This window comes from Actomonas spartinae (genome assembly GCF_051209155.1).
Classification (GTDB): domain Bacteria; phylum Verrucomicrobiota; class Verrucomicrobiia; order Opitutales; family Opitutaceae; genus Actomonas.
This window is the reverse complement of sequence record NZ_JBPJGB010000003.1, coordinates 1-461,373: the sequence shown is the minus strand read 5'-3', so window position 1 is coordinate 461,373 and position 461,373 is coordinate 1. Positions and strand designations below refer to the sequence as shown.

Here is a 461,373-nt window from a genome sequence, read left to right as displayed (position 1 = left end):
AAACGGTGCATTTTTCAGGACGCGTGCAGGGCGTGGGCTTTCGCTACAACGTGCTGCAGGTTGCGAAGGAATTTGAGGTATGCGGCTATGTGCAAAACCTCACCGATGGGCGGGTGTTGCTGGAAGTGGAGGGAGATGCGGCGGAGGTTGACGGGCTGGTGGAGGAGATCCGCGATCGGATGCACGGTTACGTGCGCAAGGTGGAACGCGTGCGCGACCGGCGAGTGGCGCAGTTTCGCGGCTTCTCGATTCGCTAGCGAAGCGCGAGGTCGCTTGGCCTTTTTGGCGCGGAAGGGGCGATGGGGCTTTGACAGGGAAAAGGGGCGCGCTAGCAATGGCGCCTTTCACCACCTGTGTTGCGCGATATCCTTTTTCTAATTCTCGGTCTGGCATTGCTTTGGATGCCGCGAAGCTGGTTGCGACTGGGGCGTCCCGATGGCGGCTCCCGCCGCAGTAAGCGCAAGGCCCACGGCGGACCCAATCGGGATCGCTTGCCGGGCGACAACAGTGTGTGGGCCGGGGAGGAGTTTGTGCGCCGTCGCAACTGGATCGACTTGCTGCGCGCGATGGCCGGCGGCTACGCGGTGATGACCTTGGTGCCGCCGGTGGTTGAAGCCGTGGTGGCGGTGCCCGGCGTTTCGCTGAGCCAGATCATCTTTTTAACCCAGGGCGCGCTGCTGTTGGTCGCTGTGATCCTGCAGATGGTGCGGATCGAGGAGCGCTTCACCCTGTCGCCGCCCTTGTTTTTCCTGCTGGGTCTGGCGTTTCCGGTCGTGGGGTTCAAAGCGGCGGCGATCGGCTTTTTTGCGATCTGGGCGATCAACATCGTGCTGCCGAACCCGGCGGTGTTTCTGACCGCCTATGCGGGCGGCATTGCCATCTTGGCGGTCTTCATTGGCAACGGTCCGCGCATGGGCGCGATGATGGCCGGATTGGCGTTCTTCCCGCCCTTGCTGTCGGTGCTTTTCCGGCGTCGTTTGGCCCAGTTCCGGAAGCGGACCAAAATCGTGATCCGATGACAGCGAAGCCAAAGCCGGGGGCGGCGGTGTGGTGGGAAGCGGCGCGACCGCGCACCCTGCCGGCCGCGATCGCGCCGGTGATGGCGGCCTCGGCGCTGGCATGGCACGACGGCGGGCTCAACGGAGTGGCGGCGGGGATCTGCCTGGCCTTTGCCTTGCTCATCCAGATCGGCACCAACTACGCCAACGATTATTATGATTTCGTGAAAGGCGCGGATACCGCCGAGCGGGTTGGACCACGTCGGGCGGTGGCGGCGGGATTGATCGCGCCGGCGACGATGAAGCGTGCCATGATCGGCGTGTTCGCAGCGGCGTTTGCGGTGGGCCTGTCGCTGTTGAATTTCGGCGGGTGGCCTTTGCTGGTGATCGGCGTGCTGTCGATTGCCTGCGGTATTGCTTACACGGGTGGCCCCTATCCGCTGGCGTATCATGGTTGGGGCGATGTGTTCGTGTTTGTTTTCTTCGGCCTGGTGGCGGTGGCCGCGACCTACTTTGTGCAGGTGGGCTCGGTCAGTTTGCCGGCTTGGTTGATCGGAGCGGGGATCGGTGCGCTCGCGACCAACATTCTCGTGGTGAACAATTATCGCGACATCGCGACCGACCGAGCGGCGGGCAAGCTGACGACCGCGGTGCGTTTCGGGCCGGAGTTCGCCCGGTTTCAATTTATGCTGGGGCACGCGATCATGGTGACGACGGTGGTGGCGCTCGGTGCGCTGGGTGTCCTGCAATTCTGGCAGGCGGCGATCCTGGGTTTGTATGCGTTGACGCAGGGCCTGCATCAGACGCAGGTGCTGCGCTGTGCGCGCGATCCCAAGGTGCTGATTTCGCTGCTGGGACGCACCGGCAAGCATGTCGCCTTCATGGCTTTGCTGCTGAGCATCGCGTTGGTGACCCAACGGGCCGGCTGAGTGGCGTCCCTTAAACTGTAGCCGGGGCGGTGCCCCCGGAGGACTCGGCGTGGAGTCAGGCACCGGGGCACCGACGCCGGCTACAGCGTGATGACTGGCCCTCGTCCAGAAACAAAAACGCGCCCCGGCTGGCGGGACGCGTGGGGGAAAAAGGGAAAGCTAAACAGCGACTCAGAGGTGGGCGTTCACCTTGCCGAGGAGGGCGTCCTTGGAGGTCATGCCGACGATCTGCTCCACGACCTTGCCACCTTTGAAGAGGAGCAGGGTGGGGATGGCGCGCACGCCAAACTCGGCGGAGATGGTGTCGTTTTCATCCACATTCACCTTGGCGATGGTAAGTTTGCCATCGAGTTCGGTGGCGATCTCTTCGAGCACGGGCGCGATGGCCTTGCAGGGGCCGCACCACGGGGCCCAGAAGTCGACGAGCACGGGCTGTTCGCCGCTGACGGTGGATTGGAAGGTGGAGGAATCGAGGTTTGCGATGTTGGCGGACATAAAGGGAGAAGCGTTAAAGTTTCAGGAACAGCAGGACAGCAAAAGTGACGGAGGCGATCGCGGCAAGTGCGGCGAGCGCCGGCTGCCAAATCGGCACCCAAACGGGTCCGCCATCGGCCTCCCGGGCGGGCATCGGCGAGGCGAAAGGAGCGCGGTGGCTTGCTGAGGCGGGGGACGGAGCGGGAGCGGGCATCTTCGCGAACAGGGACCAGCGCCTAGCGGGGCGTGGACTTGTGAATGATTTCCGCGAGCTCGCGCTTGTCGACCGTCTCGAGGTGTTTATCGCGCCGTTTGAGCTCCTCGAAGGTCTTGAGCGTCGTTTCCGTCATGCGCTCATGGGTTTCCTGCGAACCGCCCACGAGAACAAACTTGTCGCCCCGGGTGATGCGTTTGTGACCGTCCTGATTGTCGAGACCGACGCCGAGCAGGCCGGCCTGAGGCTGCGGACGGGAGGGACGGGACGGTTGGTCGGAGGAGGAACTCACGCGGTCACCGTGTCCGCTTCGGGAGGGGATTCAAGTGGCTTTTGCTCTTCTTCCCGCGCTTCGCAGAGGATGTCGGCAAAGGCTTCGGTCTGGCGGACACGCAGCTTGTTCATGCGCGTGAGTTCCAGCACGGCGAGGAAGGTCGCGACCAGCACGCGCACGGTGATCTGGCCGGTGAAAAGAGAGGTGAAGACGAAGGACTTCTCAGTTTTGATCTTCTCGATCAGCATGTCCATTTGGTCGGCCACGGTGACCTGCTCATCCTTGATTTCGCCCACCACCAGCTTCTCGGCGAGGCGTCGCAGCACCATGTTGAAGGCATTCCAAAGGTCGACGCGATCGATCGGTTTGAGCGGGCGATCTTCCTGCGGGACCGTGAGTTTCGAAACATGGCGCGCGAGCAGGCCCTGTTGGTATTCCACCAGGCGATCGAGCTCGTGCGCGGCCTCCTTGAACTTCTTGTATTGAAGCAGTTGATGGACGAGTTCCCAGCGTGGATCGATGGCATCGTCGTCATCGCCGTCGGTGGAGACAGCGGCCTGGCCGCGCGGCAGCAGCATGCGGCTTTTGATCTCCATGAGGGTGGCGGCCATGACGAAGAAGTCGCCGGCGATCTCGAGGTTCAGCTCCTGCATGGAGTGCAGCACCTCGATGTATTGTTTGGTCACCGACTCGATGGGGATGTCGTAGATATCCAGCTCGTTCTTGCGGATGAGAAAGAGGAGCAAGTCGAGCGGGCCCTCGAAGACGGGCAACTTGATGCGTAAATCGGAATCGGGAACCACGGTTGGCGCGAGGCTTGGGCGCGGGGGTCGGGCCGCAACAAAAATCCGGCGACGGATCAGCGTCGCAGGACCGCGACGAAATACCCGTCCGAGTCGAGCTGGGCGGGCAAAAAGGTCCAGCGACCGGTGGCGACCGGGGCGGGCTGGCCGGGCGGCCGGATCGGCACGGGTTTGAACTCCAAATGATGGTGCAGGAAGTCCTCGATCACAGCCTCGTTTTCGCTGCGGCAAAGCGAGCACGTGGCGTAGACCAAGGTGCCGCCGGGGCGCAGCATGGTGGCGTATTTGGCCAGCACTTCCCGTTGGCGGTCGGCGGCGGCGGCAATCGTGGCCGGAGAGGTGGTCCACTTCAGGTGCGGCGCGCGGCGCCAGGTGCCGCTGCCGCTGCAGGGGGCGTCGACTAATACGCCGTCGTAGGGACCGGTCGGAACGCGTTCGATGTCGACATTCCGCAGACCGGCGCGGCGGGCGCGTTCCGCCAGTTCCCGCAGGGCGGCGCCGCGCGGGTCGTGCGCGGTCACCCGACCGTTCGCCCCAAGCATGCGGGCGAGTTGCAGGGTCTTGCCGCCGGCACCGGCGCAGGCATCGAGCCAATGCCCGCGCGGTGGCTCCACGAGGCTGGCGAGCAGGGCCTGCGAGCCGATGTCCTGAATCTCAAACTCGCCGCGACGGAAAGCTGCGGTGTTTTGGGCGGGCGCATCGGTTTCGAGCCGCCACGCGTCGGGCAGCAGGGGCGAAGGCGCGTGGCTGATGCCGAGTTGATCGAACTCCGTCGCCACGTGATCCGGTCGATCGGTTTGCAGGCGGATCCACAGGGGGGCGCGGCTGAGCAGCATGTCGCGTTGATCCGGAGCGAGCGCGGGCGGGCATTCTTCGCCGAACCACGCCGGGAGCAATTGGTCCGGTGGCCCGGGCGGCGAGGCGGTTTCCGCGGCATCGCCGAAGGCCTCGATGAATGGGGCGGTGGCTTTGCCGGAGGTGGCGTGGCTGGCGACGCGGCGAACGAGCAGATCGTCCGAGGCGTCCTCGATCCATGGCAGGATCCGCCAGGCGGTGTAGCAAAGTTCTCGATACAGGCGCCGGTCGCGGCTGCCGGCCCGGTGGCGGGCCAGCCAATCGGCGAGGCGCGCGGGTTGGGCTGGGTCGCGCCGCCAGTGGGGGCGCAGTTCCCCGATGAGTTCGAGGAAGAGGCGGCGTTGGTTGTCGACGCGACTCACGGCCGATCAGAAGCGGATGGCGTCGAGCACGAGGTTGAAGCCGAAATCGCTCTCGCGACGCGGTCCCTCATAGAATGAGAGTTCGTAGCCCACGATCCAGCGGTTGGCGATGGTTTGGCGCACGCCGTAGGTCTGCTCCACAAAGCGGTCGCGGCGGGCATCGTAGTGGTGGCGCGTATACGGCTCCCAGACTTCATTGAGGCGATAGGAAAAGCCGGCGATGAACTCCTGAATGTCGCCCTGGAGATAGTGATTGGCGAACTGGACGCTCCACCGGTCGGCGCTGCGCAGGGTAAGGGCCGTGTTGAGTTCGCGCATGGTCCAGTCGCCCGGGGAAACCCGATGGTAGACGGCGAAGTCGAGGAAAGGCGCAGGCGAGAGGTGGAGCTCGGTGTGGAGATCGGACAGGGTGCGTTCGCCGGGGCCGGCGTCGAAGCGCGAATCGAGCGCGAGGTTGAGGCGGGCCAGATCACGCGAACCGTAGATTTCGTCGCGGGTTTGCAGGCGCTGATCGAGCGCGAGGCGCAGGGTGTGAAAGCCGCCGAGCTGGTCGATCTGGCGGCGGGCGCCGAGGCCGAGCGGATCGAGGTAGGTGTCAAAGACGCGGCGGTCGATCGGCGGGATGTAGGGGGTGCCGTCGCGGTCCTCGGGCACGTAACGCCAGGACAGGCGCGGGGTCACCAGATGGCGGAGGCCGTTGATGCCCCATTGCTCGTTGCTGTATTCAAAGACGGCGCTGGCCCGCAGCTCGGCATCGAGGCCGAACTCGCCCAGCGCGCGGGTGAAATCGCTGCGCGGCCCGGTGGTGCGGCTGTAGTGGGTCACGCGGGCGCCGACGATCGGATTGATGCTGAGCCATTCCTGCGGTGACCACGGGCGGGTGGCGGCGTAATAAAAATCAAACCGGTCGGAGCGCAGGCTGGCGCCACCGGTCGGCGGGTCGTCGCGCAGGAGTGCGATGCCCGCGTGGGCTTCTTCATACCAGCCCGCAAAGAGCGGCGAGGGTAGCAGGTCAAAGGTCAGCTCGGGCAGGCGCTCACGCACACGGTGAAAGGGATTGGCCTGCGCGCGCAAAAAGAGACCGCTGACCACGTTGTCGCCGACGTGGGTGAGTTCGGCGAAGGTATCGGGCACCTGCACGGGAAAGAAGGTGCGGGGACGGAAATCGCGCAGCACTTCGGAGTCGCTCCAATAGTTGAGCTCGGCGTTGAAAGTGAGCGCTTCGGAAAAGCGTTGGCGGTGCGACCAAGTGACCATGCCGCGATCGGCGGGAATGGGGTCACCCAGGATGTCGGTGAAGCGGTCGCCGTTGTCGTAGATGTAGCCGCTCGAAACGTCGCCGACCGCGCCGAGTCCGTCATCGCCGAGGGTATGGTAGCCGAAGGTCGGACCAGCCATAACGCCGCGCTTGGTGTAGAAGCCGACATCGGCTCCGAGCATGAACGGCGTGTCGGTGACCGCGATTTTGGCGCCGACGAGCAGGTGCAGGCCTAAGCGGCCGGTGTAGCCGCCGTCGAAAGTGATGTCGTCAATGTAGGGGATGTCGGTGGGCAGCGGGGTGCTGGGCAAGGGGAACGGGCGAAAGAACCCGAGTCCGATACGACCGCCCGAGGCCTGCACACGGTCACGATGCGGAAAAATGGTGAGGGTATCGGCGGTGAGCGTGGGCGACCACGGATGCGGCTCGCCGAAACTGACAACGGCGTTGGTGAAGCGGATCTCTGCGGGAGAACCTTCGGCCAGGTCGCCGGACACATAGAGCGGACTTTGCCCGAAGCGCAGGTCGGTTACACGGTAGTGCCGGGTCTTGACGTCGTAAGTGATCTCGGCGGCGAGGATGCGGCGACCGGCTTGTTGGGCGACGGCGCGGCCGCGCGCGGTCACGACGTTGGTCCGGCGGTTCCAACGCATCTCGTCGGCGGTGAGGCGCACATCTTCGAAGGTCGCGACCACGTTGCCCGTGTAAATCACATCGCCAGTTGCGAATTCGGCGGTCGCGAGGTCGGCCCCTATTCCCGGCGGTGGCCCCAGCGGGGTCTGCGCCGGCAGCGCAGACCCGCCGAGGCCGACGCTGATCGCGAAAGTGAGGAAAGAAAGGATACGGGAGCGTGGCAGCATCGGCAGTCGGGCAGCAAAGGTGGGCCGCCAAGGGGAGGCAAGCCGGGGAAGGACTTGGAGAAAACTTCGACTTCTGGTGCTCGGCGGGAATCCTGCTCTCGTGGCTCGACGCCATGGGCATGTCGCCCCAACGTTCTCCGAACCACCTGTTCCACCGTGACTTTGACCACCGAGCAAATCGACTCCCTCCTGCACGCCAAAGAAGCGCAGCCCCATTCCGTGTTGGGTCTGCACCTGGGGAAAAAGGGTCGCACCGCCGGTCTGGTGGGGCGGGCGTTCCTGCGGGATGCGACGGCTTGTGAGCTGGTTGAACTCGACACCGACAAGGCGTATGCGATGGAGCGGTTCGAAGAAACCGGGTTGTTCGAGGTGTTCCTGCCGCGGCGTCGCAAGGTCTTCCGCTACCAATTGCGGGCGCACTACGGCTCAGGCGAAATGCGGCAGTTTTTCGATCCCTACAGCTTCCTGCCGACGCTGGGTGAACAGGACCTGTATCTGTTCAACGAAGGCACGGAGCACCGCATTTACACGAAGCTCGGCGCGCATCTGCGCGAAGTCGACGGGGTGGCGGGGGTGTCGTTCGCGGTGTGGGCGCCGAGCGCGCGACGCGTGTCGGTGGTCGGCAACTTCAACCACTGGGACGGCCGCTTTTTCCCGATGCGACCGCTGGGTGCGTCGGGCGTATGGGAGCTCTTCATTCCCGGACTGAGTGAAGGCGAACTCTACAAGTTCGAGCTCTTGGATCAGCGCGGGAATGTTCACCTGAAGACCGATCCCTACGGCACCTATTTTGAGGCGCCGCCCGGCAATGCCTCGATTGTGCACAACGCACGCAATCATGACTGGGGCGACGAGGAGTGGATGACCCGTCGCGCCGCGCAGAAGGATCAGCTGGATCGCCCGATTTCGATTTACGAGGTGCACCTCGGTTCCTGGAAGCGGCAGGTCGAGGACGGCGGGCGGCCGTTCAACTACCGGGAGCTCGCGCCGATGCTGGCCGACTACGCGATCGAGATGGGCTTCACGCACATTGAGGTGATGCCGCTGGCGGAGCACCCGTTCGAGGGTTCGTGGGGGTATCAGGTCACGGGTTTTTACGCGCCGACGCACCGTTTCGGCACCCCGGATGATTTTGCGTTCTTCGTCGACCATCTGCACCAACGCGGGCTCGGCATCATCCTCGATTGGGTGCCGGCACATTTTCCGCGCGACAGTTTTGCGCTGGCGGAGTTCGACGGCACGCACCTCTACGAGCACGCCGATCCGCGCCAGGGAGCGCACATGGATTGGGGCACCTTGATCTTCAACTACGGTCGCCACGAAGTGCGCTGCTTCCTCGTCGCCAACGCGCTGGCGTGGCTCGACCGCTATCATATCGACGGCCTGCGGGTCGACGCGGTGGCCTCGATGCTCTACCTCGATTATTCGCGCAACGACGGGGAGTGGATTCCCAACCAATACGGCGGCCGCGAAAACCTCGAAGCGATCGAGTTCCTGCGCGAAACCAATCGTCTGGTGCACGACTACTACCCTGGCGTGCTGATGATCGCCGAGGAGTCGACTGCGTTTGCCGGCATCAGCAAGCCGGTGGCCGAAGGCGGCGTCGGATTCGACTTCAAGTGGAACATGGGGTGGATGCACGACACCCTGCGCTACTTCGAGAAGGATCCCATTCATCGCAAGTGGCACCAAAACGACCTGACCTTCGGCGCGCTCTATCAGTGGTCGGAGAACTTCATCACCGTCTTCTCCCACGACGAAGTGGTGCACGGGAAAAACTCCATGCTCTACAAGATGGGCGCATGGCACATCCCGGAGAAGGCCGCCAACCTGCGGGCGCTCTACGCGCACATGTGGGCCTGGCCGGGCAAGAAGTGTCTCTTCATGGGCTGCGAGTTCGGTCAGTCGCACGAGTGGCAATACGCGGGTTCGCTCGATTGGCATCTGTGCCAATACCTGGACCACGAAGGCATTCGCTTGTTGGTGCGTGACCTGAATCACCTTTACCAAAACGAACCGGCGCTGCACTCGCGTGACCTCGATCCGGCGGGTTTCCGTTGGATTGCGGCCCACGACACCGAGGCGAGTATCATCTCCTATCTGCGGTCCGATGCCGACGAAAAAACGCTGTTCCTGGCGGTGGGCCATTTCACGCCGCTCACGCGCAAAGATTATCGTATCGGCGTGCCGCGCGGCGGCCGTTGGGTCGAAGTGCTCAACACCAACAGCGAATACTACGGCGGCAGCGGCCTTGGCAACGGCGGCGAAGTGCATGCCGATCCGGTCGAAGCCGACGGCTGCGCGCAAAGTCTCGCGCTCACGATTCCGCCGCTGAGCACCACGCTGTTCAAGTGGACGGCAGAGTAATCATAGTCGTATTGTGGAAATAGATACGATGGGACGGGATGCGGTGGGCGCGCTGTCGCGTTGACGCCGTCGAATGACGGGGCGATCTCACCCGTTCGGGGGATGGTTGCCGCGGGCCGCTGCGGTTAGGGTGGCGGCGTCACATTCGGCTCACCCTGCCAGGGGGGCATCGAATCGTGGCTCACCTTCTCCAGCCTCATCCCACATGCGTCATTCCGTCCTTCTTTTCATGCTCGTTTCATGGTCCCTCATGGGCGACCACAGCTTACGAGGCCAGGTGATGGTTCGGGCCACCAGCACGATCAACCTTTCCGACAGTCTCCAAGCCTTGGATACGGACCACACCGCGGCGGGATCGCCGCAAGCGGAGGTCTCGCGCGAGCAGGATTATTATTTTCACTTGCTCCCGGAGAGTTGGGGCACCGTGAACTCACTGCAGATCGTCTATTCGGCTTTCAGCCTGACGCTGGCCGGGGACGCCCGCGGTTCCGACATCACCGGGACGACTCCAGCCAACCAGTTCGGCGCCCAAACCATCCTGGATGTCAACGTGGAGACCTTTGGTAACACGATCCTCTTTAATCCGGGGTTCGCTACCATCGGTGCGGGGGACACCAACTTTCACACCTCGTCCTTCGGCGAGACAATCGACCCGGTGCTGTCCTCCGGGATTCAAGACGTGAACCTGGCCTTGGTCACGACCACCTATTTTCTCTCGGATGCGGCTTCTCCCAGCACCGGGGCCATCTTCGTGCACACCGAGTTTGACGTGATCACCGGAATCATCGACAGCGCGGTCGCGCAGAATCCCGCGGTGCAGGCGAATGGAACCTACAACGGCACGGTGCAGCTGATCTATGAATTCGCGGCCTCCGAAGCCTTCCTCGGGACCTACGGCAGCATCGGCTCGATCGAGCTCAACCCCTCGCTCTCGGCCGTGCCTGAACCAGGCACCTACGCGGCGATGGCTGGTGCGGCGGTGTTCGGTTTCGTGATCTGGCGGCGGCGACGTGCAGCCGGCGCGAGCAGGGTGGAATCCTGACCGCCGCAAATGGCGCTTACCTGTAATCAAGCGGGTTCGCCTGCTCCATCACCCGCACCTTCATCATTCGATCCAACAGTGATCGTCCGGTGAGGGTGAAGACCACGCCATTGGCGGCGAGAAAACACCACAGGGCACTGAACGTGAGTTGAGCGACCATCCCGGGATCGAACTGTCGTATGAATCCAACGTAGAGGGCGAAAAGTAAAAATGGCAGTGATCGCAAGAGGCTCGGTAGCATTGCCAGTGCTCGATCGTCGCGGTCCAGCGTAACGATTCCGAGCAGCATGGCGCCTGGACTCCGACCAGCCATCCCGCAAAGCAGCCAGAACGAGATCAAGCCCGCCAGTCCCGCCTGCCAGGCAGACCCGGTAAGCGTTGCGTCGATGGGGGTTCCCGGATTTTGCCACTGCAGGAGACCGAACTTTACACCCAGTATGAGGAGTAAATTCAGACCGGCGGCAGCAGTGCGGCGCAACGGCAAGGCGTCCCGTAGCCCGCGTAGGGTGGCGGTGGGAGTGGGCGCTGCGCTCGCCGTCCGCTCAACTTGAATCAGCGTCAGGCCTGCGGCGATGTCATCTAGGTTTCGCCGGCGGGGATCAACCAGCATGCAGACCAAGCAGGCGCCGAACCACGCAAAATCGATGGCATTCCAAGGGGAGGGCAATCCCAGCAGACTGACGACTCCCAAGGTGATCCACGGGACTTCCCGGATGATTGCTTGTCGGAGAGTCGGGCATGAGTTGCCGTCGCGACCTACCAGTCGGCATTTAAGCAAGGCTTTGCCAGGGGTGGCGCCCCAACGAGCGTGAAACACGACGAAATAGGCGCTGTGGAGTGCAAGGATCCCGCCCGACCACAGCCAAACCCAAGCCCGATCTTTCCACGCGTCTTGAAAGAAAAGGCCGACGGCGGCCAGCGGAAGAAAGGGGATGAGGTCCAGCACGCCCGCGGCGATCCGAGACCCAACCGTGGCGTAGTGGCCAGGGCCGCTCGAGTAGGCAAACAGCGTTCGCCAAGGGCTCACCATCCGGCCACGGCGGCGGCGAAGGCGGCGCGGTCTTGGGCTTTGAAGAAGGCGGTGCCGGCGACGAAGGTGTCGGCACCGGCGGCGCGGCAAAGGGGGCCGGTGGCGAGGTCGACGCCGCCGTCGACTTCGAGGCGGAAGTTCAGGCCGCGTTCCTGGCGCCAGGCGTCGATTTGCTCGAGTTTGGGCATCATCGCGGTGCGGAAACTCTGGCCGCCGAAGCCGGGTTGCACGGTCATCACCAGCACGATGTCGACTTGATCCAGGAGGTGTTCGACGGCGGTGGCGGGCGTATCGGGGTTGAGCACGATGCCGCATTTGCAGCCGAGTTCGCGGATGTGACGGAGGGTGGCGGCGTGATCGTAGTCGGGCTCGATGTGAACCGTAATTTGGTTCGAGCCGGCCTTGGCGAAGGCTTCGACGTAGCGGTGCGGCTCGTCGAGCATGAGGTGGGTGTCGAAGAAGGTGTCCTTTAACTTGGGACGGCGGCGCAGAGCGGCGACGACCTCGGGTCCGAAGGTCAGGTTGGGCACAAAGTGCGCGTCCATGATATCGACGTGCAACCAGTCGAGGCCGTGGGCCGGGACAACTTCGGCACTTTCACCGAGGGCGGCGTGATCGCCGGCGAGGAGGGAGGGCGCGAGAACAGGAGCGAGCTTCACTGCGCCGAGTCGAAAGGGGGAATCACCAGACGTCGAGCACCGCGTGCGCGACCCAGTCGGCGAGTTGATCGGCGAGGTGCGGCAGGGCCTGGTATTCGGCCGGGTTCTGGCCTTCATCGACGTAGATCTGCCGCGTCACCCGCACGGTGCGGTTTTCAAAAAGGGCTTGGCCGGTGCGCTGATTGACGAGGCTGCAACGGGCGCCGAGGGCGAGGTCAAACTTGCGGGCGAGCGCGGTGTCGGTCGGCTGCACGGCGGTGAAGGTCCGGCCGTAGTCGTTGAGTTCGACCGTCAGCACGGCGTCGGCCGAGGCTTCGTCGTCGGCGAGGGTGACACGGCCGTCGCGGAGCAGGGCGGTGCGCAGCTCGCGGGTGACGAGCGCGACGGCTTGCGGCACGGCGGCGTCGTTTTTGACCGGAGCGACGTAGAGGCTGGTGAACCCGAGGGGCTGCGCCTGAGTGCCGAGTTGATAGTTCGCGCAACCGGCCCAGACCAGCAAGACGACCAGCAGGCCGAGGAGTTTCGCCAAAGGTTGGAGCCGGGAGGGTTGGCGAACCATGGCGAGGCAATGACGGCGTCCGACGATCAAAAGAGACCGAGGAACTTCTTGCGCTTGGTCGGGGCGGTGGCGGGCTCGCCGTTGGCGACCGCTTCTTGCTCGGCCTCGATGGCGTCGATCACGTCGAGTCTGGCGCGAGCGCGTTCGGCGACCTCGGAGCCCGGGAAAGCGGTGATGGCTTCGTTGTAGAAGACGCGGGCGCCTTTGTAGTTCTTCCGGTATTTGAAGTAGTAGTTGCCCAGCACCATTTTGCTCTCGGCGAAAATGGTCTTCACCTCGTCGAGGCCTTCCTGGGCTTCCGGCAGTCCCTCGTCCTCGGCGAAGAGGATCATGAAGTCTTCGAAGTAGGTGATGGCTTCGCGGGTGGATTCCTGGTCGTAGTTCGGGCCATCGACCAGCGAGGCGTGGGTCTTGGCCAGTTCGAGGTAGGCGTCGGGGGCGAGCAGGCTCTGGCCGTAGTTGTTGATCAGACGGTCGAGTGCATCGATGGCGAAGGCGGTGTTGTTGAGCCGACGGTGCAGCTTAGCCACGTTCATGAGCGCCAGCGGCGCGTAGTCACTGTAGGGGGCATTCGCGACGACCCACTCGAAGTAGGCGATCGCGCGCTCGCGGCTGCGCAGGCTGGGCAGCCAGCCCCAGTGGTAGTTGCGCTCGCCTTCCATGAGGCGGGTGGCGATGCGATATTGTTCGCCCAGCACTTCATTGAACCGATCGCTGTTGGGGTAGCGGGTCATGATCTGCTGGAAGGTTTCGAAGGCCTTGTAGAGCTGACGCCGCGCGAGATAGACGTGGGCGGTGCGATAGTTGGCCTCGGGCGCGTAGATCGAGTTGGGGTAGTTCTTGGTGACGCGCTTGTAGCCGCGCAGGGCGCTGCGGGTGTTGCCGGCTTCCTCGGCGGCACGGGCCCGATTCATCACGTCGAGCGCGTTGCGGGCGTCGGCGCCGACCAGGCCGGAGAGGGCTCCGCCTTCGATGCTCCAGCCCTCGCCGGGCGTCCAGACGAGCTCGGCGCGAATGCCGGCGGACAGTGCAAGGAAGAGGGCGAAAAGGGAGAGGGCGCTGAAACGACGCATCGAAAGGTGGAGCATTTGAAAGGATTACCAGCGAACCAGCGCGCTACCGTAGGTCAAGCCCGCCCCAAAGGCGACGAGCAGGGTGAGGTCCCCCGGCTTGATCCGACCCACTCGACGCGCTTCGTCGAGAGCGAGGGGAATGGAGGCGGCGGAGGTGTTGCCGTAGCGGTCGAGGTTCACAAAAAAACGGTCGACGGGGATTTCGAGATATTGGGCGATGGCGTCGATGATGCGCAGGTTGGCCTGGTGCGGGATGACGCAGCTCACTTCGTCCGCTTCGACGCCGTGTTGTTCCAAGATGTCGCGGGCCGCGTCCTCCATTTCGCGCACGGCGAATTTGAAGACCTCCCGGCCGCGCATCTGGATGTGGCGGGGCGGATCGTCCGTGCCGGGGGTGGGGTGGTTGGAACCGCCGCCCGGGATGCAGAGCAGCTCGGTGTTGCCACCCTCGGAATAGAGACGGGCGCCCTGAATCTCGGCGGTCGCCCCTTCGGGCCGGGGGCCAATGACCACCGCACCGGCGGCATCGCCAAAAAGCACGCAGGTCGTGCGATCGGACCAATCGAGCACGGAGGAAAGTTTTTCGGCGCCGATCACGATGGCGTGGCGGTAACGGCCGGACTGCAGCATCGCCCAAGCGGTATCCAAGGCGTAGATGAAACCGGAGCAGGCGGCCTGCACGTCGAAGCAGGCGGCATCGGGCCGGGCGCCGAGTTTGGCCTGCACGATGCAGGCGGTGGCCGGCATGGGCATGTCACCGGTGACGGTGGCCACGATGATGAGGTCGACCTGATCGATGGCGATGCCAGCATCGGCTATGGCGGCGCGGGCCGCGGCGGCGGCCAGGTCGGAGGTCATTTCGCCCTCGGCGGCGATGTGGCGCTCTTTGATCCCGGTGCGGGAGATGATCCAATCATCCGAGGTATCGACCAGCTCGGCGAGGTCTTCGTTCGTCATCACGCGCTGGGGCGCGTAGGAACCGGTGCCCAAAATGGCGAAGGTGGTGTCGGCCATGAAAAGTGCGTCCGTGCCTCAGAGGTTCGTCGTGTCGACCGGCTCGGGCCGCAGGATTTTGTTGGCGCGTTCGATGTCGCTCTCAATGCGACTGGTGAAGTCCACGCGGATGAACTCGCTGGCGTCGCCGATGGCGTTCATGAGCGCGTAGCGGTTGGCCGAACCGTGGGCCTTGAGGACGGTGCCGCGCAGGCCGAGCAGCGGGGCGCCGCCATAGCGCTCGGGTTGGATGCGGTGCCGCAAGCCGGTGAAGGCGCCCTTGGCGAGGAAACCGCCGAGACGGCGCACCGGCGTGGAGAGCATCTGCGCTTTGAGTTCGTTGCGGAAAAACTTGGAGAGCGATTCCCAGCTCTTGAGGCAAATGTTACCGGTGAAGCCATCGCAAACGATGACGTCGACGTGATCGAAGAAGACCTGGAAACCTTCAACCGGGCCGACGTAGTTCACGAGATCGCCGATGGCCTTGAGGCTCTCATGGGTGCCGTTGATCAGGGCGTTGCCCTTGCCCTCCTCGGTGCCGATCGTGAGCAGGCCGACGCGAGGGCGTTCGACGCCGAGCTCCATTCGCGCGTAGTGGCTGCCGAGGATGGCATTGTGCACGAGGTGGCCGGGGCGGGCGTCGGGATTGGCCCCGGCATCGATCAAAATGAAGTGGCCACCGTCGCGCGGAATGACGGGGGCGAGGGCGGGACGCTCGACGCCGGCGAGGGTGCGCAGCTTGAGGGTGCCGGCGGAGACGAGGATCTTGGTGTTGCCCGTCGAAACGAGGGCGCGGGCTTCACCCTCCTTCACCAACTCAATGGCCTTGAGCATGGACGAGTCGCGCTTGCGCTTGATCGCGGTCATGACCTCGTCGGCCATGGTGATGACCTCGCCGGCATGCAGCAACGCGACCTTGGGATGGTCGAGGAGCTTGGCCTGCTTGAGCAGGGGCTCCAGTTCGGCCTCGTTGCCCACGATGGTGACGGGGCAGAGGTCGGAAAACTCCCGCAGAGCTAGTTGCAAGGCCTCGACCACTTCGGCCGGGCCCATGTCCCCGCCCATCGCGTCGAGCGCGATGCGGCGGGTATCAGCTGAGTGATTTTCCATCCGTTTGGATTGCCGGACGGATCATGAGCTGGGGGTGAGGGCTCAGACGTTGACGTCGAGCACCTGGCGGCCGCGATACATACCCGTGTTCGGGTTCACGCGGTGCGGACGAACGGCGGAGCCGTCCGTGGGATCGAAGGCGACTTCAGGCGCCTTGAAAGCGTTGGCAGCACGACGATGGGCGCTGCGGCGTTTGGACTGTTTGCGTTTCGGTTGAGCCATGACGGGCGGTGTTTAAAGGTTTGTCGGGTCTCGAGAATCGAGCCTTTCAAGAAGGACAAAGGCGAGGGAGTAAAGAGCGGCGCTTAGGCGCGTCAAGCGATTAACCCCAGCGGATTTGAGGGAGTTGGCCAGATTCTCAATCGAGCATCCAGATGGCCAGCACGATCGCGAGCACGACTCGATAGACGGCGAAGGCACCGAGGCCAAACTTCTGCAAATAAGCTACAAGAAACCGCACGGCGGCTCCGGCCGCGACGGCCGCGACGAGCCCGCCGACCAGCATTTCGGTCCAGCCGAAGACCGCCACCATGGCCGGGCCGGCCTGCCAGCCCTTGTAGACGGCGGCGCCGCCAAGGACCGGGAGACCCACGAGAAAGCTGAATTCCGCGGCGCGGGCGGGGGCGAGTCCGCAGAAGTAGCCGCCCACCATCGTAACCATGGAGCGGCTCATGCCGGGCCAGAGGGCGAGGCACTGGACGCAGCCGATTTGCACCGCTTGGGCCGGGGTCAGGTCGCAGGGGCGTTTCTCGGGAGCGCCGGTGGCGGTGGGCGGAAGGTGGGTTTGGCGCCAGCGTTCGGCGAAGACCATGAATCCGGCGCCGACCACGAGCGCGGCGATGACGGTGCCGATGGAAAAGAGGTTGGCATCGATCCAGTCATCGAAGGCCAGGCCGACGATCACGACCGGGAAGAAAGCGAGGGCGATGTTACGCAGGAGCAGCAGGCCTTCGCGGTCGCGACCGGCGAGTCCGCGCAGGATACCGGCAAGGGCGGGCCAGAAGATAAACACAACGGCGGCGATCGCGCCGACCTGAATGACCACGATGTAGGTGTCGGCGGCGAGTTTGAGGGTGAGCGGAGTGCCGGTCGGGTTTTCGGCCGACGGGGCTTCCGCCCACAGCAGGGTGCCGTCCGCCGCGACGAGTTGATCCTCGGCATCCAGTCCGAGCGCGTGGTTGGTGATGATGAGGTGCCCGGTCGACGAAATGGGGAGAAATTCGGTGATGCCCTCCACGACACCGAGGATGACCGCGTCGGTGGTGCTCAAGCCGCTGGCCGAAGCGGGTTCGGCGGCGGGCTCGGTCTGCGCGAAAAGCGAGCCGGCGAGGCAGCAGGAAAAGAGGAAGCGAAGCAGACGCACGGGCTTGTGGGTTCCACAAGCTGAGCGCGCTGTCCAGATTAGGCTTTGCGCGCGGGGGTTTTCCGCTTGGGTTTGGGCCCCATGTCTGACCTCGCCCCGTTGACCCAGCAGCTGCGCGCCGCGCAGGACCTTTCGGACGAACAAATGTTGGCCGCGGCCGATGCGCTGGCCGCCGAGGCGGTCGCCGCCGAAGCCAAGGCGGAGTTTCTCGTCGCGTTGTCCGACAAAGGCGAGACGGCCGCGGAGATCGCGGCCCTGGCGCGGGCTTTTCGGACGAAGGCGGTCGATCCGGGCGTGCAGGAGTTTGCCGCCGAGGCCGTGGATATCGTGGGCACGGGTGGTGATCACTCCGGCGGATTCAATATTTCCAGCATGGTGGTGCTGACGCTGGCTGCGGTGGGCGTGAAGGTGATGAAGCACGGCAACCGCGGCATCACCTCCGCCTGCGGCAGCGCCGACCTGCTCGCGGCACTCGGCGTGCAACTCGATGCTTCGGCCGAAAAGCAGCACGCGGCGCTGGCGGACTTGGGTTACTGTTTCTTTTTCGCGCCGGCCTACCATCCGGCCTTCAAGCACATCGTGCCGGTGCGCAAAGCGCTGGCGGCGCAGGGGCGGCGCACGGTGTTCAACATTCTCGGTCCCACGATCAATCCGGGCCGTCCGGCCCACATCATCCTCGGTGTTTTCGCCCAACCGTGGGTGGAACGCATGGCCGACGTGCTCGATCGCCTGGACGCGACGGCCGGGTTGGTCGCCCATGGCGTGATCGACGAAGGCAAGGGCATCGACGAAGTCACCACGGCCACGCGCAACATCGTGCGGGGCGTGGGTCGATTGCGCGATGTGGCGACCGAATGGACAGCGGCCGACTTTGGCCTGGAGCCTTGCGACTTCAGCGAATTGCAGGGCGGCGACGTGGCGCACAATGTGGCGTTGGTCGAAGCGATGCTCGATGGGCGGGGGCCGGCGGGGCTGGTCGACACGATCACGCTGAACGCCGGCTTGGCGCTGTGGGCGACGGGACGGGTGGACAACCCCCGCGAGGGTCTGGCCATCGCCCGCGACAGCCTGCTCGGCGGCGGCGTGCGGGCCAAGATTGCGGCGACCAAGGAGTTTTTCGCCGGATGAAACGACGTTACTTCGGCACCGATGGCGTGCGTGGACCGGTCGAAGGTCCACTGGTGAATTCGGCGTTTTTTGCGCGTCTTGCAGCCGCCGCGGGAAGATGGGCGGGTGGTTCCGGTCGGGTGCTCATCGGTCGCGACACGCGGGCGTCGGGCGCAGCGCTCCAAGCCGCCGCGGCCCGCGGGTTGACGGCGGCGGGATTGACCCCGATCAACCTCGGCGTGCTGCCGACCCCGGCGGTCTCGCGGGCGGTTGCGGCGAGTGACGCGGTGTTGGGAGTGATGATCACGGCTTCGCACAATCCGGCGGCGGACAACGGTATCAAGTTTTTCAGCCGCGAGGGTATCAAGCTCACGGATACGGATGAACTCGCGATCGAGGCGGCGCTGCCCGAGGTGGTGCCGGAAGCGAGTGCGGAGGGGGTCTGCGATGCCTCGGCGAAGGATGCCTATGTCGCCGCCCTGGCGCAGCAGTTGCCAGCGGGGGCGCTGTCGGGCTGGCGCATCGCGCTCGATACGGCGAACGGCGCCACGGTGGAAACGAGTTCGGCGGTGCTGCGCCAACTGGGCGCGGAGGTGATCGCATTGGGCGATTCGCCCGACGGGCTGAACATCAACGCCGGGCTCGGCAGCGAACATCCGCAGGCCTTGGTCAGCGCTGTTCGCGAGCATCACGCGCGTCTGGGCATCGCCCACGACGGGGATGGCGACCGCGTGGTGATGTGCGACGAGCAGGGCGAGGTTTTGGACGGCGACGAGTTGCTCACGATTCTCGCCACCGATGCGTTGGCACACGGAGAATTGCGGAACGAGCTGCTGGTGGTGACGGTGCAAAGCAACCTGGGTGTTGATGCGGCGGTGAAAGCGGCCGGCGGGCGCGTGCTGCGGACCGACGTCGGCGATCGTTACGTGAGTGAACGCATGCGCGCCGAAAACGCGGGGCTGGGTGGGGAGTCCAGCGGTCATGTGATTTGCGACGAAATTGGGCCGACCGGTGACGGGCTCGGCGCCGCGTTGCGGGTGCTGCGCGTCATGCATCGGACGGGCAGGCCGCTCAGCGAATTGCGGCGGGGGCTGCGCAAGTTCCCGCAGCAGGCGGGTGCGTTGCGGGTGGCGGAAAAGCGGCCCCTCGACCAGTGTGCGACCATCACCGCAACGATGCGCCAACTGGAGTCCGAGCTCGGTGAGTCGGGTCGGCTGTTGGTGCGCTACTCGGGCACGGAGCCCAAACTGCGGTTGCTCGTCGAAGGGCCCGACGAGGCAACGGTGGCGGCGGCGTATGGCCGACTTGAGGCCTCCGCCGGACAGGACCTGACGTTGGTTGACTGAAACCTTTGCCGCGATGAAAGAAGTCCCGCTGGCCGCACTCGATGAACGGTTGCGCAGCCTGGGGCTGAAAGCGCGGCAGGCGTTGGCGCAAGGCGACACGGCCTACGCGGCGGAGGTGTTGCGGGACGTATTGGCGGCAGCGCCGGGTTGCGCCGAGCTGCGGTCAACTTGGTGGGAGGCTCACCGCACGCAAGGGCGAGGTTGGGGGAGCCGTTTGAAGGGGTTGCTGTCACGGTCGGGAACCAAGACCGGGGCGGCAGGCGATGGGATTGACCGTTTTCGAGAAGCTGCGGCCGAGGTGGAGAAGAATCCGCGGTCCTGCGCGGCTTTGGTGGCGATGGCGGATGTGGCGACGTCACTGGGATGGTCGGCCACGGTTTGTTTTGCCCGCGGTGCGGCGGCGGCGTTGGCGCCGCGCAACAAGCTGCTCGCCTTGAGTTGGATCGGCGCGCTGCAGGAGGCCGGAGAGTTTGAGGCGGCAGAGCAGGCGTTGGACGATCTGCGCGCGAAGTATTCACATGACGGAGACGTGGCGGCGGCGCGGCGTGCGCTGGGTGTGGCCCGGACGATGCAGGAAGGGCGGTGGAACACGTCGGGTTCCTTCCGCGACAAGTTGCGCGACTAGGTGGATCGCGTCGCGCCGGCGGACCGCGTTTCGGTCAGATAAAGCGCGACGCCCATCAGGGCAAAGCTCACGGCGAGGTGGGGCAGGCTGGCCTCTTCGCGAAAGACGAGCAGCGCCACGGCAACGGCGAGGGGGATCTTGAGGTTGTTGAAGACCGCGAGGCTGCCGGCACTTACTTTGGTTGCGCCGAGATTCCAGAGGAAGAATCCGACGCCCGAGGCCAGCACTCCGAGATACGCGAGAGCCGCCCATTGCGGGCCGCTGGGACGGAAGGCGGACCAATCGGTGATGAAGGCCGAGGCGCCGCCGGCGGCGATCACCGCGCCGACATAGAGCCAGGCGAAGATGCTGGCATCGCTGGTGCGCTGCCATTGTTTGCGGTAGCGCTGGTAGGCGATCTGACCGATCGCAAAACAGAGGTTCGAGCTCTGCATCAGGAGGACGCCCAGCAGGCCGTTCGCACTCAAGCCGCCCTGCCACTTCAGCACGCCGGCCCCGACGAGGGCGACGGCGGCGGCGAGCAGCGCGCGGCGGTTCAGGCTGCCGGCGAGGGCTCCGTCGAAGAGGACGACGTAGATCGGTGTGAAGATCGTCAGCATTACGACCTCGTAGGCCTGCAGGTAGCGAAACGCCGCGATGTAGAGCGCATACATGAGGCCGAATTGCACGGCGCCGATGGCCATGAAGGTGAGCACGGCGGGACGCGGCACGGCCTTGGGCTTGAGGAAGGGCAGGAAGGCGAGCAACGCGAGGACCAGGCGGACGGTGGCAACGCCGGTGGAATCCAAGTCCGCAAAGCTGGTCTTGATTAATCCGAAGGAGAAGGCCCAGAGCAGGGAGACGGCGATCAGGTAAACCATCGTCGCGGCGTGATCAGACGCGGAAGATGGCGCCGAGCTTCTTGCCGAGCAAGAGGCTCATGCCGACGATGGTGACGCCAAGGAAGGCCATGGCCCAGACGCCGAGGGCACTGGCGATGAACTTGCCGTCGCCGAGCAGCTGGAAGAGTTCCAGGATGGCCTTGGTGATCGGGTAGAAGGCCTGCTTTTGGGCGAGTATCAACGAATCGGATACCTCGAGCATGGCGAAGGCAAAGGCCAGCAGTCCACCGGCGATGAGGTTGGCGGCGATGAGCGGCAGGGTGACCTTGGCGGTGGCCTTGAGCGGCGGACAGCCAAGGTTTTGCGCGGCCTCTTCGAGGGTTTCGCTGGTTTGTTGGAAACCGGCCGTGGCGGAACGCACGACGTAGGGCAGGCGCCGGACCGAATAGGCGATGATCAGCAGGAAGGTCGGGTTTTCGATCGGATTGAGGAAGTCGAAGAAACGACCCTCCTGGCTCATGGCGAGGTAACCGAAGGCGAGCACGAGGCCGGGCACGGCGAGCGGCAGCATGGAGAGGAAGTCGAGAATCTGGCGGCCGCGAATCTTGGAGCGCACCACCACATAGGCGATGGCGATACCGAGCACGACGTCGACGATGGTCGAGATGCTGGCAAACTTCAGTGAATTGGCGATGGCTGGCACGGTGAGGCCGTGCCCGAGGGCGATTTCGTAGTTCTGCAGCGTGAACGAGTTCGGCAGCACCGAACCATACCAGTCGGAGGCGAACGAGACCAAGACGACGCCGATGTGCGGGGTGACGGCCGCCAGGGTCACTGCGACAAACAGGCCGGTGCAGAGCCAACCTTTGGTGCCGCCGAGTTTGCGGGGGCCGCCCGTGCTGGTGGCCTTGGCCATCATGGCGTGGGCCTTGCGCCCGAAGAGACCCTTGCCGAGGGCGTAGAGGGCGACCGTGCAGGTGAGCATCACGGCGACGAGGGTGTAGGGGAAGGGGTTGCCGCCGATTTCCTTGAGGCCGTAGAAAATCTGCACCGAGGTCACGCGCGGGTAATCGAAGATGAGCGGAACGCCGAGTTCGGTGAAGGCCCAGATAAACACAATGGTGCCGCCAGCGAAGAGGCCCGGACGAATCAAGGGCAGGGTAATCTTAAAGAAGCGCCGCAGTCCCCGACAGCCGAGGTTCTCGGCGGCTTCTTCCATGGCCGGATCGATGTTGGCGAGGGCGGCGACTGCGTTGAGGTAGACGATCGGGTAGAGCGAGAGGGCCTGCACGCAGGCGATGCCCCAAAAGCGGTTGGCGGCGAACCAGTCAAAGGCCCAGCCGTCCGGCCGCAGGCCAAGGCCGATGATCGCGGCGTTGAGTGCGCCGTATTGCCCGAAGATTTGTTTGATGCCGATGGCGCCGACGAAAGGCGGCAGGATCATCGGGATGAGCACGACGGAGCTGAGGGCAGCCTTGAGCGGGAAGTTGAAACGGTCCGACAGGAAGGCCAGCGGGATGGCGATGAGGAACGCGATGCTGGTCGTCGCGCAGGCCAACAGGAAGGAGTTGGCGAGGCCCATCAGGTAGACGGGGTCTTGGAGCAGCGCGGTGAGGTAGGAAAGGGTGATGTGGCCGTCGGCATCAACGAAGCCGCCCTTCAGGATTTGAAAGATCGGCCACACAAAGAAAGCCGCAAAAAAGGCGGCGGTGACGGCGAAGACGATACGGGCAAACCCCTGCGACATGGGGGCGGAGTTTGTTTGGCGCGGTTTCGGCTGAGCAAGCCGTAAGCTGGGAACGAGTAAAATTAGGCAAGGCTAATAATATTACTTGACGATATATGTGCGATGGATTCGGTGCGAGGTGATGAATAACCTTCGCCCCTCTTTGAAAGCGGTCCGCGGTTGCCTCGCTGCTGCGCTGTGCCTTTGCGTGGGTTGGTCGACTTTGCGCGGCGAAACGTTGCGGGTGGTGGCCACCACTGGGATGGTCGGCGATCTGGCTGCGCGGGTGGGTGGTGACCGGGTGCAGGTCGAATCGCTGATGGGCCCGGGCGTGGATCCGCACCTCTACAAGGCCACCGCGGCAGATGTGCGCAAGTTGCAGCGCGCCGATGTGGTGTTTTACAACGGGCTCTTTCTCGAGGGAAAAATGACCGACGTCTTCGAGCGAATGGCGCGGGCGGGGCGCCAAGTGCATGCGATCACGGAGTCGTTGCCGGAGTCCATTTTGCTGCATCCGGAGGATAGCTCCGGGCATCCGGATCCGCATCTCTGGTTCGACATCCAGCTTTGGTCACGTTGCATCGACGTCGTGGTCGCGGGACTTTCGGCGGCGGCGCCTGACCATGCGCCCACCTTTGCTGCCAACGGGGAACAGGCGCGACGGGACTTGGCGGAGCTGCACGCCTGGGCCTCGGCCAAAGCGGCGGAGCTGCCGGTGGAGCGGCGGATTCTCGTGACCAGTCACGACGCCTACAGTTACTTTGGGCGGGCTTACGGTTTTCAAGTGGTGGGGCTGCAGGGCATCTCGACGGTCAGCGAAGCGGCGCTGGCGGATGTGGCGGCATTGGTCGACTTCATCAGGGAACGAAAGATCAAGGCGGTGTTCGTCGAGTCGAGTGTGCCGCCGGCCACGATCGAGCGTATCGCGGCCGACGCCGGCGTCGTGATCGGCGGTGAACTCTTTTCTGATGCGATGGGCACACCCGGACAGATTGAAAATGGCTACGACTTGGGGTCTTATGAAGGCATGGTGAAGCATAACCTCACGACGATTGTAGAGGCGCTGAAATGAGCGACTTGTCGCATTCCGCGGTGCCGCTGGAGATCCACGATCTTACGGTGGCCTACCACAAAAAGCCCGTGCTGTGGGGCGTGGATCTGGAGGTGCCGCCGGGCCAGTTGATCGGGGTCATCGGTCCGAATGGCGCCGGCAAATCCACTCTGATCAAGGCCTGCATGGGGCTGTTGCCCTTGCAGAGTGGTTGGGTGAAAGCCTTTGGCCGTCCGCTCAAGGAGGTGCCGACGCGTGTGGGTTACGTGCCGCAGCGCGAATCGGTGGATTGGGATTTTCCGGTCAACGTCATGGATGTGGTGCTGATGGGGCGTTACGGTCGTCTCGGGTTGCTGCGCCGGCCCTCGGCGGCGGACCGGGAGGTGGCGCGCGACTGCCTCGATCGGGTGAAAATGTTACCCTACGCGAATCGCCAGATCTCCAACCTTTCCGGCGGTCAGCAGCAACGGGTGTTCCTGGCCCGGGCCTTGGCGCAGCAGGCGGACCTTTATTTTATGGACGAGCCCTTCGCGGGGGTCGACGCGGCCACCGAGGCCGCGATCGTCAATGTGCTGCGCGATCTGCGCGATCAGGGCAAAACCCTCATTGTGGTGCATCACGACCTGCCGACGGCGAAACAGTATTTCGACTCGCTGCTCCTGTTGAACATGAACGTGGTGGCCTTTGGTCCCACCGCCGAAGTGTTCACGGCCGAAAAGCTGCAGAAGACCTACGGTGGCCGGCTGACGATCTTGTCGGAAGTCGCGACGGTGCTCGGGGCCGGGGAACATCGCCATCCATGAGCAGGCGCGGGATCAGGCATGCCGGTCGGTGGCTTGTGTTGCTCGGTCTGCTGGCCAGTCCGGTGTGGGCGGCGAGCGTGCAATCGGTGGCGGAAACCACGTGGTCCGAGCAACTGGTCCGTTTTTTCAGTCTGCGGGATCCCTCCCTCCGTTACGCGCTCGCGGGATCGGTGTTGCTCGGATTGAGCTGCGGCCTGCTGGGGAGTTTCATCGTGGTGCGCCGGATGGCTTTGGTGGGCGATGCCCTGTCGCATGCGGTGCTGCCCGGCGTCGCGCTGGGATTCCTGTGGAACATGACCAAGGATCCGTGGGCGATCTTCGTCGGTGCGGTCATCGCGGGACTGGCGGGCACGGCGCTGGTGACTGCCATAACGCGCACCACGCGGCTGAAGGAAGACACGGCGCTGGGCCTGGTGTTGGCGTCGTTCTTCGCGGCGGGGATTTGTTTGGTGACGATGATTCAACGGCTGCCGACGGGCAACAAAAGTGGCTTGGACAAGTTTTTGTTCGGGCAGGCGGCGGCCTTGGGGGGAGACGATGTGGCCTTGATGGCGGTGGTCACGGTGGCGGCGGTGGGACTGGTCACCCTGTTTTACAAGGAACTGCTTACGACGAGTTTTGACGGCGGCTTTGCCCGGTCCTGCGGGATGCCGGCGCAGTGGATCCACCACGGGCTCATGTTGGTCCTGGCAGCGGCCACGGTGATCGCGTTGCAGGCGGTGGGGGTGGTGCTGGTTTCGGCCATGCTGATCACGCCGGCGGCCACGGCCTACCTGCTCACGGATCGGCTCCACCGGATGTTGCTGCTGGCGGCAGGCTTTGGCGTTCTGGCCGGGTTGACGGGAGCGTTCTTTTCCTTTGTGGGGCGGGGGTTGCCGACCGGGCCCTTGATGGTGATCGGTGCCTCGACGGTGTTCACCGCGGCGTATTTTTTTGGCCCCAAACATGGGGTGATCGCCCGCTGGTGGCGGCACCGTCAGAGTGCGGCGCGCACTGAACGGGAAAATACCCTGAAGGCCTTGTATCACGTGTGGGAGGACGGCGGATTTCGGGATGTGGGCGTGACGTTCCGCGAGTTGGCGGAGCGCCGGCGTGAAACCCTGGACGAAGTGATGGAGCGGGCGCGTCGCCTGCATCGGCACGGCTTGGCGTCGATCGATCGCGACGTCGTCTATTTCACACCGGAAGGCCGGCAACGGGCGGCAGAGATTGTGCGCAATCACCGACTCTGGGAGCTGTATCTCACCAACTCCGCGAACATCGCGCCCGATCATGTGCACGATGACGCGGAGAAGATCGAACACGTGTTGGGGGAAGAGGTGGTGCGCAGTCTGGAACGGCGGCTCAACTACGCGACGGTCGATCCGCACGGGCGGTCCATTCCCGGGCCGCGGGACATCCACGGCCCCGAGGAAAACCGACGGGAGGGAACGTCTCCATGAATCTGCTACCAACGTTCGATTTTTATCAGGTGTTCGTGGCTCCCTGGACCGTGGACCTGGCGTTGTATGGCTGGATCGGCCTGATGGGCTTTCTGGTGACCGCGGGCTGCGGTTTGGTGGGGAACTATCTCATCCTCCGGCGCATGGCGCTGATGGGCGACGCGGTGAGTCACAGTGTGCTGCCCGGGTTGGTGATCGCGTTCCTGTGGTCGGGCAGCCGCGGCACGGCGCCGATGTTCGCCGGGGCGCTGGCGGCCGGGGTGGCCACAACCCTGATCATCGAGGCGATCCACCGCCGCACGCGGGTCAAACAGGATGCCGCGATCGGCATCGCGTTTTCGACCCTCTTTGCGGTGGGGGTGTTGTTGACCGCGCTTTACAGCAATCAGGTGGATTTGGACGCCGAGTGCGTGCTCTACGGCGAGATCGCCTTCGTGCCGTTGGAGCCGATGGTGGAGTGGGGCGGAATCGTGCTGGGGCCGGTTTCGGTCGTGCGGATGGGCGGCGTGTTTCTGGGGGTGGTGTTGTTGGTGATCGCCTTTTACAAGGAACTGTTGGTGGCCTCGTTTGATGATGGATTGGCGCGCGCGATCGGGGTGAATCCGGCGTGGGTTCATCACGGGTTGATGGCGGTCCTCTCGGTCGTGGTGGTGAGTGCGTTCGAGGCTGTGGGCGCGATTTTGGTCATTGCCATGCTCATCCTCCCGGGGGCGACCGCGTCGTTGCTCACGCGGCGGCTCGCCCTGATGCATGGGATCGCGATCGGGCACGCGTTACTCAGTGCGTGGTTGGGCGTGGGCCTCGGCGTGTGGTTGGAATGCTCCATCGGTGCGGCCATGGTGGTCGCGGGTGCGACGATTTTCGCCGCGGTGTGGGGCGGCACGGCGATCGCCAAGCGATGGCGCCGCGTTGAAGCGGCCCCGACGGCGGTCACGGATCAGGCCGTCAGCGGGTGATCTCGGCGAAAGGGAAACCCCAGTTGCGCGCGCCGTAGCTGTAGGTCACGGGCTGCACCTCGGCGAGTGCGGTGAGCGCGTCCGCTACGCTGCCGGCGCCAAAGCGTTGCTCAAAGGCGGCAATGCGCGTGTCGTAGTCGGCGAGGAGACGCGCCTTGGTCGGCTCTTCGACGAAGGCATGTTGGAGCGAGTTGCGGCCCAGCGAAACCAGTTCGGGCCAGGACAAATTGAAGTGCGTGACGGCGGTGTAATATTCGTCGGTCAGGTTACTGTCCCACATGCCACGGTCGTCAGTGTTGAGGCAGACCGGGACGCCCGTGCGCAGCAGTTCCGGGAAGGGATGGCGGTCGAGGTCGGGCACGTATTCGAGCAGGCGATTGGAGATGAGGTTGATCTCAATGAGCGTGCGGTCGCTGTGCTGCAGCAGCAGCAGGGTGTCGGGGTCGCCGAGGATGTTGAGGCCGTGACCGATGCGGGAGGCGCCAAGCAGCAAAGTTTCGCGAATGTTGCGGTCGGGGCTGTCCATTTCGCCGGCGTGAATCGACAGCGGGAGCGTGGGGTATTTCGCGCGGAGGCGGCGGTAGGTTTCGAGGAAACGCAGCGGGTAGCCTTTGCCGTTTTCCTCGATGCCCGCCATGTTGATCGCCACCCAGAGATCGCGGTGGGCGTCGACCCAGGCGTAGGTCTGCTCGAGGTCGTCCAAAGCGTCCGGTGAGAAGCGCAGGATCATCTCCTGGAAGCGCACCACGAGGCCGGTTGAAGCGACGTCGGGTCGGGCGAGGGTGGCGTGCAGCATCGCGAGGGCTTCCTCGTCGGAGACGGGCGAGAGGTCGTTGTGCTCGAGTCCGCCGATGCCGAACTGGAGTTCGAGGTAGCGGAGCCCTTCGGCGGCGAAGGCCTTGATGTTTTCGGCCAGCAGTTCGAAGCGCACGTGGGGATTGCGGTTGATGTCTCCCAGGCGCGGCCAGTGGTCGTCGAAGAACACGTCGCGACCTTCGCCGGGGGCGTCGAGGCGGAAACCGTTAAGCCAAGCCAGGCGTTCGGCCTCGGTCATGGCGGTGAGGGCCACGTATTCGCGTTGCACCGTCGCCGGTAGACGATCGTAGGTGGCCTGGCGCACTACGTGGTGGCGCGCGGTCGCGGCGATGGCGTCGGGCGCGGCCGCAAAGCGTTCGCGAGCGTAGAAGGTGTCGCCGCCGTTGCGGGTGGGATCGGTGAGGACGGCCCACATCCATTCCGGGCGATTGGCGCCGCCGAAGTGATTGTGCAGGTCACCGCCCTTGGGCAGGGCGTAGAGGAAGGTGTAGAGTTGCGCCGGGGAAGCAGCGGCACGAAGGGCGTCGTAGCGCGCTCCAAAGTCTTCGGTGCGGGCGAGGGTGAAGCTCAGGCAGGCGAGTAGGGTGAGGCGCAGGCGAAGCATGGTCGGATCGTGGCGGGAGCGGGATTTGGGCCAATGAAAAAGGTCGCGGCTGGCACCGGGTTTGCTGAAAAGCATTCATGCCTCTTACCCGTTTCTCCGTTCCGCCGCTGCACACCGTGACTCAACAGCTCGCCGCCGTGGCGATGGAACAGGCGGATCCGGATCTGGTGATTCGGGGCGGACGTGTTTTTTCCCCTTACACCGAACGTATTCACGAGGGCCGGGAAGTCTGGGTGAAGGCGGGGCGGATTGCCTGCGTGAAACCGGAAGGCACGGCCAAAAAACGCCGCAGCGCCGCGATCAAGTTTTTCGACGCGAAGGGAGGCATCGTTGGTCCAGGGCTGGTGGATCCGCACATCCACATCGAGAGTTCCATGATGACGGCCTGCGCTTATGCGGAGGGAGCGTTGTTGAACGGCACGACGACGATTTTTTGTGACAGCCACGAGATCGGCAACGTGTGTGATGCGGCCGGGATCGAGTGGATGCTCAAGGATGCGCGGCAAGCCCCGCTCAACATCTTCCTGACGGTGCCGAGCACCGTGCCGGCGACCTCGGCGGCCCTGGAAACGGCGGGCGGCGACCTGACCGCCGCGAAGATCGGCGCGCTGTTCGACAAGTGGCCGGAGGCGGTGGCGCTGGGGGAGAAGATGGACTTCGTGCAAGTCGCGATGGGCGACGCGCGCAGTCACGCCATTCTGGGCGAGGCGATCAAACGCGGGAAACCGATCAGCGGCCACATCTACGGGCGGGAGTTCGTGGCGGCGGGCGCGGCGAGTGGCATCAACGACACCCACGAGTCGATCGATCGGGATATCGCCGACGACTTTTTGGAAAACGGTCTCTGGATCTTCCTGCGCGGGGGCCCGCCCACGACGCCGTGGCACTCGCTGCCCGAAGCGATCAAAACCGTCACCGAACTCGGCGCGAATCCGAAGCGGGTTTGTGTGTGCACGGATGACCGCGATGCCGACGACCTGTTCCTCTTCGGCCTGGATTGGGTGGTGCGGGAAGCGAAGCGGGCTGGAATGTCGACCGAGACCGCCTTGAGCATGGGCTCCCTGCATCCGGCGACGCGTTTCCATTTGGACAATGAGATCGGTGGACTCGCCCCGGCGCGCCGCGCCGACATCGTGTTGATGAACGATGCGCTCGAGCCCCAGTGCACGTGGTATGGCGGCGAGTTGGTGGTGAAGAATCGTCGGGTGACGCCGTTGCTGGAAGAATCGCTTAGCCAACCCTATCGCTACCCGAAGGCAGCGTATCGCACGGTGAAGTTGCCCAAAGCGCCGCAACTGACGCCGGACCTGCCGACGACAAAGGTGGTCGCGAACACGATCCGCACGGAGTTGCCGGGCATCATCCTGTTCCACGACAAAGTGACCTTGGAGCCCGCCGCGAGCTGGGCGGAGCACTTTGCGAACCACGACCTCTGCTTCGTCACGGTCGTCGAGCGGCACGGAAAGTCCGGCGAGGTCGCGCATGGTCTCTTGCGCAATTTTGGGCTCAAGGACGGCGCGGTGGCCAGCAGTGTGGGCCATGATGCCCACAATATCATCATCGCCGGCACGAATGAGGCCGATATGGCTGTGGCGCTCGCCACCCTCAAGGCGAGCCGTGGCGGCGTCTGCATTGTGAAAAAGGGCAGGGTGGTCGCCGAGGTGGCTCTGCCGATCGCCGGACTGCTCTCGGATCAACGGGCCAAGGTGGTCGCGAAGGCCTCCACAAAACTCAAAAAAGCTTGGTCCTCAGCGGGATGCACATTGCCCTACATGGGTTTTAACCTGATCCCCCTATCGGTGATTCCGGAGATTCGGATCACCGACAAAGGCTTGGTGACCGTGCCTGCGATGGAGATCGTTCCGCTCTTCGAGCCGGCCGTGGGCTGAGCGACCCCTACCGGGGGCTGAGGACGCCGCCGCGGCGCAGAAGTGCTTCACCTTCTAAACTTTCAAGTATGAACGTTATTTCTGGAACGCAGGCATGACCCGTGCTTAGAAGCGTTCAAGGACTCCTACCTACTACAAATGAATCGAACCTACCTGAAACACCTGCCGCTGGCGGCCCTCCTGGCCAGCTCCGCTACCTTCCTTGGGGCCCAATCCGCCGAGGATGAGCCGATTGAGATGGACAGCTTCGAAGTCTCGGATGTGCCCATCGAAGAGAACATCCTGCCGACCTCCCGTCCCTTTGAATCGGTCTTTGGCGTGGGCGACAGCATCCTGAACACCCCGCGCAGCGTGACCATCATCTCGCGTGAGCAGCTCACCGCGATCTCGATCACCGATGTGCGCGACTTCGCCAAGCTGACCTCCAGCTCCTTCACCCGTTCGAACTTCGGCGCGCCGGCCAATCCCGACATTCGCGGCCAGTATGCCGACGTGTTTCTCAATGGCATGCGCAGCGGGTTGACCTCCAACGGCAACGGTATGCCGGTCGACTTCAATTGGGTCGAGTCGGTCAACATCGTGAAGGGTCCGGCCACCGCCGTGCAGGGCACCTCCACCTACGTGGGCGGCTTCATCGATTACATCTCGAAACGCCCCGCCTTCGACAAGGCGAAGGGCGAGGCCTGGGTGACCATCGGCACCGACAGTATTTTCAAGGGCGGTTTCGACTACGGTGAGCCGCTCTCCTCGACGCTGGCCTACCGGATTTCCTACTCCGGCGAGGACTCCGAGGGCTGGTATGATGACGAGTATCGCAAGAGCCATTCTCTCTACGCGGCGCTGACCTACCGTCCGTCTGACGATTACGAGCTCTTCCTCAACGCGCAGGCCTACTACGCAGAATACACCGAGAACTTCGGCATCAATCGCCCGACCAACAACCTGATCAACAAGGGGCTCTACCGCACGGGCATCAACCAGAACCAGGGTCCGTCCATCCCGTTTTCCGATCCGCAGAATTCGATGTATGTCACCAGCGGTTTCCCGGCCAACGTCATGCTGTGGGGCCCGGAGGTGAAGATCGATCGCAGCAAACGCCTGCTGCGCCCCGGCGACAACTCCATCGGCCGCACCTTCAAGGCGCAGGCCCTGCAGACCTTTAAGGGCAACCCGGACCTCACGATTGTGAACAACAACCTGTTCACCTACCTGCGGCGTGAAACCTACAGCTCCTACTACTACTCGGAGATTGTTGACCCGACCATCACCTTCGAGTCCCGCCTCGAGTTCATCAAGCGCTGGGGTGAGGGCAATACGGTCAATGCCGGTGTCGCCGCGCGCTACATCAGCAACAAGGCCTACAATGACTTCTATTTCGAGCCGGCCGGCGTCTGGGACATCACCCGCGATCCCAACTTCATCAACGTCCAGAATTCGGTGAACTTCCCGGGTTACGGTCAGGGCGCCTTTGGCTTTGATGGTGGTCCGGTCCCGGGCTGGCCCGGTCGCGTCGCCAGCGCGCAGCTGGAAAACGGCGACACCAATGAGTCGCATGCGTGGAGCGGCTCGCCCTTCGTGCAGAGCTTTTTCAAGATCGCCGAAAACACCACGCTGGTCGCGGGTGGTCGTCTCGACTTCCTCGACGTCACGACCGAGGATCCGTTCACCGCGGACTCCAAGCGTTCGATCAGCGTCACCTTGCCGAACGTGAACGCCAGCCTGTTGTTTGAGCCCATCGAGGGCACGACGTTCTACCTCACGGGCAACTACAGCGAAAACACCTCGGGCGCCGTCGGCAACGGTGGTGGCTTCGCCGGCCTGACCCGCGATGGCGGTGGCAACATCGTGTTGCAGAAGTCCGACTTCACCCAGCCGAGCGAGCTGCTCGAGGCCGGCGTGAAGCGTTCCCTGCTCAACAACACGCTCTTCCTCGGCGCCTCGGTCTATCACCAAACCCGGCAGAACAAACCGATCAACAGCCCGGTCGCCACCTACACCTATAATGGCGTTGAGTTCGAAGCCAACTACCAGCCGAACAAGAACTTCTTCGGCACCATCTCGATGGGCTACATCGATGCCACGGTCCCGGCCGCATCCATCGGTTTCGAGGCGCTCAATCTCTCGCCACCCGCGGCGCCGGAAGTTCAGCGCAACTCACAAACCACCGGCAAGGTCAAGGTGCAGGGCCTGCCCAGCTTCCAGCTGAACGCCCTGATGTCCTACAAGTGGGACAATGGATGGGGCATGACCCTGAACGGCACCTACCACAATGAGTTGAACAACAACTGGGCCGGCACGCTTGTGATCCCGTCGCAGTTCGAGATCGATACCAGTGTCTTCTATGGCAACGACACGTGGGAAGCTCGTCTCGCCATTCTCAACCTCACCGACGAGGAGAACTGGTCTCCGCCCAACGCCACCTACGGCAACGAGTCCATCGTCGCCGAGCCCGGCACCCGCGCGGAGCTGACCTTTAAATACCGCTTCTGAGTTCCTAGCAGTCTCTCAGCCATCGGCCGCCGGTTCCCTCCGGCGGCCTTTTTTTGCTCCGGTGAAACCAGTTGGGCGAGGGGATGGCTGGGGCGAGGCGGCCAAAACCGCCGCAAGGCCCGGCTCGCATGCTTCGATTGAATGTCCTAAATCGCTGCCAAACAGGCACTCACATTCTGCGTGAGTAAACCATTGACAGCGGGTGGGCCGACCGGTGTTTTTGCTCCTTTTCCATGAAAGTCGTCTCTTCCATCAAGTCTGCCAAGAAGCGCCATCCGGCCTGCCAAGTGGTTCGCCGCAAGGGCCGCATCTACGTGATCAACAAGGTCGAGCCTCGTTTTAAGGCCCGTCAGGGTTGATCCGTCCAGCTGCATAACAGGAGTCACCACCGTGAAAGCCGATACGCATCCCTCCCTCAACAACGTCTGCTTCGTCGACGTCGCCACTGGTAAGAAGTTTCTCACCCGCTCGGCGCTGAAGTCCTCCCGCAAGGAGACCATCGACGGCATCGAATACCACGTCGTCGTCCGCGACGTCACCAGCGACTCGCATCCCGCCTACACCGGCGAGAAGCGCCTCGTCGACACTGCTGGCCGCATCGAGAAGTTCTCGAACAAGTTCCGCCGCCAGCGTTCGGCCGCCAAATAAGGCTCGCCGCAGACGACTTTTCCGAACCCGTTCCGTTCGCGGAGCGGGTTTTTTGTTGCCCGGTCGCGACCGGCCGGGTGCCCTGCGCGCCGTGTCTTCTTCCGTCACCGGCCCCAAACTCCTTGTTCTGGATTGCGACAGCACGCTCAGCGCCATCGAAGGCGTGGACGAACTCGCCCGCGTGCGTGGCGAGACGACCTTCGCCGCCGTGGAGGCGATGACGCACGACGCGATGGACGGCCGCCTCGCGGTCGAGGCGGTCTTCGGCAAACGCTTGGAGATCATCCAACCCTCGGCGGATGACGTGGCGGCGGTCGGGCAGCGCTATATCGATACCGTCGAGCCCACGGCCGTCGAAACGCTGGGCGCGCTGCGGGAGCGTGGTTGGACTCCCATCATCCTCAGCGGTGGCTTTCGTCCGGCAATTCGCCCTTTGGCCGCCTACCTCGCGGTGGAGCGGATCGAAGCGGTGGATCTCTATTTTGATGCCGACGGCAACTACACCGGGTTTGATGAGACCTACCCCACGACCCGTTCCGGTGGAAAGCCGGAGGTGATCCGTCGGCTCAAGGCGGAGTTGCAGCCCAGCCGCGTCGTGATGGTCGGCGATGGCGTGAGTGATCTGGAGACGCAGACCGAAGTGGACCTGTTTGTCGGTTTCGGTGCCTACGTGGCTCGGAGCAAGGTGCAGGCGGAGGCGGCCGTGTTCATCCGGAAACTTTCCGAACTCGGCGAGCATCTGGGTTGAATTTTTCCTGAATCGCTTGCGCCCAACCCGGCGGGCTTTATCCGTCGGGCCATGCCTGCTCGGTTGTCCCTTCCTCGCTTCCTGCTCATTGCGCTGCTGTTGCTTGGCGGCCTCGCGTCGTCGGCTCTTGCCGCCGGGGGCGGTGGTCACGGGGGCGAGGAGGCGGTGATTGAGTTTCCCGCTCCGTTGGAGAGCTACCACGCGACCGATTCGGCCGACAGCGTCGTTGCAACCCTCAAGTCACGTATCGCGGCGGAGCCCTTCAATCTGGTCGCAACGGTCATCTTTCTTTGCGCGATCATCCACACCTTCCTGACCGCCAAGTTCCGCCATTGGGCGCACGAGGTCGAGCATGCGCACGCCAAGGAAGTCGCGGCGCGACGTGAGAAGGAAGAGACGACGGACTACGACGAAGACGGGCGTCCCGACGAGGTGAGCTTCAAGGGGCAGATCCTCCATTTTCTCGGCGAAGTTGAGGCGGTGTTTGGCATTTGGGTCCTGGTGTTGCTCGTCGCCCTCACCGTGGAGAAGGGGTGGGAGACGGTGATCAGCTACATCGATCACGGCGTGAACTACACCGAGCCGATGTTTGTGGTGGTCATCATGGCCATGGCGTCCTCCCGGCCGGTCCTGCGTTTCGCCCGCCTCTGCCTCGCGACCATCGCGTCGATCGGCAAGAAGTCCATCGCCGCATGGTGGCTTTCCATTCTCATCGTGGGTCCGGTGCTTGGTTCGTTCATCACGGAGCCGGCCGCCATGACGATCGCGGCGCTGTTGCTCGCGCGTCAGTTCTACGATCTGAAGCCGTCGCCCAAATTTGCCTACGCCACGATCGGTTTGCTGTTCGTGAACATTTCGGTGGGCGGCACTTTCACGCACTTCGCCGCGCCGCCCGTGCTGATGGTGGCGGGACCGTGGGGCTGGGACATGGCCTACATGTTCGAGCACTTCGGCTGGAAGGCCCTCATCGGCATCATCGTTTCGACCGTCACTTACTATGTGATCTTCCGCAAGGAGTTCGCCGTGATGGAGGATCGCGCGAAGCAGGAGCAGTCTCAGACCGCCAAGGTGCGCGACGGCGAGCCCGTCCCGGCTTGGATCACCTTTGTGCAACTCGCGTTCATGGCGTGGACCGTCTTTGTCGCGCACCACCCGGCAATGTTCATCGGCGGCTTCCTCTTCTTCCTCGCCTTCGCCCAAGCCACGGCGCACCACCAGGCCAAGATCGATCTCAAGCCGCCGCTGCTGGTCGGCTTCTTCCTCGCCGGTCTCGTGACCCACGGTGGTTTGCAGGGCTGGTGGATCGAGCCGGTGCTGAAGAGCCTCGGCGAGATCCCGCTCTTCACGGGTGCGACCATCCTCACGGCCTTCAATGACAACGCCGCGATCACTTACCTCGCGACCTTGGTGCCCGGTTTCACCGAGCAACTGGAATATGCGGTGGTCGCCGGTGCGGTGACTGGTGGTGGTCTCACGGTCATCGCCAATGCCCCGAACCCGGCCGGTCAGTCGATCCTGCAGCGCTATTTCCCGGAAGGCGTCTCGCCGATGGGCCTGGCGGCGGGTGCGATCTTCCCGACCTTGGTGATGTCCGCCTGCTTCCTGCTGCTGGGAACGATCTGATCGGCGCGCGGCGCGCGCCGGAAATCCCACGTTTTCAGATCCCAAGTCCCATCGCCGGCTTTCCGGCGGGGATTTGGGATTTTTGTTCTTGGGGTTTCCGTAAGGCGGCTCCGCCGGCTCAGGGAAAGAGACCGCGACCGGCTTTGGCGTCGGCGACGCGTTGGATGCCGAGGGTCTGGGCGGCGAGGCGACGGCTGAACCCGAAGGCCTTTTTTTGTTTCTCAACCGCTTCCTTGGACCGCTGCAGGATGCGGAACAACTTGGTCATGACCTCTTCGCGATCCCAGTAGTAGTTCTGCCGGTTTTGCAGCCATTCGAAGTAGGACACGATGACGCCGCCGGCATTGCAGAGCACATCGGGGATGATCTCGATGTCGCCCCGCTTTTCGATGACGCGGTCGGCCTGGTTGGTGGTCGGCCCGTTGGCGGCTTCCGCCAGTAGGCGGCATTGGAGTTTGGCGGCGTTTTGCGGCGTGACTACGCGGGGCAGGGCGGCCGGGATGAGCACGGTGCACTTCATGGTGAGCAACTCCTCGTTGGTGATCGGTTCACCCTCGTCGCAGTCTTTCAACACGCGCTGGTAATGCACGTATTGGGCGGCCTTGCGGGTGTTGATGCCCTTGGGGTTGTAGATGCCGCCGGTCCAATCGGAGATGGCGATGACTTTGGCGCCGTAGTCTTCGAGGGCGAAGGCGGCCTCGCTGCCGACATTGCCGAAACCCTGAATGGCGACGGTGGTGTCCTGCAGCGGAATGTTCAGGTCCTTGAGGTATTCCCGGACCAAATACGCGACGCCCGCGCCGGTGGCTTCGCGCCGCCCTTGGGAGCCACCGAGGGCGATCGGTTTGCCGGTCACGATGGCGGGTTCGATATGCCCGACGTGGTTGGAGTAGGTGTCCATCATCCAGCCCATCATCCTTTCGGTCGTGCCCATGTCGGGGGCCGGCACATCGACGTCGGGACCGATGAAAGGGATGAGCTCCTGCATGTAGCGGCGGGCGAGGCGCTCGAGTTCGCGTTCGGAGAGTTGGTCGGGGTTGACGATGACGCCGCCCTTGGCCCCGCCGTAGGGCAGGCCTACGAGGGAGCATTTCCAGCTCATCCACATGGAGAGCGCGGCGACTTCGCCAATGGTGACGTGTTGATGGAAGCGGATGCCGCCCTTGGAGGGGCCGGTCGAGAGGTTGTGCTGCACGCGGTAACCCTCGTAGACGGTGACACTGCCGTCGTCGCGCCGGATGGGCAACGTGACGGCGAACGCGCGTCGAGGGTATTTGGTGCGGTCACGAATCTCTTCCGGGAGATTGATGGCATCGGCGGCCTGGTCGAACTGACGGCAGGCCATTTTGAACACGTCCGACTTATAGAGGGACGAAATGATGACTTTTGACATCGGGGTTTTGAGTTTGCGCTCAGCATGGTCGGCGAAAAGGGCGACGCAACCGGGATCAGGGATACAAGCGCGATTGAAATTGGGGCTAAGAGTCGCCCACACTCCCGCTAATGTATGGTTTCCTTTACCGCCTCGGCACGTGGTTGCTGCAAAAGGTCGGCATCGCGGTGCTCATCGCGGTGCTGGGTTTGGTGGGCGTGGGCCTCTGGCTGTTTCTGAAGGATCAGGTCGATCTGGAAACCCGGCGGCTGGAATACATCGCCGAGCTGCAGGCCAAGCAGATCGAGTTCAGCGAGGCCAAAACGGAGGCTCTCAAAGCCGCCGGGGAGGTGCGGGAGGCGATCAAGGCGCAGGAAGAGCGCATTCAGCAGGCCGATAAGATCATCGCCAACCTGCGGGCCTTGCAGAGCTGGTGGGACCGCTGGTTCGGCGACGGTGAGCAACAGCAGGCGAACGAGGACCGAATCCAGAATCTGAACAACCTGCGCAGCACCGCGACCACCAAACTGGCGGAGCATACCCGCGATCTGGCCACGATCGCGGAGCAGGTTGAGACCCTCGATTTCCAGCTCGCCAGCATCAAGAAGGACCTCGAAGGCAGCGAAGCCGCGGAGTCGGCGGTGTCGCATTACGTGCGGGCGGCGTGGGACCGTTCAAAGCTCTACCTCATCGTCGCTTTGGTGGTTTTTTTCTGCGGCCCGACGATCGTGAAGCTGCTCGCGTTCTACGTGCTCGCGCCGTGGTTGTCGCGGGGCAAGGCGATCCGCTTTGAGGAGAGCGCGGTCGCGTTTCCGCATGTGCGCAAGAGCGCGGTGTCGTCCGAGGTGGGACTGTGGCCGGGCGAGGTGTTGCGGGTGAAGGAGAAGTTCCTGCAAACCAGCGACGAGGACCTGCGGCGCAAGACGCGCTTCGTGTTCGATTGGGCCATTCCGTTCACCAGCTTGGCCTGCGGCCTCATCGAATTGGTGGAGCTGCGTAACGGCAAAGCCGGCGAACGGGCCGCGCTCACCTTGTCCAACAGCGACGATCCGCACACTGAACTTTCGGTGATCGAAGTGCCGGAAGGGGCGTCCTTGGTGCTGCGACCGAGCTTCCTCGTCGGGGTGATCACCCGGGACGAGGAGAAGGTCGAGATCCGGCGGCGTTGGGCCCTCTTGCGGTGGCAGGCCTGGATCACCCTGCAGTTCCGATTCTTCGAGTTTGTCGGCCCGTGTCGCCTGATCGTGGCGGGCAGTCGCGGGGTGCGGGCGGAGGTTCTGCAACCGGATCCCTTGAAACCCACGCGCACGGCCCGCCGGACCAATCAGTTGGCGACCATCGGCTTCACCCCGACGCTCGATTACCTGCCGGTGCGCGCGGAGACGTTCTGGGGCTACTATCGTGACATGAACCCCTTGTTCGACGACCTGTTCGCCGGCACCGGGCTTTTTGTCATGCAGGAGACCCTGGGCGAGGGCGAAGGCGCCAAGCCCCGCCGTTTCTGGGCGGCGGTCTGGAACAGTGTGCTGAAGGTATTCGGCATCTGAAAGCCCGTTGGCCGTCGCCGCGCGGCGGATACATTGAATTATGGTCAATCCACCCGATCAACTGGGCATGCTGTTCGACTGGGACGGCGTCATCATCGATTCCTCCAAACAACACGAGGAAAGCTGGGAGCGTCTCGCTGCCGAGGAGGGCAAGGCCCTGCCGCCGGACCACTTCGTCAAAGGCTTCGGCAAGAAGAACGAGTTCATCATTCCGACGATCCTGGGCTGGGCCGAAGACCCCGCCGAGGTGCATCGCCTGTCGCTGCGCAAGGAAGCGCTCTACCGCGAGATTGTGGTGGAGAAGGGGCTCGAGGCCTTGCCGGGGGTGCACACCTTCCTGGATCGCCTGAAGTCCGCTGGGATTCCGACCTGTGTCGGGTCCTCCACCCATCGTCAGAACATCGATACGATTCTGGAAGTGATGGGCTTCACCGGGCTCTTCGACGACATCGTGACCGCCGAGGATGTCTCCGCCGGCAAGCCCGATCCGGAGGTCTTTCTCAAGGCTGCCGGCAAGATCAACCGGGCGCCTTCTCGGTGCGTGGTGTTTGAGGATGCCTTCGCCGGCATCGAGGCCGCGCGGGCGGGCGGCATCAAAGTCGTCGGAGTGGCCACCACCCATGATGCGCACACGCTCGCGCCGCTGGTTGATCGCGTGGTGCACCGGTTGGATGAGTTGTCGATCGCGGATTTGGTGAAGCTGGTTGGTTCCTAACCACGAATGAACACCAATAGACACGAATAGAGCTACCAGCAGTGCTTTGCTATTGGTGAAAATTCGTGTCCATTCGTGGTTCCAAAATGTCCTTGTTCCAACTTGCCGCCGATTACCAGCCGACCGGAGATCAACCGCAGGCGATTGACGCCTTGGTGCAGTCCATTGCCGCGGGGAACAAGTCGCAGACGCTGCTGGGTGTCACGGGCAGCGGGAAGACCTTCACGATGGCCAACGTCATCGCGCGCTGTGACCGGCCGACGCTGATCATCTCGCACAACAAGACCCTCGCGGCGCAGCTCTACTCGGAGTTTAAAAATTTCTTCCCCAACAACGCGGTCGAATACTTCGTCAGCTACTACGACTACTACCAGCCCGAGGCCTACATCTCCTCGACGGACACCTACATTGAGAAGGATTCCTCCATCAACGAGGAGATTGAGCGTTTGCGCATCGCGGCCACCAGCGCGCTCGTTTCCCGGCGCGACGTGATCGTGGTGGCGTCGGTCTCCTGTATCTACGGGCTCGGTTCGCCGGAGGATTTCACGACCCTGCGCGTGGAGTTGCGGCGCGGCGGGCTGATGCCCCGGCAGGAGCTGTTGGAACGGCTGGTCGACAACCTTTACGAGCGGAACGACTACGACCTGAAGCGCGGGCGCTTTCGGGTGCGGGGCGACGTCGTCGACATCATGCCGGCCTACAGTGAGCAGGGCTTGCGCGTTGAACTGTGGGGCGACGAAGTGGAATCGATCTCCGAGTTCGACCCGCTCACCGGCCACACCCTGCGTGAACTGGAGCAGTTCGACCTGTATCCTGCCAATCAATACGTCACGACCAAGGGCAAGCTCGATTCCGCCGTCGGCGCGATCAAGGCCGAGCTGGATCAGCGCGTCGCGCAGTTCGAGGCCGAGGGCAAATACCTTGAGGCCCAGCGTATTCGCATGCGCACCAACTACGATCTCGAGCTGCTGCAGGAGATGGGCTTCTGCAATGGGATTGAAAACTACTCGATGCACCTTTCCGGGCGTCGTCCCGGCGAGCGCCCGTTCTGCCTGATCGATTTCTTCCCCGACGATTTCCTGCTCTTCATCGACGAGAGCCACGCGACGGTTCCGCAGATCGGCGGCATGTTCAACGGCGACAAGGCGCGCAAGACGGTGCTCGTCGATCATGGGTTTCGACTGCCTTCGGCATTGGAGAACCGTCCCCAGGCCTTCGATGAGTTCGAGTCCATCACCGGCCAGACGCTCTACGTGTCCGCCACGCCGGCCAAATACGAGCTGGAGCGCTCGACGGTGGTGGCCGAGCAGGTGATTCGCCCGACGGGCCTGCTCGATCCGGAGATCGTGCTGCGGCCGACGAAGGGGCAGGTGGAGAACCTGATGGGCGAGATTTCGGCGGCGGTGGAGGCGGGCGAGCGGGTGTTGGTGACGACCCTCACCAAGCGGCTCTCCGAGGACCTTACAAGTTACCTGCGCGAGTCGGGCGTGCGCGTGGAATACCTGCACTCGGACATCGATGCGATCGAGCGTGTCGAGATCCTGCGTAACCTGCGTCTCGGCAACTTTGATGTGCTCATCGGCATCAATCTGCTGCGCGAAGGCCTCGATCTGCCCGAGGTCGCGTTGGTCGCGATCCTCGATGCCGACAAGGAAGGGTTCCTGCGCAGCGCGACCTCCCTCATCCAGACGGCCGGGCGCGCGGCACGGCACGAGAAGGGGCGGGTGATCTTCTACGCGGACAAACAGACCGACTCGATCAAACACACCATCGCCGTCACCTCGGCGCGGCGCGAGAAGCAGATGGCCTACAACGCCGAGCATGGCATCACGCCGCGCAGCGTGAAACGCGCCGCGCAGGCGAGTTTGCATGTATACGACGGCACCGGCCGTGGCGTGGACGAGGACCTCGCGGTCGCGGAAGGCAGTGATGAGGATGTCGCGGCCGTCATCGCTGAACTGGAGGTCGAAATGACCGAAGCCGCCGGACGGCTGGAGTTTGAAAGGGCGGCCCTGCTGCGCGACCAGATCGACGCTTTGCGCAGCGGCGACGTGAAGAAGATGGCGAAGATCGAGTCCGGCGGCGGCCGCAAGAAGGGCAAAGGCAAGGGCGGCAAATATCGCGCGGGCAAATGGGGTAAATGAGCGACGTGGCGCGTCCTTGCCAGTCGCAGCGGTGCTCCGATGATAGCCGGACCGTGTTCCCGCGCTGGATCAGTTCCCTGTTCGCCTGCCTTGCGCTTTGTGTGACTGCATCGGCCCAACTGGCGGTCTCATCGGACGCCGCGCGGCGTCCGCCCGCGGAAGCGTGGGTGCGGGCGGCGGTCGCGCCGGAGGCCAACCACCGCTGGAGCGAAATCGCACAGGCGGCGGGTGATGCGGCGGTGCTCGCGGCGGAGGCCAATCGAACCGAGGCGATGGAGGGGTGGTTGTTGGTCGCCCGGTGGGCGCGTCTGCTCGGCACCGATCAACGGGAGTTGGTCAATCGCTGGATCAGCGCGCTCAATCGTGCCCAACTCGGACACGCCAACATGCCGCGGACCTACCATCCGCCCGCGGCGCCGTTGAGTGAACGATTGTCGCGCGAGTTTGTGACGCGCTTGCTGCTCGACCGAGAGCTCTCGCGCAGCCTGTTCGATCTGTTGTCGCCCTATGATGACCTACCCACGGCGTTGGACATTCTCCAGCGCCTGGAGGCGGCGAGCGGGGAGGACTTTCAAAGCTACGAGCAACTGGCTTTGGCCATTGCGCTGGTGTTCGATGTGCCCCCGCCGCCGAGCTGGCCGCATGGGCAGGTATCACCCGCACTGTTGCCACGCACCCGCCCGGATCCGGTCGAGGCGTTCGCCTTTTGGATCGAGGCGGACCGGCGTCGGCTCACCTTGCACCGCTTGACTCAGCTGGAGGCAGGCGAACTGAAGTTTGTGGTCGATGCGGCGGCTCCGTTCGCGGAGTTGGTTTGGGTGCAGCAGCAGTTGCGCACCGACTTCGCTGGATTGCCGAAAAGCTACGACGCGGTGCGCTACCTCACCGAGCGAGCCGATCACGGCATCTACCTTTGGCCGGGTTCGAGCTACACGCTGCCGGAAATCCTGAGCTCGGGCGGGATCTGTATCGACCAAGCCTACTTTGCGAGCGAGGTGGGCAAGGCAAAGGGCGTGCCGACGCTGCTCTTCCGCGGCGCAGGTTTGGACGGTCGGCACGCGTGGTTCGGCTACCTCGATGCGCGGCGGAAGTGGCAGTTTGATGTGGGACGCTACGCGGAGCAAAAGCTCGTCGCCGGCGTCGCCTTTGACCCGCAAACGTGGGATGACGTCAACGACCACGAGCTGGCTTTTCTGGCCGAAGATTTTCGGCGCTTGCCCGCGTATCGACAGTCGCGCGCGTGGCAGGCGCTGGCCCAGGAACACCTGCGGCGTGGCGACGCGGACGCCGCGGTCACGGCGGCGGTGCGGGCGACCAACCACGAACCGCGGAACGTCGTTGCCTGGGAGGTGCTGGCCGTGGCGGAGCGGACCGCGGCGGTGTCGCCGGTGAAGCGGGAGGCCACGCTACGCAAGGCGGCGCGCGCCTTGCAGCGTTATCCCGATCTTTATGTGCGATTCATGCGCGAGGTGCTGGCCGTCATGCGCGAGCGCGGCCAGGTCAGCGCGGCGGAGCATGAGGCGCTGATGTTGACCCGAAAATTTAGCGCCGCGCGCGATGATCTCACGGTGGCACAGGCGGCGGAGATGCTCGAACGTTCCATGGCGGAGGATCCGCCGCTGGTGCAGTTTCGTGTATTCGAAAGCGCCTTACGGCAGGCAGGGGCGCAAGCCGGCATGCGCGCGTTTGATCGATTGGTGGAGCCGTTCTTCCGGCACACCCTGGCCGGCGGGCGAGCGTCGGAGGCGCAGCGGGTGTTGGCGATCACCCGTGGGCTGTTCGCCATCGAGCCTGGTTCGCAGTTTGCCCGGGAGGTGGCGGAGTTGGAGGGAGCGTTGTGAAGTTCGGCCGTGAGGCCGCGCAGCGCCCGCAGGTGGGCGGCCTAGTGTCCCGAAACCATATCTAACCCGCGTTCACCGTGCCGCCGGGACGGAGGGTTTCCTGGGCGGTGACGGCGGCGGCGGCGCGGGTTTCGCAGCCGAGTTTGCGGAAGATGTTTTCCACGTGTTTGTGGATTGTGCGCACACCGGCGCCGAGGATGGTGGCGATGTCCGGGTTGCTCTTGCCCTGCGCAATCCACCAGAGCACCTCAGCTTCGCGGGCCGTGAGGCCGAGCTGGAGCAGAGCGGAGGGGTTGGGTGAGGGGGCCTTCTCCTCGAGGACAAAGAAGTGCAAGTCGTCGCGGCCGGGCTCGGTGAAGCGGCGGAGGTGCAGGCCGCTGTCAGGGCGCTGCAGGCTGACCGGAAGCTTGCCGACCACGTTGTAATCGGCGCAGTGCCGGTGGAGCAGCGACTCCGCGAGTCGGGTGGTGAAGACGACCTCGTTGGCCTTGTCGGTGATGACCACCGCACGATCGAGCGACTTGGCGAGTTGGTTTTCGGCGTCGATGCGCAGCGCGAGCTCGTCTTCCAAGTTGCGGCGGAGGGTGAGCAGCTCGAGGTGAGTTTGCACGCGGGCCAACACCTCTTGTTCAAAGAAGGGTTTCACGATGTAGTCGACGGCGCCGGCGTTGAAGGCGCGGACCTTTTGTTCGGGCTCATCGATGGCGGTCATGAAGAGCACGGGGATCGTGCGCCACTTCGGATGTTTCTTCAGCCGCTGGCAGGTTTCGAAGCCGTCGAGACCTGGCATCATCACATCGAGCAGAATCAGATCGGGCAATCCGTGTTCCAGTTGGGCGAGGGCACTTTGACCACTCTCGGCCACCAGCACTTCGTGGCCAGCGTCACCGAGAGCTTCGAGTAGGACGCCGATGTTGGCGGGGGTGTCATCGACGACAAGGACGCTGGCGGGGGAAGACATGGGAGTAGGAGTCGAGGTCGATTGATGCGAACGGTTGGCGTCAATTCCGTCAACAAGTGGATGAGGTCTTTTACCCAGACCGGTCCAACACCTGTCTGATCCGGTCCATCTGGTAGCTGGCAATCAAGGGGCGCAGTTCATCGGCCAGTTGCCGCAGCGCGGGGTCTTCCATGGGACTGTTTTCAAGCACTTTGCGCAGGTTGCGAATATCACCGCGCTGGGCTTTGGCCTTGAGGTCGGTGATGATGTCTGCGGTCGAGGCGGAGGTCGCAGCTGACGCGACCACGGCGGGCGTGACGGGCGCGGCGTGGGACCAGTCGAGTTTCAAGGCACGGCCGAGACGATCGAGCAGGTCCGACTCGCGGAACGGCTTGGGGAGAAAGTCGTCGCAGCCGGCGTCGAACGCGATTTGCGGATCAAAGGCGAGAACGGAGGCGGACATGAGGATGACCTTCGGCGTGGCGCCGTAGCGGGCGCGGATGCGTCGCGTCAGTTCGAGGCCGTCGATGCCCGGCATACGGAGGTCGAGGATGACGCCTTCGGCGGGCGCGGCGGCAAGACGGGCCAGGGCAGCCTCGCCGTCGTCGGCTTCCTCGATGGTGAAACCGAGCGGGCTGAGGAGTTCCCGAATGAGCGAGCGGTTGACCGCAACGTCGTCCACCACCAGCAGCCGCCGGCGCGGGCCGTTGTATCCAGTGATTGGCGACGCAGGTTCGCTGGCCTCCGGTTGGAGAACTTCGACTTCATCAAAACGGAGGCGGAAGTGGAAACTGCTGCCGGCGCCCGGCTGACTTTCGACGGTGATGGTGCCGCCCATCAACTCGACAAGGTGTTGACTGATCGAGAGACCGAGGCCGGTGCCAGGTTCGGGCGGGCGGGCGTCGCTCGCTTGCTGGAAGGGTTGGAACAGGCGGGCTTGGTCGGCTTTGCTCAAGCCCACGCCGGTGTCGCGCACGGTGATTTCGACTGTGCTGCTTTGTTCGGTGGGGGCGCTGGCTTGCAGCACGACCTCCCCCTGGGCGGTGAATTTTACCGCGTTGCTGAGCAGGTTTTCGACGACCTGGCGCAGTTTCTGGGCATCGCCGATGACGTGCACGGGCAGGTCGTCGGACATCTCCAGGCGGAAGGAGAGCTGTTTGCCGCGGGCGCGGGGCTCGAGGTTGGCGGCGATGTCGCGCAGGAGCGCGGGCAGGTTGAAGGGGGCGGGGCGGAGCTCGACCTTGCCGGCTTCGATTTTCGAGAAGTCGAGCACCTCGTTGATCATACGCAGCAGGTGTTCGCCGGAGTTGGCGACGACGGAGACGCGTTCGCGGTTTTGGCTGGAAAGCTGTTGGTCCTTCAGGAGCACGTGGGCGTAGCCGATGACGCCGTTGAGGGGCGTGCGGAGTTCGTGGCTCATGTTGGCGAGGAAGGAGGACTTGGCGCGGTTGGCCGATTCGGCTTCCTCCTTTGCAATCGCGAGCTCGGCGGTGCGGGCGTCGACCAGGGCTTCGAGGCGGTGGCGCTCCCGTTCATCGGCGGCGAGCCGCCAGCGCACGAAACCGGCGATGAGGCCGAATCCGGCGAGACCGTAGAAGATCAGTGCCGCGTTGCTGCGATACCACGGCGGGGTCACTTCAAACGTCAACCGGGCGACGTCGCTGGTGTGCCCGGCGGAGTCGGTAGCGCGCACCTCAAGGGTGAAGGGACCGCCTTCGAGATTGGTGTAGGTCACCTGAGGAATGTCAGACGGTGGCGACCAGCGATCGCTGAACCCGAGGAGTCGGGTTTGAAACTGCAGGTCGGCGCCGGCGTCGAACCGCGGGTTGGCGAACTCGAAGGTCAGCGGATCGCGGGCGAAGGGAATCGAGAGCGGCGAGGCGTTGGCTGCGAGGGCCAGCGAGGTGTCGGCCTGGCGCAGGGTGCGAACGACGGGTTGCCAGGGCGCGGGCGCGGCGGCGAGCTCATCGAGAACGAAGCGCACGTGGTTGTTGTAACCCCGAGCCCAGAGCACGGGGCGTTCGCCGCGGTCATCGGAGTAGACGACGGCCACGCCGGCGAAACCGATCTCGTCCAGGGCGTTGCCGGGAGCGGATTGCCATTGCGGGTTGCCGTCGGCGTCGGCGGTGAAACGACCAAAAGGGTAGAGGGCCGACATCGCGCTCTCGCCGAAGACCGAGGCCCAGGTGGCGCCGTCCGGCGTCACGATGGTCGGGGTCATGGCGTGGTCGTTGTTGCCTTGAATGGGGTAGCGGTCGTCGGGGACGAATACCTTGGATTCGGCGTCGAACTTCAGTCCGCCGGCGTCGGTGAAGAAGACGGTGCCCCAGGCCCCCTCCGTAACGGTGGTCCACGTGGTGGCGGCCGGGACTCCCTTTTCGCCCGGAGCGTAGTTTTCGATCGGATACCGCGTCCAGTCTGTCACCTGGTGTGCCGCCGGGATGCGCCAGAATCCGGTGCTGTAGGTGGCGATCCAAATGTCGCCGTGGGTTTCCTCGACGGCGGTGAAGGCGGTGCCAATGCCGATGCGCTTGGCGAGCACCGACCAGCCCGTGGCGGAGTCGTGAGAAAGGACCCAGAAGCCGTCGTTGGCGGCAACGATGTAGCGATCGGGAGTGAGGCGGGAGGGGAAGATGATTTTGGGATGGTTGTCCTCCATCGGCAGGACCACTTCGTGTTGGTCGTCGGGCAACAGGCGGTGCAAACCGCGGGAACTGGAGAAATACAATTGCCCGTCGACCTCGACGAAGGCGAAGGCGTTGCTGATGTCGGCGATGACCCGTTCGAAGCGCGCGGAGCGCCCGCGGGAAAAGTCCGGCGGCATGAGGCGGTAGAGACCATCGAAGGCTCCGGCGTAAACCTGATCCTGGAAGCGATACCAACCATCGATGGTGCCGGGCGTGGGACCGTTGCTGTTGTCGAACACGGTGACCGGGCTGCGGGTGTCGATCCGAACGACACCGGAGTTGAGCCCGGCCCAGAGCCCACCGCGATCGTCCAGGGTGAGGCCGAGGATGGCGTTGTCGGCCAAACCAGATTCGCGGTCGAGACGGCGGATGCGTTGGCCATCGGGCGAAGTGATGATCAAACCCTGTTGGCTGGTGGCGACGGCGAGGGTGCCGTCGCCGAGGTTGAGCATGTCGTTTACGCGGGTGGTCTTGACCAAATCATCGAGGGGGCCGGGCACGCGAACGAACGCCTGGTTGTCTGCATCTACCTCAAAGGCGCCGCGTTGGCCGACGACCCAGAGCAGCGTGTCACCGTCGCGGGTCGCGGCGACGGGGGCGCGGCCCGACATGATATCTGGATCACGGGCCACCAGCGTGGCCGTATCGCCGTCGATGCGGGACAGATCGGCGGGGCCGGATTGCCAGTAGAGTTCGTTGCCAACCTGAATGAGGTCGCGGCCTCCGCCCGGCGCAGTGGGTTCGTAGGTGTGCAGCTGGTCGCCGCGTTTGCGCACGAGGGCGTTGGGCGTGCTGATGTAGATCGCGTCACCGTGGCGCTTGACGTCACCGGTGCGGCCGACTTCGCGCAACGCCTCCGGTAGCTCCGGCAGAAAGGACTGATACGCCAAGGCACCGGTCGTGGGATCCGCTTGGTAGTAACCCACACGATCCAGCCCGGCGGCCCAGATCCGCCCCTCTGGTCCGAGCGCCAAACGGTAGGTGTAGGTGAGCGGCGCACGATGATGCTCCCAACGGATGCCGTCGTATTGCAGGATGCCCTGGACATTCGCGAGGTAGATGAAGCCGTCGGCGCCCTGCACGATGTCGAAGACCTGCGGATGACCGAGATAGTCGGTGGGGCGGAAATCACGGAAGGGGGGGCGTCCGGATTCCGAGTCGAGGAGGTTGGCGCGAAGCGGCGCTGCCAGGAGCAGGCCCACACTGGCCAGCCAGACGGCGGTGCGAAGCAGGGGTGAACTATCACGAGCGGTCAGCATGCAGCGGCGTTGATTCCCGTGATTACGATAGGGTGGCCGGTGAGCTGCAACGTCGCAATCAGCGCAACACCGAAAGCAGACTGGCGAACTCGTCGGTCCAAGTCTCGCCTTCCAATTCGGTCGGGGCGGCGATGCCGGTCCATGAGGTGATGGTGGGGGTGTCCAGCGCGTCGCGGGAAGGCGCGAGCACGATCCATTCGCTGGAAAAGTCCCACCAATTCTCGACTCCCGGGCGGTTGATGAGGTGAGCCAGATAGAGTCCAAAGTGGCGGGCATGCGCCTCGAGAATCGGCCGCAGGTTCACCAGGCGGTTGGAAATGTTGACCACCAGCACACCCTGTTCGGCGAGGCGCGGCAGGTAGGCGGCGAATGCTTCCCGCGTCAGCAGGTGGATGGGCACCGCGTCGCTGCTGAAGGCGTCGAGGACGAGGATGTCGTAAGGAGTAGCCGTTGGCGTTTGGCGGTTCTCCGCCGCCAGCCCGAGGCGGCCGTCGCCGCGCCGGATTTCGACCGTGGCCGCGGTGTCCGACAGGAAGGTGAAGCAGGCTTGCGCGAGTTCGATCATGTTGGGATCAATCTCGTAGAAAACGAAATGGTCGCCCGGCATGCCGTAGCTGGCGATCGTGCCGGTGCCGAGTCCGACCACGCCGATGCGGCGCCCGGAATGCTGGTTGGCGCGGGCCAGCACGCGGCCGATGCCGCTTTCGGCACTGTAGTAACTGGTCGGATACGCCCGGTAGTCGGGATGCGTGAGTTGAATGCCGTGGGTCGTGTTGCCGTGCGCCAGCAAACGGGTGTTCGCGCGGGGATCGGAGGCCGGGTGGTCCACGACGGTGATTTCGCCGAAGAATCCGCGGCGACTCGCCACGGTGCCGGGCGCCGATTGCAGGGCCGTGCCCACCACGAACCAGCTGATCAGCGCCGCCAGCAGCGCCAGGCTCCACGCGGTGCGGCGCTGCCAAGTCTGCACCAGACCGCGGGGCCAGCGGAAGTGAATCAGGAGAGCACCTGCCAGAACGATCGTGATCTGTGGGGCGGTTTGGCGGGCCAGTTCGATCCACGTGGAAACCAGTTTTCCCCATCCCGCGGTGGCGTCCGGTCGCAGCGCCGGAACCACCAGGAACGCGGCCAGCAGGCCGGAGGTCCACCAACGGGTGAGCACCAGCTCACGACCGCGAATGAGGTGAGCGATCAACATGATCAACAACGCGGACCAGAACAACGGCAGGTCGTTGTCGTGGTCGCACAGTCGCGGCAAGACCACTGCCGTGATCAAGGTGCCGAGCACGCCCCCCGCCGCCAAACTTAGGTAAAAGCCGGTGAGAAAACGAGGTTGGGGGCGCGTGCGGTAGAGCTCGCCGTGGCAGATCATGGTGGCCACCGCGAGGGCCAGCAGGTGAGTCGACAACAAGGTGCCCAGTTCCAAGCGCGACCCGAAGATGCGCAGGTCGAGACTGGCGGCCATGGCGATGGGCAGCAGGAGGACGAACAGACGACGGCGATACCAGCGCGGGTGTTCAAACGTCAGAATGAGGGAGACAAGGTAGACCACGAGAGGCGCGATCCACAGAAAGGGCACCGCCGCGACGTCGAGCGTCAGTGCGTTGGTGGTCGCGGCCAGTAGACCGGTGGCAAGGCCGGCCCAGATCATCCAGACCAGTCGCTGCGACCAGGTGGGAGCTGTGGCTGCCGCGGCATCGCCTGCCCCAGCAACCACGGTTGCCGAGGGTGCGGGCATGGACATCCGACGCACCACCCAGGTGCAAGTGCCGATCGCGAACGTGAACACGACATAAAGTCCGCTCCACATGATGGTCTGGCTGTGGCGAGTCAGGTTGGGTTCCACGAGGAGCGGATACGCGATCAACGCCAGCAATGACCCGGCGTTGGAAAGCGCGTAGAGTCGATAGGGAGTGCGCTGCGGCTGGGTATGGGCAAACCAGTGTTGCAGCAAAGGACCACTGCCGGCCAAGAGCGCGAAAGGCAGTCCGATGGTCACGGTCAACCAGCGGAACACCGCCAGCATGGGAGGCTCGTTGAGCGAGCTGGTTTGAGGGAGGTGCGGCGCGGCCGGCAACCAGATCATCGCCAAAGCGAGCAAGCCGAGATGCACGACGGTTTGGCGGCGTGGGGCGAGACGTTTCGCCAGCAGGTGGGCGTAACCATAACCCGCAAGGAGCGCGGTCTGAAAAAAGAGCAGGCAGGCGGTCCAAACGGCCGGAGCGCCGCCTTGCCACGGCAGCACGAATCGCCCCATCAGGGGCTGCACCAGGAACAGCAAAAAAGCGCCCAGAAAAACCGCGGCGAAGAAGAGAAGCATGGGGCGGGATGAGAGGTTTTCATCCAACGCCGCCGAGGCCGTTTCGCGAGCGCAAAGGGTGCTCAGCTTTTGTCGCTGACAGGGCTGATCGTGTTCAGCTTCGAGCGTAACAGGTCCATCTGGTAACCAGCAGCGGCTTGCTCGAGTTCGAATAAGCGGTCGGCAGGGAGTGCGCCGGCTTCGCGAATCGCAGCAAGGGCCTGTCGCACGCGCTTGATGTCGCCGCGCGCGGCAGCGGCCTGCAGCTCGCCGAGGTGGGGCGAGGGCTGCGAGGGATCGAAGGGCGGGTTCGAATCCGGTCGGGTCGAGGCGTAGTTCCAGTTCAACCGCAGCCCCCGACCGAGCCGTTGCAAGAGGTCGGCTTCCCGAAAGGGTTTGGGTAAAAAATCGTCACAACCGGCGTCGAAGGCGGTCTGCGGATCAAAGGAAAGCACGGACGCCGAGGTGAGAATGACACACGGTTGCGCAGCGACGTCAGCGCGGATGCGACGGGTCAGCTCCAGCCCGTCCATGTCGGGCATGCGCAAATCCAGCACCACCGCGTCGGCGGGACGGTTGGTCAGCTCGGCAAGGGCGGCGTTGGCGCCAGCGACGCAAGTGACCGTGAAACCCAGCGGCTGCAGCAGGTCGCGCAGCAGGTGGCGGTTGACCTCCACATCATCGACCACGAGCACGCGCCGACGCGGACCGCTGTAGCCCACGATGGCGGCGTCGGGTGCGGTGGCGTTCGCGGAGTCGGCGAGGGAGATTTCCTCCAACGGAATGTCGAAGGCGAAACGACTGCCTTGGCCCGGGGAGCTTTGCACCGTGATCTCGCCGCCCATGAGCTGCACCAGGCGACGACAGATGGATAGACCGAGGCCGGTGCCGGGCTCCGGGGGACGTCCATCGACCGCTTGATGGAACGGGGTGAAAAGCTGAGTCTGGTCTTCAGCGGACAGGCCGACGCCGGTGTCGATCACCGCAAAGCCGAGACGTGGTGTCGTGGAATCTTCGATACGGTGAATCTCCAAGGTGACACTGCCGGCGGCGGTGAACTTGATCGCGTTGGAGAGCAGGTTGTCGATGACCTGACGAAGTTTCTGGGCGTCGCCGAGGCACTGGCGGGGCAGGCCGGCGTCGTGGAGAATCCGGAAAGCGAGTTGCTTGGCGGCGGCGCGCGGTGCGATGGCGGCTTCGATATCGCGCAACAGGTCGGCCAGGTTGAAGGGCGCCGGGCGCAGTTCGGTTTTGCCGGCCTCGATCTTGGAGAAGTCCAAGACCTCGTTGATCATCTTGAGCAGATGTTCACCCGAAGACGCGACAATGCGGGCCTGCTCGCGGTTGGTATCGGGCAGATTGCGATCGCGCAGCATGATCTGGGCGTAGCCCAAGACGCCATTGAGGGGCGTGCGCAGCTCGTGGCTCATGTTGGCGAGGAAGGCGGACTTCGCGCGGTTGGCCGACTCGGCGTCGTCCTTGGCCACGGCCAACTCGGCCGTGCGGGCGGCAACGAGTTTTTCGAGGCGACGCCGCTCGCGGTCGAGGCGACCGACCCGCCAGCGCACCAGGAGCCAGACGATGATCAACCCAGCCAGGGTGTAGCCGAAGAACGCGGTGGTGGACGCATACCACGGTGGCGAAATATGAAAAACGATGCGGCTGGACGGGCCGACGGATTCGGCCAAGGAACGCGCGCGCACTTCGAAGGTGAACGGGCCGCCCCAGAGGTTGGTGAAGGTGGCTTCGGCTTCCGGTGCCCAGTCCGACCACGCGTCGTTGTAACCGAGGATGCGCCACTGGTATTCGACCGTGCGATCGTTGCCGGCAAGGGGCGCGGCAAAGCGCACGCGCAGGGTGCCACGGTTGAAGGGCACGGTGGGCGCATAGTTGGCGTCGGGCGTCAGCCGGTGGCGCTCGCCCGCGGCGGTGAGCGAGGCGACTTTGACCGGAGGGGCCGTCGGCTCGGCCGCAAGGTCGTTGAGCTCGATGCGCAGGAGGTTGGACTGACCGCTGGCCCATAGGATTTCGCGACCGTCGATACGCTCGTGGCCGAGGCCATAGACGCCACGCGGACCGGCCAGTTGGAGCAGGCGGCGGGGGAGCGGATGCCACTGCAACTGGCCGCGGTCATCCGTATCAAAAAAGCCGAGACGCAGGTCATCAAACTTCCCCGGAAAGGTCACCTGCGCCCACAGCCGACCGTCGTCGTCAAAGATGGCCGGGCTGATGCGAAAATCGCTGCGACCTTCCACGACGAAATCGGTTGCAAGCGCGAAGGCATCCTCGTCCGGCTGGTAGCGAAAGACGCCTTGATCGGTGAGGAACAGGGGGCCGGTCGGCGACGGGATGATCTCGCTGATGGTCTGGTTGGCCGGCAGCCCGTGATCGCGGAAGTAAACCGTCGCGGTGGCGTCGGTCCAGGGCCGGTCGGGGGCGGGGCGTTCCAGTCGATAGAAACCGCGACCCGGCGCGCCGACCCACATCACCCCATCTGCCCCAATGTGGATGTAGCGGGCTTCGTAGCCGCCGGGGCCGATCGCGCCGCCGTCTTGCCAGCGGCCGCCCTCGCGAACCAGTTGGCGGAGGCCCGTATGCAAACCGACGAACAGTCGATCCGGTGACTCAGGATCGACGCTGCACGTCACGACCGGTTCGTTGAGCCCGCCAATGGGTTGCAGGGTTTCACCGTCAAAGACGCGCAGGCCGTAGTCGGTGGAAATGAAGACCGCCTCGGGGGTGGTGGTGGCGGCCCAAAACATATTGGGCTCGGTGTCGAGACGCGCCCATCGCGCGTTCCGGCCCGCGCGGAGGTCGCCGGGTTCGAGCCGGTAGAGTCCCTCGACCGTGAAGGTATAAAGGCGATCGTGCAGGCGGAACGTATCGAAAAACTCACCACGAGTGCGGCCGTTCAGCCGATCAAACATGGTGATGGGGGATTCCAGTTCCATGCGGTAGACGCCTTTTGAACTGCCGAGCCAGATGCCGCCGTGTTCGTCTTCGCGCATGCCGTAGACTTGCGCGGGATCAAGTCCGGCGTCGGCGCCGACCACACGTTGAATTTCGCCGTCGGGTGAAAGCAGGATCACCGTCGCGCTGCGGGTGGTGAGAAACAGGTTGCCGCTGCGCAGGCTACGTCCGCCGAAAAGGCCTTCGCGGTTGAGCAGGTCCTCCGCCTGATGGTGCCAGATTTCCGTCTCGCCGGTGCGCGGATTCCAACTGCGGAATTGACCGTCATCGACGCCGACCAAGGGCAACGCGTCGGGTCGGTCGACGACCAGAAAGGTGGTGGTGTTCACCAACTCGGGCGGAGCCGGCACCGGCTCGAAGACATTGCCATTCAAGACGTAGATGCCTTGTCCCGGCACATGCTCAAAGAGGTCATCGCCAATCGGTATCAATAGGTGGCGTTCGGCATACGGGGTGTCGATGACCGCGAAGGACTCGTCCTGCCATTTGATCACGTGACCCGGCACGGAAAAGTAGATGGCGTCCTGATGCGGCACCATGATCCACGCCGGGCCCGGTGGTTGCAGGGCGGTGGGGAGCCGGTCGACCAGGGAGGCAAAGCGAAAGGAACCGTCGGGCAGGTTTTCCAGGCGGCCAAACTCATCGATGGCGCTCACGTAGATGGTGCCGTCGGGAGCGCGCAGAATGCCGCGCACGAAGGGCGTGTCGACCTTGGCCCGGTCCCAGCGCTCGCCGTCGAAACGCAGCACCTGGTCGCCGTTGACAAAATACATGAGGCCGTCGGCGCCCTGCACCCCGTTGAAAACCTGGTTATGCCCCTCGTAGTCGCGGGGCGAGTGGTTTTCGATGATGGGGCGACCCAGTTCGGTCGGGGCGGCGGGCAGGCTGGTGAGCAGGGCAAACAGACACCCACAGACCTTGAAACCGAATCGGAACGGCACCCGTTGCATGGGTTGTGTTTCGAAGCTGCGCGAAGCCTCGTCAACCGGTCTCCCCGGTGTCTACGCACCTATGCGTAGGGTGGAGGGGGCACCGTCAGGCGTTGCGCACGGCTTCGAGAAAGGCGGCGAGGGCGGGCGGGTTGTCGGGGGTGTTGCGCCAGGCGAGGGTGAGGTGACTTTCCGGCGTGGGACCGGACAAACGGCGAAACACGACGTCATGGGGCAAGTTACGGGCCTCGGAAGAACACATGAACGTGACGCCAATACCGGCGCGCACCAGACCGATCGCGTTGGTGCGTGGCCAGACCTCCTCGGCGATGCGCGGCGTCACGCCGGCCGCGGTGAAGGCGGCCAGCGTGCGGTCGTAGAAACTGGAGTTGAGGTGACGCGGGAAGAGCACGAAGGGCACGTTGGCGAGATCCTGCAGCCGCAGGACTTTGCGCGCGGCGGCGGGGTGGTCGGCAGGGAGCACCACGCCGTTGCGTTCGCAGAGCAATTGCCGGGTCTGAAATCCAGCCGGCAACATGTGCGGGTGCAGGAAGCCGCAGGCGATCTTGCCGGAGCGCAGCGCCTCGACCTGCGCGGACGTGGGGGACTCGTTGAGCTCCACGCGAATCTTCGGGTGGGTGCGTTGGAACTGCCGCAGGATGCCGGGCAACACGGTGGCCATAGCCAAGCCGGTGAACCCCACGCGCAGGGTGCCGTGCTCACCGTCGGCGATGGCTTTGAGGTCGGACGGCAGCCGCTGCAGCTGGTAGAGCAGGGGGTCGATGTTGTCCGCCAGGTGGCGGCCGGCCGGAGTGAGTTCAACGCGCCGCCGCGAGCGCGTGAAGAGCGGTGTGCCGACCGCTTCCTCGAGATGAGCGATCTGGCGCGAGAGGGCGGGTTGCGCGACGCCGAGGGACTCGGCCGCCCGACGGAAATGGAGCATTTGCGCGACCTCACGAAAGTAGATGAGGTGCCGCAACTCGAAGTCATACTGATACTCGCGAGGCATTAGAACGGACCGAACGAGTATTTCTCAGTCATCGCAAGAATTGATATGGTAAGGCTCATGCAGCCCGAAAATTGGAACGCCGCCACCTACGACGCGCCCCGTCGGCGGCTGGTGCCGTGCTACGACGCGTTCTACGGCACCCCAGTTGACTTGGTTCGCCGGCTCGCGCCGACTCGTCCGCGCGTTTTGGACCTGGGGGCGGGCACCGGGCTCTTGTCGGCGGAACTGGTTGCCCGCGTTGAAGTGGCGTCGCTGACCCTGATTGACGGCTCGCGCGAGATGCTCGCGGTTGCAGAGCGGCGTTTGATCGGCCAATCGCCGCAGGTGAGGTGCGCTGATCTGCGCGCGGAGCTGCCGGCGGAGTCGTTTGATGTGATCATGTCTGCGTTGGCGATTCATCATCTGGAGGACGACGATAAGCGGAAACTCTACCGCCGAATATTCGCTCAGTTGGCTCCCGGTGGCCTGTTCATCAATGCCGAGCAAGTCGCTCACCCGGAGGCCTGCGGAGAAAAAGTGTTTGAGGTAATGCACCTTGAAAAAGCCCGTGAACTGGGAAGTGGTTCAGCGGAAATCAAGGCTGCTGCTCAACGGATGGAGGCAGACCGGTGTGCTCCCGCCGAAGCGCAAGTGCGGTGGCTGAACGAATGCGGTTTCGTCGCATCGTCCGTTTATTATCAATGGTTTAGGTTTGCGGTCTTTGCGGGCTGCAAACCGCCGGTATCGCTACCCAAATAAATATCATTCATTCAATGTGATGCCGCGTAGGCATCAATAAACTCACAGCAAGTATTTCCGAATCATTCTTCCGCCTGATACGATGTTCCCGGTTCAAGTAGTTGTGTGACCGCGGGGGTCGTGGTTCAGCGAAGAGTTTCTTTGATTTCTTAGCCCCAGATTGCGACCCTCGCGGTTTTTCTTTTCGAAACTTGATCCTTTATCGCCCTCTCATGGCCCTGTCTTTGTTTGAAAAAGTATGGAATGCCCACGCGGTGCGGACCCTGGCCAACGGTCAGACCCAGCTCCTCATTGGCACCCATCTCATCCACGAGGTGACCTCGCCGCAGGCTTTTGGCATGCTGCGAGATCTGAACATGCCGGTGTTGATGCCGACGCGCACGTTTGCGACCGTCGACCACATCGTCCCGACCGACCAGCTCGTTGAGCCCTACGCCGATCCTTTGGCGCAGGCGATGATGGATGAGCTCCGCAAGAACTGCGCGGAGAACAACGTCACCTTCTTCGACCGTGGCACGGGCAAGCAGGGCATCGTCCACATCGTGGGACCTGAGCAAGGGATCACCCAGCCCGGCACGACGATCGCCTGCGGTGACTCCCACACCTCAACGCACGGCGCGTTCGGCGCGATCGCCTTTGGTATCGGCACGACGCAGATCCGCGACGTGCTGGCCACGCAAACCATGGCGCTCGGTAAACTCAAGGTGCGCCGCATCGAAGTGAATGGCGAGCTGCGCCCCGGCGTTTACGCCAAGGACGTGATCCTGCACATCATCGCCAAGCTGGGCGTGAACGGGGGCACCGGTTACGCCTACGAATACGCCGGCACCGTGTTTGACGGCTTCACCATGGAGCAGCGCATGACCGTCTGTAACATGTCCATCGAGGGCGGCGCCCGCGTGGGTTACGTGAATCCTGACGAGACCACTTTCGAGTATCTCAAGGGCCGCCCTTACGCCCCGTCCGGCGCCGATTGGGATGCCGCGGTGGAACGCTGGAAGGGCTTTGCCTCCGACCCCGGCTGCACCTACGACGACGTCGTGGTCATCGATGCCGCCGATATCGCACCGACGGTCACCTGGGGCATCAATCCGGGGCAGGGCATCTCCATCGAGCAAAACATTCCCGATCCGGAAACTGCCGCGAGCGCCGATGAGCGCAGCTCGATCGAGGAAGCGCTGCAATACATGAAGCTCGAACCCGGCGCGCCGATCAAGGGCACCAAGATCGACGTCGCCTTCGTTGGTTCCTGCACCAACGGCCGTCTTTCCGATTTTCAGGAAGTCGCCAAATATCTCGAAGGCCGTCACGTCGCCGCCGGCGTCAAAGCCATTGCGGTGCCGGGCTCGCAGATCGTCGCGGCGCAGTGCGAGCAGCTCGGCCTCGACAAGATCTTCTCCGCCGCCGGTTTCGAATGGCGCGGCGCAGGTTGCTCGATGTGCCTGGCGATGAATCCCGACAAACTCGTCGGCGATCAGCTCTGCGCTTCCTCTTCCAACCGCAATTTTAAAGGCCGCCAAGGTTCGCCGACGGGACGCACGATTCTCATGAGCCCGCTCATGGTCGCCGCCGCCGCGGTGACCGGCGAAGTTGCCGACGCTCGCGAAGTGTTCGAAGTCGGCGCCCTGGCCACCGTCTAAGACATGTAATTTGAGCCCACGAAACACACGAAAGGGCACCAAAGAAAACCCCGCTTTCGTGTGATTTAGTGTGTTTCGTGGGCACTCCTCTTTCCTGCAATGGCTCTCGAAAAAATTTCCTCCGTCACCGGTCGCGCCGTTCACGTGCCCGGCAATGACATCGACACCGACCGCATCATCCCGGCCCGCTTCATGAAGTGCGTCACTTTTGATGGTCTCGGTGAGTATCTCTTCTACGACGTCCGCAAGGACGCCGACGGCAACGACAAGCCGCACCCACTCAACGACCCGCGTTTCAAGGAGGCCACCGTGCTGCTCTCCGGTGCGAATTTTGGCTGCGGTTCCTCCCGCGAGCATGCGCCCCAGGCGATTCAGAAGTATGGATTCCGTGGCATCGTGGCCGAGAACTTCGCCGAGATCTTCTTCGGCAACTGCACCACGCTCGGCATTCCCTGTGCGACGGCGGCCCGCGCCGACATCGCCAAGGTCGCCGCCGCCGTGCAGGCGGATCCGTCGGTCGAGGTCACGATCGATGTCGATGCCCAGGTGGTTCGTTTTGGCAATGACAGCATTCCGGCGCAGATCCGCGACACCGCGCGCGACGCGCTCCTCAACGGCCGTTGGGATGCGATCGCCGAATTGCACGAAGGCGTGCCGCAGGTGAAGGAGCTCGCCGCCGGGCTGCCTTACATGGCGACTTGATCGGCATCGCGCTTTGCGCACCTTGACGCTCTCGAAAGGTTCAGGAACTTTTCCTGAACCTTTTTTGTTTTGTCCGCGTCTCTAACGACGCCGCTTCCCATGATTCTTGCGCTCATCGACGTTTTCAAAGGTGCCGATATTCTGATCTACCCGCTCGGGCTCTGCTCGCTGGTCATGGTCTACATCATTTGCGAGCGCGCCTATGCGCTGCGGCGCGATGCGGTGATGCCCGACGACCTCGTTGAGGCGATTGTGGACGGCAAGACTTATGCCGGTGATCGGGAGTCGGTTCTGTCCCGGATCATGGAATTCGCCGAACGGCATCAGGACGACAACGACGCCGTGAAAGCCTTCGCCCGTCTCGAGCTCAATCGCATGGAGCGCGGCCTGCCTTATCTCGACATCATCTACGCGGCGGCGCCCTTGCTCGGCCTGACGGGCACGGTGTGGTCGCTGCTGCGCGTGTTTTCTTCGCTGACCAACGACACCGGCCTGCCTGACCCGGTGGCCTTCTCCAGCGGCGTCGCGCTCGCGCTCTCGGCGACCCTGATCGGTCTCTCGATTGCGATTCCGGCGCTGGTGGGCGGCGGTTGGTTGCAGCGCAAGGTCGAGAATTACGCCGCGCAGCTCGATGTGATTCTCGAGCGCATCCTGCCCGGCGAGTCCGCGAGCAAGCACGACTGAGGCCATGAGCGGACTTTACCAACGCCGGCGCAAAAAGCCGGAGATGAACCTGCTCCCGCTCATCGACGTGTTGGTCATGCTCATCTTCTTCGCGTTCGTCACGATGCAGTTTCGCTCCGCGTCGACCCTGAACATCACGTTGCCCAAAGTGGAGACCGCGGGTAAGAACGAGTTCAAGGGCACGGTCACCATCGGGGTGAACGAAGAGGGCCTCATGACCTTCAACGGCGAGATCGTGACCGAAGCGGAAATCGAGGACCTGCTCAAACAAGTGCGCGATGTCGACCGCGACATCCCCGTGCTCATCGCGGCCGATGAATCCACGCCGCTGAAGACGGTCGCCTTCCTGATGGACGCCTGCCGCAAGACCGGTCTGAACAAGTTCAGTCTGCAGAGCCGGTAGGAGACTGAAGGGACCCACGAAACACACGAAAAACACGAAAGTGGGACCGCGTCGTCTGGCTTTCGTGTTTTTCGTGTGTTGACGGGCCTGTCGCTCCGCTCGAAACGTGGTCAACTTATGAAGATTCTCATTACCGGCGTATCCAAAGGTTTGGGTCGTGTCCTCGCCGACACTTACATGGCGGAAGGGCACACGGTCATCGGGTGCGGTCGCGATCCGGAGAAGATCCTCGACCTGCGCTTTGCCGCGCCGGCCCCGAATCGTTTCGATATCGTGGATGTTTCCCAAGCGAGCAAAGTGGACGTTTGGCACGAGACCGTCTCCGCGTCGCACGGTGCGGTGGATCTGATCATCAACAACGCGGCCATCATCAACCGGCCCGCGCCCCTGTGGGAGGTGCCGTCGGCTGAGTTCGCGAAGCTCATGGAGGTCAATGTCACCGGCACCTTCAACGTCATCCGCGCCTTCCTGCCCGAGATGATCGCGGCGGGGAAGGGCGTGGTTGTGAACCTTTCCTCGGGCTGGGGCCGCAGCACTTCGCCGGAAGTCGCACCGTATTGTGCTTCCAAATACGCCATCGAAGGCCTCACCCAGGCGCTGGCGCAGGAACTGCCGGATCCGCTCGCGGCGATTCCGCTGAGCCCGGGTGTGATCGCCACCGACATGCTGCGCACCTGCTGGGGCGGCGACGCCGATTCGTATCCCACTGCAGACGAATGGGTGAAGGTCGCGGCCCCGTTTATCCTGCAGCTCGGCCGCAAGGACAACGGCCAGTCGCTGTCGGTGCCGGGGAGCTGAGACCGCCTCGGCGAACTGTTGCCGGTAGACGGGGGCACAAAAAACGCCGCCCGGTCGGGGCGGCGTTGGGAAACTGCGTTGTGCTCGATTCGGCTCAGTAGAGCTTCACGTAGCTGCTGCGGCGGAGGCGTTCGAGCCACTGCTCCTGCGCGCGGCGGGATTCCCGGGAAACCAGAATGCGTTCGATCTGCTCGCGCACCTCGTCGATGGGCTGGATGCCGGCGTATTTGCGCTCCTCGGCGTAAAGGATGAAGCAGCCCTCGGGCAGGAGGATCGGATTGGTGGCCTGACCTTCCTCGAGTTCGAACAGCGGGTCGCTGAATTCCGGCTTGAGGCCGGAGCGGTTGAGCCAGCCCCAGTCACCGCCTTTGGAACGACGGGAATCCTCGGACACTTCTTTGGCGATTTCCTCAAAATCGTGGCCGACGTCGAGGCGGGCTTGCACGCGGGCGGCGAGGGTGAGCAGGTCACTGTCGGTGCGACCGTCCTTGCGGCTGAATTGGATGAGGCGCAGGTGCACGGCGTCTTCTTGGTAGAACTCTTCTTTGTTCTCCTCGTAGAACTGCTGGACCTTCACCGGCGACACGACCGTGGCCGATTTGCGTTTCTGGCCGCTCATGTAGCGGTAGATGATGTCCTCCTCGACCTCTTGGCGGTATTCCCGGAGGGTGAGACCCCGGGCGCGGAGGTAGGCGAGAAACTTGGAGCGGTCGCCTTCGAACTCGTTGATGATGTTTTCATCGACGGCGTTGTCGACGAAGCTCGCCGGGATACGGCGCTTTTCGTCACTGTAGAAGTCCTTCACGATCAGCACGCGGTCGACGAGCGCTTGGATGGTGTCGTCCTGCAGGGCTTCGAGCCGGCGGTTAAATTCCTGCTCGGTCTTCGAGGTCCGCTGCAGCTCCGGGATCATCGGCGCGATTTCGCGACGGATGTCATCGACGGTGATGATCTCCCCCTCGGCCACGGCGGCGATGCCGTTGGCGAAGCGCAGGTTGAGGCCGTCGTCGACGGCGCCGGGGTTCTGAATTTGCTGGGCGGAAAGCGTGTTACCGAGGGCCAGAACACCGATGAGGGCGAAGAGGCCGAATCGGTTTCGGGAGGCGGGGATATGCGTCATGGATTCGGCAGATTGTCGAGGAAAGTGGATATTTCGCGTAACCGTAGAAGGGGCTTGGGGGCGGTCAACCTCGGAAACCGGGTGCCATGCATGACCCAGTCGTCCCGTTGCCCACTTGCCCGCAAGCACTTCAATTTGGTGCTATCGGTCTCGACCGAGAGGATGCCCTTTTGTTCCGCGCGGATTCGTATCTCCGTGACTGCCAAGAGGGCGCGCACTTCGTCGCCGTATTTGCCGAAACGATCCTTCAGGTCGGTGCCGAGTTGTTTGAGTTCGTTCAAGGAGCCCGCCATGGCCAGACGGCGGTAGAAATCGATCCGCAGCCGGGTCTCGGCGATGTAACCGGCGGGCAGCCGGGCTTGAATCGGTGCAACGGCGACGGCTCCGCTGGCGGCGTGCTCGGCGTCGCGCAGGGTGGTGTAACCGTCCTGATGGCGGCCGGCTTTGTCGGTGCCAGGGCTGCCGTCGCCGACGAAGACGAAGTCGAGTTTCACCGAGGCGCGGATGGCGGTGGCCTGTTTTTCGCCCTTCAGGCGGGCGACGGACTGGCGCAGCAGTTGACAGTAGAGTTCGAAACCGACGCCGACGATGTGACCGCTCTGTTCGGAGCCGAGGAGGTTGCCGGCGCCGCGCAGTTCGAGGTCGCGCATCGCGATGCGGAAGCCGGCGCCGAGTTGGTTGTGCGTGCGCATGGCGTTGAGGCGCTCGCGCGCAATCTCGACCAAGCGGGTGTGGCGGTGGAGCAGGAGGTAGGCGTAGGCCTGATGTTTGAAACGCCCCACGCGGCCGCGGAGCTGATAGAGTTGCGACAGTCCGAAACGGTCCGCGCCCTCGATGATGATCGTGTTGCAGTTGGGGATATCGAGGCCGCTCTCGATGATGGTCGTGCAGACGAGCATCTGGTAGTCGCCGGCGACGAAGTCGGTCATGCGCTTCTCGAGCGTTTTTTCGTCCATCTGGCCGTGGCCCACACCGATTTTGATCTCGGGCATGAGCTCGGCGAGGTGGGCGGCCACGATCTCGATCGTTTGCACGCGGTTGTGCAGATAAAAGACCTGCCCGCCGCGGGCGACCTCGCGGCGCACCGCATCGACCACCAGTTTGTCGTCGTAGGTTTTGACGATGGTCTGGATGGGGTGGCGGTTGGTTGGCGCGGTTTCGATGACGCTCATGTCGCGCGCGCCGGTGAGCGCCATGTAGAGGGTGCGCGGGATCGGTGTCGCGCTCATGGACAACACGTCGATGGAGGCGCGCATGGCCTTGAAACGTTCCTTGTGCTTCACGCCGAAGCGTTGCTCTTCGTCGATGATGACGAGACCGAGCTCCTTGAACTGAACGTCCTTCTGCAGCAGGCGGTGCGTCCCGATGAGGATGTCAACCTGGCCGGCGGCCGTGGCGGCGAGGATCGAGGTCTGCTCCTTGCGGGTGCGGAAACGGCTGACCATCTCGATCGCGATCGGGTAGCCGGCCATGCGTTCGCGAAAGGTATTGAGGTGCTGCTGCGCGAGCACCGTGGTCGGGATGAGCAAGGCGACCTGCTTGCCACCTTGCACGGCCTTGAAGGCGGCGCGGATGGCGACCTCGGTCTTGCCGAAGCCCACGTCGCCGCAAATCAGTCGATCCATCGGCCGACCACGTTCGAGGTCGGCTTTGGTTTCGTTGATCGCCTTCAGTTGGTCGGCCGTTTCGGTGTAAGGAAATGAGCCTTCAAACTCGTGCTGCCACTCGGTGTCGGGCGGGTGGGCAAAGCCGGGTTCGGCGTCGCGCACGGCCTGCAGGCGCAGGAGTTCGGCGGCGAGGTCGATGGTGGAACGCTCGGCGGCTTTGCGGGCCTTTTCCCAGCGCTGCGTGCCGATGCGGCCGAGCTGGGGTTTGGTTTTGCTGAGACCGACGTAGCGGCTGATGAGGTGCGACTCCTGCAGTGGCACGTGCAGGGTGACGCTCTCATCAAACTCGAGTGAGATGACCTCGCGCACGCCGTCGCGCGTCTCGATTTTGGTGAGGCCGCGGTAGTGGGCGATGCCGTGCTGGAGGTGGACGACAAAGTCGCCTTCGACAAGGTCGGCAAAATCCAGCAGCTGGTCGATCTGCGCGCGTTGGACGAGGGCGCGTTTGCTCGGGGCGGGGCGGCGGGGGCGTTGGCGGCCGAAGATCTCCGTCTCGGAAACGACCACGACGCCGCGGGTTTTGGCACTCCAACCGCGCCATGCGAGGCGGGTGTCCTCGCGGAAGGTGAGGCGAAAGCCCTCGTTGAGGTCGCCGCGGGCAAAGGTCGGTTTGAGGGCGGCGAGGCCGGATTCTTCGGCGAGAATCTCCTGCGTGCGTTGTTCTTCACCGGCCTTGGGCGTGACGATGTGGATCGCGAAACCCTCGCGCTGCCATGCGATCAGGCGCTGCAGAAATTCGTAACGTGCCTCCGCTTCAGCGTGCAGCCGTTCCTGCGCGACCAGTCCGTCGCTCGGGTAGCGGCGATGGTGGACAAGGCTTTCAGTATCCCAGGTGCACTCCTCGGCGGCGCCGGGTTCGAACCAGAATGACGCGATGTCGAGGTCCTGCATCGCGATGAGGCGCTGGGAGCGCTGCAGGATGGCGCGGACGATCGGGTCGACCCGGTTCGAGTCGTCGGCGGCCAGTTGGCTGAAAGCGCTTTCGAGGTCCGGCGGCTCAAGGAAAACGGTGTGGGTGCCCGACGAAAGGTAGTCGCTCAGGCCGGTCTTCGCGGCCTCAAATTTCAGGCGAGGCGATGCGCTCAACGTGATCGACGGCATGGTGAGGCCGGAGCGCTGGGTGACGGGATCAAAGGCCCGGATCTCTTCCAACTCGTCGCCGAAAAAATCGAGGCGGTAGGGTTCGTTGGCGGTGATGGGGTAGACGTCGATAAGGCCACCGCGCACCGCGTAGTGACCGGGCGACTCGCACAGCGGTTCGGAGTCGTAGTCGAGTTCGTGCAGCTTCTCGAGCAGCGCTTGATAGGTCCAGGTGGAGCCTGGCTTGAGCTCAAGTTCGGCCGCCGCGAATTTTTCCAACGCCGGCACCGGCTGGACCAGCGCGGAGGGAAAAGAGAACACCACCAGCGGTCCGTGCCGGGCGGAGCTGAGTTTTTGCGCGGAGCGCGTGGCGCGAAGTTTCGACAACACCGTGGTGCGATCGGCCGAGGCGGCGAAGGCCTCGCGCATGTCGCCGTCGGTGGGCATCGACTCCGGCAGCACCAGCACTTCGGGCTGGCGCGGGTGCTGGCTGGTGGAGGCGAAGAAGGTCACGTCTTCCGCGAGTTGTTCGGCCAATTTCAGGGTTGGCGCGACGACCAGCCAAACCGGCGCGTCGCTCGATTGAATTTCGTGCGCCAACACGGCTCCACGCGCCGGCGGGCAGACGCCGGTGTGTTGGAAGCGGGTGGGAGACGGGCTCATGCGAAAACGAGAGGCAATCGGGTCGCGCTGGCAACCCGGAGTCAGGACTCGCCCAGCGCGCGGATGGTGTCCGACGCAAGCGCCTCGCGGGCGGCTTTTTCCTCGGCGGTCTTTTTGGACGTGCCGCGACCGGTGCCGAGATGCTCGCCGCGCAGGTAGACGCGGGCCTCGTATTCGCGGGCGTGGTCTTCGCCGGCGATGTGACTGACCTCGTAGCGAATGGCGCTGTTGCCAAGTGTGGGTTGCACTTTCTCCTGCAGCTGTCCCTTCGGGTTTTCGTGATGGATGACCGACTTCAGCCGTTGAGCAATGTCGCCGTAGAGCCGGAACACGATGGCGCGCACGGTGGGAAAATCACTGTCGGCGTAGATGGCGCCGATGAGGGCCTCGAAGGCATCCTCCAACGCGGCGGGGCGTTCGCGGCCGCCGGTTTGTTCTTCGCTGGCGGCGAGACGCAGAGCGGGCGCGAGATCGATCTCCCGGGCGAGCCGGGCGAGGTAGTGGCCTTTGGTGAGGGCCGCGCGACGTTTGCTGAGAGCCCCTTCGCGTTCCTCCGGATAAAGGTCGAAGAGCGCCTCGGTGAGGGCGAGCTGCAGCACGGCGTCGCCGAGGAATTCCAGCCGCTGGTTGCTCTCGGTCTCCTCCGGATGGTCCTGCAACCAGGATGGGTGGGTCACGGCCAGACGCAGCTTGTCCGGATCGTTGAACCGGTAGCCGATGTTGTCCTGCAGGGTTTCGGTGGCGGAAGGCATGGCGCTGTCGGACGGCCAGCGCACACGGAATGCCCCGCGGCGTAAAGGCGAACGTGCGTTTACGAGGAAGCGCTCGAATAGCGCCGGAGGCCGCGCTGGAAGATCGTCACGGCCAGGAACAGCCAAATCGCCGTGGCTGCAACAAGCCACAGCGCGTAGGTCGGCTCCCAGCCATGGATGAGGGTGCGGGCCGGGGCGTTGCTCAGCACGACAGCCGGCAGTATCCAAACAAAGATGACATTCGCCGCGCCACTGAAGGCTTCACGCGGCAGGCGGGCGAATTCCATGAAACTGAAGTAGGCACCCTCCATGCCCTGACTGCCGATGGTCCAGAAGCTGATCGACATCGCGCAAAGCAGGATAGCGTAGCTGATGGCCAGGCCGCAGGCGACGAAAACGACGTAGGCCAGGATGGCGCCGATGGACGGGCTGAGGGCCAGTTGCTGGGCCGAGTAGATGACCACCGCGAGCGCGACGAGGACGTTGAGCAGGCCGTCGAGGTCCAGTTTGCGAGTGGAGACCATGAACAGCAGGTTGCCGGGCTGGGCCAAAAAGAAGTCGAAGTGGCCGGTGCGAATGTTGCGGCCCATCTCGAAGAGGTTGCTCCAAAAGAAGCCCATCAGCAGGCGCTGGATCAGCATGGTGGTGCCGATGAGCAGCAGCATCTCGTATTTGCTCCAGCCGGCGATGGAGTCGGTGTGCTCGTAGATGACCGCAATGGCGGCAATGTTGACCGCCATCCAGAGCAGCTCGACCAGGGACCACATGATGAAGTCCCCGCGAAACATCATCGATCTCACGATCGAGTATCGGGCCGAGGCCAACCAGAGTCGAAGGTAGTGCAGCAAGGGAAGGATTTGTTTTTTAACCACGAATGGACACGAATGGCTTCGGCTACCGCCTACGCACTGAAACAGGTAGAGACGCGTAGTCGAAAGCGCGGTGCTGAGCCGAACGGTAGTGAGGCCTTTTCGTGTCCATTCGTGGTTGAAGAAATTTCAGTTCGAAAATCGAAAACGATTTCAGCCGCCGACGGCGGTGTGGCGGCGGAGGCCGCGGCGCCAAAGGAATTGGGCGAAGGCCACGAGGAGCACCACCCAGACGGCTTGGATGGCGAGGCCCTCCATGGCGGTGGCCTGATCGAGGCGGCCGGTGAAAATCGCCGCGGGGAAATACATCTGGTAGTAATAGGGCAGGAACTGCGAGATGCGGAAGATGGTGGCGGGCAGCAAGTCGAGCGGGAAAATCTGGCCTCCGAGCACGGTTTCCACCGCGAGGGAGAGAATCACGAAGGACTGGATCTCGAGGAACCAGAAGGTCAGCAGCCCGAAGATGTAGGCGATGCAGAACTGGATGAAGGCCGCCATGAAGGCGGCGGGGATACCGAGGATCAGGCGCCAGCTTTCGTCGGGGAAGGTGAGATGTTCCCCCAGCAGGGGCAGTGCGAGGATGACGGGAACGAGCGCGAGCAGGCCCGACACCAGGCGCGCGGCCAGAAACAGCGTGAAGCGGTAGGCGAAGTAGTTGATGGGCTTCAGCAGGAACTGGTTGATCAGCCCGTTGCGAATTTCCTCGCTGATCTGGTAGTCCTCGTTGAAGGCGCCGATGAAGAACTGCAGGACCAGTAGCGAAATGAAATAGGTCAGCGTCTGGTCGAGGTCGAATCCACCGATGGTGTCCTGTCCGCGAAAGGCCGCGCTCCACAGGATGAAGACAAAGGCAAGGTGCACCAACGAGAAGGTGGCGCGCATGCCGAAGTTCCACCGATAGACGATGCCGCTCTGGAGGCCGACGTTGAAGACGTGCCGATATTTGGCGACGAGCAGGCGCACGAGGGCGGGGGGCTGGGCGCTAGGGACTGGGAGCCGCGGGAATCAACGGCTGGTCAGGTTGAACCGCTCGATCACCTCGGCGGCGAGTTCGCGGTAGGCGATGGCGCCAGCCGACGCGTTGTCGTAGGCAAAGATGGGTTTGCCGAAGCTGGGGGCCTCGCTGAGACGAATGGATCGAGGTATCAAGGTGTTGAATACCTTGTCCGGCAGGTGCGTGCGCACCTCCTCGACGACCTGTTTGGCGAGGTTGGTGCGGCCGTCATACATGGTCATGACGACTCCGCCGAGATTCAGGTCGCTGTTGAGGCCGGCCTCGCGAATGCGTTCGACGTTGCGCAGGATCTGGCCGAGGCCTTCGAGGGCCATGTATTCCGATTGCAACGCGATGAGCAACTGGTCGGCGGCGGCGAGACTGTTCATCGAGAGCATGCCCATTGACGGCGGGCAATCGATGATGATGGCGCGGTAGCCGTTGCTGGCCTTGAGCGGGCCGAGCAGGGCCTTGAGGCGGCCGAGGTAGTTTTCGGATTGCGCGAGCTCGACCTCGGCGGCGGCGAGATCCTCCTCACTGGGAATGAGCGCGAGGTGCTGGTAGTCGGTCGGCGTGATCATCTCGAACACGCTGCCTTCGCCGTTGAGCGGCCCGTAGAGCGAGCGGCCCTCCTGTTTCTCGATGCCAAGTGCGCTGGTGGCGTTGGCCTGCGGGTCGAGGTCGATGAGGAGGGTGTGGACTTTGCGCTCGGCGAGACCTGCCGCGAGATTGACGGCGGTGGTGGTCTTGCCGACGCCGCCCTTTTGGTTGGCGATGGTGAAAAGCGTGGTGGGCATCGGAGGCGGCAGTGAAACCACGAACCTCACGAAATACACGAAAAACTTATTCCAGAGGCCGCGGATGCTGAAACGCCCACCGAAATATTTCGATGGGCGTAAAAGTTGGAGGCGCGGGGCGGTCTATCGGCGGTAGGCGATGGTATGACATCGAATGCGGCCGCGCAGCGGCAGGCGGTTCGAGTCCGCTCGACGTCGGAGCGAGCGGCGTGGGCCATAAACAAAACGCCCACCGGGGTAAATCGGTGGGCGAAATTCTGGAGGCGCGGGGCGGTCTATCGGCGGTAGGCGATGGTATGACATCGAATGGGGCCGCGCAGCGGCAGGCGGTTCGAGTCCGCCCGACGTCGGAGCGAGCGGCGTGGGCCATAAACAAAACGCCCACCGGGGTAAATCGGTGGGCGAAATTCTGGAGGCGCGGGGCGGAATCGAACCGCCGCATAGAGCTTTTGCAGAGCTCGGCCTTACCACTTGGCTACCGCGCCGTAGTCAGGGAGAGGCGGACGTTGCAAACAATCCGGGGGGCGTGCAAGTCCGGAAAACGATTTCCCGCAGGGCCACGGTCCTTGCGCCTCAAGCCGACGAGGGCGAGGGCGTGAATGACGGGGAGGTGTCGGAGGTCGGCAGGGGGGGCTGCGAGTCGCCTTTTTGGTAGGTGAGGGCGAAGCTGAAACGGAAGGTTGAGCCGCGGCCGGGTTGGCTCTCGACCGAGATCGCGCCACCCATGAGCTCGCAGAGGCGCTTGGAAATGACGAGCCCCAGGCCGGTGCCACCGCGCCGGCGGGTGCTGGAGGAGTCCAACTGGCTGAAGGGTTTGAAGAGGTCCTTCACGCGCTCGTCCGGGATACCGATGCCGGTGTCGCTGACCGCGACAAAAAGGCGTAGCTGGCGCAGGTCGGAGTGAGGCACCGATTCGCCGCGGGCACAGGAAACGTTGACCGTGATTGCCCCGCGTTCGGTGAACTTAAACGCGTTGCCGACCACGTTCATCAGCACCTGGCGCAGGCGGGCTTGGTCGCCATTGACGATCACCGGCACGCTGGGGTCGATCTTGACCGTGTAATCCAGACCGGCGTCGCGGGCGGTCGGCCCGAAGTGGTCGCCGATCTCCTGCATGCAATCGCGCAGCGCGAAGGGGGTCTGCTTCACCTCGATCTGCCCGGCTTCCAGACGGGAAACGTCGAGGATGTCGGCGATGAGGGTCTCCAAGGTCACCCCGCTTTGGTGGATGTTGGTAATATATTCGACCTGGTCGGGGGTGAGTTCGGTTTCGCGCAGCAGTTTGGCGAAGCCGATGACAGCGTTGATCGGCGTGCGGATTTCGTGGCTCACCACGGCAAGGAATTCGCTCTTCGCGCGGTCGGCGGATTCGGCGGCTTCCTTGGCTTGCACGAGCGCAGCTTCGGCGGCTTTGCGGGCGCCGATGTCGTGACCGACGGCTTGGAATTCCAGCAGATCGCCGCGTTGTGATTTGATGGCGCGATGGGTCCAAAGAAAGCTGCCGGTCTCGCCTTGGGCGTCCTCGAGGTCGACCTCGAAGCTGGCCTTGTCGGGCAGGTTGCCCTGAAAGTCCCGCTTCGGGTAACCGAGTTCGATGAGTGGGAAACTTTGCCCGCGAAGCGCACTGCGGGTTTTGCCAAAATATTTGGCGTAGGCCGCGTTGACGAAGGTGAGGGTGCCGTCGGGTTTGTAGCGACAGATCAGGTCCACCTGGTCTTCGACGATGCCGCGGTAGCTGGCTTCCACTTTTTGCAGGCTTTGCGCCATGCGTTCGATCTGGCGGGCGAGGCCGATGATTTCGTCCTGCTCCTGGGGGAAGTCCTCGTCGTCCAGCAAAGTGCCGGAGGCGGCTTCAGGCTCGACCGCCGAGGCGGCCTTGGCTTGTTCGCCGGCGGCGCGGTTGATTTCCCGGAGCCGCTCCATGAGCGTGCGGTCCCAAACGTATCCGGAAAGCACGAGCAGGATGGACCCGATGACCGCGAGGCCGAGCAGCCAGTAGGTGGTGCCCAGGCGCTCGCGCAGACCTTCATCGAACGCCAGCACGATGAGGGTCGCTGCGAGGCTGAACGCCAGCGCGAGAATCATCGCGGTCTTGCGTCTAAAGAGGGCACCCATTTGGCGAAGGTTGGTTTGGTGGAGGTAGGGAGTCTAACTCAAACTCATCGGGCCCAATGACCTGCGGTCGATTCACAGTCGCTTTACCTAAACGGGCCCAACGCCGCCTCAGGCGTGGCGGCCCTTGAAGGTGAGTTCAGCGACGGCGGACTTGTCCTGATGCCCCAGGCCGATCGCGGTGAGGCGGTCGAATTGAAGTTTGGTGGCTGCGGCGAGGGGAAGGGAGAGACCTTGTTCGCAGCCGAGAACCCACGCGATCGTGCTGTCCTTGGCGGCGTGGGCGGCGGAGAAGTAGCAGTCATGGTCGCGGTTTTGCATGTCCTCGCCGTCGGTCTTGAGCACCTGCGAATTGGCGCCGGTTTGGGCAAAGACCTCGCGCAGCATGTCGAGGTCGAGGCCGAGGGCCTGCCCCAGGCCAAGACCTTCGGCGAGGGCGGCGGTGTTGATGTTCATCACCATGTTGACGAGGGCCTTTACCTGGGCGGCGGAACCGGCGGGACCGATGTAGCGCAGATCGGTGCTGAGGTCGTTCAGCAAGGGCTTTACCTCGTCGAACAAGGGGCGCTCGCCGCCGCACATGAGATAAAGGGTGCCTTGGCGGGCCTGTGGGATGGACGAGGCCATGCAGGCTTCGAGCGACCGGGCGCCGGCGCGCTGGGCGCGTTTTTCAACCTCAACGTGCGTGGCGGGCGTGAGGGTGGCGCAGTTGATGAAGATCTTGCCGTTCGATTCGCGTAGCAGGGTGTCGCCTTCGTTGGCGAAGACCTCAAGCTGCGCGGCGTCGTCGGTGACGACGGTGATGATGATGTCGGACGCGGCGGTCACCGCGGAGAGCGAGGTGGCGTGCGCCGCCGAGAGCTCACTGGCCAACTCCGCGGCCAGTCCCGCGGCGGGGTCGAAGACGGCGCTGATCGAATGGCCGCAATCCTTGAGGCGACGAGCCATGTTGGCGCCCATGCGCCCAACGCCAACGAATCCAATTTTCTGTGACATGATGAGAGAACGAGAGGGAGAACGGGTGATGGGGGGCTCAGTGAGCGAAGACCGGGTTGTGCTTTTTTTCCTGCGCAAGCGTGGTGATCGGTCCGTGGCCGGGCGCGAGCACGGTGTCGCGGGGCAGGGTGAAGATCTTCTCCCGGTCGTTGCGCAGTTGCTCGGCGAAGTGGGTGGGGCTGCCGCCGACCGAGGAGGCGAAGAGGGAATCGCCGACCACGGCGAGCGGCCAGCTCAGGCCGGTGACGAAGAAGGTGGTCTGGCCGGGGGCGTGACCGGGCGTGAGCACGGTCTTGATGTCGAGCTCGCCGATATGAAAGTGCACGCCCTCCTCAAAGGATTGCGCCCGGTCGTGGGCGACCGGCGCGTCGCGATGGGACCAGATCTCGGCGTCCGGCGCGGCGGCGGCGAGGCGTTCAAGGTCGGCGATATGGTCGGTGTGGTTGTGGGTGATGAAGATGTATTTCAACCGCAGCTTGTCGCAGGTGATGACGTCGACCATGCCATCGGCCGACGCGCCGGTATCGAAGGCGGCGGCTTCCTTGGTGCGCGGATCCCAGATGAGGTAGCTGTTGACGGTCATGTCTTCGAACGGGGTGTTGAAGGCCGCGAATCCGCGCGGAAAAACCGGGATTTCGGGATACCAAGTGCGGCGGGCGTGGGCCTCCAACGCGTTGGGATTGAGGCGCAGGTGACGGGCAACTCGGCGCACGACGGCGATGAGCGGTTCGCCCGCTTTGACCTTGGCGAGATCTTCCGTGCTCACCTCGGCGCGAGCAGCGAGTTCTTCATCGGAAATCTTGAGACCGCGTTGGGTCTTGTTGATGACGTCGTCAAAATTGTCTTCGAGCGGGATGAGTGGCATGCGACGGCAAAGTGCGCCGAGTGGAGGCGGCGCGCAAGTGTTGGCTGCGCAGTGCTGGCCGGCGCCCCGGCATTGCCAGGGACGCGCCATCGCCCCGTGCTCAGGCAATGGGCGAACCTGATTTTCCGATGGAATACATCGGCCCAAGGGCGGACTGCAGGGGTGCGCGGTCCCTCGAGCCAAATCCGGAGGTCTTCGCGCGGGCGATGACGGATTGGCGCTGAGGCGCGGGCGTAGGAATCCGGCCCCGTTGCGTTGGGGAGGTGTTTTATTCGGCGCCGGCGGCGACGAAATGGATGCCGCCGCCGGACCGCAGCTTGGCGGCGCTGGGGGCGATCACGCGTTCATCCGCTGAAGTCGCGTCGTCGAGGCCGAGGAATTCGCGGGCGGTTGCGGCATCGGCGGGGGAAAGGCGGGCCGTGGCGAGAAACTCGCAGTTGATTGAAACGGTCGGTTTACCCGCGGTGACCATGAGGCCGGGCTGGTTGCGGCGAGCCCAGTCTTCGACGCAGGCGACGATCATGACGTAGGAGAGGGTGGCGGGCTGCTCGTGCCAGTAGGCAATCTCTTCCTCGTAGACGTCGCGATTGATCACGAAACGGTAGGCCTGCTGCAGGACCTTGGCGTAGGCTTTCGGGTTCTTCGATAACCATGCCACGTGGTCCGCGACTTGGGCGGCATAGGTTGGGGCGCTCGAAGCCGGCGCGGCGACGGCGGCGCCGCCGAACGCATCCCACTTCGCCTTGGCGGCGGTGGCCGCGACCAACTCGGCATTGTGGCTCAGTTGGTCCTGAGCGGCCGTGAGGGCGTCGGCCATCGAGTCAGCGGGCGCCTCGGTTTGCGACGCCTGGCCAAAAACCAAGAGTGCGGCCGCACGCCCAACCTCGGATGGTGAGGCGATCGCCCCCAGGGCGGTGGCGGTCAAAATGGTGAGGCAGCTGAGGAAGCGAAGACGATGCGTCATATGGGCAAGAGTCACCACTGCCGGCGGCTGGTCAACGGGTTCCGACGGCGTGTTCAGTTAGCCGTTGAACGGCAACCACAGCCCGGGGTGGTGCCGGCCTGCGCAAGTGGAATGCTTACGCGATGTTGCTTCGGCGAATCCGCCGGCCAACGCTCCAACCGCTGCCATGTTAAACACCCTGTCTTTCCGCCTCCTCGTCAGCCTCTTTGCCTCCTGCCTCGCCGGTGTCGCCGTTCACGCGCAGCCGTCGGGTGGTCCCTATGGTCCGATTCAGCAGCGTTATGAGGCGCCGACTTCCGGCACGGTGTGGTATGTCGCACCAGACGGGGATGCGGCTGCCGCCGGGACGAGTCTTGCCGCGCCGACCACGTTTGCGGCGGCCATCGCCCGCGCGGTCACAGACGATACCATCGTCATGCGCGGGGGCGTCTACCGCACCGGCAGCCTGCGCCTCAGCCAAGGCATCACCATTCAACCCTACCTCGAGGAGCGCCCGGTGATCAAAGGCACGGAGGTGGCGACCGATTGGGAGGCCGCGGGCGAGGGGCGCTGGCAGACGACGTGGACAAAACTGTTTCCGGCCGAACCGGCGGATTGGTGGCGACGCGAGTGGGGAATCCGCCATACGCCGCTCCACAAGTTCAACAACGACATGGTTTTTGTGGACGGGAAGCTGCTCGGTTCGTGCGGTAGCCTCGAGGAGGTCACGGAGGATACCTACTTCATCGATTACGAAAACGCGGTCATCACGCTCGGCCTCGATCCCACCGACAAGCTGGTCGAAATCACCGCGCACAACAGCGCGCTCACCCGCACCACGCGGATGGCGCACGGCAAAGCCAACGACGGCAAGGGCCCGACGCTGCGCGGACTCACGTTCACGCAATACGCGCGGCTCGCCCTGCTGGTGGAGGGCACCGAGCCGGGCGCCTACATGCCGCCGGAAAACTTCGGCAAGGAAATCGTCGGCACGACCTTTGAGCACCTGACGATCAGCCACTGCTCCCGTGTCGCCGGCTATTTTCGTGGCGACGGCCTCACCATCCGCCATTGCCTGGTGAGCGACACCGGCACGGAAGGCATTTATGTGATCAACTCCGCCAACGTGCTCCTCGAACGCAACATCGTCACCCGCACCAATTCATCCGAGAACCTCGGCGGCTACTACGCCTCGTCGGTCAAGATCTTCAACCAGTCCTACAACTGCGTGGTGCGCGACAACCTCATCATCGACAACCCCAACGCCAGCGGCGTCTGGTATGATGTGGGCAACGTGGATGGCATCTTCATCAACAACTGGGTGGAGAATACGCCCAACGGTTTCTTCTTTGAAATCTCCAAGGGCGCGATCTGCGCCGGCAACGTGTTCGTCAACTGCGCGCCCGGCGTGCGGGTGCTGAACAGCTCCGGGGTGCAGGTGTATCAGAATACTTTTTACAACAGTCGCGCCGACTTCAACCGCTCCGACCGTAGCTCGGCCGGCGGAGACCACTTCGGTTGGCACGCGAGCTCGGGTCCCGATGTGGAGGAGCGCCACAGCCACGCGCTGGTCAACAACCTGATTGCGGTCGACGATACGTTCGAAGGGCCTTTGGCCAGCTTCACCCAGCGCAATGTGGATGGGCGGGTCACCGAGCCCCACGTGAACCTGATGGATGGCAACGTCTATGTGCGTCGCGCCGGCCCGTCGGCGCAGCCCCTGATTGTCTGGTCGCCCATGGAAGGCGCGCCCGAATACCGGGTCGAGTTCGCCACCGCCGCGGAGCTGCATGCGGCGCTGCCGCAGTTCGAAGGCGCGGCGCAGACTTTCGGCGACTATTGGGGACCACTGTTCAAAGGCGCGGAACTCGGGCGCTTCGAGCTGATGCCAGACTTTCCCGGGCGGAAGGCCGGGGTGTCCTTGCCGGCTGAGATCGCTGAGTTGCTTGACCGCAAACCCGGTGCCCCCAGCTATCCCGGCGCCTACGCGCCGATGGACTGAGGGCGCTTCGGGTGTCCGCGGCGCATTCCGTCGCTCACGCTCGCGGTTACGGCTGGCCGGCGAGCTTCAGCGGTCGAGGAGTCGCTCGACCTCTGACATTTGGGCCGGGGCGAGCGGGCCTTTGGCCAAGGCGCCGCAATTCTCATTCACTTGCGCAACGGTGCGGAAGCCAGGAATGGGGAGCGTTCGCGGACTGCGAGCCCATAACCAAGCCAAGGCACCCTGCGCGAGCGTGCGGCCTTCGCTGGTGAGAATTTCGCGCACGGCCGCAAGCTTGGCCAACCATTCCGGACTGGCGCGGCCGTCTTTGAAGAATTGCATCCAAGCGGGACTGTCCTTGCTGCGCACGTCCGCGCCGGTGACTTCCGTGGTGGCGGAGTATTTGCCGGTCAACAGACCCATGGCGAGCGGGCCGCGGTTGATGCTGCTGAGATGGTGTTGTTCACAAATCGACACGACCTCGCCCGCGTCGCTGAGAATGTTCATTTGATGCTGCACGGACGCGAAATGGTCGCCGCCGACCCAGGCTTGGGCCCGATCCGGGAAATCGGTGCTCCAACCATAGGCACGGATTTTTCCCTCGGCGACCAGGGCTTCCAGCGTCTCCTGCAACTCGGGCGCCGATTCCAGTGGACCGTCATTCCAATGGTTCTGGTAGAGGTCGATACAGTCGACGCGAAGGCGGCGCAACGAGGCCTCGCAAGCTTCTCGGACGTAGGCCGGGTCGTCGCTTTGGCCGGTCGCCTGACGGGTCGCGGACTCATAGGTGCTGCCAAATTTGGTGGCGATGACCACCTCGTCACGGTGCCCGTGCAGCGCCCGCGCGAGGACCTCCTCGCTGTGGCCGGTGCCGTAAACGTCGGCGGTATCGAAGAAGGTGATACCCAGGTCCAACGCCCGGCGAATGGCGGCGATGGACTCATGGTCATCGACTTCGCCCCAGCCCACCGGGGTCCCTCCCCGCCAGAACGGGCCGCCGATGGCCCAACAACCCAAGCCCATGGGGCTGACCTCGATACCGGAGTTTCCCAAGGTGCGTTTGTCCATGGGAAGGTCTTTATACGCAGCGGCGCGGACTGCCGAGGGGCAAGTCCGCGCCGCGTGTTGATCGTTTAAATCCGGAGGCGGCTTATTTCACTTCCAGCAGTTCGACCTCGAAGATGAGAGTCGAGCCCGGAGGGATGGTGCCCTTGTCGACGTTGCCGTAAGCGAGGTCAGCCGGAATGTAGAGTTTCCACTTGGAGCCTTGGGGCATGAGCTGGAGTCCCTCGATCCATCCTTTGATCACTTGGGTGACCCCGAACTCGCTCGGCTCGCCGCGCTGCACGGAACTATCGAAGACGGTGCCGTCGATGAGGGTGCCATGGTAGTGCACCTTGACTCGCTGGGAGGAGGTCGGCTTCGGGCCGGTGCCGGCGGTGAGGATCTCATACTGCAGGCCGGAGGCGGTGGTCGTGACTTCGGGCCGTTGACCGTTTTGAGCGAGGAAGGCCTTGCCAGCCTCGAGGTTGGCCTGAGCTTTGGCTTGCGAGGCGGCCTGGGCTTCGGCGCGCTTGGCCTGGAGGGCGGTCATGAGATCGGCCTGGCTGACGCGCGATTCCTTGCCGGCGAGGGCATCGCTGATGCCGGCGGCGAGGCTGTCCATGTCGACTTCGAGAGAGGCGTCTTGGGCGAGTTGGCTACCCATCTGCAGACCGACGAAGTAGGAAACTTTCTGGTCGATCGTTTCAAGGGAGAGGTCGGAGGCGGCCGGCGCCGGTGCGGCTTCAGCGGAATCGGATTCGGACATGGCGGGTTTGGTTTCGGTGGCGGGTTCTGATTTCTGGCAAGCGACCAAACCCAGCAAGAGGGACGAGGAAAGGACGACGATGGCAGGTGAAAGGCGGAGGGTGGTTTTCATGGAAAAGGGTCGAGTGAGAGGGAGAGGAGGCACGGTGACAAGGATGCTTCGCTCCCGGTTGTTGAAGCAAAAATCGAGGCTGATTTTTGCATCTCTCGATCCGGGGGCTAAGGTGTAGGCGTTCAACCAAGGCGACAGGCTTCCCTGGCGGGAAGGCGCCCGGGAGCAAATCCCGACCCGAGTGGTAACTGTGAACCCAGCCTGTCGGTGAATCCTCAAACGGAAGGAAAAAGCACCATGACACGAACAGCATTCAACGAGCACGACATGAACGCCGCCCGGCGGGTCGACCCAGGCCCGACGAACTGGGCATGGTTGGCTCTCACGGTTCTCAGCTTTTGGCTGCTCCTGCCCAATTTGACCGCGCAGAACGCCGCGCAATCGGATCTCGATATTCGCTTCGCGGTGGAGCGAGCCCTGCAATATGATTCCGCGGTGATTCCCGATCGCATCGACATCTCCACCGTCGATGGGGTGACGACCCTAAGCGGCACCGTGGCGACGCTGCGCGAGTATGACCGGGCGGTGAAAATTGCCAGCCGCGTGCGCGGCGTCGAGGCGGTCGTCAATCAACTCGAAGTCGAGCCGGTGTCTCGTCCGGACCGCGCCATCCGCGGAGACGTGGAGCGAGCTCTCATTTTCGACCCCGCCACGGAAGCCTTCGAAATCGACGTGGATGTCGACGACGGCATCGTGCACCTGACCGGCACCGTCAATTCGTGGCAGGAAAAACAACTTGTCCTCCATGAGGCCAAAGGCGTGCGCGGCGTCCGCCAAGTAACGAACGAAATCGAAGTCGCCTTCACTTCGGAGCGTTCCGACTACGAGATCGCGCAGGAGATCGAACGCACCATCGAAACGGACGCTTGGCTGCACGGTCAGTTGGTTTCGGTGGAGGTCGAAGACGGCCAAGTGGCGCTATCCGGCATGGTCGGTAGTGTCGCCCAAAAGAACCGTGCCCGCGCTTTGGCTTGGACGAACGGGGTGCGCGAGGTGGACACCGCATCCCTCGCGGTCGAACCCTGGCTGCAATCCGACGAGATGCGACAAACCACCGCGGTGCGAAGCGACGAAGACATTCGCGAAAGCATCATTACGGCGTTCGCCGTGGATCCCCGGGTCTACTCGTTCCAGCCGACGGTGACGGTCAATCAAGGGTTGGTCACGCTGACCGGGGTCGTTGACTATTTGAAAGCGAAACAGGCCGCGGAGCGCGATGCGCGCAATACGATCGGCGTGCGCCGCGTCGACAACCTGCTGAAGGTGCGAAGTTCGCAAAGTCTGACGGACAGCATCGTCGCCGGCGAGATTGATGCGTCCCTGGCCCGCAACAGCATCACCGAAACCGAAGAGATCGAGGTTGCGGTGACAGGTGGGGTGGCAACCTTGACCGGCGAAGTTGATTCGTTCCTCGAGAAATCTGAGGCGGAGGACGTCGCACAGCGCGCTCGCGGGGTGCACCAGGTGCGAAACCTCTTGGACGTTCGTTCGAGCTCCTACGCGTTCTACGACTATGCCTATGACCCGCTGTGGGCCTACTCGCCGCTTTATCCGAGCCCGTATGTGCCGCAGATTGCGGCTACGCACTTGGGCGACCGGAGCATCAAGCGTGAGATTGAGAGCGAGTTCTTTTGGAGCCCGTTCGTGGACGGCAGCGACATCGAGGTCGAAGTCGACAACGGCACTGCCACGCTCACGGGCACGGTCGACAGCTTTGCGGAGCAGAGCTCGGCGATCGAGAATGCCTATGAAGGTGGCGCCCGCCGGGTGGTGGACGAGCTGAGCGTCTTGCCGACCAGCGAAAGCTGAGGCATCTGATTGCCCGAATCACCAAAACCGCAGCGCCCTTGAAGGGGCGCTGTTTTGGTTTGGGCGGCGTGCTTCGCCGTTTCAGTCTTCGCGCCGTGAGCCGATAGGAATGTTGGACTTCGTTGTTCACCGCGTCGAAGGGACCCTCTATGGCCAATATTCTCCTAGTTGACTCCGGCGAAACCGCGCGCAGTGCGATGCGCGGCATGCTCGAACGCGGCAACCACCGGTTTGCGGCGGTCGAAACGGAGCCCGCGGCGTGGGCCTTCATTGCTGAGCATCTTCGGATCGATCTGGTGATCATGGATTTGCGCTTCTCCGATGGAACGGGGATCGGTTTGCTGCGCCGTTTGCGCGCTGACCCCCAGTTCATGGGCCTGCCGGTGCTGGTCTACACCACCAATGCCAGTCGCAACGACGTGAAGACCTGCCTGGAAGCGAAGGTGCAGAACTTTCTCATGAAACCCTACGACGAGGAGGTGGTGTTTCAGGAGGTTGAAAAGGCGGTGGCCAATCCGTGGCGGGAAGCCTTGTTCGAGGAGGAGCGTTCGTTCTGCCAGATGATGAACTACCGGGTGACCGATCTGCACAAGATGTTGCGGGATGTTGGCCGCCAGTGTGAGGCCGTGGTGCCAAAATTGAGGCACTGGGTGGAGGCGGCGGCGGAATATTCGGGAGAGCAGGGACTCGAGTTGCCGGCGGAAGTGCTGGAGCTCAAGGACGCGGCCGAGGCGGCTGGAGCCTGGGGCGTGGTCGAAACGCTCAGCGCGGTGCAAGACTGCGCGAAGCGGGGACACGAGGCCAAGTGTCCCGCGGTATTTGAGTCATTGGTCCGGGCGGCGCGGTTCATCGATCTGCGCTTGGAGCCGGATCTCCCGTGCCTTGGCTTCATGGATGAGCGCGAAGTGGGCGCGCACGAGGAGGAAAAGGCGCGGGCGGTTTGGTTGAATGCCCCGGAGGAGGGACGTTGTCCGATGTCGACCTGGGAAGACCTGCAACGGCGCATCGAGGGCATGAAGGGCTGCCCGGTGATCGACTCCGCGGCGGCGGCGTTCAAGATGACCGCGACGGGGCACCCGTCCTGCATCAATCCGCTCATGGACTTGGTCGCGCGCGACCCGGGACTTTCAGCGCAGATGTTGATCTCGGTGAATCAGTCGCACCCGGTCGATGACGAGCGCTCACGCATCGAGGATGCGCGCTCGGCGGTGAGTCAGTTGGGGGAGATGAAACTCGCGGCGCTGAGCGGCAGTCTCGTGACGCTGGACCAGTCGACTTTGACGGTTCCGCCGAACTTCAGTTGGCCGCAATATTGGATCTTTGTGCGCGCGGTGGCGCGGGTCGCGCAGCACATCTGCGAGCAACTCGAGCTTTACAGCTTGGAACCCGCGGCGCGCACGGCGGGTGAGTTGCACGACATCGGGAAGCTGGTGCTGGCGCATTTGGAGCCGATCGGGTTTCAGGTTATCCTGGAGCACACGCGACGGCGCCGGATGGCGCTGGCCGAGACGGAAAAACTGTTCTTGGACGCGACGTCCGCGCAAATGGGGGCGCATTTCGCAGAACGCTTCGGTTTGTCGGTGCGTTTTACCAACGTGATCCGATGGATGGCGGCGCCTGAGTCGGCGGGCGAAGACGCACGCTTGGCGGCGGTGGTCTCGCTCGCGCGCGATTTCTGTGAGCGCGCCGGGGTGGGCAGCTCTGGGAACTACGTGGACCCGGAGGCACCTTTCATGGCCGATCAATGCGCGGCCTGGACCGTATTGCAGGACTGCGTGTTTCCGAGTTTCAACCTGCGGGAGTTTGAGCAGGGCATCTTCATCCTGTGCCGAGCACTGAAGTCGGAGCTCGCGGGGCGTGGCGGCACGACCGCACCGCTGCAAGTGGCTTAGCTGCTCCGTCTGGAGGCTACACTTCGGCGGAAGGTTGATTTCCGGCGCGCCGCAACCCAAAAGCCACCGGATACCCGGTGGCTTGAAGGAGGGATTGGGCCTATCTAACGGCGCGGCGCTTAGAGCGCGTCAATCACCGCGTTGAAGGTTGCGCTGGGGCGCATGGCGGCGGCGGCTTGTTCGTCGATGGGCTGGTAGTAACCGCCGATGTCCGCGGGCGAGCCCTGCACGGCGAGCAATTCCTCGACGATTTTGGCTTCGTCGGCGGCCAACTTGGCGGCGACGGGCGCGAAGACCGCCTTGAGGTCGGTGTCGTCGTCCTGGCCGGCGAGTTCCTGCGCCCAGTAGAGCGCGAGGTAGAAGTGGCTGCCGCGGTTGTCGATGCCACCGACGCGGCGGGTGGGCGACTTGTCGTTGACGAGGAACTTGCTGGTCGCGGCGTCGAGCGTGGTGGCGAGCACCTTGGCCTTCGCGTTGTCAAAGGTCGTCGCGATGTGTTCGAAGGAGACGGCGAGGGCGAGGAACTCACCGAGGCTGTCCCAGCGGAGGTAGTTCTCGGCGACGAATTGTTGCACGTGCTTGGGGGCGGAGCCACCGGCGCCGGTTTCGAAGAGGCCGCCGCCGTTCATGAGGGGAACGATCGAGAGCATCTTGGCGCTGGTGCCAACTTCGAGAATCGGGAAGAGGTCGGTGAGGTAGTCGCGCAGCACGTTGCCGGTGACGGAAATGGTGTCCTGGCCCTTGGCGATACGCTCGAGGCTGAAGGTGCAGGCTTCGGCCGGCGCCATGATGTGAAGATCGAGCCCGCTGGTGTCATGGTCCTGCAAATATGTGCGCACCTTGGCGATGAGCTGAGCATCGTGGGCGCGGGTTTCATCGAGCCAGAAAACGGCGGGCGAACCGGTGGCGCGGGCCCGGTTGACCGCGAGTTTCACCCAGTCGCGGATGGGCGCGTCCTTGGTCTGGCAGGCACGCCAGATGTCGCCGGCGCCGACTTTGTGCTCGAGCAGCACCTTGCCGTCGGCGTCGGTGACGCGGACGGTGCCGTTGGCCGGAATCTCGAAGGTCTTGTCGTGCGAGCCGTATTCCTCGGCCTTCTGCGCCATGAGGCCGACGTTGGGCACGGAGCCCATGGTCTTCGGGTCAAGCGCGCCGTGTTTGCGGCAGAAATCGATGGTGGCCTGATATACGCCGGCGTAGGAGCTGTCGGGGATGACGGCGAGCGCGTCCTGGGTCTTGCCAGCGGCGTCCCACATCTTGCCGCCGGCACGGATCATGGCGGGCATGGAGGCGTCGATGATGATGTCGGAGGGAACGTGCAGACCGGTGATGCCCTTGTCGGAGTTGACCATGGCGAGGTCGGGGCCGGCGGCGTAGGCGGCCTGAAGGTCGGCTTCGATGGCGGCCTTCTGGTCCTCGGGCAGCGTCTGAATTTTGGCGACGAGGTCACCAATGCCGTTGTTGAAATCGACGCCGAGCTCATCGAGCGTCGCGCCGTGTTTGGCGATGAGGTCGTAGAGGAAGACTTTCACGCCGTGGCCGAAAATGATGGGGTCGGAAACCTTCATCATGGTGGCCTTCATGTGGAGGGAGAAGAGGATGCCCTCGTCCTTGGCGCGCTCGATCTGATCCTGCAGGAACGAGACCAGGGCGGCCTTGCTCATGGCGGTGGCGTCGAGGACCTCGCCGGCGAGGAGCTTGAGGCCGGACTTGAGCACGTGCTGGTTGCCGTCGTCGGTGATGAGCGTGATGGTCGCCTCGGTGGCGGCGGGCAGGGTGACGGACTTCTCGTTGGCGGCGAAGTCATCGGCGCCCATCGTGGCGACGTTGGTCTTGGAGTCGGTCGACCAGGCGCCCATGGAGTGTGGGTTGGCGCGGGCGTAGTCTTTGACAGCTTTGGGCGCGCGGCGGTCCGAGTTGCCCTCGCGGAGGACCGGGTTCACGGCGGAGCCCTTGACCTTGTCGTATTTGGCTTTGATCGCCTTCTCGGCGTCGTTGGCCGGCGCCTCCGGGTAAGCCGGGATGGCGTAGCCTTTGGCCTGAAGTTCGGCGATGGCGGCCTTCAGCTGCGGAATGGAGGCGGAGATGTTGGGCAGCTTGATGATGTTGGCCTCGGGCGTCTTGGCCAAGTCGCCGAGCTCGGCGAGGTGGTCGGCGATGCGCTGCGACTCGGTGAGGCACTCGGGAAATTGGGCAAGGATGCGGCCGGCGAGGGAGATGTCGCGCGTCTCGACCTGAATGGCGGCGTGTTTGGTGAACGCCTGCACAATCGGGAGCAGCGAGTAGGTCGCCAGCGCGGGAGCTTCGTCGGTCTTGGTGTAGATGATGGTGGGGGACGCGGACATGTTGAAAGAGAGGGATGTCGTTGAAGAGTCCGCTAGCGAAAAGCACCGGGGGGAGACGGTCGAGTGGGAATTGGCCTGCGGCGGCGTCGGACGGTTCAATTAATAGAGCGCCGAGGGTCGGTTTTGGGTGTTCAAGCGTCCGGCGAGTGCGGCATAACGGGCGTTCCCTGTATCCATCCCCACCATGAGTATCTACATTGGCATCGATTCCGGAACCCAATCCACCAAAGCGATCGCCCTCGATCTCGACACCGGCAAGGTTGTCGCCGAGGCCCGCGCGCCGCACCGCCTGATTCAAGGACTGCCGGTCGGGCACATGGAGCAACACCCGCAGGAATGGGTGGCGGCGCTCGATACGACGATTGGCGCGGTCGCCTCGAAGATTGATCGCACGCGGGTCAAAGGCATCGGTATCTCCGGTCAGCAGCATGGTTTCGTGCCGCTCGACAAGGACGGTGATGTGATTCGCCCGGCCAAGCTGTGGTGCGACACCTCGACGACAGAGGAGTGTGAAATTCTGACCAAGAAGCTCGGCGGCACGAAGGCCGCGATCCGCAAGGCGGGTCTGGCGTTTCTGCCAGGTTTCACGGCGCCGAAGATCCTGTGGCTGAAGCGTCACGAGCCGAAGAACTACGCGAAGCTGCGCCACGTGTTGCTGCCACACGACTACCTGAATTTCTACCTCACCGGCGTCTACTTCATGGAGTATGGTGACGCCTCCGGCACCGCGCTGATGGATGTGCGCAAGCGCAAATGGTCAAAGGCGGTGATCAATGCGATCGACCCAAAACTCGCCGACTACCTGCCGCCGCTCAGCGCTTCGGACGCGATCGTCGGCACCCTGCGTGAAGAGATCGCGCAAAAGTATGGTTTCTCCAGCGATGTCATCGTGTCGGCCGGTGGGGGCGACAACATGATGGGTGCGATTGGCACCGGCAACGTGAAGCCGGGCGTGGTCACCGCGAGCTTCGGCACCAGCGGAACGATCTACGCCCATGCCGAACAGCCGGTGGTGGACCCGCAGGGTGAGATCGCCGCGTTCTGTGGTTCGACCGGCGGCTGGATGCCGCTGCTTTGCACGATGAATGTCACGACCGTGACGGAGCAGGTGCGCGCGCTCTTCAACTACGACCATACCGAACTGGCCGACGCGGTGGCGGCGGCCCCGGCCGGCGCCGGTGGTTTGGTGATGCTGCCATATCTCGAAGGCGAGCGCACTCCGAACGTGCCGGCAGGTTCGGGCGTTTACCTGGGCCTGAACCAACAGACTTTGAAGCCGAGCCACCTCGCGCGCGCGGCGATGGAAGGTGTGACCATGGGCATGAATTACGGCCTGCGGCGCCTGGCGGATCTTGGCGTGAAGCCGCGCGAGATTCGGGTGACTGGCGGCGGCGCGAAATCACCGATCTGGCGTCAGATCATGGCGGACGTCTTTGGCGTGCCGGTGGTGGCGATGGTCGAGGACGAAGGCGCCGCCTTGGGCGGCGCGATTCAGGCGGCCTGGGCCATGGCGCGCCAGACGCGTCCGAATGCCAGCATCGCCACCATTGCCGACAAGGTCGTGGCCAAGAACGAGTCCACGCGAGTGAAGCCGGACAAGAAGCGCCATGCGCGTTACGCGAAATTGCAGGATGTGCAGGACCGCCTGAGTGGCGCGTTGCGCGAACTGTTCCCGATTCAGCGGGAACTCGCGAACAGCTGAAGCGCGGCAAAATCAGGGGTGTCGGGGCCGGGCCCGACACCTCCATCAACCGGTGCCCTTGGCGCTTTTCTCACGGCGTTTGCGCCAAAGAAAAGCGGCGAGCGCGGTGCCGATGAAGATCGCGCCGTAGGTGCTGGGCTCGGGGACGGTGATCTCGTTCGAACCGTAGTCGTAGGTCAGCCAGATGGTGTCGGAGGCGTTGAAGCCGCTGAAGGTGATCTGGGCGGTGGTGCTGTTGCGCTCGTCGATGGTCGCGCCGGTGAAGTTGGTCGCGGTCCAGAGGTCGTAGAAGCTGTTCCAGTTGGTGGCCAGAATGGTGCCGCCGAGGTCGATCTCAAGGGTGCCGATGTTGAGCGTGCCGATGTCGGCGCCGGCGAAGTCGATGACGGAATCGCCGGTGACGCGCAGCGTGCCGACGTTGAAGGTGGTGCCGTCGTTGACGAGGTTCAGGGTGGTGGCGTCGCCGAGCTCAAGGGTGCCGCCGAAGGTGAAGTTATCGACGATGTTGAGCGTGTTGGAGGCGGTGAGCTCGATGGTGCCGGTGGAGCCGGTGCCGTCGGCCGCGCCGATGGTGCCGCCGTTGAGGGTGAGGATGCCGTCGACGTCGAGCACGCCGGTGAAGGCGCCGGCGCTGCCGAGCTGGTCAACGGTGAGGTCGCCGCCGGAAGCGATGGTGAGGGTGCCGGAGCCGTTGAGCTGATCGATGGTCTCGGTGTAAGTGCCGACGTTGAAGGTGCCGGAGGCGCCAAGGTTGATGTCCATCGAGTCGGACAGGATGTTGGAGTTGCCGAGCGCGAAGGTGCCGGCGTTCACGTTGGTCGTGGCGTAGGTGTTGGTGTTGGTGACGGTGAGAGTGCCGGCGCCGTTCTTCTCCAACGTATTGAAGGTGTTGATACCATTGAAGGTGGTGTTGCCGATGGACTCGACGGTGAGGGTCTTGCCGGAGCCGGTGATGTTGCCGCCGATGGTGAGAGCGGCGCCGGATTCGGTTTGAATTTCGGCATTGGCGGTCAGGGTCACGGCGCCGGCCCAAGTGTTTTCGGTGCCAGCGAGGGCGCGCAGGGCGCCGGTGCCATCGGAGTTGTGGCCGGTGCCGGCGAGCTGCAGGGCTTCGGCTCCGATACTGACATCGTCGAGTTGGAGCTGGGCGCCGGAGAGGACCTGGGTGCCGCCGGCGGTGGCGCCGAGACCGGAGTTGTTGTCGACGCGCAGGATGCCGTCGGAGACCTTGGCGGTGCCGGTGAACGTGTTGGCGCCGGAGAGGACCATGGTGCCATCGCCGGTCTTATCGAAGCCGCCGTTGGAGAGCACGGCGTTGATCTGCAGGGTGGAGCCGGAGTCGACGACGACGGATTTGGCGGCGTCGTTGTTGAAGCCGAGGCGGCCGTCGATGGTGGAGGTGGCGTTGTTGTTGGCGGTGAGGGTGCCGATGATGTCGAGGCGGTCGCCGGTGCCGGAGCTGTTCTTGGCCTCAATGGTGCCGCCGGCCATGGTGACGTTATTGACGGTTTCCTTGTGGCCCTGGAGATCCCAGTAACCGTCGGCGTTGATGGTGATGTTGGACGAGTTGGAGATCAGCTCGCTGGAGACGTCGACGCCGCTTTCGTAGAGACCTTGTTGCAGCACGGCGGAGCCGGCGGCGCCGGTGCCGTCACCCACGATGACCTCGCCGCGCATGCCGGAGTTCTCGTTGTTGTAGGTGTTGAGGATAGTGGTGCCGTCGTTGAGGTAGAAGTCGGTCGAGGTGGAGAGGATGGAAGGGTAGGCTTCGCCGTGGTTGAGGGTGAGGGTGCCGGAGCCGGATTTGATGACGTCGCCGGTGTTGGTGAAGTCGGCCTCAAAGACGATGTTACCGCCGTCGGTGTTGAGGGTGAGGTTGCTGCCGTTGAGGTCGAACTCGGGGGAGTTGGTCTGGGTGCCGAGCGTGAGGGTGTCGGCGGTGGCGGAGATGGTGGTGTCGCCCGAGAGGGTGAAGGGGGCGTCGAGGATGTTGTTGCCGGAGGAGCTGAGCACGGCGCCCTGGCCGGCGGTGCCGGTGCCGGCGAGGGTGATGCCGGTCTCGCTGTCGACGGTGATGCCGCCGGTAAGCTCGAGCGTGCCGCCAGACTGGACGGTGGTGGTGCCACCGCCGGAGCCGAGGGCATCGTCGTTGGAGGCGACGAGCGTGCTACCCGAGCCAATGGTGAGGTCACCGCTGAAGGTGTTGGCGCCAGAAAGGGTGAGGGAGCTGCTGCCGGTGGTGGTGAGGCCGCCGCTGCCACTGATGATGCCGGCGAAGGTGGTGGTGCTGTTGTTGGCGCCGGTGGTGAGGGTGCCGGAGCCGAGACTGATGGACGAGGAGCCGGAGGCGGAGGCGATGGAGCCGACGGTCTCGTTGTTGTTGTTGAGGCTGAAGGAGCCGGAGGCGTTGAAGGTGAGGGCGCTGGTGTCGGCGATCTGATTGGCGGCATCGAGGCGGAGGGTGCCGCCGTTGAGGGTGACGTCGCCGGCGATGGCGTTGCCGCTGGATTTGTTCAACGCAAGCGTGCCGGCGTCGACGGTGGTGGTGCCGGTGTAGGTGTTGGCGGAAGAACCGCCGAGAGTGACCGTGCCGGAGCCGGATTTGGCGAAGTCACCCGAGCCGGAGATGACGCCGTTGAAGGTCGAGGAGCCGGAGTTGACGCCGACATTGAGGCTACCGGTGCCCAGATCGAGGCTGCCGGTGCCCGCGATCTGGTTGAGTGTCTCCGTGTAACTAGCGAGGGAGAACTGACCGTCGGAATTGATGGTGAGGACGCCTGCGCTGTTGGAAATCTGGTTGTTCCCCTGCAGCTCCAGCCGGGCGGAGTTGGCGGCGCCCGCGTTGTCGCCGACGTTGATGGCACCGCTGCTGCCGAGGGCGTCGGTGCCGTCGGTCTTGTCGAGGTAGACGGTGCCGTCGTTGAGGTTGAGTCCGCCGGAGAAGGAGTTGCCGGAGGTGCCGGAGAGGGTCAGCGAGCCGGTGCCATCCTTGGTGATCGAGCTGCTGCCGTATGCCTGGCCGCTGGCCACGAAGTCGCCGGAGCCGGTGAAGGTGAGGGCGTTGTTGACGGCGAGGCTGTTGGTGAGCGTGAGCGAGCCGGAGTCCGCGCCAATGGTGGTCGCGCCGGTGAAGGTGAGAGAGGCGCCGAGGGTGTTGTCGCCGGAAATATTGCGGATGGCGCCGCCGCCGCCGTCGCCGGTGCCCTGCAGGGAAAAGTTGGATTCGTTCATGTTGATGCCGCCCTGCAGGCCGAGGGTAGCGCCGTTGGCGATGACGTTACCGTAGGTGGCCGCGCCGAGGGCGTCGTCGCTGGCGGCGATGAGCGTGCCGCCGTCGATGTAGGTCAGGCCGCTATAGGTGTTGTCGCCGGAGAGGGTAAGGTCGCCGATGCCGGCCTTGCGGAAGCTGCCGTAGCTGTCGGTGATGGTGCCGGAGAATTCGGTGTTCGCGCTGGTGTTGGTGATAAAGGTGCTGCCGCGGATGGAAAGGTTGCCGTCGCCGGAGAGCGCACCGACGGTTTCGGAGAGGCTGCCCCAGTTAAATTGGAAGGTCGCGCCGGAATCGATGGTGAGGTCGGTGCTGTCGGAGAGCACGTTGGAGGCATTAATCTGAAAGGTGCCCGCGTTGACGATGGTGTCGCCGGTGTAGGTGTGCGTGCCGCCGGAGATCACGACCGTGCCGGCGCCTTCTTTGATGAGTCCGCCTGTGCCGGTGATCACCCCACTGGCGCCGGTGAAGGTGATGGTGCCGTTGGAGTTCTGGGGATCGAGCGTCAGGTTGAAGGATTGCAGGTTCAGGTCGTCGGTGAAGGTCAGATTTCCGCCCGCCTGTGTGGTGCGCCAAATCTGGTTGGAGTTGATTTGCAGGCGGGAATTGAAGGTGTGGGTGGTCCACGCCTTCTCGTGCAGCATGCCCAGCGAGTCGGGCTCGTTGGTGGTGTCGAGCTGCACGAGGCGATCATTCGAGTTCCTGTTGAAGGTGATCGCGTTGGTGCCGCTGGTGAAAACGAAGCCACCGATGGTGCGGTTCGCATTCATCACAATGTTGGTCTGGCTGCCGCTGCCGTCAAAAACGGCGGCCTCGGTGTTGCTGTCGACCGCATTGTTGCCGGTCCAGTTCTGGCGGCGACCGAAGTTCTGACTGCTGTTTGACTCCCAGGAAAGCTCGGTCAACTGGGCATGCGCTAAGGTCGCCGAAAGGGTGACGGCGATGGCGGCAAGGAATCCGGCTTTGAAGGAAGGTTTCACGAACACGTTAAACTAAACTACAGGAACGCCTTTTGAGCAATCCATTAGGGCCTAAGTAATAGTGCCCATCTAGGCGTATTACCCTATCGTTTCCGGCAAACGGCAAGGCGCTTGTTGCCAATTGTTTGAAAAAATGCCAGATCGAAACTTCGCGTCGACCCAAGGCGGGGCTTGGCTAGCGACGTCGATTATGCGACGGCTGTCCGACTTTATGAACGGCAACGGCATGGTTTATCTGGTGGGCGCAGGTCCGGGCGATCTGGGCTTAATTACCTTTCGGGCGCGGGAGCTGATTTCTTCAGCACAAGTTTTGGTCTACGACTACCTGGTGCACCCCGATTTGGTCGGGTGGTGTCCGCAGGATTGCGAAGTGGTTTACGTGGGCAAGAAGGCCGGATTTCACTCGGTGCCCCAGTCGGAGATCGAGGCACTGCTGGTCGATCGGGCCAAAGCCGGCAAGCGCGTGGTGCGGCTCAAGGGGGGCGATCCCTATGTGTTTGGGCGCGGGGGGGAGGAAGCGCGGGCGCTGGCGGCGGACGGGATTCCGTTTGAGGTCGTCCCGGGCGTCACCGCCTCGCTGGCTGCCGGTGCCTACGCCGGCATCCCCCTCACGCAGCGCAACACCAGTTCCTCCCTCGTGCTGGTCACCGGGCATGAGGACCCGACCAAGCACGAGTTGCAGGTGGACTGGCCGGCGCTGGGCGCGCTCAAAAACTCGACCTTGGCCATCTACATGGGCATGAGCCGCCTGCGCGACATTCTCAAGGGACTGCAGGCAGGCGGCATGACGGCCGACACTCCGGCCGCAGCCGTGCAATGGGCGTCGCTAGGTCGGCAACGCAGCGTGACCGGCACGGTGGGCACCTTGGCCGACGCGGTCGAGGCGGCGGGGCTGAAGGCGCCGGCGATTGTTTTTGTCGGGGAAGTGGTTCGCCACCAGGAGGCGGTGGACTGGTTTGAGCACCTGGCCCTCTTTGGTCGGCGGGTCGCCATCACCCGCACCCGCGAGGGCAACAGTGGGTTGCGCGACAAGCTGGAGCATCTCGGCGCCGAGGTCATCGAACTGCCGCTGATCAATGTGGTGCCGGACGTGAAACGGGACGTTTTGGTCGAAATCCTCTCCGAACTCGGCAGCTACGACTGGATCGTGTTCACGAGCGCCAACGGTGTGAACCTCTTCTTCGAGCAATTCCTCAAAGGCTTCGACGACATTCGCGCCCTGGGCCTCTTGCGCATCGCCTGCGTGGGTGACGCGACGGCCAAGGCGGTCGAAAGCCGCCACCTGCGGGTCGAATGCCGGCCGGAGGTGGCGACGGCGGATGCGCTGGCGGACGCGTTGATCGCGACCGATAGTCTCGACAGTGCCAAGGTGGTCGTGGTGACCGGCAACCTGAATCGAGAGACGCTGGTCAAGCGGCTGGAGGAGGAAGGCCGCGCGATCGTGGACATCCTGCCGCTCTACCGCACGGAGAAGTTGGACCTGTCGGAGAATCCTGCGGCGCATGATTTTCGCGAGCGCGGTGCCGACGCGATCCTGTTTGCGAGCAGTTCGGCCGCGGAGGCCTTCGCCGGCCAAGCCGCCGCCCTTGCGCTGGAACCAGGTGCGAACCGTCCCTTGGCCGGGTCGATCGGTCCGCAAACGTCGGAAACGATGAAGCGGGTCGGGATGCCGGTTGATTTTGAAGCGAAGAATCCGGGATTGGACGCGTTGATTGATGCGCTGATTGTGCGCCTGCAACCTAAGTGAGCGTGCAGCGGGTGCTTGCCGCGCCGCCTGCGGCGGTGCAGGTTCCCAGCCCCCAAACCCATGAACGTTCCGTTCCTCGACCTCTCTCGCGTCCACCACAACCTGCGGGTGGAAATCCTCAGCTCCTTTGCCGCCACCTACGACTCCGGGCGCTTCTGTCTCGGATCGGACGTCGTTGAATTTGAAAAAGCCTTTGGCGAGGCCATGGGCGCTCCCGCGGTGGGTGTCGCCAACGGCACGGCGGCGCTGCACCTGGCGGCCAAAGCACTGAACCTGGGGCCGGGCGACGACGTGATCGTGCCCGCCTTTACCTTCATCGCCAGTGCGTGGACCGCGAGCTACGTGGGCGCGCGGCCCGTGTTCTGCGATGTGGACGCCCGCACCTTCAACGCCACCGCCGAGACAATCGCGGCCGCGATCACGCCACAGACCAAGGCCATCGTGGTGGTGCACCTCTTTGGTCAGGCGGCGGACATGGACCCGATCCTGCAACTGGCGGCGGAACGCAATCTACCGGTGATCGAAGACTGCGCGCAGGCGCATCTTGCCACCTACAAGGGCCGGCCGGTCGGCACGATGGGGGCGATCGGCACCTTCAGTTTTTATCCGACCAAGAACCTCGGCGGCGTGGGTGAGGGCGGGGCGGTGATTTCGAATGACGCCGCCTTGTTGGACCAGGTGCGACTGCTGCGGGTGCATGGTTCGAACGTGCGCTATCAGCACGATGCCGTGGGCTACAACTACCGCATGGAAGGCCTGCAGGCTGGCGCCCTGTCCGTGAAGCTGCGCCATCTCGCGGAATGGACCGGTCGCCGGCGCGGCATCGCGCGCCGCTACCGTGAAGGTATCACCCTGGCGAATACCGTGCTGCCGCAACCGGCGGCGTGGGGCGACTCGGTGTATCACCAATTCACCATCCTGCATCCGCGCCGAGATGCGCTGCGCGAGCACCTGACCGCGGCGGGCGTCGGCACCGACCTGATCTATCCGCGCGCGCTGCACCAGCAGCCCTGCTATGCGGAGGTGGGGCCGCCCGAAGGCAGTCTGCCGGTGGCGGAAGAAACCGCGCGCACCTGCCTGAGTTTGCCGATTTTTGCGGAGCTGCGGGACGACGAAGTCGACCACGTGATCGCCAGCATCAACGCCTTTGCCGGATGATCGATGGCGTGCGCATCAAGGTCTGTGGGCTGACCACGCTCGTCGATGCGGAGTTCGCCGATCGAGCCGGCGCCGATTGCCTCGGGTTCATCCTGTATCCCCAGTCACCGCGGTATGTGTCGCTGCGGCAGTATCGCGACATGGCGCCGCGCTTGCCGGAGGGGCGCAAGCGGGTCGCGGTGCTGGTGGAGCCGGATGAGGCCGCCGTGGCCGAGGTGCTGGAGGCCGGATTTGATCGACTGCAGATTCACTTCCAAGTGGCGGGCGCCGAATCCCGAGTGGCGAGTTGGTCACAGCAAATTGGCCGGGAGCGGCTCTGGCTGGTGCCAAAACTGCCGCCGGCGGACGACGTGCCGAATTGGATGCGCGCCGCGGCAGGCACGGTTTTGATGGACACCTTTCATCGCGACAAGTTTGGCGGCACCGGCGAGACCGGTGACTGGGCGAAATTTCGTCGGCACCGTGAGCAGTTTCCGGATACGACCTGGATTCTGTCGGGCGGGCTTTCCCCGGCGAATGTCGGCGAGGCCTTGACGGCGACCGGCACGGGTTTTCTCGACGTGAACAGCGGGGTGGAGACCGCGCCCGGCATCAAGGATCACGCGAAAATTCGGGCATTGGTTTTGGCGATTCATCGGGCGCGAACGGCGGCGCAGGCCTGAGGAGCGACCGATGTCCGCGCCCGTTGCTCCGCCGCCATCAGCCCCCGACGGGCAGCGCTGGCGCGTCGGTCCGGGTATCCTCGTGGCCGCACGGGGGTGGGCGCGGGCGACCTGATCGCGGCGGCGGTCGCCGGCCAGCGGCATGGGGTGGCGGTGTTATGGGCGGTGGTCGCGGGCGCGGTGTGTAAGGCGGTGCTCAACGAAGGTCTCGGGCGCTGGCAGTTGGCGGCGGGGGAGACGCTGATTCGCGGGATGGTGCGACGGTTGCCGCGGTGGGTATCGGCCTACTTTGGCGCCTATCTGGTTGCTTGGAGTTTTCTCGTCGCGGGGGCGTTGGGCTCGGCGTGCGGGTTTGCGATCAAGGCGCTGTGGCCAGCCCTGCCAGGGAACGTCGGATGGTGGACGGCGCTGCATGCACTTGGTGGTGTGGCCGTGGTCTGGCGGGGCCGCTTCGGCGTATTCGAGCGGGTGATGCAAGGGTTGGTCGGCTTGATGTTTGGGGTGGTGGTGTGGTGCGGGGTCCTGCTGGCGCCGCGGGCGGGAGCGATCTGGCACGGTCTGCTGGTGCCGACCGTGCCGGAGGGCGGGGTGTGGTTCCTGGTTGGTTTGATCGGCGGGGTGGGCGGAAGTGTGACCCTGCTTTGCCACGGCTATTGGATGCGGGAGAAAGGGTGGAATGCGATCGGGTGGCTGCGGAACATGCGCTGGGATGTGACGGTGGCGTATACGCTCACGGCGGTGTTCGGTTTGGCGATGGTGGTGATCGCAGCCGGGGCCCATCCGGAAAATGCATCGGGGCGGGCGTTGGTGGAGGCGCTCAGTGTGCGGCTCGGAGAGTTACTTGGGCCGGGAGGCCGCGTGGCATTTTTAACCGGTTTTTGGTGCGCGGTCTTCTCGTCGTTGCTCGGGGTCTGGCAGGGCGTGCCTTACCTCTTCGCCGATTGGTGGGCGGCTTGGCGGGCCCGGTCGGCCGGACCTGCGGTGGCGGCTTTCGACACGACTTTGCCGTCGGGTCGCTCGGCGGCGTATCGCGGCTATTTGCTGTTCCTGGGGATTCCGCCGCTCGTGCTGACGGTGGCCGAGCAGCCTTTGCTGGTGGTGATCGTCTATGCGATTGCCGGGGCGTTTTTCATGCCGTTCCTGGCGACGCTGCTGCTGGTGATGAACAACCGGCGCGAGTGGGTCGGCGGAGCGCGCAACAGTTGGCGGGCGAACGTGGCCCTGCTCGGAGCCTTGGCGCTGTTCGGCGCCATCCTCGTGGTGGAAGTGCTGGAGCGCTGGGGCGGGTGAGGCCTCGATTTCGCAATCCGGGCGGGCCCATGGTCCGCGATGGCGGGCGAAGGCGAGCGAAGGATCGTTTTTGCGTTCTTGAGATTCTTTTCCCCGTCCCGGCGAGAAGTCGCGACACGGTTGTCAGGTTTCAAAGAGAGAGTCGTTTCCGGGTTGCACGCGACCGGTCGACCGCCACGATCCGGGCGCATTCCGAGTTCCGGGCTTAGCCCGGTCTTCCCCATACCCCGCTATACCCTTATCTATGTCTAAAGACGCTGTCTCCGTCCCGGCTGCCGACGATCCCGCAGCCAAACTGAAGATGACCGAAAAGGTCGGCTACGCCTTCGGCGATTTTGCCTCCTGCCTGTATTTCGGCATCTTCATGAACTTCCTGACCTACTATTACACGGATGTGATGGCGATCGGGGCGTCCGCGGCGGCGGCGATGATCTTTTTCACCCGCACGTGGGATTGGATCAACGATCCGATCATGGGCATGATCGCGGATCGCACGAAGTCGAAGATGGGCAAGTTCCGGCCGTGGCTGCTGTGGATGATCCCGCCCTATATGATCATTGGCGTGCTGACGTTCACGGCCTTCGACCTGAGCGATGGCGGCCGCCTGGTCTACGCGTATGTGACCTACACGGCGCTGACGATGGTCTACACCATGATCAACATCCCGTATTCTGCCTTGATGGGCGTGATGACGGCCAAGTCGGAGGAGCGCACCGTGCTTTCGTCCTTTCGCTTTGTGGGGTCTTTCGCCGGCACGGCGGTGGTGAGCGCCACAATGCTTGGCCTGGTCAAGGTTCTCGGCGGCGGCAACGAGCGGCTCGGTTTCACGCTTGCGGTCTCGGTCTACGCGGTGATCGCGGCGATTTCGTTCTTCATCACCTTCAAGACTTCGAAGGAACGTGTGGTCGCGCCGAAGAACCAATCGAACAACGTGCTCAAGGACTTGAGCGGTTTGGTTAAGAACGGCCCGTGGGTCGCGATGATTTTGGTGAGTGTGCTCACCATCATCTGGATCGCGGTGCGTGGTGGCGTAGCCATCCACTATTTCAAATACGTCTCCGGCAACACGGAGTGGGGCGGTTACTTCCACCTCACGAGCAACATCGTGCAAATCGTCGGCGTGCTCTTCACCAAGCAGATCGCGGAGTTCCTCGGCGGCAAAAAGAAGGCCTTCATCATCATCAATTTCGTGTCCGCGATCATGATCGGTCTCTTCTATTTTGTGCCGGCTGATAACCTGACGCTCATTGTGGCGCACCAGTTCATCAGTTCCGGAATCGCGGCGCCGCTGATGCCGCTTTTCTGGTCGATGATCGCTGACACGGCCGACTGGGGACAGTGGAAGCTCGGTCAGCGTTCGACCGGCCTGCTGTTCTCGGCTGGCACCTTCTCGCAAAAGATCGGTTGGTCGATCGGCCCGGCGATCGCGCTGGTCCTGCTCAATTCCTTCGGGTTTGTGGCCAACGAGGATCAGACGCCGGAGACCATCGAGGGGCTGCGGCTGATCATGAGCTGGATTCCGGCCGGCTTCGCGGTCCTGGCAGGATCGGCGGTGTTCTTCTACAAGATCACGCCGGCGGTGGAGAAAGAGATGGAGGCTGCCATCGCGGCGGAACGGGACGCCGAAACCAACGGGACTCCTGCCTGACGAATCAGGCGTTGTTCTAAAACGAAAAGGCCGCCGGGATTCCGGCGGCCTTTTGCGTGATCGGACTGGAAGCGGCAGGGTAGTTTACTGCGCCGCTTTCACGCGGTCCCACGCGTCGGTGTATTTCTGCAGGTCGTCGCCGATGTCGAGGGTTTGCTCCCCCTTGGGCAGCAGGTCCTCGGGGATGAAGACCACCGGGTTGGCCTTGATTTCCTCGCTCAAGAGCGGGTAGGCGGCGGCATTGGGGCAGAGGTAGTAGTTGTATTCGATGTTGCGCGCGGCGATGGCCGGATCGTGCAGGTAGTTGATGAACTTCTCGGCGAGGGCGACGTTGTCGCTGCCGGCCGGGATGGCCATGGTATCTTCCCACATCGGGAAACCTTCGGTCGGCAGCACGAAGACAATGTTCTCATCCTCGTTCTCATCGATGACCTGCTGGATGTCGCCACCCCAGCCCTGCACCAACCAGAATTCCTTGGAGGCGATGCCGGCCTTGAAGGCTTCGGATTCGAAGCGGGCGATGTTCTTCTTCCACTCGATCACCAGATCGGCGGCGGCGTTGATCTCAGCTTCGTTGGTGCTGTTGAGGCTGTAACCGAGGGTCTTGAGGGCGACGCCGATGACCTCGCGCGGGTCGTCGAGCAGCGTCATGCGACCGGCCAGATCCTGGCGGGCAAACATCGTCCAGGAAGGGGTGAACTCGGAGATCTCGTCGCTGCGGTAGGCGATGCCGGTCGACCCGGTCATGTAGGGCACGCTGTATTCCATCTTCTTGTCGATGGACACGTTGTTCACGAAGGTCGGGTCGAGATTCTTGAGGTTCGGAATGTTGGCGTGGTTGATCGGCTGCAGCAGGCCGTCGGCGACCATCATGCTCACCACGTAGCTGGAGGGGAACACGACGTCGTAGCCGGTGGCGCCGCCCTTGAGCTTGGCGTGCAGCACTTCGTTGGAGTCGTAGTTGTCGATGATGACCTCGCAGTCGTTGGCGGCCTCAAACTCTTCGATGATGCCTTCGGCCAGATAGTCGCTCCAGATGTAGACGTGGAGGGTTTCCTTCTTTTTGGCGCAACCGGCCAGGAAGAGAACGAAACCGGCGCACAGGCCGGCCGCGAGCAGTCGGAGGGTGTTCTTCTTATTCATGAGTGGATCGAGTGAAGCGTTGGCTGAGGAGGACCATGACGAACGTGACTGCCATGAAGATGACGCTCAGGGCGTTGATCACCTGCGGCGAGCTGCGGCGCATCATGCTGAAGATTTTCACCGGCAAGGTAGTGTTGCCGGGACCGGAGACCAGAAAAGTTATCACGAAATCGTCGATGCTCAGGGTGAAGGCCAGGAGGGCGCCGGCGGCCAGGCCGGGCCCGAGCAGCGGGAGCAGGATGCGACGCAGGATGACCGGCCAACCCGCGCCGAGATCCTGTGCGGCTTCGATCACCGATTCGTCGAAATCCTGCAGTCGACCCAGCATGACGAGGGTGACGTAGCTGAGGCAAAAGGTGGTGTGCGCGAGGATGACGGTGGCGAGGTTGAGTTGAGCGCCGATGTGCACGAAAAGGAAGAGCAGGCTGATGCCCATCAGAATGTCGGGCACCACCAACGGCGCGTAGATCAGGCCGTAGTGCACGCGCTGCAGGCGTGTGCGGAAACGGTGGATACACCAGGCCGCGAGGGCGCCGAGCACGACGGAGAGGCCGGTGGAAGCGAGGGCGATCAGCAGGGTGTTCCACGCGGCGTCGTGGATGTCGGAGCGTTCCCACAGCTCCTGATACCAACGAAGGGAGAAACCCTGCCACTGGCCGCCGAACTTGGCTGCATTGAAGGACTGCACCACCAGCACCCCAATGGGCAGGTAGAAGAACAACAGCACGAGCAGCGCGGTGATGAAGGGCAGTCGGCTCGGCTTCATCGGGCGGAGTGAGGTGATTTGTAGCCGGCCGCGGTGAGGCCGGGACCGGGGGCAACGATCCCGGCGTCAGCTGAGTGCGGGCAGCACCACTCGCTGACGCTCGCGGCCACATTGCGGAAGATGGTTTTCACGGATGCCCTCCGGGAGTCGCGGTGCCGAGGCGACCGTCGGTCGGGCCCGGGCCGCCGCGACGGCGCAGGTAGGCGGCGCCGACGAGCGGGATGAAGATGACGAGCGTGAGCACGGCCCCGAGCGCGGCGGCGTGCGGCAGGTTGCGATCGGTGGTCGCGCGTTGGGCGATCTTGTTGCCGATCATTTCGCTGCTGGGGCCGCCGACGATGGCAGGAATGGCATAGGATCCGAGGGCGGGAATGAAGACGATGAGGAAGGCCGTCAGCAAACCGATGCGAATGCCGGGCAGGAACACCTTGCGAAACGCGTGCCAGCGGGAGGACCCAAGATCGCGGGCGGCGTCGAGCAGGGTGAAATCAAATTTCTCCGCCGCCGCGTAGAGGGGCAGGATGGCGAAGGGCAGGTAGGTGTAGACGAGCACCAGCAGGATCGCCCAGTCGTTGTAAAGCAGTTGGGTGTTGGGTTCGGCCCAACCCAGGCTGACGGCGATGCTTTTGATGAAGCCGTCGGGGTGCAGCAACGTGCGCCACGCAAAGATGCGGATGAGGAAGTTGGTCCAAAACGGCAGGATGATGAGCAGGAGCACGCGCGGACGCCATTGGGCGGGCAGCCGTGCGATCCAATAAGCCACCGGCACTCCGAAACCGAGGCAGGCGGCGGTCGCCGCGACGCTCAACCACACGGTGCGCCAGATGATCGAGGGATAACTCGGGTTGGCCATGTCGCGCCAGGTTTCGAGCGTCCAACCCTCGCCGATGCCGCCGCCGATGTCAGCGGGTTTGAAGGAGAGGAGAAACACCAGCACCGTCGGGACGGCGAAGAAGAACACGAGCCAGCCGAAGCTCGGCATGCTCAACAGCGTTTCGAGCCAACGCGGCTTTCTCATGCCGGATTCTCCACGATCACGTAACCATCGTCGGCGTGCCACGCCAACCAGACCTCGTCCTCCCAGGTGAGGGGTTTGGTATCGAGCAGGCAGCGGTTGTGCTGTTGCCAAACCACGAGGGTTTGGTCGGCGACGCGCACGCGGAACTGCGTGCGCGAACCCATGTAGATCAGGTCCTCGACGACGCCGCGCACGGCATTGTGCCCGTGCGCGAGTTCGGGCTTTTGAGCGGCGATCGTGATCTTCTCCGGGCGCATCGACAGGACCACCCGGGCACCGGGTTGCATGGGCACGTCCTTCCAGGCGAGAATGTCCGGCCCCGCGTTCTTTTGGTCGCCGAAGTGGTGGGAGATTTCGCCGAGGTTCCCGGGGCGCAGTGTGACGTAGTTGTCAGAAACGACGTGGGTCACGTGGGCGGAGATGAGATTGGTATCCCCGATGAACTCCGCCACAAAGCGACTGCGGGGAGATTCGTAGATTTCGGCCGGGCGACCAATCTGCTCGAAACGGCCTTTGTTCATGACCGCCACGCGGTCGCTGAGCGACATGGCCTCACCCTGGTCGTGGGTGACGTAGAGGAAGGTGATGCCGACTTCATCGTGGATGTTGTCGAGTTCGATCAACATGCGCTGGCGCAGCTTGAGATCGAGCGCGGCGAGGGGCTCGTCGAGCAGGAGCAACTGGGGGCGGTTGATGAGCGCGCGGGCGATGGCGACGCGCTGTTTTTGGCCGCCACTGATTTGGCCGGGTTTTTTGTCGGCGTGCTCGTGCATCTGGATCAGGTCCAGCATGCGTTCGACTTCGGTATCGATCTCGGCGCGCGGGCGTTTGGCGACGGTGAGTCCAAAGGCGATGTTGTCGCGAATGCTCAGGTGCGGGAAAAGGGCGTAGTTTTGAAATACCGTGTTGATCGGGCGACGGTTGGGCGGGACGTGGGTGAGGTCCTGGCCGTCGACCAGCACGCGGCCTTTTTCCGGCGTGAGGAATCCGCCGAGAATGCGGAGCAGGGTGGTCTTGCCGCAGCCGCTGGGTCCGAGCAGCGAAAACACCTCACCTTTGTTGAGCGCCAGCGAGGTATCGGCGACGACGGTCGTGTTGCCGTAACGATGGGTGATGTTCTGCAGCTCGATGAAGGCGCCCATGTTGCGCGTCCATCTGGCGCATCGTGGCAGGGCTGGCCAGATTTGAATGCACGGTCAGCAAAGTTTGGCCTGCGCCGCGCACCTGAACCGACTTGGATCAGCCCATGACATTGCTTCGTCCTTTGGTTGTCGTGTTCGGCTGGTTGCTGTCCCTGACGCTGGCGCGCGCCGAGACCGCGGCCTTGTGGATCGCGGGAGAAGGGGGGATCTATCGCGTGGAGCTCGATCTGGATTCCGGTGCCTTGAGTGAACCGGAACGCGTGGTGGCGATGCGCAGCGGCTCGTGGTTGGTGGCGCACCCGGAGCTTCCCTTGCTCTACTCGTCCTACAGCAGTGACCGGGGATCGGGTGTCGCCGTGCTCAAATACAACGCCGCGGGCGATCTTGAGTTGTGGGAACAGAAGCCGCTGCCCAATGGATCGGCCACCCATATCGCGGTTGATCCGGCGGGGCGCACGCTTGCGACCGCGCACTGGGGGGCGGGCACCACCAACCTCGTGCGCTTGCGGGCGGACGGTGGGTTCGCGGCCGACAAAGTTTTCACGCTCACCATGCCGTTTCGCGGCGAGCGGCCGCACCCCATCCAAACGCAGTCTCGGACGCACTGGGTCGGTTTCTCGGCTGACGGTCTGCGCCTGCATGTGCCGGACCTCGGCAATGATACCGTCTGGTCGCTCGCAGTTGATCCGGACGCGTTGACCCTCGCTTTGGCCGATCAGGTGGACCTGCCGTCGGGCGCGGGACCGCGACACATGGATTCCCACCCGACTCTGCCCTATGCCTACGTAAATGGAGAACTCGGCAGTGTGGTCGCCCAGGTGCGTCGTGAGCCCGGGCCGGAGCATTTCACGCTCGTGAAGGTGTGGCCGACCTTGGGGGAACACGATGATGCGCCGGTCAACAACACGTCCGAAGTGCGCGTGCATCCAAATGGTCGTTTTCTTTACGTGGGCAACCGGGGCCACGATACGATTGCGGTGTTCGCCATCGACCCGACCTCGGGCGCGCTCACTTCGGTGGAGCGCGAGCCGGTGCGCGGAAGTTGGCCGCGGAACTTCAACCTCGACCCAACGGGTCGTTGGCTCGTCGCGGCAGGGCAACGCTCGAGCACGCTGGCCTCGTTTGCGATCGATCCGGAAACCGGCGCGCTGCGCTACACGACGAACGTGATCAGCGTGCCCGCGCCGGTGCGCGTCTTGTTCGTGCCGACGGTGGGAGCGCGGTGAAGACGGGAGCGCCCGCAAGCGGGCGGTCTACATTGTGCCAGTGGATCGTAACCTCCCGAAGGGGAGGCAGTCCGTTTGCGGACGCTGGGTCGCCTCACGGCTCGTGTTCAGGACGATGGCGAAATCCCGTAAACCTCCGCGAGGCCGCGGAAGATTCTCTCCAGCGCTTCGTAGTAGTCGCCCTCGCTCAGGCTTTCCTTGTGCTCGCGCAGGGTTTCGAGGTGGGCCTCCAGTTCATCGCGGAGGGCGCGTTGCTCAGGGGTGAGAGCACGTTCCTCGGCGGAAGGCAAAAGGGACCACAATCGGGCGCGGGCACCGTCGGGCTCGGCAGTGGCGTCGGTCGGTCGTTGGGTGACGCGGGTGCCGTTGAAAAAGTCGTAGGGGGTGCCGCGGCCGTCGCCGTTGTCGTCGATGAGCGCGTGCTCGGTGGCGAGGCGGTTGTTTTCGAGGTAGAAAGCCTGCACCTGTTGGGCGGCGGTGACGAAGGCCTCGAGCAGTGAGGTCTGCCCGTCCTGATCGATGTCGGCCGACGGATCGATCACCGCGCGGGCAAAGCGCAGGCCGAAGCGGGCGTAGTTCACCTCGTTGCCGCTTTCCGTCGCGGTGATGATGATGCGGTTTGGGCGCGAGAGGGCGGTGATGAACGGGGCGCTGGCGGAACCGCCATGGACGAACACCAGCGGTCGATCGATTCGATTCAGCCACTCGCGTAACTCCGCGGTGGATACGTCAGGGCCGTGCAGGTTGAGGCGGGCCGTGCGCAGGTCGAAGGTGCCATGGCCGACGTAAACGATCCACAACGGCGCCGGCGCCTCCTCTTCGGTGACGTAAGGAGCGAGCGCGGTGATGAGCTGGTCGCGGGGCGATCGCCCGTCCTCGGAAAAGTCGCGAATTTGGGTGGTGGTGAGCCCGGCTTTGGCGGCGGCCTCCTGCCAGGCTTGGGCGGTTTCGGCCAGCACGGGCCCATAATCCTCTTCGCCCGGAGCGCCGACGATGAGCAGTAGATGGTTTGCGCGGAGCGCGGTCGCACAGCCGAAGAGGATGAGGAAGTAACGCAGCCACTTCATGGCAGTCCTTTCCAGCGGCGCCAGCCCCACTCGGCGAGCCAGCAGCCAAGCATGAGAATGAAGACGAAGCCATTGTGCCAGAGCGGCGAGGAACGTGATTCGGTGATGGGGGCCGGCGAGCGCGCGAGCGTGTCAGCCAAGGCGCCGAGCGCGGCTTCGTCGTCGAGTTGAATGACCTGACCGCCGGTGCGGGCAGCAAGGGCGTTCAGCAACGTGGTGTTCGGTTCAAGGGAGGCAAACTCCGCGGTCAGCGGGTCATTGACCCAGCCACCGACGTCGGTGCCGATGAGTTTGCCGGCGCGGTCAGTCACGGCGGCGGTGACACGGTAGCCGCCGGGATCGCGCGCGGTGAAACGGGCGGTGTAGCGACCCGGCGCGTCGACTTCGGGTTCGGCGGTGAGCTCGACGCTGGTGAAGGCGTTCTGCGCCGGGTCACCGGTGCCGGGAACGTGTTCGATGGTGAGGACGACCCGGGCGAGATCGAGAGGGCGGTAGGCTTCGTCGCGCACGTTGACGCGCAACCGCATCGCTTCCGGTGCGGTTGCGTCCGGCGTGATGGCAAGGTCGACGCGTTGCGGCACATCCGTCACGAGCCAACGGGAAAGCTGGCGCCAAAAACGAGCGAGATCCGCCTGGCCGGTCGCGTCGTGCAGCCCCCAGCGCCAAAGGTCGCCAACCGCGACAGCGACGACGCGACCCGCGCCGAAACGTTGGGCGGCGAGTCCGGGATAGGTGCGACCGTCATTGTCGCTCAAGGTGGCGAGCACCGTGGCGCCGGGCTTGGCGGCCGACAGGCCGTTGGCGATGAGGAAGGCCGGCATGTCGGCGAGCCGATTGCGCTCGTCTTCGGCGTTGGGCAGGATGCGCATCCATGGCTCCACCCAGCCTTCGCGGGAGAGGTCCCAGCGGAGCTCGCCACGCGGCGTGGTGGAGGCGCGGCGGTCGAGATAGAGCGGCAGGGCGGCCGCGAGAGGCGAGTCGGCATAGCCACCGTTTTCCAATGAATCGACGCCGCCGAGAAAGAGCAGGCCACCGCCGCGTTCGGCCGCGAAGCGGCGCAGGAGCATCTGTTGATTGGCGTCGAAAAAGTCCGCCTCGACGTCGTCAAGGATCACCGCGTCGTAGGCGAAGAGGGATTCGGCGGTGCGCGGGAATCCGGCGCGCAACTCTTCCTCGTCGCGCGGATTGATGCGGGTGAGCACCGGTTCGTCGTAGCGCGGCGCGGCGTCGGTGTCGCGGTCGAAGCCGCGGTAGAGCGGGTTGTTGGATTCGCCGGCCCGTCCCCGGAATTCAAACTTCGGTTCCCGCCGCGCCAAGCGCAGCAAGGCGACGAGGTCGAGCTGCGGGTCTTCGGCGAGGGCCCGATTGAGGAACTTGAACTCCCAGTTCGGCCGTCCGCCGATGTAGAGGATGCGGTAGGCGGGTTGCCCTCGGTCAACCATGACGTGACGTCGGTTGTTGAGGATGGAGGCCTCGGAGGCGCCCGCGGGGTCCTGCGTCAATTGGGCCTGCAGGGTGTAGAACTGAATGCCGCTGCCGCTTGGCCGCCATTCGAAGGTGGTTTCGTTTTCCGCGCCGGTCGAATCCAGGGGCAGACTGCGGGCGGCGGGCAGCGCCGCGCCGGCGCCCTGATCGATTGCGATGACTTCAACCGAAACGTCATCGCCGGTCAGACCGGTGCCGGCAATGGCGGCGCGCACGGAGACCGGTGCGTCGTCAAAGGCGGTTTGGCGCAAGTCGGCGCGAGTGATGCGCAGGTCGCGCACGCGACCGGGTTGGCCGACCACGACCGGGTAAACGGGCGGCAGGTTGTCGAGATCGGCGAGTTCGATGGTGAGGTCGGTGGCATTGCCGTCGGTGAACAGCAGCACCCCGGCGAGGGGCTGGTCGGAAAGCCGGTCACGCAATTGGCGCAGCGCCACGCCAAGGTCGGAGCGGTCGCCGCGGTGATCCAACTGGCCAAAGTCGGCGACCCGGCGCAGCTCGCGGTCGAAGCTGTAGGAGCGGAGCTGAAACTCTCGTTCGAGGTCCTCGCGCCATGGCGTGACGGGAGCAACCAACGTGCGTTGCATGGCGGCGGCGCGGGATTGTTCGGCGCCGGTTTCGGTGATGTCGAGACCGCGACTGTTGTCAGCAAGGACGGCGACGATGTTGGCCCCGCGTTTGGCGCGGGAGACCACCCACTGCGGGTCCAGCAGGGTCAGCACGAGCAAGCCGATACCGAGCCCGCGCAAGGCGAGGCCGACGGCGAGGGCGGCCCGATTGGGTTGGGCGGGGCGCAGGGCATACCAAGCGGCGGCACCGAGGATGATGGCGAGGGGCAGGGCGAGCAACCACCAGGAGGAACCCGCAAACGTGATGAGTGCGGGCGGGATCATTCGTTGGCGGCGGCGCCGAGGGACTCGTAGTAGCGGCGAACGGATTCGGCAAATTTGTCGGGCACCGGATCGCGGTCGATGGGTTGCAGGGAGGTGGGATCCTCGCGGCGGGCGAGTTCCTGTTTCAGCCAGGTCTGCACCTCGACGAGCGGGTCGAGCACGGCCGTCTGCACGAGGTCCCATTGCGGCGCCTTGCCTTCGCGTTGCCACTCGCGGCGCTGTTCCTCGGCTTCGGCCCGGGCCTCGCCGAGGCGTTGGCGGAGTTGATCGTCCTCGAGGAGGGATTCGACGGTGCGGAGGCGATCGGCCCAATCGGCGAAGTCGCGGCCGGTGATGGGACCGGTGCCCGGGGCACGTTGCCCATCTGCGCCGCCCGATCCGCCGGCATTGTCGCCGAGGAGTTGAGCGAGGGCTTCGGAGATGTCGGTGGGTTGGTCGCCGGGTGGGGTGTCGCCGGTGGCGGAGGAAGGTTGAGGGGCGGTGCCAGGGGCGGAACCGGGGCCACCGGCCCCGGCGACAGCTTGGCCGGGTTGGCCGGAGGGAGATGAATTGGAATTGGGGTCGCCGGGTTGGCCGGAGGGGGAGGGTTGGGTGCCGGTGCTTGGTTCGGCACCGGGGTCACCGACCCCGGCGACCGTTTCGCCGGGTTGCTCGGATGGTGAGGGTCGGGTGCCGGATTCGGCACCGGGCTCACCGAGCCCGGCTACTGCGTCCGAGGATTCGCCGGGCTGGGGCGATTCGCCCTCTGTGTCCGGTTGGCCGCCGGTGGCGGCGCGGCGTTCGGCGTCGAGTTGGTTGGCGAGGTCCTCGAGTTCGTTGGTCGCAAAGCGCATTTCGGTGGCTTCGTTACCGAGCACGGATTGGGCGGCGCGTTCGATGCCCTCACGCAGGCGTTCGAAGTCCTGCTGCACGCCGGCCTGTTGGCGGCGGGCGTCGTCGAGGAAGCCGCGTTGCAGGAGTTCGGCGCTGGCCTGCAGATCGCGGGTCGGACCCTGAGTGCCCTGTTCCCGCATGAGGTCGTAGAGCTGACGGTGCAGGGTGGGTTCGGTGCCCTCGCTGTCCTCGGTGACCTGACGGAGGTCCTGCAGCAACTGGGCGTGGCGTTCCTGCTGGGCGCGGGTGGATTCGAGCAGGTTTTCCGTGCCGCCGGCGCCGTCGAGCGAAGGCGGGCCATCACTGCGCTCGCTGAATTGTTGGTTGAGCTCTGCCTGCGCCTCACTGAGCTCGCGGGCCTGGCGGCGCAACTCGCGTAGTTGATCGGCAAATACGCTGGAGGAGTCTTCACGCATCTCGTCGCTGGTGTTCTGCAGGCTTTCCTGAGCGCGGGTGCCGGCGGCGAGGGCGGAGGACACCTCGCCTTGGGCGAGGCGCTCGCTGGATTGCTGCATGTTGTCGCGGGTCTCCTCGAGCTGTTGGCGGGTCTGCTCGCGTTGTTCGCCGGCCTGGGTGCGATCGAGACGCTGACGGGCGTCGTCGAGGTCGGCGAGCATGCGGCGCTGTTCCTCTTCCAATCGCTTCAGCTCGCGGCGGATTTCCTCGCGTTCGGCTTCGGTGGTTGCGGCGGCCAGCGCGGTCTGAAGTTCCTGCAGGCGTTCGTTGAGATCCTGTTGACGGCGCGAAAGTTCGCGGAGGCGGGAGAGGAGGTTGAGCTCCTCACGTTGCTCCGGGGTGACCTCGGACTCGGCCTGGCTTTGGTCGGCGTAGTCATTGGCCTCGCGGCGCATGCGGAGCTGGTCGATCTGTTGGCGATTGCGGCCGCCGCCACCGCCAGCCTGATTGCCCTGGACGATGTTGGTTTCCTTGGGCTGAAGGCGAAGCAAGGCGCGGAAAGCGGCTTGGGAACCTTGCCACGCGTTGTCCAGTGGGTCGACGCTGAGTTCATCGGCGGCGTCGTTGAGTTCGTCCAGTGCGATGCCCATCGACTGGTCGGCCAGTTCCGCATTGCCGCGCATGCGCGGATCGTCGAGTTGGGCGCGCAATTCGGTCAGTTGGCTACGGGCCTGGGCTTGGGAATCGCGGAGGACTTCAACGTTCTCGCGGAAGGTGGGATCGTCTGATGCCCCTTCCTGGCGCAGGTTCCAGATTGCGATGGAGAGCTGGCGTTGAATTTCGATGAGGTCGCCGGCCGGACCGCCCGGGCTGCCACCGGCGGCGCCACCGCCGGCCGTGTCTTCGCGGAAGATTTCATCGAGCGGGCGGACTTCGGCAAAGAAGAGGTCGCCGGTGGTGCGGCGCGGTTCACCGTTGGGCCCGTAGTCCTCGGCCCAGGCGAACCAGGTGACGAGTTCGTCGATTTCGACACCGACATTTTCGAGGGCCAGCAGGTGCGAGACCTCGGCCTCGAGCGGTGGTTGGCTGGAGGCGGTTTTGAAGGAGTGGAATTCGGGTTCCGCGCTGCCGATGGCGGTGGCAATGCCGTAGTCGAGCAACCCGTAGTCGTCGCGAATGTCGGCGTTCAGGTGGATTTCCTGAATGGGGGAGACACGTTGGTCGCCGCGCGGAAAGTTGAGCGTGAGCTCGGGGCGCTCGTTGGGGGCGACCTCGATCCGGATGTCGGCCGGCACCGGGTCTGCGCGACCGTCGGACGTGGTGAGTTGCAGCTTGTAGCGGGCGCTGGTGGCGAGCGTTTGGCTGATGCCGAACAGGGTGCCATCGTCGTTGCGCGGTTCGAGTGGCAGGGATTCGCCGTCATCGGACTGCAAGATGGCGCGGGCGACCGGACGGTTGATGATGAATTGGTAATCGAGGTGAGTGCCTTCGACCGCGCTGATGCGGCGCGTGTCGACGATCGTGCGGTCCTTGAGTCCCGTGTATTCCGGGAAGTCCAGAGTGGCGTCGGCGCGCACGAGGCTGGGCAGTTCGAAGACGGTGAGGGCGAAACTGGTGGTGGACTCGCTGCCGTATTCGACGGAGTAGACGGTGTCGCTGGCAACATCGGTGAGGGTGGTCGCAAAGACCGGATCGGACAGGCTGCGCGACATCGCGATGCGGCCGGATTGCCCGGCGGCGTTTTGCCATACCAACGCGGCGTCGGCGGGCAGGGCGTCGGGAAAGCGGGCAGCGATGACGACGGTCGCGCCGCGTTCGACCTCCTGGTTGCCGGGGGTGACCTCGATCTCGGTTCCGGCGGCGACCTTGGGTGGGTGGAATACGCGGTCCCACGTGGTGCTCCACGGCGCGCCATAGTTCAGGGCGAGTCCGGTGATGCCGAGGGCGAGCACAAGGGTGAGGGCATGGGCGATCGCGAACTGGCGGGCGACCGAGCGCGGTGTGCTGTGCCAGGCCGAGACGGCGGCGTGGTCGAGGGCGTGTTTGAGCAGACGACGCTGGAGGAAGGTGAGGCGGCCGTCCGCGCCGGGCGTCTGTTCGGCGGCGGTGCGCAGGGCTTCCTTGAGTTCCGGATAGTCGCGTTCGATCGCGCGGGCCGTCGCGATGAGGTCGAGGTGGTTGCGGAAGGCCCGCCAGACCATCGCGATAAAGGCGATGAAAAGGGAAAGCAGCAGCAAGGGCCCCAACCACATCGCAAAACTTGGCGTGAGCCAGCGGACGAAGAGGAGGGCGACCGCGATGCTCGCCAAGGTTGCCCAGATGTGCACGCCGCGCCGGTGCAATTGGGCCGATTGGTGGTGCCGGGCGATCGCGCGCAACTCCTCATGGAGCCGGGCGTCGAAGGAAAAGAAGAGGCGAAGAGGTCGGCGCATGGTTCAGCGGTCAGGTGAGGGCGGCGGCCCGTTGGGCGATGCGCAGCGAAAGCAGGCTTTCGCAGAGGAGCAGGATGGCGGCGGCGAGGAGCAGCCAGCGCCAGAGTTTTTGGCGGGACTCGGTAAGGTAGGCGGCCTCGTCGCGCTGTTGTGCTTCCGCGCGGGCGAGCTCAGTGGCATCCGGTTCGGTGCTCAGTGGGGCGCCGAGGCGGGCGAGGGTGTCGAGGTCGAGCGGGGTGAGGTCGCTCTCGCGGGTCGGCACGTTGAGGGCCACGGCCCGGTCCGGCAGGCCGTCGCGGTGAAGTTGATACATGCCCGGGTGGCTGATCTCCTCTGAGAGTCTGTCGAAGGGGCCGAGGCGTTGGAGTTGATCAAGGCCTGTGACGGAGGCCCGGAGGGCACCGCCAGCGGTGCGTTCGGCGAGGGCTTGGAGCCAGGGCACAAATTTTGAGGACAGAACCCACTGGCTGCTGGTGGGAGTCCACGCGCCGACCCAAATGACCACGCGGCCGCGGCCCAACGTCGCTTCCATGACGGCCGGCGAACCATCGTCGAAGCGGGCGACGACCTGCGCGCGGCTTTCCTCCGGGAGAGTGAGGTGAGGGCGGGACCAGAAGCGGATGCGACTGAAGTCACTGTAGCGAGGATCGGCAAAGGGGAGGAAGAGCGGGTGGCTGAAGTCGATTTGACCGAAGAGGCTGTAGTTATCGCTGTCGCTCGCAGGGGAGGTGCGGAAGGTCCAGACGGGATCGCCGATCAATTGGGCCGCGAGCTCCGCATTCGCGGGGTCGTTGACAAGCAACAGCGCGCTCGCGCCCTGTTCGACGGCTGGGCGCAGCCGGGCGGGCGCGGGCGTCGTTGGTCCGCCCGGTAGAATAATGAACGGTGGCAAGGTGGACGCGCGGTCAGTGGGTTCCGGCAGGTCTGGGCTGAGCACGGGCAACGGATCGCGCCAACCGGCGACGGCGCGCGTGAGGTAGAAGGCCGCTTGATCGGTTGCGTCACGGTTGACGGCGCCGGGGATGACGATTGGCAGTTCCCGCGGGCTTGGCCGCACCACCCAAAGTTGGTTGTCGAAGTCAACGGTGTCGCCTTCGAGCTGGATGGTGAGGGCGGCGGGAGCGTTCTCGGGAATCGGCAGCAGAACAGTCGTGGTGCCGCCGCGGGAGATCACCTGGGAAGTCGGCTCTCCCACGGGGGTGCCAGTGGCAGCGTCGCGCAGCGAGAGCGTCGCGGTCGAGGTGGGATAGTCGGACGACGCGATGAGCCGCACGCGGGCCGGGGGCTGCGTGGCGGAATCGGTCGCGATGCCCCAACCCAGCCATTGGAGGGCAAGGTTGGCGGTTTCGGCCGCTGCAATCGTATCGAGTTTCAGCTCCAGGCCGGCAGGCCAAGAGACACTGGCGAGACCGCTCACGCGCGCACCGGCGGCGAGATCGGAAACGACATGAATGCGCGGGGCGGTGGGTTCGGCGTTGTCGGCGGCGCTGATTTCCTGATGGCGTTCGATGGCAGCCGCCACGGCGCCGTCCAAATGGAAGGCGGACCAACCGGCTGCCGGAATCGAATCGAGCATGCCCGCCACCAAGCTCTCGCGATCATCCGGCGGCGTGGCGCGCCACGTGTCGGCCGTGATGAGATCCCGCACCTGGTCGGCGGCCAAGATGAGGCTGAAATCGTCCGCCGCGGAGAGGTCCTCGGCGATCGATTCAACCTTTTGGCGGGCGGCCGACCACAGGCCCTCGCGCCGCATGCTCGCGCTGTGGTCGAGGATCACCATCACATGGCGCGGTGGGGTGACGGACGGAACGATGGGGGCGTTGCCGGTAAAGTAGGGCCGGGCAAAGGCGAGCGCGAGCAGGGCCAGAATGAGCAGGCGAAGGGCGAGCAGGAGCGGGTGTTGGATCCGGCTGCGGCGGTCCAGTCGTGGAGCCGACGGCGTGAGAAAACGCACGGCGCTGAAGGTGACCCGATCGCGCGTGGCCCGTCGAATGAGATGAGCGATGACCGGTCCGGCGAGTAGGGCGAGGCCGGCGAGAAACCAAGGGGCCAGCAAACTCATGCGCGGGTCCCTCCGGTGGTGCGATGCGAGGCGGCAGCGGGTTGATTGCGCAGAAAGGTGCGCAGAGTGGCGTCGAGTGGCTCACCGGTGTCGACGGTTTGCTGGGGCACGCCGCAGCGATGGAGCGCATCGCGCACGGTGGCGGCGTGCGCCGCGAAGTTCTGGCGATAAGTGGCGCGGGCCTGCGCGGGAACGACGTAGAGGTTTTGGTCGGTTTCGAGGTCCTGCCAAATGGCGGCATGGCCGAACCCCTCCAGGGTCAGCTCCGCCGGATCGAGCACCTGCAGGGCGCGCACGTCATGGCCGGCCGCGGCGAGGTGGGAAAGCTGGGGGCTCCACTCCGTCGCGGGGGAGAGGAAATCCGAGATGAGCAGGATGAGGGTGCGTTTCGGGCACAGCCGCCGCACCTCATCCAGAGCCGGGCCCATCGCGGTCGTCGTCGCGCTCGAGTCACGCGTGAGGGCGGCGTAAATGTGCCCGAGATGCCCGGCGCGCCAACGGGCGGGCACGGCGTGGTGGACAGTTTGGTCGAAGAGCGCGAGTCCGACCACGTCACGCTGCGAGTGCAGGAAACAGGCCAGCGTCGCGGCGAGCGTGCGCGCGTAGTCGAGCTTGCTGTAGCCGCGTGAGCCGAAGGTCATGGAGCGACTCGTATCCAGAACGAGGAGACAGCGCAGGTTGGTCTCGTCCTCGAATTTTTTGAGGTAGAAGCGATCGGTGCGCGCGTAGGCTTTCCAGTCGAGGTAGCGCAGATCGTCGCCCGGACTGTATTGCCGGTATTCGGTGAACTCCGAGGAAAAGCCGGAAAAGGGGCTGCGGTGCAGGCCGGTCGCAAGGCCCTCCATGACCGCGCGAGCGCGCAGCTCGAGATCACGGATCGCGAGCAGGGCGGCGGGGTCGAGGGCGGCGGTGGGCATCGGTGGGAAAAGAGGGAGGAGTGCGTTCTTTGTTCTTTCTCTTTCTCCCCGCGGAGCGGGCGGGTTTCGGCCAACGGGGAGAAAGAGAAAGATAAAGAGGAAAGAGAAAGACGGGGCTTAGGGGCTCGGAACGTGGGCGAGGAGTTTTTGGATGACGTCCTCCACGGTGACGCCGTCGGCTTCGGCGCGGTAGTTGAGCAGGATGCGGTGGCGGAAAACGGGGGCGGCGAGGGCGCGGATGTCCTCGGCGCTGGCGTGGGTGCGGCCGAGCCAGAGCGCGCGGGCCTTGGCGCCGATGACGAGGGCCTGGGCGGCGCGGGTGCCGGCGCCCCAGTTGAGCCAGTTGTTCACGAAGTCGGGTGCGCCGTCGCGGTGGGGACGGGTGGTGGCGGCGAGACGCACGGCATAGACGACGTTGTCGCTGGCGATGGGGATGTCGCGGGCGAGGGATTGAAAGGCGATCGCTTCCTCGGCGCTGAAGATGGGCTCGATCGGCGCGGGTTTGGCCGAGGTGGTGCGACTGACGACTTCGATTTCCTGTTCCTCCGGCAGGTAGTCGATGAGCACGTTGAAGAGGAAGCGGTCGAGTTGGGCTTCGGGCAGGGGATAGGTGCCTTCCATCTCCACCGGATTTTGGGTGGCGAGGACGAAGAAGGGTTCAGCGAGTTGGTGGCGCACGCCGGCGGCGGTGACCTGGTGTTCCTGCATGGCCTCCAGCAGGGCCGCTTGAGTCTTGGGCGGGGTGCGATTGATTTCGTCGGCGAGGAGCAGGTTGGCAAAGACCGGGCCGGGCACGAAGGTGAGTTGGCGGCCGCTGTCCGTTTCGGTGAGGATCTCGGTGCCGGTGATGTCGGCCGGCATGAGGTCGGGGGTGAACTGGATGCGCTGAAACTTCAGGTGGAAGGCCTGCGCGACGGATTTCACCAGCAGCGTTTTGGCCAGCCCGGGCGCGCCGGTGAGCAGGCAGTGGCCGCCGGCGAGCATGGCGACGAGGAGTTGTTCGATCACGTCCTCCTGGCCGACGATGGTCTTGGCGAGTTCGGCGCGAACGCGGTCACGGCCCGCCTGCAGGGCGGCAAAGGCGGATTCGTCGGAGAGGGGAATATCGGGAGGGGGCATGTGAGATGTTCGATGTAAGATGTCTGATGTTTGGAAAGCTGAGCCTCAGTGCGTCATCGCGTAGTAGATGATGTTGATCGCCATCGGGTAGGCCATCTTCTCGGCGAAGCGGCGGAAGTAGGTGGGATCCTCGCCCTCGCGTTCCCAGCCGTCACCAAGATCGGTGTTGTGACACATGATGGCCATCATGCGGCCGCGGTCATCGAAATAGGCCCAATAGTGGGAGGGGCCGGAGCCGCGTTCGTCGGAGGCGCCGGTGGCGAGGAAAAAATCGATGCCGGGCATCTGCGGCTTTTCGTCGAGGTCGAAGACGATGTGAAAGATGGGGTGATCGATTTCGAGTTCGACGGGCTCGCGGTCAGGAAAGACGCGGCTCATTTCCGTGCGCACGTTATACCAATCGCTGTCGCCCCAAAAATCGTCCATCATGAGGAAGCCGCCGTTCAGCAAGTATTCGCGCATGGCGGTGACCTCCTCGTCTCGGAAGACGAGGTCGCCGGGCTCAACCATGTAAACGAAGGGATAGTTGCGCAGCTGGTCCGGCACGATGTCGATGTAGGTCACCTCCGGATTGACCTTCAGCGCGGTCATCTGCTGGAGACGATACATGAGGTTAAGGTCGGCCTCGGGGGCATCGGTGGCCCAACGACCACGGCCGCCCCAGCCGCCGCCCCAACCGCCGCCGAAGCCGCGGCCGCCAAAACTTTGGTAACGGAGGCGAGCGAAGGAGAAAACGTCGTGCTGGAAGGCGGGATCGACGGACCATTCCGGCACATCGCGGCTTTCCCGGCGGGGCTCGCGGTCGCGGCGTTGGGCGAGGGCGGACGCGGAAAGGATGAGAGTGGCGATGAGGGTGAAGAGGACCACTCGCTTTCGCTCGCGGCTACATGGGGAGCGGGCGGTCATGGTGTGGCGGGGGCGGGCAATTGGGTGAGGAGGCGGTAGGCGTCGCGGAAGCGCGGGGCATCCTCGAGGGCGAGCAGGACTTGGCGGCGGGCGGCGGGGAGGTCGGCGTTGCGGTGATAAAGTTCCGCCAGACCGTAATGAAGCGCGGCGCGATCGGGCGGGTCGAGCCGCAGCAAGGTGTGGGCGGCGGTGATGGCGGTGGCATCGTCGCCGAGTTCGCGCTCGGCTTCGTAGCGTGCGCGCCAAGGGGTGGTGGCAAGGGGATTGACCGCGATCCAGGCGTCGCTCCAGCGTGCCATGGCGGCCCAGTCCTGCTTGTCGCTGGCGAGCGAGAGCAGGCGCGTGATGGCCGAGAGCGATTCGGCTTGCTGGGCCACGATGGTTTCGAGGGTGGCGCGTTCGGCGGCGGTGTCACCAAGTTCCCGATACGCGCGGGCCAGCAGGGTGTGGACATTGAAGGGCTCGGGCAGGTAGACGCCGGCCGCGGCCACGGGCGCGAGTTCGTCGCGGATCTTTTCCCAGTCGCCGGCCTCGACGGCGGAGCGCAGGGACTGGATCAGTTGCGGGACGTTGTCGTCGCCGAAGGGCAGCGCGAGCGACGGACGCTGGCCGATGAGTCCGGCGAGAATGCCGCCGTTCTCCTGATCGGTCGGATCCTGGGGCAGGCTCAGGTCGAAGTCGGGCGCGAGGGACTCGGCCTTGGCGATGGCATATTCGAAGAAGGCCGGCTCGAGTCGGTCCATCGGTTCAAACCAGGCGGCGATGGCTTCGTTGATCGGTTGGCCGTGGGCGAGATCGGCGAGCATGCCCCGCAGGGGTTCGAAGCCGTATTGGGTCACCAGAAAATCAACCACCAGGTAGGACTGGTAGTAGGCGAAAAGCGTATCATCGCCGGAGCGGGCCTCCACGAACGCGGAGCTCATGTCGCTGATGGGCTTCATGTGTTCGTTGACGATGCGGTTGTGGTAATCGACCGACATGCGCTGACCCCAGCCGGGATTGCGGCGAAGCTCCTCGTAAACAGAGATGCCTTCGCTGAGCCAGCGCGGCATGCGGTTGCGGGAGAGGGTCAGGGTGATGACGTGCGTGAACTCGTGCCACAGCACCGCCTCCCAGTTGGCGCGGGAGGAGGCAGGACTGTTGACCGTGAAAACCGGGCCGAAGCAGACGCCGAGGTAACCGCCACCGACTCCGGGCATGCCGAAGGTGCGCACGTTGAAGTCGGCGGGGTCGGGATAGATTTCGACGGTGGTCACCTGTTCGAGTTCGATGCCGTAGCGGGCGGTGAGGTCGCGGCGGGCCTCCTCGAGCAAGGCGAGCGCCCGGTCGCCGTAGATCGCGGCTTCCTCGGGAGCCATGCGCACGCGAAAATGGGGGCTCTCCACCGTCGTGAACGACGCCACGCGGTCGTGCAGCGAGGTCAGGTTGTAGGCCTCGATGTTATAGCCGTCGTTTTCATGCACGAGTTCGGCGATCGCCCAACCTTCGTCTTCGCGGCCGAGGCGCAACAGGTCCTGGGCCAGTGCGAGGCGGGCGGGCTGGTAGGTCGGGTCGAGGACAAGGGCGCGGCGTTGGGCCGCGGCGCCTTCGGCGAAGCGGTATTTGCGCGAGAGTTTGGCGCCGATGAGGTGATCGACCCGGGGGTTGGTCGCCCAGGTGGAGAGGGCGAGCTCGCGTTGGATTTCCGCAAGACCGGTCTCGTCCTTGATGAAGGAAATGGCGGCGCGCAGGGCGAGGGCGTCGGGGTGGCGCGGGTTGATCTCGAGGACCTGGTCGATCTGGACGTTGGCGGCGTCGTAGTCCTCGGCATCGATGTGGTGGCCGGCGAGAAGCAGGTGCGTGGAAATGTGGCGGGGATTTGATCCGAGCGCGCGGTAGGCGAGGGCAATGAACTCCTGGGTGTTCGAAGGCTGGAAGGCCTCGGCGAGGCCGGACAGCAGGTCGGCGTCGTCGGGGTAATGCTCCAATCCGGCGCGAAAGGTGCGGGATGCGAGGGCGGGGTCCTGCTTGTCGAGCGCGAGGCGGCCGGCGACGAGGAAGGCCTCGCGGGCCGGGGCGGTTTTTTCCTGAGCGGGCTTGAGGAAACGATCGAGGACGAACTTGGGTTCGATGCTCGCTTGGATCGCGCCGGCGCCGACCGCGGCGAGGAAACTGGAGTCGTTCATGGCCTGCGGTCCGCGATACGAGGCGGCGACGTTGATGGCGCGCACGAGGTCGCCCTGGTCCAGAGGCGCGTCGCTGACAATCGAAGGCACGTAGGGTTGCACCTCACGTTGGAGCAGGATGAGCCAAAGGCTGTCCGGCGCGGCGACGCGGGCGCGGTCGAGGGTTTCGTTGGCCTCGACGTAGCGGCCGAGGGTGAAGAGTGACGCGGCTTCGATGCGCCACCAGTCCTCGTTGGCTTCGTCGAGCACGCGACCCTGGGCCGCCTGATCGACGGCGGACTCGTAGCCGCCGGAGAGATACAGGTCCCATGTTGCGGCGAGGTCCGGCGCCGATTGTGCCTGGCCACGAATCGAGCTGAACAGCAGCAACAGCGCTCCGGCGGCAAAGGCATGGCACCACGCGGGATAGGCGTTGAAAGGGGAGTGTCGGCCTGCGGATCTCAACAACACGGGGGAATAGACGGATGAAAGGTCCGTTTCGCGACCGCAAAGCTCGGTTTTTGTTCAGCAAAGAAGCGGGGAAGCGCTGAATTCGCGGTGGTTGCATGCGCTGAGGCGACGGGAACGGTGAGGTTTTCGCGCTTTGCCTCGTTTGGCGCGTGCCTACACCGTCGCCGTTTTCGATGTCTGGAAATCAAGTTCGCTTTCGCAAATCGTGGTTGGGGGGAGCGCTCGCGTCGGTGCTGGTGCTAGGGGCGGCATTGGCGCCGTGGTTGAAAAATCGGGCCTACCTGCGTGACTTCGAGGACTACGGCCTGGTGATCGCGGCGGCGGCACGCATGGAGGCGGGGCAGCGGCCCTATGTGGATTTCGGCACGGCGATTCAGTCGGTGTCGCTGTGGGTGAATGCGCAGGCGGAACGGATGTTTGGCGGGACCTTTCAGGCGATGACGGCGGGCAACGGCGTCTTCATTGCGGCGCTGTTGCTGGGAGTGGTCGGGATGCTGGGGGCCTCCGGCCGTCTGGCCTGGCGGCATGTGTTGGCGCTGGGCGCGGCGATCGTGATCGGAGCGGCGACGCAGCACACCATTGTTTGGTATAACGCGATCGGCGTCGGGACGCTGGCGATGGTGGCGTGGTCCGGGGCGTTGGCGCCGGTGCTGGATCGGAAACACTGGGGTTGGAACCTCGTGCTGCTGCTCGGACTGATCATCGGCGGGGCGAACAAGTTGAACTTTCATGCGATCGCTCTGGCGGTGGCGGCGGCCTGGGCGTTGCGCGCGGGTTGCCTGCAACGGGCGGGCTGGGGGCGGGTGTCGGTCACGCTGTGCGGGTGGTTGGTGGCCGGAACCGTGGGCTCGATCGGTTTGGAACTGGCATGGAGCGGGGCTTCGTTGGGCCAGTGGTGGCACGCGGTGGTGGAAGTCCCGGCCGGCGCTCGGGGTGGGTATCTGTCCAATTTGCTCGATTGGCGGATCTATCTAGAGCCTCCGCTTGATTATTACGGGTCGGTCTGGATTCCGTTCACCGGTTTGTGGGTCGTGGTCTGGTCCGGGCTGGTGGCAGTCGCCGGCTGGCGGGGACGCGGAGTGACGGATCGGATCTTTCTGGTCGGGGCTGCGGTCGTGGGGGCGTTGGCGGCGCTGGGTTTGTTGGTCACAAACCATGAGATTGTTTACCTGACTCTGGCGGCGTCGGCGGTCTTGGTCACCGCGCTGTGGTTGGGCTTCGAGCTGCCTCGCCAAGGAGCGTGCAGCACCGCTTTGGTCGGTGCGCCGGCGATGGTGATTGCGGTTGCGGCCTGGCACTCGGCGTGGATCGGACAGCGGTCGCAGTTTGGTCATATGCCGGGACCGCGTTCGGAGTATGTGGATGTGGTGGGCCGGGCGCCGGCATTTCACTACCTGCAAGGGACCCTGGTTCCGCCGCCGTATGCGGACGCCTTTGTGGACCTCGCCGGGATCGTGGAGCGGGAGCGTGCGCGAGGCGTCTCGACCAAACAATTTTACGCGCGCGGCGTCGCTTGGCTGGAGCGGGTCTGGCCGATGAGCGAGGCGGGCGGCTTGCCGCTGTGGATGGAGCCGGCGGTTTACGGTGAAGGCGAACGGGCCCGACTGGCGGAGGATTTGGCCTTTCCCTCGCGCTTTGGCCGGGCGCTGGCGATGACGGCCTGGGACGATTGGCCGGCACCTTTGGACGAGGTGCTGGCGGAGTCCGCCGTGCGGTTCGAACTCGGGCCGCTGCGCATCTACCAACTCAACCAAGTGACTTTGGACGGAGGCTTGCCGCCGGAAGGCGATGAGATTGATGGGCTCAATCGCTACGGCGGCAACGTGCGACCCGGGGCATGGACCACGCAGGGACCCAACTGGGTGGTCTTGGCCGACGAGGACGGGCGGGATTTTCCCGGCGTCTTTTCCGGCACGGGAACGATGGTGCTCGAAAATCCGATCATGCAGTTTCGGGCCGAGGCGGTGTTGAAGCGCTTGAAGGGGGGCGCAACGGAGTCGGTGCGGGCGCGGTTTTCGGCTATCGACTCAGCTCACGATGACCAGGTGTTGTGGACGACCGAGGTGGAATTGGCTCCGGGCGAAACCCGCCAATCGGTGCCATTTGCGCTGAACCACGCCCGCATGCGACTGCGCTTGGAGGTGGCCGTGGACGAGGCGTCGAGCCATCGGGTGCAGGCGGGTTGGCGATCCTGGAACGTGCCTCACGCGGCGCGCGCCGGGACTGACTCGCCGCCCCGCCTGCGGGCTGGTGCGCCGGATGACATCGCCGCCGCTCCCGCCTGGACGGCGGGGTTGATGCCGGGGGTTGATCCGCGGCAGGAGTCCGTGGTGCTTCGCGGAGCCCGGCTGGTGGGCGACAATCTGGTTGTCGCCCCCGGTGGCGAAGTGTGGATCAAGATTAGTCCGACGGTGAATGCCGTGGCGGGGGCCGTTGAGGCGATGCACGTGGCGGGTCGGACCATGCTGCCTACGGTGCGGGTGGTTTACAGTAAGGGGGCGCGTTTGGAGATGCAGCTCCAGAACGGCGTTGATGAAGCCAGCGGGCGTTTGGCGGTGCGGGCGTGGGCGGCCGAAACGGGAGGCTGGATTGGATTCCTTTTCGACGGTCCGGCCGATCGGGATGATGCGGTGCTGCGGCTGGATCGGGTCGAGCCGCGGTCGCCGTAAAACAAAAAGCGCGCCCCGAGCGGGACGCGCTTTTGATGTAGAAAACGGGTCGGTTGAAAGATCAGGCCGACAAGGACGCGCGGAGGTCGTCGAGCTGGCCGGCGGAGCCGAGGAGCTCGTTGCGGCTGGCGATGAACTTCGCGTATTCGTCGATGAAGATCTTCCCCGGCGGGCGGAAGTCGAACTTCTCGGGATTGTCGCGGAAGAACTCGCGGTGGACGCGGGTCCAGACGAGGCGGCCGTCGGTGTCGATGTTGATCTTGGTCACGCCCTTCTTGGCGGCCGGGAGATACTCGTTCACATCGACGCCCATGGAGTCCTGGATGGTGCCGCCGGCGGCATTGATGCGGGCGACTTCGTCCTGCGGGACGGAGGAGGAACCGTGCATGACGAGCGGGAAGCCGGGGAGGCGCTCCTTGATCTTGTCGAGCACATCGAAGTGGAGGGACTGGCGGCCTTTGAACTTGAAGGCGCCATGGGAGGTGCCGATGGCGCAGGCGAGGGAGTCGCAGCCGGTCTGCTTCACGAACTCTTCGGCTTCAGCCGGATCGGTGAGGCAGGCGTTGCCTTCTTCGACGACGATGTCCTCTTCGACACCACCGAGCATACCGAGCTCGGCCTCGACGGAGATGCCCTTGGCGTGGGCGCGGTCGACGACGCGCTTGGTGATGGCGACGTTTTCTTCGAAGGGATCGTGCGAGGCGTCGATCATGACCGAGCTGAAGAAGCCGGAATCGATGCAGTCGTAGCAGGTTTCCTCGTCACCATGGTCGAGGTGCACCGCGAAGATGGCCTCCGGGAAGATCTCGGAGGAGGCGCGGATGATGGCCTCAAGCATGCGCTTGTCGGTGTAGGCGCGTGCGCCCTTCGAGAGCTGGATGATGAAGGGAGCCTTGGAGTCGATGGCGCCCTTGAACAGACCCATCGCCTGTTCGGCGTTGTTGATGTTGTAAGCCCCGACGGCGTATTTGCCGTAAGCGTGCTTAAAGAGCTGAGCGGTGGTTACGATCATGGTTTAGGAGGGAAAGTGTTAGTGGAACAAGCTGACCGAACGGCCACGTTACCGAGCGGGCGAAACGACCGGCAAGGTGTTTTTAACCCGAGCGAGGCGGATTGGCGCCGCACGGCTTGGCGCGGGCTGTGCGCTTGTTGCAGGAATCGGGCCGCGCGCGCGGGTGAGCGGCCCGGTGTTATCCGCCGGTGGGCGGGGCGAGTGGCTGGGCGGGAACCGATTGGCGGCTGGCGTTGCTGTTACGGAACTCGTTACGCATGGCATCGCGCACGGTCGCCGCGGCCTGTTGTTCGGCTTGGATCTGGCGCAGGGCCTCGACCTGGTCGGGCGCGAGCACGCCGGCGGCGCGAGCGAGGGATTCATCCGTGACCGTGGCGGCACGGTCATTGCCGCCAGGCCCAAAAGCGAAACGTCCGCCCGAATCGGATGACCCGGCAGCGGAATCGGCCAGAATCGCGACGAGAGCTTCGGCTTGGGCGGCGTTCAGCGGCGTGGCGCTGTAGGAAAGGCGGTCAGCCAGGGATGAAACGAGACGACGCTCGGTGTCGGTTTGTTCGAAATACTCGAGCGTGGCGAAGGCTTGGTCTCCGATCGTCGAGCGTATCTCGCTATCGATCTCCTGTTGGGTGGCGTTGATCAGTTCACGGATCTCGTCGCGGTTTTCGCGACCGAGGCCTTCGGCGCGGGCGGCGGAGAACACATCGCGCGGCACGTTTTGCTTCTCTGCCAGCAGATCCTTCAGCTGCAAGAGTTGCGCGGGCGGCAAGTTGAGCTGGGCAAAGAGTTCCGCGTAGCGGTCGTCGAGGCGGGAACGCTGTTGCGTGCGCATAGCCTCGGCAAACTCCGGATTCTGCATGAGCTTTTCCATGATCGCGCCGGGATCCGGGCGATTGCCCCGGCGGTCGCGGCGGGAGTCCGGTGCAACTTCCGTCAGGTCTTCGTCGCCCTCGTCGAGATTGGCTCCCTCCCGCGAAGCGGTGTCGAACTCTGCCGGTGCGGAAGGCGCGGCTGCGGTCTGCGCAGCGCGTTGCACGGTCCGATTGATCAGGGCCTCGCGTCGGCCAAGCTCGGCGGCCAAGGCTTCAGCCCGCCGATATTGCTGCAGGGCAAGGCCGGCGGCGGTGACGGTGGCGAGGCCGAGGATGGCGAGAGCGGCGATGCGCGGTTGGGGCATGGGAGCAAAGACGTGGGAAAGCCGCCGGAGTTTCAAGTCGGCGGCGGGAAAAGCAGGGCCGGGGCTGTCGATCAGGCGGACCGGCCTCACCGAGGCCGGCTACAGCGTGGAGCAGGACTTACGGAAATGGTGCCTTCGACCGCCCGCAGGCGGGCACCCCGTCTCAGGCATCCCTGCGGGACTCGCATCGCACTGCGATGCTCACCGTGTTTCCGCCTCACCGCGGAGGAAACTGTTTAGGTGGCGCCCTGTGGGCACCCGCTACCTCAATCCCTGCGGGACACGACTTGCGTCGCGCCATCTCCGCGCAGTCGCGCTCCGTCAAAGTTGCTTCGAGCTCCCGTGCTATCGCGGCGGGAACTCGAAGTCCGCCTTGGCTTTGGTCTTGGAGAGGACGAGGTGGGCGTTGAATTTGCTGCCGCGCTTGGAAACGAAACCTTCGAGAACCGGGGTTTTGCCGTCTTTGAGCAGTTGCTCGATCTCGGGTTGGGTGATCTCGCGGTCGCAGAGTTTTTTCTTCACCTCGAACACCACGCGCGGCTCGTTTTCGGCTCCGCTGGGTTTGGTGACGACCCAGGCATCCTTGGTGGACTGGAGTTGGGCTTCCTCGCCGTGTGCCGCGCTCGGGCCGATGAGGGTGGCCTTGGTCGGGTCGAACTTCTTCTTTTCGCGAGTCTTCGCGCCGGGTTTGGCTTCGCGGGGCGGGAATTCCCACCGCACGCGGTTGCCGGCTTTGAGCAGGAAGGCGTCGAAGGGGCGGCCGCGTTTGGAGATGAAGCCCTTGATGAGGTCGGATTTGCCGGTCTCGACCATCTTGATGGCCTGGTCGCGGGAGACCTCTTTTTGGCACATGATGCGGCCGACGCGGAAGACGCGCTTGTAGTCGTCGCCATCCTTTTCGCGGAGCACGTAGTTGGTGGCGTCCTCACAAAGTTCCTGGCCGGTCTTGGGATCGGTCCAGAAGGGCTCGAGCGCGCCGACGTCCTCCTCCTTCTGGCCGAAGTCGAGCTCGACCTTTTTGGCGGCGCTTTCCTCGTCCTTGGCGACGAGTTTGAGCTTGGCGGGGAAGTGCTTGCCGGTGCGCGCGGAAACGAAACCGTCGATCGGGCCGACTTCGCCGGCGGTGACGAGTTCGCGCACCTCGGCCTCTTCCAGACGGCGGCCACTAGTGACTTTGTAAACGAGGATGTTGCTGTCCTGGGACCGGTAGGTGCGCAGGGTTTCCAGCATCGGTTTGCCGTCGGAGGGCGAGATGATGTCGGTCTCGCGGACGTCGCCGTCCTCCTCTTCGTTGAAGGTCTTGGTGCGCTCAACGATGCCCTTGGTCGTGTCGACGACCTCGGTCATGAACTTGTCGCGGTCGTAGCGGCCGAACTCCATCTGGCGGAGCTTGTATTCCCACTCACCGGTGAGGTCGGGTTTGGTGAGGATGTCGGCTTTGACGGCGGAGACGAACTCGAGGAGTTGTTCGGCCTTGGCGGTGGGGACGAGGTCGCGCTGCTCGCGCTCAAGATACTTTTGGCGGATGAGGCCGTCGATGGTGTCGGCGCGGGTGGCGGGGGTGCCGAGACCGCGTTCCTTCATGGCTTCGGCGAGTTCCTCGGAGTCGACGAGCTTGCCGGCCGTTTCCATGGCGGAGAGCAAGGTGGCTTCCGTGTAGCGGGCCGGCGGTTTGGTCTGCTCGGCGTGAAGGATCGCTTCGAGGGTGGTGGCGTCCTCGCCAGCGGCGACGGCCGGGAGGGTCTTGTCCTTGGAGGCGCCGGGGTTGGCGACCGCGGAGTCGGCGGCATCGCGACCGTAGACGGCGAGCCAGCCGGCTTCGGTGAGAACCTTGCCGTCGGTTTTGAACTGGTGCTGGCCGGCGACGGTGGAAATACGGGTGGTGACGTCGAACTTGGCGTGCGGGAAGAAGGCGGCGACGAAGCGACGCGCGATCATGTCGTAGACCTTGGCCTCGAGGTCATCGAGTTTCCGCGGCTCGGCGGTGGTCGGAATGATCGCAAAGTGATCGGAGATGCCGGCGTTGTTGAAGATACGCTTGTTGGGGCGCACCCAGCCGTTGTTCAGGACGGTGGAGGCGTGTTCGCCGAGGTTGCCGTCGAGTTTGCGCAGCGTCTCCTGGCAGGTGGGGATGTAATCTTCCGGCAGGGCCCGCGAATCAGTGCGCGGGTAGGTGATCATCTTGTGCTTCTCGTAGAGTGCCTGGGCGATCTGGAGGGTGCGGCGGGCGGAGATGCCGAAGCGGTTGTTGGCCTCGCGCTGCAAGGTGGTGAGGTCGTAGAGACGGGGCGCGATTTGCGAGGAGGCTTTCTTCTCCTCGGTGACGATGGCGGGGGGCTGACCGGCGCAGGCGGCGACGACGGCCTGGGCGGCGGCTTCGTCCCAGAGGCGGTCGATTTTGTCGTGCTGGTCGTCGGACTTTTTGTAGTCGGGACGCTGATACACGCCCTCGTAGTCGCCGGCGCCGACCTTGAAGTTGGCGGTGACACGCCAGAAGTCGCGGGGTTTAAAATTCCGGATCTCAAGCTCGCGGTTGACGATGATGGCGAGGGTCGGGGTCTGGACGCGGCCGACCGACGCGACGTTGCCGGCGCGGGAGCCGAACATGCGCTTGGTGAGCGCACGGGTGCCGTTGATGCCGACGAGCCAGTCGGACTCGGAGCGGCAGCGGGCGGCGTCGGCCAGTCCGCCCATCTGGTCGCCGTCGCGCAGATTTTCGAAGGCGCCGCGAATGCCCTCCGGGGTCATGGTCTGCATCCAGGCGCGCTTCACCGGCAGCTTCGCTTTGGCGAGCTGGTAGATATAGGTGAAGATGAGCTCACCCTCGCGCCCGGCGTCACAGGCGTTGATGACCTGGTCGATGTCCTTCCGCTTGAGCTGCTTTTTGAGAATTTTGAGGCGATCTTCGGAGGCCTTGATCGGTTTGAGGCCGAAGTTTTCCGGGATGATCGGGAGAGTCTCGAGGCGCCAGTAGCCGTATTTCTTCTTGTCGATGTCCTCGGGCATCTCGAGTTCGACGAGGTGGCCGACGGCGGCCGCGATCACGTAGTTGTCGTTCTCGTAGACGTCGCCGTTCTTGGGCACTTTGCCGAGGGCACGGGCCAAATCCTGGGCTACACTGGGTTTCTCTGCGACGACGAGGGACTTCATATAACGGGGAGGGCGAGCGGTAACGGGGCTCGCCGGGGAATTACAAGGCTTTGTTTTCGGCGACAAAAAACGGGCGGACCAAAGTCCGCCCGTAATTGAGGTGCAAGTGGATTGCTGAAATTAGGCCTCGAGCACCGGGGTCTTGGCCATGGCGGCGACGACGGCGTCCAGCATGGCGGCGATGGTTTCGTCGGTCTCGTCGCCCATGTTCGAGATGCGGAAGGTCTTGCCCTTGAGCTTGCCGTAACCGCCGTCGATGACGAGCGCGTGCTCGGTCTTGAGCGTCTTGTTGAGTGCGGGCAGGTCGAGGTTGCGGGTGTTGGCGAAGCAGTTGAGGGAGAGCGAGCCGAACTCCGGCGCCGGGAACAACTCGAAGCCTTGGGCGCTGATGGTCTCGCGGACCTTGGCGTTGAGGCGGGCGTGGCGGGCAAAACGGTTGTCCATGCCCTCGGTCATGATGTCCTCAAGCTTGGATTTGAGCGCGTAGATGTGCGGGATGTTCGGCGTGCTGGGCGTCATACCCTTCTCGTGGTTGGCGTGGAATTCCAGCAGGTCGAAGTAGTAACCGCGGTTGGCGACGGTGGCGGCGCGTTCGCGGGCGCGGTCGGAGACCGCGCAGAGGGCCAGGCCCGGGGGCAGAGCGAGGGCCTTCTGCGAACCGGTGATCATGATGTCGATGCCGAGCTCATCCTTGGCGATCGGCACCGCGCTGAAGGAGCTGACGGTATCGACGATGGAAATGACCTCGGGGAACTCGCGCACGACGGCCATGATGGCGGCGAGGTCGCTCATGGTGCCGGTGGAGGTCTCGTTGTGGATGAGGGTGATGGCGTCGTAGCCGCCGGTCGCGAGTTCGGCGCGGACGGCCGCGGGATCGACCGGTTGCCCCCAGTCGAACTTCAGGGCGGTGGCATTGAGGCCGTTGCGCTTGGCGACGTCGTTCCACTTGTCGGAGAAGGCGCCATTCATGCAGTTGAGCACCTTCTTGGTGCACACGTTGTTGAGCGCACCTTCCATGATGCCCCAGGCGGAGCTGGTGGAGAGGTAGACCGGGTCGGTCGTCATGAACAGCTTCTGGAGGTCCGGTTGGATGGACTGGTAGAGCTTCACGAAGTCCGGGCTGCGGTGGCCGATGGGGGCCGACATGAGGGCGCGCAGGGTCTTTTCAGACACAGCGATGGGACCGGGGATGAACAGTTTGTAGCTCATGGAAAGGGAAGGCGGAGTGAAGGGGGAGTGAGTGAAAAGGGCGCGGATCAGGCCGCCGGGCGTTTGATGATCTTGGCGTTGGCTTCGCCAAGCACGAGCACCTTGGGCTGCCAGGTGGCGGCTTCGGCTTCGTCGAAGTGGGCGAAGGCCATGATGGTGATGAGGTCGCCGCGTTTGCCGAGATGGGCGGTGGCGCCGTTGAGCGAAATCGCCTTGGAGCCGGCCGGAGCGGCGATGGCGTAGGTCTCGAAGCGTTCGCCGTTGGCCATGTTGCCGACCAGGATCTTTTGGTGCTCCCGCAGACCGACCAAGTCCATGAACTCACGATCGATCGCGAGGCTGCCTTCGTAGTGCAGCGAAAGGTCGGTGACCTCGGCGCGGTGGATTTTGGAGTGAAGTAGATTGAGTTGCATGCGGCGGAGGCGGTCGCGATAGAGAACGGCGAGCAAAGCCGCTCGTCTCGTCCGCCGTCAATTGCCTATTCCCGCTCCCGCATGTCCAGTCCGTGGCTCAAACAGAAGCTGATCTCATTTGAGCAATTTGCCATCGATGTGGTTTACGGACGGCGGGACGATATGCCCGCGCTGGTGTTTGCGGGTTTCTTGCAGGCGCTTTCCTACCTTTTCCAGGGGGTGGTGAAACTGCGCTGGTGGTTGTATCGCAACCGGGTGCTGCACGATCAGCCGCTGGGCTGTCTGGTGGTGGTGGTGGGCAATCTGACGGTCGGTGGCACGGGCAAGACGCCGGTGGTGGAAAAGTTCGCCCGGGCGTTGCGTGATCGCGGTCGTCGGGTGGCGATCCTCAGCCGCGGCTACAAAAGCAAGGCGCCGCCGATGTGGAAAAAGTGGTGGTATTGGCTCAGCCACACCGCCGAACCGCCGCCGCGCGTGGTGAGCGACGGGAACGAGGTGTTGCTGGACAGTGAGCAGGCCGGTGACGAGCCCTACATGCTGGCGCGCAACCTGCCGGGCGTGCATGTGATCGTGGACAAGAACCGGGTCAAAGCCGGCGAATATGCGATCAAGCGCTTCGGCTGCGATACGCTCATTCTCGACGACGGTTTCCAATACCTGCCGTTGAAGGGCCGGCTTAACCTGCTGCTGGTCGACAAAACCAACCCCTTTGGTAACGGCTTCCTGTTGCCGCGCGGTATCCTGCGCGAGCCCATCACCCACCTGAAACGGGCGAGCTATGTTTTTCTGACCAAGAGCAACGGGCAACGTGACACCGAGTTGGAGGAACTTATCCAACGCCATAATCCCGGCGTCGATCTGATCGAGTGCACGCACCGTCCGCAGTATCTGCAAAAGCTGGGTGAACCGCCGGAGGCGGAGGCCACGCGGCTACCCTTGGAGGCCTTGCAGGGCAAAAATGTTGGCGCCTTCAGCGGTATCGCGACGCCGGAGAGTTTTGAAAAATTCCTGCGCGACTTGGGTGCCGACATCGCGTTCACCCGCCGCTTCCTGGATCACTACCGCTTCGTGTCGTCGGACTTCGTGGAAATCTTCAGCGCCGGCATCGATCACAAGGTGGACATGATTGTCACCACCGAAAAAGACGCGGTGCGCATCGCCAACGACCTGCCGTGCCCGGTGCCGATCTATTACCTGCGATTGGAAATCGATATCCTGCACGGTGCCGACGACTTTGATGAGGCGGTCGAGCGGTTGTGCTTCGCCCAAAGCAAATGAGCGGCGCGACGGCGCCGCAGTGAGGTGCCGGGAGTTACTTTTCCAGGACCCACACCGGCGTGCCACCATCCTTGAAGAAGGCGCCGGTGGTGAGATCACCGTCGTCGATCAGGGTGTCGATCCGCAACAGGCGCACGTCCTCGAACACACAGTCCGTCAGGGCGATCGCGGCGTTGAAATTGGGGGTGCCTTGCTCCCAGTCCCAGTGGGTGCCGCCCGAGCCTTGGAGGGTCCACGCCGAGGATTTGAGGTAGCTGGCCATGCCGGTCGGAATCACGCTGGCGGACGTGTCGCTGGGCCATGTGCCGTTCTCCAGCGAGTATTGCTCAAAGGCCGCGGAGAAGATGCGGAGGTCGTTCATCAAGGTCGTTTCTTCCGACTTCTGCGTGACGCGCTTGAAGGCGGGAATCGCCAGCGCCGCCAACAGGCCGATGATGACCACCGCGATCATGATTTCCACTAAGGTGAATGCGCGGGCGCGGGGGTGGGGTATGGACCTCATTTGAAGTTGCGGACCGTGGGTGAAGAACGTGACGGAGTCAATCGCGGCGAGACCGCCCAGGGCCCGCGTTGACTCCGTGAACATCGGAGCGCTTTCGCCCTTGCGGGCTCCGAAGGGCAGGGCGTTAGTTTCCGATCATGTTAACTGATCCTCGTTTTGACGACCTGGCCGCTGGCCTCACTGGTTTCTCGACCCGCCTGAAGCGCGGTGAGCGTGTGCTCATCGACGCCTTTGATGTGCCCGAGGCCATGGTGATTGCCCTCATTCGCGCCGCCCGCAAACGCGGCGCCGTGCCTTATGTCCAGATCCACCGCGCCCGCATCACCCGTGAGCTCATGCTCAAGGCGCAGGTCGAAGACTATGAGCCGCACGCCGAGGTCGAGCTGAAGCGCATGCAAAGCATGGACGCCTACATCGCCCTGCGCGGCTCGGAGAACATTTTTGAAAACTCCGACGTGCCGGCCGCTCGCGTGCAGGCCGTGGCCCGCGCGATGAAGCCCGTGCTCGACCACCGCGTGAACAAGACGAAGTGGGTCGTGCTGCGCTGGCCCAGCTCGGCCATGGCTCAGCAAGCCGGCATGAGCACCTCGGCCTTCGAAGACTTCTATTTCCGTGTCTGCACGCTCGACTATGCCCGCATGATTCCGGGCATGCGGGCCCTCAACAAATTGATGACCAACACCGACCAGGTGCACATCAAGGGCCCGGGCACCGACCTGCGTTTCTCGATCAAGGGCATCGGCGCCTCCTCCTGCGGCGGCGACCGCAATATCCCGGATGGCGAGGTGTTTTCCTGCCCGGTGAAAGACAGCGTGGAGGGCGTCATTCAATACAACGCTCCGACGGTTTATCTCGGTTCGTCCTTCGACGGCATCCGCCTCGAGTTCAATCAGGGCAAGGTCATCAAGGCCACCGCCAGCACGCCAAAGGCGACCAAGCGCCTCAATGAGATCCTCGATAGCGACGCCGGCGCTCGCTACATCGGCGAGTTCGCGATCGGGTTCAACCCGCACATTCTCGAGCCGATGCGCGACATCCTCTTCGACGAGAAGATCGCGGGTTCCTTCCACTTCACGCCCGGCCAGGCCTACGAGCATTGCGGCAACGGCAACCGTTCCCAGGTGCACTGGGACATGGTCTGCATTCAACGCCCCGAATACGGCGGCGGCGAAATGTGGTTCGACGGCAAACTCATCCGCAAGGATGGCCTCTTCGTGCCCAAGGCGCTGCACAAGCTGAACCCGGACTACCTGCTGGGTAAGTCGTAAATTGCCCACTGCGCACACGGAATACACAGAAGGGTTTCTGTCATCCGTGTGTTCCGTGTGGTCCGTGGGCCATGTCTACAACTTCACTTTCCGATTTCGTCGCGGCGCTGCCGAAGACCGAAACCCACCTCCATTTGGAAGGCTCGTTGCCGCTGGAATTGCTGCAGCGGGTCCGCCCGGAGTTTGCCCAACCGCCGGCGTCCTGGGCGAAGGACTTCAAGTTTCGCGACTTTGCCCACTTCGAGGAGGAACTGCTCGGCATGGCCTTCGCGTGGTTTACCTCGCCGGAGCACTACCATGAGGCGGCCAAACTGATCTTCGCGCGCCACCTTGCGCAGAACGTGCGCTACGTGGAGACCAGCTTTGCGTCAGGGATCATGGAATTTGGCGGTCTCAATGGTCGCGAGGTGCTGGATGCCATTCGCGCGGCGGTGCCCGCCGGATTGGAGGTGCGAATCTTTCTCGGCATCCATCACAACGGGGCCGGGCCGAACATGCTGCCGGTGCTCGAAGAGGCGCTGACTTGGCCGGACCTCGCGGGCATTGATCTGCACGGCGTCGAGCCGTTGCCGATCGAGCCCTGGACGGCGCCGTATTGGGCGCAGGCGCGGGCCGCCGGCAAATACACCAAAGCGCATGCCGGTGAGTTCATGGGCGCCGACTTCGTGCGGACGATTCTCGATACGCTGCAACCACAGCGCATCGAGCACGGCGTGCGCGCCGCCGAGGATCCGGCAGTCATGGCGGAGCTGATACAACGCGGAGTCGGCCTCGATGTCTGCCCGATCAGCAATCACAAGCTCATGCCGGGCGTGACCCTCGCCACCCATCCGATTCGCGAACTCTTTGACGCGGGCGTGAAGGTCACGGTGAGCGCCGATGATCCGATCTCCTTCGGCAATTGCGTGAACGACGAATACCTCGCGCTGGCCGAGCATCGCGGCTTCACCCGGGCCGAACTGGTGCAGCTCGCCCGCAATGGTTTTGAACTCGCGCTGGTCGACGACGCACAGCGCGCCGCCTGGCTCGCCGAACTCGAGGCGGTTGATCATGGCTAAGTCCTTTACGGTTCCAGAAACCATCCGTCGGGAGCGCGTCGACAAGGCCCTGGCTGTCGCCTTTCCAGAGCAGAGTCGCGCCGCCTGGCAGCGAGCCATCGATGCCGGTCTCGTCTCGCGCGACGGCGTCGTGCTGGTGCGCAAGGATGAGGTGACGGCGGGGGATGTGATCGACTACACGATGCCGGAGGTGAAGCCGGCCGAACTCACGCCGACCGACATTCCCTTGGACGTGTTGTTCGAGGACGAGCACCTGCTGGTGATCAACAAACCGGCGGGCATGGTGGTGCATCCTGGGTCGGGAACCGGTGACGACACGCTGGTGCACGCGCTGCTCGCGCATTGCGCGGGCAGTCTCAGCGGCATCGGCGGCGTGGAGCGACCAGGCATCGTGCATCGGCTCGATCGCGACACGACCGGCGCGATCGTGGTCGCAAAGTCCGACGCCGCTCATCGCGGTCTGGCGGAGCAATTTGCCGAGCGGCACCTGCACAAGGAATACGTCGCGCTCGCGAGCGGCGTGCCGCGTCTGTTGTCGGGATCGATCGATCGCAGCATTTCGCGTCATCCGACCCATCGCCACCGCATGACAACCGGTGAAGGCGGCAAGCCGGCGCGCACCGATTGGACGGTCGAAACGAGTTTTCCGAAGTTCAATGTGACCTTGTTTCGCTGTCACATCCACACCGGGCGCACGCATCAGATCCGCGTGCACCTGAAGTCGATCGGGCATCCGCTGTTGGGCGACCGCACCTACGGTTGGCGGCCGGATGACCGACTGCCGATCGCGCCGGAGCGCGTGATGCTGCACGCCGACTATTTGAAGTTCCTGCACCCGGTCACGGCGCAGCCGATTGAAATCAAGGCACCGCTGCCAGCGGACTTCCGCCAGTTGGTCGCGAGCCTCGGCTAGGTCTGATTGAGCATCTCGCTGGCGATGCCCCAGCGGAGGTTGAAGAAGGAGTGCTGGAAGGCTTCGAAGCCGCCGAACTCCGCCAGCGCCAGCACTGTGGCAAGGGCGGTTGGCATGACATCGGCGCGGCGGGCGGGCAGTCCGGGCACTTGCTGGCGTTCAGTCAGTGTCATGCCGCCGAGCTTTTTCAGCAACGCGGCGAGCAGCTCGACCGTGACTCGGGATTGCGTTTGCGCGAGGGTCAGGTTGCGGGCTTCGGCGACGATCGCACGGGTGCTGGTGACCGTGCCGCCACAGAAGACCGCGGGCGTGCCCACTGGTGAAAAGTTGAGGTCGGCGTTCGTGAGGGCTGTCTTCACGTAGGCCCGGATTGTCGCGTCAGTTTCGGCCGTCAGCGGCGCGGCGGCGTCGGCTACCAGCCGCTCGGTCAAACGCACACAGCCGAGGGGCAGGCTGATCGCGCGCACGGGTTCGCGATCGACGAAGCTCAGGCACTCCAAGCTGCCGCCGCCAAGATCGAAGACATGAAAGTCGCGCCAGTCGGCGAGTGCCGGATCACATAACAGGCCGCGGCCGATGAAGCGGGCTTCCTCGTCGCCGCTGAGAATGCGCAGGGACAGTCCCGTTTCCGCCCGGACGCGGGCGGCGAAGTCGTCGCCATTGGCGGCATCGCGGACCGCGCTGGTGGCCACGACGGTGATTTCCCGTGGATGGTGCGCGCGGCACATGGCGGCGAGTTCGGCGACGGCGGCGGTGCCGGCGGTGATGCCCGCTGCGCCCAAGCGGGGCTGAGCAGCGCTGAGGCCGGTGCCGATGCGGGTGTCGAGGGTGCGTTGTTCGACGGCGACGATCCGGCCGTCATCCAACTGCGTCGCCACAAGGGCCTTGATGGAGTTTGACCCGATGTCGATGACGGCGGTGGTGGGCGTCGCGAGCTTCATAGGGTGAAGGAGGCGGGGGCGATCAGGACGACGAACTCGCCCTTGCGGCTGGCTTTCAGGATTTGGTCGCGCACCTCGGCGGCGCCGCCGACCCAGAAGGTTTCGTGCAGCTTGGTGAGTTCCTTGGCGATGCAGACGACGCGATCGGGGCCGAGCGTATCGGCGATCTCATGCGCGAACTTATCGATGCGGTGGCAGCTCTCGTAGAGCGCGAGCGTGTAATCGAAGTCCTGATACTTGGTGAGGAAGGTGATACGCGCGGCGGACTTCGGCGGCAAAAAGCCGGCGAACAGAAAACCGTTGGTCGGCAGCCCGGCGGCGCACAGCGCGGTGGTGATGGCGCAGGCGCCGGGCACCGGCACGACCGGCAGGCCGCGGCGGCGGCAGGCGCGCACGAGACGAAAGCCCGGATCGCTGAGCGCCGGCGTCCCGGCGTCGCTCACGACGGCGACCGATTTGCCGGCGGCGAGTTGGTCGGCGAGGCGTTCGGCGGCCTCGGTTTCGTTGTGATCGTGGTAGGCAACCAGTTCGCGGCGCAGGCCGAGGCGGGTGAGCATGGCGCCGGTGGTGCGAGTGTCTTCGCAGGCGACGAGGTCGACGGCCCCGAGGAGGGCGCGGGCACGGTCGGTGAGGTCGGCGAGGTTGCCGATGGGCGTCGCGACCACGTAGAGGTGGCCAGGGAGGGGAGTGAGCGACGCGTTCTCAGACATGGGCACAAAAAATCCGGCGCCGGGTGGCGCCGGATGGCGAGTGAAAAGTGGGCCAATGGCGGGGGAGTTCGCGCTTAGCGAATGCCGGAACCCTTGCCCGTGCCCATGCCCGGAACCTGGCCTTCCCAGTTGGCGGGGCGGCTCCACGGAATGGAGGAATCGGCCTCGGTCTGGCTGGTGCAGCCGGTGAGGAGGAAGGAGCCGGCGATCCCGGCGAGCGCGAGGAGGAGGCGGAAGAGCTTGTTCATGGAGAGCAGTTTCAAGGTGTCAGGGTGGCGGCATCGCCTTTGCGTAGGATGCCAGAGAGGGATTCCGGTAAGACCTGCGCAACGGAATAATTCTCCCTCGTATCGCTAATTTCCACCGTGGCGAGCAGGTCGGGGCCGCGGGTGATGCGCAGGCGTTGGTTGGTGACGGCACCGTGGTTTTGCCCGAAGTTGATCACCACGAAGGCGTTTTGCGGACCGACGCTCACGACTTGGGCGTGGTCGCCGCGACTGGAAACAAGTTTGGGCGGGGCGGTGCGCACGAGGTCTTCAAGTTCCAATATCCGCTCCTCCAGTTGTCCGATGGTTTGCCGGTAGCGCATGGCGTCGGCAGCTGGCAGCGCATTTGCGAGTTGATCCTGAGCGTGCACCAGCTTGATGCGCGTGTCGGCCAGCTCGGATTGGGCGCGCTCGGCCGTGGCGGTGGCCTCGGCGTGCTGGGATTCGAGGAGCTCGAGCGCGCGCTGCTGCTGTTCGAGATCGAGTTTGGTGGCGGTGAGCTCCCGCTTGCTGGCGGCGAGCTGGGTGTCCAGCGACTGGATACGCCCGGTGAGTTCGGCTTTGTTTGCCTCAGCCTGTGCCAGGTCGGCGGCGAGTTGGGCGCCGCGACTTTCGGCAGCGGCGAGTTCCTGGTGCAGGCGCTGCTTGGAATTGCCGATGAGGAAAAACATCACGCCCGCCGCCACCGCTCCCGCCAGCGCCAACCAGGTGAGGACCAGAGTCAGGTTGCGCATGGCGGCAAGGCGGCGAGGCGAGCGGTCGTGCGATCAGGCGTCGACCCGGAAGGTGCTCTCATACCACGGGTCGCAGGCGGTCTTGCGGATCGCGCCGTTGGCGGCGAGGTGGTAGAGGATCTTGTAAACGAGCTCGGGATTGCCGTCGGTCTTGGCCGCGAGGGCTTCGACGGAGAAGTCGGTGCCGGGCGCGGCGGTCAGCGTGGCCTGGATCTTTTTCTTCAAGTCGATCACGCCGGTGGCGGCCTTCTTGCCGGCTTCGACGCCCGGCTGGTGGTAGGCGTTGATGCCAATGAGCGTGGCGTAGAGACCGACGACGCGTTCGTAGAGGGCGATCATCATGCCGAGGGTGCGGGCGGAGACGTCGGGCACGGTGAGCGTGACCGACCAGCGATCTTTTTCGGAGAGCGCGTCGCGGGTGCCGAGGAGGAACCCCTGGAGGTAGTCACCGGAGGTCACGCCGGGCTCGACCTCAAGCGCGTCGCCGTCGCGGTCCTTGAGGACCTCGATGAAGGTGACGAAGAAGTTGTTCACGCCCTCGCGGAGTTGCTGCACGTAAGCGTGCTGGTCGGTGGAGCCCTTGTTGCCGTAGACGGCGATGCCTTGGTTGACCACGTTGCCGGCGAGATCGAACTCCTTGCCGAGCGACTCCATGATGAGCTGCTGCAGGTAGCGCGAGAAGAGGAGCAGGCGGTCCTTGTAGGGGAGCACAACCATGTCCTTGGCGCCGCGACCATCGGTGGCGAAGAGCCAGGCGAGCGCGAGCAGGGCGGCGGGGTTTTCGGCGGTGACGGGCACGCGGGTGGCGGCGTCCATGGCGGCGGCACCTTCGAGCATGGCGTCGACGTCGAGGCCTTGGAGGGCGGCGGGCAGGAGACCGACGGCGCAGAGTTCGGAGGTGCGGCCGCCCACCCAGTCCCACATTGGGAACTTGGCGAGCCAGCCCTCGGCGTCGGCGACCTTATCGAGTTTTGAGCCGTCACCGGTGACGGCGACGAAGTGCTTGGCCGGATCGAGCCCGGCGGTGCGGAAAGCGGCCTGGGCCTCCAGCATGCCGTTGCGGGTCTCGACGGTGCCGCCCGATTTCGAAATGACGACGGCGAGGGTGGAGGCGAGGTTGTCGCCAATCTCACCGATCACATAGTCCATGCCGTCGGGATCGGTGTTGTCGAAAAAGTGGACGGCGAGTTTGTCGAGGCCCGGTTGGCCCAGGGCGTGATGGACAAATTGCGGACCGAGGGCGGAACCGCCGATGCCGATCACGAGGAGTTGAGTGAAGGCGCCGTTGGGGCCGCCGATCTTGCCACTGTGGACGTCGGCCGCGAAGGCCTTGAGGGCGTCGAGCGTGCCGGTGATGGCGTTACGCAGTTCGGCAGTCGGAGCGAGTTGTGGGGCGCGCACCCAGTAGTGGCCGACCATGCGATCTTCGTCCGGATTGGCGATCGCGCCGGCCTCGAGTTCGGTCATGGCGGTGAAGGCCTTTTGCATGGCCTCCTCATGACTGCTCAGGAAGTCGTCAGGCAGCGGCAGGCGGCTGAGATCGAGCGCGAGCCCGAGTTCCGGGTAAGGGTGGTAGTGTTGTTTGAAACGTTCCCAGGACATGGTGGAAGAGTGAAAGTGGCGGAGTGAAAATGAAAGGGCGGAGCGCGCGAATGGGTGCATAAAAGAGGCGCGATTGGTGAAAATCGCGCCTCCTTCTGATTACAGATTCTTGTCGGTGACGGCCCCCTCGGAAGCGCTGGCGACGAGCTTGGCGTATTTGCCGAGGACGCCGCGGGTGGCGCCGGGGCCGCGCGGTTTGAAGGCGGCCATGCGGGCGGCATACTCGTCATCCGGAATGAGCAGTGAGATGGTGTTCTTCACCGCGTCGATCTCGATGGTATCACCCGTCTGCACGATGCCGATCGGACCGCCGTTGGCCGCTTCGGGCGTAATGTGGCCGACGTCGAAGCCATGGCTGCCACCGGAGAAGCGGCCGTCGGTGATGAGGGCAACGTCCTTGATGAGACCGCGGCCGGCGACGGCGCTGGTCGGGGAAAGCATTTCGCGCATGCCGGGGCCGCCGACGGGACCTTCATTGCGGATCACGACCACGTCGCCTTTGACCACGTCGCCGCGGAGGATGCCTTTGAGCGCGTCTTCTTCACCTTCGTAAACCTTGGCGGTGCCTTTGAAGTAGAGGCCCTCCTTGCCGGTGATCTTGCCGACACCGCCTTCCGGGGCGAGGTTGCCGTGGAGCACGCGCAGGTGGGTCTCGGTTTTGATCGGCTGGTCCCACGGGCGGATGATGTCCTGCTCGTTTGGATACGCCGGGTAGGGCTGCACCTCGGCGAGGGTTTCGGCGAGCGTCTGGCCGGAGACGGTGAGGCAGTCGCCGTGCAGCATACCGCGGTCGAGCAGCATCTTCATGAGCGGACGGATGCCGCCGATGCGCACGAGGTGGCTCATGTTGTATTTGCCGAAGGGCTTGAGGTCGCCGAGCAGCGGGACGCGTTCGCCGATCTCCTTGAAGTCGTTGAGCGAAAGCGGGACTTCGGCGGCGTGGGCGATGGCGAGCAGGTGGAGGATGAGGTTGGTCGAGCCGCCCAGTGCGGTGCAAGTGACGATGGCGTTCTCAAAGGCCTCGCGGGTAAGGATGTCGCGGGGTTTGATGCCGCGGCGCAGCATCTCCATCACGGCGGCGCCGGCGCGGGCACAGTCCTTGCGCTTGTCCTCGCTGACCGCGAGTTGGGCCGAGCTGTTGGGCAGGCTCATGCCGAGGACCTCGATGGCGGAGGCCATCGTGTTGGCGGTATACATGCCACCGCAGGAACCGGGGCCGGGGATGGCCGAGGCTTCGACGTCCTTGAGGCCGGCATCGTCGAGCTCGCCCTTGGCGTGTTTACCGACGGCTTCGAAGACGGAAACGATATCGAGCGGCTTCTGCTTGTCGCAGTCGCCCGGGGTGAAGCCGGGGAGAATGGTGCCGCCGTAAATGAAGACCGCCGGGCGATTGAGGCGAGCGATCGCGATCATCATGCCGGGCATGTTTTTGTCGCAGCCGCCGATGGCGATGAGACCGTCGAAGCCCTCGGCGGCGACGGCGGTCTCGACGGAGTCGGCGATGACTTCACGGGAAACCAGGCTGTAGCGCATTCCCTGCGTGCCCATGCTGATGCCATCGGTCACGGTGATGGTGTTGAAATAGACCGATTTGCCACCGGCGGCGGTGATGCCTTTTTGGGCGTGCTCGCTCAATTCGCCGAGGTGGACGTTGCAGGGCGTCATGTCGCTGGCGGCGGAGGCCACGGCGATCTGCGGCTTTTGAAAATCGTCATCGGTGAACCCGACGGCTCGGAGCATGGAGCGGGCGGGGGCGCGATCGTTGCCGTCGACGACGACGGAGGAATGGGGGCGGGGGGTGGATGGTGTATCGCTCATGACGAAGAGTGAACGACCTCAGCAAAGCACAAAGCCACCGGCAAGCGGTGTTTTCGGCATTGCACCGGGAGGGCGCGCCCCCCGAAATCGCCGTTCTCATTTTCGCATGGCTTTCGACCTCCAGTCCGTCCTCAAGGCGCTGCTCTTCTCCTCCGGGCACCCCCTCACCATCAAAGACTTCCAAGCGGTCTTCACCCGTTACCAGGAGCAGAATCAGCCGTCGGCGCCGTCTGGCGAGGCGGCGGAAGGTGTAGAGGAGGCCGAGGCCTCCGAGCAGCAGCCGGCGGAGCCTACCGCCGCGGACGAACAGCCCGAAGTCGACGCTCTGGAGGAGGTTGACGCCGACGTCCCGGAGTTGATCACGGCGGCGCAACTGCGTGAGGCCTTGGAGGCGATCGAGTCGGAGCTGCGCGAGAGCAACTCAACGTTCCTGCTGCTGGAGGGCGCGCAGGGTTACCGGATCGTCTGCAATCCGCGTTATGCCCGTTGGGTGCGCGCGTTGCGCAACGAGCCGCCGCCCGCCAAACTTTCGCAGTCCGCGCTGGAGACGCTCGCGGTCGTGGCTTATCGCCAGCCGGTCACGCGCAGCGAGATCGAAACGGTGCGCGGTGTTTCGGCCGATGCCGGCCTCAACAAGCTGCTCGAGCGCGAACTGATTTACATCACCGGGCGCGCGGAACTGCCGGGGCGGCCGTTGCAATATGGCACGACGGAGAAGTTCCTGGAATTTGTCGGCGTGAAGTCGCTGGTGGAACTGCCGGCCTCCGACGTGTTGTCGCCGCGGCAGATCGACCAGTGGCTGCAGGACGCGATGAACCCGACCACGCCTGGCGATGCCGAGATGGGCCTGCCGCTTGAAGCGGGTGAAGGCGAGACGCCGATGGAAGACGAGGCTCACATCGAGGTGGATGAGCAGGCTGCAGTCGAAGCGGCCCCGGCCGAGCCCACGGAATCTTCCGACGCAGCACCGCAGGAGGAAGCGCCGGTCGAGTCGACGCCGGTTGACGATACCGTGCCGGAGTCGGACGAAACCGAAGAACCTGAAAAAACTGCCTGATTTCCCATGAGCGACCCCCTGGCCCCCATCCGCCAAAAAATCGATGAGATCGATCGTGAGTTCGTTCGACTGCTCAATGAGCGGCTCGGGCTCGCGGCCGAAATTGGCAAGGTGAAGCGTAGCAGCGGCGGTTCCATTTATGCCTCGGAGCGCGAAGACGCGGTCTTGCGCAAGGTCTGCGCTTGGAATGAAGGTCCGATCAAGGACGAGGCGCTGAAGGCGATTTACCGCGAGATCATGTCGGCCGCGATCGCGTTGGAGAAGGCGACCAAGATTGCCTACCTCGGGCCCGAAGCGACCAACACGCACGCGGCGGCCATCAAGAAGTTCGGCGCCAGTGTCGATTACGAGAGCATCGCTACAATCGCCGACCTGTTCACGGCGGTGGAGAAGGGCGAAGCCGATTACGCGGTGATCCCGATCGAAAACTCGACTGAAGGCAGCGTGCGCGAGGCCTTGGACAATTTCGTCGAGAGTGACCTGAAAATCGTCGCGCAGATCTACCTCGAGATCTCGCATGCGCTGATTTCCAACGACGCGCCGGAAAAGATCACGAAGGTGTATTCCAAAGATCAGGCCTTGGCGCAGTGTCGCAACTGGCTGCAACGCCATCTGCCGCATGCGCAACTCATCGATGCGCCCAGCACCTCGCGTGCGGTGGAGATCGCGAAGAACGAGCCGGGCGCCGCGGCGGTGGCGGGTGAACTGGCAGCGCTGCACCACGATGTGCCGGTGCAGGTGCACAATATCCAGGACAAGAGCGACAACACCACGCGCTTCTTCGTGCTGGGCAAAAAGCCGGCGGGCTCGGTCGGGCAGGGGCGCGACATGTCGAGTTTTCTGATCTCGCTGGGCGACCAGGCGGCTTCACATTCCGGCGCCTTGTTGAAGATGCTCATGCCGCTGGCCGAGCGCGGTATCAACCTGTCCAAGATCGAATCGCGTCCGAGCAAGAAGCGGCCGTGGGACTATTACTTCTTCGTCGATGTATCCGGCCACTACCAGGACGAGAACATGCAGGACGCGCTCAAGCAGCTCAGCACCTTCTGTCCCTTGGTGAAATGGCTGGGTAGTTACCCGGTGGTGAACTGAGGCAGCAGCCGAAGTAGTCGCCCAAGTTCTCCCCGTAGCCGACCTCGTTTAGGCCGGACAGGGGGGGGGCACCGGCCCCGGCTGCGGCTGTTTCTCGTTCAGCCCCAGAAGTGGTAGATGAGCCACAGGGCGGTGCCGCAACCGACGATCATGATCATGGCGAAGATGGCCCAGCAGCCGGTCTTGGAGAGCTGCGGCTCGTTGGACTCCTCGGTCTGCAGCAGGTCGTCGAGCATCGTGTCCACCTGCGCGACGGAATCTACCGGCTCGGCGGGTGCGGGAGCAGGCTGAAGCTGCGGGGGGAGCTGGTCGACCTGTGACGTCGCGGTTGGCGCCGCCGCCGTTTCGCTGGTGGAGCTGGCCGCGATCTCCTGATCCAACCACGCCAAGTGCCGGGCAATCAGGTCGCGCTGGGCGCGGAGTTGCTGGAGGCGTTGAGGATCTGGCACGGGCGAAATAAAAGGCGGCGAGCGGATCGGCTCGCAAAACAAAAAGCGCCGGTAAAAACCGGCGCTTCGGAAGAGGGAATGGAGCGTGTCGCTTAGGCTTCGACGACGTTCACCTTGCGGTGAGCCTTGTCGAATTCGACGACGCCGTGCTTGAGCGCGAAGAGGGTCCAATCGCGACCGACGCCGACGTTCTTGCCGGGGCGGAAGCGGGTGCCGCGCTGACGGACGATGATGTTGCCCGCAATGACCTTTTGGCCGCCGAACTTCTTTACGCCGAGGCGCTTGGAAGCTGAATCGCGGCCGTTGCTGGTGGAACCTGCACCTTTTTTATGTGCCATGAGGTATGATCTCCTGAGTTAAGGGCTTGGCGGAATCAGGCGCTGATGGACTCGATCTTGATGACCGAGAGCTCCTGGCGGTGGCCGCGTTGCTTGTGATAGCCTTTGCGCTTCTTCTTTTTGAAGACGATCACCTTGGTGCCACGCTTGTTTTCGAGGACCTTGGCGGTGACCTTGGCGCCTTCGAGACGGGGCGTGCCAAGTTTGAAGTCGGCGCCCTCGCCAGCGGACAAAACGTCCGTAATCTCCACCGTATCACCGGCTTCCGTCTTCGGGTAGCGGTTTACGGTCAGGATGTCGCCCTCGCTGACGGCGAACTGCTGGCCTTGGGTTTTGATGGTCGCTTTCATGTGTAAAGGGGCGATCTAAGAAGTTTTGGGCACACGTAAGCAAGTCCGATTTTTGACAAATCCGCTTCTGCCCCCGGTCGGTGGCGCGTGTTCGTGACGGCGGGAAAAACGATGCCGGTAACCTCGATCAATTGCCCGGAGGTGTCGGGCTCTCGTTGGGAATGATGACGCCGCCCTCGGCGTTGATGAGCTCCACCTGCATGGTTTCGTGTTGGCGTCGCTTGATGTCGGCCGGCAGAGCGGGACGCGCGAGCAGCATGCGTCGCACCTTTTCCTCTTCCTTTTCGGCCTCCTGCACGCGGCGTAATTCCGCGAGTCGGGCTGCTTCGCGCTCCACGGCTTCGCGCTTTTCGCGCTCGGCTTCGGCGAGTTTGCGGGCGGCCTCGCGGCGGGCGATTTCAGCCTCCAAGGCGGCGCGTTCGGCTTCTTCGGCGCGGCGACGGGCCTCACCTTGCGCGGCCTCTTTTTCCTGGCGGAGTTGTTCGAGCCGTTCGGCGGCGAGCCGGGCTTGTTCCTCGGCAGCGAGGCGGGCGGCCTCGGCCTCGGCCTGTTCGGCGCGAAGTTTGGCGAGTTCGGCGGCGGCCTGCTCGGCCGCCTGTTGCGCTTGCAGCGCGGCCAAGCGATGCGCTTCGGCTTCGGCCTCGATGCGTTTGCGGGCGTCGGCCTCGCGTTGACGTTCGGCGGCTTGGGCGGCGGCGACGCGTTCGGATTCAACTTTTCGTTCGAGCTCGGCGCGGTAGCCGCGGTAGGCGACCGTTCCACCGACCAGGACGAGAATGAGCAGGACGGCGATGACGATGTTCTTGGGCATGGCGGGAACTGGGTTGAGGAGGAGGGGGGGCCGGAGCTTGGACCGGAACTTAGGCGGGAAGTTCGAATTCGGCAATGCCAGGATGGGCGGCGTTGAGGGCGGCAAATTCGGCCGCGCGATGGATCAGCCCGGGGAGCGCGCCGGGATCCGTCCAATCCCCGGCCAGCACGGTCGCCAGAAAGATGTCGCCGGAACCGGTGGCGGAGACTTCGCGGGTTCGCGGCGGTTGGACTTCTCCGCGCTCGTTGGCCGTGCGGTAGCGAACCGCGCGCGGACCGTCGGTCACGATCCAACGCTGCACCGGCAACTCGGCGGTCAACGCTTCGAGGTTCGGCGGGAGTTCCAGCTGGCGCGCGAGGGCGTTCAGTTCGTCGCGATTGATTTTCACCAAGGCGAGTGGCCGGCGAACCAGATCCGCCAAGGCGGGCCCGTAGGAATCGATCACCAATCTTTCGGGTGGCAGCTCTTCCAAGAAGGTCGTTCGCAGGGCGGTGAAATCGGGGTCGTCCCAAGTCGGGATGCTGCCGCAAACCGCGATGATGGTTTCGGTCGAACCCGAGCGGAGTTGGTCGGCAGCCGCGCTGGCCGCGACGGCGTCGATGGCGCAGTCCGGGCCGAGGAAGGTGGTCTCGGGAGCATTCGCGGAGCGAACGACCGTGCCGGTGCGGGTGGGCGTGGTGGTGGGAATCAAGTGCCAGTCAAAGGCGGCGTGGCCCGCAAGCCATTGGCGGCAGGCCTCGCCACTGGTGCCGCCGGCGAAACTGAGCGCGGTGACCGGCACCCCGAGCCGCTGCAGCATCTTCGCCACATTGAAACCCTTGCCGCCAACTTGAAAGCTGTTCGAGGCGGCGCGGTGAGTGGAGCCCAGTTGCACCGGAGTCGTGAACTCCAAGGTGGTTTCGGCGAGGGGGTTGGCGGTGAACGTGCGCACCGGTGAGGTCATGGCGCGACTTTGCAGCGAGGACGGGATTGCGTCGAGGCGCGAAGCGGTTTGAACCCTTCGCGCGATGCCGCGTATGATTTCTCCGTCCGTCTGGCGTGGGCCCGATACCGTTGCGCATGCGCGTGCGCTGTTGGGCAAGTATTTGGTGGTCGCCGATCAGGCCGGTGACCAGCGACGGACGCGGATTGTGGAAACCGAGGCCTACGATGGTCCTGAGGATCGCGCCTGTCACGCCAGCCGCGGGCGGACGCCACGCACCGAAGTGATGTTTGGCGCGGCCGGGCATTGGTATGTCTACCTCTGCTACGGCATCCACGAGATGCTCAACCTGGTGACGGGGCCGGTCGACTATCCGGCGGCCGTGCTGGTGCGCGGTGTATCCGAATTCTCAGGACCGGGCCGACTGACGAAACGCCTCGGCATCGATCGGCGTTTTAATGGTCGGTCCGCGCGGCGCTCGACCGGACTGTGGTTGGAGGACGACGGCTTGGTCGTGCCGGACGAGGTGGTGCAGTGCACGCCGCGAATCGGGATCGACTACGCCGGTCCGGAATGGGCGGCGAAACCCTGGCGCTTCGTGTGGCGGTTGCCGCAGTGAATCACTTGTCCTGCGGCGCGGGTTTGGCCGCGGCGGCGGTCTCCGCGCCGACGTCGCGGTAGTCGGTGAGAATGGCCATTGCCGTGCCCACGCCCACCTTGACCTCGAAGCGCAGGGGCAGGCGGTCTTCGTCGCGCGAAACCCACACGCGGACTTCGCCGCCGCGCTTGAACATTCCCTTGGGGTTTTCCTCCATGCGGGGCACGAGCTTGAGGGTCTCCTTGCGGCCCCACGGGGTTTTGATCGTTTCGACGGCCTCGGCGAAAATCGTGAGCTCGTAAAATTCGTCGTCGAACAGCACCGAGACGTCGCGTTGTTGGCCCACGTCGATGTCCCATTGGCGAGTCTGAATCAGGGTGGTCAGAAAATCGACCGGTTCCATCTCGGGCATGGCCACCTCAACCGATCGTTCGGGCCGGCGGACATCGGTGTAGTTGGCGACGGCCTTCTCGTAATCGAGCTGGATGACGGCCTCGGTCTCCTTGGTGCGGGTGATGGTGGTGGCGGTCGCTTCGACGAGGCGGCCGGACGCGTTGTCGTAAATGGAATCGGCCTGACCGTCGAAGGGGTAGAGTGCGCGAATGACCCCGCGCGTGGAGGTCTTCATCGTGATGCGCGTGCGTTCGGCGGGAGAGGTTGGCTCCTCGTCGGCGGTGATGGTGAGCTCACCGGCTTTGCCGAAGATGCCCCAGCTGAGACGGTAGGTGAACTGTTCGCCTTTTTGCAGGGCGAGTGGTTCGCCGGCCCACGCCATCCCGGCCGCGGCGACGGTGATCACGGTGATGCAGAAACAGCGAAGGAAGCGGGACGGAGAAAACATGGCAGGGTTTAAGGCGTTGGAAACCAAGCAGGGGGGCGGGTTCCTTGGCGATTACGTTTCTCCGGCCAAGCGGAGGCAGGTCGACAAGGTGTCGATCTCGGCGATGGGCTTGTCGGGGCGCAGTCGGGCGATGCGCGGGAAGCGCAGGGCGAAGCCGCTGTCATGACGCGTGCTGCGTTGAATCGAGTCGAACGCGACTTCGATCACGGTGTCGGGATGCACGAGCCGGCGACGGCCGGACACCTCGAGGGTCTGGGCGGTGAAGTGGTCGGTGAGGGTGGCGATCTCGGCATCGGTGAGGCCGGAAAAGGCCTTGCCGAGGACCAGCAAGGCATCGGGTGCGGCACCCTCGCGGTCGTCGCGCACGGCGAAGGTGTAGTCGCTCAACACCCCTCGGCGCTTGCCGTGTCCCTGCTCGACGGCGACCACCACGACATCGAGGGTGGCGTAGGCCTTTTTCAGTTTGAGCCAGGCGTGCCCGCGGCGACCGGGCGCGTAGAGGCTGGCCGGGTCCTTGAGCATCAAACCTTCGTTGCCGCGGTCGCGGGCGGCCAGGAAGTGGCGGTCGATCTCCGCGGCATCGGCGGCGCTGGTGCGCGGCGCGAGTCGCAGGCGTTGCGGCGTCGCGCCGTCACGGAAGAGCCTCCCGAGGCGCGCTCGGCGTTGATCCAAGGGAGCCTGCAGGAGCGAGTCGCCGTCGACGAAAAGCAGGTCGTAGGCGGAGTAGGAAATCGGAATTTCGGCACCCAGGAAAAGGTCGTCGCCGCCGCGACCGAGGCGCTTTTGCAGTTCCGCGAAAGGCAGCGCCCGGTCGCCGCGCCAGGCGAGCAGTTCGCCGTCGAGGATCAGGTCATGGGGCCACGATTTGACGGCCGCGATGAGATCGGCGAATTGATCGGTGATGCGATTGAGATCGCGGGAGTAGAGTTCGACCCTTGATCCCTGCTTGTGGAGCTGGCAGCGAATGCCGTCGAATTTGTCTTCGATCCAAACGGGCGGCTTAAGGCGCTTGAGGATGCTTTCCGCATCCGGCTCGGGACTGGCGAGCATGAACTGGATTGGCTGAAACAGCCGCAGGTCCACGGCAGGCAGACGCTGTTCGCGAGCGGCGCGCACGACGGCACCGATGTCGCCCGCCAGCATGTGGGCTCGGCGGATGTCGCTGAGCGGCTGGGCGGTTGCCTGGGCGATGGCCTCCTCGACCAATCCTTCGCGCAGGCCGATCCGGAGGTCGCCGGACATGATCTTGAGGAGGTATTTGGCTTCGACGGGAGAAAGCTCGCGGAGCACGGATTCCAAAAGGTCAATCTTGGCGCTGGGCCCACGCGCGGCGGCGAGGTGATCGAAGTAGGTCGCGATGTCGTCAAGGCGCGGGTGCGTTGGCGACTCAGCGTTGGGTCGGGCGGCCAGCATGGCTTCGGCGGTGTCACCACTGTCGGCAAAGCGGCGGTAGACCGTGCGCCATTCACCACGATTGGCACCGACGACAGCGAGCACCGCGCGTTGCATGGCCGCCCAGCCGATCTGCAGGCGCTGCTCCGTGCCTTGGGCGAAGGGGCGACCGGTGAAGTAGAGCGCGGTTTGAGCAGCGGCGGGGGTGGAAAGGCCGGCGAGGAGATCGGCGAGCAGCTCAACTTTGCGACGTTTGCCGGGCGATGCCTTGATGGCTTCTGCGGTGGTGGCGAAATGGAGGAAGGAGTCGGTCGGCATGTCGACCGGAGCGGCGGCGACTTCGCTCGACGATGGTGGGGGTGGTGGTGAAGCGGTCGATCCCTCGATGGGAATCTCCAGTTGGTTGTCGGCGCCCAGGGCCCAGGCTTCGATGCCCCGTCGCCGCAGGTCGCGGGCGAAGTCGGCGGCGAAACCGTGGGTGGTCCAAACCAGCGAGGGTTGCACCCGCTCCACGAAGGTCAGGAGATCGGGATAGTCGGCGTGATCGGAAAGCGGAAACGCGGCGTCGCATTGGTAGCGAAAGTGGGCGCCGGGGTCGAGGGCCCAGCCGCTGAGCATGGCGGTGCGCCGACGTTTGATCTGGCGGATGACGCGAGCGTTGGCCGCCTGTGGCGGCGCGATGATGACGTGGCCGGCGGCGGCGGTCGGGTCGAGTTCGGCGTAGGGCGGGAAGGTGTAACCAAGTTCCTCATACACCGCGGTCATGCGCACGACCTGCGGATGCAGCATGAGCGGGAGGTCGGCGGCGGCGAGCTGCCCCAGCACCTCCTGGCTTTTACCAAGACTGTAGCCGTAAAGCAGCGGGACTTCGCCGTCGTCGAGCGTGCCGCGGCAGAACGCGACGATGTCGGCCAGAACCTTCTGGGTGCTGGGGAAAACGTAGTGCGGTCGCCCGAAAGTGGTTTCCATGATCACCACATCGGCCGGAGGTGTGGCGCAGGTCTCGGCGGACGCGCCTTGGCGGAGCTTGAAGTCGCCGGTGTAGAGGAGGCGGCCATGGTCGCGGTGGGCGAGCAGGCACTGGGCGGAGCCAAAAATATGGCCGGCCGGATACAGGGTGATGCTGCAATCGGGCGTGAGCGCCTCGGTGCGCTCGAAGGGCAGGACGTGTTCGGTGCGTTCGGCCGGAAGTCGGTCGCGCATGAGGCGGGCGGTGCCTTCGGAGCAGATGATCTCGCGGTGCCGCGCGAGGTGGTCGAAGTGAGCGTGGGAAACGAACGAGCGACTGACCGGCCGGTGCGCATCCAACCACCAGTCGATCTGCGGCAGGTAGATGCTGCCGTAACGCCATTGCACGTCCCAAGTCATCGCGCCGCAAGCTGCGCGGCGGTCCGGGTCAGCGCAAGCCGAGGAAGGTCATGCCCAGGGCCAGCAGCAGGAAAAAACCGGTGGCCCACCAATACCAAGGCAGGCCGCCCACCTGACCGCCGTCCGGGCGCGGACGTGGTGCTTCCTCGCCCCACGCTTCGGGCGGCAGGTCGAGCCCGTCGTAGAGGTCGGTTTCGCGCCAGCCGGTTCGCTCGTCGGCTCCACACTCGGGACAGGACAGTGCGCCGGCAGGGATGTCGGCGCCGCAGTTGGCGCATTCGGGCGGGGCGGACAGATGACGGGCCATGCGAGCGGACGAGGCGTGGTGGGTTCAGGCCTCGAAATACTTGTGTTTGGCCAAGCGCCAGGCTGTGACGAAGAAGGCGGTAAGCGGGATGGCGAGGACCATGCCCAGGATGCCGTTGAGCGCCGTGCCCCAGAAGAAGATGGCAAAGATGATCATCACCGGGTGCAGACCGGTGCGATCGCCCATGATTTTGGGGGTAAGGAACCAACCCTCGATATTCTGCACGACGATGAAGACCAGCACGACCTTGCCCACCAGCAACCAACCGCCCTCGGGTTGGAAGAAGGCGAGCGGCAACGCGATGCTCAGGCCAATGATGGTGCCGAGATAGGGCACGATGTTGAGCACGCCGAGGGTGAGGCCGAGCACCAGGGCGAACTTGAGGCCAACGCCGGCGAAGCCGAGAAAGAGCATGAGACCCATCAGGAGGCCGATGAGGAGCTGCCCGCGGAAAAAGGAGACCACGATGCCGATGAATTCACGCACCAGAAACACCACGTCTTCCCGCACGGGTTTTTCGAGGAAGGTGAGTTGCTCGCCCAAGCTGCGGGTTGGATCGCGGCGCGAGAGCAGGAAGAAAAACAGGTAGATCGGAACGATCGCGATGTTGGTGATGAAGCCAAAGACGTTGAGGGCGCCGGATCCGGCGGCTTTAATGGACGGAATGGCTTGGGAAAGGAGGTGCTGAGCTTCGCCCAGGATCGAGTCGACCAAGGCCTTGATGGTGGGGTTGGCCATCTGTTTTTCGGCCAGCACCACCCAGTCCGGGTAGTTGGTCTGCACGTAGGCGAGGGCGCGTTGCCAAAACACCGGCACGAAGGCGATGAAGTCGAGGACCTGCTCGACCAATTTGGGTGTGACGAGCAGGATGAGACCGCTGAGCACGAGGGAGACGGCCGCGTAGAGGATGACCACCGAAGTCGTGCGCGGGCGTTTCAGCCGGTGTTCGAGCCAATCGACCACGGGGCGCAGCACCAGGGCGATGATACCGGCGGCGGCAATGGGCCAAAGCACCTGCGAAAAGAAGCCGATCGTGCGGGCAAGCACGATGAAGCAAAGCACCAGCAAACCGACGATCAGCACCAGGGCGAGGAAGCCCAAAGCGAAGCCCACCAACTTGCGCTGGCGGTTGGACAGGAGGCTGGGGGCGGAGGAGTCGGACGAGTCCGGCATGGCGCGGAGCAGAACCCGTGACGTCCAAACAGGCCAGCGCAAAGGCGTTACACGGGTGCGGCTGGTTTGGAGTTACCCGGCGGGTGCGAATCGCTTGGGGCTGGCGGTATGGCCCCCAAAAAAACTGCAAATAAGCGCTTGCACCTTCGGTCGCATCTTCTCTTTTTCTCCCTCCCTCACGCACCCGTAGCTCAATTGGATAGAGCGTCTGACTACGGATCAGAAGGTTTGGGGTTCGACTCCCTACGGGTGCGCCACTTTTGGAAACGCACGGTTCTTGCGAACCGTGCGTTTTGTTTTGCAGGCGGATCGCGCGGGCGGGTCGTCTCACCCCCCAACGGGTTTGGGGGGCAAGCAACGCGCCGTGGGCGCGTGAACGACGGCCTGCGGGGGCGCCACTTTGGAGACGCGCGATCGGCAACGGTCGCGCGTTTTTCGTGGGGTGATTGCGATGGGGAGAATTCGAGGGGGGCTGAGCGGCAGGGCACACCGGCCGGAATGCATGCTACGTGGGATGGCTTGAAGGCATGAAAAAGCCCGTCCCTCGGTCGATTGGACGGGCAGTTTGGGAAGAACTCAGGTGTGCGCGTTAGGCCGGCTCAGGCAGCATGGCGCCAGTCAGGTCCGGCAAGGTGTCGCGGTGGCGCTTCACTTTGAAAAAGCGAGAGCGGCGGCGAAGCATGCGGTCGAGTTTGTCGACCAGCAGGGAAACGGCTTTGTGGGCTTCGTCGGTCGCGACGGAAGCGTTCATGTCGGGGCCATTGATTTCGATGTGGCCTTTGGCGGTGAAGCGATGGGTTGGTTTTTGTTCGGGATCGAATTCGATTTCTACGCGGAGTCTAACAATACGCTCTTCGTGGCGGAACAATCGATCGGCTTTCTCTTGCACGAACGTCTTGAGCGACGGCGTGAGGTCGAGGTGGATGCCTGATACGATCAGTTCACTAGCACGGTTGTCATTCATCATGGTATTTCTTTCTTTGTGGTTCTTGACCGAGAAATGGGACCGCTCCCGTCGCCATGCCTTTGCTGGATAACCAACAACTCCCCGTCGCGACGGTCGTTTTGACCGGCGGATCTTCCGGTATCGGAAAATCGTTCATATCGCACATCGCCAAGGTGGCTCCGGAGGTGCTCATTTGCAATCTTTCGCGGCGGGTTCCGGACGTGAATTCAGCTCAGCTTAAGCTGCGACATCTATCCGTTGATCTATGTGATAATCGGTCGCGCGCCGACGGTCTTGAGCACTTATTAGCGGTGCTGCGCGACGAGGCGCCCAAAGGCCGGATATTGCTCATCAACAACGCGGGTTTCGGTCGTTATGGGGAGTTTTCTCCAGCCGATTTGGAGCCCTCGCTACGCATGATCGAACTGAATATTTCGGCGGTGCTCGCGACCACCGCCGCCATGTTGCCGATCCTGCGCGAGCGCGGTGGCACGATCATGAACATCGCTTCGGTGGTTTCCTTCCAACCGACGCCACTGATGGCAACCTACGGCGCCACGAAGTCGTTTGTGTTGAGCTGGAGCCACGCCCTGCGCGCGGAACTCGCTTCGAGCGGGGTTCACGTGATGGCGGTTTGCCCGGGTTCGACGCAGTCGGACTTTCACGCGCAGGCCGGGATGAGCCGCGGTGGCATGGGTGACGCGTTCACCCAGTCGGCTGAGCAGGTGGTCGACGAGGCCCTGCGTGCTTTGAGGCAGGGCAAGGGGCACGTCGTCACCGGATGGTTGAACAAGTTGCAGTGTGCGCTGTCCGTCCGGCTCCCGCTAAGTTGGTCGACTTGGGCCAGCGAGCGGGTGCTGCGACGTTACCGTCGGGAACCAGGCCGGGACTGAACCGCGCCCGACGGTTCGACACCGGAAATTGTGCCGCGGTGGCCCGTAATGTCGCACCGGGGCTTGCGCCGAAGCCGGTGCCGCCTCTGTGTCTGCGAATGCTAGACACGACTATGATCCGGGGCCGTTGGTTTGTTGTGACCGCGCTGGCCTGCTTCTTTTCCCTCAGTGTTGTCGCCGCTCCGGAATCGGAGGACCTCGCGACTTTGCAGTCGGGGCTCATCCCGAAGCGCGAGGTGGGGGCGGATGTATTCATCGCCGACAATCCGAGCTACGATGGTCGCGGGGTGGTGATCGCGGTTTTTGACACCGGGGTCGATCCCGCGGCGGCGGGACTGGCCGTGACGACGACCGGTGCGCGCAAAGTGGTTGATATCATCGATGGCAGTGGTAGTGGAGATGTTGATACGAGCGCCGTGGCGCAGCGCGCCGCAGACGGCACGCTGATTGGTTTGAGCGGCCGCGTGCTTACGCTGCCGGATGGGGTGAGCAATCCCAGCGGTGACTTCCACCTCGGCCTCAAGCGGGCGGCGGAACTGTTCAGTGGTTCGGTTTTTGGCCGCTTGCAGTCGCGCATCGAGGCGTCCTGGGAGGCTGAGCTCAGTCTGGTGCGCGCGGCGCGGGAACGCGAGGACAGCGAGGAACTAGCAGCCGCGCGGAAGAAGGCGGCGGCGGATCGCACCCGGGCGGAGTCCGATCAGGTCGCGCGGGCCGAGTTGCGGGAGGCGCTGGAGGATGGACTGTTGGGGTCCGGACCGGGACCGATCTTCGATTGCGTGGTCTGGCATGACGGCACCCATTGGCGCGTCTTGATCGACACTGATTTTGACGGTGATATGGCCGATGAAACGTTGCTGCGCCCCTATGGGGTCGCGGGCGAATACGGCACCTTCGACGAAGAAACCCATGCCACCTTCGGGGTGCAGGTCTACGAAGGGGGGGATTTGCTTTCGATCGTCACCGTGAGCGGCACGCACGGGACGCATGTGGCTTCGATCGCCTCGGCGCATTTCCCGGACAATCCCATTCGCAATGGCGTCGCGCCGGGGGCTCAGATTCTTTCGATCAAGATTGGTGACATCCGGACTCGCGGGAGTTCCTACGGTTTGAGTGAGCGCCGCGCACTTGCGGCGGCGGCACAGCACGGGGTGGACATCATGAACGCGAGTTGGGGGGGCTCGAGTCTCTTTCAGGACGGCAAGGATGCCAACAGCACGCTCTACACCCGCATGGTCGAGCGCTACGGCATCCTCGCGGTCATGTCGGCGGGTAATGAAGGACCGGGACTCAGCACCGCCGGGTCCGCGGGCGGCGAGGCATCCCGTGTGCTCGGTGTGGGTGCTTATGCCTCCGCCGACATGGCGCGAGTGCTCTACAATGCGGTGGATCGCAGTCCGGATGCGGCCCTGCAGTTTACCAGTCGTGGCCCCACCAAAGACGGCGATCTGGGGGTCGACGTGATGGCGCCCGGCGCCGCTTGGGCGGCCTACTCGGCGGAATCGTTGCGCGGCGCGGAGATGATCAATGGCACCTCCATGGCGGCGCCCAATGCTTCGGGCGTGGCGGCCCTGGTCATGAGCGCCGCCAAACAAAACGGCGTGAAGGCGTCGGCCGTGTTGATGCGGCAGGCGCTGATGCTGGGCGCATCGGCCTTGCCGGCGGAGGACAACTTCACGCAGGGACAGGGCATGGTGAATGCGCCGGGCGCCTGGGCCAAACTGCAGGCTCTGCAAAACGAGCCCGCGTTCAGTGCCTACTACGACCTGGAGATCGAGGGTGGCTCCTTTGCGGCCGAGGGTCGTGGTCTTTACCTGCGCGAAGACCTCACGGAGCCGCGGCGGCGGGTGGCGGTCGCGGTGACGCCGGCCTGGGGCGATGACGTCGACAGTGAGGCGCGGTATGGATTTGAGACCGACCTCATCCTGACCGCCGCGGATGATTGGGTGCAGGTTCCTGACTACCTCCACGTGGCCAATGGGACCCGACGTTTTTCAATGTTCCTGGACATTCCGCCAGTCGATGCGGCATCCGCCCAGAACGGCGGCGTGCTGATGAGCCGCGTCGATGCGCGAGTGGCTGAAAAGCCCGAGCTCGGCGTGGTGTTTTCCATCCCGATCACGATCGTCCGTCCGGCGGTGGACGCGTTCGTAAACAACGAATTGAAGACGAAGGTGGAACTGTCGCCGGCCGAGACGGCGCGCCGATTCTATGAGGTGCCGGCCGGCGTGGAGCGACTGCAGATGCAGGCAACGCACCGCGCGGCCGATCCGGTGGCGCGCCGGTTTTTTGTGCAGGCCATCACGATCGCGGCGGAGTCGGCGCAGAACACCTATAAAGAGGAAGTGGTGGAATGGGTGGAGGAAGGTGATGCGTTTGAGATGAACATTCCGGTGAAGGCCGGGCACGTGGTGGAGCTGGCGTTCAACCAGTATTTTTATTCGGCGGGTGACGTTACGCTGGAGCTCGACCTCAAGTGGGTCGGCGTGGGCGCGCCGCGCGCCGCGGTGGTGATGGAGCCCAATCAAGCTTGGCTACCGTTGGAGTTGAATCCGGGAAGCGATCTCACGGCTTCCGTGTCTCCGAAGCTGGAGCACGCCGTTTCGGTTTATCTGCCGACCCAGGCCTCGGAGTTCTTCGACGACGAACGCGGGGAGCTGCCGGCGTCGCCGCGCCACCCGGGCCCGCAACGTGAAGCGCAGGTGCGGCTGGTGTATGAACTCAACTTCAAGGAGGCGACGGAAGCGGTGTTGCTCAATATGCAGGACTACGATGCCTCCGATGGCATCGGCGGCGGCCGCACCACTTTGGTGCATGAGTCCGGCGAGGTGCTCTATGACGGGTTTCCCGACGCCGAACAATCGATCGAGTTCCCGGAGGGTAAGACCACCGTGATCGCCGACTTTGCCGCGTTCGATGCCGCTGCGCTGCAATCGGTGAAAACCTTTCCACTGCGGGTCGCCCGTCCGCTCGATTCGCCGAAGTCGCTCGGCGTCGCGCCGGACATGCGGGCGCGTTTCGCGGGCCGCACGTCGAAGTCGGTCGACCTGCGGGCCGGCCGTGAGTCGATCGTGATGCTCAAGGACACGGCGGTCGACGATCTGGCCAAAGTGGAACCCGCCCCCGACTACTTCGTCGGCACGATCGCGTTCAGCGACGCCGACGATCATCCGGTGATCGAGTTGCCCCTCCGCTATTTCCTCGGGCAGTCGCCCGCGAAGGTCACCAATCAGGATCCGAAGGCCAAACCGGCCAAAGACCTGAAGACCGCCGTCGAGAAACTCGACGATGGCCTCACCGATGCGCAACTCGCCTTCCTGCGGGATGAACGTTTCAACGACGATGCGGCGGTGCAGGCCCGTCGCGCGGAGGTCTTGCAGCACTTGCTGACGACCCGGCCGGAAGACCCCCGGGCCTTGGTCGAGCAGGCGATCGACGGCGCGGTGGCGGGCGGATTCGCCAGCGAGATCTGGGGCAAGTCGAGTGCCGACGAGGACGACACGGAGGCAGCGGCCGAAGGCGAGGCTGAGGCCGCGCCGGCAACGGCAACTCCCGCGCCTGATCTCGCAACGGTGCGCGGCTGGCTCGACGAGGCCGCGGCGTTGGCGGCCCCCAACGCTGTGAGCGCCTTCTTTGGCGCCAAGCCGGTCGCGGCTCCGGGCGACTTGGAGAAGCGCGACGAAATCGCTGCGCGGGAAAAGGAGTTGTCCGGCGACCGCGATACGCTGGCGACCATCGAGCTGTTGCGAGCCGACCTGGCCCGCGCTGAAGACGACCTTGACGGCGCGTGGGCGCACTGGGCGGAGCGCGGTCGTTGGGAGGACAAACCCTCGGATCGGGCGACCGAGTTGGAAGCGCTGCTTTATCGAGCGGGCGGTCAGCTCGGGCTTTATCTGGAAACACTCAATGCGCGGATCGACGAGGCTCCCTACGATCGGGACCTCCTGGAAGAACGCATCGAACTCTACCGCGAATTGGGATGGGAGCGACTGGCGCTGGAGCAAGAATGCCTGCTCGCGTGGCGCAAGGCCAAGCAGGCCTACCTGAAGCAGCTCAACTGAGTGGCCCCGGAGTTCCGCGCGCTCAGCTCGCCGTGCAATCAATCGCGCGGCGAGCGATTGCGACGTGAGTGTCGACGCGGGCGGCCATCGGCCGCGCGCTCGGCGTCTCGATCGTATAGCACAGGTCGGTGTGATGGCGGCGCAGGTAAATGGCTTCCGGCCATTGCTCGCGCAGCGCCGGGTCTGATTCCGGTCGGATGATGCCTGGCTCGTCGATCGGGCGTCCGTCAATCACTTCGGCCGGATCGATCGGCAGTTTCTCCAAACCGGCGGCGCGGAGTGCGCGGGCGTGGCCGCGCGTGGAGGTCGTATTGAGTTCGTAGAGGTAAAACCCGGTTGCCTCCCAATCTTCGTGCAGGCACAGGGCGAGATCGAAGTTGGGTTGGCGTTCCAGCCACCGCACGTGCGCGGCGACTTCGACCGATTGTGGTGATTTGTAGTCGCGGTTGAGGTCGATGCCTTCGTCGTTCTCCCGGCGGTCGGCGGTGAAGCCGGTGGGGTTGAGCATGGGCACCAGCAACCACGTGGCGCGTTGGTCAAAGACGCCGTCGCGCAACAGCTGCAACAAGGCCAGCGGGGCCGCGGGTTCGTCGCCGTGCACGCCACAGGAGAGGTAGATGCGGGGCCGATGGGCGCGGGGTGGGCGAGGGCGTTTGGAGTAGGCGAAGAGGGGGACGCTGCCGACTTCGGTCAGCGGTTCCTCGACGAAGCCCTGCCGCAGTGCCTCTGCCCGGAAGTCGTTCATGAATTGGGCGGGGTCCAAAGGGCAGGTTTTGACAGCAGACACGCGGACGTTCTTGTTGGCGGGTCTCGTCTGTCTCAAGCCGCGTTTTTCCTCCCATGTCCCAAGTCCGCGTTCGTTTCGCTCCCAGTCCCACGGGGTTCTTCCACATCGGCAGTGCCCGCACCGCCCTGTTCAACTGGCTCTATGCCCGCCACACGGGCGGCACCTTCATCCTGCGCGTGGAGGACACCGACAAGGAGCGCAACAGCGAGGCCTTCCTCAATGTGATCTACGAGAGCATGCGCTGGCTCGGTCTCAATTGGGACGAGGGGCCGCAGGTTGGCGGTGATTTTGGCCCCTATCGCCAGAGCGAGCGGGCCCACGTTTACGCCGAATATTTGGAAAAACTCCGCGCCACGGGGCGCGTTTATGAGCAGGACGGTGCGACTTGGTTCAAGATCTCCGGCGAGCCGCAGATCATCGAGGATGCCATTCGCGGCCGGGTTGAGCGCACGGAGGAGAAGGACTTCGTGATCATCCGCTCCGATGGGAACCCGGTGTTCCACTTTGTGAACGTCGTCGACGACATCTCCATGGGCGTGACGCACGTGATTCGCGGCGAAGACCACCTGTCCAACACCAGCAAACACACCGAGCTCTTCAAGGCCTTCGGTGCACCGCTGCCGACCTTTGCCCACATCCCGCTCATCCTCAAGCAGGACGGGCCGGGTAAAATGTCGAAGCGCGACCAGGGGGCGCTCATTGAGGAGTATCAGCAGCGCGGATACTTGCCGGAGGCGGTGGTCAACTTCCTCTGCTTGCTGGGCTGGAACCCCAAGGACGACAGCGAGAAGATGCCGATCAGTGAGATCATCGAGCGCTTCGATTTCCCCGGGGTAAACCAAAGCAATGCGCGCTTTGATGACCGCAAGATGGCGCACATGAACATGCAGTATCTGCTGGAGCTGCCGGCCGCCGATTATCTGGCCCGGGCGCGGCAGTTCTTCGGCCAGACTGAGGCTAACGCCGCCGTCATGGCGGCGGCGGACGAAGCCTACTTTGCCGATGTGATCGCGATCAGTCAGCCCAAGGTGAAGGCCATCGATGAACTGCCGGACTACACGGTGTATTTCTTTACGGAGGACTTTCCATGGAACGACAAGGCGGTGAAGAAGGTGCTGAAGAAAGGCGAACCCCTGGATCGCTTGCGCGAGCTGCGTGACCTGCTGGCGGGCGATCTTGATCTCGCTGATGAGACCGCGGTCGAAGAGGCGATCAAAGCCTTCGCCGAAGCGCAGGGGCGCGGGTTCGGCGATTACCAAGCTGTGGCCCGACTGGCCACGACGGGCACCAACGCCGGGCCGGGGCTGACCCAGATATTCCGCGTCCTTGGCAAAGAAAAGGTTCTGGCCCGCTTCGATCGTTTCATCGCCCAGCCTCCGGCGGCGGAGTGATTCCGTCATGGCGTGGCTGAGAAACGTCTGCCTTTTGTTGAGCGCACTCTGCTGGGCAGGGTGTGAGACGGTGCCTGAGCCGCCGCCACCGCCACCGCAGGCCGTTGAGCCAGTCGTTGAGGTGAAGGTTGAGCCCGAGCCGGTTGTCGTCGTGGAGGAGATCGTCGAGGCTGAGGTGGCCCCGGTTGAACCGCCCGTTCCGTTCCCCGGGACGCGGTTGGCGCGTGCCGGCGACGAGATCATGGTGGCGGGGCAATTGTTTCACATTGGGACTCCGGTGGTGCTTTGGACGGACCCCGGTGGTTACGACGGTTATCGGGTGGAGCGGCGCTTCGCGCCATGGGCGGAGGCAGACTGGCCGCAGAGCCATGCCGCCAATCCGCAGCTTTCGACTCCGAACCGTTACGGGGTTCGCGAGGCCGTGCTCACGGCGGCGCAAATCGAGCGCGTTCGCGGTGGCGGTTGGGAGCTGCCCTTGCTGCAGGACGTCGTTGATCAGTTCGTGCTGCACTACGATGCGAGTGGAACGAGCCGTCGTTGTTTTGAGCGGCTGCACGACGATCGTGGGCTGAGCATCCACTTCATGTTGGATGTGGATGGCACGATCTATCAAACGCTCGATCTCAAGGAACGGGCTTGGCATGCGACGATCGCAAACAGCCGGTCGATTGGCATCGAAATCGCGAATATCGGCGCCTATCCGGACTCCGGGGCAAAGCCTCTGCTGCAATGGTATGCGATGTCGGAAGACGGGAAGGCCGAGCTGCGGATCCCGGCCGACGCGCATCCGGAGGCATTGCGAAACCCGGCGGCCGCGCTGCGGCCCGATCGACCCGATATGATCGCCGGTCCGATTCACGGGGAGACGTTTTACCAGTATGACCTTACGCCGGCGCAATACACGGCCCTGGCCAAACTCACCGCGGCCTTGTGCACGGTTTTCCCGAAGATCCGTTGCGAGGTGCCGCGGGCTGCTGACGGCGCGGTGCTCACCAGCACGATGGAGGCGGAGGCATGGCGGTCCTTTGGCGGGGTGCTGGGGCATTTCCATATTCAGCGCAACAAAGTCGACCCCGGGCCGGCGCTGCAGTGGGAGCGGCTCTTGGCGGAGGCCCGCGCGCTGATGGCGCCTACGCCCGCGCCGCCTGCAGTGCCCGATGAAACTCCCACGTCGCCTTGAGGAGGCGGGCCTGACGCTGTTGGCCGCGCGTGTTTAGCGCCATGGCCATACTGAAGTAGCCGTCGATGAGCGGGTAGAGTGCGGGATCCGGCACGCCGTGGCGCGCGATGAAAGCGTCACGAAAAACCTGATACCAGTTGCGGTCGCCGAAGGGCGACAGACCCGGCGCGTTCCAGTCCACCGCGTAGGTGAAATCCAAGGCGTCGTCGTCGAAGCCCGTAACGTGAACCCACTCGGAGCGCAGGGCGAGCAGTTCGCCGGTGGCGTAGGACACGTATTTGACCAAGTCGAAGAGGGCGGGGCCGACGCTGATTCCGGCGACCGAAACGGGATCGATGAGTCGCAATGCCGGGATCGTATCGTCCGGCGGCACGGCTGCGGTTGATGCCCGACGCCAGAGCAGGTTCTCGAGGAAAAAGTCTCCGTGCAGGCGGACCGCAGGGCTGGCGTCGAGCTGGGGCAGCAGGTCCGAGTGGTTGCGAATGGTGTTCCACGCAGCCCGAGGTCCGGCAACGTCGTCGCCGTTGAGCCGGATCATGGAAGCTTCCAACAGGGGAGGTAGGGTGGGGTCGGTCGTCAGGCCCGCGAGTGCCTCGGTTACGGTTTGATGAAAATGCTCCGACAGCGGCGCCGGCGAGGTGCTTCCTTTATGGAGGTCGCCGACGACGGCTTGGGCGAGTTGGGATTGAAAGTCGTCGATCTCCGACTGTGGCAAAAGATCGGCGGCATTGGCCGCGTGGGCGCCGGCGTCGCGATGCGCGGCGTAAAACGGCATATCGTAGCCGATATTTCCGTCCGAATCCCATGCGGCGAGGACCGGGGGAAAGTGGCGCGCGGCAGTGGGCTCCAGTTGTTGCAGAAAGCGGATTTCGCGACGCAGCGACTCAGCGCCCCAAGGGCCGGCGGTGGTGGTGGCGGATTTGTTGTGTTTGCGGACTCGACGGGATCCGTCCGGCATCTCGAGAAGCTCGGTGGAATCCCAATAGCCGCTCTTGAGCTGGCGCAGGACACGACCGGGAGGCGGAGATGCGGGAGACGGCATGACTTTGGGGGGGGGGGACAGAGCTTAACTCGTTGGGGCTACGAGGAGAACGAGGAGGTGAAACGCGGGCGGCGACGGGTCAAACGGGAACGTTTTTCGCCTGAAAGGAGAATGATGAAAAAAATCCCTTGAACTTTGGGCCTTCGCCCGTGAACTACGCCGTTCCCTCACGGTGAGATACTCAAGTGGCCAACGAGGGCAGACTGTAAATCTGCTGGCATCCGCCTACGGTGGTTCGAATCCACCTCTCACCACCACTTTCGAAACCCTCGGTCAAACGACCGGGGGTTTTGTGGTTTTGGAACCAGGATGATTGTGCCCCGCGAGAGGTGGATGAGAACCTTGGTTCGACGGAGCGGAGCCGCGAGCGGCGGAGCGGAGAAGGGGCGCAGCGCAGCTGCGAGGGCGCAGCCCTTGGCCGCTAGGCCAACCAATCCACCTCTCACCACCACTTTCGAAACCCTCGGTCAAACGACCGGGGGTTTTGTGGTTTTGGAACCAGGATGATTGTGCCCCGCGAGGTGACAGCGTGCACAGACAAGGATGTCGGTGCGCCTCTTGGGCTAGGGCGCCCAGAGGTCGCGCCAGCTGAGGCCGGCGTCGAGGATCGCTTGGAGGCGGGCCTTGATGCGCTCGGGTTGCAAGCGCGGGGTGCCGCCTGAGCTGAAGGCGATGCGCAGGCCGGCCGCTTTGGCGGCTTTGAGTTGGGCGACGGAGGGCGGACCATTGCGGTCGTTGAACAGGGCCAATGTGCCGCGGGCGGCGAGGTGGTCGAGTTTGGCGCGCTCACCAATGGAATAGGACAGGGTGAATCCGAGCCGGCGGGCGGCTTCCAATTGGGCGGCTTCCTGGGCGGCGGAGTTGGCAGTGACGCCGAAGTCGATGAGGGGGAAGTTTTGGTCGGAAAGGCGGCTGATCAGCTCATCCAGTTCGAGGTCCTGCAGCGGGACTTCCAAAGAAGGTTCATCGGCGGGCAGGACGCGCACCCGCAGTTTGCGGTAGCGGACAACGCTGCCCGGATCGTGGCCCTGCAGGGCGAAGGTGCCGGCGGATAGGCGGCGGGCTTTCTTGTCGTTGGCGCGCCAATGCTGGGAACCCTCGGTGTATTGGCAGATCAATTCGCCGTTGATGAAGGTTTGGATGGTGCGGCCCACGACCTTGATGCGGTATTCAAACCACTCGTTGTCGGCGACGGGCGAGCGCCAGTTGTTGCGCACGGCGTAGATCGAGCCGGTCATCTTGCGTTCGACGTAGTCATCCGGTTTCGCGGGCGGGCGGGTTGAGTTGATGACCTGGCATTCGTAGCCGGTGGTGGGCCAGGGATCGGGGGCGAGTTTGGTGTGGATGTAGATGCCGGAGTTGGACCCCGGGGTCGTCATGACCTCGGCGGAGAACTCAAAGTTTTTGAAACTATGCCCGTTGACCTCGCCCACGTAGAAGAGGTGGGAGCGATCGCCACGGGAAACCAGGGCGCCGTCCTCGACGGTCCAAGTGCCGGGGTTCTCGTTGGCCTGCCAACCGGAGAGGGACTTGCCGTCAAAAAGCGACTGCCAATTGGCATTTTGAGCGAACGAACCCAGTGGCGCGAGGAGCGCAACCGCACAGGTAATGAGGGGCGAAGGCGAGAATTTCATAGGGGAGAGGAGTCGAGCAAAGCGGATGGGGCCGAGATTAGCCAGCCAGCGATCGATCGAGACTGCGGTATTGGATCGCTTCGAGCAAATGGGGAGCCGCGATATGTTCAGCATCGGCGAGGTCGGCGATGGTGCGGGCAACTTTGAGGATACGATCGTAGGCGCGGGCGGAAAGGGAAAGCTGCTGCATGGCGCGCTCGAGCAGGTCGCCCAGTTCTCGCGAGATCGGCGCGTGGCGTCGCAACTCGGGGTGACTCATACGCGCGTTACAGGTGGTGGCTCCACTCCCGAGTCGCGCAGCCTGCCGCTGGCGGGCATGCACGATTCTCGCCCGCATTGCGGCGGAGGGCTCGCCGGGTTGGGCGGCCCGCAAATCGCCGACCGACACCGCCGGAGCCTCAACGTGCAGGTCAATGCGATCGAGCAAGGGGCCGGAGACGCGGGCTCGGTAGCGCTGCACCTGCGCGGGCGTGCAGCGGCAGGTATGGGTGGTGTCGCCCAAGTAGCCGCAGGGGCAGGGGTTCATGGCACTGACCAACATGAAGGCGCAGGGCAGGGTGATCTTGCCCGCGCTGCGGGAAATGGTGACCCGGCCGTCTTCCAAGGGTTGGCGCAGGACCTCGAGGGCGCTGCGTTTGAACTCGGGCAACTCGTCCAAGAACAGGACCCCGTGATGGGCGAGGGAGACTTCGCCGGGACCGGGGATGGTGCCACCGCCCAGCAGGCCGACGTCGGAGATGGTGTGGTGCGGGCTGCGCACCGGGCGTTGCCCGAACGGTTGCGCTCCATCTCCGCCGGAGGGTGTCGTGACCGATTGGATACTGAGAATTTCCAGGGCCTCGTCCAGTGAAGGTGGCGGCATGATTGAAGGGACGCGTTTGGCGATCATCGATTTGCCGGATCCCGGGGGGCCGATCATCAGAATGTTGTGCCCGCCGGCGACCGCGACCTCGATGGCGCGGCGCACGGCGTGTTGGCCTTTGACGTCCGCGAAGTCGGGCACGTTGGCCGGCGCCGCGGCGGCGGTCTGGAGCGGCGTGGCCACGGGAAGTTCGATCATGCCGGCCAGAAAGCGAAAGGCTTGGTCGAGCGACTCCACCGCATGCACCTCCAGTTCTTCGACCAGCGCGGCCTCGGCGGCGGAGCCGGCGGGGAGCAGGACTCCGCGCTTGCCCAGTTGGCGGGCCAGTCGCGCGATCGCGAGAGCGCCGCGGATAGGGCGGGTGGCGCCGGAAAGGCTGAGTTCGCCGGCAATGAGATAGTCATCGAGCCGTTGGGCCTGAAGACGCGAAGTCGCGGCGAGCAGGCCGAGGGCGATGGGCAGGTCGTAACAGGGCCCTTCCTTGCGAAGGTGGCCGGGGGCGAGGTTGATGGTGGTGCGGGTGCGCGGTTTTTCGAAGCCGCTGTTGGTCAGGGCGGAGCTGACGCGATCGCGGGACTCCTTCACGGCCGCGTCGGGCAGGCCGACGATGACGGTTTCGGGAGCACCGGTCTCGCCGGCGTTGACCTCGACGTGCACCAGCGCGGCTTCGATGCCTTGAAGCGCGGCGGAGTGGATGGTCGCGAGCATGGACGGGCAGACTGGGCGGGCAGGCCAGTCCCGCGGCGGTGGTTGGACGGTGGGTGAACGGGAGGTCAGGCTGACTTGCTGGTGGGCAAGCCGGCGATGATATCCACGTTGCGTTCAATGGCGTCGAGATAGGGATTCGGACCCGCCGGGTAGGGGCGCGCCAAGTAACCATAGACTTGCCCGAACTCGTTATCGAGCTTGGGCAGCACCACGTGTTTCCAAAACGCGGGGGTCTTGGCGACGAGGTCTTCTGGCGTTTTGAACAAGCGCTCCGAGAGTGGCACCTGCAGGTAGTCGTCGGACTGCTTGAACTCGTCGAACAGAATGCCGAGTTCGTCCGGGTAGTCGACCGCGGCCATCTGGCCAAGGTAGTCGGCGGTCGCCACGAAAGCGCCCAGAAGACGGTCCTGCGGGCGGCTAAAGTAGAGCTGATTGATCTTGGCGTCCGGCCCGGTGCAGCGGATCGCGCCCATCACCGTCGAGAGTTCGGGGAAGCGCACGCCAAACTTGGGCAGGTGGGACGCCGCGACCGCGCAACTGCGCAACACGTGCGCGTAGGTGAAGCGGGCGCCGCTGCCGTCGCCGTCGGCGTCGGTCTTGAGGTAGCCGGAGTCGTGCAGCAACACCGCCACGAGGCCGAGTTGAAACTCGCGTTCCGTGATTGAAGGTTGCCCACCGTGCACCACGAAACCGTTCATCAGCTCCGCCATGCAAAGCGAGGCCTGCAAGGTGTGTTGGTAATCGTGATACCGGACGTCGATCTGGCGGAACCCGGGAAACCGTCCCTCGAACATGGCCCGGACCATATCGAACGTTTCCTCGAACAGCGCGGCGTCACTTTCCGGAAAGGCGTCGACCAGCAGATGGCGGATCGCGGCTTTCACGGCGTCCGCGTCTCGGGTGTCGACATCAGGAAACATGGGACTATGCAAACGGGTTGGTTAAATCGGACGCGGGGTTTCGTTTGTAAATAAATTGCGAGAAAAACGGGCAAGCTCATTTATGCCACCCCAAGCAGGGAGGCGGCCATGATCGTCGGGATCACTGGAGGCATGGGCTGCGGAAAATCCACCGCAGCGAAACACTTAGCCGATCACGGTTACCGTCTGATCGACTCAGATGCGCTGGTTCGTGAGGAAATTCTGCGCGATCCGGTGGTGATTTCGTCGGCGCGAAGCCGCTGGGGGGCGGAGGTGATCGGCGCCGATGGCGAATTGGACCGGCGGGCCTTGGCGGCTCAGGTCTTCGCCGATGACACGGAACTGGCGGTGCTTGAGTCGTGGGTTCACCCGCGGCTCTACGCCCGGTGGCGTGATCTGTTGCGTCGTGAACCCGGCCAGCATTGGCTGATCGAGGTGCCACTGCTGTTCGAAAAGGCCTTGGAGAATTGGTTTGATTTCATCGTCTGCGTCGCCTCAAGTGCCGACGTTCAGCTCGCCCGGTTGACCCAGCGCGGAGTTCCCCATGCGCTTGCCGGGCAACGTATTTCGAAGCAACTGCCACTGGCGCGAAAACTCGCCTTAGCCGATCTGGTGCTGTGGAACGACGGCTCCCTCCCGTTCCTGCGGGAACAGATCGATTCCCTCCACGAGCGACTCTGCTCTCTGCGGGAAGTCAACTGAGCGCAAGTCGGGCGCGCCGCCTGTATTTCTTCTCTCCCTTTATCTCCCCCATGGACGAATCCGTAAATCCCGTCGGCGAAGACTCCTCCGCAGAAGTCCCGGCCAAGAAAAAAACCGTCAAGCGCGCGCGCACGACGACCAAGAAGACCACCGCCAGCCGGAGCCGCAAAACGGCGGCCAGCGCGGAAACCGGTGAGTTGAATTTGGGTGAAGGCGCTCCCACCGGCGGTGGCGAGACGGGGGGCAGTGATGCTGCCGCCGAGGCCAATCAACCAACCCGCGGCGAACGCAGTGCCCGCAGCCGCTCCCGCGGCCGCAAGCCGAAGCCCGACGAGGCCAGTGCTCAGCCCGCCAAGGAGCCATCGGCGGCAGAAGCGTCGGCTCCCGTCGCCGCGGAAGCCAAGCCGACTGCGACCGAGGCGCCCAAACCGGCGTCGGCGGAAAAAGACGGTGACGACTCCTCCGCCCCGGCGGAAGCACGCCCCCCGCGTGAGGAATCCCGCGGCGATTCCGGCAACGGTCGCGGGCGCGATCGTGATCGCGATCACGATGAAGGCGGTTCCGACAACGGTGGTTCCGGCGATGGCGACGAGGGCCCGTGGTGGAAAAACAAGAAGGACCGCAAGGGAAAGCGCGGCAAGAAGGGCAAGTGGAAGAAGGGTGATCCCAAGGACCGCCCTCCGCCCCAGCCACTGCCGCCCGGCATGGAGGAAGTGAAGCTCGGCGACCTGCCGGACCGCGATGGCTTTGACGACCTCGCCGCCCTCGACAGTGCCGCCCAGGCCGTGCGCGAGTCCAAACTGCCGCCCATCAATCTCGAGGCCCTTTACCCGCTCGGCATCGCCGAGCTCGGCACCCGCGGCGCCGCTCTGGGGGCCAGCATCGAAGGGGTGCCCGGTCGCCGCCAATGGCTGGAGGCGATCTTCCGCACCGCCGCCGAGAAGCAGCTCCCCATGTGGGACCACGGTTGGCTGGACATGACCGATGACGGTTACGGTTTTGTGGTGCACAAGCACGTGTCCTACCGCCTGTATCCGGAGAACGCCTACGTGCCCGCCTCGCTGGTGAAGCGTTACGGGCTCAAGCGCGGCCACGAAGTAGAAGTCATTGTGCGCCCGCCGGCGGCCGGCGAGCGTTGCCCGGTGGTCATCGGCATCGAATCGGTCATGGGCCGCGAACCGGAGTTGGCCGCTGGCGTGACGCCGTTCGAGGAGCTCGAACCCTACTACCCGCTGCAGCGCATCATGATGGAAGCGACCGGCGTGCATAAGGACATTTCGATGCGCGCCGTCGACCTGCTCACGCCGACGGGATTCGGGCAACGCGGCCTCATCGTCGCGCCGCCGCGCACCGGCAAGACGGTGCTGATGCAGAACATGGCGAACTCGATTTCGCACAACCATCCCGACACCAAGTTGATCCTGTTGCTGATCGACGAACGTCCGGAAGAAGTGACCGATTTCCGCCGCCACACCAAGGGCGAGGTGGTTTCGTCGACCTTTGATGAGGCGCCGACCAATCACGTTCACGCCGCTGAGATGGTGATCGAAAAGGCCCGCCGTCTGGTCGAACTCGGCCAACATGTGGTCATCCTGTTGGATTCGATCACGCGTCTGGCCCGCGCTTACAATGCGCTGGCGGGCAACTCCGGCAAGATCATGTCCGGTGGTATCGAGGCGACCGCGTTGCAGAAGCCGAAGCGCTTCTTTGGTTCGGCCCGCAACATCGAGGGCGGGGGCTCGCTGACCATTCTCGGCACCGCCCTCATCGACACCAACAGCCGCATGGACGAGGTGATCTTCGAGGAGTTCAAGGGCACCGGTAACATGGAGCTGCACCTCGACCGCGGTCTTTCCGACAAGCGCATCTTCCCGGCGATCAACATCGACCGCTCCGGCACGCGCAAAGAGGAACTCATCTACCACCCCGACGAAATGCAGCGCGTCTACGGGCTGCGTCGCGCGATGCAGGGTATCCCGCCGGTCGAGGCGATGGAGATGTTCATCACCCGACTCCGCAAGACGAAGTCCAACGCGGAGTTCCTGATGAGCCTCAACCGCTAGGCGCCGCGGCCAACCCGCTTCCGACCGTGCTCCATGCCCACCGCGACAGACATCGTTATCGAGCTGGCGCGGAGGGCGGGTTGTTTTTCGGAGGCGGATCTGACCGCCGCGCGTGAGCAACAGGCTCAGCACGTCAGCGAGCCGGGCGAACCGTTGCCGCTGACCGAGGTGCTGGTTGCGCAAGGTAAGCTGTCCGAATCGCGTATTTGCGAGCTCCTGGCGGAGGCCTTTGCCTTGCCGGTCGAGCGGCTCGACGGCCGATCGGTGCCGGGCTCCGTTCTCGCCCTGCTCGAAGTCGAGCATGCGCGGCGTTATCACGCGATGCCCTTGGAGTGGCAGGGGGATAGGTTGCGGGTGGCGATGGCCGATGCCCACGACTTCGCGGCGGTCGACGAATTGGCCTTGGTTTGCGGTCACCCCGTGGAAGCGGTGCTGGCCACCCGTTCGGAGATCCGCGCCGCGATCGGGCGCCACTACGGCGACGCAGCGGCGGATGATCTCGCAATTGAACCCGCCACCCCGTCGACGGGCGCGATTGCGGCAAGCGATGGCGACGGGGCGGAGGACGCACCGGTCATTCAACGGCTGCACTCGCTGATTGCCGACGCGGTGCGCCGGCGGGCTTCGGATATTCACCTTGAGCCGCTCGAACGGCGTTTCCGCGTGCGCTACCGCATCGACGGTCGATTGCTCGAAGTCGAGGGGCCGCCCAAGCGCATGCAGCTGCCCTTGATTTCGCGCGCCAAGATCATGGCCGAGATGTCGATCGCCGAAAAGCGCCTGCCGCAGGATGGTCGCATTCAGCGGACGTTGGACGGTCGATCGATCGATTTGCGGGTTTCCTCGGTGCCGACCGCTCATGGCGAAAGCATCGTGATGCGCCTGCTTGATGCCGACGGGCTGAAGCCTGACCTCGGCGAACTCGGTCTGCTGCCGGAGGACGAGCAAAAGGTGCGCCGCCTCGTCGGGCAATCCGACGGCATGGTGCTGGTCACGGGGCCAACGGGCTCGGGCAAAACCACTACGCTTTATTCCTGTCTGCATGCGATCAATCGGCCCGATCGCAAAATCATCACCGTTGAGGATCCGGTCGAATATCAACTCGCCGGCGTCAACCAGGTCCCGGTGCGCGCCGACGTGGGGTTGACCTTTGCGGCTGCGCTACGGGCCATGCTGCGCCAGTCGCCCAACGTCGTGATGGTGGGCGAGATTCGGGATCGCGAAACGGCGGAGATCGCGATCAATGCCTCGCTCACGGGGCACCTCGTTTTTTCCACGCTGCACACCAACGACGCGCCTGGGGCGGTGAGCCGCCTGGTCGACCTCGGGGTGAAACCCTTTCTCATCGCGAACTCGTTGCGGGCGGTGGTGGCTCAGCGCTTGGTGCGCCGCGTCTGTGAGGCCTGCGCGCAACCGGAAGCGATCAGCGAAGCCGCGCGCGCAGTGTTTGCGGCCCACGGGGTCGATCACGCCAGCGCGACCTGCCGCAAAGGGCGGGGATGCGCCGACTGCAACGGCACCGGCTACCGCGGTCGGATCGCGATCTTTGAGTTTTTCATGGTCGACGAAGACCTGGCCCGGCTGATCCACGATCGGGAAGACCTGCCCAAGCTCCGGGTGGCGGCGCGTCGGGCAGGCCTGCGCACGTTGCGCGAAGACGGCCTTTCCAAGGTGGTCCGAGGTCTCACCACGTTGGAGGAAGTCTTGTCGGCCACGCTCGCCGACGACTCTTACTAAAAAACGCGTTAAATGCTTTCCAATCCGCTCTTTCCCGGCCTTCGCGGTTGCGCTCGGCGGCTGCCACGGGTTACGGGTTGGGTATCCCCAACACACTGAGATCATGAGCTACGAAATGAACGACCTGCTCGAACTTGTCGTCGAGCAGAACGCCTCCGACCTCCACTGTCAGGTGGGCCAGCCCCCGACGCTCCGCTTGAGCGGCAGCATGGTGCCGATCGAAGGTCCCAATCTCACCCCGGCCGACACCGAGGCGCTCATGCTTTCGATCACGCCGGACGCGCACCAGCAGACCGCAAAGTTGGAGGGCGGCGCCGACTTCGGTTTCGCCTACCTCGACAAAGCTCGTTTCCGCGTCTCGGTGCTCAAAGCCAAAGGCGCCTACGGGCTCGTGCTGCGCCAGATTCCCAACCATATGTTCGGCCTGCGGGACATCGGTCTGCCCGACAAGATTCGCGAGCTGCTCTATCGTCCGCGCGGGCTCATTCTGGTCACCGGTCCGACCGGCTCGGGCAAGTCCACGACGCTGGCCTCGATGATCAACTACATCAACGAGCACCGCGAAGGGCATATCATCACGATTGAGGACCCGATCGAGTATTACCACGACCACAAGCGCTGCATCGTGACGCAGCGCGAGATCGGACAGGACGTGCCGTCGTTCGCCGAGGCCATTCGTCGCGCGCTGCGTCAGGATCCGGACGTCATTCTGGTGGGTGAAATGCGCGACTTGGAAACGATCGAAGCCGCCATCAGTGCGGCCGAGACCGGTCACTTGGTATTCGGCACGTTGCACACCAACAGTGCGGCCAAGACCATCGACCGCATTGTCGATGCCTTCCCGGCGAACATGAAGGACATGATCCGCACGCAGCTCGCCTCGTCGATCGTCGCGGTCGTTTCCCAGGTGCTGTGCAAAAAGATCGGTGGTGGCCGCATCGCGGGCTACGAAATCATGGTCACGACGACCTCCATCGCCTCGCTCATTCGCGACAACAAGACCTTCCGCATCCCGTCCGACATTCAGACCGGCGCGGGCCTCGGTATGATCACCATGGATACACATTTGATGAGCATGGTGAACCGTGAATTGATCACGCCGGACATGGCGGTGGAAAAGGCGCAGGACCCGGAGGGTATGCGCAACAAGCTGCTCGATATGGGCATGCAGCTCAGCGAGGTCTGAGCAAAACACGCGTCCGGAACGCCCGGTTTTTCCGCCAACGATAACCCGCCGCAAACACGTCGACCATGTTTGCGGCCCACCATCACGTGCTCGAAGCCCTGTTGCGCGCGAGCGAGGTGGTGGCTGACGAGCAACTGGATGCCGCGCTGGCCGAACACGAGTCGACCGGGCGCTCGCTGGGCGAGGTGCTGCTTGCGCAAGGAACGGTCGCGCTGCCGCAATTGCTGGAGGCGATTGCCGCCCACCTCGGCTACCCCTGCGAAACGACGCCGCCCGATCAATTGCCGGGCGAACCCGCCAGTCTGATCTCCGGCGACCTCGCCCGTGCCTACGGCGTGGCGCCGGTGCGCGCGACCGCTGAGACCGTCGAGGTGTTGGCGACCGATCCCTTCAACCATCGGCTCGTGGAGGAACTGACCTTTGCGGTCGGCCGCGACGTGCGCGTGGTGGTGGCCGATCCCGCACGCGTGGAGACGCTTATCAAGCAGCATTACGGAGAGGACGAAGCGACCCTCGAAGACATGCTGGCCGACGTGGCCGCGCTCGATGGCGCGGAGGACGGTGCGGCCCTCAGTGCGGTTGAACTCGAGGCGATGGCGGAGCAGGCGCCACTCATCCGCTTCGTCAATCTGGTGCTGGCCCAGGCGATCAAAGACGGCGCGTCGGACGTGCATTTCGAGCCTTTCGAGCGGGACTACAAAATTCGCTACCGGGTCGACGGCGCGCTTTACGAAATGGCGCCGCCGCCGCTGCACCTTGCCTTGCCGATTGCTTCGCGCCTGAAGGTGTTGGCCAATCTCAATATTGCCGAACGGCGGGTGCCGCAGGACGGCCGCATCAAGATTACCCTCAAGGGCCGACCGGTGGACCTGCGCGTGTCCACACTACCGACCCAGTTTGGCGAGTCGATCGTGCTGCGCGTGCTCGACCAAGGGGCGGTGCGTTTGGAGCTGAATCAGATTGGTCTGCCGGTGGAGATCGAGGCCGGGTTGCGTGATGTGATCAAGCGACCCAACGGCATCCTGGTGGTCACCGGACCCACCGGCTCGGGCAAGACCACCACGCTCTACAGTTGTCTGCGCGAACTGAACGACCCGGAGCGCAAGTTGCTCACGGCCGAGGATCCGGTGGAGTATGAGATCGAAGGCGTGATGCAGGTGCCGGTGAACGCGGGCATCGGGCTGACCTTCGATCGCGCGCTGCGCACCTTTCTGCGGCAGGACCCGGATGTGATCATGGTCGGGGAAATCCGTGACGTGGAGACTGCGCGTATCGCGATTCAGGCTTCATTGACCGGGCATCTCGTGCTCGCGACCCTGCACACCAACGACGCGCCCGGCGCGATGACGCGGTTGATCGATATGGGCGTCGAGCCCTACCTCATCAGTTCAACGCTCTCGGGCGTGCTGGCGCAGCGTTTGGTGCGGCGGATCTGTGAACAGTGCAGGGAGGCTTACGTGCCGGACCGCGCACTGCTGGAGGAACTCGCGATGCCGGAAACGTTGCGCGATGGACGGCCGTTTTTCCGCGGCTGCGGCTGCGAACGCTGCGCCGGCAGCGGCTACCGTGGGCGCAGCGGATTGTTTGAATGGTTGCCGATCACCGAGACGATGCGGGGCGACATCGTGATCGCGGCCGCGGGTGTTGACCTGCGCCGGCGTGCTTTGCGCGAAGGCATGCAACCGCTGCGCGCGGCGGGTTGGGCGGCCTTGCTTTCCGGCATTACGACGGCAGAGGAAGTGCTGCAATACACCTGAGTTTTCGCGCCATGCCGACCTACGCCTACATCGCGATTGATGCCAGCACCGGCAAGGAGCTGCGCGGTTCATGTCAGGCGGGCAGCGTCGCGCTGGCGACGGCGGAGCTTAAGTCCCGCGGACTGTTTCCCACCGATCTGTCGACCGCGCCGGAGGCGAAGGCGGAGCAGGCTTACGCGGGCCGGAAACCACGCCGCGGCGCCGCGACCTTTCCGCTGTGGGCCCGGTTGACGAAGCCGCGTGGCACCAGCGGCCCGAAAGCGCGGACCTTGTTCACGCGACAGCTCGCCACGATGCTCAAGGCGGGCATGCCTTTGCTGCGGGCGATTGAAGTCTTGGAGCGGCAGCAGCGATCCGGCGCACTCAAACAAGCGATCGGCGGGGTGGCGGATACGATCCGCAGTGGCGGCAACTTGTCGGACGGACTGGCGCAGTATCCGAAGCTTTTTGACCGGCTGTATCTCAATATGGTCAAGGCTGGCGAGGCGGGCGGCGCGCTCGATGTGGTGCTGCTGCGCCTCGCGGATTTTCTGGAAAAAGCGCAGCGGATTCGCGGCAAGGTGAAGGCCGCCATGACTTATCCGTTCATCATCATGGCGGTTGCGGTCGCGGTGGTGAGTGCGCTCATCGTTTTTGTGATTCCACGCTTCGAGAGCATTTTTGCGACCATGCTCAAAGGGCGTCCGCTCCCCGCGCTCACGCAGGCGGTGCTCGCGGTGAGTGATTGGGTGGAACAAAACCTGGCGGTGAGCGCGATCGCGATGGTGGTGGGCGTCGGGTTGCTGCGCTGGCTGGCGGGCACCGGGCGGGGCACCCGGGTGGTGGACCGGGCGCTGCTGGCGCTGCCGGTGATCGGCGATTTGAACCTGAAGTCAGCCGTCGCGCGCTTCACCCGCACCTTGGGCACCTTATTGAGCTCCGGCGTGCAGATTCTCGATGCCTTGCGCATCACGCGAGAGACCGCGGGCAACGTGCATGTGGCCGAGGCGGTCGACGCGGTGCGCTTGCGGGTCAAGGCGGGCGAAGGCGTGGCGCGGCCGCTGGAGGAGACGGGCGTATTCCCGGCCATGGTGCCGAGCATGATCGAAGTGGGCGAGGAGACCGGCCAGTTACCCGCGATGTTGGAGCGGGTGGCGGACACCTATGACGAGGAAGTGGACAACGCGGTCACGGCGCTCACGTCGATTCTCGAACCGATTATGGTTGTGATCATGGCGGTCGTGGTGGGCACCATCGTGGTTGCGCTGTTCCTGCCGTTAGTGAGCATCGTGCAGTCGCTGAGTTAAGAAAATGGATACACCCGCAATCGAAACCGGAAACCTCGGCGAGCTGGATACGGGAGGCAGCGACTGGGTGGTGGGGTTTGGCGGTGCGGAGGGCGTGCAGGCTCACTCGCCGCTGCGCTCTGTCGGACCCGAAGATTTGGCGCGCGGGCCATGGATCAAGTGGGCGCGGCATGCGGCGGGCGACCCGGGTGGGGGCGACAAACCGGTGAGCGTCGGGCGGACGCTGTCGGTCTTGGTGAGCCCGGCCGGGCTGTTTCGGGTCGAGCTCAGCCGGGTGGCGGATTTTTCATCGCCGTCGGCTCAGGTCGTCGAGTTGCGCCGCCCGGGTGATTATGTGATCTGGGGCGCAGGCTGGCACCACCGGTGGACCGTGGTGGAGGACTGCACGATCATGACGGTGCGCTGGGAGCCCGCGGCAGACTGAGACCGGAGAGCGGGACCGGGTTCAGCGACCCCGGCGACAGCGATTGAACCGGGGGCTACTCGGACGGTGGCAGGGGCTCGACGAGCAGGGCGCTGTTCAAGCCCATGAGGCGTTCGCTGAATTGTTCAGTATCCGGGGTGGTGCGCAGGGCGCGTTGCACCATGCCCATGCGGGCGTCGAGGTTGTCGATCATGGAGACGAACACCGCCTCGGGGGTTGCCGCGTAAATGGCCGCGCCCCAGGCCGGTTCGCCTTGGTGACTGAGCACGATGTGTTCAAGCCGCTCCAGGCGATCGGCATCGAGTTTGGCGCGCAGGCCGGCTTTGCGCACGATGGCGTAACCAAGCACCACATGGCCCTGCAGGATGCCTTTGCGGGAGCGCTTCGCCCCGAGCGCGCCCTCGTATTCGGTGACCTTGCCGGTGTCGTGAACGAGGATGCCGGCCATGGCGAGATCGGGGTCGACTTCGCGGTAGAGCGGCAGGAGGGCCTTGCAGGCTCGGGCCATGTGCAGGGTGTGCTCCAGCAGGCCGTGGCGGTAGGCGTGATGCATGGCCGTCGCGGCCGGGGCGGTGCGAAAGGCGTCGCCGAGTTCTTCGAACACGCCCCGCACCGTCATGCGCAATTCGTCGTGTTGGATAAACTCGATGAGACTCTCGAATTCGCGCCACATTTCCACCGGATCCTCCGGCGGCACCTCCACGAGCGCGGCGAGCGCACCGGAAGCCTCGAGGGCGGCTTCGTCGAGCGGTTTGAGCGCGCCGAGTTTCGGCGAGAAGCGGCCTTGGTAGAAATCGACCCGCCCTTCGACCTGGAAGGCATTGCCCTCGGCGCCGCCGGCGAGCAGGTCGTATTGCGGATGATCGCTCCAAAGGTTGGCGTTGAAGCTCCCGGTGCGGTCGCCGAACTCGAGTGATAGGAACGGGTTGCCGTTGGAAGCGGTCTTGGTGGTGGCCTTGCGCACGAGCAGGACGGCGGTGAAGGACAGGCCGCCGCCCATGGACTTGAGGTCGGATACGGTGGGGAGGGATTCGTCAGGCATGGGATTTCACCAGTTGGGTAAAGGATTTGAAGAACGGGTGCGCGGTGTCGTGCAAGAGGGCATAGAACACCGTTTCGAGCGGCAGCACGTGCACGCCGTGCGCGCGCAGGGCGGTGAGGGTCGCGGCGGCGTCTTCCGATCGACGGGCACCGATCGCGTCGCTCAGCACAGTGACGGCGATGTCCTGGTTGAGGGCTTCGAGCGCGGTTTGATACACGCAGATCGGAGTTTCGATGCCGCAGAGCAGCAGGTGCTCCACCTCAAGGTCACGCAGGTGGGCGCTGATCTCCTCGGTGGCGAGCGCGGAGAAGGTGCTCTTGGCAAAAACCGGGGTGTCTGGGCCGGCGGCAGCGAGGATGGAGGTGTTGGTCGGCCCGAGTTTGGCGGGGACTTGCTCCGTGAGGGCGGTGGCGATCCCGAGTCCGCGAGCGGCTTGCAGAGCGAGAGCACAGCGGCGGGACACAACGGCACCGTCGGTGATCGCGCCGATGAAGGGCGGCTGCATGTCGAGGCAGAGGAGGAGGGCGCCGGGAACGGAAGCAGAATCAGACATAGGGGAAGGGAGGGGCTGGGCGTCAGCCGAAGTAGCGCTGCGCGGCGCGCACTTGCACGAAGCGTCGGTCAGGGAGCACGTAGGCCGTGAGGTGGCCGCCCATGACGCAGGCGGTGTCGATGCCGGCGGACCACTTGAGTTTATAGATATCGGGGCGGGGCGTGTGGCCGTAGACGACAAAAGGGGGCCCACTCCAAAGATCGGCCCAGAGCACGCCGTCGGTGCATTCGGCGCGTTTGCGCGGTTGACCGTCGCGATCGACGACTTGGATACGGGTCACGGTGTCGGCGTCCTGTTGCTGCCAGGGGATCCCGGGGAGAAAACCGCCGTGCACACAGACCACGTTGATCTCGGGCAGGTGGAGGGTGAGCGGCAGCGATTCGAGCAGATCCCAGTCCGGCGGGCGCAACACGGCCAGCGTGGCGGCGTCGGTTTCCTTGAGTTTCGATTTAAAGCCGGAACGGCGGTGTTCGAGCAGGCGCAGCTCGTGGTTGCCGAGCAGGATGGTGGCTTGGATTTCCCGGGCGATGTCGAGCACCCGCAAGGTGTCGGGACCCCGGTTGACCAGATCCCCCAGCAGCACCACCCGGTCATCGCTCGTCGGGGCCAGCCGCTTCAGCAGCGCGCTGAACTCGGCGTGGCAGCCGTGGATGTCGCCGATAATGATGGTGCGTCCGGTCATGCAGGGAGGAGGAAAGGCGGAAAAGCCAGGGGCTTTTTGCTAGCTTCGGCAATGCCGGGCTCTAGACAAGGGTTCATGGATCTGAATCTGCCTGCCATGGCGACCACCTGCTTTGTGAGCGGCGAAGAATTCGTCGAGGATGAGCGCGTCATCAGTCAGCTGGTGCGTCTCGCGGATTCGGGGGAGATCGCCCGGTTTGATTTGAAAGCGGAGCGGGAGGAGTCCTTCGAGGCGCCGGGTCGGTTGGCCTGTCGGTGGGTGCAGCGTTTCAAGCCGCGGGTGGCCAATGAAAATCCGGAAAGAGAGCTGAAACTGACTGCCGAGAATCTGTTTCTGACCCTGGCCGATCCGAGCAATGAGCTGTCGGAGGAAGATGGGCGTTTGGTGCAGTTTTTGGCGCTCATGTTGGAGCGCAAGCGGCTGATTCGTCCCAAGGGACGCAACGAGGATGGCAGTAAGGATGTTTATGAGCATCGCGGTTCGAAGACCCGTTGCGAGGTGCCGGTGGGGGAGCTGAATCCGGCCTTTTTCATCGCCGTGCAGGAGCAATTGTCGGTGCTGGTAGGCGCACCGGAGGAGGAGGCCGCCGCAGGCGGAGAATCCGGTGGCAGCGCCCCAGCGTCGGGCTCGGCGGAGTGATCGGGCGCAGGCGCCTCGCCTACACCTACAGCTTCGTGCGAACGTGATTACCCGTTCGTGGCCCGCGGAGAGAGGGGGATTGGCCGCGCGGCGCCTTGGAGGCGGCCCTTCTGCGTCCCGTTTTGCCGGACTTCGCCGGCTACGAGCCATGCGAGTGGTTTGATACCGCAGGGTTCAAAATTCCCCTCAGGTTATTCGTGCTACGTGCACGCGGCGGGACCGGCTGGCTGGGCCCTTTGGGGTTCCTCCCCTCGCTGGCGGAGAGAGGGGGATTCGAACCCCCGGAAGGCTGTTACACCTTCAACGCTTTAGCAAAGCGCCGCTTTCGACCACTCAGCCATCTCTCCGAGCGAGGGGGAGAAGGCAACGCGCCCTGTCCCCCGTGGCAAGGCGATTTCTTGCGAAAACATGCGGGGATTCTCGCGTCCCGCTCAGATAACGCCGGCGTCGCGAAAACTGTAGTGCCCGAGTCCGAGGGGGTCGGCCGCCGGGTGGCCAACGATGATGTGGTCCAACAAGTCGATCTCAACAATCTGGGCCGCTTCGCGGAGTTGGCGGGTGATGCGCACGTCGGCCGCGCTCGGCGCCGGATCGCCGCTGGGGTGGTTGTGCACACAAACCACGGCCGCGGCAGATTCTTTGATGGCGGCGCGAAAAACCTCCCGCGGATGGACCAAGGTGGCGGTTGCCGTGCCGCTGGTGACTTCGACCCGGCGAAGCAGGCGGTTCTTTCGATTCAGGCACAGAACCCAAAACTTCTCGACGGCAAGGCCGAGCGTGTGCGGTCGGCAGAAGGTGGCGATCTCCTGCGGCGTGCTGAGTTGCGGCGCGACCGTGTTGCTTGAGGCCACGACCCGTCGGGCGACTTCCATCACCGTCAGCAGCTGCAGCGCTTTGACCCGACCGATGCCACGCAGTCGGGTGAAGTCTTTTTCCGTCCAGCTCAGCAGATCGGCAAGCGAGCCAGCGGCGGCGAGGAGCTTTTCCGCCACGGCGAGCACGTCGTGCCCCTGCGTGCCGCTGCGGAGCAGCATGGCGAGGAGTTCGGTGTCGCTGAGCGCGGTGGGGCCGGAGCGCTGCAGTCGTTCCTGCGGGCGTTCGTTTACCGCCATGTCGCGCAGGCGGGAGGTCGGGGGAAATGGGTTGTCTTCCATGCGGGCGTTCCCGTCTGGAACGCGCCTCGACCGGAAAATCTTTCAGTCCACGCCAAAAAAAGGCCGAGGCGTGGTGCCTCGGCCTCGACCTTCGATTGCGCGGGAGGATTATTCGCCGTGGGTGGCGCGGGCGGCGCCTTCGCCTTCCCCCGTCTGCTCCCGGGGCTTCAAATTGCGCATGAAAGCCATGAGATCGCGCAATTCGTCCCGCTTGAGAATCATGCCGAAGATTGGCGGCATGCTGGACGGCGCACCGTTGCGGGAGACCACGTTGGCCGGGTCGATCTCATGTTTCTCGCCGGCGGCATCCCAAACCACGATTTTCTCCGCGGTTTCCTCGGCGATGGTGCCGGCGACAAAGCCGCCGTCCTTGAGATTGAAGGCAACGACGTCGAAGCCCTCGGCGATGGCGGCGTTGGGGTCGATGATCGACTCGAGGATGTATTCGGTCGATTGGTGGTCGGCGATGGTGCTCAGGTCCGGCCCGGCCTCGCCACCCTCGCCGTAAACTTTGTGGCAGCGGGTGCAGGCCAGCACGGGATGCTGATTAAAAAGACGCCAGCCGCGGCGGGCGTCGCCGCCTTCCATGGCGCCGCGGAAGGGAGCGAGTTTGTCGCCGGAGGATTCCCAAGCGGCTTTCACGTCGGCGAGGGCGGTTTGCACCTCGGGTGAGGCGGAGGCTTCGGCGGCGTCGAGGAGCTCAAACTGCGCGAGGTAGGGGACTTCACCGGCTTTCAGGTGGCGCAGGCCCGCAAGGATCAGGTCGGCGGCGGCGGGCGATGCCAGATCGGCAATGGCGGTGTAGGCCGCTTGCTGCTCGCGGGGCGCCCCGTCGGTGGCCATGCGGGTGAGGACGGGCAGGGCTTGTTCCGGGGAGAGACGCGCGAGAATGGGGAGCGTGGCCATGCGCAGCTCGGAATCGTCGGAATTGCCGGCGACCGCGACGGCCTCAAGCAGTTGCGGGTCTTCGAGTTGATCGAGCAGGCCGAGGGCGGTGGCGCGGACTTCGCCGTCTTCCTCGGCGCTGGCGAGCAAGGTGCGCAGGCGCGGCAGGGCGGAGGTGATTTTGAGTTCACCGATGGCGGCCAAAGTAGCCAGCTTGACGCCGCGGTTTTCGTCGCTGAGCAGGGCTTCGAGATGACGCTCCACGGCGGCGATGGCGGGCGCGGGGTCACGGTCGTCGAGCGGACGGTAGACGCCCATCACGCGGTCGCGGTGGAAGGGATCGGCCCAGGTGCTGAGCTGGTGCAAGGCCTCTTCGCGGAGGTCGGCGGCGATGGCGGCGTTGGCGGCGTAGATGGCGAGCGCCTCGGCGTCGTCGGCTTGGCCGACGCGGAGGCGGGCGTTGATGATGCGCAGTTGCAGGGCCTCGTCCTCCAGGTCGCCCCGACCAGCCATGGCGGCGAGTGCCGGCAGGGCCTCGTTGATCGGAGCGTCATTGATGGCGAGAGCGGTCTCGCGCACCAGGTAGGGATCGGCGTCGTTGAGGAAGTGGGCGATGCGTGGCTCCTGCAGACGACGATAGGTGAGGATGACGCCGAGGCGAACGGCGGCGGAGGCATCATCTTCGTGCGCGGCGAGCACGCTGCGGTTGTCGAGTTTTTGCAGGGCGTAAACCGCCGCGTGGCGGATGTAGGCGTCGGCGTTGTTATTGCGACGCAGCAATTCGATGAGGGGCTCGGCCACGTCGGAGTCACCGAGCTTCCCGAGCGACTGGGCGGCGAAGAAGCGCACGCGCGGGGCATCGTCTTCCAAGAGGGCGACCAGCGTGCGGGTGTGCTCGTTCAAATGATGGTCGCCGGCGAGCTTGGCGGCCTGGGCGCGGACTTCGGCCGTCGAATTGCCCAACAGGAAGCCGAGCGTGGCGAGGGCATGGGGGTGGTCTCGTTGCAGCATGCCGAGGCCCCAGACGGCGTGGAGACGGGCGAAAAGATCGGCCGAATCATCGGCGGCCATCTGGGCGAGCGCGGGAACGTGCGCCGCGCCGCGTGCAACGATCTCGAACTGAGCTTCGGTGCGGATGCGTTGGTCGACATGGCCGAGCAGCGCGATGAGCGTGTCGGTGTCCGCTTTCTGGATACCGCCACCGAGGAGCGCCTGCACCTCCGTGGCCATGTTTTGCTGGGCGGCGGTCGGGTGCTTGGGCGACAACGAGTAGACGCGGCCCATGTTGGATTTGGGCCAGCCGACCACCCAGTCGACGAAGTAGAACTTGCCGTCGGGCGCGAAGGTCACGTCGGTCGGCAGCATGCCCCAGACGAAGGGCTCACTGTGGGTCACTTCATAGGACGCTCCGTTGGGGGCGAGCTTGTAGGACTGCACGCCGGAGCGGGCGATGGAGCCTTTGAAGTGGGTGATGAAGAGGGTGTTGTCGAAGGCGGGCGAGAGGCCGGTGCCGGGGTAGTAAGTGATGCCGGAGGGGCCGTCCTCGATGTTGGCCATCGGCGGCAGCAGGTAGGCGGCGCGACCGGGGAAATCGGGTTTCCAAAGGTCTTCGCTCATCCACGGACCGGCGCGGCCGAGCGGCGCGAACTGGTAACCGACGCTCCAACCGGAGTCGCCGCCTTCGACGACGTGCACGAGGCGCTCGAGGTCGCCGTTGTCGCAGTCGTTGTCGCCCGTGAGGAGGTCGCCCCATTGGTTGAAGGCCAGTTCCTGGGGATTGCGCAGGCCCCAGGCCACGAGTTCGAATTCGGAACCGTCGGGGTTGCTGCGGAAAACCGCGCCTTGGTCGAGCAGTTTGACGTGGCTGCCGTCGACACTCGAGGTGGCATTGGTCGAGCGGTCGCCGATGCTCATGTAGAGTTTGCCATCGGGGCCCATGATGAGGCCGTGGAAATCGTGGCCGGTGTAGCCGAAGCGCACGCCGAAGCCGCGAATGAGTTCACGCTGCGCGGTGGCGGTGGTGCCGCTCTCGTCCGTATCAAACTGCCAGAGGCTCGGGATGTTGGAGAACCAGACTTTACCGCGATGGGCGAGCACGCCCGAGGCAATGCCGTCCAGCTTGGAATTGAACCCGTCGGCGAAAACGCTGGAGGTGTCGGCCACGCCGTCGCCGTCGGTGTCCTGCACGAGGCGCACGACTTCGGTCTCGATCTCGAGGTCCTTGGCCTGGTCACCGAACACGTTGTCAATCAACTTGACGCGATCCTCGATCGTCTGGGCGGCGAGCTCGTGTTCCAGGATCGGCATGTAACCGCGGATATCGAGCACGCTGCTGCGGTAGCGATGGGTCTCGGAAACGAAGAGGCGACCCTGTTCGTCGAAGTCAAAAGCCACCGGGTTGGAGAGCATCGGTTCGGCGGCCCAGAGTTTGATTTCAAAGTCGTCGCTGGCGCGGAACTGGGAGATCGCCTGTTCGGCCGCGTCGGAAGCCGGAGTCATCACCGGCTCCGGCAGGCGTTGCTCAGCGGGGTCGAGTTCCAAGCTCGGGTAGGGCGGGAAGGCGGCCGCGGCGATGGAGGCGCTGGCCAGGAGAAGAACGGGGATTGCAGGGAATTTCACGGGTAAGGGGGGCAAAGAGGAACGGAATTGCCCGCAGAGACAAGGAATGACCGTCTTTCGGGCGCTGCACCGATCCTCCGTTCGGCTTAATGATAAATACGCCGCGGCCTTTCGCCGCGGCCGGATTGGGCGGAAGCCGCCGCTTGATCAGACGGTGCAGAGCTTCACCGCGCGGGCGAGCGCCGCGATCGGATCCTCTTCAGTCGGCACAAATTCCTGCCCCACGAAGCCGGTGTAACCGGTCTCGGCGATCGCACGCATGACGGCCTTGTAGTCGATCTCCTGGGTGGGCCCGTCCAACTCATGGCGCCCGGGATTGCCGCCGGTGTGGTAGTGGGCAATCCATTTGCCGTGGTCACGGATGGTGCGGATGAGGTCACCCTCCATGATCTGCATGTGGTAGATGTCGTAGAGGAGTTTGAAGTGCTCGGAGCCGACCTTCTCGCAAAGTTGCACCCCCCACGGGGTGCGGTCGCATTGGTAGTCGGGGTGGTTCACCTTGGAGTTGAGCAACTCCATGCAGAGCGTGACGCCGTGCGCCTGGGCGATCGGCACGATGCGGTCGAGGCCCTCGGCGCAGATTTCCAGACCCTCGGCATCCGACAGGCCGCGGCGGTTGCCGGAAAAAACGATCATGTTCTTCTGCCCGGCTTCGGCCATGGCCGGAATCTTCTCGGCCATGAAGGCGTGAATCGCGTCGTGGTTCTTGCGCTCGTTGAGGCCGTCGACGATGCCGCCGGGCACGCCCCAGACCATCGCGCACTCCAGGCCGCGGGCGGCAAGGATCGGTAGTTCCTCGACGGATACGAGTTCCACCGAGTGCAGGCCCACGTCCTTGCCCCGATCGCACAGCTCCTCGAGCGACATCTTGTTGTAGCACCACTTGCAGGCGGAGTGCTTGTATTGGCCGATGCGTTCGGCGGGCAACTCGTGCGCGACCGCCGGACGCGAGGTGAGGGCGGCGCCGGCGGCGGCGAGGGCCGAGCCGGTGGCGAGGTTCTTGAGGGCATGGCGGCGGGTCATCGAGGCGGGGTTCTTCACGCCGGCCACGTTGCCCGCGGCGGAGGAGGGAAGCCAGAACGATTTCGACCTCCGCCGGGGCCGGGTGTCCCTAGTTTCAGGGACATGGTTCGTTGTCTGTTGTCGTGTGACCTTGAGGCCTCAGCCCCCACCCAGGGTGGAGATGAGGAAGCCGGCGGCGACCGCGGTGCCGATGACACCCGCGACGTTGGGGCCCATCGCGTGCATCATGAGATAGTTGCCGGGATCGGCGCGCTGACCTTCCACGTGGGAGACGCGGGCAGCCATGGGCACCGCCGAGACGCCGGCGGAACCGATGAGCGGGTTGATCGGCGTCTTGCTCACCATGTTCATCACCTTGGCCATGAGCACGCCCGTGGCGGTCGACACGCAGAAAGCGATGACGCCGAGCACAATGATCTTGAGCGTGGCCGGGGCGAGGAAGCTGTCGGCCTGCATGGTGATGCCGACGCTGGTGCCGAGGAAGATGGTGAGCACGTTGATGATCTCGTTTTGCGCGGCCTTCACCAGGCGCTCGGTGACGCCGGATTCACGGAGGAAGTTGCCCAGCATGAGCATGCCGATGAGCGCGGTGGCGTCGGGCACGAGCAGCACGCAGATCACCATGACCGCGATCGCGAAGATGAGCTTTTCCAACTTCGAGACCTTGCGCAGCGATTTCATGCGAATCTTGCGCTCCTTCTCGGTCGTGAGCAGACGCATGATCGGTGGCTGAATGAGCGGCACCAGCGACATGTAGCTGTAGGCGGCGACGGCGATGGCCCCCAGCAGCTCGGGGGCGAGCTTGTTGGAGAGAAAGATCGCGGTCGGTCCGTCCGCGCCGCCGATAATACCAATGGAGGCGGCCTGCGCGGGCGAGAAGCCGAGGAGGAAGGAGCTGAAGAAGGTGAGGAACACGCCGGCCTGGGCCGCGGCGCCGAGCAGCAGGGTGCGCGGCATGGCGATGAGCGGACCGAAGTCGGTGAGGGCGCCGACGCCGAGGAAGATGAGCGGCGGGATGAGCTCCAACTTGATGCCTTGCGACAGGAAGTCGTAGAGCCCGCCTTCCATCTTGGTGATGTGGAGCGTCTGGGTTTCGCCCTCGGCAGCCACGTCGCCGGCGGCGTTTTCGTGGTGTTCCACCTGCGCCTCGACGCGGAAGGTCGCCGGGGCCACCGGATCGATCATGCCGCGGGTGGGCAGGTTGGCGAGGATCGCGCCAAACGCGATGGGAACGAGCAGCAGAGGCTCAAAGCCTTTGGCCACCGCGAGGTAGAGCAGAACCGCGGCGATCACCCACATGATGAGCATGCCGAAGGTGACCTGGCTGAAGCCGGTGGTGCTGAAGAATTCGATGAGGTTTTGCAGCATGGGAGTGCTTTCTCGTTAGCGCACGCGATGAGAGGAGAAGTGTTCGCGCCGTCCTTCGGCCGCCCAGTTGGGTTGACCGCCGGCCAGCTTGATGGATGCGATCCGGTGAGCGCGTCCCTGCAGGGCCACATGGACCGCCGCACTGATGGCGGCGATGGCCTGCGGTGGCGTGCCCGTGGCGGCGTCGGCCGCGGCCGGGCGGGGAGCGGTCGGCTGGGCCGCGGCGGGGGCCGGAGCCCGGTTGCGAAACACTTTCCCGAGGAGCTCCAGGAAAATCCAGATCGTGATCAGCGCCGAGAACACGACCACCAACCCGGTGGCCTGGAACTCGATCAACTCGGTCAGCGACGGGTTTTCCGTGATCGACGCAAGGGACAGTGGGAAGGACATGGCGAGAAGGGGGTCAGGCGAGTTGCAGGATGACGGCGCCTTCCTCGACGGAATCGCCCGGATTCACGGCTACGGAAGCCACGGTGCCGGCCTGTTCGGCGTAGATGAAGGTATTCATCTTCATCGCTTCGACGGTCGCGACCTGCGCGCCGTTCTCGACCTTGTCGCCGGGTTTCACGTCGACGGAAATGATCTTACCCGCGAGCGGACTAACGATCGCGCCGTCGCCGGCGGCGGCCGTCGGAGCCGAGGCCGGGGCGCTCGGCGCCGGAGCCACGACGGGTGGAGCCGCCGCGGCCAAAGGAGCGGCGGACGCGCTCGCGGCCGGGGCGTCGTCGAGCACTTCGACGACGACGTCATAGGATTTTCCATCTACGGTGACGCGTAGTTTTTTCATGATGTTTTGATCGGCAGGGAAAGGAGGGGAGAAACGGTGGTGCGAGTTTAGAGCGGGATGTTGCCGTGCTTCTTCGGCGGGCGCGTTTCACGCTTGGAGAGCGTGTTGCGCAGGGCCATGGCGACGATGCCGCGGGTCTGCGAGGGCTCGATGATGTCGGTGATCATGGCTTTCGCGGCGACCCGGTAGGGCGAGGCGAACTTGTCCCGGTATTCGACCGCGTATTCCTCAGCCGTTTTGGCGGGATCCTCGGCGGCGCCGATCTCGCGCTTGTAGAGGATCTTGACCGCGCCTTCGGCGCCCATGACCGCGATCTCGGCGGTGGGCCAGGCGAAGACCATGTCGGCGCCCATGTCAGCGCTGCACATGGCGAGGTAAGCCCCGCCGTAGGCCTTGCGCATGATGACGGTGATCTTCGGCACGGTGGAGGCCGCGTAGGCGAAAAGCATCTTGGCGCCGTGGCGGATGATGCCGCCGCGTTCCTGGGCAACGCCGGGCAGGAAGCCGGGCACATCCACGAGGGTGAGGAGCGGAATGTTGAAGATGTTGCAGAAGCGGATGAAGCGCGCGCCCTTGTCGGAGGCATCGATGTCGAGGGTGCCGGCTTTGACCGCGGGCTGGTTGGCCACGATTCCCGTCACGATTCCCTGGATACGGCAGAAGCCGACCACGAGGTTCTTGGCGAAGAACTCCTGCACCTCAAGGAAGTCGCCTTCGTCGACGAGGCGACGGATAATCTTCTTCACGTCGATCGGCGTTTTGGGATCGGCGGGAATGAGTTCGTTCATCTCGTGGTCGGGGTTGAGCACGAGATTGGGCGGCGGGCGGTGCGGCGGATCGCCGACATTGTTGGACGGCAGGAAGGAGAAGAGCTTCTTGGCGATCTGGAGGGCGTGCTGTTCGTCGTTGGCGATGAAGTGCACGTTGCCGGAGATCGCGGCGTGGGCGTCGGCGCTGCCGATTTCCTCCATCGTGGTGGTCTGGCCGGTCGAGGCCTTGATGACCTCCGGGCCACAGATGAACATCTGCGCGTTCTTGCGCGTCATGATGAGGAAATCGGTGAGGGCGGGCGAGTAGGCCGCGCCACCGGCGCACGGGCCGGCAATGATCGAGACCTGCGGCACGACGCCGGACAGGAGCACGTTCTTGAAGAACACCTGGCCGTAGCCGGAGAGCGAATCTTCACCCTCCTGGATGCGGGCGCCGCCGGAGTCGTTGATACCGAGAACCGGCATGCCGGCCTGACCGGCGTATTCCATGATGTCGCAGATCTTCTTGGCGTGGATGCGACCGAGGGCGCCGCCCCCGACGGTGAAGTCCTGGCTGAAGGCGGCGACCGGGCGGCCGTCGACGTAGCCGACGCCGGTGACGACGCCGTCACCCGGCATGGACTTTTTTTCCATGCCGAATTGGTTGCAGGCGTGTTGGGCCAGTTGCCCGAACTCCATGAAGGTGCCCGGCTCAAACAGCGCGGCGAGGCGCTCCCGAGCGGTCAGCAGGCCTTTTTCGTGCCGTTTGGCGATTTTATCTTCGCCCCCGCCGACCTCGGCAACGTGCCGAGCGTCTTCGAGGCGCTTGAGGTGCTCTGGTGCAATGGGCATCGGAGGAATGAGGAAAGTGAACGGTGTAGGGGGAAGGTGGGCTCAGGCGTCCGCGGTTTTGGGCGCGCAAAATTCGGTGAGCACGCCGTGCGTCGACTTGGGGTGGAGGAAAGCGACCATCTTGTTGGCCGCGCCTTCGAAGGGCGTTTCGTGGATCAGCCGCACACCCGCCGCGGCGGCGTCCTGCAGCTGGTCTTCGATCACGTCGGTCGCGTAGGCGATGTGGTGGATACCCTCGCCGTTCTTCTCCAGGAACTTCGCGATCGGGCTGTCCTCGGCCGTCGGCTCCAGCAGCTCCAGGTGAACTTCGCCGCAATGAAAGAACGCGGTGCGCACTTTTTGCGACGGCACCTCTTCGGTGTGTTCACACTTAAGCCCCAGGGCGTTTTCGTAGAAGGCAATGGCCGTCGTCAGGTCTTTGACGGCAATGCCGAGGTGGTCGATGCGAGTAATCATGGCTCGTTTGGCTTGGTTGTGCGGGGCACATCATGCCGCAGATTTTGAGGGGTGGCTCGGCATGGATTGCGTTTGGGTAGGCATGGTTTGCCCAGTTGCCCCTAGGAAAGCGGAGGTGACGGGGATGCTTTGACAAAATGTGCGGAGTCGAGTGCGCGGCGTCCAGCTAAGCTGAGCCCGCAACGTCCGAACCATCATGGATCCGAACACCCGCCCAACCAACCCTCCGGAGGAAGCCTTGACCGTCGCGCTCGCCACTTGGCGTGCACAGGTCGAACGAGACCTAAAGGGAGCGCCATTTGAAAAACGCCTGATCACCCGCACCCCCGAAGGCATTGCCCTCAATCCACTTTACACGCGCGCCGACCTGCCGGTGGGACTCGAAACCGAGGCCAGCCTCGCCCGCGGGGCGACCGCAGTGGCTGCCCGGCAGACCTGCCGCAGGCTGCAGGAAATTCGGCGACCCGATGCCGAAGCTTACAACAAAGGTGTGCGGGCGGCTCTGATGGCCGGCCAGGATGCCGTGGTCGTGCCCGGGGCCGATGCCGCCGCCCGCGGCGACTGGGCGCCAGCGAAGCTCGAGTCACTCATCGCGGCCCTGCGTGATGTGGAGCTCACCGCGGTGCCCATTCATTTCCCGGTTGCGACTTCGGCGCTCCCATCCATCGCGATGATTTCGGCCTATGCCGCCGAGCGCGGACTGAACCTCGAATCCCTTCACGGCAGCGTGGCCGCCGATCCGATCGCCGCGGCGGTCCGATCCGGCACCGTGCCGGAAACCTGGGCGCCGGTTTGGGGCGACGCCGCCGCAGCGATTGGCTGGGGTAAAACCAACGCTCCCGGATTCCGCACCGTCGCGGTCGATGCCGCGGTGTGGTCCGACGCCGGCGCGAATGCCGTGCAGGAGCTCGGTCTCGCGCTGGCCGCGGTCGCCGAGAATGCACGGGCCTTGGAGTCGCAGAACGTTTCGCTCGAAGACCTCACCGCGTCCCTGCTGGTGCGCTTTGGGATCGGTCCGCGCTTCTTCATGGAGCTGGCCAAGTTCCGCGCCTGGCGCGTCGTGCTCGCCAAGCTCCTGGTTGGTCTCGGCGCCACCGCGGCGGACGCCGCCCAGGTCGAAGTCACCGCGGTCACCGCGCGCTGGAATAAGACCCGGCTCGATCCGCACGTGAACATGCTGCGGGCCACGACCGAGGCCTTGTCCGCCGTGCTCGGCGGTGTCGATGGCCTGAGTATCGACGCGTTTGATACACCGGCCGGTGGGAACAGTTCGGTGGGCGAGCGCATCGCCCGCAACCTGCACGTGCTGCTGGCCGACGAGTTCGGTTTCAACGTGCCGACCGACGCCGCGGGCGGCTCCTGGTATGTGGAGAACGTCAGCGATCAACTGGCCCGCAAGGCGTGGACGCTCTTCCAACAGGTCGAGGAACAGGGCGGACTTTGCGCCGCGCTCGCCGCCGGTTGGGTGCAGGAACAAATCGCCGGCACAACCAAGGGGCGCAACAAGGACTACGCGGTGCGTCGCAGTGGACTTGTTGGCACCAACCTGTTCCCGAATGCCAAGGACTCGATCAAAGCCGGCGTCGTGGCCGCAGCACCGACTGCTGCGATCTTCGTGGCGGGCGGCGAAAACGATTGGGCCACCCGCTTGGGCAAGGCGATCGATGCGCTGCGCGCCGGCACCCCGGTCGGAGACATCATCGTCGGAGCGCAACTGTCGACGGTTGAAGTCGCCTCCTTGGCGGCCTACTCGGCCGCGGCACCGTTCGAAGCGCTGCGCCTCGCGGCGGCCGATCTCACCGCGACCCGCGGCAAAGCACCGACCGTCTTCCTCGCGAAAATGGGCCCGGTGAAGCAGCACAAACCGCGGGCCGACTTCTCGGCTGGTTTCGTCGCGGTGGGTGGTTTTGCCCTCGCCGGCAAAACAGCCTACGAGACCGCGGAGGCGGCTGCCCAAGCCGCGGTCGAAAGCGGAGCCGATGCGGTGGTGATTTGTTCCACCGATGACACCTATCCCGACCTCGTCCCATCGCTGGCCAAAGCGGTCAAGTCCGCGCAGCCCAACATGCAAGTGGTGCTGGCCGGATTGCCACGCGACGAAGCGGTGCAGAAAGCGTTCAGCGATGCCGGTGTGGATGAGTTCATCCACGTGCGCGCCGATGTGCCCGCCACCCTTGGGCGCATGCTCAATCGCCTTGGAGCCAACCTCTAAACCTTGCCGACATGAAAGACCTCTCGAAAACCGATTTCGATGCCATCGCGATCCCGGCCGATGCGGCCGAGCGCCCCGAGCCGGCGGTGGTCGGCGAGACCTATGAGCAGATTCCGCTCAAGGATCTCTACACCGCGGACGACCTGCCGGAGAACGAGGTGCTCGACACCATGCCTGGCCTCGCGCCGTTCACGCGCGGGCCCTACGCCACGATGTATGTGATGCGGCCGTGGACCGTGCGCCAATACGCCGGCTTCTCCACGGCGGAAGAATCCAACGCGTTCTACAAGCGCAACCTGGCCGCCGGTCAGGCGGGCCTTTCCGTCGCCTTCGACCTCGCGACCCACCGCGGCTACGACAGCGATCACCCGCGCGTGGTGGGCGACGTGGGCAAGGCCGGTGTAGCGATCGATTCGATACGCGACATGCAGACCCTGTTCTCCGACATCCCCTTGGACAAGGTCTCGGTCTCGATGACGATGAACGGCGCGGTGCTGCCGGTGATGGCCTTCTACATCTCGGCCGCGCTGGAGCAGGGCTGCGATCTCAAGGATCTGTCGGGCACCATCCAGAACGACATCCTCAAGGAGTTCATGGTGCGCAATACCTACATTTATCCGCCGACGCCCTCGATGCGGATCATCGGTGACATCTTCCGCTACACCTCGGCCAACATGCCGAAGTTCAACAGCATCTCGATCTCCGGTTACCACATGCAGGAGGCGGGAGCCACGGCCGACCTTGAGCTCGCTTACACGCTGGCCGATGGACTCGAATACCTGCGCACCGGCATTGCCGCCGGTTTGGATGTCGATGCCTTCGCGCCGCGCCTGTCGTTCTTCTGGGCCATCGGTAAGAACTACTTCATGGAAGTCGCCAAGATGCGGGCCGCGCGCACGCTCTGGGCCGAGATCGTGGGGCAGTTCGAGCCGAAGAACCCCAAGTCCCGCGCGCTGCGCACGCACTCGCAAACCTCCGGTTGGTCGCTCACCGAACAGGACCCGTTCAACAACGTCGGTCGCACCTGCTTGGAGGCGCTCGCCGCCGCCTGCGGTCACACGCAGAGCCTGCACACCAACGCGCTCGATGAAGCGATCGCGTTGCCCACCGATTTCTCGGCGCGCATCGCCCGCAACACCCAGCTGCACCTGCAGCAGGAAACCGGCGTCTGCGAGGTCGTCGACCCGTGGGGCGGCAGCTATTACGTCGAGTCGCTCACGGCCGATCTAATCAAAAAAGCGCGTGAACACTTGGCCGAAGTGGAGAAGATGGGGGGCATGACCAAGGCGATCGAGGCTGGCATCCCCAAGCTCCGCATCGAAGAGGCCGCGGCGCGCCGCCAAGCCAAGATCGATTCGGGCAAGGAGATCATCGTCGGCCTCAATACCAATCGTCTCGCCCACGAGGATCCGCTCGACATCCTCGAAGTCGACAACACGGCCGTGCGCGTCGCCCAGATCGAACGCCTCAAGCAGCTGCGCGGCGAGCGCGATGAGACGGCCTGCCAAGCGGCGCTCAAGGCGCTGACCGATGCCGCCAAAGACAACACCGGCAATTTGCTGGAACTCGCGGTCAACGCAGCCCAGGCGCGGGCCTCGCTCGGTGAAATCAGCGACGCGCTCGAAGTCGTCTACGGGCGCTACCAAGCGCAGATCCGCTCGATCTCCGGCGTATATCGCGCGGAGTTCGGCGAGGACGGCGTGGTCGCGCAGGTGCGCGACAAGGTCGCCAAGTTTGAGGAAGTTGAAGGCCGTAAGCCCCGCTTGTTGGTGGCGAAACTTGGTCAGGACGGACACGACCGCGGCGCCAAAGTGGTCGCGACCGCGATGGCTGACCTCGGCTTCGATATCGATATCGGACCGCTCTTCCAAACGCCAGAGGAGGCCGCTCGCCAGGCGGTGGAGAACGACGTGCACGTGGTTGCGATGAGTTCGCTCGCCGCCGGCCACAAGACGCTGTTGCCCAACCTGCGCGACGCCCTGGCCGAGCTCGGCCGCGACGACATCATGATCGTGTGCGGCGGAGTGATCCCGGCGCAGGACTACGGTTACCTGCTGGAGAACGGCGCCAGCGCGGTCTTCGGTCCCGGCACGGTCATTCCGAAGTCCACGCTGAAGATCCTCGATCTGCTGCTCGAACGTCTGGAACCGGTCGAAGCATGAAGCGACGCGTTAGGGTAGGGCGGACAGGAATACTCCCACGAACGGCGGGCCCAGCGGTCCCGCCCTACCTGCCATGACAGACTCCGAAGAGTGCCCACCACCGGTCAAGAAGCCGTCGGCGCAACTGCACGAGGGCTGTCCGCAGCCGCGTCCGGATTGGGTCCCGGAAGAAGGTGGCAGCGGCTTTGCCACCTGGGTCGTGGAAGGCGTTCGCACCGAGGGCGTATCCGCGCAGCCGAAGTTGAGGGTTCCCCGGCGTCGGCAGCTCACAGTTACCGACTACGTCGAGGGCGTGCTCGCGCGGAACCCAATGATCCTCGGTCGTGCGATCACCTTGGTGGAAAGCAACGCGGAGACGCACCGGGCCTTGGCCCAAGAGGTATTGACCGCGCTGCTCCCGCACACCGGCAAGTCCCGCCGGGTGGGCATCACGGGTATTCCGGGTGCCGGCAAAAGCACCTTCATCGAATCACTCGGTTGCACGCTGACCGGCCAAGGCAGTCGGGTGGCGGTGTTGGCGATCGATCCCTCGAGCACGATTCACGGCGGCAGTATCTTGGCCGACAAGGTGCGGATGGAGAAACTGGGCCGCGAGGCCAACGCCTTTATCCGGCCGTCGCCGAGCGGTGGTTCGCTGGGCGGGGTGGCGCGCAAGACGCGTGAAGCGATCCTGCTGTGTGAAGCGGCTGGATACGACGTGGTCATCGTCGAGACAGTGGGGGTCGGTCAGAACGAGGTCACTGTGCGCTCGATGGTCGACATGTTTCTCGTGCTGATGATCGCCGGTGCCGGCGACGAGATGCAGGGGATCAAGAAGGGCGTCATCGAGATGGCCGACCTCTTGGTGATCAACAAAGCCGACGGCGACAACTGGCCGCGTTGCATTGCGGCGCAGGCGGAGATGAAGCGCGTGCTGCACTACCTGCATCGACCGACCGAAGGCTGGGAAACGCCGGCCGTGTTGGCGTCGGCCCTGACCGGCCACGGCATCGAGGACGTTTGGCGCGTCACGGGCGAATATTTCGCGACGGTCAAAGCGACCGGCGGACTCGAAGCGCGACGCCGTGCGCAGGCGGTGGAGTGGATGCACGCGCTCATCCTCGAAAGCCTCAAGAGCCGCTTCTACGCCCGGGAGGATGTGAAGGCGCGATTGGAGGCCATGGAACACGCCGTCGCCGACGGCCGCATGCCACCGCTCGCCGCCGCGCTGGAACTGATCGGCGGCGCGTGAGGCATATTTTAATAGCCGCAAAAAGGCGCAGAAGGCTCAACTCACTGCGGCAGGTTGCGTTCGCCTAGAGGCGCGTGAGCGGATTCCGCTCCATGCCCCTCAAGTTAATGACCAAGATTCCTGTCAGCCGGATTCCGGAACAGTCTTGGGACGAAAACCCGACCGCGCTCCTATAGGAGCACGCAGGTGTTCGGGGTGAGTTGAGCCTTTTGCGCCTTTTTGCGGCTATTCCTTAAACTTAGCCATGCCGTGCGCCTTGGCGGCCTTCCACGCCGCGAGGAGGCGGTTCCATTTGGCGTTGGCGTCTTCGTCGATGAGTTGGCGGGCCGGGTCGGCGTCGAACCACGCGAGCGTGCGGGCGATGCCTTCACGGTAAGTCGTGGTGGCTTCAAAGTCGGGCACGAAGCGCTTGATCTTGGCGTTGTCGAAGACGCAGGAGCAGAGCTTGTCGCCGATGAGGCCCGGGCCCTCGTCGGGCAGGCAGGCCGCGATGAAGTCGGCGGGGATGTGGACGAACTGCGGATCGCTCACGCCGGCGACCTCGGCGGTGATTTGGAAGTATTGGTTCCAAGTCAGCACCTCGTCGGAGGTGATGTGAAAGGCCTCGCCGATGGTCGTCGGATTCCCGAGCAGACCGAGCAGGCCCTGGGCGAAGTCGCTGTTGTGGGTGATCGTCCAGAGCGTGCGACCGTCGCCGGGAATGATGACGGGCAAACCGCGGCGCAGCCGATCGATCACGGTGTAGCTGCGTTGCCAACTATTGAAGGCCAGCGTGACCTGATCATCGCCGAAGGTGAGGGAAGGGCGGACGATGGTGCCGGGGAATTGATCCTCGCGCACGGCCCGCAACAGGCGTTCCTCGCAGGCGATCTTGTCGCGGGAGTATTGCCAGAACGGATTCTCCATCGGCGTCTCCTCGGTGACCACATAGTGCTGCGGCGGCTTCTGATAAGCGCTGGCCGAGCTGATGAACACGTAGTGCCCCACGTGCGGTCCGAAGTTCGCGAGGCCTTGTTCGAGTTGGTCGGGTGTAAACACCGTGAAATCCACTGCTGCATCCCAGCGTCGGTCCGCCAATGCCGCCGCTAGGGCAGGCGCATCATTCAAATCGACGCAGAGGTGTTCGGCCTGCGGATGAGGTTTGGCCCGACGACCGCGGTTGAGGACGGTGACGGAATGACCGCGAGCCAGCGCGAGCGCCGTGCAACCTGTCGAGATGATCCCGGTGCCGCCGATAAAGAGAACGTTCATGGTCCGAAGAAAACGTGGCTCCGCCTGGAAGTGGAGATCCAATCCTGTGTTTAACGGACGGTCTCGTTAACGCGTGAACTAGGCATTTCCGACTTCGCGCCTGAAACGTGGTGAATGGCCACCCACTCTCGCATCTAACCCCAATCCCCAAGGCCAGACCCCTTTGGGGACTGACCCCTTTGGGGACTTGACCCCTTTGGGGCCCTGATTCGTCGGGTCTGCCCTTGTAAGCGTCGGAACAGCATCATTGCCGTTCTCAATGCCAACACAACGGGTCGTTTCAACGGTCGCGATCGGTGCCTTGAGTTGATTCGCGAATGAGGAATAGTCGCCACGCCTTGATGGTGTTGGCGCGCTCTTGCTCTGTTCCTCCGTTGTAAATTGTCCCGAAGCTCTCACCTGTGATCTGGTTCAGAATTGCAGCCAATGCATCAACCACCTTTTCGGGGCCGTAGTGCCGGAAGGCTTCAAAAGCGTCGGGAAAGTCGTTTCGAAGTGATATGCTTGGATCAGCCAAATCCCTTCGATCGTCCATGAGCATGATTATTGAGGGGATTGCTTGGGAGCCAAGCGCCTCTAACTGCGCGAAGGCGGAATGTTGCGTGCCAGCGTCGGTCATGTCGTCGACCAAGCCTTTTACAGTTTCATAGAGAGGCTCTCTTTCGGGAGGGAATAGTTCTCGAAATTTTTTGAGGGCGTCGTCCTGCTCCCGAACAATTCTATGAACAAGCGATAGCTGTGCTTCTGAAACTCCCTGAAGTGAATCGGTGGTATGTCCTGCAAAGTAGTATCCGCGAGCGTAAGGATCGCGAACGTAGATGAGGAACAGAAGCGCCGTTTCGCCATTAAGTGCCAAGACTTGTTCTGGTCCGGGTTTGTAGCTTCGTGGTTTCGTATACCAACGAATGATCGGAGGGTTCGAAGCCAAACCCTTCAGCACCACTTCTGGAGAAAAGGACATTTCAACATAGCGATGATCCGAGCTTTCCAGGCTTGATCGAATTTCGGACTCAGGAACGGACAACGTTGCCGTTACAATGAGCTCAGATTCTGCGACTAAGTTCCAGACTTGGGTAAGGTGGGCATCGTCCTCTCCGCGCGCGATGGTCCCGGCGATAAAAACAATTATCGCGATTCCAAACGATCGGTTGCCGAGAGTTAGAAGGTGTCGCTTGAAATTTCTCATACCTAAGGGACGGCGACCTAACTTACTACTAGCTGGCTGAACTATCCGGGCAGAAGCCGTAGAGGGCGTCGTCGCGGCCTTTGCCGGGCCAGTTGACTTGGTCGACGCCGAGGTGGCGCATGACGGCAAAGACGAGGTCGTTGAGAGCGGCTTCGAAACCGAAAATGGAAAGCAAAGGCGGGGCGTCGATTTGGATGACCGAGGCGCTGGCACCGACGCCGCGCAGCATGCGGACGCTGCGTTCGACCATCTGTGCTTCGCCGGGGCCGTTGCCTTGCAGGATGATCGCCGGCTTGGGGTGCGCCGTCATTTGCTGGAAGGGGCCGTGGGCGAACTGGAGGAAGTCGGAGATCGCCGGGCAGTTCCAATAAAGGCCTTCCATGAACTTGCACGCGAGGTTCTGCGAGTAGTCGGAGATCGGCGCGGCGGTGATGAGGTTAAATCCGCCGGCGAAGGCACTCGGCAGTTCGCACATGGCGTCGCGGAGTTTGGTCGGTGCGGTCGCGGCGAGCAGAGGCGCGAGGGTGGCGGAGTCCGGGATCGTGAAGCGCGAGCAGGAGAACTGGGACGCGAACTGCAGGCAGGCGAGGTAGCCGGCGAGGGGACCCACAAAGCGGATGAGAGTGGTGTATTCCTCGGCGAGCGGGAACTCGACCAATTCGCCGCCGGCGTCCAGGAGGTGGCGCAGGAGTTGGGCCCGATCGGGTTTGCCCGCGGCCTCGGCGGCCTCCGGTGTGGTCGCGGTGAACAGGATGGTGTGGGCGAAGTCCTGGCCGCGTTGCAGCGCGATCTGGGCGTTGGGCGAGACGCCTTGCGAAAACACCACGAGGGTCTTGCCGGTGAAGTTGGCGGCGGGTGCGTCGACAAAACCGGAGAGCGGCAGGTAGGCCGCGGCGCGGTCGCTGTGCAGGTTGAGCAACGTGGCGAGGTAGCGCGCGTGGGCCTCGGAACTGCCGGTGCCAGTGACCACAAAACGTTGGCTGGCGAGCGTGGCCGGCTTCAGCGGCTGCGGACCACGGGCGAGCATGCCGTCCAAGACCGACGGGATCATCGCCAGCCGTTCGGCGAGCAGTTCGTGGCCGTGCGGATCAGACATGGGGGGAAACGCTGAAATGCTGAAACGCTGAATCGCTGAAAGAGGTCACGGGCGGAGGGGCAGGGCTTTTTGACACAGAGGACACAGAGGAATCACAGAGGGCACAGCGTTGAAAAGTGGGCAGAGCAGTTTGCCTCTGTTTTCCTTCGTTTCCTCCTGTAGAACGCATTCGGTGGATCGGCTTCGTTCGCTTCGTTGCCTTCTGTAAAACCTGTCAGTCGGTCATTCGCCGATGGAATCTTCGTCGAGGAAGATCCATTTTTCGACGTCGAGGTGCTGCTTTTGCAGGGCCTGGGCGTATTCGGTCTTCCGCACCAGGCTTGAAGGCGAGTTCATGATCATCTGGATGGTGCCACCGCGCACGTGGTGCTTGAGCAGGATCATCGATGCTTCGTAGTCGCGGCTGTCGTAGCCGACGCCGATGCGTTTGTAGGCCTCTTCACTGGAGAGGGCCTTGCTCGACTGGGTGAGCATAAGGTCGGTGGCGTAGGCACCGAAGCCGGCGCCGCGACCGTCGTTGTAGATGAGCTGCACGATGCCGACACCGTATTCGACGATGCGTTTCACCGACTGCTTGAGCTTGTCGCGGTTGCCCAGCTGACGCAGCGGGAAACGATTGAACAATGACTCGCTGTGCAGGCGGACGACCGGGATGTCGTAGGTGCGCGCCTGCGTGGTGCCGTGGGTGAGCATCACAAACTCCTGGCTGGTCACGATGTCGTAGTAGACGTGGACGCGGAACCAATAGGGCGTGGTCAAGAGGTCGACGATCGGGTCGTCCGGGTTGGCCTTCTGATAGGCCTTGAGATTGGTCGGGTCGATCGTGACGAAGAAGCGGTTGCCGCGGATGAGGCGATAATCGCGGATGAGCGGCTTCTCCTCCGCCATGTAGTCCTCGATCTTCTTTTCGGCAAACAGGCTCTGGAAATCCTCGGAACTGAGCAGGATGTCGTTGTCGACCGGCTTCATCGGCAGAAAGTAGGCGGCCGAGTAGACAAAGCGTTTGGCGTCAGGGAGGGCGTGGGGCTTGAACGGCACGACCTGTTCCGGCGGCAGGGCGCGTTTCACGCGAGTGGCGGAAGGGCGGCTCAGGATGTGCCCGCTGGCCGCCTTGGAGGTGAGATAAGCCAGGTTGAACGGCGACGGTTCAAACTCCAGCGTCTCTGTATCGATGACCTTGATACCCTGGCTGCGCAGGGCGGCGACTTTGTCGGGATTGTTCGTCAGCACAATGAACGGCGCGGAGATGCCGAGCAGGCGACAGATGTCCGAGATGTTGTCGTAGTTGCGATGGTCCTTCTTGAGGCCCATCGAGGCGTAGGCCTGAAACGTGGAAAGTTGATCCAACGAAGCCTGCACCATCATGCGGTCGCGCGACTTGCCGACGTAGCCGACACCGCGGCCTTCCTGCATGAGGTAGAAGAGGATGCCATGGCCTTTTTCGGCAATGACCTTGAAGGCGCCCTCGAGCTGCTGCACGCAGTCGCAGTCGCAGCCGCGCAGCGTTTCACTGGTGACGCAGGACGAGTGCAGGCGGGTGTAAAGCACCTCGGCGGCCGAGATATCGCCGTAGGCGAGTGCGATGATATAGTGCCGGTCGATGATGTCCTGAAAAATGTGGGTGCGGAAGAGACCGAAACGCGTCTCGAGGTTGCAGGTGGCCACGTAGAGCGTGGTGCCATGCAGGGGACGGTCGTTTGTCGGCTCGCTGTCGTGCGGCACGGCGCCGAAGGTGTGCTGCATCTCGGCCACCAACCGTTGGAACTCGGGCGGAATGTTGTTGAAAGTATCGTCCGCGGTGGGCGGCGTGGCGGTGTCGGAGGACATGGCGACAGAGTTAATACGCTAATCGGCTGAAACGCTAAAGCAGAGGTCTGTTTTTACAGGAGGGAACGGAGGGCAACCGAGGTCGGCAGGGTGCCGGATTTGTTGTTACAGAAGTGAACGCAGGTTCTTGGTATCGCGTGCTCAGGAGCAGCTCCGTTTACCTCTGTTTCCTTCTGTAAAACAACCACGCTGGTTGGGCTTTGTTTCCTTCGTTTCCTTCTGTGAAAAATCGCTTTGTTCAAATCAGCCGGAGAACGGGAAGATGTGGAAGAATTGGAGGAAGAAGATGGCGGCGATGATGTAGCCGACCGTCGGGAAGGTCTTGGGCTTGCCGCTGGCGAGTGCCAGCAGGGCGGCGCAGATCAGACCGAGGCCGATGCCTTCGGCGATGCTGAAGGTGAGCGGGATCGCAAGGATGATGAGCGTGGCCGGAGCGGCGATGCGGAAGTCGTCCATTTTGATTTCGATGACCGATTGCAGCATGAAGATGCCGACCACCACGAGCGCCGGCGCGGTGGCGGCAGCGGGCACCGCGAGAATCACCGGAGTGAGGAAGAGCGCGAGGAGCATGAGCACGGCGACCGTGATGCCAGTCAGGCCGGTGCGGCCGCCGGCTTCCACGCCTGAAGCGGATTCAATGTAGCTGACGACGGTCGAGGTGCCGAAGAGCGAACTCAGGATGGCGGCGATGGAATCGGCGACGAGGGCGTTGCCGGCTTTGGGCAGGTTGCCGTCCTGGTCGAGCAGACCGGCGCGTTTGGTGACGCCGATCAAGGTGCCGATGTTGTCGAACATATCGACCATGAGCAGCGTGAGGATGAGTGGCAGGGCGATCTGGAAGGCGGACCAACTGGAGAGGAAGCCAAACTCGAGTTGAAGGAAAACGGGGCTCGGGTCGGCGGGCGTGGCGATCCAACTGGAGGGCAGGCTGGTGACTTTGCCGCCGGCGCCATCGGGGACGAAAAGACCGATGATCGAGGTGATGACGATGCCCAGGATGATCGCGGCCGGCACGCCGCGGGCGACGAGGATGATGGTGAGCGCAATGCCGATGAGGCACACGAGCACGGGGCCGGAGGTGAAATCGCCGTGGGTGACGAAGGTCGCCGGGCTGGCCGCTATCACGCCGCCGTTCTTTAGGCCGATGAACGCGATGAAAAGGCCGATGCCGCAAGTGATCGCGATCTTCAGGGGGTAAGGGATGGCGCGGACGATTTTTTCGCGCACACCGGTCACCGAGAGCGCGAGGAAGATGACCCCGTTGACGAAGACCATGCCGAGCGCCTGTTGCCACGGCACGCCGGCGCCGATCACGATCGAGTAGGTGAAAAAGGCGTTGATGCCCATGCCGGGCGCGAGGGCCAAGGGGAAGTTGGTCAGCAGGGCCATCAGGATGGTGCTGACGGCGGCGGTGATGGCGGTGACCGTGACCAGCGCGGCGCGATCCATCCCGGTGTCGGCGAGAATCGTGGGATTGACCGCCAGGATGTAGGCCATGGCGGCGAAGGTGGTGAGGCCGGCTTGGAGTTCGCGCGGGACGGTGGTGCCGTGTTCAGAGAGCTTGAAGAAGCGAGTCAGCATGGAAGGAGGCGGACGGGGAGGTGAAGTTGAGCTGTCGCCTGAGCATCGGCGGTGCCAAACGGCGCTCAGGTTTGTGGGTTGCTCCCGAGGCGGCAACGGCTGAATTTCCCGGGGTGCGGGTCATCGACGCTCATGTGCATCTATATCCACCGGAGGTAAATGCCGATCCGGCGGACTGGGCGCAGGCGCAGGGTGAAGCTCACTGGGCAACCCTGTGCACGCGCGTGCGGAAAGACGGCACACCGGTGCAAGGATTCCCGTCGGTCGACGAGCTGTTGCGCGATATGGATGCGGCCGGTGTGGATGAGGCGGTGCTGCTGGGGTGGTATTGGGAAACGGCGTCCGCGTGCGAGCAGCAGAATGCATTCTTCGAGCGGGCGGTGGCGGCGCACCCGGATCGCTTGCGGGCCTGCGCCGCCTGGCATCCGGCGCTGGGTTGCGAGGTCGCACGGACTTGGCGGGAGCAGGGTTTCGTGGGCATCGGCGAACTGTCGCCGCACAGCGTGAGTTCGGCCGACGACCGCCGCTGGGACGAACTGTTCGCGTTGGCCGGCGAGTTGGAACTGCCGATCAATCTGCATGTGACCGACCCGCGCTCGCGGCCATTTCCGGGCAAGGTGGAGACGCCCTTGCGCGACTTCTTGGGCTGGGCGACGCGCCACCCCCGCACGACCTTCGTGCTGGCGCATGGTGGCGGGAGGATGCCGTGGTTCAAACCGGAGGTGCTGCGCTTGCCCAATGTGGTGTTCGATATGGCCGCGTTCCCGTTGCTGTATCCGCCGCCGGGATGGGATGCGTGGATGGCGCAGTGCCGGCCCGCCAAACTCTTATGGGGCTCGGATCATCCGTTGAATTTGTATCCGAAGGATGGTGACGAGGCGGCGGGACTGGCGCGGTGGCGCGCCGAGGTGGCCGGAGCCGGTTGGGGAGACGAGGTGCTGGCCGCGGTGCTGGGCGGCAATGCGGCGCGGGTGTATCGGCGCGGGTAGGAGGCCACTCGCTTACGCTCGCAGCTACAAGGGCGACTATCTGGTGAGCTTGATCGTGATCGGGACGATCGTCGCGGCGGCGAAAGCGGCGCGATAGGACGCGAGATCGGTCACCGCGGATTTGGCGAGCGTGCGGCGCGGCAGCGTGAAGGAGAGCTCCGGTTCGACGAAGGGCCATGGCGCAATGCGCCAGGTGTGGGCGGCGACGGGGGTGCAGGTGAGCGTATGCAGATCGCCAGCGCGGTCGGGGTGGCGATGGCGGAGCTCACGCGGTTCGTCGTAGCCGGAGCAGACAATCAGCGAAAGGTTGTCGCAGCATTGGAGGAACTCGAAACCCCGCTGCATGGCGCGGGGGTCGGCGGCGTGCGCAGCGATGGTGGTCTGCTGCCAGTCGCGTTGGGCGGCGAGAAAGGACGCGTGGACCTCGCGATGTTCGGGGCGGATGCTGTCGAGGTCGGCTTGCTCGGTGAGCAGGTTGACCGTGTGCATCGACACGATGACGGCGGCGAGGGGATCGGCTTGGGCGACCGCGGCGGTGGCTTCGGCGCGGACACCAAGGTAGGCCGGCAGATCGATCTCTTCGAAAGCGGAATAGGCGCCGACCAGATCGCGGGTGAAGGCCTCCGGTTTGCCGGCGGGAGTCAGCGAAGGGTTGGCATCCCGGGCCAGCCAACCGTCGTCGTGATGGTAGACCGCGTGGCGAATCGGTGCGAAAGGTTCAGGCGGGGCGAAGCGATCGTTGCCCCAAGCATCGGCAAATTCACCCGCCAACTTCGCGTGGTCGGGGTGGGTGATGAGGATCCAGTCCTGGTCGGTTTCAGCGCGAATCATGATATCAACCCGGGTTCAGCAACTTTCACACCGGCCGAGCACCCAATCCAACGCCGCGCTGTGCACGCTCGGAAACACGACTTGGAGGCCCAGCGTGAAATCGTTTTCGAATGGCACCGGCGTCGTAAGCGCCGGCAGACCCGCGAGCGAGACTGGCGTTGTGAGGTTGAGCAGGGTGTCGCGCAGCGCCTGGTTGCGTTGCTCGGCCGTTGGTGCGGGCAACGTGGAAACCGGCATCACCAGAAAGTCGTGGTCCGCGAAAAAACGGGTGAACGCGAGGCGCACCTTGAGCAGGTGGAGACGAGCCTGATCGACTTCGGCGGCGGTCCAGCGGCGGCCGCGATCGATGCGTTGCCATACGGCCTCGCCGTAGTCGGCCCGGCGGCGGTCCAGCGTGTCGTGGTGGATACCGTAGGCCTCGGTGCTTTGCAGGATGGAATACGCCTGATTGCTGCCGGCGAAAGTGCGGCACAATGGATCTTCGGCGGTCAAGGTCCGGGTGGTCAGCGACGCGGCGGCCGCGCTCAGGGCGGCCGTCGCCGCCGGTGGGCATTCAACTTCGAAAAGGGACGGCGGTGCCCATGCGCCGCGGGGTCGGCACGGGGGCTGGGGAAACGCGCCACGCAGGGCCACGTGCAGGCGACGTAGATCAGCAGGCGATCGCACCAACCAACCTGCGGTATCGAAGCTGGGGGCGAGCGGGAAGGCGTCGGCGATCCACGGGTGTCCCGGCGTTTCGCGCCAACTGTAGAGTCCGCAAAACGCAGCCGGCACGCGCAGGGAGCCTCCGGTGTCGGTGCCGAGGGCAAACGGCACCAGGCCGGCCGCGACGGCGGCGGCCGAACCACTGCTCGATCCACCCGCGTCATGGCCGGGGTGATACGGATGGTCGACGTTGCCGAAGTGCGGATTCTCGCCGGTCAGACCGTAGGCGAACTCGTGGAGGTGGGTCTTGCCGACCGGAATGGCGCCCAGTTCGCGCAGCCGCGCCACCAGCGTCCCGTCGCGCCGAGCGCGTCGGACGGGCAGTTTCCCGCTGCCGGCGGTGGCGTGGCCGGCGAGATGGAACAGGTCTTTGATGGCGAAGGGCAAACCGCGCAGGGGCGCGTTGGCGGGCGGTTCGGCGGTCCAAACCGCCTCGTCGCTGAGAGACGCCCAGATCGCCCGGTCCTGCGCCGCGGTGAAGGCGCGCCGGCGGGTGCGAAACAGATCCGCCGCAGCGGCGGGATCGGATTGATGGAGGGATTGCCAAGCGGCGAAGTCCATGGGGCGAAGGTTTGCGGATGGACGGATGATGGCAATGCCCTGGCGCGATATTCGACTGGCGGAGGGCGGCCCAAGCGTTCTTTGCTAGCGCCATGGATCCTGAAGCAAAACTGGCTGAACTCGGACTCGAACTGCCCCCGCCGCCTGCGGCCGGTGGCAACTACCTGCCGTATGTGCGGACGGGCAACTTGGTTTACTGCGCCGGCACCATCTCGGTGCGCAATGGCGAGATGACTCACACTGGTCAGGTGGGAGCGGAGCAGTCCGTCGAGACCGGTTACGAGTCGGCTCGGGTTTGCGCGCTCAACACGCTCGGCGTATTGAAGTCCGCGGTGGGTTCACTCGCAAAGATCAAGCGCCTCGTTTATGTGGGCGGATACGTGAACGCGGTTTCGGGTTTCGCTGACAGCCCGGCGGTCGTGAACGGCGCGAGCGACCTGTTCATCGCTGTGTTGGGCGAGGCCGGGCGCCACTCGCGCGCGGCGGTGGCGGTGGCGGGACTGCCCAAGAATTCGACGGTCGAGATTCAGGTCGTGGCGGAAGTCGAAGACTGATCGCGGCACAAAAAAGGCGCTCCGGTGGGAGCGCCTTTTTTAATCAAATCATCGGACGATGCGGTTCGGTGTCGGCATCGTAATCGATGCCGGGCAGGCCGAAGCCGAACATTTTGAGAAACTCGGCGCGGTAGCCGGCGATGTCGGTGAGTTCCTCGAGGTTCTCGGTCGTCACCTGCGGCCAGATTTCCTTCACGCCGGCCTGGATGTCGTCCTGCATTTCCCAGTCGTCCACGCGGATGCGGCCGGCCTCGTCGAGAGGAACATCGCTCCCGGAGTAGAGCCGGTCGGCAAAGAGGCGTTGCATTTGTTCGATGCAGGCCTCGTGCGTGCCCTTGGCCTTCATGAGTTTGTAAAGGATCGAAATGTAAAGCGGGACCACCGGGATGGCCGAGCTGGCCTGCGACACGAGGGCCTTGTTGACCGAAATGAAGGCGCGACCGTAGCCCTTGGTCTTGAGGTGGGCGTCGATGCGTTTGCAGGCGGCTTCGAGGTCGTTCTTGGCGAGGCCAATGGTGCCGTTCTTGTAGATGTCCCAGGTGACCTCGGGACCGATGTAGGAGTAGGCGACCGAGGTGGCGCCGTCAGCGATGACGGCGGCCTCGTCGAGGGCCTTGATCCAGCGTTCCCAATCGTCGCCGCCCATGACGGCGATGGTGTCGGCGATTTCGTCGTCGGAAGCCGGTTCGATGGTCACGTCGCTCACGATGCCGCGGTCGGTATCCACCGTGCGGTTACTGTAGGTCGTGCCGACCGGCTTGAGCACGGACTTGTGCACGGTGCCGGTGTCGGGGTGGGTGCGACGGGGGGAGGCGAGGGAGTAGACGATGAGGTCGACGGTGCCGAGGTCCTCTTTGATGGCAGCGATGACCTGCTCTTTGATTTCGGTGGAGAAGGCGTCGCCGTTAAAATTGCGGGCGTAGAGTCCCTCGGCGCGGGCCTTTTCGGTGAAGGCGATGGTGTTATACCAACCGGCCGTGCCCAGGCGGTCCTCCTCGGAGGGTCTTTCGAAGAAGACACCGATCGTTTTGGAGCCGCAGCCAAAGGCGGCGGAGATGCGTGAAGCGAGGCCGAAACCGGTGGAGGAGCCGATGACGAGCACGTTCTTGGGGCCATCCGAGATGGCGCCCTTCGACTTCACGTAGTCGATCTGTTGTTGGATGTGCGCCGCGCAACCCTCGGGATGGGCGGTGACGCAGACGAAGCCGCGAACACGGGGTTTTATGACCATGGGGCGCAAGCTGCGGGGCCCTCCGCAGCGTGGCAAGTGTGTAAAACCGGCGTGAGGGGGCCGGGTTTGACCGGTTTCAGGGGCGCAATTCGCCGCCCAAACGGAGGGCGGGTTCGGCCGAGTTTTGTGTGGTGATGCGCAAACTAAAAGCGCTGACCGTCTCGGGGTGCGCCGGGCGGTAGTGAAAAAGGCCGCGTTGGAAATCGGGCGGAACCGCTGCGCTGAAAACTTCGTCGCTCTCCAGGTGATCGCTGGAAATGCGGCGGGTTGCCTGCAACGCAAAGTGGGGTTGGGCGGAGCTGGGGGATGCGCTGGTCACGATGATCACCCCATCGCCGCTCGTGGGCGACCAGACCACAGCATAGGCCGGTTGCGCGCCGGCGCTGGCGGCGGAGAGTAAAGCGACGCGTGCCTGCGCGAGGTCGACGGTGTCGCCCGCGAGGCGTTGGGAGAGCAGACGCTCGATCTCGAGGTCGTGCGCCAAGGCTTGGATCTCGGCGTCGGCGAGTTGGGCGCTTTGCTCGGCGAGACTGGCGCGGCCTTTGAGCTGAAAAGCCAGCAGCCCCAGCCAGCCCGAGCCACAAAGCGCGATCGCGGCGATGAGCCACGGCAGGAGGGATCGGGAGGGACGGGCGGGTTGATCGGTCATCTCACAAAACGGCGAGACCAATCACGCCCAGCACGATGAAGACGGCGAGCCAAACCAGCGCCGTGCGTTCGCGATGCGTGAGTTTGAAAAGCATCGGGTCAGATGCCGTAAGGCTCAAGGCGGTTGAATATATCCCGCAGCAGCGGCTCGTGCTTGATCTGCTCCCACGGGCGGTTGCTGGAGAGGCGGACGAACATCTGTTCGCCTTCGCTGCGAATGCCGTAGGCGAACAAGGAGGACAACAGCTCCAGCGGTTCGCGGGGGTTGAAGTCCCGGATCACGCGGCGGTCGTAGCTGTGCCAGAACCACACGTTCTGGCTGATGCGTTGGTTGTCGAAACGGCGGAATTCGGCGGTGTTGAGTTCGCGCGTGCCGAGGGGCAGGCGCACGGTGGTTTGGTCGACCGGTTGCGCGGTCCAACCCGCGCCGGGCCAGCAGGCGTCGGGCGTGTGAGTGGCCACGGTGCTGACGGGGGCGCGGCCGGGCGACCAGTAGGCGATGTAGAGTGTGATCTGCAGCAGCTCGCCCGCGTCGTCCTCCTTGAGGTAGATGCGTTGGCCCAGGTTGTCGGTCGCGAGAATGTCGGAGAAGCGATAGAGGTCGCTGCTCGTGCCAACGCGCCATCCCGGGGGATTCGCCGGCATGAAGGACAAGACGTCGGGTGCCGCAAATGAGCTCGGCGCGGCCGAGCGGGTCATGAAGGCAAAGAACAAGGCGCAGGCGACGGCGAGTCCGTAACCGGCGTGGAAGATCGGCAGCGTGCGCCGCACCCGGGCGGTGGACGTGGGGTCATCGAGCTCCGCTGCGTCGGTGACAGGGGCGGCGGCGGGCGCGGCGTCCTCCAGTTTTTCCAGCAACAGCGCGAGCAGACCGAGGCCGACGGCGGTGACGCCGAGGATGGCGAACCCGGTCGCATCGTGCCAAAACCCGTTGATGTCGACGCCGCGGTTGGCGAGCAGGGTGAGCAGCAGCGAGCGGATGAAGTTCATCCCGATCGCCAGCAGCGGCGCGAGCACGATGAGGGCAACCCGACTGGGCACGCGGCGGACAAAGGCAGCGGAGAAAAAGAAGCCGGCGAAGATGCAGGAGAGCAGGCTGCGGACACCGCTGCAGGCGTCCTCGACGCCGACGGTGGTGGTGGCCAGCTCGATGATGTTGCCGGATTGCACCGCGGGAATGCCGAGCAGGTGCAGGGCCTCCAGCACGCGTTCGGTCACCCATAGTTGCAGGTGGAAGGTGAGTTTGCCGTAGGTGCCGGGCGGCAGGGGCAGGCAAAGCACCCACAGCAACAGCCCGACGAAGGCCACCCAGTTGAAGGGCACCAAACGCACTTGCGGGGTGGCCGCGATGAGCAGAAAGGCACCGAGGCCACCGGCGGCGGCGAGGCCCAGCATGAAGAGGACGAGTGTGTGCGACCAGTCCAGGGCGGCGGCGTAGAGCGACCCGACCAGAAGCAGGGCTCCACCCAGCAAGAGCGCGACAACCACGGTGCTGATCCATAATTTGGATACAGGCAACCAGCGAAGGGGGCCGCGTTGACGGCTCTCGTGGATGAGCACGGCGAACAACACCGGCACGAAGAAGCCGTGCGAAAGATCGGGGTTGGAGGACCACTCCGGGATGATGCGCCCCAGCCACGCCCCGACCAGAACCGCGACCCAGACGGGCAGCAGCCAGGCGCTCCGGCCCATGTTGCGCATGAGGGCCGGCACCTCGCGCCAAGGACGGCAGGCGACGTCGTTCATTTCTTCTCCGGCTCGAAACGGGCCAACATGGCGTAGGTCATTTCGAGGGACAAGGGTTGCAGGGTCGGCAGGGTGCGTTCGATGCGCACCTGCACGGGGTTTTGCATCATCGCGCTGATGACTTCGAGCGAGTTGAAGGCGGTGCCGGTCTCCTGGCGCAGGACGCCCGCCAGCTTGTCCTGCTGGACCGTGTCCTGGTGGGCGCCCGCGAGGCAGTAGAGGTCGACGAGGGTGGAGAGGCGCTCGCCGGCGTTGGTCAAGCGCATGGGGTCGATGCGCGTTCGCACCAGTTGGTAGAGCTCGGGATCGGGGTGTTGGATTAGGTGGGCACTGAGGAGTTCCACCTGCACGAGGCTGGGCTCCAAGCGGGTGAGTTGATCGACGAGGGCAAGGTAAGCTTGGCGGAACTGACCCTTGGCGTAGGCCTTGAGCTGAAGCGAAAGTCGATCGCGGTCACCGATGCGCTGGGAAAGTTCGTTGATCAACTCCAAGGCCCGCGCGGGATTGCCCAGACTGATGAGCCGGCGCAGTTGGTAATAGACCACAAAGTTGGGCATGCTGGGCGGCGGCAGATGTCCGAGAATGTTGAGCGAGAAACTGATCGGCCGCGCGCGAATTTCCGTTTCCAGGGTGAGCACCTCGCGGACACCGGGGGCGAGATTGTCCTCCTGCTGCAGGATGTGGGTGAGCAGGGCGGTGTTGCCGGTGCGTTCATTGGCGAAGAGCAGGGCATGCACCCAGGCGGGGACCATGTCCGGGTCGAAGGTGAGCGCGCGCGCGGCGAGGTTCTCGATCGCCGCATAATCGGCGCGTGGCAGGAGCGCGCGCAGCCAGGTCTGGGCGGTGCGGGTGCGCTCCGCGGGGTGGTCTCGCATCAACTGTTCATACAGATGATTCGAAACGTCGGGTCGGCTGGCCTGCCACAACTTGGCGAGCGAAAGCCCCGCGTCGTAGTTGGCCGGGTCGTATTCATAAGCCAATGACAGCGAGAGCGCCAGACCGTTGAGGTCACCGGTTTGGTAGGCATTCTCGGCCTGGGTGAGGAAGTAGGCCGAACGGGCTTGGTTGATCTTCGACCAATTGGGCGGCCACGCGATCATCTCGACTGTCACCGGATAGCCGATACCACGCATGATTCCGTAGGCGCCGAAAATGACGGTGGAGAGCGTCAGCGCGAGGGTGATCGCGACAAAGGCGATGGGGCGGCCCCAGAAGGCGCGCACGTCCTGGGCGTCGACACTGCACTTGAGTTTGCCCTCGGCGTTGGGCTGGAGCAGCGGGCAGACGACGCGAAAGCGCGCGGGTTTGCTGAAATGCAGCGCGGCGTCGCAACCGGTTTGACCAGCGCGGCCGGAGTCGGAGAGGTTCTGGCAAGGGCACGCCGATCCGCCCCGACCACCTCGGTAGAGGGATTTGCGGGTGTTCCAGTAGAAGAACCCCCAGCAGATTCGAAAAACATCGGCGATCCAGCCCAGCACAGGATCGGGACTGTGTGATGCAAATCTGTGGCCCGCAACTCGTAAGCTGAGGGAATCTCCTTACGATTGTGGCAATCCGGTCGGGATTCGTAAAGGGGCGTAGACGTTCACCAGCATAAGCGTGCCGCCACCACTGGAGAAATCGGGGTTTCGGGCTAGGTTTCGCGCGTTCCCAAACCTTGCCTATGAAATCTCTACTCCGATCCACCTTTCTCGCCCTCACGACCTCCGCGCTTCTGGCGGTGTCCGCCGGGGCAAGCACGGCCAAAGTCGGCGCCGCTGCGCCGGACTTTTCTCTGACCGATATCGATGGAAACACGCACCAACTGAGCGACTTTCGCGGCAAAACGGTGGTGTTGGAATGGGTCAACCCCGAGTGTCCCTTCGTCGTAAAACACTACAGCAGCGGCAACATGCCTGCCCTGCAGAAGTCGGCGACCGAAGAAGGGGTGGTGTGGTTGACCATCAACTCCGGTTCCGCCGGTGCCCAGGGCGACTACGATGCGTCGCGAGTGGCAAAATGGATGGCCGATCACGACGCTGCACCGACGGCGTATTTCCGTGACCAAGACGGGCAGGTCGGCCGCATGTTTGGGGCCAAAACCACACCGCACATGTATGTCATCAACCCGGATGGCCATCTCGTCTACAACGGCGCGATCGACAGTATCCCCTCCGCCAACCAGCGCGATTTGGCGAAGGCTCAAAACTATGTGACGGCCGCGCTCGCCGCGGTGCGCGAGGGCGGCACGATCGAGCGCGCCCAGACGCAGCCCTACGGCTGTTCGGTGAAATACTGAACGCCTCCCGCCGCCGATTGTTTCACGAAGCCGGTCCGGTCGCGGGCCGGCTTCGTTTCGTTCAAGCTCGGGCGAGTCCAGGGAAGTTGAAGAGGTCCGGATCGATGGAGCCGTCGGCGACGCGGTTGACCGAACCGGTCAGGCGAATCGCGTAGTCCGGTCCGATGGAGATCTGAATTTCGCCGCCGGGCATTTCGACCGTGAGGTCATCGTTTACGAGGCCGAGGCGATGTGCGACGGCGGCGGCGGCGCTGGAACTGGAACCCGAGGCGAGGGTGTAGCCGGCGCCGCGTTCCCAGATCTCGATGCGAATGCGCTCGCGGGACAGGACCTGCATGAACTGCACGTTGATGCGGTGCGGGAAACGATCGGCCGTCTCGATGGCGGCGCCGTGACGCAGCGCGAGTTCCGGCGTGAGGTTTTCCACTGGAATCACGCAGTGCGGATTGCCGATGGTGGCCGCGCAAAAGGTGAAGGTGCGGTCATTGGCCGCGATGGTTTCGTTGATGACCTCACGCTCATCGCCCGTCACGGGGATGGCCGAGCTATTGAAGCGGACTTGCCCCATGTCGACCGTGACCGCTTGCGCGCCGTCATGCACCGTGGCGACGACCTCACCGCCCGGCGTGTGAATGGGCAGCTCCGGCGAATCCGGGTGATGGTGATCCCAAAGGAAACGGGCAAAGATGCGCAGGCCGTTGCCGGACTTCTCGGCTTCGGAGCCATCGGGATTGAAGATGCGCAGGCCGTAGGGCGTCGATGGCATCGCGACGGGGCCCCACAGGATGCCATCGGAGCCGACGCCAAAGTGGCGGTGGCAGATGGCGCGAATCCGGGCGGGCGAGGGCGGCGCGGGTTCGGGCCACTCGGCCGGATCGAGCACGATGTAGTCGTTGCCCAGTGCGTGATATTTGTGAAACCGCATGTCGCGCGATGCCACGAGGCGGCTCAGGAGGGTTTGCCGTCTGCCGTGGGCTCTGCCGGCGACTGATCGGCGGTCGGCACATAACCGAAGAGGCCGTTCGTCTTGATGGCGGCGGCGACGGGTTGGGGCACCATTTTTTCCCACGAGCGGTCGCCATCCTGGAGACGGCGAAGAACATCGCGGGAGAAGATGTCGAGGATGTCGGCGTTGTAGCCGACAATGCAGTCGATGTAGTGGTTCTCCATGAGATGCGCGTAGAGATTGCGCAGGTGTTGGGAGACCTGGAGGTTGCGCGCGCTCACGAGCACGTCGGACGCGAAGGCGTGGCTGCCGAGTGAGGCGATGGGGTTGGGATTGCGGGCGCGGGTGCCTTCCTCGAGGTAGTTGTCGTAGGCGTTGCGGCGCATCGGGTAGACGTAGAGTTTGACCGCATTGCGGAAGAGCCGGCCGAAGGCTTCGAGGATGCCGCCCTGCAAGGCCTCGTAATACTTCTCGTTGAAGATCTCGAGCAGGTTGTTGATGCCCATGGCGACGCCGATCATCTCTTCGGTGTAGCGGCGGAAGTAGGAGGTGAGGCGGTAGTATTCGGGGTAGTTGGAGATGAGCACCGTCATCCCGATGTCCCCGAGCAGATCGACGCGGGAGAGGAAGTCCTCGGCGTCGAGATCACCGGAGGCCAGGAGGTTGTTCATGGTGATTTCCATGAGGACAATCAGGTCCTTCCCCTGCACGGCGGGCTCCTGCATGAACTGGGCGCAGGCACAGTTGAGCATGTCGACGTTGACGTGGGTGACGGGGCGGAAGCTGCCGCGCTCGACGAGGATGGCCTTGCGGCGAAGCACCTCGGAAGGTTGCAGCACCTCACGGTCGGGACCGAACAACACCGCGTTGGTGAGGCCGAATTGCACGAGGTAGAGCGACATGATGCGGTTGTCGACCTCGGCAAAGGCCGGGCCGTCGAGCTTGAGCATGTCGACTTCGATACGGTCGTTGCCGACGTTGTCGGTGAGGGAGGCGATGAGCTTCGCCGGGTCTTCCCGGTAATAGAAGGCGCCGTAGATGAGGTTCACGCCGACGATGCCGAGGGCCTGTTGCTGGAGCAGGTTGTCCTTATCCCACATGCGGACGTGGATGATGATTTCGGACGGGGCCGCGCCGGGTTCGGATTGGAAACGAATGCCCATCCAACCGTGGCACTCGTTGTTGCCGCGGTAGGCCTTGGCGGCGACGGTGTCGGCGAAAGCAAAGAAGGTGGTCGAGTCGCCTCGCTTCTCGGAGAGGCGCTCGTGGAGGAGCGAATACTCGTGTTCGAGCATGTTGGACAGCCGTTCCCGCGAGACATAGCGCGGCGCCTTGCCGTAGATCTCGTCACTGAAGGTCATGTCGTAGGCCGAGATCGATTTCGCGATCGTGCCGGCGGCGCCGCCCGCTTGGAAGAAGAGCCGGGATACCTCCTGCCCGGCCCCGATCTCGGCAAAGGTGCCGTATTTGGCCGCGTCAAGATTGACGGTGAGGGCCTTGCGATTGGTGGTGAGCAACTCGGTTCCTCTACTCATGGAGCGGAACCGTAGGTGGCGGTGTCGCCGGTGCAATCCTCGGCTGCGAATACCATTGATGGAGGACTCCGACCAATCAGCCAAAAGCGCTGGCTGCCCAGCGGAAGCGAGCTATGGTGCCGGCGCGCATGAAAACTTTTCTCACCTCGCTCCTCGGCACCATCGTTGGCATCCTGATTCTTCTGATTGGCGGCGGACTGACGATGTTCCTGTTGCTCATGGTCATGGCGTCGTTCGGCAAGCAGGAGCAACCCTCCGTGGAGGCGGGTTCGTATCTGGTATTTGATCTTTCGACCAACATCACCGACGCGCCGGCGCAGATCGACAACAACGTCTTTATCGCCGCGCTGAGTGGACAGGACATTCCGTCGCAGCAGCAGACGCGGATGGTCACCCGCGCGATCCGTGAGGCGGCGACGGATGACCGGATCAAGGGGATTCTGCTCAAGGGCTCCTTTGCGCCGGCGGGATACGGCACCTCGTTCGCGACGCTGCAGGAAGTGCGTCGCGCTTTGGCGGCGTTTCAGGCGGCCGGGAAACCGGTGAAGGCCTACCTGCTCTATCCGGATACGCGGGACTTTTACGTGGCCAGTTTGGCGGACGACCTGGTGCTCGACCCCGAGGGATTTTTGCTCATGCCCGGACTTGCCTCGCAGCCGACCTTTTTTGCCGGCGCCTTCGAAAAGTTTGGCATCGGGGTTCAAGTGTCGCGTGTCGGCAAATACAAGTCGGCCATTGAGCCCTACACCCGGCGCGACCTCAGCGCAGAGAACCGGGAGCAGTTGGAGTCGTTGCTGGGGAGTATCTGGACGGAGCTGCGCGACACGGTCGCGGAAGCTCGCGACATCGATCCGGCTCGTTTGCAGCAGCTCATCGATGAAGGTGGCTCTTATTTGGCCAGCGACGTGGTGGCGGTCGGGCTGGTCGATCGAACTGCCTATCTCGATGAAGTCCTCGACGAGTTGAAGGCCGCGACCGATGTCAAGGTCGGCACCAACAAGGCGTTCAAACAGATCGGGCTTGGCCCCTATATCCGGCAGCTCGCGGTGGCGCGTGCGGCGCCGGAGGAACGCCCTGCTGAAGCCGGGCAGGAAAGTGGACGCGTGGCGGTGGTCTACGCCGAAGGGGCCATTGTGGACGGCCAAGGAAGTTTGACTGATGTCGGTGGTGCCAAGTTTGCCCGTGAGATTCGCCGTCTGCGTCAGGACGACAAGGTGAAGGCCATCGTTTTGCGCGTGAACAGCCCGGGCGGTTCGGCGGTGGCGTCGGAGCACATTCAGCGGGAATTGCGTTTGGCGGCCGAAAAGATGCCGGTGGTCGTTTCGATGGGGGGTTATGCGGCTTCGGGGGGCTACTGGATTTCGGCCTACGGCGATCGCGTGTTTGCCGAGCCCAACACCATCACCGGATCGATCGGCGTGTTTGGCGTGCTCTTCAATGTGCAGCAGCTCGGCGACGATCTTGGCATCTCGTGGGATACGGTGAAGACCGGCGAATTGGCCGACGCGATTTCGATTTCGCGGCCGAAGACCGAGCAGGAAATGGCGCTCTTCCAACGGGCGACCGACCGGTTCTACGCCGATTTCATTCGCAAGGTCGCCGAGGGTCGCGGACTCGAGCCCAATCACGTGGAGGAAATCGCGCAGGGGCGGGTATGGTCCGGGCGCCAAGCGTTGGAGATCGGCCTCGTCGATGAACTCGGCGGTCTCGCGGACGCGATCGCCTACGCGGCCCAGGCCGCGGGGCTGCGCGAGGATTTTCGGGTGACGGAGTTCCCGCGCAAAAAGGAGTTCGCTGAAGTTCTCGCGGAGGCCTTGGAACAGATTGTGCCAGCCTCCGCGCGGACGTCCAGTTGGCTGGATCGCGCGAAGCAGCGCGTCGAAAGCGAGCTGGCGGTGCTCAGTCAGTTCAATGATCCGCAGGGCGTTTACGCCCGCCTGCCGGTCGAGCTGGTCATCGAATAGTCGCAGCTGAGGCTTTTCATCACGCCGGTCTTCGACTCTGTTTCTCCCCATGTCCGATCACGTTCTCAACCGCGCCGTCGAGGCTACTGTTATTCCCGCCGGCACGCCGGTCAGTCTGCCCGAAGGTCTCGCGGTGCACATTGTGCAGTCGCTCGGCGGCAATGTGACGGTGCGCACTGACCATGGGCTTTGCCGCATCGCGGAAAGCGATGCGGATGCGATCGAAGGTTATGTGGCCGCGGCGGCCGATGCCGAATCGGTCGCGGAGTTCAGTGAGCAGGCGGTGTGGGATACCTTGAAGACCTGTTTCGACCCGGAGATTCCGCTCAACATCGTCGACCTCGGTTTGGTCTACGATCTGTCGATCGAGGACCACGGGGAAGCCGGCCGCACGGTTGAGGTGAAGATGACGTTGACGGCCCCCGGTTGCGGCATGGGACCGGTTATCGCGGAGGACGCGCGCAAGAAAGTCGCGGCGTTGCCGACGGTTGCCGAGGCCAAGGTCCACATCGTGTGGGACCCGCAGTGGTCGCCGCACATGATCTCCGAAGAAGGCCGATCGGTGCTCGGGCTGGAGTAGCGAAAAGCGCCAGTCCTACGCAGCGCCGCCGACGCCGACGGCGGTTTCGCAGTTGGGCCGGGCGATGACACCGTGGAACGGTTCGTCCGCAAAGGGGCGGTTCGGTTCGCTGAGCAGGTGCCGTTCGCACACGGCAAAGAGCTCGGCCTCGGTCTGGGTGCGGCGCATGTCGTGCAGAAAAGCGCCCTCGGGGTCGACGCTTTGGCCGACGAAGTTGAGGAACTTCTTCATCCGGTTCACGTGGGCGCGCTCGGGGATCTTCGGCTCCTGGGTCGCCCGGAACAGGCGATCCACATATTCGTAGACGTCACGTAGGGTCGGAATGAATACAGGTCGTCCGCCGAAGCGGTCGCGGCACTGGGCAAAGATCCAGGGGTTGCGGATGGCGTGGCGGCCGATCATGACGCCGGCGGCGCCGGTTGCGGCCACGATGCGGGCGGCGGCGTTGGCGCTGCTCACGTTGCCGTTGGCCAACACCGGGCAGGGCACCCGTGAAACCGCCCGGGCGATGTAATCGTAGTGCACCTCGCTGCGGTAACCTTCCTTCACGGTGCGCCCGTGGACCGCCAGCATGTCGACCCGGTGGCGGGCAACCGACTCCAGGACGGCGTCGTAGGGCTCGGTGTCGTCGAAGCCGATGCGCATTTTGACGGTGAACAGTCCGGGGCAGGCGGCGCGGAGCGCGGCCAGAATCGCGTCGACGCGGGCCGGATCGCGCAGGAGGCCACCGCCGACGTTCTTTTTGTAGACCTTGGGGGCGGGGCAGCCGAGGTTCAGGTCGATGCCGGCGATCGGGTGCCGGAGCAGGTCGACCACGGTGCGTTCGAGGTGTTCGATGGATTCGCCGATGAGTTGGGCGAAAACCGGGCGGCCGGTTTCGTTCTCATCAATGGAGCGCACGATGTGCCGTTCGAGTCGCGAGGTGTCGTGCACCCGGAAGAACTCGGTCACGTAGTAATCCGGGGAGCCGTAGCTCGCGACCACCTGCATGAACGCGAGCGTTGTGACATCCTGCATGGGCGCGAGGGCGGTGAGCGGCTGCCCCGCCTCGATTGGCGGTGGCAGCGGCCGCAGAGGGCTGGCCGGCGAATCAGTCATCGTCGCCGCCGAACGCCTCGTCCTCTTCCTCTCGTTTGCGCAACACGCGCTCAAGGATCTCGGTCATGTCTTCGACCGATTCAAAAACATGACGGGCCACGTAGAGCGGGCGCTCTTGCTGCAACGCGAGCACGGTCGAATCGCTGGGGCGGGCGTCGATCTCGACGATTTTCTTGCCGATCTCGTTGTCCATGCGGAGCAGGATGCGCGCGTAAAAGGTGCCCTCGTTGACGTCGTTGATCACGACGTGTTCGAGCTGCACGCCAAGCCCGAGAAAGATTTGTCCGATAAGGTCGTGGGTGAGGGGGCGCTCCTTGCGCACGCCGTCGATCGTCATCTGGATGGCGTTGCCGACCGAATGGTCGACGTAGATCACGAAGGTCTTGTCATCGTTGCCCAAAAAGACCGCACAGCCATTGGCGGTGGGCATGACTCCCCGGACGGAAATTTCGATAACATCGGACGACATGATGGCGGAATGGTGGTTGGGCAGAGGCGGCAGCGCAAGCGGCCACACCGGATCAGGTGGTAAATCCGAGTAAGGCAATGCCCCATTCGTTGGCCTGCTTTTGCACGGCCGGGCGGTCAATGAGGATGACGTTGCCGGCTTCGAGGGCGGCGGCGCGGAGACCGGCTTCGCGCATGGATTCGAGGGTGCGAAGGCCAAAGCAGGGAACGTCGAAGCGATAGTCCTGTTTGGCCTTCACGGTTTTCACGAACAGGGCATCTTCGGTTTTGAAGCCGCCGGCGCGGCGGATCATTTCATCGGTCCCCTCGAAGGCTTCGACGGCCAGCACGGTGCCCTTGCGCACAACACAACCCTGGCCGATGTCGAGCCGGGCGCACTCCCGGGCGATCTGGATGCCGTGCGCGAGGTAGTCGTCGGGGATGGGAAACTTGCGGCCGGCAAAAAGGCCCTCTGGCGCCAGATGGTCGTCGAGGAAGGCGCGGGCATCGAGGAGGTGGATGCCGAGTTTTTCGATCTCCGCAGCGATGGCGCCAAAAATGGTTTCAGCATTGCGGCGCTTGAGTGAAAGCAGGATGCGCGTGGCCTTGAGGTCGGGGTGGAGCCCCTTGAAGAGACGGCGCGGTGTGATCTGTCCGGCCATGAGGGCGTAGCCGGCGTCGAAGGTTTTCAGCGCTTTGAGCATGTGGCCAAGTTGACCGACCTTGATGCGGACACGGTCTTCGGCGGGAACCGAGTCCCAGAGCTCGGGCGAGGTTTCCTCTTCAAAGGCGACCAATTTAAGGCGCAGCCCGGCGGCGCGAATGGCGTCGGCGGTCAGCCGCGGATACAGCGTCTGACCCGCGATCAAGGCGACGGGGCGAGACGGATCAAAATCGGCTGGCAGGTGAGCGGAGGGCATCGGGGCGGAGCGTGAAAGGCCGGACGGTAAAAGGAAAGGCCGCATCGCTGGTGCGACGCGGCCTGAGAAAGAGGGCTATCGAGGGTGAGCGAACTCAGGACTCGGCGCCGTAGTATTTTTTGTAGCTCCGGTAGTAGCGGTAGTTGGAGTAATACTCGATGCGGCGCGGCGAGAGACCGTTGAGCACAATACCGAGCATCTCACGTTTGGCGCTTTGCAGGGCCTTCACGTATTGGCGGATGTGCTTGCGGTAGGCGCGGTTGAAGCGACAAACGTAGATAACCTCGTCAGCGTGTTCAGCGATGAGCAGCGAGTCGGTTACCGCGCCGAGGGGCGGGGAGTCGATCACGATGAGTTCGTATTCCTTTTGCAGACGGTCGAGCACCTGCACAAATTCCTTGGACTCGAGCAACTCGGTCGGGATGCGGGAGCGACCACCGGAGCGAAGCAGGTGGAGGTTTTCGCCAACCGGAATGATACCGAGGTGCGGGTCGGTTTCCATGATCCCGTCGAGGTTGCCGCCGTTTTCGAACCACGGGATCAAGCCCCGGTCGTTTTCAACCTGGAAGTGACGGTGCAGCATGGGGCGGCGCAGGTCGCAGTCGATGAGCAGGGTCTTGCGGCCGTGACGGGCGAAGCCGCCGGAAAGGTTGCAGGAGATGAGGGTCTTGCCTTCGCCGGGGATGGTGGAGGTGACCAGGATCGACTTGGGGAAATCCAGTTTCGAATGGATCTTCGCCGCGCTGTAGACGCTGAGGAAGGATTCGGTCCCGGGCACCTGTCGGTTCTCCAACACGAGGGAATATTTCTCTTCGTCCTTGAGCGACGAGAGGTCCGGAATGATGCCGAGGAGGTTGACGCCGATGAAGTGCTCCACGTCCCACGCGCTCTTGATGCGATCGTCGATGAAGCTCAGGCCGACGGCGACACCCACAAAAACGAGGATGAAGATGAGCACCGAGGATTTGACGATGCTGGGAATATTCGGCGTGAACGGCGCGCCCGAGGGGACGGCGCGATCGAGGGGCTGGACCGGCACACTTTCGATGCGTTCTTCGGTCGCGACATCCTGCTCGCGGCGCACGATTTGCTGGTAGTTCGCGCGCTTGATTTCGGCTTGGTCGCGCAGGCTGTTGTGCTCGGCGGAAAGCTCGTTGAGACGGCGTTGTTCCTGTTCGGCCGTGGCGTATTCGGCCTGCATCGATTTCTCCTGGGTGCGGACCGTCTCCAGATTGGAGCGCAGGTCGGCGATCGCGAGCTCGAGGGCGTCATCCAATTGGCCTTCGACCACGGCAACCTCATTGGCGACGTCGATCATTTTGGGATGACGTTCGAGGTAGCGTTCGGCGAGGATCGCCTCGTTGCGGCGGAGGTCGGCAAGTTTGAGGCTCAGGCTCGTGACGGAGCCATGGCCGGCGATGTAGCTGATTTCGAGCAGGTCGCGGCCCTGGTCACGGAAGGTTTCGACCTGCTTGAGCAGCTCTTCGGTGCGAATGCGATCCAGGCGGGCGGCGGTGAGCGCGGCGTCCGCCTGCACGAGGCGGTTGCGCACGAGGTTGGTGGAGTTGTCGAGGTCGACCAGGTCGTGGCGACGCTGGTATTCGCGCAATTTGCGTTCGGCGTCCTCGGCTTCGATGCGCAGGGCCTCGGCGCGTTGTTGGAGAAAGTCGCCGACATCGGTGGTGCGATTGGCCCGCCGGTCGAAGATGTAGTCCATGAACTGGTCGACGTAGCGGTTGGCGACCAACGCGGCGGCCTCCGGATCACGGTGGGTGATGGAAATGCGAATGATGTAACTGTCCCGGACATCGCCCACGCTGAGTTGGCCGAGCGCGGCGCCGACCGGAGGCGGCTCTTGCCCTGGTTCGAGGTCCTGCAAGTAGGGACGCTGGAGGATGCGGGCTTCTTCGGGGGTGAGAGAGTTGACCACGCGGTCGCGCATGCGCGTAGAACCGAGTTCCTGGAGGTAGGTATTGAGATCGACGAAACCACGGACGTCATCTTCCACCACGCCACGGGAGTTGGTGACGACCACCGGTGGCTTCTCGAAGCGCATGGTCGCGGTCGACTGGTAGAGCGGAACCTGGCGTGCCTTTTGGTAGCCAAGCCCGAGCGAGACGATCAATGCCAGGGGCAGCGCGATCCAGAAACGCTCGCGCAGGATGATGGCATAGTCGCGCAGGGTGCGCCGCTCGCTGAGCGGCTCATCCGCGCCGTGGTCCGGCCGGTGATGGGAAGGTGACTTGGAGGCAGTGACCATTGCAAATAAGGAGGGCGCTCAGAGGAACCGCATCGGAACGTAAACGATATCGTCCGGCAGAAGGAGCATGGAGGAGTCGGCCGATGTCGAGGATGACCGACCCCGGAGGATACTGGCGACGTCGACCGTGGTGACTTGTTTGGTGCCGTCGGGTTGGTTGCGGGTGACCGTCACCGCGTTGCCTCGTGCGAGGTCGGTGAGACCGCCAGCCTTGGTGATCGCGTCGAGCACGGTCATGCCGGATTCGATGGGCAGCGGGATACGACCGGGCTGGAGCACTTCGCCCTGCACGATCACCTCGCGGGCGGCGTATTCCTCAACGGTGATGGTGACCTGCGGCTTACGCAGAAGGCGTTGGTCGCGGTAGGCTTGTTCCACGGCATCTTCCGCGGCCTCGATGGTGAGGCCGACCACCGTGATCGGGTCGAGCAGGGGAAGATTGACGCGGCCCTTGGAGTCGACGCGGGCGATGACTGAAAGATCGTCTTCCTGGAAAACCGCGACGCGCAGCCGGTCGGTGAGGGCGATGTGGTAGGTGATCGCGCGACTGTTCGGACCGGGGGCGTAGGCGGTGGGCGCAGGTTGCGCCGTCAGGACCTGGACAATGCAGATGCCGGCAAGTGCGACGAGGGCCCTCCCGAGCCATTTGGCAGTTAAAACCTTCATGGGTATTCCTCCTTAGAAACGTGCTGTAGCGTCAAACGTCACCGAATGGCGATCGAAATCAGAAAAGGCCAAGGTCGACCAGTTCTTGTAGTAAGAATACATCAACCCCAGTCGAAGACGCTCGGAGAAGGTGTAAGCAATTCGACCGTAGCCGGTCATGAATGTGTCCTCGCGATTGTTGCCGGCTTGGCCCAGGAACTTAATTTGCCCGGCGCCGACGCCGGCAGCAAAGAGCAGTTTGCCGGTGCGGGCGTATTGCAGATCAAGGTTTCCACTCAGCGTGTCGGTCGAAACGTTGGTCGACGTGACCGTGAAGTCTTTGGAGATTTGGCCGGTGAGGGCTACTTTGCGGGTGAAGTTCCAGGTCGCGCTGACGGCGGCGTTATAGCCGTTGTAGGTGTCGTCGGAGCCCTTGATGGCCTCGCGCACTTGGTAGCCTACGCGCGCTGTGCCGTTGAGGCCGGGGAGCAGTCGACCGGAAACGCCGGCGCTGACAGAGTGGTCGGCAAAGGTGGTGTCGGCGGACGACTCGAGCATGCGGAGGCGATACCCCGCGAAGATGTCGCGTTGGGGCGAGAGCACGTAAAACCAGTCGGCCGAGAAACTGTAGGTGCTGAGGTCGACGAACAGCGTGTTGTCGACGTAGTCCACGCGGCGCCAGGTGACGCCGCCGGAAAGGGAGTGACGTTCGGAAATCGGATAGCGGAAGTTGAACTCGCTACCGTAGTTCCAGGAGTCCGTGCGGATGTTCACGGTGGGGTCGGCGCGGGTCGACTTCACGGCGGAGAAGCCCAGGGTGCCGGTGGTGCGTCCCGTGTCCTTGGTGAACTCAAGCCGCATGTTGGGATTGGTGAAGCCCTCGGACGGATTGTTTTGATATTCCGCGCGACTGACGGTGGCAGAGGCGTTGACGCCAATGAGGCCGGCGTGACGGCGATACTCCAAGCCGACGGTCGCGTTGTAGATCATGTCCGACTCGTTCAACGCGGACGTGTAGATGTTACTGTCCGACGTCACCGTGACGGTGGTGTTGACGTAGATCTGGTCCTTACCCTCGTTCCACCGGACGATGCCGTGGGCCGGCATGCATGCCACCATGAATCCGACGCACAGGGCGACAGCTTGAGATGTTCGTCTCGGTCGGGGAATCATGCAGGCACGTGAGTGTAGGGTCAGCCGTTCGCAGACGAGGGACTGACCACGCTTTCCTGGATAGGTTCAACTGGAGTCACCTCAACGGCGATGATTTCTTCCGCATCGGCACCGGCCGTCTCGTCGAGGTCGTCGAACACGCTGGCCCAGCCTTCGCCTTCGTTGTCCCCCTCGTCATCTGACGGGTTTGAGGAATCGCTGACGATCTCATCATCGCCCTCGAAGCCGGTTTCGTCGGGTTTCTTGCCGCGGACGTCGAAGTAAACGGTCTTACGGGCCTCGCAGGCGAGGGTGACCTTGTCCTCGATGAACTCGCGCTCGTCCTCGGGGATGTCGTGGATGTCGATTTGCGGTGGTTGGCCTGGCACGCGGCGAATCACCGCCTGTTGGCCACCGCGGAGGGTTTGGCCGCCACCATCGGTGGCTCCACCACGGATGGTGACGTCGCCGTCGATGATCGAGACCTTGGTCTCGTAGTCATCGGTCTGGATGACGACCTTCTGACCGCGGATCTGAACGGCGGTCTGCGGGGTGGAGTAGACCATCGTGCTGCCGGCGACCATGCGGGGGGTGCAGAGGCCGACGGTGCCGCGCGGGATGAAGGCGCTGGTCTGGGAAATGGAAGGCTCGGACTGGAGGTCGGTGCGGTCCGGCGTGAAGGGTTCCTGCATGAAGCGCTTCACTTCCATGCGGGTCTCGGGATCGAGGTAAACGCCCGTGCCGTTGGAGAAGACCATGGCGTTGTTGGAGTCGGCAGAGGTTTGGATCACCGTGCCCTGGGCGTTGTGGACGGACTTCTTGCTGAGTTCCTCGATGCGCTCTCCGGTATCGATCTCCGACTGCCCCTCGAGGTCGGCGACGTAGAGTTTGCTCGTCGGGTTCTTTTTGGCGGCCCAGGCGCTCGGAGTGGTGGCTGCGCCCATCAGCAAGCCGGCCACGAGCATACCAGTGGAAAAGCGGTAAAATTTCATGTCTCGAAGATGATTGGCGTTTAGGTTCACAGCAACTCCCCACGTGCGGGTATTAACACGCACCTAGGATCACGGCGAAGACGCCATAATCACTGAGGTCTATACCCTAGATGGCAGTTCGACCGACCTATGCAACCACAATGTTGAGAATTCGCCCCTTCACGTAGATGACGCGGCGAATGGTGCCGCCGCCCAAGTGGCTGGCGACCTGCTCGACTTCGCGGGCGGCCGACAGCGCAGCGGCCTCGTCGGCATCCTGGGGAACCACGATCTCCGCGCGGCGTTTCCCATTTATTTGCACAACAAGCTTTTGTGTTTCTGTGGCGAGCAACGATTCGTCATGGCGCGGCCAAGCATGGGCTTGGACAGGAGCGGCGCCCCCCAATCGTTCCCAAAGTTCTTCGGCCACGTGAGGCGCGTAGGGGGCCAAGAGTTGGATAAAGACTCGCGCGCTGGAGAGCGTGATCGTGGGAGATTTTTGCAGAGCGTTGGCAAAAATCATCATTTGCGAAATCGCGGTGTTGAAGCGCAGGTTTTCCGTGTCCTCATCGACTTTTTTGATGGTTTCGTGGAGGAGCTTGGTGAGTTCGGCAGGTTCGCCGGCGGCGTCGTCGACGACCTTTTCATTTTGGCCGCCTTCGCGTCCGGCAAGTTCGCGCCAGACTTTCAGCAGGAAACGATGGACGCCTTCGATGCCGCGCGGATTCCACGGCTTCATCGCCTCGAGCGGGCCCAGGAACATCAAGTAGAGGCGCAGGGTGTCCGCACCATGGGAGGCGATGATGGTGTCGGGGCTAACGACGTTACCGCGGCTCTTGGACATCTTTTCGCCGTCCTCGCCGAGGATGATGCCTTGGTGGAACAGGCGTTTGAAGGGCTCGTTCTCGGGCAGCACGCCGAGATCGAAGAGCACTTTGTGCCAAAAACGCGCGTAGAGCAGATGGAGCACGGCGTGTTCCGCGCCGCCAACGTAAAGGTCTGGCGAGCCCCAGTATTTAAGGACATCCGGCGAGGCGATCGCTCCGCTGTTTTGCGGGTCGAGGTAACGGAGGTAATACCAGCACGAACCGGCCCATTGTGGCATGGTGTTGGTCTCGCGTCGGCCGCGCACCCAGTCTTCGCCCGCAGGGCGATCGCCGCTGGCCGGCGCGGTGGCGCCGGTCGTGGGCTGATACCAGACATCGACCCAATCGGTCGCGTTGGCCAAGGGGCTTTCGCCGTTGTCGCTCGGCAGGTAGGATTCGACCACGGGGAGTTCGAGCGGCAGGGCCGCGTCGGGCACGGGCAACGCGTAGTGCGTGACGCCGTCCTCCTCGTAGGTGATGGCTTCGGTCGGCAGCTTCACCTCGCCAGCCGCTTTGATCGCGGCGTAGTCGTCGCCGTTCACCCAAACGATCGGGATGGGCTCGCCCCAGTAGCGCTGGCGGGAGAAGAGCCAGTCGCGCAACTTGAAGTTCACGGTGGCCTTGCCTTTGCCCTTGGCCGCGAGGTCGGCGGTGATGCGTTGTTTGGCCTCGGCCCATTTCAAACCGGTGTAGCCGTCGGAGTGCACCAGCACGCCATCGCCGGTGTAGGGCAGCTCGGGTTTGCCGGAGCCGTTGTTGGAGTGGTCGGAAGGCTCGATGACCTGCACCACCGGGATCTGATACTTTTGGGCAAACTCGAAGTCGCGTTCGTCGTGCGCCGGGACCGCCATGATGGCGCCGGTGCCGTAGCCCATGAGCACATAGTCGGCGATCCAGATGGGCACACGTTGGCCGTTGGCGGGATTGATGGCGAAGGCGCCGGAGAACACGCCGGACTTGTCCTTAGCGAGATCGGTGCGTTCGAGGTCACTCTTGGCGGCAGCCTGCTTGCGGTAGGCCTCGACGGCCTCGCGTTGTTCGGGCGAGGTGAGTTTGTCGACATAGGGATGCTCGGGGGCGATGACCATGAAGGTCGCGCCAAAGAGCGTGTCGGGGCGGGTGGTGAACACGACCAGGTCATCGAGAGTCGGGTCCTCGAGGCCGAAGTGAACCTCGGCGCCCTCGCTGCGGCCGATCCAGGCCTCCTGCATGCGTTTGGTGGAGTCGGGCCAGTCGAGGCCATCGAGGTCCTTGAGCAGGCGGTCGGCGTAGGCGGTGATCTTCAACACCCACTGGCGCAGCGCGCGGCGTTCGACCGGATGGTTGCCGCGTTCGGACTTGCCGTCGACGACCTCCTCGTTGGCGAGAACCGTTTTGAGGGCGGGGCACCACCACACCGGGCGTTCGTCGACGTAGGCGAGACCGCGCTGGAAGAGCTGCAGGAAGATCCACTGGGTCCAGCGGAAGTAGGCCGGATCGGTGGTGTTGATCTCGCGATCCCAATCGTAGGAGAAACCGAGGGCTTTGATCTGGCGGCGAAAGTTATCGACGTTGGCCGCGGTATTCGTCGCGGGATGTGTGCCGGTTTTGACCGCGTGTTGTTCGGCGGGGAGTCCGAACGCGTCCCAGCCGATCGGGTGCAGGACATTGAAACCCTTGGCGCGCTTGTAGCGGGAAAGGATGTCGGTCGCGGTGTAGCCCTCCGGGTGCCCGATGTGCAGGCCGGCGCCGGACGGGTAGGGGAACATGTCCAGCACGTAGTATTTGGGTTTTGGAGACGTTGCCTCCGCCCGGAACGAGCCGTTTTCTGCCCAGAAGGATTGCCAGCGGGGTTCTATGGAAGAAAAGTCGTAGTCTTTGCTATGCGTTGCCATCGGATCGAATCGGCCACTGTGACACTTTCATTACCCCGGTCAATGGTGGGGCTTTGCTGCCTGTTTTTTGCCTCGGTTGCGGCTGTTTCCGCGCTGCACGGCCAACAGTCGCCGGGCTTCAAGCGCCTGCTTGACGCGGTGGTGCGGATCGATGTGCGCGAGTATGCCTACGAGGCGGGCGTGAAGCGTTTCAGCAGCGGGGTGGGCTCGGGCGTGATCGTTTCCGACGACGGCCTCATCCTGACCAACGCCCATGTCGTCGGGCCGCGGGCGGTCGACATCAATGTGACCTTGGCGAACCTCGAACGCGTGAGCGCAGAGCTGGTCGGCTGGGACCACTGGACCGATCTGGCGCTGATCCGACTCTCCGCGGAGGAGATCGCGGAAAAGGGCTTCACCTTCGCCGTGGCGGAGTTTGGCGCGTCCTCGGCGCTGTATCCGGGGCAAACGGTGTTCGCAGTGGGCACGCCACACGGACTCACGCGCACCGTGACGCGCGGCATCATTTCGAACCCGCGACGCTATTTCTCCGATTCGCGCGGGGTGCGCGGGCATGAGACCGGTATGTTCAACACGTGGTTGCAGACCGATGCCGCGATCAATCCCGGCAACAGTGGCGGGCCCTTGGTCGACGAGGATGGTCATGTGGTGGGGATCAACTCGCGCGGTTATCTGGGCGCAGACAACCTTGGCTTCGCTATTCCGTCGGAAACCGCGCGGGCGGTGATGGACGGTTTGGCCAAGGACGGCAGCATCACGCGCAGTTACATCGGCATCGTGCCGGGGGCGCTGCAGGATTTGGAGGACTTTTATGATCTCGCGCTCAATACCGGCATGTTGATCAACAGCGTGGATCCCGGTTCACCGGCCGCGGAGGCGGGTCTGCGCGGCGGTGACATCCTGCTCGAGATCAACGGGCAGGGGGTGGACGGCCGTTTCCCGGAACAGCTGCCACCGATCCAAAACCAAATCGCCTCCGAGCCGCTGGGCACCGCGATCGAGATGACGGTCAAGCGCGGCACCGACACCCAGACCTTCACGGTCACGACCGAGGAGCTGGTCAGCCGCGTGGGCGAAGAAGGTGTGCTGGAAACCTGGGGGCTGAGCGTGCGGGAAGTTTCCCGGGCCTACGCGCGGGAGAACCAGCTGCCCAACGCCGACGGTGTCCTGGTCATCGGGGTGCAGCGCGGATCGCCCGGGGCGGAGTCGGGCCTGGCGGTGGGCGATGTGATCATGAAGGTCAACGACGCCCACGTGGACTCCCTCGCCGTGATCCAGTCCGCGGAGGAGGCCTACCGGGAACAACCCGATCGCGTTCTGATCGAAGCTCGCCGCAAGTTCCGCGTTTCCCTTTACGTGCTCAAACCATGATGACCCGACACCGACTCCATTTCGTCTTAGCTATGCTGGCTTTCGGCGGCGCGACCCTGGCGCCGACCATCGCGGCGGAGGAGGTCTCGCTGCCGGACTTGCTGAACGAGCGCCTGTCGACGGTGGTCGCCGTGCAGTTCACCATCGAGCACGAGCTGGATCGCACGGTGAACTACGCCTACGGCATGGTCATTGATGACGAAGGCACGGTGATCCTGGAATCGGGCGCGATCACCGATCGGGCGACCCCGGAGCAATTGGTCGATTTCCGGATCTACCGACCGGATCAACCGACCACGGTGTATTCAAAAGCGGAATACCTGGGCTACGATGGGTTCACGACCTGGCACTTCCTGCGCATCGAACCGGAGGGGCGGGCCGGCCTGCGACCGATCACCGACTTCCTGCCGGAGGAGGGGCAGGTGATTCCCCGTCTGGCCGAGCAGGTTTGGGGCATCGGGCTGCGAAAGAAGGACGAGGATTTCCGCCCCTATTTTCTCAGCGATCGCATCAGCATGATCACCGAGTTGCCGCAGCTTACCGCGGTGGCGCTGGGGGACGTGGCGGGGCGCTGTCTGCCGGTGTTCAACATGGCGGGCGAGTTCATCGGCGTCGGTATTTCCGGTTTCGGCGAAAGTCGTGTGATTTACTCGCAACGGCGGCGCGGTGAAATGTCGGTGATGATCAACCCGGATGAGACCGGCGCCTTCCGGCTCGCCGCGGATGTCATCCTCGCGGCGGATCGAATTCCCGACAACCCCTACGGCCGCCCTTTGCCTTGGTTTGGCGTCGATGGGATCGATCCGGTTGATCCCGAGGTGGCCGAGTTTCTCGGTCTGTCCGGTGGCACGGGTTTGGTGATTTCCGAAGTGTTGGCCGGTAGTCCGGCGGAGACCGCCGGGTTGCAGCCTCGCGACATTCTCACAGCCCTCGATGGCGTGCCCCTGCCGCGGCTGAAGCCGGACCAAGTGGTCGTGTCTTACCTGCAGCGCGACATCCTGCGCCGGAAGCCGGGTTCGGAGATGACGCTGACCGTGCTGCGCAATCGCGAGGAGCTCGATTTGCCGCTCACCTTGGCCGACGCCCCCAAGACGCCCAACGAGGCGGAGCGCCAATACTACGAGGGGATCGGGCTGACCGTGCGGGAGATGGTCTACATGGACGCGGTCAACCGGCGGTCTGACCCGCAGGACTTGCGCGGCGTGATCGCTCATTTTGTGAAGCCCAGCAGTCCGGTTGCGACGGCGGGACTGCAGATGGATGACTGGATCCAGGAAATCGACGGCCGACCGATCGCGGTCTACGCCGACGCGGTGAAGGTGCTCGATGAAATCGCCGCCAGTGCCCGCCCCGAAGTGGTCATGCTGGTCAGTCGCAACGGCGAAACCGCGGTGATGCGGGTGAAACTCAACTGACGGATTATGTTTACGGGCATCATCGAAGAGACGGGCCATATTCAGTCGTTCAATGAGACGGCGGACGCGTGGCGCTTGGTTGTGCGGGCCGATCGCACGCGGCAGGACGTTGAGCTCGGAGACAGCATCGCGGTGAATGGCTGTTGCCTCACCGTGGTCGCGTTTGACGATCACTCGCTCAGCTTCGACGTCCTGGCGGAAACCAAGCGACTGACGACGCTCGATCGACTTGGCGTCGGAGGCGTGGTGAACCTGGAACGGGCGGTGCGTTTTAACGGCAAAATGGGCGGACATTTTGTGACCGGCCATGTCGATGGCATGGGTGAGATCGAAGTCTTCGAACCGCGGGGACCGGACACCTACCTGCGGGTGCGCGCCCCGCACGGCACCGGGCGCTACCTCGTGCACAAAGGCAGCATCGCCATCGATGGCATCTCGCTGACCGTCGCGGAAGTTGAAGGCGATGTTTTTGCGGTCTGGTTGATTCCACACACGGTGGCCGTCACGAACCTGCACACCAAGAAGGTGGGCGATCCGGTGAACCTCGAGTTTGATCAACTGGGCAAATACGTGGAGAAACTGGTGGCCCCAACCCTGACCTGAAGATCTTTCGATGCGCGCCACGCTCCACGCCCTGACTGAGGAACTTCGTCGGCTCAAAGCCGATGGGGTGAACACGGTTTCGGTGTCTGATGAGTCCATCGACACCCTGCGGCGGTTGGTGGCGGCGCGAGCACCGGCGGCACCGGCGTCGGTGTCGGCCCCGACTGCGGAGACGACGCGACCATCCTCGCGTTCGTCGGCGCCATCCTGGGAACCGCCGACCACGGCAAGCGCCGCGAAGAAAGCGGCCGCCAAAGCGAAGTCGACCTTGCCGTCGCCGCCGGCGGTTTTGTTGCCCGAGGGCGACAAGCAGACGCGATGGGATGCCTTGCTTGAGCTTGTGCGCGAGGATCCGGTCTGCCGGGAGAACGTGCGGGCCGGGAAAAAGGTGGTGCTGGGGGTGGGGAGCCTCGACGCGAAGGTCTTTTTCTGCGGCGAAGCGCCCGGCGCAGAGGAGGAAATTCAAGGGGAACCCTTTGTGGGGCCGGCCGGGCAGCTGCTCACCAAGATGATTGGCGCGATGGGCCTCAAGCGTGAGGAGGTCTACATCGGCAACATTATGAATTGGCGGCCCCAGTTGCCCACGGTCGACGGCCAGGAGCAGGTGGGGAACCGACCGCCGACGGCCGAAGAGATGTCGTATTGCCTGCCGTTTTTACGGGCGCAGCTGGAGGTCGTGCAGCCCGAGGTCATTGTGGCGCTCGGCTCGACGGCGGCGAAAGGGCTGCTCGGTTTCGACAGCTTCAAGGCGCTCGGGGAAGTGCGCGGGAAGTGGAAGGACTTCGAGGGCAAACCTGTGATGGTGACCTACCATCCTAGCTACATTCTGCGCAACCAGTCCAACCGTTCAAAACGGGTGATCTGGGAGGATCTGTTGCAAGTGATGGAGCGGGTGGCGTTGCCGATCAGCGATAAGCAACGCGGCTTCTTCCTGAGTCGTTAACAATCAGGTTTCCCGACTCGACGCGACTGCGGTCGAATGGTGCTTTAACCCCTTATGGCATTCAAAAACGACTTCGCCTGGGGGGCAGCGACCTCAGCTTATCAGATCGAAGGTGCGGCGGCGGTGGATGGGCGCGGGCCTTCGGTGTGGGATCGATTTTGCCGGCAACCCGGGCGCGTTTTTGAAGGGCATCACGGGGACGTGGCTTGTGATCACTACCACCGCTGGGCGGAAGATGTGGGACTGATGCGGGAGATCGGGCTGAAGGCCTATCGCTTCTCGCTCTCGTGGTCGCGCATTCTGCCGGATGGCACCGGCGCGGTGAATGAACAGGGCCTGGCGTTCTATGACCGGCTCGTCGACGCGCTGCTCGAAGGCGGCATCGATCCGTGGCTGACGTTCTTCCACTGGGACTATCCGCTCGCGCTGCAACGTCGCGGTGGCTGGCTCCATGCCGATAGCTCGAAGTGGTTCGCCGACTATGCGGCGGTGGTGGTCGATCGTTTGTCGGATCGGGTGACGAACTGGATGACGCTCAACGAGCCGCAGTGCTTCATCGGGCTCGGGCATCGCACGGGCGAACACGCGCCGGGCGATCGCATGGAAATGCCGCACGTGCTTTGCGCGGTGCACAACGCGCTGCTGGCGCATGGCCGCACGGCGCAGGTGCTGCGGGCGCAGGCCAAGAAAACGCCGCACATCGGTTGGGCTCCGACCGGGGATGTGGCGGTGCCGGCCAGTGAGGATCCGGCCGACGTTGCGGCAGCGCGGGAAGCCTACTGGTCGATCGATGGCGGCAGTGTGTGGAATCAGCGCTGGTGGTCCGACCCGGTCCTGCGGGGGGCGTATCCGGAAAGCGGATGCGCGGCCTACGGCGACGCGGTGCCGGCGTGGACTGACGCGGACATGAAGATCATCGCCGAGCCGATCGATTTCTACGGCATGAATATCTACAACGGCTACTTCGTGAAAGCCGGTGCGGACGGAAAACCGGAGCATGTCATGCGCAAGCAGGGCGTGCCGACGAGTCACTTCCAGTGGCGGGTCACGCCGGAAGCGTTGTATTGGGGACCGCGTTGGGTGCATGAACGCTATGGCAAGCCGATCGCGATCACCGAAAACGGCATGGCAAGCCACGACTGGGTGGCGCTCGACGGGGCGGTGCACGACCCGCAGCGGATCGATTACGTGAGTCGCTACCTGCGTGAATTACGTCGCGCGACCGAGGACGGCGTCGACGTGGAGGGCTACTTCCATTGGACGCTGATGGATAACTTCGAATGGGCCGAAGGCTATCGGTATCGGTTCGGTCTCATTCACGTCGATTTTGAAACGCAGCAACGCACCTTGAAAGATTCCGCGCGGTGGTATGGTGAGCTCATTCGCCGCAACGGAGCGGACCTGCCAGCGTAGTCGCAGGGCCATACACGCGGCTTGCGCCCGGTGGGGCGCCGGCCGTTAGTGCAGTCAGCCGAATATGAGCCTACTGCGCGAAACCTTCTCTGACATCCGCTCGATGCCGCGAGCGTTGTGGGTGCTCACGGGGGGGCAGTTCATCAACCGCTTCGGTAGTTTTGTTTATCCGTTTCTGGCGCTCTACCTGACCGAGCACGGTTACGCCGGCGGGCAGGTGGCCTTGGTGCTGGGCGCGATGGCGACGGGCAACCTCGTGTCGCCCTTCTTGAGCGGTTATTTGTCGGATGCGATCGGGCGGCGAAACACGATCTTTGTTTCGTTGGTCGGCGGCGCGGCAACGGTCCTCGCGCTCTATTACAGTCGTGGACTCCAGTTGACCATGGGACTGGCGTTTCTGCATGGGTTGTTTGCGCAGGCCTTCGGGCCGGCCTCGCATGCCCTGCTCAGCGACGTGGTGCCGGACGAAAAGCGGGTGACGGCCTACGCGGTGTTTCGTTTGGCGCTGAATGCCGGCTTCGCAGCCGGACCGGCGGTGGCGGGCATGCTCTACCAACGTGCGCCGGAATGGGTCTTTTGGGGCGATGCGATCACCACCCTGATTTTTGCGGTCTTGGCGATCACGCTGTTGCCGCACGGGCTGCGCACGATCTCCGGCCGGGTCACTTCGCCGGCGGTCGCTTGGCGGAGTTGGATCGATGCCGCCCGCGACATCTCGCACAACCGGCCGGCGCTGCAGTTGCTGGCGGGCAAGCTGCTCATGTCGCTGTCTTTCATTCAAATCTTCAACGTGTTGGTCCTGCACGCGACCGGACGTGGGTTGAGCACGGTGGAATACGGTGTGGTGATGGGCAGCAACGGCGCGATCATCATGTTCCTGGAGCTGCCGTTGGTGCAGTGGTTGAAACGCTACCCGGCGAAGCCGGTGCTGGCGCTCGGTTACGGTTTGATCGGGCTGGGGTGTGCGTCGTTTGCCTGGGTGGAGAGCCTCAACGGTTTTCTGCTGGCCATGGGACTGTTCACGCTGGGCGAGATGATTGCCTTGCCGATGAGCGCGGCGCTCGGCGCGCGGCTCGCCCCGGAAGCGTTTCGCGGCCGCTATTTTGGGATTTACGGTCTGGCTTGGGGCGTGGCCGGGCTGGCCGGCAGCTCCGGGGTTTGGTTCTATCAAAACTGGGGGGCGCCTTGGTGGGTGGTCGCAGGCGTGTCCGGACTTCTGGCCGGCGGTTGTATGCTGTTGCGCGTGGATGCGGTCCGTCGGAGCGAGTCGATGAAGCCCATCGACGGCGGCGCTTGAACGCTGCGAGGGGCACGCCCGCGTCGGTTTCGGAACCTACCCAAGGATCACGATTCCGACGCGGAGTGCGATGAAGGTAACCCCGGCCCTGAGGCGGTCCCTTCAGTCTGAGTTTGGTCGCTCCGTCAGGCGGTGATGAATTCCAGCACCTCCGGCTGCACGAGCTTTTCGAAGTCATCGTAGGCCATTTGGATGACGGTCGTGTGGGTGCCGGCGTTGAATGCGATCTCCGGTTCTTCGGCCAGGGGACCGGCCACGTAGACGGGCACGTTGTAGAGATTGCCGAACGGCGGCATGGCGCCCAGTTCGCAGTCCGGAAACGCAGTGCGGAACTCGGCTTCTTCGGCGAGGCGCACGTCCAAGGTGCCGAGCATGTCGCGCAATTCGGGCAGGTGAATCCGTAGGGATGCCGGCAGCACGACCATCGCCATGCTGCCGTTGACGAAGACGATGACGGTCTTGGCGAAATCGCGACCGGACACGTGGACCCGGGCGGCGATTTCCTGGGCGGTGTAGGCGCGGGAGTGGGTGAGGGTGGTGTAACGGATACCGCGGGAATCGAGGTAGTCCTTCACTTTTTGACCGGGCATGATGCGCTCCTTTCTCGCCTGCGTGTTGGGGTGAGGGGAAGGATGGCTGGCGGCGCCACCGACGCAGGCTGAGCGGCTGCGTCGTCAGCCGATATGGCTGAAGTGTAGCCCTCGACGCTCAGGCTGCAACGCTGCCGGTGCGACGGATCGAAGTTTTGTCGGACAAAAGAATCGCGCAGGCTCGCATCTGGGGAGGAGCCACCATACTGCGGCTGACATGGTTACCACCCAAAACGGTTCTCTACGTGTGGCGCGAATCGCCGGCATCGATGTCTGGGTGCACTGGTCGTGGTTGTTGTTGGCGGTGGTCGCGGTCGAGTTGCGCCGCGGCGTTTACGCCTCAGAGCTCTGGAACGTCATCGAGTTTTTGAGCCTGTTCGGCATCGTGTTGCTGCATGAGTTCGGTCATGCCTTCGCCTGCCGGCAAGTGGGCGGGCAGGCCAACACCATCGTGCTGTGGCCGCTGGGCGGTGTGGCCATTGTTTCGGCCCCGCAGCGGGCGGGGGCGCAATTGTGGAGCATTGTGGCGGGCCCCTTGGTCAACTTCGCGTTGATTCCGATCATCTATTTCACGGGACGGACGCTGGCGATGAGCGGCACCTTCACGGGGCAGGGGTATGCCGATTTCTGGACCTGGTTGAGCTCGATGCGGCGCATCAATTTTTGGCTGATGATCTTCAACCTCCTGCCGCTCTATCCACTGGATGGCGGTCAGATCCTGCGTTGCCTGCTGTGGTTTGGGGTGGGGGCGCGAAAGAGCCTGTTGTGGGCCTCTGGCATCGGGGTGGTTGGCGCGGTGTTGTTCGGCGGTTGGGCGCTGATGAATCGCGCGTGGTGGCTGGTCATCATGGCCGCCTTCCTGGGCTCGAACAGCGCGCGAACCTTTCAGGCGGTTCGACAAAGCCCCTGAGCCGGATCGATGAGGGAAGGAGCGGGCACTGCCGCACCGTTGCTCAGAGTGCTTCGAGCGCCGCCTTCGCTTCGAGGAAGGCTTCGTTCAACTGCTCGATACGGGCTTCCAAGCCGGCGATCGCGTCACGCGAATCGTTCTCCAATTCCTTCGCCATTTCGCACAGGCGCTGCGCGCCGACGTTGGAGGAGCTGCCCTTGATGCTGTGGGCGGCGCGAGTGAAGGTCGCCTGATCGCCGGTGGCCAACGAGTTGCGCAGCTCGGTCATTCGAACTGGCGTGTCGGTCACAAAGATTTCGATCACTTCGCGGAGAAAAGAATCGTCACCTTCCTCGTCTCCAAGGGAACGGAGGTTCTCGATTGCTTCTTGATCAATGATCGGGGTGTCGGACATGGCAGATGGTTTGGATCGCGGATCACTCCCTTGTAGGAGCGAAAATTGAGGAAGTCGCAGACGGTTAACCGGGGCGAGGTTTTTTGGGCACGGTGTTGGTGAGAAACTACTTAGGTGGATCACCCTAGGCGCCCCGGTGCTTGAGAATATGACTCGGGCACGGGTTCTCGTTTTTACGACACATCAATGGATAGAAATACGATGATATTAAACTTGCGGCGCTAGCGTGCCGAAGGTTGCTTCCTCGTCTCCTCCCCATGGCAAATTCATTCGTTTTTTCCTCCGAGTCCGTTGGCGAAGGTCATCCGGACAAAGTTTCCGACTTCATCTCCGACAGCGTCCTCGACGCCTGCTTGGGGCTTGATCGCAACAGTCGCGTGGCCTGCGAGACACTGGTGAAGTCCAACGTCGTCGTGCTCGCTGGCGAGATCACGATTCCGAAGCTGAAGGGGAAGCCGCTCGAGAGCGCCATCAACCTTGGCGAAATCGTGCGCGGCGCAATTCGTGAGATCGGCTACGTCAACGACGACGACGTCTTCCACGCTGACAAGGTGTTCATCCAGAACCTGCTCACCTCGCAGTCGGCCGACATCGGCCAGGGGGTCGATGCCCGCGAAGCCGAGGGGAAGACGCACGCCGAGCAGGGCGCCGGTGACCAGGGCATCATGTTTGGGTATGCCTGCAACGAGACGCCGGAACTCATGCCGACGCCGATCATGCTCGCGCATCGTCTCGGTCGCGAACTCACCGCGCTGCGCAAGTCCGGCAAAGCCAAATGGCTGCGCCCCGACGCCAAGTCGCAGGTCTCCGTGCGCTACATCGACGGCAAGCCGGCCGAGGTGGTGAACGTGGTCATTTCGACCCAGCACACCGAGGACGTGAAGCGTTCCGAGATCGAAGAGGTGCTCATCAACAAGGTCATCAGGAAGGTGATCCCGAAGAAGCTCCTGACGAAGGAAACCCAATTCCTCATCAACCCGACCGGCCGTTTCGTCATCGGCGGACCCGAAGGTGATTCCGGTCTTACCGGTCGTAAGATCATTGTGGATACCTACGGCGGCTGGGGTCGCCATGGCGGCGGCGCCTTCTCCGGCAAGGATCCGTCCAAGGTCGACCGTTCCGCCGCCTACATGGCGCGTTGGGTGGCCAAGAACATCGTCGCTTCCGGTCTCGCCCCGATTGCCGAGGTGCAGCTCGCCTACGCCATCGGTCATCCGGAACCGGTCAGCGTGTTCGTGGATACCTTCGACACCGGCACCGTGCCCGACGGCGTGATCGCCGAGGCGGTAAAGCAGGTCTTCAGCTTCAAACCCGCCGCCATCGTCAAGCAGCTCAAACTGCTCCAGCCGATCTACCGCGAGACCACCAACTACGGTCACTTCGGTAAAGACGGTCTGCCGTGGGAAGCCACGTCCAAGACCAAGGCGCTGCTCGCCGCGGTGAAAAAGCTCAAGGCCTGAGCCCTCCTTTCAACACACAACGACCCTCGAACCCACACCCTCCATGTCCGAATTCACCGACTATCACGTCCGCGACATCAGCCTCGCCGATTGGGGCCGCAAAGAAATCGCCATCTCTGAGCACGAGATGCCCGGTCTCATGGCCATCCGCCAAAAGTTCCCGAACAAGCCGCTGGCTGGCGTCCGTATCACCGGCTCGCTGCACATGACGATTCAGACGGCCATCCTCATCGAGACCTTGGTCGACCTCGGCGCGACGGTGCGCTGGGCCTCCTGCAACATCTTCTCGACCCAGGATCACGCTGCCGCCGCCATCGCTGCTGCCGGCGTGCCGGTCTTTGCCTGGAAGGGTGAGACGCTCGAGGAATACTGGGATTGCACCTGGAAGGCCCTCGTGGGCCCCGACGGTCTCGGGCCGCAGCTCGTCGTCGACGACGGCGGCGACGTGACCCTGCTCCTGCACAAGGGCTACGAGCTCGAAAACGGCAGTGACTGGGTGAATACCGAGTCCGGTTCCGATGAGGAGGAGATCATCAAGAAGCTTCTCAAGAAGATCCACGCCGAGAGCCCGACCATCTTCCATGACATCGCCAAGGAGTGGAAGGGCGTCTCGGAGGAGACCACCACCGGCGTGCACCGTCTCTACGAACTGGCCGAGAAGAATCAGCTCCTCGTCCCGTCCATCAACGTGAACGACTCCGTCACCAAGTCCAAGTTCGACAACCTCTACGGCTGCCGCGAATCGCTGGCCGACGGTCTCAAGCGCGCCACCGACGTGATGATCGCCGGCAAGGTCGCCTGCGTCTGCGGTTATGGCGACGTCGGCAAAGGCTGCGCCCACTCGCTCAAGAGCTTCGGTGCTCGCGTCATCGTGACGGAGATCGATCCCATCAACGCGCTGCAGGCCGCGATGGAAGGCTACGAGGTGAACACGATCGAAAGCACCCTTGGGGTCGCCGACATCTACGTCACCACGACCGGCAACAAGGACATCATCACCCTCGATCACATGAAGGGGATGAAGGACCAGGCCATCGTTTGTAACATCGGCCACTTCGACAACGAGATCCAGGTCGCCAAGCTCTACAAGGACACCTCGGTCACCCGCACCAACATCAAGCCGCAATACGACAAGTTCACGTTCGCCGACGGCAAGAGCATCTACCTGCTCGCCGAAGGTCGTCTGGTGAACCTCGGTTGCGCGACGGGCCATCCGTCGTTCGTGATGTCCGCCTCGTTCACCAATCAAGTGCTGGCCCAGCTCGACCTGTGGGAGAAGCGTGAGACCTACGTGCCGACCGTCATGCGTTTGCCGAAGCACCTCGACGAGGAGGTGGCCCGACTTCACCTCGACCGCATCGGCGCCAAGCTCACCAAGCTGAGCGAAGCGCAGGCGGCCTACATCGGCGTGTCGGTCGACGGCCCCTACAAGCCGGACCACTACCGTTACTGAGCGCGGCCACCGATTCGCTCTATCTTTTCAAGCCGGCGTTCCCGTAAGGGAGCGCCGGTTTTGTTTTGCGGCGGGTGGGAGAGGGCTGAAACCTACATAACCTTACTAACTTACCTTAATTACTAAAAACCGCTTGCTGGTCAGCCATCGACGGCGCAAGTTCACCGTTCGCTCATGAGCAACGATCAAGACGCCCCCAAGCCACTGGCCGCCAACGAAGGCATCAAAACGGCCTCCAATTTCCTGCGCGGGACCATCGCCGAGGAATTGCTGGATGATTCCACTGGCGCGATTTCCGAGGACAATCAACAGCTTACGAAATTCCACGGTCTCTACCTGCAGGATGATCGTGACCTGCGAAGCGAACGGCGGAAGGCCAAGTTGGAGAAGGCGTTCTCCTTCATGCTGCGGGTGCGTCTGCCCGGCGGCCGTTGCACGCCGGAGCAATGGCTCGTGCTCGACCGCCTCGCCGACGAGCGGGCCAACGGTTCGCTGCGCCTCACCACGCGCCAGACCTTCCAGTTTCACGGCTTGCTGAAGGGCAACGTGAAGCCGCTCGTGCAGGGCATGCACGAAGTGTTGCTCGATTCGATCGCCGCCTGCGGCGACGTGAACCGCAACGTCATGGCTCCGCCCAATCCCGAGCGCAGCGCGGCCCACGCCGCCATGTATGATCACGCCAAGGGGATCTCCGAGCATCTCCTGCCGAGCACGCGCGCCTATCACGAGATCTGGCTCGACGAGGAAAAGGTCGCCGGCAGTGAGCCCGAGGTCGAACCGCTCTACGGCGCGACCTACCTGCCGCGCAAATTTAAGATCGGTTTCGCCATCCCGCCGTCCAACGACGTCGACGTCTACTCGCAGGACCTCGGCTTCATCGGCATTGTCGAAAACGGTGAGCTCGTCGGCTACAACGTCACCGCCGGCGGCGGCCTTGGCATGAGCCATGGCAACGTGGAGACCTATCCGCGTCTGGCTGACACCCTCGGCTACATCAGCGCCGATCAAGTCAACGCCATTGGCGAAGCGGTCATGACGACCCAGCGCGACAACGGCGACCGGACGAACCGCAAACATGCCCGCCTCAAATACACCATCGAGGACATGGGCTTGGACCGGTTCAAGGCCGAGGTGGAAAAGCGTTCCGGCATCACCTTTGCGCCGGCCCGCGAAATCAAGTTTACCACGATTCAGGACCCGCACGGCTGGCACGAATGCGCCGATGGCACCTGGTTCTATGGTCTGCACCTGCTGAGCGGCCGCATCATCGACAAGGACGGTTGGAAGATGAAGACCGCGCTGCGTGAAGTGGCTCAGGTTCACACCGGCGATTTCCGTCTCACGCCGTCGCAGAACGTCACGATTTCCGGGGTCACCGCCGATCAGAAAGACGCGATCGAAGCGATTCTCGCCAAGCATGGTCTCGACAAGGAGAACGAGCGTTCGCCGCTGCGCCTCAACGCGTTGTCCTGCGTGGCCCTGCCGACCTGCGGTCTGGCGCTGGCTGAAAGTGAACGCGTGCTGCCGGAGGTGCTCGAAAAGTTCGAAGCGATCTTCGAGGCGGCTGGTTTGGCCAGCGATGCCATCAGCCTGCGCATGACGGGTTGCCCCAATGGCTGCGGTCGACCGTATCTCGCTGAGATCGGTTTCGTCGGTAAAGGCCCGGGCAAATACGCGCTCTACATCGGCGCGAAATACAACGGCACCCGCCTCAACCGCATGCTCGCGCCGCGGGTCACGATTGATGAGTCGATCGAATTGCTCACGCCCATCATCAACCGTTACGCGAAGGAGCGGGCGGAGGGGGAGGAGTTCGGCGACTTCTGCGACCGGGTGATTCTCCCGGCCGACGCCACTATCCACGCCGTCGGTGGCGAAGCGTAAGCGAGAACTTCCAGAGCCCCTGGCAAGGAGGAGCCGGCCGTGCGCCGGCTCTTTTTGTTTTTACAGGCGGTAACAGAGAAAAACTGAGCAGGCAGGACGCGTTTATTTTAAAGAAGGCAACGAAGGTAGCGAAGGTTTGGATACAGACACCCTTCGTTCTCTTCGTTGCCTTCGGTAAAGAGGTCGCAGCGGAGTGGCTCTTTTGCCCTCCGTTACCTCCTGTGAAACCTCGTTTTGTCGGGGCCTACCGGCGCACCGGCACCTTGTGCTCGGCGAGGTAGTCCTTCACCTGCGGCACGGTGAGTTCGCCGAAGTGGAACAGGCTGGCGGCGAGCACGGCGCTGGCCCGGCCGGCGTCGAGGGCTTCGGCAAAGTGGGGGAGTTCGCCGGCGCCGCCGCTGGCGATGACCGGCACGCTGACGGCGTCGCTGATGGTGCGGGTGAGGGCGACGTCGTAGCCGGTTTTCATGCCGTCGCAGTCCATGCTGGTGAGCAGGATCTCACCGGCACCGAGATCGACCGCCTGCTTGGCCCAGGCCACGGCGTCGAGTTCGGTCGGATTACGGCCGCCGTGAGTGTAGACGCGCCAGGACTTGCCGTCGGGTTCCCGCTTGGCGTCGATCGCGACGACGATGCACTGCGCGCCGAAACGTTCGGAGGCGGCGCGAATGAGCTCGGGATCCTTGATCGCGGCCGTGTTGAGCGAGACTTTGTCGGCACCCGATTTGAGCATGGCCTCGATATCGGCCACGGTGCGGAGTCCGCCGCCCACCGTCAGCGGCATGAAACACTGCTCGGCGGTCGCGGCCACCACGTCATGCATGATGGAGCGACCATCGCTGGACGCGGTGATGTCGAGGAAGACGAGTTCGTCCGCGCCCTGGGCATCGTAGGCCTTGGCGCACTCGACCGGATCACCGGCATCGCGCAGCTCCTGAAATTTCACGCCCTTGACCACGCGGCCGTTGGTCACGTCGAGGCAGGGAATGATGCGGCGAGCGAGCATGGGGACATGGATGATGTGGGATGTGCGGGGTAAGAGGTGGAGTCAGCCTGACATCTTCCCTCCTACATCTGACATCTTACATCATTCGATTTCCGTGATATCCGGCTCGTAGCTGACGGAGATGCGGTAGACGTTGCCCGGACGCATGATCAGCGGGTGATCGCGCTCGAGGGTCTGGAGATAATGCACCTTGCCGTAGTTCGTGCGGTAGGTCGGGTCGTTGGTGACGACCTCGGTTTCCTGCCAGACGCCTTGGAAGTCGTCCTTGGTGACCGTGCAGCGATGGCCTTCGGCACCGAGCGCAAGGGAACCACCCACGTGGTAGCGGGAGTGAGGCGCGGCGATCGCCAGCATGAAGCGGAAGCGATCGAGTTGGATCTGCTGCTTCACGGTGTAGGCGAACTCGGCGCTGATCTGCGGGCCGGCGAAGTTCCACTGCACCTTGACCGAACCGATGCCCTTGAGGATCTCCTGTTCGGTGGTGATGAGCTCCGGCTGGTCGTAGCGGAAGAAGAAGCTGCGGCGCAGTCCCAGGCCGGTGACGCAATTGCGGCCGTAGTAGGCCGGCACGGTGACCTTGTCGCCGAAGGTCAGCTCGGGGACCATGATCGGCGCATACACGTTGTTGGGCCAATCGAAGATACCGGGGCTGTGCGGGAAGGGCAGAGTGTCCGAAGTCGGCGCACCGCCGGCGGCGATGAGCGGGATTTGGAAGTGCAGACCACTGCCGGCGTCGCGGTAGAGGAACACGCCCTGTTCCTTGCGGTTGGACTTGTCGAAGATAACAAAACGGCCGGTGGTGCGGGCCGGCTCGACCTTGGTGGCGCCGCCGGGCATCTGCACGGCCTTGGCGAGGCGTGACCATTGGCAAAGGTAGCGCGCGGCGTCGAAATTGGCCATGCGGGTGGTGTGCGCGGCGTAGGCGGTGCGCTCGGCGTCGCGGACGTCGAGGAAGCCGTGTTCCTGATCCAGGTAGGTCTGGTAGAAAAACAGGAAGAGGCGGCGCAGGACGTCGTAATATTTCGGCTTTTGATCGTCGGCGATCCAGCCGTCGCGCAGGCCCTGCAGCAGCAGCGAGATGCAGTGCATCTGGCCGTAGGCGCCGGCGGCGCGGCCAAAGGCCCAACCGAGACCATCGGCACGGACGAGGTCCGGCATCATCTTGATGTATTTCTCGGCGTAGGTGCGCAGGGTGGGCAGCTTGCGGTCACGCACGCCGCTGTTGGCGTGGAGCTGCAGGGAGGAGCGCATGAACACGAGGGACATGACGCCGTAGAGATTGAAGTTGCCGCCGATGCCATCGACGGCGTCGTCCACGAAACCATTGGAGCTGGTTTGATTGACGCGATCGACGAAGCGTTCGATGAGGCGGGAGGTCTCGTCCTTTTTGGACAGACCGAAGGAGAAGCGGGCCACGGCCTTGGCCACGTTGAAGGCCTGCCAGTGGTTGTCGTAGTCCGAACGGTGGAGCAGGGCCTTGTCGATACGCTCCTGAGTCTCCGGCACGAGGCGTTCCCAGACCGGATTGCGCTCTTTGGACGGACCGAAACAGAGGAGGCCGAGCGAAGCGTAGGCGAGGCCGTTCTCGGCCGCCGGCTCCGTGAACATCTGCGCGGTGATGGTGCGAGCAGCCAAGTCGACGAGATCGTAGCCATCCAGGGTTGTTTCACCCGTTGCGCGGTAATATTCACCGAGGGCAAGGGCGGCGTGGCCGGGCTCGTCGGCGCGGGAGGTCTCGCCGTCTACGGGCGAAATGGTGCCGTCAGGCTGAATGGAGTCGAGATTGTGGCCCAGAATGGAGCGGGCCATGTCGAGGCATTGCTCGGAGAAACTATGCATACGGAACGGGTTGCGGCGTGGACCCGCGCGACGCGCCGGCGTCGGGCGGAAAGGAAGTTTGTTCAGGGTTTTCCGACGCTGCGCAAGTGGGAAAACCGATGCGGTGGATTTGGGGGCAAAAAAGAACGCCGGGCGCGGGCCCGGCGTCGTGGAGAGGGTTTGGCAACGGCTCTGAGCCTCAGCGCGAGATGAGCTTCAGGAATTCAGCGTTGTTCTTGGTCTTCGACAGGCGTGAGACCATGGTCTCGGTGGCTTCCTCGATCTTCTGCTGCACGAGGGCGCGGCGGAAGAAGTGAATGCTGTCGAGGTCCTCGGCGTCGATGAGCAGCTCCTCCTTGCGGGTGCCGGAGGCTTGGATGTTGATCGCCGGCCAAATGCGCATTTCGGCGCATTTGCGGTCGAGCACGAGGTCACTGTTGCCGGTGCCTTTGAACTCCTGGAAAATCACGTCGTCCATGCGGCTGCCGGTCTCGACGAGAATGGAGGCCACGATGGTGAGCGAGCCGGCCTCCTCGGTGTTGCGGGCGGCGGCGAAAAGTTGGCGGGGCTTTTCGAGGGCGCGCACGTCGAGACCGCCGGAGCCGGTGCGGCCGGAATTGCGCTGGGTGTTGTGGGCGCGGGCGAGGCGGGTGAGGGAGTCGAGGAAGAGCACGACGTGTTTGCCGCACTCGACGAGGCGCTTGGCGCGTTCGATGGCCATGTCGGCGATGCGGATGTGGTTGCCGACCTGCTCGTCGTTGGAGGACGCCCAGACCTCGGCCTCGGTGACGGAGCGTTTGAAGTCCGTGACTTCCTCGGGGCGCTCGTCGACCAGGAGGATCATGACGTGGCACTCGGGGTGGTTTTCGATCACACCCTGCGCCATGTCGCGCAGCAGGGTCGTCTTGCCGGTGCGGGGCGGAGCGACGACGAGGCCGCGGGTGCCCTTGCCGACGGGGCAGAAGAGATCCACGGCGCGGCAGGTCATGCGGCCGTCCTTGGTTTCGAGTTTCAGTTTCTCGTCCGGCGAGAGGGTGGTGAAATTGGTGAAATCCCACTTGGCCTTGCGGTCCTCGATGCTGAGCCCGTCGACCGACTCAATGAACTTCATCTTCGGGTTCGGGAAGCGGCCCTCGGCCGGGAAGGCGGTGCCGGCGATGAGGCTGCCTTGGCGCAACTTGAAGCGGCGAATGAGTTCCTTGGGCACGAAGACGTCGCTGGGGCGACGCTTACCGAAACGCTTGAGGTCGAGCAGGGTGCCGTTGCCGCCCTTTTGTTTGTCGATGTCGAGGACGCCCTCGACCTGGATGAGGTTGTCATCCTTTTCGGGGGCAGCGGATTTGCTGGCCTGAGCCTCGGCGGCTTGGTCGGCGTTTTCGGTGGAGTTTTCCATAGTGTAGAGAGGTGAGGGCGGCGGGAGCCACCACGGGCAAGAGGGTAAAATCGCGGCACGTGCTTGACGCTCAATACAGGCAGCGGGATAACTCGCGGCCCCGGTTGTAAAGCGCCGCGGGTCTAGTTATCCCCAAACCACAGCGATCCTAAAACGTGACGGACCAAACGATTACCTCAGTGTCCCGTGAGAAGCGGGTATTCAAGCCATCGGCCGAATTTGCGCGCCAAGCCAACCTTGGCAGCATGGCGGCCTATAAGAAACTCTATAAGGAGTCTGTCAACTCCCCAGAAAAGTTCTGGGAGAAGCAGGCCAAGGACTTACTCGTTTGGCGTCGGCCATTTAAGAAGGTCCTCAAGTGGCAGGCGCCCCACGCGGAGTGGTTTGGCGGCGGGGCTTTGAACGTCTGCGAAAACTGCGTGGACCGCCACCTGGAGACCGATCGGGCCAACAAGGCGGCGCTCATTTTCGAGGGGGAGCCGGGCGACGTGCGCACGGTCACCTACAAACAGCTCTATTTCCACACCGCGCGGCTCGCGCATGTTTTCGAGAACATGGGCATCGGTAAGGGCGATCGCGTCGCCATCTACATGCCGATGGTGCCTGAGGCCGTGTTTGCCATGCTCGCCTGCGCCCGCGTTGGGGCGATTCACACCGTTGTCTTTGGCGGTTTCAGTTCCGAATCGCTCAAAGATCGCATCAACGACTGCGGCGCCAAACTCGTCATCACCGCCGATGGTGGCTGGCGCCGTGGCAAGGTGGTCGAGCTCAAGAAGACCGTCGATGCCGCCGTGGAGAAGACCCCGTCCGTTCAGACGGTCCTCGTCCTCAAGCGTTGCGGCAACAAGGTGAAGATGCGCGACGGTCGCGACGTCTGGTGGCACGATGCCTGGCTCGGCGCGCCGAACGACCACAAACCCAAGGCTTTCCCGTCCGAGCACCCGCTCTTCATCCTCTACACCTCCGGCTCGACCGGAAAGCCCAAGGGCGTGCTGCACACCAGCGCGGGATACCTGCTCGGTGCGAAGCTCTCTTCCAAATACGTTTTCGATCTCAAGGAGAACGACCTCTATTTCTGCTCGGCCGACATCGGCTGGATCACCGGCCACAGTTACGTCGTCTACGGTCTGCTCTCCAACGGTGCCACCGTCTTTCTCTACGAGGGCGCACCGAATGAACCGGGGCCGGACCGCTTTTGGCAGATGATCGACCGCCACGGTATCACGATTTTCTATACGGCGCCGACCGCCATCCGCGCGTTTATGCGCTGGGGCGACAACTACGTGCTGAGCCACCACCTCAAGTCCCTGCGCCTGCTCGGCTCGGTCGGCGAGCCGATCAACCCCGAGGCCTGGATGTGGTATCACCGCATGATCGGCAAAAAAAAGTGCCCGATCGTCGACACCTGGTGGCAGACCGAAACCGGCTCGATCATGATCACGCCGCTGCCGGGCGTCACACCCTGCAAACCGGGGTCCGCGACGCTGCCGTTCTTCGGTGTGCTGCCGCAAGTGGTCGATGAAAAGGGCAAGGAGGTGCCGAAGGGCTCCGGTGGTAAACTCATCATCGCCAAACCGTGGCCGTCGATGCTCCGCACGCTCTGGGGCGACGATGAGCGCTTCAAGCAGACCTACTTCAGTGAATACCCCGGCGTTTATTTCACCGGTGACGGCGCCCGCACCGACCAGGACGGTTACTTTTGGATCGTGGGTCGCATCGACGACGTGCTCAACATCTCCGGCCACCGCCTGGGCACGGCGGAAGTCGAGAGCGCGCTCGTGGCCCACCCGAAGGTTGCCGAAGCCGCCGCCATCGGCCGTCCCGACGAACTCAAGGGCCAGTCGCTGGTCGTCTTTGTGACGCTCAAGGCCGGTATCGAGGCGAGCGACGACCTCAAGGACGAGCTGCGCAACCACGTGGGCAAGGAGATCGGCGCGATCGCCAAGCCCGACGTCGTGCGTTTCGCCGCCGGTCTGCCCAAGACTCGCTCCGGCAAGATCATGCGCCGCATCCTCAAGGAGATCGCCGCCGGCAAAGAAGTGAAGGGCGACACCACGACGCTCGAAGACTTCGCCGTCGTCGCGGCGCTCCAGGCCGACGACTAGGAATTAGAAACTGCCCACGGCCCACCGGGACGACGCGGAACCAGCAACGGAGACTCTCGTGTCACCTCCGCGGTCTTCCTTCCGAGTTGTCAGTGCGGCCCGTGGGCGACCTTTCCGCGGTGGTTTTACCCTCATTGAGCTGCTCGTTGTCATCGTGATCATCGGCATTCTGGCCGGGATCACGTTGAGCGTGTCGGCTGGAGCCCGAGAGCGGGCCGCGCGCGAGCAGGCCCGCTCCGAGCTGGCGGTGATCAGCGTCGGGCTTGAGGAGTATCGCCGGGTCTACGGCGCCTATCCACCGGGGGAACAGGCCCCGAGCTTGCTGGCTGCCTTGGCAGGACGTCTTCGTCCGGATGGTGCCGCGGACTCCCGGCGCGCTTTTGTGACGCTGTCCGCGCTGACGCTGCGCAACGAAGATCCCGAGCTGGTAGGCAATGTGCTGCTTGATCCGTGGGGGCAACCCTATGCCTATCGTGCTTTTCAAAACGGTGCTCGTTCCGGGTATCGCCTCTACTCAATTGGGCCGGACGGTGCCGACGCGCCGCCATCCGGCAACGGAGCGCTCGACGAGGCTGCCGCGGCCAACCTCGACAACATCTATGCCCATCGCTGAGCAGGCCCAACCTCGTTTCCACCGTGGCTTCTCGCTCATCGAGCTGCTCACGGTGGTCGCCATCGTTGGTATCCTGGCCGCCATTACGATCCCGGCGCTGAGCGGCGCGCGGGACTCAGCCAATCGCGCGAAGACGAAAGCGCAGTTTCATCAGTGGGCGGCGGCCATGGAGCTTTACCGGCAGGAATACGGCTTTTACCCGAATGTCGCCAGCAACGGGAAAGTGGACACTGCACGCTTCGCTGCCGAACTCACCGGCCGCACGCTGACAGGGCAACCGCTCGGGCTGGATTTTGGCAATCGCAAGGGCATCCGCTTCTACACGCTGGCGGCCGAGGAACTCGACGGTGACGGCCTTCACCTCGTTGACGCCTATGGGAACACCGACCTTGCCGTGCGCATCGACACCAATCGCGATGGTCTCATCAACAGTGGTGACGGCGGCTCGTGGGTGGCGGTTGCCGGCCTCGAGGAAACCGCGGACGCCAGTCCGGTCGACCTGCCGGAGGCCGTGCCGACCAGCGGTGTGCGGGCCGGGGTGGTGTTCTACTCTGCCGGCCGCGGTCGCGACGAAAACGATCTCGTCCTGAGTTGGCGCTAGGCCAAGACTCCGGTCGCACCATGTCCGCCGCGCGCGCCACGACCTCCGGATACACGCTGATCGAGTTGCTGGTGGTGATTGCGCTGATCGCCGTGCTGACGGCGGCGATCGGGCTCGGACTGCGCGGGGCCAACGAGGCGAGCGCGCTGCAGGCCACCCAAGGCATCGTGCGGGCGCAGTTGGACTCTGCCCGCGCCCGTGCATTGCTCAATGGTCGTCCCACCGCGCTCGCGCTTTTCGCCGACCAGAACGATCCCGACCGTTTTCTGCGGGAGCTGGGATTGGCGGAACTGAATGAAAGCGGGGAGTGGCATCTCGTGACGGACGGCATCGTCATGCCCGGTGACGTGCGCATGTTGTCGCCGGGCGACGGTGGCACCCTGTGGGTGGGGCCCTTGGCGGTGGGATGGGATCCAGGCGGGGAAGCCATCGCGGCGTATGTCGTGCGGTTCTTGCCTGACGGAAGTATGGCGGAGCTCGGCGGCGGCGCGTTGCGGTGGGCGGTGGAAGGCGCCAGTGTGCCGGACGGTATCGTGGTCAGTCGCTACGGTGCGGTGGTGGCGGAAACCAACGTCACCGAAGCGGAGGTCGGACCGTGAATAGCTCCCGCCACGCGCATCACGGTTTCTCCCTGGTCGAGGTGGTCGTGGCGGTGGGTGTTTTTGTCGCCGGAGTGGTGGGGGCCTTGGCCCTGTTGTCGAGCACCACCACCCAAACTAACCAAGTGCGGGACGTGCTCACCGCGACCCGTGTCGGCGAGTCCACCTTGGCGTGGCTGCGCACACAGACTGCGCCGGACATCACGACCGCGGTGGCGGCGGGTGAGGACGGGGCGTATCAGGCGGATCGTGACGGCCGGCGTTTCAGCTGGCACGAGCCGCTGGCGATCGAGGAAGCGCATTTTCTGGTCCTGATTGAGGAGACTGGTGAAGGAATCGGGGCGGACGAGAGCGGCCAGCCCTTGGGCACGCGGCACCGGTTGCGGGTGGAGTGGCCGCTTTGGCAGTCGCCGGGCGTTCGCGCCGCCGCGGCCGAGCGCGAGGCGATCACCTTCAACTTGTTTGTGCGCCGATGAAACCAGCTGCGCGCAATCGTGGTGCCTTCACCTTGGTCGAGCTCGTGCTGGCCGTCGGGCTCACGGCCGTCTTGGCCGCACTGCTTTTGAGCGTGGTTACCAACACCCTCGGAATTTGGCAGCGTGGCGCGACCACCTTGCAGACCGAAAGCGCCGGCGGTCTGGTGCTGGATCGATTGGTGGCGGATTTGGAGGGCTGGACCAAGGTGGCCGGTCAGGAGGCGTGGCGGGAGTCCGCGGACGCGGGAACCGCGGAGCTGCGCGTGATCAGCCATGTGGCCAGCTCCGCGCCCGGAGGCACGGACCCAGCCTCCGTTCGCTTGCTGATCTACACGTGGAACGAGTCGACGTTCCGGCTGTATCGCTGGGAAAGCACGGCGGTGGAGTCGCTGGAAAATGGATACAGCCTGACCGGTGGCGCCGCGGCGACCGAAGCCGAGTGGTTGTTGGGGCAAGGCGTTCTGAGTCTTAAGGTGCGTTGGTTCGATGCCGCAGGGACCGAATTGTCGAATGAAGCGGATGGCGAAAGACCGCGTTCGGCGCAGCTCGAACTGGTCATGGTCGATGACGGGGGGCGCGCTCGACTCGAAGCCGTGGCGACCGGGCGTTCGTCGGAATCGGTTCAGCAGATCCAGGCGGAAACCACGCGCACCATGACGCGCTGGGTGGAGTTGACGCCGGGAGGTGGCGGGTGAAGTCGGAGCGCGGTTTGGCTTTGTTGTTGGTGATCACGCTGCTGACCTTGGTCACCTTGTTGGTGGTCAGTCTCGCGGTGATCACGCGCGTCGAAACGCAGCGTGGCGGAATGGCCACGCAGCAGGCCGCGGCGCGACAGAATGCGCGCTTTGCGTTGTCGGTCGCGCTGACGCAGTTGCAGGCCCTCGCTGGTTCGGATTACCGCGCCACGGGCCACGCGCAATTGGCCAGGGATGGGATGGTGCAGCCGCATTGGGCGGGCGTGTGGTCGACACAGAGTCCGTCCGCCGAACCATTGGGGTGGTTGGTCAGTGGGGAACAGCCAGACCCGGCCGTGGCGCCGTCGGAAAATACCCGCAGCGTCCTCTTGGTGCGCGGCCAAGAAGGTGACGGCGCCGGGGCTGACGCGGTGCGGGTTCCGTGGGTGCCGCTGCCCGCGGACGAGACCGCGACGATGCCGGGCGGAGGTTTTGCTTACTATGTCTCCGACGAAGGAGTGAAGGCGACCATCGCGGCCGCGCGCCAACCCGGATACACGCCAATGGTCTTCACCGATCAACGCGCGCCTTTGCTGGGCGGCGCTTACGGCGTGGGCTTTGAGGAGGTGGTGGGTTTTGAGCAGACGGATGGGACGGTGCAGGCCCGGCTCGAGAATGTATTGGATCGGAACCAGTGGCCGGCCGTGGACGCAGCCATCGCGCCGGCGGTGGTCCGCACGCGTTGGCATGACTACACGGCTTGGAGCCGCGGACTCTTGGTCGATCCGATGCGTGGTCGTTTGAAGCAGGACCTGTCGCTCGACGGTGCCTCGCTCATTCCGGGGCTGGCGGCGTATCAAACGTTGTCGACGCCAGCTCGCAGCGCGCAACTTGGACCGGTTTACCCGATTTCGGCTCCCACCGAATCGAACCAACTCGGTGATGGCATCGCTCCCTTGCTCACCCAGCTTGGGCTGCAATTCAGTGTGCACACCATCAGTGCCACCTCGCGCACCTTGGAGGTGCGGTTGCGATTTTATGCGGAGCTGGTGAATCCCTATTCCTCGGCGCTGGCGGGAGAGGACTTGCATCTGGTCATTGCGGGCCTGCCCGGCGACATCGAGGTCGAATCGCGGACGAGCGGGAGCAGTGCTGATCACGGTGTCGCGACCGTGAGCTTGGCGGGTTTGTATGCGCTGCATACGAATTCCGAAGGGAGCCCCGCGATCGAGTTTGAGCTGCCCTTTGGTGCAAGCCGCTGGGAACCAGGTCGGGTCTTCACGTGGCGGTTGCCGTCGGGGAACACCATGGGGGAGGCGGCGAATCGGGTGCTCGAGTTTGATGCCGGCACGCGGACGAGTTACTGGCGGGAGCGCCCGGGGGGCGGGCTCGATGGACCCGATCCGTTGATCAACTCCAGCGAACTGCGTTTCAGCGGAGCTGAGGATTGGGCGCTGGTGGTTGAACTGCGGCGCGCCAATGGCGAGCTGCTGGCGCGGCATGCAATGCCGGAGTTTTATCCCGTTGAGACCGCGTGGCAGGATGCGAATTCCACCTTGCCCGACTTCGGACTAGAGGTGCGTTTCGTCGACCGCAGCGACGCGCAGGATGCCGACGGCGCATCGGCGTGGCTGCGTGAGACCTTGGTCTCGGACCCTCGTCGAATGAACTTCGACGCGCGTGATTGGGTGCCAACCACCGACCTCGAATCGGCATCCTATAACCTCGCGTTTGACCCGCCGAACTCGGCGGTCGAAGCGCGGCAGCTGTTTAACCGAGATCCGGTTGACCGGTCTTCGCTCAGCTATTACCAACCCGGCTACAACAGTGACGTGGCGCTCTTTGAGTTGCCGCGCGATCCGTGGACTTCGGTGGGTAGTCTGCAGCACCTGCCGTTCGCCAATGCGCCTGTTTACGATGTCGGCAATTCCTGGAGTTCGCGCAACGCGTGGTTCGATCGCTACTTCTTTTCCACGCGGCTCGACGCGACTGAATTCGATGAGCTCCCGCGCTCACCGCATGTGGGTCGCATTCCGGCTTGGGACGGCGTCGTCGCCGAAAGCGCCACGCAGGTATGGGTGCGGGATGCCTTTAACCTCAACAGCACGTCGGTCGCCGCGTGGCGGGCGGTGTTGCGGGGTCTTGGCACCGGCGGACAGCCTTACACGTTCGATTACGCGACGCACGATGCGGCTACCGGCGAGGTCAACGGTGTGGCCGCGGCCACGATTTCGAATCCGGTGGCGCGCTTCGCTCAGTCGGCCGGCGAGATGTGGGAGAGCACACCCAATCCGGCCAACTTTCAAGCGGGGCTGCGCACCTACCGCCGCGGCGTGCGCGAACTCACGGAGGCGCAGGTGGCCGGCTTGGCGGAACGAATCGCGGTGAATGTGTCCCGGCGTGGTGCGGACCGGGGACCGTTCCTCAGCGTGGAGGAATTCCTGGCGCCCGACAGTGGGTTGTTCGGCGGTCTGAATCCATTGGAGTATTCAATTCAGGAATACGACAGCGCCGCGCCGGTCGCTGATCGGATCCAATGGGATCACACCTTTCCGGCGGATCCGCTCAAAATCGATGTGGCGGCCCCGGCCTACCTGACCTCCGGTGACCTGATGACCGCGTTGGCACCGCTGCTCACGACCCGTTCCGACACCTTCGTGGTGCGGGCCTATGGCGAGGTTGGCGATCCGCTGGACTCCTCTCAGGCCGTGGCGCGGGCGTGGTTGGAGGCGGTGGTGCAACGCTATCCGGATCCGGTCGTTGCGTCGGAGTTTGCCGACGCGACCGGTGTGCAGATGAAGGCCGACGCGCAGTGGGGCCGGCGCTTTCGGGTGGTGCGGTTGCGCTGGCTCACGGAGGACGAATTATGATGACGCGACGATGGATGACGGTCCTGTGGGCTGGGTTGTGCTTTAGCTGGGGGCAGGCTCAAACGCCCGCCCGTGCGACGCTCGATTTCGAGTTTTCGATCATGGCGACCGAGCGACTTAGCGACTTCGCCTACGTTCAACTCAAGCCGGCGGCGCAGGGGAAACCGCGGCCCGTCGCGGCGGATTTTGACATCGTGCCGCTGCGGGTGAACTCGCAAGGGCGCAGTGATCTCCATCGGTTCAGTGGACCCGGTCCATTGCGGTTCGTGACCACCTCCGGCAGCGGCGATTCGCTCGCGGTGACGAAGGTGCTCGCGGTGGTCAATACTCCGGCGTCGCGCGGCCGTTCGTTGTTCGTGCTGCATCCGGGTGTCGAGTTTGGAACGTGGGACGTGATCGCGTTGGACGACGAACCGGAGGCATTTCCGTCCCGGCAGGCGCGGGTCATCCATCTCGCGGGCGAGCCGGTGGCGGTGTCATTGAACGGTGAGACGGTCACGCTGCGGGCCGCGCCGCAAGTGCTGCCGCCGCGCGCGTTCGGTGGGAGACTGAAACTCGGCGTCGCCATGGCGCGACAGGGTAGGCCGGTGCCGGTCTTTGATCAGACGCTCAGTGTCGGCGCCGACGAGCGGCTGCTGGTCGTCTTGTTGCCTCCTTACCGGGCGGGTGCCGACGTGCGCACGCGGGTGGTGCGGGATACGGTGGCCGCGCCTCCGGCAGCGTCAGTCGAAGATTAGCCAAGTCGGCGTCTGGAGTGCAGGTGACGATGAGCCGCAAGTCGACCGGGGTATCGTTGCGCACGCTGTGGCGCACACCGGGTTCGCGAGATGGTTCTGGTGGCGGCCGGGGCGTGGGATTTGAAAGAGAGCAGCATGCCTGCATGCCGGCGGTGCCGAGCGAAACTTAGATACGCGGACGCGTGGAATGTTTCGGTGTGCGTCACGGCCTTGGCGGTGTGACTCAGGTTTCGGGTTCGGTGAGCAGGAAAAACAGATCCCAGACCGACGCGCCGCCCCGCCATGCGGTGAGGCGGGCGCGGGTTTGACCATCGGGTCGGTGGCTCAGCAATAGGGTGCGATCGTCGAAGAAGTGCGCGGCGTTCACCGGATGGAGCGTCGGGCGAGGAGCCGCAAGCGTGCCGCGGGTGCGGGTGACCTGCAGGCGTGCCGCTGGCGCGAAAAGGAGCTGGGCCAGCTGGCGCCCCGCCGGTGTGAGGCGGTAGGTGGGCGTTTGCGCCCGCACCTCGCGCCGCACCAACGCGTGTTGGCGCAAGGCGGTGAGTTCGAGGCCAAGCAGAACGGCGTTGCCGAGTCCCGTCTGCACCTCCCACTGGGCTGCGGCGGGCAAGTGCTCCAAGCGCTGTTGAGTCTCGGGGGCGTCCAGGCGGGCGGTCAGTTCGGTGGTGGAGAAGGCAGCCAGGCTTCCGGCCTCGGGACCCGCAACCTGCCGGACCAGGGTGTCCAGTTCGAACAAGGCCCGGAGCACGAAGAGCCGCAGCGGAGCGAAATCGTAGGGCACCTCGGGTGGGGCCGGGCGCGGGCGATCGAGTTTGAGGAAGGCTGCAAACGGCGCGGGGAATTCGCGCTTGGGGGTGATGAGCGGCAGGTGAAAACCCTCGGTGGTTTCCACCACGACCGCCGCCCATTCGTCCTTGGCCTGCACAAACATCGAGACGCTGTGCACCCCGGCGAGGGTCTTGGTCACCAGCAGCCGGACATCCGGCGCGAAAAGCAAACCGAGCAGGTGGTCGACATCCGGTGCGGCCGCGGCGGCGGGCGCATCCAAGCCAGCGAAGGCGGTGACGGGGCCGCTCTCGAGTGGCGGGTCGGCGGCGGGCAGCACCATGGAAACGGCCGGCGTGGGTGAGGGCACCGCTCCGATGAGTTGCAGGCGGATCGCGTGTTCGAGCACTTGCTCGGAGGTCAGGTTTATCCGGGTGGGTGCCGGGGGCGGCGTGTTGGCCACGACGGGGGGCGGACGCGGCGCTGGCGGCGGAAGGGCGACCGTTTCGGCCGCAGGCGTGGCGGCGGAGACGGTGAAGGGACGCGGCGGGACGGCGGGGCCGAGTAGCTCCGCGGCGGTGGGGGGGATGTGCGGGTAGGCGCTGAGTGCGGCGAAAAGCTCACGGCTGGCCTGTAAGGGCTTGCCGGAAATCAGCCCCTGTTTTTCGCCGGCATCGAGCAGGGCGGCCAGCACCCGACCACAAAAGGCATCGATAGACATATGGAAGGCGTCGGACCCGATGTTGGCATCAGCGCGCACATTTGGGTTAAGGTTGCCGACCACGACGAGCAGACCGAACTGGTCCTGTGATCCCGGAATCCAGGCAATCTCGATCGCGCCAGTGGCGAAGGCGTCAGCACGACGCTTTGTCATGCGAGTGTGGATACAAGCGGCCTCGGCGCCCAGGCAGGGTAGTGCGCGCTGGACCTCCTCGCTCTGGGTGGCGTAGGGCGTGTGATTGGCGTAGTCGGTAAAACGGTGGCGTTGCACGAGTTGGTGGGCGCGTTGATGGCCGAGACTGAGGGGCGCGTTCACCGGCTGCATGACAACGGTGATGGTGAATTCGGGGCCGGTGCGCACGTAGCGGGGCAGGAAGAAGGTGGCGGCGGTGCCGGTCTCGTTGCGCTCGTGGCGCATCTTGGAGAAGCTATCGCGGGTGACGAGGGAGTGCTCGTGGTAGAGTTGCTCGGCGATGAACTTTCGGGCAAAGGTCTCGGCCTCATCCAGGTTGGTCGGCAGGCCGGCGGCGGTGACGGAGATGGTGCTGGCGAGCACGGCGAATAGCGGGACGAGCAGTCTGAGGAAGGCGGGCGGTTTCATGTCAGCGGCGCTCACGCAGGGTTTGACGGACATTGGAGCGGGCGGTCAGCAAACGCTCGCGCAGCACGGGGTCCGTGGTGGTGTCGAGCCGGGCCTCGAAGGCGGCGAGCCGTGCTTCCAGGACGGCGCGATCCTCGTGGGTGAGGGGCGGCAGGCGTTCCAGGCGGCGTGCGAGGATGGCGGATCCGTCGGTGACGCCGGCGAGGGTGGCGCCGGTGCCGATGTCGACGAGGGTGGAGGCGTTGAACTGGGTGGGGTCGATGTCGAGGCCCTGGGACTTGAAGAAATTCGGATCGTAGAGGTTCACGACGTGCCCGACGCCGCTCATGACCGTGTCGGCCGCTGCGATGATCGGGCAGGCCATCACGGTTTTTTTCGCGGCCCAGCCGCCGCCCTCGGCGAGGATGGCCTGGGTCATGTCCTCGCCGCCGTTGGTGCGGGCGCGGACGCGTTCGCCGACCTCGTAGACCGCCCAGAGTTCGCCGACGGTGGAGATGGCGTTGGTGATGCCATTGACGACGCGGCGGCCGCCGAGCAGGCGTTTGGCGGTGGTCTGGAAGGCGGTGGCGCGGCGGGTGAGGTCGTCCAGTTTGTCGAGCTTGCGGGTGGCGTCCTCGAGCACGCCGGCGAAGAACTTGCGGTCGTTGCCGCTGAGTTTGCCGCGGGCTTCGGCGATGAGTTCGCGCAGGTTGGCGGCGTAGCGCTGGACGTCGCGCACGTCGGTGTTGGCGTCGCGGTAGGCCTCGGTGAGGGCGCGGTAGTCGACCATGATGCGATCGAGGATGCCCTTGCCGATCTCGGTGGTGAATTCGTTGGCCAGGCCGTTGAGGGCGAGGGTGGGCGACATGACCGGCTCAGCGGCTTGGTAAGCGGCGGTGGTGCCCTCCTTGTTGCCGACCCCCGCGAGCAGGTAGCGGTCGACGGCGGTGATTTCCTGCGCCTGCTTTTCCTGCACCGCGGCCATGATGCGGCGCCGGGCGAGAGCGAGGTCACCGTGGAGGCGGTTTTGGGAATCGACGAAAACCTCGTCGTCGAGGATGGCGACCAGGTCGAGGCGATTGGAAGCCCCGAGGCGTTGGGCGACTTTGAGCAGGGCGCCGTAGGCGGCGAGGAGCTGGGTGTTGGCGCGGGCGTCGAGTTCGAGCTGCACCTGCTGTTGGAACTTCGGGTCGTTGAGGCGGGCCTGGTAATCGGCCTCCAGACGGGCGCGCTGGGCGGCGACGGCCTCGCGTTCGACGGCGGCGAGGGCCTCGTTGGGGCTTTGGCGGTAGAGCGCGATGAGGCGTTCGAGGCGATCGGGGGGCAGACCGTAGTCATCGGGGCAGGGATTGCGCTCGCGCAGCTCGGCGGCGATTTCCGCGTCGGTCATGGTGCTGCCGTCCCAGTTGATGCGCAGGTTGACCACCTCCTGTGGCAGCACGTCGCCGCTGAAGACCAGGGGTTCGAGGTAAGCGTAGCCGCCGAAGTTGTAGGCGCGGGGGGCGTTAAACCGCAGGGTGTAGCGGGCCGTGTCGCCGGGGGCGAGGGAACGGCGCTTGAGCGTGGCGACGTCACGATTCTCCTCGTGGTAGTTGGTGAGGCCGACGTCGAAGCTGGCGGGCGCGCCGGTTGTGGCGGTGTTGCGCACAGTGAGCGTGACGCTGACGACCTCGCCGGGGTCGGGGCGCTGCGGCTCCACCACCACCTGGACCAGTTGCAGTCGGTCGCCGTCGCCGGAGGTGGCGAGGGCTTCCTCCTCGGCGGCAAATTCGGCGAGGACGGTGGCAGGATCCTGATCGGTGAGCGCGGCTTCGGTGAGCAGGTCGACCTCGGCGGGAGACAGGCCGGTGTCAGTGGGGATGGCGTTGGCAATGGCGGCAGCGGCGCGGGCGGCGCTTTGTTGGCCGAGCTGGGTGAGCTGGGCCTTCGGGGTGGTCGGGCCGGATTCGTCACGGGGATGATCGGCCGTTCCGTCGGGCGGGCCGCCGCTCTCCGGGGGTGGAGGGCGAGTGGGCGGCTTGGTGCCGCCCGGCGGGGTCCATCGGGCGGTGAGGTAGCCGGTGGCATTGGCGGCGGCCACCATGCCGTCCATCACGCCGTAGGCTTCCTCGCGCATGGCTTGATAGAAGCGCGGAGCGTCGTCGCGAGTGAGCTTGCCCGTCGGGGTGTCGCGGTTGATCGAGACGTGGACGTAGTTGCCGGCGGATTTGTCCGGATACCAGATGACGGAGAGCGATTGGCGGACAAAATTCTGCTGCTGCCGCGTGCTCTGCCCCTGGGCAGACATGGTCACGGTGAAGTAGCCCGGACTGACGCCGGAACCGAGGAAGGACTCGCCGCGCGATGACCAGCCGGCAGCGGGATCGAAGCTGGCGAGCGGCGGCATTTCGACTTGGTGGGTCCGCCAATAACTGGTGCTGCTGCGGAGGTGTAACTTGCCGCTGATCGAGACGGTGGTGCCGCCCTTGGCCGCGTCCAGGAGCGTGTGACTGGGGCCGTAGCCGACCGAGACGCTGGACCGGTAGTCATAGCCGGAGATCGCCGGGTTGGAGAGAGGCTCAAGCGGAGGCAGGGAGAGTCCGGTTCGCTTGGCTGCGTGGTCGGCGACGGCCTGGGCGAAGCCCAGAAACGCCTCCTGTCGCCGGGCATCAAGCTCCCGTCCGTCCGGCGGGGCACTGGAGTCGTCGGCGGCATTGGCGTAGAAGCGGGTGCCGGACACGTAGGACACGATCTCGCTTTGGGGAGCGGTGATGCCGACGGAGAGGGAGTGCCATCCGGTGCTCAGGTCGGCGGGCAGGGTGAGCTTGCGCAAAAAGCGCGTCTGGAACGTGCCCATGCGGTCACGGAATTCGAGCACCTCGCGGTGCACGGGTGCGTCGTCGATCCGAATCTCAATGTCGGTGCGTTCGCGGAAACGGCCGGACCACTTGGCTTCGAATCGCACTTCGGCGAGGTATCCGGCGGTGAGTTGGGGGATGGCGGGTGAAGAACCGTTGTCGACACTGACGTCGTCGATTTCGAGACGCAGGGGTTCGGCGGCGCGGACGGCCGTGGCGCAAGCGATGAGGCCCGCGAGGATCGCGGTCAGACCGAGGTTGTTGAGCGCCGGGCGCCGGGAAGGGCGGCGCGGATGGAGTGCTTTCATCACCGGAAGCGGACGCGTGGTGAGAGGGGCTCAGTAGTCGAAGCGCCAGATGCCCTTGATACGCTTGAACCAGATGTAGTGTTCGCCGCCGGAGGCCTTCTTGGTCATGACCAAGTGCCAGTCGGCGTTTTCTTCACGCACGCCGGTGATGGTGCGGTCGGACTGGAAATAACCGGCCAAGGTCTCCTTGGGCACGCGGTAGTTGAGGTATTCGCGCATGGTGCCCGCGGGGTCGTCGAGGGCGTCGGCTTCGGTGAGGTCGGCGTCAGGGATCTCGTCCCGGAAGCTCCGGCAGAAGTTCTGTATCGCCTTGTCGGTCAGGTGGACGATGACCCAGTCCCAATCGGCGGCGGCGACCGCATCGGCCAGGGCGAAGTAAGCGTCCTCGGAAGTGGCGGGTTCGGTGCGGTGGTTCCGCGCGGGCGGCGGCGTAGGGACGGCGGTGGCGGTGCCGGGGCGTTCGACGACGGTGGTGGCGTGGGCCGTGCGCAGCACCTCGTTGAAGTGCCGTTCGGCGAGCTGATTCTGGGACTCCGGGGCGGTGAAGCTCACGGTCGCAACGACCGGGCCCGGCAGGTCGAGCACGACGAAACGGAAGTGTTGCGGTTCGGCTCCGCGGTTGAGGGTGAAGTGCAGGGTATGGGCTTTGAGGCCGTTGATCGTGGTGCTGCCGGTGGCGATGAGTTCGGCGGCGGAGGAGCCGTGAACCTGCGCGAGCAGATCGTCGCGCACGGAGTCGACCGTCTGGCCGGCGCTGCGCATGATGCTCTGGTTCACCAACACGATCTTGGGGGACGGGGCATTCGGGTCGGCCCACTGGCTCTGCCCCTCTGATCGTTGGGCGAGTTCGTAGTTGCTGGGAAAGGCAAACTCCAGGCCGGCATCATCGACAACGAGTGACCGGTAGCCGGCGGCCGGTCTCGTGTCGGCTGTCGGAGCCGCGGGCAGGCGCACCGGATTCGACGGCATGCGGGGCATCACGGGCGCGGTGTTGGTGACGGCGGTGCTGTTGGTGGAGGACTTGCTTTTAATGCTGAGAATGGCTTCGCGCATGGCCGGTCCGGCGCTGTCGCGGCCGAGCTCGGCGAAGTAGCCGTAGGCGAGAACGAGGGACTTCCCATCGGTGACGCCGAGGATCATAAGCTCCGCGGTTTGGCTGCCGAGTTGTCCGCCGAAGCGCGTGAAAAGCACGTTGGTGTCGCCGTTGCGGTGAGGCGAACGTTCGCGTTCGTGCCAGCCTTCACCGAAGTTGTTCGCAATCTGGGCGACCGTCTGGTCGAGGAAGTTCGCGCGGTCGCCGACTTGGCCGCTGACGTCGAGCCAAGTGAGCTCCATGGCAGCCCCTTTCTCGGGGAGGGCATAGCCGAGGCCGGGGGACTGACTGGCCTGGGTGGATTGCCAACCGGCGGGCGGGAGGAACGAGAAGGCCGTTTCCCCGATGTCCTGGCGCCCGGAAGGCAAAGGGGAGGTCGTGCTGGCGGCCGGCCCCCAGCCGGTTTGCGCGAGCGACGGGGTGGCTGCGCTCGCGCCGCCGGGTGCCTGCAGGCTGACCAAGGCCCGTTCAAATTCCGGGGCCCCTGCAGCGGTGTCGATGGCATGAATAATGAAACCCTGCTGGCCGTCCGCGTAGAACACGGCCTGCACCCGGATCTGCATGCCGTCGGCGAAACTCTGGTAGCGACGGAAAGTGCAGGAGCGGCCGGCAATCGTGCGCATGTTCTCCTGCTGGAGATTCAGGTTGCCGAGAGCCTGCAGCATCTGGGCCTCGTAGCCCGCGATGAAGTCGGTGGCGGAACCGTGACCGGGACGACGCACGACCTGGATCGTGCCATTGCCGTCGGGGCGGTCGGCCTGGAGCAGAATGTCGGGGGCGCCTGCGGGGCGGTGGACATTGAAGTTGCCCGGGACCTCGAGCTGGTAGCCGGTGTCGGCGATGGTAACTGATTTGGCAGAAAGGCAGACGGGCGTCAGCGTGAGGGCCAGTATACCGGTCAAACCCGGGAGGAAGCCAAGAAGGCGACGATGACGACGGAAGGGGGAAAACAACACGGGGAGCTCCTTTCACTGTTCCGATCCGCCGAATACGGACCGTGCGCCGGAACAGTGGTTTGGGAGCGCCTCGAAAGGCCGCCGTCAGGCACGCAGGAGGATTATGGCATGAACATACTATTCTCAAGCGAAGCGCATGCGCATAATTTGCTTAAAACTATGCGTTTATGGAAAGGAAACGGATGGCGCCAGGGCGACTTTCCAAGTGCTGACAGCGTGGAAGGACTCAGGCTTTGGCAATGCTCACCATCAAGGTGTAGACGTCACTCGCGTGCGAGCGCAGCCGGGCAAGATCCTGGGAACCGCTGCTCCCGAGGTCGCTGTAGCCGTCCAATCGAGCCAGTTGGCCGGCGTTCAGGGAAGGAAAGCCCATGGTCCACGCCGGGAAGTGTCGCTCCGTGATGCTCAGATCTCTGAGCTTGATGACATCGTGGTGGCGCGGATCCGCGGCGATCCGGGAGAATGTGGTCTCGACGGCATCCGGCGGCCCCTCGAGCAACTGGAAGAAATGGCGGCGGATGTGGACCAAGATGCCTGTGAGGCCATTGCGGCTGTTGTTGCGCCGGGACGCCTCCAAAATTGCCGCCAGCTCCTCGTCGCCAAACGCGTGAACTGCGCGGCTCATGTAGACCAAACAACGTAGCGGCGATGCCGGTGGGGCGTCCATGCGGGCGACTTCGGCGCACCTGCCGATAACTGAAGCCGAATTTGATTCGGGAGGGGGCTCGGAAAAACTCCCGGGCCGGTGCTTGACAACCCCCGGGCAGGGATTTTGCCTCCGCCTTCCCACTGAACGGCAGGGTAGCTCAGGGGTAGAGCAGAGGACTCATAAGCCTTTGGTCGCGGGTTCAAATCCCGCCCCTGCCACCAGCGTCGCTGACGCGACAAATCTTCGGGGGGTGGGATTTTCACTCGCGATCGCGGGTGTCGGGCAATCGAGCTGCGCTCGAAGAACAAACCCGCCCCTGCCACCAGCCTTCGCTGAAGCTTCGGCTGGCGAGGCCAGCCAGTGCGAAAGTGGAGGCTGCCCGCCGAAGCTCCTAGAGCGAAGGAGGGCTGGCGAGGGGGGCTACACCACAAGATGGCGCAAGTGGTGAGGAGGACAGTCAAAGTCGATGCGGAGGCGATGGACATGAGGGCGTCCGGGGATCAGGTTGGTTTGTCTTCTACCCCTGCCATGTCTCCCCAACACATCCCCTTCGTGTCGGTGGCGCCCACGCGTCGCCAATTTGTGAAATCTGCCGCGCTCGCCGGTTTCGGGATTGCGTTAGCCTCGCAACTGGGCGCGCAGGTCGCGAACCGGCGTCGGCGCTACGCCATCGTGGGCACGGGATCACGTTCCCGTTTTTATCAGCGGGCGATCGAGGGCGACTATCGTGACACAAGTGAGTTGGTTGGGTTGTGTGATCTGAATTTCGGGCGCGTCGAACTCGCCCGCCAGCGCTCGGCCGAAACCGGCGGCGCCGTTCCTCCCGGCTACGCGCACACCGATTTCGAGAAGATGATCGGTGAGACCAAGCCCGACATCGTCATCGTCACGACCAAGGACGCGACCCACGACGATTACATCGTGCGAGCGCTGGAGGCCGGGTGCGATGTGATCACGGAAAAGCCGATGACGACCACGGCCGAGAAGGTCACTCGCGTGCAGGAGGCCGTCGAACGCACCGGGCGCAGCGTGCGGGTCGCGTTCAACTACCGCTACTCACCGGCGCGCAGCCAGGTGAAGCAGTTGCTGATGGAGGGCGCGATCGGTGACTTGCTATCGGTCGACTTTCACTGGCTGCTCAATACGCACCACGGCGCCGACTATTTCCGTCGCTGGCACGGTGAAAAGAAGAACTCCGGCGGGCTCATGGTGCATAAGGCGACCCATCACTTCGATTTGGTCAACTGGTGGCTGGGCTCGAATCCGGTCGAGGTGAGCGCCTTTGGCAAACGCGAGTTCTACACGCCAGAGATGGCGCGTCGCCTGGGACTCGAGAGTCATCACGAGCGCTGCCATACGTGCCCGGAAGGCGACAAGTGCAGCTTCCGTCTCGATCTCGCGGCCAACGCCGGCCTAAAGGCGCTCTACCTCGACCAGGAGAAATATGACGGCTACTTCCGCGACCAGTGTGTCTTTAATCCGCGTATCGATATCGAGGATACGATGAACGTGATGGTGCGTTACGAGAACAACGTGACCATGTCCTATTCGCTGAACGCCTTCAACTCGTGGGAGGGTTACCAGATTGCGTTCAACGGCACGCAGGGACGGATCGAGCACCAGATCGTGGAGCAGATTTACGTCAATGGCACCGACGCGGTGCAGGGCGGAATCTCCCGCGGCGGCATTTCGACCCGGGTGATCCCATTGCGCGGCGCGGCGACCGACATTGAGCCGTGGGTGAGTTCCGGCGGTCACGGCGGTGGCGACAAGGTGCTGCTCGACGACCTCTTCCTGGCGAACCCGCCGGTCGACCCGTTGGGCCGCGCCTCGGATGAACGCGGCGGCGCGGCCTCTGTTTTGGTCGGCGCGGCGGCCAATCATTGTTTCGCCCACGGCGGCTCCGTGCGTCTGGACGATATCGCTCCGGGATGGCGCCGACCCGAATACATCGCGATGCCGGGGCGGGATTACCCGATCAAAATGCCACGCTCTCGCCAGACTTAAGGAAGTCGGAGCCAAGCGGTCGGGTTGGCCCAAAATGCAAGTCGTTTTCGGACGACTGACCGGTGTCGCGGGAACACCGAAAAATAAGCGATTCAAGCACTTGACGAGATGACTTGGGTGATTACCTCCGTGCATCCGTAGCGGGTTTTGGCGGCTCATTTGTCGAGTCAGTCACTTCCCGGACCCCGTCTGGCCCGGGCGTCGATCACTTCATTTCCCTGAATATGAATCGTTCGTATTGGACCACTCGCTCCGTTGATTTCGGCTGCGCGCTTCGCTCGGTGGTGAAGGCGTGGATGTTCGTTTTTTTCCTCTCGGTCGCAGGGGCTCAACCCGTGATCACCGAGTTCATGGCGTCCAATGATGAGACGCTCGCCGATGAGGACGGGGAGTTCGAGGATTGGGTCGAAATCCACAACCCCGGCGCCGCTGCCATTTCGCTCTCGGGCTGGTTTCTGACCGACAAGGCCGACAACCTCACCAAGTGGATGTTTCCGCCCGTCTCGGTTCCGGCCGGGGGCTATTTGGTGGTCTTCACTTCGGGCAAGGATCGCATCGACCCCGGCGCCAACCTGCATACGAACTTCAGCCTCAGTGCCGGCGGCGAATACCTCGGCCTGGTGCAGCCGGACGGTGTCACCGTGGTTTCCGAATACGCCCCGGAGTTTCCGCCGCAGGTAACGGACGTGTCCTACGGCATCGCGAGCGGTGGAAACGGCCAACCGGGTTACCTCGCAAACCCGACGCCGGGCTCGGCCAACGGCGGTGCGCAGGACATCGTGCTGGAGGAGAGCGTCACCTTCGATACGGGGTCGACCACCTTTGTCGGTTCGATTCAAGTGAGCCTGACCGGCGCCTCAGACGGTCAGGTGATCCGCTACACGATTTCGCCGCCCTCCGAGGTGGGGGGCGACGTGCCCGATCCGACGGCGGACTCGCCGGCCTACCTTGGCCCGCTCACGATCACAGAAAGCAGTGTGGTCAACGCGGCCGTCTTCTCCGCCAATGGCAAGAGCCACGGCGTGATCACGACGATCCAGCTCCTGGAGCTCGATGGTGACGGCGGCACGGCGATGCAGTCTTTCACGAGCACGATGCCCGTGGTGGTGATGGATAACCATGGATACGGTCCGATGAACCGCCGCGGGGAGCGGAGTGGCGAACGCGTGGGCTGGATCTACACCTTTGAGCCCGGAGTCGACGGACTGACGCGTTTGGCGAACGGCGCCGACGCCAGCAGTCTGGTCGACATGGCGGTGCGGGGGCAAAGCTCGTCACTGTATCCAAAACAAGGATTCAAGTTCGATATGCGCAACGACTGGGGGAAGAAGACCCCGTTCAATTTTCTGGGTCTCGGCGCCTTCGACGAGTGGAACATTGTGGCGCCCTACCAGTGGGACACGGCCTTCATTCGCAATGCCTATGCCTACGGGGTGAGCAACGCAATGGGGCGCTGGGCGGCGCGCACCCGCTTGGCGGAAGCCTTTCTCAACCAGGGCACGGACGGCCTCACCTACGATGACTATCACGGCGTGGTCTTCGTGGCCGACAAGACCGACGTGGAGCCCGGGCGCATCGACCTCGTGGAGCTCGACTCCGAGGACAATGAAGGCGAGGCCGTGACGGGTGGTTATCTGCTGCTGATCGACGAGGTGGACGAGGACAAATACCACTGGAAGACCGAGCGGGGCTACCCGTCGACCTTTGATTCCGTGCTGCAAGTCGACACACCGAAAATCGATGATCTCTCGGAGGCCCAGCGCGACTTCATCGTGGATTACACGCAGCGGTTGGAAGACGCACTCTACGCGGATGAAGCGGCGGGTTGGGCCCGTCGACGTTATCTCGAATACGTCGACCGCGGCTCATGGGTGGACCACCACCTCTTGAATGTGTTGTTCAAGAACCCGGATGCGTTCTGGCGCAGCGCCTATCTGCAGAAAGACCGCGGCCAGCGGATGGTGGCCGGGCCGATCTGGGATTTCGATCGCACCTTCGAGTCGGCCGATCCGCGCGACGATGAATGGAATAAGTGGAGCCCGAAGGAATTCACCACCCAAGGGATCGCGATCGACTACTGGGACCTCGGTTGGTGGGGCGTGCTCGCGCAGGATCCGGATTTTATGCAGGCTTGGGTCGACCGTTGGCAAAGCCTGCGCGCGACGGGGCCGCTGCGGCACGAGGCGCTCGTGCAGCGCATGAACGACTACCGCGCTTTGGTCTCGACCGACGCCGCGGCGCGCGATGCGGCGAAGTGGCCGGAGAACGTTTCCCGGTATGGTAGTTTTGCCGCCGAGCTGGATGGCATGGAAACTTGGCTGACCTATCGCGCCGGGTGGATCGATCTGCAGTTTCCCGCGCGACCGTCGGTCAGCCAAAATGGGGATGGCAGCATCACGCTCACACCGCCCGACGGCACCCAAGTGATCTACACGCTCACCGGGGCCGATCCGCGCATGCGGGGCGGTCGGCGCGCGCCGGATGCGATCGTTGTGTCGGGCCCGGTGACGCTGCCCGCGGGAGCGTTGTATCGGGCGCGCACCTACGACGAGAACCGCACGAATTTTCCGACCAGCAAATGGAGTGGGGCTATTCCCGGAACGGTCGGCGCGCCCTACGCGCCGCATCCGCGGCTTTCCAACCTGTCCACGCGCACGGCGTTGAAGGCGGGCGATGACGTGGTGATCGGCGGTTTTGTGGTGGAGGAAACGGACGGCAAGACCGTGTTGATCCGCGGGGTGGGACCGACGCTGGCGAATTGGGGCGTCGACGACCCGTTGGCCGATCCCGTGATCAAGATCTTCAACCAAGACGGCGAGTTGGTCGCGACGAACGAGCGTTGGGAGGACGATGCGTCAGCCGACCGATTGCCCGAACTGGCGGCGCAGTTGGGTGCTTTCCCTTTGCTCGAAGGATCGGCGGATGCGGCGACGATCGCGACGCTGCCGGCCGGTAACTACTCCGTCCACTTGCGTAGTGCCACCGGTCAGGCCGGCACGGCGTTGCTGGAAATCTACGAAGAAAACGACATTGGCTCGGTGCTGAATCTCTCCATGCGCGGCACGGCCGAAGGGGACGACAATCCCTTGGTCGCCGGTTTTGTGGTCACCGGCTCGGAACCGAAGCGACTTTTGATCCGCGCGGTGGGTCCGACCATCGGCGACTACGGGGTAGAGGGTGTGTTGGAAAATCCGCGTCTGGTCTTCCGCCGCCTGAACGAAATGGTCGCGGAGAACGACGATTGGGCCGACGCGCCGAACAAGGACGCCATCGTCGAGGCTTCCGCTTACGTGGGCGCCTTTGAACTGGCGGAAGGCACGCGTGACTCGGTCCTGCTCGTGACCGTCGAACCCGGGCTGTATTCGGCGTCGGTTTTCGGGGAAGGTGGCGCCTCGGGGGCGGCGCTTGTCGAGGTCTACGAAATTCGATAGCGATCCGCCTTTCGTTGGGCCGGTGCCTCAGGCGTCGGCTTCGACCGGGATCGAGGAGATGCGGCGCCAGCGGGCCATGACCCGGGCGTGGATGTCGTCCGGGGCGAGGCCGTGGGCGGCGCGCAGGGTGGCGACGTCGCTGCCGTGTTCCACAAATGTATCCGGCCATCCGATACGTTCGACCGCCGTGTGGACGTCGGCGTCCTGCAGGGTCTCGAGCACGGCGGAGCCAAATCCGCCGGAAACGACGTGGTCTTCCATGGTCACGATCAGCCCGAGCTGTTTGGCTTGGGCGAGCAGCAGATCGGCATCGAGCGGCTTGGCGAAGCGGGCGTTGACGACACCGACGGACAGGCCTTCTTCGGCCGCGATGCGGGCGGCGAGCGCAAGGGCTTCGCCCACCATGGGACCCAGCGCCCAAATCACGATATTGGTGCCTTCCTGCACGATCTCAGCCTTGCCGATAGGCAGGGCGGCGGGCACGGCCTTGAGCTCAATGCCTTCGCCGGCTCCACGCGGATAGCGGATGAATGCCGGGCCATCATGCGTGAGGGCGGTGTGCAGCATGTCGACGAGTTCGTCCTCGTGGCGCGGTTGCATCACGACGACGCCGGGCACGCAGCGCAGGTAGGAAATGTCGAACAGACCGTGGTGGGTCGGACCGTCGTTGGCCGAGAGGCCGGCGCGGTCCATGCAGAAGGTCACCGGCAGGTTTTGCAGCGCGACGTCGTGGACGATCTGGTCGTAACCGCGTTGCAGAAAGGTCGAGTAGATGGCGCAGACCGGTCGCAGGCCCTTGGTGGCGAGACCGGCGGCAAACAGCACGGCGTGTTCCTCGGCGATGCCGACATCGAAGAACTGTTTCGGGCAACCTTTCGCGAGGTGCGTGAGGCCGGTGCCGGCCGGCATGGCGCCGGTGATGCCCACGACGCGGGAGTCGGCTTGGGCAAAGCGCGTAAGGGCTTGGCCGAAGACGTCCTGGTAATTGGGCGGGCCACCGCTGGAACGGGCGCTTTCGCCGGTCTTGGGATCGTAGGGGCTGGCGCCGTGAAATTTTTCGGGCGAGCGGATCGCCGCTTCCAGGCCTTTGCCCTTCTTGGTGATCACGTGCAGCAGCACCGGCGTGTCGCAGTCGCGGGCGAACTCGAGGTTCTTGATGAGCTCTTCCTGATCGTGCCCGTCCACCGGACCGACGTAGCGCAGGCCGAATTTCTCGAACAAGGAGGACTCCATGAAGAAGTCCTTCGTTTCCCGCTTCCACTTCATGTAGACGCGGTGCATGTCGTTGCCGCCCGGGAGGCTGGTGAAGAAGCGCTCCAGATCGTGGTGGATCTTGTTGTAGGTCGGGTTGGTGGAGAGACGGTTGAGGTAGTGGGCGATGGCGCCGACGTTTTTGGCGATCGACCACTCGTTGTCGTTGAGGATGACGACGAGGCGTTTGGTGGAGGCCACGACGTTGTTGAGCGCTTCGAGGGTGACGCCGCAGGTGAAGGCCGCGTCGCCGCAGACCGCGACCACATGCTCATCGCTGCCGCGCAGGTCGCGGGCCGTGGCCATGCCGAGGGCGGCGCTCAGGGCGGTGCCGGCATGCCCGGCGCCGAAGGCGTCGTGTTCGCTCTCGGAGCGGGCGAGGAAGCCGCTGGCGCCATCGGTCTGGCGCAGGCCACGGAAAAACGCTCCGCCGCGACCGGTGAGCAGTTTGTGCACGTAACCCTGGTGCGCGACGTCGAAGACAAACTGGTCGGTCGGCGTGGAGAACACGCGGTGCAGGCCGATGCACAGTTCGACCACACCCAGGTTGGGGCCCACGTGGCCGCCGTTGACGGAGGTGACCGCGATGATCTCGTCGCGAATCTCTTGCGCAAGTTGCGGCAGGGCGGCGGGGGGGAGGGCCTTGACGTCATCCGGACCTTTGATGGTCGGCAACAGAGGCGAAGAGGAGAAGGGGGCCGCGTCGGGGGCGGAAGAGCTCATCAATGGTGGGTGGGCGACGGGGGCCGGGCGATCAGTCCGCGGACTCCGTGAGATCAAAGTCGGCAAACTGGGCATCGCCGTCCTTCGATTGTTTAAGTTGTTCGATTTTGAGTTCGGCCTGTTGGAGGCGGGACTCGCACTGCTTCAGCAGCTTGGTGCCTTCCTCGAATTTGGCCAGGAGGTCGGCCAGCGGCACGTCGCCACTCTCCATCGTTTCCACGATGGTTTCGAGTTTGGCCAGAGCGTCCTCGAAGGAAAGCTCGGCTGCCTTGGGTTTCGTCATAAGGGGGCAACATGCTCCGGGCATGAGGCTTTTCAATGCAATCTTTCCCTTGTGCGGATGAGGCGTCGGGCGAGGTGAGTGGACCCGGCGCAATTACGATTGCGGGCGCCACGGGGCGGTGCTCTTTTGGGCGTTTTCTATGAAATACTGGTCCCAGTTTTTTGTCCCCACGCTGAAGGAAAGCCCCGCCGACGCCGAGATCGCCTCGCACAAGCTGCTGGTTCGCGCCGGGTTGGTGCGCAAATTGAGCGGTGGCCTCTACACCTATATGCCGCTGGGACTGCGCACTTTGCAGAAAATCACCCAGATCTGCCGCGAGGAGATGGACCAGTCCGGCGCGATCGAACTGTGGATGCCCCACGTGCACCCGGCGGAAAACTGGGAAAGCGGCCCGCGCTGGAACGCCGCTCGCGAGATCATGTTCCGGGCCGACCATGCCGGCGCGGGCAAGAAGGCGTCCGCGGATCCGGAGTTTGTGCTCGGGCCGACGCACGAGGAAGTCATCACGCCGTTGGTGAAGGCGGAAATCAGCAGCTACCGCGATCTGCCGAAGAATTTTTACCAAATCGCGACCAAGTTCCGGAACGAGATCCGGCCGCGCTACGGCCTCATGCGGGCGCGCGAGTTTGTGATGATGGACTCTTATTCCTTCGACACCGATGCGGCCGGCGCCGAGGTCGCCTACGGCAAAATGAAAGCGGCCTACGAGGCGTTCTTCAAACGCGTCGGGGTGCTGGCCATCGCGGTCGAGGCCGACACCGGGGTGATGGGCGGCAGCTTCTCGCATGAGTTCATGGTCCCGGCCGAGGTCGGCGACGACGATGTGATCTACTGCGAGACCAGTGGTTACGCGGCCAACCGCGAGAAGGCCACCAGCGGCCTCGTCCCGGCTGACTTCACGGTCGCCGCTCCGGCGGGCGACGTGGAGAAGTTCGCCACGCCGGGCGTGGTGACCATTGCGGCGCTGGCGAAGGAGCCCTACGGCGTCGCCGCGGACCAACAGTTCAAAACGTTGGTCTACATCGGCGACGACAAACCCTTTGTGGTGATCCTGCGCGGCAGCGACGAGCTTGAGGAAGCCAAACTCGGCGCGCTCGGTTATACGCTGGTGCGTCCCGCCACGCCGGAGGAAATCGCGCCGATCATGGGCGCCAAGCCCGGGAGCCTGGGCGCGGTCAAAGGCACGATCGCCGCGGCCGACAAGCTCGATGGCATCTTTGCCGACCACGCCATCAAGCTCATCGGCAACGGCACGACCGGCGCCAACGAGGACGGTTTCCACCTGCGCAATGTGAATGTGGAGCGCGATCTGGCCGTCACGGGCTGGGGCGACTTCCGCACGGTGAAGGCCGGCGAACCATGCCCGACTTGCGGCGAGCCGCTGAAGAGCCGCCGCGGTATTGAGGTCGGCCACATCTTCATTCTCGGCACGAAATATTCCGAGTGTTTCGAGGCGACCTACATGGACGACCAGAAGGGCACCCACCCGATGGTCATGGGCTGCTACGGCATCGGCATCAGCCGCACCCTGCAGGCCGTGATCGAGCAAAGCCACGACGGTGATGGCATCGTTTGGCCGTGGGCGGTCGCGCCGTTCCAGGTGCTCATCTGCAACCTCGACCCGCAGCTTGAAGAGGCCGCCGAGCTCGCCAAGGCCATTGGCGTCGCGGCGGAGCTGGCCGGCGCCGACGTGCTCATCGACGACCGGGCAGAGCGCCCGGGCGTGAAGTTCAAGGACGCCGATCTCATCGGCATTCCGCTGCGCGTCGTCATTGGTGGGCGCGGCCTCAAGAACGGCATCGTCGAGGTGAAGTGGCGTCAGGAGAAAGACGTCGCGCAGGTTCCGGTGGCGGAAGCCGCCAGCCATATTGCCAACCTTGTTGAGCAGCAAGAGGCCCGCTGAGAACGTCTTCCACGCTGGCCCATGCCGGGTGATTGACCGGCTCGATGGGCCCGCTAACGTGCGGCCCATCGCCCAATCGCATCCGCCTGCGCCGACCATTTCATGACCGTAGACCAAGCCCAAACCGCTCCCACGCCCTTCGTCGAAACCGACGAAGCGACGCAGTTGGTGGGGCCGTGGAAAGTGGTCGTGTTGAACGATCCGGTGAATCTCATGAGTTACGTCGTGATGGTGTTCCGCAAGGTCTTCGGTTTCAACGAACCCACCGCGCGCAAGCACATGCTGGAAGTGCATGAGAATGGCCGCTCCGTGGTGTGGTGCGGACTTCGCGAGCAGGCCGAACACTACGCCTTTGTGCTGCAGCAATGGCATTTGACCGCGATCTTGGAGCGCAATGAAACGGATTGAGGTGAAGCTCAGTCTGGGCGTCGTCGCGCCGCTGCTCGACGTGATCAAGACCGTCGCCGATTCGCTGGACGACGATCTCGCGGCACCGCAGGCGATCGAGCAGGTCGACCTCGAACTGCGCGACACCTGGCGGGCGGAGTTGGTGGCGGGTCAAAACGGCGATGTCGCGACCCTGTTGGCGCTCTTTGACTCCGACTTTTTCGCCAACGGCGTGGTCAACTTCGACGAGGAAAACGCCGATTCCATCCTGCGTGCCTGCGCCGCGGTGCGTCTGCGGCTGCGCGATCGTTTCCTCGACGACATCCCCGACGACCTGCTGGAAAGCAGCGACGTCGAACTCGACGAATTGGAGGAAGGCCCGCGGAAGGCTTTCATGTGTTACCTGTTTCTTGCGACCGTGCAGGAGCTCATCATTGAGCATCTCTCACCAGAGGAGCCGAGCGATGGGAGCGACGCCGATGACGAGGACGACGTCGACTGAACGACGCCGGCCGCGCCTCATCCCCTATCATGCAACGCGTCGAGTGCGACTATTGCGGCCTGCCGTTTAAAGTGCGGCGGGTGGTCGCGGACGAAAAACGCTACTGCTGCGCCGGCTGCGCGGTGGCGGATCGGGTGCGCACGGGCGACGGGCAGTTTCCGATCACGCCGGAACTGTTGCTGGCCTTGATCGCGGGTTTCGCTGCCTTCAATCAGTTGCTCGGCGTGCTCATGAGCTGGCTCATGGCGGGTGAAGGTCGGGCAGTCCTGGCGGAGCGGTTCTGGTGGGCGTCGCTCGCGGCGGGCGGGCTGGCCTGGCTGTTGGCGACCATCGCGCAACACCGCTCGGGCGCGCGCCGCGGCATCGACCACCTGGTTGCATTGGCGGCGGCGGTTTTGCTGGGGCTCGGGGCGGCGATGCATTCGGCAACATGTGCGTTACTGGGCACGGCGGCCTTGTTAGCGTGGAGCGCTCGCGGCGGATTGCGTCCGCGTGCTGCGAAGCCAGGCGCCAACGGCTTGCAGCAGTAATACACCCAAAGCATTTGACGCGGGCAGGGCGGGTTCTACGTTCGTCCGACACCCTGCCGTGTTCGAGGTGCTTCTACACAGCTCTTCGCCTTTGAGATACTTCGGGAACCGTAACGTGGTGGTTGATGCCGGGCCGTAAATCGGAAGGCAGAGGCCGCCGCGGAAGGTGCCCACCTTAACCTAAAAAGGTCTTGAGCCTTTTGGCACACGGCACAGCGCGGGGTGTATTTTCTTTTTCCAATCCAGCTCATGTCACCCGCCTTCTACCACGTCCTCCACCTCCTCTCGCTCATTGTCCTCACTGGAGGCACGTTTTACGGGTTCGCCGGTTCGCCGGACTCCCGCAAGAAGGTCATGATCTTCACCGGCATCGCCAGCCTGCTCATGCTCGTGAGCGGCGTCGGTCTCCTGCACAAGTTGAGCTATGGATTCCCGGGGTGGGCGATCGTGAAGCTCGTCTGCTGGCTCGGCCTCGCCGCGCTCGCGGGCATTGGCTATCGCAAACGCGGGCAGGCCGGCCTGTTCATGGGCATTATCCTCGCGCTCGTTTTTGTGGCGCTGGTGATGGTCTACCAACGGCCGTTCTAAGCAGCCATGAACACGCCGACCGCAGGTGCGCTCTGCGGCATTTGGGTCGACCGTGTTGGCACGGTCCACTTGTCGCATGCCGATGCAGACGGCGGTCGCGTGGAGAGTTCGGTTCCGCTTGAGCCCTTTGCTTGGCTGAATGCCAAGCCTACGGCGGACCAGGTGCCGGAGGGCGTCACGGTCAGAGCGCTCGAAGGCGAGGGCGTGTTTCGTTGGCTGGCGGAAGCGACGAATCGCGAGGCCTACGACACTTTCCTGAAATCAGCGAAAGGCGAGCTGGGCTGCGACACGGTCAAGCCGCTGGAGAGTCAGCACCTGCTGCGCACGCGATCGCGTTTGTTTGGCGAAGTGAGCTTCGGCCAGTTGCGCCGCTGCCAGCTCGATATCGAGACGGCTTCGTCGGACGGCGACTTCAGTGATCCGGACAAACCGGATGATCGCGTGCTGGCGATCGGTCTGCGCTTCGGCGACCGCGATCGCACGCTGGTCCTGGCCGAGACGAGCGACGCGGCGGAGAAGCATTTGTTGCAGCAACTCAACGCCGTGTTGGCGGAGGAAGACCCCGACACGATCGAAGGGCACAACCTCTTCAAGTTCGACCTCGACTATCTGCGGCGGCGGGCGAAACGCCTGAAGGTGCCCTGCGTTTGGGGACGCTTTGGACAACGCGCCGTTTTTCGCAGCAGCCGACTGAAAGTCGCCGAGCGCTGGATCGATTTCCCGCGCTGCGATCTGCCCGGTCGCACGGTCGTCGATACGTTTCTTTTGGTGCAGCTCTACGACATCACGACGCGGGAGTTGACGGCCTTTGGGCTGAAGGACGTTGCGATCCATTTCGGCATCACGCCGGCGGACGGTGAAGGGCGCACCTATTTGGCGGGCAATATGATCCACGATGCCTACCATCAGGATCGCGATGCGTTTCTGGCCTATTTGGCCGACGATCTGCGGGAGACCAAGGGCATCGCCGACCTGCTGCTGCCGACCTACTTCGAGCAGGTGAAAACCTTTCCGATCACGCTGCAGGAGGCGACGCTGCGGGGCACGACCGGGAAGATCGATTTGTTGTTCCTGGAGGCGTATTTTCACGCCGGGCGCGCGACGCCGGTGCCGCCGGAAGTGCATCCCTTCGAGGGCGGTTACACCCGCAGTTTTCAGGAAGGCGTGTTTCGCGACGTGCTGCACTTCGACGTCGCGTCGCTGTATCCGAGTCTGTTGCTCCACATTGGGCGCAACCCGACCAACGACTCGCTGGGCGTTTTCATTCCGCTGCTCCAGCAACTGCGCGAATACCGCCTGCGCTACAAGAAGCTTGCGCGGGACGGGACCGATCCCGATGAGCGCGCCGAAGCCGCCGCCCGCCAAGCGAGTTTCAAGATCCTGATCAACTCGTTCTACGGCTACCTCGGTTTCTCGGGCGCGCGCTTTGGCGACGGTGAGTTGGCCGCGGAGGTCACCCGTCGCGGCCGCGAGTTGTTGCAGGCGCTCATCGCGGAACTGCAACGCCAGGGCGCGACCATTCTCGAGGCAGACACCGACGGCATCTACCTGTCGTCGCCAGAGCATTTCAACGAGCCGGAGCACCTGCTCGCCAAAGCGTCGGCCATCCTGCCGGCGGGCATCGAGCTCGAATACGACGGACGCTACGCCGCGATGTTCTGCTACAAGGCCAAGAACTATGCGCTCTACGACGGTGAGCGCATCACGCTCAAGGGCAGTGCGCTGCGCTCGCGGGGGATTGAGCCGTTCTTGAAACGGCTGAGCGACAGCCTCATTTCGCACCTGCTTGGCGTGGGCGGCGAGTCGCCGGCGGAGTTGGTGGTGCACTATCGGGAGGCCATCGCCGCCGGCAAAGTGCCGGTGACGGACATGGCCAAGACCGAGATCTTGAGTCAGAACCCGGACGCCTACGAACGCTTCATCGCCGGCGGTGGCAAACCGCGTCGCGCCTCGGCCGAAGTCGCACTGCGGATGGAACCGCGACCGCGCATGGGGGACCGCGTGAGCTATTACATTCTGCCGCGGCAGAAAGGGCAGACGAGTGATTGGCAACGGGCGAATCCCCTGGCGGCGTTTGACCCGTTGCACGCTCCCTACGATCACAAATACTACCTCAAAAAACTCGAGGATTGGGTGAAGCGTTACGAGGCCTTCCTCGACGCCGCGAAACTCGGGCCGACCGAAACTCAGGGCGAGTTACTGTAAAGCCAACTCCGTGGGCGGATTGGCAATCCGACGTTGGAGACGCTGCCGCGGCGGCTCAGGATCCGCCGCTGTGAAAAGCCCCTCTGTTCTTAGCCCCTCCCGTCGGTCCTTCCTGAAAGCCGGCGCCACCCTCACCGCCGCGTCCCTGTTGCCCCGCTTCGCCATCGGGCGGTCCGGACCGGCTGCGACAACTCGATTGAACCTTGCCTTCATCGGTGCGGGCGGGGTGGTCAATCAGGCCCTCGACGGCTGCCGCGGAGAAAACTACGTGGCCTTCTGTGACGTCGATGACGACCGCGCGGCGCGCACCTACGCGGCCTACCCGGACGCGCGCACTTTTCACGACTACCGGGACATGCTCGAGCGACTGGAGCACCAGATTGATGGCGTCGTCATTTCCACGCCCGACCACCATCACTTCGCCGCCGCCTACCTCGCCATGTCGATGGGCAAGCCGGTCTTCGTGCAGAAGCCCCTGACGCACAACATCTGGCAGGCCCGCACCCTGCAGAAGGCCGCGCACTACTACGACGTGATCACCCAGATGGGCAATCAGGGGCACACGACCGAGGGGATTCGTTTGGTCAAAGAGTGGTATGACGCCGACACCATTGGTCATGTGCGCGAGGTGCACGCGTGGTTCGACGGACCTGATTTTGAGGGTCGGTATTTTCACATGCCGGAATCGTTTCCGCCCGCGAGCGACCCGGTGCCCACGGCGCTGAAATACGACCTCTGGCTCGGGCCGGTCACACCGCGCGCGTTTTCGAGTGAGTATCATCCGCTCATCTGGCGCGGTTGGTGGGACTTCGGCTGCGGCGAACTGGGGGACTGGGCTTGCCACACGCTGGATGCGCCGTTCTGGGCGCTCGACCTCGGCATGCCGGATAAGGTTACGATCGAAAAAATGGATACGGTTCACGCCACCTTCTGCCCGCGCTCATCCCATCTCGTGTTTCATTTTCCGGCCCGGGGCGAAAAGCCGCCGGTCAAACTCCATTGGTATGACGGCGGCGAGAAACCCGATGCGAGCAAGATTCCGGAATGGCCGGCCGACAAAGAGTTGCCCCGTCGCGGTATGGTGATGATCGGCGACAAACATACGCTCATGACCGACGCGCGGCCAAACAGTCCGCGGCTCATCAACGATGAGCTTTGGAATGACTTCCGCCAGAGCCCGCCCGCCAAGGTCATACCGCGCGTCGCCGGGGGGCCCTTTCAGGAGTGGATTCGTGCCATCAAGGGTGAAGGACCGATGCCCGGTTCGAACTTCGATTACGCCGCGGCGCTCACCGAGATGGCGCATGTCGGTGTCCTCGCGCAGCGCACCGGTCGCGACATCGAATACGACGCCGCGACCATGGAAATCGTGAATCACGACGACCTCGGTGAGATGATCCGCGAACCCGCGCGCTCCGGTTGGGACTTCGGCAAGGAAGTCTGGCGGTAGACAGAGGACGATTTTCGAGCCGCAGCCGGCCTCGGTGAAACCTCGCCCAGGTAGGGCGGTGTCGCCGGCAGCCGCCGGTTGCGGTGGATCAGCCGAGAGGCAGTTGAAAGCCGCGGTCGAGGACGTCCGCGTCCACCTTGTTGCAGCTCTCGGATGGATGGCCGTCGCCATGAACGGTGACGAGAACGCGCGACCGGGTCACCGACCCCGGTTGCAACGGAGCGAACTGTGGCCGGGCTCGGTGAGCCCGGTGCGTTGGAAAGGCCTCGTTTTCATCGTGACCGGCTTACGTGGCCCTGGAGTCCGAATAGCCACAACGTCGCTCCTCAGGCCGGACTCTGCTCGCGCAGCCGTTTTACGACCCGGACCAATTCCAAACCGTCGGACAGCCGGACGTTTGAGCCTGGCACTTCCCGCCAAGCGATGGGCAGGTTGGTGATGGGCAGGCTGTCGTCGCGGGCGGCGATCAGGAGCTCGAGGTCGAAGTCGTAGCCGTCGACTGCCCAGGGTTCGCGGGCGCGCCACCAGGCGGCGGGCACGATCTTGAAGCCACATTGGGAATCGTCCGCGCCGATCCGCAGTTGAACCTTGGCCCAGCGGGCGAACCAGCCGCCGGTGCGTTGCCGCCAGAATCCGCGGCGGACGGGGCGCGAGTGGTCCTGGTGGTAGCGACTGGCGGCGATCAGGCTGGGCTGCGCCGCCGCGGGCGCAGCGAGCACCTGCTTCAGTCCTCGGATGACTTCCGTCGCGGGCACCGCGCCATCGGCGTCAACAAAGCCGAGCCATTGGGCCGAAGCCGCGGCGTGGCGCCAACCGTGGTAAACCGCACCGCCTTTGCCGCGGTGGCGTTCATTATCCAGCATGGGCTGGATTTGGGGATGGCGTTCGTGCAATTCGGCCACGGCACGACGGGTGGCGGCGGCGTCGGCGACGGGTGAACCGTCGTCCACGATCAGCACTTCAACGGGTAGCGCGGCGTCGTCGAGGGCCGCGCCGAGCTGGGCGAGAAACGGCGGCAGCCGGTCCTGCTCGCGCCAGCAGGGAATGACCAGGGTTGCGGCCGGCGGCGGTCGTCGCCAGGAATTGAATACGCCGGTGCGGAGCAGGGGGGCGTCGGTGCGGGTCGCCAGCACGGCGCAGTCGGGGGCCTGGTTGAACAGGGTGGTGAGTGCGTCGTCCGCCATGAGCAGCGCGGCAGTGGAGAGCGCGTCGGCGAGGGCGGCGTCGGGGGCGAGCACGAGGGATTGTTGGCGTCGCTGGAATCCGGTGGGCGCGATGACATGGCCGGGTTGAAAGCCGCTGCCGGAGGCGCCCAGGGCGAAGGGCGCGGCGAGCGACAGCTCCGGCTGGCCGGGCAGTTGCGGCAGGCGCAGCGTCCATTTCGAACGATCGGCGGCAAGGGGCGGCCCGATCACCAGCACGCTGGAGCCGCCGCCGACCAGCACGGCGGTGGAGATATCCCAGTCGGTGAGCAGTCGCGCCATCGCATCGAGGGCGGCGCCCTTGCCGACGGCGCCGAGATCGAGCCAGCGGCAGCCGTCGAGTTTGGTGACCAGCGGTTGCTCAGGATCGAGCGAAAGCACGGGCCGGATGTCGTCAGGCGACGGCGGCTCGAGATCGCGCAAATGCGACGGTGTCTTCTGATCCTTGGCGCGGAGCGCCGCGCCGCCGGCGAAGGGATCAAAGGCGCCTGCGCTGGCGGCGGCGACCTCGATGGCGGTGAGCAGGCAATGGTGGGTGAGCTCGTCGATGCGCAGGGTGTCGCCGGATGGGGCACGGTTGATGCGGGTGACGTCGCTGCCTTCGCGGTAGAAACTGAGTTGCTCCTCCACGCGGTCGAGCAAGGCGAAGGCCTCGGTCGCCACCTGGCGGGCCGTGCCGTTGGCGGGCGGCGCAAGGTAGAGGGTGAACTGCGTCGCCATGGCTTCGTGTTCGAAGCGTTCCAGACCGTCGAGTTCGACCAATTGAACCAGTGGAGCCGGGTTCATGGCAGCGGCGGGAAGGTGGCTTCCCATACAGCGGGAGCGATTGAGATCGTCAGCACGACGTTGGGTCGGAGCCCCACAAACTCGACCATGCGCGGCGGGCCGAGTTCGGGCGGGAGTTCACCATGCTGGCTGTCCCACACCACGACGTCCCAGTCGGCAAGGTTGGTGGGTGGGATATCGTCGATGTAGCCGACTTGCGGCTGTCGGCGCAGATACCACGGCAGCGGCCAGGCGTGCTCGTCGCTCACCACCGCGATGGTAAGTGGTCGGTTGAGGTTGGCACGGAGTTGCTCAATGCGTTCAGGTAAGCGTTGGAAGGCGCGGGGCGCTTGTTCGTAAAAGTAGGGATTGCGCGGATCGCCCGGATAGCGGTCGAGCGCCAGGCGGCCGACATGCGCGGAGTGCGCAATGGTGGCCGCAGCGAGGATAAGCGCAGCCCCGGTGGCGAGTTTGCCGCGAGTGGCCAAGTGAGAGAGCGCGTAGCCGCCCAGCAGCGCGAAGCCAATGGTGGGAGTCAGCAGCAGCCACGGCGTCTTGTAGGGAATGAGACTGTGCAGCAGTAGCAGCCCAAAGGTGAACAAAGCGGTCGATCGCAGTCCGGATGGCGCCGACCGGCGGCACGCGAGACCGGTGCCGATGAGGGCCAAAGCGAGAAAGCCAAGCTGGGCCCAAAGCACGGGTTTGGCGCTGAGCAATCCGAGGGTCTCCAAGGTGCGCCACCACGGGTAGTGGTGGGCGTCGCCGGCGATGCGTTGGAATTGCAGGGGGTAGGTGCGCAGCGCGTCGATGATCCCTTGGGGGTGGGCGCCGAAGCTCGAGTAGAAGAGTAGGACCGGCAGCAGCCAAGCGGCGCCGAACCACGCCAGGCGACGAGGAACGAAGGTCGTGGGTGCCGGACGGGATTCCCCGTAGCGCACCGCGGCCCAGGCCAGCAGCAGGTAAAACGGCGCGATTTCCTTGGCGGTTTGGGCTAGACCCGCGACCAAACCCAGGAGCAGCGTGCGCCGGGTCGAGGGGGGGGCTCGCAGGAGGAACACAAAGGCCCAGACCAAACCGGCCAACCATGCCTCCTGGACGAAGTAGGTTTGGTAGAGCGTGCTCAGGGTTTCGGTGCTGAGCAGGAGCACGGCGAACGGTCCCACGCTGCCCGGGCCTCCCAGCAAGCGCGGGGCGAAGCCGATGAGAGCGAGGGTGCCGAGTCCCGCCAACAGCGTGAAGCTGCGGGCGCTGACATCGTTGAACTCATCGGCGGAACGCCCGCGAAGGGTGTGAAAGCCGGCGGCGCCAAAGTAGATGAGCGGACCGTGACGATCGAGCGGGTCGTAACGGTAGCCCTCGCCGTGGAGGAGGTTCCACGTCAGCCAGGCCTGCACGGCTTCGTCGGCATGGAGTGGCCGATTGGCGAGATGGCTGCTGCGCCAAAGTCCGCCGGCGAGGAGCGCCAGCACGGCCAGCATGATCCACGCGAGGTTTGGGACGGAAGCAGGAGCGGGGCGGCTCGCCATGGCAGCAAAGGTTTCAGGGCAAGGCCGGACCGACAAGACGGAACCCCGGGCAGCAAAACGGGCCGGCAGCAGACCGACCCGCAGAAGTGCTGGAATGAGGTGGCGGCGGCTTATTCGACCGGGCGGCCGAAGACCTCGACTTCAATGTAGTGGTTGAGGCCGTCGGAGGTGTTGCCGTTGGAATAGAGGCGCACGTAGCGGGCGTGGACCTTGTTGCCGGGGATGAGGCGGCCGTAGTTCTTTTCCAGATACGCCGGATCCTTGCCGCGACCCATGCCAGAGGAATCGTCGTGGTCGTTGTTGAAGAGGGTCGTGACGCCGTTGACGAACTCGGGGTCATCGCTGACCTGGATGATCACATCTAGGTAGGAGCGGGGCTGGGCGTGGTAGTGCCAGACGGCGATGCCATAAATCTCGGCCTCCTGCTCGAGGTCGATCTGCACCCATTGCTGCATCTCACCGAGTTCGACGTAGTAGCCGTCCTCGGACTCCTTGTCGCCGTCGGTGACCATATCCAGTTCACCGATGATGGGCCAGGAGTCGGAGGAGGTGACGGGTTTACCGGCGGCGAGGTTGGTCACGTCGTCCGGCACCATGATGTCTGGAGCCGGGGTGTTGGGGGCCTCGAGGTGCGGCAGCTTGATCGGCGCCGGGGTGGAGGTGACCTTCGGCGGCGGAAATTCGAGCTCGAGCTTCGTCTCGGCGAGCGACCACGAAGCAAGGGCGGTCAGGGAAAGGAGGAGGGCGGCGGATTTGTTCATGAAAGGGGAGGCGGGCCCACGGAACACACGGAATGCACGGAAAGCGGCAAGTTTCGGGGCGAAATAGGTTCCGAGTATTCCGTGTGTTCCGTGGGCAGTAAACTACGTTGGCGGGGCTCAGGCGCGGAAGTCTTCGGGCTTGAGGTCGATGGTCTTACGGGCGGCGACTGCCGGGTTGACCATGAAGATGGGGGCTTCGCTTTCGAAGGCGTGGGCAGCATCGCAATTGAGCGTGCCCTCGCCGCGAACGGCGGCAAAGAAGTTCTCCAGGTGGGGCTGGTGCAGGGGTTTGTCCAAGACGACCGGCAGCTCGTAGGCCACCAGCGGGGCGGTTTCGCGCACATCGACGGTCTCGGCTTTTTTGGGATCGGGCGCGCCTTCGCTGCGGCGGAGGTAATTGAGATCAATCCACTTATCCCACTCGGGGGCGCGGTCTTCCCGGTAGACCTTGGTGAGGGTCGGGTTTTCGGAGATCTTCACCGAACCTTCGTCACCCATGAACTGTTCGAAGTAGCCGCCGCCAGCGCTGGTGGTGGTGAGCACCTGGTAGAAGGCGCGCACCGGGCCCTGGGCGGTGTCGTATTCAAAGATGGCCATGACGTTGTCATACCATTCGCGGGTCGGGTAATAGTCGGAGCCACCGGAGGCCATGACGCTCTTGGGGCCGGTGCCGAGGAACCAGTTGAAGACGTCGATCTGGTGGGCACCCAGATCGGAGATGGGGCCGCCGGAGAGATCCTTGAACCAGCGCCAATTGCGGAACTGGTGCATGTCCTTGAAGCCGTAGCGCTGGAGCGTGTCGGCCGGGATCTCGTAGCGCTTCGGCCAGCCGAGATCGTCGGACACAGCGCGGTTCCACTGACCGTTGATGTTGGTGATACGGCCGGGGATGTGCGCCTTGTTGATGATGTTGTTCAGGGCGTGCAGGTAGCGCGGGTTGCTGCGGCGCTGGTGGCCGATTTGGCAGAGTTTACCGGTTTCGCGCATGGTCTGGACCATGGAGCGGGCGCCCTCGACCGTGTTGGACATCATCTTCTCGCAATAGACGTGAAGTCCGGCCTTGAGGCACATGTTGGTGTGCGGGGCGTGCCAGAAGTCGGGGGTGGCAATGACCACCGCGTCGAGGTCCTTCTCCTTGGCCAGCATGTCTTCGATATCGGTGTAGCCGTTGGGGTCGAAACCGGCCTTCTTCAAGCGGTTGACGCCGTAGCGCTGGGAAAGGTCCCAGATGTCACACACCGCCTTGAACTGCAGGCCCGGTATGTTGAGCAGCGAGTCGAGCAGCACGCGACCTTGTGAGCCCATGCCGACCAAGGCGACATTGAGGCTGTTGTTGCCAGCTTGCGCACGCAGGACCGCGGGCGCGGCGAGCACCATACCGCCGGCGGCGAGGCCGGTCTTGAGGAAACCGCGGCGGGACCAGGGGGAAGGAGCGAGAGGGGAAGGGGTTTCAGTCATGATGGCGGAAAACGGTCGGAGGATGGTTTCGCTAGGGCAGAGGATTCAGGGGGCCGGGAGAATCAAGCCGCGGCGCACTAAAGCCGCTGAGCAACGTTTGAGGCGGATTCGTCCTACCATTTGGGCAGGATGGCGAGTCGGTCGTGTTGGACGAGGCGCAAGGCGAGGGCGACCAGCGCGACATGAATGCCGAGCCAGGCAACGCCGCCGTCCTGACGGATGAGGATGAGGCCGACGGTGAGGCTCACGTAGACCAGTCCATGGACGAGCAGCGAAATCCGCGGGGCAATGCCGAGCAGCAGCGTTACGCCCATGGCGATCAATACCGGCCCGAGCACCGTATCGTAAATGCCCAGAGCCCAGCCGGGGAGCAGCGGTTCGGCGGCAAACTTGTCGGCCAACGCCGGCGGGATGCCGTGGTAGTGGTCGAGTCCATACACCTTGTGGGTGACCTCGACCATGGCGCCGTTGATGTCGGGCTCGCCAAACTCGTCGAGCAGCGGCTGCTGTTCCGTGACGGAACCGGCATATTTTTCGAGTCCGGTAAAGAGGGCGCGCACGCCCAGCCAGAGGCGGAGCACCCAGAAGCCGAAGGTGGAGGCGAGGTTTTGGTCGGGGTTGGACATGGTGAAATCGAGGTGCGCGGTGGCGGTTTAGAAGAAGCCCGGGCGGTATTGCTTGCGGAGGTATTTTTCGGCTGAGGGCAGGTTGGGAATCTTCATGTTGGCGGCATCCCATTCGAGTCGGCGGTTCGCGCGGACGGCAACGTTGCCGAGGAGCACGGTTTCCGAGAAGGGACCGGCGTAGTCGAAATTCGAGGCTGGCTGATAACCGTCGCGGATGGCCATGGCCCAGGCTTCGTGGTGATTACTGGTCGGCACCCGCGGCAAGGTTTTCGGCGGGAGGTTGGGAGCCAGGCTGCGCATTTTGGATTCCGGGAAGATACGGATGGAGCTGTTGTAAGTCGTGGTCATCACGCTCGCTTCGGAACCGATGATGAAACTGCCGCTGCCGTCTCGCGGCAACTGGCGACCTTCTTCAAAGTCGGCCGGCAGCGTAGGCGTGAGACCGCCGTCATACCAGGTCCACTTCACGCCCGGCATCGAGCCGCGGGCGGCGAAGTCGAATTTGACGACGGAGCTGACGGGGCAGGCGTGTTCGGTGTTCTTGGCCGAGAAGGCTTCCACGGCGGTCGGGGCGGTGAGTTCGAGCCCCCAGTATGCTGCGTCCATGATATGGCAGGCCATATCGCCGAAGGCGCCGCAGCCGAAGTCCCACCAGCCGCGCCACGCAAAAGGCACGTAGGTTGGATCGTAGGCGCGCTCCGGGGCGACGCCGAGCCAGAGGTTCCAATCCAAGGTGGAGGGCACCACCGGGATGGCCTTGCTGTGGTCGGGCCACGGCAGCCCTTGCGGCCAGATCGGACGGTTGGTCCAGCTGTGGACCTCGCGCACTTCGCCGAGCACTCCGGCCTGAATCCATTCCTTGAGGAGACGGGTGCCCTCGTTGCTGTGTCCCTGATTGCCCATTTGGGTGATCACGCCGGCCTTGCGGGCGGCTTCGGTGAGGAGGCGTGCTTCCTCAACCGTATGGGTGAGTGGTTTCTCCACGTAGATGTGTTTGCCGTGGGCGATCGCGGTCATGGCGATCGGAAAGTGCATGTGGTCCGGCGTGGAAATGACGACGCCATCAATCTTGTCACCGAGTTGTGCGAACATTTCGCGGTAATCGCGGAAGCGGGGCACATCTGGGTATTCCTGATAGGTTTGGGCGGCGCGCTCCTCGTCGACATCGCAGAACGCCACAAAGGTCTCATTGACCAAGGCCTCGATCGCATTGCGGCCGCGGCCGCCGGCACCGACGATGGCCAGGTTCAGTTTGCCGTTGGGGGATGCGCCGCCGTTTTGGCCCCGCATGATGGCGGGGAAGGCAGCCGTGGCCGCGGTGGCCAAGGTGGATTTTTGCAGAAAGCTACGGCGGGTGAGGGCTTGTTCAGGATTCATGGATTTGGGGCAGGATTAAAAACGGAATGCAGGGGACATGCGGGGTTGCATTAAAATTGCATAGAATTGCAACAGAATGGACAAGGGCGCGGATTAAGCAATCTCACGTTGGCGAGGCCGGGACTTTATCACGGAGAACTAGGTTTTGTGATAGCTCCATCTTGGTCTTTGTGCGGCGCAAATTGTCCGAAGTGGGATCGGGCGAGCGCAATGCTGATCGATCACAGATTATCGTGACACGGGCCGGGGTTGCGATTGGACAAGCCGCTAAACCTGGTTTGCGTGGGCCATGCCCCAAAAAATCCTGATTGTCACCGACGACGCCGGCGAGTCGTTCGAAATCCTTTACGCCCAACACCGCTTTGTAGAAGCGGGCTTCCAGCCGGTCATCGCGGCGACCGAGCGGAAAAAGCTCAACGGCGTGATTCACGATTTTTATCCCGGTTGGAACACCTACATCGAGAAACCCGGCTACCTGATCGACAGCGAAATCACCTTTGATGAGGTCAAGGTCGAGGATTACGCCGCGATTCTACTGATTGGAGGGCGGGCCCCGGAGTTTCTGCGGCACAATGCGAAGCTGATTGAAATCGTGCGGGACTTCCACGCGCAGGACAAATGGGTGCTTTCGATCTGCCATGGGATTCAGATTCTGTTGGCGGCGGGTTTGGGGCGGGACCGGCAGCTCACGTGCTACGAAAACGTCCGCTTCGAGGTCGAGGCCTGCGGCGGAAACTGGATCAACCAGGAGTGCGTGCGCGATGGGAAGATCGTCAGTGGGCAGACTTGGGGCAGCCACCCGGATTTCTATCGGGAGGTCTTCGCGCACTTGACGGCGTGAGGCGCCGAGAGATGTTGCTGCTGCAGCCGGGGGCGGTGACCCCGGTGGGGCGTGCGTTCAATCCAAGGGCGTTGGTGACCCCGGCTACAGCGCTGTCGAAAACTGCTGCGCGCACCAATCGACTACGGTTCGCACCATCGTGTCGGTAAGGTCCGGCTCGAAGATGTGGTTGGCGCCGGGCAGCTCGACGAGGCGGGCGTTGGGGCCGGCGTGCGACATGGCGTCGTGACTGTGATAAAGCGGCACGAGATCGTCATTTGTGCCGTGCACCAGGAGCCAAGGCACGGTCACCTTCGAAACGTCGGCGATGACCGTATCGATGGCCCGTAAATCGTCCATGTAGGCCTGCGGCAATACCAGTCCGGGTTTGTCGAACATCAGCCCTTCACCGGGGGTGAGGTGGCCGAAGGCGTGTTCGGCGAATTCCCGCGCGCGCACGATGGCCGCCAGCGAAATGAGCAGGCGAATGCGCTGGTCCCGCGCGGCGCGCCGCACGCCAACCGCGCCGCCCATGCTGTGACCGGCGTAAGCCACGGAGTAACCGGCGGCGGTCGCCGCATCGAGCACGGCGCCGAGATCCTCGACCTCCTTGGTGATGTTGGATTCGGCAAACTGGCCTTCGGAATCGCCATTGCCCGACCACGACAAGCGCAGCGCCGGAATGCCGGCGGCAGCGAGACCGTCGGCCAGGGCGACGAGAAAGGGCCGGTCCTTGTGGCCGGTAACGCCGTGGCCGATCACCACGAGCTGCCGGGAGTCGGCGGCGCCGGGGTGAAAGGTCGTGTCGAGCCGTTCGCCGTGGCGGTTGCGAATGATCGTATCCACGCAGCGGAGACGCGGGATCAGCTCCAGCTCAGGTCGGCTTCGTTGAAGGGCATGCTGCGCACGCGCTTGCCGGTGGCGGCGAAGATGGCGTTGCCCACGGCGGGAGCGAGCGGCGGCAGGGCCGGTTCGCCGAGACCGGTGGTGGGGAACGGCGTCTGCACGAAGTGGGTTTCCACCACGGGCGGCGTGTCGGGCAGGCGCAGCAGCGGGTAGTCGTGGAAGTTGCTCTGTTGCACGGCGCCGTTGGCGACGGTGATTTTGAGTCCGAGCGCGGTGGACAGCCCGTCGACCATGGAGCCCTCGACCTGGTTCTCCGCGCCGCTGAGGTTCATGATCGTCTCGCCGCAGTCGACGGCGGCGACGAGCTTGTCGACCTTGAGCGAACCCTGCGGGGAAACCGTGACCTTGGCGCCGATGGCGACGTAACCCAGGTGGCTGTAGTGGAAGGCCACGCCAATGCCTTCGCCCTTCGGCAGGGACTGTCCCCAACCGATTTTTTCGGCCGCGACTTTTACGACCCCGGACATGCGGCCGCCGTGGTAACCGCGTTGGTCTTCGGGTTTGTTTTTGCGCTCCTCGTCGCCGAGCAGCTTGAGTTTGAAGTCCACCGGATCGGTGCCGGAAGCGTGGGCGAGTTCGTCGAGGAAGCTTTGCGTCGCGAAGGCGATGGCGCAGGACCCGGGGGCGCGCCACCAGCCCAGCGGGACGCCGCTGTTGAGGATCGTCTGACCCATCTTGAAGTTGGGCACGAAGAGGCCGGGGAACTCGGAGCCGTTGATGTTGGCGCCGCGGCCGGTTTCGGAGTCGCTGTTGACTCCGAGGGTGACGAAGTGGTCCTGCCAGGCGACAAGTTTGCCGTCGGCATCGAGGCCGCCTTTGAAGCGGTGCCAGCCAGCCGCGCGGTAATGGTCGTGCTGCATGTCCTCTTCGCGGCTCCAGGTCATCTTGACCGGCACACCGGCTTTTTGCGCGATGGCGGCGCATTGGAGCATGTAGTCGCTGATGAGGCGGCGACCGAAGCCGCCGCCGATGCGGGTCATGTGAATGACAACCTTCTCTTCGGGCACTCCGAGGTTGCCGGAAATGAGGCCGCGGCCCCAACCCGGCAATTGGGTCGGTGCCCAAACCTCGGCGTGATCGGCGGTCACCACCGCGGTGCAGTTCTGGGGCTCGAGGTTGGCGTGCGAGGCGTAGGGATAAGTGTAATACGCATCGAGCGAGGTGGCGGCGTTTTGCAGGGCCTCGTCCACATCGCCGTCGTGGCGCAGGGTGGACTGCGGTTCGCCGGCGGAGACTTCGGCGGCCTTGGCGTAAAAACCGTCGGTGCTTTGCGCGGCGACGTCGGCGGGGATGTCCCATTCGACCATGAGCGCGCGGCTGGCGGCCTTGAAGACCGACCAGGTGTCGACGCCGAGGATGGCGACGCCGGCGGGGAACTCGTCGATCTTGTCGTTGCCCTCAAGGATGAACGCGTCGGTTACGCCCGGCTGGCGTTTCACGTAGTCGAGGTTGGCCGACTTCACCTTGCCGCCAAAGGACGGGCACTTGACGTAAGTGGCGTGCACAAGGCCTGGCAGGGTTTGGTCGATACCGAAAAGCGGTTTGCCGGTGAAGAGGGCGGGGTTGTCGACGCCGGGCACACGCGTGCCGAGAATTTTAAAATCCTTCGGGTCCTTCAACGGCGCGGCCTCGGCGGCTGGCACCTCCAAGGTGGAGGCCACGGTCACCAAGTCACCGTAGCCGAGAGAACGACCGCTGGCCTGGTGATGCACGGCGTTGTCCGCGGCGTGGCATTCCGCGGCCGCCACACCCCAGGTTTGAGCGGCGGCGGAGATGAGCATGGCCCGGGCCGTGGCGCCGAGTTGGCGAAACTCCATAAAATGGGCGGGCGTCGCGCCGGAACCGCCGGCGACTTGGCGCTGATAGCGTTCATCAAACCCGGCCTGCACGATGTGGACTGAGTTCCAAGCCACCTCGAGTTCCTCGGCGATGAGCATGGGGAGAGCGGTTTTGATGCCCTGGCCGCATTCCGGGTTTTGCGACACGATGGTCACCGTGCCATCGGGGGCGATGCGCAGGTGGAAGTTGGGGGCAAAGTCGCCGTCGGCGGGAGCAGGGAACGCGGGGTTGGATTCCTCGGCGGCGAGGCTGCGACTGGGCAACATGAGGCCCAGGCTGAGGCCGGCGTAAGCGGCGCCCGTGGCCTTGATGAAACCGCGGCGACTGACGCCGGAAACGGGAGCGGGGGCAGGAAGGGTCTTCATGGTTGTCGTCTCCGGGTTCAGGCTTTGGCCGAGGCCTTTTCGGCCGCGAGGTGAATGGCTTGGCGAATGCGGACGTAGGTGCCGCAGCGGCAGAGGTTGCCGGCCATGGCGGCGTCGATGTCGCTGTCGGTCGGTTGGGGGTTGGTCGAGAGGAGCGCGGCGGCGCTCATGATCTGACCGGATTGGCAGTAACCGCACTGCGGCACATCGACCTCGTTCCAGGCCTCCTGCACGGCGGAGACGCCGTTGGGGTCGAGACCCTCGATGGTGGTGACGGCGCGGGCGCCGACGGTGGAAACCGGGGTCTGGCAGGAACGGGTGGCGGTGCCGTTGATGTGCACCGTGCAGGCGCCACAGAGGCCCATGCCACAGCCGAACTTGGTGCCGACGAGGTTGAGGTGATCACGGAGCACCCAGAGGAGGGGCGTATCCGGGGCGACATCGACGGTGAGGCTCTCGCCGTTCACCTTGAGGGTGTAGTTGCTCATGGGGTGGTTGAGGGGACAGGTAGGTTGTGGGAAAGGGAGTCGAGATCAGGCGGCGACGGTGCGGGCCTTGACCCAGGCAATGATGGCCGCGTCGTCGTCGAAATGACGCCAGGCGAGGTTCAGGAATTCGGCCGGCAGGATGTCGTGCGTGCGGAAAAAATTCCGGTCGCCGCCGCAGCAATACATCATGGAGGGGGGCAACTCACCGCGGAGCTTGGCGCGCACTTTGGGCAAAATGCGGGGCAGCCAAACGATGCCGTCGATCGCCTCGGATTTGCTCGCCCACGTGTTCGGATCGGCGACCACGGTGGAAGCCACGCCGTTTTGCACGTTGAGGAAGTAGTCACGGCGGATCGTTTCGATGGCGAGCGCATGGCCGAATCCCGGTAGGCCACCGCCGAGGTCATCCTCCGCATAGTCGAACATGGCCTGGGCGCCGATGCCGTTGGCGTCGAGCCAAGCCTGCTGATCGGCGTCGAAGAGTTCCGCCGCGGAGGCCTTACCGGATTTGTATCCGGAGATGGCGTGATCGTAGAGGACGCGAAACTGCTGGGGAAAGTCGAAGTGGGAAACGGTCATGGCTTCAGACGTAGGCGGCGTTGGTTGACCTGGCAAAGCCAGCCGGGCGATTTCTGCGACGGTGGGTCGGTGGGGATGGTGATCAGTTGTCCGCAGCGAGCAATCAAGCGCGGAAATTTATGTTAAACGCCAGCCGGCGGAACGTTGGCGCCGTCCAAGGTGCAAAGTCGACTGGACCAGCCCCGTTGCGGGGTCTTGGGAAGGCGTGCGCGACCTCCCCAGCGAAATGCGAACGTGCGAACCGAGTCCGGCGCTTATTCGATGACGGCATAGCCCCGCCGTCCGCTGTTAAAGGCCCGGAACGTGCCAGCGGAGAGGTCGCCATCGTCGATCAGGTCGTCGACGAGTTGGAGATACTTTCGCTGCTGATCGGACGGAGCGCCACCGAAGTCGACCCCCACCAAGGCACGGTAGCCAAAATCGCCCGAATCGATATCCCACACCCCTCCGATAGTCGTGGGTTGGGCGTAAACGCCTTCATTGAGGTAGTCGCCGAGCTGGGCATGGCCGCCCGCGAACGAGCCCGAGGATGGGTCGCCCGGGGTGGTGCCCAGTTCCAACATCATGGTGTCGATGCCTGCGGTGAAGGTGCGCAGGTCGCTCACGAAGCGGTTGACCCGAGCGCGTTCGCGCACGCGGCTGAAAGCCGGAATCGCCATGGCCGCCAGCAGGCCGATGATAACGACCACGATCATGATCTCAACCAAGGTAAAGCCACGGCGAGGTTTATACATTCCGGAACGATCTTGAACACGTTGACGGCTGTGGCGACCGCTATGACGCGCGATCGCGTCAAGCGCTCGTAAAAACGCTCGTGAGAAGTGCGTCGAAGGGTAGACGGGGCAGGCGTGAGCACGGGCGTTTGGTCGGCAGTAAAGGTCCGACTGAGAACTTGGCGTCGCCGCCTACCAGGACACCTTCAGAAACCCCCAGCGCGGTCCCTGGGACCACCCGCCGAGTTCGACTTTGGTTCGACCGAATTCTTTCTCGATCAGCGTCCCGCCGCGCACCGGTGAAAACTGCTTCGCCTCAAACCGCCGTTTCTGCTCCGCCACGGCTAGTTCGAGCTGACGGTTTTGGATCGAAGCCGACACCGTCAGCGTGGGCAGGGCGACCACCTGGTCGTCCGGCCCGACTGTCGCTTCGGGGCTTGGCGGCGGATCAAACGCGAACTCCGCCTGCAGCAACGCCGCGGTCTTCACTGCGACCGAGGGCACCGTTTCTTCTGCCCGAGCGTTGGTTGTGCCGGCCAAGCCGATCAACAAGGCCGACATTGCAGCAGCCAGGCTAATTTTAGTCCCCCAAGGCAGGCCAGATTTCAGCGGATATTCAGCCGTCATGCTGTGCTTTGGTGGGCGGGAACGGCGCCGGCGGTCGATCTGCCTCGATCGTGATGTCGTGGTCTTCGGTCCAGCGTTGCAGCAGTTCGCGGATGGCGCTCTGGCGGTGAGCATACCAAGCGTCCAGCACGTCGAGGCGATCGGCGGTGAGTTTGAATTTCCGGAAAGCCCCGCGCCCCTTGATGGCCCGCCAGAGCTGGTGTTGGGCGTCCGGGTTCGGCATCGACTCGATGAAATCCTCCATGTGCCGGTATTCATGAAAGTCCCACTTGGTCGGGAGTTGCACGAAGCGTTTTGCGTCGGTGTCGCGCACCACCTCGAGGGCGAGATCGAACAGCTCCGCCATCCATGGTTGGCGTTCGTCGCTGCCGTCCTCGTCGTTGTCGTGTCCCGCCTGTTCGGCATCATCGGCCGCACGCATGGTCTCGTCGTCGATGGTATGGACTTCGCCGGTTTCGCGATCGAAGCAGGCAAACCATTCCTCGGGGACTTCAAAACCGTGTTCCAACTCCTGGAGCGTCGTTTGGTTCTTCATGGTGCGATCGGTGCGCAGTATGAACGGCGGACCGATTGGTTCAATACCATGCTGGCGAGGGATGTCCTTTGATAGAGCGGCTTGAGGGGCTGAGCTCGCCGTCGCCGCGTTGGCGCGCAGCAATCCGGCGTCCGCGGGAGCGGTCCCGTTCGGGCCACGCTTTCGTTCCGCGTGCGCGGGATTCAAGCGCGGCTACGTCTTGGTTGCGATTGCTTCAGAGTGGGTAGCGAACCAAACTTATCGGCTTAGTGGTGAACTATCGGGGACTTGGCAGCCGCCGTTGGCATAGCCTGCAACAGGAGCCCGGTGGTTTCACGTTTTGGAGTCGATGCGGGTAACCCGGGGTTTTTGGATCTCTGCCAACGCTCGGTCGCTGCAATCGGGGCAGACGCCGTGGGTGATGGAGCGACGGGTATTGCGCTCGAGGAAGGCTTCGACGCGTTCCCAGTAACCGCTGTCGTCGCGCACGCGGTGGCACCAGGCACATATTGGCAGCAGTTCGGCGAGCTCATCCACGCGCTGCAGGGCGGTCTGGAGCCGGGCGTTGGTGTCCGCCAGTTCCTGTTTCTGCTGGGCGATTTTCTGATAGGCGCGGCATTGCACGTAAACGATCGGTGGCGCGATCAGGCCCGGGCAAAGGATGGCCAGGAAGATGGTCCAGCCCCAGGTCATATCTTCGAAGCCGATCGAACGAACGCTCAGGGTGGTGATCACGACCGATACCATGATGGAAACGAGTCCGCCGACGGCGGCGACTTTCCAAGGGGAGTAACGGAGGAAGATGGAGCGGAGCACGGGAGTGGACCTAAGCTACACGAGGTCGTGCTGTCCTGGGCAAGCGATGCCGGGCGCGGAGACGCACCTACGGGAGCAATCGTTAACCCTCAACGGCGGCGGCGATGGCTGTTGCGTTTGCCGTCCTTGCGGTGGCCTTGGGCGCTGGGGCGATTTTTGGGCGCGCCGGCGGCGCGTTTGGCGCGTTCGACCGGGCGCTTGAAGGGCGGGACGCTGGGCTCGCCGGTGCCGACAAGTTTGAAGTCGATCATGCGCTTCACGCGGTCGACTTTGGCGGCCTTGACCTCAATGTGGCTGTTGAGTCCGTAGCGGGCGCCGGTGCGACGGCCGACCAGCACGGTGCCATCGTCGGCGAGGTTGAAGAAGTCGTTGCCGAGGTCGCTGGTGGGCAGGAAGCCGAAGGTGCCGGACTCAGCGAGCTCGATGAACACGCCATGCTGGCGCACGTCGGTGATGATGGCCTTGAAGGTGGTCGGTTCGGCCTTGGCCAGGTCGCGCTCGAAGAACTCGAGGGTCTTGATCTTCACGCTTTCGCGTTCGGCCTCCTGCGAGTTGACCTCGGTGAGGCTGATGTGCTCGGCGAGGCGCTCCAGCTTGGCCTGATTGTAGGTGAACTGGTAGCCCGGCGGCGTGGGCCAGCCGCCGTGCAGGATGAGATGGTGGTTCAGCACGCGGTGCACGATGAGGTCGGCGTAGCGACGGATGGGGGAAGTGAAGTGGGTGTAGTCCCGTTTGTGCAGGCCGTAGTGGCCATCTGGAGACGCGCGGTAGGCGGCCTTCTTGAGGCTGCGGAGCAGGTTGATGCGGAGCACGTGGCCCTGCGGGTGGTCGCGCAGGAGCCTGAGCAGTTGCACGACTTCCTGCCGTTGGGTGAGGTCGCCGATCTGGATGCCCTGGGTGGCGAGCTGCTGGCGAAGTTCGCCGAGCTTTTCTTCGTCGGGGTCGTCGTGCACGCGGTAGACCGAAGCGAGTTTGTGCTGCTTGGTGAGGCGGGCGACGGCCTCGTTGGCGGCGAGCATGAACTCCTCAATGAGCTGATGGCTCTCGTCGTGCTCGATGAGTTCGAGGCGGTCGGCGTAACCAGCTTCGTCGACGAAGACCTTGGTCTCGGGCATGTCGAGATCGAGGCTGCCGTGCTTCATGCGATCGCGACGCAGTTTGCCGGCGAGCGACCAGAGCGTGCGGATCCAGGACTGCAGGTCGGTGAGTTCCTGTTTGCTGAGCGACTTGAGGGCGCGTCCGGTCGAGCCGGTCTGGTGCTTGGGGGGGAGCGGCAGGTCGCGCGCGGCCTGAATATCGTCCTCTTTCAGGAGCGTGTAGGCCTGTTTGTAAGTGAGACGCTTGCGACTGCGGATGACCGTGTTGGCAAAGGCGCTGGCGACGATGCGGCGCTTGGCGTCGAAGGTGAGGAAGACCGCCTTGGTGAGACGGTCCTCGGCTTCGACGAGCGAGCAAAGCCCGTTGGAAAGTTTTTCCGGCAGCATCGGCACGACGGTGCCAACGAGGTAGGTCGAGTTGCCGCGGGTCTGGGCCTCCTTGTCCAGGGCGGTGCCGGGTTTCACGTAGGCCGAGACGTCGGCGATATGGATGCCGATCTTCACGTGGTCGTCGGGCAGGAACTCGATCGAGAGGGCGTCGTCGAAGTCCTTGGCGTCATCGGGGTCGATGGTGAAGGTCGGGATCTCGCGATAATCGAGGCGGGCGGTGAGGTCCTCGGCGCGCACCTTGGTCGGCAGCTTCGCGACCTCGGCCAACACGTCGGGCGGGAAGGTGGGTGAGAGGTCGAACTTGCGGTAGACACCCAAAAGCTCGGCGCGCGGCTCCCACTGGCGACCAAGGCGTTCGATGACGCGGCCCTCGGGGGGGCGGGCGGTGTTGGTCCATTCGTGGAGCTTGACCACGACCTTGTCGCCCTCGTCGGGGGCGGGATCGAGTTTGCCTTGGGTGGGATCGTCGACGCCGACGTCGTGCACGAAGCGCGGATCGTCGGGCGAAACGTAGTAGCGTTTGCGGATACGGCGCAGGGTGCCGACAACGATGTCGGTGCCGCGTTCGAGGATCTCAACGATACGGCCGCGCGGTTCGTTGGCGCGCGGGTTGCGGGCGTTGCGGCGCTGATTGGGGCGGGTGTCGAGCTGGAGCCGAACCTTGTCGCCGTGGAAGGCATTGGAGGCGTCTTCGGACGCGATTTGCACGACCTCGGGGGCGTCGGCGGCCTCGCCGCTGCGATCGACCACGACGAGGGCGGAGCCACCGGTGCGGAAGCGCAAGGTGCCGGTGAGGGTGCCGTCGCCGCGGCCGCCACCATGGGCGTCGGGCAGGGCGATGCGGTCGCCTTGGACGAGTTTGAATTCGCCGCGGGAAACCAGCAGGCGAAGTTCGTGGGAAAGTTGGTTGCGCTGTTTTTTGTTCAGGCCGAGTTGGCGGGAAAGTCCGGCGGCGTTGAGCGGCTTGTAGCCGGGAGCGCGCAGGACCTGCAGCAGGGAATCACGATATTTCATTCAGGTTGATTAAAGGGGGCTTGGGGGCAGCGGGCGGAGGCGTTTTGCGGTGGACACCGCGGGTGCTTCGTCCGATGCGTGGACTTATGAGAATTGTTCACGTGGCCAGCGAGATGTTCCCTTACGTGAAGACGGGGGGATTGGCCGATGTGGTGGGAGCGCTGGCGCAGGAGTTGGCGCGAAAAGGTCACGAGGTCACGGTCTTCCTTCCCGGCTACCGCAAGGTGCTCGAGCATCCGGAGGTGGCCTCCGGGCTGCAGCGCACGCGGCGGTTGCGGATCGAGATGGGGGATATGTTCATGACCGGGGATGTGCGAGTGTTTTCTCCGCAACCCAATCTGACCATAAACCTGATCTGCCGCGAGGAGTTCTTCGATCGCCGCAATCCTTACGGTAACGGCGAGCGCGACTACGAAGACAACCACCACCGCTTCATCTTCTTTTGCAAGGCGGTCGTGGAGGTGATGCGTCTCGGCAACATTGATGCCGACATTGTGCATGGCCACGATTGGCAGGCGGGTTTGTTGCCCTTGTTGCTGCGCGCAGCGGAGCAGCGCCATCGTGTGAACCTCGCGATGCACACGGTGCACACCATCCACAACATCGCCTTCCAGGGGCTGTTTCCGATGAAGTCGTTTTACCGGACCAACCTGCCGGAGGAGCTCATGGGGATCGATGGCGTCGAGTATTACGGCCAGGCGAGCATGATGAAGGCGGGCATTTTGTTTGCCGATCGGGTCACGACGGTGAGTCCGCGATATGCGGAAGAGATCCAGACGGCCGAATTCGGCTGCGGATTGGATGGCGTCGTGCAACTGCGGGCGGACGACCTGGAGGGCATGATCAACGGCATCGACACCGCGACCTGGAACCCGGCGACCGATGCGTTGCTGCCGGGCAACTACAGCTCCGACAACCTGGGCGGCAAGAAGCTCTGTCGGGCCGACCTGCTGAAGGCGGCGGGATTTGATCCGCGCTTCAGCGGTCCGATCTTTGGCATGGTGTGTCGGCTCACGGAGCAGAAAGGCGTGCAGCTCGTGCTCGCAAACCGGGCCTTCTTCGAAGCGGAAAACGTGCGCTTGGTCGTGCTTGGCGGCGGCGACACCTTGCTGGAGGACGGTATGCGCGAGCTGGCGACCGCGTTACCGGGCAAAGTGTATTTCAAGAATGTTCTGGACGAAAAGTTCAGCCATTTGGTCGAGGCCGGCAGCGACTTCTTCATCATGCCGTCGCTCTTTGAACCCTGTGGGTTGAATCAGATGTATTCGCAGGTTTACGGCACGGTGCCACTCGCGACGCGGGTGGGGGGCTTGCTCGATACGGTGGTCGACCTCGATGACGCGCCGGAAGGCGGGACTGGCATCCTCATGGAACCCACGGCCGCCGGGCTGCAGGTTGGGCTCGGGCGGGCGCTCGCCTTGTTCGCGAGCAAAGCCGACTACGCCAAGGTGCAGGCAAACGGCATGCGGCGCGACTTCAGTTGGGGCAAGGCGGCCGCAGCCTACGATGCGTTCTACGAGGCGTTGGTGGACTAGACGCGAGTGTTGCGCAGTGCGGCAGGGCGGATCGGCAGGAATGTCGGTTCTACTTTGGGGTAGGGACTTGCGAAGCTCGGCGGGCTGCCTTCGGTGCGCTGATGTCCACTTCACCTACGATCGTTTGGTTGCGTCAGGACCTGCGCCTGCAGGATCACGCCGCATTGGCGGCGGCGGCTGAGCGGGGTGGGGCGATCATTCCGCTCTTCATCCTGGACGACAAGGGTGAGGGAGCGTGGGCGTCGGGTGGTGCTTCGCGTTGGTGGTTGCATCGTTCGCTGGCCAATCTGGGTGTGGCGATTGCGGATCGCGGCGGAAAGCTGATCCTGCGGCGCGGCGATTCCTTGGCCACACTGCGGGAAGTGATCCTAGCGACCGGCGCGGACGCGGTGTATTGGTCGCGTCGTTACGAGCCCGCCGTGATCGAGCGGGACAAAACGATCAAGCGGGCGCTGAGCGAAGGCGGAGTGCTGGTTAAGAGTTTCAACAGCGCGCTGCTGCACGAGCCCCACACGGTGCAAAACAAGTCCGGCAAGCCGTTCCAGGTTTTCACGCCGTATTGGCGGCATTGTCTGGATAAACCGAAGCCGGCTTTGAACCCGGACGCGCCGACGTCCTGGCCGGCACCGTCAACGTGGCCGGATTCGGTGGCGCTGGAGGACTTGCAGCTGTTGCCCAAACTGGATTGGGCAGATCGTTTTCCCGAGCGTTGGACGCCGGGCGAAACCGGCGCGCAACAAGCGCTCAAGACCTTTGTGGCCGAAGCCATCGCGGCCTACGACGAACGGCGGGATACGCCGGCCGAACACGGCACCTCACGGCTGTCGCCGCATTTGCATTTTGGGGAGATTTCGCCCGCGCAGGTGTGGCATGCGGTGGCCGCGATCGGCGAAGCGAAGGGGACGTTCCCTTCAAGCAAAGGTGCACGGGTGTATCTGTCAGAGATTGGCTGGCGGGAGTTTGCCTACCACTTGCTCTACCACTTCCCCCACACGCCGACGCAACCCCTGCGCGAAGAGTTCGCGGAGTTTCCGTGGCGCGAGGATCCGAACGGACATCTGCTCAAAGCGTGGCAGCGCGGCCAAACGGGTTACCCGATCGTCGATGCCGGGATGCGTGAACTCTGGGTGACCGGCTGGATGCACAACCGCGTGCGCATGGTGGTGGCCTCGTTTCTGGTTAAACACCTGCGCCGGCCGTGGCAAAAGGGGGCGGAGTGGTTTTGGGATACGCTGGTCGATGCCGACCTCGCGGCGAACACCCTCGGCTGGCAATGGAGCTCTGGTTGCGGAGCGGATGCCGCGCCCTATTTCCGGATCTTTGCGCCGGTGTTGCAGGGGACGAAGTTCGACGGTGACGGCGACTACGTGCGGCGTTGGGTCCCGGAGTTGGCCAAGTTGCCGAACAAGTTCCTGCACGCGCCGTGGGAAGCGCCTCCGGAGGTGTTGGCGCACGCCGGCGTCGAGTTGGGTGAAACCTATCCGGCGCCCATCGTGGAGCACAAAGCGGCACGTGACGCGGCCCTCGAGGCCTACCAACAACTCCGGAAATCCCGCTGATCATGGCGCGGCGGAAACGACGCAATCTGGTGCTGGTGTTGGGTGACCAGCTGGACGCGAAGTCGGCGGCGTTCGACGGCTTCGAGCCGACGCAGGATGTCGTCGCGATGGCCGAGGTCGCGGAAGAGTCGACCCATGTTTGGTCGAGCAAGGTGCGCACGGCCGTCTTCCTTGCCGCCATGCGCCATTTCGCGGAGTCGTTGCGGCGCCGCGATGATTGGTCACTCGATTACGTGGCGCTCGATGATCCGGCGAACACCCAGACCCTCGGCGGCGAGGTGGCGCGACTTTGTGCCAAGCACGAAGTGGAGCGTTTGGTGCTGGTCGAAACCGGCGATCACCGCGTGGAGGAGGCGATCAAGCAGGCGGCGGCGGAGGCGGCGGTGGAATTGGACCTGCGCGAGGACCGGCACTTCCTGAGTGCTCGCCAAGGCTTTCGCGAGCATGCGCGGGGGCGGAAGGTGCTGCGCTTGGAATACTTTTATCGGGAGATGCGACGACGGCATAACATCCTCGTCGATGCAAACGGTGATCCGGAAGGCGGACAGTGGAACTTTGACGCCGACAATCGGCAGTCCTTTGGGCGGGAGGGCCCGGGCAACGTGCGCGCGCCAATGTCGTTTCAGCCGGACGAGATCACGCAGACCGTGATCGCGCTGGTGGAGGAACGATTCGGCAAGCACCCGGGCGATCTCGCGGCCTTTGATTGGCCGGTCACCACCGAGCAAGCGCGCCGAACCTTGACGGATTTCATCAAGCACCGGCTGCCGGATTTTGGACGCTACCAGGATGCGATGTGGACCAACGAACCATGGCTCTACCACTCGCGTCTCGCGGCCGCCATGAACCTTAAACTCATTTCGCCGCGCGAGGTGATCGATGCCGCGATCGCGGCCTACCGTGCGGGTGACGCGCCGATCGAAGCGACCGAAGGATTTGTGCGGCAGATCCTCGGCTGGCGCGAATACGTGCGCGGACTCTATTGGCTGGAGATGCCCGAATATGCGGAGGGCAACGCGTTGCACGCGGAGCAGGAATTGCCGGCTTTTTATTGGGATGGGAAATGTGAAATGCGCTGTCTGCGGGAGGCGATCGGCCAGACCCTGACGTTGGGTTACGCGCACCATATTCAGCGCCTCATGGTCACCGGACTCTACGGTCTGCTGCTCGGGGTGAAACCGAAGGTGATGCACGAGTGGTATCTGTCGGTCTACGTCGACGCGGTCGAGTGGGTCGAGCTGCCCAACACGATTGGCATGTCGCAGTTTGCCGACGGCGGGCGCATGGCCTCGAAGCCGTATGTGGCGACGGGCAAATACATTCAGCGCATGAGCAACTACTGCGCCGGCTGCCGCTTTGATCCAGCGAAGTCCACCGGTGAAAACGCCTGTCCGTTCACGACGCTCTACTGGGACTTTTTGCACCGCCATACCGAGCGCTTGAAGGGCAATCAACGCATGCGCATGCAGCTGCGGAATCTCGATCGGATATCCGTCGAGAGGCTCGATGAAATTGCCAGCCGCGCGGCCGCGATCCGGGAACATGGCGGCCGACCGCCGCCGTCGGCTGAACCCGAATTGGGTTTGGATGCCTAAGTCGCTTGCCTCCACGCCAAAGCTGCATCGCTTGCCGGGATGCCCCGCATGAAATCGAAGACCGATCTGCCGCAGAAAATCTGCATTGTTTGCGGCCGACCGTTCGCCTGGCGCAAGAAGCGGGAGCGGGTCTGGGAAGAGGTGAAGTATTGCTCAGATCGGTGCCGAAACCAGCGCGGAGCGCGCGCGAAAGAATTGGGGGTCAGGCATGCCGCACTTTGAGCGCACCCTGCTGATACGGGGCTCGCCGGACGAAGCCTTCGCTTGGCACGAGCGACGCGGGGCTTTGCCGCTGCTCACTCCGCCGTGGGAAAAGGTGAACGTGGTGCAGGAGGGCGAAGGCGTGTCCGACGGTGCCCGGGCGGTGCTGAAATCGCGCGTAGGCCCGTTTTGGATACGTTGGGTGGCGGAACATTACGGTTACGAGCAGGGGCGCCAATTCTGCGATCGGCAACTGGAAGGACCGTTTGCGAAGTGGGAGCACCGACATGTCTTTGCGCCCGCAGGTGAGGGCACCTGTCGGCTGACTGACTCGATTGACTATGAGCTGCCCGGCGGCGCCTTGGGCCGCTGGTTGGGTGCAGGCATGGTCGAGCAACGGCTCGAGCGCATGTTTGCCTACCGGCATGCGGTGACGCAGGCCGCGCTGGAACGGCCGATGCAGTCCCGCGGAACGGTGGTGGTGAGCGGCGCTTCAGGACTATTGGGGCAGGCCCTGTGCGCTTACCTCTCCACCCAGGGCTGGTCGGTTCATCGACTGGTGCGGCGGGATGCCAAGACGGCGGATGAGATTCGCTGGGACCCGCACCGCGGTGCGGTGGATTGGCCGGCGGATTTTTCCTGCGACGCCGTGGTGCATCTGGCGGGGGCGGGCATAGCGGATGGGCGCTGGACCCAAGCGCGCAAACGCGCGATCCGCGACAGTCGGGTCGAGGGCACGCGCACCCTCGTGGCGGCGCTGGCCCGCCTGCCACAGCCGCCGCGCGTGATGTTGAGTGGCTCCGCGATCGGGTATTACGGCGACCGGGGCGTGGGAGGAGAGGAAGTCGATGAGAATGGCGACGTGGGCGCGGGTTTCTTGGCGGAGGTTTGCCAGCAATGGGAAGCCGAAGCCACCCCGGTGCGGCAACTCGGCACGCGGCTCGTTTGGCTGCGGACCGGTATTGTGCTGACGCCGGCAGGTGGTGCGTTGGCCAAGATGCTGCCGGCGTTTCAGTTTGGCGCGGGTGGTCCGATGGCCGGAGGACGCCATTGGCATAGTTGGATATCGGCCGACGACTGGGTGCAGGCCTGTGCGCACTGTTTGGATACGGAGTCCGTCGCCGGCCCCGTGAACGTGTGTGCGCCGTGGCCGGAGCGGCAGCGGGATTTTGCCGAGATGCTTGCCAGTGTTTTGCAACGTCCGGCAGTGCTGCCGACGCCGGCCTGGCCAATGCGCCTGGCCTTCGGCGAGATGGCAGACGAGGCCCTGCTGGCGAGCGTGCGAGTCACGCCGCGGACTCTCACTGAATCAGGCTACAGGTTTTTGCATCCCTCACTTGAGAAAGGCCTCAGGCACGTGCTCGGTAAGCAGTCTGGCTTATGAAGAACACGACGGTGATCATTGGCGCCGGGATCTCCGGCCTGTTGCTGGCCCGCGAATTGAAGTCGCGGGGGGCGACCGTGCAGGTTTTGGAGAAGAGCCGAGGCGTCGGGGGCCGCATGTCCACCAAGCGCGTAGGCGACGCGGTGTTCGACCAAGGCGCGCAATTCTTCAACGTGCGGGATGAATATTTTGAGGCCATGGTGGAGAGTTGGGCCCGCTGCGGGGCGATGGCGCGGTGGCCGGACGAGGACTCCAATCGTTGGGTCGCCCGGCCGAGCATGACCGGCTTGGCCAAAGCGCTGGCCAAATGTCTTTCGGTGCGTCTGCGGCACAAAGTGCAGTCGGTCAAACGACACGATTGCGGTTGCTGGGAAATCGATGTCGAAGGCGAGGGGCTCCTGCGCGCGGAACGGTTGGTGTTGACCTCGCCGGTGCCACAAAGCCTGGCGCTGCTGGATGCGGGGAACGTGACGCTGCCGCAGGGCGTGAGGGCCAATCTGGACCGTTGTGACTATCACCCCTGTCTGGCGCTGATGCTGGTGCTTGATCGCCCCAGCGCGGTGCCGGCCGCGGGAGTCGAGAGCAGCGAAGGACCGATTCGCTGGGTGGTGGACAATGTGCGCAAGGGGATCAACCAAGGTGCCGCCGCGTCGATCACGGTGCACCTGAGTCGAGAGTTTTCGGCCACCCATTACGGCGATTCCGAGAGCGAACTTTTTGAGGCGGTGCTCCCGGCGCTGCGTCCCTTGCTGGGCGACGCGATCGTAGTGCAGCGGGCCTTGCACCGTTGGCGCTTCAGTGAGCCTCGCACGCTGTATCCGCAAAAATGCCTGTGGCTGCCGGACCGGCGGCTTGGTTTCTGTGGCGATGCCTTCGGTGGGCCGCGGGTGGAAGGCGCGGCGGTTTCGGGGCTGGCGTTGGCCCGGGAGATTGCCGCAACGTTGGAAACTGCATGAAAAACGTCATCGTTGTTGGCGCTGGTTTGGCCGGTCTCACCTGTGCGCGGAGGTTGCAGGAGGCCGGAGTGCGGACGACGGTGCTCGAAGCGAGTGATGCGGTAGGTGGCAGGGTCCGGACTGATGTGGTGGAGGGTTTCCGGCTCGATCGCGGATTCCAGGTGTTGTTGACGGCTTATCCGGAGGTGCGGCGCTGGCTGGATCTGGCGACGCTTGACCTGCAGGAATTCTGGCCGGGGGCGACGGTGTGGACGGGGTCGGATTGGGCGACGGTGGCCGATCCGCGGCGACGTTGGACGGATTTGTTTCGCAGCCTTTCGGCCGACATCGGCAGCACGACCGACAAGTTGAAGGTCGTGCAATGGGCGATGGATGCGATGCGGAGCAACGATGACGCGCATTGGGCGCGGCCTGAGACCAGCGCCTTGGAAGCCCTGCGGCAACGTGGTTTCAGCGAGCGTATGATCGAGCGGTTTTGGCGGCCCTGGCTGGGTGGTATCTTTCTCGAACCGGACTTGGGGACCTCGAGCCGCATGTTGGAGTTTGTATTCGGAATGTTCGCGCGGGGTGGGACTGCTGTTCCGCGCGAAGGTATGCAGGCGATTCCAGAGCAACTCGCCGCCGGATTGGAGGCGGGCTCCATTATTTTTAATACCCGGGTGACTGCGGTCGAGGGAGGCAAGGTGTGGGCCCAGAATGGCCAAACTTGGCAAGCCGATCAGGTCGTGCTCGCGTCGGAACCAGGGAGTGCAGGCGGGCTGGCCGTGGGTGAGCCGCCCGTCAATTGGCGGGAAGCACGTTGCCTGTATTTTGCGGGGGGGAAGCAGGTGGATGGCGATCCTTTGCTCATGCTCAACGGCAGCGGTGAAGGTCCGATCAACCATGCCGTGTGGATGGATCGTGTCGCGCCGAGTTACGCGCCAGCGGGGCAAGCTTTGCTCATGGTTGCGTTGCGGCCCGGTCTGGACGGCGACGATGATGCATTGATCGAGCAACAGGTAAGGCAGCAGTTGAGCCCTTGGTTTGGCGCCGATGTGGCGACCTCGCTGCGGTTGCTGCGGCATTCGCGCGTGCGCAAGTCGCTGCCGGCGCGAACGCCGCTGGAGCGAATCCTACCGAAGCCGGTGGCACCGGGGACCTGGCGTTGTGGGGACAGTTGCTCGACCGCCTCGATTCAGGGGGCCATGGAAAGCGGCCGCGAGGTGGCGGAAACGGTGCTGCAATGGCTCTGAGCAGGCGCGTGGGCCGGCTAAAATGAAGCTTTCCTTATGTGCGGCGGATTGGTTCAGTCGCAGCCTTCATGGACAAGACATTCATTATTCTTAAGCCCGACTGCATGGAAAAGGGGCTGGTTGGCCAAGTGCTCGCGCGCTTCGAAGCCGCTGGTTTCGCCATCGTGGGTGCGAAGATGATTCAGCTCAGTTCGGACAAGCTCCGTGAGCACTACGCCCACGTCGCCGACAAGCCGTTCTACCCGGAGATCGAGGGCTTCATGAGCTCGCGTCCGGTGATCGTCGCCGCACTCAAGGGCGAAGGCGTTGTCGCCAAGGTGCGCGAGTTGCTCGGCCCGACGGACTCCACCAAGGCCCCGCAGGGCACGATCCGCGGCGACTTTGGCACCAACATGATGGTCAATGTCGTGCACGCCTCCGACAGCGACGAGAACGCCAAACTTGAGCTGGCGCGGTTCTTCGAGGAATCCGAGCTCCACGGCTAAGGCTCGATCAACGCCGATCGATTCATCGACCCGCGCTCATGCAAGCGCGGGTTTTTTTATGTTCGGAAGAAAGCCGCGTCAGTCAGCCAAGGCGCCCGCGAGCTTGAATACGTAGGCCGCTCGACCGCCTTCGCGCGAGATGTCGAGGGCGGGCACGTCGATCACAATATCGGCGCCATCCTTTCGCCAAACCAGCCCGCCATCGTGGCCAAGCAGGGTAACTGTGGCGTCGACCGGCAGGTTGAGGTCGCGCACGCGCACGAATTTTGCCGGCAGGGCGGGGCAGATCGCGAAGAGGTCAGACCCCTTGCGGGTGAAGAGCAACTCTTTCACGGCGTGACCGGGGTCTGGGTCGACCGTGAGTTTGAGGATATCGTAGCCGGACTTGTATTGGCCGCGTTCCTGGTCGCGCACGAGGCCCTCGCTCCACTGGGCGGACCGCGTCCAGGTGCGCGTGCCGTAGATCGCTTCGCCATTGATCGCCAGCCAGTCGCCAATCTCCGTCAGTCGCTGTTGCATGATGACCGGGATGCGGCCGTCCGCCGTCGGCCCGATGTTGAGCAGGAAGTTGCCGCCGCGACTCACGATGTCGGCGAGCATGAGGACGAACTCGCGGCCGGTCGTGTAGTCATCGAGGCTCTCGGTGCGGCTGTAGCCGTAGGAGTGGCCCATGCCGCGATTCTCCTCCCACGGGTGCGTGGCGTCGGCCATGCCGGAGCCGTATTCCGTCGTGAAGTATCCGCCGTGAACGTGGCGGGTTTCTTTGCCCCAACGGTCATTCACCACGACGTCGGCGGACGACGGCGATTCGGTGAAAAGCCACGAAAGCAGCTCGGTGGACTGCCAGAAGTCCGACGGGTGGTCCCATTCGCCGTCCGAAAAAATCACCGACGGGGCGTAGCGGGTGACGACATCTTTGAACTGAGGCACCATGTGTTCGCTCACAAAGCGTTCCGGCGCCTCGAGGTAGAGGGGGTTGAACCATTCGTAGAGGGAGAAATAGATGCCGAATTTCAGGCCGGCGTCGCGTGTTGCGGTGGCGAGGTCGCCCAGGAGGTCGCGGTGCGGACCGATCTCGACGGCGTTCCACGGCTGCTGCCAAGTGCGCGAGGCATCGGCGCTCGGCCAGAGCGCGAAACCATCGTGGTGCTTCGAAGTGAGCACGACGTAGCGCACTCCGGATTTTTTGAATAGCTCGGCCCAGGCCTGGGGATCAAAAAACTGGGCAGTGAACTGCGGCGCAAAGTCCTGATAAGGCGCGTCGACGCCGTAAGTTTGATCATGGAAGGTTTTGACAATGTTGTGGTCACCGCGGCGCTCGTTGCGGAGAGCGTTCCAATACCATTCGGCGTATTCGCCGGGGGCGGAGAATGCCGGCACCGCATAGGGGCCCCAGTGGATGAACAGGCCGAACTTCGCGTCGCTCCACCACGCGGGATTGGGGCGGGCATCGAGTTCTAGCCACGGGTCATCTTGGGCCGCAGCGATCGAGGAGAGGAAGACCAGGGCAAGGCCGGTGGAGGCGAGAACGGAACGGGGCAACATGGGGCAAACGGGATTGTATTCCGATAGGCCTTCGGGCCGGGCACCGCAAGGCTGAGGGATTCAAGCCCGGTATCGGCTGGCCATGGCCGCGGTGGTGGCGACGAGTTGATCGCGGAGTTCGGGGGGCGCGAGCACCTCAGCTTGGTCACCCCAGCCGAGCACCCAACGTTCGATTTCGCCCAGCGAGCTAAGGCGAAGGTGAAGTTCGACCGAACCGTCGCGGCGGCGTTTGAGTTTCTGCGATTCGTGCCAGTCGCGCTCCTCGATGCGGTGCGCGACCTCGGCCGAGAAATGGATGACGATGGCGTAGTCCCCCTTTCCCTCCACCACGCCAAGCGCGGAGGCAAAGAACGCGGTGGGATCGAAGTCGTCCGGAAGGTCGAAGGTTTTGCGCGTGAGCTGCACGTCGCTCATCCGGGGCAGGGCGAAGGTGCGGATCGCATCGCGCGCGCAGTCGTGGGCGACGAGATACCACAGGTTGTCGCGGTGGGTGAGATGGTAAGGCCGGACGCGGCGGGACTCGGAGCCGTGGCCGCCAGGCTTCTGGTAGGCGAAGGTCACCTCGCGTTGTTGGTCGCGGGCTTTTTGCAGAGCGTCGAAGGCGGCGGGGTTGGTGCGACCCTCGCCGAAATGACGGAAGGAGACCGCGGCATGGTCGTCGGCCGTGACATCGATGGTTCCCTTGAGGTTGGAGGTGAGTTTGTCGAAGGTCGCGCGCAGGCGGTCAAAGAGCGGGGTGCCGCGCAGTGGTTCGAGGGCGCGTTCCGCGACGAAGAGAGCCACGGCGTCGCCCTCGCTCATTTGCACGGTGGGGAAGGCTTCGACCGTTTCGGTGTAAGCGTAGGAGTGGGCGGCGCGGTCGTATTCGATGGGGAGCCCGAGGCGGTCGCGCATGTGGTCGATGTCGCGTTGGATGGTTTTGCGGGAGACCTCCATTTCCCTCGCGAGGCGCGTGCAGTTGAGCGCCGCGCCGTCCTTCAGGCGTTCGTGGATGCGCAGCATGCGTTCGACGGAGAAGCGGGAGCGAAAACCGGAGTCGGGAGACGTCATGCCTTTTTTTGAAAGATTTTTTAGCATGGGACAACCCATGTCTCACCCCTGGGGGTAGGATGCGCGCCATGAACTTCACCACTCGCCGCCGTTCCTCCTCGTCCCGCACCTCCACTTCTTCCCGTCGCCGTCAGCCGAACGCCGCGGTTCACGCCTCGCCGGAGCTCACGTGGTTTTACCACGGCGTGCGTTACCGGGTCACCCTGTGGCCCGAGGTGGCTTTTGAGAAGGAGGTCGCGCCGGGTCTCTGGCGCCCCTACACGCCGGATGCCCGCAGTGACTCGTTCTGCACGGGAGCGGTTACGCTCACCAAACGTCAGTGGAGCGCCTACCTTGAGTTCTGCCCGAGCGAGTGGGCGCAGATCATCGAACGCTTCTCGTTTCATCGCCTGCACGCGCTCACGGCGCTGGCCTACACTCCGGCTTTGACGGAAGACTTTCTCGAACATCCGGTTGTGGCGTTGCTGGTCGCCGCGCACTCCGATCTGCGCGATGCCTTGCCGGAGTGGGCCGAGCTCAACGTGGTCCGCGAGCGCGGCACGCTTTATGCGGTGCTCGAGTGGCTCGGTTTCCCTTCTACCCGCGCCTGCCTTTCGCATCTCGACAGCCTGGATCCCGATCTGCCGGTGCGCGACCTGAGCCGTGTGCGGGACATCCTGTGGCAGCACCACGAAGCCGGCAGCCGCCCGCTCGCCCCCGCCAGCCACGGCCACGCCCTGGCGGCGTGAGGCGATTTTCAGGGGAGGACACGGGAACCGATTTGGCGGAAGTTGTTCGGTGCTGGTATGGCATCCGAAAACGAAATTCGTCTTCAAAACGATCGCGAGAAGAAGGAAGAACAGAAACGCCGTATGGCGGAGTTTCGGGAGAAACTGGAAAAAGGAACGGAGGCGCAGGACACCTCTGCCCGCCCAGACCTGAGTCGCGGGAGTCGTTGACCGCGCGCCGGGCTCAAACCGCGGCAGTCCAAGACAAGATCGCTGCGGCCACCCGATCGACGGTTTCGTCGGTGAGGCCGGGATAGATGGGGAGGCAGAGTAGCTCCTGGGCGGCCGTTTCGGTGACGGGGAGTGAGACGCTGACTTGGGCGTGTCCGGGTTGCCGATGAATTGGCACCGGGTAAAGGACGGCGGTGCCAATGCCGGACTGCTGCAAGTGTTCGCGCAGCGTATCGCGCTGCACAGTCCGGATCACGACTTGGTGGTAAACCGCCCGAGCGTCCGGCGTTTCGGATGGGAGGGCGAAGGGTGATCCCGCCAAGCGCTCGTGGTAGCGATGAGCGATTTCGCGACGACGTTGATTGAAGTCCGGCAGACGAGGCAGAAGCGTTCGCAGGATCGCGGCCTGCAACTCGTCGAGTCGACTGTTCCGCCCGGGGGTCTGCGACACATAGCGCTCAGCCCAACCGTATTGCCGGAGCGAACGAAGTCGGTCCGCTACATCGCGATGCCGGGTGAGCACGGCACCGCCGTCACCGAGACAGCCAAGATTTTTGGTCGGGTAAAAACTGAAGGCGGCGGCGTCACCCCAAGTGCCGACTTGGCGCCCTTGCCACGCGGCGCCGACCGCCTGCGCGCAGTCTTCGACGACCTTGGCGCCATGTTCTTGGGCGAGCGCGCAGACGGTCGCCATGTCGACCGGATGGCCGTAAAGGTGCACGGGCACGATGGCTTTGGCCGGTTTGGTCCGCAGACGCTGAGCGAGCGCGTCGGTCGACATGCCGAAGGTGAGTGGGTCAATCTCGACGAAGCTGGGTTTTGCGCCAATTGCCGTGATCGCGGAAATGGTCGCAGTGACCGTATTGGCCACGGTGATGACTTCATCGCCAGGTTCGACGCCCACCGCGCGCAGGGCCAGTTCCACGGCATCGGTGCCGTTGGCGACCGAGACGCAGTGCGACGCACCGCAGGCGGTGGCAAATTCCTCTTCGAAGGAATCCACCTCGGGACCCAGCACGAAGCGACCGCCGCGCAGGACGCGCTCCATGGCCGCCTGAATTTCGGAAAGGAACGGGGCGATGGTGGCGCCGGGATTGGCCACCGGAATGAAATCGCCGCTCATAGGTAGTGGTGGAGCTCCTTTTGATAGTAGGCGACGGTGCGCCGCAGGGCGGTGCCGAGGTTGATGCGCGGTTTCCAGCCGAGCGTTTCGCGCAGGGCGGTGTCGTCGGCGAAGTAGTCGCCAATGTCGATGGCCAGCCGGTCCGATGGATAACGGCGCACTCGAAAGCGGGAAGCGGAAACCAAGCTGGTCAATTGCTCGGCCAAGTCGCGCAGGCAAACCGGTGCGGTGCCGCCCACATTGAAGACGCGGCCGACGGCGGCCGCGTTGGCGCCGGCGAGGAGGAAGGCGGACACCGCATCGTCGACGTAGGTGAAGTCGCGCTGCTGCGCGCCACCCCAGACCTCGATCGGCTTTCCTTGCAGAGCCATCTTGATCCAAACACCAAGGAAGGTTTGGCGTGCATCCTTGATGCGCATGCGCGGTCCGATCGTGTTGGTGAGCCGCAGGATCGTCGTCGGCACACCGTGGACCTGATGATAAAGGAGATGATAGTGTTCGCCGGCGAGTTTGTTGATGCCGTTGACATCAACGGGCTGCAGCGGGTGGGCCTCGTCGACCGGCAGGTATTGAGGTTTTCCATACAACTGGCGGGTGGAGGCGAAAACGATGCGCAGAGTCGGGTTGTGCGCGCGGCAGGCTTCGAGCAGCGATAGTTGGGCTCGGGCGTTGATCTCGAGATCGGTTTCGGGGTCGGTCATCGAGTCCATATGGCTGGTCTGACCGGCGAGGTTGAAGAGCACGTCCTGACCGCGGAGAAAGACCGGCAGGGAGTGGCGGTCGCGCACGTCGGAGATGTTGACGGTGACTTGGTCGGCGATGCCGTGCAGATTGTGCAGGTTACCGCCGTATTCCGGGATGAGCGAATCGACGATGGTCACCTTGGCGCCTTGTTTGACGAGGGCGCGGGCGAGGTTGGATCCGATGAAACCCAGGCCGCCGGTGATGAGCACGCGGCGGCCGGCGTAGGGTGCGGGAGATGGGGCGGGGCGGGCGCGTTTCGGAGCCATGGTGAGGTTGAGGAAATGTGTCCGGATAAGGTCGTCAGGTCAGGTGTTTCGGCTCAGCGAGCGATAGAGTTCGCGCGACTTTGCGGAACGTCGATCCGGGATTTGACCACATCTTAGGCCGAGGACGGTGGTGACGGCTTCGGTATGAGTGGAGTTGGCAAAAACGTGGAAGAGCCACGCCAAGTGATGTTCTGGGAATTCCGGATTGAACAGCGGACGCAGGGATTCGCGAAGATGGTGTTTGATTCTGGCCGGGGCGGTGCCGCCACCGAGCAGGCCGGGCGCATAGAAGTCGGCCCAAAGTTTTGACGCATATTCCTGCCAAAGGCCATTCAGCAGGGGGGCGTCCTGCAACGGGGCGTTGTAGAAGGAAAAGTCGGTGTGCGGCTCGACGGGCGCGATGCATACCGAGACTCCGGCGTGGATGTTCCCGCAGCGCACGTGCGTCGCACTTGGCGCGGAGGTCGGATGTTGGGTGTCGAATAGAAAGCCCCAGCCGGACGTGCCATCCGGTTCATCTTTCCATCGAGCTGGATTCACCAGCGTGTGACCGGGACCGTAAAGAATCCAACCATCCTGCCAGCGCTCGAATCCTTGGCGGTGGTGCGGGTGATGTGCGTGCACCAGATTAGCGCCGGCTTCGATCAAACCGCGCAGGCGTCTTTGCCATTGAGGCGACGGCCAAGCCGTGTCCTCGGCGCCGCCATGCACGGTGGCGATCACGCAATCGTGATCGGTTCGAATATTGCGAATACGATCGGCCAAGTCATCCAACGCAGCGACGCCACCACAATTTTCATGGCAGGTGCCAAACTGGGTCTCCGACCCGGCGACCACGGCGAGGCGGTGGCCGTCGGGAGTGGTCACCGAAAAGGGAGCAGTCGCCGCTCGCCCGTCAGTTCCGGCTCCGACGGCATGAAGTTTCATCTCTGCAAGACGGGTCAGCGTGCGTTCAATTCCCGCAACCCCGTAGTCGGCCAGATGATTGTTCGCCAGCGTGAGCACAACGTGAGGTGCGAGATCAGACACGCCTTCCAACGCCGCCGCACAGCCGCATAGGTGTGGCCCTGCTTTCACGGCGGGCGCGAGATCCGCGCAGTCCAACGGGGTTTCCAAATTGGCCAGAACCAAGTCCGGGCCGTCGGGCAGTTGGACGTCAAAGTGAGCATGGCGGATATCCACCGGGGCCAGATCACCGAGCAATAAAACGCGAGTCATGGGGCAGGTCAGGCGCGAGTGCGGAGGAGAAGGGAGCCGATGAGCAGCCGCAGGGTTGGACGAGTGGGGGCGAACAGAGCCGGAGCGATCCAGGCGACGGTGAACTGAGCGGCGACCGCGGCGATCGCGGCCCCCTGCGCGCCCATGGCGGGGATGAGGGTCACATTGAGGGAAAGGTTCACGGCCAAGCCAAGCAGAACAAAGAGCAGTCCGTAGTGCTGCCGATCCTCGAGAAGCAACCAGAGTGCCCGGGCGGAACCTTGCGCGGCGAAGACGGCACCCCACACATGCAGGGCCATCACCGGGGCGGCGGCGGCGAAGTCCTCCCCGTAGAGCAGTTGCACGATGGGCCGGGCGAGAACAGTGAGCGCGGTTGCCGTCAAAATGGCGAACCAGGTGACGCCGGTGGTCAGTTGTTGCAGGCGCCGTTGGTAGGCGGCGATGTCATCCCGGTGCAAGGCGGTGAGCGCGGCAGTGGTCGAGGTGATGAGGAGCAAGGGCACCAAGGTGGCGAGATCGCTCAGCCGGGTGGCCGCGGCGTAGATGCCAGCGACGGAGCTGTCGCCCATGGCCTGCAATATGAGCACATCAACACGGGTGTAGAGCAGGATCGCGAGGTTGGTCAGCAAGAGTGGCCAGCCCCCGCGCCAGAACTCACGCGCCACTTTCGCGTTCCATTGCCACCGCTGCCACGTGCCGCCTTCGCGGCGAAAAAACCAGGCGAGCAGGATGCTCGAAACGATGACTTCGAGCAGGATGGGAATCCCAAACCACGCGACCGACAGGCCGGCGAAGATCAGCATCGCGCGGCTGACGGTGCTCAACGCGACGCCGGCTGTCTGCGCCCAGACCGCGTGCTTCGAGGCCGTGCGAGCGTTGAACCAGCTTACAAAAACCAGGGAGCAAGGTTGCAGCAGCAACACCGCCAAGGTCGTGGCCAGGGGCCAGCGCGCCGGGTCGTCACCACTGGCGGCCAGCGCCGCCCAGAGGCAGAACGGCAGGATCAACACCGTGGCGCCAAACCGCAGCGCGACCGTCGTGGCCATCAAGGTGTTGGCCGAGTTGCCGGTCCTCACCAGATCGCGGCGCAGGAGACTCTCGACCCCGCATTCGGTCGCGGCCGCGCCAATCGTGAAAATCGACATGAGGGTGGCGAACAAGCCGTTGTCGGTCGGCCCGAGATGCCGGATCATCGCGATCGAGACGGCGAAGTTGATCAGAAAACGGATCGCCCGATCGGCCGCCAACCACAGAAAATTCTGCGTGACCTGCCGGGCGGTGGGCACCGCGATCGGCAGGTCGTCTTCGTCGGGGGCAGGATAATTCGGGGGCGGCGAGGTGATGCGACCTAGCGCAGCCATGCACCCCCGGGGCGCAAGCGCAATTAGCCGCCGGGTGGGGGCGATGGGTTTGCCGTTGCAGCGGGTTCAGCGGCTGGGTGAACTGCCGGCGATTTGGTCCCTTTGGCATCTGAAATCCCGGTCGTCCTTTTCGCCTACGCCCGTCCCGAGCGCTTGCGGCGAACCTTGGCGGCCTTGCGGGTGAATCGGGTTCCGCGCCTGATCGCGTTCTGCGACGGGGCCAAAGGATCAGCGGACCAGTCTCGGGTCGATGAAGTGCGGGCGATGGTGCGTGCGATCGATTGGACGGAAGTGGAGCTCACGGCGCGGGAGCAAAACCTCGGCCTCGGCCAAAGTGTGCTCACAGGCGTGTCGGCGGTCGCGGCGCGCTTCGAAGCGTTCATGGTGATCGAAGACGATCTCGTGTGTCTGCCCGGCACCTACGAATGGATGGCTCGCGCGCTGCGACACTATGCGGCCGAGAGTCGCGTGATGAGCGTCACGGCCTGGACGCACCGACGGGTTGCTCCCGCCACGAATGGCGCCTGTTATTTCGACGGCCGGGCGGAGTGTTGGCTGTGGGGAGCTTACGCCCGTTCGTGGCGGGGAATGTCCGCCGAGAGCGCGCTCGAAAAGCGAGCGCAGGTGAATGCTCGGGAACGGCAGGCGGATCGTTGGGGAGCGGACCTGCCGCTCATGGCTGCGGCGGAGCAATCACGCAATCTGTGGGCGGTGCGATGGCTGTATCACCACCTGCAGCACGATGGGCTTTGCCTGCGGCCGCCGCGAAGTCTGGTGGTTCACGAAGGTGTTGAAATGGATGCAACCAACGCGGCAGGTGACAGCGTTTGGACCGACGAGGCCTTGGGACCCTGCCCGGCGCCGGAGATCGCTTGGCCGGCGGTCGCGGTTCATCCCGATTGCGCGGCGAAGTGGCGGGCGATATACCCACCGACATGGCAACGGCGGGCCAAACGCGTGCGGACCTGGTTGAAGCAGGCTGTGCCGGAACGGTTGCGGCGAGCCAAGCGCGTGTTGACGGGATGGCATTGGTTTGAGGGGCCGCAACCGGATTGGACGACCGCGGCGCGAATCTCCGGAGGCTACGAAGCGCCGGTCATTCTGGAGAAAGTATGCGCGGCGGCGCGGGCGGTGAAGGCAGGGGAGGCGGCCTATGAACGTGATGGCTGTCTGTTCGCGCACCGCGACCGCGAGGAGGAGGTTTGGGCGACATTAGAATCCGTCGCGGCGCAAAACGCGGGCCGGCTCCGGGTGGTGGATTTCGGTGGCGGACTGGGCTCTTTGTTTTGGCAACACCGCCCGGAGCTGGATGGGCTGGAAGTGGTCGATTGGCGGGTCGTCGAACAGGAAAACTTTGTCGAGGTGGGACAGCGCGAGTTTGCGGAGGGGGGACTGAGTTTTCACGCGCAATTGGAGACAGCTTTGGCGGAGCCCAGGCCGGATGTTTTGCTGGCGGCAACCGTGCTCAACTATTTGCCGGATCCGCACGCGATGTTGGCGCGGTTGCTCGCGGCGAGGATTCCGGTGGTGATCCTGCACAATCTGGCGCTGCAGGACGACCTACCCGACACGGTGATGGTGCAGCACGTGCCGCCGGAAATCTATTCCGCTTCCTATCCCTGCTGGTTTCTCAATCGTGAATCGTTCATGAGGACCATTGGCGAGACTTACGAAATCGAGCGATCCTATGCCTCGACGGCGGTTTGGGATCTGGGCTGGCGTGATTTCCCGAGCACGGGGTTGGTGCTGCGATTGAAAGGAGCGGCGGAGTGAAGCGCGCGGTCTACGACGAGGTGTTCGACCATGCGGTGCTGCGGGACGCGCCGCCGGTGCTGGTGGATGTAGGCGCCAGTGGCGAGCTGCATCCGGCGTGGCGGCGCATTGCGCGCTACGCCATTGGCGTCGGCTTCGAGCCCGATGCCCGCGAGCGACCGGCACACGCGACGTCCTTCCGAGAGTGGATCACGATTCCCAACATTGTGGTGGCCGAGGATGATCGCTCTCGAGCCGAGCTCGTGCTCACGCGCTTTCCTTTTTGTTCGAGCACCCTGGTGCCTGATCACAGCAGTTTAGCCGCGTGGGCGTTTGCGCCACTGTTTGAGGAGACCGGACGCCAGAGCCTTCCCGCCGGCACGTTGAAGAATGGATTGGAGGCGCACGGCCTCACGCAGTTGGATTGGCTCAAATGCGACACGCAGGGAACCGATCTGCGGATATGGCTGAGCCTGCCTCCGGCGTGGCGCGCGCGGGTGTTGGCAGCCGAGTTCGAGCCCGGGCTGATTGATGCCTATCAAGGTGAGGATAAACTGCACGCCCTGCTTGCCGCGATGGAGCACGAGCACCTGTGGCTGGCCCGTTTCGAGGTCCAATCAACCCTTCGTGCCAAGGCGGCGGATCTGGCTCGATGGCTGGGGCCACGGCAGGCTGAATTCGCGCGCAAATACGGGCCCGCCGCCCCCGCGTGGGCCAATGTCGTTTACCTGCGGCGAGACGACGAAACGGCGAACGCAGCGGTCGGCTTGCGGGAGCGATTGCTGCGTTGGGTATGGGCGATGGAGTTGGATCAACCGGCGCAGGCTGCGGCGGAGGCCGAGGCCGGTTTGGCGGAGCATCGGGAACAGCTATGTGTGAAGCTGCGCGATGTCGCGCTCGGCGAACTGCGGGGCCGATTGCGCGCTCGCCTCCCGGGCGTGATCTGGAATCGGGTGAAACGGGTGTTGCGAGTTACCTGAGAGCGCTAAGCCATGCCGCGGCACTATTGCACCACCTTCGACCGAAATTACCTGCTGCAGGGACTGACGTTGTGGCGCTCTTTGCGGGCGGTGGATGCGGACGCCGTGCTGTGGGTGCTGGCATTGGACGAGGTGGCTGCGACCGTCCTCTCGGATCTGCGTGAGCCGAACCTTAAGGTCGTTCGCGTCCATGATTTGGAAGCGACCTATCCCGGGCTGTCGGCCGCACGTTCGAGCCGGTCGCCGGTTGAATTCATTTTCACGCTGACGCCCTTCCTGCCGCGTTGGCTGTTGCAGCAGCATTCGGCGATCGAGGTGCTGGTGCAGGTCGATGCGGACATGGCGTTCTTTGCCGACCCGTCGGCCATCGTTACGGAACTCGGCGACGGATCGGTGCTGTTGGTGGAGCATGGTTTCCCGCCTCATTTGCAGTGGATGGAGGAGCGTGGGCGCTTCAACGTTGGCGTGCAGGCCTACCGGAACGATGCGGCGGCGAAAGCGTGTCTGTGGTGGTGGTGTGAGCGGTGTTTGGAGTGGTGCTTTGATCGGGTCGAGCCGGGGCGCTATGCGGACCAAGGGTATCTCACGGAGATGGTGGATCGCTTCGCTGGCGTGAGGGTGTGTCGCCACCCCGGGATCAATCTCGCGCCGTGGAACTGGATGACCCACCGCTATGCGTTTTCGCCGGAACGGCTGTTGGTCGACGGACACCCCTTGGTGGTGTTTCACTTTGCCCGTTTTCACCCGTTGGGCGGAAGGCGGTTTGCGTCGGGACAAATTGAATACGGGATCATGGGGTTGCGGCTGCGCACATGGCTTTATGAGCGTTACATCCAGGGGTGGGAGGCCGTGGCGGCGGCGCATCCTGCCGTGATAGCAAAGCCCGTCGCGCGCGACCAACAGACGGCGTGGCGCCAAGCGCTGATGCACGGGGTTCTGGGATCGACGTGGTATCGGGTGGGCGGAATTTGGTTTTCCTGGCGCGGCGGGCTTGGGCGTTGGTCGGCGCACCTGCTTGGTTGGTGGCGGGGCCGACGGAAAGGTCTGGCGGCATGAAACGGTGGCTCGTGATCACGCCGACGCTCGGACAATCATCGTTCCTCGCCGAAACGGTCGCCTCGGTGCGGGCGCTGGGCGAGGGGGTTTGTCATCGCGTGATTTGTCCAGCGGAGTCGGTGAAGGCGATGCAGTCCGTGGCACCAGAGGCGGAAATCCAAGCGGAGCAGGCGACGGGACTTTATGCGGCAATCCAACAGGGGGCCGCTGACGCGACAGACTTTGCGGCCGTGACGTGGCTAAACGACGATGATCGCCTCATCGCGACCGGGACCCACGCTGCCTGGTCGGCGATTTCCCGAGGCGCTGAACTTGTTTACGGCAAAGTCGGAATGCTCAATGGGCGCGGCTGTGAATGGGGATGGTTGCCGGTGTGTCGGCGCGGGGGGGATCTGGCGGCCTTGCTGGCGCGAGGCACCGTGGCATTGGCGCAACCCGGAACTTGGTTGTCCGGCTCGCTGTGGGGACAAGTGGGTGGGGTGGATACTCGGTATCGTTTGGCGGGAGATCTTGATTTGTTTTGGCGCGCGGCGGTCGGTGGCGCGCGTTGCGAATTTGTGCCGGAGCCGGTAGCGCGGTTTCGGCTGCGCGGTGGACAGCTCTCGCAACAACAGGAACTCGGCGGGCACGAAAAGGCTCAGGTATTGGCGACGGCGCTGCGCACGGCTGCGTGGGGGCCGCGGGCTCGCTTCCTCCTCGGGAACCTCGGGGTCTACATGGATCGGGTGCGGCGGCACGGGTTGGTGTCGATGGCAGAGATTTATCGACGGGGAGGTGAGTCGTGAAACGTCCTCGGGCCTTGGTTATTTCCAACATTGCGTGGTCGTTTGTCTGGCAGCGGCACCAGTCTCTCACCGCGTTGCTGGCGCGCGACTACGAGGCCGGGTTCATTGAACTCGCGGGGACGCGGGCACCGGGCTGGCGAGACCTCGGCCGGGTTTGGCGACATTTGCGCGCGAAGCCCGCGCCGCGCGCGGAATCTGCTCCGGTGTGGCTGTCCCGCCCCTTGGTGCTGCCTGCGACAAATCGCTGGTTTATGGCGATCAATGCTTGGCGGCTCAATCGATGGCTGCGCAGAGACCGGAGACTGCGGGATCGTTTCGACTTGGTGGTGTGCTACGCGCAAACCCGGACGGCCTTGCAGTTGCTGGATCGGATCCAATTCGACCGACTGGTTTACGACTGCACGGATGACTGGCTGGAAGTGGCCGGCATTCCCGCGAGCCTGGAGCAGGATGAGAAGGAACTGTTGCGCCGGTCCGATCTGACGCTGGTGCCCAGCGCGACCCTGTGGGAACGCAAAGCGCCGGCGGCGCGTAGGTGTGTGCAGTTGCCCCACGGGGCGTGGTTGGAGCGGTTTGATGTGCCGGATAAGCCACGGGGAGAATCGGTGACCTGCTTGTATTACGGTCATCTGCTACGGCAGCACCTGGATTTTGCGGTCGTCGAGGCCATTGCCCGAGCGCACCCGGACTGGCGCATCATTTTGGTCGGCCCGGTGAAAACCACCCACGTCTTTCCCGCGAACGTGGAGTTGCCCGGTCAAGTCCGGCATGTCGATCTGGCCGAATGGATCAGACAGGCGGATGTGATCTTGTTACCGTATGCGCAGAACCGCTATACCGAGGCCGTGATGCCCGCCAAAACCTATGAGGTGCTCGCTACCGGTCGTCCGGTTGTTGCGGCGCCTTTGCCGGAACTGACGCGGAGTTTTGGGGAGCACATGGAGTTTGCGTCGACCGCTGCGACGTGGCCGCTCGCGGTCGAGCGTGCGCTGGCAGAGGACACGTTGGCCCGGCGGAACGCCCGGCGGGCCGCTGCCCAAGCTCATTCATGGGACGCACGTTACGCCGAGCTGAAACAGCTGTTAGACGTGCCGACCTGTTCTGACCCCAATTTTGCCCCGTGAGTGCCGCGCGACCGATTTTGTCTGTCATCGTGGTGGCCTACAAATCCCGGGCCGAAATCGGCGCCTGCTTGGAATCGTTGCCGCAAGAGCTCGAAGGCCGCGCCGTCGAGGTGGTGGTCGTTGACAATTACCCGGCCGATGGCACGAGCGAATTTGTCGGTGATTCGTTTCCCTGGGTCACCTTACTCGATCCGGGCGAGAACCTCGGTTTCGGTGCGGCTAACAACCTCGGCTTCGACGCCAGCGACGGTGAGTGCGTGCTGTTTCTGAATCCGGACACTATCAGCAACACTCCGGCCTTGCAGCACCTGGTCGCTCGGGTCCTGGCGGAAAAGGAGATCGGTTTGATCACCCCGCGGCTCGTGCAGTCGGATGGTTCGATGGATCTTGCGTGTCGGCGGGCGATGCCGACGGCTTGGGATGGGTTCTGCCGGGCAACCGGATTGGCGGCGCGTTTCCCGAATTCGCAGTGGTTTGCTGGATACAACCTGACCTACCTGCCTGACAACGGCACCTACAACGTGGGGGCGATCAACGGTGCTTTTATGCTTGGGCGCCGAGCGGTGTTGACGGAGATAGCGGACCCGGCTGTGCCCAGCATCTTCGACGAAAGCTTTTTCATGTATGGCGATGACCTCGATCTCTGCGCGCGGGTGGCCAAGGCCGGCTACCGACTGGTCTATGACGGGCGCCATGAGATCGTGCACCTCAAAGGGCAAAGTGTGGCGAAGGACTATGACCGTATGTCGACGGCGATTTTTGACGCCAATCGCGATGTTTACCTGAAGCATTTTGCGCCCAGCTTCGTGTCGCGCTGGAAGTGGCAGCTCATGTTTGGCACCTGGAAGCGATTGGCGCTGTGGCGCGCAAAACGGCATGGTCATCGGCGGGTGCGGCCGGTTTGAAGGCTGAGATTATTGGCGACCGCATGGCAGCACGAACCCGTATTATCGCTTTCTTCGTTTCGAGTCAGGCGCCCAAGGCGCCGGCGCATCTTCGTGCCTTGGAGCACTGGAATAGGGTGCGGCAGGAGTTCGCGCTGGAGGAATGCGAATTTGAGTTGAGGGGATGTCGCCTGCGGCTGCTGGGGGAACAGCTGTCGAGTTTGAAGTCCGACGCGCTCGACGCTGAAGGCGCGCGCGCGGAATGGATCGTAGGGCCGCATCGGTCCCAACCTCGGTCGGCCTGGCTGGAGCAATCGGCGGATCAAATTCGCGATCGCTACCTGCGCATCCGCGCAGATGAGACGGGGCTGAGCATAACCTCGGACTACACCGGCTCCATCCCGGTCTACTATTCGCGGCGGCGGCATCTCAGCGTGTCAAATTTGCAGCCGGTCGTGGTGCTCGATTCAGACTCCCGATCCGGAGACCTTTGCTATGAATCAATTTTCGGTTTCCTGAAGTTCTCGCACTACATTTGGGACGAGACCGCGTTTCAGCACATTCGCATGCAGGAGCCTGATTCGACCTATCGGTTCAAGCTCCGAGGTCTCGAGCTGCAAAAACGCTCGCTGGAAACGCTGCGGGCGAGCTCCGAGAACCACCGCAACCTCACGCAAAACGCCCGAGCCTTTGCCGACCTCAATCATGCGTTGGTTTCCTCCGCCTTTGAGGCTGAACCACGCATCCTGTTGCCCCTTTCTTCCGGCTACGATTCGCGGCTCGTGTTGGCGGGCTTGCCTCAGGCTGCCCGCGGACGCACCCAGACGTTCACCTACGGACCGCCCGGGGCAATTGATGTCGAAGCGGCGCGGCGGTTGGCGAAGTTGGCGGGCGTGACTTGGTCGCGGGTGGAGTTGCCCTGTCGGTTTCTGGAAGGTGCGCCATTGCGAAGGGTGAGCCTGACCATGGGTGGTGCGCTGCATTTCCATGGCATGTATCAATTCGAGTTTTTCGAAATCGCGCTGCGGGCCCACCTGCCGGCCGTGGTGACCTCCGGGTTCATGACCGGGGTGCCCGCCGGACAGCACCAGTCCCTGCTGGGGATCGAATCGGAGTCAGCCAATCTCACGAAGGCCATGCATCGATTCGCGCAGAGCAACAGCTGGTCGATTTCCGACATCGTCGCTTTGTCGCCCAAGTTTGATCGGGAGATGGTCAACGCGGCGGAATCCCGGTTTCGCGCCGCGTTTGAGCGAGCGCCTGGCGAACCGTTTCAGAAAGCGGTTGTATTCGATAATTGGACACGGCAGCGCCAGTTTATCTCCTACTACCCGCGGACCTTGGAGTGGTGCCTGCCGGTGATCAGTCCACACATGACACCGATCTACCAGAACTTCTTCCTTGGGCTGCCTCGCGAGCAGTTGCACGACCGTCGGGTGGTCGAGGCGATGTTGGCCGCGCATCAGCCCGATTTCGCGCAAGTGCTTTCGAACAGCAACGGTTTGCGGGCCATCTCAAATCCGATGCTCAATGTCGGCGTCCTGGCGGCCCGGGTGATGCGGCGGGCCGGACTGGGCGCTTGGGTGCCGGGCTATTTGCGAGACGCGCCGCTCACGTTTGATGTCACGGCCGTGCGAAGCGCCGGGTTGGCGGGCCTCGATCCGGTGTTTGCCGACGGCAGTGGGTTGGCGCAGCTGTTTGCACCAGAGCAACTGCAGCGACTCGGCGCGGAAATGATGCAGGAAGTGGAGGCTCCGGGGTGCCGCGGCTCCGGCCGTTACCAGCAGCTGGTGACGTTGCAGGCTATCGCGGCGGATTTGGCGCTTTGCCCCTCGTGATCAGACGCCGCTGCGCCAGCGGGCGAAGGTGAGGAGCATGATTTGGAGGTCTAGCCAGATGGACCAATTTTCGATGTAGTAGATGTCGTAGCGGATGCGCTCGGCGAGGTCGGTGTCGCCGCGGAGACCGTTGACCTGGGCCCAGCCGGTCATGCCGGGTTTGACGACATGGCGGGGCAGGTAGTGCGGGATCTGGGTCGACAAGCGATCAACGTGGTGGGGGCGCTCGGGGCGCGGTCCGACGAGGCTCATGTCGCCGCGCAACACGTTCCAATATTGCGGCAATTCATCGAGGTTCCAGCGGCGCATGAATGCGCCGATGCGCAGCAGCCGCGGGTCGCCAGCGCGGGTGCTCTGTTGCGCGGCATCCGCCGCGGCAGCGTCGGGTTGCATGCTGCGGAGTTTGTAGAGCGTGAAGGGGCGATGGCCGACGCCCACCCGCGTCTGTCGAAAGAAGATCGGTCCGCCGGGTGACTCTCGTTTGATGAGCATCGCCAGCACCGCGATGAACGGGGCGGAAATGAGCAGGCCGCTGAGCGCGCCGGCGATGTCGACGCAGCGTTTGGCGATGCGGCTCAGGAAACGAGCGATGGCGAGGTCGTCGACGCCGATCACCGGCACGCTGCCGACAGTCTGTAGCCGCAGGCCGCTGAGGAAGATTGGGAACGCCGCCGGGAGCACCTTCCACTCGGTGTAGGTTTGTTCGCAGGTCGCCGTGATTCCGGCGAGTTGATCGGACGGGAAATCGAGCCGCGCCGCGAGCAGCACGTCGATGCGATGTTGCTCGAGCAAAGACTGAAGCTGGTCAACGGGTCCGAGCGTCGCGACGGGGGCCTGACTCGAGGTTTCGCCAATGACACCAACGACCTGGTAGGGGTGAGTGTCTCCGCGAGCCACGTCCTCCACGAGGGTGAGCGCGCCGTCGCTCCAGCCGAGCAAGGCCACGCGCCGGCGCAGTCGGGCCAGCAGTGGACCGCGGGTCACGACCCGATAAAACACTTCGCGCCAAAGCCACAGCAGCAACAAGGTGCAGGCCCCGCCCAGCACCACAAAGAGGCGCGAGATCGGCGGCTCAAATTTGATGACCAGAGAGAAAGCGAGATAGACGATGACCCAGAACACCGTCGCGCGCGTGAGCAGGTTCAGCGCGTGTTGTTTGCGCAACAGCACGCGGCCGTCATAGAGACCGCGTTGCGCAAACGCCCCGACCAGAAACAGCACGCCCACCAGCAGCAGCGGCAGGTAGAGGCCGTAGGTCGCCCCGGGCACGTAGATGCCGAGCCCGCCGACGGGAGAGGCGTAACGCAGCCAATAACCCAGCGAGAGACCGGCAAACGCGACGAGCGTGTCGCCGATGAGCAGCAGAACGGGCAGCAGCGAGTCGCGGAGGGGGTTGCGATTGGGGGCGGCCATGCAGTGCGGGAAGAACGGGCTACGGATCGGTTCGAAGCAACCGCAGAAGCAGGGGCGCGGGCAACCAACCTTTGGCCGGAAGGGTGGTCGCGTAGTCGGGCGGCGTAACCAGCTCCTGGACAGTGAACACATCGTGTGGCGGTGGCAGATCGAGATTGCGCATCAAGACCGGATAGCCCGAGCGTTCGCGCTGAAAACGACGCACGGGCCCATCGGGCACCTGACCGAGCTGGGGCAGGGCCGCCCGCAGGCGCTGTAAGCCGTGTTGCCGCCACTGCTCCAGTGGTGGCGTTTGTTGCGCGGCAATATTGAGGTATTGCGCGAGCCGCTGCCGGGTTTGGTCGCGCAGGGCGGCGAGGGGCTCCAGTCGCCACCATGGCGCGTAGAGAAAACCGGGGTCGTTGAGGCACTCGAGCGCGAGGGCCTGGGCGCAGGCTTCGGGTTGCGCTTGGTTCAGCCGGGCGAGGGCGAGCCCGAGGTAAACCCCACCTTTGTCCGGCACCAGGTGTGCCGCGACCGTGAAGTGTTGTGCGGCGACTTCCGGGGCGGCGGTAATCAGCAGCCAACCGAGGTTGAAGTGTGCGATCTCCTGCGTGGGATTCAGTTGCAATGACTCCCTGAGCTGGGCGATGGCGGCGGCGGTTTCGCCCGGGGCGTTTGCGCGCTGCAAGGCCTCGACGTTCAATCGTGGAGCCGGGTCGCGGGCGCCGAGAAGCGCGACGATCAAGATCACACCGGCGCTCAGAGCCGGACCGATGACCCGGGCGCGGGGCATGGCTGCGAGCTGCGGTCCTGAGCGCGGCGCGAGACAGGCGCCGGCCAGGGCAACGGCCGCGACAAAGAACGGCACGTCGAGTTGATAGTCGGTCAAGGCGAACACACCGAATCCCCCCAGCGTGATCGCGGCCGTGGGGTGGCTGCGCCAACGTGAAAGCGCCAGGATGAGCAACGCGCCCACGAACAGAAGGCCGACGGCACCGAGTCCGCTCCAGATCTCGAGCGGGGTATTGTGGAGCTGCAGCACGGTTTCGGTGCCCCCGTCTAGCTGACCGCGATAACGCGGATAGATAAGCGGCGTGGTATGCAGTCCCCAACCGAGCAGCGGGCGATCCAAGCCCATGTGCCAGCCGGCTTCGGCCATGGCCAGACGTTGCACGGAGCTGAGGTTGGGTGGAGCGTTAGGATCGGCGTCGGGGCGAAGCAGGTCGCGAATACGTGGATTGGAAACGGCGAACAGCGCGGCCAGGGCGAGCGCGACTCCGCCGATGAACAGCAGGCGGCGTAGTGGCAGGCGCAGGGCCAGGATCTCGAGTGTAACGATGACCGCGAATCCGATCATGCCGCCGCGACTGCCGGACGAAAACAGTGCGGCCAAGAGTAACAACAGACCCGTCGCCCAAGCCAAGCGGGCGCCGCCGCGGGAGGACTTCACCGCCTGCCACACCCACGGAAGTCCGATCACAACGAGTCCGGCAGTATAGTTGGCGTGACCGAGGGGGGCGGCGTTGCGGTAGTTGAGGACTTCGGTGAGGCTCTGCGGCGGTGTGGCAAAGCTCAGCATCGCGGTTGCCCAGTAAGCTAAACTCACCCCGGCCACCAACACCGCGGCAATCGCGGCCGTTTGTTCGGTTTTTTTAAGGGCAGCCGGGGCCGCACTTTGGCGGGCAACGGAAGCCCAGAAATACAACGCGATTCCCGCCAGCCACGGAGCCGACCAGCGCAGCGCCTGCGCGCGGTGCGGGCTAAACCATGCACTCAGGATGATGAGGGCGGCCAACAGGAGCAGCAGGAGGGTCGAAGTTCGTGGGAGCGTGAGGCCGTCCCGCGTGGCGGCGAAACGTAAGGCGCAGCCCACAAGGGGCACGAGCAGAGCCAGCCAATAGAAACCCCGTCCGACGCCGGTGTGCATTTGGGAGGTGCCCGGATACCACAGGGTTATGATGGTGAGGGACAGCAGTCCAATGACCGTGAGCGCCGTTTCGGCAGGGGCCGTTCGATGAGTCGCGGGGCGGGGCATGGACGAGAGGAACTCAATCGCAGGTCATGAGGTGGGCGAGCTCGATTTCGGCGGCACGACCGGCCTGCTTCGATTGACCGGTGGTTGGGACCAAAGATTCCGACTTATATGGTATCATTAAAGGCAGAAAAGAGCCGAGAAACGGGCGCAGGAGGATTAAGCGGTAAAAAAATGCCTTAAAAGCTTGAATAATGTTTTCGTTAAAGGCATAAAAACGCCGACAAAGGGGAGATAGTGAACTAAGCGGCAATAAAGATCCTGTAATGCAAAATAACCAGAACAACGGAAACGACGAGTATCTGCGTCGACTTGGCGACCGGCTACGTCGGCGGCGCCTGAACCAGAACCTCACGCAAGCAGAGCTCGCGGCGCAGGCCGGAGTCGCGCCGCGCACCGTGCGGGCCATCGAGGGCGGCGCATCGGCATCCATGGATACCTGGCTTTCGCTCCTGCGGGCCTTGGGGGCGCTCGATCAAGTGGAGCAGTTTTTGCCGGAGCCGCCGCTGAGTCCGATCGAACTCGCCAAGTTGAAAGGGAAAACCCGTCAGCGAGCGACCGGTTCGCGCGGCAGCGAACGCGATCAGGCGGCCGCGGAGGATCCCGCTCCGGGCTGGACGTGGGGAGATTGAGTCATGGAGCCGGTTGAAATCGCCGATGTCATGCTGTGGGGGCGCACGATTGGTGCGGTCGCTTGGGATCGTGAGCGCGAGGTCGGGTCGTTTCAATACACCCGCGAATTCCAAGGCAGTCGCATTGAGGTGGCTCCGCTTACGATGCCCTTGGGGCCGGCGGTGTATGCGTTTCCGGAATTGGCGAGGCGTTCGTTTCATGGCCTGCCGGGTCTGTTGGCCGATGCCTTGCCGGACAAATTTGGCAACCTGCTGATCGACCAGTGGCTCACCCGGGCGGGTCGCGAACCGGGCAGCTTTTCCCCGATCGAGCGGCTGTGTTATCTCGGCACTCGAGGCATGGGCGCCTTGGAGTTTCGTCCGTCGCTACGGCGCGGTCGCGAAGCCTCGGCGCCGGTTGAAATCGAAGCACTGGTGGCGTTGGCGGCGGACGTGTTGGCGGACCGGGCGGGGTTGACCACGCGATTGGGCGAGGCCGACGACGAAACGGCGCGCGAGGCCTTGCGTGACATTCTGCGCGTCGGCACGTCGGCGGGCGGCGCGCGCGCCAAGGCCATCATCGCCTGGAACGAAGCCACCGGCGAAGTGCGTTCGGGGCAGGTCAAGGCGCCGGAAGGCTTCAGTTATTGGCTGCTGAAGTTTGACGGGGTGGAGCACAACCGCGACAAGGAGCTGGCCGATCCCAAGGGGTATGGGCGAATTGAATACGCCTACCATTTGATGGCGGCGGCGGCAGGGGTGGAGATGAACGAGTGCCGTCTGCTCGAGGAGAACGGCCGGGCGCATTTCATCACGCGGCGTTTCGACCGCACGGCCGATGGTGGCAAGCGTTTCATGCAGTCGCTCTGCGGCGTGGCGCACTACGATTTCAACCAAGCCGGCGCTTACAGTTACGAACAGGCGCTGGAGGTGGCGCAGCGACTCGGCTGCGGGATCGACGAACTCCGCCAACTCTATCGGCGCATGGTCTTCAACGTTCTGGGTCGAAATCAGGACGATCACACCAAGAACATCGCTTTCCTGATGAACCGGGCCGGACGTTGGAGTCTCGCGCCGGCCTTTGACGTGACGTTTGCCTTCAATCCGTCGGGCGAATGGACGAGCCGTCACCAGATGACGCTCAATGGCAAACGTGACGGTTTTACGCGCGCCGATCTCATGGCGGTGGCGCGCCGCTTTCGCCTCGGCAAGCCCGGCGCGATCGAGGCGATCTGGCAGGAGGTCGATGGCGCGCTGGGCCATTGGTCTGAACACGCCGCCGCCGCCAACGTGTCCGCGACCTGGGTGCGCCACGTGGCTTCGTCGCATCGCCGCTTGGCGGTGCTGCCGAAGGAATGATCAATCCCGGTTCAGCAGCTCATCGTTGGGCGAGAGCTCATCGATCGAGGTCAGCACGGTGGCATTGAGAAAGCGAACCTCACTGCCGCTTACATAGCGATCTAGGCGGAGAAAGAGCGGCCGTTCTTCGTAGTGCAGCGCGATGACGAAACGCTCAAGTCGCGACGAGATGCGGACGCTGGCGATGAATTGATGATCCAACAACGTGCCCGCGCCCTCGCTCGCCTTGGCGAGGCTCGTGGCAAGACGTTGGGCGGCTTCCGGCTGCCGCGCTAGGAGGATCTTGGCGAAGCTGGCCGGACCGTTGCCAGGGAGCTGGTCCAGGGCGTAGTTGAGGGTGTTGGTCTCCGCACGCAGCGGCGTGCTAATGACCAGCAGCGCGAGGAGAAGGGGGGCGGGGATGATGCGCATGACGGGGGCGGAGTTCGTTCATCGGACCGCCGCCGGATGCGCTTGTTCATTTTGCGTTCGTCGCGACTTCTTTCAGCGGGCCGTAGTCGTAATGATCGAGGTGCAGCAGCACCTTGCCATCGACAATGCGCAGGATGGTCACCGCGGGCAACGCGACGGTGTAGTCGACGCCGGCTTTCGCTCCAAACATGGCGCCGTCGAGCGTGAGGTGGGAGATGCCGATCAACACCACCCGATCATGGTAAGTGAGCCGTTCCCTGACTTCGAATTTGAAACCATGAAGCAGGACCCAACCTTCGCGCATCGCGCCGACGATCGCCTCGCCGCCACTGACGCGAAATCGCTGCCGCCAATAGCCTTCAGAGGTCGGATCATCAAACACCGACTCTGGCGTGTAGAACGCGCCCAAGGCATCAAGGTCCTGCGCAGTGTAGGCGGCGAGGTAGCGATCGGCGGTATCGTTCAGTTCGGCGGGTGTCGCAGCCCGGACGGCAACGGCGGCGGAACAGACGCAGAGAAAAGCGAGGAAGATGCGGCGCATGGGAAAAGGTTATTCGTCGCGCAAGGCGACCATGGGATCCACCCGACTGGCCCGCCGCGCGGGCAGGAAGCACGCGATCAAACCGACCCCGCACAGGACGAGTGCGGCTGCAGCGACGGACCGGGTGTCGAGCGGCGAGATGTCGTAGACGAGGCTCTGCAACAGGCGGCTCACGGCCAGATAGCCGATGACGCCGATGACCAGCCCCATCACGATGAGGCGGCCGCCTTGGTGCAGGATCAGGTTCAATACATCACGGGCCGCGGCGCCGAGGGCCATTCGGATGCCGATCTCCTGCGTGCGCTGGCCGACACTGAAGGCCAGCACGCCGTAGACACCCAACGCGGCGAGCAACAGGGCCATGCCGCTGAAGAGCGCCAACAACAACATGGGCGTCTTGCGGGTTTGCAGTGAACCATCCACGCGACCTTCCAACGTTTGCAGGTCATAGATCGGCAAATTCGGATCGACCCGCAGCACCGCCGTCCGCAATGGCTCGGTGATCGACTCCGGCGGCACCGCGGTTCGCACCACCAGGTTCATGCCAGTGATCGGACGTTGGGCGTAGGGATAGTAGATGGTTTCCTTGCGAACCGGATCGTCGAGCCCCTGGTGCTTTACGGCCGCGACCACGCCCACGATGGTGCGCATGTTTTCGGGCTGGTTGTTGCCGCGGTAGATGCGTTTGCCAATCGGGCTTTCGCCGGGCCAGTAGCGGTCGGCCAGGACGCGGTCGATGATCACGACGGGTTCGGCCTCGGGGCCGTCCAAGTGATTGAACGTGCGTCCCTGCTGCAACGGGATCCCCATGGTTGCAAAAAAGTCCGGGGTGACGGAGCGGATCTGGCCGTGTGGCGGGGATACGCCTTCCGGTTGCTCGCGGCCCTCGATGTGGTAGGTGCCTTGGGAGTTGCTGTAGCCAAAGGGAATGTTGCTGGTCATGGCGGCGCCGTTGACGCCGGGCAGTGTCGCCACCTCGGCGGTGAGGCGGTCGATGAAGTCCCGTCTGTCATGATCTTCCGGATACGCCTGCTCCGGCAGAGTGAACCGCGCGGTCATCACCGATTCCGGATCGAAACCGGCCGACTGATTCTGCAGGTGCTGGAAGCTGCGTATGAGCAGGACGGTCGTGGCGAGCAGCATCAGCGACAGCGCGATTTCGGTCACCACGAGGGCGTTGCGCAGGAGGCGCTGGCGTCGGCCGGCGGTCACGCGAGCGCCGGCGGCCTTGAGCGCTTCACCGGCGTGAGAGCGCGAGGCCTGCAGCGCCGGAATGAGCCCAAAAAGCAGTCCCGTGCCGGCCGCGCAGGCGAAGGTGAAGACGAAGACAGGCAGGTCGAGTGAGACGGTTTCGCCGCGGGGCAGATCGCTTACGCCCAGCAGGTTCATGCCCTCCAATGACCAGGTCGCGACGAGGAGTCCCAAGGCGCCGCCCGTGAGGAAGAGCATCAGGCTCTCGGTCAGCAGTTGCCGCACGATGCTCCAGCGACTCGCGCCCAGCGCCGCGCGAATCGCCATCTCGCGCTGCCGGGCGAGGGCGCGGGTTAGCAGCAGGTTGGCCACATTGGCACAGCCGATAAGCAACGCGGCGACAACCCCGGCTTGGAGCAGCCACAGCATCCCTCGCACATCACCGACCTTTTGGTCGAGCAAAGGCTTGGCGATGCCGGTGAAGCCGGAGGCCTCCACGTAGGGGCGGAACTGCGGCGCAAATTCGAGGTTCTGGTCAATGATCGTCGCACATTCGGCGGTGAGCATCGCGGCAGTCGCGCCGGGTTTGAGGCGGCCGATCATTTCCGAGTATTCGTTGCCCCGCTCGTTGATGCTCTTCTGGTCGTTGGTGAAGGCGAAGGGGACCCAGAGTTTTACGTTGGATTGCGGGAAGGAGAACGACTCGGGCATCACGCCGATCACCTCGTGGGTGACCCCGTCGAGCCGGAGTCGTTGACCCAGAGCGTCGGCGCGGCCGCCGAACTGATCCTGCCACAGGCCATGGCTCAGCACGACGACATGTTCGTGGCCGATCTCGGCCTCGGTCGCAGAAAAGACGCGACCGAGCGCCGCGTCACTTTGCAGGGTGCTGAACAGGCTCGGACTGGCGCGAATGCCGAGCACGCGGGTCGGTTGCTCATCGCCGGAGAGGTTGATGCTTTCCCAAGTGTAGATGGCACCGTCCTCCAGCGAGGGGGCGCGCTCAACGCGGTCGAGGTAGTCGGGAATCGAAACGCCGGCGTATTCCAGATCGCTCTTTGGGTAGCTGTTGTAGACCTGCACGAGGCGATCGGCGTCGGCGTAGGGCAGCGGTCGCAGCAGCACGCTGTTGACCACGGTGAAAATCGCGCTGTTGGCGCCGATGCAGAGTGCCAGGGTCGCGATGGCGACGAAGGTGAATCCCGGCGACTTGACGAGCGAACGAAGGGCAAGGCGGAGGTCGGTGAGCATGGCGGAAGGGGTTATTCGGAACGAAGGGCGATGGCAGGATCAACCCGCGTGGCACGATTGGCCGGCAGCCAGGCCGCGATCAGGCAGACGACGCAGATAAACAACACGGCGAGGCCGAAAACAATCGGGGAAAACGGCGGCACGTTGAAGAGCAGGCTGGCGACGCCGCGGGCGGAACCGAAGGCCAGCAGCACTCCCAGGCCCAAACCGGGCGCGATCATGCGCGCGGCGTCCCGGAGCACATCGGCCCGCAGATCGGAGGAACTGGCACCGAGCGCGGAACGCACCCCGAGTTCGCGTTGGCGCGAGGCGACCACAAAGGCGAGCAAAGCATACAATCCGGTCGCGCAAAGCACGATGGCGAGGCCGGCGAAGGCGACGATGAGCACGAGCGAAAATCGCTGCTGCCACGCGGAGTCGGCGTAGAACTCGTTCACCCGACTCTCGAAGAAGAGGGAAACGTTGGGATCGATGTCCCACACGGTGCGCTGCAGCGTGCTAAAGCGCGGCGGCGGACCTTGAAAGCGCACGAACACCGCGGTCGACGGTGGCACGGATTGCTCCATGGGAATGACGAAAGAGTCGATCACCTGCGGACGGTGGCCGGAGCTGAGTCGATCGGATACAACCCCGACGATGGTGAACCACTCGTCGACCTGGTTCTGCAGCTTGACGCGTTTTCCCACGGCGATTTCGCCGGGCCAATAGCGCTCTGCCAATGCCGCACTCACCAGGGCCACGCGCGGGTGATCGGCGGTGTCGGTCGACTCCAGCAGCCGACCGTGGAGCAGGCGAACCGCGTGCGTGTCGGCAAACTCGGGTGAGACGGCTTCGACCTGCGCCTGTTTGGGTGTCTCCAGCAGATTGAGGCCGTCGCCCTCCTGCACAAAGTTGCTGTAGGAAACCGGCGGCGCGGCGTAGCTGAAGTTGACCAGACTCGCGCTGGTGACGCCCGGCAGCGCGGCGACGCGTTCACGCGCTTGGGCAAAAAAGCGCATCCGGGCGGCCGCATCCTGAAACCCCGCCGAGCGCACGCCGATGCGGAATTGAAAGAGTTCGTCGGTCGGAAACCCGTAGTCCACTTCGTTGAGCTGGCGGCTGCTGTGCACGAGCAGACCGGCACCGGTCGCGAGGGCCAGGGCTACCGCGATTTGGCCGGCCACCAACCAGCGGCTGAAGCGTCCGGCGAAACCGTGCCCACTCACGCGACCTCCGCCGCGCAGGGTGCTTTCGATGTGGAGGCGACGCGCGATGAACCACGGCATGAGCCCAAAGACCAGTGCGGCCAATGCGGCCACGCCGACGGCGAAACCCCAGGACAACCAGCGTAGCTCCGGCGTGGCAAAACCGCTGGTGCCATTCCCACTCGGCACGAGTCCCACCAGCATGGGGGCGACCCAGGCGGAGAGAAACAGGGAGATCACGGCGGCGAGCCCGGTGAGCACGAGGTTCTCGCCCCAGAACATGCGCAACAAGCGGCCGGGTCGGGCGCCCAGCGCGAGACGCACGGCAAACTCACGGCGACGGCGCAGCGCCTGTGCCAGCAGCAAGGCACCGCTGTTCAGGCAGGCGGTCACGAGCACCAGCGCCGCCATCGCGAGGAGCATCCACAGAACCTGGCGAAACGGCCCGAGCAAGGTGTCGCGCAGCGGCGCGGCGTTGAGGCCCCGGCCGGTGTTCGTGTTGGGGTGGTTTTGCGCAATGACGCGGCCGAGATGCGCGATCTCGGTTGCGGCGGTTTGCGGCGAAACGTCCGGCTTCAGTTTGCCGAAGAGAAAGTGGCGGGTGCTTTGCCGTCCCATCGAGGACTGTTGCTCGGGCAGCCAGCTCAGCCATGCCTGCTGACCGTTGCCGAGCGAGGGCAATTCGAACTCAGCTGGCAGCACGCCCACGACTCGCGCGCTGCGATCGTCCAGGCGCACGCTGCGACCGATGATGTCGCGATCACCCCCGAAGCGTCGTTGCCACAGGGAGTCGCTCAACATCAAGGCCGGTTCACCGGCGATATCGGCGTTTTGCGACGTGATGACGTCACCCAAAGCAGCTCGGACACCGAGCACGCTGAAAAACTCCGGGCTCACCACGGGCACGTAGGCCACTTCCGTAGCGTCGTCACCGTAGACCGTGAACGAGGCATTGGTGACCATGGCCAACTGGTCAAAGGATTCCGCTTCGCGACGCACGTCGAGGGCGCTGTCCCAACTGATGCGACCGCGAGAGTTGGGGCCGTCGGCCAACTCATATTCCTCGATCAACATGACCCGGCGATCGTCGAGGTGCGGCAACGGCGCGAGCAGGAAGGTGTCGATCAGACCCGTCACCACCACGGCGGCGGAGAGGGCCAGAGCGAGGGTGGTGACGATGGTGGCGTTCAGCAGGGCGTGGCGGCGTAGGCCTTGGAGGACGGGACGCATCATGGAGCAGGAGGGGGCGCGGGTGGTTCGGGCAGTTCAAAGTCCGCGGGAGTGACCGTTGGATTTACCTGAAAGTGTTCGATTTCATAGCGCCAAGTCCCGTTGGGACTGGCGCCCCAGGCGGGGTAGCGGATGCCGGCGGGATGGTCGACGAGCGGCCCAAACACCGTGCCCTCACCGATCTCGCCGGTGCCGTATTGCACCGGTTCGCCACGCGGGTTGAGACGAAACCAGTTCAATCGCTCACCGGCTTCATGCACGGTGAGAAATCCGTCGTCGGTGAGTTCGCAGGAGAGTGCGGGGTCGCCCCGCGCGAGCCGCCGTAGCGTGCGGTAAACATTGCTGGCCCACCATGCCCGGTTGTCCGCGGCTCGCTTGGCCGACGCGACCTGCACGGTCTCCGCGTCGCGGCGTTGGAACGCGTCGTTGCCGTCAATGACTTCCCAACGATGCCAACCTTTTGCCTGGGCCTCGAAGCGGACCCGCGGTCGGGTGAAATCGTTGATGATGCGGTTGGCGTAGCGCACCGGTTCTCGCATCTCGTAGTGCGTTGCTTCAACGATCACGAGGTCGACCGCGGACCATGCCTCGGCTCCGCCCATCGCGGTGACCAGGCGAGCGGCCGCTTCATGGCCAGCCGGACTGGCCATTCCGACGGCCGCGCAGGCGAGGCTCACAATCGGAATGAGGAGTCGCGGCATCATTATTCGGAACGCAGGGCGATCATGGGGTCCACTTTGGCGGCGCGGCGGGCGGGGAGCAGGCAGGCGAGGGTGGCCACCAGCGCGAAGCTGACCGCCACCAGTGCGTAGATCGCGAAGCCCAGCGACTCGACGCCGAAGAGCTGGGATTGGATGAGCTGGGTGGCGAAACCGGCGATGATGAGTCCGGCGACGACGCCGATGGCGACGAGCGCCAGCCCCTGGCGCAACACCATGGCGACAACGTGGCCGGGCAACGCACCGAGCGCCATGCGGATGCCGATCTCGGCGCGGCGTTGCGTCACGTTGTAAGCGAGAACCGAATACAGGCCCACAACGGCGAGCAGGAAGGCGATGCCGGAGAAGCAGCCGATCAACCACGCGGCGATGCGCTGCACACCGAGCGAGTTGAGCGTGAGCTCGTCCATGGTCTGGAAGAAGGACAACGCGATGGTCGGATCGACGGATTTGAGCGCGGCGCGCAGGGCGGCCTGCATGGCGACCGGGTCGCCCGTGGTGCGAACGGCGAAGCCCATGCCGTTGTTGGCGCGCTGGGTGGCGGCGAAATACATTTCGTCCGGCGCGGCTTGATTGAGGCCGGCGGTTTTCACGTCGGCGATCACGCCCACGATTTCGTTGACGGTCTCACCATTGGCGCCGGTGAGGATGGTTTTGCCGACGGCGCTTTCGCCCGGCGCGATCTTCTTGGCAAAGGTTTCGTTGACGACGATGACCGGCGGCGTGTCCGCGCGATCGGTGGTTTGGAACCAGCGGCCCTCGAGTAGCTTCAGTCCGATGAGCTCCTTGTAGTCGATGCCGGCGACGCGAAAGCCGGTGAGTGGGCGTTGCGGCAGGGGCAGCACCGGCGTTCCGCCCAGGGTGTAGGGCGAGATGGGGGTGAAGCCGGAAAGCGGCAGGCCGATGATGGGCGAGGCGTGGGTGACGTTGGCCTGACGGGTGAGTTCGGCGCCGACGTTTTCGTAGAAGGCAATGCGTTTGGCGGGCGTGTCGTAGCGCTGCTGCGGCAGGTTGATGAAGGCGCCGGCGACGCCGGTGGCATCGAAGCCGGCGTCGGTGGTGAGCAGTTTCCAGAAACTCGTCATCAGCAGGCTGGCGCCGACCAGCAGGGTGACGGACAAGGTGACCTCAGCCACGATCAGACCGGCCCGGAAGCGACGTCCGGCGGCGCCGGCACCATCGGTGCGCGCCGTGTCTTTGAGGGCTTCGGTGAGCTCGGCGCGCGAGGCCTGCCAAGCCGGCACGAAGCCCACGAGCACCGCGGTGACCAGCGCGGCGACGAGGGAGAACAGCAAAGCGTTGCTGTCGAAGCTGATCTCGTTGGCGCGCGGGAGTTGGTTGGCGGCGAGGCTGGCCACCGCCGAGATGGCCCAAAGGCTCACCAACATGCCGAGCACGCCGGCGATGGCGGAGAAGAGCAGGCTCTCGGTCAGGAACTGACGGATGATGTCGCGGCGGGTGGCGCCGAGGGAGAGGCGCACGGCGATCTCCTTGTGACGGGCGGACAGTCGGCCGAGGAAGAGTGAGGCGATATTGGCGCAGGCGATGAGCAGCACAAAACCGCAGGCGGCCAGGAGCACGTAGAAGGTCGGGCGGGTGTTGCCCACCAACTCGTCGGCGTAGGGCCGCAGCAGGTGGTCGTGGTTGGCGTCCATGCGCGACGGGAACTCCGCATTGTAGCCGGCGGAAAGCGCGTGGAGCTCGGCGTCGGCCTGCTCGATCGTGACACCCGGCGCGAGGCGTCCGGTGATCTGGAGGTAGATCGCGCCGCCGGCGTGGACCTGCTGCAGCGGGATGCCGGCCTGTTCGTCGGGCCGCGCGATCAGGTATTGTGTCTGTTGATACGGAAAGGGTAGCGCGGGCGGCAGCACGCCGATGATCTCGTTGGGCACGCCGTTGAGTTCGATGATCGTGCCGATGATGTCGTTGCGTGCGTTGAGCCGATTCTGCCAGAGTTCGTGGGTGATGATGACGTGGTTGGGACCACCGACCACATCGTCGGTCGCGTCGAAGTCGCGACCCCGGGCCACGCCGAGTCGGTGCACGTGCAGGAAGTTGGAGGTGACGGCGAGGCCGTTGAGCTGCTCTGCGTCGCCGCCATCGGTGAAGGTGGCGTTGTGGAAGGTGGATGCGGCGATCGACTCGTAGGACTGGGAGTTGTCTCGGTAGTGAACGTATTTGGGCCACGACGCCGCGGGCGCGGAAAAGTTGCCGGTCGGGTCGTCGACCCAAGGGCGCACGAGGCGATTTGATTCGGGAAAGTCGAGCGGGCTCAGCACCACCGTGTTGAACACGCTGTAGAGCACGGTGTTGGCGGCGATGCCGACGGCGATGGTCAGAACCGCGACGAGGGTGAATCCAGGAGACTTGAGCAGGGAGCGAAGGGCGATGCGCATGGGTAAGCGACCGGGCCTCACGCACGCCGCGTGCCAGCGTGCTTCGCGCGCATTAAGAGCCTATCGTGCATGATTTAACGTAACCAAGAATCGCGGAGGCCACGCCCGGTTCACCCGGTCGCGGGATGAGTTCATCCCAATAATGGGACGCCGCAAAAAAGACCGGTGCGAGACCGGTCAGGCGGCCGCGTTTTTGCGGTCGCGCCACCAGGCGCTGGCAAACCATGTGAGCATCGCAATGACCAGCGCGGTGCGCAGGCCGGATTCGCTGAGCCGATCGGTGTAGTAGAGCAACGGTGCCGCGGCGGTGACGAGGAGCGAGAGGATGGAGACAAGATTGACGAAAGCTTTCATGGCGTCTGGGCGGCGGGAGGTTCAGGCGGTGACGGTCGCGGCGGCCGCGCTGCGTTTGGCCAGCACGGCGTAGAGGAGACCGCAGGCAATCCAGCAGGGCAACGGGAGGAAGTGGGCTGGGATGCCTTGGCCGAAGTGCAGCCACATCGCGATGCTGACCGGCAGCAGCCACGCGATCAGCACGTCGGTGTTGAAGGACAGGCCGCGTGCCATGGCCGGATCGCTCGGCACGTTCCAGCGCTTGGCGAGGAAGTAGTCGACGACGATGACGGCGCCGACCGGCGCGAGGATCGTGCCATAGAGTCCGACGAAACCGATGAGCTTCATGGCAAAGGCCGGGAAGACGCCGGCGATGGTGCAAACCGCACCGGCGAGCAGCGTGGCATGGGCACGCGAGGCGCGGGGCAAGGCCCCCTGGAAGGCGAGGCCGGCGCGGTAGATGGTGGGATTCGCGGTGGTCCAGCCGGCGATGATCACGCAGATGATACCGGCCCAGCCCACCGCGTCGTAGACCATGATGCCGGCGGGCACGCCTTCCGACGGATCGGCGCCGCGGGCACGGGTCCAGTAAACCAACAGCAAGGCGGCGCAAACCCAGGCGACGTAGTGGCCGAGATACATGCCGGCGGCAGCGGCCCAACCGGACGAGGGTTTGCGCGCGTAGCGCAGCACCGAAAGATCCGACATGCCGATGTGCATGGCGGCGTTGCAGAAGGCGGAGAAGAACGCGACGCCCCAGAACCCGATGTTTTGCTCCGTGCCGGGAGCCGGTTCGATGAGCGCCATGATGTCGGCGGTGCCAAGGCGCTTGAGGATGACCACGCCGCAGGCGACGAAAATGAGGAACATCCACGGCGCCGCGAGGGTGCCCACGCGGGCGACGACGTTGTAGCCCTTGATGGCGACGGCGGTCATGACCGCGCCGATGGCGACGCAGATGGCGGTCCAGGCAAAACCGGTCGGCAGCAGATCGTTGAAGCCCGGCATCCGCACATCGGGAAAGGGAACGCCGACCGCCGTGGCCGAGACGGTCACCATCGCGCCGGCGAGGAAGCAGAAGAGGATGCCGTTCGCGATGTTGTAGACGGTGACGAGTTTGCGACCGCAGATTTTCTCGAGTTTGAAGTAGAGCGTCTCGCGCAAGCCGGTCGCGATCTCGGCGGTGAGAAAGCGCCAGCACAACACCGCCACGAGGTTGCCAACCAGCAGACCCAGCAAGAGGTCCTTGGCGCCGACGCCCCAGGCAATGAAGAGCGGACCGATCATGAACTCGGTCCCGGCGGTGTGTTCGCCGGCATACATGCCCCAAAAGGCACGGTGGCCTTTCTGGGCGGATGCAGGCACGGGTTCGCGTTCGTATTCGACGACGTCGGGCGAGGTGGAGTCGGAAGCCATAGGGGGTGGGGATGGGCCGAACGGTGAAAGGGTAGGTTCGGTGGGGTGAGGCGTTATCGGGAATCCCTCGCGTCTAAACAAGCTTCCGATGGGAAGGGAGTTGCGAAGGTGGGGCCGGACAGTAAGAACCCGGCATGGCTTACGACGAAACCTTGGCGGACCGGGTGCGGCGGGAACTGCAGGCACAAGGCGTGGCGTTTGAGGAAAAGCGCATGATGGGCGGCCTCTGTTACTTGGTGGACGACAAGATGTGTGTCGGTGTCCACGAGGAGCGTCTGATGGTGCGCATATCGCCGGAGGAGGAGGCCGCGTTTCTTTCGGAGGCGGGCGCCGAGCCAATGGATTTCACCGGACGGCCGATGCGCGGTTATCTGTGGATTTACGACGAAGGCATGCGCACCCCGGCAAAATTAAAGCGATGGGTGGCGCGCGCGCTCGCGTTCAACCCACGGGCGAAATCGTCGAAGAAAAAGAAGCCCCGCGCGTAGCGATCGATCATGCGATCGAACTATTCGCCGCGCAGGGCGATGGCAGGGTCCACGCGGCTGGCGCGCAGCGCCGGGGAAGCGAGCGCGCCGAGTGCGGTGAGCAGCAGCAGGGTGGCGGCGCCCAGGTAAATCGTGAGATCGAAGGCCGGCGTTTGGTAAAGCCCGGCGGAGAGCACCCTCGCGACAGCCGCGGCCATCAGGCCGCCAAGCAGAATGCCGAGGCCAATCAGTCGCGTGCCTTGGGACAGCACGAGTTGCAGGACCGAGGCGGGTCGGGCGCCGAGCGCCATGCGCACGCCGATCTCGCGGGTTCGCTGCGCCACGCTCGTGTTCATGACCGCGTAGAGTCCGACCGTGGCCAGCAGCAATGCGATCGTGGCGAAGATGCCCAGCAACCATGCGGCGAGGCGCGGGAGACGCAGGTCGCGCGCAGCCAGCGCGGACAAGGCGTTCATGGCGAACACGGGTTGGCTGGGATCGATCTGCCGAACAACCGTGCGAACGGATTCGGCGAGGCTCTCGGGCGGCACCGTGGTGCGCAGCGCGAAGGCTTGGCTGCGCCACCCCGTCCACAGCGTAAGCGGGAAATACATCTGCGGAATTTCGGTTTCGCCGGTCAGGTCACGCAGGCGGATATCCTCCGCCACTCCGACCACGGTGTAGATGTTGTCGCCGCCGCCGGGATTGACCCGCTGGCCGATGGCCTCGCCATCCGGCCAAAAACGATCGGCCAAGCGACGACTGAGGATGATGGTCGGCGCGTCCCAATGGTTGTCTGCATCCGTGAACGCGCGCCCGGCGACCAACGGAATCCGCAGCACGGAGAAGTAGTTTGCGTCGATGATCCGCCAGGACGCCTGCACGGATTCCTCAGGAGCCACCGCTGCGGGATCGACGGGAAACACGTTCAGACTGGTGCGACCCTCGCCAAAGGGTAGCCCGCTGGTTTGGGCGACCGACTCGACGCCGGGTAGCGCGGCGAGTTCGGCGTGCATCCGCTGATAGAGGTTGAGCAAGTCCGCACTGCGACGATACCCGACCTCATCCGGCGTGAATTGAAAGGTCAGCACGTTCTGCGCGTCGAAGCCCGGATCCGTCGCCCGCAGGCGCTCGAAGCTGCGCCACACCATTCCCGCGCCCACCAACAAAGAAAGCGAGAGCGCGACCTGCAGCACCACCAAGGTGTTGCGCAGGCGACTGCGGGAACGGTTGCCACCGGCCGATTTGGCGCCGCCGAGCCCGGTGGCGAGGGCGGTGTGCGAACCTTTCAACGCGGGCAACAGACCGGCGAGCAGCGTCGCCAGTCCGCAGGCGATCGCGGCGAAACCAAACGAGGGCAGACTCAGCCCCAGCTGGTCGATGCGCGGCAGATCCGCTGGCGCGAACGTGCGCAGCGCGCTGAGGCTCCAGTCGGCGAGTAACAACGCCAACAGGGTGCCCACGGATGCGAGAGTCAGCGTTTCGGCCAGCAGTTGCCGCATGATCTGCCCGCGAGTCGCGCCGAGTGAGATCCGAATGGCGATTTCGCGTTCGCGCGCCAGCGAGCGCGAGAGCAGGAGATTGGCGACATTGGCACAGGCGATGAGGAGCAACAATCCGACGGCCGCGAACAACACGTTCAGACCGCTGGACCACTCGGTGGGAATCACCTGCTCCGCCAAGGGTTCGAGATGCGCGTCCCAGCCCTTCATGGTTTCCGGATAGTTGGCTCGCAGGGAAGCGGCGAGGAGGTCGATTTCGGCTTCCGCCTGCGCCCGACTCACAGCTGGCTTCAACTTACCGATCACCGTGAGCCAGTGGTCGTCGCGCGCGACGCGGCCAGGGTCCGGCCGCAGGGGTAGCCAAACATCGGTTTGTCCCAAAAGATCCGCCGCGCCGTCGATCACGCCGATGATGCGATGGGGCACCCGATCAATGGTGATCTCCCTTTCCAGGACGTCGGAGCGACCGCCAAAGCGGTCTCGCCAGATTCGTTCGCTGATGATGGCGATGGCCTCGCCACCGGGGACATCCTCCGCCGCCGTGAATTCGCGACCGGTCAGCATGGGCCAACCAAACATCGCGGCGAAACCGGCGCTGACGGACACCTTTTGTCCATGGGTGGCGGACCCGCCGTTGATGGCGAGGCTGGTATTGCCGCCCGTGGTGCCGATCAAGGCCTCAAACGATGTCGCTTGGTCGCGGTAGTCGACAAAGTTGGGCACGGATTGCGAAAACTGTTCGATGCCCAGCTCCACGTTGTCCTCCCAAAAGAACATCAGGCGGTCCTGGTCCGCCACCGGCAGCGCGTTGCGCACGGTGGACTGAATGACGCTGAACATGGTGGTGCAGGCACCGAGACCGAGCGCGAGGGTGCTGATCGCCAGAACACTGAAACCCGGCGTGCGGGCCATGGAGCGGACGGCGAAGCGCAGATCGCGCAGTCCCGCGGTCAGGGCAGCGGGGCGCCAGGTGTCGCGGGAGGCTTCGACGTAAGTGTCGGCGAAGGCGCCGAATTCACGCGCGGTGGCCAGCTCGGCATCGCGTGGTGAGAGACCTTCGTCGCGAAATTGCTGATACAGTTGCTCCCGGTGAAAGGCCAGTTCCTCGTTGAGCGCAGCCTCTTGCCGGCGACGAGCGAAGAGGCCGCGGAACTTGAGGGCGAGGTGGGCAAGCATGTCGCGCAGCATCAGCCGTTCTCCGTTCCGTTTAGGACGCTGGTCATGGCGACCACAAAGGCCTCCCAGTGACCGTGTTCCTCCTCGAGTTGGCGCCGGCCCTTGCGGGAAAGGCGGTAAAATTTGGCACTGCGCCCGGCTTCGGAGACGCCCCATTCCGCGGTGATCCAACCTTTGGCTTCGAGGCGGTGCAGCGCGGGGTAAAGCGAACCCTGTTTGAGGGTGAGACGATCCTTCGACAACAGGGCGATGCGCTTGGCGATGTCCCAACCATGAAGTTTGTCGGCGGACACGGTTTTGAGGATCAACAGATCCAGCGTCCCCTGCAGCAGGTCTTGGCTCAGCTTGCTCACGTGGCGTTGATCATGGTGTCGGCATTCGACAACAAGCAAGCCCTATTGTCGGCATTCGACAACAAAGAGGTGGGTCGAAGTATCGCCCGAAAAGGGGGAGAAGAGCGTTGTCTTGGCCGGCCAGGAAGGGCACGGTGCGGCATGCTCCGGTCTGCTCGCACTGCTGTCATGGTCGCGCTCGGTTGTGCTCTCAGCGGCTGCCGTTGGTCGTCAACGGAATTGCAGACGGTCACGATTCAGCTGGATGCGGCGCCGACGGAGTCCGCCGCACCTCGATGGACCCTTACGCTTCCGGTGGATTTTCGCGGGAGTTTCGAGCTCAAGCTGATGAGCCGCTCCGAACCGTTGTTCGTGTGGCGTGGACGGGTGGAGAATTGGGGGGAGACGGTGCAACTTTCTCGCGTTGCGCATCCGGACGGAAAAATCGATTGGCGTTTCAACGTCGGCGACGGACTCAGCAACGTGGTCAGCCAAGCGTTTGTCGAACCTGGCGAAGGTCACGACGTCGTCACTCAACCGCTCAGGTATCATCAAAACCATTGGTGCATTTGGCGACTGGTTCCGAAGGACGACCCGAACGGCAATCCCACGCATTGGGCGGAATTGCAGTTCAACGAGCAGATGATCGAGGATCTCCCTTCGGCCGTCTACTCGCCACGGTCGGAAGGGGAGCGAGTCTCCGATCCGTGAGTGGCCTCACGTTCGCCGCCGGGCGAGGCGTAGGCCGGACCACGTGGCGTCGACCGCGCAGACCTTGATGTCGACGAGGCCGAATGGAAGGCACAATTCGCGAATGGTGTCTTCGGTGACAGTGCTGGGGACGCCGCTGCTTTTCTTGGGCCAGGAAATCCACAGGGTGGCTGGAGCGGGGTCCGCCGCGGCCCAGTGCTTGAGTTCTTTGGCGAGTTGGGCGCGGTCGGCGGTGAAGACGTGGACGAAATCAGGCCGAGCGTTGCGCCGTTGCACGAAGACCACGCCTTCGGGCAGGGGATCCAATAGGGACTCGTATTGGTCCGGTGCCCCGAGCGCCAACACCCGCTGGTCCGGTTTGATGCCGAGCTTCTTGGGTAAGGGGGTGCCGGAGTAGCCGGCCGGTTTGGTCGCTGCACTCATGTAGAGTGGACCTAAAAAAGCCCCGGTGTGAACCGGGGCTCAAGTTTGGAGTTGGGGGCGTGGGATCAGGAATCCATCGCTTGGATTTTGATCCCGCCGTTGACGGTGCTCATGTCGATGCGGGCGTTGCCGTCGCCGATCGTGCCGTTGAGGCTCTTGCGGCCGATCTTGCCTTTCATGGTGATCGGGATGTCGGCGTTGATGCTGCCATTGACGACCGAACCGTGAATGCTGGCGCCGGCGTCGGACGGGAGGCGGAGTTTAATGCCGCCATTGACCGTCGAAAGTTGCAGGCGAGCGGTGTCGGCCACCGTGTCGAACTCCGCGATCACGCCGCCATTGACTGTGCTGAGTTTTGCCGAACCGGCGAGGTTGCGGGCCGTGACCGCGCCGTTGACCGTCGATGCCTCCACATCGCCGCGCAGACCACTAAGTTCCACCCCGCCATTGACGGTGGAGATGTCCTTCAGACGGGCGGTCGCGGGCACCTTGATGGTGACATCGACCTGGCCGTCGACGTTGCCCCATTTGAACCAGCCTTTCTTTTTCGGCAGTTTCACCTTCAGACCAATATGGTCATGGTCGACGTCCCATTGCAGCTCGATGAGATCGAGGTCCTCCTGTGATTTGGCCTTCTTTTCGCCCTCGATGGCGTAGGCGTTGCGATCCCAGGTTTCGATGGTGATGCGGCCATTGATGTTGTGGACGGTGACGGTGCCGTCGGGGGCAAAGTTGCCCTCCATGGAAAAGGGCTCGGTGTGGCGACGGCCCCAGTCGGCGTGAGCGGAAAGCGTGAGGCCGAGGGCGGCCGCGAAGAGGAGCAGGGAACGTAGTTTCATGGTGATGCAAAGAACACGGCAGAACCGGTCAAAGTTACAGATGCGGGGAAGTTTTATTCAGATCGCAACGCGACCATGGGATCGACCCGGGTGGCGCGATGGGCGGGGAGGAAGGCGGCGAGCAGTGAAACGCCCAGCAGCACGAGGGCGCTGACGGTGTAAATGGTCGGGTCGAAGGCGGTGAGCCCGTAGAGTTGATTGCTCACCAGGCGCATGAGGCCGGCGGCCGCGACCAGGCCGAGCACGATGCCACTGGTGGCGAGCAACAGGGAGTCGCGGAGGATGAGCCAGCGCACCCCGGAAGGCAGGGCGCCCAGCGCCATGCGCAGGCCGATCTCGCCCGTGCGGCGCACAACGGCGAAGGCCAGCAGGCCATAAAGTCCAATCGCCGCGAGACCGAGGGCGAGTCCGCCGAACACCGCCGACAGGGTGGCGAAGAGGCGCTCTTCGCCAAGCAGGCGGTCGATCTGCTCATGCTGCGTGCGGAGTGCGATCACGGGCAACTGTGGCTCGAGCTCGTGCACAGCGTCGGTCACGGCCCTGCGCAGGGCCGCATCGGAGCCGCGGAAGCGAAGGGCAAAATGACCCGCGCGGGCATTCGGAATCTGGGCGTGCGGCAGGAACGCGGCGGGGCTTTGTTCCTCGCGGAGGTTGGCGTATTTGCCGTCGGCGACCACGCCCACGATCTCCGTATCCAGATTGTCATCACGGGAGCCGATGCGGCGGCCGATGGCGTTCTCGCCCGGGAAGAACTTCGTGGCGAAGGCCTGATTGACCAGGATCACCCGGGGCGCGTTGGCGCTGTCGGCGGCCGTGAGGTTGCGGCCGAGCAGGAGCGGCCAGCGCATGGTATCGAGAAAATCGGGCGACACGCCGTTCATCACGATGGTGCGCTCCAGCTCCGGGGTATGGGCGTGGCCCTCGATCGGCCGGGTGCTGGTCCAGCGTCCACCGGAGAGCAGTGGCACGCGGGAGAAAGCGGCGTTTTCCACCCCGGGCAAGGTGGCGAGACGATCCCGCACGCGGGTGTAGACCGCATCGAGCTGTTCGCGTTCGTAGCCCGCGGGCATCGCATCGAGCGAAAACAGCAGGAGGCCGTCGCGTTCGAAGCCAGGGTGGGTGCCGGCGAGGTTGGTGAGGGTGCGACTGAAGAGGCCGGCACCGATGAGCAACACGAGCGAAAGCGCGATCTGCAGAATCATGAGGGCCTTGGCCAAAGCGGAGCGCGGCGCCCCCAGGGCCTTGTGGCCCCCTTGGAAACCCTGCACGACATCGCGACGGGTGGCCCGCAGTGCCGGCAACGTGCCGAAGAGCACTCCGGTCAATCCAGCCACCGCGGCGGTGAAACCGAGCACGCGCCAGTCGAGGCTCAGGTCGACCGTGAAGCCACTGCCGCCGAAGGGACGCAGCGCGAGGAAAGCGTCGCGGGCCCACAGCGAGAGCAGCAGGCCGAGCGCGGCGCCAAGGAAACTGAGCAGGAGGCTTTCGGTAAGCAGTTGACCAATTAGGCGAGGGCGACTTGCGCCCAGTGCGATGCGCACGGCGAGTTCCCGTTCGCGGGCGGCTCCCCGGGCGAGCAGCAGGTTGGCGACATTGGCGCAGGCGACCAGCAGCACGAGACCGACGATGGCGGCGAGGACACGCAGCGAGGCGGAGTATTCGCGGCGCTCTTCATTGAGGCCGGTGGCGCCCGATTCGGTGCGGAGGCGCATGTGTTGATTTTCCCCGATTTCGAGGTGGCCCTCGTAGGAAGCCGCGAATCGCCCGGCCATCTCGGCGTTCACTTGGTCCATGGTCGCGCCATGCGCCATACGTCCCATGATGCGAAGGCCCCAGGCCCAGGGCTCGTAGGCTTCCGTGTCGCCGGGTTCGAGCAGTCGGTAGGTGTTGAGCGGAACGAAGACATCCTGCACCTCGCCAACCTGGCCGGTGCCGTTGAAGCCGGGCGCGGTCACACCGGCGATGGCAAAGGGAACTCCGTTGAGAGTGAGCGTTTCGTTCAGGATGGTGGCGGATCCGCCGAAACGGTTCTGCCAGTAGCGGTGAGAAATGACGGCGACGGGAGTGGCGCCCGGTTCATCGTCGGCCGCAGTGAGGCCGCGGCCCAGTTGCAGGCGCACGCCGAGCGCCTGGTGATAATTGCCCGACACCATGGCGGCGGTGCGGAGGTTTTCCGCCTGCCCTTGATAGATCGCGTTGACCTGCCACAGCGGTGAAAAGGCGAATACATCGGTCAGCGTTTGGCCGGGGGCACGGAAGTGCTCATAGGTCGCGAGCGAGAACGAGGTGCTGGTGCGTTCACCGGTCTCCGCGATCGTTTGTGAATGGCCGCTGTGCGAGCGCGGCCCGACGCCGTCGCTGGCCGCCCAGTTGAACAGCACCAACTGTTCGGGATGCTCAACCGGCAGGCGCTTAAGCAACATGCCATTGACGACGCTGAAGATCGCGGTGTTGGCACCGATACCGAGCGCGAGCGACAGGATGGTGACGGCCGCAAAACCGGGTGACTGGCGGAGCTGGCGGAGGGCGAAACGGAGGTTCATCGGGCGTCGTCGTCAGTCAGCGTCTCACTCCGAGCGGAGCGCCACCATGGGATCGACCCGGGTGGCGCGGCGGGCCGGCATGAAGGTGGCGAAGGCGGCGACGATGATGAGCAGGAGGCTCACGCCGATGTAGAGGTCGGGAGCCAGCGGGTTGACCTGGTTCAACTGCAGCACCTGTTGCAGGGTGTCGGGCGCGAGTAAGGCGAAGCCGACCACAAGCGTGAGGCCGATCCCGAGACCGATGCCCAGCTGCCAGCCGGCCTGCTTGAGCACCATGGCGAGCACGTTGCCGCCGCTGGCACCGAGCGCGAGGCGCACGCCGAATTCCTGGGTGCGTTGGTTGACCGAAAAACTCATCACACCGTAGAGACCAACGGCCGCAAGCGAGACGGCCACGATGCCAAAGAGGCCGAACATGGTGGCGACGATTTTGGTCTGGGTGGTGAAACTATCGATACTGGCGCGCGGCGTTTCGACGAAGTAGAGTGGCAGGTTGGGGTCCACGCGGTTGACCATGCCTTGCAGGGTGGTGACGAGGCCCTCCGGACGCTGGTTGCCGCGCGGCTTGACCAGGATGGTGCCAAACTGCTGCGCGACGGGCGCGTCCGCGATCGGGCCGAAGGCACTCGCAAAGTAAGGCACGTAGAAACCGGATTCATCGATCTGGGTGTTGAACGGCCCCTGCATGCGCACGTCGGCTACGACGCCGACGATCGTGCGCCACGGGCCCGCGTTTTGGCCGTTCTGTTGGATGGTGCGGAAGCGGCGTCCGAGGGCGGACTGACCCTCGAAGTGCTTGGTCGCGAAGCTGGAGTTGACGATCGCGATGGGTTCGCGCTGGTCACTGTCTTCGGTCGTGAAGACGCGGCCTTCGAGCAGGCGGACGTTCAGCGCGTCGAAGTAATCTGGCGAAACGTTTTCAAAGTTGGCGCGCAGACGGTCCGAATCGTCGAGGTATTGTTTGCCCTCAATCTCAACGGGTCCGTTGCCGGCAAAGACCATGCGGAAGCGGTTGGTGAGGGCGACGGATTCGAACTGACCCGATGCCTCGAGCTCGCGCAGAAGTTTCTCATAGAACAATTGGCGTTCGGTCGAAGTCGGGTAGTCGCCTTCCATCAAGCCCATGCGGGCGCCGAGCACGGATTCGGTGTCATAACCGTAGTCAATCGTGCGTTGGTTGTAGACCGAGCGGAGCTGGAGGGCGGTGAGAAGCAGCAACACGCAGGTCATGAAAATCTGCAGCACAACGAGGCCGCGGGTGAGCACCATCACGCCGCGCGAGGTGTTGCCCCGGCCGCCTTCCTTGAGGACCTCGACCGAGCTGGCCCGGGACGACATCCAGGCGGGCACAAAACCGGAAACGACCGCTGAAGCGGCGGTGACGCCGACCACGACCACGAGCACGGTGGGATCGAGATCAAAGGTCATCCAGGCCGGAATCGGGTTGGTGCCGGCGTGCACCATGGTGTCGAGGGCGTCGGTGCCCCACATGGCGATACCGATGCCGACGGTGGCGCCGATGCTGGCGAGCAGGAGGCTCTCGGTGAGCATCTGGCGGATGAGGCGACCACGGGTGGCGCCGAGTGAGGAGCGGATGGCGAGTTCCTTGGCGCGCAAGGTGGCGCGGGCGAACTGCATGTTCATCACGTTGACGCAGGCGATGAGCAGCACGACCACGCAGATGGCGAGCATGGCCAGCAGCATGGCGCGGATGTTGAAAGGCGTGAAGGCATCGCCCATCGGCCGCACATAGCCCATGGTGAACTGTTCGTTGGTGTCGGGGAAATCGGTGGCGAACTGGCGCGCCATCGCGGTGACCTCGGACTGCGCCTGCTCAAGGGTCACGCCGTCGGCGAGGCGGGCGAGCACCGCGATGAAGTTGACGTTGCGATCGTTGCGCGGGCGCACCGGGAAGGACGAATTGACCGGGATCCAGAGTTGCTCGTTGGCGGGGAAGGTGAAACCGGGCGGCATGATGCCAATGATCTCGCCGGGCGTGCCGTTCACCTGCACCGAGCGTCCGATCACGTTGGGGTCGCCGCCAAAATCGCTCTTCCACAACCCGTCGCTGATGATCACGGCTTTGTTCACGCCGGCCTGATCCTCCTCGGGCAGAAAGTCGCGACCGCGCACGGGGCTCACACCGAGCGTGCTGAAGAAGTTGTGCGTCACGTAACCACCGGTGTAGCGCTTCGGCTGGTTCTGGTAGGTGAGGTTGATGGTCGAACCGTTCAGGTAGCCCGCGAAGGAAGAGAAAGAATTCAGCCCCGCCTGCAGGTCAGCGAAGTCCGACGTCGTCATGCGGGAGTTGAAGTTGTTGGGCTGGAAACCCTCCGGATCGACGATCTGCACGTCGACCAATTGATCCGCCCGCGGGAAGTCGAAGGAGTGGAACAGCACGCCGTTGACGACCGCGTATTGGGTGGTCACGCCGCCGATGCCGATGGCGAGGACGAAGACAGCGAGGGCACAGAACGACTTCTCCTTTTGCAGGATGCGAAAGCCGATTTTGAGATCTTGAAAAAACGTTTCGAGCATTGGGCTGGTTAAGGTTGTTTTGAACCTTTGCACGCCTCGTGCCAGTCTAGCTGGAGAATCATAAGAGGCTAATGTATAATGCCTAACGAAATTTAAATTAAACCGGTTCCAGACTGTTTGGTCCGGTGCCGGAATACCGTATTCCCGATAATGGGACACCCTTTCCCATAGGGTTCGACTTTGGGTCGAGCCAAGGCGGACCGAGCCTGGACTGACACGAGGACAGGCCGCGCAGCGCTAACGTCACCCAGGCTCGTTACGGTGTCCGCCCGATGCGAAAGACCGACACCTCCCGTGCCGGATCGTCGGGTTCGGCGCGATCGCCGAAGTGTTTCCACCCCGCGTCGCCAATGACGAGAAAGCCGCCGGTGATCGGGGTGATGAGGGTCGGATCATCCAGGTGGGGGACGGCGGCGACCGCGACAGTCGGGGCACTGAGCCGAGGTGCTGCGTCGGCGGTCGTGCCTCGTTCGATGGTGAAACGCAGCAGTCGCCGCGGGGTGACACCGTTCTGCGCGGCGAGCAGGGTGTCACCGGAGCGCGCCAAGCCATCGATGCCGATGAGGCAGTGGGCCGGATCGGCGGGAAGCCATTGCACATCACCCGTGACGGTATCCACCAGATGAATGCCGGTCGAGTAGTCGGAAACGAACAGCCACCGACCATCGGCGGTGGGCGCGATGCTTTGCAGGGAATGGCGCTCGCCCGGAAAGGTGATGGCGGTGAACACGCTGGCGGTCGTCTCTCCGGGGCGAATCCGCCAGATAATCGGCGTGGCACTGTCGGCGGCGTAAACCGTGCCGTCGGTGGTCACGGAAACGTCGACCACCGTGTGGGCGGTGGCGGCGTCGCCGTCGTCCAGCGGATAGGTGGTGCGCACTTGGCCGGTGGAGAGATCGATCGCGAGGAGGCGACTGTGGTCGGCGATGGTTTCGCTCCAAGCTGCGACCTCGGGCATCGCTGGCGAGCTGACCCAGAGCACACCACGCTCCGCGTCGATGCTGAGGCCGCCGACGCCGAAACCCGGATCGGGCGACGAGGCAAAATGCGTGAGTTCGCCGGAAACGGCGCGCACCCAGATTTCTCCGTGATGCAGGTCGGAAAGGAAGGTGCGACCGGTGCCCGGCTCGCTGACAATGCCTTCCCATAGACCGCCGTTGGCAGGAACGCTGAAGGCGAGGGAAGCGGCTCCGCGCGGCGACAGGTTTGTCGCCATGGTTTCGAGCGCGGACTGAAAAGCGGGATCGGCCGCGACTTGCTCGAAATCCTCACTGCCCGAGATCGGCATATGCAGACCCCATTTCGCCAGTTGGTGGACCGCGGCGGCGGCACCGGCCGGATCGCCATTCAGGGCATGGGCGGCGGCCAAATAGTAGACGTAGGTCGGGTGGTCACCACGGGCCTCGTTCGCAGTGAGCATGTGCTCGCGAAAGGCAGGGAGGTCGCCCCCGCGATAGGCCGCCACGGCGGTTTGCACGGCTGCCGCGGCGTCGGCGTAGCGTGAGCCATCGGGGACGGGGGCAGCGAAACCCGCGGCGAGGAGGATAAAAAACGCAGGGCCGATACGGCGCATGGTCATTCGGCGCGCATCGCGGCCATCGGGTCGATGCGGGTGGCCCGCCAACTGGACAGGTAACACGCGGCGAGAGCGACCCCCGCAAGCAAGGTCGGCACGATGATAAAGGTGGGCGGATCGTGCGGCGTGATGCCGTAGAGATTGCCGGCGAGCAGATTGGCCATGAGCACGGCGGCGATGATGCCGGCGCCGAGTCCGACCACGACGAGGTAGAAGCCCTTGCGCACGACTTCGCCCACAACTTCCGAAGCCGGTGCGCCGAGGGCCATGCGCAGCCCGATTTCGTGGCGGCGCATCGTGACCGAGAAGGTCATCACGCCATAGATGCCCACGCACGCGAGCAGGACGGCGATTACACCCGCGCAAAGGAAGAGGCGGGAGAAGAAGTATTGCTGCCAGATGGAGCGCAACACCACCTGCTCCATGGTGAAGACCTCGTAGATCGGCATGCTGCGATGAACGGCGAGCACCTCGTTGCCGATGGATTGGGCGAGCTCGTTGGGATCGCCTAGGGTCCGCACGAGCACGGTCATGAAGTTGCTGCCTTCCTGCTGCTGCGGCAGGTAAAGCGTGGGGATCGTCTCCGGTCGCTGGAGAAAGTGTTGCACGCTACCCACCACCCCCACGATGCGGAACGGCGCGGAATCTCTGCCTTGCTGCCATTTACCGGAATTGCCGAGTTCGCGCCCGACGAGCTCCGTCGGTTCGACGCCGACCGCGGCGGCGAACGCGGTGTCGACCACCACGGCGTTTGAGGTTTCGGCGGTGTGTTCGGCGGTAAAATCACGGCCGGCCACCAGCGGAATGCGCAAGGTGTCAAAGTAGCCCGCGGTGGCGGAGCGGTAGGTGACGCGGTCGAGGACGACGGGCGAATCGGCGGCCTGTAGCGGCAGCAGTTGAGCGCTGCCGATGCTTAGTCCGCTGTTCGGCATCTGCGATACCGCACCGGCGCGTTCGACTTCGGGCAAGCGTTCGAGCCGGCGGGGCAGGTCCGCGAAGAAGTCGGCCATTTCCTGCCCGTCCTCGGCGTAGCCAACCGGGAAACCGACGCGGAAAGTCAGCACGTTGCGGCGATCGTAGCCCGGATCGACGTCGGTGAGCTTGAAGAAACTGCGCGTCATCAGGCCGGCACCGACCAGCAGCACGAGCGACAGTGCAATTTCGATGATGACGATGCCGTTGCGCAGGCGCTGGCCGAAGGGACCTTGGTCGAGTCCGGTGCGGGAGCTTTCCTTGAGCCCGGCGGCAACATCCGGCTTTGAGTCGCGCAGCGCGGGCACGAGACCGAAGAGGAAACTGGCGAGGAAGCCGCACATCGCGGTGAAGATCAGCACGCGCCAGTCCGGCTCGAAGCGGAGCCAGAAAGGGTGATCAATCTCGAGCGAGGTGCGCACCCAGTCGATGCCCCACAAGCCGACAACGGCACCGGCGACGGCGCCGAGCATGCCGAGCACGAGGTTTTCGAGGGCGAGTTGGCGCAGGATCACGCCGCGGTTGGCGCCGAGCGCGATGCGCACCGCGATCTCGGGACCGCGGTCGCTGCCGCGCGAGAGTTGCAGGTTGGCAATGTTGGCACAGGCAATGAGGAAAATAGCCAGGCCGGCGGCGAAGAGCAGGAGCGTGAAATAGAGCGCATCTTTGACCTCCTCGTCGCGCCAGTGCACGACCGACACGCCGATGTCGGCATTGGTCTCAGGGTGTGTCTCGCTCAGGTCAGTCGCGATCTGGCTCAGCTCAGCCTGAGCACTGGCCACGCTCGCGCCCGGGGCGAGGGTGGCATGGGCTTTGTAGAAAAAGGTCCCGCGCTCCGTTGCCATGTCCTTGGCCGGGGCGAAGGAACTGGCGTTGAGTGGCAGCCAGATGTCGGAGTTTTCCGGATACCGCCAGTGTGGAGGCATGACGCCGACGATGCGGGTAAGCACACCGTTGAGTTCCAGCGAGGTTTGCGTGATCTCGGGGTCGCGGTCGAAGCGCTCGCGCCACACCGCGTGGGAAATCAACGCGACCGGCGGGGCATCCGGCTGGTCGTCGTCGGCGGTGAAGTTGCGGCCGAGATGCGGGGTCACGCCCAGCGCGTCAAAGGCCTCGGGGGAGATGCGGGTGCCGAGGATGCGCCACGGCCCCTGTTCGTTCTCCACGATGACCGTGAGGCTGGTGAACAGCCACATGGCGGAGAGCTGGGTCGTGCGGGCACGGTGGTCCTGCAGGTCGGCGTAGTTGAAGCCGATGTTGTAGAAGGCGCGCTCCGGATCGTTGGAGGGGCGCGTCTCGCTGACCCAGACCATGCGCTCGCCGTTGGTGGCGGCAGGCAGCGGACGAAAGAGCAGGGTATTGACGGCCGAGAAGCAGGTCGCCACCGCGCCAATGCCAATGCCCAGCGTGCCGATTGCGAGCACCGCGAAGAACGGGGCCTGGGTCAGCTTGCGCAGGGCGAGGCGGATGAGACTCATGGGCGGTGCGGGCGTCGGCGACTGGTGTCTCCAGTGCACGAATACGGCCGGTCAGGCTGACCGGCCGCTTCGTTTCAACACTACTACAACATTAACATGACTGTTGTTTCCATCCGTCCACGGGACGGGTGAAAGGGGGAGACGCCGCGGAGGCGTCGGGAAAATCAGGCGGTGGGATCCGTCTCGACCTGCTCCTGCACGACGCGACCGTCGAACACGTGGATGGTGCGGTCGGCGTTGCGGGCGAAGCGGGCGTCGTGGGTCACCATCACGATGGTGGCGCCGCCCTGGTGGAGCTCGGCGAGCAGGTCCATGACCGCTTCACCGTTCTTGGAGTCGAGGTTACCCGTCGGCTCGTCGGCGAGGAGCACGGCGGGATGGCCGGCGAGGGCGCGGGCCACGGCGACGCGCTGCTGTTGACCACCGGACAGTTGCGACGGGAGATGCTTGGCGCGGTGGCCCATACCGACCTTCTCGAGGGCCTCAAGCACGCGTTCCTTGCGTTCGCCCGAAGGCATGCCGCGGTAGGTGAGGGGGAGCTCGACGTTTTCGTAAACGGTGAGGTCACCGATGAGGTTGAAGGACTGGAAAATGAAGCCGATCTCGCGGTTGCGAATGCGGGCGCGCTCCGGAAGGGTCAGGCCCTGGACGGGGCGACTGTTGAGCAGGTAGGTGCCGTCGGTCGGGGTGTCGAGCAGGCCGAGGATGGAGAGCAGGGTGGACTTGCCGCAGCCGGAGGGGCCGGCGATGGAAACGTATTCGCCCTGATTGATCTCCATGTGAATGCCGGAGAGAGCGTGGGTTTCGACTTCGTCGGTGAGGAAGACTTTGGTGACGCCTTCGAGTTTGATGAGGGATTCAGACATGGTTGGAGGAGGTTGAATTTTGGATTTTCGATTTCGGATTCTTGATTGCAGGAAAGAGGGCAGCTGCGGATCAACCGGAAGACTGGCCGTCGGCGGCGACAAACGCGGCGAGCGCGGCGATGATGAGAAGGGCGGAGATCATGGCAGAAGCGTGGCGTGCTTGGGTGAGATAACCCGGAAGTGTGGCCATGGTTGCAGAAAAGTTTGGTGGAAGACGCAGATCGTCAGTCGAGACGCACGCGGTCGTGGGAGTCCCATTGGGACATGTCAGAGAGAATCACCTGGTCGCCGGGCTGCAGGCCGCGAATGACTTCGATGGTATTCACCGAACTGCGACCGAGCTGCACCTGGGTGCGGGTGGCGATGCCATCGGCGCCGAGTTTGAAGATGCCGACGGTGGAGCGCTCCTGACCGAAGGCGGGGCGGCCGACAAAGATCACGTCGTCGAGGCGTTCGAGCTCGATGGTGCCGTCGACCGAAAGATCGGGGCGGGCGCCGCGCGGCAGTTCGCCGTCCAGCGTGACGTCGACCAGCACGGTGCCGTTTTGCACGGCCGGATCGATGCGGACCACGTGCCCCTCGACGATACCGTTGCGGGTGTCGACCTTGGCGGACTGGCCGATGGTGATGTCCTTGGCCTGGGTTTCCGCGATGCGGATCTCGGCCTTGAGATCGGTCGGATCGGCGACGCGGGCGAGGTTCTGGCCGGGCTGCACTTGAGCGCCGACTTCGACGGGCAGGGCGGAGAGCACACCCTCCATGGAGGCACGCACCTTGAGGGCGTCGGCCTCGGCCTGGCGGAGGCGGGCCTGGGCTTCGAGGCGGGCGACCTCGGCCTCCTGCACGGCGAGTTGCGGCTTGATGGACTCCTGCGCGAAGGCGAATCGCTTCTGCTCGATGCCGTGGCGAGTGGCGGCCTCTTCGGCGCGCACCTTGGAGAGCTCGAGCTCAAGACGGGAGACGAGTCCGTCGGCGAAGAGTTCCTCGTTCACCTCGGCCTGCAGGCGGGAGGTCTCGTAGGAGGCCTTGGCGTTGGCGGCGGCGGACTCGGCGGCGAGCAACTGTGACTGGAGCTGGACCTTGAGGTTGGCCAGCTGGGCCTCGGCGGCCTGGAGAGAAGAGATCGCGGTTTCGGCGGCCTGGGTGACGTCGGGGTTGGAAAGTTCGAGGATGACACTGTCGGGCGTCACCATGGCACCGGGGCGGAGCAGGATGGTCTCGACGCGAGCCTGGGTGCGGGCGGCGACCCAACGGATGTTTTCCGGCACGAGGGTGCCGAGACCGCGAACCTGACGGACCATGGGGCCGCGCTGCACGGTATCGATCCAGACCAGATTGCGATCCATGGAAGGCGCGGCGGGTTTGAGGCGCGACAACCCGAAGGTCATGCCGCCGAGGGCGACCACCAGGATCACGATCATGGTGATGCGCTTCTTACGTTTTGCTGCTGCTTGGTTGGGCCGGGGGATATCCATGGTGCTTGTGTTGCCCATACAGATTGCAGGCCCCGTGCCAGCCCGGATAAAGCAATATTAGACGTTGGTATACAAAGAGATAAAATTTGGTAGAATTTGCGCGCTTCGACTAGGACCACGAAGCTGGGATGCCTCCGTCCCGGAAATGGGACAGGTTGGACATGGTCAAATCCCCAGCGGATTGCGTGGAAGGCGTGTCGGTTTTTCTCAGATCCCCCGCGCCAGAAGATTCCACGGTTCTTCGCGTCACCGCTTCATTTCCAAAATGAAATCCGCGAATCACAGAACTTGGCGTGGTCATTGCGCGCTTCGTTCGCTCTAGGTCTGGGGTATCCTTAGGGTCCGAGAGCCCAAGTTCCCTGCGGTGCGCTTCGCGGGTATTGAGCGAATGGTAGTGTGTTTGGCTTTCAATCTGCTCGTGCGGCGGGGCACGTTGACCAAGTTTTTTCCGCTAGAGGTGGCATGAGCAGGAAGTCCATCGAATCGAGCTCGCGACAGGGAATCGCGCCCGCGTCGGTCGCACAGTTTCTATGGGTGCAGGGAGCCCTGTCGCCCCTTGAGCAGCTTTGCCTGCAATCGTTTGTGGATCATGGTCACGCGGTTCATCTGTATGTCTACCATGAGGTGACTGGCGTTCCGTCGGCCGTGGAGTTGCGGGATGCCCGTGAGGTGCTGCCAGCGGAGTGTGTTTTCGAAGCCACAGCACCGGGAGGACTCGGATTCACCTCCTTTTCGAATCGTTTTCGCTATCACCTACTGGCGGAGCGTGGAGGTTGGTGGTTTGACACCGACGTGGTTTGCCTGAAGCCGATCCCGGCACCACGGACTTTGGAGATCGCATCCACCTGGGAGGGGGAATGGGGCCAGTGTCCGGTCGGTTGCGTATTGTGGTGCGATGCTGGTGATGTGCGTGTGATCGCGCTACGGGATCGGTGTGAAGAGATTCTGGCTGAAAAGCGCGAACTGGAATTCGGACGGGTTGGGACATTCCTGGTTCAAAACTTCGTGAAAGAACACAGCCTGCACGACTCGGTCGCGCCGTGGTGGAAGTATTGCCCATACCCGTGGCGATTGATCCAACTCACGGCTTCAGCGGATCGGACCGCGTGGCTCAAGGATGTCGCCCGGCACTTGAAGCACCGAGTGTGGGAGACCTGGAGCAGCCGGTTTCGCGGAGGGCGCCTAAGATCCGGAAGCTATGCACTGCACCTGCACACCGAAATCTGGCGGGCGCGCGGGATGGACAAGAACGGTCGTTATTACCGGCATAGTGTTTTTGAACAGCTGAAGCGGCAGCATGGAATCGGCGATGGCTGAGACGGTGAACGGTGCGGGCGGGCGGGCGCCATGGCACGTGCAGCCCAATTACGGGGCAGGCGCCGTGTCGGTCGCCTCGGGGCCAACAGGTGAAGTCGCTGACAGCACACGGTCGTTCCGCACGTAGATTCGGACCCCTTCCAGGTCATCCACCATCCGGTAGTTGTCTGCGATCAGCTGGGCCAGTGCGGGAAAGATTTCGTGGCCCTGAGTCGCGCGGTCTTCGAACATGAATTTGCCGGGGCCGACGGTATCGAGGAAGACCGGCGGCAGGGTTCGCTTGAATTCGACGAGATAAGTTTCCCGGAAGTATTCGCAGAGCGGATATGACGTGATGATTTGCCTCTCACTATGGGATTCCCGCGTGGCCATCAGCAGATGCGTCTCCAGGTAGTGTTTCTGTTCCCAGCCCCAGAGTCCCATGAATTCTCCAGGTGATGCAAAGGTTAAGACTGTTTGGGAGACCGAGCTCAGTCGGTGTTGCTGGTAGTGAATTAGGTTCGGCAGGTAGGGATGCGCGTGGCGCGCGCGCGGAAGAGCCTGAAGTGCCATGGCGAGGACCGCCATGCCGATCGCGGTGAATGCACGATGGCGCCCGCGTGGCGACGCATCCTGTCCAAGGACGAACCCGAGCCCCACGCTGGAGAGCAGACTGATTGGCATGATGAGGAACGCGAGGTAGTGCGGTGCGCTTCGGCCCGGAGCGAGGACCGCGTAAAGGCTCGTGAGGCAAAACACGCATCCGGTGACGAGCAGGGGGAGGAACGAGCTGAGGTTTCGGGGGCGCCGCGCGAGCAGCCCTATTGCAAACAAAGCTGAGCTTGCCAAATACGCCCGGTAACCGAGGGCCAGATGGGTCAGCCCCCAGAAATCCTTCAGCATATCCGCGAACGACGCGGAACTGGCGTTCTTGTAGGCTATGTTGTGTTCGAAGTAGGCCGCCCAGGCATAAGGAAGGATGCCCGCTGCGAACGTCATCGTCGCGAAACCGAATGTCGCGACCAAGGAGCTTAATGCCAGCACGAGCACCTTGGTCCAGGCGGCCGGATTCCGCGGCCCAAGACGGGTAAACTCGAAAATCGAGAACAGAAGGAGCAGCGAGGCTGCAACGGGCGCTGCCTGCAGTTTTGCCCATGGCACGGCGCCCAGCAGAATGCCGCCGAATATCCAGTTGGGTCGGATCGTCGCAGGGGTGGCGGGTTCGGACGGTCGCAGCAAGGCCCAGATCCCCGTGCTCAACAGCAGGATCGATACGTGCTCGCTGGAATAGAGCACGAAGTTATGGTCAATGGTGAAGGCCCAGAAGAACCATGGCGGTAGCAGGCTCAGCCGGGCCGCGCCCTCCGGTAAAAAACGGCGCACGGTAAAATATTGCGCCAACAAGGCCGAGATCAGCATCAAGCCGCCGAGAAACCGCGCGGCTCCGTAGGAAAATTCCCACCCTATAAGGCGAATCAAGGTCAGCGGGTAAACATTGAGGGGGCCGTGAGTCGTGCCGTCGGCCGAGCGCCAAAAGACGAGGTCGGAAGCCAGCTTTTCGGCTTCCACGATCATCATCGTCTCGTCGACGTTGATTTCGGTTTCCGCGAAATACGCCGGCCATTGCACGACCAGAAAGGCCGCGGCGACAATCAGGCAGAAAAGCAGCGGCCGAGACTCGTCGCTGCGGGGGGCTTGGGCTCCACCCCGTTGTCGGAGCAACGGATAGAGGGCGATGACCACAACGCCACAAGCGGCGCAAGCTGACAGCACCGTGTAGGTCAACGGGTATTCGGTGAACCATTCCAGAATCTTCATCGCGGTTTCAAGTTACCCCTCAGCCGGAACATTCTGTCGCGCCGGATGGGTCAAGCGGGGAGTCGCAGCAGGGCGACGCAGCCGGAGGCATCCTTGCGGTTTTGCAGGGTAAGTTCGCCGTCGTGGTTTTCCGCGATCTGGCGGCAGAGGACCAGGCCGATACCGGAGCCGGTGGATTTGGTCGTGTAGAACGGGACGAAGAGATTGGTGGCCTGCGCGATGCCGTGCCCGCTGTCGGTCACGCGAAATTCGATGAAGCGCCCGGTCTGGGCCCAGGAGACCCGCACGCTGCCGGGCGGCGGCGGCGTAGGCGGGGCGCTGTTTTCGTCGTCGTCCGGCTGGGAGGCTTCGAGGGTCGCTTCGACGGCGTTCTTGATCAGGTTGATCAGGACCTGCTCGATCTGGGCTCCGTCGCAGGGCACGGTGATTTCCGGGCCTTCGTCGACGACGACTTCGAGGCGCAGTTCGAGTTTCACCACTTGGTGCACGAGCGGGCGGACTTCGCAGGGCGACTTCACCGGCTTGGGCAGTTTGGCGAGTCGCGAGTAGGCCTGCATGAAGCGGCCGAGGCCTTCGGCGCGGTTGGCAATGATGTCGAGGCCGCCGCGGAGATCGTCCTCCCAATCATCGGCGCGCTGCGGACGCTTGAGCATACTGCCCAGACTGCCGGCGATCGATTTGATGGGCGCGAGCGAGTTGTTGAGCTCGTGGCCGAGCACCCGCACGAGGCGCTGCCAGGCTTTAAGCTCCTCTTCGCGCAGGGCTTCGCTGAGGTCGGCCACGACGACGAGTTCGTGCGGTAGTCCACCCTCGCGAAACTGCGTGCGGCGCATGCCCCAGCGACCGGTGCCGCCGGGGAAAGTCGTGTGCGCCAGGACGCCGTTGGGTGGGCCGTCGATGCATTCGCCGAGGCCGATGTCGTGGGCGGAGCGACCGAGGATTTTTTCGGCCGGCGAGGCGAGCAACTCCTGCCCGGAACGATTCACGAGGCGCAGGATTCCGTCGTCGTCGAAGGCGAAGATGGCGACGTCGATTTCTTCCATCACCGTGCGCAGGAGGGCGGTCGCCTCCATGGCGCCGAGGCGCTGCGCGCGCAGGATGGAGCCGAGGAAGTTGATCTCGGTCATCACGTCGCCCATCGGGTTCTCGCGATTGGCGCCGCGCGCGCGGATGGAGAAGTCGCCCTCACGCAGAGCGGAAAGCAGGTTGGCCATGGTCTGCAGCGAGCGCACGACGCGGCTCTGCACGGAGAAGGCGAAGCCGATCCAAAAACCGAAGATGAGCAGCGAGAGCGTCCACTGCACCTTGGGTTGCTGGTCGCCGACCATCCACAGGTGATACATCGCCACCAAGACGGCCGGCAACCCGCCGAGGAACACGCCGATGAGGACATGTTGATCGTGGGTCAGGCGGCTACGCTTTTTCATTGCCGCAAAAATGCACAAAAGGCGCCCAAAAGAGGAGGAACGGCCGTCGACTGGAGGTGAGGCGGCAGCGAACGCGGATAGGCAACGTCAGAGGGGCGGGGGTTGAGCGGTTAGCCGGTCTCAAGGGAACTGAATTCAAAGGTTCTTGTGCCTTTTGCGCCTTTTTGCGGCCACTCCTCAGAGGCCGTATTTTTCGAGGCGGCGGTAGAAGGCGGAGCGGGAGAGGCCTAGTTCTTCGGCGGCGCGGCGGGCGTTGCCGTCGCAGCGGGCGAGGGTCTTCTTAATCAGATAGGCTTCCACTTCCTCGATGCTCATGTCCTCGATCTGCGGGGTGGTCTGGCCGGCGTTGAGGCCGAGGTCGGCGGCTTTGATGACCTTGCCCTGGGCCATGAGGCAGCCGCGTTCGACGGCGTGATCGAGTTCGCGGACGTTGCCGGGCCAGGAGTAGCCGCGCATGGCATCCATGGCCGACGTATCGAAACCGGTGATACCCTTGTTGTAGCGCTTCACGTGCATCTTGAGGAAGAATTGGGCGAGCAGCTCGATGTCCTCGCGGCGTTCGCGCAGGGGCGGCAGGTGCAGGTGAATGGTGTTGAGGCGGAAGAGCAGGTCCTGGCGGAACTTGCCCTCGTTGACCTGCTGCTGGAGATCGGCGTTGGTGGCCGAGATGAGGCGGACGTTGGCGCGGTAGGTGCGGGAGGAACCGACGCGCTCGAACTCACCGGTCTCGAGGGTGCGCAGGATCTTGGCCTGTTGGGAAAGCGGGATGTTGCCGATCTCGTCCATGAACAGCGTGCCGCCGTCGGCGAGTTCGAAGCGACCGGCGCGGTCGGCTTTGGCGTCGGTGAAGGCGCCGCGCACGTGGCCGAAGAGTTCGCTCTCGAAAATGCCTTCGGGCAGGCCTCCCATATTGACGGAGATGAAGGGATCGGTGCTGCGCGAGGAAACGGCGTGGAGGGCGCGGGCAACGACGCCTTTGCCGGTGCCGTTTTCGCCCGTGATGAGAATGTTGGCGTCGGAGGGGCCGACGCGGGCGATGACGTCGAGCACCGGGCGCATGGCGACGGACTCGGCGATGAGGGTGGGGCCGCCTTCCTTGCCGCGGAGGATCTGGTTCTCCTGTTCGAGACGGCGATAGGCGCGGACGGCGCTGCCGAGCTCGACCTGGTTTTTGACAATGGCGAGCAGGCGCGGGTTGTCCCAGGGTTTGGTGACGAAGTCCTTGGCGCCGCGGCGCATGGCCTCGACGGCGACCTCGACGCTGGCCCAGGCGGTCATGACGACGACGGGCAGGTTGGCGTCGAGGTTTTGCAGCTTCTCGAGGAGCTCGAGGCCTTCGGCGCCGGAGGTCGTGTCACGAGCGTAGTTGAGGTCGATGAGGGCGAGGGCAAAGTCGCGGCTCTCGACGGCGCGCAGCACGGCGGCGGGTGATTTGACCGCGTCGATCTGATAACCCTCGCCCTTGAGCAGGAGCCGAAGCGCTTCAAGCACATCGGGTTGGTCGTCGGCGATGAGGATGCGAGGGGCGGCGGAAGGCATGGGCGATAGTGACCGGTTTGCGAAGTGGCGTGTCAAGCGGCGCGGGACGCCGCGGGGGGATCGGTGAGCGTTAGACCCGGGCGATGCTGCGGCGGGTGCGGCGATGGCGAGCGGTCCAGTTGACGGGCGTTTGATCCGAAACCGGCGAGGGGCTTGCGATGGCGAAAGCCTCGTCGGCGGGCAGGAGGATCGGCTTCACTGCGTCGGGTTCGTAGCGACGCATCGTCGGTGTGTAGTCGATTCGGAAGGTCGAGAGGACCAAGCCGCCGATGAAGGTGGCGAACGGAATGGCGAGCAGCAGCGGGGAGGCAACGAGGCCGCCGATCGTGGCGATGGCGATGGTAGCGACGATCGCCGCAACCGAGAGAAGGGTGGTGGTTTGGAGGATGTTTTTCATGATCGGAAGGAGGGTTGCTTCTTCCTTTGCACCGCCCGTGCCAAGTCTGGTTAAGAGTTGTTAGTCATTGTAGCGCAGTCGCTAAAGAGATTGGGCTATTTCTGGAGAAACAAACGAACCGGTTTCCATGGGCGACTGCGGGAACTCGGAATCCCATTTTTGAGACAGTTCTCTTGGATTTCAGGGCGAGGGCTGAGGGGCCGCGGATTACACGGCTAGCAACGGATGAAGGCCCGAAAGCTCCTGTGGATCCGCGTTGTCCGTGGCTGGATGAATCAAGGGCCATGAATCCTGAATAAAGAGAAAGATGGGGTGGCGGCTGACGGGTGATGGAACTTTATTTGACCTACCCCTATGAGTGATCCCCAGTTCCTCCTCGCGCTCGATCAGGGCACGACCAGTTCGCGCGCCATTGTGTTCAATCGGTCAGGACAAAAGGTCGCGACCGCCCAGTGCGAATTCGCCCAGCATTATCCCAAGCCCGGCTGGGTGGAACACGACGCGATGGAAATTTGGTCGACGCAACGGGCGGGGATGGAGGAGGCACTGGGGGAGGCAAAGCTGAGCGCGGAGGATGTTGCAGCGATTGGCATCACGAATCAGCGCGAAACGCTGGTGGTGTGGGACAAGGCCAGCGGCGAGCCGGTCGCTCCGGCAATCGTTTGGCAGGATCGGCGCACGGCGGATGACTGCGCGAAGTGGCGGAAGGCCGGGAACGAGCCACGCGTGACGGAGCTGACCGGGCTGCGGCTGGATCCGTATTTCACGGGATCGAAGTTGGCGTGGCTGCTGCGGGAGACGGCGGGGCTGCGCGAGCGCGCCGAGCGTGGTGAGGTGTTGGCCGGCACGATTGATACTTGGCTGCTGTGGAAGCTGACCGACGGCGCGGTGCATGCGACTGATGCGAGCAACGCCTCGCGCACCTTGCTCTGCAACATCGACACCGTCGATTGGGACAACGAGCTGCTGGAACTCTTCGATGTGCCGCGCGCGATGTTGCCGGAGGTGCGGGATTCATCCGGCGAGTTTGGCCGAGTGGCCGAAGGTCTGCCGGCCGCGGGCGTGCCGATTGCCGGCATCGCGGGGGATCAACAAGCGGCATTATTTGGGCAGGCTTGTTACGAGAAAGGCATGGCCAAGAACACCTACGGCACCGGCTGTTTTCTGCTGATGCAAACGGGGCGGCAGCGCGTGGCCTCGCAAAACAATTTGCTGACCACGGTGGCGTGGCGAATTGGTGGCGAGACGGAATACGCGTTGGAAGGCTCAGTCTTTGTCGCCGGTGCGGCGGTGCAGTGGGTGCGCGATGAGCTCAAGCTGGTGCAGAGCGCCGAGGAGTTGAGCGAGTTGGCGGGCTCGGTGCCGGACGCCGGAGGTTCGGTGTTGGTGCCGGCCTTCGCGGGGTTGGGCGCGCCGCATTGGGATCCGTATGCGCGGGGTTCCTGGGTCGGGCTGACGCGCGGCACCAATCGGGCCCAGCTCTGCCGGGCGGTGCTGGAAAGCATCGCGCTGCAAAGTGCGGATCTTGTGGAGGCGATGATCCAGGACAGCGGACTTGAGCTGAAGGAACTACGGGTGGACGGCGGCGCCACGCGGAGTGATGTGCTGATGCAGATCCAGGCCGACCTGCTCGGCACCGAAGTTGTGCGTCCGCGGGAAACCGAAACCACGGCGCTTGGCGCGGCCTATTTGGCCGGCTTGGGAGTCGGGCTTTGGCGGGACCGCAGCGAGATCGCGGCGCAATGGGCGGAAGACCGGGTGTTTCGGCGGGAAGGCGACGGGGAAAACTATCGCGCACTGCGGCGCGACTGGGCGCGCGCGGTGGAGCGGTCCAAAGCCTGGGCGAAGGAGGATGACGCGTGAGCAACACGGGGTTCACGCGGGAGGCGCAAGTGGCCACGCTGCGCGAGACGGATAGGTTCGACGTGTTGATCATTGGCGGGGGCGCCACCGGCCTCGGCGTGGCGGTGGATGCGGCGAGTCGCGGGCATCGGGTGGCCTTGGTGGAAGCCGCAGACTTCGCCAAAGGCACGTCGAGTCGTTCCACAAAACTGGTGCACGGTGGCGTGCGCTATTTGAAGCAAGGCAATGTGGCGCTGGTGCTGGAGGCCTTGCGCGAGCGTGGGCGGTTGGCGCGGAACGCGCCGCACCTCGTGCGCGACCAAGCCTTTGTGATTCCGGTCTACCGCTGGTGGGAAGGGCCGTTTTATGGAATTGGCATGAAGGTCTACGACGGGCTCGCTGGGCGGTTGGGACTGGCGCCGTCGCAGTGGTTGTCGACCGAGGAAACCTTGGCGCGAATCCCGACGGTGGAGCCGCGGGGGCTTGACGGTGGGGTGGTGTATCACGATGGACAATTTGACGACGCGCGCATGGCGGTGCACTTGGCCATGACGGCGGTGGAACAGGGCGCGAGCGTGGTGAACTATTGTCGTTGTGTGGGGCTACTCAAATACGACGGGCAGGTGGTGGGGGCGCGACTGCGCGACGAGGAACGTGGCGACACGTTCGAGGTCCAGGCCAAGGCGGTGGTGAACGCGACGGGCGTGTGGGTGGATGAACTGCGGCAGCAGGACGACACGACGGCAAAGCGGATGGTGGCGGTGAGTCAGGGCGTGCACCTGGTGTTGCCCCGCCGCTTCCTGCCGGGCGATGCGGCGGTGATGGTGCCGAAGACGAGTGACGGTCGCGTGTTGTTCGCGGTGCCGTGGCATGACCGGGTGGTGGTGGGGACGACCGACACGCCGTTGCGCGAGGCCTCGGTGGAGCCGCGGGCGCTGGTGGAAGAGCGGGACTTCCTGATGGAACACGCGCGGGAATACCTCGCGGTTGATCCCACGCCGGAGGATGTGCTGAGCGTGTTTGCCGGGTTGCGACCCTTGGTGAAATCCGGCGATGCCGCCAACACGGCCGAGTTGTCGCGCGATCACACGGTGGTGGTGAGTCAGAGCGGCTTGATCACGGTGACCGGGGGCAAGTGGACGACTTATCGGAAGATGGCTGAGGATGTGACGGACCAGGTGGAGATGGTGGGGGGCTTGCCTGAACGCGCCTGCGTGACGGTCGACCTGCGCATCCACGGCGCGGATACAACGACTGAGCGCGATTTGGAGCTAGTCGACAGTTATGGCTCGGACCGCGCGGCGATGGAGGCCGTGGTCGCGGAATATGACGATGGCAGTGAACGCTTGACCGAGCGCCTGCCCTTTACGCGTGGCGAAGTGCGGTGGCAGGCGCGGCGGGAAATGGCCCGCACCGTTGAGGATGTATTGGCGCGGCGAACCCGGGCTTTGTTGCTGGATGCACGGGCGGCCATCGCAGCGGCACCGGTCGTGGCGCACCTCCTGGCGGAGGAGTTGGGCCGGGACGAGGCGTGGATGGCGACGCAGGTGGAAGCGTTTACTTCGCTGGCGCGTGGTTACGTGTTTACTGACGTCGCGAGTTGCGGATCGGCCCGGGATTGATTGCAGTGCGGGCATGAACTGCCCCCGCCTTTTTCCCGCCGCCCTGATTCTCGGAGTTTCCTCGCTGTTTGCGCAGGATGATTGGGAGGCGGTGGAGATGAAGGTGACGCCGCTGCGAGGTGGCGTGCACATGATCGAAGGGCGCGGTGGCAACATCGGTTTGCTGGTCGCCGACGACGGTGTTTTGATGGTGGACGACCAGTTCCTGCCGCTCGCCGGGAAGATCGAAGCCGCGATCGCCACGGTGAGCGACGCGCCGCTCAAATACGTTCTGAATACGCACCATCATGGGGACCACACTGGCAGCAACGAACATTTCGGCGCACACGCGACGATCGTGGCGCATGAGAACGTGCGGGCGCGCTTGAGTGGCGGTGAGGGCAAGCCGGCAGCGGCTTTGCCGGTTATTACGTTTGGGCACGACGCCACGGTGCATTTCGGGGGCGAGGATATCAGTTTGTTGCACCACGGTCCGGGGCACACCGATGGTGACAGCGTGATTCGCTTCAGCCACGCCAACGTGGTGCACATGGGAGACCTGTTCTTCAATGGCCGTTTCCCCTACGTCGACCTGAACAGCGGCGGTTCGATCGACGGTTATCTCGCGGCGGTGAGCGCGGTGGCTGATTCTGTTGATGATGGAACGCACATCATCCCCGGGCACGGCGCGCTGGCGACGAAGGCGGATCTGTTGAGCTATCGCGACATGATCCGGGAGACGGTTTCGCTCGTGCGCGAGGCAAAGTCGGCCGGGCAGAACATTGGCGACATCCTGCGCAGCGGCGTCATGGAACCGTGGGCGGAATGGGGGCAGGGTTGGATCACGACCGAGCGCTGGGTGCAGACGATCTTCAACGACGCGGAGCGATGAATCGACCGTTTTGTAGCCGGGCGCGGTGAGCCCGGTTGACACGCGATTACGGAGACCGGGGTCACCGACCCCGGCTACAGCAAACACCGACGACGAACTGGGGACGACGACCCCGGCTACAGCGGTGCGCTGCTCAGCCCTGATCGGACAGCACGGAGCGGATTGTGCTGAGCAGGACGGAGGGCGGGCAGGGCTTTGAGAGCGTCGCCTTGGCCCCGGCGGAATGGGCCAGTTGCAGGTAGTCAACCGCGCCGACGTGACCGCCGCCGGAGATGGCGATGATGGGCAGCGCGGGAGCTGACTTGCGTAACTCGAGGATGGTCTCGACGCCTTCCTTGTCGGGCATGAGCACGTCGGTGACGAGCAGATCGATGTCGCTGTTTTCGGCGATCAGTTTGATGGCCTCCTCACCGTTGCGGGCGGTGAGAACGTTGAAGCCGTTTTCGGTCAGAAAGAGGCGCTGGAATTCCAGCAGTTCATCATTGTCGTCGGCGATCAGGATGCGGGGCATGACTCGGGGGAGTTATTTGGACCAGGTGTCGCGGAGGGTGATGGTGCGGTTGAAAACCGGCGCGCCGGGTTGGCTTTCGACCCGGTCCGCGGCGAAATAGCCCATGCGTTCGAACTGGAAACACTGTTCAGGGGCGGCGGCGAGCAGGGCGGGTTCGACCTTGGCCGAAACGGTGACGAGCGAATCCGGGTTGAGCACGGAGGTGAAGTCCTCCTCGGCGCCGGGCTCGGCGACGGTGAAGAGACGATCGTAGAGACGCACGGTGGCGTCGACCGCATCGGCGGCGCTGACCCAATGGACGGTGCCCTTGACCTTGCGGTCGGCGTTGGGCTCGCCGCGCCGGGTGGTGAGGTCGGCGGTGCAGTGCACTTCGATCACCTTGCCGTTTTCGTCCTTCACGACGTCCTGATAGTCGATGATGCAGCCGTATTTGAGGCGGATACTGCCGCCGGGCTTGAGGCGACGGAATTTCGGCGGGGGCACTTCGGCGAAGTCCTCGGCTTCGATGTAAACCTCGCGGGTGAGATGGAGCGAGCGCGTGCCGAGGGAGTCGTCCTGCGGATGGTTCGGCGCTTCGCACGCGTAGCTTTCGCCGGGCTCGATGTTGGTCAGCACGACCTTGATCGGGTCGAGCACGGCGAGCCGACGTTCGGCTTTCGCGTTGAGTTCATCGCGGATGGCGCCTTCGAAAACGGCGGCTTCGGTGACACTTTCGAACTTGGTGATACCAATGCGGTAAGCGAAGTTGCGCACAGCGGCGGCGGGCACGCCGCGGCGACGCAGACCGGCGAGCGTGGGCATGCGCGGGTCATCCCAGCCGTTGACGTGCTTCTCCTGCACCAGGCGCATCAGGCGCCGCTTGCTGAAGAGCGTGTAGGCGAGGTTGAGCTTCGCGAACTCGTATTGGTGGGGCACGGCGCGCGGCAGTTCGAGCGCTTCCAGAATCCAATCGTAGAGCGGGCGGTGCACCACGAACTCAAGGGTGCAAATCGAATGGGTGATGCCTTCGAGGTAATCGCTCAGGCAGTGGGCGAAGTCATAAAGTGGATACACGCACCAACCCTTGCCGGCGTGGTGGTGGTCGACGTGGCGGATGCGGTAAAGGAGCGGGTCGCGCAGCCAGACATTGGGCGAGGCCATGTCGATCTTGGCGCGCAGGGTGCGGGCGCCGTCGGGGAACTCGCCGGCGCGCATGCGACGAAACAGGTCGAGGTTTTCTTCGATGGAACGATCGCGGTAGGGGCTGTTGCGACCGGGCTCGGTGGGCGGGCCGCGGTAGGCGTCGGTTTCTTCGGGCGTGAGGTCGCAGACAAAGGCCTTGCCCTTGAGAATGAGTTGCTCGGCGTAGGTGTAGAGCTGCTCAAAGTAGTCGCTGGCGAAGAAGGGTTCGATGGAGTCGGCCGCGGCACCGGCGGGGGCGGGTTCGGCGTAGAAGTCGGTTTTGCCGTCGAGCTCGCGGGTGACCGGTTTGTCGCCCTTGGTCTTTTCGCCCAGCACCTGATCGGCCCAACCGCCGATGAGCCAGCGGATATCGGCGGTGATGGAGTCGACGAATTCGGTGTCCTCTTTGATCGGATTGGTGTCGTCGAAGCGCAGGTTGCAACGGCCGTTGTTCTCGAGCGCGATGCCGAAATTGAGGCAGATGGACTTGGCGTGGCCGAGGTGCAGGTAGCCGTTGGGCTCCGGCGGGAAGCGGGTCACGATGCCGGTGTGGCGGCCGGCGGCGAGGTCGGCGGCGACGATGTCGCGAATGAAATCGGTCGGGTGGGCGGGAGCCGGGGTTTCGGCAGTGGAGTCACTCATGGATTGAGGGAAAGGGAATCGAGGAAGGGACGGACGCGGGCAGCGAGCGCGGGCAGAGTGGCGCTCAGGTGGTGGAGGGCGTGAAGGGCGCCTCGGTTTCGCCGCGCGCGGTGGGCACGGCGCCGTCGGCCTGCATTTCTTTCAGCACGCTGCCGAGGTAGGGGATGAGCTGCTTCTTGCGGCTCACGATGCCGGGCATGTCGAAGATCTCGTCCTTCTCGACGTGCGGGTGGTTGATGCGGTCGATGATCTCGGGGTCACCCTTGGCGAGGAGCAGGGAGTTCTGCGTGTTGATGTCGGTGATGAGCAGGCAGGCGAAGACCAGCTTCTCGTCGCGGCAGAGTTTGTCCAACGCATCGGCCAAAGGGCGGTGGTGTTGCCAAAAGTTGCCGAAACCGAGCTCCTCGACCTGCGAGACGGCGAAGCGCACCCCGTCCTCCTCGTAGATCTTGTGGTCGGAGCGGAGCACTTGGTCGGGCTTCATCGACAGGATGACGGAGCCGGAGGCGAAAATCTCGTCGGCGAGCTGCTTCGAATCCACGCCGGCAATTTGCGACAGCCACTGCAGAAGCTCCGCATCCTTTTCGGTCGAGGTCGGGCTGTGCAGGTGGAGCGTGTCGGAGATGATGCCGCTCATCATGATACCGGCGATCTCGGGGGTGGGCTCGATGTTGGACCGGCGGTAGAGGTCGGCGATGATGGAGCAGGTTGACCCGATGGGCTCGTTGATGAAGAAGATGGGGCGGGCGGTGTTGAGGGAGCCGAGCCGGTGGTGGTCGATGATCTCCTCGATCTCAACCTGATCGGCGCCGGGCACGGCCTGGGTCATCTCGTTGTGATCGACGAGGATGAGGCGACGTTTCACGGGGCGCAGCATGTCGGTCTTGGTGAGGATGCCGGCGAGCCGGCCGTCGTCGTTGAGCACCATGAAGGCCTGGGCATTGGACGCGGCCATCTTCTTGCGCAGGTCGCTCAAGCGGGTGTCGGGCGAGAGCGACGAAAACTTGGTCTGCACGAGCGGCTCGATGCTGGAGGCGGTGCGGATCGACCAGGAGGTGGTGGCGGTGTCGTGCGGGCTGGAGAGAATGGCCACGCCGGCCTCGCGGGCCTGCGAGATGACCTCCTCCTCGACGGGCAGGTTGCCGGTGATGATGAGGGCCCGGACACCGTTTTGGATGGAGCGCTGCTGGATGTCCCAGCGGTCGCCGACGACGACGAGCGAGCGATCGGACGGGATGTTCTCATCCTTCGAGACCTTCCAGAAGGAGCGCACATCCATGGCGCCGATGCGGACGAAAAGCTCTTCTTTCTCGTCGAGCCGAACGGGGTTGAGGACCTTGGCGCCGAGGGTGCGGGCGATGGCGCCGAGGCTGGTCACCACTTTGCGCATCTCCCGGGGGGCGCTGACCTTCGGAACGAAGAAGCCGCCGAGGTCGAAGATGGAGAGCTGGCCCCTCACGTAGCGCTCGTCGGAGATGACGGGGAGGACGCGCACGTCGTGGCGGTCGACAAGTTCCAAGGCTTCGGCGCAGGTCGAGTGGTCGGAGACAGAGACCACGTTTTCGATCATCACGTCGCGGACGCGCGGCGTGACGTCGGTGATGTAAATCGGCGCGGGTTGTTTGAAGCGCGACAGGATGGTGTCGATGCGAGCGTTGGTGTTACCGCAACGGGCCGCGACGTAGCCGGTGTGTCCTTGAGCATGTTTGAGCGCGGCATAAGCGATGGCGGAGCAGACCGCATCGGCATCGGGATTGCGGTGACCTATGATGTATGTGTGAGGCGCGTTGGGAGCTGCGGTCATGTAGGTGTGTTTAGCGCGGGATCGTGCAAGGGCCCGGGAAGTCAGTAAACGGTTAATTGTAAAACAAAAAGCCCGGCCACAAGTGCCGGGCGTGGAAAGCAAGGGGGGCGACCGGGGGCGCTGGATCAGGGGCCCGGCAGGGCAGTGGTGCCGTTGGGGCTGGCGATGCCGTTGGCGGAGTCAATGCCAAGGATGCGCACGTCGCTGCGATTGGGCACGGCTTGGCGAAGGTTGGAGGTGGGCTTGCCGGTGTTGGAGATCAGGGCGTTGTCCAGAGAAGCGTAAAATTCGACGTTGCCGCCGAGGAAAACGACGTAACCGCCTGTGCCGCCGTAGACACCGCGGTTGGGGTCGTCTTCGGCGGAGCCTTGGTCGGCCCACGTGCCATCCGTGCGCAGGCCGCGGGTGAAGGCGACCGGGGTGGTGGGCGGGTCGCCGGCGCGCAGGCCGGCCACGACGTTCCAAGAGAGGGTGCCGAGAGCCGTGAGCTCGGTGTTGAGCGTGGGGGGGGAGGTCACATCGGGGTCTAGCACCGTCAGCGGGAGTGCGGCGGGGTCGACGGCGCTGTCGAGTTTGGAGACGAGTAGTGTCGGGTCGTTGAGACCGCCGTAACGCGCGAGTTGGCCGAACCACTGCCAATAGGCCTGGTTGGTGCCGCCGACGGGCCGGCTGGACTGGGCGGGGTTGGGCAGGGCGTCGCGATTGGCGGTCGAGTAAAGCATGGCGGCCTTGCCGATTTGGCTCAGGTTACTGCCGTCGACGGCCCGTTGGGCCGAATCCCGGGCGCCGCCCATCGAGGGGATGATGATGGCGGCGAGGATACCGATGATGGTGATCACGGTGAGCAACTCGATGAGCGAGAAGCCCGCGGAAGAGCGGCGATTGAGTGTCATCGGAAGGGCGGGGTTCCTGCGTTACAGTCGCTTATCGGGGCGACCGGAACACAAGAAGAAAGTCCGCGCCGAGCTGGACAATTGCGCGACGCTCTTCCTAGCGTCCGGCCACCTATGAAAGTTTACCTCGACGGCCAATTGGTGGATTCGGCGGATGCCAAGATTTCCGTGTTCGATCACGGACTCCTTTATGGAGACGGTATTTTCGAGGGTATTCGAATTTATGACGGCAATGTCTTCCGCCTGGAAGAGCACTTGGAGCGCTTCGAATACTCAGCCAAGGCGATCCTGCTCAAGATGCCGTGGAGTCGCCAGGAAATCAGTGACGCAGTTTGCGACACGTGCCGCGCCAACGGTCTCAAGGATGGTTACATCCGCCTCGTGGCCACCCGCGGCAAGGGCGACCTCGGTTTGTCTCCGTGGCTGTGCCCGAAACCCTCGCTCTTCGTCATCGCCGACAAGATCAAACTCTACCCGCAGGAGCACTACGACAACGGTCTGGCCATCGTCACGGTGCCGACCCGCCGCATGAACCCGGCGGCGCTGAGCCCGGCGATCAAGTCTCTCAACTACCTGAACAACATCATGGCCAAAATGGAGGCGCAGCAGTTTGGCGCGCTTGAGGCCATCATGTTGAACGACCAAGGCATGGTGGCGGAGTGCACCGGCGACAATGTCTTCATCGTCCACAAGGGCAAAATCTACACGCCTTCGGCCCAGCAAGGCGCGCTGCGCGGCATCACCCGCGACGCGATCTTCGATCTCGCGACCAAGTTGGGCGTGCCGATCGAGGAACATGATCTCACCCGCTACGACATTTGGAACGCCGACGAGTGCTTCCTCACCGGCACGGGGGCCGAGGTCATTCCGGTCGTCAAGTTGGACGGCCGCGAGATCGGTTCAGGCACGCCGGGCCCGATCTTCAAGCAGATCCTCGACGCCTTCCGCCAGCTGGTCCGCGAGGACGGCACCAAGCTCTGATCGCAGTCACGGCACCTGTGCCAGCACGGCGCACGAGGTGTGACAGGACCGACCCGATTGGCGCGGTTCTGGGACCGTGTATTAATCTCATGCGTGGGCCTTGCCACCTAGGCGAGGAGTGGCATGATGTTTGCAGACGGCGGGAATCGTGAGCCTTCGCTGAATTCCCGGTAGACTGTCGCTCCACCTTTTCCCAATTTTTACACCAACATGGCTAGTCCGCTCAAATGCGACCTCTGTGACAATCCCGCGACCGTGCACCTCACGCAGATCGTGAATCATAAGGTCCACAAGGTCGACTTGTGTGAGTCCTGTGCGCAAGCGAAGGGGGTCACCGACCCAAGTGGTTTCTCGCTCGCCGACCTGCTGCTCAAGGCCTCGCTCAACCCCGAGCCGACCGCGCCGGCCGGGCTGCGTTGTGAGCAGTGCGGCTACGCGCCGGAGGACTTCAAGAAGACCGGTCGTTTTGGCTGCCCGCAGTGCTACGAGACCTTCACCGATTTGTTGGAGCCCATGCTGGACAACATGCACAAGGGCACGCTCCACACGGGCAAAGTTCCCGACCGCGCGCTGCAGCGCAAACAACTGCACGATCGCCTGCATGAGCTCGAATCCGAACTGCAGAGCGCGATCAAGGCGGAGCGCTACGAAGATGCCGCCAAGTTCCGCGACGAAATCGTGCAAGTCCGCCAGGAAGCCGGCCTCACCACCACCAGCTGATGCCCCTCGACATCGACAAACTTCTCTCCGCCCGCGCGGAACTGACCGACAACGCCACGACCAAATGCCCGGTGGTGCTGATGACCCGCATCCGGCTGGCCCGCAACTTGGCCGCGCATCGTTTCCCGGGCCGGGCCGACGTCGCGGAGCGGAAAGAGGTCTTCGCCCAATGCAAGGAGGCTGTGCTGGGCACGAGTCCGATGAAACGCGGCTTCAGTGTCGCGGTCGATGAACTCAAGTCGCTGCATCGCCAGGTTTTGGTGGAGCGTCATTTGGTCAGTCGCGAACTCGTGGAAAGCAAGGCCGGCGCCGGTGCGGTCATCAACAAGGATCAAAGCGTCTCGGTGATGATCAACGAGGAAGACCACCTTCGTATCCAAGTTCTGCGCAACGGCTTCCAACTCAAGCGCACGTGGACTGCGATCGACAACCTCGATTCCGCGATCGAAGCCGAACTTGATTACGCCTTCTCGCCCAAGCTGGGCTATATGACGGCCTGTCCGACGAATCTTGGCACCGGCATGCGCGCCTCCGCCATGATGCACCTGCCGGCCCTCGTGATCGCCGGTCAGATGGAGAAGGTGGTGCGCGCGGTGAACCAGCTCGGCATGGTCGTGCGCGGCCTGTTCGGTGAAGGTTCCGACGCGAGCGGCAGCATGTTCCAGATCTCCAATCAGACCACGCTCGGCGAGTCGGAGCTGGATATTGTCAAGCGCTTGCAAAACGTTCTCCAGTCGATTGTTGAGCACGAACTCAATGCCCGCGCAAAGCTCCTCGAGAGCGATCCGGCCAAATTGCCCGACAAAATCGGTCGCGCCTACGGAATCCTGAAGCATGGGCATGTAATAAGCTCATCCGAGGCGATGAACTTGCTCTCGCTGGTGCGGCTCGGCGTCGATCTGGGCTACCTTCCGGACGAACACCGCACGGTCGTCGACCGGCTCTTCATCGAGGCTCAGCCGGGCCACATTCTGCACCGGGCGGAAAAGCCGAAGCTAGAATCTGATGAACGAGACCGGCTTCGTGCCGATCTATTAAGGTCTGAGTTTGCCAATTTCCCGACTCCCGGCTACTCCAAGCCCGGGATTAATTGATTTTCCCAAAACCCTTTCATGTCTGAGCCGATGAATAATTTCACACCACGAGCCCAACAAGTCCTGGCCTTGGCCAGAAAGGAGGCCGACCGCTTCAACCACAACTACGTGGGCACGGAGCACATCCTGCTTGGTTTGATCAAGCTGGGCCAGGGCGTGGCAGTGAGCGTGTTGCAGAAGATGGGCTTGGACCTCGAGACCGTGCGCGGCGCGGTCGAAAAGCAGGTTGGCACCGGCACCGAGTCCAAAACCCAGGGCAGCATCCCTTATACGCCCCGCGTGAAGAAGGTCCTCGCGCTCGCCGGCAAGGAGGCCAAGGCCCTCAACCACTCCTACGTCGGCACCGAGCACATCCTGCTCGGCCTACTCCGCGAAGGTGAGGGGGTCGCCGCCCGCGTGCTCAAGTCCCTCGACATCGACATCGAGCGCACCCGCAACGAGATCCTCCGCGAGCTCGATCCACAGTTCTCCGGTGGCGAAAATGACCCGGGCGCCGAAGAGGCCGCCGCTCCGTCCCCGCGGGGCGGAGGTGACGACAAGAAGGACGTCAAGACGCCCGCGCTCAAAGCTTTTGGTCGCGACCTCACCGAACTCGCTCGCAAGGGTGAACTCGATCCGGTGGTTGGTCGTAAGCACGAGATTCGTCGCGTCATCCAAATCCTCTGCCGCCGCACCAAGAACAACCCGGTGCTCATCGGTGAAGCCGGTGTCGGCAAAACCGCCATCGTTGAAGGTCTGGCCCAAGAGATCTCCAGCGGCATCGTGCCGGAAATCCTCTTGGACAAGAAGGTCATCACCCTCGACCTCGCGCTCATGGTTGCCGGCACCAAATACCGCGGCCAGTTCGAGGAGCGCATCAAGGCCGTGATGGACGAGATCAAGCGCGCCAAGAACATCATCCTCTTCATCGACGAGCTGCACACCATCGTGGGGGCCGGCGCCGCCGAAGGCGCGATGGACGCGTCCAACATCTTCAAGCCCGCGCTGTCTCGCGGTGAGCTCCAGTGCATCGGTGCGACCACCCTCAACGAGTATCGCAAATACATCGAGAAGGACAGCGCCCTCGATCGCCGCTTCCAGTCCGTTAAGGTCGAGCCGCCGTCCGTCGAAGACACGGTCACGATCCTCAAGGGCATCCGCGGCAAGTATGAGGATCACCACAAGGCGATCTTCACCGATCTCTCGCTCGAGACGGCCGCCAAGCTTTCCGATCGCTACATCACCGGCCGCTTCCTGCCTGACAAGGCCATCGACGTCATGGACGAAGCCGGTGCCCGCGCCCGGATCTCTTCGCTCAATCGACCGCCGGAACTCGAAGATCTCGCCAAGGAGATCGAAGAGGTCTGTGCCAAGAAGGAAGAGGCCATCGCCGGCCAGCACTTCGAGGAAGCCGCCCAGTTCCGTGATAAAGAGAAGCAGCTCCGCGCCAAGCAGGAGGAAGTCACCGAGACTTGGAAGAAGGAGCGCGAAGAGAACAAGATCACCATCGACGAGGACCTCATGATGCAGGTCGTCGCCGACTGGACCGGCATCCCGCTCTCCCGCATGGAGAAGAAGGAAACCGAGCGTCTGCTGAACCTCGAAAACGAGATCCAAAAGGTCGTCGTCGGTCAGGAGGTCGCCGCCAAGGCCATCGCCCGCGCGCTGCGTCGCTCCCGCGCCGATCTCAAGGATCCGCGTCGTCCGATCGGCTCGTTCATGTTTGTTGGTCCGACCGGTGTCGGTAAGACCGAGACGGCCAAACAACTTGCCGCCCAGATGTTCGGCAACCAGGACGCGCTCGTGCAGATCGACATGAGCGAATACATGGAGAAGTTCGCCGTCTCCCGCCTCGTCGGTTCGCCTCCCGGCTACGTCGGATACGAGGAAGGCGGGCAGCTCACCGAGGCTGTGCGTCGCAAGCCGTATTCGGTCATCCTCTTCGACGAAATCGAGAAGGCGCACCCGGATGTGCTGCAATTGCTCCTCCAGATTTTGGAAGACGGTCGTCTGACCGACTCGCTTGGCCGCCAAGTCGACTTCCGCAACACCATCATCATCATGACCTCCAACGTCGGCGCTTCGCTCCTGCAGCGTCAGACCTCGATGGGTTTCGCCGCCGCCAGCGGCAGCTTCTCGGACATGGAAATGATGCGTGAGAAGGTGCTCGAGGAAGCCAAGCGTGTCTTCAAGCCGGAGTTCCTGAACCGCATTTCCGACATCATCTTCTTCCGTCCGTTGGAGAAGAGCGACCTGGTCAAGATCGTCGAAATCGAAGTCAAGAAGTTCGCCAGCCGCCTTACCGAACGGAAGATCACCCTCGAGTTCACCGAGGAGGCCAAGACGCTGCTCATCGACAAGGGCTACGACGAAAAGTATGGCGCGCGTCCGCTGCGCCGAGCTGTCGAGCACTACCTTGAGGATCCGTTGGCCGAGGCCATCATTCGTGGCACGGTCAAGGACGGCGAGCCGGTGCGCGTGGTGCGCAATGGCGACAAGCTTGAGTTCGAGGATATCGAACCCAGCGACCCGACGAGCTCGGCTGATGCCGATGCCGATGCCGAGGTCGGTTCCTAAGCGAATCTCCGCCGGAGTCCTTTCACGCAAAAGCCGCCCCGAATCGGGCGGCTTTTTTGTGGTGTCGTTCAATGCGCGGTCGCAGCGCTCTTAGTGGGACAGGCGTTCCTGTCTTTCTCTGTATTGGTGATTCAGCGGGAGCGCTGCTTCGTGCGATATTCGGGGCTGCGCATGAGTGCGTCGCGCACACGCGAAAAGCTCCAGTTGGCGCGCACCACGCGGTCGGTGTAGAAGCGCAGGCCGGCCGGGTCGGGTTCGCGTTCAAGCAAGTCGCGATAAATTTCGGTGATCTCGCGCGGCACGGTCACGGTGCGGTATTCGGTGCTGCGTTCGAATTCCTTGCGCAGGCGGGCTTCGTCCCAGCCGCGGTCCTGCATGATGCCGACGTAGGTTTGCAGGCCCTGCGGGTCGGCATCGCGACCAAGAATGTCCTGGTAGGCGCGTCGCACGACGGCTTCGGTTTCACGCTGACGGCGTTCATGGGCACGTGCTTCGGCGCGACGCTGGCGTTCCAATTCGCGCTGGCGCTCACGTTCGCGTTCCCACTCGCGTTCGTGAGGGGAGTGCGAATGGCGGTCATCGTTCCGGTCCCAATCCCGGTCCCGGTCGCCACGGTGAGCATCGCCATGGCGATCGTCATCATCCCGGCGGTCACCGCGGTGGGCGCGATCATCCTGGTCGCGGTCGTTACGGTCCCGGTCGCCGCGGTTGCGGCCCCGTTGTTCGCGTTCCCGCACGATCACTGACGAAAGGTTGTTGCCCCAATCCTCCTCGCCGGAAACGAGATGGATGCGGTCGAGCGCCGGTGAACTGCTCTGGAGGGTGATGTGGTCTCCTTTGAAGTCGCGGTATTCGAAGAGCGTCACCTCGGCATCGCCCTCGATGAGGACAGAGGACACCCGATTGTTGGCATTGCGCCCACTGGGGAAGCGCTGAAAGCGGAAGTCGTCGATCTGCTCGCCGGGCTCCAGTTCGATCCGTTCGCCAGTGTAGTGATTCCCAGAGAAGAGGATCACCCGCGGTGCCGGACGTTCATCGTGATCGCCGCGCTGGGCGAATCCCAGTGAGACGCTTAAGGTGAGCAGGACGGCGGTGAGTGAAGCTTTCATAGTCCTTGAGACGTTGGAACGTCGAGGACTATTCAAAACTTCGGCGCGGGCGGCGTCAGGCCCATTCCGGCGGATTCTGCAGATCCGGTTTCAGGACACCGATGCAGGGCAGGTTGCGGTAGCGCTCGGCGAAATCGAGGCCGTAGCCGACCACAAATTTGTCCGGGATCTCGAAGCCCACAAACTCGGCGTCGAACGGCACTTCGCGGCGGCCCTTCTTATCGAGCAGGACGCAGGTCTTTACGCTGGCCGGGTTCAGCTTTTTGATGACGTTGGTGACCATGGCCAGGGTCTTGCCGGTATCGAGGATGTCGTCGATGAGCAGGACGTGGCGATTGGTGATGTCGAGGGTCAGGCTGTGGACGAGCTTCGGCTTGCCGATCGACTTGGTCTCGTTGCGGTAGCTGGAGATGCGGATGCAGTCCAAGCGCACCGGATTCGGAATGGCGCGCAGGAGATCGGCGGTGAAGAGGATGGCGCCATTGATGATGGAAATAACGGTGATCTCCTCCTCGCCATCGCCGTAGGTTTGCTGAATCTCCAGCCCGAGCTTTTTGATGCGTCGTTTGATCGACGCTTCGGATACGAGAATGGTCTCGAGGTCTGCGTGAGCGGGATGGATCTTCAACGTGCTAGCCATGCCGAGCGATGGAGCAGCATCGGTGCCGTGCGCGCAAGGGCAGAGGGTCGTTGGGAAAGGTTATTTACTTTGACTAGGCATAGGGCCGCTCGTTGCCTGCGAGTCAGCTCCGCGCGGCATGATTTCAATCCAAGTTGACCAGTTGACCAAGCGGTTCGGCACCACGGTGGCGCTCCACCAGTTGAACCTGCGTATAGAACCCGGCGAGTTGTTCTTTCTTCTGGGCCCGAGTGGCTGTGGGAAGACGACTTTGCTGCGAAGCCTGGCCGGGTTCTACATCCCGGAGGCTGGCACGATTCGCTTCGGTGACGAAGACGTGACGCGGCTGGAGCCGCACAAGCGAAACACTGGCATGATGTTTCAAAGTTACGCGCTGTGGCCGCACATGACCGTGGCGCAGAATGTCGCGTTCGGTTTGGAGGAACGCAAGGTGCCGAAAGCCGACATCAAGCGACGGGTGGGGGAGGCGCTGGAATCGGTGCGCATGAGCGCCTACGCCGAGCGCTCGCCGAATCAACTCTCCGGTGGTCAGCAGCAACGCGTGGCGTTGGCGCGTGCACTGGTGATCCGGCCGCGTTGCTTGTTGCTCGACGAACCGCTCTCGAATCTCGACGCCAAACTCCGACTCGAGATGCGCACCGAGATCCGGCGCGTGTGCAAAGAGTTTCAACTCACCACGGTCTACGTCACCCACGACCAGAAGGAGGCCCTCTCGATCTCGGACCGCATGGCGATTCTGGAAAGCGGTCACATCCTTCAGGTGGGCGCTCCGCAGGAGGTGTATCGCCGCCCGCGTCGCAAGACAGTGGCACATTTCATCGGCGAGACCGACTTGATTGAGGGCACCTTGGTTTCGCGCGATGGCGATACCGCGGTCGTCGACACCGCGGTCGGGCGTTTTCACGGGGTGCTGGGCGACCCGGCGGAGAACCCCGCGCAGGGCGCCGCGGTGACCTTGTCGATCCGGCCGGAGTGCTGGTCGTTGCGCGACAAGGGCGGCGACATCAACGCGGTCGCCGGGCGGATCGGCGAGTCGGTTTACCTCGGTGAGGTCGCCCAGTATGACTTCGTGTCCAACGGCCAAACCCTCAAGGTCTACGAGCTCAATCCGCGCCACGTGGCTGGCGCGGGTGACGGTCAACTTTACGCCCACGTCGAGTCGCAGGACGTGGTGGTCCTGACCGCGTAACCCTCGGCGTCGAGACGCAGTCCGGCTCATGAAGCGCATCGTCATCATTCTGGCCCTCGCCCTGGTCATCGCCGTGCCGTTTTTATTGCGGCCGGAACAGGATGCCGGCGCCGTGGCCGACGAGACTCTGGTCATCATCACGCCGCACAATGAGGCGATCCGGCACGAGTTCGGCCTCGCCTTTGCCGACTGGTATGAGGACCGCACCGGCAAGACGATTAGCGTCGATTGGCGCGTGATCGGTGGCACCAGCGAGATCGCGCGCTTTCTCGAGGGCGAATACGTCGCCTCGTTTCGCAATCATTGGGAGAACCAATTGGGCAAGGCTTGGAGCAACGCGGTTCAGAGCGCCTTTCATGACGGCCGCCTGGGCGCCGACGCGACGGCGGAGGAGCGCGAGGCCCGGGAGGCGTTCCTGGCTTCGAATGTCGGCTGCGGCATCGACCTGTTCTTTGGCGGTGGCACTTACGACTTCATCCGCCAAGCGCGGGCGGGGCGCTTGGTGCCGAGTCGGATATTCGAAACGCACTCGGAGTGGTTCGCCCCGGAAATCATCCCGCAGGAATTTGCCGGCGAGGAGTATTGGGATACGGGCCACCGTTGGCTGGGCACCGTGCTCAGCAGCTACGGCCTGGTTTTCAATCGTGACGTGCTGCGCAACCGGGGCATCGAAGCCGCGCCCGCGCAGTGGAGTGACCTGCGTGATGCGCGGTTGTTGGGGAGTGTCGCGCTGACGGATCCCACCAAGAGCGGCTCGATCGCCAAGGCGTTTGAAAACGTCATCCAGCAGCAGATGCAGCGCCGGCTTTATGCGTTGGAAGCGGAGGCCGGACCCGATGCCGATGCCGCGGCGATTGAGCAGCAGGCGATTCGCCAGGGCTGGATTGAAGGCCTGCAATTGCTGCAGTTGGCGGCGGCGAACGCGCGCTATTTCACCGACACTTCGCAGAAGCCGCCGATCGATGTGGCGACGGGCAATTGTGCGGTCGGCATGTGCATCGATTTTTACGGCCGCCAGCAGGCCGAGGCCGTGCGCCGTCGGGGTGACAGCGAACGCGTTGATTACATTTCCCCGGTGGGGGGCAGCGTGAGCTCGGTCGACCCGGTGGGCGTGCTGCGCGGCGCCCGCAATCATGAGGCGGCCGAGCTCTTCATTGAGTTTGTGATGTCGATGGAGGGGCAAAAACTGTGGAACTTTGAGGCGGGCGCGCCTGGCGGCCCCCGTCTCTTCGCACTTCGCCGCCTGCCCGTGCGACGCGACTTTTACGTCGATTCCTTCAAGCCGTTTCGGTCCGACCCCGAGGACGCTCCCTACGAAACCGAGGATCAACTCATCTATCGTTCGAGTTGGACCGGCGGGCTGTTTCGCGAAATGTCGTTGATCGTGCGTATCATGGGATTTGATACGCATCCTGAATTGGTCGCTGCCTGGCGCGATATTGTGGCGGCGGGGCAGCCCCCGGAGGCCATGGCGGCGTTTCTCGATCTTTCCGCGGTCGACTACGACGTCGCGATGGGACGCATCAAAGCCACGCTCGGCGCTCGTGACAAAGTCGAGGAGTTGGAGCTGGCCAAGGAGCTGGGGCAGCACTTCCGCGAGCAATATGCGCGGGCGGCTGCCATCGCCCGGGGCGAGCCTTAGGGCGCGTTGCCGACCAAGGCGACGACTTGCGCGGCGAGTTCATCCAGGGCGGCGGCAAACCAGCGACGCCCCTTTTCGGCGGTGGCAACAGTCGCGTCGCCCATGACGCCGTCCGGGGCGATGTCGCGGGTCATCCACGAATAGATCGCGGGGGCGTTTTCCGGTCGGAGTTCGCCCGGATCATCCAGCGACGCGGGGTAGTGTGAAATCGCGCGTTCCATCCGCACCAGTCCGGGCGCCAGCGCCAGCATGACCGAGGTTTCCCACTCGCCGGCGTGGAACCCCCACGTGGCTTCCTGTGGAGAAAGCTCCGGGGTGGACGGGATTTTGAGCATGCCGGCCCGGACACCCCAGCGCTGTTGGATTTCACGCAGGGTGTAGACCAGCACGGAGCTGTTTCCACCGTGGGTGTTCAGCAACGCGAATTGCCGAAACCCGAGCGCATACAATGCCTCGATTTGCGCGAGCAGCAGCCGCCGCAGGGTGCGTGCGCTCAAGGAAAGCGTGCCCGGGTAATCCAAGTGTTCGTTGCTTTTCCCCAAGCAGAAACTCGGGCCGAACCACACGGGCGTCTCCGTCGGAAGTTTGGCGGTGAGGCCGGCGCAGGCGGCCTCGGCGAGGTAGGCGTCGACGCCGACTGGCAGATGTGGTCCGTGCTGTTCGATCGCGCCGATGGGGAGGATCACCAAAGCGCGATCGCGATCAGACATTTCGCTGAGCTCGCGCGCCGTGAGGGCCGGCAGGTAGCGCGACCGGCGGCCGGCCGGAAACACCGCGGGCGGGGTCGAACCCGGCGCCTCGAGCATCGGCGCGGGCTCCCCTCGATCATCCCGATGGGATGAGAGTCCGGGCCGTGCCATGACTTCCTGGAGGAGACTGGCGAGTTTCTTCCCGGCCGCAGCGAGGATCGCGGTGCCGTCGAGACTTGGGTCGGGGGATACCAACGCCGGGCCGCGCCAGTTGCCCGGTCGGAAGTCGAGATCGGTGGGGGGCAACGCGTCGGGTGATGCGAAAGGGGCGGGCGTTTGATTCGCGGCGGCAGCGGCCACAGCTTGGGCTCGCGATCGGTCGTCGGACTTCGGGTGGAGGTGCAACCCGATGCCGGCGAGTTCGATCACAAAGGTTTGCAGCGACTGTTGCACGCGCACGTCGCGGGAGGCGGCATCCACGATTTCCCCGTTCCAAGGGCTCGTGCAAAGAAAGAGCAGGCGATCGTAACCGGCAGATTTCACCCCGGCCGCGATTTCTTGGATCACTTCATGCAGGGTTTCCGGATCAATCCCGCCGAGACCTGCCGGGTCGGGCGACAGCACGTGCCGAAGCGGTGGCAGCACCCGCACGGCGGCAGCCGCCGGAAACCACGCCAGTGCGGCGGACAACACCGCGCCGCCGATGACCTCCTCTACATCCATGCTCAGACCGAGGCCATGGTCACTCCATCCGTGCACGGGTAGAATCGCCAAACGGCTCTCGGCCTGCGCGAGAGCGTCGTGCCCGAACTCGGTGGTTGGATAGGCCGACCAGGCCGCGGTGGTCGGGAGGGCGGAAAGGCTAGGGACGGTGGTCGGCGGGATGTTCACGATTGCGGGGTCTTGCCGGCGTAACGATGATCTGAATACACGACGCTCATATCCGAATCGAGTGATTTGAAGAAGAACGCGCGACCACGAACACTGACTGTAATCCGTTGCAGCAACGACGGCGTGTCGGCGGTGGGCAGCGAGTAGTCGATGACGGTGCGGGCTAGGTCGACCTTCACGCCGAAGACCGGGGAGAATGGTTCAAAACTCGCGAGTTCAACCTGTTCGATGGTTTGGGTCGCGGGGTGGAACCGTAGGGTGATGCGCATGTGGGCGGCGGAGCTGTCGTCGGCGCCGCCCGGCACGAGGTCGAATCGCCAGGTTTGCACGGTGCCGTCGTCAGCGATCTTTTCGCCGCTCTCCAGGTCGAGCTGTTCCTTGATGTTCGGCGCGGTGTAGCCGCCGGAGCGGCGGGTTTGTTGCTCGCGGTAGATGCGGCGTTCCTCCGCGGTGGGAGCCCGACCGTTTTCGCTGACCAGGGTCATCTTCAAATGATCCGGTTGCAGGGGGTCGAAGGACTCCACGCGACTGCGGTCCGGCGAAGTGACGGTTTGAGTGAAGGCCCAACCTTTCGGACCTTCGGTGCGAAACGCGTCCAGTGCCGCCTGCAACTCCGGCGAAGGGGCGGCGCTCAGGCCGACGGCCAGGAGTGATAGAAGGGCGATGAACTGCGGCAAACGGTGCGGCATAGCTTGCAAGCGAACCGCGCCGAAGGGGGTGTTTCAATCCACCATTTCGCCGGTGATTACCTCAATCCAGGGTATAGATTTCGAGCACTGCGATTCCCTCGGTGGTGTCGACGCTGGAAACCACCGCACTGTAGAGGCCAGGCTCAAGCGTCACCAGCAGGGCGGAGTCGGTGGAGGCCTCGCGCAGGGCGAAGGCGCCGGCGTTGGCAAACTCAGCCTTCAGCGCGGCAGTCGAACTCGCGAGCTGCCAGTCGTCATTTTGGGCCAGAACCACACTGGATCCGCCGCGAAAGAGTTGAATCCTGGGGTCGGCGAGAGGCGCCGTGATGTCGTAATCATCGAGCGTCGGCCCGATCGCGCGAATCAGGCAGCGACGGGGGGCGTTGCCCTCCAACACAAAGCCCCCCACCAACACTTCGTCGCCGTCGCCCACGGCGGCGCGCGTAGACAGGTTGACGAGGTGAGCGCCGGCATCGCTGCCAGTGGGCATCACATAAACTTCCGCCAGGGCGACGCCGGTGGCGTTGCCGTTCACCGGGTTGCCGGTGATCAAGGCCGAGGTGGGGCCCGGCGCCAGAGTCGCACGCAGCGCCGCATCGGCACTGCCGTCGGCCAAGGCAAACGCACCCACGGCCGCGAAGTCAGCCGCCGTCGCGCCACCCGCGGTGGCCCAATTGTCGTTTTCGGCGGGCGTGCTGACCGGGGCCGGTGAGACTCGAAGCACGGGATCCCCCAGTGCGCCGCTGACAAATTCGCTGATGCCTGGCCCGACGCCGCGGAGCAAGACGCTGAGGTTGCCGCCACTGGAAACGAAACCGGGGATCAATTGGGATTCGCCTCCGGTGCGAACCACGCCGCGCGAAGACAGGTTGATCAGCTCAGTGTCGCCCCCCTGCACCCATAGGTGCGAGTCGGAAAGGAGCGGGCCGCCCGGCAGGCTCACCTGCCGCCGCAGCCACGCCGGGGCGTCGGCCGCGGTGGGATGCGGGAAGATGGTCTGCCCCGGTTCCAAGGCCGTGAACGTGGGAGGCGGCGTATGCGGTAGCCACGTTGCCCCATCGAGCGAATACTCCCATTGGTCGACACTGATTCCGTATCGATCGGAGAAATACGGTGCCTGGATGGCGAATCCGTCACGACGCAACACGTCGCTGGAATCCGGCGTCAAAGGGTCGAGGGCGTATAGGTATTCGAAAACATTCGGGTAACCGTCCGCGTCTGGATCCTCCGCCGGACCGTCGGGATTGAAATCGACGTCGGGATCGACCGCAAAGTGCGCCCTCCGCCAACCTTCGTAACTGTTGTCCGGCACGGGGTGGAATCGGGTCGCGATGGGATCGGCGGCCCCGGCGCGCGTGTCCACCCAAACGGCCACGCTGGGCACATCGGTGGTCGGACCGGCGGCGAGGCCAAAATAGTCACCGAGCATGTGGCCGCGTGAGGTGTCCTGCGCCAGCAGGATGTTGGCGGTGCGGTCGGAGATGCGAAAGTCGGCCGACCACGTGGCGCCACCGTCGGTGCTGGTCGAGGCATACATGTCCGACCAGTTGCGGCCATCCGGCGCGTTGCGTTTGTCCATCCAAGTGATGGTTACGGTCTGACCGTCGTCGGAAGCACCGACCGTCGGATTGAAGGCGGAGCGCTGGGTGGCGAATTCGTTCACCACGACCGGCGTGGACCAGGTGTCGCCGCGGTCGGTGGACCGCGAAACCATCACCTGCGCCGCACCTGCAACAGCGCGGCTCCACGTGACCCAAATCGAGCCGTCGTTGTGCGCAATCGTGGCCGAGACCAAATAGACCCCATCGCGCGCAACGGGATCATCCCAGGGGGAGGGCACATCCGCGATGAGTCGGGCCGAGTCGGGCCAAGTCGCGCCACCGTCGTCCGAACGTTTGCATTCGACGCGGAACGTCAGGGCCGAGCTCGTGAAGGTGATGTAGGGCACGAGCAGGCTGCCATCGGGTAGGAAGAGCGGCTGGGTGGCTTGGTTGGAAGAGCCCTCGGGAGTGATGAAACTCGGTGTGGTCCAGGTCTGACCGCCGTCGTCGCTGGTCGCACAGCGCAGGTTGTTGCCGGTGGCCGCGCCCGTGGGCGTGCTCGTAAACGTGGTGAAGGTGACGGCCAAGCGGTTGGCCGTCGCGCTGCCCGCGTGGTCATTCACGGCCATCCAATTTTTGTCCGGAAAGATCTGGGCGTTCGGCGCGGCAAACACGACCAGCGGAGCCGACCAGGTGGCGCCGCCATCGCTCGAGCGCACGACGGTGAGGTCGGCGAGCGAGAAGTCGTCGCTGCGCGCGTTGAGTGTATTCAGAAAGAGGTTACCCTGCAGGTCGATCGCGGCCACCGGGTCGGTGGCGCGAAAGTAGGTGCCGCCGCTCACTTGAGTGAGGTTGGGGATGAGGGAGCGGGTCCAGGTGCGGCCGCCATCGATGCTGTAGGCGTAACCACAGGCGGCGGCACCACCGTCGGAGCGGCGTCCCTCCTGGAAAGTGGCGAGCAGTCGCAGCGGGAACGTCCGACTGCGGAAAACGTGGGGCTCGGCCTGTTGCCGGCTTTCCTCGGGCAAGGCCGCTGGATCATCACCGAGGCGGGTGTTGGCGGCGACCCACGGTGAAAGGATGGCTGGCGAACTGCCCTTGCCGGGTGCGCTGGCCGGCAGTCCCTCGCGGGCGCTTTCCCGTTGGGGCGCTTCGTCCCACAACCCCTGCGCCGCCAAGGCACCATAGAGTCCTCCGGAAAGCATGTTCGGATCCACGCCTTCGAGCGGGTGCAGGGAGCGTTCGGCTGCATTGACGAGGGGTGAAACCAACGCAGCGCAAGCGAAGGACAGGGCGGTGTGACCAAGGGCGCGAAAAATCATGGGGTGTCAGACGGATGGACCAAAAGAGGAGGAACGGCAACCGACAGGTGAACGCGGGCGGTGTTCGGTGAAAGCCTAAGAAAATGCGGGTTGGCCCGTGTGAAAAACAACCCCGTTCGCCTATGAATTCCCCCTTCATGATTCCTGCTCTGCTGGCCGTCGCACTGCACGCGGCGTTTTTCCTTCATCCCTCCCGCAATTGCGAACCGGTCGAAAAGCCTCCGGCAGTGACCGGTGAGCCGGAGCTCCCGCCGCACATCGCCATCGTGCTTCCTGAATGGGAGCCGGTGGTCGACGTGGAGCCGGTCGCCTCAAATGAGGTGGGCGAAGCACTGGAGCCGAATGACTACGCGCCGGACCCATCGACCCGATCTTTGGATCCGGTGCAGTGCCAGTTGGGGAAGCTGCCGTCCGGCCCTGAGCTCATTACCTTGCCCGATGGTGTTTTTGATCAGGTGGCGCAGACGATATTGCCTTCTCAAGCGGGCCCCGGCCATCGCCCGGGTGGGCCGGGCAGCACCGTCTTTTCGCCCCGTTCATTGGATCGGATTCCCGCGGCGCGTTTGCGGGTGCCTCCGCAATACCCCGGACACGATGCGCCGCATCGGAGCCGAGGCAGTCGTGGAGGTGACCTTTGTGGTCGATCGCCAGGGGCGGGTGATCGAGGCGGTGGCCGCGCGCGGAGCGCCGAGCGAATTTGCCGCTGCGGCGGAGCGAGCACTGCGCCGCTGGCGATTTGAGCCGGGCACAAGGCAAGGGCGCCCGGTGAGCTTTCGCATGTCGGTTCCGTTGGTGTTTTCGATGAGCGGCCAGTGATGGGGGGGCGGGGCAGCGACTTGTTTTGCTTTTTGGCGGCCACCTGCTAGCGCTCCTGCCATCTTGAAGACGCGCTTCATCCTGCCGGTCGTTGTAGCTCTTGTCGCCCATGGCGTTTTTCTCTTCGGCCTGAAGCCAGAACGACCGCAACGCGTGAGACCTGCCGCCACGCCAGCCTCCGCCAAGCCCGCCCGGGAAGCGCCGGTCAGCAATCGGCTTACGCTGAGCGTCGCAGAGTCACCGCCAACGCGAGCCGGGACTGAGAGTGATGCGGCAAGTCGACCACGCGCCGAACTCAACCGGGACGACTATGTGCCGACTTCCGACTCGAGGCGGGAGCAGGCGCCGGTCGCCGCGATCACCATGACGGACGAAACGGCTGCGCCAACACCTTGGACCATGCGCCAGATCGACGAATCGCATCTTCCGGAGACTTTTGAATGGTTGGAAAAGATGGCGGGCAATGTTGGGCCGATCCAGACTCTGAACCAACTCGACACCTCGCCGAGCATGCGCATGCCGCCAAACGAACCGCCCCAGATGTCCGGCGATCGAACGGCCGATACGGTGATCGTCTGGGTGACCTTCATCGTCAACACGCGCGGTCAGGTTGAAAACGCCTTGGCCGACGAAGGCGAACCGGCCGCTTATGCCCAGGCCGCGGAGGCGCTCGTCAGGACGTGGACCTTCACGCCTGCGACCAAGAATGGGAAACCCGTGGTGTTCCGGATGTCGGCGCCCGTGCCGGTGCCGCGCTAGCGTGCGTCGATTCCGCTCCTAGAAGGTTTCGGCAATGCGGTGGGGCTGCGGTTTGCCGCGCGCGACCAGGTAAACCGTGTCGCCCTGCTTTTGTCCGATGAGCAGGCGTCCCAGCGGTGAAACCGGGGTGATCACGGTAAAGGTCTCGCCGTCGCACGTAAAATCGGTGCCCCCTGCGCGCGGGCCAATGATGCCACGAATGACGCTGCCGTTGCGTTCGACGGTGACGACCGTGCCCAGCTCGATCTTCGCCGGTGGCCGTGAATCCGGCAACGGGAGAGACCGGAAGAGCGTAATGGCGGTGGCCAGCTCGGTGGCGATCTTGGCCTGCCCTTCGGCGAGGTAGGCAGCTTCTTGTCCGCGGGTGTCGTATTTGTTCTCGGCGCGACTTTCCTCGTTGGTGGCCTCGTCGCGGGCGAGGTGCGCGGCGCGCGTTTGCAGATCCAAGTCTTCGGACAACACCGCTAGCAGTGCGCTGATGAGACGGGACTTATCAATGGGCATCCGCTCATTTGCCCAAGCTGCGGGGCTGGAATCAAGCGCTGATGCACGGCGAGGTGCCGTGGTGTCGATTGGCCAACAGGTGGTTCACGCGGTCGACCAAGGCGCGCGGACTGAAGGGCTTGTTCAGGAAATCGATTGCGCCCAATTCGAGGCCGAGGTGGCGAGAGTCGCGCTCGCCCCAGGCGGAGATGATGATGACGGGGAGGGCGGCCGTTTCGATGCTGCGGCGCAGAATCTCGCACACCGCGAAGCCATCGATGTCGGGCAGCATCAGGTCGAGCAACAGAAGATCGGGCTTGCGCGCTTCGATCGCTTCGAGGGCCGCGCGACCGCAGTCGGCGGTGCCGACTTCATAACCATGTTGCCTCAGATTGAAGGCGATGAGTTCGGTCACATCGGTCTCGTCGTCGACGCTCAGGATGTAGGGAGTGGGCATGCGATTGGGCGAAATGTGCGGCCCGGCGGTGGCGTCCGGGTGGCGTTCGTGCGACCTTTGGGTAACAAGTCCCTCCGCCTTGGTCGTTTGCGAATATTTGGTGAAATCGGGACCTGTCTTTTTTTAACTCGGCATGCCGAAAGGGACGACACATCTTCAAGTCCTTGCGCATACGCGCTTTTGGACTCCCGTTGGTGTATTCATCGCATGGCCCGAAAAATTGCTTTCATTAACTACAAAGGCGGTGTCGGTAAGACCTCGCTGCTGGTCAACGTCGCCGCGTGCCTCGCCAAGCTGGGGAAGCGGGTGCTGATCTGTGATTTCGACACCCAATCGAACGCCTCCATCTGGCTGTTGCGTTTGGATCGTTGGAACAAGATCAACTCGAACGGCGAGGGCGCGGTGTTTTCGATTTTCGACCCGGGCGTGCAGACGGTGAAGGACATCGTCGTGAAGGACGCCGTGCTCGACAAGGCGGGGCAGCCCGTCCTGCCCGGGCTCGATATCGTCCCGACCACCTTTAACCTGGTGGACCTCGAAAACGAATACCGCGGCGACCCCGCGCGGCCGCATTATGTGGTATTTCGCGACCAGCTCGCGGAGATCGAGGACAACTACGATTTCATCCTCTTCGATTGCCCGCCCAATATTCTGCGCGCTTCGCAATGCGGCATCTTCTGCGCCAACGAAATTTACGTGCCGGCGAACCCCGATGCGCTGAGCCTCATCGGCTTCACCCTGCTGGTCGAGAAGCTCGGCAAGTTCCATCAACTGAGCGCCAGCTTCCGCAACGCCAAGCAGGGCGTGCCGGCGCGGGTCGAGGGCATCATCTTCAATTCGATCAAGACCGGCGTGGACATCGATGTGCCGCGCATGCGCATGCAGTTGCGTTTGAACCAGTATCGCAGCGCCAAGCGCGTGGGGCCCACCGCCAAGCTCTTCAATCAACAAGTGCGCGACGCCATGGTCGTGCGCCGTGCCGTGACGCTCGGGCTGCCCGTCAATCTCGTGAATGCCACCGCCGAGGGCGGCGGGGAAAAGACCGTGGTCGATGATTACCACGGCGTCGCCACCGAGCTCATTCGCCACGGCGACGACTTCGGCACCTGAGCAAACTCCCCGTTCTTCAACCGGAATCCACCTACCCCCTACTCATGTCTCAAGCCGCTTCCGCTCAACGATGGGACGAAGTTCGCACCGCGTTCGCTTCGTCGATCATGGTCGACACCGCTCTTTCCAGTCTGGCCGAAAACCTGGATGGCCCGGAGTGGCCGGGGCAGGGCAAGGTCGACAGCCCGGCCGACTACATCGATTTTGACTATGACGAGGCGGTGACGGCGTTGGACGAGCGTGGTTACCCGCCGGGCACGATCGAGACCCTCGTCACGATCCTGCAGGAGACACTCGCCTTTGACGATCCGTTTGGCGACATGGTGTCGCACAGCGACGCGGCGGCCGCGGCGGAAAATCCGCTGCTGGACAACATGAAGAAGCTCGGGTTTCCGGCCGATTTTCCGATCCGGTTTTCGTTCCTTTCGAGCGGCACGCTGGAGTTTTGCGAATTGGAAAACCTCGAGACCCTCGAGGCCTTTGCGGTCTTTGCGCAGGGCATGTCGCAGAACGTGATCGTGGGCGGTGATTTTCGCAGCATGCTCAACGCGCTCTCGCACATCGACGAGGCGACGCTGGCAAAGTTTTTGCCGTTCCGTCCGGGCAGCAAGGGCCTTCACCTGATTGAGGCGGTCGGCGGTTTGGTGCGAGGCCTCAAGCCGATCGAGCGCGACAACATCAGCCAGCGGGGCGCGGCGCCCAGTGCGACGCTGGAAGGTGAGGTTGCCAAACGCGTTAAATATTTCGCGGCGGATGTCGCGGCGTTGGAAAAATCCATTGCGGAGGGCACCCCGCTGAGCCGGTCGGTCATGGTGCTGCAAGAGCCGGCGATTGAGCCGATCGTAGCGAAGCTGTTGGAGCCCCATATCGCCGGTGCCGTTCCGGAAAAGAAGAAGTCCGGCTTTTTCTCCCGCCTGTTTGGGCGTTGATTGAGGCATGAGCGACTCGTTGCCACCCCCGCCACCACCACCGCCCAACTCCGGTCAATTACGCATCCCGGGCCGACCGCCCGGAGTCGGCGGTCCCCAACTCTCCCTACGCCGGCGCCCACGTTCACCGCTGGAACAATCTGAGACGGCTGCTGAAGCGCGCGCGCAGATTCAGAAAATCGTCGCCGCCACCCGCGCTCCATGGGGTGAAGGTGAGGCACGCTTGCCGGCCGAAAAGGCGGCGGAACTGGAGAAGTCCTTGCGCGATTTGGAAGCACGCTTGGAGGAGCGTGAGCGCGCCTGTGAGGACCTCGAGATCAAGTTGGTCGAACAGCAGCGCGAACTCGCGGAAATGGAAGCGCTCCTCGCCGCCCGTGAGCAGGTGCTCGCCGCCGCGCGCAAAGCCACCCCGGCGCGACAAAGTCTTTCCGCCGAGGAAATGGCCGCAATGGAGAAGCTGAAGGCCGAGCTCGAGCGCCAGGAAGCGTTCATCAAGGAACAACGTTCGCAATTGAAGGAGCGCGAGGCCTTTCTTGAGGAGAGTGAAACGAAACTCTTCGAAAAAGTGCAGGACCAGCAGCTCACCGAGACCGAGCTGGAACAGCGGGAGGAAAATTTGAAGGTGCGGGAGCGCCGCCTGAAGGAACGGGAAGCCGCCGTTGATCCGGCAGCGGCCGCAGCCTTGGCAGCGGAAAAGGCCAAAGAGCAGGAGTTTAACGAGTTCACTGAGTAAACCGGTCCCCGTGTGCGATCGGGCGCAAAGCTCGGGCCCGCGCAAGAAAGGGCTGGCCTTGGGCGATTTCAAAGCAACCTTAGCCGATATTTCGCGTCCAATACGCCCTCTCCATGCCTTATCCCAAACTCCTTCGCCTTCTTGCGCTCGGTTTTGTCGCCGGGTCTCTCATTACTCCTTCCTTCGCCCAAGCTACGGACGAGGCGGAGACTGAAGAGGCGGTGAAGCCGCCGCCTGGGTTCGTGCTCCCGCCGCGCCTGCGCCAGATCGCCTACCGGGAAGCGAATCCTTGGACCTTCCACTTCAACGCGCGTTACAACACCGGTAAACCTTCGGTCGAATTCGGCGGCCTCGGCAATATGCCCAGCATTCACAATTTGCCGGGCGCGGACCAAACCGATGTGCTGGCGCGCGAATACGACGACGGTGGTGTGCTGTTGGACGGTCCCCGGACCAATGAGGTCGACGCCGATGGCAACCAAACCTCCACCCCCGGCGGTCGTTATCAGGCGCTACCGCCCGGGGCCGCGGATGATTCCGACGTCTACCTTGATCTGCTTTCCTACACGCCTGGCCAGACCCGCTATTGGCGTTACCTGGATGATTCGCAGCGCGTCGGTGACAACGGCATCGCCATGCACGCCTACTCCGCGCAATCCACCGGAGCGACGGCCCAGATGGAGCACGATGGTTCCGCCATCGGTTTTGAAATGGCGGTCGGCCGTCGCATTCTGAGCCTCGGCCCGAAGTTGGAAGTTGGCTTCAATGCCTCCATCGGCCTCACCGACATCACGGCCGAACGCAATGAGCGCGTGGTCGCGGACTTGGTGACGCTCACCGACATCTACCAAATCTACGGCGATTTCCCGGGCACCCCGTATCAGTCCCCGACCTACACCGACCTCTTTAATGATTTGGGCAATCTGATCCTGCAGGATGGCGTGGAAACCTCCGTTCCGCTCCAGCAGGTCACGGCTGATCGCACCATCTCCGTCACGCCTAATGGGGCGTTCGTGGATGGCACCTACAAGGTCAAGGGCGCCTACTACTCGATTCGGCTGGGGCCGGAAATCCGCAGCCACTTGACCGAACGTCTGGCGCTCACGGCCGGTTTCGGTTTTGTCGGCGCCTACGTCGGCTCGGACTTCACCGTCACGGAGGTTTTGGATACGACCAACCTAACCGTGCTCAATGGCGTGGGCTTCACGGACACCAAACAATACAAGGATTTCATCGCCGGCTACTACGGCGAGATCGCGGTGGAGTTCTGGCTCACGCCGCGCACCGCGCTTTTCCTCGGTGGCGCCTTCGAGTCCCTCGACGAGTTCGTCCAGAGTGTCGGCGGTCAAACCGCCACGATTTCGCTGGGGAACAACCTGATCGTGCGCATCGGTGTGATCACCCGCTTCTAACCGCTCACCGCAGTTTTCCTTCTCAACGCCGACGCAACCTGCGTCGGCGTTTTAGTTGGTGTCGGGCCCAGCCGTCAGGTCGTTCAGCACGTCGTCGATGGCGCGAAGCTGATCGGCGGGAAACAGAGCGTTCAGGCGGGTGATGACCTGCTGAATCAAACCATCCGGACAAGACGCGCCGCCAGTGATCAAGACGCGCCGCCGGCTCTGGTCGCCGGGCCACAAGGGGTGGGTTTCGATGTGGCCGCCGCTGGCCGGACCGTGGGCCGGGAAAACGTAGTGTTCGCAGGCGTCCATGGACAGAATGTTGCGTTCGCTTTGAATGAAGAAGGCCTTCGTATCCAAGCGTTCAGCACAGAGCCGATACAACTGATAGGTGTTGGAGGAGTTTTGGCCGCCGATCACGAAGGCGGCGTCCAAGGGTTCCGCCAGCGCGCGGCCCAGGGCGTCCTGATTCACCTGCGTGGCGTAGCACAAGGTGTCGCGCCGCCCGCCGCCGCCCACGCGATTGGCCCCGTCGGAACCAAAGCGGCTGACGAAGGCTTCGCGCAAGCGCTCGATGATCGCGAGCGTCTCGTTCATCAGCAGGGTCGTTTGATTGACCACCGCGACCCGCTCGAGGTCGCGATCGACGTCGAAGCCCTCGGTGAACTTGCCCGCAAACTTGGCGTAGAAGGATTGGCGCACGGTCGGGTCGTCGCTTTCGACCACCGCCGCGAGTTGCTCCACCTCTGCCAGATTGCGCACGATCACCGCGGGAGCATGGCGACGGGTATTGGAGAAGGTTGCCTTGGTTTCTTCGTGCTCCGCCTTGCCGTGAATCACGACGGTGTAACCCTCGCGGCCATAGCTGCGCGCGGCCTTCCAGACCTTTTCCACCAGCATGCAGGTGGCGTCATGCGGGAAGACGGCGATGCCTTTGCGGACGAGCCGGGCCTTGTCCTCGTTGGTCGCACCGAAGGCAGGGATGATCACGATATCGTCGGGGGTGAGGGTATCCCACTTGAGGGTCTCATTGGCGGCGCCGGTCGAGGGTTTGCCGGCGGTGGTGTAAGGCACGCCTTTGTCGGTTTGCAGGTAACGCAGGCCGCGACGATAGAGGTCGGCGTTGACGAAGGGATTGTGAATCAACTCCGACAACATGAAGACGCGCCGATGGGGATTGGCGGCCAATGTTTCGTAGGCACGCTCAATGGCGTTCTTTACACCGAGGCAGAAGCCGAAGTGGCTCGGGATGATGTATTCGATCGCACCAAAATCGAGGGACACCGGCGCCGTGGCGCTGCGTTCATGTTGGCGGGCCAGCGCTTTGATTGCGGCGCAGAGCTTCGATTGGTAGAGCCCGCTGGAGACCTCGTCGTTGGCGTAGATCGCCGGGTTGCGCTCCTTCTCGGGGCGGAACTTGTAGATGAAATCGTTCTCGCTGAGGTGCAGGTAGGGCAACTGGATCAGGTGCGGTTCGAGGGCTGCGAGCATGGCGGCGAGCGACGGAGCCAAGGCCGACTGGTCCTGCTGCAAGCGGTCCAATGCCACGCAGGAAACTTCGGCATCGGCGGACGTGCCGCGGACTTGGGTCGCGAGGATGCGATAGCGGCGGCCGCCGGCTTCGAGTTCACCGAGGTCACGGGGCGCGCTGTGATCGGAGTAGGCAGCCTCCAATCGCTGCAGCGCCATCGCGTCATCCATGCCGGAAAAGGCGAGTCCGGCTTTGGACCCGAGTTGGCGCACGGCGAGACGGTTGTTGCCGTCGAAGGCAAGCAGGGCGGTGAGGAGCGGCAGGTCCGGGGACATGAGGCGGCGAGAATGAAAATCAGGGATGCGGAGGCGGCTTAACCGCGCCCGCCAAAGGACGTGTAGTCGTCGAGTTCGAGGCGATCAAAGGTGGTCACGATGTCGAGACGCCCCGGAGCCATGCGCCCAATCTCTTCGGCAAAGTGGCCATGACGCCGCGCATCCCCGGGGGCCAAGTTTTCCAGCCACGCGGACCAAGCGAGAATCTCGTGCGGCTGTCGCCGCGGCGACATGTTTTCCTCCAGCCAAGCCAACATTTCGGTGTCGGACTTGCCCTCGCGCACTGCGGCCAGAAAGGCTTCAGCCGTCACGCCGGTGAAGGCGAAGAGGCGCTCATCCATGGGGCAGGGATAGATGTAGTCACCATTGCGACCCGCGGCGAAGGAGCGAGCCTTGTCGAGCAAACGGGGAAGGTGCACAAAACCGCCGAGCCGCACGCGCGGGCTGCGGGGCGGGTGTTGGTTGAGGTCGGGCGCGTGGTAGTCGATCATGTCGACAACCACCGTCGCACGCGCTCAGTCATCGTCAATGTCGCCGTGACTGCGGTGGTGCGCTTCCTCGTGCTCGACGCCAAAAAAATCATCGCTTTCGAGGATGTTGATCACGCCGTTCACCACGACATTGTGCTCTTTGCGGGAGAGCTCCGGGTAGTTGTCACTCACGTAGTCGGCAATCGCCTCGCGAGTCTCTTTACGACCTTCGACCGTGGCCAAAAAGGAATCGGCCTCGTTCGCGACTTCATCCACCAAACTGTTCAAGTTCATGGTGAGGGTCACGATACGAACCGCCGCTCAATCGGCAATGGGTCGAGTGCCTCCGGCTGCCGCGATTTTTGTAATGGACAAGGTCGTTAGCGACTCAGGGTGAAGGCGGTTTGGGCGAGGATCTGCCCATTGATCTGTAGCTCGATCAGGTGCTCGCCCGGGTAGTGCTTGCGGGTAGTGAAGTCCTGAATGCGCTGGCGTTTGACTGCGGTGAACGATTCGCGTGGGTCCAGCTCGAGCTGCCGCCATTTGAACACTTTGGCGGAGGTGGCGCCGTTGGCCTTCACGTAGTGAACGACGTAGTCGATGATCAGGGTCTGCGACGTCGCGCCGGTGGCTTCCAGCTCAAGCCGCAGCGCGAGCTGATCGCCCAGTTGCAGGCAGGTTGGATCCGCGGTGAAGCGCAGCACCTTGATTCGCGGTTTGGCGCCGGCGCCCATGAGAGCCAACGCTGCCGGATGTCCGCGCTTAACCAGCGTGCGCAATCCTTGTTTCACCAACGTGGCGGTGAGGGGATTTTTCCGGTCCCACGGCGACACCAGCGCAACCACATAGTCCGCGTGATCCTTCGCGATGTCGTTGAGGTGGTTGGCCACCGACTTGCGGACGTAGAGCGAAGGATCATCCCGCAGTGCTTCCAGAATAGGGCGGGTCTTCTGCGGCGCTTTGATCAGAAAATCCAGACGGAGTCCCCACGGGAGTCGCGGTCGCGATCCTTCGCTTACCAGTCGACGCACGTGCTCGTTGGGGTCGGTGGTCCAACTCAGCAGGGTGGCCAGCGTTTCGTCGGGGGCGTTGACCAGATATGGACGGATCGCGAACTCGGCTGAGCCGTAGCGGGTGAAGTGGCGCATCGCCTCCAGCGCGCGTTGCGGCTCTTTTAGCCCGAAACGGCCGGCGAATTCCGAAAACCAGATGCCGATGAATCCCTGTTCCTCGCCCTCGGACACCTGATACAACACGTCGAGTTTGTCCGCGTAGGATCCGGGAAGAGTCGCCTCGGCCGCGATGGCGGTTTGGCGCAGCCGATCCATGAGCGCGCGCTGCTCGAGGTCGGTGAGCGTGAGCGTCAGGAAGCGGTCACGATCAAATTTGCGACAGGCCTTCGCGAGGCGATCGGCGATGGCGCGATAGCGATCGGCATTGAACCAATTTTTGAAGGGTTCGTTGGACGGCGAAGAATCGGCGGCGCACATGCCGTCAGCGTCGTGAGTCAGGCCCGCGAAGACGATTCGATTTCGCGCAGCAACTTAACCTGTGACCAATGCCGCTGGGCGTCGGTCTTGCGGCCCGCGCGGTCGGCGGCGACGGCACAGTCTTCGTGCAACTGGCGCCGCACTGCGATGGCGCCCACGGCTTCTGCCAGCTTGAGTGCCTCTTGGCGGAAGAGCTCGGCCTGCGCGGCGTATTGTGGTTCGCGGCGGGAACGGTCCTCCGTAAGTCGGGCGCGATGCATCATGGCGACGGCCTCGCTGCGGCGATCTTCGCCGATGACGGCGGCGGCGGCAGCTTCGTCGAGCAGATCGAGCGCGGCCTGCCATTCCATGCGGCGCGCGCGAATCCGGCCAAGGTTGATGAGCACGTTGGGTTCGTCGGACCGGTCGCCGAGGGCCTTGCACAATTTGAGCGCGTTTTCGCAGTGGTGGAGCGCGGCTTCGGTCTCGTCCATCTGCAGCAAGCATTCGCCCAGATTGTTGTGCGTGCGCGCCGCGAATCTTTTGTCGCCGGTGCGTTGGCAAATCGCCAGGGCGCATTCGTAGTGGGAACGTGCCTCCGGCAACCGGGAAAGTTCGGAGAGGATGTTGGCGACACTGCCCAGCGCCCCCGCGAGGGCCGGCAGGTCGTTGATTTTTTGGCGGATTTCCAATGCGCTCTCGTAGTGGGCGAGCGCGTCGAGCAGCAGTCCCTGACACCACGCGATATTGCCCAGGGCGACGAGGATGCGACCGAGCGCCGCGTCGTCGTTGAGGACCTCGCAAAGACGAAGGGCTTCTTCGCCGATCGCGATGGCGTCCTCATAGTTGCCCAGGATGCGGGAAGCGATGCAGAGCCGTTCGAGGACACGGGCCCGCCTCGCCCGGTCGCTGGGAGCGACCTCTGTCAACAGTCTCCGGAGCGCCGTCTCGGCCTGCGAGGTGTGGCGATACAACAGGTTGTTGGCGCGCTGGAAGGCGGCTTCAAACGACGAATGACTGGAGTCGGCGGCGGTGTCGGGCGTGACCATGGGTCAGGCCGGGACCATAGCCAACCGGTTGAGCAGGTCGATGAGAACCCACTGGTGTGGATGCCCTAAGCAGCCAAAGGCTAAAACAGCCCTCAGAGTTTGAGCACTTCGGAGAGTTTTCCCGGTTCGCGCCCACCGCCCATGGCAAAGTCGGGCTTGCCGCCGCCTTTGCCTCCGAGCGCGGCGGCGCGTTCGGCGATAAGCTGACCGGCCTTGGTGCCGGTGGCGATGGCCGCCGGAGAGCAGAACGCGACCAGCGAAGACTTCTCGCCGAAGGCGGCGCCGAGGATGACCACGCCTTCACCGAGTTTGCTGATGATTTGGGAACCGAGGGCGCGCAGCGAATTGGGGTTGTCCGTGCTGACCACGGCGGAGACCCATTTGATGCCGTCCTTGTCGACGGCGTTGGCCACGAGTTCATCGGCCTGACCGGCGGCGGCTTTCTGTTCGAAGGCCTTGAGCTTCTTCTCCAGCTCGGCCTTCTGGGCGAGCAGGGTGTCGAGCTTGGCGGCCACGTCGGCCGGCCCCGCGCTGAGCTTGCTGCTCACCGTGGCGAGGGCAGCCTCATGAGCCGTCACAAACTGGTAGGCGGCGGCGCCGGCCACGGCCTCAATGCGACGGGTGCCGGCGGCGATGGCGCCTTCGGACACGATCTTCACCAGGCCGATTTCACCTGCGGTAAGCACGTGGGTGCCGCCGCACAGTTCGCGGCTATAGCCACCGATGTCGACGACACGCACGATGCGTCCATATTTTTCACCGAAGAAGGCGAGGGTGCCTTCGGGCTTCTGGTCGAACTCGGTTTCGTAGGTTTCGACCGTGGCGTTGGCGATGACCTGGTCGTTCACCATCCGCTCCACCTTGGCGATCTCATCCGGCGTCATGGCCTCAAAGTGAGCGAAGTCGAAACGCAGGCGGTCGGGCGTCTTGGACGTTCCGGCTTGATGGACGTGCGTGCCGAGCACGGCGCGCAGGGCCCAGTGAATGAGGTGGGTCGCGCTGTGGTGACGGGAAATGGCAAGGCGGCGCTGGAGGTCGACGTTGAGGGTCGCGGTGGTGCCGGCCTCGATGTCGACTTCCCCCTTCACTTTGTGCAGGAAGCGGCCGGACTTGTCCTTCACCGTATCCACAATCTGGATCGTTTTGTCGCCGATCGTGGCCGTGCCGGCATCGCCAGCCTGGCCACCCATCTCGGCGTAGAAGGGCGAGCGGTCGAAAACGAGAAAAGTGTCCTTCTCCGACTTCACCACGTCGACGACGTTGGCCTCGTAGCTCGTCAGGTTGGCGCGGTCGTAGCCGGTGAACTCGGTCGCGGCGTGGTCGACCTGTTCGGCGCCCTCCGTGGCGGCCACAATGACCTCTTTCTTCTGCGCGGCGCGGGCGCGTTCGCGCTGTTGCTCCATACAGGTGTTGTAGCCTTCGACATCGACGGTGAGGCCGCGCTCGGTTGCGAGCAGCTGGGTCATGTCGAGCGGGAAGCCGTAAGTGTCGTAGAGTTGGAACGCGGTGGCGCCGTCCACGTTTTTACCGTCGGCGGTGGCATCGTTGAAAATCGCCAGACCGCGATCAAGGGTCTTGCCGAAGCTTTCCTCTTCGCTGCGGATGACGCGGCGGATGATGTCGGCTTTTTCAACGAGTTCGGGGAAGACCGGACCGAGGGACTCAACGACCGGGGCGACGAGTTGTTCGAAGAAACCGGTGCCCAGGCCGAGCTTCTTGCCGTAGAGGATGCCGCGGCGCAGGATGCGGCGGATGACGTAGTTGCGGCCTTCGTTGCCGGGCAGGATGTTGTCGGCAATGGCGCAGCTCACGCAGCGGGCGTGGTCGGCGAGCACGCGGAAGGCGATGTCGGTGTTTTCCTGTTCGCTAAGCCCTTCGCGCTTGGTCGGAACCGTGGCGGTGTAGGACTTACCGGAAAGTTCGGCTACTTTGGCAAAGAGGGTGCCAAAGACGTCGGCCGCGTAGTTGGACGGTTCGGCGGTGAAATCAGTGAAGGCTTTGGTGCCGGCGTGGATACCCGCCACCCGCTCGAAGCCCATGCCGGTGTCGACGTGCTTGGCGGCGAGGGGGGCAAAGGTGCCGTCGGCGTTGGCGTTGAACTGAATGAAGACGTGGTTCCAGATTTCGATGCAGCGCGGGCTGTCGTTGTTCACGAGCGCACGGCCGGCGGCCTCGTCGTCCTCGGCGAGCAGGTTAAAATGCACCTCGGAGCACGGGCCGCAGGGGCCGGTGTCGCCCATCATCCAGAAATTGTCCTTCTTGTTGCCGTTCACGATGTGCACGGCCGGATCGAGGCCTTCGGCTTCGAAGATGGCTTTCCAAATGTCGTAGGCTTCCTGGTCGAAATCCGCCGGATCGCCCTTGTCCTTGTCTGGTGAATACACCGTGGCGAAGAGGCGCTTGGCCGGGATACCCCAGACCTTGGTGAGCAGTTCCCAGCCCCAGGTGATCGACTCTTTCTTGAAGTAGTCGCCGAAGGACCAGTTGCCAAGCATCTCGAAGAGCGTGTGGTGGTAGGTGTCGTAACCCACGTCCTCGAGGTCGTTGTGTTTACCGCCGGCGCGGATGCACTTCTGCGTGTCGGCCGCGCGGGTGTCGGCGGCAGGCACGGCGCCCGCCCACTTTGAAACCTCTGGCGTTTGTTCGCCGAGGAAGATGGGCACGAACTGATTCATGCCGGCATTGGTGAAGAGCAGCCCGGGTGAATCGGGCATGAGCGACGCCGACGGCACGATCGTGTGCTGCTTGGAGGCGAAAAAATCGAGGAAGCTCTGGCGAATCTCAGCGCTAGTCATGGGAAGAAAGAGTTGGGCCCACGGAATACACCGAAGACACGGAATGGGGCGAAAGACGCTTCCGTGTGGTCCGTGTCGTCCGGGGGCTAAATCATGTCGATCAGAGGTTGGCGATGATGGCGTCGGCCATCGCGGTGGTGCCGACGGGCGTGCGGCCGAAGGCGATGTCGCCGGTGCGCAGGCCGTCCTCGGTGACGGTCTTCTTCACGGCGCCCTCGATCTTGGCGGCGAGGTCGTTTTGGCCAAAACTGTAGCGGAGCATCATGGCGCCGGAGAGGATTTGCGCGCAGGGATTGGCGACGCCCTTGCCCGCGATGTCGGGGGCGGTGCCGCCGGCGGGTTCGTAGAGGCCGAAGGGGTGGCCGAGGCTGTTCTGACCGAGTCCAAGGGAGGCGCTGCACATCATGCCGAGGGAACCGCAGATGACGGCCATCTCGTCGGAGAGGATGTCGCCGAACATGTTTTCGGTGAAGAGCACGTCGAACTGATTCGGATCACGCGCGAGCTGCATGGCGGCGTTGTCCACATACATGTGGCTGAGCTGCAGGTCCGGGTGGTGCTGGGCGAAATAAGCGGTGACGGTCTTGCGCCACAGCACCGAAGTTTCGAGCACGTTGGCCTTGTCGACCGAGCAGACGCGACCGCCGCGGGCCTTGGCGGTGACGGCGGCGACCTCGGCGATGCGCTCGATCTCAGAGGTCTTGTAGACCATGGTGTCGAGCGCTTGGAACTCACCGTTTTCGAGTTCGGTGGTGGCCTTGGGCTGGCCGAAATAGATGCCGCCGGTCAGTTCGCGGATGCAAACGATGTCGATGCCATCGGGGATGCGCTCGGTTTTGAGCGGCGAGGCGTCGGTCAGCTCGGCGTAGAGCAGGCCGGGGCGAATGTTGGCGAAGAGGCTGAAGGCCTTGCGCAGCGGGAGCAGGGCGGCGCGTTCGGGCTGTTCCTTGGGTGGGAGCGTTTCCCACTTCGGGCCGCCGACGGAGCCAAAGAGGATGGCGTCCGCTGTGCGGCAGAGCTCGAGGGTGGAGTCGGGGAGGGCCTTGCCGTGATTGTCGATGCCGGCGCCGCCGACATCGGCGATCTCGTATTCGAGCTCCAAGCCTGCGGGCGCGGCAGCGGCTTGGAGGACACGCAGGGCCTCGGTCATGACTTCGGGGCCAATATAGTCACCAGGGAGAACGGCAAAACGGAGCTTCGACATGGGAAAAAGGGAAAAGACAGCGGCCCGGGGCGATGGAAGCAAGCCGCCAGTCGGTGTTGCGCAATTGGCATTGCGCCCGTCCGGCGAAAGCCACTGTCCTGCCCGTCATGAATTTGTATCCGATCCCGGCGGGACCGATCCAAACCAACGCCTACCTGCTCACCGCGCCCGAGCGCGGCGAGGCCGTGCTGGTCGACGCGCCGGGCGGCATCTGGGAGTTGATCGCGCCGCAACTTGAGGCCGACGGCGTCAAGTTGTCGGCCTTGTGGCTTACCCACGGGCACTGGGATCACATGCAAGGTGCCGCTGAAGTCATCCGGCAGACCCAAGCCCACGTGGTCGCGCATCCGGATGACCAGCAGATGCTCGAACACCCGGAGATCATGGAAAAGTTCATGGGCGAATCCCTCGATTTGGAGCCGGTCGCCGTGGATGAGTGGCTCGAGCACGGTGCCCAATTCGAGGCGCTGGGCCTGGCGGTCGAAGTGCGGCACGTGCCGGGACATTGTCCGGGCAGCATCATGTTTGTGCTCGCGAATGCCGGGGCCGCTTTTGTGGGGGATGCGATTTTTGCCGGCAGTGTGGGGCGCACAGATTTTCCCGGCGGATCGATGGAGGTGCTGAGTAAGTCGATTCGTGAACACATCTACACCTTGCCCGACGAAATGGTTTTGTTGCCGGGGCACGGTCCGGCGACGAACGTCGCGAACGAAAAGCAGAGTAATCCCTATGTCCGACCTGAGTAAGCACGAAGCCTTCATGCAACGCGCGCTGGAACTGGCCCGGCGCGCCTGGGGCGAGACCCACCCGAATCCGATGGTGGGCGCGGTCATCGTGGAGAACGATGAGGTCGTGGCGGAAGGTTGGCATGTGCGCGACGGCGAGGCCCACGCGGAGAAGGCCGCGTTGGCGGCGCTGGGGCGCCCACCCCAGGCCGGCGCGACAATGTATGTGACGCTGGAACCGTGTTCGACGGCAGGGCGGACGGGGGCGTGTTGTGACGCCATCATCGCGGCGGGCATTCAGCGCGTGGTGGTCGGCGCCAGTGATCCGAATCCGGCGCATGCCGGGCGTGGGTTTGAGGTGTTGCGTGCGGCGGGCGTGGAGGTGATCGCAGGCGTGTGCGGCGCGGAATGCACGGGCTTGAATTTGATCTTCAATCACTGGATCACACGCGGCCAACCGATGCTCGCGGCGAAAACCGCGGTGACCATCGACGGTCGGATTGCCACCCGCACCGGGGACTCGAAGTGGATCACCAACGAAGCCTCGCGGGCGGATGTGCATCATTGGCGGCGCTTGTTTCCGGCGATTGCGGTGGGCGCCATGACGGTGCTGCAGGACGATCCACGACTGACCGCGCGACTGTCGGACGGCACAGAGTGGTGCCCGCGGCGGTTTGTTTTCGACGGACTGCTGCGCACGGTGGTGGATCGGGCAATGCCGCGGATCTATACCGACGAGTTTCGCGATCGCACGGTGGTGGTGACGACGCCGCACGGTGGACTGGGTTATGTGCGCAAGCTGCGTGAGCTGGGCATCGAAGTGTGGGTGCTTGAATCGGACACGCAGCGCGTGGCTTTTGCGGACTTTAAACAGCGTTGCGCTGAAAGCGGCGTGACGGGCGTCTATGTGGAGGGCGGTGCCCAACTGATCGGTGAGATGCTGCGCACCCGTGAACTCGATTACCTGTTCAACTACCGCGCGCCGGTGCTGCTGGCGGATGAACGCGCGAAGTCCGGTTTCGTGGGACTACGGACCGAAAAACTGCCGCACGCGCTGCGGCTGCGCGATGTGCGCCACGCTTCGTTTGGTGACGACCAACTCATGCGGGGGGCGGTGGAATATCCGGAGCGCGTGCAAGTCGATGAAGCGATGGTCATGCGCTGACTTTTGCCTGCCCCTTTCATGACTCCGACCACGTTCTACCTCGCCTCCGGCAACGCGCACAAAGCGCACGAACTCCAGGACCTGGCCGATCATGCCGGCGTGCCCGTCTTGATTAAGTCCGCCCGGGAGGTGGGGGGCATGCCGGAGGTGATCGAGGATACCGGGACCTTCGAAGGCAACGCCCACAAAAAAGCGGCGGCGCTGCTACCTCTAATCCCGACCGGGACGTGGGCGCTGGCGGACGACAGTGGTATTTGTGTGGATGCCTTGGGCGGCGCGCCCGGGGTGGAGTCGGCTTATTTTGCCGGTCCACACGGCAACGATGGCGACAACCTGAACAAGCTGGTGGAGGTGATGCGCGAAGTGCCGACGGATCAACGTGGAGCGCACTACGTCTGCGTGCTTGTGTTGTTGGGCCCGGACGGGCAACGGCACACCTTCGCCGGCCGATGCCACGGGAATCTCCTGCGAGAGCCCGTGGGCAGCGGCGGATTTGGTTATGATCCGCTCTTTGTGCCGGAGGGGTATGATCGCACCTTCGGTCTGCTGCCGCTGGAGGTGAAACAGCGCCTGAGTCACCGCGCGCAGGCTTGGGCGGAGCTCGTGGCTTGGCTGCGGGGCCCTGGCGTCTAGAAACCGGCGGCGGTGAGGATCGAGTTGTCGCCCGAGTTGCCGGTGCGCAGGAAGCGGTGGTCGCTGGGGCGGAAGATCATCGCCATGGGAATGCCGGGCGGGAAGATGCCGTCGACCAGGTCCTGGTGGAAGCGAACGGACGGGATGGCGAAGGCGCCGTGGGCATGCCAGTAGTCCTCGGTGAGGGCACTCTGGTTGCGGCCGTAGGCTTGTTTGATGTCCTGGATCTCGCTCTTGAACATACCCACCACGGAGCCTTTGAAGACGATGGGCGGGCCGCTGTTGTAGAGCGACTGGTAGTGCTCGAAGGCGTGAAAGAAGAATTCAAAAACTGGATACTCACCGGTGGCGATGCAGGCGGCGATCTCGACGCGACTCCCGGCGGGGCGAGTGGAGGACATGTTGTTGTGGCCAAGAAAACTGTCGCCGCGGTTGGAGGGCCAGCTGGCGGAGAGCACGGTGAAGGTGTCGCAGAAAATGGCGGCCGGAATCTCACCGACTTCACGGGTGGCGTAGGCGCCGGGATCGCTGCTGGCGATGTTGGTGCCGGAGTAGATGTTACCGTCGCAGTTGTAGGAGCCGACCATGTAGACCGGCAGGTTGGTCGCGAGGGTGAAGCCCTGGTTGCCGCCCGGGTTGGGCAGGGCGCCGCCATTGATGAGCTGCAAGCCGGGAATCGCAAACTCGGCGCTTTGCAGGGTGGCGTCGTTGACCGGATTGGGGTAGCGGCGCAATTCGGGCGCGAAGGGCACGATGTTGTCGGTGCGGTTGGCCCGCAGCAGGTTGTCGCTCTCGGACCACCGGTCGGGATGGCGCAATTCGGCGGCGCCATAGGTGTAGGGTTGGGAGGAAATGCTTACGCCGGCCGTGTTGGTGGTGTTGGCGGCGACGCTGGCGTCGGGGGTGAGGGAGGTGGGCATCTCGATGTAGAGGATGCCGTTCCACTCGGTGAGCGGATTGAAGTCGGTCCGAAAATTCACGGCGGTCGCATCGCCGGCGGTGCCCTCCAACACGGCCTTGAGCCGAGCGATGTCGAGGGTGAGCACATCCACGCCGTGCCCGAGCCGGGGGTCGTGCATGCCGCTGTCGACCACGGTGCTGGTGCCGGAGCCGGTGTAGGTGACCTCCTCAAAATGGGGGGCGCCGGAAAGCACGCCATTGATCGCCGCGTTGGCTTCGCCGATGAGGTTGTCGGGCAGGCGGACCGGCGTGAGCACAGGCTCCACACCGGCCGAGGCGCGAGTGGCATACTTGTAGGCTTTGACCACGAAGCGCTCGCCGCGATTGTCGGCCTGCCATTCGTCGGCGTAGGTCAATCCGGCCAGGGGAGTGGTGGTCGTGGAGGTGGTGTAACCCACGATGGTCCGACGACGACCGCTGCCGGAATAGATGGGGGTCGACGTCGTTGTGACCCGCATCGGGGTGAACGCGTTGTTGCGCTCGATGCGAAAGAGGAGCGAGGCGCGAGCGGCGAGTTTGTTGCCGCGGTTGACGTCGCTTTTGCGGCTGGCGTGACCGGCCGGCAGGAGCGGTTCGATGAGCGAGTAGGTGCCGTTGCTGAACTCGTTGACGCCCGAGGTGGCCGGCACGTCGGGTCGGTAGGCGACGGAGCCCTGCGGGGTGAAGGTGGGCACCTGGTGGGCCTTGTCCTGCAGGTTGCCCTTGTAGGTTTGCAGGGCCCAGTTGCGCCAACCGGCCATGCGGCTGTCCTGGCCCCCGTTGTTGTAGGCGAGCACGTGGTTGGGCACGCCACCGCTGACGCGGGTTTCAACAAACACACTGATGCGGTTGTTGCCGGTGGCCACGGGCACGACGCGGGGACTGACAGCGTTGGAAAAGTCGAGGTCGCCGTCGGCGTTGACCGGGGTGTAACCGTAGGGATCGGCGCCGGTGCCACCCACATCCATGGTCGCGCCGCGGTAGAAGCGACCGGAAGAGGTGAGGCTGCCGGCGTAGACCGAGGTGTCACCATTCTGAGCATTGAGGAGCAAGGTGCCGTTGGTGTGCACCGGCCCGACCACGCGATAACTGCGGTGCAGTTGAAGCTGCCCTTGGAAGAAGATGGCGTGCTGGAACATGGGGACCTGTCGTCCCACGATGTTTTTTTGCAGGTAGGCGGTATAGGACTCGCCGGATTGGGATGCGGTCACGGAGGCGATCATGGGCACCTGGGTTTCCCAAACCCACTGGCCGCGATTGGGGTCGTCGTCGTTGGCGGGGTCGGCGGGGTCGATCCACTTGCGGTCGGCAATGGAGATCACCGGCTTGATGCGCACGGTGGGGGACGAGAGGGTAATGGTGCCGGTCTCGCCGGAGTAGGAGCCGACGGGCAGGTCGACCGCCCCGGTGAGGAAACTCTGCGCGTCGGCGGAGAGAGTGAAGTTGGCGTAGCCGCTGTTCGGGATCTCAGCGATGTCGAAACTGCCGGCAGCGTTGAGCTTGTTGATGAGCGACGAGTAGGCGTAGTCGATGGTCGATTCGGCCGCGTTGACGGCGTGCATCTCCAACTCCTTGCGCAGCGAGAGACGGCGTTGCGTCGACATGAGCGCAAGCACCGAGGCGGCGGTGATGGCGGCGATCGTCGAACAGATGATGACGGTGAGCAGCGCGGAACCGCGATTCGCGCCGCGGGGGGAGAGGGGATCAGCTGCGGACATAGAAGGTGGCCTCAATGGTTTTTTCCTTTTCGAAATCGGAGCCGCCGGTGCTGGTCGTCACGATGCACGAAAGGCTGGCGGCCGTGCCCGCGGATCGGCACACGAAGAGCCCGCTGTTGTTGGTGAGGGTGATGTCGGATGCGACGGATTCGTAGCTGGCGATGATGTCGTCCCGGCGATTGGTGAGGATTTCCTCCAGCGTGCGGTTGGCGGCCTGGTCAGCCGCGGGCACATCGTATTCGAAGCGGTAGATTTTGTCCCGCGCGCTGTTGTAGGCATAGCCGCTCACCTTGGTGAAATAGGTGGCCCCGGTGGCATCGATGGCGGACAGCGAGAAAACGATGAAGTTGCCGCGTTGATCGACAGTCTTGCGCAGCCACCGCTCGAGGGAAGGGGTGGTGTCGTCGGTGTAGATGCTGATGCCGTTGGCGACCCGGGAATCGATCCAGAGGCGACTGGCGATGCCCCACTGGGTGAGGTCGTTGACGGTAGCGTTGGTGGTGCGGGTCGAGGAGCGCACGCCCTCGATCATCAACCAGAGGCCGGCGCTCACGACGAAGCCCGATACGCCAAGGGCAACGAGGATCTCGGCCAGGGTGTAGCCGCGGCGGGAACGACGCATGGGCGCGGAGGGAGAGGAGGGAGAGAGCATCGTGGAGCCTAGATGGGATTGAGGTTGGGCACGACGAGGCGGACGTTGCTGGTTTCCCAGGTGTCGTCGCTGTCGCCGGCGCGGCGCCATTTGAAGAGCAGGATGACTTCGAAAACATCCATGCGATTGGCGCCGGCTGAGTAGTTGCGCTTCAAGACGAGGAAGAAACGCATCGGCAGTTCGGTGTCGGAATCCGGATCAACGGTGATGCGGGCTTCGGTCCAACCGGAGTGGAACTCCGTGTCGTCGCGCACATTCACCGGGATCGTCACATCGCGGTAGCCGTTGGCCTGACTGGGGTCGGCGACGGTCACGGTGACCGAACCGGCGTTTCCAGCGGCGTAGACATCGGCGATCTCGGCGTATTGGCGGAAGCGCAGTTGCTCCAGTATGGAGAGGCTGGTCGTGATCGCCTGGCTACGATATCCGAGGAAGTAGCTGTAGCGCTGGTTCTGAAGGAAGATCCCCACCATCGTGGTGGCGACAAAGGCCAGGATGCCAGCCGCCACCATGACTTCGACCAAGGTCATGCCGGCTCGAGCGCGCGGCGGGTTCTTAAAAATGTAGAATGAGCCCATCGGGACTCACCATACACCAAGACGGACGTAATCGAAAAGGGCCTATGGAACCATAAAACGACCCTATTGAAATAGGTTAAAACAGGCCTATTACCAAGGGAGCAGGCCCACCAATTCGTTGTAGGCCGAAGGAGCGAGATCGGTGAAGTCCACCCGACGATAGGTGCGCACCCGGGGCGTCTGGGGCGGGTAACGCCCATCGGCCAGGATATCATTGAAGCCCCAGAAGCGGGCAGGAGGTTCATAGAACCGCACGCTGAAGGGTTCATCGGCAACGCGGCTCTCAAACAGCGCGACCATTGATCCACGGTAGGCGAGGGTGCCGGGCCATCCTTCGAGGAAGCGCGGGAAATTGTGGGCACCGCCGCTTTGTTGGCCGGAGCCGTTCTTGTTGGAAATGACCATGCCGACGATAAGGGCGGTGGCGATTTCGGTGTCGGAGGCATCGAGTTTGACGGAGTAGCTCGAGCCTGAGCCGGCGGGAGTGTTGTTGGTCGGATCGTAACCCGGCCGGACCGTGTAATCGTATCCCTCCACCTGATTGCCGCTATTGATGGCGACCTTATACCAGTTTGAGTTGTAGCCACTGGTCGTCCGACGGTGTCCGCTGAGGACATCGTTCCAGCCGCCCGTCTGCTCGCCGGACCAGTTGAAGGTGGGCTGCGATAGAATCGTCACGGCGTCGGCGGCGATCGCAGCGGGCACTTCGAGGGCGTTCTCCGCGAAGCGCGAACTGTTGGTGAGGCTGGAGGAATTGGTGTCGATCACGCCATCGGCATTGAAGTGACCGAGGATGTAGGCCGCGTCGTTCGTCGCGATGGTAAGGCCCTCATTCGCCGACCCGGTGGCGGTGCTGGCAACCCGGCCCCGGCCATTGATGAAGCGCACGCCGGAGTCCTTGCGGCTTTCCGCGTCAACGGACTCGATATAGACGCAGCCGTTCCAATCGGAACTGTTGAAGTTGGTGATATTGTTTGCGGCCGTCAGCACCGCCGAAGTCGGCACCGACGCGCGGTAGGTGGAGTCGGACGAGCCGGAGTCGTAGGCGTAAACCAAGCTGGCGGCGGAACCGTTCACCGTCCAGTCGACCGCCATTTTGAGGGCGGTCATATCGACTTCGATGAGATCGATCGTCTTCGCGTCATACTGGTTGTAGTAACCGCGGGCAGAATTCCAATCGTAGTTGGTGAAACGCCGCAGATCGGTCATGGCCCCGGGTTTGATCTTAATGATCGGTCGTCCGCCTGGCGTCGGGTGTGCCGTGCCGGCGGTGGCGGTGGTGGAGCCGGGCAGAATCACTTGCGTGCCGTCCTGGCGGTAGGCCCGGTATTGTCCGGGGGGAATGCTGACGTCGGTGCCGTCGGGCTTCTTGGCGATACGGGCGGACGAGCTGGGGTTGACCGCGATGTAGAGACCGGCCTTGCGCGATAACTTCTGCTGTTCAATTTCGGCATCATAGCCGGCGTCGCCGCTGGCAAGTGGGCGTTCGATGATGGCTCGGCCGGAGTTGATGGAGTTGTCGACGCCGTTGGTCGGAGTGGGGTCTGGTTCGTATTCGGCGAAGGCGACGGGGCGGTAGTTTTCCACACCGTGGACGCTGGTCTGGAGGTAGCCGTTGAAGGTGTTGGCCGAGTAGGAGCGGAAGTTGCGACGGGTGGTGTCGCTTTCGGTGCCCGTGCCCATGTCATGGTCATACCACACGCCGGTGGAGGAATCCCGCAGACTGATGAGCGAGCCGGTCTTGTTGATGAAACGCACGCTGCCGTCACGGTAAGCTTCGGTTCCACCGCTGGCCGTGACCGGGTTGACCAGATAACCGTAATACACGCCGCCGGCGGCCGTGACCGGGCCGATGAAGTCGAGCGAGTCGCTGCCGTAGGGGCCGATGAGCCAGAGGTCGCCGTTGGTGTGGACGGGACCGTAGATTTTCATCGTCGAACCGGGGCTGATTTCGAGGTCCATGTTGAAGAACATGGCGTGCGCGAACATCGGCGCTTCGCGCATCGAAAGTGTCTGGCCGACATAGGCGGTGATGCCGTCCGGCACGTTGGGGTTCTTGACCGTGGCTTTGGCGAGAATGAGCACGTCGCGACGGAAGATGCGTTTGCCCTTTTGCGGATCGAACTGGTTGTTCGGGTCGTTGGGGTCGACGTAGAAGTGCGTGCCGGAAAGATCGTTGGTGATTGAGCGCACCACGCCGCCCAGAACTTCGACGGAGTTGGTGTCGACGTTGGTGCCGGCGAAGATGCTGGAGGGCGGGCCGAGCAGCGGCGTGGCACCATCCGGATCCAGCATGGTGCTCAGAAAACTGGTCTGGTTGTCCATGCGATAGCGCACCTGCGCGAAAGCGTATTCGGCGGCGGCTTCGGCGGCGTTGCGGGCCTCGAGGCGCAGCGCGTGGCGCTCGTTCAACTGCCGTTCGTTGAGGGACCAGCGCAGGATACTCGCGACCGCGATGGCCAACACGGCCGCCACCATGATGGCCATGACCATCATCGAACCACGCTGCTCAGATATGAGGGGACGCGGACGCATGGCGATCGTTCTACCCGCGGGGGGAGACCGTAAAATTGTAGGTGTTGGTCGCGCGCCGCATGAGGTTGCCGTCGTGAAAGATCTTACCTTTCACCATGATGCTGCGATCCCGAAAGTTGTAGAACAACTTCCCATCGGCCAGACCCTGGGAAAGCTCGATGACCTGAGGGTGCGTGTTGGCGGTGTTCGCTGCCGGGAGGAGGTCCCAAATGTCGCCGGAGGCCCCATTGGGAAAGTCTGATTCAAAACGGCGCACCGGACCTTCGCTGTCGGGGTCCTCGGAATCGGCCGGGGCGCGGAAGTAGCCCACCAAACGTTGAATCGATGTGCTGTCGTCCGGATCGGTGAAAACCAACAGCAGAAAGTCGCCGGAAAGACCGTCATTCACTGAAGCGTCGACCGTGACCGTTTCAAAACCGTTCTGGGAATCGCCCACTTCCATCGTCTGGGTTCGGGTGGAGAACGAGGGGAAGATCATGAAGTAGTTCGCGTAGGCCGCGTTCTCCGTCATCTCGCTGGTAAACGTCCGAATATCCCGGTTCACCAGCAGCTTGCCCATGTCGTAGTGGTAAGTGTTCAGGCTTTGCAGCAGGAAGGTCAGCGAACCGACCGCCACCACCGACGTGAGTGAGAGCGTGAACAGCACCTCGAACAGGGTGAAGCCGCGGCGAGCCTGGGCCGTGCGCGGTCCTGGTGTGCCTTGGTGCTTTGGCATCGATTGCGGCGACATGGCGGCGTTCAAAAGGTCGGGACCACCGAGCGAATGGTGGTGATGCTGTCGACATTTGCGCGACTAATGCCGCCGTTGTTAAAGCTCCACGTATAAACAATCCGAATACAACGCGCGGGGCCGACCCCGGAGGCGGTGCTATCCATGGGGGTCACCCAGACCCACAGGTGCATTTGCAGATCGTCGTCGGGATTGTCGGGCGTGTCGTTGATGTCGATCAACTTGTAGTTGTCGACCAAGCCGGAGATGCTGGGCACGACGCCGGGGGTGATGGACGAGGGCAGCAGCGGCGCGCAGGATGAAATCTGCAGCGGGTCCATGGTGTCGGAGTCGAGCTGGGTATAGATCGTGGGGTCCGATGTCGTGGCAGAGCCCCGCATGAGGGTGGAGCCGCTGTAGTAGGGGACCTCCCAAAAATCCATGTTCTTCATCTGCTCCAAATACCCCTGAATCACCGTCGTGGCGGAGTTTTGGAAAACGCTTCCTTCGGTCATGCGGCGGGACTGCACAAACGCGCCCAGCGTGCCGGCAAAAACAACCGACATCACCGTAAGGCCGAGCGCCAGTTCGATGAGCGTCGAACCGCGGGTGGCGGACTTAGGATGATTGGCGGGAACGGACATAAAGCGAGTAGGCCCTAAGGGCATGGGGTAATATCCCCAAAAGGGCCTGCAAGCCCAAGCCGAATCTCCTTCGTGATAACTCACCTGATACCTACGTAATTGTGCCTAGGGTCACGCACTAGTCAGGCCTAAAGTAGCCTGCAATACGCTGGCAATAAGGCGGTTCGGTCAGTTCTGCGCCTGCCGGAGCCAGGCGAGGCCGACGTTAAGAAGCGGCCTGCAATCCGCCTACTGGGTTTGCCGTGCCTGAGACTGGGCGTAGAGGGCCGCGGCCTGGGTTCGGCGGGTCACGTGCAGCTTCTCAAACACCGTGCTGAGGTAGTTCTTTACCGTCTTTTCCGCCAAGCCCAGATCCATCGCGACTTCCTTGTTGGTCTTGCCCTCCGCAATGAGCGCCAACACGCGACTTTCCTGCGGGGAAAGGCTGTCGATCAGAGACCGAGTCGACGGCGTGTTGGAGCGAACCAAAGACAGCACCCGGGCGGTGATGGCGGGGTCGAGAATGGATTTGCCGGCCGCGATGTCGCGGATCGCTTCAATCAAGGCGTTGCCGTTGATCTCCTTCAGCAAATAACCGTGCGCACCGGCGCGGATCGCGTTGTCGACCATCTCTTCGTCGGCGACGGACGTCAGGATGAGCACGCGCGTATCCGAGTTGGAACGACAGATCGTGCGGCAGGCATCGAATCCGGTGCCGTCCGGCAGCCGAATGTCCAGAATGACCACGTCGGGACGGTGTGCCGCGACGGCTTCGAGACCGGTGGCGACGTCGCGGCCTTCGCCAAGGACCTTGATGGCCGGAGAGGCACTGAGCAAGGCGCCCAGGCCTGCGCGCACCACCTCGCTGTCGTCGACGATGACGACACTTACCGGTTTGGGCGCAGGCGTTGAGGCAGTCATGATTCGGATACGGCCGACCAAAGAACGCGGATGACGGTTCCTTCGCCGGGGGCGCTGGAGAGGTGAAACGACCCGTCCGCACGTTCGGCGCGCGCACGCATGTTGGCAAGCCCGTGGCCGCCGCCGCGCGCCTGATCCGGTGCGAAGCCGGCGCCGTCATCGCGCAACGACAGCTCCACCCCCGATGTGCTGGGCGCGAGCGCAATCCGCAATTTGCGGGCGCCGCCGTGGCGCAACGCGTTGCTCACCGCCTCCCGCAGGATCTGCATGGTTTCGGTGAGTTGGAGGTCCGACAGGGCCGAGGTTGCGGCATCGTCGACGGTGATTTCCGATTCGATGGGGCGGCCCGCGCGCAGTTCTTCCACGATGTCGGCGAGCGCCTGGGCGAGCGATTCCCGGCGCACCTGTCGCGGGGAGAGACCGGCGATGTAGGAGCGGATGTCGGCGATGGTCCGATTGATGAGCTCAAGGGCGCCCTCGAGACGGGCGGCGGACTGCGCGGGTTCGGTCGGCGCGAGTTGCTGGGCGGCCTGCAGGGTCAGACCGGCGGCGTAGAGCGACTGAATCACGCCGTCGTGCAGATCGCGCCCGATGCGGATTTTTTCCTCCAGCGCGCGGTTCAAGAGTTGCAAGCGTTGACGGGCTTCGGCCTCGGCGCGAACCCGTTCGTCGCGAGCCTGATCGAGCTCGGCCTGTTGGCGCAGATTGTTGCGGGCCAGCAGGGAAAGGCTGCGCATGTCACGTTCCCGGGAGACGAAGGGGGACCGCGTTTCGCGATCCCGCAGCGGACGCACCCCCACCGCAAAAACCAGCGCGGCCATCAGCACCAAAGCAAACACCCCCAGAGCGAGAATGACCCGTTGCAGCAACCGATGGATGCGGCTGCCGGCGGCGGCCGGGTGCTCGGCGACCAGCCAGCGCCCGTCGGGCAATTCGACCAGAAGCTGATAGAACGGCCCGAAGGAATCGGTCCCATCCCCGGGAGGCGCCGCCAGCACCGCGAGCTCTGAACCAGTGACCGCGGAAAGCTGCCGGAGCCGGGCCTCGGTCCATTCGTCGTCCGTCCCGCCGGTCAACTCGATGGCGGCTTGCAGCTGTTCCCGTAGGTCGACTTGGGCGGCGCGCACGATGTGGGCCTCCTGCTGCTTGAGCCAGGTCTGGGCGCCGAGACCGACCGAGATCAGCACGAGCAAAACGACCACGGAAAAGGTCAACAGGCGGGTGAGGGGAGACATCGGGAAAAGTGGCCGTCGCTTGCGATCGCGCGCGGCGCGGCCGTCCTAGGAGGTGGCAGCCCGGGAAACGTTCGTCAAAACCTTCGACAACGGTGCCGCGGCCGCTTTCGTTGGCAGACTCTCTCCATGAAGACCTTCTACATCACGACCGCGATCGACTACGTGAACGGTTCGCCGCACCTGGGCCATGCCTACGAAAAGGTGCTGACGGACGTTATTGCCCGATTCCGCCGCCTGATGGGAGACGACGTCTATTTCCTCACCGGCACCGACGAGCACGGCCAAAAGATCCAGCAGAGCGCGCGCGCCAAGGGCATCGAGCCGCAGGCCTTCGTCGACAGCATTGCGCCCCAGTTCATCGAGATGTGCGCCAAGCTCAACATCTCGAACGACGACTTCATCCGCACCACCGAGCCGCGCCACAAGCAGGTTGTCTGCGAGCTGCTGCAGCGACTCTACGACAAGGGCGAAATCTACAAGGCCGAATACAAGGGTTACTACTCCACCCGCCAGGAGCAGTTCCTGCAGGAGAAGGATCGGCACGAGGACGGCTCGTGGCCGGAGATCTTCGGCGAGGTCACGGAGATCACCGAGTCGAACTACTTCTTCAAACTCAGCGCCTATCAGCAGTGGCTCATCGACCACATCAAGGCCAACCCTGACTTCATCATCCCACGCTACCGGGCGAAGCAGGTGCTCGAGTTTCTGTCCGAGCCGCTCAATGATCTCTGCATCTCCCGCCCGAAGGATCGGCTCGAGTGGGGCATCCCGCTGCCCTTCGATCCGGAGTTTGTGACCTACGTCTGGTTTGACGCGCTCACCAACTATTACTCGGCCGTCGCCGACAAGGAGGGCATCTGGCCGGCCACCTTCCACGTGATTGGCAAGGACATCCTCGTCCCGCCACACGCGGTGTATTGGCCCATCATGCTGCAGGCCTCCGGCATCCCCGTGCCCAAGTCGATCCTCGCCCACGGCTGGTGGTCGATCAACGGCGCCAAGATGTCCAAGAGCACCGGCAACTTCGTCGAGCCGATCGAGTTCGTCGACAACTACGGCGTCGATGCGCTGCGCTATTTCCTCATCCGCGAAATGAGCGTGGGCCAGGACAGCGATTTCTCCCTCGACCAGTTTCTCGTGCGTTACAACAGCGAGCTCGCCAACAACCTCGGCAACCTCGTCAACCGCACGCTCAACATGACCAATCGCTTCGCCGACGGCGTGATCCCGGCCGTCGCCGACGAGGGTGAACCCGAGGCCGCCCTGCGGGCCCTCTGGCCGCAAACGCGCGACGAGGTCATCGGGCTGTATCAGGAATTTCAATTCAACATGGGGCTCGAGCGGGCCTTTGCCTTCATCACCGCCACCAACGCCTACATCGAACAGCGCGCGCCGTGGAAGCTCGGCAAGTCCGAGGACCCGGCCGATCAAGCCCTCCTGCGCACCTCGCTGGCCACGATGGCCGAAGCGCTGCGTCTGGGCTCGTCCCTGCTCAAGGCGGTCATTCCCGGCTCGGTGGAAAAGATCTACGGCGTCTTGGGCCATGTGGCCGAAGGCGAGTGGGCGGGCGAACTCGAGTGGGATCATCGCCTTTCCGGCAACGCCGTGGAAAAGACCTGCATCCTGTTCCCCCGGCCGGACAAAAAGGCCTGAGTTTCTGCGTCGTCGTTCGCGATGAAAGTCCTGCCGCTGCAGCCCGCTGACCACGCGACGCCGGAGGCGCTGCAGGCTTTTCTCGCGCAATGTCAGGCCGCGGCGCAAAGCGACGGGCGCGAGCGCCTCGTGAGCATCAGCATCACGGTGGATGCGCTCGATCCGCTCGCGGTGCTGGAGGCGATCTACGAGCCGGGCCAATTGCATTTTTATGCCGAGCATCCGTCGGACGCCGCCGCGATCGCCGGCGCCGAAACCGCCGCGCATTTTGCGACCGACGGCGATGATCGCTTCCTGCGACTGCAGGCGTGGGCCGACGACCTTTTCGATCGCACCATCGCGGTCGGTCCGGTGAATGCTCCCTTCGGTGGTCCGCACATTTTCGTAGCGGCGGCGTTTCAGACTCAGACTGAACCTGGTGAACCATTTCCCGCGCTCACCGCCTTTGTGCCACGCTGGCAGGTGGCCCGAGCCGGCGACGTGACCACGGCGGTCGCCAACGTGCCGGTCGCGCCCGACGCCGATCTCGCGGCCTTGGCCGAACGGGTGTGGCGGGCGCACGCCCGTTTTGGTGGTTTCAGTGTCGCCGGCGCCGCCGGCACACCGTCGCGCGAACCGCAGCATTGGACCCGCGTCGAATCCTCCGATTACCGCCGCACCGTCGCCACCGGCCTCGAACACATTGCCGCCGGCGAATTCGAGAAAATCGTGCTGGCCCGCGCCGTCGATTTGCAGGCCGATACCGCCTTGCACCCGCTGCAAGTTCTGGACGGTTTGCGCGAGCGCTTCCCGGACTGTTTTGCCTTCTCCGTCGCCAACGGGCGCGGTGACAGCTTCATCGGCGCGAGCCCGGAACGCCTTGTGCGCGTGAGTCAACGCGTGCTGGAGGCCGATGTGCTGGCCGGCACGACGCGGCGCGGTCGTGGGGCGGTCGATGACGCCGCGGCGGGCGCGCAGCTGCTTGCCAGCGAAAAGGACCGGCACGAACATCAGCTCGTGCTCGACTCGGTGAAGCGACGTCTCGAGGCCCTCGGGCTGACCCTGAATCATCCCGCATCACCGGGCCTGCGCAAGCTGGCCAATCTGCAGCACCTGCACACGCCGGTGCGGGCGGAGCTCCCGGACGGTATCCGCTTGTTGGATGCGGTGGCGCAACTGCACCCGACTCCGGCCGTGGGTGGTTCGCCGCGCGAAGCCGCCGTGGCGGCCATTCGCGATTTGGAAGGGTTCCCTCGCGGCCTCTACGCCGGCGCCATTGGTTGGATGAACGCGCGGGGCGGGGGAGAGTTCCTCGTCGGAATTCGCTCCGCGTTGGTGCACGGCGACCGGGCGCGACTCTACGCCGGCGCCGGCATTGTGGCGGGCTCGACTCCCGACAAGGAGTTTGCCGAAACCGAGCTCAAGGCCCAAGCCCTTCTCAACGCCCTGCAACCCCTGCGATGAGCACCCTCGATTTTCGCAACCTCAACAGCCTGTGGAGCTCCGTGCTCGTCGAAACCTTGGTGCGTTGCGGTCTGCGCTCGGCGGTCGTCTCGCCGGGCTCACGTTCGACGCCGCTCACGCTGGCCCTGGCGGCTCATCCGGAAATCGACGCCGTGCCGGTGCTCGACGAGCGTTCGGCCGCATTCTTCGCCCTGGGGCAGGCCCGGCGACAACATCGCCCGGTTGTGCTGGTGTGCACCAGCGGCAGCGCGGCCGCCCATTATTTTCCGGCCATCATCGAGGCGCATGAAACGGGCACGCCGCTCATCGTCCTCACGGCGGACCGTCCCCCGGAACTGCGCGATTGCGCGGCGGGCCAGACGATTGATCAGCAAAAGCTCTACGGGTCCTATGTGACCTGGTATCACGAGCTGGCGGTGCCGGAGCCGCGCATCGAGTTGTTGCGCTATCTGCGTCAGACGGCTCGCCAAGCCTGGACCCGCGCCGCCGCGAGCGGGCCGGTTCATCTCAACGCGCCGTTTCGTGACCCGCTGCCGCCGTTGCCCGATGGCGGTGAGGCGGAGACCTTGCGTGCGATGGTCGATGACGACTTCTTCGCGCAGCCGGCGGCGCCGGAGCTGCGCCCGGGTGGGCTCGTGCTGCATCAACGCGGGACGCCAGCGCGGGGCTTGATTGTGGCGGGACCGGCCATGCCCGAGGATCCGGCGGCCTATGCGGAGGTGGTGGCGAATCTGGCTCGCCGGACCGGTTGGCCGATTCTGGCCGACGTGCTGTCACCACTTCGCCAATACGCACCGGACGACGTGGTCGTGGTTTCGGCCTACCATGCCATTTTGCGCAACGAGCGACTGGCCCGCGAGCTCACGCCGCGCATGGTGATTGCGCTGGAGGCGTGGCCCACCAGCAAGGAGCTGCGGCAATGGCTCGAAATGTCGCAAGCCGAGATGCTGATGATTTCGCCGCGCGCCGGCAGTCACGACGCGATGCACGGCAAAACCCGGGAGATCGAAGCCGCGGTCACGGCGCTGGCGATCGAAGGCAATCCGCCGGTCGACGCAGCCTGGGCGGGCGCTTGGCGGGATGCTGAAACGCAGATGCGCGGAGCCCTCGACGACTGGTTCAACGAGGCGCGCGAATCGATCTTTGAGGGCGAAGTGGCCTGGCGATTGGCGCGGCTACTGCCGGACGGGGCCGCGCTCTGCGTCGCCAACAGCATGCCGGTGCGTGACCTCGAATATTTTTGGCCCACCAGCCGCCGGGGCCTGCAGGTGTTCTCCAGCCGCGGTGCCAACGGCATCGACGGCACGATTTCGACCGCCATGGGCATCGCGCACGGGCAGGATGGGCCGACGGTTCTGCTCACCGGTGACCTGGCTTTTCTGCATGACAGCAATGGCCTCCAGATTGCGGCCGACCTGCGGGGCAGTCTCACCATTGTCGTGATCAATAACAACGGCGGGGGAATCTTTGGCCACTTGCCCGTCGCGCAATTTGACCCGCCTTTTGAGCGCTACTTCTCGACGCCGCCCAGCATGGACCTCGGTGCCTTGTGCGCGGGCCATCGGGTCGCGCAGCGTTTGGTGGAAACGAGCGACGATTTGGTGGCCGCGTTTACCAGCCTGCCGGCGGAGGGAGTGCGAGTGATCGAGGTGCGCACCGATCGGCGCGCCGACGTCGCGACGCGCAAACGCCTGTTTCGCGAGCTGCCGCGGCAGCTCGGTTGAATTGCGCTCGCTCAGGGCTGCCAGCGGTAGGCGCGCACGAGGTTGTCCTTCATCAACGGGATAAGCAGCAGCTGCTGGTCGATGACGTATTCGTGATCGGCGGTGCCTTGCACAAGGGTCATCAGCAGAGTCGACTTGCCGGCGGCGGAGACCTGTTTGACGTCACCCGTCAGCCAGTCGGTCACGGTGTAACCGCCGAGGCCATCCGGCTCGATGCCATCGATGTGGGCGATGTGTTCCTCACCGATGCGTGTGATGCCGCGATCGCGGTAGCTGACGGCGGAGAGGTGGCCGAGTTGTTCGACGCCGTCGCCGTCGCGCCACGACCAACCGCCGAGGAGCAGCCGGTCGGCTTCCGCCCGCAGTCCATTGAGGCCGCCGGTGAAGCCGGTGTCGATGTCGACCCACGGTTCGAAGCGACCGGCGTGGAGGCGATAGATTTTCTTCGCTGCGGAGCTGAAAACGTAGACGTTGCCGTCAGGGTCGGCGGTGCAGTCGTTGAAGCTGGCGCCGTCGCCGTTGCTCGGCGCGTGATGCGCGGTCAGCTTGCCCGTATCGAGGTCGATCTCGTGCATCGCATGGTCGTCGCCAACGTAGAGATTGCCGTTGGCGATCGCGAGGCCCTTGGGGTTGTCCAGGCCGGTCACCCACTTGGCGTCGAGCAGTTCCCCGGAGGCGCCCACGCGACTGATGAAACCGTCGTGTTCGACCTGGCCCTCGCCCCAGGTGCCCATGTTGGACACGTAGAAACAATTCCGCTGGTGATCATACACGATCGATTCCGGCCCGGCGAAACCGTCGGTTTCCCACAACAGTTCAGGTGCGGCGGCGAAGGAGCAGGACGCGACCAGCGCGGCGACGGAAAGCAGGGAAGACTTCATGGGACAACGGGGTGGGGGTTAGCGGACCGAGAGATCCTTTTGGAGCACGACCAAATCGTCGCGGGAGCGCCAATGGGTCGAGTGCCAGAATGCTTTACCTTCATCGTTGTGGGCGAAGAGGTGCAGGGTCACGCGCGGGATGCGCAGCCGTTTGAAGCGCTCGAGGGCTGTGTCGACCAGACGCGTGCCGATGCCGTGGCCCCGCCGATCCGCGGCGACCGCAAGGTGGTAGAGAAATGCCCGCCGCCCATCATGCCCACCGAGGATGGTGCCGATGAGTTGGCCGCCGGACTCGGCCACGAAGCTGCAGCCGGGGTTGCGGAGCAGGAATTCCCGCAAGGCATCGGGGGTGTCGGATTCGCCCAGCCCGATGCCTGAGCAGCGCAACCAAAGCGCGAGGGCATCGGAGAGGTGGCCGGTGGTGAAGGGACGCAGGGTAACAGGCTCCATGCCGGGAGAACGGCCGACGGTGCCGCGCGCGCAAGGCCCGCCCGGCCTACAACTGAATCGGCAGCCCGATCTCGATGATCTGCGTCGGCAGGATGGCGTAATAATCCTTCACCGGCCGGGCGTTGCGGCTGAGGAAGGAATACAGGGCCTTTTGCCACTCGAACATCCGGGCGTTGCCGCCACCGATGATCATCTCGCGATTGAAATAGAAGGTCGTGGCCTGCGTGCTCACGTCGACGCCCTGGCCGCGGATGCGTTCGCACAGGTTGGCAACGTTGGGCGACTCCATGTATCCGTAGCGACCGATGGCGCGCCACACGCCTTGGCCCTTGTGCTCGAGCGTCATGCGCTCGTCCTCGGGCACGGTCGGCACCTCCTCGGTGAGAATCGTGAGAAGCACGACCGTCTCCTGCAGGCACTTGTTGGCCTTCAAATGGTGGAGCAAGGCGAGGGGAGTGCCGCGCGGCGTGCCGACCATGAACACGGCGCTGCCCGGCACGCGCACGATGTGGCTGCTCTTGGCGATCTCACTGAGCTCGATACCGTGGATGGCTTCGCCGTAGACCTTTTCCTGAATCTCAAGGCGGCCGGTCTTCCAGGTGATCATCACCGCCAGCAGGGTGAGGCCCAGCGCGATCGGCAGCCAGCCGCCGTCGAAGAACTTGGGCAGATTGGCGAAGAAGAAACCAAGGTCGATCGACCAGAACGCGACGCACATGAGGGCCGCCGGGAGCACGCTCCATTTCCATTTTCGCGTCGCCACAAAAAAGAGCGCGAAGGTCGTCACGGCCATGGTGCCGGTGACCGCGATGCCGTAAGCGGCGGCGAGGGCCGAGGAAGACTTGAACAAGAGCACGGTCGTGATCGAGCCGATCGCCAACGCGAAATTGACCAAGGGCACATAGATCTGGCCGCGCTGCTCGGCATTGGTGTGGAGCACCTTCAAACGCGGGAAGTAGCCCAATTGCATCGCCTGGCGAATAAGCGAATAGGTGCCGGAAATGAGCGCCTGGCTGGCGATGATGGCGGCAAACAAGGACAGCACGAGCAGGCCACCGCGCAACACGCCCTCCGGCGCTAGCGATAGAAACGGGTTATGGGTGTCCGCCGGATGCGCGATGACGTAGGCGCCTTGGCCGAAATAGTTCAGGGTGAGCCCCGGCAGCACCAAACCATACCAGGCCCGCAAAATGGCCTGCCTGCCGAAGTGGCCCATATCCGCGTAGAGCGCCTCGACGCCGGTGATCGCAAGCACGACCGAACCGAGGATTTTGGTGACGCTCTCCGGATGGTGCGTGAGCAGTGACACCGCGTGCATCGGGTTCAGTGAACCGAGCACCTCGGGGGCATCGAAGATGCGCATCAAGCCCAGCAACCCGAGCGTGGAAAACCACACCAGCATCACCGGACCAAACAGCGCGCCGATGGTGTGCGTGCCGCGTTGCTGCACCCAGAAAAGGCCCACCAGAATCGCGATGCAGATCGGGATGATGTAGTCGCTCGCCGCCGGCATGATAACCTGCAGACCCTCCGTTGCGCTGAGCACCGAGATCGCCGGCGTGATGACGCCCTCACCGCAAATCATGGCGGCGCCGACCAACACAATCACGACCGCCGGCGTGATGCGTTTGCTGGCTCCGGGCGTGCGGTCCATCCCGCCGAGCGCCAGGAGGGCGAAAATACCGCCTTCGCCGCGATTGTCGGCGCGCATCACCACCGTCGCGTATTTGACGCTCACCACCAAAAACAGAGACCAGAAAATCAGGGACAGAACGCCGAATACGCCCGACGCCCGCTCCTCCACCGGCAGGTGTTCGATCGATTCACGCAGCGCATAGAGCGGGCTGGTTCCGATGTCGCCAAAAACGACACCGAGTGCGCCGATGGCCAGGCCGATACGAAGCCCCTTTTCGGAGCCGGAAGGCGGATGCGCTGAACTCATGAAGTGCGGCATGCATGAGGGAGGATCTCCGACGGTCCAAGCGGATTCTTGCGCCGGCCACGGGTCGATCGTGCCGGTTGACGCGAGGGAAACGACCCGCACTGTGAGCCGCATGAGTCTCCCCAACTGGCAGATCGTCAAAGACTACAAGGACATCCTCTATCACAAGGCCGACGGCATTGCGAAGATCACGATCAACCGCCCGCACAAGCGGAATGCCTTTCGTCCGGAGACCGTTTTTGAACTGCACGAAGCCTTGATTGACGCGCGCGAAGACACCTCGGTCGGGGTCGTGCTGTTGACCGGTGCCGGCCCGCACACGGATGGGAAATATGCGTTTTGCGCCGGCGGTGACCAAAGCGTGCGCGGCCACGCCGGATATGTGGGGGCCGACGGCATTCCGCGCCTCAACATTCTGGATGTGCAGAAGCTCATCCGCTCGATGCCGAAAGTCGTGATCGCGCTTGTCGCCGGTTACGCGATCGGCGGCGGCCACGTCTTGCATATCGTCTGTGACCTGAGCATCGCGGCCGACAACGCCATCTGCGGTCAGGTTGGGCCGAAGATGGGCAGCTTCGATGGCGGCTTCGGTTCGAGTTATTTGGCGCGCATTGTGGGACAGAAGAAGGCCCGCGAAATCTGGTATCTGTGCCGCCAATACAATGCCGCCGAGGCCTTGGAGATGGGTTTGGTCAACACCGTCGTGCCGATCGCTGAACTGGAGGCCGAGGGCGTGAAATGGGCCCGCGAGATTCTCGGCCACAGCCCTTTGGCGATTCGTTGCCTGAAGGCGGCGTTCAATGCGGACGTCGACGGCCAATCCGGGCTGCAGGAACTCGCCGGCAATGCGACGCTGCTTTACTACATGAGCGAAGAGGCCAAGGAGTTTCATTCGGCGCAGCGTGAGAAGCGCCAGCCCGACGCTCGCAAGTTCCCCTGGTTGCCCTAACAAACTCAACTTTCCATGACGCTCTACGAAACCCTCCGTTCCGACATCATCACCGCCATGAAGGCGCGCGAATCCGACAAGGCGACCGCGCTGCGCACCGCCGACGCCGCGATCCAGCGCGCGGCGATGGACACCAACGCCGAGATCAACGACGAGTTGGTCGTGGCCACCCTGCGCAAGGCGGTGAAGAATCTCAGCGATGCCAATGTCGACTTTGCCAAGGCGGGGCGCACGGATCTGGTGGAGGCCAACGATCGCGAGATCGCCTTGTTGGAGGTCTACCTCCCGGCGCAGATCACCGGCGACAAGCTCGCCGCCATCGTCGAAGCGGCGATCGCCGAGACCGGTGCATCCAATCGCGCGCAGATGGGCCAGGTCATGGGCGTGTTGAAAAAGCACCCCGAAGCCGGACTCATCGACTTTGGTGCGGCGAGCAAGATGGTGCAGGCGAAACTCGCCTAAGCTCCCGTCTTCATCACCGAAGTGGGCCTGTTTAGGCCCATCTCCCGGAGGGTTTCCCGGGCATTGCCCGGGGAATCTACCTCAATTGCAAGCGAAAGGCTAAAGCATGTGGGGGGCGTCACGATAGATGGCGCAAGTTTTCTAATTCACGAGCACTTGGCGGATCTGGCCTTTCGCTGAGTCGACGCAAGCGATGCACTCATCGATTCAATCTAGGCCTGTGCCTGCACCAGCAGCCGCTCCGGGGAAATCCGGACCGAAGCGTCACCGCTTTGGCATTATCTCCCCCAGTCGCAGTCTGGGTTATTCGCTGCAGTTCATCTGCAAGGTCTACTGTGTCCCGCACACGATCTTTGAATCGGCCGAGGTGTTCCGTTCCGGGGGACTCGAGCGCACCCTCAAATCTTGCACGGCGCTGCTGGTCGACCTCCAGGGAGAAAACGGCGAACGCAACCATGGGTTACTGCGCGAGTTGGTCCGGGACCGTCGCCTCGATGGGATTGAGACCATCGCGCTGGTATCATCCAACCAACGTCTCCGCCTCCCCGGTGTGCGCGAGGTGCGGCTTACGACCGCAAGTTTTCAACTGAACGTCGGGGAGTTCGACGCGATCATCTCACGCTGGAAACATGAGGATGCGCGTCCTCAGATCCTGCCGGCCTACCGGGAGCTCCTGCGACGTGGCAGCAAGGAGGTGGAACTGCGGGTCGATGGACAACACCACTTCTGGCAGAAACTGGCGGTCCTCGACTCGGATCCGTTGTTCAACAACGTCATTCGCCACCTCTGCGTCCGTCTCGGTTACACTTATGCGCCCTACCGGAGTCCACGGGCATTGGTGCGGGACATCGCGAGCGGCATGCAGTTTGCCCATGTGATCATCGATCAGGCCTTCGATTACGGGGGCGCCAGTGAGGTGGACCCCTCCCTTATCCTCAGTGCCGCCGCCGAACTAAGACACCGCGGCACGGGCGCCGCGGGCGGCACGCCGTCGCTGGATGCACTCGCCGGCCATATTTTCACCGCACCGGAAATTCTGGCGCAACGCTTGAGCAAGGTGAACCTGCTCTCCGTGCACGACCAGATCACCCGCATCCTGCCGTCCATTCCGGGCGTTGGGGAAGTCGACCGGATGTATCCGTCGAATCCCCTGCTGGTGAACATCAGCGACTTCGCCCGTCGTCTCGACCCGACCGTTCGAATCATGGCGACGGGCACCACGATTCCCCGGAACTTGAGTTTAAACGCGGCCGATGCTCCCGCCGTCGAGCGGCCGTGGATCTCGCAACAAAAAATTGCCTGAATCAGATCCGCCCTGGCTCTCACCCGGTCGGAAGCTCAGTTGGAGGCACAAAAAAGACCGGGACACCGTTGGCGTCCCGGTCGAGGGAATGGGTCTACAACACGAAAAAGGGAGGGGGGGATCAGGCCGCCGGGCGGGTCGGCGTCTGCAGCACGTAAATGTCGGCCACCGGTGATTCGGTGAGGGCCTTGACGCGGTTGCGCGGAGTAAACACCGCCGGGCGCTTCGGAGCCTCAAGCTCGAAAGGGATGACGGGGTTGTTGTTCAGCCAACGATTAAACTTGGTGCGGGGGTTGGTTTTGGTGGCGAAGATCATGACTGAGGAAGGATTGAAGGCTGGTGTTTGCGGGGCGCAGTGCGCACGGCCATCGCGATCCATTGGCTGTGAAACTCCCGGGTGGTGATCTTTCCATCCCGCCACGCCGCCGTGAGGGAGTTCCGGTTCACAGGCCGGGGAGCAAGATCGTTTGGGTTACGTTTCATCGGTGGAGGATCGCGAAGATCGTGGCGCTTACTCTGTTTTCATCGGTGCGTTGCGGCGGAAATTTAGCCCGAAAACGTGCCCGCGGCGGGGCGAGGCGGAGCTTAACGCCGACCTGGGTGCAAGCGGGTCGCCGGGTTTGGCGATTGCGAGGGAGACGGCGCGTCCCAACCTCCGGGCCATGCGACCCTTTGCCCCCTTCAACCGTCCAGTTGGCCTCGCCGCGCTCGTCACCGCCTTGACCGTCGCCCCTCTGGGGGCTCAGGAGATGAGTTTTGAGGACTATGATCCGCATTCGATGCTGGTCGTGCCGGAGCACCACGTGACGCGGGCCAAATTCCCATTCGTGGATGCTCACAACCACCAGTGGGGACCGCGCCTTTCCGCCGAAGTGGTCGACGAAACGGTGGCCGACATGGACAAGCTGAACCTGGCCGTGATGGTCAACTTGTCGGGCGGCAGCGGAGATCGCCTCAAGGTCGTCCTGCGGGCCTCGAAGGATCGCTACCCGTCGCGCTTCGCAATCTTCGCCAACCCGTCCTTCGACGGAATCGACGATCCGGATTACCCGGAGCGCACGGCGGCCCAGTTCGAGGCGGACGTGAAGGCCGGTGCCCAAGGGCTGAAGATTTTCAAGAATCTCGGCATGCATGTCTTTGATGCCGCCGGAGAGCGCGTGCGGGTGGATGATCCCCGGCTCGATCCCCTTTGGGCCAAAGCCGGTGAGCTCGGGGTGCCCGTGCTCATCCACACCGGTGATCCGGCCGCGTTCTGGTTGCCGCACGACAAACACAACGAACGCTGGCTTGAGCTCAAGGAACGGCCGCGCCGCAAGCGGGAAGGGGAGCCCACCTTCGACCAGTTGACGGAGGAACAAGTGAATGTCTTCCGGAAGCATCCGGGGACGACCTTCATCGCCGCCCACTTCATGTGGTTGGCGGCGGATCTCGACCGGCTTTCCGCCTACCTGGACGAGTGTCCCAACGTCGTCACCGAACTCGGTGCGGTGATTTACGACCCGGCCCGCCAACCGCGACGTGCCCGGGCGTTTTTTGAGAAATACCAGGACCGGATTCTCATGGGCAAAGACAGTTGGGCGCCGACGGAATACTACACCTATTTCCGCGTGCTGGAGACCGCCGACGAATACTTTCCCTACTACCGGAAGCGCCACGCCTTCTGGCGCCTCTACGGCCTGGATTTGCCCGACTCCATCCTGCGCAAGGTCTATTTCGAAAACGCCCTGCGGGTGATTCCCGGTATCGATCGCGCCCTGTTTCCCGACGCGGAATAAACCTCCCCGCTTTCTGCTCTACAATCCACTGACGAGCTGCTGCCATTTGGCAGCCCCATATTCGCGCCGTGGATACTCCGCAAAACCCCTATCTGGCCGAGGTCTGGCAGACTCTCGCCAACCGCAACGCCAACGATCGCCTGTTTCTGCAGGCCGCGCATGAAGTGATCGAATCACTTGAGCCGGTCCTGGCGGAAAACCCCGACATTGCTCAGCTCGGCATCGTCGAACGTCTGTGCGAACCGGAACGCCAGGTCATGTTTCGCGTCGCGTGGATGGACGACCAGGAACGCGTGCACGTGAATCGGGGTTTCCGGGTTGGGTTCAGCAGCGCACTCGGCCCCTACAAGGGCGGCCTGCGTTTTCATCCCTCGGTGCGACTCGACACGATCAAGTTCCTTGGCTTCGAACAGATCTTTAAGAACAGCCTCACCGGGCTGCCGATCGGCGGCGGCAAGGGCGGTGCGGACTTCGACCCCAAGGGGAAGTCCGAGACCGAAATCATGCGCTTTTGCCAAGCCTTCATGTCCGAACTCTTCCGCTACGTGGGTTCCCAAACCGACGTGCCGGCCGGGGACATTGGCGTCGGCGGTCGGGAGATCGGGTATCTGTTTGGCGAATACAAAAAATTGACCCAGCGTCACGAGCTGGGCGTGCTCACCGGCAAGTCGGCCTCCCTTGGCGGCTCCTTGGCGCGCACCGAGGCCACCGGGTTTGGCACGGTCTATTTCGCCCGCGAGATGATGCGGGCCGCCGGCGAAGACCTGAGCGAAGGGCGCGCGGTGGTTTCCGGTTCGGGCAACGTGGCCCTTTATTGCATCAAAAAGCTGCAGGACCTGGGCGTGACGGTGGTGGCCTGCTCGGATTCCGGTGGCACGGTCGTCGACCCGGACGGCCTCGATTTCGACTGCCTCCGCCTGCTCAAGGAAAAGGAGCGCAAGCGCCTGAGTGAATACCCGCGGCTGCGGCGCCGGGCGGAGTTTCATCCGGGCAAAAAGCCCTGGTCGATCGGCTGTGATTTCGCCTTTCCGTGCGCGACGCAAAACGAGCTCGATGAGGAGGATGCGAAGGCCTTGGTCAAAGGCGGCTGCAAGCTCGTGGCCGAGGGGGCCAACATGCCCTGCACCCCGGAGGCCGTGGCCGTGCTGCGCGAAGCCGGCGTGCGCTTCGGTCCGGCCAAGGCGGCCAACGCCGGCGGGGTCGCGGTGTCTGCGCTGGAGATGCGGCAGAACGCGTCGCTGGAGTCCTGGACCTTCCAGCAAGTCGACGAAGAGTTGCAGCGCATCATGGCGTCGATTCACCAAAGTTGCCGAAACTTCGCCGACCGTTACCGGCGACCGGACGACTATGTCTTCGGCGCCAATGTCGCCGGCTTTGTGCGGGTGGCCGAGGCCGTGCGGGCCTACGGCGTGACCTGATCCGGTCTCACCGCGTTCGCTGGTATTTCAACGCCACCGCGTAGGCGAGGGCGCCGACCACCACGAGCGCGAAGGCAAACAGGGCCTCCTGCGGTTGCGATTTGGCGATGTAGATGAGGCTCCACAGGGTCAGGCCCAGGAACACCAGCGGCGGCAGCGGATACAGCCAGGTGCGGTAGGGGCGCGGGAGGTCCGGCTGGCGGCGGCGCAAGACGAAGATGCCAAACACCGCAAACAGCGTGTTCAGGCTGAGCACAAAACTGGAAAACAACAGGATGCTCTGGAACGACGACACCAGGACAAAGATGACCGCGAGGCCCGACTGCACATAGATGGCCAACGCGGGAATGCCGTCCTCGTTCTTTTTCGCCAAACGGCCAAAGAGGGCGAAGTCCTCGCCGATAACCTGAAGCACGCGCGGTCCCGCGATCGTCATCGCGCTTACCGTGGAGATGAGCAGCAGCGAGAGCACAAAGCTGATGGCCGAGGCGCCGGCTTCGCCGAAGACATGTTGCGCGGCGATGTAGCCGACCTCGACCTTGCCGACCATGGCGTCGATTGGCGCGACGAGCAGAAAGGTGAAGTTGAGCGCCACGTAGAGCACCATCACGGTGAGCGTGCTGGAAATCAGGATACGCGGCAGGTTGCGCTGCGCATCATCGACCTCGTTGATGAGGTAGGTCACCGAGTTCCAGCCGGTGTAGGCGTAGTTCACGTAGATGAGCGACACGGCAAACGCGCCGCTGATCATCAGGGATCCGTCCCCCGCGCTGGGGAGGAAATGCACCGGCTGCACCTCGCCAACCATGATGCCGCACAACAGGCAGAACCCGATGATGAGCGAGATCTTCACCGCCGTGAACACGCTTTGGAAATTGCTGCTGCTGCGGCGGCGACCGGTGTGCGCCACCGTGACCACGGCGATGAGGGCCACCGCCAGCCATTGGGCGTTGAGACCGGGAATCGCGGCGGAAAGGTAGCTGCCAAAGGTGATCGCCGCGAGCGACACCGGCGCGGCGAAACCCACCGTCGCCGACACCCAGCCGGAGATGAATCCGATGCCGGGGTGGTAGATGCGGCTGAGGAAATTGTATTCGCCGCCGGAGCGCGGCAGGGCCGCCCCGAGCTCGGCGTAGGTGAGGGCGCCGCAGAGTGCGGTGATGCCGCCGACGACCCACAGCATGATGAGCACGAAACCGGACTGAATATCGATCAGCTGGTAGCCGAGGGACGTGAAAACGCCCGTGCCGATCATGTTCGCAATGATGACCGCCGAGGCGATGGCGGGTTTGTAGGTGGTGCGGGTGCTGCTCATGCGGCTGGAGCGGGATGTAGCGATTAGCGCGCCGGTTGCGAGTTTTCTGCCAGCCACGTCGCAAAACCCGCCTCGTCCAACTCGCCGGCGGCCAGCGCCAGGGTCTTCAGCACCGCGTCGACTTCCGACCCGGTGAAGGTGTGGCCGTTGGCTTCCAGAAAGGTGACTGCCGACAGAAATGCGATACGCTTGTTGCCGTCGAAAAACGGATGGTTCTTGGCCAGACCGAAAGCGTAAGCCGCAGCCAAGTCGAAGATCCCAGGCTGTTCGTAGGCTGCACGGTTCTGCGGTCGGCGCAGCGCGGAATCTAGCATGCTTTCATCGCGCACACCCTCGAGTCCGCCGAATAGACTCAGAGATTGTTCGTGTAGGGCCAGCTCGACTTCTTTGAGAAGCCAGGTCGGCGGCTTCACTTCGCCAGCTCCCGAAGCGCGTTGCGGTAGCGTTTCATCAAATCCTGACCGATAGCCAGTTGGCGGCCGAATTCCTCATCCCCCGCCGTGATGCGCAGTCCGCCATCCGGCGCTTTAGTCAGGTAGAGCGCCTGACCTTCCTCCACTTGGAGTTCCGCCAAAGCCTCCTTGGGCAGGATGACGCCGAGGGAGTTGCCGATCTTACGAACTTTGGTGGTGTAGGACATGCAGGGAATAACGGATGTTATAACGCCAATGGCCAGATCGCTCTGCGGCTCCGGAAGGGAGCAATCCTACCATTTGCCCAGCTTGCCGCCGCCACCGCCGAGTCCGGGCATCCCGGGCATGCCGCCGGCGTCGCCCATGGCCTGCATGCGCTTCATCATCTTCCGGCCTTTGGAGCCCTTCATCATCTTCATCATCTTCTGCATCTGCTGGAACTGCTTCAGCAACTGATTGACTTCGACGACCTTGACCCCGGCGCCGTTGGCGATGCGCATGCGGCGACTGCCATTGAGAATCTGCGGATTGCGGCGTTCTTTCAACGTCATCGAGAGGATGATGGACTCCGTCCGTTTCATCTGCCGATCGTGGCTGTCATCGAGCTGCACATTGTTCATGCCCGGAAGCATGCCGACGATGCTCTGCATGGAGCCCATCTTCTTCACCTGCTGCATCTGGGCGAGGAAGTCCTCCAGGTTGAAGTCGGCTTTGCGCAGCTTCTCCGCCATGCGCTCGGCTTCCTTCTCGTCGATGTTCTCCTGGGCCTTCTCGACGAGCGAAACGACGTCGCCCATGCCGAGGATGCGCGAGGCGAGACGGTCGGGATGAAAGGGTTCAAACTCCTCCACCTTTTCGCCGAGACCGACAAATTTGATGGGCACGCCGGTGATCGACTTGATCGAAAGCGCGGCACCGCCGCGGGCGTCGCCGTCGAGTTTGGTGAGAATGAGACCGGTGAGGCCCAAGGCCTCGTGGAAACTCTTGGCGACATTGACGGCCTCCTGGCCGAGCGCGCCGTCGGCGACGAGGATGATCTCGTCCGGCTGCACGGCCTCGCGCAGGCGTTTCACTTCCTCGATCAGGTCTTCGTCGATTTGCAGCCGACCGGCGGTGTCGAAGATGACCAGATCGGCCTCGCTCGCCTTGGCCGCCGCGAGACCGGCGCGACCGATGGCGGGCACATCCTTGGACGCGCGGTCGCAGGTGAACCCAAGTTCGTTGGCCTGCGCGAGGATCTCGAGCTGATCGATGGCCGCCGGGCGGTAGATGTCGCAGGCCACGAGGTGAGGGGCGTTGTAACCCTTTTTCTTGAGCAGGCGGCCGAGCTTGGCGGTCGAGGTTGTTTTACCCGAGCCGTGGAGGCCTACCATCAGGACCTTGAGCGGCTTCTTCGGATTGAGCTGGGTTTCGCCCTCGCCGAGCAGTTTGACCAACTCGTCGTGGATGATTTTGACGATCTGCTGGCCGGGCGTGACGCCCTTGAGCACCTCTTGGCCGACCACTTCCTCGCGCACCTTGTCGACAAACTGGCGCGCCACCTTGAAGTGAACGTCGGCGGAGAGCAGGGCCGTGCGCACCTCCTTGAGGGCATCGGCCATGTTTTCTTCGCTGAGTTTGCCGACCCCGCGCAGGTTGCGCAGGGCGGAGGAAAGTTTGTCGCTGAGGGTTTCGAACATGCGGAAGGAAAGGGTCGAAACCGCAGAGCTAAGAAAGCCCGCCGCCCAATTCCAACTCCCAATCTGCGCCGCCCCCGCGCAAATACGTCAGGCGTTCGCGCTCAGTCGCCGCCGGCGCCCAGCGCCACCGAAATGCTGCGGTGCGGACGGTTGCCAAGCAGTCCCTCGATCTTCGCTAGCACGTCCTTGGCCTCGTAGGGTTTCAGGATGTAACCGTTGGTGCCGTTGACGACGAGCTCTTTGACCACGTCGCGGTCCTTGTTGCCGCTGCACACCACAATGAGCATGTTGCTGTGCACGCGGCTCTTGCGGATGCGCTTGACCAGATCGAGTCCGCCCACGATCGGCATGTCCAGGTCGGTGATCATCATGTCATAGGGATCTTCGTCCGGATCGCTCAGGTGCCACCAACCGGCCGCGCCGTTGTCCACCACGGTGGTCTGCCAGGAAACCTTGGTTTCCAGGATTTGGGTCAAAATATCGCGACTGGCCGGTTCGTCTTCTACTACGAGGATCCTCATGGTGGGAAAGGGATGGGTGCTGGTTCTGGCCATCGGTCGCCGACCGGCCGGCTTTAGCGGCATTCGCCGTTTATTCGCTGGAAAAATGTAAAAGCGGCCCGAAGATGGCCGGTCCCTATGAATCCTGTTCTCAAGCTGTTACTCGAAGGCGGTAGCCTCTCCACCGCGCAGATCGCGCAAGTGGCGGGCCTTTCCGAGGCCGAAGTCGAACAGCACCTGGAGCAGCTGAAAAAAGATAAGATCTTACTCGGCTGGCGTCCGGTGCTCGATTTGTCGCGCGAGGCCGCAGCCGAAGCAGCCGTCGAGGCCGTGATCGAGGTGCGCATCACGCCGGAACGCGAAGGGGGCTTTAACCGTCTCGCGCAACGCATCAGCCGCTTCGACGAGGTTCACACCTGCATGCTCGTATCCGGTGGCTACGACTTGATGGTCATCGTGCGCGGTCGCTCCCTGCAGAGCGTCGCGGCCTTCGTCTCTGAAAAACTTTCCTCGATCGAGGGTGTCCTCTCCACCGCCACGCACTTCCTGCTGCGTTGCTACAAGGACCAAGGTTTCCTGCTCGAATCCGAGGAGGGCTCCAGCCACCGCCTCAACGTCGCGCCGTAACGCGCCGCCTCTTCTGCCATGCAAGCCAATCCCTCCAAGTGGGTGGCGGGACACGTTTCCACGCTACCCAAGAGCGGCATCCGCGATTTCTTTGAGCTCGTCGCCAAGATGAAGGGCGACGCTGACGTCATTTCCCTTGGCGTCGGCGAACCCGACTTCACCACGCCTTGGCACATCCGCGAGCACGCCATCTACGCGCTCGAAAAGGGCAAGACCTACTACACCTCGAACCTGGGCATGCCGGAGCTTCGCAAGGAGATCTCCCGCTACGTGGCCAAACACTTCGCGGTCGAGTATCGTCCGGAAGATCAGGTGATCGTGACCGTCGGCGTGTCGGAGGCCCTCGATCTCGCGTTCCGTGCCTTCCTCAATCCCGGCGACAAGGTCATGTATCACCAGCCGTGTTACGTGTCCTATCACCCGAGCATTCAGCTCGCGCACGGCGAGGCCATCGCGGTGCCGACCTACGCCAAGGACAACTTCGCCCTCACCGCCGAGGCCCTCGAGGCCGCCTGGCAACCTGGGGCCAAGATCCTCATGCTCAACCTGCCGTGCAATCCGACCGGCGGCACCTGTTCCCGTGAGCAGATCGAGCGCATTGCGGCCTTTGCCCGCGACAAGGACCTGCTCGTGCTTTCCGACGAGATCTACTCGGAGCTCACTTTCGAGGGCGAGCACGTCAGCATCGCGTCGCTGCCCGGCATGGCCGAGCGCACCATCTTTCTGCACGGTTTCTCCAAAGCCTTTGCCATGACCGGTTGGCGCATCGGCTACGCCTGCGGTCCGGCCGTCCTAATCGACGCCATGATGAAGGTCCACCAATACGCCATGATGTGCGCCTCGATCATCGCCCAGGAAGGCGCCCTCGAAGCCCTTCGCAATGGCGAAGAGGCCGTCGCCCGCATGCGCGAACAATACCATCGCCGGCGGGATCTGGTCGTCCGCCGCTTCAACGAGATCGGGCTCACCTGCCATTCGCCGCGCGGGTCGTTCTACGCCTTTCCAAACGTCGGCACGACCGGGTTGACGGAGAAGGCGTTCGCTGAAGGCCTGCTCCGGCAGGAAAAGGTGGCCGTTGTGCCGGGCACCGCCTTTGGCACCGGCGGCACGAACCACGTCCGCGCCTGTTTCGCCACTGGTTACGACCAGCTCATCGTTGCCTGCGATCGCATGGAACGTTTCATTTCCAACACCGGTTCGGCTTCCACGTAAGCCTCCTCATTCCTCCGTCTTCCATGCCACGCGCCGTCGCCATTGTAGGCCGCCCCAATGTGGGCAAAAGCCGCCTCTTCAACCGCCTTGTCGGGCGGCGCGTATCGATCGTGCACGACCAGGCCGGCATCACCCGTGATGTGATTTCGGTCGACGTCGCCGACGGAGCTTACACCCTGCTCGATACCGGCGGCATCGGCCTGGTTGGCGGCGAAAGCACCGCTGAACTCACCGCCGCGTCCGAACGACAAGTCGACTTCGCCATCGCGGCGGCCGACCTGATTCTGTTCGTCGTCGACGGCATCGAGGGGCTCACCGCGCTCGATACCCGCATTGGCCAGATGCTTCGCCGCTCCAAGAAGGATGTGCTGCTCGTGGTCAACAAAGCCGACTTCGATGACGAGAAGGTCGAGTTGGACGAAGTCTACCGCCTCGGGCTCGGTGAACCCTGCCGCGTCTCGGCCGAACATGGGCGAGGGGAGAGCGACCTGCGCGACGCGATCATGGAGCGCCTTGGGCCGGTCCCGGAAACTGCTGACGACGGCGAAACCAAGACCGCCGAGGACCCGCTCTGCGTCTGCTTCATCGGTCGGCCCAACGTCGGTAAATCCTCGCTCGGCAACCGCCTGCTCAAGAGCGATCGCCTCATCGTGAGCGCGACGCCGGGCACCACGCGCGATGCCGTGGAGCTGCCTTTCAAGTTCAAGGCCCGCAACGGCAAGCTGGTTGACTTCCGCCTCATCGATACCGCCGGCATCAAGGCGCAGACCAAACTCGCGTCGCCGGTCGAATACTTTTCCCGCCTGCGTTCGCTCGATGCCATTCAGCGCGCCGACGTCATCTTCATGGTGGTCGACGCCTTCGATGGCATCACTCAGCAGGACAAGGCCATCGCCGGTGAAGCGGTGAAGGAGAACAAACCCATCATCGTCGTGGTGAACAAATGGGACCTCGTGCTCGAGGCCTTCAAGCGCGGCGACGACTCGACCCGTTTCTACAAAGACGAGCGCGACTACCGCGAAAAATACGAGAAGGCGCTGTTTGACCGCCTGTTCTTCACGGCCGGTTCGCCGGTTGTGTTCGTGTCGGCGCTCGGTGACCACGAGATCGATCGCATGCTCAACACCGCGGTGAAGATCAACCGGGTGTTGGACACCAAACTGCCGACCTCGAAGCTCAATGCGCTGATGGAAGCCATGGTGCAAAAGACGCCGCCGCCCGCCATCGCCAACCGCCGCTTCAAGATCTACTACGCCACCCAGACCGGCAACCGCCCGTTCCGAATCCGTATCTTCTGCAACCGCGAGGAACGCCTGCCGGACAACTACCGCCGCTACCTCGAATCCAGCATCGTCAACGAGTTCGAACTCGGCGGCTGCCCGATCGTGTTCCAACTCGTCGGCAAGGAACGCCACAAGGACCGCGGGGGACACGGACCGCTCAAACCCAAGCGCGACCCGGCCGCCGACGCGCCGGAGTGGGGCGGGTTTCCGGATGACGATTTTGATACCCTTGAAGACTGACCGCCTGCGCATCGTCTTCATGGGCTCCGACGCGATCGCCTTGCCCATGCTCAACTGGTTGATCGAAGAGGGGGCCACCCATGCGGAGCTGGTGGCCGTCTTCACCCAGCCGGATCGCGCCGTGGGTCGGGGCCAAAAGGTCGTCGCTAACGCGATCAAACAATGGGCCCAGGCGCGCGGTCTGCCGGTGCATCAACCGGAGAAACTGACTAGCGACGCCCGCGCCACACTCGCGGGCTACGCTGCCGATGTCGCGCTCGTCATGGCCTACGGTCACATCCTCCGTGAGGCCTTCATCGACACCCCGCGGCTCGGCACGCTCAACCTTCACGCCTCGCTCCTACCCAAATATCGCGGCGCTTCGCCGATCCAAAGCGCGATCGCCAATGGCGAAACGGAAACTGGCGTCGCTCTGATGCGGATCGTGCGCGCGCTTGATGCCGGGCCGGTCGCCGATGTGGAGCGCGTGCCCATCGCGCCGCGCGACACCGCACTCGACGTCGAAGCCAAACTCGCCGCGGCCTGTGTTCCCCTCGTCGCGCGCGGCCTGCCGGCTTTGGCGGGGGGAAACCTTCACTTTGTCGAACAGGACCACCCGGCCGCGACCTTCTGCCGCCGCCTGGTCAAGACCGACGGCGGGTTGGACTTTGCCTCCCCGGCGGCCGAACTCGCCGCCCGCGTCAATGGCCTCTTCCCGTGGCCCAGCGTGCGCGTGGTGGTTCAAGGCCAGGACGTAAAACTTGGCCTGGCCGAGTCGAGCCCGACCCAGCCGGATGCAGTGGCTGGCACGGTGCTGGGCCTGAACACAGGTGCGCTCGAGGTGGCGACCGGGCAGGGCACCCTGCGGCTCCTTCAATTGCAGCGCCCCGGCGGTCGGATGATGCCCGCCACCGATTTTCTGCGTGGTTTCCCCGTGGATACGGGTTCGGTTTTGCCCTCGGCGCCGATGCCCGAACTCGTGCGGCAGGAATCGACTTAGCCGCTTGTTTTCGCGGGGGCTTTTACGCAAGCTGCGCGACCATGATTAAACCTGCGCTCATCGGTTTCCTATCCCTCGCGTTCTGCGCGGTGAGTTCGGCTCAATACCCCGCCCAAAACAACCTCGGCTCCCAGGTCGCCGGCCTGCGCGAAGACGTGCGCATTCTGGTGGAGCGCATCGGCCAGATGTCCCTGCGCATCGAACAGCTCGAGCGCGACAATGCCCGCCTGCTCAAGGCCACCGACGGCATCGACCGGACCTTCGCCACGGTTTCCCAGCTCAACGACGCCGTCGCCGAGCTCAACCAGCTCATCGCCCAAGGCGACAACACCTCGCGCGCCCAGGCCTCCAAGGCCATCGAGGAACTTGCCCGGCAGACCAACGCCGCCGTGGATTCCGTGGCCAAAGGTATGGCTGCCCGCGCCCAAGTGGCCGCGCCGACCTTCACCGACGATTTCCCCAAGGAAGGCATTCGCTACACCATCCAGAAGGGGGACACGCTTTCGAGCATCGCCTCGCGTTTTAAATCCACCATCAAAGACATCCAGAACGCCAACCGCATCACCGACCCCACCAAGATCCAGGTCGGCCAGACGCTCTTCATCCCCGGCGGTCAATAACCCCCTCCATGGCTGCATCCAAATCCCGACTCGGCCGCGGTCTCGGCGGACTCATCGCCGCCGCGTCTCCCGCCAAATCTCCCACCGCCCAAGCGGCTGCCAAAGCCGTGGGTAATCTCAAGGGCGGCGACGGTAAAAACGCTCCCGCCGCCAAATCGGAGGAACCGCCCGCCACGCCAGGGTTCGAGGATCTGCCCATTGGCCAGATCGAACCGAGCCCTTATCAGGCGCGCCGCGAAATTCAGGCCGAGCACCTCAACGAGCTGGCCGAAAGCATCAAGGCCGAGGGCCTGCTGCAGCCGATCGTCGTCCGCAAGCTGAAGGACAAACAATATGAGCTCATCGCCGGCGAACGCCGTTGGCGTGCCTACCAGGTCCTTAAACTCAAGACGATCCCGGCCCGTGTCGTCGAGGCGACCAACGCCTCCGCCGCCGCGCTCGGCCTCATCGAGAACCTCCAGCGCGAAGGCCTCAATCCCATCGACGAGGCTTATGGTTATGCCAGCCTCATTCGCGACTTCGACCTCACGCAGGAGCAGGCCGCCGACCGCGTGGGCAAAAGCCGCGCCTCCGTGGCCAATACCCTGCGCCTGCTTTCCCTCGATGCGGAACTGCAGGGCTACGTGGCCAAGGCCATTCTCAGCGTCGGTCACGCCAAGGTCCTGCTCGGCGTCGAGAGTCCGGCCGAGCGCGCCGTGCTCGCGCGGCGAGTGATCGAGGACGGTCTCAGCGTGCGTGCCACCGAAAAACTGGTGCAGGACAAAAAGTCCGGCCGCAGTTCGACCGCCAGAGCCAAGAAGGGCGGTAGCGCCGCCGAAGTCGCCGCCATCACCGGCATTGAGAAGAAGCTCACGTCCCACCTCGGTGCCCGGGTGGCCCTCAAGCACAGTGGCAAGAAGGGCCAGATCGTCATCCAATACGCCGGCAACGACGACCTCGCGCGCATCCTTGAGAAACTCGGCGTCGAAGCCTGAGCATCCTTCCGCTGTAGCTGCGAGCGTGAGCGAGTGGCCCCTGCATCCGCCACTCCCTCGCACCCGCAGCCACCCTCAAACCCCGTTTTCCCGCGGCATTGACAAGCCCTGCCGCCAACTGCTCAGTTAGCCCTTTTCCATGAATCTCCTCATCGCGATTTTCACCTTCATCCTCATCATTGTGTCCGTCGCACTGGTGTTGCTCGTCCTCATGCAAAAGGCCAAGAGCGACGGCGGCATGGGTGCCGCCCTCGGCGGCGGCGCGGCCGAAGCCACCTTTGGCGCCGATACTGGCAACGTCCTCACGACGGCCACCATCCGCGGTGCGATCGCCTTCTTCGTGCTCAGCCTGCTGCTCTATCTCGGTCACATCTATGTGCGCAACGCTGCCCAGGCTGAAGCCGATGCCGCGCTCCCTTCGATTGAGGCCCCGGCCAACAGCGAAGCCGCCATGCCGGACTTTGGTGCGACGATGACCGACGAGGCCTCGACCACCGAGGAAGCTGCTCCGGCCACCACGGAACCCAATCCCTGATTTTCGAGTCCTTGGCACGCATGCAGCGTTGCCCCGTGAACTTTCCCAGGCAGGCCGCCCGCGCGGTCTGCCTTTTTTGTGCGGTTGGCCTGCTGGCGCTCATCTTGGGCGCACCGGCGGCATCGGCGCAGCAGAAGGGCAATCGCCTGCGCCCACGCTACCTGTCCGACGAGGCCGATCCGGCTCGCGGCGTGGAGGTGATGCAGCACTTCCGCAGTCTGGGGATCGCCGGCGACTACTATTTGGAATTCGACCTCGAGGTGCTGCCTCGCCGCGGCGAACGCTCGACCGTGCGCGGTCGGATGTGGGGTTCACGCAATGCGGTCGGCCCCATTTTTCGCGCCGACCTGAGGGCGCCCGAATCACTGGCCGCGCTGGATCGTCTGCTCGGTCAAAACGGCCCGACGCCGCAGGCTTGGCGCTACTCGCCACCGGCAATCGGCACCGATTCTACCGCGGTCGCCGTGACGCAACTTACGCCCGAGACCTTGCTCGATCCGATCGGCGGCACCGGTCTCTCCATGTTTGAGCTGCAGATGCCCTTCATTTATTGGCCGGAGTTTGTCTACGAAGGCGTCACGCGGGTGCGCGGTCGGGCGGTGCATGCCTTCCTGATGTATCCGCCGGATGCATTCGCGGCGGTTCATCCGGAGATCGCCGGTGTGCGGTTGCACCTCGACGCGCAGTTCAACGCCCTCATGCAGGCCGTGATTTTGGACGGCGATGAACAGCCCGAACGCAAGCTGACCGTGCTGGACCTCAAGAAACTGGGGGAGCAATGGATCGTGAAGTCGATCGACGTGCGCGACGAAGCAACCCGCGACAAAGTGCGCTTTGAAGTGCGCGGCGCTGCGCTGGGCCTGGAGTTTACGCCCAGTCTGTTCACCCCCGAGGCACTCACCGAGAACTTCGGCGCCCCCAACGGGGTCGAGTGGTTCTAGCCTCAGGCCTCGGCCAGACTGGCCGTCACGCCATCACGGCTACGCTGCGCGTGGGGCAGCCATTCCCGCCGCCGCCAGCGGCGCAGCATGATGAAACCGCGGAACGTTTCGTCCACGATCATGGCCGTCCACAAACCGGGCAGACCGAGCTCGAGCGTGATGCCGAGGAACCACGAGAGCGGCACCCACAGGCCCCACATGCCGATCAGGCCCAGCTTGAGCGGGAAGCGCACATCGCCGGTCGCGCGCAGGCCGCACACCATCGTCATGTTGAAGAGCCGCCCGGGTTCGATGAGCAGGGTCATTTTCAGCAGGAAGGCGCCCATCGTGATCACGGCCGCATCATCGCTGAACCAAGAGAGGATCCAGCCGCCCCAGATGGCGTTGGGCAGCACGGCCAACCCGACCACGACGAGGCCGATTTTCAGGGTCTTCAGCAGGCGGTGATAGGCCGCCTCAAATTCACCGGCGCCGACCTGGTGACCGAGGATGATCTCGTTGGCCAGCGCGAGGGCGAAGCTGAAGGTGAAGACCACGTGCATCACGTTCATGGTGTAGGACTGCACGGCCAGCGCGGTCGCGCCCATTCGCGCCGTGAAGGTGGTGATGGTCATGAAGGCCAACCACCAACAAAGGTGTTCGCCGGCCGAGGGCGCGCCGATGCTGAGGATGCGTTTCAGGCGATTCAGCGGCACGCGCACAAAACTGAGCGCGGACAGCCGCACGCCCGTCCGCTTGCGTAGCAACACCCAAAAGACGGCCGCCGCCACGACGCGACTGAACGCGGTCGCCAAAGCCACGCCGACGATACCCATGCGGGGAGCGCCGAAGAGGCCGAACAGCAGGATCGCGTTGCCGGCGGCGTTGATGCCGTTCTGCAGCAGCGTCACCCACATCGCATCGGCGGCACGACCGTGGGCCCGCAGGATGGCGCCCACTGCGACGTTGTGGGCTTCCAGCCAGAGGGTCGCCCCGAGAATGACCAGGTAAGGTTCGGCGTAGGGGAAGAGCTTGTCCGGCAGGCTCATCCAGCCGAGCAGACGACCGGCGTTGAGCGTGATGAGGAGGCTGATCGCCATGCCGAGCCAGAGGTTGACCGCAATCGCCGTGGCCGCCGTGGCCTGCGCGCCGCGACGGTCGTTTCCGCCCAGACTGTGGGTCACGACCACGCTGCTGCCGATGCCCACGAAGCCGAAGATCATGATCGCCAGCACGACAAACTGGTGGGCAACGCCGAGCCCGGCGACGGCGTCGTCCGAGATCGTGCTGACCATCAGCACGTCGATCGTGCTGGTGAGCACATGCAGCGCGTTCTCGACAAAGATCGGCAACGCGATGGCAAAGAGGGTGGGACGGACGACGGACGACGACATGAAGCTGAAGCGAAACGGTCACGCTGCCACGCGGGGGAAGGTCCCGGCAAGCGGTTGCTTTGCGCTACCGATAGAGCGTTAAGCGCCAGCGCTGTAGCCGGGGTCGGTGATCCCGGTTGGAACGAAGAACGACGAACCGGGCTCGACGAGCCCGGCTACAGTCGCGTCCGCTGTTTTATTTCCGCGCCGCCCAGAGGCGCAGCGACTGCAGCAGGAAGCTCTCGAGCGCAGCCTGCGCGTTCAGGTTTACGCGCAGCAGGCCGACGGCGTGTTCAAGTTTTTCGACCGCCCCCGTGAAGGCGCGCCGGTAGGATTCGTCCCCGGTGCTGATGCGTTCCAGGGCGAAATCACGCGTCGCGTGTTCGATGCCGGCGAAGAGCTTCAGGCGGAGGCCATTGGCTAGACCGGTTTCGATGGCGACTTTTTCGTCATCTTCGAGGTCGGCCGGCAGGCTGCCTTTCTGCGCCTTCCAGGCCTCGGCGGTGGCGGCGTCGAGGATGACGCCAAATCGCGCGGTGAGCCCGTAGGCGCCGAACACGGCGTCGGCGGCGGCCTTGCGGTCGCTGACGCCGGCCGAGAGGCGACTGAGCCATTCGCGGTAGTCTTCAATCCACGCGCGCCAGCCGTCGGGCAGAAATCCGACTTCGGCCGACGGGAAACGAAAATTCAGGCAGCGACTGCGAATCGTGGGCAGCAGCGAGTAGGGGCGGGTGGTGAGCACCAGCAGCGTCGTGTTGGCCGGCGGCTCCTCCAGCGTTTTGAGGAAGACGTTGGCGGTCGCGATGTTCATGCGATCGGCCTCGTGCACGATGCCGACCTTGTGGTCGCCGGAGGACGCGGAAACCGCGATTTTGCGGATGAACTCACGCATGGTCCCGGGATCATCGGCGCTTTTACCGGCCTTGATCTGGCGCATCTTGCCGGCGGGGCGCAGGCTGAAGCAGTCGGGGTGTTCGTCCGGCGAGAAGCGCGGGCCGCCCGCATCCGGATTGGGGTAAAGCAGCCGGTCGGCGATGGCGTGCGAGACGGCGACGAGGGTTTCGTATTCGTCGCCGGTGATCAGCAGGCTGTGCGAAAGGCGGCCGCTGACGATGGCCCGTTCGATGACGGCCACAGCGGGCGTGCCTTGCAGGGAATCGGGCCAGGCGAGGGCGGGCATCCGGGGTGGCGTGAGCGCAGGTCGCGCTACTTCTTGGCGGCCTTTTTCTTTTTCGCGGCCTTCTTCTTCGGCTCGCTCGGCTTGGCCGGTTTGGCCGCGGCTTTGAGCCCGAGCACCTTCTTCGCGACCTTCCAGATGTCCTGCTCGATCTGGTTTTCGGTCTGGGTGCCGTCGACCACCACGATGCGCTCAGGCAGGCTTTGGGCCAGGAGCAGGTAGCCCTTGCGGACCTTCTTGTAGAAGTCGATGTTCTCGCGCTCCATGCGATCCGGCACGTCGGAGGCGCGCTGGCGAATCCGCTTCTTGGATACCGTGGGCGGCACGTCGAGGACGACGGTGAGGGTCGGCATGACGTTGCCGACCGCGAAGTGGTTGATGAGGCTGACGGGGTCGGAGGCCAGGTTGCGCGCGATGCCCTGGTAAACCGTGGACGAATCCATGAAACGATCGCTCAGCACGATCGTGCTCTTGAGCAGCGCCGGCGCGATGACCTCGCGGACCAGTTGGGCGCGGGCCGCCGCGAAGAGCAGCAGCTCGGTCTCGGCGCACATCTCGTCACCACCGGAGTTGTGCACGATGATGTTGCGCACCTGCTCGCCGATCTCGGTGCCACCGGGTTCGCGCACGCTGAGGACATCGACGTCGAGCTTGGCGAGGCGTTTGGCGAGGCGGGCAATCTGGGTCGACTTACCGCTGCCTTCAGCGCCTTCAAAGGAAATGAGTTTACCCAAGGGTTTTTCTTTCAGGGGCATGGTTCGAAAGTGGAGGAGTTACTGCCAGTTGGCGAGGAAGGTTTGCAGATCGGCGATGGTCGGGCTCTGGCCGGTGCGAACGTAGTGACCGCTGGTGCAGACGCCGGTGGTGAGGCAGGCCTCGGGTTCGAGGCCGAGCAGTTGGCCGAGCGAGAAGCCCGCGTTGAAGTGGTCGCCGGCACCGGTGGTGATCTTGGGCTTGGCGGTGTAGGGGCCGGGCACCCAGGCGGTCCCGTCGGCGGTGGCGCAGGCGGCGGACTCCTTCGGGTGCACCACCACGGCGGCGTAGTCGAGCTTGCCGCGGATGTCAGCGGCGAGCTGGCGCAAGCCGGCCTCATCCTCGGCCAGCGGATGAAAACCGAGGCCGAGGTGCACCTGCTGGGCTTCCTTGAGGTTGAGGCCGAGCGTGACGCGGCCGAAAGCGCCGAACTTTCCGATGACCTCGAGCGCCTCGAGGAGGTCGGCCCGGGAACGTTTTTCGGGGTCGGCGAGGTCGAAGAAGAAAACGCGATCCTTGGCCGGTAGCTGCGGATAAACCGTCTCGGTGAGCTGCCGGAAGATGTCCGTCATGTTTGGAATCATCGTCCAGTTGACGAGGGCGACGAGGTCGGCGGCACCGAGCGCGCGGCGCAGGGCCTCGGGGCCGGTCTTTTGTTCGATGCGTTCGAAGGTGATTTCGTCGAGGCTGCGCATCTGCCCCAACATCAGTTTCCCGTCCTCAAATTCGACCGCGATGGTCGAGGCCGGATCGCACAGGGTCACGCACTCGGCGCGGCTGGCCATTTCCTGGAACACCGGGTGGATGGCGACCTGGCCGAGGGCGCCGATGTATTTGAGGGTCACACCGTGCTCCAGCAGGGCCTTGGCCATGATGGGGCCGTTGCCGCCCAGCTTGTCCATGCGCGGGTAGAACTCGAGGTTGGTGCTCTTGCCGGATGCAGCGAGGATGCGCTTGCCGAAATCGGAGATGGTTGGGATGGGCTCGAAGTCTTCGCCCTGGCCGTTGCGCAGTGCGACGGGGGTGACGATCGTGTCGACGAAACCGTCGAGTCCCACCACGGCGAGTTTTTGGCCGGAGCGTGGCGCGGCGTCAGCGAGGGCGGAGAGGGTTTTGGCGCGAAAGTCCATGGGCAAGAGTCGGGTCGGCGGGCAAGGGGACAGACCGAAGGCGGACGCGAACGCCGCCGCAACCATGAAAGCGTTGTAACACCGCGCGATTGCACGGGTTTTCCATTGAAGCGGGGCGGGGTAGCGCCCACTGCTTGGACAGTCGTATCGCCTGTGATTTACCCTCTGTTTGCCGTCACCAATGTCATCCAATCGTTCCTGACCTCGGGACTGGTTGGTCAAATCATCACCGTCGGGCTCGTGATCTTCAGCTTCATCGCTTGGTCGATCATGATCGACAAGCACATGGAGCTGAAACGGCTTCGCGCGCTGAACCTGAGTTTCGAGCACCGTCTGCGCAGCGAGCGCACGCTGCTCGACGCGCCCGAAACCTACCGCGAGCGTCGCGCGATTCCCTATGGCGACCTGTTCGCCGACGCGCTGGAAGCGTATTGGCGCGCCGCTGACATCGGCCGGGAAAAGGGCGTCGACACCTCGCGCGCCCGCCTCGAGCACATGGAGAATGCCCTGCAACGCGCGCTCGGCCGACAGGTCCTGCGCTACGAATCCAACATGGTCTTCCTCGCCACCATCGTTTCGGGCGCGCCCTTCATGGGTCTGCTCGGCACCGTCTGGGGCGTGATGGACGCCTTCAGCGCGGTGGCGGTGCAACAGACGGCCAGCATTCAAACGCTCGCGCCCGGTGTATCCGCCGCGCTGCTCACCACGGTAGCCGGCCTCATTGTCGCGATCCCGTCGGTCTTCGGCTACAATTTCCTCTTCGCGAGCACCAAGCGCCTGATCACGGAGATCGAGAACTACGCCAGCTCCCTGGCCGACCGCCTCGAACTCGAATCAAGCTGAGCCTCGCCGTCGCCATGGCCCGCAACTTCCGCCGTCAACGCCAGTCCGCTCCGATCTCGGAGTTGAACGTGACCAACCTCATCGACTTGGGGTTCACGTTGTTGATCGTGTTCATGATCGCGACGCCGCTGATCAATCAGGAGCAGACGATCCCCATCGACTTGCCGGTAGAGTCGCAGAGTGAACAGACTCCGCCCGATCCCGACACCCAATTTGTGACCATCGCCATCCGTTCCGATGGCAGCGTTTCGCTGAGCGGCGAGATCATCCCCATCTCCGCGCTGGGCGACGCCCTCGACATTTACGCCCAACAGGACGAACCGCCGGTGTTTCGTCTGCGCTCGGATGCGAACGCCACGGCGCAACATATCGTCGGGGTAATGGATGCCCTGAAGGCGAAGCGTCTTTCGCGGATCACAATCGACACCCAGGTGTCTGCTCCCTAGCCGACCCGCCGCGCGCCACCATGACCCCGAGCAGCATCAACACTTCGTCCAAGCCCATGCCGCAGGCGACGACCCTGTCGTTGTTGCTGCATGCGAGTGCGATCGGACTGCTGATCCTCGCCGCGTGGTGGTCCCGTCGCGTGCATGACGACCCGCCGATGCCCTTCGAGTTGGTCGCAGGCCCTGGCGACAACTACGCCGCGCTCGAAGCGCCGGCGCAGCCGGTGACGGAACCCACGGTTCAGCTCAAACTGCCCGACCCACCGCCCGTGCAGGAGCGTCCCAAACCGCAGCCCAAGGTGGAAACCCCGCCGCCGCAACCGAAGCCGCAACCGCAACCGCGCGAGGTGAAACGCGAACCGACGCCGGTGAAGATCGAGAAAGCGCCGGAAAAACCACCGGTGAAGGTCGAACCGGCGCCTGAACGTCTGACTTTCAACGACTTTGTGGCCGAGAACGGCAAGCCCACGGCCAAGCCCGTCAAACAGACGGCCCCCGCGCCGATTCGCACCAAGAGTATCGACGTCAGCAGCGTGACCAATTTCACCCGCGTCTCCACTGGAGCGGGTGGCACGGCCATGACGCGCCAGGAGGTCGACCTTACCCGGGCCTACGTGCAAATGATCATCGACCGCGTGCGGGAGTCGATGGAGCGCGCGGGCATCACCGAAATCCGCGACGCCAGTGTGGAGTTCACCGTGACCCTCACCGGCGCCATCGAGAATCCGCAGATCGCGCGCTCCTCGGGCAGTGCGTCCTTTGACCGCGCCGTGCTGGCCGCGTTTCGCACGATCCGCCCCGCCGGCAAACCGCCGACCGGGCGAGCCGAGCGGTTTCGAGCCAACGTGAATCTCAGCGGCGGCTGAGCGGCCGTTGCGGATGGACGCAAAAAAACCGGACGGGCTGCGTCCGGTTTTCTCAAATTGGTGGACCCTAGCAGGATCGAACTGCTGACCTCCTCAATGCCATTGAGGCGCTCTTCCAGCTGAGCTAAGGGCCCGTAAGGGAACGGGGACAATCAGGGCCGGAAGAGCGATGGCAAGGAGTTTTTTCGGATTCCCTGCGAAGTTTTTGTCGGAGCCCTTGTTACAGCGGTGGAGGCACGCCTGCGTCGCGATAGAGTCGGGCCAAGGTCTCACGCCAACGTTCTTCGTCGGCGAGCTGTCGGCGCAGGTTCCGCAGCTCCATTTCGCCCGCCACGAAGATGAAGACGAACAGCGCAATCCCCATCCAATGCGGCTGCGGCCAGGGCAACCAGACGAACAGGACGATACCGGTCACGGCGAGTGCCTTGCTCAGCCCCACCGCCCAGCGTGTCGCGACGAGATAGTCCAGTCGCAGCGAAAGCAGGGCCCGAAGCACACGCCCTCCGTCCATCGGGAAAATCGGCAGGAGGTTGAAGAGTCCCATCACGATGTTTACCGCGACGAGGTAGCGGCTCAGCTCCTCGAAGGTCGCCGGCAGCAGCAAGGGGTTCCAGTCGGGAGGGAAACGCACCCCCATGGCGAAGCCGATCAGGACGAGCGCCAGGTTCACCGCCGGCCCGGCCAGAGCGATGAGCAATTCCTCGGCGGGGCGGCGGGGAATCCGGTCAAACGCCGCCATGCCGCCAATGGGGAACAGCACCACCGCCGCCGTGTTGACGCCGAAACGTTTGGCCATGAGCGCATGGCCAAATTCGTGCAGCACCACACAGGTGAAGGCCGCCAGCACGAAACCCAGGATCCAGGCGGCTCCCAGCCACCCTCCGACCTGCCATCCCTCCCACGCGAGGTAGCCCAGCAGGCCCAGAAAGGTCCAATGTAACGACAACGGAATTCCGCCCAAACGGCACAAGTGCATTGACCACCGTAACACGGCCTCTAATCAGGCCGTCGCGCCGTCCCGTTGCCAGCCTCTTCCGTGCGGGCCGGATTTGTCTGTCTATCGCGATGTCCAGCTCCACTTCCACGCCCCCCACCATCCTCATCATCGATGATGACGCGGAGATCCGCTATTCGCTCGGCCGCGTCCTATCGTCGGGCAATTACACCATCATCGAGGCCGCCAGTGGCGAAGAGGGGGTCGCCATGGTCAAGAAGGGCCCGCTGCCCGATCTCGTGTTCCTCGACATCCGGATGGGCGGGATGAGTGGCATTGAGGCCTTGCAGCACATCCGCGGCGCCAACCCGAAGCAGTTGGTCGTGCTCATGACCGCCTTTGGCACCGCGCAGACCGCCATCGAGGCGATGAAATTCGGCGCCTTCGATTACATCATGAAGCCCTTCGATCCGACGAAGGTGCTCTCCCTCGCGGCCAACGCCCTCCAGGCCAACCGCGAGATGGATGCGGTGGGCGATTACAAGCCGACCATCAACAGCGAGGACTACAAGGAAGGCATCGTTGGCTCCTCCGCCGCCATGCAGGAGGTGTTCAAGATCATCGGTCAGGTCACCGCCAGTGATGTGACGGTGATGATCACCGGCGAGAGCGGCACCGGCAAAGAGCTCGTCGCACGTTCCATTTGGAAGCACAGCCATCGCTCGTCCAAACCCTTCATCGCCGTCAACTGCGCGGCCATTCCGGACAACCTCATCGAGAGCGAACTCTTCGGCCACGAGAAGGGCTCCTTCACCGGTGCCACCGGCCAACGCATCGGCAAGTTTGAGCTCTGCGACGGCGGCACGATCTTCCTCGATGAAATTGGCGACATGGCGCTCGCCACGCAGACGAAGATCCTGCGCGTTCTCCAGCAGGGCGAGATTCAGCGCGTCGGCGGCACCGATACCATCAAGGTCGACGTGCGCATCATCGCCGCCACCAACAAGAACCTTGAGGAGATGGTGCCGGCCAAGGAGTTCCGCGAGGACCTCTACTACCGCCTCAACGTCGTGCGCATCAAAATGCCGCCGCTGCGCGAACGCGCCGACGACATCCCGCAGATCGTTGATTTCTGTCTCCAAAACCTCGTCAAACAGCGCAAGACCCGCGTGTCCAAGGTCTCGCCCGAGGCCATCGACGTGCTGCGTCGCCACCGCTGGCACGGCAACGTGCGCGAGCTGGAAAATGTGATCTATCGCAGCGCGGTCATCGCGCAGGGCGACGCGATCCTGCCCAAGGACCTGCCGGTCGAAATCCGCTCGGCGGTCGGCGCATCGACGACGCTTCCGCCCATGGCCGATGGCGCCACGCCGCCCATGACGGAATCCGCCGAGCCCATGACCGCCGCACCGAGCGGCACGGAGTCCAGCGAAGCCCCGGCCGCTCCGGTCGCCGCCAGCGGTGGTGGGCTCACCTTGGAGAAGGCCTTCGACTTTCTGCGGGACAACCTGCCCGAGGGCGAGGAACCGATTCTGGCCCGGATTGAGCGCGAGATGGTCGTGCGCGTCCTGGCTGCGGTGGAAGGCAACCAAGCCAAAGCCGCCGAGCGTCTCGGCATGACCCGCACGACGCTCCGCAAACGGATCGAAACCTACGGGCTGAAGGACTGAGCTGCGGCGGCCCGACATGGTGGCAGCCGACAAAGGCGCGCTCAGTAACCGTCCGGGTGCTGGCTGTGCCAGGCCCAGGCCGTGGCGACGATCGGCTCGATCTCGGTGTATTTGACCTCCCAGCCGAGTTCGGCCTTGGCCTTCGCCGAATCGGCATAGAGCGCGGGCGGATCACCCGCGCGGCGAGGGGCCATTTCGTAGGGCACCGTTTTGCCGGAAACCTTTTCCACCGCCCGGATCACCTCCAACACCGAAGTCGGGGTGCCCGTGCCAAGATTGTAGAACAGACCCGTGCCCGGCTCGCTCAGCTTGTCAAAGACCGCAATGTGCGCGCGGCTGAGGTCATCGACGTGCACGTAGTCCCGCAGGCAAGTGCCGTCCGGGGTGGGGTAGTCGTCGCCGAATACCTTGAGCGGCGGACGGCGTCCCAGCGCGGCGTCGATCGCCAGCGGGATGAGATGGGTTTCGGGGTCATGGGCCTCGCCGATCGTCGCGTCCTCGGCGGCGCCGGCGGCGTTGAAATAGCGGAAGGCCGCGAAACTCAGGCCGTGGGCATGGGCGAGCGCCTTGAGCGCGTTCTCGATATCGAGCTTGGTCTGGCCGTAGGGGTTGATCGGCGCCTGCGGCAGGTCCTCGGTGATCGGCATCGACTGCGGGATGCCGAAGGTCGCGCAGGTTGAGGAGAACACGAAACGCTTCACGTTCTTGGCCAACATCGTCTCCAGCAGACGCAGCGTCGCGACGACATTGTTGAAATAATACTTCAGCGGATCGGTCACCGACTCACCCACGTAAGCGAAGGCGGCAAAATGCATCACGAGGTCGATCTGCTCCTGCTCGAGGATCGGGCCGACCACCGCCGGATCCCCCAAGTCGCCTTCGTAGAAGGGGATACCCTCGGTCAAGGCCCCGCGGTGACCGAAGACCAGATTATCGAGCACGACGGGTCGATGACCCGCCGCCACCAGTTGGCGGACGCAGTGGCTGCCGATGTAACCGGCACCTCCGATGACGAGGACGTTCATTGCCGAGGCTTGTATTGCCTTACGCCAGCACTTGGCTAGCGGTTTTTGTTTCAGCATGTCGTATCAACCGCCCCGCATCGTCATCACCGGTATCGGACTCACCGCCCCCAACGGCAACACGCTGGCGGAATACCGCCAGAACCTGCTCGACGGCGTCTCGGGCGTGCAACCGTTCGATGTGCGCTACATGGGCAAACTGCTCGCGGGCGTGTGTGATTTCGACGCGCTCAAATACCAGAAGCGCAAAGAGGTCCGGGTGGGCACCCGCGCCGGCTCGATCTCCATCTATTGCGCCCGGGAGGCGGTGGCTGACAGCGGCCTGGATCTGGAATCCTTCGAGAAGGACCGCATCGGCATTTATATCGGCACCACCGAGCACGGCAATGTCGAGACCGAGAACGAGATCTACGCCATCTCGAAATTCGACTACGACACCAAGTTCTGGTCGCACTACCACAACCCCCGCACGGTCGCCAACAACCCGGCGGGCGAGGTCTCGCTCAACCTCGGCATCACCGGACCAGCCTACGCCATCGGCGCCGCCTGCGCCGCCGGCAACCTCGGTCTGATTCACGCCGCGCAAATGCTGCGCCTCGGTGAGGTCGATTTCGCCATCTGCGGCGGCGTCAGCGAGAGCATCCATACCTTCGGCATCTTCGCCGGCTTCAAATCCCAGGGCGCGCTCGCCACCCACAAGGACCCGGCCAAGGCTTCGCGTCCCTTCGACAAGGACCGCAACGGCATCGTCGTCTCCGAGGGTGGGGCGCTCTACACCCTCGAACGCCTCGAAGACGCCCAAAAACGCGGCGCCAAGATTTATGGCGAGATCGCCGGCTATTGCGTCAACAGCGACGCCAGCGACTACGTATTGCCCAACCCGACCCGCCAGGCCGAGTGTGTGCGCAAGGCCCTCAAATCCGCCGGCCTGCAGGCCTCCGATATCCACATCGTCAATACGCACGCCACCGCCACGCCGCAGGGCGACATTCAGGAGTGCGGGGCGCTGCGCGAGGTGTTTGGCGAGGGGTGCCCCGACACCTACGTGAACAACACCAAGAGCTTCATCGGTCACGCCATGGGCGCGGCCGGCGCGCTGGAGTTGGCCGGCAACATCCCGTCCTTCGAGGACAAGGTCGTGCACCCGTCCATCAACGTCGACAACCTCGACCCGCAGTGCGCGTTGCCCGGCCTCGTGCTCAACCAGCCCAAGGCGGTCGGCAAAGTGGACACGATTCTCAATAATTCCTTCGGCATGCTGGGCATAAATTCCACGTTGATCGTGAAGCGGTTTGTTGCCTAAGTTCGTCGTTTTTTCCGCTATGACCAAAGAAGAAACCAAGCAGGTGGTGATCGACATCATCGCCGATGTTGCTCCCGACGAAGATCTTACAAACATCAAGCCGGACGTGCGCCTGCGTGATCAGCTCGAGCTCGATTCGATGGATTTCCTCGATATCGTCATGGAGCTCCGCAAGCGCCACAACATCGAGGTGCCCGAGGCCGACTATCCCCAGCTCGCCTCCCTCGACAGTTGCGCCGAATACCTCACCCCCAAGTTCGAAGCACTCGGCAAATAAGCCGCCTCGTTTCGAACGAAACCCACTTCTCAACCGAGTCCCCTCGCGGACTCGGTTTTTTTGCGCCCATCTGACGCCGTTTTTTTAACCACGGATGGACACGGATGGCTTCGCCTACCGGCTACGCGCTGAATCAATAACAAAGAAGAGGCGAAACGGTAGTGGAGCCCATTCGTGTTCATCCGTGGTTAAGAAAAAGCAGTGCCTCTCGGTCCACCGGGCGCTTGCGCGTTGGGCGGTGGGGCTTCTTGTTGGGCTGCTTGAACTCATCGGATCACTACGACGTCGTCATCATCGGGGCCGGGATGTCCGGTCTGGCCGCCGGCATCCGTTTGGCGCACTTCGGCAAGAAGGTCTGCATCTTCGAACGGCACAACGCCGTCGGCGGACTCAACAGCTTTTACAGCCAGCAGGGGCGCAAATTCGACGTCGGGCTGCATGCGCTCACCAATTACGTGCGCCCTGGCGTGAAGGGCACGCCGCTGGCCAAGCTGCTGCGCCAGCTCCGGATCCGTCACGAGGAGTTTCAGCTCAGCGAGCAAAAGCAGTCGCGCGTCGCCTTCGGTCCCAACGGCGAAACCTCGCTGACCTTCACCAACGACTTTGCGGTTTTCGAAAGCGAAGTAGCGCGCGCCTTTCCGGCGCAGATCGACGGTTTCCGGAAGCTGGTGGAAACCGTGCGCAGCTACGACGACGTCAGCCTCGATGCGCAGCCGGTCTCGGCGCGTGAAGTGGTGCGGGGTTTCGTGAGTGATCCGCTGCTCGAGGACATGCTGTTCTGTCCGGTCATGTATTACGGCAGCGCCCAGGAGCGGGACATGGAGTTCGGCCAGTTCGTCATCATGTTCAAAGCGCTCTTCCTCGAGGGCTTCGCGCGCCCCTTCGATGGCGTGCGGGTGATCCTGCGGGTGCTGGTCGATAAATACCGCGCCGCCGGGGGCGAGCGGCGGATGAAGTGCGGCGTGAAGCGCGTCATCTCGAGCGACGGCAAAGCCACCGCGGTCGAACTCGACGACGGTCAGATCGTCACCGCCGACCACGTTATTTCCTCGATCGGCGCGCCCGAGACCGAGCGCCTCATCGGCGGCCTGCCGGCGCGAGAGCAGGCACCGTCGCCCGTCGGCGCACTGTCCTTCGTCGAGACGATCACCATCCTGGACCGTCAGCCGGCCGCGCTGGGGTGGGGCGACGACACCATCATCTTCTTCAACGATTCCGCGCGCTTCGACTACGCGGCCGCGACGGATCCGGTCGACCCGCGCAGCGGGGTGATCTGTTTCCCCAACAACTTTGCCTACGCGGACGGCGCCGAGTTGCCCGAAGGGGTTTTCCGCTGCACCTGCCTCGCCAACTACGACGCATGGACGGGCTTGCCGGAGGACGCCTATCTCGCCGCCAAAGCCGACTGGTATGCCCGCATCCAGCAAAGTGCCCGCCGCTTCCTGCCGACCGTGACCGGCGACGCGCTGGCATCCGCCACGATAGCCACCGACATGTTCACGCCGCGCACGGTGGAAAAGTTCACCGGCCACCTCGGCGGCGCCATCTACGGCTCGCCGCTCAAGCACCGCCAGGGCCTCACCGCCCTGAACAACGTCTACCTCTGCGGCACCGACCAGGGTTTCCTCGGCATCATCGGCGCCATGCTCAGCGGCATCTCCATGGCCAACTACCACGTCCTCCGCGGGTAGGGATGTTTTTCCACCACGGATGCACACCGATAGAACAGCACCCGTTCCGTGCTCCTACTCCGTTGCGCAGCCGGTAGGCGAAGCCATCCGTGTCCATCTGTGGTAAAAAGAAACCCTGCCTCTCCGCCCCTCAATCAGGATTCATCCCGCCCAGAAAACCGGGGTTGCGCTCCCTCCCGGGCACTCTTCACTGGACCGCTTCATGGCTTACGACTGGCTAAAAGGTGTCGACGATGAGTATGACGTGATCGTCATTGGCAGCGGCTTGGGCGGCTTGACCGGGGCAAATATCCTCGCGAAAGCCGGCCACAAGGTGCTGCTGCTCGAGCATCACTACCAATTTGGCGGACTCGCCACTTGGTTCACCCGCAAGGGCGGCCACATTTTCGACATTTCGCTGCACGGTTTCCCCGTCGGCATGAAGAAGTCCTGCCGCAAATACTGGTCCAAGGAGATCGCCGACTCGATCGTGCAGCTCAAGGACGTGCGCTTCATCAACCCGCAGATGGACGTCTGGACCGACTTCACCCGCGAGGACTACACCCGCGTGCTGGTGGAGGACTTCAAGGTCAACCGCGCCACCGTCGAGAGCTTCTACGACCACCTCCGGTCGATGAACTTTTACGACAACAACCCGGAAACCACCGGGGAGATGTTCGAGCGTTTTTTCCCCGGTCGACCCGACGTGCACCGCCTCCTCATGGAGCCGATCACCTACGCCAACGGCTCCACGCTGAAAGACCCGGCCATCACCTACGGCATCGTGTTCTCCAACTTCATGGGCGCCGGCGTCTACACCTTCCAGGGGGGCTCCGACCTGCTCATCAAGAAGATGGTCAACGAGCTCAAGGCCAACGGCGTCGAATGCCGCAAGCACGTCCTCGTGCAGAAGATCCTCGTCGAGGAACGCGACGGCCAAAAGGTCGCCTGCGGCGTCGTCGCCGGCAAAGACGGCCGCGTCATCCGCGCCAAGGCCGTGCTCTCCAACGCCAACATCAAGAACACCATCCTGCGCCTCGCTGGCGCGGAGAACTTCGACCCTGCCTTCGTCGCCGAAGCCGAGGCCGTGCGCATCAACACCAGTTCCTGCCAGGTCTATCTCGGCATCAAAAAGGGGGAGTCCATTCCGCACATTGGCGACCTCGTCTTCACCTCGGAGGCCCCGGTCTACAGCAGCGACGACATCGTCGATCTGCACACGTCCAGCCGCACCTTTTCGGTCTACTATCCGGACACCCGACCGGGCACCGATCGCTACACCGTCGTGGCGTCCTTGAACGGCAAATACGCCGACTGGAACGCGCTCAGCGACGAGGAATATGCCCAGCACAAGCAGCGCCTGATCGACGAAGCCATTGCCTCGCTGGAGAAATACATCCCCGGTGTGCGCGAGAAGATCGATTGGATGGAGGCCGCGACGCCGCGCACGGTTGAGCGTTACACCACCCACATGGCGGGCACCTCCTTCGGCACCAAGTTCGAGGGTCTCAAGGTCTCGATGGATCTCTCGGAACAACTTCCCGGCCTCTACCACGCCGGCTCCGTCGGCATCATCATGTCCGGCTGGCTCGGCACCATCAATTACGGCGTCATCACCGCCAACAAGATCGACAAGGCCCTCTTCGCCCTGAAGCAGGCCACCGCGACCACTGCTTGATCGACACAGAGAGCACAGAGAGGATCACAGAGACCACTGAGCCCTCCAAGTGCCTCTTTGCTCCGTGATCTCTGTGTCCACCTCCATGTCCTCTGTGACTAACATCTCATGATCCCTGCCATCACTGATCTCATTCCGCATCGCCCGCCGTTTTTGTTCCTCGACGAGGTCGTCGAGCACAGCGACACCGCGCTGACCGCGCGCCGCGCCTGGCGGGCCGAGGAAGACTTCTACAAGGGACACTATCCCGACGCGCCGATAACCCCCGGCGTGCTGTTGTGCGAAGCCGTCTTCCAAGCCGGTGCCGCCTTCATGTCGCTCCAAGCCCGCGCCGCCGACGCGGAAGCGGGGGAGGGCGTGCCGCTCCTCGCCAAGATCAGCGACGTGCGCTTCCGCAACCCCGTCTTCCCGGGCGACGAGGTGCTCGTATCGGTGGAAAAGAAGGAAGCCATGGGCGGCTTCACCATGATGAAGGGGGCCGTCAAAAAAGCCGACGGCACCCGCGTCCTCACCGTCGATTTCGCCGTCGCCTGGAAAACCCCGGAATCGAAGTAAGGTTTCTTTCTTACCACGGATGGACACGGATGGCTCCACTACCGCTTCGCCTACTGAGTGCGTGTTGAGAGTCAGCGACCGGGTCACGATTGCTGTTTCCCAAGCTAGTATTGTTAGTTCAAAACCACGTTTCAGTGCGTAGCCGGTAGGCGAAGCCATCCGTGTCCATCCGTGGTAAAAAACTCCGCCTCATTCACCATGACCGACTTTCTCAATCTCTCCGGCAAGACCATCGTGGTTGCTGGTGTCGCCAACAAGAAGAGCGTCGCGTGGTTCACCGCCAGGACGCTGGAAGAGCAGGGCGCGACCGTCATCTACAGCGTGCGCTCCGAGGCCCGCAAAGCCTCGCTGACCAAGCTCCTCGCCGACAAGCCCGTCTTCATCTGCGACGTGGAGGAGGAGGGCGCCGCGCAACAGTTGGCGACCGACATCGCCAACGCGGGCCATGGCCCGATTCACGGCCTCGTCCACTCCATCGCCTTCGCCAACTACAGCGAGGGCTTCAAGGCCTTCGAGGAAACCAAGCGCGCCGACTTTCTGCAGGCCACCGCCATCTCCGCCTTCTCCCTCGTCGAGCTCGCCAACGCCTTCAAGCCCCACTTCGCCCCGGGTGCCTCGGTTGTCTCGATCGGCATCTCCTCGCTCACCGTCACGCCCGACAACTACGGCTACATGGGCCCGATCAAGGCCGCCCTCGATTCCGCGTCCCGCTTCCTCGCCAAGTCCTTCAACCCACAGCCCGGTGTGCGCTTCAACGTCGTGGGCGCCGGTCCGCTGAAGACGAGCGCCTCGGCCGGCATTCCGGGTTACCTGGAGAGTTATCTCTATTCCGAGAAGCTCACCTTCCGGAAGAAGAACCTCGAGACGCAGGAAGTCGCCAACACCGTCGTCTACCTGCTCAGCGAGCGCAGCAGCGGCCACAATGGCGCAAGCCTCGTCGTCGACGCCGGCCTCGGCAGCAACTTCTACGACGCCGAAATTATCCGCTTGGCGATGCGGCCGGAGAACCGCGGCACGACGAACTAACTCTTACAGGAGAAAACGGAGGTCAACAGGGCCCGTCCCAACGAGGGAGTATTACAGAAGGAAAGGAAGGAAGACCAAGCCACTCCACTCGATGTTGACCGCCGATTGCGCAGATCATCACAGATCCACTCCGCAGAATCTCAGCTCGCTGCCGCTCAAAATATCCGTGTCCATCCGTGGTTAAGAAAACCGCCCTGCCTCTCCGCCTCCGTTTTTCTCTGTCACCTCCTGTAAAAAGTATCCTGCCTCTCGGCCTTGGTTCCCTGCGTTTCCTTCTGTAAAACAACTCCGTGCCTCTCCGCATCTGTGCCCATCCGTGAAATCTGTGGTTAAGAAAAACACCTGCCTCTCCGCCATCCGGCTCGCCCTTCCTTCCCTTCTGTAAAAGCAGACCAGTCCTACATGCGTTTTTCCAACGTTGTCCTTGAATCCATTGCCGTCGCCTTGCCCGACGAAGTGCTGACCTCTGCCGGGGTCGAGCAGCGCTTGGCGCCCTTGTATGAGCGGCTCAAGCTGCCCGAGGGACGCTTGGAGCTCATGACGGGCATCAAAGAGCGGCGTGTCTGGCCGGTCGGCACGCGTCCGTCGGATGCCAGCGCCGCGGCGGGCAAGGCCCTGCTCGCGAAGTCCTCGCTCCCGGCCGACAAAGTAGAACTGTTCATGCACTGCGCGGTGAGCCGCGATATGCTCGAACCCGCCACCGCGTCCTTTGCCCATCGCAAGATCGGCCTGCCGGCGACCGCGCAGATCTTCGACGTCTCCAACGCCTGCCTCGGTTTCCTCAACGCCATGACGATTGCGGCCGGTTTGATCGAGAGCGGGCAGATCCAATGCGCCCTCATCGCCTCGGGCGAAAACGGCGGGCCGCTCGTCGAGCACACCCTGAAGACCCTGCTGGAACAGCCGCTCACCCGGCAGCAGATCAAACCCTTCTTCGCCAACCTCACCATCGGTTCGGGCGCGGTCGCCGCCATGCTCTGCCACCGTGACCTCGCGCCCAACGGTCACCGGCTGCTCGGCGGCATTGCGCAGGCCGCCACCGCCCACAGCGAACTTTGCCAGGGCGACACCCACGGCGCCGATTCCCTCGCCATGCAGACGGATTCCGAGGCGCTGCTGGTCGCCGGCGTCGAGCTGGCGCAGGAGACTTGGTCCAAGTTCCGCAAGGAGATCGGCTGGGCCACGGCGGACTTCGATCGCTTCATCTGCCACCAGGTTGGCAGCACCCACCGCCGCAAACTTTACGAAGCGCTGCGACTCGATCTGGCGAAGGATTTTTCGACCTTCGAGACCCTCGGCAACACCGGCTCGGTCGCTTTGCCCGCCACCCTGGCCACGGCCGCCGAAACGGGCGCGATCCAAGCTGGGGACAAAGTCGGCCTGCTCGGCATCGGCAGCGGCCTCAACTGCCTCATGCTCGCCGTCGAATGGTGATGGAAACAATGACGACCACAGACCTCCAATTGGCCGCAAAAATGCGCAAAAATCGCAAATACAAGCCCTTCATTTTTGCGCCTTCTGCGCCTTTTTGCGGCAATTCCATTGCTTCGCTTCGTCCTCATGAACGATCTGCCTGATTGGCTGCGTGCCCTTTATCCGTTTACGCCGAAGCGTTTCACCACGCCGGGCGGCGCGGAGCTGAGTTACCTCGATGAAGGGCAGGGCGAGTCGGCCGTGCTCATGGTGCACGGCAATCCGACCTGGTCGTTCTATTACCGTGAACTGGTGCAGGCCATCGCGCCCAAGCGCCGCTGCATCGTGCCGGACCACGTGGGCATGGGGCTGTCCGCCAAGCCGGAAAACTATCCCTACACCCTGGAGCAACGCATCACCGACCTCGAAGCCCTCATCGCGCAACTGGGGGTGAAGGAACTCGATCTCGTGGTGCACGACTGGGGCGGGGCGATCGGCTTCGGCCTCGCGGCCCGCCACCCGGAGCTCATTCGCCGTATCGTCATTCTCAATACGGCGGCCTTCACGTCCATCCACCTGCCCACGCGCATCGCGCTGTGCAAGGCACCGGTGGTCGGACCGGCTCTCGTGCGCGGACTCAACGGCTTTGCCTGGCCCGCGACCTGGATGGCGATGAGCCGCCGCGCCCTCAGCAACGACGAATCCCGCGCCTACCTTTTCCCCTACGACAACTGGGCACATCGGGTGGCCGTGAGCGCCTTCGTGCAGGACATTCCGATGAACGATGCGCATCCCACGTGGAAGACACTCAAAGCGGTGGAGCAGGGGATCGCTCAGTTCCAAAACCGCGACGTGCTCATCGTCTGGGGTGGTCGCGACTTCTGCTTCAACGACCACTTCTACGCCGAGTGGGAAGAGCGCCTGCCCAAGGCCCAAAAACTCTACCTCGACGACGCCGGCCACTACGTCCTGGACGACGCCCGTGGCGACGCCGTGCCCCGCATCTGCGAACATCTGCTGGGTTGAGCCAGACGCCCTGTCGGGTTGGCTGCTTCGTTGGCTGAATTAAGCCACGGATCACACGGATATTCACGGATAAGCCAGCGGCTTCAGCCTCTCACGGCAGCCGTGGTCATCCGTGAAATCCGTGGCCCCAAACTCACCGGTCAGGTCTATGAAATGAATGAAAGTTTCGCGGCGGGTCGCCGGTGGTTTACACCGCCCCAAACTTGGCTCACGCCAAGGTCATGACGCGACGTGAATGGCTTCGTCTCGGTGGCGCTTCCCTGGTCGGCACCACTCTTTTCCGTTCCTTGGCTTGGGCCGCTGAACCTGCGGCCGCCGGCTCCTCCCGACGCCTGTTCTTCGACCTCGCGGACGTGCCCCGCATCCGCGCCAACGCCAGCAGTTCAATGCTCCAACCGCTGCTGAACACGTGGTCGGCGGAGAAGATCACGGACCTCGCCGACGCCCTCGATCGTTTCGAAACCTCCGGCAACATCGTGCGCGACTTCGCGACGGTGCTGAACACCTTCGAGCACAGCCTGACGCTGCACTTGCTCCATCCCAACCCGCAGCGCGAAGCCGCGTTGTTGGCGGCGATCGAGCGCATCATCGCCCGCCCGTATTGGGACTACTTTCGCGACGCGGGCGAGGAGGTGTTGGGCATTCAGCGCGCCTCGTTTGCGACCGTGCGTCTACTTTATGCCCGCGAGGTGCTGGGCGACGCGATCTTGCCCGAGCTCGACGCCCGGCTCCTGCAGGCCATCGCCGACAAAGGCTGCGCCGCCTGCTTCGCCACGGTCAACGACATGGACCACCCCGACACGGTGAAGGGCTGGGACTTCGATGCCGAGCACGCCGGTTTCTACGATCTCACCATGCGGCGCTGGCCCGAAATTCTCGGGGCCAACAACCTGCGCTCCGCGCCCACCGGCGCACTCGGACTCGGCGCGCTCGCGCTGCGCGGACACGATCCACGGGCCGAGCAGTGGCTGGAGACCGCCGTGGCCAGCACTCGGCGCTTCCTGCGGCTGCTCACGCCGGATGGCAGCTACTTCGAAGGCCTCAGTTACCTCGATTACTCCATGCGCACGGCCATGCCCTTCATCGTGGCGCATCAGCGTATGGTCGGTGACATCGATTGGGCGGCCGAGGTCAATTGGGACGGCGTGCTCGACTACGTCATGACCATGCAACTCGGCCGCACGCCGGACGGGCAGCCCGACATCGTCAATTTCAGCGATGCCCGCCGCAGTGTCTTTCCGGGTTGGATCTCCGAAGTCGGTCAACTCACGGGCAATCCACTCGCGGGTTACGTCGCCGACCATGCCGGCGCCCCGACGTGGTTTTACGACGTCCTGTGGTATCGTCCCGATGCGCCCAGCGCGCCGCCACCAAGCCGCCTGCTGAATCACCGCAACGACCTCAACTGGATCATCTGCCGCAGCGGCTGGGCCGCCGACGATGCGGTTCTGGCCTTTAAGAGCGGCGCGCCGGCCAACCACGAACACGCCGACCGCAATCACCTCATCTACAAGATTCACGGCGAGCGGCTCCTCCATGACCACCTCGGCGCGGCCTATGATCGGCGCACCGACGGTTGGACCATGCGCTTCACGCGAGGCCACAACGCTGTGTTGATCGGCGGCAAAGGGCATCACTACGTCGACGGCGAACACGGCACCAACGAAAGCCTAGCCTACGCCACCATTCTCAACTTCGAGGATCACGGCGACACGGTCTGGTGGACCAGTGATGCGACGGCGGCCTACGGCGTCGTCAACGAGCACGTGAAACAAGTCCTGCGCACGGTGATCTTCGCCAAACCACACATCATCGTCATCCACGACCAGGTGCGGCTGCGTTACCTCCCGCAGACCTTCGACGCCCGCTTCTTCCCCGACAACGCCGACGGTGCCGCCCAACTCACAATCGATGGACCAAGATTCACACTCCAACGCCCAAACGCCACGCTGCATGGCGTGGTTGCCGCAGCAGGTGAGGGGACCGCGCCACGCCTTGCCCGACTCGAAGTGAAACCAGAGACCGGCGACTTCCCCTGCGTCGAAGTCCACGCTCCAGCCGACCTCACGCATGAAGTGGTCACCGTCCTGGCCGCAACTTCAGCCCAAGCTTCAAACGTTCCCCAACTGGCCGCAGTCCGGAACACCGACGGCGCTTGGAGCATCGCGGTCGGCACGTTCAACGCCCGCCTCACACCAGGCGCCTTCGAGCCAACCGTGGTATTGGGATAAAGGGTCCGCCCGCCTGCCCGCACTCCAACGTGTCCGAAAACGAAACCAGCGGCATCCGAGGGTAGGGCGGGCCCCAACTTTTTTATATTCGACCGGAATCTAGGAAGTGGAATGGAGCTCGCCAAAGAACCATCCATTGAGCAACTTTTCCGCCGTCCCTGTGGCTGGCCGCCGGGGATCTTCTAGTGCCCTCAATGACTCGGCATGACACGTTATCCATGCACGAACCACCTCGAACGATGAAACCATCCGGTTTCGGCCAATTTCCGCCAGTCAAGAACCAAGGCCTTACGCCCTCAAGATGCCTCGCAGCAACGATTTAGCAAATATGAAAGAAGAGGACACGCCTGAAGAGATAATGTCACGCGGGAGGTTAATCTGGCGCTCTACGCCGTCAGAAATACGAGTGCTTCTGGCCATACTTCTCATTCCAAGCGCGACATCAATCGCCTCTCTATCTGACGATTTAATTCAGTGGAAGGGTTTTATACTTTCAGGGATCTTGCTCTATCAATCTATAACGATTCATATTTCCGAGATTTTACGTAAGTTATTGCCGGTTTACGTTACCCGAGAAACCATTGATTTATTAGTGTTCTTAGGAACTTCCTCTGCCATGTCGGCGCGCGCCGTTCTTTTTTTTGCGGAAAACAAGAGCGGAGGGTTAGTTGTATTTCGCGCCATTAAGATTTGGGCCTTCATGTGGTCGCTGCAAGCCGCAATCCTAATTGCAATTCCGGCCCCTGTCCTCATTCAATATAAAATCATTCTTTTACTCTGCGCCCCGTTATTCTGGCTGGCGGTCCCATTTACGCTGTTTTTAATACTGTATATAATCATATTAATTTCGGAAAGGACCGAGTCGGCAAATGAAATATTCAAGCAATTATTCCTCAAGAAGGTCCAGGATTTCCGAGGACTCACTAAGGCAATTTCAAGCTATGCCATTTCGCTATACAAAGTGTATTTGATAATCATATTATTTTGTATTATAATAATTAGTGGTTTTGCTGCGATTAATTCCGTCCTCTAGGCAACGGAGTCCTTCGATTCGATCGGGCGAGATGGGTAAAACTTTATCCAGGGAGATAGATTACACTAGTGCCGAAGAAGTTGATGTGTGGGGGCGTTATCAGAAGCCGGAAACGGGTCAGGCTTTGTATTTGTAGACGCGGAACCCAAATAAGGATCAGGTTGAGAGGTTTGGGGTGATGGTGTTGCGACAATGACGAGCGTTGAAGCTTTCAGTTTTTGACATTCACGGCTCTCCGCGTCGGTTCTGTTCGTTCGATCGGTGATCAGGTTTGTGTTGTCGATCGACGCAACCAGACGTCCTTCGTAAGTTGAAATGGAGTCACCGGCGCGAGCATCAGGTTCTCGTCTGAAGGTTGAAAATACGCCCAGCACTTCGTCGCGTGGTTCGATGCGATATCCTCGGTTCGAGCCTTGAGCCAGCAGAAGACGTCAGAGGTAGCCAGTCCCAGGGGATGGAATGGGGCTCGCTAAGTAACCAACCATTGACCAACGTCTCGACTGACCCCGAGTTTAGCCACCGGGGACCTTAGTCACATACCCCCAATAACTCGGCAGGACCCGCTATCCATGCACGAATCACTTCGAACGAAGAAGCCATTCGGTTTCAGTCGACTTCCTCTCATGAAGAGTCACGGCCTCACGCGTTCGGTTCGCCTATATTTAGGCGATCGATCAATACTATCATGAGTCACTCAAATCCACTCGCAGCCGCCACAGTCTTAGGTGTAATAATTGTTGCGACCGTAGTAATTTGTCTAGCCAATCGCGAGAATCGAAAGATGTTAGAAAACGAACGGGCATTGCGAAGAAGGCGGGGGCATGGGACTGAAGAGTATCCGGATAGCCTGGAAGATTCTCGGAATTCAGAGCAAATTGAAGGAGAGTCCAAAAATTTTGAGCGATTGGAACAAGAGGAGGCCGCCAAACAGCAAAGAATAGCAAAGAACCTGGAAGCATCGGTTTCCAACATCGAATATTTATCAGGTGAAATCGGCAGGTGTATCGAGTTGACGAATGAAGTAATGCGAAAAGCAGAGGTTGACTTTTCCGAAAGTGCATTCGGTCCTTTTTGGGATTCCATCGAAGAGGCTGCGAGCTTACTTGCAAAAACAGAGAAAAACTCCTTCAGAATAAGACTCAATATTGATGAATACAAGAAGCTTGTTGTGGAGTTCAGGTCCGAACCGCCATCGATTCCAAATTCTGCGAAAATATTAAATAATGGCAGGAGGCTGATTTCGAAAATGAAGCGATTGGTTCGGGCGGCGCAACGGGATTTTTACTTCGCATCAATTTACGAGCAAAGAAAGACGAACCAGATATTAATAACAGGCTTCAAGAATTTGAAAGAAGCAATGGAGGGGCTCGGGACCAGCCTTAAGGACTCCACAATGGAGATAGTAAATGCAATATCAGAAATGGCTGAATACAATCACGTTAACACGGATCAATTGGTCGCGTGCCTGACGGAGATACGTCAGGGAATGGAAAATGATGAGGAAGAAAGTCGGGAGCATGAAGCGAGACTAGAGACTATGCTTGATAATATCCAAAGAAAAAGGCGACCGCGCTATAACAGCGATAAAGAGTTTGATTAGCGGCCAGAAGGTATGATCCGGGGGCCGGAAAAGGGGGCCGGAAAAGAGGTCAATATGATAATCTTGAATACGGCCCGGAGGACCGATCCGGGGAGAAGCTGTGATGGCGTCGAGCAGCGAGTCTGAGCTCGTCACTTCGCTCCAAGCATGGTCGCGCGGCGGGCGTTTTCCGCCTGTTCGGCTTCCCGGTCTCCGGCGATCCGGTCGGGATACCCCTTTTGCGACTGCTCGAAGCGCACCTGTTCGTTTTGCGTGACCTGCCGTTGGGATTGGCTGGTGCACGCGCTCAATCCGAGCACGGCGAGCACCGCGAGGGCTAAGGTGAGCTTTTTCATGGAGACCAGGATGCGACCGGCTCGGCGGGCGTTGGTTGCTCGGAAACTTTCCCTTTCCCAGACCCGCCTTAGGGCCGCAGCAGATTGATGACGTAGAACTGCAGGCCCATGATCAGTGGGGTGAGGTAGCAGGTGAATGCAAAGGGAAGACTCAGCGCTTCGCGGAGGAGGGAGCCTTGGATGCAGCAGGCAACCAGCAGGCCGAAGAAGGGCATCAGGCCGAGGTAGTGGTGGACCGGCACGAGCAGCACCATGCCGAGCAGCAGGCCCAACAGGAAGGGCAGGCAGGCCACCAAAGCCGACCGGTAGGTTTGCGCGAAATCCAGCTTGTGGCGGCTGATCGTGCTCAGCACCGCGTGCACAATGAGAAACACCACCAGCACGGCCGCACAGATGAGCAGGCCGTAGCCGAAAAGTTGCGCGCTGAATACGGTCTTTTCCTTCCAGAACGCGAGCCGCCGCATCGAGCCGAGCATCGGCATCTTGTCCAGCAGGCGCGGGTAGATGTATTGAAAGGCAAAGGCGCCCAGGAGCAGAAAGATCCCCGCGAAGAAGTGCAGTTGCCGGCGGTCGGTCGGGACCTTGCCCGTCGCCACACCCAGGGGATCACGAAAGAGAAGCAGGGCCGTTTTCATGGCGCCCGATTAATGCCCGGAAACCGTTGGAGCAATCGCAAGCTGTCCACCGCAGTCCCCTCCGCATCATCGAAAAAGGCAACGCCCCGTCGTGCCCGCTGAAGCCTGGACGATCTCTGCGAATGTTCCGCCAGGGCACGGTGCTCCAACTCAAGTCCAGATTTCATTCGCTGGCCGTCAGCGTCCGTTCTTAGCGTCCGCTGTAGCGATGGAAATTTTATGTCTCAATTGCTGGGGTGGCACCCTTCATCAGGAGCTTCTGACTTTCCTTTCCGCGCGGCGACCCGATGTGCTGTGCCTCCAAGAAATCGTCCACACTCCAGCTTCAGGCAAAGACACTTTGGTGTATCGAGATGGCGATCATGTGCTGGATCAGCGAGCCAACCTCTTTCGCGAGATCAAAAACGCCCTGCCTGGATACGCGGGCGTTTTTTGCCCGGCCGCGCAGGGTGACCTCTGGGACGAACAAACCAGGATTCCATCGCAGTGGGGACTGGCCACCTTGACCAAAGAAACGATTCCAGTCGTGGCGCAGGTGCAGGGCTTCGTGCACAAGCAGTTTTCCGCTTTCGGTTATGGAGCTCATCCGCGGTCCAGGAGTGCTCACTCGGTTCGGGTTTTTGACTACGCAAGCGAACGCTACGTCAGTATCGCCCACATGCATGGTTTGCGTGATCTGAACGGGAAGGGCGACACCCCGGAGAGAGCCAGCCAGGCCCAACGCTTCCTCGCCTTGCTCGATGGCATCAGCCAGGAGGGCGATGTCAGGGTGATGTGCGGTGACTTCAACGTGGAACCGGGTAGCGAGACGCTGGAAATTTTGGCAGGCGCCGGACTCACCGAACTGGTGACCACCCGAACCGAACGAGGAACCCGGAATTCCTACTACAAGAAGTCGGGCCAGTTCGCCGACTACATGCTCGTGAGCGACCCCCACATTGTAAGCTGCTTCGAGGTGATTTTTGATCCCGAAGTTTCCGATCACTGCCCACTCATATTGCGGATTTGATCGCGGAACTGAGTCAGTTCATGCCCCTGACATGGGCGCCGGACCGCTGCTGTGTTCGATGCGGTGCCTGCAGGTCACCAGAAATACCTCACAGGCGGTTGGCCCCCAACGGTGGTGCTCGAGTTTGATCCGGGGCTCCACAACACGGCAGGCCTTCCGTGCTGACGCACGCGTTTACTCCGAGGGCGCGCAGCGTCCGGTCAGTTCGCCGAGGTCGCGGAGGTAGGGGGCGCTGTTTTTGGTGAGGTCGGCGAGTTGGTTGGCGTGGTAGCGCCATTGCCAGTTGCCCTGCGGTTTGCCCGGGCTGTTGAAGCGGGCTTCGCTGCCGAGGCTCATGAAATCCTGCAGCGGAATAACCGCGAGGTTGCTCACCGCGCCGTAGGCGGCGCGGATGAAATCCCAGCCGATGTTTTCACCGGAAACGCGCAGGTAGCGGCGCACGTGGTCCTGCGTCTTGGCGTCAGCCGCGCGATACCAGCCGAGGCTGGTGTCGTTGTCGTGCGTTCCTGGATACACCACGCTGTTGGCGGTGAGGTTGTGCGGCAGGTAAAGGTTGCTCGCGTCGCCGCCGAAAGCGAACTGCAGGATGGTCATGCCGGGCAGGCCCGTGCGGTCGCGCAGCTCGACGACGCTGGGCGCGAGTTCGCCGAGGTCTTCGGCAATGAGCTGACAATCGGGCAGGGCGCTTTCGACCTTGGCGAAGAAGTCCAGACCGGGACCGTTCTTCCATTCGCCGGTGCGGGCCGTCGGAGCATCGGCCGGGATCGACCAGTAGGTGTCGAAGCCGCGGAAGTGGTCGATGCGCACGACGTCGCAGAGCGTGAGGTTGGCGCGCAGGCGGGAGAGCCACCAGGCGTAGCCGTCCTGCGCGTGGGCTTCCCAGGCGTAGAGCGGATTCCCCCAGAGCTGGCCGTCGGCCGAAAAATAATCGGGCGGCACGCCGGCGACAAAGAGCGGCTGACCGGTCTTGGGATCGAGCTGAAACAGCTCGGGGTGCGACCAGACGTCGGCGCCGTCGGCGGCCACAAAGATGGGCGCGTCGCCGATGATCTGAATGCCGCGTTCCTGGGCGAGGGCCCGGACGGCGGCCCATTGACCGTAAAAGAGGTATTGAAAGAATGCATACGCCTCAGCGCGGACCGCGACCTCGCGGAAGGCGGCGGCTTTCTGAGCCTTGGCGTAAAAGCGCACGTTGGCCGGCCAGTCCCACCAGGCTTTGCCCTCAAACTTGTCCTTCAGCGCCATGAAGTGCGCGTAGGGCCGCAGCCAGGCTTCGTATTGGCCGGCAAAGGCGCTGAAGCTGCCGTAGCGATCGAAGGAGCGGCCTTGGGCCACAAAGGCGTCATAGGCCTTGAACAGCAGCGGCCATTTGATGGCCCAGAGGTGACCGTAGTCGACCTTGTCGGCCGGCAGGGACTGCAGCGGGATCAGGTCAGCCGGGCTGAGAAGTTTGGCGTCAACGAGGGCCTCAAGGTCGATCAGGTAGGGATTGCCGGCAAAGGCCGAAAAGCACTGGTAGGGCGAATCGCCGAAGCCGGTCGGGCCTAGCGGGCAGATTTGCCAATATTCGGCGCCGGCGGCGTTCAGGAAATCCAGGAAGGGCGTCACGGCCGCCGGACTCAGCACGCCGATGCCTTGGCGGCCGGGCAGGCTCGTCGGGTGCATGAGCACGCCAAAGGTGCGGCGATTGAGCCAGGAGAACAGCGGGGCGGGAACGGTTTTCATCGAAGAGAAGTGAGATCAGCGGCGACGATTCGCGCAGGGCACACACGTGACGGCATCGGGCTGGGAGTCGAGTCGTTCCAGAGCAATATCCTGACCACAGAGCAGGCAACGCCCGAAGGCGCCCGTATCGATGCGGCGGAGCGCCTCGTGGAGGCGAGTGCGTTCGTCTTCGAGACGGCGTTTGGCGGCGAGGGCCATTTGTTGGCTCTGCATCGAATCGAGCCGCGACAGGCGACCGATCGCGACATCGGGTTCAATCGCCGCGGTATCGTCGGCGAGGTCGGCCAGTTCAGTTTCAACCTCCGCAATCCGCGCATGGATTTTGGAGCGAAAGGACAGTTGCACAGCCATATCCATGGAACGGGACCTTAGGAGAGGGATTCAGCAGAACCAACGTCATTCCAACATTATCCAAATTGGACATAATGTTTATTGTGCGTTATGTCTTACAAATCATCTGGAAATGAACAACTTACGGAATCGCGGCCAAGGTTGGCACGCGATTCACGTAAATCCCTCCAAACCGGCGAAATAGCCGAAACGTTTCCGGCTGGCAGTTCGGTTAGCCAGCAACGCACAAGCTGCGAGACGGGGCTCGGATTGGTCCCCGTCTCGCAGTCCGGCGATGAGTTCCCAGAGCTCTCGCCGCTTATCGAATCAGGCCGCGAATATTCGGTCGCTCATGAATTGGCGGTAAAGCGACGCAAAACCGGGCGGGCCTTGGTGAATTCGATGAGAGCGCACTCGCTGCGTAGCGCGAAACGTTGGCGCGACATGTCACTCCGTAACGGCAATCCGAATGCGGCGGAAGGCTGTCGATCGTTGATGCGTCACGCGTCGCTTGAATGGCGTCGATTCAGTTCTGCACGTGTCTTTTTGGCGGGGGGCGCTCCCCGCGCAGGGGCCGCCGGAGGCGTGTCGTCGTGAATGTGATCTGGCACGCGCTTCTTGAGCGGTTTCGTCGCGCTCAATGCAGGTTCCGTGGACACGCGTGGGACCTTATCCGAGATGACTATTTCTCGTGGGATGCTGAATGCATTCGCTGTGGTAAGGAGCTTCGCGTTTCGCGCGGAATCAGATGTCGGAGGGCTTCCCGGTGATCGAGTTGATGCCCTACACGGTCCCGAACCTGTGGACCGAACGGAACGCGGCCGCGAAAGTTCGTCAGCTGGTAAAGCGAGGCATGCCAGACCTCAAAAACGGTCGCTTCCTAACGCTGACGGTCGAGCGAAAAACTGAAGACGGCCGGAATGTCTGGAAGCTCCTGACGCCCGAAGAGGCATTTGCGCTCGGTAAGGACCGTTTGCGCCGGTTCGTCGCCCTACTCCGGAAAACCTATAAAATTCGCCGTTGGTTCTGGAAAATGGAACTCCATCAACCGGACGAATTCGGGAACGTCTACCCGCATTGGCATCTGTGGTTCGACTACGGCGGACACATTCCAGCGGAACGAGTCACCGAAGCATGGGGCCTCGGCCGGACGGACATTCGGAGAGTCCGCAGCAACGAATGGAGCTACCTGTTCAAATACATGTGTAAGCAAGCCGGGGACCTCCCCGAGTGGCTGACCTCGATGCGGAAGGTTCGGCTGATTCAATTCTCGATGAACTTCTTCGCGGGGAACGACGCACAACCAGAGGACACGCCGTCCCCCCGGCAGTGCGACAACGTCGACGAAACAGAAAACGACCGTAACTACGAAATGGATACGATCGGGGAGAGAATCGTCCGATGGACTCGTTGCGTCGTTTCCCGCACTACCTCTCCAGACGGCTCCGTCCGTCATAAGCTGCTGGTCATGTATAAGACCAAATGGGGCGAGTTACTCGCCGAAATAGCAGCTCTCCGCTTTCGGTCCGGAATCACTGATCAGGACTGCGAAATCAGAACCCAAAAAATCAAAACAACATGGCTAACTCAGCTCCCTCCCTACCTCCTGGCGTCTACGTGATCGGCAAAGCGATCGGCGATTTCGAATTCCGTTCGTTTCAAACCGCGAAGGGCAAGACCCTTCAACTTGTCGAGGGCCAAGTCCTCGCTGGAAAGCAGTTCGTGCGGCTCGAGCAGTCACTCGAGCAAGGCGAATCTCCGGTTCTCCTGCAAGATGGGGACGACGTTGTCGCTCCGGTCGTCGCGCATTGGTCCGCCGACGGTCTTTTGAAGCTCAATGTGAAGCTCCGTCGCCCGGAAATGGGCAAATAAGGAGCAGGGCGGGGGGGGGGGGGGGGGGGGG

Annotated in this window: 375 protein-coding genes and 6 tRNA genes (1 of these 381 only partly in view); 170 read left to right on the top strand and 211 right to left on the bottom strand. The window is 63.7% G+C overall.

Annotation, left to right across the window (positions count from 1 at the left end; translation table 11 throughout):
- The 3 genes from AC0MRV_RS16875 to AC0MRV_RS16865 form a co-directional block, all read left to right on the top strand.
- On the top strand, positions 1-257 hold the 3' portion of the coding sequence (locus AC0MRV_RS16875) for an acylphosphatase (RefSeq protein ID WP_472765673.1). The gene continues 19 nt to the left of window position 1, outside the view; 257 of the gene's 276 nt are visible here — the last part of the coding sequence; its start codon lies beyond the left edge, outside the window; the stop codon is at positions 255-257.
- 99 nt (positions 258-356) lie between these two features.
- Complete coding sequence (locus tag AC0MRV_RS16870) at positions 357-1,019, top strand: hypothetical protein (protein WP_472765672.1); 663 nt, start codon at positions 357-359, stop codon at positions 1,017-1,019.
- A complete protein-coding gene (locus AC0MRV_RS16865; protein WP_472765671.1) occupies positions 1,016-1,927 on the top strand; it encodes a 1,4-dihydroxy-2-naphthoate polyprenyltransferase in 912 nt (303 codons plus the stop codon). The genes AC0MRV_RS16870 and AC0MRV_RS16865 overlap by 4 nt, the downstream gene beginning before the upstream one ends.
- Before the next feature lie 171 nt (positions 1,928-2,098).
- Here the strand turns inward: AC0MRV_RS16865 and trxA are convergent, their stop codons facing one another.
- The 5 genes from trxA to AC0MRV_RS16840 all read right to left on the bottom strand — a co-directional run bounded on the left by trxA (position 2,099) and on the right by AC0MRV_RS16840 (position 7,027).
- Complete coding sequence (gene trxA / locus AC0MRV_RS16860) at positions 2,099-2,422, bottom strand: thioredoxin (RefSeq protein ID WP_472765670.1); 324 nt, start codon at positions 2,420-2,422, stop codon at positions 2,099-2,101.
- Between the two features lie 215 nt (positions 2,423-2,637).
- Positions 2,638-2,907, bottom strand: coding sequence for a hypothetical protein (locus tag AC0MRV_RS16855; RefSeq protein WP_472765669.1), 270 nt, complete (start codon positions 2,905-2,907; stop codon positions 2,638-2,640).
- Positions 2,904-3,692 carry a segregation and condensation protein A gene (locus tag AC0MRV_RS16850; protein ID WP_472765668.1) on the bottom strand — a complete coding sequence of 263 codons (789 nt, stop codon included), beginning with the start codon at positions 3,690-3,692 and terminating at the stop codon, positions 2,904-2,906. The genes AC0MRV_RS16855 and AC0MRV_RS16850 overlap by 4 nt, the downstream gene beginning before the upstream one ends.
- A gap of 56 nt (positions 3,693-3,748) precedes the next feature.
- Positions 3,749-4,909 carry an RsmB/NOP family class I SAM-dependent RNA methyltransferase gene (locus AC0MRV_RS16845; protein ID WP_472765667.1) on the bottom strand — a complete coding sequence of 387 codons (1,161 nt, stop codon included), beginning with the start codon at positions 4,907-4,909 and terminating at the stop codon, positions 3,749-3,751.
- Between the two features lie 6 nt (positions 4,910-4,915).
- Positions 4,916-7,027, bottom strand: coding sequence for an LPS-assembly protein LptD (locus AC0MRV_RS16840; protein WP_472765666.1), 2,112 nt, complete (start codon positions 7,025-7,027; stop codon positions 4,916-4,918).
- A 156-nt stretch (positions 7,028-7,183) separates the two neighbouring features.
- Here AC0MRV_RS16840 and glgB point away from each other — a divergent pair, with 156 nt between their 5' ends.
- Together glgB and AC0MRV_RS16830 are read left to right on the top strand one after the other, a co-directional pair.
- Positions 7,184-9,394, top strand: a complete 2,211-nt coding sequence (glgB, locus tag AC0MRV_RS16835; RefSeq protein WP_472765665.1) for a 1,4-alpha-glucan branching protein GlgB — start codon at positions 7,184-7,186, stop codon at positions 9,392-9,394.
- A 229-nt stretch (positions 9,395-9,623) separates the two neighbouring features.
- Positions 9,624-10,436 (top strand): PEP-CTERM sorting domain-containing protein, encoded by an 813-nt coding sequence (locus AC0MRV_RS16830; RefSeq protein ID WP_472765664.1) that lies wholly within the window; start codon positions 9,624-9,626, stop codon positions 10,434-10,436.
- 16 nt (positions 10,437-10,452) lie between these two features.
- Here AC0MRV_RS16830 and AC0MRV_RS16825 read toward each other — a convergent pair whose 3' ends face one another.
- The 8 genes from AC0MRV_RS16825 to AC0MRV_RS16790 all read right to left on the bottom strand — a co-directional run bounded on the left by AC0MRV_RS16825 (position 10,453) and on the right by AC0MRV_RS16790 (position 17,223).
- Positions 10,453-11,466, bottom strand: coding sequence for an RDD family protein (locus AC0MRV_RS16825; RefSeq protein ID WP_472765663.1), 1,014 nt, complete (start codon positions 11,464-11,466; stop codon positions 10,453-10,455).
- Positions 11,460-12,125: a ribulose-phosphate 3-epimerase gene (gene rpe / locus AC0MRV_RS16820; protein ID WP_472765662.1), complete on the bottom strand. Its 666-nt coding sequence runs from the start codon at positions 12,123-12,125 to the stop codon at positions 11,460-11,462. The genes AC0MRV_RS16825 and rpe overlap by 7 nt, the downstream gene beginning before the upstream one ends.
- Before the next feature lie 22 nt (positions 12,126-12,147).
- Positions 12,148-12,684: an LPS assembly lipoprotein LptE gene (gene lptE / locus AC0MRV_RS16815; protein WP_472765661.1), complete on the bottom strand. Its 537-nt coding sequence runs from the start codon at positions 12,682-12,684 to the stop codon at positions 12,148-12,150.
- Positions 12,685-12,710: 26 nt separating this feature from the next.
- On the bottom strand, positions 12,711-13,757 hold the full coding sequence (locus AC0MRV_RS16810) for a tetratricopeptide repeat protein (protein WP_472765660.1): 1,047 nt from the start codon (positions 13,755-13,757) through the stop codon (positions 12,711-12,713).
- A 24-nt stretch (positions 13,758-13,781) separates the two neighbouring features.
- Positions 13,782-14,771 carry a beta-ketoacyl-ACP synthase III gene (locus AC0MRV_RS16805; RefSeq protein WP_472765659.1) on the bottom strand — a complete coding sequence of 330 codons (990 nt, stop codon included), beginning with the start codon at positions 14,769-14,771 and terminating at the stop codon, positions 13,782-13,784.
- A gap of 18 nt (positions 14,772-14,789) precedes the next feature.
- The gene (plsX, locus tag AC0MRV_RS16800) at positions 14,790-15,860 is read right to left on the bottom strand and encodes a phosphate acyltransferase PlsX (RefSeq protein ID WP_472765658.1); all 1,071 of its coding nucleotides are present in this window, start codon (positions 15,858-15,860) and stop codon (positions 14,790-14,792) included.
- 42 nt (positions 15,861-15,902) lie between these two features.
- Positions 15,903-16,082: a 50S ribosomal protein L32 gene (gene rpmF / locus AC0MRV_RS16795; RefSeq protein WP_472765657.1), complete on the bottom strand. Its 180-nt coding sequence runs from the start codon at positions 16,080-16,082 to the stop codon at positions 15,903-15,905.
- 136 nt (positions 16,083-16,218) lie between these two features.
- Positions 16,219-17,223: an undecaprenyl-diphosphate phosphatase gene (locus AC0MRV_RS16790; protein WP_472765656.1), complete on the bottom strand. Its 1,005-nt coding sequence runs from the start codon at positions 17,221-17,223 to the stop codon at positions 16,219-16,221.
- Between the two features lie 81 nt (positions 17,224-17,304).
- Between AC0MRV_RS16790 and trpD the strand changes: the two genes are divergently transcribed.
- Genes trpD through AC0MRV_RS16775 form a run of 3 tightly spaced genes read left to right on the top strand, consistent with a single transcriptional unit; the run spans position 17,305 to position 20,301 of the window.
- The gene (trpD, locus tag AC0MRV_RS16785) at positions 17,305-18,351 is read left to right on the top strand and encodes an anthranilate phosphoribosyltransferase (protein WP_472765655.1); all 1,047 of its coding nucleotides are present in this window, start codon (positions 17,305-17,307) and stop codon (positions 18,349-18,351) included.
- Positions 18,348-19,676 carry a phosphoglucosamine mutase gene (gene glmM, locus AC0MRV_RS16780; RefSeq protein ID WP_472765654.1) on the top strand — a complete coding sequence of 443 codons (1,329 nt, stop codon included), beginning with the start codon at positions 18,348-18,350 and terminating at the stop codon, positions 19,674-19,676. Before trpD ends, glmM begins: the two co-directional genes overlap by 4 nt.
- A 13-nt stretch (positions 19,677-19,689) precedes the next feature.
- Positions 19,690-20,301: a hypothetical protein gene (locus tag AC0MRV_RS16775; protein WP_472765653.1), complete on the top strand. Its 612-nt coding sequence runs from the start codon at positions 19,690-19,692 to the stop codon at positions 20,299-20,301.
- Here AC0MRV_RS16775 and AC0MRV_RS16770 read toward each other — a convergent pair.
- Both AC0MRV_RS16770 and AC0MRV_RS16765 read right to left on the bottom strand, forming a co-directional pair.
- Positions 20,298-21,161 carry an EamA family transporter gene (locus tag AC0MRV_RS16770; RefSeq protein ID WP_472765652.1) on the bottom strand — a complete coding sequence of 288 codons (864 nt, stop codon included), beginning with the start codon at positions 21,159-21,161 and terminating at the stop codon, positions 20,298-20,300. The genes AC0MRV_RS16775 and AC0MRV_RS16770 overlap by 4 nt on opposite strands.
- A 13-nt stretch (positions 21,162-21,174) precedes the next feature.
- Positions 21,175-22,869 (bottom strand): ABC transporter permease, encoded by a 1,695-nt coding sequence (locus AC0MRV_RS16765; RefSeq protein WP_472765651.1) that lies wholly within the window; start codon positions 22,867-22,869, stop codon positions 21,175-21,177.
- 142 nt (positions 22,870-23,011) lie between these two features.
- Between AC0MRV_RS16765 and AC0MRV_RS16760 the strand changes: the two genes are divergently transcribed.
- From AC0MRV_RS16760 to AC0MRV_RS16745, 4 genes are read left to right on the top strand one after another with little or no spacing between them, the layout of a single operon-like run.
- Positions 23,012-23,920 (top strand): metal ABC transporter solute-binding protein, Zn/Mn family, encoded by a 909-nt coding sequence (locus AC0MRV_RS16760; protein WP_472765650.1) that lies wholly within the window; start codon positions 23,012-23,014, stop codon positions 23,918-23,920.
- Entirely contained in the window at positions 23,917-24,702 is a 786-nt protein-coding gene (locus AC0MRV_RS16755) for a metal ABC transporter ATP-binding protein (protein WP_472765649.1), read from the top strand. Before AC0MRV_RS16760 ends, AC0MRV_RS16755 begins: the two co-directional genes overlap by 4 nt.
- Complete coding sequence (locus tag AC0MRV_RS16750; protein ID WP_472765648.1) at positions 24,699-26,144, top strand: metal ABC transporter permease; 1,446 nt, start codon at positions 24,699-24,701, stop codon at positions 26,142-26,144. Before AC0MRV_RS16755 ends, AC0MRV_RS16750 begins: the two co-directional genes overlap by 4 nt.
- Positions 26,141-27,100 carry a metal ABC transporter permease gene (locus AC0MRV_RS16745; RefSeq protein WP_472765647.1) on the top strand — a complete coding sequence of 320 codons (960 nt, stop codon included), beginning with the start codon at positions 26,141-26,143 and terminating at the stop codon, positions 27,098-27,100. The genes AC0MRV_RS16750 and AC0MRV_RS16745 overlap by 4 nt, the downstream gene beginning before the upstream one ends.
- Here the strand turns inward: AC0MRV_RS16745 and AC0MRV_RS16740 are convergent.
- On the bottom strand, positions 27,090-28,520 hold the full coding sequence (locus AC0MRV_RS16740; protein ID WP_472765646.1) for an adenosine deaminase family protein: 1,431 nt from the start codon (positions 28,518-28,520) through the stop codon (positions 27,090-27,092). The two genes, AC0MRV_RS16745 and AC0MRV_RS16740, sit on opposite strands and share 11 nt — an antisense overlap.
- A gap of 77 nt (positions 28,521-28,597) precedes the next feature.
- Between AC0MRV_RS16740 and AC0MRV_RS16735 the strand changes: the two genes are divergently transcribed.
- From AC0MRV_RS16735 to AC0MRV_RS16710, 6 genes are all read left to right on the top strand, one after another.
- A complete protein-coding gene (locus AC0MRV_RS16735; RefSeq protein WP_472765645.1) occupies positions 28,598-30,409 on the top strand; it encodes an adenine deaminase in 1,812 nt (603 codons plus the stop codon).
- Between the two features lie 138 nt (positions 30,410-30,547).
- Positions 30,548-32,899 carry a TonB-dependent receptor gene (locus tag AC0MRV_RS16730; protein WP_472765644.1) on the top strand — a complete coding sequence of 784 codons (2,352 nt, stop codon included), beginning with the start codon at positions 30,548-30,550 and terminating at the stop codon, positions 32,897-32,899.
- A 233-nt stretch (positions 32,900-33,132) separates the two neighbouring features.
- Positions 33,133-33,258 carry a type B 50S ribosomal protein L36 gene (gene ykgO / locus AC0MRV_RS16725; protein ID WP_221029017.1) on the top strand — a complete coding sequence of 42 codons (126 nt, stop codon included), beginning with the start codon at positions 33,133-33,135 and terminating at the stop codon, positions 33,256-33,258.
- Between the two features lie 31 nt (positions 33,259-33,289).
- Complete coding sequence (locus AC0MRV_RS16720) at positions 33,290-33,547, top strand: type B 50S ribosomal protein L31 (protein ID WP_472765643.1); 258 nt, start codon at positions 33,290-33,292, stop codon at positions 33,545-33,547.
- 91 nt (positions 33,548-33,638) lie between these two features.
- Positions 33,639-34,295 carry an HAD-IB family phosphatase gene (locus tag AC0MRV_RS16715; protein WP_472765642.1) on the top strand — a complete coding sequence of 219 codons (657 nt, stop codon included), beginning with the start codon at positions 33,639-33,641 and terminating at the stop codon, positions 34,293-34,295.
- Between the two features lie 51 nt (positions 34,296-34,346).
- Positions 34,347-35,918 (top strand): putative Na+/H+ antiporter, encoded by a 1,572-nt coding sequence (locus tag AC0MRV_RS16710; RefSeq protein WP_472765641.1) that lies wholly within the window; start codon positions 34,347-34,349, stop codon positions 35,916-35,918.
- Between the two features lie 118 nt (positions 35,919-36,036).
- On the opposite strand, the gene AC0MRV_RS16705 is transcribed toward AC0MRV_RS16710, so the two are convergent.
- Entirely contained in the window at positions 36,037-37,311 is a 1,275-nt protein-coding gene (locus AC0MRV_RS16705) for a Glu/Leu/Phe/Val family dehydrogenase (protein ID WP_472765640.1), read from the bottom strand.
- Between the two features lie 110 nt (positions 37,312-37,421).
- Between AC0MRV_RS16705 and AC0MRV_RS16700 the strand changes: the two genes are divergently transcribed.
- The 4 genes from AC0MRV_RS16700 (at position 37,422) to AC0MRV_RS16685 (ending at position 43,537) form a co-directional block, all read left to right on the top strand.
- On the top strand, positions 37,422-38,837 hold the full coding sequence (locus tag AC0MRV_RS16700) for a hypothetical protein (protein ID WP_472765639.1): 1,416 nt from the start codon (positions 37,422-37,424) through the stop codon (positions 38,835-38,837).
- 40 nt (positions 38,838-38,877) lie between these two features.
- Positions 38,878-39,552 carry an HAD family hydrolase gene (locus AC0MRV_RS16695; protein WP_472765638.1) on the top strand — a complete coding sequence of 225 codons (675 nt, stop codon included), beginning with the start codon at positions 38,878-38,880 and terminating at the stop codon, positions 39,550-39,552.
- 86 nt (positions 39,553-39,638) lie between these two features.
- Positions 39,639-41,696: an excinuclease ABC subunit UvrB gene (uvrB, locus tag AC0MRV_RS16690; RefSeq protein WP_472765637.1), complete on the top strand. Its 2,058-nt coding sequence runs from the start codon at positions 39,639-39,641 to the stop codon at positions 41,694-41,696.
- Between the two features lie 101 nt (positions 41,697-41,797).
- The gene (locus AC0MRV_RS16685) at positions 41,798-43,537 is read left to right on the top strand and encodes a hypothetical protein (RefSeq protein WP_472765636.1); all 1,740 of its coding nucleotides are present in this window, start codon (positions 41,798-41,800) and stop codon (positions 43,535-43,537) included.
- 61 nt (positions 43,538-43,598) lie between these two features.
- On the opposite strand, the gene AC0MRV_RS16680 is transcribed toward AC0MRV_RS16685, so the two are convergent.
- From AC0MRV_RS16680 to AC0MRV_RS16660, 5 genes are all read right to left on the bottom strand, one after another.
- The gene (locus AC0MRV_RS16680) at positions 43,599-44,498 is read right to left on the bottom strand and encodes a response regulator (protein ID WP_472765635.1); all 900 of its coding nucleotides are present in this window, start codon (positions 44,496-44,498) and stop codon (positions 43,599-43,601) included.
- A 70-nt stretch (positions 44,499-44,568) separates the two neighbouring features.
- Positions 44,569-48,423: an ATP-binding protein gene (locus AC0MRV_RS16675; protein ID WP_472765634.1), complete on the bottom strand. Its 3,855-nt coding sequence runs from the start codon at positions 48,421-48,423 to the stop codon at positions 44,569-44,571.
- A gap of 58 nt (positions 48,424-48,481) precedes the next feature.
- On the bottom strand, positions 48,482-50,743 hold the full coding sequence (locus AC0MRV_RS16670) for a spermidine synthase (protein WP_472765633.1): 2,262 nt from the start codon (positions 50,741-50,743) through the stop codon (positions 48,482-48,484).
- Positions 50,744-50,805: 62 nt separating this feature from the next.
- Positions 50,806-54,642: a hybrid sensor histidine kinase/response regulator gene (locus AC0MRV_RS16665; protein WP_472765632.1), complete on the bottom strand. Its 3,837-nt coding sequence runs from the start codon at positions 54,640-54,642 to the stop codon at positions 50,806-50,808.
- Between the two features lie 85 nt (positions 54,643-54,727).
- Positions 54,728-55,630 carry a LysR family transcriptional regulator gene (locus tag AC0MRV_RS16660; protein WP_472765631.1) on the bottom strand — a complete coding sequence of 301 codons (903 nt, stop codon included), beginning with the start codon at positions 55,628-55,630 and terminating at the stop codon, positions 54,728-54,730.
- A 57-nt stretch (positions 55,631-55,687) separates the two neighbouring features.
- Between AC0MRV_RS16660 and AC0MRV_RS16655 the strand changes: the two genes are divergently transcribed.
- From AC0MRV_RS16655 to AC0MRV_RS16630, 6 genes are all read left to right on the top strand, one after another.
- Entirely contained in the window at positions 55,688-56,368 is a 681-nt protein-coding gene (locus AC0MRV_RS16655) for a class I SAM-dependent methyltransferase (RefSeq protein WP_472765630.1), read from the top strand.
- Positions 56,369-56,580: 212 nt separating this feature from the next.
- On the top strand, positions 56,581-58,008 hold the full coding sequence (leuC, locus tag AC0MRV_RS16650; RefSeq protein WP_472765629.1) for a 3-isopropylmalate dehydratase large subunit: 1,428 nt from the start codon (positions 56,581-56,583) through the stop codon (positions 58,006-58,008).
- A 99-nt stretch (positions 58,009-58,107) separates the two neighbouring features.
- Positions 58,108-58,710: a 3-isopropylmalate dehydratase small subunit gene (gene leuD / locus AC0MRV_RS16645; protein ID WP_472765628.1), complete on the top strand. Its 603-nt coding sequence runs from the start codon at positions 58,108-58,110 to the stop codon at positions 58,708-58,710.
- A gap of 99 nt (positions 58,711-58,809) precedes the next feature.
- Positions 58,810-59,394 (top strand): MotA/TolQ/ExbB proton channel family protein, encoded by a 585-nt coding sequence (locus tag AC0MRV_RS16640; protein WP_472765627.1) that lies wholly within the window; start codon positions 58,810-58,812, stop codon positions 59,392-59,394.
- 4 nt (positions 59,395-59,398) lie between these two features.
- A complete protein-coding gene (locus AC0MRV_RS16635) occupies positions 59,399-59,797 on the top strand; it encodes an ExbD/TolR family protein (RefSeq protein ID WP_472765626.1) in 399 nt (132 codons plus the stop codon).
- Between the two features lie 117 nt (positions 59,798-59,914).
- Positions 59,915-60,595, top strand: a complete 681-nt coding sequence (locus AC0MRV_RS16630; protein WP_472765625.1) for an SDR family oxidoreductase — start codon at positions 59,915-59,917, stop codon at positions 60,593-60,595.
- Between the two features lie 94 nt (positions 60,596-60,689).
- Here the strand turns inward: AC0MRV_RS16630 and AC0MRV_RS16625 are convergent, their stop codons facing one another.
- The 11 genes from AC0MRV_RS16625 to AC0MRV_RS16575 form a co-directional block, all read right to left on the bottom strand.
- On the bottom strand, positions 60,690-61,715 hold the full coding sequence (locus AC0MRV_RS16625) for a peptidylprolyl isomerase (protein WP_472765624.1): 1,026 nt from the start codon (positions 61,713-61,715) through the stop codon (positions 60,690-60,692).
- A complete protein-coding gene (mfd, locus tag AC0MRV_RS16620) occupies positions 61,712-65,125 on the bottom strand; it encodes a transcription-repair coupling factor (RefSeq protein WP_472765623.1) in 3,414 nt (1,137 codons plus the stop codon). The genes AC0MRV_RS16625 and mfd overlap by 4 nt, the downstream gene beginning before the upstream one ends.
- A 41-nt stretch (positions 65,126-65,166) precedes the next feature.
- Entirely contained in the window at positions 65,167-65,877 is a 711-nt protein-coding gene (rnc, locus tag AC0MRV_RS16615; protein ID WP_472765622.1) for a ribonuclease III, read from the bottom strand.
- A gap of 59 nt (positions 65,878-65,936) precedes the next feature.
- On the bottom strand, positions 65,937-66,749 hold the full coding sequence (locus AC0MRV_RS16610) for an ABC transporter permease (RefSeq protein ID WP_472765621.1): 813 nt from the start codon (positions 66,747-66,749) through the stop codon (positions 65,937-65,939).
- 150 nt (positions 66,750-66,899) lie between these two features.
- On the bottom strand, positions 66,900-67,709 hold the full coding sequence (locus tag AC0MRV_RS16605) for an ABC transporter permease (protein ID WP_472765620.1): 810 nt from the start codon (positions 67,707-67,709) through the stop codon (positions 66,900-66,902).
- A 42-nt stretch (positions 67,710-67,751) separates the two neighbouring features.
- Positions 67,752-68,537: a ParA family protein gene (locus tag AC0MRV_RS16600; protein WP_472765619.1), complete on the bottom strand. Its 786-nt coding sequence runs from the start codon at positions 68,535-68,537 to the stop codon at positions 67,752-67,754.
- A gap of 410 nt (positions 68,538-68,947) precedes the next feature.
- Positions 68,948-69,022, bottom strand: a tRNA-Cys gene (locus tag AC0MRV_RS16595).
- An 88-nt stretch (positions 69,023-69,110) separates the two neighbouring features.
- Positions 69,111-70,652: a PAS domain-containing protein gene (locus AC0MRV_RS16590; RefSeq protein ID WP_472765618.1), complete on the bottom strand. Its 1,542-nt coding sequence runs from the start codon at positions 70,650-70,652 to the stop codon at positions 69,111-69,113.
- 108 nt (positions 70,653-70,760) lie between these two features.
- Entirely contained in the window at positions 70,761-71,645 is an 885-nt protein-coding gene (locus AC0MRV_RS16585; protein WP_472765617.1) for an NAD(P)-dependent oxidoreductase, read from the bottom strand.
- A 37-nt stretch (positions 71,646-71,682) separates the two neighbouring features.
- A complete protein-coding gene (locus AC0MRV_RS16580; RefSeq protein ID WP_472765616.1) occupies positions 71,683-72,510 on the bottom strand; it encodes an MBL fold metallo-hydrolase in 828 nt (275 codons plus the stop codon).
- Positions 72,511-72,778: 268 nt separating this feature from the next.
- On the bottom strand, positions 72,779-73,474 hold the full coding sequence (locus AC0MRV_RS16575; protein ID WP_472765615.1) for a hypothetical protein: 696 nt from the start codon (positions 73,472-73,474) through the stop codon (positions 72,779-72,781).
- 166 nt (positions 73,475-73,640) lie between these two features.
- Between AC0MRV_RS16575 and AC0MRV_RS16570 the strand changes: the two genes are divergently transcribed.
- On the top strand, positions 73,641-75,455 hold the full coding sequence (locus AC0MRV_RS16570) for a right-handed parallel beta-helix repeat-containing protein (RefSeq protein ID WP_472765614.1): 1,815 nt from the start codon (positions 73,641-73,643) through the stop codon (positions 75,453-75,455).
- 66 nt (positions 75,456-75,521) lie between these two features.
- On the opposite strand, the gene AC0MRV_RS16565 is transcribed toward AC0MRV_RS16570, so the two are convergent.
- Positions 75,522-76,502: an aldo/keto reductase gene (locus AC0MRV_RS16565; RefSeq protein ID WP_472765613.1), complete on the bottom strand. Its 981-nt coding sequence runs from the start codon at positions 76,500-76,502 to the stop codon at positions 75,522-75,524.
- An 82-nt stretch (positions 76,503-76,584) separates the two neighbouring features.
- On the bottom strand, positions 76,585-77,355 hold the full coding sequence (locus tag AC0MRV_RS16560) for an FKBP-type peptidyl-prolyl cis-trans isomerase (RefSeq protein ID WP_472765612.1): 771 nt from the start codon (positions 77,353-77,355) through the stop codon (positions 76,585-76,587).
- 237 nt (positions 77,356-77,592) lie between these two features.
- Between AC0MRV_RS16560 and AC0MRV_RS16555 the strand changes: the two genes are divergently transcribed.
- Complete coding sequence (locus tag AC0MRV_RS16555) at positions 77,593-79,164, top strand: BON domain-containing protein (protein ID WP_472765611.1); 1,572 nt, start codon at positions 77,593-77,595, stop codon at positions 79,162-79,164.
- A 149-nt stretch (positions 79,165-79,313) separates the two neighbouring features.
- Entirely contained in the window at positions 79,314-81,056 is a 1,743-nt protein-coding gene (locus AC0MRV_RS16550; protein ID WP_472765610.1) for an HDOD domain-containing protein, read from the top strand.
- Positions 81,057-81,175: 119 nt separating this feature from the next.
- Here the strand turns inward: AC0MRV_RS16550 and AC0MRV_RS16545 are convergent, their stop codons facing one another.
- Complete coding sequence (locus AC0MRV_RS16545) at positions 81,176-83,401, bottom strand: NADP-dependent isocitrate dehydrogenase (protein WP_472765609.1); 2,226 nt, start codon at positions 83,399-83,401, stop codon at positions 81,176-81,178.
- 184 nt (positions 83,402-83,585) lie between these two features.
- Here AC0MRV_RS16545 and xylB point away from each other — a divergent pair, with 184 nt between their 5' ends.
- Positions 83,586-85,103: a xylulokinase gene (xylB, locus tag AC0MRV_RS16540; protein ID WP_472765608.1), complete on the top strand. Its 1,518-nt coding sequence runs from the start codon at positions 83,586-83,588 to the stop codon at positions 85,101-85,103.
- Between the two features lie 45 nt (positions 85,104-85,148).
- On the opposite strand, the gene AC0MRV_RS16535 is transcribed toward xylB, so the two are convergent.
- Positions 85,149-89,351 (bottom strand): beta strand repeat-containing protein, encoded by a 4,203-nt coding sequence (locus tag AC0MRV_RS16535; protein ID WP_472765607.1) that lies wholly within the window; start codon positions 89,349-89,351, stop codon positions 85,149-85,151.
- A gap of 190 nt (positions 89,352-89,541) precedes the next feature.
- Here AC0MRV_RS16535 and cobA point away from each other — a divergent pair, with 190 nt between their 5' ends.
- The 5 genes from cobA (at position 89,542) to AC0MRV_RS16510 (ending at position 95,856) form a co-directional block, all read left to right on the top strand.
- A complete protein-coding gene (gene cobA, locus AC0MRV_RS16530) occupies positions 89,542-91,098 on the top strand; it encodes a uroporphyrinogen-III C-methyltransferase (protein WP_472765606.1) in 1,557 nt (518 codons plus the stop codon).
- 60 nt (positions 91,099-91,158) lie between these two features.
- The gene (locus AC0MRV_RS16525) at positions 91,159-92,256 is read left to right on the top strand and encodes a DegT/DnrJ/EryC1/StrS family aminotransferase (RefSeq protein WP_472765605.1); all 1,098 of its coding nucleotides are present in this window, start codon (positions 91,159-91,161) and stop codon (positions 92,254-92,256) included.
- Positions 92,253-92,918, top strand: coding sequence for a phosphoribosylanthranilate isomerase (locus AC0MRV_RS16520; protein ID WP_472765604.1), 666 nt, complete (start codon positions 92,253-92,255; stop codon positions 92,916-92,918). The genes AC0MRV_RS16525 and AC0MRV_RS16520 overlap by 4 nt, the downstream gene beginning before the upstream one ends.
- A gap of 96 nt (positions 92,919-93,014) precedes the next feature.
- Positions 93,015-94,208, top strand: a complete 1,194-nt coding sequence (locus tag AC0MRV_RS16515; RefSeq protein ID WP_472765603.1) for an Nramp family divalent metal transporter — start codon at positions 93,015-93,017, stop codon at positions 94,206-94,208.
- 244 nt (positions 94,209-94,452) lie between these two features.
- Positions 94,453-95,856, top strand: coding sequence for an MFS transporter (locus tag AC0MRV_RS16510; RefSeq protein WP_472765602.1), 1,404 nt, complete (start codon positions 94,453-94,455; stop codon positions 95,854-95,856).
- Positions 95,857-95,940: 84 nt separating this feature from the next.
- Here AC0MRV_RS16510 and AC0MRV_RS16505 read toward each other — a convergent pair whose 3' ends face one another.
- The 4 genes from AC0MRV_RS16505 to AC0MRV_RS16490 form a co-directional block, all read right to left on the bottom strand.
- Complete coding sequence (locus AC0MRV_RS16505) at positions 95,941-96,999, bottom strand: polyamine ABC transporter substrate-binding protein (RefSeq protein ID WP_472765601.1); 1,059 nt, start codon at positions 96,997-96,999, stop codon at positions 95,941-95,943.
- A complete protein-coding gene (locus tag AC0MRV_RS16500) occupies positions 96,992-97,765 on the bottom strand; it encodes an ABC transporter permease (protein WP_472765600.1) in 774 nt (257 codons plus the stop codon). Before AC0MRV_RS16500 ends, AC0MRV_RS16505 begins: the two co-directional genes overlap by 8 nt.
- Positions 97,766-97,892: 127 nt before the next feature.
- The gene (locus AC0MRV_RS16495) at positions 97,893-98,783 is read right to left on the bottom strand and encodes an ABC transporter permease (protein ID WP_472765599.1); all 891 of its coding nucleotides are present in this window, start codon (positions 98,781-98,783) and stop codon (positions 97,893-97,895) included.
- Positions 98,780-99,925, bottom strand: a complete 1,146-nt coding sequence (locus tag AC0MRV_RS16490) for an ABC transporter ATP-binding protein (RefSeq protein ID WP_472765598.1) — start codon at positions 99,923-99,925, stop codon at positions 98,780-98,782. Before AC0MRV_RS16490 ends, AC0MRV_RS16495 begins: the two co-directional genes overlap by 4 nt.
- Before the next feature lie 104 nt (positions 99,926-100,029).
- Between AC0MRV_RS16490 and AC0MRV_RS16485 the strand changes: the two genes are divergently transcribed.
- A complete protein-coding gene (locus AC0MRV_RS16485) occupies positions 100,030-101,151 on the top strand; it encodes a lactonase family protein (protein ID WP_472765597.1) in 1,122 nt (373 codons plus the stop codon).
- Positions 101,152-101,258: 107 nt separating this feature from the next.
- Here AC0MRV_RS16485 and AC0MRV_RS16480 read toward each other — a convergent pair whose 3' ends face one another.
- From AC0MRV_RS16480 to AC0MRV_RS16445, 8 genes are all read right to left on the bottom strand, one after another.
- Positions 101,259-102,218 (bottom strand): hypothetical protein, encoded by a 960-nt coding sequence (locus tag AC0MRV_RS16480; RefSeq protein ID WP_472765596.1) that lies wholly within the window; start codon positions 102,216-102,218, stop codon positions 101,259-101,261.
- Positions 102,215-104,596, bottom strand: a complete 2,382-nt coding sequence (locus AC0MRV_RS16475) for a hypothetical protein (RefSeq protein WP_472765595.1) — start codon at positions 104,594-104,596, stop codon at positions 102,215-102,217. Before AC0MRV_RS16475 ends, AC0MRV_RS16480 begins: the two co-directional genes overlap by 4 nt.
- Complete coding sequence (locus AC0MRV_RS16470; RefSeq protein WP_472765594.1) at positions 104,593-108,297, bottom strand: hypothetical protein; 3,705 nt, start codon at positions 108,295-108,297, stop codon at positions 104,593-104,595. Before AC0MRV_RS16470 ends, AC0MRV_RS16475 begins: the two co-directional genes overlap by 4 nt.
- A 10-nt stretch (positions 108,298-108,307) precedes the next feature.
- Positions 108,308-110,359, bottom strand: a complete 2,052-nt coding sequence (locus tag AC0MRV_RS16465; protein WP_472765593.1) for a BatA domain-containing protein — start codon at positions 110,357-110,359, stop codon at positions 108,308-108,310.
- Positions 110,356-111,276 (bottom strand): DUF58 domain-containing protein, encoded by a 921-nt coding sequence (locus tag AC0MRV_RS16460; RefSeq protein WP_472765592.1) that lies wholly within the window; start codon positions 111,274-111,276, stop codon positions 110,356-110,358. Before AC0MRV_RS16460 ends, AC0MRV_RS16465 begins: the two co-directional genes overlap by 4 nt.
- A 117-nt stretch (positions 111,277-111,393) precedes the next feature.
- Positions 111,394-112,395: an AAA family ATPase gene (locus tag AC0MRV_RS16455; RefSeq protein WP_472765591.1), complete on the bottom strand. Its 1,002-nt coding sequence runs from the start codon at positions 112,393-112,395 to the stop codon at positions 111,394-111,396.
- Positions 112,396-112,440: 45 nt separating this feature from the next.
- Positions 112,441-113,301: a DUF4159 domain-containing protein gene (locus tag AC0MRV_RS16450; protein WP_472765590.1), complete on the bottom strand. Its 861-nt coding sequence runs from the start codon at positions 113,299-113,301 to the stop codon at positions 112,441-112,443.
- Complete coding sequence (locus tag AC0MRV_RS16445; protein WP_472765589.1) at positions 113,298-115,913, bottom strand: peptidase MA family metallohydrolase; 2,616 nt, start codon at positions 115,911-115,913, stop codon at positions 113,298-113,300. The genes AC0MRV_RS16450 and AC0MRV_RS16445 overlap by 4 nt, the downstream gene beginning before the upstream one ends.
- 176 nt (positions 115,914-116,089) lie before the next feature.
- On the opposite strand from AC0MRV_RS16445, the gene AC0MRV_RS16440 reads away from it, so the two are divergent.
- Positions 116,090-118,585 (top strand): hypothetical protein, encoded by a 2,496-nt coding sequence (locus AC0MRV_RS16440; RefSeq protein WP_472765588.1) that lies wholly within the window; start codon positions 116,090-116,092, stop codon positions 118,583-118,585.
- Between the two features lie 61 nt (positions 118,586-118,646).
- On the opposite strand, the gene AC0MRV_RS16435 is transcribed toward AC0MRV_RS16440, so the two are convergent.
- The 5 genes from AC0MRV_RS16435 to panD form a co-directional block, all read right to left on the bottom strand.
- The gene (locus AC0MRV_RS16435) at positions 118,647-119,597 is read right to left on the bottom strand and encodes a class II fructose-bisphosphate aldolase (protein WP_472765587.1); all 951 of its coding nucleotides are present in this window, start codon (positions 119,595-119,597) and stop codon (positions 118,647-118,649) included.
- A gap of 178 nt (positions 119,598-119,775) precedes the next feature.
- On the bottom strand, positions 119,776-120,771 hold the full coding sequence (locus AC0MRV_RS16430; protein WP_472765586.1) for a hypothetical protein: 996 nt from the start codon (positions 120,769-120,771) through the stop codon (positions 119,776-119,778).
- A 345-nt stretch (positions 120,772-121,116) separates the two neighbouring features.
- Positions 121,117-123,921 carry a DNA topoisomerase III gene (locus AC0MRV_RS16425; RefSeq protein ID WP_472765585.1) on the bottom strand — a complete coding sequence of 935 codons (2,805 nt, stop codon included), beginning with the start codon at positions 123,919-123,921 and terminating at the stop codon, positions 121,117-121,119.
- A gap of 120 nt (positions 123,922-124,041) precedes the next feature.
- Positions 124,042-125,130, bottom strand: coding sequence for a pyridoxal-phosphate-dependent aminotransferase family protein (locus AC0MRV_RS16420; protein ID WP_472765584.1), 1,089 nt, complete (start codon positions 125,128-125,130; stop codon positions 124,042-124,044).
- A gap of 47 nt (positions 125,131-125,177) precedes the next feature.
- A complete protein-coding gene (panD, locus tag AC0MRV_RS16415; RefSeq protein WP_472765583.1) occupies positions 125,178-125,543 on the bottom strand; it encodes an aspartate 1-decarboxylase in 366 nt (121 codons plus the stop codon).
- Positions 125,544-125,624: 81 nt separating this feature from the next.
- On the opposite strand from panD, the gene lpxK reads away from it, so the two are divergent.
- Entirely contained in the window at positions 125,625-126,821 is a 1,197-nt protein-coding gene (lpxK, locus tag AC0MRV_RS16410) for a tetraacyldisaccharide 4'-kinase (RefSeq protein ID WP_472765582.1), read from the top strand.
- Between the two features lie 34 nt (positions 126,822-126,855).
- Here the strand turns inward: lpxK and AC0MRV_RS16405 are convergent, their stop codons facing one another.
- Positions 126,856-127,323 carry a type II secretion system protein gene (locus AC0MRV_RS16405; RefSeq protein ID WP_472765581.1) on the bottom strand — a complete coding sequence of 156 codons (468 nt, stop codon included), beginning with the start codon at positions 127,321-127,323 and terminating at the stop codon, positions 126,856-126,858.
- A gap of 137 nt (positions 127,324-127,460) precedes the next feature.
- Between AC0MRV_RS16405 and AC0MRV_RS16400 the strand changes: the two genes are divergently transcribed.
- The 3 genes from AC0MRV_RS16400 to AC0MRV_RS16390 all read left to right on the top strand — a co-directional run bounded on the left by AC0MRV_RS16400 (position 127,461) and on the right by AC0MRV_RS16390 (position 130,562).
- Positions 127,461-128,591, top strand: coding sequence for an aminopeptidase (locus tag AC0MRV_RS16400; protein WP_472765580.1), 1,131 nt, complete (start codon positions 127,461-127,463; stop codon positions 128,589-128,591).
- Between the two features lie 71 nt (positions 128,592-128,662).
- Positions 128,663-129,649 carry an adenosine deaminase family protein gene (locus AC0MRV_RS16395; RefSeq protein WP_472765579.1) on the top strand — a complete coding sequence of 329 codons (987 nt, stop codon included), beginning with the start codon at positions 128,663-128,665 and terminating at the stop codon, positions 129,647-129,649.
- The gene (locus AC0MRV_RS16390; RefSeq protein WP_472765578.1) at positions 129,642-130,562 is read left to right on the top strand and encodes an RluA family pseudouridine synthase; all 921 of its coding nucleotides are present in this window, start codon (positions 129,642-129,644) and stop codon (positions 130,560-130,562) included. Before AC0MRV_RS16395 ends, AC0MRV_RS16390 begins: the two co-directional genes overlap by 8 nt.
- Here AC0MRV_RS16390 and AC0MRV_RS16385 read toward each other — a convergent pair.
- From AC0MRV_RS16385 to ilvD, 6 genes are all read right to left on the bottom strand, one after another.
- Positions 130,559-131,503 carry a Ppx/GppA phosphatase family protein gene (locus tag AC0MRV_RS16385; protein ID WP_472765577.1) on the bottom strand — a complete coding sequence of 315 codons (945 nt, stop codon included), beginning with the start codon at positions 131,501-131,503 and terminating at the stop codon, positions 130,559-130,561. The two genes, AC0MRV_RS16390 and AC0MRV_RS16385, sit on opposite strands and share 4 nt — an antisense overlap.
- On the bottom strand, positions 131,500-132,213 hold the full coding sequence (rsmI, locus tag AC0MRV_RS16380; RefSeq protein ID WP_472765576.1) for a 16S rRNA (cytidine(1402)-2'-O)-methyltransferase: 714 nt from the start codon (positions 132,211-132,213) through the stop codon (positions 131,500-131,502). Before rsmI ends, AC0MRV_RS16385 begins: the two co-directional genes overlap by 4 nt.
- 74 nt (positions 132,214-132,287) lie before the next feature.
- On the bottom strand, positions 132,288-132,476 hold the full coding sequence (locus AC0MRV_RS16375; RefSeq protein WP_472765575.1) for a hypothetical protein: 189 nt from the start codon (positions 132,474-132,476) through the stop codon (positions 132,288-132,290).
- The gene (locus AC0MRV_RS16370; protein WP_472765574.1) at positions 132,473-133,213 is read right to left on the bottom strand and encodes a hypothetical protein; all 741 of its coding nucleotides are present in this window, start codon (positions 133,211-133,213) and stop codon (positions 132,473-132,475) included. Before AC0MRV_RS16370 ends, AC0MRV_RS16375 begins: the two co-directional genes overlap by 4 nt.
- A gap of 33 nt (positions 133,214-133,246) precedes the next feature.
- The gene (locus tag AC0MRV_RS16365; RefSeq protein WP_472765573.1) at positions 133,247-134,815 is read right to left on the bottom strand and encodes a glucose-6-phosphate isomerase; all 1,569 of its coding nucleotides are present in this window, start codon (positions 134,813-134,815) and stop codon (positions 133,247-133,249) included.
- A 99-nt stretch (positions 134,816-134,914) separates the two neighbouring features.
- Complete coding sequence (ilvD, locus tag AC0MRV_RS16360) at positions 134,915-136,633, bottom strand: dihydroxy-acid dehydratase (RefSeq protein WP_472765572.1); 1,719 nt, start codon at positions 136,631-136,633, stop codon at positions 134,915-134,917.
- A gap of 106 nt (positions 136,634-136,739) precedes the next feature.
- Here ilvD and scpB point away from each other — a divergent pair, with 106 nt between their 5' ends.
- Together scpB and pheA are read left to right on the top strand one after the other, a co-directional pair.
- Positions 136,740-137,690, top strand: coding sequence for an SMC-Scp complex subunit ScpB (gene scpB / locus AC0MRV_RS16355; protein ID WP_472765571.1), 951 nt, complete (start codon positions 136,740-136,742; stop codon positions 137,688-137,690).
- 6 nt (positions 137,691-137,696) lie between these two features.
- A complete protein-coding gene (gene pheA / locus AC0MRV_RS16350) occupies positions 137,697-138,782 on the top strand; it encodes a prephenate dehydratase (RefSeq protein WP_472765570.1) in 1,086 nt (361 codons plus the stop codon).
- 98 nt (positions 138,783-138,880) lie between these two features.
- Here the strand turns inward: pheA and AC0MRV_RS16345 are convergent, their stop codons facing one another.
- The 5 genes from AC0MRV_RS16345 to AC0MRV_RS16325 form a co-directional block, all read right to left on the bottom strand.
- Positions 138,881-139,231: a hypothetical protein gene (locus tag AC0MRV_RS16345; RefSeq protein WP_472765569.1), complete on the bottom strand. Its 351-nt coding sequence runs from the start codon at positions 139,229-139,231 to the stop codon at positions 138,881-138,883.
- Positions 139,232-139,323: 92 nt separating this feature from the next.
- Positions 139,324-139,569 carry a 50S ribosomal protein L27 gene (gene rpmA / locus AC0MRV_RS16340; protein WP_472765568.1) on the bottom strand — a complete coding sequence of 82 codons (246 nt, stop codon included), beginning with the start codon at positions 139,567-139,569 and terminating at the stop codon, positions 139,324-139,326.
- Between the two features lie 35 nt (positions 139,570-139,604).
- Positions 139,605-139,919 carry a 50S ribosomal protein L21 gene (gene rplU, locus AC0MRV_RS16335; protein ID WP_472765567.1) on the bottom strand — a complete coding sequence of 105 codons (315 nt, stop codon included), beginning with the start codon at positions 139,917-139,919 and terminating at the stop codon, positions 139,605-139,607.
- A gap of 127 nt (positions 139,920-140,046) precedes the next feature.
- The gene (locus tag AC0MRV_RS16330) at positions 140,047-140,730 is read right to left on the bottom strand and encodes a hypothetical protein (RefSeq protein ID WP_472765566.1); all 684 of its coding nucleotides are present in this window, start codon (positions 140,728-140,730) and stop codon (positions 140,047-140,049) included.
- 49 nt (positions 140,731-140,779) lie between these two features.
- Positions 140,780-141,673, bottom strand: a complete 894-nt coding sequence (locus AC0MRV_RS16325) for a PfkB family carbohydrate kinase (RefSeq protein ID WP_472765565.1) — start codon at positions 141,671-141,673, stop codon at positions 140,780-140,782.
- Positions 141,674-141,746: 73 nt separating this feature from the next.
- Here AC0MRV_RS16325 and AC0MRV_RS16320 point away from each other — a divergent pair, with 73 nt between their 5' ends.
- Complete coding sequence (locus tag AC0MRV_RS16320) at positions 141,747-142,271, top strand: DNA-3-methyladenine glycosylase (protein ID WP_472765564.1); 525 nt, start codon at positions 141,747-141,749, stop codon at positions 142,269-142,271.
- Between the two features lies 1 nt (position 142,272).
- On the opposite strand, the gene AC0MRV_RS16315 is transcribed toward AC0MRV_RS16320, so the two are convergent.
- From AC0MRV_RS16315 to AC0MRV_RS16300, 4 genes are read right to left on the bottom strand one after another with little or no spacing between them, the layout of a single operon-like run.
- Positions 142,273-143,091: a DUF3108 domain-containing protein gene (locus AC0MRV_RS16315; RefSeq protein WP_472765563.1), complete on the bottom strand. Its 819-nt coding sequence runs from the start codon at positions 143,089-143,091 to the stop codon at positions 142,273-142,275.
- 51 nt (positions 143,092-143,142) lie between these two features.
- Entirely contained in the window at positions 143,143-145,851 is a 2,709-nt protein-coding gene (locus AC0MRV_RS16310; protein WP_472765562.1) for an ATP-dependent DNA ligase, read from the bottom strand.
- 28 nt (positions 145,852-145,879) lie between these two features.
- The gene (locus tag AC0MRV_RS16305; protein ID WP_472765561.1) at positions 145,880-146,158 is read right to left on the bottom strand and encodes a zinc ribbon domain-containing protein; all 279 of its coding nucleotides are present in this window, start codon (positions 146,156-146,158) and stop codon (positions 145,880-145,882) included.
- Between the two features lie 24 nt (positions 146,159-146,182).
- Positions 146,183-147,331, bottom strand: a complete 1,149-nt coding sequence (locus AC0MRV_RS16300) for an AI-2E family transporter (RefSeq protein WP_472765560.1) — start codon at positions 147,329-147,331, stop codon at positions 146,183-146,185.
- Positions 147,332-147,511: 180 nt separating this feature from the next.
- Between AC0MRV_RS16300 and AC0MRV_RS16295 the strand changes: the two genes are divergently transcribed.
- A tRNA-Arg gene (locus AC0MRV_RS16295) sits at positions 147,512-147,588 on the top strand.
- A 332-nt stretch (positions 147,589-147,920) separates the two neighbouring features.
- Here AC0MRV_RS16295 and hpf read toward each other — a convergent pair.
- Positions 147,921-148,298 (bottom strand): ribosome hibernation-promoting factor, HPF/YfiA family, encoded by a 378-nt coding sequence (hpf, locus tag AC0MRV_RS16290; protein ID WP_472765559.1) that lies wholly within the window; start codon positions 148,296-148,298, stop codon positions 147,921-147,923.
- Between the two features lie 53 nt (positions 148,299-148,351).
- Here hpf and AC0MRV_RS16285 point away from each other — a divergent pair, with 53 nt between their 5' ends.
- On the top strand, positions 148,352-149,170 hold the full coding sequence (locus AC0MRV_RS16285) for an SDR family NAD(P)-dependent oxidoreductase (protein WP_472765558.1): 819 nt from the start codon (positions 148,352-148,354) through the stop codon (positions 149,168-149,170).
- Positions 149,171-149,268: 98 nt separating this feature from the next.
- The gene (locus AC0MRV_RS16280) at positions 149,269-153,228 is read left to right on the top strand and encodes a S8 family serine peptidase (protein WP_472765557.1); all 3,960 of its coding nucleotides are present in this window, start codon (positions 149,269-149,271) and stop codon (positions 153,226-153,228) included.
- A gap of 22 nt (positions 153,229-153,250) precedes the next feature.
- On the opposite strand, the gene AC0MRV_RS16275 is transcribed toward AC0MRV_RS16280, so the two are convergent.
- Positions 153,251-153,973, bottom strand: coding sequence for a M14 family metallopeptidase (locus tag AC0MRV_RS16275; protein WP_472765556.1), 723 nt, complete (start codon positions 153,971-153,973; stop codon positions 153,251-153,253).
- 95 nt (positions 153,974-154,068) lie between these two features.
- On the opposite strand from AC0MRV_RS16275, the gene AC0MRV_RS16270 reads away from it, so the two are divergent.
- Together AC0MRV_RS16270 and AC0MRV_RS16265 are read left to right on the top strand one after the other, a co-directional pair.
- Positions 154,069-155,406, top strand: coding sequence for a glutamate--tRNA ligase (locus AC0MRV_RS16270; protein WP_472765555.1), 1,338 nt, complete (start codon positions 154,069-154,071; stop codon positions 155,404-155,406).
- Between the two features lie 121 nt (positions 155,407-155,527).
- On the top strand, positions 155,528-156,586 hold the full coding sequence (locus AC0MRV_RS16265) for an N-acetylmuramoyl-L-alanine amidase (RefSeq protein WP_472765554.1): 1,059 nt from the start codon (positions 155,528-155,530) through the stop codon (positions 156,584-156,586).
- Here the strand turns inward: AC0MRV_RS16265 and AC0MRV_RS16260 are convergent.
- Entirely contained in the window at positions 156,537-157,628 is a 1,092-nt protein-coding gene (locus AC0MRV_RS16260; RefSeq protein ID WP_472765553.1) for a phosphotransferase, read from the bottom strand. The genes AC0MRV_RS16265 and AC0MRV_RS16260 overlap by 50 nt on opposite strands.
- A 171-nt stretch (positions 157,629-157,799) precedes the next feature.
- Between AC0MRV_RS16260 and AC0MRV_RS16255 the strand changes: the two genes are divergently transcribed.
- Positions 157,800-157,885, top strand: a tRNA-Tyr gene (locus AC0MRV_RS16255).
- A gap of 306 nt (positions 157,886-158,191) precedes the next feature.
- Here the strand turns inward: AC0MRV_RS16255 and AC0MRV_RS16250 are convergent.
- From AC0MRV_RS16250 to AC0MRV_RS16240, 3 genes are all read right to left on the bottom strand, one after another.
- Positions 158,192-159,262: a 3-keto-disaccharide hydrolase gene (locus AC0MRV_RS16250; protein WP_472765552.1), complete on the bottom strand. Its 1,071-nt coding sequence runs from the start codon at positions 159,260-159,262 to the stop codon at positions 158,192-158,194.
- A 37-nt stretch (positions 159,263-159,299) separates the two neighbouring features.
- Positions 159,300-160,832: a YifB family Mg chelatase-like AAA ATPase gene (locus tag AC0MRV_RS16245; protein ID WP_472765551.1), complete on the bottom strand. Its 1,533-nt coding sequence runs from the start codon at positions 160,830-160,832 to the stop codon at positions 159,300-159,302.
- 65 nt (positions 160,833-160,897) lie between these two features.
- Positions 160,898-161,752, bottom strand: coding sequence for a hypothetical protein (locus tag AC0MRV_RS16240; RefSeq protein WP_472765550.1), 855 nt, complete (start codon positions 161,750-161,752; stop codon positions 160,898-160,900).
- A 108-nt stretch (positions 161,753-161,860) separates the two neighbouring features.
- On the opposite strand from AC0MRV_RS16240, the gene coaE reads away from it, so the two are divergent.
- The 7 genes from coaE (at position 161,861) to AC0MRV_RS16205 (ending at position 170,907) form a co-directional block, all read left to right on the top strand.
- Positions 161,861-162,454 carry a dephospho-CoA kinase gene (gene coaE / locus AC0MRV_RS16235; protein ID WP_472765549.1) on the top strand — a complete coding sequence of 198 codons (594 nt, stop codon included), beginning with the start codon at positions 161,861-161,863 and terminating at the stop codon, positions 162,452-162,454.
- Positions 162,455-162,504: 50 nt separating this feature from the next.
- Positions 162,505-164,517, top strand: a complete 2,013-nt coding sequence (gene rho / locus AC0MRV_RS16230) for a transcription termination factor Rho (protein ID WP_472765548.1) — start codon at positions 162,505-162,507, stop codon at positions 164,515-164,517.
- Positions 164,518-164,550: 33 nt separating this feature from the next.
- Positions 164,551-166,254: a GspE/PulE family protein gene (locus AC0MRV_RS16225; protein WP_472765547.1), complete on the top strand. Its 1,704-nt coding sequence runs from the start codon at positions 164,551-164,553 to the stop codon at positions 166,252-166,254.
- A 103-nt stretch (positions 166,255-166,357) separates the two neighbouring features.
- Positions 166,358-167,440 carry a type IV pilus twitching motility protein PilT gene (locus AC0MRV_RS16220; RefSeq protein ID WP_472765546.1) on the top strand — a complete coding sequence of 361 codons (1,083 nt, stop codon included), beginning with the start codon at positions 166,358-166,360 and terminating at the stop codon, positions 167,438-167,440.
- A 65-nt stretch (positions 167,441-167,505) separates the two neighbouring features.
- Positions 167,506-169,197 (top strand): GspE/PulE family protein, encoded by a 1,692-nt coding sequence (locus tag AC0MRV_RS16215; protein WP_472765545.1) that lies wholly within the window; start codon positions 167,506-167,508, stop codon positions 169,195-169,197.
- Between the two features lie 11 nt (positions 169,198-169,208).
- Positions 169,209-170,483: a type II secretion system F family protein gene (locus tag AC0MRV_RS16210; RefSeq protein WP_472765544.1), complete on the top strand. Its 1,275-nt coding sequence runs from the start codon at positions 169,209-169,211 to the stop codon at positions 170,481-170,483.
- A 4-nt stretch (positions 170,484-170,487) separates the two neighbouring features.
- Positions 170,488-170,907, top strand: a complete 420-nt coding sequence (locus AC0MRV_RS16205) for a hypothetical protein (RefSeq protein ID WP_472765543.1) — start codon at positions 170,488-170,490, stop codon at positions 170,905-170,907.
- 55 nt (positions 170,908-170,962) lie between these two features.
- Here AC0MRV_RS16205 and AC0MRV_RS16200 read toward each other — a convergent pair whose 3' ends face one another.
- From AC0MRV_RS16200 to AC0MRV_RS16190, 3 genes are read right to left on the bottom strand one after another with little or no spacing between them, the layout of a single operon-like run.
- Positions 170,963-171,949 carry a 3'-5' exoribonuclease YhaM family protein gene (locus AC0MRV_RS16200; protein WP_472765542.1) on the bottom strand — a complete coding sequence of 329 codons (987 nt, stop codon included), beginning with the start codon at positions 171,947-171,949 and terminating at the stop codon, positions 170,963-170,965.
- Entirely contained in the window at positions 171,942-172,502 is a 561-nt protein-coding gene (locus tag AC0MRV_RS16195) for an isochorismatase family protein (protein WP_472765541.1), read from the bottom strand. The genes AC0MRV_RS16200 and AC0MRV_RS16195 overlap by 8 nt, the downstream gene beginning before the upstream one ends.
- A 22-nt stretch (positions 172,503-172,524) precedes the next feature.
- Complete coding sequence (locus AC0MRV_RS16190) at positions 172,525-173,184, bottom strand: metallophosphoesterase (protein WP_472765540.1); 660 nt, start codon at positions 173,182-173,184, stop codon at positions 172,525-172,527.
- Positions 173,185-173,259: 75 nt separating this feature from the next.
- Here AC0MRV_RS16190 and AC0MRV_RS16185 point away from each other — a divergent pair, with 75 nt between their 5' ends.
- The gene (locus AC0MRV_RS16185; RefSeq protein ID WP_472765539.1) at positions 173,260-173,823 is read left to right on the top strand and encodes a hypothetical protein; all 564 of its coding nucleotides are present in this window, start codon (positions 173,260-173,262) and stop codon (positions 173,821-173,823) included.
- Between the two features lie 255 nt (positions 173,824-174,078).
- Here the strand turns inward: AC0MRV_RS16185 and AC0MRV_RS16180 are convergent.
- The 9 genes from AC0MRV_RS16180 to mce all read right to left on the bottom strand — a co-directional run bounded on the left by AC0MRV_RS16180 (position 174,079) and on the right by mce (position 183,716).
- Positions 174,079-174,170, bottom strand: a tRNA-Ser gene (locus AC0MRV_RS16180).
- An 84-nt stretch (positions 174,171-174,254) separates the two neighbouring features.
- Complete coding sequence (gene radC / locus AC0MRV_RS16175; RefSeq protein ID WP_472765538.1) at positions 174,255-174,977, bottom strand: RadC family protein; 723 nt, start codon at positions 174,975-174,977, stop codon at positions 174,255-174,257.
- A 108-nt stretch (positions 174,978-175,085) separates the two neighbouring features.
- Entirely contained in the window at positions 175,086-178,481 is a 3,396-nt protein-coding gene (locus tag AC0MRV_RS16170) for a DUF7133 domain-containing protein (protein WP_472765537.1), read from the bottom strand.
- 147 nt (positions 178,482-178,628) lie between these two features.
- Positions 178,629-179,522: a hydroxypyruvate isomerase family protein gene (locus AC0MRV_RS16165; RefSeq protein ID WP_472765536.1), complete on the bottom strand. Its 894-nt coding sequence runs from the start codon at positions 179,520-179,522 to the stop codon at positions 178,629-178,631.
- Between the two features lie 120 nt (positions 179,523-179,642).
- Positions 179,643-180,869, bottom strand: a complete 1,227-nt coding sequence (locus AC0MRV_RS16160) for a sodium ion-translocating decarboxylase subunit beta (RefSeq protein ID WP_472765690.1) — start codon at positions 180,867-180,869, stop codon at positions 179,643-179,645.
- An 18-nt stretch (positions 180,870-180,887) separates the two neighbouring features.
- Positions 180,888-181,262 carry an OadG family protein gene (locus AC0MRV_RS16155; RefSeq protein ID WP_472765535.1) on the bottom strand — a complete coding sequence of 125 codons (375 nt, stop codon included), beginning with the start codon at positions 181,260-181,262 and terminating at the stop codon, positions 180,888-180,890.
- A gap of 13 nt (positions 181,263-181,275) precedes the next feature.
- A complete protein-coding gene (locus tag AC0MRV_RS16150; protein ID WP_472765534.1) occupies positions 181,276-181,659 on the bottom strand; it encodes a biotin/lipoyl-containing protein in 384 nt (127 codons plus the stop codon).
- Between the two features lie 47 nt (positions 181,660-181,706).
- A complete protein-coding gene (locus AC0MRV_RS16145; protein ID WP_472765533.1) occupies positions 181,707-183,260 on the bottom strand; it encodes an acyl-CoA carboxylase subunit beta in 1,554 nt (517 codons plus the stop codon).
- 42 nt (positions 183,261-183,302) lie between these two features.
- Complete coding sequence (mce, locus tag AC0MRV_RS16140) at positions 183,303-183,716, bottom strand: methylmalonyl-CoA epimerase (protein WP_472765532.1); 414 nt, start codon at positions 183,714-183,716, stop codon at positions 183,303-183,305.
- 196 nt (positions 183,717-183,912) lie between these two features.
- Here mce and AC0MRV_RS16135 point away from each other — a divergent pair, with 196 nt between their 5' ends.
- From AC0MRV_RS16135 to meaB, 3 genes are all read left to right on the top strand, one after another.
- Positions 183,913-185,928, top strand: a complete 2,016-nt coding sequence (locus AC0MRV_RS16135; RefSeq protein ID WP_472765531.1) for a methylmalonyl-CoA mutase family protein — start codon at positions 183,913-183,915, stop codon at positions 185,926-185,928.
- Between the two features lie 11 nt (positions 185,929-185,939).
- Complete coding sequence (gene scpA, locus AC0MRV_RS16130) at positions 185,940-188,090, top strand: methylmalonyl-CoA mutase (RefSeq protein WP_472765530.1); 2,151 nt, start codon at positions 185,940-185,942, stop codon at positions 188,088-188,090.
- A gap of 73 nt (positions 188,091-188,163) precedes the next feature.
- Positions 188,164-189,321: a methylmalonyl Co-A mutase-associated GTPase MeaB gene (gene meaB / locus AC0MRV_RS16125; RefSeq protein WP_472765529.1), complete on the top strand. Its 1,158-nt coding sequence runs from the start codon at positions 188,164-188,166 to the stop codon at positions 189,319-189,321.
- Between the two features lie 225 nt (positions 189,322-189,546).
- Here the strand turns inward: meaB and AC0MRV_RS16120 are convergent, their stop codons facing one another.
- From AC0MRV_RS16120 to AC0MRV_RS16100, 5 genes are all read right to left on the bottom strand, one after another.
- Positions 189,547-190,572 carry an SDR family oxidoreductase gene (locus tag AC0MRV_RS16120; protein ID WP_472765528.1) on the bottom strand — a complete coding sequence of 342 codons (1,026 nt, stop codon included), beginning with the start codon at positions 190,570-190,572 and terminating at the stop codon, positions 189,547-189,549.
- Between the two features lie 280 nt (positions 190,573-190,852).
- On the bottom strand, positions 190,853-191,758 hold the full coding sequence (locus AC0MRV_RS16115; protein ID WP_472765527.1) for a hypothetical protein: 906 nt from the start codon (positions 191,756-191,758) through the stop codon (positions 190,853-190,855).
- A 28-nt stretch (positions 191,759-191,786) separates the two neighbouring features.
- Positions 191,787-192,854 (bottom strand): hypothetical protein, encoded by a 1,068-nt coding sequence (locus tag AC0MRV_RS16110; RefSeq protein WP_472765526.1) that lies wholly within the window; start codon positions 192,852-192,854, stop codon positions 191,787-191,789.
- 222 nt (positions 192,855-193,076) lie between these two features.
- On the bottom strand, positions 193,077-194,681 hold the full coding sequence (locus AC0MRV_RS16105; protein ID WP_472765525.1) for a GTP cyclohydrolase II: 1,605 nt from the start codon (positions 194,679-194,681) through the stop codon (positions 193,077-193,079).
- A gap of 243 nt (positions 194,682-194,924) precedes the next feature.
- A complete protein-coding gene (locus AC0MRV_RS16100) occupies positions 194,925-196,262 on the bottom strand; it encodes an NCS2 family permease (RefSeq protein ID WP_472765524.1) in 1,338 nt (445 codons plus the stop codon).
- 134 nt (positions 196,263-196,396) lie between these two features.
- Between AC0MRV_RS16100 and AC0MRV_RS16095 the strand changes: the two genes are divergently transcribed.
- Positions 196,397-197,251 carry an amidohydrolase family protein gene (locus AC0MRV_RS16095; protein WP_472765523.1) on the top strand — a complete coding sequence of 285 codons (855 nt, stop codon included), beginning with the start codon at positions 196,397-196,399 and terminating at the stop codon, positions 197,249-197,251.
- A 36-nt stretch (positions 197,252-197,287) separates the two neighbouring features.
- On the opposite strand, the gene AC0MRV_RS16090 is transcribed toward AC0MRV_RS16095, so the two are convergent.
- Complete coding sequence (locus tag AC0MRV_RS16090; protein WP_472765522.1) at positions 197,288-198,082, bottom strand: DUF3891 family protein; 795 nt, start codon at positions 198,080-198,082, stop codon at positions 197,288-197,290.
- Positions 198,083-198,097: 15 nt separating this feature from the next.
- The gene (locus AC0MRV_RS16085) at positions 198,098-199,348 is read right to left on the bottom strand and encodes an amidase (protein ID WP_472765521.1); all 1,251 of its coding nucleotides are present in this window, start codon (positions 199,346-199,348) and stop codon (positions 198,098-198,100) included.
- Between the two features lie 92 nt (positions 199,349-199,440).
- Here AC0MRV_RS16085 and AC0MRV_RS16080 point away from each other — a divergent pair, with 92 nt between their 5' ends.
- Positions 199,441-199,902 (top strand): RidA family protein, encoded by a 462-nt coding sequence (locus AC0MRV_RS16080; RefSeq protein WP_472765520.1) that lies wholly within the window; start codon positions 199,441-199,443, stop codon positions 199,900-199,902.
- Positions 199,903-199,945: 43 nt separating this feature from the next.
- Here the strand turns inward: AC0MRV_RS16080 and fabV are convergent, their stop codons facing one another.
- The 4 genes from fabV to AC0MRV_RS16060 all read right to left on the bottom strand — a co-directional run bounded on the left by fabV (position 199,946) and on the right by AC0MRV_RS16060 (position 205,005).
- Positions 199,946-201,133: an enoyl-ACP reductase FabV gene (gene fabV / locus AC0MRV_RS16075; RefSeq protein WP_472765519.1), complete on the bottom strand. Its 1,188-nt coding sequence runs from the start codon at positions 201,131-201,133 to the stop codon at positions 199,946-199,948.
- A 76-nt stretch (positions 201,134-201,209) separates the two neighbouring features.
- Positions 201,210-201,782, bottom strand: a complete 573-nt coding sequence (locus tag AC0MRV_RS16070; RefSeq protein ID WP_472765518.1) for a hypothetical protein — start codon at positions 201,780-201,782, stop codon at positions 201,210-201,212.
- Positions 201,783-201,880: 98 nt separating this feature from the next.
- Positions 201,881-203,527: an exosortase/archaeosortase family protein gene (locus AC0MRV_RS16065; protein ID WP_472765517.1), complete on the bottom strand. Its 1,647-nt coding sequence runs from the start codon at positions 203,525-203,527 to the stop codon at positions 201,881-201,883.
- Positions 203,524-205,005 carry a tetratricopeptide repeat protein gene (locus AC0MRV_RS16060; protein WP_472765516.1) on the bottom strand — a complete coding sequence of 494 codons (1,482 nt, stop codon included), beginning with the start codon at positions 205,003-205,005 and terminating at the stop codon, positions 203,524-203,526. Before AC0MRV_RS16060 ends, AC0MRV_RS16065 begins: the two co-directional genes overlap by 4 nt.
- A 185-nt stretch (positions 205,006-205,190) precedes the next feature.
- On the opposite strand from AC0MRV_RS16060, the gene AC0MRV_RS16055 reads away from it, so the two are divergent.
- Positions 205,191-205,805: a thioredoxin family protein gene (locus tag AC0MRV_RS16055; protein ID WP_472765515.1), complete on the top strand. Its 615-nt coding sequence runs from the start codon at positions 205,191-205,193 to the stop codon at positions 205,803-205,805.
- A gap of 61 nt (positions 205,806-205,866) precedes the next feature.
- Here the strand turns inward: AC0MRV_RS16055 and dapF are convergent, their stop codons facing one another.
- Positions 205,867-206,745: a diaminopimelate epimerase gene (gene dapF, locus AC0MRV_RS16050; protein ID WP_472765514.1), complete on the bottom strand. Its 879-nt coding sequence runs from the start codon at positions 206,743-206,745 to the stop codon at positions 205,867-205,869.
- 8 nt (positions 206,746-206,753) lie between these two features.
- Positions 206,754-208,286, bottom strand: coding sequence for a hypothetical protein (locus tag AC0MRV_RS16045; protein WP_472765513.1), 1,533 nt, complete (start codon positions 208,284-208,286; stop codon positions 206,754-206,756).
- Positions 208,287-208,414: 128 nt separating this feature from the next.
- Here AC0MRV_RS16045 and sppA point away from each other — a divergent pair, with 128 nt between their 5' ends.
- Together sppA and sufT are read left to right on the top strand one after the other, a co-directional pair.
- Entirely contained in the window at positions 208,415-210,250 is a 1,836-nt protein-coding gene (sppA, locus tag AC0MRV_RS16040; protein ID WP_472765512.1) for a signal peptide peptidase SppA, read from the top strand.
- Positions 210,251-210,299: 49 nt separating this feature from the next.
- Positions 210,300-210,830 carry a putative Fe-S cluster assembly protein SufT gene (sufT, locus tag AC0MRV_RS16035; protein ID WP_472765511.1) on the top strand — a complete coding sequence of 177 codons (531 nt, stop codon included), beginning with the start codon at positions 210,300-210,302 and terminating at the stop codon, positions 210,828-210,830.
- Between the two features lie 15 nt (positions 210,831-210,845).
- On the opposite strand, the gene AC0MRV_RS16030 is transcribed toward sufT, so the two are convergent.
- The 8 genes from AC0MRV_RS16030 to leuS all read right to left on the bottom strand — a co-directional run bounded on the left by AC0MRV_RS16030 (position 210,846) and on the right by leuS (position 221,063).
- Positions 210,846-211,928 carry a tRNA dihydrouridine synthase gene (locus tag AC0MRV_RS16030; protein ID WP_472765510.1) on the bottom strand — a complete coding sequence of 361 codons (1,083 nt, stop codon included), beginning with the start codon at positions 211,926-211,928 and terminating at the stop codon, positions 210,846-210,848.
- Complete coding sequence (locus AC0MRV_RS16025; RefSeq protein ID WP_472765509.1) at positions 211,921-212,397, bottom strand: bifunctional nuclease family protein; 477 nt, start codon at positions 212,395-212,397, stop codon at positions 211,921-211,923. The genes AC0MRV_RS16030 and AC0MRV_RS16025 overlap by 8 nt, the downstream gene beginning before the upstream one ends.
- 52 nt (positions 212,398-212,449) lie before the next feature.
- Positions 212,450-213,295 (bottom strand): LpxI family protein, encoded by an 846-nt coding sequence (locus tag AC0MRV_RS16020; RefSeq protein WP_472765508.1) that lies wholly within the window; start codon positions 213,293-213,295, stop codon positions 212,450-212,452.
- Between the two features lie 94 nt (positions 213,296-213,389).
- Positions 213,390-215,555, bottom strand: a complete 2,166-nt coding sequence (locus AC0MRV_RS16015; protein WP_472765507.1) for a GumC family protein — start codon at positions 215,553-215,555, stop codon at positions 213,390-213,392.
- Between the two features lie 18 nt (positions 215,556-215,573).
- Entirely contained in the window at positions 215,574-216,221 is a 648-nt protein-coding gene (locus AC0MRV_RS16010; protein WP_472765506.1) for a polysaccharide biosynthesis/export family protein, read from the bottom strand.
- A gap of 12 nt (positions 216,222-216,233) precedes the next feature.
- Complete coding sequence (locus AC0MRV_RS16005) at positions 216,234-217,307, bottom strand: outer membrane beta-barrel protein (RefSeq protein ID WP_472765505.1); 1,074 nt, start codon at positions 217,305-217,307, stop codon at positions 216,234-216,236.
- Positions 217,308-217,393: 86 nt separating this feature from the next.
- Positions 217,394-218,344: a hypothetical protein gene (locus AC0MRV_RS16000; protein WP_472765504.1), complete on the bottom strand. Its 951-nt coding sequence runs from the start codon at positions 218,342-218,344 to the stop codon at positions 217,394-217,396.
- A gap of 127 nt (positions 218,345-218,471) precedes the next feature.
- Complete coding sequence (gene leuS / locus AC0MRV_RS15995) at positions 218,472-221,063, bottom strand: leucine--tRNA ligase (RefSeq protein ID WP_472765503.1); 2,592 nt, start codon at positions 221,061-221,063, stop codon at positions 218,472-218,474.
- Here leuS and AC0MRV_RS15990 point away from each other — a divergent pair.
- The 6 genes from AC0MRV_RS15990 (at position 221,052) to AC0MRV_RS15965 (ending at position 228,105) form a co-directional block, all read left to right on the top strand.
- Entirely contained in the window at positions 221,052-222,434 is a 1,383-nt protein-coding gene (locus tag AC0MRV_RS15990) for a trypsin-like peptidase domain-containing protein (protein WP_472765502.1), read from the top strand. The two genes, leuS and AC0MRV_RS15990, sit on opposite strands and share 12 nt — an antisense overlap.
- Entirely contained in the window at positions 222,431-223,849 is a 1,419-nt protein-coding gene (locus AC0MRV_RS15985; RefSeq protein WP_472765501.1) for a PDZ domain-containing protein, read from the top strand. The genes AC0MRV_RS15990 and AC0MRV_RS15985 overlap by 4 nt, the downstream gene beginning before the upstream one ends.
- A 6-nt stretch (positions 223,850-223,855) precedes the next feature.
- Positions 223,856-224,452, top strand: a complete 597-nt coding sequence (locus tag AC0MRV_RS15980) for a riboflavin synthase (protein ID WP_472765500.1) — start codon at positions 223,856-223,858, stop codon at positions 224,450-224,452.
- 10 nt (positions 224,453-224,462) lie between these two features.
- Entirely contained in the window at positions 224,463-225,395 is a 933-nt protein-coding gene (locus AC0MRV_RS15975; protein WP_472765499.1) for a uracil-DNA glycosylase, read from the top strand.
- A 54-nt stretch (positions 225,396-225,449) separates the two neighbouring features.
- Complete coding sequence (locus AC0MRV_RS15970) at positions 225,450-226,808, top strand: GH1 family beta-glucosidase (protein ID WP_472765498.1); 1,359 nt, start codon at positions 225,450-225,452, stop codon at positions 226,806-226,808.
- A 64-nt stretch (positions 226,809-226,872) separates the two neighbouring features.
- Positions 226,873-228,105, top strand: coding sequence for an MFS transporter (locus tag AC0MRV_RS15965; protein WP_472765497.1), 1,233 nt, complete (start codon positions 226,873-226,875; stop codon positions 228,103-228,105).
- A 125-nt stretch (positions 228,106-228,230) separates the two neighbouring features.
- Here the strand turns inward: AC0MRV_RS15965 and AC0MRV_RS15960 are convergent, their stop codons facing one another.
- Positions 228,231-228,695, bottom strand: a complete 465-nt coding sequence (locus AC0MRV_RS15960; protein ID WP_472765496.1) for an aminoacyl-tRNA deacylase — start codon at positions 228,693-228,695, stop codon at positions 228,231-228,233.
- Positions 228,696-228,912: 217 nt separating this feature from the next.
- Here AC0MRV_RS15960 and AC0MRV_RS15955 point away from each other — a divergent pair, with 217 nt between their 5' ends.
- A complete protein-coding gene (locus AC0MRV_RS15955; protein WP_472765495.1) occupies positions 228,913-229,605 on the top strand; it encodes a site-2 protease family protein in 693 nt (230 codons plus the stop codon).
- 43 nt (positions 229,606-229,648) lie between these two features.
- On the opposite strand, the gene AC0MRV_RS15950 is transcribed toward AC0MRV_RS15955, so the two are convergent.
- On the bottom strand, positions 229,649-229,999 hold the full coding sequence (locus AC0MRV_RS15950; RefSeq protein ID WP_472765494.1) for an Hpt domain-containing protein: 351 nt from the start codon (positions 229,997-229,999) through the stop codon (positions 229,649-229,651).
- A 257-nt stretch (positions 230,000-230,256) separates the two neighbouring features.
- On the opposite strand from AC0MRV_RS15950, the gene metK reads away from it, so the two are divergent.
- The 3 genes from metK to AC0MRV_RS15935 all read left to right on the top strand — a co-directional run bounded on the left by metK (position 230,257) and on the right by AC0MRV_RS15935 (position 234,796).
- A complete protein-coding gene (metK, locus tag AC0MRV_RS15945) occupies positions 230,257-231,459 on the top strand; it encodes a methionine adenosyltransferase (RefSeq protein WP_472765493.1) in 1,203 nt (400 codons plus the stop codon).
- A gap of 43 nt (positions 231,460-231,502) precedes the next feature.
- Complete coding sequence (gene ahcY / locus AC0MRV_RS15940; RefSeq protein ID WP_472765492.1) at positions 231,503-232,912, top strand: adenosylhomocysteinase; 1,410 nt, start codon at positions 231,503-231,505, stop codon at positions 232,910-232,912.
- A gap of 174 nt (positions 232,913-233,086) precedes the next feature.
- Positions 233,087-234,796: an NADPH-dependent assimilatory sulfite reductase hemoprotein subunit gene (locus AC0MRV_RS15935; protein WP_472765491.1), complete on the top strand. Its 1,710-nt coding sequence runs from the start codon at positions 233,087-233,089 to the stop codon at positions 234,794-234,796.
- Positions 234,797-235,040: 244 nt separating this feature from the next.
- On the opposite strand, the gene hisF is transcribed toward AC0MRV_RS15935, so the two are convergent.
- The 3 genes from hisF to rho (AC0MRV_RS15920) all read right to left on the bottom strand — a co-directional run bounded on the left by hisF (position 235,041) and on the right by rho (AC0MRV_RS15920) (position 239,013).
- The gene (gene hisF / locus AC0MRV_RS15930; protein WP_472765490.1) at positions 235,041-235,802 is read right to left on the bottom strand and encodes an imidazole glycerol phosphate synthase subunit HisF; all 762 of its coding nucleotides are present in this window, start codon (positions 235,800-235,802) and stop codon (positions 235,041-235,043) included.
- 81 nt (positions 235,803-235,883) lie between these two features.
- Positions 235,884-237,641 (bottom strand): hypothetical protein, encoded by a 1,758-nt coding sequence (locus tag AC0MRV_RS15925; RefSeq protein ID WP_472765489.1) that lies wholly within the window; start codon positions 237,639-237,641, stop codon positions 235,884-235,886.
- Positions 237,642-237,819: 178 nt separating this feature from the next.
- On the bottom strand, positions 237,820-239,013 hold the full coding sequence (gene rho, locus AC0MRV_RS15920; RefSeq protein WP_472765488.1) for a transcription termination factor Rho: 1,194 nt from the start codon (positions 239,011-239,013) through the stop codon (positions 237,820-237,822).
- A gap of 179 nt (positions 239,014-239,192) precedes the next feature.
- On the opposite strand from rho (AC0MRV_RS15920), the gene acs reads away from it, so the two are divergent.
- The 8 genes from acs to AC0MRV_RS15880 are packed head-to-tail and all read left to right on the top strand — an operon-like array spanning position 239,193 to position 247,688.
- Positions 239,193-241,118 carry an acetate--CoA ligase gene (acs, locus tag AC0MRV_RS15915; protein WP_472765487.1) on the top strand — a complete coding sequence of 642 codons (1,926 nt, stop codon included), beginning with the start codon at positions 239,193-239,195 and terminating at the stop codon, positions 241,116-241,118.
- Positions 241,119-241,176: 58 nt separating this feature from the next.
- Positions 241,177-241,731 carry a type II secretion system protein GspG gene (locus tag AC0MRV_RS15910; RefSeq protein WP_472765486.1) on the top strand — a complete coding sequence of 185 codons (555 nt, stop codon included), beginning with the start codon at positions 241,177-241,179 and terminating at the stop codon, positions 241,729-241,731.
- Positions 241,718-242,332, top strand: coding sequence for a type II secretion system protein (locus AC0MRV_RS15905; RefSeq protein WP_472765485.1), 615 nt, complete (start codon positions 241,718-241,720; stop codon positions 242,330-242,332). Before AC0MRV_RS15910 ends, AC0MRV_RS15905 begins: the two co-directional genes overlap by 14 nt.
- A gap of 20 nt (positions 242,333-242,352) precedes the next feature.
- Positions 242,353-242,931 (top strand): pilus assembly FimT family protein, encoded by a 579-nt coding sequence (locus tag AC0MRV_RS15900; protein WP_472765484.1) that lies wholly within the window; start codon positions 242,353-242,355, stop codon positions 242,929-242,931.
- The gene (locus AC0MRV_RS15895) at positions 242,928-243,407 is read left to right on the top strand and encodes a prepilin-type N-terminal cleavage/methylation domain-containing protein (protein WP_472765483.1); all 480 of its coding nucleotides are present in this window, start codon (positions 242,928-242,930) and stop codon (positions 243,405-243,407) included. The genes AC0MRV_RS15900 and AC0MRV_RS15895 overlap by 4 nt, the downstream gene beginning before the upstream one ends.
- Entirely contained in the window at positions 243,404-244,102 is a 699-nt protein-coding gene (locus AC0MRV_RS15890; protein WP_472765482.1) for a hypothetical protein, read from the top strand. The genes AC0MRV_RS15895 and AC0MRV_RS15890 overlap by 4 nt, the downstream gene beginning before the upstream one ends.
- A gap of 29 nt (positions 244,103-244,131) precedes the next feature.
- Complete coding sequence (locus AC0MRV_RS15885; RefSeq protein WP_472765481.1) at positions 244,132-246,951, top strand: hypothetical protein; 2,820 nt, start codon at positions 244,132-244,134, stop codon at positions 246,949-246,951.
- Entirely contained in the window at positions 246,948-247,688 is a 741-nt protein-coding gene (locus tag AC0MRV_RS15880) for a hypothetical protein (RefSeq protein ID WP_472765480.1), read from the top strand. Before AC0MRV_RS15885 ends, AC0MRV_RS15880 begins: the two co-directional genes overlap by 4 nt.
- Positions 247,689-247,911: 223 nt before the next feature.
- Here AC0MRV_RS15880 and AC0MRV_RS15875 read toward each other — a convergent pair whose 3' ends face one another.
- The 4 genes from AC0MRV_RS15875 to AC0MRV_RS15860 form a co-directional block, all read right to left on the bottom strand.
- Positions 247,912-249,774 (bottom strand): hypothetical protein, encoded by a 1,863-nt coding sequence (locus AC0MRV_RS15875; RefSeq protein WP_472765479.1) that lies wholly within the window; start codon positions 249,772-249,774, stop codon positions 247,912-247,914.
- Between the two features lies 1 nt (position 249,775).
- A complete protein-coding gene (locus tag AC0MRV_RS15870) occupies positions 249,776-252,898 on the bottom strand; it encodes a hypothetical protein (RefSeq protein WP_472765478.1) in 3,123 nt (1,040 codons plus the stop codon).
- Positions 252,899-252,928: 30 nt separating this feature from the next.
- Positions 252,929-254,893: a hypothetical protein gene (locus AC0MRV_RS15865; protein WP_472765477.1), complete on the bottom strand. Its 1,965-nt coding sequence runs from the start codon at positions 254,891-254,893 to the stop codon at positions 252,929-252,931.
- A gap of 280 nt (positions 254,894-255,173) precedes the next feature.
- Positions 255,174-255,614: a BLUF domain-containing protein gene (locus AC0MRV_RS15860; RefSeq protein WP_472765476.1), complete on the bottom strand. Its 441-nt coding sequence runs from the start codon at positions 255,612-255,614 to the stop codon at positions 255,174-255,176.
- A 128-nt stretch (positions 255,615-255,742) separates the two neighbouring features.
- On the opposite strand from AC0MRV_RS15860, the gene AC0MRV_RS15855 reads away from it, so the two are divergent.
- From AC0MRV_RS15855 to AC0MRV_RS15845, 3 genes are all read left to right on the top strand, one after another.
- Positions 255,743-255,817 (top strand) — tRNA-Met (locus AC0MRV_RS15855).
- A 307-nt stretch (positions 255,818-256,124) separates the two neighbouring features.
- Complete coding sequence (locus AC0MRV_RS15850) at positions 256,125-257,603, top strand: Gfo/Idh/MocA family protein (RefSeq protein ID WP_472765475.1); 1,479 nt, start codon at positions 256,125-256,127, stop codon at positions 257,601-257,603.
- Between the two features lie 224 nt (positions 257,604-257,827).
- Entirely contained in the window at positions 257,828-261,034 is a 3,207-nt protein-coding gene (locus AC0MRV_RS15845) for a CotH kinase family protein (RefSeq protein ID WP_472765474.1), read from the top strand.
- A gap of 27 nt (positions 261,035-261,061) precedes the next feature.
- Here the strand turns inward: AC0MRV_RS15845 and dxs are convergent, their stop codons facing one another.
- Together dxs and xseB are read right to left on the bottom strand one after the other, a co-directional pair.
- Positions 261,062-263,008: a 1-deoxy-D-xylulose-5-phosphate synthase gene (dxs, locus tag AC0MRV_RS15840; protein WP_472765473.1), complete on the bottom strand. Its 1,947-nt coding sequence runs from the start codon at positions 263,006-263,008 to the stop codon at positions 261,062-261,064.
- Between the two features lie 31 nt (positions 263,009-263,039).
- A complete protein-coding gene (gene xseB, locus AC0MRV_RS15835) occupies positions 263,040-263,291 on the bottom strand; it encodes an exodeoxyribonuclease VII small subunit (RefSeq protein WP_472765472.1) in 252 nt (83 codons plus the stop codon).
- A 139-nt stretch (positions 263,292-263,430) separates the two neighbouring features.
- Between xseB and AC0MRV_RS15830 the strand changes: the two genes are divergently transcribed.
- The 7 genes from AC0MRV_RS15830 (at position 263,431) to AC0MRV_RS15800 (ending at position 270,856) form a co-directional block, all read left to right on the top strand.
- Positions 263,431-265,194: a proline--tRNA ligase gene (locus AC0MRV_RS15830; RefSeq protein ID WP_472765471.1), complete on the top strand. Its 1,764-nt coding sequence runs from the start codon at positions 263,431-263,433 to the stop codon at positions 265,192-265,194.
- A gap of 102 nt (positions 265,195-265,296) precedes the next feature.
- A complete protein-coding gene (locus AC0MRV_RS15825; protein ID WP_472765470.1) occupies positions 265,297-265,602 on the top strand; it encodes an ATP-dependent Clp protease adaptor ClpS in 306 nt (101 codons plus the stop codon).
- Positions 265,589-266,083 carry a DUF2017 family protein gene (locus AC0MRV_RS15820; RefSeq protein WP_472765469.1) on the top strand — a complete coding sequence of 165 codons (495 nt, stop codon included), beginning with the start codon at positions 265,589-265,591 and terminating at the stop codon, positions 266,081-266,083. Before AC0MRV_RS15825 ends, AC0MRV_RS15820 begins: the two co-directional genes overlap by 14 nt.
- Before the next feature lie 29 nt (positions 266,084-266,112).
- Positions 266,113-266,613, top strand: a complete 501-nt coding sequence (locus AC0MRV_RS15815; RefSeq protein ID WP_472765468.1) for a hypothetical protein — start codon at positions 266,113-266,115, stop codon at positions 266,611-266,613.
- Positions 266,614-266,862: 249 nt separating this feature from the next.
- Positions 266,863-267,201, top strand: a complete 339-nt coding sequence (locus tag AC0MRV_RS15810; protein ID WP_472765467.1) for a hypothetical protein — start codon at positions 266,863-266,865, stop codon at positions 267,199-267,201.
- 6 nt (positions 267,202-267,207) lie between these two features.
- Complete coding sequence (locus AC0MRV_RS15805) at positions 267,208-269,406, top strand: DNA polymerase domain-containing protein (protein WP_472765466.1); 2,199 nt, start codon at positions 267,208-267,210, stop codon at positions 269,404-269,406.
- Between the two features lie 70 nt (positions 269,407-269,476).
- On the top strand, positions 269,477-270,856 hold the full coding sequence (locus AC0MRV_RS15800) for a Gfo/Idh/MocA family oxidoreductase (RefSeq protein ID WP_472765465.1): 1,380 nt from the start codon (positions 269,477-269,479) through the stop codon (positions 270,854-270,856).
- A gap of 326 nt (positions 270,857-271,182) precedes the next feature.
- On the opposite strand, the gene AC0MRV_RS15795 is transcribed toward AC0MRV_RS15800, so the two are convergent.
- The 6 genes from AC0MRV_RS15795 to AC0MRV_RS15770 form a co-directional block, all read right to left on the bottom strand.
- Positions 271,183-272,844, bottom strand: a complete 1,662-nt coding sequence (locus AC0MRV_RS15795; RefSeq protein ID WP_472765464.1) for an FAD:protein FMN transferase — start codon at positions 272,842-272,844, stop codon at positions 271,183-271,185.
- The gene (locus AC0MRV_RS15790) at positions 272,841-274,349 is read right to left on the bottom strand and encodes a hypothetical protein (protein ID WP_472765463.1); all 1,509 of its coding nucleotides are present in this window, start codon (positions 274,347-274,349) and stop codon (positions 272,841-272,843) included. The genes AC0MRV_RS15795 and AC0MRV_RS15790 overlap by 4 nt, the downstream gene beginning before the upstream one ends.
- A gap of 110 nt (positions 274,350-274,459) precedes the next feature.
- Positions 274,460-275,110: a galactose-binding domain-containing protein gene (locus AC0MRV_RS15785; RefSeq protein WP_472765462.1), complete on the bottom strand. Its 651-nt coding sequence runs from the start codon at positions 275,108-275,110 to the stop codon at positions 274,460-274,462.
- 117 nt (positions 275,111-275,227) lie between these two features.
- Positions 275,228-276,568 (bottom strand): Gfo/Idh/MocA family oxidoreductase, encoded by a 1,341-nt coding sequence (locus tag AC0MRV_RS15780; protein ID WP_472765461.1) that lies wholly within the window; start codon positions 276,566-276,568, stop codon positions 275,228-275,230.
- 113 nt (positions 276,569-276,681) lie between these two features.
- Entirely contained in the window at positions 276,682-277,194 is a 513-nt protein-coding gene (locus AC0MRV_RS15775) for a hypothetical protein (RefSeq protein WP_472765460.1), read from the bottom strand.
- Positions 277,195-277,221: 27 nt separating this feature from the next.
- Positions 277,222-278,571: a Gfo/Idh/MocA family protein gene (locus tag AC0MRV_RS15770; RefSeq protein WP_472765459.1), complete on the bottom strand. Its 1,350-nt coding sequence runs from the start codon at positions 278,569-278,571 to the stop codon at positions 277,222-277,224.
- A 289-nt stretch (positions 278,572-278,860) separates the two neighbouring features.
- On the opposite strand from AC0MRV_RS15770, the gene AC0MRV_RS15765 reads away from it, so the two are divergent.
- On the top strand, positions 278,861-279,412 hold the full coding sequence (locus tag AC0MRV_RS15765; protein WP_472765458.1) for a DJ-1/PfpI family protein: 552 nt from the start codon (positions 278,861-278,863) through the stop codon (positions 279,410-279,412).
- 84 nt (positions 279,413-279,496) lie between these two features.
- On the opposite strand, the gene AC0MRV_RS15760 is transcribed toward AC0MRV_RS15765, so the two are convergent.
- From AC0MRV_RS15760 to AC0MRV_RS15720, 9 genes are all read right to left on the bottom strand, one after another.
- On the bottom strand, positions 279,497-280,237 hold the full coding sequence (locus tag AC0MRV_RS15760; protein ID WP_472765457.1) for an alpha/beta hydrolase: 741 nt from the start codon (positions 280,235-280,237) through the stop codon (positions 279,497-279,499).
- A gap of 17 nt (positions 280,238-280,254) precedes the next feature.
- On the bottom strand, positions 280,255-282,501 hold the full coding sequence (locus AC0MRV_RS15755; RefSeq protein WP_472765456.1) for a xanthine dehydrogenase family protein molybdopterin-binding subunit: 2,247 nt from the start codon (positions 282,499-282,501) through the stop codon (positions 280,255-280,257).
- A 17-nt stretch (positions 282,502-282,518) separates the two neighbouring features.
- Positions 282,519-282,989, bottom strand: coding sequence for a (2Fe-2S)-binding protein (locus tag AC0MRV_RS15750; RefSeq protein WP_472765455.1), 471 nt, complete (start codon positions 282,987-282,989; stop codon positions 282,519-282,521).
- A gap of 45 nt (positions 282,990-283,034) precedes the next feature.
- The gene (locus tag AC0MRV_RS15745) at positions 283,035-283,568 is read right to left on the bottom strand and encodes a DUF5069 domain-containing protein (protein ID WP_472765454.1); all 534 of its coding nucleotides are present in this window, start codon (positions 283,566-283,568) and stop codon (positions 283,035-283,037) included.
- Positions 283,569-283,822: 254 nt separating this feature from the next.
- The gene (locus AC0MRV_RS15740; RefSeq protein ID WP_472765453.1) at positions 283,823-284,302 is read right to left on the bottom strand and encodes a prepilin-type N-terminal cleavage/methylation domain-containing protein; all 480 of its coding nucleotides are present in this window, start codon (positions 284,300-284,302) and stop codon (positions 283,823-283,825) included.
- A 171-nt stretch (positions 284,303-284,473) separates the two neighbouring features.
- Positions 284,474-284,908: a hypothetical protein gene (locus tag AC0MRV_RS15735; RefSeq protein ID WP_472765452.1), complete on the bottom strand. Its 435-nt coding sequence runs from the start codon at positions 284,906-284,908 to the stop codon at positions 284,474-284,476.
- Positions 284,898-285,443, bottom strand: a complete 546-nt coding sequence (locus AC0MRV_RS15730) for a hypothetical protein (protein WP_472765451.1) — start codon at positions 285,441-285,443, stop codon at positions 284,898-284,900. The genes AC0MRV_RS15735 and AC0MRV_RS15730 overlap by 11 nt, the downstream gene beginning before the upstream one ends.
- Before the next feature lie 312 nt (positions 285,444-285,755).
- Positions 285,756-286,238: a hypothetical protein gene (locus AC0MRV_RS15725; protein ID WP_472765450.1), complete on the bottom strand. Its 483-nt coding sequence runs from the start codon at positions 286,236-286,238 to the stop codon at positions 285,756-285,758.
- 89 nt (positions 286,239-286,327) lie between these two features.
- Entirely contained in the window at positions 286,328-288,739 is a 2,412-nt protein-coding gene (locus AC0MRV_RS15720; protein ID WP_472765449.1) for a ribonuclease R family protein, read from the bottom strand.
- An 86-nt stretch (positions 288,740-288,825) separates the two neighbouring features.
- Here AC0MRV_RS15720 and glgA point away from each other — a divergent pair, with 86 nt between their 5' ends.
- The 8 genes from glgA to ndk all read left to right on the top strand — a co-directional run bounded on the left by glgA (position 288,826) and on the right by ndk (position 297,686).
- A complete protein-coding gene (gene glgA / locus AC0MRV_RS15715) occupies positions 288,826-290,274 on the top strand; it encodes a glycogen synthase GlgA (protein WP_472765448.1) in 1,449 nt (482 codons plus the stop codon).
- Positions 290,275-290,375: 101 nt separating this feature from the next.
- Complete coding sequence (locus tag AC0MRV_RS15710) at positions 290,376-291,833, top strand: cryptochrome/photolyase family protein (RefSeq protein ID WP_472765447.1); 1,458 nt, start codon at positions 290,376-290,378, stop codon at positions 291,831-291,833.
- Positions 291,834-291,835: 2 nt separating this feature from the next.
- Complete coding sequence (locus AC0MRV_RS15705) at positions 291,836-293,428, top strand: cryptochrome/photolyase family protein (RefSeq protein ID WP_472765446.1); 1,593 nt, start codon at positions 291,836-291,838, stop codon at positions 293,426-293,428.
- A gap of 39 nt (positions 293,429-293,467) precedes the next feature.
- Positions 293,468-293,650 carry a DUF2256 domain-containing protein gene (locus AC0MRV_RS15700; RefSeq protein ID WP_472765445.1) on the top strand — a complete coding sequence of 61 codons (183 nt, stop codon included), beginning with the start codon at positions 293,468-293,470 and terminating at the stop codon, positions 293,648-293,650.
- Positions 293,637-295,013: a TIGR01777 family oxidoreductase gene (locus AC0MRV_RS15695; RefSeq protein ID WP_472765444.1), complete on the top strand. Its 1,377-nt coding sequence runs from the start codon at positions 293,637-293,639 to the stop codon at positions 295,011-295,013. Before AC0MRV_RS15700 ends, AC0MRV_RS15695 begins: the two co-directional genes overlap by 14 nt.
- Positions 295,010-295,969, top strand: coding sequence for an NAD(P)/FAD-dependent oxidoreductase (locus tag AC0MRV_RS15690; protein WP_472765443.1), 960 nt, complete (start codon positions 295,010-295,012; stop codon positions 295,967-295,969). The genes AC0MRV_RS15695 and AC0MRV_RS15690 overlap by 4 nt, the downstream gene beginning before the upstream one ends.
- Positions 295,966-297,201, top strand: coding sequence for an NAD(P)/FAD-dependent oxidoreductase (locus tag AC0MRV_RS15685; RefSeq protein WP_472765442.1), 1,236 nt, complete (start codon positions 295,966-295,968; stop codon positions 297,199-297,201). The genes AC0MRV_RS15690 and AC0MRV_RS15685 overlap by 4 nt, the downstream gene beginning before the upstream one ends.
- Before the next feature lie 68 nt (positions 297,202-297,269).
- Positions 297,270-297,686 carry a nucleoside-diphosphate kinase gene (gene ndk, locus AC0MRV_RS15680; RefSeq protein ID WP_472765441.1) on the top strand — a complete coding sequence of 139 codons (417 nt, stop codon included), beginning with the start codon at positions 297,270-297,272 and terminating at the stop codon, positions 297,684-297,686.
- Between the two features lie 78 nt (positions 297,687-297,764).
- On the opposite strand, the gene AC0MRV_RS15675 is transcribed toward ndk, so the two are convergent.
- Together AC0MRV_RS15675 and AC0MRV_RS15670 are read right to left on the bottom strand one after the other, a co-directional pair.
- Positions 297,765-299,231: an alpha-L-fucosidase gene (locus AC0MRV_RS15675; protein ID WP_472765440.1), complete on the bottom strand. Its 1,467-nt coding sequence runs from the start codon at positions 299,229-299,231 to the stop codon at positions 297,765-297,767.
- A 60-nt stretch (positions 299,232-299,291) separates the two neighbouring features.
- On the bottom strand, positions 299,292-300,281 hold the full coding sequence (locus tag AC0MRV_RS15670) for a helix-turn-helix transcriptional regulator (protein ID WP_472765439.1): 990 nt from the start codon (positions 300,279-300,281) through the stop codon (positions 299,292-299,294).
- A 68-nt stretch (positions 300,282-300,349) separates the two neighbouring features.
- Between AC0MRV_RS15670 and AC0MRV_RS15665 the strand changes: the two genes are divergently transcribed.
- Positions 300,350-301,009: a hypothetical protein gene (locus AC0MRV_RS15665; protein WP_472765438.1), complete on the top strand. Its 660-nt coding sequence runs from the start codon at positions 300,350-300,352 to the stop codon at positions 301,007-301,009.
- 223 nt (positions 301,010-301,232) lie between these two features.
- Here AC0MRV_RS15665 and AC0MRV_RS15660 read toward each other — a convergent pair whose 3' ends face one another.
- From AC0MRV_RS15660 to AC0MRV_RS15645, 4 genes are read right to left on the bottom strand one after another with little or no spacing between them, the layout of a single operon-like run.
- Positions 301,233-302,342, bottom strand: a complete 1,110-nt coding sequence (locus tag AC0MRV_RS15660; RefSeq protein ID WP_472765437.1) for a DegT/DnrJ/EryC1/StrS family aminotransferase — start codon at positions 302,340-302,342, stop codon at positions 301,233-301,235.
- A complete protein-coding gene (locus AC0MRV_RS15655; protein ID WP_472765436.1) occupies positions 302,339-303,352 on the bottom strand; it encodes an NAD-dependent epimerase/dehydratase family protein in 1,014 nt (337 codons plus the stop codon). The genes AC0MRV_RS15660 and AC0MRV_RS15655 overlap by 4 nt, the downstream gene beginning before the upstream one ends.
- A gap of 39 nt (positions 303,353-303,391) precedes the next feature.
- The gene (locus AC0MRV_RS15650) at positions 303,392-304,534 is read right to left on the bottom strand and encodes a CapA family protein (protein WP_472765435.1); all 1,143 of its coding nucleotides are present in this window, start codon (positions 304,532-304,534) and stop codon (positions 303,392-303,394) included.
- Between the two features lie 44 nt (positions 304,535-304,578).
- Positions 304,579-305,931, bottom strand: a complete 1,353-nt coding sequence (locus AC0MRV_RS15645) for a flippase (RefSeq protein WP_472765434.1) — start codon at positions 305,929-305,931, stop codon at positions 304,579-304,581.
- Positions 305,932-306,033: 102 nt separating this feature from the next.
- Between AC0MRV_RS15645 and AC0MRV_RS15640 the strand changes: the two genes are divergently transcribed.
- The 7 genes from AC0MRV_RS15640 to AC0MRV_RS15610 are packed head-to-tail and all read left to right on the top strand — an operon-like array spanning position 306,034 to position 314,350.
- Positions 306,034-307,704: a methyltransferase, TIGR04325 family gene (locus tag AC0MRV_RS15640; protein ID WP_472765433.1), complete on the top strand. Its 1,671-nt coding sequence runs from the start codon at positions 306,034-306,036 to the stop codon at positions 307,702-307,704.
- Positions 307,701-308,663, top strand: coding sequence for a hypothetical protein (locus tag AC0MRV_RS15635; protein ID WP_472765432.1), 963 nt, complete (start codon positions 307,701-307,703; stop codon positions 308,661-308,663). The genes AC0MRV_RS15640 and AC0MRV_RS15635 overlap by 4 nt, the downstream gene beginning before the upstream one ends.
- A gap of 12 nt (positions 308,664-308,675) precedes the next feature.
- The gene (locus AC0MRV_RS15630; RefSeq protein ID WP_472765431.1) at positions 308,676-309,719 is read left to right on the top strand and encodes a hypothetical protein; all 1,044 of its coding nucleotides are present in this window, start codon (positions 308,676-308,678) and stop codon (positions 309,717-309,719) included.
- Positions 309,716-310,504 (top strand): glycosyltransferase family protein, encoded by a 789-nt coding sequence (locus AC0MRV_RS15625; RefSeq protein WP_472765430.1) that lies wholly within the window; start codon positions 309,716-309,718, stop codon positions 310,502-310,504. Before AC0MRV_RS15630 ends, AC0MRV_RS15625 begins: the two co-directional genes overlap by 4 nt.
- Positions 310,501-311,628, top strand: a complete 1,128-nt coding sequence (locus AC0MRV_RS15620) for a glycosyltransferase family protein (protein ID WP_472765429.1) — start codon at positions 310,501-310,503, stop codon at positions 311,626-311,628. The genes AC0MRV_RS15625 and AC0MRV_RS15620 overlap by 4 nt, the downstream gene beginning before the upstream one ends.
- A complete protein-coding gene (locus AC0MRV_RS15615; RefSeq protein ID WP_472765428.1) occupies positions 311,625-312,533 on the top strand; it encodes a glycosyltransferase family 2 protein in 909 nt (302 codons plus the stop codon). Before AC0MRV_RS15620 ends, AC0MRV_RS15615 begins: the two co-directional genes overlap by 4 nt.
- 23 nt (positions 312,534-312,556) lie before the next feature.
- A complete protein-coding gene (locus AC0MRV_RS15610) occupies positions 312,557-314,350 on the top strand; it encodes a hypothetical protein (protein WP_472765427.1) in 1,794 nt (597 codons plus the stop codon).
- On the opposite strand, the gene AC0MRV_RS15605 is transcribed toward AC0MRV_RS15610, so the two are convergent.
- Both AC0MRV_RS15605 and AC0MRV_RS15600 read right to left on the bottom strand, forming a co-directional pair.
- Entirely contained in the window at positions 314,351-315,763 is a 1,413-nt protein-coding gene (locus tag AC0MRV_RS15605) for a sugar transferase (RefSeq protein WP_472765426.1), read from the bottom strand.
- Between the two features lie 19 nt (positions 315,764-315,782).
- Positions 315,783-317,780 carry an O-antigen ligase family protein gene (locus AC0MRV_RS15600; RefSeq protein WP_472765425.1) on the bottom strand — a complete coding sequence of 666 codons (1,998 nt, stop codon included), beginning with the start codon at positions 317,778-317,780 and terminating at the stop codon, positions 315,783-315,785.
- A gap of 263 nt (positions 317,781-318,043) precedes the next feature.
- Between AC0MRV_RS15600 and AC0MRV_RS15595 the strand changes: the two genes are divergently transcribed.
- Together AC0MRV_RS15595 and AC0MRV_RS15590 are read left to right on the top strand one after the other, a co-directional pair.
- Complete coding sequence (locus AC0MRV_RS15595; protein WP_472765424.1) at positions 318,044-318,409, top strand: helix-turn-helix domain-containing protein; 366 nt, start codon at positions 318,044-318,046, stop codon at positions 318,407-318,409.
- 3 nt (positions 318,410-318,412) lie between these two features.
- On the top strand, positions 318,413-319,747 hold the full coding sequence (locus tag AC0MRV_RS15590; protein WP_472765423.1) for a type II toxin-antitoxin system HipA family toxin: 1,335 nt from the start codon (positions 318,413-318,415) through the stop codon (positions 319,745-319,747).
- Here the strand turns inward: AC0MRV_RS15590 and AC0MRV_RS15585 are convergent, their stop codons facing one another.
- The 8 genes from AC0MRV_RS15585 to AC0MRV_RS15550 form a co-directional block, all read right to left on the bottom strand.
- Positions 319,748-320,158, bottom strand: a complete 411-nt coding sequence (locus AC0MRV_RS15585) for a hypothetical protein (protein ID WP_472765422.1) — start codon at positions 320,156-320,158, stop codon at positions 319,748-319,750. It abuts the gene before it with no gap.
- Positions 320,159-320,204: 46 nt separating this feature from the next.
- Positions 320,205-320,699, bottom strand: a complete 495-nt coding sequence (locus AC0MRV_RS15580) for a nuclear transport factor 2 family protein (protein WP_472765421.1) — start codon at positions 320,697-320,699, stop codon at positions 320,205-320,207.
- Between the two features lie 9 nt (positions 320,700-320,708).
- Positions 320,709-323,141 carry an ABC transporter permease gene (locus AC0MRV_RS15575; RefSeq protein ID WP_472765420.1) on the bottom strand — a complete coding sequence of 811 codons (2,433 nt, stop codon included), beginning with the start codon at positions 323,139-323,141 and terminating at the stop codon, positions 320,709-320,711.
- An 11-nt stretch (positions 323,142-323,152) separates the two neighbouring features.
- Positions 323,153-325,558 (bottom strand): ADOP family duplicated permease, encoded by a 2,406-nt coding sequence (locus AC0MRV_RS15570; protein ID WP_472765419.1) that lies wholly within the window; start codon positions 325,556-325,558, stop codon positions 323,153-323,155.
- The gene (locus tag AC0MRV_RS15565; protein WP_472765418.1) at positions 325,555-326,259 is read right to left on the bottom strand and encodes a hypothetical protein; all 705 of its coding nucleotides are present in this window, start codon (positions 326,257-326,259) and stop codon (positions 325,555-325,557) included. Before AC0MRV_RS15565 ends, AC0MRV_RS15570 begins: the two co-directional genes overlap by 4 nt.
- On the bottom strand, positions 326,259-328,670 hold the full coding sequence (locus tag AC0MRV_RS15560) for an ABC transporter permease (RefSeq protein WP_472765417.1): 2,412 nt from the start codon (positions 328,668-328,670) through the stop codon (positions 326,259-326,261). Before AC0MRV_RS15560 ends, AC0MRV_RS15565 begins: the two co-directional genes overlap by 1 nt.
- Positions 328,671-328,847: 177 nt before the next feature.
- Positions 328,848-329,024 carry a hypothetical protein gene (locus AC0MRV_RS15555; protein WP_472765416.1) on the bottom strand — a complete coding sequence of 59 codons (177 nt, stop codon included), beginning with the start codon at positions 329,022-329,024 and terminating at the stop codon, positions 328,848-328,850.
- 21 nt (positions 329,025-329,045) lie between these two features.
- Complete coding sequence (locus tag AC0MRV_RS15550) at positions 329,046-330,419, bottom strand: purine-cytosine permease family protein (protein ID WP_472765415.1); 1,374 nt, start codon at positions 330,417-330,419, stop codon at positions 329,046-329,048.
- Between the two features lie 134 nt (positions 330,420-330,553).
- Here AC0MRV_RS15550 and AC0MRV_RS15545 point away from each other — a divergent pair, with 134 nt between their 5' ends.
- Entirely contained in the window at positions 330,554-330,907 is a 354-nt protein-coding gene (locus tag AC0MRV_RS15545; protein ID WP_472765414.1) for a TfoX/Sxy family protein, read from the top strand.
- A gap of 20 nt (positions 330,908-330,927) precedes the next feature.
- On the opposite strand, the gene AC0MRV_RS15540 is transcribed toward AC0MRV_RS15545, so the two are convergent.
- Entirely contained in the window at positions 330,928-333,564 is a 2,637-nt protein-coding gene (locus AC0MRV_RS15540) for an ADOP family duplicated permease (protein WP_472765413.1), read from the bottom strand.
- Positions 333,565-333,575: 11 nt separating this feature from the next.
- Positions 333,576-333,857 carry a PadR family transcriptional regulator gene (locus tag AC0MRV_RS15535; RefSeq protein ID WP_472765412.1) on the bottom strand — a complete coding sequence of 94 codons (282 nt, stop codon included), beginning with the start codon at positions 333,855-333,857 and terminating at the stop codon, positions 333,576-333,578.
- Here AC0MRV_RS15535 and AC0MRV_RS15530 point away from each other — a divergent pair.
- Positions 333,837-334,607 (top strand): hypothetical protein, encoded by a 771-nt coding sequence (locus AC0MRV_RS15530; RefSeq protein ID WP_472765411.1) that lies wholly within the window; start codon positions 333,837-333,839, stop codon positions 334,605-334,607. The genes AC0MRV_RS15535 and AC0MRV_RS15530 overlap by 21 nt on opposite strands.
- A gap of 6 nt (positions 334,608-334,613) precedes the next feature.
- On the opposite strand, the gene AC0MRV_RS15525 is transcribed toward AC0MRV_RS15530, so the two are convergent.
- The 8 genes from AC0MRV_RS15525 to AC0MRV_RS15490 all read right to left on the bottom strand — a co-directional run bounded on the left by AC0MRV_RS15525 (position 334,614) and on the right by AC0MRV_RS15490 (position 347,317).
- Positions 334,614-335,030: a DUF3052 domain-containing protein gene (locus AC0MRV_RS15525; protein WP_472765410.1), complete on the bottom strand. Its 417-nt coding sequence runs from the start codon at positions 335,028-335,030 to the stop codon at positions 334,614-334,616.
- Positions 335,031-335,095: 65 nt separating this feature from the next.
- Complete coding sequence (locus AC0MRV_RS15520; RefSeq protein ID WP_472765409.1) at positions 335,096-335,869, bottom strand: DUF4097 family beta strand repeat-containing protein; 774 nt, start codon at positions 335,867-335,869, stop codon at positions 335,096-335,098.
- Positions 335,870-335,922: 53 nt separating this feature from the next.
- Positions 335,923-338,412, bottom strand: a complete 2,490-nt coding sequence (locus AC0MRV_RS15515; protein WP_472765408.1) for an ABC transporter permease — start codon at positions 338,410-338,412, stop codon at positions 335,923-335,925.
- Between the two features lie 24 nt (positions 338,413-338,436).
- Positions 338,437-340,950: an ABC transporter permease gene (locus tag AC0MRV_RS15510; protein ID WP_472765407.1), complete on the bottom strand. Its 2,514-nt coding sequence runs from the start codon at positions 340,948-340,950 to the stop codon at positions 338,437-338,439.
- A gap of 256 nt (positions 340,951-341,206) precedes the next feature.
- The gene (locus AC0MRV_RS15505) at positions 341,207-342,529 is read right to left on the bottom strand and encodes an SMP-30/gluconolactonase/LRE family protein (RefSeq protein WP_472765406.1); all 1,323 of its coding nucleotides are present in this window, start codon (positions 342,527-342,529) and stop codon (positions 341,207-341,209) included.
- Positions 342,526-344,976, bottom strand: coding sequence for an ABC transporter permease (locus AC0MRV_RS15500; RefSeq protein WP_472765405.1), 2,451 nt, complete (start codon positions 344,974-344,976; stop codon positions 342,526-342,528). The genes AC0MRV_RS15505 and AC0MRV_RS15500 overlap by 4 nt, the downstream gene beginning before the upstream one ends.
- A 164-nt stretch (positions 344,977-345,140) precedes the next feature.
- Entirely contained in the window at positions 345,141-345,842 is a 702-nt protein-coding gene (locus AC0MRV_RS15495) for an ABC transporter ATP-binding protein (RefSeq protein WP_472765404.1), read from the bottom strand.
- A gap of 224 nt (positions 345,843-346,066) precedes the next feature.
- The gene (locus AC0MRV_RS15490; RefSeq protein WP_472765403.1) at positions 346,067-347,317 is read right to left on the bottom strand and encodes an efflux RND transporter periplasmic adaptor subunit; all 1,251 of its coding nucleotides are present in this window, start codon (positions 347,315-347,317) and stop codon (positions 346,067-346,069) included.
- A 462-nt stretch (positions 347,318-347,779) separates the two neighbouring features.
- On the opposite strand from AC0MRV_RS15490, the gene AC0MRV_RS15485 reads away from it, so the two are divergent.
- A complete protein-coding gene (locus AC0MRV_RS15485) occupies positions 347,780-348,634 on the top strand; it encodes a hypothetical protein (protein WP_472765402.1) in 855 nt (284 codons plus the stop codon).
- A gap of 48 nt (positions 348,635-348,682) precedes the next feature.
- Here AC0MRV_RS15485 and AC0MRV_RS15480 read toward each other — a convergent pair whose 3' ends face one another.
- The 4 genes from AC0MRV_RS15480 to AC0MRV_RS15465 form a co-directional block, all read right to left on the bottom strand.
- Positions 348,683-350,431 (bottom strand): hypothetical protein, encoded by a 1,749-nt coding sequence (locus AC0MRV_RS15480; protein WP_472765401.1) that lies wholly within the window; start codon positions 350,429-350,431, stop codon positions 348,683-348,685.
- 50 nt (positions 350,432-350,481) lie between these two features.
- Positions 350,482-351,858, bottom strand: a complete 1,377-nt coding sequence (locus AC0MRV_RS15475; RefSeq protein WP_472765400.1) for a sensor histidine kinase — start codon at positions 351,856-351,858, stop codon at positions 350,482-350,484.
- Positions 351,859-352,035: 177 nt separating this feature from the next.
- Complete coding sequence (locus AC0MRV_RS15470) at positions 352,036-353,397, bottom strand: sigma-54-dependent transcriptional regulator (protein WP_472765399.1); 1,362 nt, start codon at positions 353,395-353,397, stop codon at positions 352,036-352,038.
- A gap of 70 nt (positions 353,398-353,467) precedes the next feature.
- The gene (locus AC0MRV_RS15465) at positions 353,468-353,794 is read right to left on the bottom strand and encodes a hypothetical protein (protein WP_472765398.1); all 327 of its coding nucleotides are present in this window, start codon (positions 353,792-353,794) and stop codon (positions 353,468-353,470) included.
- Positions 353,795-354,148: 354 nt separating this feature from the next.
- Here AC0MRV_RS15465 and glpK point away from each other — a divergent pair, with 354 nt between their 5' ends.
- Genes glpK through AC0MRV_RS15450 form a run of 3 tightly spaced genes read left to right on the top strand, consistent with a single transcriptional unit; the run spans position 354,149 to position 358,129 of the window.
- Positions 354,149-355,657: a glycerol kinase GlpK gene (gene glpK / locus AC0MRV_RS15460; protein ID WP_472765397.1), complete on the top strand. Its 1,509-nt coding sequence runs from the start codon at positions 354,149-354,151 to the stop codon at positions 355,655-355,657.
- Positions 355,654-357,258 (top strand): glycerol-3-phosphate dehydrogenase/oxidase, encoded by a 1,605-nt coding sequence (locus AC0MRV_RS15455; RefSeq protein ID WP_472765396.1) that lies wholly within the window; start codon positions 355,654-355,656, stop codon positions 357,256-357,258. Before glpK ends, AC0MRV_RS15455 begins: the two co-directional genes overlap by 4 nt.
- Positions 357,259-357,271: 13 nt before the next feature.
- Complete coding sequence (locus AC0MRV_RS15450) at positions 357,272-358,129, top strand: MBL fold metallo-hydrolase (RefSeq protein ID WP_472765395.1); 858 nt, start codon at positions 357,272-357,274, stop codon at positions 358,127-358,129.
- A 133-nt stretch (positions 358,130-358,262) separates the two neighbouring features.
- Here AC0MRV_RS15450 and AC0MRV_RS15445 read toward each other — a convergent pair whose 3' ends face one another.
- The 4 genes from AC0MRV_RS15445 to AC0MRV_RS15430 form a co-directional block, all read right to left on the bottom strand.
- Positions 358,263-358,640 carry a response regulator gene (locus AC0MRV_RS15445; protein WP_472765394.1) on the bottom strand — a complete coding sequence of 126 codons (378 nt, stop codon included), beginning with the start codon at positions 358,638-358,640 and terminating at the stop codon, positions 358,263-358,265.
- Positions 358,641-358,652: 12 nt separating this feature from the next.
- A complete protein-coding gene (glnS, locus tag AC0MRV_RS15440) occupies positions 358,653-360,443 on the bottom strand; it encodes a glutamine--tRNA ligase (RefSeq protein WP_472765393.1) in 1,791 nt (596 codons plus the stop codon).
- A gap of 64 nt (positions 360,444-360,507) precedes the next feature.
- A complete protein-coding gene (locus AC0MRV_RS15435) occupies positions 360,508-362,247 on the bottom strand; it encodes a putative manganese-dependent inorganic diphosphatase (RefSeq protein WP_472765392.1) in 1,740 nt (579 codons plus the stop codon).
- 125 nt (positions 362,248-362,372) lie between these two features.
- A complete protein-coding gene (locus AC0MRV_RS15430) occupies positions 362,373-363,140 on the bottom strand; it encodes a type II secretion system protein (RefSeq protein ID WP_472765391.1) in 768 nt (255 codons plus the stop codon).
- Between the two features lie 114 nt (positions 363,141-363,254).
- On the opposite strand from AC0MRV_RS15430, the gene ilvE reads away from it, so the two are divergent.
- The 4 genes from ilvE (at position 363,255) to AC0MRV_RS15410 (ending at position 368,491) form a co-directional block, all read left to right on the top strand.
- Complete coding sequence (gene ilvE, locus AC0MRV_RS15425) at positions 363,255-364,121, top strand: branched-chain-amino-acid transaminase (RefSeq protein ID WP_472765390.1); 867 nt, start codon at positions 363,255-363,257, stop codon at positions 364,119-364,121.
- Positions 364,122-364,331: 210 nt separating this feature from the next.
- On the top strand, positions 364,332-364,841 hold the full coding sequence (locus AC0MRV_RS15420; RefSeq protein WP_472765389.1) for a UvrB/UvrC motif-containing protein: 510 nt from the start codon (positions 364,332-364,334) through the stop codon (positions 364,839-364,841).
- Positions 364,841-365,935, top strand: coding sequence for a protein arginine kinase (locus AC0MRV_RS15415; RefSeq protein ID WP_472765388.1), 1,095 nt, complete (start codon positions 364,841-364,843; stop codon positions 365,933-365,935). Before AC0MRV_RS15420 ends, AC0MRV_RS15415 begins: the two co-directional genes overlap by 1 nt.
- 30 nt (positions 365,936-365,965) lie before the next feature.
- Positions 365,966-368,491, top strand: a complete 2,526-nt coding sequence (locus tag AC0MRV_RS15410; protein WP_472765387.1) for an ATP-dependent Clp protease ATP-binding subunit — start codon at positions 365,966-365,968, stop codon at positions 368,489-368,491.
- Between the two features lie 131 nt (positions 368,492-368,622).
- On the opposite strand, the gene AC0MRV_RS15405 is transcribed toward AC0MRV_RS15410, so the two are convergent.
- Both AC0MRV_RS15405 and hpt read right to left on the bottom strand, forming a co-directional pair.
- The gene (locus AC0MRV_RS15405) at positions 368,623-369,600 is read right to left on the bottom strand and encodes a hypothetical protein (protein ID WP_472765386.1); all 978 of its coding nucleotides are present in this window, start codon (positions 369,598-369,600) and stop codon (positions 368,623-368,625) included.
- Between the two features lie 55 nt (positions 369,601-369,655).
- Complete coding sequence (gene hpt, locus AC0MRV_RS15400; RefSeq protein ID WP_472765385.1) at positions 369,656-370,240, bottom strand: hypoxanthine phosphoribosyltransferase; 585 nt, start codon at positions 370,238-370,240, stop codon at positions 369,656-369,658.
- A gap of 118 nt (positions 370,241-370,358) precedes the next feature.
- Here hpt and AC0MRV_RS15395 point away from each other — a divergent pair, with 118 nt between their 5' ends.
- Entirely contained in the window at positions 370,359-371,429 is a 1,071-nt protein-coding gene (locus AC0MRV_RS15395; protein WP_472765384.1) for an ABC transporter ATP-binding protein, read from the top strand.
- A 28-nt stretch (positions 371,430-371,457) separates the two neighbouring features.
- Positions 371,458-373,071: an ABC transporter substrate-binding protein gene (locus AC0MRV_RS15390; protein ID WP_472765383.1), complete on the top strand. Its 1,614-nt coding sequence runs from the start codon at positions 371,458-371,460 to the stop codon at positions 373,069-373,071.
- Here the strand turns inward: AC0MRV_RS15390 and AC0MRV_RS15385 are convergent.
- The 3 genes from AC0MRV_RS15385 to AC0MRV_RS15375 all read right to left on the bottom strand — a co-directional run bounded on the left by AC0MRV_RS15385 (position 373,068) and on the right by AC0MRV_RS15375 (position 378,203).
- On the bottom strand, positions 373,068-374,651 hold the full coding sequence (locus tag AC0MRV_RS15385; protein ID WP_472765382.1) for a creatininase family protein: 1,584 nt from the start codon (positions 374,649-374,651) through the stop codon (positions 373,068-373,070). The genes AC0MRV_RS15390 and AC0MRV_RS15385 overlap by 4 nt on opposite strands.
- Positions 374,648-375,340, bottom strand: coding sequence for a hypothetical protein (locus tag AC0MRV_RS15380; protein ID WP_472765381.1), 693 nt, complete (start codon positions 375,338-375,340; stop codon positions 374,648-374,650). The genes AC0MRV_RS15385 and AC0MRV_RS15380 overlap by 4 nt, the downstream gene beginning before the upstream one ends.
- A 61-nt stretch (positions 375,341-375,401) precedes the next feature.
- Positions 375,402-378,203: a sialidase family protein gene (locus AC0MRV_RS15375; RefSeq protein WP_472765380.1), complete on the bottom strand. Its 2,802-nt coding sequence runs from the start codon at positions 378,201-378,203 to the stop codon at positions 375,402-375,404.
- Positions 378,204-378,797: 594 nt separating this feature from the next.
- On the opposite strand from AC0MRV_RS15375, the gene AC0MRV_RS15370 reads away from it, so the two are divergent.
- Complete coding sequence (locus tag AC0MRV_RS15370) at positions 378,798-379,019, top strand: TonB family protein (protein WP_472765379.1); 222 nt, start codon at positions 378,798-378,800, stop codon at positions 379,017-379,019.
- 63 nt (positions 379,020-379,082) lie between these two features.
- Positions 379,083-379,778: an energy transducer TonB gene (locus tag AC0MRV_RS15365; protein ID WP_472765378.1), complete on the top strand. Its 696-nt coding sequence runs from the start codon at positions 379,083-379,085 to the stop codon at positions 379,776-379,778.
- A gap of 18 nt (positions 379,779-379,796) precedes the next feature.
- On the opposite strand, the gene AC0MRV_RS15360 is transcribed toward AC0MRV_RS15365, so the two are convergent.
- Together AC0MRV_RS15360 and AC0MRV_RS15355 are read right to left on the bottom strand one after the other, a co-directional pair.
- The gene (locus tag AC0MRV_RS15360; protein WP_472765377.1) at positions 379,797-380,282 is read right to left on the bottom strand and encodes a hypothetical protein; all 486 of its coding nucleotides are present in this window, start codon (positions 380,280-380,282) and stop codon (positions 379,797-379,799) included.
- 31 nt (positions 380,283-380,313) lie between these two features.
- The gene (locus AC0MRV_RS15355; RefSeq protein ID WP_472765376.1) at positions 380,314-380,718 is read right to left on the bottom strand and encodes a response regulator; all 405 of its coding nucleotides are present in this window, start codon (positions 380,716-380,718) and stop codon (positions 380,314-380,316) included.
- A gap of 207 nt (positions 380,719-380,925) precedes the next feature.
- On the opposite strand from AC0MRV_RS15355, the gene AC0MRV_RS15350 reads away from it, so the two are divergent.
- The 4 genes from AC0MRV_RS15350 (at position 380,926) to AC0MRV_RS15335 (ending at position 384,902) form a co-directional block, all read left to right on the top strand.
- Positions 380,926-381,828 carry a ParA family protein gene (locus AC0MRV_RS15350; protein ID WP_472765375.1) on the top strand — a complete coding sequence of 301 codons (903 nt, stop codon included), beginning with the start codon at positions 380,926-380,928 and terminating at the stop codon, positions 381,826-381,828.
- A gap of 44 nt (positions 381,829-381,872) precedes the next feature.
- A complete protein-coding gene (locus tag AC0MRV_RS15345; protein ID WP_472765374.1) occupies positions 381,873-382,757 on the top strand; it encodes a hypothetical protein in 885 nt (294 codons plus the stop codon).
- A gap of 7 nt (positions 382,758-382,764) precedes the next feature.
- On the top strand, positions 382,765-383,490 hold the full coding sequence (locus tag AC0MRV_RS15340; protein WP_472765373.1) for a hypothetical protein: 726 nt from the start codon (positions 382,765-382,767) through the stop codon (positions 383,488-383,490).
- Positions 383,491-383,603: 113 nt separating this feature from the next.
- Positions 383,604-384,902, top strand: a complete 1,299-nt coding sequence (locus AC0MRV_RS15335) for a hypothetical protein (RefSeq protein ID WP_472765372.1) — start codon at positions 383,604-383,606, stop codon at positions 384,900-384,902.
- Positions 384,903-384,953: 51 nt separating this feature from the next.
- Here the strand turns inward: AC0MRV_RS15335 and ispH are convergent, their stop codons facing one another.
- From ispH to leuB, 7 genes are all read right to left on the bottom strand, one after another.
- Positions 384,954-386,693, bottom strand: a complete 1,740-nt coding sequence (gene ispH / locus AC0MRV_RS15330; protein WP_472765371.1) for a 4-hydroxy-3-methylbut-2-enyl diphosphate reductase — start codon at positions 386,691-386,693, stop codon at positions 384,954-384,956.
- A gap of 38 nt (positions 386,694-386,731) precedes the next feature.
- Positions 386,732-387,184: a DUF5069 domain-containing protein gene (locus AC0MRV_RS15325; protein WP_472765370.1), complete on the bottom strand. Its 453-nt coding sequence runs from the start codon at positions 387,182-387,184 to the stop codon at positions 386,732-386,734.
- 24 nt (positions 387,185-387,208) lie between these two features.
- A complete protein-coding gene (locus tag AC0MRV_RS15320; RefSeq protein WP_472765369.1) occupies positions 387,209-387,457 on the bottom strand; it encodes a hypothetical protein in 249 nt (82 codons plus the stop codon).
- An 86-nt stretch (positions 387,458-387,543) separates the two neighbouring features.
- A complete protein-coding gene (locus AC0MRV_RS15315) occupies positions 387,544-388,653 on the bottom strand; it encodes a DNA alkylation repair protein (RefSeq protein WP_472765368.1) in 1,110 nt (369 codons plus the stop codon).
- A 17-nt stretch (positions 388,654-388,670) separates the two neighbouring features.
- Positions 388,671-389,681: a tetratricopeptide repeat protein gene (locus AC0MRV_RS15310; protein ID WP_472765367.1), complete on the bottom strand. Its 1,011-nt coding sequence runs from the start codon at positions 389,679-389,681 to the stop codon at positions 388,671-388,673.
- A gap of 92 nt (positions 389,682-389,773) precedes the next feature.
- Entirely contained in the window at positions 389,774-392,476 is a 2,703-nt protein-coding gene (gene alaS / locus AC0MRV_RS15305) for an alanine--tRNA ligase (protein ID WP_472765366.1), read from the bottom strand.
- A gap of 100 nt (positions 392,477-392,576) precedes the next feature.
- Positions 392,577-393,680 carry a 3-isopropylmalate dehydrogenase gene (leuB, locus tag AC0MRV_RS15300; protein ID WP_472765365.1) on the bottom strand — a complete coding sequence of 368 codons (1,104 nt, stop codon included), beginning with the start codon at positions 393,678-393,680 and terminating at the stop codon, positions 392,577-392,579.
- 107 nt (positions 393,681-393,787) lie between these two features.
- Here leuB and AC0MRV_RS15295 point away from each other — a divergent pair, with 107 nt between their 5' ends.
- From AC0MRV_RS15295 to AC0MRV_RS15285, 3 genes are read left to right on the top strand one after another with little or no spacing between them, the layout of a single operon-like run.
- Positions 393,788-394,426 carry an MBL fold metallo-hydrolase gene (locus AC0MRV_RS15295; RefSeq protein ID WP_472765364.1) on the top strand — a complete coding sequence of 213 codons (639 nt, stop codon included), beginning with the start codon at positions 393,788-393,790 and terminating at the stop codon, positions 394,424-394,426.
- A complete protein-coding gene (ribD, locus tag AC0MRV_RS15290) occupies positions 394,410-395,570 on the top strand; it encodes a bifunctional diaminohydroxyphosphoribosylaminopyrimidine deaminase/5-amino-6-(5-phosphoribosylamino)uracil reductase RibD (RefSeq protein ID WP_472765363.1) in 1,161 nt (386 codons plus the stop codon). Before AC0MRV_RS15295 ends, ribD begins: the two co-directional genes overlap by 17 nt.
- Before the next feature lie 18 nt (positions 395,571-395,588).
- The gene (locus AC0MRV_RS15285) at positions 395,589-396,203 is read left to right on the top strand and encodes a non-canonical purine NTP pyrophosphatase (RefSeq protein WP_472765362.1); all 615 of its coding nucleotides are present in this window, start codon (positions 395,589-395,591) and stop codon (positions 396,201-396,203) included.
- Here AC0MRV_RS15285 and AC0MRV_RS15280 read toward each other — a convergent pair.
- From AC0MRV_RS15280 to AC0MRV_RS15245, 8 genes are all read right to left on the bottom strand, one after another.
- Positions 396,200-398,860 carry a hypothetical protein gene (locus tag AC0MRV_RS15280; RefSeq protein WP_472765361.1) on the bottom strand — a complete coding sequence of 887 codons (2,661 nt, stop codon included), beginning with the start codon at positions 398,858-398,860 and terminating at the stop codon, positions 396,200-396,202. The two genes, AC0MRV_RS15285 and AC0MRV_RS15280, sit on opposite strands and share 4 nt — an antisense overlap.
- Positions 398,847-399,482, bottom strand: coding sequence for a PulJ/GspJ family protein (locus AC0MRV_RS15275; RefSeq protein WP_472765360.1), 636 nt, complete (start codon positions 399,480-399,482; stop codon positions 398,847-398,849). Before AC0MRV_RS15275 ends, AC0MRV_RS15280 begins: the two co-directional genes overlap by 14 nt.
- Before the next feature lie 38 nt (positions 399,483-399,520).
- A complete protein-coding gene (locus tag AC0MRV_RS15270) occupies positions 399,521-400,090 on the bottom strand; it encodes a type IV pilus modification PilV family protein (RefSeq protein ID WP_472765359.1) in 570 nt (189 codons plus the stop codon).
- Positions 400,091-400,180: 90 nt separating this feature from the next.
- Entirely contained in the window at positions 400,181-402,625 is a 2,445-nt protein-coding gene (locus tag AC0MRV_RS15265; protein ID WP_472765358.1) for a hypothetical protein, read from the bottom strand.
- 10 nt (positions 402,626-402,635) lie between these two features.
- Positions 402,636-403,355, bottom strand: coding sequence for a prepilin-type N-terminal cleavage/methylation domain-containing protein (locus AC0MRV_RS15260; protein WP_472765357.1), 720 nt, complete (start codon positions 403,353-403,355; stop codon positions 402,636-402,638).
- Positions 403,356-403,363: 8 nt separating this feature from the next.
- Positions 403,364-403,978, bottom strand: coding sequence for a hypothetical protein (locus AC0MRV_RS15255; RefSeq protein ID WP_472765356.1), 615 nt, complete (start codon positions 403,976-403,978; stop codon positions 403,364-403,366).
- 228 nt (positions 403,979-404,206) lie between these two features.
- Positions 404,207-404,878, bottom strand: a complete 672-nt coding sequence (locus AC0MRV_RS15250) for a response regulator (RefSeq protein WP_472765355.1) — start codon at positions 404,876-404,878, stop codon at positions 404,207-404,209.
- Positions 404,875-406,113 (bottom strand): sensor histidine kinase, encoded by a 1,239-nt coding sequence (locus AC0MRV_RS15245; protein ID WP_472765354.1) that lies wholly within the window; start codon positions 406,111-406,113, stop codon positions 404,875-404,877. The genes AC0MRV_RS15250 and AC0MRV_RS15245 overlap by 4 nt, the downstream gene beginning before the upstream one ends.
- A 126-nt stretch (positions 406,114-406,239) precedes the next feature.
- Here AC0MRV_RS15245 and metG point away from each other — a divergent pair, with 126 nt between their 5' ends.
- The 3 genes from metG to menD are packed head-to-tail and all read left to right on the top strand — an operon-like array spanning position 406,240 to position 410,933.
- The gene (metG, locus tag AC0MRV_RS15240) at positions 406,240-407,766 is read left to right on the top strand and encodes a methionine--tRNA ligase (protein ID WP_472765353.1); all 1,527 of its coding nucleotides are present in this window, start codon (positions 406,240-406,242) and stop codon (positions 407,764-407,766) included.
- Between the two features lie 21 nt (positions 407,767-407,787).
- Positions 407,788-409,209 (top strand): isochorismate synthase, encoded by a 1,422-nt coding sequence (locus tag AC0MRV_RS15235; RefSeq protein ID WP_472765352.1) that lies wholly within the window; start codon positions 407,788-407,790, stop codon positions 409,207-409,209.
- Positions 409,206-410,933, top strand: a complete 1,728-nt coding sequence (gene menD / locus AC0MRV_RS15230; protein WP_472765351.1) for a 2-succinyl-5-enolpyruvyl-6-hydroxy-3-cyclohexene-1-carboxylic-acid synthase — start codon at positions 409,206-409,208, stop codon at positions 410,931-410,933. Before AC0MRV_RS15235 ends, menD begins: the two co-directional genes overlap by 4 nt.
- 11 nt (positions 410,934-410,944) lie before the next feature.
- Here menD and AC0MRV_RS15225 read toward each other — a convergent pair whose 3' ends face one another.
- From AC0MRV_RS15225 to AC0MRV_RS15215, 3 genes are read right to left on the bottom strand one after another with little or no spacing between them, the layout of a single operon-like run.
- Positions 410,945-411,814, bottom strand: a complete 870-nt coding sequence (locus AC0MRV_RS15225) for an SMP-30/gluconolactonase/LRE family protein (protein WP_472765350.1) — start codon at positions 411,812-411,814, stop codon at positions 410,945-410,947.
- Positions 411,815-411,832: 18 nt separating this feature from the next.
- Positions 411,833-412,264: a GNAT family N-acetyltransferase gene (locus AC0MRV_RS15220; protein WP_472765349.1), complete on the bottom strand. Its 432-nt coding sequence runs from the start codon at positions 412,262-412,264 to the stop codon at positions 411,833-411,835.
- A 46-nt stretch (positions 412,265-412,310) separates the two neighbouring features.
- Entirely contained in the window at positions 412,311-414,206 is a 1,896-nt protein-coding gene (locus AC0MRV_RS15215; protein WP_472765348.1) for a potassium transporter Kup, read from the bottom strand.
- Positions 414,207-414,318: 112 nt separating this feature from the next.
- Here AC0MRV_RS15215 and menB point away from each other — a divergent pair, with 112 nt between their 5' ends.
- The 3 genes from menB (at position 414,319) to AC0MRV_RS15200 (ending at position 416,920) form a co-directional block, all read left to right on the top strand.
- Positions 414,319-415,155 carry a 1,4-dihydroxy-2-naphthoyl-CoA synthase gene (gene menB / locus AC0MRV_RS15210; RefSeq protein ID WP_472765347.1) on the top strand — a complete coding sequence of 279 codons (837 nt, stop codon included), beginning with the start codon at positions 414,319-414,321 and terminating at the stop codon, positions 415,153-415,155.
- Between the two features lie 15 nt (positions 415,156-415,170).
- Positions 415,171-415,617 (top strand): GatB/YqeY domain-containing protein, encoded by a 447-nt coding sequence (locus tag AC0MRV_RS15205; RefSeq protein WP_472765346.1) that lies wholly within the window; start codon positions 415,171-415,173, stop codon positions 415,615-415,617.
- 220 nt (positions 415,618-415,837) lie between these two features.
- Positions 415,838-416,920 carry a hypothetical protein gene (locus AC0MRV_RS15200; RefSeq protein ID WP_472765345.1) on the top strand — a complete coding sequence of 361 codons (1,083 nt, stop codon included), beginning with the start codon at positions 415,838-415,840 and terminating at the stop codon, positions 416,918-416,920.
- A 121-nt stretch (positions 416,921-417,041) separates the two neighbouring features.
- On the opposite strand, the gene AC0MRV_RS15195 is transcribed toward AC0MRV_RS15200, so the two are convergent.
- On the bottom strand, positions 417,042-417,236 hold the full coding sequence (locus AC0MRV_RS15195; RefSeq protein ID WP_472765344.1) for a hypothetical protein: 195 nt from the start codon (positions 417,234-417,236) through the stop codon (positions 417,042-417,044).
- Positions 417,237-417,582: 346 nt separating this feature from the next.
- On the opposite strand from AC0MRV_RS15195, the gene AC0MRV_RS15190 reads away from it, so the two are divergent.
- Together AC0MRV_RS15190 and gdhA are read left to right on the top strand one after the other, a co-directional pair.
- On the top strand, positions 417,583-418,695 hold the full coding sequence (locus tag AC0MRV_RS15190) for an amidohydrolase family protein (RefSeq protein WP_472765343.1): 1,113 nt from the start codon (positions 417,583-417,585) through the stop codon (positions 418,693-418,695).
- A gap of 68 nt (positions 418,696-418,763) precedes the next feature.
- Complete coding sequence (gene gdhA / locus AC0MRV_RS15185; protein WP_472765342.1) at positions 418,764-420,113, top strand: NADP-specific glutamate dehydrogenase; 1,350 nt, start codon at positions 418,764-418,766, stop codon at positions 420,111-420,113.
- Between the two features lie 7 nt (positions 420,114-420,120).
- Here the strand turns inward: gdhA and AC0MRV_RS15180 are convergent, their stop codons facing one another.
- From AC0MRV_RS15180 to AC0MRV_RS15160, 5 genes are all read right to left on the bottom strand, one after another.
- A complete protein-coding gene (locus AC0MRV_RS15180) occupies positions 420,121-421,428 on the bottom strand; it encodes an APC family permease (protein ID WP_472765341.1) in 1,308 nt (435 codons plus the stop codon).
- A 23-nt stretch (positions 421,429-421,451) separates the two neighbouring features.
- Positions 421,452-421,841 carry a type II toxin-antitoxin system death-on-curing family toxin gene (locus AC0MRV_RS15175; RefSeq protein ID WP_472765340.1) on the bottom strand — a complete coding sequence of 130 codons (390 nt, stop codon included), beginning with the start codon at positions 421,839-421,841 and terminating at the stop codon, positions 421,452-421,454.
- A complete protein-coding gene (locus AC0MRV_RS15170; protein ID WP_472765339.1) occupies positions 421,838-422,068 on the bottom strand; it encodes an AbrB/MazE/SpoVT family DNA-binding domain-containing protein in 231 nt (76 codons plus the stop codon). The genes AC0MRV_RS15175 and AC0MRV_RS15170 overlap by 4 nt, the downstream gene beginning before the upstream one ends.
- 66 nt (positions 422,069-422,134) lie before the next feature.
- A complete protein-coding gene (ffh, locus tag AC0MRV_RS15165) occupies positions 422,135-423,520 on the bottom strand; it encodes a signal recognition particle protein (RefSeq protein WP_472765338.1) in 1,386 nt (461 codons plus the stop codon).
- Between the two features lie 101 nt (positions 423,521-423,621).
- Positions 423,622-424,041 (bottom strand): response regulator, encoded by a 420-nt coding sequence (locus AC0MRV_RS15160; RefSeq protein ID WP_472765337.1) that lies wholly within the window; start codon positions 424,039-424,041, stop codon positions 423,622-423,624.
- A 117-nt stretch (positions 424,042-424,158) separates the two neighbouring features.
- Here AC0MRV_RS15160 and AC0MRV_RS15155 point away from each other — a divergent pair, with 117 nt between their 5' ends.
- The 8 genes from AC0MRV_RS15155 to AC0MRV_RS15120 all read left to right on the top strand — a co-directional run bounded on the left by AC0MRV_RS15155 (position 424,159) and on the right by AC0MRV_RS15120 (position 431,431).
- The gene (locus AC0MRV_RS15155; protein ID WP_472765336.1) at positions 424,159-424,647 is read left to right on the top strand and encodes an Lrp/AsnC family transcriptional regulator; all 489 of its coding nucleotides are present in this window, start codon (positions 424,159-424,161) and stop codon (positions 424,645-424,647) included.
- Positions 424,648-424,665: 18 nt separating this feature from the next.
- On the top strand, positions 424,666-425,859 hold the full coding sequence (locus AC0MRV_RS15150) for an aminotransferase class I/II-fold pyridoxal phosphate-dependent enzyme (RefSeq protein ID WP_472765335.1): 1,194 nt from the start codon (positions 424,666-424,668) through the stop codon (positions 425,857-425,859).
- A 23-nt stretch (positions 425,860-425,882) separates the two neighbouring features.
- A complete protein-coding gene (gene der / locus AC0MRV_RS15145; protein WP_472765334.1) occupies positions 425,883-427,382 on the top strand; it encodes a ribosome biogenesis GTPase Der in 1,500 nt (499 codons plus the stop codon).
- Entirely contained in the window at positions 427,372-428,361 is a 990-nt protein-coding gene (fmt, locus tag AC0MRV_RS15140; RefSeq protein WP_472765333.1) for a methionyl-tRNA formyltransferase, read from the top strand. The genes der and fmt overlap by 11 nt, the downstream gene beginning before the upstream one ends.
- A gap of 41 nt (positions 428,362-428,402) precedes the next feature.
- Complete coding sequence (locus AC0MRV_RS15135) at positions 428,403-428,981, top strand: LysM peptidoglycan-binding domain-containing protein (RefSeq protein ID WP_472765332.1); 579 nt, start codon at positions 428,403-428,405, stop codon at positions 428,979-428,981.
- Between the two features lie 8 nt (positions 428,982-428,989).
- Positions 428,990-429,955, top strand: a complete 966-nt coding sequence (locus tag AC0MRV_RS15130; RefSeq protein ID WP_472765331.1) for a ParB/RepB/Spo0J family partition protein — start codon at positions 428,990-428,992, stop codon at positions 429,953-429,955.
- Between the two features lie 139 nt (positions 429,956-430,094).
- Positions 430,095-430,490, top strand: a complete 396-nt coding sequence (gene secG, locus AC0MRV_RS15125; protein ID WP_472765330.1) for a preprotein translocase subunit SecG — start codon at positions 430,095-430,097, stop codon at positions 430,488-430,490.
- A 35-nt stretch (positions 430,491-430,525) separates the two neighbouring features.
- Complete coding sequence (locus tag AC0MRV_RS15120) at positions 430,526-431,431, top strand: LolA-like protein (protein WP_472765329.1); 906 nt, start codon at positions 430,526-430,528, stop codon at positions 431,429-431,431.
- A gap of 2 nt (positions 431,432-431,433) precedes the next feature.
- Here the strand turns inward: AC0MRV_RS15120 and AC0MRV_RS15115 are convergent, their stop codons facing one another.
- The 4 genes from AC0MRV_RS15115 to AC0MRV_RS15100 form a co-directional block, all read right to left on the bottom strand.
- On the bottom strand, positions 431,434-432,804 hold the full coding sequence (locus tag AC0MRV_RS15115) for an MATE family efflux transporter (RefSeq protein ID WP_472765328.1): 1,371 nt from the start codon (positions 432,802-432,804) through the stop codon (positions 431,434-431,436).
- Between the two features lie 175 nt (positions 432,805-432,979).
- Positions 432,980-433,963, bottom strand: coding sequence for a hypothetical protein (locus AC0MRV_RS15110; RefSeq protein WP_472765327.1), 984 nt, complete (start codon positions 433,961-433,963; stop codon positions 432,980-432,982).
- A gap of 26 nt (positions 433,964-433,989) precedes the next feature.
- Positions 433,990-434,715 (bottom strand): dTMP kinase, encoded by a 726-nt coding sequence (gene tmk, locus AC0MRV_RS15105; protein ID WP_472765326.1) that lies wholly within the window; start codon positions 434,713-434,715, stop codon positions 433,990-433,992.
- An 18-nt stretch (positions 434,716-434,733) separates the two neighbouring features.
- Positions 434,734-435,843 (bottom strand): PfkB family carbohydrate kinase, encoded by a 1,110-nt coding sequence (locus AC0MRV_RS15100; RefSeq protein ID WP_472765325.1) that lies wholly within the window; start codon positions 435,841-435,843, stop codon positions 434,734-434,736.
- A gap of 153 nt (positions 435,844-435,996) precedes the next feature.
- Here AC0MRV_RS15100 and AC0MRV_RS15095 point away from each other — a divergent pair, with 153 nt between their 5' ends.
- The 3 genes from AC0MRV_RS15095 to AC0MRV_RS15085 are packed head-to-tail and all read left to right on the top strand — an operon-like array spanning position 435,997 to position 437,998.
- Positions 435,997-436,686 (top strand): MotA/TolQ/ExbB proton channel family protein, encoded by a 690-nt coding sequence (locus AC0MRV_RS15095; protein ID WP_472765324.1) that lies wholly within the window; start codon positions 435,997-435,999, stop codon positions 436,684-436,686.
- A 14-nt stretch (positions 436,687-436,700) separates the two neighbouring features.
- On the top strand, positions 436,701-437,132 hold the full coding sequence (locus AC0MRV_RS15090; RefSeq protein ID WP_472765323.1) for an ExbD/TolR family protein: 432 nt from the start codon (positions 436,701-436,703) through the stop codon (positions 437,130-437,132).
- Positions 437,133-437,152: 20 nt separating this feature from the next.
- Entirely contained in the window at positions 437,153-437,998 is an 846-nt protein-coding gene (locus tag AC0MRV_RS15085) for a TonB family protein (RefSeq protein WP_472765322.1), read from the top strand.
- Positions 437,999-438,056: 58 nt separating this feature from the next.
- Here the strand turns inward: AC0MRV_RS15085 and AC0MRV_RS15080 are convergent.
- Together AC0MRV_RS15080 and AC0MRV_RS15075 are read right to left on the bottom strand one after the other, a co-directional pair.
- A tRNA-Ala gene (locus tag AC0MRV_RS15080) sits at positions 438,057-438,132 on the bottom strand.
- A gap of 86 nt (positions 438,133-438,218) precedes the next feature.
- Positions 438,219-438,944 (bottom strand): site-2 protease family protein, encoded by a 726-nt coding sequence (locus AC0MRV_RS15075; RefSeq protein WP_472765321.1) that lies wholly within the window; start codon positions 438,942-438,944, stop codon positions 438,219-438,221.
- A gap of 119 nt (positions 438,945-439,063) precedes the next feature.
- On the opposite strand from AC0MRV_RS15075, the gene AC0MRV_RS15070 reads away from it, so the two are divergent.
- Positions 439,064-440,602 carry a sigma-54-dependent transcriptional regulator gene (locus tag AC0MRV_RS15070; RefSeq protein ID WP_472765320.1) on the top strand — a complete coding sequence of 513 codons (1,539 nt, stop codon included), beginning with the start codon at positions 439,064-439,066 and terminating at the stop codon, positions 440,600-440,602.
- Between the two features lie 41 nt (positions 440,603-440,643).
- Here the strand turns inward: AC0MRV_RS15070 and galE are convergent, their stop codons facing one another.
- Positions 440,644-441,627 (bottom strand): UDP-glucose 4-epimerase GalE, encoded by a 984-nt coding sequence (galE, locus tag AC0MRV_RS15065; RefSeq protein ID WP_472765319.1) that lies wholly within the window; start codon positions 441,625-441,627, stop codon positions 440,644-440,646.
- A 55-nt stretch (positions 441,628-441,682) separates the two neighbouring features.
- Between galE and AC0MRV_RS15060 the strand changes: the two genes are divergently transcribed.
- The 11 genes from AC0MRV_RS15060 (at position 441,683) to AC0MRV_RS15010 (ending at position 455,436) form a co-directional block, all read left to right on the top strand.
- Positions 441,683-442,927, top strand: a complete 1,245-nt coding sequence (locus AC0MRV_RS15060; protein ID WP_472765318.1) for a beta-ketoacyl-[acyl-carrier-protein] synthase family protein — start codon at positions 441,683-441,685, stop codon at positions 442,925-442,927.
- 19 nt (positions 442,928-442,946) lie between these two features.
- Entirely contained in the window at positions 442,947-443,204 is a 258-nt protein-coding gene (locus AC0MRV_RS15055) for an acyl carrier protein (protein ID WP_472765317.1), read from the top strand.
- Positions 443,205-443,464: 260 nt separating this feature from the next.
- Complete coding sequence (locus AC0MRV_RS15050) at positions 443,465-444,895, top strand: phytoene desaturase family protein (protein ID WP_472765316.1); 1,431 nt, start codon at positions 443,465-443,467, stop codon at positions 444,893-444,895.
- A 202-nt stretch (positions 444,896-445,097) separates the two neighbouring features.
- Positions 445,098-446,552 carry a phytoene desaturase family protein gene (locus AC0MRV_RS15045; protein ID WP_472765315.1) on the top strand — a complete coding sequence of 485 codons (1,455 nt, stop codon included), beginning with the start codon at positions 445,098-445,100 and terminating at the stop codon, positions 446,550-446,552.
- A 108-nt stretch (positions 446,553-446,660) separates the two neighbouring features.
- The gene (locus AC0MRV_RS15040; RefSeq protein WP_472765314.1) at positions 446,661-447,107 is read left to right on the top strand and encodes a 3-hydroxyacyl-ACP dehydratase FabZ family protein; all 447 of its coding nucleotides are present in this window, start codon (positions 446,661-446,663) and stop codon (positions 447,105-447,107) included.
- A 198-nt stretch (positions 447,108-447,305) separates the two neighbouring features.
- Positions 447,306-448,133, top strand: coding sequence for an enoyl-ACP reductase FabI (locus AC0MRV_RS15035; protein WP_472765313.1), 828 nt, complete (start codon positions 447,306-447,308; stop codon positions 448,131-448,133).
- A gap of 402 nt (positions 448,134-448,535) precedes the next feature.
- Positions 448,536-449,567, top strand: a complete 1,032-nt coding sequence (locus AC0MRV_RS15030; RefSeq protein ID WP_472765312.1) for a 3-oxoacyl-ACP synthase III — start codon at positions 448,536-448,538, stop codon at positions 449,565-449,567.
- A 126-nt stretch (positions 449,568-449,693) separates the two neighbouring features.
- Complete coding sequence (locus AC0MRV_RS15025; RefSeq protein WP_472765311.1) at positions 449,694-450,572, top strand: alpha/beta fold hydrolase; 879 nt, start codon at positions 449,694-449,696, stop codon at positions 450,570-450,572.
- Positions 450,573-450,793: 221 nt separating this feature from the next.
- The gene (locus tag AC0MRV_RS15020; RefSeq protein ID WP_472765310.1) at positions 450,794-452,803 is read left to right on the top strand and encodes a heparinase II/III domain-containing protein; all 2,010 of its coding nucleotides are present in this window, start codon (positions 450,794-450,796) and stop codon (positions 452,801-452,803) included.
- 301 nt (positions 452,804-453,104) lie between these two features.
- Positions 453,105-453,836, top strand: coding sequence for a hypothetical protein (locus AC0MRV_RS15015; RefSeq protein ID WP_472765309.1), 732 nt, complete (start codon positions 453,105-453,107; stop codon positions 453,834-453,836).
- Between the two features lie 685 nt (positions 453,837-454,521).
- Positions 454,522-455,436, top strand: coding sequence for a hypothetical protein (locus AC0MRV_RS15010; RefSeq protein ID WP_472765308.1), 915 nt, complete (start codon positions 454,522-454,524; stop codon positions 455,434-455,436).
- A 131-nt stretch (positions 455,437-455,567) separates the two neighbouring features.
- Here the strand turns inward: AC0MRV_RS15010 and AC0MRV_RS15005 are convergent, their stop codons facing one another.
- Positions 455,568-455,771: a hypothetical protein gene (locus tag AC0MRV_RS15005; protein WP_472765307.1), complete on the bottom strand. Its 204-nt coding sequence runs from the start codon at positions 455,769-455,771 to the stop codon at positions 455,568-455,570.
- 68 nt (positions 455,772-455,839) lie between these two features.
- Entirely contained in the window at positions 455,840-456,406 is a 567-nt protein-coding gene (locus tag AC0MRV_RS15000) for a hypothetical protein (protein WP_472765306.1), read from the bottom strand.
- A 91-nt stretch (positions 456,407-456,497) separates the two neighbouring features.
- Here AC0MRV_RS15000 and AC0MRV_RS14995 point away from each other — a divergent pair, with 91 nt between their 5' ends.
- Entirely contained in the window at positions 456,498-457,415 is a 918-nt protein-coding gene (locus AC0MRV_RS14995; RefSeq protein ID WP_472765305.1) for an endonuclease/exonuclease/phosphatase family protein, read from the top strand.
- Between the two features lie 174 nt (positions 457,416-457,589).
- Here the strand turns inward: AC0MRV_RS14995 and malQ are convergent, their stop codons facing one another.
- Together malQ and AC0MRV_RS14985 are read right to left on the bottom strand one after the other, a co-directional pair.
- Complete coding sequence (gene malQ / locus AC0MRV_RS14990) at positions 457,590-459,140, bottom strand: 4-alpha-glucanotransferase (protein WP_472765304.1); 1,551 nt, start codon at positions 459,138-459,140, stop codon at positions 457,590-457,592.
- Positions 459,141-459,155: 15 nt separating this feature from the next.
- Positions 459,156-459,497, bottom strand: a complete 342-nt coding sequence (locus AC0MRV_RS14985; RefSeq protein WP_472765303.1) for a TraR/DksA family transcriptional regulator — start codon at positions 459,495-459,497, stop codon at positions 459,156-459,158.
- Positions 459,498-460,323: 826 nt separating this feature from the next.
- Between AC0MRV_RS14985 and AC0MRV_RS14980 the strand changes: the two genes are divergently transcribed.
- Positions 460,324-461,091 carry a rolling circle replication-associated protein gene (locus AC0MRV_RS14980; RefSeq protein WP_472765302.1) on the top strand — a complete coding sequence of 256 codons (768 nt, stop codon included), beginning with the start codon at positions 460,324-460,326 and terminating at the stop codon, positions 461,089-461,091.
- Positions 461,049-461,342 (top strand): hypothetical protein, encoded by a 294-nt coding sequence (locus tag AC0MRV_RS14975; protein ID WP_472765301.1) that lies wholly within the window; start codon positions 461,049-461,051, stop codon positions 461,340-461,342. The genes AC0MRV_RS14980 and AC0MRV_RS14975 overlap by 43 nt, the downstream gene beginning before the upstream one ends.
- The last annotated feature ends 31 nt before the right edge of the window (positions 461,343-461,373 follow it).

What these genes read in the sequence shown, in the direction of transcription:
- AC0MRV_RS16865 (WP_472765671.1), top strand. Translation starts at nt 1,016, where the DNA reads ATGACAGCGAAGCCAAAGCCGGGGGCGGCGGTGTGGTGGGAAGCGGCG.
- trxA (WP_472765670.1), bottom strand. Translation starts at nt 2,422, where the DNA reads ATGTCCGCCAACATCGCAAACCTCGATTCCTCCACCTTCCAATCCACC.
- AC0MRV_RS16840 (WP_472765666.1), bottom strand. Translation starts at nt 7,027, where the DNA reads ATGCTGCCACGCTCCCGTATCCTTTCTTTCCTCACTTTCGCGATCAGC.
- AC0MRV_RS16830 (WP_472765664.1), top strand. Translation starts at nt 9,624, where the DNA reads ATGCTCGTTTCATGGTCCCTCATGGGCGACCACAGCTTACGAGGCCAG.
- AC0MRV_RS16825 (WP_472765663.1), bottom strand. Translation starts at nt 11,466, where the DNA reads ATGGTGAGCCCTTGGCGAACGCTGTTTGCCTACTCGAGCGGCCCTGGC.
- lptE (WP_472765661.1), bottom strand. Translation starts at nt 12,684, where the DNA reads ATGGTTCGCCAACCCTCCCGGCTCCAACCTTTGGCGAAACTCCTCGGC.
- AC0MRV_RS16810 (WP_472765660.1), bottom strand. Translation starts at nt 13,757, where the DNA reads ATGCGTCGTTTCAGCGCCCTCTCCCTTTTCGCCCTCTTCCTTGCACTG.
- AC0MRV_RS16805 (WP_472765659.1), bottom strand. Translation starts at nt 14,771, where the DNA reads ATGGCCGACACCACCTTCGCCATTTTGGGCACCGGTTCCTACGCGCCC.
- plsX (WP_472765658.1), bottom strand. Translation starts at nt 15,860, where the DNA reads ATGGAAAATCACTCAGCTGATACCCGCCGCATCGCGCTCGACGCGATG.
- rpmF (WP_472765657.1), bottom strand. Translation starts at nt 16,082, where the DNA reads ATGGCTCAACCGAAACGCAAACAGTCCAAACGCCGCAGCGCCCATCGT.
- trpD (WP_472765655.1), top strand. Translation starts at nt 17,305, where the DNA reads ATGTCTGACCTCGCCCCGTTGACCCAGCAGCTGCGCGCCGCGCAGGAC.
- glmM (WP_472765654.1), top strand. Translation starts at nt 18,348, where the DNA reads ATGAAACGACGTTACTTCGGCACCGATGGCGTGCGTGGACCGGTCGAA.
- AC0MRV_RS16775 (WP_472765653.1), top strand. Translation starts at nt 19,690, where the DNA reads ATGAAAGAAGTCCCGCTGGCCGCACTCGATGAACGGTTGCGCAGCCTG.
- AC0MRV_RS16770 (WP_472765652.1), bottom strand. Translation starts at nt 21,161, where the DNA reads ATGGTTTACCTGATCGCCGTCTCCCTGCTCTGGGCCTTCTCCTTCGGA.
- AC0MRV_RS16765 (WP_472765651.1), bottom strand. Translation starts at nt 22,869, where the DNA reads ATGTCGCAGGGGTTTGCCCGTATCGTCTTCGCCGTCACCGCCGCCTTT.
- AC0MRV_RS16755 (WP_472765649.1), top strand. Translation starts at nt 23,917, where the DNA reads ATGAGCGACTTGTCGCATTCCGCGGTGCCGCTGGAGATCCACGATCTT.
- AC0MRV_RS16750 (WP_472765648.1), top strand. Translation starts at nt 24,699, where the DNA reads ATGAGCAGGCGCGGGATCAGGCATGCCGGTCGGTGGCTTGTGTTGCTC.
- AC0MRV_RS16745 (WP_472765647.1), top strand. Translation starts at nt 26,141, where the DNA reads ATGAATCTGCTACCAACGTTCGATTTTTATCAGGTGTTCGTGGCTCCC.
- AC0MRV_RS16740 (WP_472765646.1), bottom strand. Translation starts at nt 28,520, where the DNA reads ATGCTTCGCCTGCGCCTCACCCTACTCGCCTGCCTGAGCTTCACCCTC.
- AC0MRV_RS16735 (WP_472765645.1), top strand. Translation starts at nt 28,598, where the DNA reads ATGCCTCTTACCCGTTTCTCCGTTCCGCCGCTGCACACCGTGACTCAA.
- AC0MRV_RS16730 (WP_472765644.1), top strand. Translation starts at nt 30,548, where the DNA reads ATGAATCGAACCTACCTGAAACACCTGCCGCTGGCGGCCCTCCTGGCC.
- ykgO (WP_221029017.1), top strand. Translation starts at nt 33,133, where the DNA reads ATGAAAGTCGTCTCTTCCATCAAGTCTGCCAAGAAGCGCCATCCGGCC.
- AC0MRV_RS16710 (WP_472765641.1), top strand. Translation starts at nt 34,347, where the DNA reads ATGCCTGCTCGGTTGTCCCTTCCTCGCTTCCTGCTCATTGCGCTGCTG.
- AC0MRV_RS16705 (WP_472765640.1), bottom strand. Translation starts at nt 37,311, where the DNA reads ATGTCAAAAGTCATCATTTCGTCCCTCTATAAGTCGGACGTGTTCAAA.
- AC0MRV_RS16700 (WP_472765639.1), top strand. Translation starts at nt 37,422, where the DNA reads ATGTATGGTTTCCTTTACCGCCTCGGCACGTGGTTGCTGCAAAAGGTC.
- AC0MRV_RS16695 (WP_472765638.1), top strand. Translation starts at nt 38,878, where the DNA reads ATGGTCAATCCACCCGATCAACTGGGCATGCTGTTCGACTGGGACGGC.
- uvrB (WP_472765637.1), top strand. Translation starts at nt 39,639, where the DNA reads ATGTCCTTGTTCCAACTTGCCGCCGATTACCAGCCGACCGGAGATCAA.
- AC0MRV_RS16680 (WP_472765635.1), bottom strand. Translation starts at nt 44,498, where the DNA reads ATGTCTTCCCCCGCCAGCGTCCTTGTCGTCGATGACACCCCCGCCAAC.
- AC0MRV_RS16675 (WP_472765634.1), bottom strand. Translation starts at nt 48,423, where the DNA reads ATGCTGACCGCTCGTGATAGTTCACCCCTGCTTCGCACCGCCGTCTGG.
- AC0MRV_RS16670 (WP_472765633.1), bottom strand. Translation starts at nt 50,743, where the DNA reads ATGCTTCTCTTCTTCGCCGCGGTTTTTCTGGGCGCTTTTTTGCTGTTC.
- AC0MRV_RS16665 (WP_472765632.1), bottom strand. Translation starts at nt 54,642, where the DNA reads ATGCAACGGGTGCCGTTCCGATTCGGTTTCAAGGTCTGTGGGTGTCTG.
- AC0MRV_RS16660 (WP_472765631.1), bottom strand. Translation starts at nt 55,630, where the DNA reads ATGCCTCGCGAGTATCAGTATGACTTCGAGTTGCGGCACCTCATCTAC.
- AC0MRV_RS16655 (WP_472765630.1), top strand. Translation starts at nt 55,688, where the DNA reads ATGCAGCCCGAAAATTGGAACGCCGCCACCTACGACGCGCCCCGTCGG.
- leuC (WP_472765629.1), top strand. Translation starts at nt 56,581, where the DNA reads ATGGCCCTGTCTTTGTTTGAAAAAGTATGGAATGCCCACGCGGTGCGG.
- leuD (WP_472765628.1), top strand. Translation starts at nt 58,108, where the DNA reads ATGGCTCTCGAAAAAATTTCCTCCGTCACCGGTCGCGCCGTTCACGTG.
- AC0MRV_RS16640 (WP_472765627.1), top strand. Translation starts at nt 58,810, where the DNA reads ATGATTCTTGCGCTCATCGACGTTTTCAAAGGTGCCGATATTCTGATC.
- AC0MRV_RS16635 (WP_472765626.1), top strand. Translation starts at nt 59,399, where the DNA reads ATGAGCGGACTTTACCAACGCCGGCGCAAAAAGCCGGAGATGAACCTG.
- AC0MRV_RS16630 (WP_472765625.1), top strand. Translation starts at nt 59,915, where the DNA reads ATGAAGATTCTCATTACCGGCGTATCCAAAGGTTTGGGTCGTGTCCTC.
- AC0MRV_RS16625 (WP_472765624.1), bottom strand. Translation starts at nt 61,715, where the DNA reads ATGACGCATATCCCCGCCTCCCGAAACCGATTCGGCCTCTTCGCCCTC.
- mfd (WP_472765623.1), bottom strand. Translation starts at nt 65,125, where the DNA reads ATGAGCCCGTCTCCCACCCGCTTCCAACACACCGGCGTCTGCCCGCCG.
- rnc (WP_472765622.1), bottom strand. Translation starts at nt 65,877, where the DNA reads ATGCCTTCCGCCACCGAAACCCTGCAGGACAACATCGGCTACCGGTTC.
- AC0MRV_RS16600 (WP_472765619.1), bottom strand. Translation starts at nt 68,537, where the DNA reads ATGCCCACCACGCTTTTCACCATCGCCAACCAAAAGGGCGGCGTCGGC.
- AC0MRV_RS16590 (WP_472765618.1), bottom strand. Translation starts at nt 70,652, where the DNA reads ATGGGTGCCCTCTTTAGACGCAAGACCGCGATGATTCTCGCGCTGGCG.
- AC0MRV_RS16585 (WP_472765617.1), bottom strand. Translation starts at nt 71,645, where the DNA reads ATGTCACAGAAAATTGGATTCGTTGGCGTTGGGCGCATGGGCGCCAAC.
- AC0MRV_RS16580 (WP_472765616.1), bottom strand. Translation starts at nt 72,510, where the DNA reads ATGCCACTCATCCCGCTCGAAGACAATTTTGACGACGTCATCAACAAG.
- AC0MRV_RS16575 (WP_472765615.1), bottom strand. Translation starts at nt 73,474, where the DNA reads ATGACGCATCGTCTTCGCTTCCTCAGCTGCCTCACCATTTTGACCGCC.
- AC0MRV_RS16570 (WP_472765614.1), top strand. Translation starts at nt 73,641, where the DNA reads ATGTTAAACACCCTGTCTTTCCGCCTCCTCGTCAGCCTCTTTGCCTCC.
- AC0MRV_RS16565 (WP_472765613.1), bottom strand. Translation starts at nt 76,502, where the DNA reads ATGGACAAACGCACCTTGGGAAACTCCGGTATCGAGGTCAGCCCCATG.
- AC0MRV_RS16560 (WP_472765612.1), bottom strand. Translation starts at nt 77,355, where the DNA reads ATGAAAACCACCCTCCGCCTTTCACCTGCCATCGTCGTCCTTTCCTCG.
- AC0MRV_RS16555 (WP_472765611.1), top strand. Translation starts at nt 77,593, where the DNA reads ATGACACGAACAGCATTCAACGAGCACGACATGAACGCCGCCCGGCGG.
- AC0MRV_RS16550 (WP_472765610.1), top strand. Translation starts at nt 79,314, where the DNA reads ATGGCCAATATTCTCCTAGTTGACTCCGGCGAAACCGCGCGCAGTGCG.
- AC0MRV_RS16545 (WP_472765609.1), bottom strand. Translation starts at nt 83,401, where the DNA reads ATGTCCGCGTCCCCCACCATCATCTACACCAAGACCGACGAAGCTCCC.
- xylB (WP_472765608.1), top strand. Translation starts at nt 83,586, where the DNA reads ATGAGTATCTACATTGGCATCGATTCCGGAACCCAATCCACCAAAGCG.
- cobA (WP_472765606.1), top strand. Translation starts at nt 89,542, where the DNA reads ATGCGACGGCTGTCCGACTTTATGAACGGCAACGGCATGGTTTATCTG.
- AC0MRV_RS16525 (WP_472765605.1), top strand. Translation starts at nt 91,159, where the DNA reads ATGAACGTTCCGTTCCTCGACCTCTCTCGCGTCCACCACAACCTGCGG.
- AC0MRV_RS16520 (WP_472765604.1), top strand. Translation starts at nt 92,253, where the DNA reads ATGATCGATGGCGTGCGCATCAAGGTCTGTGGGCTGACCACGCTCGTC.
- AC0MRV_RS16510 (WP_472765602.1), top strand. Translation starts at nt 94,453, where the DNA reads ATGTCTAAAGACGCTGTCTCCGTCCCGGCTGCCGACGATCCCGCAGCC.
- AC0MRV_RS16505 (WP_472765601.1), bottom strand. Translation starts at nt 96,999, where the DNA reads ATGAATAAGAAGAACACCCTCCGACTGCTCGCGGCCGGCCTGTGCGCC.
- AC0MRV_RS16500 (WP_472765600.1), bottom strand. Translation starts at nt 97,765, where the DNA reads ATGAAGCCGAGCCGACTGCCCTTCATCACCGCGCTGCTCGTGCTGTTG.
- AC0MRV_RS16495 (WP_472765599.1), bottom strand. Translation starts at nt 98,783, where the DNA reads ATGAGAAAGCCGCGTTGGCTCGAAACGCTGTTGAGCATGCCGAGCTTC.
- AC0MRV_RS16490 (WP_472765598.1), bottom strand. Translation starts at nt 99,925, where the DNA reads ATGGGCGCCTTCATCGAGCTGCAGAACATCACCCATCGTTACGGCAAC.
- AC0MRV_RS16485 (WP_472765597.1), top strand. Translation starts at nt 100,030, where the DNA reads ATGACATTGCTTCGTCCTTTGGTTGTCGTGTTCGGCTGGTTGCTGTCC.
- AC0MRV_RS16480 (WP_472765596.1), bottom strand. Translation starts at nt 102,218, where the DNA reads ATGAAGTGGCTGCGTTACTTCCTCATCCTCTTCGGCTGTGCGACCGCG.
- AC0MRV_RS16475 (WP_472765595.1), bottom strand. Translation starts at nt 104,596, where the DNA reads ATGATCCCGCCCGCACTCATCACGTTTGCGGGTTCCTCCTGGTGGTTG.
- AC0MRV_RS16470 (WP_472765594.1), bottom strand. Translation starts at nt 108,297, where the DNA reads ATGCGCCGACCTCTTCGCCTCTTCTTTTCCTTCGACGCCCGGCTCCAT.
- AC0MRV_RS16465 (WP_472765593.1), bottom strand. Translation starts at nt 110,359, where the DNA reads ATGAGTTTGCTGGCCCCTTGGTTTCTCGCCGGCCTCGCCCTACTCGCC.
- AC0MRV_RS16460 (WP_472765592.1), bottom strand. Translation starts at nt 111,276, where the DNA reads ATGCCCACCGCCGCCCTCGACCCCGCCGCCCTGCTCGCGATCCGTGAT.
- AC0MRV_RS16455 (WP_472765591.1), bottom strand. Translation starts at nt 112,395, where the DNA reads ATGCCCCCTCCCGATATTCCCCTCTCCGACGAATCCGCCTTTGCCGCC.
- AC0MRV_RS16450 (WP_472765590.1), bottom strand. Translation starts at nt 113,301, where the DNA reads ATGACCGCCCGCTCCCCATGTAGCCGCGAGCGAAAGCGAGTGGTCCTC.
- AC0MRV_RS16440 (WP_472765588.1), top strand. Translation starts at nt 116,090, where the DNA reads ATGTCTGGAAATCAAGTTCGCTTTCGCAAATCGTGGTTGGGGGGAGCG.
- AC0MRV_RS16435 (WP_472765587.1), bottom strand. Translation starts at nt 119,597, where the DNA reads ATGATCGTAACCACCGCTCAGCTCTTTAAGCACGCTTACGGCAAATAC.
- AC0MRV_RS16430 (WP_472765586.1), bottom strand. Translation starts at nt 120,771, where the DNA reads ATGCCCCAACCGCGCATCGCCGCTCTCGCCATCCTCGGCCTCGCCACC.
- AC0MRV_RS16425 (WP_472765585.1), bottom strand. Translation starts at nt 123,921, where the DNA reads ATGAAGTCCCTCGTCGTCGCAGAGAAACCCAGTGTAGCCCAGGATTTG.
- AC0MRV_RS16420 (WP_472765584.1), bottom strand. Translation starts at nt 125,130, where the DNA reads ATGAGCTACAAACTGTTCATCCCCGGTCCCATCGCTGTGTCTGAAAAG.
- panD (WP_472765583.1), bottom strand. Translation starts at nt 125,543, where the DNA reads ATGCAACTCAATCTACTTCACTCCAAAATCCACCGCGCCGAGGTCACC.
- lpxK (WP_472765582.1), top strand. Translation starts at nt 125,625, where the DNA reads ATGTCCAGTCCGTGGCTCAAACAGAAGCTGATCTCATTTGAGCAATTT.
- AC0MRV_RS16405 (WP_472765581.1), bottom strand. Translation starts at nt 127,323, where the DNA reads ATGAGGTCCATACCCCACCCCCGCGCCCGCGCATTCACCTTAGTGGAA.
- AC0MRV_RS16400 (WP_472765580.1), top strand. Translation starts at nt 127,461, where the DNA reads ATGTTAACTGATCCTCGTTTTGACGACCTGGCCGCTGGCCTCACTGGT.
- AC0MRV_RS16395 (WP_472765579.1), top strand. Translation starts at nt 128,663, where the DNA reads ATGTCTACAACTTCACTTTCCGATTTCGTCGCGGCGCTGCCGAAGACC.
- AC0MRV_RS16390 (WP_472765578.1), top strand. Translation starts at nt 129,642, where the DNA reads ATGGCTAAGTCCTTTACGGTTCCAGAAACCATCCGTCGGGAGCGCGTC.
- AC0MRV_RS16385 (WP_472765577.1), bottom strand. Translation starts at nt 131,503, where the DNA reads ATGAAGCTCGCGACGCCCACCACCGCCGTCATCGACATCGGGTCAAAC.
- rsmI (WP_472765576.1), bottom strand. Translation starts at nt 132,213, where the DNA reads ATGTCTGAGAACGCGTCGCTCACTCCCCTCCCTGGCCACCTCTACGTG.
- AC0MRV_RS16370 (WP_472765574.1), bottom strand. Translation starts at nt 133,213, where the DNA reads ATGCGCAACCTGACTCTGGTCCTCACCTGGTTGGCGCTGGCGGGAGCG.
- AC0MRV_RS16365 (WP_472765573.1), bottom strand. Translation starts at nt 134,815, where the DNA reads ATGTCCTGGGAACGTTTCAAACAACACTACCACCCTTACCCGGAACTC.
- ilvD (WP_472765572.1), bottom strand. Translation starts at nt 136,633, where the DNA reads ATGAGCGATACACCATCCACCCCCCGCCCCCATTCCTCCGTCGTCGTC.
- scpB (WP_472765571.1), top strand. Translation starts at nt 136,740, where the DNA reads ATGGCTTTCGACCTCCAGTCCGTCCTCAAGGCGCTGCTCTTCTCCTCC.
- pheA (WP_472765570.1), top strand. Translation starts at nt 137,697, where the DNA reads ATGAGCGACCCCCTGGCCCCCATCCGCCAAAAAATCGATGAGATCGAT.
- rpmA (WP_472765568.1), bottom strand. Translation starts at nt 139,569, where the DNA reads ATGGCACATAAAAAAGGTGCAGGTTCCACCAGCAACGGCCGCGATTCA.
- rplU (WP_472765567.1), bottom strand. Translation starts at nt 139,919, where the DNA reads ATGAAAGCGACCATCAAAACCCAAGGCCAGCAGTTCGCCGTCAGCGAG.
- AC0MRV_RS16330 (WP_472765566.1), bottom strand. Translation starts at nt 140,730, where the DNA reads ATGCCCAAGAACATCGTCATCGCCGTCCTGCTCATTCTCGTCCTGGTC.
- AC0MRV_RS16325 (WP_472765565.1), bottom strand. Translation starts at nt 141,673, where the DNA reads ATGACCTCACCGGTGCGCACGTTCACCGCCAACCCCCTCGCCGAAACC.
- AC0MRV_RS16320 (WP_472765564.1), top strand. Translation starts at nt 141,747, where the DNA reads ATGATTTCTCCGTCCGTCTGGCGTGGGCCCGATACCGTTGCGCATGCG.
- AC0MRV_RS16315 (WP_472765563.1), bottom strand. Translation starts at nt 143,091, where the DNA reads ATGTTTTCTCCGTCCCGCTTCCTTCGCTGTTTCTGCATCACCGTGATC.
- AC0MRV_RS16310 (WP_472765562.1), bottom strand. Translation starts at nt 145,851, where the DNA reads ATGACTTGGGACGTGCAATGGCGTTACGGCAGCATCTACCTGCCGCAG.
- AC0MRV_RS16305 (WP_472765561.1), bottom strand. Translation starts at nt 146,158, where the DNA reads ATGGCCCGTCATCTGTCCGCCCCGCCCGAATGCGCCAACTGCGGCGCC.
- AC0MRV_RS16300 (WP_472765560.1), bottom strand. Translation starts at nt 147,331, where the DNA reads ATGCCGGACTCGTCCGACTCCTCCGCCCCCAGCCTCCTGTCCAACCGC.
- hpf (WP_472765559.1), bottom strand. Translation starts at nt 148,298, where the DNA reads ATGATGAATGACAACCGTGCTAGTGAACTGATCGTATCAGGCATCCAC.
- AC0MRV_RS16285 (WP_472765558.1), top strand. Translation starts at nt 148,352, where the DNA reads ATGCCTTTGCTGGATAACCAACAACTCCCCGTCGCGACGGTCGTTTTG.
- AC0MRV_RS16280 (WP_472765557.1), top strand. Translation starts at nt 149,269, where the DNA reads ATGCTAGACACGACTATGATCCGGGGCCGTTGGTTTGTTGTGACCGCG.
- AC0MRV_RS16275 (WP_472765556.1), bottom strand. Translation starts at nt 153,973, where the DNA reads ATGAACGACTTCCGGGCAGAGGCACTGCGGCAGGGCTTCGTCGAGGAA.
- AC0MRV_RS16270 (WP_472765555.1), top strand. Translation starts at nt 154,069, where the DNA reads ATGTCCCAAGTCCGCGTTCGTTTCGCTCCCAGTCCCACGGGGTTCTTC.
- AC0MRV_RS16260 (WP_472765553.1), bottom strand. Translation starts at nt 157,628, where the DNA reads ATGCCGTCTCCCGCATCTCCGCCTCCCGGTCGTGTCCTGCGCCAGCTC.
- AC0MRV_RS16250 (WP_472765552.1), bottom strand. Translation starts at nt 159,262, where the DNA reads ATGAAATTCTCGCCTTCGCCCCTCATTACCTGTGCGGTTGCGCTCCTC.
- AC0MRV_RS16245 (WP_472765551.1), bottom strand. Translation starts at nt 160,832, where the DNA reads ATGCTCGCGACCATCCACTCCGCCGCGCTTCAAGGCATCGAAGCCGCG.
- AC0MRV_RS16240 (WP_472765550.1), bottom strand. Translation starts at nt 161,752, where the DNA reads ATGTTTCCTGATGTCGACACCCGAGACGCGGACGCCGTGAAAGCCGCG.
- coaE (WP_472765549.1), top strand. Translation starts at nt 161,861, where the DNA reads ATGATCGTCGGGATCACTGGAGGCATGGGCTGCGGAAAATCCACCGCA.
- rho (WP_472765548.1), top strand. Translation starts at nt 162,505, where the DNA reads ATGGACGAATCCGTAAATCCCGTCGGCGAAGACTCCTCCGCAGAAGTC.
- AC0MRV_RS16225 (WP_472765547.1), top strand. Translation starts at nt 164,551, where the DNA reads ATGCCCACCGCGACAGACATCGTTATCGAGCTGGCGCGGAGGGCGGGT.
- AC0MRV_RS16220 (WP_472765546.1), top strand. Translation starts at nt 166,358, where the DNA reads ATGAGCTACGAAATGAACGACCTGCTCGAACTTGTCGTCGAGCAGAAC.
- AC0MRV_RS16215 (WP_472765545.1), top strand. Translation starts at nt 167,506, where the DNA reads ATGTTTGCGGCCCACCATCACGTGCTCGAAGCCCTGTTGCGCGCGAGC.
- AC0MRV_RS16210 (WP_472765544.1), top strand. Translation starts at nt 169,209, where the DNA reads ATGCCGACCTACGCCTACATCGCGATTGATGCCAGCACCGGCAAGGAG.
- AC0MRV_RS16205 (WP_472765543.1), top strand. Translation starts at nt 170,488, where the DNA reads ATGGATACACCCGCAATCGAAACCGGAAACCTCGGCGAGCTGGATACG.
- AC0MRV_RS16200 (WP_472765542.1), bottom strand. Translation starts at nt 171,949, where the DNA reads ATGCCTGACGAATCCCTCCCCACCGTATCCGACCTCAAGTCCATGGGC.
- AC0MRV_RS16195 (WP_472765541.1), bottom strand. Translation starts at nt 172,502, where the DNA reads ATGTCTGATTCTGCTTCCGTTCCCGGCGCCCTCCTCCTCTGCCTCGAC.
- AC0MRV_RS16190 (WP_472765540.1), bottom strand. Translation starts at nt 173,184, where the DNA reads ATGACCGGACGCACCATCATTATCGGCGACATCCACGGCTGCCACGCC.
- AC0MRV_RS16185 (WP_472765539.1), top strand. Translation starts at nt 173,260, where the DNA reads ATGGATCTGAATCTGCCTGCCATGGCGACCACCTGCTTTGTGAGCGGC.
- radC (WP_472765538.1), bottom strand. Translation starts at nt 174,977, where the DNA reads ATGGAAGACAACCCATTTCCCCCGACCTCCCGCCTGCGCGACATGGCG.
- AC0MRV_RS16155 (WP_472765535.1), bottom strand. Translation starts at nt 181,262, where the DNA reads ATGTCCTTCCCACTGTCCCTTGCGTCGATCACGGAAAACCCGTCGCTG.
- AC0MRV_RS16150 (WP_472765534.1), bottom strand. Translation starts at nt 181,659, where the DNA reads ATGAAAAAACTACGCGTCACCGTAGATGGAAAATCCTATGACGTCGTC.
- AC0MRV_RS16145 (WP_472765533.1), bottom strand. Translation starts at nt 183,260, where the DNA reads ATGCCCATTGCACCAGAGCACCTCAAGCGCCTCGAAGACGCTCGGCAC.
- mce (WP_472765532.1), bottom strand. Translation starts at nt 183,716, where the DNA reads ATGATTACTCGCATCGACCACCTCGGCATTGCCGTCAAAGACCTGACG.
- AC0MRV_RS16135 (WP_472765531.1), top strand. Translation starts at nt 183,913, where the DNA reads ATGGATCCGAACACCCGCCCAACCAACCCTCCGGAGGAAGCCTTGACC.
- scpA (WP_472765530.1), top strand. Translation starts at nt 185,940, where the DNA reads ATGAAAGACCTCTCGAAAACCGATTTCGATGCCATCGCGATCCCGGCC.
- meaB (WP_472765529.1), top strand. Translation starts at nt 188,164, where the DNA reads ATGACAGACTCCGAAGAGTGCCCACCACCGGTCAAGAAGCCGTCGGCG.
- AC0MRV_RS16120 (WP_472765528.1), bottom strand. Translation starts at nt 190,572, where the DNA reads ATGAACGTTCTCTTTATCGGCGGCACCGGGATCATCTCGACAGGTTGC.
- AC0MRV_RS16115 (WP_472765527.1), bottom strand. Translation starts at nt 191,758, where the DNA reads ATGAGAAATTTCAAGCGACACCTTCTAACTCTCGGCAACCGATCGTTT.
- AC0MRV_RS16110 (WP_472765526.1), bottom strand. Translation starts at nt 192,854, where the DNA reads ATGTCTGATCCGCACGGCCACGAACTGCTCGCCGAACGGCTGGCGATG.
- AC0MRV_RS16105 (WP_472765525.1), bottom strand. Translation starts at nt 194,681, where the DNA reads ATGTCCTCCGACACCGCCACGCCGCCCACCGCGGACGATACTTTCAAC.
- AC0MRV_RS16100 (WP_472765524.1), bottom strand. Translation starts at nt 196,262, where the DNA reads ATGCTGACTCGCTTCTTCAAGCTCTCTGAACACGGCACCACCGTCCCG.
- AC0MRV_RS16090 (WP_472765522.1), bottom strand. Translation starts at nt 198,082, where the DNA reads ATGATTCGCGCTGAAACCGACCAGGACTGGATCCTCATCACCCACCCC.
- AC0MRV_RS16085 (WP_472765521.1), bottom strand. Translation starts at nt 199,348, where the DNA reads ATGGACTTCGCCGCTTGGCAATCCCTCCATCAATCCGATCCCGCCGCT.
- AC0MRV_RS16080 (WP_472765520.1), top strand. Translation starts at nt 199,441, where the DNA reads ATGGATCCTGAAGCAAAACTGGCTGAACTCGGACTCGAACTGCCCCCG.
- fabV (WP_472765519.1), bottom strand. Translation starts at nt 201,133, where the DNA reads ATGGTCATAAAACCCCGTGTTCGCGGCTTCGTCTGCGTCACCGCCCAT.
- AC0MRV_RS16070 (WP_472765518.1), bottom strand. Translation starts at nt 201,782, where the DNA reads ATGACCGATCAACCCGCCCGTCCCTCCCGATCCCTCCTGCCGTGGCTC.
- AC0MRV_RS16065 (WP_472765517.1), bottom strand. Translation starts at nt 203,527, where the DNA reads ATGAACGACGTCGCCTGCCGTCCTTGGCGCGAGGTGCCGGCCCTCATG.
- AC0MRV_RS16055 (WP_472765515.1), top strand. Translation starts at nt 205,191, where the DNA reads ATGAAATCTCTACTCCGATCCACCTTTCTCGCCCTCACGACCTCCGCG.
- AC0MRV_RS16045 (WP_472765513.1), bottom strand. Translation starts at nt 208,286, where the DNA reads ATGAGTAGAGGAACCGAGTTGCTCACCACCAATCGCAAGGCCCTCACC.
- sppA (WP_472765512.1), top strand. Translation starts at nt 208,415, where the DNA reads ATGAAAACTTTTCTCACCTCGCTCCTCGGCACCATCGTTGGCATCCTG.
- sufT (WP_472765511.1), top strand. Translation starts at nt 210,300, where the DNA reads ATGTCCGATCACGTTCTCAACCGCGCCGTCGAGGCTACTGTTATTCCC.
- AC0MRV_RS16030 (WP_472765510.1), bottom strand. Translation starts at nt 211,928, where the DNA reads ATGACTGATTCGCCGGCCAGCCCTCTGCGGCCGCTGCCACCGCCAATC.
- AC0MRV_RS16025 (WP_472765509.1), bottom strand. Translation starts at nt 212,397, where the DNA reads ATGTCGTCCGATGTTATCGAAATTTCCGTCCGGGGAGTCATGCCCACC.
- AC0MRV_RS16020 (WP_472765508.1), bottom strand. Translation starts at nt 213,295, where the DNA reads ATGCCCTCCGCTCACCTGCCAGCCGATTTTGATCCGTCTCGCCCCGTC.
- AC0MRV_RS16015 (WP_472765507.1), bottom strand. Translation starts at nt 215,555, where the DNA reads ATGGTCACTGCCTCCAAGTCACCTTCCCATCACCGGCCGGACCACGGC.
- AC0MRV_RS16010 (WP_472765506.1), bottom strand. Translation starts at nt 216,221, where the DNA reads ATGAAGGTTTTAACTGCCAAATGGCTCGGGAGGGCCCTCGTCGCACTT.
- AC0MRV_RS16005 (WP_472765505.1), bottom strand. Translation starts at nt 217,307, where the DNA reads ATGCCGGCCCACGGCATCGTCCGGTGGAACGAGGGTAAGGACCAGATC.
- AC0MRV_RS16000 (WP_472765504.1), bottom strand. Translation starts at nt 218,344, where the DNA reads ATGAAATTTTACCGCTTTTCCACTGGTATGCTCGTGGCCGGCTTGCTG.
- AC0MRV_RS15990 (WP_472765502.1), top strand. Translation starts at nt 221,052, where the DNA reads ATGCGTTGCCATCGGATCGAATCGGCCACTGTGACACTTTCATTACCC.
- leuS (WP_472765503.1), bottom strand. Translation starts at nt 221,063, where the DNA reads ATGGCAACGCATAGCAAAGACTACGACTTTTCTTCCATAGAACCCCGC.
- AC0MRV_RS15985 (WP_472765501.1), top strand. Translation starts at nt 222,431, where the DNA reads ATGATGACCCGACACCGACTCCATTTCGTCTTAGCTATGCTGGCTTTC.
- AC0MRV_RS15980 (WP_472765500.1), top strand. Translation starts at nt 223,856, where the DNA reads ATGTTTACGGGCATCATCGAAGAGACGGGCCATATTCAGTCGTTCAAT.
- AC0MRV_RS15975 (WP_472765499.1), top strand. Translation starts at nt 224,463, where the DNA reads ATGCGCGCCACGCTCCACGCCCTGACTGAGGAACTTCGTCGGCTCAAA.
- AC0MRV_RS15970 (WP_472765498.1), top strand. Translation starts at nt 225,450, where the DNA reads ATGGCATTCAAAAACGACTTCGCCTGGGGGGCAGCGACCTCAGCTTAT.
- AC0MRV_RS15965 (WP_472765497.1), top strand. Translation starts at nt 226,873, where the DNA reads ATGAGCCTACTGCGCGAAACCTTCTCTGACATCCGCTCGATGCCGCGA.
- AC0MRV_RS15960 (WP_472765496.1), bottom strand. Translation starts at nt 228,695, where the DNA reads ATGCCCGGTCAAAAAGTGAAGGACTACCTCGATTCCCGCGGTATCCGT.
- AC0MRV_RS15955 (WP_472765495.1), top strand. Translation starts at nt 228,913, where the DNA reads ATGGTTACCACCCAAAACGGTTCTCTACGTGTGGCGCGAATCGCCGGC.
- AC0MRV_RS15950 (WP_472765494.1), bottom strand. Translation starts at nt 229,999, where the DNA reads ATGTCCGACACCCCGATCATTGATCAAGAAGCAATCGAGAACCTCCGT.
- metK (WP_472765493.1), top strand. Translation starts at nt 230,257, where the DNA reads ATGGCAAATTCATTCGTTTTTTCCTCCGAGTCCGTTGGCGAAGGTCAT.
- ahcY (WP_472765492.1), top strand. Translation starts at nt 231,503, where the DNA reads ATGTCCGAATTCACCGACTATCACGTCCGCGACATCAGCCTCGCCGAT.
- AC0MRV_RS15935 (WP_472765491.1), top strand. Translation starts at nt 233,087, where the DNA reads ATGAGCAACGATCAAGACGCCCCCAAGCCACTGGCCGCCAACGAAGGC.
- hisF (WP_472765490.1), bottom strand. Translation starts at nt 235,802, where the DNA reads ATGCTCGCTCGCCGCATCATTCCCTGCCTCGACGTGACCAACGGCCGC.
- AC0MRV_RS15925 (WP_472765489.1), bottom strand. Translation starts at nt 237,641, where the DNA reads ATGCATAGTTTCTCCGAGCAATGCCTCGACATGGCCCGCTCCATTCTG.
- rho (WP_472765488.1), bottom strand. Translation starts at nt 239,013, where the DNA reads ATGGAAAACTCCACCGAAAACGCCGACCAAGCCGCCGAGGCTCAGGCC.
- AC0MRV_RS15905 (WP_472765485.1), top strand. Translation starts at nt 241,718, where the DNA reads ATGCCCATCGCTGAGCAGGCCCAACCTCGTTTCCACCGTGGCTTCTCG.
- AC0MRV_RS15900 (WP_472765484.1), top strand. Translation starts at nt 242,353, where the DNA reads ATGTCCGCCGCGCGCGCCACGACCTCCGGATACACGCTGATCGAGTTG.
- AC0MRV_RS15890 (WP_472765482.1), top strand. Translation starts at nt 243,404, where the DNA reads ATGAAACCAGCTGCGCGCAATCGTGGTGCCTTCACCTTGGTCGAGCTC.
- AC0MRV_RS15880 (WP_472765480.1), top strand. Translation starts at nt 246,948, where the DNA reads ATGATGACGCGACGATGGATGACGGTCCTGTGGGCTGGGTTGTGCTTT.
- AC0MRV_RS15875 (WP_472765479.1), bottom strand. Translation starts at nt 249,774, where the DNA reads ATGAAACCGCCCGCCTTCCTCAGACTGCTCGTCCCGCTATTCGCCGTG.
- AC0MRV_RS15870 (WP_472765478.1), bottom strand. Translation starts at nt 252,898, where the DNA reads ATGAAAGCACTCCATCCGCGCCGCCCTTCCCGGCGCCCGGCGCTCAAC.
- AC0MRV_RS15860 (WP_472765476.1), bottom strand. Translation starts at nt 255,614, where the DNA reads ATGGACGCCCCACCGGCATCGCCGCTACGTTGTTTGGTCTACATGAGC.
- AC0MRV_RS15850 (WP_472765475.1), top strand. Translation starts at nt 256,125, where the DNA reads ATGTCTCCCCAACACATCCCCTTCGTGTCGGTGGCGCCCACGCGTCGC.
- AC0MRV_RS15845 (WP_472765474.1), top strand. Translation starts at nt 257,828, where the DNA reads ATGAATCGTTCGTATTGGACCACTCGCTCCGTTGATTTCGGCTGCGCG.
- dxs (WP_472765473.1), bottom strand. Translation starts at nt 263,008, where the DNA reads ATGAGCTCTTCCGCCCCCGACGCGGCCCCCTTCTCCTCTTCGCCTCTG.
- xseB (WP_472765472.1), bottom strand. Translation starts at nt 263,291, where the DNA reads ATGACGAAACCCAAGGCAGCCGAGCTTTCCTTCGAGGACGCTCTGGCC.
- AC0MRV_RS15830 (WP_472765471.1), top strand. Translation starts at nt 263,431, where the DNA reads ATGAAATACTGGTCCCAGTTTTTTGTCCCCACGCTGAAGGAAAGCCCC.
- AC0MRV_RS15825 (WP_472765470.1), top strand. Translation starts at nt 265,297, where the DNA reads ATGACCGTAGACCAAGCCCAAACCGCTCCCACGCCCTTCGTCGAAACC.
- AC0MRV_RS15820 (WP_472765469.1), top strand. Translation starts at nt 265,589, where the DNA reads ATGAAACGGATTGAGGTGAAGCTCAGTCTGGGCGTCGTCGCGCCGCTG.
- AC0MRV_RS15815 (WP_472765468.1), top strand. Translation starts at nt 266,113, where the DNA reads ATGCAACGCGTCGAGTGCGACTATTGCGGCCTGCCGTTTAAAGTGCGG.
- AC0MRV_RS15810 (WP_472765467.1), top strand. Translation starts at nt 266,863, where the DNA reads ATGTCACCCGCCTTCTACCACGTCCTCCACCTCCTCTCGCTCATTGTC.
- AC0MRV_RS15805 (WP_472765466.1), top strand. Translation starts at nt 267,208, where the DNA reads ATGAACACGCCGACCGCAGGTGCGCTCTGCGGCATTTGGGTCGACCGT.
- AC0MRV_RS15795 (WP_472765464.1), bottom strand. Translation starts at nt 272,844, where the DNA reads ATGAACCCGGCTCCACTGGTTCAATTGGTCGAACTCGACGGTCTGGAA.
- AC0MRV_RS15790 (WP_472765463.1), bottom strand. Translation starts at nt 274,349, where the DNA reads ATGGCGAGCCGCCCCGCTCCTGCTTCCGTCCCAAACCTCGCGTGGATC.
- AC0MRV_RS15785 (WP_472765462.1), bottom strand. Translation starts at nt 275,110, where the DNA reads ATGAACAAATCCGCCGCCCTCCTCCTTTCCCTGACCGCCCTTGCTTCG.
- AC0MRV_RS15780 (WP_472765461.1), bottom strand. Translation starts at nt 276,568, where the DNA reads ATGACTGAAACCCCTTCCCCTCTCGCTCCTTCCCCCTGGTCCCGCCGC.
- AC0MRV_RS15775 (WP_472765460.1), bottom strand. Translation starts at nt 277,194, where the DNA reads ATGTCCAACCCCGACCAAAACCTCGCCTCCACCTTCGGCTTCTGGGTG.
- AC0MRV_RS15770 (WP_472765459.1), bottom strand. Translation starts at nt 278,571, where the DNA reads ATGAATCCTGAACAAGCCCTCACCCGCCGTAGCTTTCTGCAAAAATCC.
- AC0MRV_RS15765 (WP_472765458.1), top strand. Translation starts at nt 278,861, where the DNA reads ATGCCCCAAAAAATCCTGATTGTCACCGACGACGCCGGCGAGTCGTTC.
- AC0MRV_RS15755 (WP_472765456.1), bottom strand. Translation starts at nt 282,501, where the DNA reads ATGAAGACCCTTCCTGCCCCCGCTCCCGTTTCCGGCGTCAGTCGCCGC.
- AC0MRV_RS15750 (WP_472765455.1), bottom strand. Translation starts at nt 282,989, where the DNA reads ATGAGCAACTACACCCTCAAGGTGAACGGCGAGAGCCTCACCGTCGAT.
- AC0MRV_RS15745 (WP_472765454.1), bottom strand. Translation starts at nt 283,568, where the DNA reads ATGACCGTTTCCCACTTCGACTTTCCCCAGCAGTTTCGCGTCCTCTAC.
- AC0MRV_RS15740 (WP_472765453.1), bottom strand. Translation starts at nt 284,302, where the DNA reads ATGTATAAACCTCGCCGTGGCTTTACCTTGGTTGAGATCATGATCGTG.
- AC0MRV_RS15735 (WP_472765452.1), bottom strand. Translation starts at nt 284,908, where the DNA reads ATGACGGCTGAATATCCGCTGAAATCTGGCCTGCCTTGGGGGACTAAA.
- AC0MRV_RS15730 (WP_472765451.1), bottom strand. Translation starts at nt 285,443, where the DNA reads ATGAAGAACCAAACGACGCTCCAGGAGTTGGAACACGGTTTTGAAGTC.
- AC0MRV_RS15720 (WP_472765449.1), bottom strand. Translation starts at nt 288,739, where the DNA reads ATGAAATATCGTGATTCCCTGCTGCAGGTCCTGCGCGCTCCCGGCTAC.
- glgA (WP_472765448.1), top strand. Translation starts at nt 288,826, where the DNA reads ATGAGAATTGTTCACGTGGCCAGCGAGATGTTCCCTTACGTGAAGACG.
- AC0MRV_RS15710 (WP_472765447.1), top strand. Translation starts at nt 290,376, where the DNA reads ATGTCCACTTCACCTACGATCGTTTGGTTGCGTCAGGACCTGCGCCTG.
- AC0MRV_RS15705 (WP_472765446.1), top strand. Translation starts at nt 291,836, where the DNA reads ATGGCGCGGCGGAAACGACGCAATCTGGTGCTGGTGTTGGGTGACCAG.
- AC0MRV_RS15700 (WP_472765445.1), top strand. Translation starts at nt 293,468, where the DNA reads ATGCCCCGCATGAAATCGAAGACCGATCTGCCGCAGAAAATCTGCATT.
- AC0MRV_RS15695 (WP_472765444.1), top strand. Translation starts at nt 293,637, where the DNA reads ATGCCGCACTTTGAGCGCACCCTGCTGATACGGGGCTCGCCGGACGAA.
- AC0MRV_RS15690 (WP_472765443.1), top strand. Translation starts at nt 295,010, where the DNA reads ATGAAGAACACGACGGTGATCATTGGCGCCGGGATCTCCGGCCTGTTG.
- AC0MRV_RS15685 (WP_472765442.1), top strand. Translation starts at nt 295,966, where the DNA reads ATGAAAAACGTCATCGTTGTTGGCGCTGGTTTGGCCGGTCTCACCTGT.
- ndk (WP_472765441.1), top strand. Translation starts at nt 297,270, where the DNA reads ATGGACAAGACATTCATTATTCTTAAGCCCGACTGCATGGAAAAGGGG.
- AC0MRV_RS15675 (WP_472765440.1), bottom strand. Translation starts at nt 299,231, where the DNA reads ATGTTGCCCCGTTCCGTTCTCGCCTCCACCGGCCTTGCCCTGGTCTTC.
- AC0MRV_RS15670 (WP_472765439.1), bottom strand. Translation starts at nt 300,281, where the DNA reads ATGACGTCTCCCGACTCCGGTTTTCGCTCCCGCTTCTCCGTCGAACGC.
- AC0MRV_RS15665 (WP_472765438.1), top strand. Translation starts at nt 300,350, where the DNA reads ATGAACTTCACCACTCGCCGCCGTTCCTCCTCGTCCCGCACCTCCACT.
- AC0MRV_RS15660 (WP_472765437.1), bottom strand. Translation starts at nt 302,342, where the DNA reads ATGAGCGGCGATTTCATTCCGGTGGCCAATCCCGGCGCCACCATCGCC.
- AC0MRV_RS15655 (WP_472765436.1), bottom strand. Translation starts at nt 303,352, where the DNA reads ATGGCTCCGAAACGCGCCCGCCCCGCCCCATCTCCCGCACCCTACGCC.
- AC0MRV_RS15645 (WP_472765434.1), bottom strand. Translation starts at nt 305,931, where the DNA reads ATGGCTGCGCTAGGTCGCATCACCTCGCCGCCCCCGAATTATCCTGCC.
- AC0MRV_RS15630 (WP_472765431.1), top strand. Translation starts at nt 308,676, where the DNA reads ATGCCGCGGCACTATTGCACCACCTTCGACCGAAATTACCTGCTGCAG.
- AC0MRV_RS15625 (WP_472765430.1), top strand. Translation starts at nt 309,716, where the DNA reads ATGAAACGGTGGCTCGTGATCACGCCGACGCTCGGACAATCATCGTTC.
- AC0MRV_RS15610 (WP_472765427.1), top strand. Translation starts at nt 312,557, where the DNA reads ATGGCAGCACGAACCCGTATTATCGCTTTCTTCGTTTCGAGTCAGGCG.
- AC0MRV_RS15605 (WP_472765426.1), bottom strand. Translation starts at nt 315,763, where the DNA reads ATGGCCGCCCCCAATCGCAACCCCCTCCGCGACTCGCTGCTGCCCGTT.
- AC0MRV_RS15600 (WP_472765425.1), bottom strand. Translation starts at nt 317,780, where the DNA reads ATGCCCCGCCCCGCGACTCATCGAACGGCCCCTGCCGAAACGGCGCTC.
- AC0MRV_RS15595 (WP_472765424.1), top strand. Translation starts at nt 318,044, where the DNA reads ATGCAAAATAACCAGAACAACGGAAACGACGAGTATCTGCGTCGACTT.
- AC0MRV_RS15590 (WP_472765423.1), top strand. Translation starts at nt 318,413, where the DNA reads ATGGAGCCGGTTGAAATCGCCGATGTCATGCTGTGGGGGCGCACGATT.
- AC0MRV_RS15585 (WP_472765422.1), bottom strand. Translation starts at nt 320,158, where the DNA reads ATGCGCATCATCCCCGCCCCCCTTCTCCTCGCGCTGCTGGTCATTAGC.
- AC0MRV_RS15580 (WP_472765421.1), bottom strand. Translation starts at nt 320,699, where the DNA reads ATGCGCCGCATCTTCCTCGCTTTTCTCTGCGTCTGTTCCGCCGCCGTT.
- AC0MRV_RS15575 (WP_472765420.1), bottom strand. Translation starts at nt 323,141, where the DNA reads ATGCTCACCGACCTCCGCCTTGCCCTTCGTTCGCTCGTCAAGTCGCCG.
- AC0MRV_RS15570 (WP_472765419.1), bottom strand. Translation starts at nt 325,558, where the DNA reads ATGATGCGTCCCGTCCTCCAAGGCCTACGCCGCCACGCCCTGCTGAAC.
- AC0MRV_RS15565 (WP_472765418.1), bottom strand. Translation starts at nt 326,259, where the DNA reads ATGATGCCGCGACTCCTCATTCCGATTGTGAGCCTCGCCTGCGCGGCC.
- AC0MRV_RS15560 (WP_472765417.1), bottom strand. Translation starts at nt 328,670, where the DNA reads ATGCGCATCGCCCTTCGCTCCCTGCTCAAGTCTCCTGGATTCACCCTC.
- AC0MRV_RS15555 (WP_472765416.1), bottom strand. Translation starts at nt 329,024, where the DNA reads ATGAAAGCTTTCGTCAATCTTGTCTCCATCCTCTCGCTCCTCGTCACC.
- AC0MRV_RS15550 (WP_472765415.1), bottom strand. Translation starts at nt 330,419, where the DNA reads ATGGCTTCCGACTCCACCTCGCCCGACGTCGTCGAATACGAACGCGAA.
- AC0MRV_RS15545 (WP_472765414.1), top strand. Translation starts at nt 330,554, where the DNA reads ATGGCTTACGACGAAACCTTGGCGGACCGGGTGCGGCGGGAACTGCAG.
- AC0MRV_RS15540 (WP_472765413.1), bottom strand. Translation starts at nt 333,564, where the DNA reads ATGCTTGCCCACCTCGCCCTCAAGTTCCGCGGCCTCTTCGCTCGTCGC.
- AC0MRV_RS15530 (WP_472765411.1), top strand. Translation starts at nt 333,837, where the DNA reads ATGAAGTTTGTCGGCGGACACGGTTTTGAGGATCAACAGATCCAGCGT.
- AC0MRV_RS15525 (WP_472765410.1), bottom strand. Translation starts at nt 335,030, where the DNA reads ATGAGTGCAGCGACCAAACCGGCCGGCTACTCCGGCACCCCCTTACCC.
- AC0MRV_RS15520 (WP_472765409.1), bottom strand. Translation starts at nt 335,869, where the DNA reads ATGAAACTACGTTCCCTGCTCCTCTTCGCGGCCGCCCTCGGCCTCACG.
- AC0MRV_RS15515 (WP_472765408.1), bottom strand. Translation starts at nt 338,412, where the DNA reads ATGAACCTCCGTTTCGCCCTCCGCCAGCTCCGCCAGTCACCCGGTTTT.
- AC0MRV_RS15510 (WP_472765407.1), bottom strand. Translation starts at nt 340,950, where the DNA reads ATGCTCGAAACGTTTTTTCAAGATCTCAAAATCGGCTTTCGCATCCTG.
- AC0MRV_RS15505 (WP_472765406.1), bottom strand. Translation starts at nt 342,529, where the DNA reads ATGACCATGCGCCGTATCGGCCCTGCGTTTTTTATCCTCCTCGCCGCG.
- AC0MRV_RS15500 (WP_472765405.1), bottom strand. Translation starts at nt 344,976, where the DNA reads ATGAGTCTCATCCGCCTCGCCCTGCGCAAGCTGACCCAGGCCCCGTTC.
- AC0MRV_RS15495 (WP_472765404.1), bottom strand. Translation starts at nt 345,842, where the DNA reads ATGTCTGAATCCCTCATCAAACTCGAAGGCGTCACCAAAGTCTTCCTC.
- AC0MRV_RS15490 (WP_472765403.1), bottom strand. Translation starts at nt 347,317, where the DNA reads ATGGATATCCCCCGGCCCAACCAAGCAGCAGCAAAACGTAAGAAGCGC.
- AC0MRV_RS15485 (WP_472765402.1), top strand. Translation starts at nt 347,780, where the DNA reads ATGAGCAGGAAGTCCATCGAATCGAGCTCGCGACAGGGAATCGCGCCC.
- AC0MRV_RS15480 (WP_472765401.1), bottom strand. Translation starts at nt 350,431, where the DNA reads ATGAAGATTCTGGAATGGTTCACCGAATACCCGTTGACCTACACGGTG.
- AC0MRV_RS15475 (WP_472765400.1), bottom strand. Translation starts at nt 351,858, where the DNA reads ATGAAAAAGCGTAGCCGCCTGACCCACGATCAACATGTCCTCATCGGC.
- AC0MRV_RS15470 (WP_472765399.1), bottom strand. Translation starts at nt 353,397, where the DNA reads ATGCCTTCCGCCGCCCCTCGCATCCTCATCGCCGACGACCAACCCGAT.
- AC0MRV_RS15465 (WP_472765398.1), bottom strand. Translation starts at nt 353,794, where the DNA reads ATGAAAAACATCCTCCAAACCACCACCCTTCTCTCGGTTGCGGCGATC.
- glpK (WP_472765397.1), top strand. Translation starts at nt 354,149, where the DNA reads ATGAGTGATCCCCAGTTCCTCCTCGCGCTCGATCAGGGCACGACCAGT.
- AC0MRV_RS15450 (WP_472765395.1), top strand. Translation starts at nt 357,272, where the DNA reads ATGAACTGCCCCCGCCTTTTTCCCGCCGCCCTGATTCTCGGAGTTTCC.
- AC0MRV_RS15445 (WP_472765394.1), bottom strand. Translation starts at nt 358,640, where the DNA reads ATGCCCCGCATCCTGATCGCCGACGACAATGATGAACTGCTGGAATTC.
- glnS (WP_472765393.1), bottom strand. Translation starts at nt 360,443, where the DNA reads ATGAGTGACTCCACTGCCGAAACCCCGGCTCCCGCCCACCCGACCGAT.
- AC0MRV_RS15435 (WP_472765392.1), bottom strand. Translation starts at nt 362,247, where the DNA reads ATGACCGCAGCTCCCAACGCGCCTCACACATACATCATAGGTCACCGC.
- AC0MRV_RS15430 (WP_472765391.1), bottom strand. Translation starts at nt 363,140, where the DNA reads ATGACACTCAATCGCCGCTCTTCCGCGGGCTTCTCGCTCATCGAGTTG.
- ilvE (WP_472765390.1), top strand. Translation starts at nt 363,255, where the DNA reads ATGAAAGTTTACCTCGACGGCCAATTGGTGGATTCGGCGGATGCCAAG.
- AC0MRV_RS15420 (WP_472765389.1), top strand. Translation starts at nt 364,332, where the DNA reads ATGGCTAGTCCGCTCAAATGCGACCTCTGTGACAATCCCGCGACCGTG.
- AC0MRV_RS15415 (WP_472765388.1), top strand. Translation starts at nt 364,841, where the DNA reads ATGCCCCTCGACATCGACAAACTTCTCTCCGCCCGCGCGGAACTGACC.
- AC0MRV_RS15410 (WP_472765387.1), top strand. Translation starts at nt 365,966, where the DNA reads ATGAATAATTTCACACCACGAGCCCAACAAGTCCTGGCCTTGGCCAGA.
- AC0MRV_RS15405 (WP_472765386.1), bottom strand. Translation starts at nt 369,600, where the DNA reads ATGAAAGCTTCACTCACCGCCGTCCTGCTCACCTTAAGCGTCTCACTG.
- hpt (WP_472765385.1), bottom strand. Translation starts at nt 370,240, where the DNA reads ATGGCTAGCACGTTGAAGATCCATCCCGCTCACGCAGACCTCGAGACC.
- AC0MRV_RS15395 (WP_472765384.1), top strand. Translation starts at nt 370,359, where the DNA reads ATGATTTCAATCCAAGTTGACCAGTTGACCAAGCGGTTCGGCACCACG.
- AC0MRV_RS15390 (WP_472765383.1), top strand. Translation starts at nt 371,458, where the DNA reads ATGAAGCGCATCGTCATCATTCTGGCCCTCGCCCTGGTCATCGCCGTG.
- AC0MRV_RS15380 (WP_472765381.1), bottom strand. Translation starts at nt 375,340, where the DNA reads ATGCCGCACCGTTTGCCGCAGTTCATCGCCCTTCTATCACTCCTGGCC.
- AC0MRV_RS15375 (WP_472765380.1), bottom strand. Translation starts at nt 378,203, where the DNA reads ATGATTTTTCGCGCCCTTGGTCACACCGCCCTGTCCTTCGCTTGCGCT.
- AC0MRV_RS15370 (WP_472765379.1), top strand. Translation starts at nt 378,798, where the DNA reads ATGCGCCGCATCGGAGCCGAGGCAGTCGTGGAGGTGACCTTTGTGGTC.
- AC0MRV_RS15360 (WP_472765377.1), bottom strand. Translation starts at nt 380,282, where the DNA reads ATGCCCATTGATAAGTCCCGTCTCATCAGCGCACTGCTAGCGGTGTTG.
- AC0MRV_RS15355 (WP_472765376.1), bottom strand. Translation starts at nt 380,718, where the DNA reads ATGCCCACTCCCTACATCCTGAGCGTCGACGACGAGACCGATGTGACC.
- AC0MRV_RS15350 (WP_472765375.1), top strand. Translation starts at nt 380,926, where the DNA reads ATGGCCCGAAAAATTGCTTTCATTAACTACAAAGGCGGTGTCGGTAAG.
- AC0MRV_RS15345 (WP_472765374.1), top strand. Translation starts at nt 381,873, where the DNA reads ATGTCTCAAGCCGCTTCCGCTCAACGATGGGACGAAGTTCGCACCGCG.
- AC0MRV_RS15340 (WP_472765373.1), top strand. Translation starts at nt 382,765, where the DNA reads ATGAGCGACTCGTTGCCACCCCCGCCACCACCACCGCCCAACTCCGGT.
- AC0MRV_RS15335 (WP_472765372.1), top strand. Translation starts at nt 383,604, where the DNA reads ATGCCTTATCCCAAACTCCTTCGCCTTCTTGCGCTCGGTTTTGTCGCC.
- ispH (WP_472765371.1), bottom strand. Translation starts at nt 386,693, where the DNA reads ATGTCCCCGGACCTGCCGCTCCTCACCGCCCTGCTTGCCTTCGACGGC.
- AC0MRV_RS15325 (WP_472765370.1), bottom strand. Translation starts at nt 387,184, where the DNA reads ATGATCGACTACCACGCGCCCGACCTCAACCAACACCCGCCCCGCAGC.
- AC0MRV_RS15320 (WP_472765369.1), bottom strand. Translation starts at nt 387,457, where the DNA reads ATGAACTTGAACAGTTTGGTGGATGAAGTCGCGAACGAGGCCGATTCC.
- AC0MRV_RS15315 (WP_472765368.1), bottom strand. Translation starts at nt 388,653, where the DNA reads ATGTGCGCCGCCGATTCTTCGCCGTCCAACGAACCCTTCAAAAATTGG.
- AC0MRV_RS15310 (WP_472765367.1), bottom strand. Translation starts at nt 389,681, where the DNA reads ATGGTCACGCCCGACACCGCCGCCGACTCCAGTCATTCGTCGTTTGAA.
- alaS (WP_472765366.1), bottom strand. Translation starts at nt 392,476, where the DNA reads ATGACTAGCGCTGAGATTCGCCAGAGCTTCCTCGATTTTTTCGCCTCC.
- leuB (WP_472765365.1), bottom strand. Translation starts at nt 393,680, where the DNA reads ATGTCGAAGCTCCGTTTTGCCGTTCTCCCTGGTGACTATATTGGCCCC.
- AC0MRV_RS15295 (WP_472765364.1), top strand. Translation starts at nt 393,788, where the DNA reads ATGAATTTGTATCCGATCCCGGCGGGACCGATCCAAACCAACGCCTAC.
- ribD (WP_472765363.1), top strand. Translation starts at nt 394,410, where the DNA reads ATGTCCGACCTGAGTAAGCACGAAGCCTTCATGCAACGCGCGCTGGAA.
- AC0MRV_RS15285 (WP_472765362.1), top strand. Translation starts at nt 395,589, where the DNA reads ATGACTCCGACCACGTTCTACCTCGCCTCCGGCAACGCGCACAAAGCG.
- AC0MRV_RS15280 (WP_472765361.1), bottom strand. Translation starts at nt 398,860, where the DNA reads ATGTCCGCAGCTGATCCCCTCTCCCCCCGCGGCGCGAATCGCGGTTCC.
- AC0MRV_RS15275 (WP_472765360.1), bottom strand. Translation starts at nt 399,482, where the DNA reads ATGCGTCGTTCCCGCCGCGGCTACACCCTGGCCGAGATCCTCGTTGCC.
- AC0MRV_RS15270 (WP_472765359.1), bottom strand. Translation starts at nt 400,090, where the DNA reads ATGGGCTCATTCTACATTTTTAAGAACCCGCCGCGCGCTCGAGCCGGC.
- AC0MRV_RS15265 (WP_472765358.1), bottom strand. Translation starts at nt 402,625, where the DNA reads ATGCGTCCGCGTCCCCTCATATCTGAGCAGCGTGGTTCGATGATGGTC.
- AC0MRV_RS15260 (WP_472765357.1), bottom strand. Translation starts at nt 403,355, where the DNA reads ATGTCGCCGCAATCGATGCCAAAGCACCAAGGCACACCAGGACCGCGC.
- AC0MRV_RS15255 (WP_472765356.1), bottom strand. Translation starts at nt 403,978, where the DNA reads ATGTCCGTTCCCGCCAATCATCCTAAGTCCGCCACCCGCGGTTCGACG.
- AC0MRV_RS15250 (WP_472765355.1), bottom strand. Translation starts at nt 404,878, where the DNA reads ATGACTGCCTCAACGCCTGCGCCCAAACCGGTAAGTGTCGTCATCGTC.
- AC0MRV_RS15245 (WP_472765354.1), bottom strand. Translation starts at nt 406,113, where the DNA reads ATGTCTCCCCTCACCCGCCTGTTGACCTTTTCCGTGGTCGTTTTGCTC.
- metG (WP_472765353.1), top strand. Translation starts at nt 406,240, where the DNA reads ATGAAGACCTTCTACATCACGACCGCGATCGACTACGTGAACGGTTCG.
- AC0MRV_RS15235 (WP_472765352.1), top strand. Translation starts at nt 407,788, where the DNA reads ATGAAAGTCCTGCCGCTGCAGCCCGCTGACCACGCGACGCCGGAGGCG.
- menD (WP_472765351.1), top strand. Translation starts at nt 409,206, where the DNA reads ATGAGCACCCTCGATTTTCGCAACCTCAACAGCCTGTGGAGCTCCGTG.
- AC0MRV_RS15225 (WP_472765350.1), bottom strand. Translation starts at nt 411,814, where the DNA reads ATGAAGTCTTCCCTGCTTTCCGTCGCCGCGCTGGTCGCGTCCTGCTCC.
- AC0MRV_RS15220 (WP_472765349.1), bottom strand. Translation starts at nt 412,264, where the DNA reads ATGGAGCCTGTTACCCTGCGTCCCTTCACCACCGGCCACCTCTCCGAT.
- AC0MRV_RS15215 (WP_472765348.1), bottom strand. Translation starts at nt 414,206, where the DNA reads ATGAGTTCAGCGCATCCGCCTTCCGGCTCCGAAAAGGGGCTTCGTATC.
- menB (WP_472765347.1), top strand. Translation starts at nt 414,319, where the DNA reads ATGAGTCTCCCCAACTGGCAGATCGTCAAAGACTACAAGGACATCCTC.
- AC0MRV_RS15205 (WP_472765346.1), top strand. Translation starts at nt 415,171, where the DNA reads ATGACGCTCTACGAAACCCTCCGTTCCGACATCATCACCGCCATGAAG.
- AC0MRV_RS15195 (WP_472765344.1), bottom strand. Translation starts at nt 417,236, where the DNA reads ATGATCTTCGCCACCAAAACCAACCCCCGCACCAAGTTTAATCGTTGG.
- AC0MRV_RS15190 (WP_472765343.1), top strand. Translation starts at nt 417,583, where the DNA reads ATGCGACCCTTTGCCCCCTTCAACCGTCCAGTTGGCCTCGCCGCGCTC.
- AC0MRV_RS15180 (WP_472765341.1), bottom strand. Translation starts at nt 421,428, where the DNA reads ATGAGCAGCACCCGCACCACCTACAAACCCGCCATCGCCTCGGCGGTC.
- AC0MRV_RS15170 (WP_472765339.1), bottom strand. Translation starts at nt 422,068, where the DNA reads ATGTCCTACACCACCAAAGTTCGTAAGATCGGCAACTCCCTCGGCGTC.
- ffh (WP_472765338.1), bottom strand. Translation starts at nt 423,520, where the DNA reads ATGTTCGAAACCCTCAGCGACAAACTTTCCTCCGCCCTGCGCAACCTG.
- AC0MRV_RS15160 (WP_472765337.1), bottom strand. Translation starts at nt 424,041, where the DNA reads ATGAGGATCCTCGTAGTAGAAGACGAACCGGCCAGTCGCGATATTTTG.
- AC0MRV_RS15155 (WP_472765336.1), top strand. Translation starts at nt 424,159, where the DNA reads ATGAATCCTGTTCTCAAGCTGTTACTCGAAGGCGGTAGCCTCTCCACC.
- AC0MRV_RS15150 (WP_472765335.1), top strand. Translation starts at nt 424,666, where the DNA reads ATGCAAGCCAATCCCTCCAAGTGGGTGGCGGGACACGTTTCCACGCTA.
- der (WP_472765334.1), top strand. Translation starts at nt 425,883, where the DNA reads ATGCCACGCGCCGTCGCCATTGTAGGCCGCCCCAATGTGGGCAAAAGC.
- AC0MRV_RS15135 (WP_472765332.1), top strand. Translation starts at nt 428,403, where the DNA reads ATGATTAAACCTGCGCTCATCGGTTTCCTATCCCTCGCGTTCTGCGCG.
- AC0MRV_RS15130 (WP_472765331.1), top strand. Translation starts at nt 428,990, where the DNA reads ATGGCTGCATCCAAATCCCGACTCGGCCGCGGTCTCGGCGGACTCATC.
- secG (WP_472765330.1), top strand. Translation starts at nt 430,095, where the DNA reads ATGAATCTCCTCATCGCGATTTTCACCTTCATCCTCATCATTGTGTCC.
- AC0MRV_RS15115 (WP_472765328.1), bottom strand. Translation starts at nt 432,804, where the DNA reads ATGTCGTCGTCCGTCGTCCGTCCCACCCTCTTTGCCATCGCGTTGCCG.
- AC0MRV_RS15110 (WP_472765327.1), bottom strand. Translation starts at nt 433,963, where the DNA reads ATGCCCGCCCTCGCCTGGCCCGATTCCCTGCAAGGCACGCCCGCTGTG.
- tmk (WP_472765326.1), bottom strand. Translation starts at nt 434,715, where the DNA reads ATGCCCCTGAAAGAAAAACCCTTGGGTAAACTCATTTCCTTTGAAGGC.
- AC0MRV_RS15100 (WP_472765325.1), bottom strand. Translation starts at nt 435,843, where the DNA reads ATGGACTTTCGCGCCAAAACCCTCTCCGCCCTCGCTGACGCCGCGCCA.
- AC0MRV_RS15090 (WP_472765323.1), top strand. Translation starts at nt 436,701, where the DNA reads ATGGCCCGCAACTTCCGCCGTCAACGCCAGTCCGCTCCGATCTCGGAG.
- AC0MRV_RS15085 (WP_472765322.1), top strand. Translation starts at nt 437,153, where the DNA reads ATGACCCCGAGCAGCATCAACACTTCGTCCAAGCCCATGCCGCAGGCG.
- AC0MRV_RS15070 (WP_472765320.1), top strand. Translation starts at nt 439,064, where the DNA reads ATGTCCAGCTCCACTTCCACGCCCCCCACCATCCTCATCATCGATGAT.
- galE (WP_472765319.1), bottom strand. Translation starts at nt 441,627, where the DNA reads ATGAACGTCCTCGTCATCGGAGGTGCCGGTTACATCGGCAGCCACTGC.
- AC0MRV_RS15060 (WP_472765318.1), top strand. Translation starts at nt 441,683, where the DNA reads ATGTCGTATCAACCGCCCCGCATCGTCATCACCGGTATCGGACTCACC.
- AC0MRV_RS15055 (WP_472765317.1), top strand. Translation starts at nt 442,947, where the DNA reads ATGACCAAAGAAGAAACCAAGCAGGTGGTGATCGACATCATCGCCGAT.
- AC0MRV_RS15045 (WP_472765315.1), top strand. Translation starts at nt 445,098, where the DNA reads ATGGCTTACGACTGGCTAAAAGGTGTCGACGATGAGTATGACGTGATC.
- AC0MRV_RS15040 (WP_472765314.1), top strand. Translation starts at nt 446,661, where the DNA reads ATGATCCCTGCCATCACTGATCTCATTCCGCATCGCCCGCCGTTTTTG.
- AC0MRV_RS15035 (WP_472765313.1), top strand. Translation starts at nt 447,306, where the DNA reads ATGACCGACTTTCTCAATCTCTCCGGCAAGACCATCGTGGTTGCTGGT.
- AC0MRV_RS15030 (WP_472765312.1), top strand. Translation starts at nt 448,536, where the DNA reads ATGCGTTTTTCCAACGTTGTCCTTGAATCCATTGCCGTCGCCTTGCCC.
- AC0MRV_RS15025 (WP_472765311.1), top strand. Translation starts at nt 449,694, where the DNA reads ATGAACGATCTGCCTGATTGGCTGCGTGCCCTTTATCCGTTTACGCCG.
- AC0MRV_RS15020 (WP_472765310.1), top strand. Translation starts at nt 450,794, where the DNA reads ATGACGCGACGTGAATGGCTTCGTCTCGGTGGCGCTTCCCTGGTCGGC.
- AC0MRV_RS15015 (WP_472765309.1), top strand. Translation starts at nt 453,105, where the DNA reads ATGCCTCGCAGCAACGATTTAGCAAATATGAAAGAAGAGGACACGCCT.
- AC0MRV_RS15010 (WP_472765308.1), top strand. Translation starts at nt 454,522, where the DNA reads ATGAGTCACTCAAATCCACTCGCAGCCGCCACAGTCTTAGGTGTAATA.
- AC0MRV_RS15005 (WP_472765307.1), bottom strand. Translation starts at nt 455,771, where the DNA reads ATGAAAAAGCTCACCTTAGCCCTCGCGGTGCTCGCCGTGCTCGGATTG.
- AC0MRV_RS15000 (WP_472765306.1), bottom strand. Translation starts at nt 456,406, where the DNA reads ATGAAAACGGCCCTGCTTCTCTTTCGTGATCCCCTGGGTGTGGCGACG.
- malQ (WP_472765304.1), bottom strand. Translation starts at nt 459,140, where the DNA reads ATGAAAACCGTTCCCGCCCCGCTGTTCTCCTGGCTCAATCGCCGCACC.
- AC0MRV_RS14985 (WP_472765303.1), bottom strand. Translation starts at nt 459,497, where the DNA reads ATGGATATGGCTGTGCAACTGTCCTTTCGCTCCAAAATCCATGCGCGG.
- AC0MRV_RS14980 (WP_472765302.1), top strand. Translation starts at nt 460,324, where the DNA reads ATGCCAGACCTCAAAAACGGTCGCTTCCTAACGCTGACGGTCGAGCGA.
- AC0MRV_RS14975 (WP_472765301.1), top strand. Translation starts at nt 461,049, where the DNA reads ATGGCTAACTCAGCTCCCTCCCTACCTCCTGGCGTCTACGTGATCGGC.